Genomic DNA, 461373 nt, shown 5'->3' with positions numbered 1-461373 from the left:
AGCCATCGCCGCTTCGCGGGCTTGCAACAACGTCAGGGTCAAAGAAGGTCTGGGGTTGGCCATGTTCGAACTGTGTGGATGGGCGAGTCGGCAGCTTAGTGTCGCGGTCACAGCGCTGCAAGCGCTCAACGCAACCCCGATTGCCGTTGGCGATACTCCCCGGGGGTCAGCTGGGCATAGCGCTGGAAAAACCGACTGAAATAGGCCGGGTCCTTGAACCCGAGCTGGTAGCAGATTTCATTGGCCGAGCTGCCGGTGAACAGCAACAGGCGCTTGGCCTCCTGCATCAGTCGCTCCATGATCAGGCGCTTGGAAGGCAAGTCGGCGATGCGTCTGCATACGTCGTTCAGGCGCGCCTCAGTCACGCCGATGCCCTCGGCGTAACGCGACAACGGCCAGTGCTGCAGATAATGAGCCTCGATCAGCTCATTGAAACGATGAAAGATCTTCAAGTCTTCATGCCGGGCCGGCCGGGCTTCCAGGGAGTTGGAGCACAACCGCAGCAGGCTGATCATGATCAGCCGCGTCAAGCCGTCCAGTGCCGCGCTGCGCCCCGCCTGCGTGGCCGTCACCTCCTCGCTCAGTTCCTCGAACAAGTATTCCAGCCGCCGCACCTCCCCCGCCTGCTCCGGTCCCAACTGCGCCAGCGCCACGCAGGCTGCCGGCATTTGCACACCGGCCGGCGCCAGGCTCGGATCGGCGTCGATCAATTGCCACACCAATTGCTGGCGCACCGTCAGTACATGCCCGTCACTGTCGGCCTCGGTCACGAACGAATGAGGGATGGTCGGCGGCGTGAGGAAGAACATCGGACCGGACTCGACGTATTGCTGATCGTCGAGATACACCCGCACGGTGCCGCTCTTGACGTAGTGCACCTGAAAGAAACGGTCGTGGCGATGAACCGGCATATTGCGGCCGAAAAAACCCGCCAGGTTGGCGAGCCGGTCGTAGTGGACCTCGGCATCGCTGTAGCGCTGGTCGTACACCTGACCAATGTTGATATTCGGAATCGGCTGACGGTCGGTCATCACGCAGTACTCGTTTTTATTCTGATTCAGGCACCGGCTCACGCCCATCCTGCACCGAATCTGGCAGGCCAACCAGCACCCGATGATTCTGCCACGCTTGACGATAGTTAACATCTTAATTATAACTGTTAACACATTAACAATATCGCAGAGCCCTCATCACTCTGCATCCCCAGGAGACAAGCATGAGCCGTGCCCTGCATGACGTTGCGACAGGCACCCTGTTCGGGGTTGCGCTGAACTATCAGGGGCTGCTGAAACAGCGCCTCGCCGAGTTCGAGCAACCGCCCTACCAGAAACCGCCGGTCAAGCCGGTGCTGTTCATCAAGACGCCCAATACCCGCAACCAGCACGACGCCGACGTGGTTCATCCGGGTCACGGCGAAAGGCTGCAACCAGGACCGGCCCTTGGCGTGGTGATGGGCAAGTCGGCCAGCCGTGTCAGCGCTGCCGAGGCGCTGGACTACGTCGCCGGCTACACCGTCGTCAATGAATTCAGCCTGCCGGAAGACAGCTACTACCGCCCCGCCGTCAAGGCCAAGTGCCGGGACGGGTTCTGCACCATCGGCCCTGAGCTGGTGCCCATCGCCAACGTCGCCGACCCACACAGCCTGGCGATCACGCTGTATGTGAACGGCGAGGTACGCCAGCAAAACAACACGGCCAATTTCGTTCGCGATATTCCTCAACTGATTGCCGAGATCAGCGAATTCATGACCCTTCACGAAGGCGACGTGCTGATCACCGGTACACCCGAGGGCCGGGTCGATGTGTTGCCCGGCGATCGCGTCGAAGTGCAGATCAGCGGCCTGGGCCGCCTGGCCAATACCGTCGTGGCCGAGCAGACAGGAGTACGTTCATGAAACACGCGCGCATTCGTTTTGAAGGCCAGGTCCACGCCGTCACCGTTGAAGCTCATAACGCCGTGCGTCTGGCCGACGGTCGCCTGCTGGCCGAAGACCGGGTCCAGTGGTTGCCACCGGCCACCGGCAGCATGTTCGCCCTGGGCCTGAACTATGCCGATCACGCCGCCGAGCTGGCGTTCAAGCCGCCGACCGAGCCCCTGGCATTCATCAAGTCGCCCGGCACCTACACCGGCCACAACCAGGAAACCTGGCGCCCCGATAACGTCGCCTATATGCACTATGAGTGCGAGCTGGTGGCGGTCATCGGCAAAGAGGCGCGCAACGTCAAGCGCGAGGATGCCCTGGCGTACCTCGCCGGCTACACGGTGTGCAACGACTACGCGATCCGCGACTACCTGGAAAACTACTACCGCCCCAACCTGCGAGTGAAGAACCGTGACGCCACGACCCCAGTCGGCCCGTGGATCGTCGATGTGGCCGATGTGCCGGACCCGAGCAACCTGAAGTTGCGCACCTGGATCAACGGCGAACTGCGTCAGGAAGGCAGCACGAAGGACATGATTTTCGACATTCCCTACCTGATCGAATACCTGTCCAGCTTCATGACCCTGCAACCCGGCGACATGATCGCCACCGGCACGCCGGAGGGCCTGGCAGACGTAGTGCCCGGTGATGAAGTGATCGTGGAAGTGGAAGGCGTCGGCCGCCTGGTCAACCACATTGTCAGCGAAGCCGAGTTCTTCGCATCCCGTAAAGAGGCGTGAGCAGCATGATCAAACACTGGATCGACGGCCGTGAGGTCGAAAGCAAAGACGTGTTCGTCAACTACAACCCAGCCACGGGCGAAGCCATCGGCGAAGTCGCCAGCGGCGGCGCCGTAGAAGTCGCCCAGGCCGTAGCCGCCGCCAAGGATGCTTTTCCGAAATGGGCCAACACCCCGGCCAAGGAACGCGCCCGGCTGATGCGCAAGCTCGGTGAACTGATCGAGCAGAACGTGCCAAAACTGGCCGAACTGGAAACCCTCGACACCGGTTTGCCGATCCACCAGACCAAGAACGTGCTGATCCCGCGGGCCTCCCACAACTTCGATTTCTTTGCTGAAGTCTGCACGCGCATGGACGGCCATACTTACCCGGTCGACGACCAGATGCTCAACTACACCCTGTACCAACCGGTGGGTGTCTGCGCGCTGGTCTCGCCCTGGAACGTGCCGTTCATGACCGCGACCTGGAAGACCGCACCGTGCCTGGCCCTGGGCAACACCGCCGTGCTGAAGATGTCCGAGCTGTCGCCCCTGACCGCCAACGAACTGGGGCGCCTGGCCGTCGAGGCCGGCATTCCCAACGGCGTGTTGAATGTGATCCAGGGCTACGGCGCCACGGCCGGCGATGCGTTGGTGCGTCATCCGGATGTGCGGGCGATTTCCTTCACCGGCGGCACCGCCACCGGCAAGAAAATCATGCAGACCGCCGGGTTGAAAAAGTACTCGATGGAACTGGGCGGCAAGTCACCGGTACTGATTTTCGAAGACGCCGACCTGGAGCGCGCCCTCGACGCGGCGCTGTTCACCATCTTCTCCCTTAACGGCGAACGCTGCACCGCCGGCAGCCGGATCTTCATCCAGGAAAGCGTCTACCCGCAATTCGTCGCCGAGTTTGCCGCCCGCGCCAAACGCCTGATCGTCGGTGACCCGCAAGACCCGAAAACCCAGGTCGGCTCGATGATCACCCAGGCCCACTACGACAAGGTCACTGGCTACATCAAGATCGGCCTCGAAGAAGGTGCCACCCTCCTGGCCGGCGGCCTGGAGCGCCCGGCGAACCTGCCGGCGCACCTGAGCCGCGGCCAGTTCATCCAGCCGACGGTGTTCGCCGATGTGAACAACAAGATGCGCATCGCCCAGGAAGAAATCTTCGGCCCGGTGGTGTGCCTGATCCCGTTCAAGGACGAAGCCGAGGCCTTGCAATTGGCCAACGACACCGAATATGGCCTGGCCTCGTACATCTGGACCCAGGACATCGGCAAGGCCCATCGCCTGGCCCACGGCATCGAGGCCGGCATGGTGTTCATCAACAGCCAGAACGTGCGCGACCTGCGCCAGCCTTTCGGCGGCGTGAAGGGTTCCGGAACCGGTCGCGAAGGTGGACAGTACAGCTTTGAAGTGTTCGCCGAGATCAAGAACGTTTGCATCTCCATGGGCAGTCATCACATACCGCGATGGGGGATATGACCCAAGGTAATTGATGACCCCTGTGGCGAGGGGATTTATCCCCGCTGGGGCGCGAAGCGCCCCCTCGGTAGACCTGGCACACCGACTTCTCAAATATTGGGGCTGCTACGCAGCCCAGCGGGGATAAATCCCCTCGCCACAAAAGCGCCAACACAAGCAAGACCCGATTCACCGATTATCCAAGATCCAACAAGAACAATCTTTTCAGGAGAATCATCATGGGCGAAGTCGTCCTGGCGGCGAAAATCTGCCACGTTCCCTCGATGTACCTGTCGGAGCTGCCCGGCAAGCACCACGGTTGCCGCGCCGCAGCGATTGCCGGCCACAAGGAAATCGGTCGCCGGGCCCGTGAGCTGGGAGCCGACACCGCCGTGGTGTTCGACGTGCATTGGCTGGTCAACAGCGCCTATCACGTCAACGGCGGTGAGCGTTTCAAAGGCATCTACACCAGCAACGAGCTGCCGCACTTCATCAAGAACATGGAATACGAATACCCAGGCTGCCCTGAACTGGGCGAACTGATCGCCGCCGAGGCCAATGCCGCTGACGTGCGCACCCTGGCCCACAACATCCCGAGCCTCGAGCTGGAATACGGCACGCTGGTGCCCATGCGCTACATGCACATGGACGTACCGCCGGAACAAAAACTCAACGTCGTGTCGATTGCCGCCTGGTGCGCCTGGCATCGCCTGCAAGACAGCTTCACCTTCGGCGCCGCCGTACGCCGGGCCATCGAGAAAAGCGACCGCAAGGTCCTGGTGCTAGCCTCCGGTTCGCTGTCGCACCGTTTCTCCGATGACCGCAATGCCGAAGCCAACATCCATAACTGGACGCGGGAGTTCGACAAACAGGTCGACCTGCACGTCGTGGAGATGTGGCGCCAGGGCCGTTGGAAAGAGTTCTGCGCGATGCTCCCGGACTACGCCGAACACTGCTTCGGCGAAGGCAAGATGCATGACACCGCGATGTTGCTGGGCCTGCTCGGCGGCCCGGATTACGACAAGCCCGCCGAAATCATCACCGAGCCTTTCGGCAGCTCGGGCACCGGCCAGATCAACGCCATTTTTCCAGTCTGAACAGCAGCTGCAAGCGACAAGCTGATCGTTTTCAACTTGCCGCTTGCAGCTCACCACTCAAAGCTGCCGACGCAGGAGGCCCCCATGCCCCATTTCATCGCTGAATACACCGATAACATCGAACAACAAGCCGATCTGCTCGGACTGTTTGAAAAAGTCCACGCCGTGCTGGGCGACAGCGGCGTGTTTCCCCTGGGTGGCATCCGCAGCCGTGGCGTGCGCCTGGACACCTGGCGCATGGCTGACGGCAAGCACGACTACGCCTTCGTGCACATGACCTTGAAAGTCGGTCATGGTCGTGATCTGGCCACCCGCCAGAAAGTCGCGGAAAAACTTTTCGAGGTGATCACCGCGCACTTCGCTGAACTCCAGGCCCAGCGCCTGCTGGCGCTGTCGTTCGAAATGATCGAACTGCACGAGCAACTCAACTTCAAGGCTAACAACGTCCATGCCTTCCTCAAGGCCCAGACAAGCTAAGCCTGCCTGCCCGTTCGTCCCATCGGCCTCTCTGACAAAAAGTACAAGATCATGAGCACAGCCAACACCGCCGACTCTGCCGGTACCATCGCCCACGACCGCACCCATGCCACCATCACCTGGCGGCTGATGCCGCTGCTGTTGGTCTGCTACCTGTTCGCCCACCTGGATCGCATCAACATCGGCTTCGCCAAGATGCAGATGAGCGCCGACCTGCAGTTCAGCGACACGGTCTACGGCTTCGGCGCCGGTCTGTTTTTCATCGCCTATGCGCTGTTTGGCGTGCCGAGCAACATGGCCCTGGACCGGGTCGGTCCACGGCGCTGGATCGCCACCCTGATGGTGGTCTGGGGGGCCCTGTCCACCGGCATGTTCCTCATCGACAGCGCCATCGGTTTCTACCTATTGCGCTTTCTGCTGGGGGTGGCCGAGGCCGGTTTCTTCCCGGGGATCCTGGTCTTCCTCAACCGCTGGTACCCGGCCCGGCGTCGGGCCCAGGTGACCGCACTGTTCGCCATTGCCGTGCCGATGGCCGGCGTGATCGGTGGGCCACTGTCCGGCGGCATTCTCGAGCACTTCCATGATGTTGGCGGCCTGCGCGGCTGGCAGTGGATGTTCGTCATCGAAGGGCTGCCAGTGATCCTGCTCGGCTTGGTGGTGCTCAAGTGCCTGCCGGACAGTTTCGAGACGGTCAACTGGCTTGCGCCCAGTGCCAAGCAGCAACTGCGCGAGCAACTGAGCGTTGAAGAGCAACGCAAATCCATCACCTCGTTCTCGGCGATCCTCAACAACCCGCAGGTCTGGTTGCTGGTGGCGGTGTATTTCGCCGTCATGCTGGCGGTCAACACCCTGGCCTTCTGGATGCCCACCTTGATCCACGGCGCCGGCATCGGCAGCGACGGCCAGGTCGGGCTGCTCAGCGCCGTGCCCTACCTGGCCGGCTGCTTCTTCATGATCGGCTGCGGGCGTTCCTCCGACCGCAACCGCGAACGCCGCTGGCACCTGTGCGTGCCGCTGTTGATGGCGGCGGCAGGCATTGCCGTCGCCGGGCTCTCGCCCACCGACCCGACCCTGGTGCTGGCTGGCCTGATTGTCGCCGGCATGGGCGCCAGCGCCGCCTTGCCGATGTTCTGGCAGTTGCCGCCGGCCTTCCTGTCCAACAGCACCCAGGCCGCCGGCATCGCGCTGATCAGTTCCTTCGGCAGTATCGCCTCGTTCTTCGCGCCCTACCTGATCGGCTGGATGCGTGACACCACCCAGAGCGCGAGCCTGGCGCTTTATGTGCTGGCGCTGTTCATCGCCCTTGGTGGCCTGCTGGTGCTGCGTACCCAAGCCACCATCGTCAATCCTCAATAAGAGACCCTCGTCATGCTCGATCAACATCTTATTCAGCAAGCTGCCGCTCGCCTCGACCACGCCGAGCGTTCACGGGAGCAGGTCCGCCAGTTTTCCCTGGATCACCCCGAGATCTCCATAGAAGACGCCTACGCCATCCAGCGCGCCTGGGTGGCGCAAAAAATCCAGGACGGCCGCAAGCTGGTTGGCCACAAGATCGGCCTGACCTCGCGCGCCATGCAGGTTTCGTCGAACATCACCGAACCGGACTACGGCGCGCTGCTGGACGACATGTTCTTCGACGAAGGCTCCGACATTCCGTTTGAGCGCTTCATCGTGCCACGGGTGGAAGTGGAGCTGGCGTTCATCCTTGGCAAGCCGTTGAAAGGTCCGAACGTGACCCTGTTCGACGTGCTGGATGCCACTGAGTGGGTGATCCCGGCATTGGAAATCATCGATGCACGCATCCAGCAGATCGATCCGCAGACCAAGGCGACCCGCAAGGTGTTCGACACCATTTCCGACAACGCCGCCAATGCCGGCGTGGTCATGGGCGGTCGTGCGGTGCGTCCCACCGAGATCGACCTGCGCAAGGTGCCGGCAGTGCTGTACCGCAACGGCGTGATCGAAGAGTCCGGCGTTTCGGCGGCGGTGCTCAATCACCCGGCCAAAGGCGTGGCCTGGCTGGCGAACAAACTGGCGGCCTACGACGTGACGTTGCAGCCAGGGCAAATCATCCTCGGTGGCTCCTTCACCCGCCCTGTGGCAGCCAATCCGGGCGACACCTTCCATGTCGACTACGACATGCTCGGTTCCATCGCTTGCCGTTTCGTCTGATCGGAGATTGATTCATGGACATGCCTATCAACACCTTCAAACAACGCCTGCGCAGCGGTGAAGCACAGATTGGCCTGTGGCTGGGCCTGGCCGACGCCTACTGCGCCGAGCTAGCGGCCAACGCCGGCTTCGACTGGCTGTTGATCGATGGCGAACACGCGCCCAACGACCTGCGCACGCTACTCGGCCAGCTCCAGGCCGTGGCGCCCTACCCCAGCCAGCCCGTGATCCGCCCGGTCGTTGGCGACACCGCGTTGATCAAGCAAGTGCTCGACATCGGCGTGCAAACCCTGTTGGTGCCGATGGTGGAAAGCGCCGACCAGGCCCGCGGACTGGTGCGCGCCATCCACTACCCGCCCCAGGGTGTACGTGGCGTCGGCAGCGCGCTGGCCCGGGCGTCGCGCTGGAATAGCATCCCCGGCTACCTCGACAAGGCCGATGAACAGATGTGTTTGCTGGTGCAAATCGAAAGCCGCGAAGGCCTGGCCAACCTGGATGCCATTGCGGCGGTGGACGGTGTCGATGGGGTCTTCATTGGCCCGGCGGACCTGAGCGCGTCCATGGGCTTTCGCGGCAATCCCGGCCATCCGGATGTGCAAGCGGCCATCGAGGACGCCATCGCCCGCATCCGTCACGCCGGCAAAGCCGCGGGGATTCTCAGCGCCGATGAAAAACTGGCCCGGCGTTATATCGAACTCGGCGCGGCGTTTGTGGCGGTGGGTGTGGATACGACGGTGTTGATGCGGGGCTTGCAGACCCTGGCGGCGACGTTCAAGGATGTGGCAAAGCCTGTGGTTGGGGGCGTGTACTGATATCAACCACACCCCTTGTGGCGAGCGAGCAAGCTCCCTCGCCACAAGGATCTCAGCGCCTGATCATCTTCAGCTCATTGAGCAACCCCAGCAAGGTCTGCAGCTTTTCCTCCCCCAACTTCCCCTGCAAGCGCTGGTAATTCTCTTCCATGCTCTGGCTCATCGAGTCGAAGCACGCCTGCCCTTGCGGTGCCAGGCGCACCAGTACCCGCCGCTGATCCTGTTCGGCCTTGCGCCGCACGACCATGCCCGCCGCTTCCATCCGCACCAGCACACCGGTCATGCTGGGCTTGAGGATGCAGGCCAGCTCGGCCAGGCGATTGATTTCCAGCTCGTCGTGCTGGCTGAGGATACGGATGACCCGCCATTGCTGTTCAGTCAAGCCGTGCTGATTGAGAGACGGCCGGAAAAAACCCATGGCCGCTTCACGGGCCTGTAGCAGGGTCAGGGTCAAGGATTGGCGCGGTTTGGGCATGGAGTGGGTTCGCGAGCAGATTTAGTTAATGAGTTAACTAAATCTTAACATCTCCGACGTCGAGTTACCTGTGGCGAGGGGATTTATCCCCGCTGGGCTGCGAAGCAGCCCCGATATCGGCCATCGCGGTGTGTCAGTCAATTCGCTGTTGTAGCTTTAGGGCCGCTTCGCGGCCCAGCGGGGATAAATCCCCTCGCCACAGAGGTTGGTGCCAAGCCTTGATGCATGTTTCAGCTCAAGCGCCCTTGATCACACCCTTGAGCATTTGTTTGAAATGCTCGACCTGCTCCTCGCTGAACTGGCCGAACACCTTGTCCTGCTGCTCCTTGGCTATCGCCCAGAGCCCTTCGGTTTCGTCGATGCCCTTGGCGGTCAGGCGCACCCGCTCGCTTTCATCGCTCACCAGGCCCTTGCGCTTGAGGTTGGCCACGGCTTCCTCGATCTCGCGCACTGGCATCGCCACCTCCCGCTGCAGGTCGCAAAGGTTCAGTCCGGCGTCGTTCTCCAGCACCATCAACATTCGTGCCTCACTGGTGCGCAAGCCGGTGGACAACTGACGCGGCTGGTAGCTGGCCTGATAGGCCCGCAACGCCTGGGTCATCAGGTAATACAGGTTGTGGCTCAGGCGGCCCTGGAAATGACTGCTGGGGGACTGGCCCTCTTCTCGCTTGGTCATGCGAGTGTGGGGCAGCACCATCGAGTAGGCGCCCTGGTGATAGAGCAAGGGCGAGCGTCCGAAATCATCAAAGGCCACGACCTTGCCGATCATGATCCAGTGATCGCCACCGTCGACCTGCTGGTATTTCTCACAATGAAAACGCGCCGAGCAGTCCACGAACACGGGGGCGCCACCTTCGCCGGCCTCGAATTCGATCTCGGCGAAGCGATCTTCCTTGGGCCGTGCGAAGTTGTTCGACAGGTCGATCTGGTCGGCGGCGAGCACGTTCACCGCAAAATGACTGGCGGCTTCGAACACGCCATGGCTGCTGGAGCGTTTGTCGATGCTCCAGAGAATCAACGGCGGGTCCAGGGACACCGAGTTGAAACTGTTGGCGGTCACACCGACCTTGCGGCCATCTTCAGCGGCTGCGGTGACCACGGTCACCCCAGTGGCAAAGTTACCTAGGGCCCGGCGGAACGCGCGGGTGTCGAAAGCGGTATCACAAACACTGGACATGCAAGACTCCCGGCCGCCTCAGGCGACGGCCTCGATTATTGTTTTATGGACGGGGCCCGACGAGCAGGCGGTCACACCATGGTGGGATCGGGCTCCAGGCCCATCAATTCGCGCCCGAGAATCTGTGCACAGACGTCGTAGTCGGTGTAGGCATGGGCGCCGGTCAGGTGGGCATCGCGGAACAGCCGTTGCAATTCGTTGGTTTCGAACCAGGCGCCGCCGCCGGCGGCTTCCATCAGGCGATCCACCGCCTGGATGCACATCTTGGTGGCATAACCCTGGTTGGTTCGCCAGAACGCCAGGGTTTCACGGCTGGGGTATTCGTGGCGCTCACCGTGGTCGGCATGTTCCTGCCAGGTTTTTTCGAGGAACGCCCGAGCCGCCGCCACCTGATGGGTCGATTCAGCCAAACGCATCAACGCTGGCGTTGCTGCGCCCACCGCCGCCCCGGTGTAGGCGCGCACGCGGGTGCGGGTTTTCTCGCGAAAGACCTCCAGCATGCGTTCGGCCACGCCCAGGCTGACGGTGGAAAAGCCACTGGCGAAGTACGGACGATACGGCGAATAGAAAATCCTGCTGTCGGGGTACAGGCCAAACCCACCGGACTTGCCCTCCATCATGTCCTTGGCTTTCTGGATCCGGTGCTCCGGCACGAAAGCGTTGTCGACGATCAACGTCTTGCTGCCACTGCCGCGCATGCCCACCGCGAACCAGTCATCGCGGATTTCATAATCGCTGCGGGGCAACACCGCGAAGCAATAGTCCTGGGTACCCTCGGCATTTTTGCGGCGAAACCCCATGATCGCCCATTCGGCGTGATCGCAACCGCTGCTCCAGCCCATTTCTCCGCTGAACATCACGCCACCCTCGACTTCCTCGGTGCGACCAAATGGGGCGATGCTGCTGCTGGCGGTGGCATCGGGATCATCGCCCCAGATTTCCTGCTGGGTCTTGGCCGGGAACATTGCCAGTTGATGGCTGTGGGTGCACAACAGACTCATGGCCCAGGCGGTGCTGGCACAGGCGCCGGCCAGCAAGGCGATGCAATCGGCGAACTGCGGCAGGGAAATCTCCAGGCCCCCGTACTGTTTCGGCTGGAAGGCCTTGTGCAGGCCGATGCCTTTGAGCAGGGCTATATTTTCGGCAGGGACGGTCCGATCCTTTTCCGCCTGGAAGGCATTGGCGGCAATGACCGGCAGGATGGGCTTGAGGTCTTCGAGCAGCGGATTTGGCTTTTTCATGGACGGGCTCTTTTATTATTGGCATCTACCGATCCGGCCTTTGTCCGGCAACCCGAAGGCTGCGCATACGGCGGGATCAATGATTAAGGCCGGTCCAGTATGGGCAATCGAAGACGGGCAAAAAATGCACCTTCCAGATCCAAGGTTGTACTTTTCATGGCGCGGCCCTCATCGCCATGGCGCGCTCGGTCAAATACCCCGGCACGGATGATCAAGACAGGCGCGCCCGCCGGGCCCTTAATAAGGCCGTCGCGTGCAGCGCTTTTGGCAGGGTTTTAGATCATGAACGTCATCCCCACCCAGGACATCGCCGGCCACTGCCTGCACGCATTCACCCAACTCATCCCCTCCAGCCGGGCGGCCTTCTACTGCGTCGACCGGCAGCTGCAAGCCCATGACTTCAGCCTGCACGGCATGAGTGGCGAGATGCACCGCGACTATCTGGACAACTATCGCCAGTTCGACCCACTGCAACCACGTCACTGCGTATCCGATGACCTGGTCGTGGTGCCACTGGGCCTGGCGATGGCCCGTCAACCGGTGCGTGACAGTCAGCGCTATCGCAACTTCCTGCAGCGCTACGGCGTGGTGGATGTCGTGGAAGTGTTCGCCCATCGGGACGGCCAGCCTCAAGCCGCCATTTCGTTACTGCGCACCGCCGAGCAAGGCGTCTTCACCAGCCAGCAATTGACCCAACTCACCGCCCTGCAAACCCTGCTGCAATTGGCTGTTGCCCACCTGCCCGCCCAGGAGGACCCGTTGCGCGACCTGACGCCCAAGGAGCGCCAGATCGCCTGGCTGCTGCGCCAAGGGGTGAGCAACAAACAACTGGCCCGGGAGCTGGATGTAGGCTTGCCGACCATCAAGACCCACCTGATCAATCTGTTTCGCAAGGTGGGTGTGAGCAGTCGTACCGAGTTGGTCAGCGCACTGTTTCTCTAATCGGTTCAACCCTTCGGTTGATAGGCCGCAGCGCCTCAGAGCTGCATGATCGCAGTGGCTATCTCATCCAAACCGGAGCCTTGCAATGAGCACACCTACAGACTGGATCACCGTCGGCGCCCTGGCCGATGGCTTTGCCCCAGAAGCCTTCATCCTGCCAAACCTGGCCGACCTGAAAGGCAAGACCTTCACCCTGCATTTCGCCAATGGCTGGCAGATCGAACACCGCTTCGAGCAGGACAGCCTGTCCTGGAGCGCCACTGACGGTCATTCCAGCGGCACGGCGAGCTATCGGGCCACGTCGGTGCGCCCGGGCCTGTACCTGGTGGACTTCATCAAGCGCGAAGGTGTGCAAACCTGGTCGGTGAGCCTGGTACTCGATACCGCTAATGCGGCGTTCACCGCGGTCATCGGCCGCATGCCCGAGCAGGAACAAACGCGCGAAGGTCTTTACACTCGCGCCTTGGCGGGCAAGCCCCTGACATCAGTCCAGGTGGAATTCCTCCACGGCAGCCTCGACCGACCTTGGCAGCAAGGGCTCTGCCCCCACGCACCGACCACCGAACTGGTGGGGCTGCGCAACCTGTATCGCTACAGCCCGAGCGAAGTCTACGAACATATTTACCTCAACGAGCGGTTCTATACCTGGCAGTGCCTCAAAGGCGTGGAGCAAGGCCTGTGCGACACCGATCGCTGCGACACCTACAAGATCGCCGACCAGCTGTACCTGTTCGTGTGGCGGGAAAAGATCATCCCGACCCTGGGCCTGGTGTTGATCGACCTGCAACAGCACCGCAGCGACGGCAAGATCTTCGGTTACGCCGAAGCGTCCTTCGATGAGTTTTCCAATTTCCCGGTCAGTTCCTACTGCCAGGTACTCAACAGCACGGACTATCCCGATGCGTGATTTGCCTACCATCGTGATCACCGGAGCGGGCACCGGCATCGGTGCCGCCTGTGCCCGGTTGTATGCTGGCGAAGGTGCCAATCTGGTGTTGATTGGTCGACGCCGCGAACCCTTGGAGCAACTGGCGCAGGAGATCGGCGGCCTGGTGCTGGCGGGTGATGCGGCTTGCCCGGCCACCTGGGACGGTTTTGTCGCGCAGATCCGCCAGCGCTTCGGCCGGATCGATGTGCTGCTGGCCTGCGCTGGCGGCATGGGCTTGGGCAGCGCCACCGAGACCAGCCCGCAGGCCTGGGAAACGGCCGTGCGCAGCAATCTCGACAGCGCGTTCTACAGCGCCCGGGCTTGCCTGCCGCTGCTGCAGGAAAGCGCTGGCAACATCGTGCTGATCGCATCCATCGCTTCATTGGCGGCTGGGCCTGGGGTCTGTGGCTACACCACCACCAAGCATGCGCTGCTGGGCCTGAACCGTTCCTTGGCACGGGACTATGGGCCCAAAGGCGTGCGGGTCAACGCGGTCTGCCCAGGCTGGGTGCGTACGCCAATGGCCGATGAGGAAATGCAGGTACTGATGAAGTTTCATGGCGAGACGCTGCAACAGGCGTACGACCGGGTCTGCGCCGACGTACCGCTGCGCAGGCCCGCCAGCGCCGAAGAAATTGCCCATGTCTGCCGTTTCCTGGCGTCGCCCCACGCCTCAATCATCACCGGCGCGACGTTGGTGGCCGACGGAGGCTCCAGCATCGTGGACGTGCCGACACTGGCCTTCAGCCGAATGGAGGCTACCCATGCCTGAAGATCTGGATTTCAGCGGTAAAACCGTGTTGGTCACCGGAGGGGCCCAGGGCATTGGCCGGGCCATCGTCGAAGCCTTTGCCCTGCGCGGGGCCCATGTGGTGATCGCCGACCTGGGCCTGACGCGGGCCGAAGCAGTGGCGAGCGAATTGACTGCTGGGGGTTGTCAGGTGCAAGCCGTGGGGGTCGACCTGGCCGATGCCACGGCGATCTCCGGGATGATGGCCGGGTTGGAGCAACGCTTGGGAAGGCTGGATGTCCTGGTGCACAACGCCGGGTATTTTCCGCTGACACCGTTCGCCGAGATCACCCCGCCGATACTTGAGCGAACGCTGGCGGTGAACCTCTCGGCGCTGTTCTGGCTGACCCAGGCGGCGCTGCCGATGTTCCGGCGCCAGGGCCAGGGTTGCGTGCTGGTGACCTCCTCGGTCACCGGCCCACGGGTGGCCTATCCGGGCCTCAGCCACTACGCGGCGTCCAAGGCCGGGGTCAATGGCTTCATTCGCAACGCGGCGCTGGAACTGGCGGCGCAGAACGTGCGGGTCAACGGCGTCGAACCCGGCATGATCGCCACCCCGGCCATGGCGAACCTCGGGGACGATGAAGTCAACCAGGACATCGCCCGCCGGGTCCCGCTGGGTCGCCTGGGCAAGCCGAGCGACATCGCCGGGGCCATGCTGTTCCTGGCGTCGGACTTGGCTTCGTATGTCACCGGACAGACCCTGGTGGTCGACGGCGGCTCAACCTTGCCGGAGGTTTGAGCCCAAAGCGGCCTTAAGGTTTGACTCAGGCTCGCGCCTGGCCGAAGCTTGCGACATTTCACGCTTCTGGTTATGGATTGCCTGCATGCCCCCGTCTCGCCGCTATGTGCTTATCAGCCTGTCCATCCTGTTGGTGATCGGTCTCGTCGCGGTGTGGCTACGCAGCACCACCCCGCAGATCCCCGAGGCGATCAAGCGTGGCTACAGCGAAGCCCTGGAAAAGGCCCGCAACGGGCAGCCGGGGGCGGCGCGGGAGCTTTATCAACAATTGGGGCGCCCCGACCTCTCCCCCAAGCGCCGCGTGTGGCTGCATGCCGAACTGCCCAACTATCCAAGCCCGCAAGCCTTGAAACTGGCGGGTGCGGACCTGCACAGCGAATCGGCGGATGTACGTCGTGCAGCCATTGGCAGCCTCGTCGGGCTGTTGCCAACGGGCCAGCGCAGCCTGCTGCTGGGACCGCTACTCGATGATGACGACCAGAACGTCCGGTTCGCCGCCGTGAACGCGCTCCTGGGTTCGTCCCCTGATGACCTGGGCTTGTATTTCGGAGCGATGCAGCTTGCCATCGATACTTGGGAGCAGGTGCTCGAGGACGGGCCGCAGACCGCCGAATCCTACTATCAGCTCGCCCGCCTGCACTTGCACAACGCTGAGTTGAAAAAAGCCCAACAGGCCCTCGAACAAACATTGCGCCTGCAACCCGACAACCTTCCCGCACTGGTCATGCAAATCGAAGTACTCGACAAACAAGGCCAGGGCGAAGCCGCCAGACAATTACTCGCCAGGCAGTTGCAAACCCAGCCGGACTCGGCTTATCTGCAACATGCACTGGGCCTGTGGCTGCTGCAGCATGGCCAGAGCGAATACGCGGTGCTCGGCTTGGCCAAAGCCGTGGAACTGGAGCCCAATAACCGCACGTATCGCTACGACCTGGCAACCACCCTGCACGCCGAGCAGGAACTGGAAGCCGCACAGAAACAACTGCAGGAAATCGTCCAGCGCTACCCCGCCGACCGCAAGGCCCGGGTGCTGTTGATCAACTACTGGAAGGAGTCCGGGCAGTTGCAGAATGTGCAGATCCTGCTGGCCCAACTTGAACAGCTCAACCCCGACGATCCGGCGTTGCAGCAGGGTCTGTAGGCATCGCATCGACAGTCAAAAGTTGTGCAGTACACCGCGTTTTGTCAACGAAAGCGGAACCGCCATCATCGCCAAGGGTCAAGTGTTCAGGCAGTTCATTTCCAGGCGTACTCCAGCCTGCTGCCCCACTTCCCTAGTCATGAGAGGGCTTTTTTTGTCTACATCTAACGAGTTGATCAGCGCAAAAGCCGCCACCGGTATCGAAGGGCTGGACGACATCCTTTCCGGTGGTCTGTCCCGCGGCCATGTGTTCCTGCTGGAAGGGGAACCGGGGACTGGTAAAACCACGGTCGCGTTGCAATTCCTGCTGGCCGGTGCCAAGGCCGGCGAGCGCTCGTTGTACATCACATTGTCGGAAACCGAGCGTGAACTGCGTCAGGGCGCGGCATCCCACGGCTGGACGATCGATGAAAACGTTCATATCTTCGAGCTGACCCCACCCGAAAGCCTGCTCAACGCCGAGCACCAGCAAAGCCTGTTGTATTCCTCCGACCTGGAGCTGGGCGAAGCGACCCGACAGATCTTCGAAGTGGTCGAGCGCGTCAAGCCGACCCGGGTGGTGCTCGACAGCCTGTCGGAGATTCGCCTGCTGGCGCAAAGCTCCCTGCGCTATCGCCGGCAGATCCTGGCCATCAAGCATTACTTCGTGCGTTACGACGCGACTGTACTGCTCCTGGATGACCTGACCACCGAGTCCCTGGACAAGACCGTGCACAGCGTTGCCCACGGGGTGATTCGCCTGGAAGAACTGACCCCCAACTATGGCGCTGAGCGGCGGCGTGTTCGGGTGGTGAAGTATCGCGGGCAGAAGTACCGCGGCGGCTTTCATGACTTCACCATCATGGGCGACGGCGTCCATGTGTTCCCGCGCCTGGTGGCCGCCGAACACCGTGGGCAATACCTGCGGCGACAGCTCTCCAGCGGCCTCGATGGTGTGGATGCCCTCCTGGGCGGCGGCATCGAGACCGGCTCCAGCACGTTGATCCTGGGCCCCGCCGGTACCGGCAAGTCGCTGATCTCGATGATCTTCGCCGCAGCGGCGGTGCAGCGTGGCGAGAAAGCCGCGCTGTTCATCTTCGACGAAGAACTGGGCTTGCTGTTCGAACGCATGAGGAACGTCGGCATCGACCTGGAGGCCCTGCGCAGCACCGGCAACCTGGTGATCGAACAAGTGGACGCCGCCGAGCTGTCTCCTGGCGAGTTCTCGCATCGGGTGCGCCGTTGCGTCGACGAAGGCAACATCAAGACCGTTGTCATCGACAGCATCAACGGCTACCAGGCTGCCATGCCAGAGGAAAACGCCCTGGTGCTGCATGTGCATGAACTGTTGCTCTATCTAAACCGCAGGGGCGCGGCGACCTTCATGACCGTGGCACAGCACGGCCTGGTGGGCGACATGCAGGCGCCCGTGGACATTACCTACCTGGCCGACACGGTGATTCTGTTGCGTTACTTCGAAGCGCTGGGCAAAGTGCGCCGGGCGATCTCCATCATCAAGAAACGCACCGGCAGCCACGAATCCACCATTCGCGAATACCGCATCAGCAACCACGGCATGACCATTGGCGAACCGTTGGAATCGTTCCAGGGCGTATTGCGGGGTGTGCCCAATTATATGGGAGCGGATAACCCGCTGCTCAAGGATGATCCACAGTGACGTTGGCCGAGCCCCTGTCCGAGCGGGCGTTGATCCTTGCCCCGCTGGGACGGGACAGCCAGATCGCCCTGATGATCCTCAACGAAGCCGGCTTTGGCGGGCTCATCTGTCGCCACCTGGGGCACCTGTGCGAGGAGCTTGAACTCGGCGCCGGCCTGCTGGTGGTGTCCTCCGAAGCCCTGGTCGGACCTGACCTGGAAACGCTGCTGCTGCATATCGAGCAGCAACCGGCGTGGTCCGACCTGCCCATCGTCCTGCTGACCCACCACGGTGGCCCCGAACAGAACCCGGCGGCCCGCATCGGCGCGCAACTGGGCAACGTCACCTTCCTGGAACGGCCTTTCCACCCGGTAACCCTGGTCAGCCTGGTGACCACCGCCGTGCGCGGACGCCGAAGGCAGTACGAGGCCCGGGACCGCCTGATCGACCTCAGCAACAGCGAGCTGCGCCTGCAAACGACCCTCGAGACTCTCGAGCAACAGGTGGAAGAACGTACCGCCCAATTGCGTCATAACGAAGAGGCCCTGCGCCAGTCGCAGAAAATGGAAGCCGTCGGCCAGCTCACCGGCGGCATCGCCCATGACTTCAACAACATGCTCACCGGGATCATCGGCAGCCTTGAATTGCTGCGCCGGCGCCTGGCCCGGGGCCGTACCGAAGACCTGGACAGCCTGATCGACCTGGGCGTGACCTCCGCCAACCGCGCCGCCGGCCTGACCCATCGCCTGCTCGCCTTCTCACGGCGCCAATCACTGGACTCCAAAGCCGTGCAGATGAACACGCTGGTGCTGTCCATGGGTGAGCTTTTGCAGCGCAGCCTCAACGAAAGCATACGGTTGGACATGCAGCTTGACGATCAGCTCTGGATCGCCGAAGCCGATCCCAATCAACTGGAAAGCGCCCTGCTCAACCTGGTGCTCAACGCCCGGGATGCCATGCCCGATGGCGGCACGTTGGTGGTGCAGACCTTCAACCGCCACTTGGATGTCGGCTTCACCGACGCCTACAGCAACCTGGAACCCGGCGATTATGTGGTGCTGAGCGTGCAGGACTCCGGTTGCGGCATGCCCGAGGCGGTCATCAATCGCGCATTCGATCCGTTCTTCACCACGAAACCCATCGGCCAAGGCACCGGGCTGGGCCTGTCGATGATCTATGGGTTCAGCAAGCAATCCCACGGCCATGTGACGATCGACAGCGAAGTCGGCAAAGGCACCACGGTCAATCTTTACCTGCCCCGCTTCGTGGGCGAAGCGATTCAAGAGCCCCTGCCCGTTACACAGCACGCACCGAACGCGCAGGATGGCGAGACAGTGCTGATCGTCGAAGACGATCCGGCGGTGCGGGTGCTGGTCAGCGCCGTATTGAGCGAACTGGGTTATGCCTTTGTCGAGGCCGCCGACGCCAACCAAGCGGTGCCGATCCTCCAGTCAGGCCAGCGCATCGATCTGTTGGTCAGTGACGTGGGCCTGCCAGGCATGAATGGCCGGCAATTGGCGGAAATCGGCCGGCAGATCCGTCCGGACCTGCGGGTATTGTTCATCACCGGTTACGCTGAGCATGCAGCGGTACGCGGCGGTTTCCTTGACCCGGGCATGCAGATGATCACCAAGCCGTTCACGTTTGATTTGTTGACGGCCAAGGTGCGGGAGATGATCAAGACTTGAGCCTGTGTGGGGGCCGCTTCGCGGCCCCCCGGGGCGGTGCGAGGTTGCGCGAATCCCTTCGCCACACTACGACAGCATGGACTGCATGATGTCCTGTAATTCATCCAGGTCGAAGGGTTTGTCCAGGATCGGGGCCTTGCGGGTGATCGGGCTGTCGGTGTCGCGCACCTCTTGCGCGTAGCCGCTGATAAAGATGACTTTCAGGTCGGGGCGCAACCGGACCGCCGGCTCTGCGATCTGCACACCGGTGATGCCGCCCGGCAGGCGGAAGTCGGTGATCATCATGTCCAGGTGTGGCTTGCTCGCCAGGATCTCGAACGCCTGCTCACCGTTTTCGGCCTGCAGTATCCGATACCCCTCACCTGACAGGTAGGTAGACAGCACCATCAGGATCGACGGATCGTCCTCGACAATCAGTACTACGTCTTGCGCATCTTCACTCATGAGAAGCCTTTGTTCGATCAATAGCTGCTGATACGACCTTGGGGTCACTCAGAGGTTGCGTCTGTTCGACGGTTTTGTTCGAGACGCTTTTCTGCAAAGGCAGGCAAACGCGAAACAGCGCGCCTTCGTTGAGGCGACTATTGACCGTGATCGTCCCGCCATGAGCGGTCACAATCTGCTCGGAGATGAACAGTCCCAGCCCCAGGCCGGAAGCGACGGCCTTGGAGGACACCCGTTCGAATTGCTGGAAGATGCGCTGCTGGTTTTCTTCGCTGATGCCGATGCCATGGTCCTGGACTTCGACACAGGCATGGTCCGACATCTTGTAGACACGCACCTCGATCGGGCTTTTGCCGCCGTAGCGCAAGGCGTTGGTCAGCAGGTTGGACACCACCTGTTCAATACGAAACTCATCCCAGAGTCCCTCCACCAAGGGTTCTGCGGTACAGATCAATGAGCATTCGGCCGCCGCGATCTGCGGCTGGAAATTGTGCAGCAGACCCTGCACCAGCGTCGTCAGATTGAACCGGGTCGGACGGATGGACAACTTGCCGGTGCGAATCCGCGATACGTCCAGCATGTCCTCGATCAGCCGAATCAGGCTCTTGATCTGGCGTTCGTCGCGCTCGACCATCGCGCGCACCTTGTCCAGGCTGAACGCCGCGGCGTTATCCCGGGCCAGGTGCATCTTGCGCAATTGCGTCTCGAGAATCAGGCCATTGAGGGGCGTGCGCACTTCGTGGGCGACGATTGACATAAAGTCATCACGCATCCGCACCGCCTGCTCCAGCTCGCTGCGAGTGGCCTCCAGCTGCTGCAACAAAATCTCCTGCTCCCGGCGGCTCTGCTCCAGGGCAACGACCTGTTCCTTCATCGCCTTTCTCTGGCGATAGAGTTCGACGAACACATTGACCTTGCTTTTGACCGCATGGGTGTCCAGCGGCTTGTGCAGGAAATCCACCGCACCGCTTTCATAGCCGGTGAAGGCATAGTTGCGTTCACGCCCCGCGGCGCTGACAAAAATGATCGGGATGCTGCGAGTCTTCTCCGTGCCACGCATCAGCTCGGCCAGTTCGAAACCGTTCATTCCCGGCATCTGCACATCAATGATGGCCAGGGCAAACTCATGCTGCAGCAATAGGGAAAGCGCTTCGTCAGCCGACAGGGCCTTGAAGACCTGACGATCTTCGCGCTTGATCAGCGCGTCCAGGGCCAACAGATTCTCCGGCAGATCGTCGACGATCAGCAGTTTGGCTTGAATATCTCTTGGCATGTGGTTCATTCCAGCCCGGCCAGCAACTGGCCGATGCCTTGCAAAGTAAGGATATGGTCGGGCTCATGCAGAGCCAACGCCGCTTCGGGCATGGTCGAGACTTGTGCTTCGTCGGGGTCCTGGACCACCGTGATACCTCCCAGCTCCCGAACCCTGGCCAGTCCCTTGGCACCGTCACTGTTGGCACCAGTCAGTACGATCGCCAGCAGGTTCGCACCGTAGACATCGGCGGCTGACTCGAACAGCACATCAATGGACGGCCGCGAGTGGTGCACCGGCTCCTCCAGGCTCAACGACAAACTGCGGTCGGCCTCGACCGACAAGTGATAGCCAGGCGTTGCCACGTACAAGGTGCCGGGCACGACGTCCTGCTTGTCCTGGGCTTCCTCCACCGGTACGGCGAGACGATAGCCAAACACATGGGCCAACTGGCTGTGGCGCTCATCCGGCAAATGCAGCACCACCAGGATCGGCACACCGAAGCCCTTGCGCAGTTGCCCGAACACCTTGAGCAGCGCTTCAACGCCGCCAGCGGATGCGCCGACGACAATGGCCTCGATTCGGGACCGGGTCATGTGATTCATAACTTGCGATAGATCCGTTCCTGTTTTACGAGTGCTTCGAATTGCTGACCGTAAGCCGAGAAATCCAGTGTTTCCTTGCTGCCCAACACTAGGAACCCGCGGTGACAGAGGGACTCATGAAACAACCCGAACGCACGATCTTGCAGCTTCTTATTGAAATATATCAATACGTTACGACATGAAATTAATTGAGTTTCTGAAAATACACTGTCGGTCGCCAAACTGTGGTCGGCAAAGGTCACGTTCTCACGCAGGGTTTTGTCGAACATTGCGTAATCGTAGGCCGCCGTGTAGTAATCGGCAAATGATCGCCGTCCCCCGGCGCACTGATAGTTTTGGGTATAGGCCCGTACGTTCTCCAGGGAGAAAATGCCCTGCTTGGCTTTTTCCAGCGAACGTGGATTGATATCGGTGGCATAGATGAGCGTGCGATCCAGCAGGCCTTCCTCGCGCAATAGAATCGCCATGGAGTAGACCTCCTCCCCCGTGCTGCATCCGGCGATCCAGATCTTGATCGACGGATACGTCTTGAGCAACGGCACCACTTCCTCGCGGATCGCCAGGAAATGCGAAGGGTCGCGAAACATCTCACTGACAGGAATCGTCAACAGCTGCAGCAACTGCATGAACATGCCCGGGTCGTGCAACACGCGCTCCTGCAGCGCCGAGATAGTCTTGCACTCGAACTGGCTCAACGCATGGTGGACCCGGCGCTTGATGGATGCACCGGAGTAATCCCGGAAATCGTAGCTGTACTTGAGGTAGATCGCTTCGATCAACAAACGCAGTTCAATATCAGTGTCACGTTCCACTAAATTCTTTCCATATTCGGCAACCACACGCGAATCAGTGAGAACAGACGATCCAGGTCGATCGGTTTAGCCAGGTAATCGTTGGAACCCGCCGCCAGGCAGCGCTCCTGATCATCCTTCATGGCCTTGGCCGTCACGGCAATGATCGGCAACTTGCGCCAGCGCGGGTCTTTGCGGATCAATGCGGTGGCTTCAAAACCGTCCATCTCCGGCATCATCACATCCATCAACACCAGGTCGATGTCGTCGACTTCATTCAGGCGTTCGATCGCTTCATAGCCGTTACGGCCAATGACCACGACTGCCCCTTTCGCCTCCAGGGCGCTGGTCAGGGCAAAGATGTTGCGCACATCGTCGTCCACCAACAGTACCTTGCGGCCCTCGAAAACCTTGTCGCGGCTGCGGGCGGTCTTGAGCATCCGCTGACGTTCATGGGACAACCGGGATTCGACTTTGTGCAGAAAGAGTGTCACTTCATCCAGCAGCCGCTCTGGCGAGCGGGCGCCCTTGATGATGATCGAGCGCGAATACTTACGCAGTTCGGCCTCTTCATCGCGGGTCAGGTTGCGCCCGGTGTAGACAATCACCGGTGGGAATGAACAGATTTCTTCGGTGGACATGCGCTTGAGCAGGTCATTGCCCAGCATGTCCGGCAGCTTGAGGTCGATGATCATGCAGTCGTAGACATTCGTGCGCAGCAGGTCCAGGGCTTGTTGGGCCAGGCCGACGGCAGTGATCTCGATATCGTCATCGCCGATCAGCCGGGTGATGCTGTCGCGCTGCAAGTCATCGTCTTCCACCAGCAGCACCCGCTTGACCTTCTGGGTCAGCTTGGCCTCCAGGCGAGCGAACACGTCCTTGAGCTCTTCGCGGGTGGTCGGCTTGACGGCATAACCCACGGCGCCCATGTGCATCGCCGCTTCGACACGGTCCTCGACGGAAATCACGTGCACCGGGATATGTCGGGTATCGGCCCGCTCCTTGAGCCGCTGCAATACCGTCAGCCCGGAGTGATCCGGCAGACGCATGTCCAGCAGAATCGCGTCGGGGCTCAGTTGCATGGCCAGGTCGAAGCCTTCATCGGCGCCGTGGGCCACCAGGCATTGGTAACCGAGTTCGTGGGCCAGGTCGAAGAGGATCCGCGCAAACTTGGGTTCATCTTCGATCACCAGGATGCACCGGGTGGTGAACGGGGCCTTGTCCCGATCATCGGCGAATCGGGCGACGGGCGTGTCCACCTGGGCGATCAATGGCGCAGGCGCAGGTGTTGGGAGGGCTGGCGTGGGCGCGGTGGCCGTCGGGGTGAATACCCTCGGCGCTGCCGGGACTTGCCCCGGCTCGACATAACGCTCAGGCAAGACCAGCGTAAACACGCTGCCCTGCCCCGGTTCGCTGGAGACGGTGATCGAACCTCCCAGCAACGTGGCCAGGTCGCGGGAAATCGACAAGCCCAGACCGGTGCCGCCATACCGGCGATTGGTGGTGCCATCGGCCTGGCGGAACGCCTCGAAGATGCTCTGTTGCTGATCGGCGGCGATGCCGATGCCGGAGTCACGCACAATGAACGCAATGCCCGAACCCGGTTGGCCGGCCACGGACAGAGAGACGCTGCCTTGCTCAGTGAACTTCACCGCGTTGGACAACAGGTTCTTGATCACCTGCTCCAGGCGCTGGCGATCGGTGTACAGCATGGACGGTGCGTCAGGCAGCAGCTGCGCCTCGAAGCTCAGGCCTTTGTCGGCCGCCAGTGGCTTGAACATATCGCGCAAGCCTTCCACCAGCCGCGCCACACTGGTGTTTTCCGGGCGTACTTCCAGTTTCCCGGCCTCGACCTTGGAAATGTCGAGAATGTCATTGATTAGATTCAGCAAGTCGTTACCGGCCGAGTAGATCGACTCGGCAAACTTGACCTGTTCCTCGCTGAGGTTCTGCTGCGGGTTTTCGGCCAGTAACTTGGACAGGATCAATGAACTGTTGAGCGGTGTACGCAGTTCATGGGACATGTTGGCCAGGAACTCGGACTTGTACTTGCTCGAACGCTGCAATTCTTCGGCGCGCTCCTGCAACTGGATCTGGGCCAGGTTCAGCTCGCTGTTCTTCTGGTCCATGGCGTCGCGCTGTTCGGCCAGTTGCTCGTTGGTCTGTTCCAGCTCCTGTTGCTGGGCTTCCAGGTGAGCCTGGGATTCCTTGAGGATGCGCGATTGCTCTTCCAACTCTTCGTTGGCGGTCTTGAGCTCTTCCTGCTGGACTTGCAGTTCTTCGTTCAACTGCTGGGTTTCGGCCAGCACTTCCTGCAAACGCTGGCGATAACGGGCCGCTTCAATGGAGGTGCCGATGTTGCCGGCCACCAGCTCCAGCAATTCGAGGTCGCGGTCGGTCAAGGGCCGCAGGAAACCCAGCTCGATGACACCGTTGATCCGGTCGTCGTCGCTGGTTGGCACTACCACCACGCTATTGGGCAAGCCCCGGCCCAAACCGGAACTGATTTTCAGGTAATCATTGGGCACATCATCCAGGCGGATCGGACGCCCCTGCTGTACCGCCTGGCCCACGATGCCTTCACCGGCGACGATCACCTGGTGCTGTTCGTCCTCTTCCCGGGACATGCCATAAGTGGCCACCCGCTTGAGGACGCCGTTTTCTTCCCGCGCATACAGCGCGGCCACGACAGTGCCCATGTATTGGGCACAAAACTGCAGGATGTTGCGGCCCAGCAGGTTCAGGCTCAGTTGCCCCAGGACCTGCTCGGCCAACAGCGTCTGGCCATTGCGCAGCCAGGCCTGTTTCTCCAGGTGCAAGGCGCTCTGCTGCTGGACCTTCAAGCTTGCGCTGTAGTTGCTGGACAAGGTCAGCAGGTCGCGGCGACCGACATAAGCCAGCAATCCGCTGACGGCAGCAACGAACAGCAGATACAGGGCGATGCTCCAGACCGTGGTGGTGCGGACCTCTTCGTTGCGCGCCGCACGCAACTGCTGTTCGGTCTCGACGATGTCTTCGAAGGTCTTGCGAATTTCGTCGGTCAGGCGCTTGCCGCGGCCGGCCTTCACCGCGCCCCGGTAATCGCCGCTGCTGCGTTGCAGGTCGATCATGCTCTGGGCGTAATTGGACCATTCCACCTGGAGCGCCTGCACCTTATGCAGGCGGTCGGTCTGGACCGGGTTGTCGGCTGTCAATTCCAGCAATGTGTCCAGCGCGACCGCGATCCGTGGCTTGGCGACTTCATAGGGGTCAAGGAAGTGTTCGTCACCACTCAACAGGTAGCCGCGCATGCCGGTCTCCAGGTCCACGCTCAGCTTGAGCGCTTCGTTGGCATTGTTGATCACCCGATCGGTGTGCCCGACCCATTGGATCACTGACAGCAGATAGGTGATCAGCACGATGAAAAACACCGCGCTGAGGGCACCCATGCCCAGCGGCAGGCTGATGTTGCGACTTAAGAGTTTACGAAAGCTTTGCTCGTCAACCGAAGACGAAGGAGTCATGGAGAAGGCCTTGGTGGACAGTTGAAAACCGTGGAGTTTGCCCGAAAAGCGCCGGTTGGATCCACATTTCTGACGAGACGAGGACGCAAATCCTACGGCAATCTGCCTTCATAGCAAGGAAGCGACTATCCTTGTCAGCTCTTGTACTATAGATCCTTTCTTGTACAACCTGGGGAACTTGTACCGCCTCGCCACTTACTCATGCATAAGACTTTTTTTCACGCCCTTCCCGCCCCATCTTTCGAGAATACCGACTATGTCCACCCCCGCTCCCGCCACTCAACCCACCATTCTGGTCGTCGAAGACGACGACATTGTGCGTATGTTGATCGTCGACGTACTGGAGGAGCTGGAATACCAGGTGCTGGAGGCGGACGGTTGTGAACAGGCGCTCGCCTATTTACGCAATGACGAGCAAATCATCGCCCTGATGATGACGGATGTCGGCCTGCCGGTGATGGACGGTCGTGAATTGGCGAAACAGGCCCGATCCTTGCGGCCAGGCCTGGCGATCCTGTTTGCCAGTGGTTATGCCGAAAGCATCGATGTGCCTGAGGGCATGGCGGTGATTGGCAAGCCGTTCTCCATCGATCAGTTGCGTGACAAGGTCAAAGGCATTCTTGCTTGAGCCGAAGCGGATTGTTGGTCACTATCGGCGCCCCACGCGCCGACTGCGCCTGATTCGCCTCAAGGAAAAACCTGCTCATGCGTCACCCCACCGCCACCAAGGTCCTGGTTATCGGCTATGTCTGGCCCGAGCCGCGCTCATCGGCTGCCGGCGGGCACGTCATGCAGCTCCTGGAAACATTCCTCGGGCAAGGCTGGGACATCACGTTCAGCAGCCCGGCACGCCCAGGTGAAAACCGCGCCGACCTGATCGCACTGGGCATCCACGAAGTGCCGATCGAACTCAATAGCGACAGTTTCGATGGGTTCATCCGTGAGCTGGCCCCGGATATCGTGTTGTTCGACCAGTTCATGATGGAAGAGCAATTTGGCTGGCGAGTCGAGAAACACTGCCCCGACGCCCTGCGCGTGCTGGAGACGTCCGATCTGCAAAGCCTGCGCCACGCCCGCCACCAGCGCCTGAGAGAGCGCTTGAAGGCCGATGGCGCTTCCCAGGATTTCAGCGACCTTTTCGCCCCGGCCCTGCGGGAAGAGTTCGAGTTGATGGCCAGCACCGACCTGGCCCAGCGGGAAATCGCCGCCTTGTACCGCTGCGACCTCAACCTGATGGTGTCCGAGGTTGAAATCGAACTGCTGGTGGAACACTTCAAACTGCCCCGCAGCCTGCTGCACTGGTGCCCGTTGATGCTGGACCTGCCGAACGAACCTTTCGTGCCGTTCGAAGACCGGGCGCACTTCTTGAGCATCGGCAATTTCCGACATGCGCCGAACTGGGACGCGGTGCTCTGGATGAAAAATGCCGTCTGGCCGCTGATCCGCCAGCAACTGCCCGGTGCGCAACTGCATCTGTATGGTGCCTACACCCCGCCCAAGGCGGCCGCGCTGCACAATCCGGCCCAGGGGTTCCACATCATGAACTGGGCCGAAGACGCCTTGCAGGTCATGTCGGCGGCCCGTATCTGCCTGGCGCCGCTACGTTTCGGCGCCGGTATCAAGGGCAAACTGATCGAGGCCATGCTCTGTGGCACGCCCAACGTCACCACGCCCATCGGCGCCGAAGCCATGCACGGCGAGTTGCCCTGGCCTGGATCGATCGCCCAAAGCGCCGAAAGCATCGCCCATGCGGCGGTGCAGCTGTATAGCGACCCGGCGCGTTGGACCCAGGCCCAGGACGCCGGCCTGGCCCTGCTGGCGAGCCGATACCAGCGACAGGTACATGGCCCGGCACTGATTGAAAGCATCACGGCCTGTCGTGCCGAACTTGCACAACGACGCAGGGACAACTTCACTGGCAGCATGCTGCGTCATCACCAGCACAAGAGCACCCAATACATGTCCCAGTGGATTGCAGCAAAAAACCGCACCCTCTAGCCGACGCCAGTCCCCACATCCTCTCCGGGGTGGCACCTGTGCGGCGAAGGGGGCATTATCAGTGGCGATAACAACAAAAGCGCCAGGCACATGACCCGAACAGCCAGAGTCACCGATCCTTCCTATGAGTTGATGGACGACCACAACGGGCTGTCCATCATCTATCGCCAGCACGGCTTCCCCTGCCCGCTGGTGCGCTGGCATTTTCACAAGGAATACGAGCTGCACCTGATCGTCGCCAGCTCCGGCAAGGTGTTCATTGGCGATTACATCGGCAACTTCTATCCGCAGTCATTGTTCCTCACTGGCCCCAACCTGCCCCACAACTGGATCAGCCAGGTGGCCGAGGATGAAGTGGTACCCAAGCGCGACATGCTGGTGAATTTCACCGACGAGTTGTTCGAAAGCGGCCACCAGGTGTTCGCCGAGCTCAAGACAGTCGCACCGCTGCTCGAACGCGCCCAATACGGCATCGAGTTCCGTTGCAAGCGCACCATCCGCCAGGCCATGATCCTGATGCAGCGCATCGCCGACTCCCAGGGCATGAGCCGCCTGGGGCATTTTTTCATCCTGATGGAGCTGCTGGCCGCCACGGATGACTACCAATTGCTTTCCGACGCCACCGCCCCGCAAGCGGCAGACGAGCACAGCATCGACCGCACGAACCGGGCGGTGGACTACATTTTCGCCCACTACGCCCGGGAGCTGTCCCTGGAAGAGGTCGCCGAGCACTTGGGCATGAAGCCCACGTACTTCAGCCGCGTGTTCAAACAGGCCACCGGCCGGTGCTTCATCGAATTCGTCAATCGGTTGCGCATCAGCAAATCCTGCGAGTTGCTGGCCGACGGCGATAAACCGGTGACGGACGTGTGCTTCGAGTCGGGGTTTAACAACATTTCCAATTTCAACCGGCGTTTCCAGCAACTCAAGGGCATGACCCCTTCCCACTACCGGCGCCTGGCGGTGCAGCGGTTGACCGAGCAGAACCAGGGCTGAGACTTTTTTTGCCCCGCCCCGCAGCCTGAACCGACAGGCATGGATCCCATCCAGTGCAAAAAAGTATCAGCACAAGTGCGACGGATGATTTGTCACGCCGTCCATAGAGGGCTGTAATCAGCGCACATTCTTCCCTTCATCCGGAAGACACAAAAACAATAACTGTCCTTCTGCAGCCTTCTGGGCGCGGAAAAGGAGTGCGCGATGAAACCTTCGGTAAAAGCTCTGCTTGTCTCCACCTGCATGACCCTCAGCAGCGTCAGTTTCGGCGCACAGACCCTCACCATTGCCACCGTCAACAACAGCGACATGATCCGCATGCAAAAGCTCTCGAAAACCTTCGAGGCCGAGCACCCGGATATCAAGCTGAACTGGGTGGTGCTCGAAGAAAACGTCCTGCGTCAACGCCTGACCACCGACATTGCCACCCAGGGTGGGCAGTTCGACGTGCTGACCATTGGCATGTACGAAGCTGCACTCTGGGGCGCCAAGGGTTGGCTGGAGCCGATGAAGGATCTGCCGGCCAGCTACGCCCTCGACGATGTATTCCCCTCCGTACGCGAAGGCCTGTCGGTCAAGGGCTCGCTCTACGCCCTGCCGTTCTATGCCGAAAGCTCGATCACCTACTACCGCACCGACCTGTTCAAGAACGCCGGGCTGACCATGCCCGAACACCCGACCTGGACCCAGATCGGTGAGTTCGCGGAAAAACTCACCGACAAGACCAAGGAACAATATGGTCTGTGCCTGCGGGGCAAGGCCGGTTGGGGCGAGAACATGGCACTGATCACCACCCTGGCCAACGGGTATGGCGCACGCTGGTTCGATGAGAAGTGGCAGCCACAATTCAATGGGCCCGAGTGGAAGGAAGCACTGAATTTCTACGTCGACAACATGAAGAAATCCGGCCCACCAGGCGCGTCCAGCAACGGTTTCAACGAAAACCTGGCGCTGTTCAACAGCGGCAAATGCGCGATCTGGGTCGATGCCAGCGTCGCCGGCTCGTTCGTCACCGACAAGACCCAGAGCAAGGTGGCCGATCACGTTGGATTCACCTTCGCTCCCCACGAAAAAACCGACAAGGGCACCTCGTGGATGTACTCCTGGTCGCTGGCCATCCCGACCAGCTCCAAAGCCAAGGACGCGGCCACGGTCTTTACCACGTGGGCGACGTCCAAGGAGTACGGCCAATTGGTCGCCAAGACCGACGGCATCGCCAACGTACCGCCAGGCACACGCACCTCGACCTACAGCGACGACTACATGAAGGCCGCGCCGTTTGCCAAGGTGACCCTGGAGTCGTTGAAAGTCGCCGACCCGAAAGCGCCAACCCTCAAACCTGTGCCCTACGTCGGCATCCAGTTGGTGACCATTCCCGAATTCCAGGCCATCGGTACCCAGGTGGGCAAATTCTTTTCGGGCGCGCTGACCGGCCAGCAGACCGTGGACCAGGCGTTGACCGCCGCGCAGTCCACCACCGAACGCGAGATGAAACGCGCTGGGTATCCCAAGTAACCCGCGCCGCCGCTCCGCCTTTTGTGGGAGCGGGCTTGCTCGCGAAAGCGATCTGTCAGTCACATTGATGTTGGATGTACTGCCCTATTCGCGAGCAAGCCCGCTCCCACAGGGGATTTTTGTAGGCCTGCACAAAATCGGTTCAATGCCATGAATAGTTCAACGACAACCGCCAAAGCCCCCATCGAGATTGCCCCACCGACCCGCAAGGTCCGTTTGGCGAACCCCGGCTGGTTCCTGGTCAGCCCTTCGGTCGCCTTGTTGCTGTTGTGGATGATCGTGCCGCTGGGCATGACCGTCTATTTCTCGATGATCCGCTACAACCTGCTCTACCCCGGCGAAAACGAATTCGTGGGGTTGGAGAACTTCACGTACTTCCTGACCGATTCGGGCTTCATGCCCGGCGCCACCAACACCCTGCTGCTGGTGGGCAGCGTGTTGCTGATCAGTATCGTGCTCGGCGTGCTGATCAGCGCCCTGCTGGAGGCCAGTGAGTTCTTTGGTCGCGGCATCGTACGGGTGCTGCTGATTTCACCCTTCTTCATCATGCCCACCGTGGGTGCGCTGATCTGGAAGAACCTGATTTTCCATCCGGTCTCGGGGATCCTCGCCTCGGTGTGGAAACTGTTCGGCGCGCAACCGGTGGACTGGCTGGCCCACTACCCGCTGCTGTCGATCATCATCATCGTGAGCTGGCAATGGCTGCCCTTTGCGATTCTGATCCTGATGACCGCCATGCAGTCCCTCGATCAGGAACAGAAAGAGGCTGCGCGCCTGGACGGTGCCGGCCCCATCGCGATTTTCTGGCACCTGACCCTGCCGCACCTGGCTCGCCCGATTGCCGTGGTACTGATGATCGAGACGATTTTCCTGCTGTCGGTGTTCGCCGAGATTTTCACCACCACCAACGGTGGCCCTGGCTACGCCTCCACCAACCTGGCCTACCTGATCTACAACCAGGCACTGGTGCAGTTCGACGTCGGCATGGCTTCGGCCGGTGGCTTGATTGCCGTGGTCATCGCCAACATCGCCGCCATCATCCTGGTCCGGATGATTGGCAAAAACCTCACCGACAAGCAATGAGGCCGTCGCCATGACTCTTCAACAATCCCGTCGCCTGCAAAGCCTGCTGCTGGGCACGCTGGCCTGGGCCATCGCGATCCTGATCTTTTTCCCGATTTTCTGGATGGTGCTGACCAGCTTCAAGACCGAAATCGACGCGTTCGCCACGCCGCCGCAGTTCATCTTCACGCCGACGCTGGAGAACTACCTGCACATCAACGAGCGCAGCAACTACTTCAGCTTCGCCTGGAACTCGGTGGTGATTTCCTTCAGCGCCACCGCCCTGTGCCTACTGATTGCGGTGCCGGCGGCCTACTCCATGGCGTTCTATGAAACCCAGCGCACCAAAGGCACGTTGCTGTGGATGCTCTCCACCAAGATGTTGCCGCCGGTGGGCGTGCTGATGCCGATCTACCTGCTGGCCAAGAGTTTTGGCCTGCTGGATACACGGATTGCGCTGATCATCATCTACACGCTGATCAACCTGCCGATCGTGGTCTGGATGATTTACACCTACTTCAAGGACATTCCTCGCGACATCCTCGAAGCCGCGCGCCTGGATGGCGCCACGCTGTGGCAGGAGATGGTTCGCGTCCTGCTGCCAATCGCCAAGGGGGGCCTGGCCTCCACCGTACTGTTGTCGCTGATCCTGTGCTGGAACGAGGCCTTCTGGTCACTGAACCTCACCTCATCCAAAGCCGCGCCATTGACGGCACTGATCGCGTCCTACTCCAGCCCCGAAGGTTTGTTCTGGGCCAAGTTGTCCGCCGTCTCGACCCTGGCCTGCGCGCCGATCCTGATTTTTGGCTGGATCAGCCAGAAACAGCTGGTACGCGGTTTGTCCTTCGGCGCCGTGAAATAACGCGCCCTACACCATCATCAGAAGTGGAGGCCCATCCTCATGGCCAATCTGAAAATCAAGAATTTGCAAAAGGGTTTCGAAGGCTTCTCCATCATCAAGGGCATCGACCTTGAGGTGAACGACCGCGAGTTCGTGGTGTTTGTCGGCCCGTCGGGCTGCGGCAAGTCCACGCTGCTGCGGCTGATCGCCGGCCTTGAGGAGGTCAGCGACGGCACCATCGAACTGGACGGCCGAGACATCACCGAAGTCAGCCCAGCCAAGCGCGACCTGGCGATGGTGTTCCAGACCTACGCCCTGTACCCGCACATGAGCGTGCGCAAGAACATGTCCTTCGCCCTGGACCTGGCCGGCGTGCCCAAGGCCGAGGTCGAGAAGAAGGTCAACGAAGCGGCGCGCATCCTTGAGCTGGGGCCGATGCTCGAGCGCAAGCCCAAGCAGCTGTCCGGCGGCCAGCGCCAGCGCGTGGCGATTGGCCGGGCCATCGTGCGCAATCCGAAAATCTTCCTGTTCGACGAACCGTTGTCCAACCTCGACGCCGCACTTCGGGTGCAGATGCGCCTGGAACTGGCCCGGCTGCACAAGGAACTGCAGGCGACCATGATCTACGTGACCCACGATCAGGTCGAAGCCATGACCCTGGCCGACAAGGTCGTGGTGCTCAATGGCGGGCGCATCGAACAGGTCGGCTCGCCGCTGGAGCTGTATCACCAACCGGCCAACCTGTTTGTCGCCGGGTTCCTCGGCACACCGAAAATGGGCTTTCTCAAAGGCAAGGTCACGCGGCTTGAAGGCCAGGGCTGTGAAGTCCTGCTGGATGCCGGCACCCGTATCAGCCTGCCATTGAGCGGCGCCAGCCTGAGCGTTGGCGGCGCGGTGACCCTGGGAATTCGTCCGGAGCACTTGAACCTGGCACAACCGGGCGATTGCACGTTGCAAGTCACCGCTGATGTGAGCGAACGATTGGGCAGCGACACCTTCTGTCACGTCGTCACCGCGTCCGGCGAAGCCTTGACCATGCGCGTTCGCGGCGACCTGGCGAGCCGTTTTGGCGAGCAATTGAGCCTGCACCTGGACGCTGAACACTGCCACCTATTCGATGCCGAGGGCGTGGCGGTCACCCGTGCGCTGCGCGTCGCCGCCTGATTGCCGAGACTTGTGATGAAACTCAACCGACAGAACCTGCACAACCTCAGCCCCGAGGTCGCCCTGCCCGCCTATTCCTTGAGCGAGATTCGCCAGGGCATCGCCCACATCGGTGTCGGCGGCTTCCACCGCGCCCACCAGGCGTATTACACCGATGCGCTGATGAACACCGGTGCAGACCTGGACTGGGCCATCTGCGGCGTTGGCTTGCGGGCCGAAGACCGTCGCGCCCGGGATGACCTGGCCGGCCAGGACTATCTCTTCACGCTGTATGAACTGGGCGACACGGACGACACCGAAGTCCGGGTGATCGGCGCCATCGCCGACATGCTGCTGGCCGAAGATGGCGCCCAGGCGCTGATCGACAAACTGGCCGACCCACAGATCCGCATCGTCTCGCTGACCATCACCGAGGGTGGCTATTGCATTGACGACAGCAACGGCGAGTTCATGGCCCACCTGCCGCAGATCCAACATGACCTGGCCCACCCGAACGAACCGAAGACCGTCTTCGGTTTCCTCTGCGCAGCCCTGGCCAAGCGCCGCGCCGCCGGCACCTCGGCGTTCACCCTGATGTCCTGCGATAACCTGCCCCACAACGGCGCCGTGACCCGCAAGGCGCTGCTGGCCTTCGCCGCCTTGCGCGACGCCGAGCTGGGCCAGTGGATCGAACATAACGTCAGCTTCCCCAACGCCATGGTCGACCGCATCACCCCCATGACCAGCAGCGCCCATCGCCTGCAACTGCATGACGAACATGGCATCGACGATGCCTGGCCGGTGGTCTGCGAACCCTTCGTGCAATGGGTGCTGGAAGACAAATTCGTCAACGGCCGCCCTGCCTGGGAAAAGGTCGGGGTGCAGTTCACCGATGACGTTTCGCCCTATGAAGAGATGAAAATCAAGCTCCTCAACGGCAGTCACCTGGCGCTGACCTACCTGGGCTTTCTCAAGGGCTATCGCTTCGTCCACGAGACCATGAATGATCCGCTATTCGTGCGTTACATACGGGCCTACATGGACCTGGACGTGACGCCGCAACTGGCGCCAGTGCCGGGTATCGACCTGACCGACTACAAGAACACCCTGGTGGAGCGCTTTTCCAACCAGGCGATTGCCGACCAGTTGGAACGGGTCTGTTCGGACGGCTCGTCGAAATTTCCAAAATTTACCGTGCCCACTATCAACCGGCTGATTGCCGACGGCGCTGAAACCCGGCGCGCGGCGCTGGTGGTGGCCGCCTGGGCCGTTTACCTGAAGGGCGTGGACGAGAATGGCTTGACCTATTCGATCCCCGATCCACGGGCGGCGTTCTGCCAGGCGCTGGTGGCTGACGATGCGTTGGTGACCCAGCGGATGCTGGAAGTGGAAGAAATCTTTGGTACGGCGATCCCCCGTTCACCGGAGTTCGTGGCAGCATTCGAATGGTGCTGTAATAGCTTGCGCGAGCATGGCGTCACGCGAACGCTTGAGCGCGTGTTGGCTGACGCAGACTAAACCTGCGGACGCGGTCGCTTTTTGTGGCGAGGGGATTTATCCCCGCTGGGACGCGAAGCGTCCCCAAGACATGTGAATCTGACACACTGAGTAGTCAGTGTCAGGGCTGCTTCGCAGCCCAGCGGGGATAAATCCCCTCGCCACAGGTTCCATGTCCCGGTCCAAACAGTTCTGTGCTGACGGTTCATTGATATCAAGGATTTCTATGGCAAACCAACAACTGTTCCTGGGCATCGACTGCGGCACCCAAGGCACCAAGGCCCTGATCCTCGACGCCGCCAGCGGCCAGGTCCTGGGCCTGGGTGCCGCCGGACACGACATGATCAGCGGCCCTAACGGATGCCGCGAACAAGACACCCGGCAATGGCTTGACGCCTTCACCCAGGCGACCCATCAGGCGCTGGCCGCCGCCGGAGTCGATGGCCAGGCGATCCTCGGCGTCGGCGTCTCCGGCCAGCAGCACGGCTTGGTGCTGCTTGACGACCAGGGCCAGGTTTTGCGCCCGGCCAAGCTATGGTGTGACACCGAGACAACGCCGGAAAACGATCGGCTCCTGGCGCACCTGGGCGGTGAAGACGGCAGCCTCGAACGCCTCGGCGTGGTGATCGCGCCGGGCTACACGGTTTCCAAACTACTCTGGACGCGAGAGCAGCATCCCCAGCTATTTGAACGCATCGCCAGCATCCTGCTGCCCCACGACTTCCTCAACTACTGGCTCACCGGCCGCCACTGCAGCGAATACGGCGATGCCTCGGGCACCGGCTATTTCAACGTGCGCGCCCGTCAATGGGACGTCGCGTTGCTGCAACACATCGACCCCAGCGGCCGCTTGCAAACGGCGCTGCCGGAACTGATCGACGCTCACCAACCGGTCGGTCGGATCCTGCCGGCCATTGCCGCGCACCTGGGCATCAACCGCAATGCCGTGGTGGCAAGCGGTGGCGGTGACAATATGATGGGCGCCATCGGCACCGGCAATATCCAGCCCGGCGTGATCACCATGAGCCTCGGTTCCTCCGGCACGGTGTACGCCTACGCCGCGGAGCCTGCGGTCAGCCCGCAAGCCTCGGTGGCAACGTTCTGTTCTTCCAGTGGTGGCTGGCTGCCGTTGATCTGCACCATGAACCTGACCAACGCCACTGGCGCGATACGCGAGCTGCTGGAGCTGGACATCAACGCCTTCAACGCCCTGGTGGCGCAGGCTCCGATTGGTGCCGAGGGCGTATGCATGTTGCCGTTTCTCAACGGTGAGCGCGTGCCTGCCCTACCCCATGCCACCGGCAGCCTGCTGGGCCTGACCACCACCAACCTGACCCGGGCCAACCTGTGCCGCGCCGTGGTCGAAGGCACGACCTTCGGTTTGCGCTACGGCCTGGACCTGTTGCGGGCCAACGGGCTCGAGGCCCAGAGCATCCGCCTGATCGGCGGTGGCTCGAAGAGCCCGGTGTGGCGGCAGATCGTCGCCGACATCATGGACACCACAGTCATTTGCACCGAACAAAGCGAAGCGGCTGCATTGGGTGCGGCGATCCAGGCGGCGTGGTGTCATTCAGGCGCGCAAGACAGCCTTGCCGAATTGTGCGAGCGCTGCGTCAAGCTCGACCCGGCCAGCGAAACCCGGCCCATCGCCGAGCATGTCGCGGCCGCCCAACACGCTTATGAACTTTATCGACAACACGTCGCAACCCTTTGAGAGCGTTCAACTATGTATCTGGTGTGTGGTGAAGCGCTGTTTGATTTTTTCAGTGAAACCGAGGCGGATGGTCCTGCCTCGCAGGTGAACTACAAGGCCATTGCCGGCGGCTCGCCGTTCAACGTGGCGGTCGGCTTGCGGCGCCTGGGTGTCGAGTCGGCGCTGTTTGCCGGGCTGTCCACCGACTACCTTGGCCGCCGCTTGCAGCAAGTACTGCTCAACGAAGGCGTCAGCGCCCAATACCTGCTGGACTTCGATGCGCCGACGACCCTGGCGATGGTCGCCGTCGGCGCCAACGGCTCGCCCCACTACAGTTTCCGTGGCGAAGGTTGCGCGGACCGACAGTTGAGCCCGGCCCATCTACCGGCGCTGGGCCCAGAGGTGCGCGGCTTGCATTTTGGCTCGTTCTCCCTGGTGGTCCAGCCGATCGCCGACACCCTATTGGCCCTGGTGCAGCGCGAAAGCGGCAAGCGCCTGATCAGCCTGGATCCGAACGTGCGCCTCAATCCACAGCCGGATATCGACCTGTGGCGCTCGCGAATCGCCACGCTGGTGCAATACGCCGACCTGATCAAGGTCAGCGACGAAGACCTAGGCCTGCTCTACCCCGAACTTGAACCACAAGCGGTCATTGATGGCTGGCTGAAGCACCGTTGCCAGCTGGTATTCCTGACCCGCGGCGGCCAGGGCGCAGCGGTGTTCAGTCGCCGACACGGCTCGTGGTCGATGCCCGCCTGCCCGGTGAAAATTGCCGACACCGTGGGTGCCGGCGACACCTTCCAGGCCGCATTGATCACCTGGCTCACTGAACAGCAACTGGATTCGGTCGAAGGCCTGAACACCCTGAGCCGGGAGCAGATCAGCAGCATGCTCGACTTCGCCATACGCGCCGCAGCCATGACCTGCGCAAAGACTGGGCCAGACTTGCCTTACCGACAGCAATTGAGCTGACGCATCCAAGCCGCTGCCGAACGCCGCCGTGCCTTCGGCAGCGACTGCTCTGACAAAAGCCAATCGCTTGGCTTTAACCCTCGTTTAATCCCACGATCCGAGACTGTCCCGGACCGCGTATCCCTCCTGAGGCCCCACGCGGCAGGCCCGATGTTGAAACATCCGGTCGATTTCTCTCTGCTGCGGAGACGCTCATGGATATTCGTAGATTAATCGCTGCATCATCCCTGCTTATCCTGACGGGCATAAGCGTGCTGGCCCAGGCCGACAACGCTGGACAACCCACGCCCTACCGTTATGGCATGCCGTTGGAAATCAAAAAGGTGGTATCACTGAAAGAGCCGTCGACGCCTTATTGCAAGGTCGTGACTGCGCAGATGGTGTATATCGACAAGGCGGGGCAAACCCGTGATGTCTCATACCGCAAGCTATCGGATTCCTGCAGCAACCAAAATTGACGGGGACTACCCGGATAACAGAACGCCCGGCTCGGATAAAGACCGGGCCAGGCGTCGATGGGATTGAACAGGGTGTTTATTTAGCGCCCGGTCATCCGATGTAGCTGATGAAAATGGTTACCGACAGGACTGTGGTGCTGGTTCTGACCGAGTTCGGTGCGCAGTTCGGCAATCAGATCGTTGATTGCGCGGCAACCGGTGAGTTTTTGCGCATCGATGCCAGTTTTTACCAGCGCTACGCGGTCGGTTTCATGATCGTCGTAGATCTTGATCGTCATGGACAAATCGGGTGACAACGTGCATTGCGAGCGCTTGGGCAGCAAGCTGCTTTCAATGATGTTTCGCATTTCGAGGGCAGATAAAAACATGGCAACTCTCTCCTGTTGAGGCGGCCAATTTATATACAACGGCTGTATTTTCGTCCGATCTTCCATGCGGACTGGGACTACGAATACCGCGCCGTTCGTTCGTTTTTTGGCATTTCTAATAATTGAGCCCCAGTAAGGCGAACTCCCAGACCATCTCGCAAATAACATGCCCGAATTCGCGATACCCAGGCTTGATTCAAATCAAGTACTTACCGTTGCCTGGCGCCGAAGCGCCCGTGCAGAATGCAAGGTAACGGTAAAAGAACCTTGCAAACTGCAATCGCTTTCTTCCTGTCGAAAACCAGAGTAGCGCCTATTGCGACAGGGTGAGAGGGCATCCGTCGCCTGCTTCAAAAAAAGTGTGACTCGGGCGACAAGCTGTATTGATCGCCGCGCGCTCGGCCACATGGCGCAAGCTGTCAAAGTTGATATTGGCTCCGGAATCGATGGCCACCAGGGTTTGCCCTTGCGCGCCAGTCCGGGCCACGTACTGTTTGATGCCCGCCACTGCCAAGGCACCCGACGGCTCGGTGATTGAGCGGGTATCGTCATAGATATCCTTGATTGCGGCACACAGTTGATCGTCGGTGACGGTCATGACTTCATCGACACAGAAGCGGCAGATTTCGAAACCATGAGCGCCGATCTGCGCCACTGCCACGCCATCGGCGAAGGTCCCCACGCTCGGTAGCGTCACCCGTTCCCCAGCCAGCAACGCCGCCTGCAGGCAGGCCGAGTGTTCTGACTCGATCCCGATGATACGAACTTCCGGACGCAGGTACTTGACGTAGGCCGCGATGCCGGCAATCAGCCCACCGCCACCGACCGGGACAAAAATGGCGTCCAGCCTGCCGGGGTGCTCGCGCAGGATTTCCATGGCCACGGTGCCCTGCCCCGCGATCACGTCCGGATCATCGAAAGGCGATACGAACTCCCGCCCAGTCTGCCGGGCCAGGTCCAGTGCATACTCCAAGGCAAACGGAAAACTCTCCCCGTACAGCAACGCTTCAGCGCCCCGGTTGCGCACGCCCAGCACCTTGAGTTGCGGGGTGGTCACGGGCATGACGATGCTCGCCGAGATACCCAGCTCCCGCGCCGCCAGCGCCACGCCTTGGGCATGATTGCCAGCCGATGCGGTGATGACGCCACGGGCCCGCTGCGCCGGGGTCAACTGGACCAGCTTGTTGTAGGCGCCGCGGATCTTGAAGGAAAAGGTCGGCTGCAGGTCTTCACGCTTGAGCAGGATCCGGTTCCCCAGGGCTTCGGATAACGCAGGGGCCGCTTGCAGTGGTGTGCGCACGGCCAGTTCGTACACCGGCGCGGCCAGGATTTTTTTGACGTAGTGTTCCAGCAGGGCTTGTTCGGTGTGGGTAGCGGTCATGGCGGTCTCCTGGTTTGGATGCAACCCTGGAGACAGAAAGAAAAAACCCGCCTCTAGGGCGGGTTGGGTGCAGTCGTCAGCTAGCCCGCCAAATAAGGAATGGCGGTAATAATGCTGGCCTGGCTGCGCAGTACGGTAAAAGTCATGGCTGGAAATTAGCGGTGCGTTGGCAGCAAGTCAATGGACAATATCAAGTGTTGCCATCGGTCCTCGTGACCAGAGCTCGCGTCGTATCATTTGAGGCCGACTTTATACAACGCCCCGTCCCCTTCATCCGTCAGCACGTACAGGTAACCATCCGGCCCCTGGCGAACGTCACGGATACGCTCGTCGAGTTCACCGAGCAAACGCTCCTCGTGCACGACCTTATCGCCCTGAAGCTGTAAACGGATCAGGTTCTTGGACACCAGCGCACCAATGAATACGTTGTGTTTCCAGGCCTTGAAGCGATCACTGTCATAGAACGCCATGCCGCTGAGCCCCGGCGACACCGACCAGACATGGTGAGGACCTAGGGTGCCTTGCACCGTCTTGCCCTGGGCTTCGGGAATCGGGGCACCGGAGTAGTTGTCGCCATGGGTCGCCAGCGGCCAGCCGTAATTCTTGCCCCGCTCGATGATGTTCAGTTCATCGCCGCCCTTGGGCCCGTGCTCGTTCTCCCACAGCGTACCGTTGCGGGGGTTGAGGGCAGCCCCCTGTGGGTTGCGGATGCCATAGGCCCAGATCTCGGGCCGTACGTTTTCCTGCCCGACAAAGGGGTTATCGTCCGGCACCTTGCCATCGGGGTAGATGCGCGCAATCTTGCCTTGCAACTTATCCAGGTCCTGGGCCGTCGGACGGTCGTTGTTTTCTCCCAAGGTGATGAACAGGTAACCGTCTCGGTCGAAAACCAGGCGCGATCCAAAGTGGTTGCCCGTGGACAGCTTGGGTTGTTGGCGGAAGATCACGTCGAAACCGTTCAGCCGCTTCAAGTCTTGTGACAACTGCCCGCGCCCCACTGCGGTGCCGGCCTTGCCGTCTTCACCTGCCTCGGCATAGGACAGGTAGACGGTACGATCCTGTTTGAAGTCCGGCGACAGTACGACATCCAGCAAACCGCCCTGGCTCTTGGCCCAGACCTTGGGGACGCCACTCAACGGCGCCGATAACCGACCATCGGGGCTCACCAGTCGCAGGTTGCCGGGGCGCTCCGTGACCAGCATGCCTTGCTGATCCGGCAGGAACGCCACCGCCCAAGGGTGTTCCAGGCCCTTGACCACGGTGGTCACCTCCAGGGTGCCCTCCTCGCTTTTCATCGATTGGGTTTGCGCGGCAGAAACCGGCGTGGCAAGGGTTAGAACAGCGCTGGCGCAAAGGGCAGCCAGGAGTGTTTTACGCAACATGCACACTTCCTTCTGTGGTGTGAAAAGAAACAGCCAGGATTCAGCGCCTAGCGATCGCCGTTGTTCGTACTCCTGGGCGGCGGCGTGTACTCGAGGGTAGGTCGTGGCGAAGCCGGCGGCTTGCCGGAACGCGGGTAGCCATTGCCAATGCCGCCGTTTTCCAGGGTTGGTGGACGAGGCGTCGGAATCGTCGGGTTATTGCGGATCGTCGGCACGTTGGGCTGCATGCCCTGCATGCTGTTGGGATTGGCCCGGCGAGTCGGGCTGTTATAGGGGTTGTTGTTGCCGGGCAGATTCTGCGCCACGAGCACGGCACCCTCGCCAGGCACTGCGGCCTGGGCAGCGGTGGCCAGTAATAGCGTCATGATGGCAACCATTAGCCTGTTCATTGGAGTTCCTCATGGATTCAGGCATATCGAAAACACGCTACGCCGCAGGTTCGCCGTTGTTAAGTAAAAAATCCCCGGGAACATGTAACCAAGCGTCTCCAAGCCGCCTTCCACAGTGCGTCAGGGCAGCACGCGGCGGAAACTTTTCCCAGGCCCCCAGGGTCACCAGAAAGACCAATTCACCGGCAAGGAAATTCCACCATGGCACGGGCAATCTGGAAAGGCGCAATCAGTTTCGGACTGGTCCACATTCCTGTGGCGCTGGTGTCGGCCACCTCGTCCCAGGGTGTGGATTTCGACTGGCTGGACAAGCGCAGCATGGATCCGGTGGGCTATAAGCGGGTCAACAAGGTCACGGGTAAAGAAGTGACCAAGGAAGACATCGTCAAAGGCGTGCAATACCAAAAAGGCCAGTATGTGCTGCTCAGCGAAGAGGAAATCCGTTCCGCCCATCCCAAGTCCACCCAGACCATCGATATCTTTTCCTTCGTCGACAGCGAAAAGATTCCGCTGCAAAACATCGACACCCCTTACTTCCTGGCGCCAGACAAGCGCGGCGGCAAAGTCTACGCGCTGTTGCGTGAAACCCTGATCAAGACCAACAAAGTGGCCCTGGCCCACGTCGTGCTCCACACCCGCCAGCACCTGGCGGCCCTCATGCCCCTGGAGTCGGCCCTGGTACTGGTGATGCTGCGCTGGCCAGCGGAAGTGCGTGAACTCGACATCCTGGAGCTGGGCGACGAGGTCACTCATCCGACCCTGGCCAAGGGTGAGTTGGATATGGCCAAGCGCCTGGTAGAGGACATGAGCGCCGACTGGGAGCCGGAGCAATACCGCGACAGTTTCGAAGACAAGATCATGGAACTGGTGGAGAAGAAGGCCAACGAAGGCCGACTCGAAGCGGTGGAGACCGACCCGGGGGAAGAACAACGCAAGACCGCCGATGTCATCGACCTCACCGAACTACTCAAGCGCAGCCTGGGTGGCAAAGGCAAGGCGGCGGACAAAGCCGCTGCAAAAACCGCGGCAAAACCGACGAAGACCAGCAAGTCCACTCCTGCTAAAAAAGCCACCAAGGCTTCTCGGGGCTAGACCCGGGCGCCCGTTATACAAAGGAATCTGTCATGGCCAATGCCGAGAGTGAATACGCCCGCCTGTCCGATGCCGAGCAGGACAAGCCATCGTCGCCCCATCGCACCCGACGGGCCAGGACCGCCGACGAAAACCGCCTTCCCGAACGCCTTTCGCCGCAACTGGCTACCCCCGTGGAGCAACCTCCGTCCGGTGAGTGGCTCTATGAAGTGCAATTCCATGGCTATCGACTGCTGACCCGCATCGAACACGGCGAAGTGCGGCTGATCAATCGTACACAGCAGGACTGGACCGACCGGCTGAAGCTGCATGCCGACGCCCTGGCCGAGTTGAACCTGGAGGACAGTTGGCTCGACGGTGAGTTGGTCCTGCTGGACGATACCGGGCACTCTGACTTCGCCGCCCTGCGCCAGGCTTTCGAAATCGGCCGCAGCGTCGACATGGTCTATTTCCTGTTCGATGCGCCGTTTCTCAATGGCGTCGACCTGCGCCAGAAGCCGGTGGAAGAACGCCGCGCGGCACTTAAGACGGTCCTGAAGAACAACGCCAGCAAGCGCCTGCGGTTTTCCGAGGCATTTGCCGCCAGCCAGCACGACATGTTCGAAAGCGCCATTGCCCTGGCATTGGACAGCGTGGTCGGCAAACGCCTGGGCAGCCCTTATATGTCCCGGCGAAGCGCCGACTGGGTCAAGCTCAAGTGTCGCCTGCGCCAAGCCTTCGTGATCGTCGGGTTCACCCGTGCGCAAGGCAAGCGCAACGGTTTCGGCGCACTGTTACTGGCGGTCAACGGACCGTCTGGGTTGGTCTATGCCGGCCGGGTCGGCAGCGGATTCACTCAATCCCTGCTCAAGCAATTGCATGAGCAACTCTGTGCCCAGGAGCGTGACACGGCGCCGCTGGCCGAACCGCTCAACGCCACGCAGAGCCGCAGCGTGCATTGGGTGGAGCCGACTCAGGCCTGCGAAGTCGAATTCGCCGAATGGACCCGTGACGGCCTTGTCCGCCAGGCGGTTTTTCTGGGGCTGTCGGCCAATCCCCCTACCCATAAGATTGTTCGTGAACAACCCATGCCAATAAAACCCCTGGCACCCAAGCCCCAGCGCCGAAGCAAAACCCGCGCCGTGGAAGTCGGCGGTGTGGCGATTACCCATCCCGAGCGCGTCATCGACAGTGTCAGCGGCGTCCAGAAAGCCGAACTGGCGCAGTATTACGCCGACATTGCCCCGTGGATCCTGCCCCATCTGAAGCAGCGCCCCGTTGCCCTGTTGCGGGCTCCAGACGGGATCGGTGAGGAGCAGTTTTTCCAGAAACACGCAGATCGCCTGGACATTCCCCATATCAAACAACTGGATCCGGCGCTGGACCCTGGCCATGCCGCCCTGATGGAAATCGACAGCGTGCAGTCGCTCATCAGCGCGGCACAAATGGGTACGCTGGAATTGCACACCTGGACGGCCACCCACGACCGGATCGAAACGCCGGACCAGTTCGTCCTGGACCTGGATCCCGACCCATCCCTGCCTTGGCGCGCCATGCTCGAGGCGACTCGCCTGACCCTGTCGCTGCTCGACGAGCTGGGTTTGCAGGCCTTTCTCAAGACCAGTGGCGGCAAAGGCATGCACGTCATCGTGCCACTGGCGCGAAGTGAAGGCTGGGACAGCACCAAGGCGTTTGCCAAGGCGATCTCTCAGTTCCTGACCCGGCAGATGCCGCAACGGATCACCGCGACCATGGGGCCAAAAAACCGCGTCGGGAAAATATTCGTCGATTACCTGCGCAACGCCCGGGGCGCCAGTACCGTGACGGCCTACTCAGTACGAGCCCGGCCAGGCCTGCCGGTATCCGTCCCGATTGCCCGTGCCGAACTGGACGGTTTGCGCAACGCCCAGCAATGGGACATCCATACAGCCCTTGAACGGGCCAAGGGCCTGGGCGCCGATCCTTGGGAAGGCTACAACCATCGACAACGGATCACCGCGCGGATGTGGGAACAACTGGAGGCGCAAAAACCCAGCGACTGATTCGAGCATTGCCAAGCGCGAACGTGGAAACGCTGAATCAAAGCCGCGGGAAGGTCATTCAGATCCAGACGAAAAGCGCCAACAGCCCGCCGAAGAACGCCCATTTCTGCAGGTAGTACAGCTTGCGATTGCGCTTCTTCAGCGCTTTACCCTGGAGTCGTATTTTATAGAGCCTGGAAAACGCCCGGTTCAAGCCACCTGTCTTGTCGCCGGCGTCGTTGGGCGCACCGGCGGCGGCCATCACGGTGCGGCTGAACCAGCGGTTGAACGCAGTGGCCCAGCGAAACGTCATGGGCCGCTCCACATCGCAGAACAGAATGATGCGGTTATGGGCGGTGGTGTTCTCGGCGTAATGAATGAACGTCTCGTCGAACATCACCGCTTCGCCATCGCGCCAATGGTAATGCTCACCATCGACATTGATGTAGCAGCCAGCGTCGTTGGGCGTTTCCAGGCCCAGGTGATAGCGGTAGGACCCCGCATATGGGTCACGGTGACGCACCAGCTTCGAACCCGGTGGCAGCTGCGCGAACATCGCCGCCTTGATCGAACCGATGCTCTGCACCAGCTCCGTGGTCCGCGGGCACAGTTTCATGGCCGAAGGATGACTGTCGCCGTACCACTTCAGGTAAAACCGCTTCCAGCCGGTCTTGAAGAACGAGTTGAAGCCGACGTCATCGTACTGACTGGAACGCTTGATCTCCCCCGCCTGCAGCAAGCTTTGGCCTTCGGCCCGGATCTCTTCCCAATGGGCTTGCAACGGGCTCAAGTCTGGGAAGTCCGCTGGATTGAGGAACGGTTTGCTGGGAAACCTGGAACACAGGTACAGCAGGGAATTGATCGGCGCGAGAAAGGACGAGTGGTCGCTCAACTGGCGTGCCAATCCATGTCGCACGCGCCCGCGCAGGTGCACATAGCTGATGGACAAGATATAGATCGCGACAATGATGAGCTTCACGGATTCCGTCACACATCAGGAGTGAAATGGGGCTACTTTCCCCGGCCAGCCAAGCGGCAAAGGGGGAAGGCATCGAGTGAGATGGCATTTTAGCCAGAGTTTGTAACCGAAAGTTACCCTTCAAATGTGAAAAACTGTCTTGCCCGGGCAATACCCTATCGTTAATGCGGCCAGATCAGTACAATCGCCGCCAAACATCACGCGCCCCCTTTGGCCGATACCGCGAACCACGGCTTCGGCGCACGTCTATTCGGGCCAGGCGCTCCGTATGCTGCTGTCCTCTTATGCCGGATGGACCCTTGCGCTTGCGACCGCGACGCCTTTGCGCGGTCGGGACCCGCGCAAACAGGTACTGAACAGGTACTGCCGCACCCTTAGCTACTCTGAATGTTCCGCAGGATAAACCTTTGATCTCTACAGCTAACATCACGATGCAGTTTGGCGCCAAGCCACTGTTCGAAAACGTCTCTGTCAAGTTCGGTGCGGGTAACCGCTACGGTCTGATCGGCGCCAACGGTTGCGGCAAGTCGACCTTCATGAAAATCCTCGGCGGCGACCTCGAGCCGTCCGGCGGCCAGGTGATGCTCGAGCCGAACGTGCGCCTGGGTAAACTTCGCCAGGACCAGTTCGCCTACGAAGAATTCACCGTGATCGACACCGTGATCATGGGTCACGAGGAACTGTGGAAGGTCAAGGCCGAGCGCGATCGCATCTATTCGCTGCCGGAAATGACCGAAGAAGACGGCATGGCCGTGGCCGAGCTGGAAACCGAGTTTGCCGAAATGGACGGCTACACCGCCGAATCCCGCGCCGGCGAACTGCTGCTGGGCCTGGGGATTGGCATCGAGCAGCATTTCGGCCCGATGAGCGAAGTGTCGCCAGGCTGGAAACTGCGTGTACTGCTGGCCCAGGCGCTGTTCTCCGACCCGGAAGTGCTGCTGCTCGACGAACCGACCAACCACCTGGATATCAACACCATCCGCTGGCTGGAAAACGTGCTGACCCAGCGTTCGAGCCTGATGATCATCATCTCTCACGACCGTCACTTCCTGAACAGTGTCTGCACCCACATGGCGGACCTGGACTACGGCGAGCTGCGCCTGTTCCCGGGCAACTACGACGAGTACATGACCGTGGCGACCCAGTCCCGCGAGCAACTGCTGTCGGACAACGCCAAGAAGAAAGCGCAGATTTCCGAATTGCAATCGTTCGTCAGCCGTTTCTCGGCCAACGCCTCGAAAGCCAAGCAAGCCACCTCCCGCGCCAAGCAGATCGACAAGATCCAACTGGCCGAGGTCAAGCCATCGAGCCGTGTCAGCCCGTTCATTCGCTTCGAGCAGACCAAGAAACTGCACCGCCAGGCGGTCATCGTCGAGCGCATGGCCAAAGGCTTTGACGGCAAGCCGCTGTTCAAGGATTTCAGCTTCACCGTCGAAGCCGGCGAGCGCGTGGCGATCATCGGCCCGAACGGCATCGGCAAGACTACGTTGCTGCGCACCCTGGTCAATGAACTGGAACCGGATGCCGGTACCGTGAAATGGACCGACGCCGCCGAACTGGGCTACTACGCCCAGGACCACGCCCACGACTTCGAAGACGACGTCAACCTGTTCGACTGGATGGGCCAATGGACCCAGGGCGGCGAACAACTGGTGCGTGGCACCTTGGGCCGCATGCTGTTCTCCAACGACGAGATCCTCAAGTCGGTCAAGGTCATTTCCGGTGGTGAACAGGGTCGCATGCTGTTCGGCAAGCTGATCCTGCAAAAGCCCAACGTGCTGGTGATGGACGAACCGACCAACCACTTGGACATGGAATCCATCGAAGCGCTGAACCTGGCGCTGGAAAACTACCCAGGCACGCTGATTTTCGTCAGCCACGACCGTGAGTTCGTATCGTCCCTGGCCACCCGCATCATCGAACTGAGCGCCGATGGCGTGGTCGACTTCAGCGGCACCTATGACGATTACCTGCGCAGTCAGGGTGTGGTGTTCTAAGCGCAGCCCTGAGCGATAAGCTTCAAGCTGCAAGTGAAAAGCCCTGTCCGTTGTGACGGGGCTTTTTTGTATTTCAAGGGTAGAAAACCTGTGGGAGCGAGCTTGCTCGCGATGAGGCCGGCACATTCAACATCAATTCAAACTGAACCTCCGTCTTCGCCAGTACATTTAGTTAGCCTGCTTTCTTTTATCCCCACCTCGCGCCATGATGAAGCTCTCTTACCGCCGCCCGCGAACGAGCCCCATGCCCACGCCCTCCTCTGCCTCCAGTTCCCTGTCGATCACCTTGCAGATCGTCTCCATCGTTTTCTACACCTTCATCGCCTTCCTCTGCATCGGCCTGCCGATTGCCGTGCTACCAGGGTATGTCCATGAACAGCTGGGCTTCAGCGCGGTGGTAGCCGGGCTGACCATCGGCTCGCAGTATCTGGCGACCCTGCTCAGCCGGCCCATGGCCGGGCGGCTGTCGGACAGCGTCGGCACCAAGCGGGCGATCGTCTACGGGTTGTCGGGGATTGTGCTCAGCGGCGTGCTGACGTTGATCTCGACCTTGCTGCAGAGTTTCCCGCTACCCAGCCTGCTGATTCTGGTTGCCGGCCGTTTGTTGCTCGGCGTGGCCCAAGGCCTGATTGGCGTGGGTACGATCAGCTGGTGCATGGGCCAGGTCGGCGTGGAACACACGGCCCGCTCGATTTCCTGGAACGGCATCGCCTCCTACGGGGCCATCGCCATCGGCGCGCCGCTGGGGGTGGTGATGGTCGGTGAGCTGGGCTTCGTCAGCCTGGGCGTCGCCTTGTCGTTGCTGGCCGGTGCTGCGCTGTTGATGATTCGCAACAAGCCGTCGGTGCCGGTGATTCGCGGCGAGCGCCTGCCTTTTTGGGCGGTGTTCGGGCGCATCGCGCCGTACGGGGCGAGCTTGAGCCTGGCCTCGATCGGCTACGGCACGCTCACCACGTTCATCACGTTGTTTTACGTCAGTCGCGGCTGGACCGGCGCGGCCTGGTGCCTGACGGTCTTCGGGGTCTGTTTCATTCTGGCGCGGTTATTGTTCATTTCCAGCATTGCCCGCTTCGGTGGTTTCAGTTCGGCCATTGTCTGCATGAGCATTGAAACCCTGGGGCTGGTGTTGCTTTGGCTGGCGCCTTCCACCGCATTCGCGCTGATCGGCGCGGGGCTGGCAGGTTTCGGGCTGTCGCTGGTGTATCCGGCGTTGGGGGTGGAGGCCATCAAGCAGGTGCCGAACACCAGTCGGGGTGCCGGGTTGAGTGCCTATGCGGTGTTCTTTGACCTGGCGTTGGCGATTGCCGGTCCGTTGATGGGGGCGGTGGCTTTGAACCTGGGGTATTCGTCGATCTTTTTCTGTGCTGCGTTGTTGTCGATCATTGGGTTGGGATTGACTTTGCTGCTGAGGCGTCGAGCCGTAAGAGCCGATTATTGATTGCTGTTTTTCGGGGGGGTCGATAGTTGCGCGGCTTTATTTGTGGGCGTAGTTTTGGGTGTATATCCGTTGCTGCGGTAACGGCTACCGGCGGTTCCGCCCTGACGGCGGCTCACTTTTGAGAAGCGCAAAAGTAAGCAAAACGCTCTTGCCCCACCACTCGGCACCTCGCCTAGGCTCGGTGTGCCCTCTCTCCGGCATTGCTCCGTGGGCCCGCCGCGAAGGGCCATCCATGGCCCAGCGCGGCTAACCCGGCATCCATGCCGGGTTGCCCACTGCGCAATGCCTGCGTTCGGCCAGCGTGGTTTAACGGGGCGCCTAAGATCAAAAGCGCACGCGAGGCGGCCTTATAGCCGACCTGGCTTAGCGTGAATGCGTTCCTCCTGTGGGAGCGGGCTTGCTCGCGAAAGCGGACGAACAGTTTATGGTGATGTTGGCTGTGCCGACGCCATCGCGAGCAAGCTCGCTCCCACAGTTTTTGTGTCGTGTGCAGATGCTGTGAACACCCGCAACTCCATGTGGGAGCGAGCTTGCTCGCGATAGCGGAGGGTCAGTTTGTGGTGATGTTGGCTGTGCTGACGCCATCGCGAGCAAGCCCGCTCCCACAGGTTTTTTGTGTCGTGTGCAGATGCTGTGAACACCCACAACCCCATGTGGGAGCGGGCTCTCGCGAAAGCGGAGGGGCAGTTTGTGGTGATGTTGGCTGTGCCGACGCCATCGCGAGCAAGCTCGCTCCCACAGGTTTTTTGTGTCGTGTGCAGATGCTGTGAACACCCGCCACTCCATGTGGGAGCGAGCTTGCTCGCGATAGCGGTGGTCCAGCCACACAGATGCTGGATATACCCCCCGCTCTTGCTTTGCTTTAGATCTTGATCTTGATCTCGACGCCCCATTAACCACGCTGGCCGAACGCAGGTATTGCGCAGTGGGCACCTCGGCATGGATGCCGAGGTAGCCGCGCTGGGCCATGGATGGCCCTTCGCGGCGGCCCACGGAGCAATGCCTGCGTTCGGGCATGCCGAGCCCTAGCGAGGCACCGAGTGGTGGGGCATGAGCGCTTTGGTTACTTTCGCGCTTTTCGAAAGTGACCCGCCGTAAGGGCGGAACCGCCAGCCGCCGTTACCGAAAAAACGGATATACACACCACTCTAAGAAAAGACCATAGCCACCGATCATTGATCAGCCGTCCTCAACCCCGCCCGGCTCGACGTACCCAAGGCATCACTGAAAAACCGGCTAGCCTCCGAAATCATAGTGCGATGAATGTCTTTACGATCAACACCATCAGCATCAGTACACAACGCCGGCATCGCCGCAATCTGCTCATCGGTACATGGCGCCAGAAACACAAAATGCCCCGCCCCCGCCAGGGTCTTGAAATCCGGTGCCGTGGGCAGTTTGCGAGCCAACGCCGCGGCATTCTTATCAAAAGCCACCAGCTTGTCCCCATCCCCGCTGTACAACAACACCGGCACATGGACGTCAGCCAGGGTATGACGGCCGAACTTCAGGCTCAAGGGTGCCATGAGCAACAGTGCCCGAACCCTGGGGTCGGACACCGGCTGCAGGTCGTCACGGTCAGCGATCAACTCGCCCTGGGTGTTGCAGGCGTCACGGTCATCCGGCCGCTCCTGGCAGTAATGGCGCAGGCGATTGAGGTCCGGCGTCGCACCCGAGAGAATCAGCGCGGTTTCGCCACCGGCAGAATAACCGATCACCCCGACTTGCCCGGCATTGACGAACGGCGAAAGCATCGGGTCATTCAGCGTCGCGGTGATGGCTTCGGAAATCTGGATCGGCCGGCCGTACAGGTTGCTGAGGGTACCGAGCCGGCTGTGGTCCTGGGCATTGTCGCCGGGATGAATCACCGCCACCACCACAAACCCCTTGCGCGCCAGGGAGGTGGCCAGGTCATGCAGGGCCAGTGGTGTACCGGTGTTGCCGTGGGACAACATCAGCAACGGAAAACGGCCAATGGCGATCTGGGCTTCTGGCGCGGCGTCGATCTGGTAGCCACCCAGCAGGCTGGACTGCTCCCTGGCGGTAGAGGGGTAGAACGCAATGGCGTGCATCGGCTGCTGATCCAGCGGATCGAGAAAGCTCAGTTCATGAAAACCGGCGCTCCAATGCGGATGCGGCGCCGGCGCGGCCTGCACCGAACCCAGGCTGGCGAGCAAGCACAGCAGTAACCCTGCACCAAAACGTGTCATCGAATCTTATCCTCACCAGCAAACAGGAGGCCCCTGTCGCTTGCCGCTTTGGCCGTGCATAACCTGCGCCACAAAAGCCTGATGCCAGACGCAGAAAAACTCCGCACCCTGGCCGTCCATGACGACCAGAATACAGAGTTTTACGCAGCTTGCCCGAAGGGCTGGTGTTTTTACACAAGCCTTACGCAGCGGCGAATTGCTCGCCAATCTGCGCCTTGGCTTCGCTCATGGCCTTGGTGCGCATGTCGTCACCGTAAGCCAGGCCCTCGGCGCGGACGAACTCGATGTCAGTGATGCCGAGAAAACCGAACATTACCTTCAGATATTCTTCATGGGCCACTCCGCTTGGCTGGCCGGCATGCAGCCCGCCCGAAGTAGAAACAATCACCAGCTTCTTGTCGCCACACAGACCTTCCGGACCTGCTTCGGTGTAGCGGAATGTCTGCCCGGCCACGGCGATACGGTCGATCCAGGCCTTGAGCTGGGTCGGAATGGTGAAGTTGTACATCGGCGCGGCGATAACCACGGCGTCTGCCGCCAGGAATTCGGCCATGGTGGTAGCGCTGAGTTCAGCTTCGTGTCGTTGGGCAGCGTCGCGCAGCTCGGCGCTGGTCCCGGCGGCGACCAGGGTCTGGGCGGAAAAGTGGCTGATGGCGTCGGCGGCCAGGTCACGGTAGGTCACAACCACATCCGCTTCGGCGGCTTGCCAGGCCTGCACCACTTCACGGCTCAATTGGCGGGAAGCGGAATTGTCGCCGAGGATGCTCGAGTCGATGTGTAGAAGTTTCATATGAGTGCTCTCCAAGTGAGGATCGCGACCAGGCGATCAATTGGGGACAATCCTATGGATGAAACCAATAACCGATAAGCCCGTAAAAATGCGATAGTTCGTTCCACTGACAGGACAATCGAGCCGACATGCAAGACCTCAACGATTTGTACTACTTCGCCAAAGTCGTCGAAGCCGGTGGCTTCGCCGCCGCCGGCCGCCTGCTGGGCATTCCCAAGTCGCGGCTCTCACGGCGTATCGCCGAGTTGGAAGAACGCCTCAATGCCCGCCTGCTGCAACGCACCACTCGCCAGTTGAAGCTGACGGCGGTCGGTGAACGCTACCTGCGCCATTGCCAGGCCATGCTGCTGGAAGCCGAGATGGCCGATGAAACGGTGGCCAGCATGTCCAGCGAACCCCGGGGACGTCTGCGCGTCTCCAGCCCTGTAGGCTTGGCGCACCAGATCCTGCCCGGCGTGATCGCGACATTCCTGGCGAAGTTTCCCCAGGTGCAGTTGGAAATGAACCTGATGAACCGTCGTGTGGACCTGGTCAGCGAAGGCATCGATGTAGCATTGCGCGTGCGCGACCTCGGCGACGAAGACCCGCAGCTGATGACCCGGCGCCTGCGCCAGGCGCGGCTGATCATGGTTGCCAGCCCGGCGCTCGTCCATGGGCGCCGGGTCGAAACCCCTGAGGATCTCAAGCTATTGCCCGTGCTGGGTGCGTTGGAGGCCGATCGCCTGGTGCACCTGCGCCTGCTCAAGACCGACGGACAAAGTGCCGAACTGGCCCTTGAAGCACGCCTGGGCATCGACGATTTCATCGTACGTCAAGCCTGCGTCCTCGCCGGCCTGGGCTTTACCTTATTGCCCAGTATGTATTGCGAGCAGCAATTGCAGGACGGCACACTGGTGGAATTATTGCCCGGATGGTCGCTGCCCGATGGCTGGCTGCAGGCAGTCTACCCCCACCGTCGCGGCGTGCTACCAGCGGTACGCGCATGGATCGATCATTTGGTGGAAGCTTTTGAGAGCTGTGGAGAAAGAACGATATGAGCTTGAGCGAAGAGGATGTCGCGCGGTTTTGCCTGGGCTTGCCTGGCGCCCGGGAAGACTACAAATGGGGCGGTGTACGAGTGTTCTCCATCGCTGGGAACAAGATGTTCGCCTTACAGGGCCTGCGGGGCGACTCATTGGCGTTCAAGGTCGACAAGGATCTGTTCCTCGGTCATTGCGACCGCCCGGGCATTCATCCGGCGCCTTATCTGGCGAGGGCCCAGTGGGTCATCATGGAAGTGCCCTACCCGTTGGGTGCCGATGAACTGCGTGGCTTGCTGCAGCGCTCTCACCAACTGGTGGTCAGCAAATTGCCCAAGCGCACGCAGGTCGGCTTGCTACTGTAGCGACCTTCAGAACAACGTCAGCAGGTGGCCGCCCAGGAACAATTGGTCGATCCAAAACACCTGGTGCAGCAGCACGATGAACCAGAACGCCATTTGAAACGACACCTTGCGGGTCTTGTGGCGAAACACCTGCTGCGCCAGCAGTGCCCCAGGCCAGCCGCCTGCCAGCTCCACGGCATGCAATACGTTCTCCGGGGTCCGCCAGGCGTCGGTGCGGGCCTTGCGCTTGTCGCTCCAGTACAGCAGGAACGCCACCGCACTGACGACCCCGTAGGCGATCATTGGCACCCATGATACCGCCCGCAGCCCGAGCACGAGCGCCCCGAACAGTGGCAAGGCACACAGCAGGGCAAACACCATCAGCTTGAGCCGCAGATGCTGCACGGCTCCACCGGTATCGCGCGCAGCGTGTTTGCGAGCCCCCGAATTCATGGCTTGGCAGCCGTCCAATCCACCCAACCGAACTGCCAGGTGGCGAGGATCAACAGGCCAAAAGCGATCCGGTACCAGGCAAACACCGCGTAGCTGTGGCTGGCAATGAAGCGCAGCAGGCCCTTGACCGCAATCATGGCAAAAATAAAGGCCGTGACAAAACCGATGGCGAACACCGGGAAGTCCGCCGGAACGAACAATTCGCGGTATTTATAGCCCGAGTAGACGGCCGCGCCGACCATGGTCGGCATCGCCAGGAAGAACGAGAACTCGGTCGCGGTCTTGCGCGACAACCCGAACAACAGCCCACCGATAATGGTCGCGCCGGAACGGGAGGTGCCGGGGATCATCGCAATGCACTGGGCCAGGCCGACTTTCAGCGAGTCCTTCCAGGTGATCTCGTCCACTGTTTCGGCGTGCACCTGGTGCTGGCGCTTCTCCGCCCAGAGCATCACCAAGCCGCCCACCACCAGCGCCGCAGCCACGGTGATCGGGTTGAACAGGTATTCGTGGATCAGGTCGGCAAACAGCACGCCCAATGCCACGGCGGGCAGGAAAGCGATCAGCAGATTGGCGGTAAACCGGCGGGCGCTGGGTTGAGTGGGCAAACCCAGCACCACATCGAAGATTTTACGGCGAAATTCCCAGACCACGGCCAGGATCGCGCCCAGCTGGATGATGATGTTGAACGCCATCGCGCGCTCGCCGCCGAACTCGAGCAAGTCAGCGACAATGATCTGGTGCCCCGTGCTGGAAATCGGCAGAAATTCCGTCAAGCCTTCTACCACGCCAAGAATCAGTGCCGAAAAGGCGGTCCACAAATCCATTCATCCCCCAAAAAAGACCTTGTTTGTGCAGGTCTCATTGCTAATCAAGTGTTATGCAGGTGCACGCAGCGGGTGCAAGATAACGGCGATCGTTCAAGAAAAACCAATGAAAAAATCACGTTGGGCTCAGGTTTTGCGCTGCGGGGCCGAAATCCTATCAGACAAGCCCTGATAACGCTGCCGCGTTGTGACTCAGGTCAATCACGCGTACCTGGCAGGCGCTAGAGTGCCGACCATCGTTATGACAAGAACAAGAAACCGGAGTGACAGCGTATGAATAGCTTGCGCAGTGTGTCGATCAGCCGACGCTTGTGGCTCATCCTGGTCGTGGCCATCGTGATGTTATTCACGTTGGGCGCTTTCATGCTTAAACAGATCCACAGCGACCTTTATCAAGCCAAGGTGCAGAAAACCCAGCATGTGGTACAGACCGCCAGTGGCGTGTTGAGCTATTACCACGGACTGGAAACAGCTGGCACCCTGACTCGCGACGCCGCGCAAAAGCAGGCCCTCAGCGCCGTGCGTGGCCTGCGCTATAACGAGACTGATTATTTCTGGATCAACGACCTGACGCCGGTCATGGTCATGCACCCGGCCAACCCGAAACTCGAAGGCCAGAACCTCTCGGCGATCCGCGACCCGAACGGTTATGCGCTGTTCAATGAGATGGTTGCCATCGCCAAGTCCAAGGGCGCCGGCATGATCAACTACCTCTGGCCTAAACCGGGTGCCGAGGCGCCGGTGGGCAAGACTTCCTACGTCAAACTGTTCGAGCCGTGGGGCTGGATCATCGGTTCGGGCGTGTACGTGGATGACGTGCAGGCCGAATTCCAATCCCAGCTGATCAAGGCTTCGGTCATCGGCCTGGTGATCACCCTGCTCATGGGGCTGCTGCTGACCCTGATTGTGCGCAGCATCGTTCGCCCCCTGCAGGAAACGGTCAACGCCATGGCCAATATCGCCAGCGGCGAGAGCGACCTGACCCGCACTCTCGACACCCACGGCCAGGACGAAGTCACGCAACTGGCGCGGCACTTCAACGCCTTTACCGCCAAGCTGCGGCAAGTGGTGACCCAGTTGCAAGCCTCGGCCAGCGCGCTGGGACAATCCTCCAACGAGTTGGGCAACGACGCCGCCCAGGCCCAGGAACGCAGCCAACAGCAGTCACAACAAATGGAACTGGTGGCCACGGCGATCAATGAAGTGACCTATGGCGTGCAGGACGTAGCGAAAAACGCCGAACACGCCGCCAGTGAAATGCGTGACGCCGAATCCCAGGCCCAGCAAGGCCAGGTCAATATCGACGGCAGCTTGCAACAAATCGACCGCCTCTCCCAGACCATTGACCAGGCCGTGGAAGTGATCCGCACCCTGGCCAGCGAAAGCACCCAGATCGGCAGTGTGCTGGAGGTGATCCGCTCCATTGCCGAGCAGACCAACTTGCTGGCCCTCAACGCCGCCATCGAAGCCGCTCGTGCCGGTGAGCAAGGCCGGGGCTTTGCGGTGGTAGCCGATGAGGTGCGACTGCTGGCCCAGCGCACGCAAAAGTCCACCGCTGAAATCCAGGCGATGATCGAACGCCTGCAGAACCATTCCGAAGCCGCGGTGAAGGTCATCAGCGACAGCAGCCGCGCCTCGCAGCTGACCATCGAACAGGCCGGCCTGGCGGGGGCCAGCCTCAATGCTATTGGCCAGGCCCTGCGCAACCTCAACAGCCTGAACGCGTCCATCGCCAGCGCCACCCTGCAACAGGCCCATGTAGTGGAAGACATCAACCAGAACGTCACCCAAGCGGCAGGCCTGTCCCACAGCACCGCCGTGGCGGCCGAACAGTCCAGCCTGGCGAGCACACGGCTCAAGGCGCTGAGCGAAGAGCTGAACGGGCTGCTCAAGCAGTTCCGGGTCTAAGACCTGTAGGAGAGGAGCGGGCCTGCTCGCGATGGCGGCAACACATTCAGCATCGATGCAAGCTGATCCATCGCTATCGCGAGCAAGCTCGCTCCCACATGGGTTTATGTATTGGGCTCAAATTCAGCGTCCACTGCAAATCCCTGTGGGAGCGAGCTTGCTCGCGATGACAGCAGCGCATTCAAGATTGAAGTTGGAGCTGCCCACGCCATAACGTTTACAATCCCCGCCCTCTTCTACTTCCCCAAGGAACCGCCATGTCCGGGCTTGAACTGTTTGCCGCAGCCCTCGGCGTGATCGCTGTCTGGTTGACCGTCAAGCAGAACCCCTGGTGCTGGCCGATCGGCCTGGTCATGGTGTTGCTGTACAGCTGGATTTTCTTCGAGGTGAAGTTGTACTCGGACATGTTGCTGCAGGTGATCTACGCCGTGCTGCAACTCTATGGCTGGTGGCAATGGACCCGCGCCGGGCAGCATCACGAGGGGCGCCAGGTGACGCGCCTGGGTGGGCCATCGGTGCTGCTCGGCCTGGCCATCGGTGCCGCAGGCAGCTTGCTGTTGGGCGCCGCCATGGCACACTGGACCGACGCCGCCCAGCCCTGGCTCGACGCCGCGCTCACCGGTTTCAGCCTCGTGGCCCAATGGTGGATGGCACAGAAGCGGGTGCAGTGCTGGCCGCTGTGGATCACCCTGGACGTTATCTTCGTTGGCCTGTTCATCTACAAAGACCTGCACCTGACGGCCGCGCTCTACGCCCTGTTCACCCTGTTGGCGGTACAAGGCTGGCGGGAATGGCGCGCCGACCCGGCCCTGCGCGCATGAAGGTGGTGGTGCTGACCGGCCCGGAATCCAGCGGCAAGAGCTGGCTCGCGGCGCAATTGCAGGCGCATTTCGGCGGTTTGCGGGTGGACGAATACGTTCGCCACTTCATGGAACAGACCCAGCGCGACACCTGCCTGGCCGACATCACCGACATCGCCACCGGCCAATTGGCCTGGGAGGACGCCGCCCGTGCCCGTCAACCGGCATTGCTGGTCCTCGATACTCATCTACTGAGCAATATCCTCTGGAGCCAGACCCTGTTCGATGATTGCCCAGCCTGGCTCGAGCCGGCCTTGCTGGCGCGTCATTACGACGTGCACCTGCTGCTGAGCCCTGAACAGGTCGAATGGACCGGTGACGGCCTGCGATGCCAGCCTGCGCTGGAAGAGCGGATGCAGTTTTTCGAAGCGCTCAAGGATTGGCTGGTCCGACATCAGCAACCCCTCCAGGTGATTGAAGGTGACTGGGCGCAACGTCGGGATCAGGTATTTGCAGCTGTAACTCATCTGCTGCAGTCCTGATCGTCACCCAGACTGTGTTGTTTCATGCGTGATACAGCCCAACCGCGGCAAACCCGGCTCCAGAGCGGATCAACGGGATTGTCATCGCGGCTGTTAAGTTATTGAAACACCCCTCCGGCAGGCCTTGTTCCAGAGCCAAGCGATAGCGCACGGCCATTAGCGGCAATGAGCCCCGTCTCACGGATGAAACAGATCCGCACCGCCGACGCCATCATAAAATCACAACCCTCTGATTTTTATAGTTTTTTAAAACACGGCACAACACCTGCTCTACCTCTCTTCGCAACGCTGGACCAGGGCCAGCCCACCGAAGAAGGAATCGATGCCGTGGGAACTTTCGAGAGAAGTTTGACCTGTCTGCTGTTGATCGGCTGCGCTGCCAGCGCGACGCTCAGCCTCCCCGTGCAGGCCGAGGGCAACGGCGTCATTGTGCTCAACCGTGACGTGCAACCCATTCACATCGGTCGTAACGGAGGCAAAGACCCCTACCCGACCACCGTCAACGCCAACCCCTCCGATCGAATCAATCAAGCGACCACCAGCACCGAACTGAGTGACGGCGAATTCGCCAACGTCGCCAGCGGCTCGCCGATCCGCAACACCCTCAATCCGAACACCGGCGTGCAGGGCCTGAATGTCGTCACCAACCCCAACGGCATGCCGGGTATGAATGCTGGTCACGGTGGCGGCAGTGGTGGCGCGATCTCCGGCACCATCAACCGCTCACTGAGTTCCGGCCTGGCCCCACTGGGTCGGCTGGCGGGAGGCCAGTGACATGAAACCGGCCCTGTTTCTGCTTGCCCTGCTCGGCAGTTCCATCGCGCTCGCCGACCCAGGTGTGGCAGTGATCAGTAACGCCAACCTGCAGGACTCCGGCAGCCATTACACCGGTAACTTCAACATCAACCAGGCAGCGGGCGACCAGACCCAGCAGACCAACACCCGCGCCATCGCCATCGGTACCCAGGCGCACGCCACCACCAACGTGCAGCAACGCCTCGACACCCAGGCCAACCCTTCCATGAACGCAACCGCCCGTATTGGCGGCAACGCTTTCACCAACGGCAACGGAGTACTGGGCGTCAACCAGTCCGCCGGGGCCAACAACCAGATGGCCAATGTCATGCGAGTGGGCATCAGTGCCCAACCGCAGAGCATTGACGACAGCGCCCTTTCGCAACAGAACGTGGCGTTGCTACCGAACTCAGGAGCAACTGGCACCCCAACCGGCAGCCGCCAGGTCGTTACCAGCGACCAGGCCTTCACCGGCAGCCGAGGGGTGATTCAGGTGAACCAGAGTGCCGGGGTGGGGAACCGAATGGCCAACACCCTGAGTATCCGGGTCGCTGACTGACTCGGTACAGCAAGCATAAGAAAGTACTGACACTTAACCAACGACACGCAAGGAGAAACACCATGAAACCTACAATGGCGCTCAAACCATTGGTTTTCGCTCTCGCCGCTGTCATGGCAATGGCTGCACAGGCCGGAGGAAACGGTAACGGGCACGGCAACGGCCACGGGCATGGCAATGGCCATCAGCAAGGGCCAACGCTGGATCAACTGCTCTCCATCAATGCCGGCGCTGGGGCTACGGTGCTGGATGAGCAGAACAGCGATGGCAACGTGGTGACCAACCAGGCCACCCGCAACACCGCTGAATCCACTGACTCGCTCAATGGCAGCAACGGCAACATGGGCGCCAACATCGCCGCCGGCGACGGCAACCAGCAAGACAACGCCGCCGCCCTGGCCACCGCAGACGAAAGCTTCATCTTCGGCTCGGCGGTTGCCGCCTCCAGCGCCACCCAAGTCAATAACAACAACTACGTTAAAAACAACTCGACTCAAAACAACGCCTCGCTCACCAACGCGGGCAACGACGGCTCCGGCAACATCGGTATCAACGTGACCGCCGGTAACTTCAACCAACAGAAAAACAACCTGGCCATCGCCGTATCCGGGGGGCGCGTCGCACAAGCCTCCGCCTCGGCCGACCAGTCTTCCACTGGCCTGGTGGTCGACAACAAAGGTGTGCGGACCTACAAAACCGACACCCTCACCAGCACTTACGCCGCTTCTGGCACCTTCAAGGCCAAGGGCACCGGCACCGTCGAAGACGATGACCACGGTGGTTGGGGCAACAAAGGTGGCTACGGCGGCGGTCATGATGACGACAAGTTCAAGTTCTCCGCCGTGGGCACTTTCGAACTGGCCGGCAGCAACACCCAGCAAGTGCTGACCCGCGACGGTTGGAAAAACCCTGTGATCAACAACGCCACCATGAGCAACTCCATGAACGGCTTCTCCGGCAACGGCGGCGCCAACGTGTCGGCAGGCGTGGGCAACCAGCAGAGCAACTCGCTGTCCATCGCAGCCGGCTGCAAGGCTTGCATGTAAGCGCGCATGAAACGAAGCCCCGGAAACGGGGCTTTTTTTCCAGGGCTCCCTCAAGGCGTATCGATCATGCGTACGATTGCCCTTTCCCTGCTGCTCTGCATGGCCTGCGCAGCTGAAGCCGCGCAGATGCCAGTCGCCGCCCTGCCTGGTGGCATGCTGGTCTACAAACCGGTGCAAAGCGTGCGTGAGCGTAAGTTCAGCGACATCGTCGAGCAGAAAACCGATTTCAGTTGCGGCGCCGCCGCGCTGGCCACGGTGCTGCGCCAGGCCTATTGGCTGGATGTCGATGAAGAACACGTCATCAAGGGCATGCTGATCAATGCCGACCAGAACCTGGTTCGCACCCAAGGGTTTTCCATGTTGGACATGAAACGCTACGTGGAAACCATCGGCATGCGCGCCCGGGGCTACCGGATACCGCCTGAGAAACTCGAGGCGGTGACGATTCCGGTGGTGGTCCTGATGGAAATACGCGGCTACAAGCACTTCGTGGTGTTGCAGCGAGCCGACAAGCAATGGGTCTACATCGGCGACCCGGTGCTGGGTCACAAACGTTACTCCCACGAGGACTTCGTCAAAGGCTGGAACGGCATCGTCTTTGCCATCGTCGGTCCGGGTTATGACAAGACCAACGCATTGCGCAGCCCTCCGCAACCGCTGACGGCACGTAACAAGCTGGACGGTTTCAACCCGGTCAGGGATGCAGAACTGATGGATTTCGGCTTCATACAGAGCGACTTTTTTTAATCGCCGACCACTGCCAACAACAATAAGCACTACAAGGGGCAGGATGCTCCGGGAGCAACACATGAGAACTTCACATTGGCTGTCGCTCGCCTGCCTGGCTGCGACCGCCTCGGGCTATGCCCATGCCGGATTCAAACCCATCGAAGTCAAGGACCAGGAGCTCGCCGAGCTGCGCGGTCGTTATGTCATGCCCGGTCGAGTCATCAGCTTCGGCATTGTCATGAGCAGCACCTGGCGCAACGCCAGCGGCGACCTGATCGGCGCCAGCAGTTCCATGCAGATCCAGGCCTCCACCGTCAAACCCGAGTTCTATGTCTCGACCATCAAGCAGACCGGCAACGGCAGCGCCCCGGAACAGGGCAGCGGCAACATCACCGGTGGCGCGGGTCTTGGCAGCGGCCAGGGCGTGACCCAAAGCGTGCGTGCCGCCGGCGACGGCAACACCGCCTACAACAACGTCAGCATCAACGTGAAGGAGAGCAGCCAAGCGCCCGCATTGGTGCCGTCCCAAGGCCAGTTATTGACCAACGGCCAGACCATCAGCGGCAGCAATGCCGCCGGCAGCGTTGCAGTCACCGCCACCGGCAGCGGCGTACAAATGGCGATCCAGGCCAACCACAACCAGGGCAGTACGCTGCAACAAGTCGCCCAGGGTGGCTTGCTGCAAAACACCCGCCTGCTGGGCAACAGCAACCTGGTCAACAACATGACGCAGCTAAACGTAGTGCTGAACAACAACGGGCCCACTGCCGGTGCACTGGATTGCAACCTGACCCAACTACGCGGCCTTCGTAACCTCGGTTATTGAACTACGCTGGTTTCCGATCATTGGGCAAATAGGGACGGCATATTTCATGTATCGATCCGTATCGTTGCGCGCTGTAATGTGTTTAAGCACGTTGTTCCCGGCGACCGTGTTGCAAGCGGCACCGGACGCTGACATCGAGGCCCTGAAACAGGAACTACTCGAGCTCAAGCAACGATACGAGGTCCAACAAAAAGCCCTGGCGGTGCTCGAACAGCGAGTCCGCCAAGTGGAGGATCAACCCGCCACCCCACCGCCCAAGCGCCTGGCCAAATCCCCGGCCGACATGAAAGGCAACCAGACCGTGGCCGGCAGCGGTGCGGCAGCGGCCGGCGGCAGCGGCTATGGGCAATCCCTGGCCGATGACTCGCAACCGGCCCAGAGCGTCTCCAACCTCTATGACGAGGCCAGCGGCTTCTTTGGCGGCGGTAAATTCAGCTTTGAAACCGGCGTGACCTATTCGCGCTACGACACGCGGCAACTGATCCTCAACGGTTTCCTGGCCCTGGATTCGATTTTCCTGGGCAACATCAACCTGGACCGGATCAAGGCCGACACCTGGACGCTGGACCTGACCGGCCGCTACAACTTCGACAACCGCTGGCAGTTCGACCTTAACGTGCCGGTGGTCTACCGCGAATCCACCTATCAGTCGGGAGGCGCCAATAATGGAGCTGCCGGCGTCACCAGCGAAGAAACCGTTACCCGCGACCCCACCATCGGCGACGTCAACTTCGGCGTCGCCTACAAGTTCATGGATGAATCGATCAACACCCCGGACGCGGTGGTCACCCTGCGCGTCAAGGCGCCTACCGGCAAGGAGCCGTTCGGCATCAAGTTGCGCCAATCCCAGGCCAACACCAACCTGTTCGTGCCTGACGACCTGCCCACCGGCAACGGCGTCTGGTCGATCACCCCCGGCCTCTCGCTGGTCAAGACCTTCGACCCGGCCGTGCTGTTCGGCACCCTGTCCTATACCCATAACCTTGAAGAGTCGTTCGACGATATCAGCTCAACGGTCAACCAGAAGATACCGGGCAAGGTGCGCATCGGCGACAGCTTCCAGATCGGCGCGGGCGTCGCCTTTGCCTTGAACGAGAAGATGAGCATGTCGTTCTCGGTTTCTGACCTGATACAGAAGAAAAGCAAGCTCAAGCAGGACGGCGGGGATTGGGAATCAGTGGTCTCCAGCGACGCCAATGCCGGCTACTTCAACATCGGCATGACCGTGGCAGCCAGCGACAACCTGACCATCGTGCCCAACCTGTCCATCGGGCTGACCGACGATGCGCCGGATTTCACCTTCAGCCTGAAGTTTCCGTATTACTTCTAGCGCAAGATCAGGGCCTGACAAGGCCCTTGTGGGAGCGAGCTTGCTCGCGATAGCGGTCGTTCAGTTACATGATTGTGACTGATACACCGCTATCGCGAGCAAGCTCGCTCCCACATTTATGGCATGTGCAAGGCAGGCTTGGCTTAGCGAATTTGATGCTTGTGCAGCAGACGATAAAAAGTCGGCCGGGACACACCCAGCACCCTGGCCGCCACGCTCAGGTTGTCGCTATGTCGATTGAGCACATCGCTCAGCGCCTGGCGCTCGGCGCGGGTCTTGTAGTCCTCGAGGGTGCCCATCGGAGCAACGACGCCGTGCTGGCTGGCCAGGCCAAGGTCGCGGGCTTCGATCTGTCGCCCTTCAGCCAGCACCAGGCCGCGACGGACGCGGTTGGCCAGCTCCCGTACGTTGCCCGGCCAATCATGCTTGCCCATGGCCACCAACGCATCTTCGCTGAAACTTCGAGGCCGGCGGCCGGTTTCCTGGCTGTAGAAATGGGAAAAATGACTGGCCAGCATCGACAGGTCGCCATGGCGTTCACGCAATGGCGCCATCGCTACCTGCAACACGTTCAGGCGATAGTAGAGATCCTCGCGGAAACGCTTGTGCTCGATGGCCGCCTCCAAATCCACATGAGTGGCCGCCAATACCCGCACATCGACCGCAATCGGTTGGCTGCCACCGACCCGCTCGATATGTTTCTCCTGCAAAAAACGCAGCAGATTGGCCTGTAGCTCCAACGGCAAATCGCCGATTTCATCCAGAAACAGCGTGCCTCCGTTGGCGGCTTCAATTCGCCCGATCTTGCGCTGGTGAGCGCCGGTGAAGGCGCCTTTTTCGTGACCGAACAACTCGGACTGGATGAGGTGCTCCGGGATGGCCCCGCAGTTGATGGCAATGAACGGCTTATTGCGACGATGGGACTGGAAGTGCAGTGTGCGCGCCACCAGCTCCTTACCAGTGCCGCTCTCGCCCCGAATCAACACCGGCGACTCGGCAGGCGCCAATTTGCTCAACAACTTACGCAACTCGCGAATCGGTTTGCTATCGCCCAGCAATTCATGTTCAGGCTGATCGATGTGAATCGAGCCCTGCCCCCGCAGGCGGGCCATGCCAAACGCCCGCCCCAGCGTCACCTGGACCCGGGAAACGTCGAACGGCAAGGTATGGAAGTCGAAAAACCATTCGCAGACAAAATCACCCACGTTTTGCAGGCGCAACACTTCCTGGCTGAGCACAGCGATCCACTCGGTACCGCTGCGGCTGATCAATTCCTTGACCGCTTCCGGGCGCTCCAGGTGAAAAGGCTGCAACCGCAAGAGCCCCACGTCGCAGGTCCGATCACCGGCATGTTCGAGCGAGCAGCTGTCGACGTCCCAGCCGATGGCACGTAAACCCGGCAACAGGCGATGACAATCATCGCAAGGATCAACCACGAGCAGACGGCGGGACGTACTGGCTTCGATCATGACTGATCCTTGGCGCCAAAATTAAGAAATATGAGTAGAAACAGTCGTTTGGCGAACCTGCATGTAACAGTAGCAAGAACTTGACACACCCTTGTATCAATTGATTATCGAGATAGCCCTAAAACGGTTATAAGTAAGCGTTCGTTAGTTACTGCCCGTTAAATCTTTCATGCAGCTTTCAAACAAAAGCCCGCGAGCCTTGTCTGAAAGAAAGTCGAAATTTATTTAAGGATTGTGTGACCTGCCCCCCTGTTGCGGACATCAGTACAAGTAACCAGCCGCACGGTACGCCCAACCGACGGCAGATCATTTGATTGGGCACACTTAAGAGAAAATGCCATGAACGCCCCGCTCCGTATCAACGAAGCTCTTTTGATTGCCGACCGCGCATTCCGTCCTTTCCAATGCGTGGCCTGGGCTCCACAAGACGGTAACGGCGAACTGAGCCTGACCGTCATCGACCGCACCAATACGCATATTGGCCGCACTCAGATCCCCAGCAGCGCCTATACCGACCCCACCCAATTGGCCAACCTGTTGAAACAGGCCCGTGCTGAATTAAGCCAGGAAGGTTACAAACTGCAATCCTGGTCCATGCCTGAATAACGCGGCGATAAAGCCCGCTATTGATTGAAGACTTGGTATTGGGTCGAAAAGCCATCGTTATGGCACGAATCGCCCCTGTTTCTGTAGAACCTGACAGTTGTGCACTGTCTCGTTCAAGGATTGAATGTTGCCCTCATGCAGTCGTCGCGCCCTTCCAGGCCGGTCGACGCGCAAGGAGAGGCATGCATGCTCGATCAATCCGCGTTTGCGGTCCCTTTGGCTGCGGCTCACGCCGGGCAACTTGATCCAGGCTTTGCCGGTAGCGGTAAAGCCTGGGTTCATTTCGCCGACAGCACTTCGAGCCTGACCACAGGGCTGACCATCGACCACGCCGGGCGGATCCTGGTGGCGGCCAGGGTCGATACGGCCCACGGCAGCCGGTTCGGGCTGGCACGGCTCAATCACGACGGCTCGACCGATCCGGGCTTTGGAACCTGCGGCTGTGTCATCGGCTCTTTTGAACACGACTTCGAAGCAACCGCAGGCAAAGTGATTGAATTGCCCGACGGGCATATCCTGTTGTCAGGCCTGCATTACGAAAGCACCGACCACACCCTTCCGGCCCTGGCGCTGTTCGACCCCCAGGGCCGTGCCGTCCAAAGCTTCGGCAACGCCGGGCGACAGGTCATCCGACTCTGCGGCAATCTCTCCCAAGGCCTGCGCGACCCATGGTTGCCACCCGGCGTTCCGGGCCTTGAAGCCTGTGACATGTGCGTGCAGGCCGATGGCCGGATACTCCTGCTGGCTAACCATCATTACCAACTGTCTGACCATGTCGGCGTCCTGATCCGGTTGCTGCCCGATGGCGCACTGGATACCTCGTTCAACAGTCGCGGCTTTGTGATGGTCCGGCGCTTACTGAAAAACACCTGGCTGGGCTGCCTGACACTCCAGGCCGATGGCAACATCGTGGTGGGTGGCGCCATCGACTTGCCTCAACATGGCTTGATGGCTCGCTACGATCCCAGCGGCAAACTCGATGACAGCTTTGGTGAGGACGGCATCCTGTCGATCATGACGCAAGGGCACAGCGTCATGATCAGCCAAATCGTCCAGCATAAAAACGGCGATTTGCAGGCGTTCGGCAGCAGTCGCGATCCGATGCATTGCCTGTCCTTCAAAGTGCACCAGGACGGCAAACCCGACCGTCACTGCAACCACGGCCAGTGCCGGCTCCTGGAGATCGGACACAGCGCCAGCCAATGGACCGCCGCCGAGGTTCAGCCGGACGGAAAACTGGTGACCGTCGGCGCCACCATCGGCGGCATCGAGACCGATTTCATTCTTGCCCGACACCTGCCAGACGCCAGGCTCGACCCCGACTTTGGCCTGGGCGAAGGCTGGGTTCGCACGCGACTCGGCTACAGCCTGGACACCGCCACCTCCGTCGCCGTGCAGGCTGACGGAAAAATCCTGGCCGGGGGCTACTCGCTCCACGGCAACTATCGGGCGGTGGTGACACGGTATTGGGCCTGAGCCGAATTACCGCGGGTGGCGGTATTTATTCCTACGCTTGATATTCCCCATCTCTTACGGCAAGTTGCGCGCTTCTAATTAAAAGGAGCAGCCGATGTCCGGTCCAATGGCTCAAGCTTTCGCGCACAACTTTCTTGGGCACTCCCCGCGCTGGTACAAGGCGTGCATCATCACTTTCCTGATTCTCAATGCCGTGGTGCTGTGGACCCTGGGCCCGGTGGTTGCCGGCTGGATGCTGGTCGTGGAGTTCATCTTCACCCTCGCCATGGCCCTTAAATGTTACCCGCTGATGCCCGGCGGACTGTTGCTGGTCGAAGCCCTGCTGCTGGGCATGACCACTCCGAAGGCGCTGTACGACGAACTGCTGCATAACTTTCCGGTGATCCTGCTGCTGATGTTCATGGTGGCCGGCATTTACTTCATGAAGGATCTGCTGCTGTTCCTGTTCTCGCGCCTGCTCCTGGGCGTGCGCTCCAAGGCATTGCTGGCTCTGATGTTCTGCTTTCTCTCAGCGTTCCTGTCGGCCTTCCTCGACGCACTGACCGTCACGGCGGTGATCATCAGTGCCGCGGTGGGATTCTATTCGGTGTACCACCGTGTGGCTTCGGGCAACGATCCGCGCCAGGACAGCAGCATCGATGAGGACCACGACCTGCCGTCGTTGCATCATGCGGACCTGGACCAGTTCCGGGCCTTCCTGCGCAGCCTGCTGATGCATGGCGCCGTGGGCACTGCCCTGGGTGGCGTATGCACCTTGGTGGGTGAACCACAGAACCTGCTGATCGGCCATGAAATGGGCTGGCATTTCGCGGACTTTTTCATGAAAGTCGCGCCGGTGTCGCTGCCCGTGCTGGTGGCTGGGCTGATGACGTGCGTGGCGCTGGAAAAGCTGCGCTGGTTCGGTTACGGCACGTTGCTGCCGGAAAACGTGCGCGCCGTGCTGGCCGACTACGCCGAGCAGGACAATCGCGAACGCACCTCACGTCAACGTGCTGCGCTGATCGTCCAAGGTATCGCCGCGCTGATCCTGATCGTGGGCCTGGCGCTGCACATCGCCGAAGTCGGCCTGATCGGCCTGATGGTCATCGTGCTGATTACCGCGTTCACCGGCATCACCGACGAGCATCGGCTCGGCAATGCGTTCAAGGACGCCATGCCGTTCACCGCGTTGCTGGTGGTGTTCTTTGCGGTGGTGGCGGTCATTCATGACCAGCAGCTGTTCACGCCGTTGATTCAATGGGTCCTGGCCCTGCCCGCCGATCAGCAACCGGGCATGCTGTTCATTGCCAACGGCCTGCTGTCGGCCATCAGCGACAACGTGTTCGTCGCGACCATCTACATTACCGAAGTCAAGCAAGCCTTCGTCTCCGGGCACATGAGCCGCGAACAGTTCGAAACCCTGGCGGTGGCTATCAACACCGGTACCAACCTGCCCAGCGTCGCCACGCCCAACGGCCAGGCCGCGTTTCTGTTCCTGCTGACCTCGGCGATAGCACCGCTGATTCGCCTGTCCTATGGCCGGATGGTCTGGATGGCCTTGCCCTACACCGTGGTGATGGGTGGCTTGGGCTGGTATGCGGTGACTTACTGGCTATAACCCTTGTGGGAGCGAGCTTGCTCGCGATGAGGTCCTTCAGCCAGCATTCATGTTGAATGACAGACCGCTATCGCGAGCAAGCTCGCTTCCACAGGAGATTGGGCGGGCTATCGCGGCAGGACGTACCGCTCGATCGCCAGGGCCGCGCCATCTTCGGTAACGGCTGCAGTAATGACATCGGCCTGACGCCTGATGGCCTCCTCCGCCTGCCCCATGGCAATCGACAAGCCCGCGCGATGAAACATCGCCGGGTCATTGCCACCGTCGCCCATGGCCGCCGTCTGCTCCAGCGGCACCCCCAGGTACTTCGCCAGGGTCGACAGCGCTTCGCCCTTGTTGGCCTGCATCGCAGTCACGTCCAGGTAGATCGGCTGCGAGCGCGACACCTGGGCCTGGCCTTTGAGCAGCGGGTGCAAGCGGGCCTCCAGCTCAACCAGCAAATCCGTATTGGCACTGGTGGCGACGATCTTGTCGATCCGCTCCAGGTAGGGCTCAAAGCTGTCGACCTGCACCGGCGGATAACCCAGGCCACGAGTTTCCACCGGCACCATCGGACCGTTGGCGTCGCGCACCAGCCAGTCACCGTCGGCAAATACCCAGACCTCGATGCCGGGTTGATCGGCGTACAACGCCAGGGTGGTCAGGGCCGCCTCAGGTGGCAGGTAGTGCACGGCGAGGAAACTGCCGTCCGGATGCACCAGCGTACCGCCATTGAACGCCGCCGTGGGCAGGTCGACGCCCAGGGCTTCGATCTGCTGCAACATGGCCCGGGGCGGGCGCCCAGTGGCCAGGCTGAACAGCACTCCGGCCTCACGCAATGAGCGAACGGCTTCGATGGTGCGCTGGTTGAGACTGTGGTCGGGCAGCAGTAATGTGCCGTCCATGTCGCTGAGCAAAAAACGGATGGGGTGCTTCAGTTGATCACTCATCCGAGGCCATGCCAGACGCGGCCGTCGCGGGTCAGTAAATCATTGGCGGTCGATGGACCGTCTTCCCCGGCCTTGTAGGGCTGGACCGTGGCGTCCTGCTGCCAGGCATCGAGGAAGGGTTGTACGGCGCGCCAGCCGTTTTCAATGTTGTCGGCACGCTGGAACAGCGTTTGATCACCGGTCAGGCAATCGTAGATGAGGGTTTCGTAACCCGTGGACGGCTGCATTTCGAAGAAGTCCTTATAGGCAAAGCCCAATTCAATATTCGCCATGTCGAGTGCCGGCCCCGGCCGTTTGGCCAACAGGTCGAACCACATGCCTTCATTGGGTTGAATCTGGATTCTCAAGTACGTAGGTTGCAGTTCATCGACTTCGGTATCACGGAACTGCGCGTAGGGTGCCGGCTTGAAACAGATGACGATTTCCGTGTCCCGCACGCTCATGCGTTTGCCGGTGCGCAGGTAAAACGGCACGCCTACCCAGCGCCAGTTATCGATCATGACCTTGAGGGCAACGTAGGTCTCGGTGCTGCTGTCGGCGGCCACGTTGGCTTCCTGGCGGTAACCGTTGACCGGTTTGCCAGCCACTTCACCGGCGGTGTACTGACCGCGTATCGAGTTGGCGCGTGCCTGCTCCACCGACCAGGGCCGAATCGCCCCCACTACCTTGGCTTTTTCCCCACGCACCGCGTCTGCGCCAAAGGCGGCCGGTGGCTCCATGGCCACCATCGCGAGCAGTTGGAACAGGTGGTTGGGCACCATGTCCCGCAGGGCGCCGGTGTGCTCATAAAAACTGCCACGGGTTTCCACGCCAACGGTTTCGGCAGCGGTGATTTGTACGTGATCGATGTAGTGGTTGTTCCAGAACGCCTCGAACAGGCTGTTGGAGAAACGACTGACCAGAATGTTCTGCACCGTTTCCTTGCCCAGGTAATGGTCGATCCGATAAATCTGTTTCTCGCTCATGACCTTGAGCAGGCAAGCGTTCAGTGCTTCGGCGGTTTGCAGGTCAGAGCCGAACGGCTTTTCGATCACCACCCGCCGGAAGGCACCTTCCTGCTCCTGAAGCAGCCCGGCCGCACCAAGGCGGCTGACCACTTCACTGAAAAAGCGCGGTGCGGTCGCCAGGTAGAACACCGCATTGCCGGTGCCGCTGGCGGCGATCTTCGCCGCCAGCGCCTGGTACGTGCTGTCATCGAGGAAATCACCCTGGACGTAGCTGATGCCCTTGGCCAACTTGGCCCACAGCGCCGGGTCGAGCGCTCGCTCGGCATCGCCGCCCTTGTTCACCGCTTCTTGACGGATGAAGTCCTCGAGTTTTTTGGCGAAGTCCACATCGCTGATGGCGTTGTGGTCGACTCCGATGATCCGCAGCCCATCGCCCAGCAGACCGTCACGACTGAGATGATAAAGCGCCGGCATCAGCAGACGCTTGACCAGGTCACCATGGGCGCCGAACAGGAACAGCGTGGTCGGCGGCGCGGGTTCTGCCTTGGATTTGCTGGCGATCGAGGTCATTTTTTCGGCGTCTCCACGTGGCCGCCAAAGCCGAAGCGCATGGCCGAGAGCATTTTGTCGCCATAGGTGCTTTGCTGGCGCGAGCGGAAACGGGCAAAGAGCGAACTGGACAGCACCGGGACCGGCACCGCTTGCTCGATGGCCGCCTCGATGGTCCAGCGCCCTTCTCCACTGTCGGCGACCTCACCGGAAAAACCGTCCAGTTTCGGATCGCTGGCCAACGCGTCGGCGGTCAGGTCCAGCAACCATGACGAAACCACGCTGCCGCGCCGCCAAACTTCGGCGATATCGGCGACATTCAGGTCGAAACGCTGTTCCGCTGGCAGGCTTTCGCTGGACTTGGTCTTGAGGATGTCAAACCCCTCGGCGAAGGCCTGCATCATGCCGTACTCGATGCCGTTGTGAATCATTTTCACAAAATGCCCGGCGCCCGCAGGGCCCGCATGGATATAGCCGCGTTCGGCACGGTCGTCGTCGGACTTGCGGTCGCGGGTGCGCGGGATATCGCCCATGCCAGGGGCCAGGCTGTCGAACAACGGGTCCAAGCGCTTCACCACTTCGGCGTCACCGCCGATCATCATGCAGTAACCGCGCTCCAAGCCCCAAACACCGCCGGAGGTACCGACGTCGATATAGCTCAGGCCCTTTTCCAACAGGGCCTTGGCACGACGAATGTCGTCCTTGTAGTACGTGTTGCCGCCGTCGATGACCACATCACCCGGCTCAAGCAATTCGCTGAGGGCGTTGATGGTGTCTTCGGTGGGTGCGCCGGCCGGCAGCATGACCCAGACCGCGCGCGGTTTCTCTAGGCCGGCCACCAATGCCGGCAGATCGGTAACACCTGTGGCGCCCTCCTGGCTCAGGTTTTCGACAAAAGCGGCATTGCGGTCGTAGACCACGGTGGTGTGCCCATTGAGCATCAGGCGCCGTGCAATATTGCCGCCCATGCGGCCCAGTCCAATAATCCCGAGTTGCATGTGCTGATGCTCCCTACTACAAATAAAGGTGTGTCAAAGATTTAACACTATCGACTAATGGAGGTTAGTCCAGAGCATTGCTGCATAGTTTCCGGGTAATTCGAGCGATCACAAGGGGTAACGCTCAAGATCCGGCCGAAGACACAGCGACCATGAAAAATAAAAAAGTTCCAATCACAGGCAAAAGAAATCAGAATCGGCGCCGATAGTAGAGGTGTCGACCAAAAAGCTGGCGACATCTCTATAGTTGATGTAGCCATTTGCGAGGTGAGCAATGGGCCCTGTCGTTACCGCACGTCCTCCCCAAACCCTTTATGTGACCATTCGTCGCGACGAATTACGCTTACTCAAGGAAGAGCGTGATCTACTGCTTGATGAAGTGATGCAGTTGCGCATGCAGTTGCAACACGCACAGCTCCCCCACCAAAGCCAGGCGCTGGCCCGGTAACCGCGCCCCAGAGGCACGGCATCAGGAAGTGACCCCGGCTACATCGGTGTCACTTCCCTGTAAACCCGACCGGTACGCTCGTGACAGAGGGCTTATCCCTCTACTTTGACCGCTTGACGGTCTCGAGCCTGTGCGTTCGGCCTGCCAGACAGATCGGCGATCTTAGGTTGCCGCGCAACCCGACGGGGATAAATCCCCTCACCCCAGACAAATTCCCCTGGTGATTCGCCTCCGAGTCATCTTTTGTTGCAAAAAACTCACAAAGTTTTCACACCCCTACCGCGATACTCCCGGCCTTTTAAAATAGTTCGGCGTATGCCTATGGACGCCAATCGGGCGCCAAAGGCTTCGCCAATGAAGGCTGGAGCGCTTGATGAGTTTGTTCAAACGCAGCAAAACGACTGCGAAAAGTTTCGACTGGGCCGGATTCGGCTGGCTGTTTCTGTTTTTCTGGTATTTCTCGGGCATTACCCAGTTACTCATTCTGCTGACCGACACCTCCGGCTTCACGGGGTTTCGCCAGGCGTTCGTGATGAGTGCCGTGTGGCTCGCGCCTATGCTGCTATTCCCCGCCCGTACGCGCGTACTCGCCGCCTTGATCGGCGTGGTGCTGTGGGCCTGCTCCATGGCCAGCCTGGGTTATTTCTTCATTTATCAGCAGGAGTTTTCCCAAAGCGTCATCTTCATCATGTTCGAATCGAACGTGTCTGAAGCTGGCGAGTACATGACTCAATATTTTGCCTGGTGGATGGTCGCCGCCTTCCTGGCCCACACCGCTGTCGGGTACTGGCTCTGGACTCGTCTGCGTCCGGTGTACTTGCCCCGCGGCCAGGCACTGGTGGCAGCGGTCGTGATCATGGTGGCGGTGGTCGGCTATCCTCTGATCAAGCAAACCCTGCGTACCGGCACCTTCGCCGGCGGCCTGGAAAAATTCGAAGATCGCATCGAACCCGCTGTGCCATGGCAAATGCTGGTGGCTTATCGTCGCTATGGCGAGCAGTTGGAGAACATGCAAGGCATGCTGCACAGCGCCAGCAAGATCAAGCCCCTGAGCAACCTCAAGGACACCATGGCCAACCAGCCGGCAACCCTGGTGCTGGTGATCGGCGAATCCACCAACCGCCAGCGCATGAGCCTCTACGGCTACCCGAGGGAAACCACACCGGAGCTGGACAAGCTCAAGGACCAGCTCTCGGTTTTCGACAACGTCATCACCCCGCGCCCCTACACCATCGAAGCCCTGCAACAGGTGCTGACATTCGCTGACGAAGAGAACCCGGACCTGTACCTGAGCACGCCATCGGTGGTGAGCATGATGAAACAGGCTGGCTACAAGACCTTCTGGATCACCAACCAGCAGACCATGACCAAGCGCAACACGATGCTCACGACCTTCTCCCAACAGGCCGATGAGCAGGTCTACCTGAATAACAACCGCAACCAGAACGCCGCGCAGTACGATGGCGACGTGATCGAGCCGTTCAACAAAGCCCTGGCCGACAGCGCCCCGCGCAAACTGATCGTGGTGCATCTGCTCGGTACCCATATGAGCTATCAGTACCGGTATCCGCCGACGTTCAACAAATTCACTGACCGCCAGGGCGTTCCGGCAGGCGTACGTGACGATCAAGTCGCGACCTATAACAGTTACGATAACGCGGTGCTGTACAACGATTTCGTGGTGTCCAGCCTGATCAAGGACTTTGCCAAGACTGACCCGGATGGTTTCTTGCTGTATCTGTCGGACCACGGTGAAGACGTGTTCGATTCGGTGGGCCATAACACCCTGGGCCGCAACGAAGCCAAGCCGACCGCGCCGATGTACACCATTCCATTCATGGCCTGGGCCTCGCCAAAATGGCGCGAAACCCACGACTGGAACTTTGCCGGCGACCTGTCACGGCCCTATAGCAGCTCTCACCTGATCCACACTTGGGCAGATATGGCGGGCTTGAGCTTTGATGAGCTGGACCGTAGCAAGAGCCTGGTCAGCGATGACTTCAAGGCTCGGCCACTGTTGATTGGCAATCCTTATGAAACCCAGCACAAAGGGTTGATTGATTTCAGCTTGATGAAGCCTAAGGCGCCGGTGGCTGAGGTTGTGCAGAAATAGCCGGGAGCACCTCGCCTGGGCCTCCTGTGGGGGCCAGCTTGCTCGCGAAAGCGGAGGGTCAGTTTGTGGTGATGTTGGCTGTGCTGACGCCATCGCGAGCAAGCTCGCTCCCACAGTTTTTTTGTGTCGTGTGCAGATGCTGTGAACACCCGCAACTCCATGTGGGAGCGAGCTTGCTCGCGATAGCAGTGGTACAGCCACATAGATGCTGGACATACCCCCGCTCTGCTTTGCTTTAGATCTTGATCTTGATCTCAACGCCCCATTAACCACGCTGGCCGAACGCAGGCATTGCGCAGTGGGCATCCCGGCATGGATGCCGGGATAGCCGCGCTGGGCCATGGATGGCCCTTCGCGGCGGCCCACGGAGCAATGCCTGCATTCGGGCATGCCGAGCCTAGGCGAGGCACCGAGTGGTGGGGCAAAAGCGCTTTGGTTACTTTCGCGCTTTTCGAAAGTGACCCGCCGTAAGGGCGGAACCGCCAGCCGCCGTTACCGAAAAAACGGATATATACACAAACCTAACAGCCCAAAAGCATCAAACTCTCAAAGCGGCTTCGTCCAAAACAGCATACGCCCATGGGCCGGGTCAAACATGCCCGCGGCAAAACCGAACTTGGCATAACTCCCCTGGGCCACGGCATTACCTTCAAGCACCTCCAGGGTAATCTTGCAGCAACCGCGCTGACGGGCAATGTCCTCGACCTTTTGCAACATCTTCTGGCTCAGCCCGAGCCCGCGAAAAGCCTTCATCACCGCCACATCGTGGATATTGACCAGCGGCCGGCAGGCAAAAGTTGAAAAACCCTCGAAACAATTGACCAGCCCCGCTGGCTCGCCATTGACGAACGCCAACACACTAAACGCATGGGGGCGCTTGGCCAGCTCCTCGGGCAGATGCAGCAGCACCTCCGCCGGCAGCGAATGACCACCCCCCATCGGATCCTCCGCATAGCCATTGAGCACATGACAGATCGCTTCAGCGTGGACCGGGTTGGTGTAGCTGGCTTGCAGTACAAGGATGTCCTTGGCTTCTTCCATGACCTTCCATCTCACTTCGATAATACCGACGCCCGAGGCTGTCGGCGGGATACGGGATACAGGTCAGTTGGGCTGACCAAAACGTTGCAATTGCATTTCCTGGAGGCGACTGAGAGTACGGCGAAACGGGAATTGCAGATAGCCCTCGGTGTACAACTCATCCATCGGCACCTCGGCCGACAGGTACAGCGGCACCTTGCGGTCATAGCATTCGTCGACCAGGGCGATGAAACGCCGTACGCCGTCGTCGTGAACCGACAGCTGCGGCAGCTCGCGATCCCCGGCCACAACCCGCTCGACACCGTCTTCCGTGCCACGGGCAATGCGCCCTTCGCGCTGCTCGGCACTCAGGTTGGGCACGTCACTGAGCAGGATGGCCTTGAAACGGTCGCACAGGGCCATGAAATCCAGGGCCGAGAACGGTTGCTCGCACAGATCCAGGTAACGGCTCCAAAGCACCGCGTCACTGGCCTGGATCGGCCCAATCAGGCGATGACCGACTTCAATCGGCTCGCTGCTCAGCTTCTGTCCTGCTGTCAACTGGCTGAAGACATCGGCCAACGGGTCGGCCTGCCCGGAATCGCGCAGCCAGTAACGCTGCTGCAACGTGCCCGGGTGCTGGCGGTGGTCTTGCCATCCATTGACCGGCACGACCTGCATGTGCTGCTTGATCGCGGTGATGGTCGGCACAAAGCGTTCACGGTTGTGGCCGTTGGCATAAAGCTGCTCCGGCGGCAGGTTGGACGTGCTCACCACCACCATGCCTTGCTCGAACATCACCTGGAACAGACGGCCGAGAATGATGGCATCGCCAATGTCGCTGACAAATAATTCGTCGAAACACAGCACCCGTACCTCTCGGCTCAATTCCCGGGCCAGGGCTTGCAAGGGGTCCGGCGTGCCGGTGAGCTGGAACGAGCGCTGGTGCACCCAGGCCATGAAATGATGAAAGTGCTGGCGGCGAGCCGGCACCTTGAGGCTTTCATAGAAACGGTCCATCAGCCAGGTCTTGCCGCGCCCGACCGGGCCCCAGAGGTAAACGCCCTTGATCGACTTGCGGCCCTCGTGCAATGCCTGGTGGCATTGCTCCAGGGCCATGATGGCCAACTCCTGGGCTTCGTCCTGAACGAAACCGTGGTGTTCGATGGCGTGCTGCCAGGCACTCAAGGGAGAGTCGAAAGTCATACGGCCCAGGTCCGGAAAACGAAGGTGGGGAGTATGCCATGTGAAACGCTCAGAAGAACCGTGCAGACTGTGGCGAGGGGATTTATCCCCGCTGGACTGCGAAACAGGCCCATACGGTTTAGGGCCTGACGTCTGCTTCGCAGCCGAACGGGGATAAATCCCCTCGCCACAATGGTGTTCACATAACAGGGTGCAGAACGCTAAACCGAGATATCCAACCGACTGATCTTCCCCTGCTCATCGAGCCGGAAGGTATAGCGCAACTCCAGCGGGCTGCCGGGGAAGGTCCCGGAAATCAGGTTCTGCACCAACACCTTGCCAGTGCGCTGTTGCACATTGAGCACTTCCACCCGTGGCTGAAAACGCCGGGCTGTGTCTTCCATCCATTGGACGATGGCCTGGGTACCGGCCCGATGCTGACCTTCATCGAACACATGGGCATCCTCGGCGAAGAAACGCGTCACCGCCGAACTGTCACGGGCATTGGCGGCCGCAATGTAACCGGCAATGGCCGGGGCCAGGGAAGAGACGGGATTGGACATGGTAAGGCTCCTTGTTTTATCGATCTGGCACCATGCTAGAACAGCCTTGTGTCAGTTTTTGTCAGGAGTGAAGCGCCCGGATTCATCCAATTTCATCAGCTTGAACCAGGCTCGCAGCCAGTCACTGCGTCTGCCGGGATAGCGCTCGCCCTGCTCGGTGGCAGAGGCTATCCGGTCGGTGCGAAAGGTCCGATAGGCGCCGCGCAATTCGCACCAGGCCACCACCACCCGCGCCTCATTGAAAAAGCCCAGGGCCAGCGGCCAGATCAATCGCTGGCTCGGGACTTTGTTCACGTCGGCATAATCGATGTGCAACTTGGCTTGGCTGCGAATGGCCTTGCGGTAAACATTCAGTTCCACCGTATTCTGCGGATAGCCATACCCTGGCGGGCCCGGCAGCACCGTGGGATTGCGCAGGGCGTCCCGGACGTCGGGAGCCAGCACCGCCGCGACCTTCGCCAACGCATCGGCGGCGGCCTTGCCCAACACCTCATCGCCACGCTGATCGACGTAGCGCAAGCCCAGCACAATGGCCTCGATTTCATCGGCAGTGAACATCAGCGGCGGCAGGAAAAGCCCGCTGCGCAACACATACCCAATGCCCGCCTCCCCCTGGATCGGCGCACCCAAGGCCGTGAGTTCGGCGATGTCGCGATACAGCGTGCGCTCGGACACTTTCAGCTCACCGGCCAAGGTCGCCGCGGTGACCGGGCAGCGCTTGCCCCGCAAGACTTGCAGCAACGTAAGCAGCCGAGTAGTACGCGACACGATGGGCGATCCGGAAGGAAAAAGTTGACGCAGATTAGCAGAGGCTGGTGTCAGAAAGTGTCAGGAGCCATTTGCCTTGTTCGGGTCAGAAACAGTGTGGACTTTGTGGTGAGGGGATTTATCCCCGCTCGGTTGCGAAGCGACCGCAAAAGATAGGGCCGCTACGCGACCCAGCGGGGATAAATCCCCTCGCCACAGGGGTATTACGATAGCCTTGAGTAACAGTTCCCCGAGTTTTTCTCCACTTCTTGAGAGTTTATCCATGCGCAGAATCCTCGGCTTGTCCCTATTCCTGATGCTGCTCAGCTTGAGCGCCTGCGCCCTCTTCCCGCACCGTGATCCGCTGAATATCAACGTCGTCGGCATCGAGCCGTTGCCCAGCCAGGAGCTGGAGATGCGCTTCGCCGTGAAGCTGCGTTTGCAGAACCCCAACGAAACCGCCATCGAATACAACGGCGTGGCCCTGGACCTGGAGGTCAATGGCCGTACGCTGGCCTCGGGGGTCAGTGACCAGGCAGGTTCCATTCCACGGTTTTCCGAAGCGGTGCTGAGCGTGCCGGTGAGCATTTCGGCCTTTTCCGTGCTACGTCAGACCCTGGGCCTGAGCCAGACCCAAAGCCTGAATAACCTGCCTTATGTACTCAAGGGCAAACTGGCGGGAGGACTGTTCGGCACCATGCGCTTCGTCGACCGCGGCACCCTCGACTTGCCAGGCTCCGCGGCGACTTGGTGATCAGGCGGTAAACCGCACTCCGGGCCGCGCCCGCTCGTCCACCACCAATTCGAACACGTCCGGCCGAGCGTAATGCCCGACCACGTCATAGTCGTAACGCGCCCGCACCAGTTCATCGGTATCGATTTCGGCGGTCAATAACCCGGCCGAGCCTTTCAGCGGCCCGGCCAGCACGTCCCCCATGGGGCCGACAATCACACTGCCGCCGGCGATCAACGGACGCTCGGCCGGCCAATGGGCGACGTCGATGCCCAATGCCTGTGGCGAGGCCTGGACCTGACAGGCGCTGACGACAAAGCAGCGACCTTCGTGGGCGATGTGCCGCATGGTCACCTGCCACATCTCTCGCTCATCCACTGTCGGTGCACACCAAACCTCCACGCCTTTGGCGTACATCGCGGTGCGCAGCAGCGGCATCATGTTTTCCCAACACACCGCCGCACCCACACGCCCGACCTGGCTGTCGATCACCGGCAAGGTCGAGCCGTCACCCTTGCCCCAGATCAACCGCTCAGTGCCGGTGGGCATCAGCTTGCGGTGTTTGGCCACCAGGCCGGCCTCGGGCTCGAAGTACAGCGCCGTGCAGTATAGGGTGCTGCCGGCTCGTTCAATGACGCCCAACACCAGACTCGCCCCGGTACGGGCCGAAAGCCCGGCCAGCGCCTCGGTCTCGACGCCGGGTACGTCAATGGCATTGGCAAAGTAACGGGCAAACGCCTCGCGCCCCTCCGGAAGGCGATAACCCAACTGAGTGCCGAACCCCTCTCCCTTGGGATACCCGCCCAGCAGGGCTTCGGGCATCACCACCAGACGCGCACCCGCTTGGCGAATGGCGTCTTCGTAGGAAAGGATCTGCGCCAGGGTCTCGCCTTTGCCGCCGGGCAGCGAGCCGATTTGCAGGGCGGCCACAATGGATTTGGGCATGGTCTTTCAACTCCTTGATCATCAGGTGTTGCTGATTCTCAAGTGTCGACCGATCATGAATAAAGCCCCAAACGCTGCTAAATGATATGAACCTTATGAATATCGCTGACGTCGACCTCAATTTGCTCAAGACCTTCGAAGCCCTGCACGACGAATCCAGCGCCAGCCGCGCCGCGTTGCGCCTGGGTGTAACCCAGTCGGCCATCAGCGCAGCCCTGCGCAGGCTTCGAAACCTCTATGACGATCAATTATTCGTGCGCACCGGGCGCGGCCTGGCGCCGACATTGCGGGCCAACCAGCTAAAACCGGTGATCAGCGATGCCTTGGACAAATGTCGCCAGAGCCTGGCGATGGTCGATCCGCACGTCAGCCATTACGAGGGCCGTTCGGTCATCGTTGGGCTGTCCGACGATTTCGAGATCGCCCATGGACGACGCTTGATCGAGGAAGTGGCGCGACGTGCGCCGGGCCTGCGCTTGATTTTTCGCCAGACCCACAGCCAGATCGTCGGCCGGGCCCTGATGGAGCGCAGTCTCGACCTGGCGATCACCGCGGGTGGTTTCGCAGAACGATTGCTCAGCCGCCAGGTATTGGGCGAAGGGGACTATGCCTGCCTCGTGGATGCGGCCAGCCTGACGGAGGGCCAGCAGAGCCTGTCCCTGGAAGCGTTCGTGGCGCGTGAACATTTGCTGGTGTCGTCGGGTGGTTTCATTGGTATCACCGACGAGGGACTGGCCGGGCTTGGCCTGAGCCGGCGGGTGTGCGCCTCGACGACCCATTTTGCCGCACTGCCGTTCCTGCTCAAGGGCAGCCAGGCGGTGGCGACCATTCCAGCCCATGCCGCCCGGGCCATCGCCTCGCTCAGCGGCCTGGCATTGCTGCCCTGCCCCCTCGCCTTGCCGCGTTATCCCATCGAATTGGGGTGGAGAACCCACACACAAATGGACCCGGCCGTGGGCAAGGTTCGCGAGGCCATTGTTGCCACCTTCACGTAGGGTTTACTTGTTGGCGGCCATCAGGCGATTGACTTCGCTGCGCACCATGTTGGCGTACTCCGGCGGCGACATGCCGTCCAGCTCGGCGCGCACCCACTCAGACCACTTGCCCTTGCGCTTGGAGCGCTCGCCAAACAGCCGGGCAGCATCGCCCTTGGCCTTGCCCAGGTTGTTTTGCCACAGTTCAAAAAGTCGGGATTTTTCGTCTTCCAGCGCGGCGCGCTCGGCCAGGGGTCTGTCAGCCAGATTGAAACTCATGGGAATTACCTGTTGCGTAAATAGGCGCCATCTTACACCTTGCGGAGAAACGGCTTAACCATGATTTATGAAGGGGTGTGCTGTCAGCGCCACATGCTGCAACTTTTGCACGCGCGCGACACTCCACTGTTCACTGCCATCATCACCAAGGAGTACCTCAATGGCTCGCAAAAGCACCGTGCAAGCAAACGGAGAGCAAATCAAGGATCAAGCATTCAGCGAACTGAAGGCATTGATTGAAGAATCGGAAAAGCTGCTCAAGAGCAGCGCTTCGCTGGTTGGCGAAGACGCTGAAAACCTGCGAGAGCAGATCTCCCAGAAACTGCAACAGGCCCTGGATTCGGTCCATGACGTTCGGGAGCGCACCCGGCCGATGGTCGACGCCACTGAAGTCTATATCGGCGGTCATCCTTGGCAAACCGTGGCGATTTCCGCCGGTTTCGGGCTGGTGGTGGGTTTGTTGCTCGGACGGCGTTAAGCGACATCCAGAAGGACGGTTATCCGTGGCGAGGGAGTTTGCTCTCTCGCCACGCATACAATTGCTCACTGCCCAGCCAGCTCCCGCAACTGCACCAACGTCTGTTCATCCAACGCAATCCCCTGCTCATTGGATTTGCTGCGTTCGCGATGCCGACGATCCCCCGGCAACCGCCGCAATCCGACACCATGCATCTGCCTGACCAGCTCCTGGCTACGCTCGGCAAAGCGCTGGCCGGCGACCTTGCTCGGGTCGATCACAATCAGTAACTGGCCGGTCCACGGCGTCTTGGCCCCGGGATGGTTGTTCCAGTCGAATTCGAAGGAAAAATTGCCGCCGGTCAGGGCCGCGGCCAGCAGTTCGACCATCATCGACAACGCCGAGCCCTTGTGCCCGCCAAACGGCAGCAGCGCCCCGCCTTCGAGAATCGCCTTTGGATCGCAGGTCGGCTGGCCGAGGCTGTCCACGCCCATGCCCGGTGGTAACAATTCGCCCTTGCGTGCAGCGATCTGGACGTCGCCATGGGCAATCGCGCTGGTGGCCAGGTCGAAGACAATCGGCTCGCCGTCGGCCCGTGGCGCGGCGAAGGCAATGGGGTTGGTGCCAAATAACGGACGGTCCGCGCCATGGGGCACCACACAGGTCATGCTGTTGACCACGCTTAACGCCACCAGGCCTTCGTAGGCAAACGGCTCGACATCCGGCCAAAGGGCGGCGAAGTGATGGGAGTTGCGAATGGCCAACACCGCAATCCCGGCGCTGCGGGCCTTTTCCACCAGCAAAGGACGCGCGGCGGCCAGGGCTGGCTGGGCAAATCCATTACCGGCGTCCACCGCCACAAAACCTGACGCGACGTCTTCCACCACGGGGACGGCCTGACCGTTGACCCAGCCGCTCTTCAGTGTCGAGACATAACCCGGGATACGAAACACCCCGTGGCTGTGGGCACCGTCGCGCTCGGCTCCAGCGCAGTTCGCGGCCAGGGTCCGGGCGACTTCGAGCGACGTGCCATGGCGCAGGAAAATCTTCTCCAGCAGGCTCACCAAAGCATCAAAGGACAGGGTTGACGAACCAGCATGATCGGATAGCGCAGACATCTGAAGCTCCAGAGTGATTGTTGGAGGTAGCAACAGCGTAGAAACCAGCCCAGTGATTAAACACTGCTTCATCGTGGGAGCAAAGCCTGCCCGGTGCTCAGCCTGACAGGCTTGCAGTCCTGTGTGCGGTAACTATGTACCACCTTGGCTCATTCGTCGTTTCTTAGTCTGGTCGCTTCATCCACGGGTGTCCCGCCTTGCGGCGCCCCGATCGAGAAGCAACGATGACCACTGAGACTACGCCACTCTTATTTCCCGCAGTACTGGCCGCCAAGCGCCTGGACGAGTTGACCGAACCCCATGAGCTGACCCAGGCCGACCTCGATTGGCTGCATCACACGTCCCTGTCCAGCCATGCCCTGCGCGCCGCACAGACACCCGCGATGTGCGTCGAAACGATTCTCCTGCAAACCGAGGGTAAAGCCCCGATCCCGCTGGCCGGCTGCTTTACCCTCAGCGCCTTGCCGAAGACCGCCGGATCAGACACCACACCTGCGTTCCTCTATACACCTCTGGGTGGCCTCACAAAATTCGACAGCCCGGCCTCTCTCGATAAGCAGGTTGAGGCCATGCTGGCCAACCCGACAGAGCGTGACGACCTGTTTCGACTCCTGGCGATCTCCCAGCGTGCCGAACTGAACAGCACAAACACACTCACAAAGACCCGGCAGACCATCACCGGTGATGTCTTCAAAAGCCAGGTCGAGTCCATTGAGCACGCGCAAAATCTCAATGCCGTGGCCATGGTGGATGAACTGATCAAATTGCCCTCGCTGACCTCGATGCTCGACGAGGTGTTGAGTGAAGTGCTGTCAAACTTTGATCACAAGCAGGCGCGTGTGACATTCAGCACCGGTGTCAGCATGGGCGATCCGAAGGCACACCAGGTGACCAAGAACCTGTCGCTGGCCGATGCGGTGCTGGTGTACTTCCACAATCAGGGGCGGCCCTCCGGGCATGACGTCGATTTCATTCACCCCGGGATAAACGTATCCCCCCAGAATACCCAGCAGTGGGAAAGCATCTTGAGGAGCACCGCTAGAAACCTGATTCCCAAGCTCAGCCACTGCCTCGGGAGCTATTGGGATGCCATGGGGCCTTTCCATATTTCTCGCCGAAAGTTTCTTTCCCAGGTCATCCAGGATTCGCTGCGGGCAACCATTCTGATCCAGCGGGAAAAAAGGCAACTGACCGAAACGCAAAGCCGGGAACTGCTGCGGCTGTTCAGGCCCTCCCGGGTGGACGAACCGCTCCTGTTCATTGAAACGGTTCGTCTCTGGGAATATGAACCGCTTTACGTAGAGCTCGCCGGCACCTTGATGATCAGCGGCAAGGGCCACTACCTCTACACCCCCAGCCATGGCCTGCAGAAAGTGGACAACTATCTGGGTTTCAAGGATGCGCTGCTCGATAACCCACACGACGCCGCTCGTAAAGAAGCGCTCTATAGCCTTCTGAGCCTGGAGGAGCGCAACCGTTTCCTGCGCCTGGACGAGCCTAGAATGTCGGGTAAATCGGTGGGTTGGCCGGTCTCCGATTCCTTGGCTGGCGCCATCATTGGCAAACAGTTGGAAAACCTGCATTACGCTCTGGAAATGTCCCGCCAAGGCGAGGTGAACATCCACGCCCTCGTCGACAAAGCGCTGGACATACGTGCCTTGATCAACCGGAGCCTGTTGAATCAGAAAACCAATGGACACTGGGGCACGCAACCGGCTTTTTACGGGAATCTGCGACCGTCCAACTTCCTGGCCGATACGCTGGAGAGAAAGGTCAAGAGCTATGCCAGTGTCGCAGACGCCTTCAATAGCGAGTTCTTGCAGCTGCCGCTGTCCAATGAAGTTTCGTTGCGTCACGAACTGAGGGGCCTGCTGCCCAAACTGACCAATGTTTTTTCCCTGGGGATGCGGGCGGAGGCCGAGCTCAGGGAGCTCAATGAAACCTTGCCGCCAGCCGCCCGCGATCTCATCAGCAGCGTTTTCGCCTACGACCCCGCCTACCCGGACCGCAAGCAACGCATGGGGGTCAAAGGCTTTCGCCCCGATGTCTATGCGTTGAAGCTGGCCGGTACCGCAGACGGTGAAACAGTCTCGCTACCCCTGGCCAATTGTTTCCTGTTGACCGAGCGCGGCGGGTTGGATACGCCTTATTCGGGCCTGGGAATCCTATGGACGCCCGCCGATGGCCTACAGGTTTTCGGCTCCGTCGAGCTGGCCACGCAGCACTTGAACCGGCACCTGCTCGACTCTCGCAAGCGCTTTGGGCTGCTCGCCAACCTCACGCCCACGCAACGCAAGCCCCACAGGCGTTATCAACTCGAGGCGTTCGAGCTGATCGAAGACAACGTGCTGCTCGACCGGGCGCACTCGTTCCTCAAACACTTCGAGGCCGAGCAAGGGTATTTGCGCACTTTGAAAGCCGGAGACTGGCAGCTGACCGGGGCGGCCCTGACCAAAAGCCTTGAAGCGTTACGCCAGAAAGGCGCTCCTACCAACCTGACACGCGCCGCACGGATCGCCCAGGCCATCCGGTGGCAACAGAAACTGCCCGCCTGGCTCGGCACGGCCGCCCTTGAAGATCAACGTCTGCATATTGATCTGCTTGAGCAATACAAAAAAAGCGTGGGCGATGGCGAGGATTACCTGGACGGTATCGAACCCCTGCGTGCCTACGTGAGTAAAAAACTGAAAGCACTGTTGACCACGCGCTTCGCCGCGAAAAACCTCGACCCCGAGACGATCCAGATCACACCGAACCTTGCCCTGGCCGGCCCCGCCAGCACGTTGACCGATTTCGCCCTGAATCATGTCAAGGTCATGCAAATAACTGGTTTCAACGTGTCCTCGACCACCCGGCAAAAGCTGCCGGACGGCTTGAACGAGGCGGCTGTCCGACAAATGTTGCTGTCCCTGGATATTGCGACGATTTATCAAAAAAAAATGCAGGAGCAACTGTCCGGCACCACCGCCGAGGGCCAGCAAAGACAGCAGCGTTTCCGCCGCCAACTGCCCTGGCAACTGTTGCAGTACGCCCATGCACGGCATCTGCAGCAGCATCTTTCGCCGACGGCGTTTGACTTGATTCGCCAGGTGCTGGACATGCCGGATGCCATCGCTCGCCAAGCGGTCGAAGGCGCCAACGCGTTGATTCGGCCACTGGAGCTGATCAAGACCGGGGGCTCGGCGGCAATCAAGGCACTGGGGCTTTACCTGATCGGGTCGAGCGCCGACGCCAAGGCCCCCCATGTCTTGTACTCGCCCTACCATGCAGGCCATTGCTTTGCCGAGTTTAAGGATGAAGCGAGCGTTGTGGCGGCATTCAATACGCCGGGAGCCCTTCAGGACTTGCTGATTCGCCGACTTCCCGAGAATCAGCGGGCCACCTTCAAAAGCCTGTTCGCCTCGACGGCCGGGTCTCTATCGGAGATCACGCTGGCCTCGAATCCGATCAGGACGAACCTGCTCGATACGTTGTTCAACGACAACACAACGCTGTTGTCAGACATGTTTGCCACGCAGACCGACAAAAACAACCCGTTCGACTGGGAAACGGTCCTGCATCTGTTCAGTACCGGCGTCAGGCTGGTGGGCAGGCAGCTGCCGGGCAAGCTGGCGTTTATCGAGACGCTCTGGGAAAGCTATCAGGACTTCAAGGCCTCTGCCGAATCCCTGCAACAGCATGATTGGAAAGCAGGCCTGCACGATTTCATCGCCGGCGCCGCTGAAATGGTCTCACTGGGGCTATTGAACCCCGACGATACATTCGGCCTGCTGGCGCCGGTCGGTCCTGGCTCGCAAAACACCCCTGCGGCCACTGCGGGCCATTGGAAAGACATTGCCTCCACCGCCCCGACGCGCACTAACCTGCAAGTCTTCGAAGCCACCGGCGTCAGCCTCCACGACCTGCAGAAAAACCCAATCGACGGAACCTATAAGTCAATCGAGTCCGGCAAGCTCTACGCCCATGTTGCCGGTAAAGTCTTTCAGGTGGCGAAAACCAGTCAGGCCTGGCGCGTTGTCCATGAAGACGCAGAGGGGCCGATACTGCAGCGAACACCGGGCAGCCAGGACTGGACGATTGCCCCGCAGCGACAGACCATTCGCTATGGCAAGGTCATGTCGACGCTGGCCAACTCATACAGCGACTACAAGGCTTCGCGATCCCTTAATATCGAAGCCCGGGGCATGGCGGAAATACGCCGCAAATACCCTCACTGCGCCAATGCCATCGTGCAGGCCCTGGAGACGGCGCGCTATTACTCTTGCAATGCCCTCCACAACCTCGCCCAAGTCAAACGACAAGTACCGTCGGGCTCTCGGCTGGATACTTTCCTGAAGGCATTCTTTGGTGTCGACAAGGTCGATGCCAGTCTGATCAGAAAAATAGATACCGCAGTTTCCCCCATCTGCCAGGCATTGGCTGATCCATCCTGGGAGTTGCTGAACGCGAACCGCATCGTGATCGGCGACCTTAAAGAGGCCGACGATACGGCGACAGCATTTGTACTTGAACCTGACACAGCCGGAAGAATTTATCTCACGCAGTTTTTCTTCGACGTGGGCCTGGATCAGTACAAGGACCTCGTCCCGGACACCTTTAACGTCGATGCCCATGCCCAGGCAGCGACCCTGATCCACGAAATCACCCATCAGCTTTTCGATACGTACGATATCGTCTACCTGGAATCGACCCTGCCTTTCCTGGACCTGATTTCGACCGCCACTCATGTGGGACAAGCGAAATATGACCATCAAAAAAAACAGCAAGCCAATGGGCTTTCGTTAACCACGTCACGCTCCAGGCTATTTATGGGATGGGATAGCGAAGCCCAGGTACTCAAGGGCCTGGAGCATCTTCCCGGGCTCAAGGCCACCGCCAGGGAAATCCTGAAATTGACCGGCGCCAAGACCATGGACGAAGCACGTGATACGTTTCTGGATCCCAACCTGCCGGACAAACGCATCGACGTCATGCTTCGAAACGCTGATTCCCTGACGCTGCTTATTTGTGAGGTGGGGCGCCAGCTCGACCCGCCATCCTCTTCAAATACCTCGTATTAACGACGCTCGCTCAAGGCGTTGATCTTTTTTCACGACATTTATGGGAGGCTACAGCGACGACATATCGGTGTTCGAGCCTTTGACCGAAAAAAACAGGCTCATTTGATGTGCAAACGCCATGATGGTTGTTCTCGGCAGGTCATGCCGAAGGTTAGAATGCGGCAAACCAGGAAGAGTCAATGACCGAACCTACACTCTCGGAAGCCGAATACGACGCCATTACCGATGCGGCCGCCCATTGGTGCATGCGTTTGCATGCGGTGGACTGCACGGAAGCCGAACGGCTGGCGTTCAAGCAATGGCACGACGCCAATCCGTTGCACGCCTTCGAATACGAAGCCATGCTGGAAATCTGGGCCGTTGCCGATCATCTGCCCCGGGTCGAAACGGCGGTCCCGGCCACTCCAGCGTCCCGGCCTCGGTCGCGCTGGAGCCGGTTGGCTGTCGCGGCGACGGTATTGGCATTGGGCTTGCCCCTGGCGGCGTTCACGGGCTGGAACCTGGGTTGGGTCGCCAATTCGTACCAACACTTCGAAGCCGGCGCGAGCGTACGCCACGTCACCCTGAGCGACGGCAGCCAGGTAGAACTCAACCTGGGCAGTGAGCTGGTCTATGCCAACTACAAAAATGAGCGCCGGGTTACGCTGAAAAAGGGCGAGGCGTTTTTCGACGTCAGCCATGACACCCAGCACCCGTTCGTCGTTCGCGCGGGCCAGGGCCAAGTGCGCGTAACCGGCACGCGGTTCAACGTATGGATGTACCAGGACCAGGTGCGGGTCACGCTGGTGGAGGGCTCGGTCTGGGTGACCAGCAACCAGGCCCTTGCCAGTAACGGCTCACAACTTTCGCCGGGCATGCAGGCGAGTTACAAGACCGGCGACTACCAACCGCAGATTCGCGAGATCGATCCCAATGACAGCTCGCTGGCATGGCGCAACGGCAAGCTGGTGCTGGATAACCTTGCCTTGAGCGAGGCGCTGCCGCTGATCAACCGCTACCTAGATCATCCCGTCATGTTGGCCGATAACAGTACCGGCGCCCTGCGTATCGGCGGTATCTACAACATCAACGAAGTGCAGAACCTTGTGCCTTCGCTGTCCAAGGTCCTGCCGGTTTATCTGACGCGCAACAAGGACGGCAACCCGGTCCTCAACGCTATCGGCCAACAGCCAGCCAATAACTGAAAAAGCCGCCACCCGTTCGGGTCGCGGCTTTTGTCGATGACAACAGCGGTTATTGCGTCACCACCCTGCCCGCCTCATCACGCTCCCGGATAATCAAGGCCTGATAGTTCGGATCGGCCTTGATCTGCTGTTCGGTGAATGGCAGCACACTCCACTGCTTCTTCGAAAAGGCCTGGGTCTGGTCGGCCGAGTAAGGCGATGCCGGGTCGCTGGAGATAGAAAATGCCAACAAGCCCTGGGCCTGGGGGCCTTTGTCGTCAAACGTCACCGTTTGCAAATAGCTGGTACCGCTGACCACCTCCCGCTTACCGTTCGCGCCCGGCACGCTCTGGATCGCGTTATAGATACCAAGCTCCCCCGGTCCACCGTGGATGGGCGTTTGGCGACCACCGCTGCTGGCCACCTGAACATCTTGCCAGCGGCTGTCTTTCGTCAAGCCGGCCGCCTTCACCGCGTCCACCGAGGCCAGCATGGCTTCGCGCAGCGCCTTCAGCACGGGCGCCCGCTCAATCGCCAGGCCTCGGGGGGTATGTTGCGGATCCTTTGGATCGAACGCGACACGCCATGAATCCGGCACAGCCTGCAACCGCTGCATGACGTACTGGAAATGAATGAACCCCAGCCCGCTGTCCAGGCCCGCGGTGCGATCCCAAGCCTTGAGGCGGCTACAGACCTCGAGCAATGACGAGGCATCGAGCCCCAGGTCACCGGCACAAAAACCGAGCAGGTCTGGCATCACTTGGTCAGCCAGGTAAACCTGGTCGTCCATGACCATGCGTTGCAAATCCTCCACCTTCACCGGCCCGCCTTTGGCCAGCTTGCCCAGTCGGTCCAGGGCAAAACGTGAGCGCAGGCCCAGCGGCTGGTCTTGCTGGCTGATCAACGGCGAATAGCCGGACAGAGGTTGCGAAGGGTTGACCATCCAGGCGGAATCGTTGGAATTCTGCACGTAATCGCGGCGCAACAGCTGCGGAAGCTTGTCGGCCGCGTAGATGCCTTTTTGCGCGGCGTTGACATCGATGTCCCAGGCGCATTCACTGCGCGAGCCATCCAGCACGATCATTTTCAGCCCGGCCCTGGGGTCGCTGCACCGGGCCAGCTTGGCGTTATCGACGTTCGGCACTACCGACAGATTCATGTAGAGACTTTGCCCCTGGTCGTCCACCGCCAGGGTATTGACCCAGGGAATGCCTTGGATCTCGTGGACCGCATTCTGCAAGTCCTTGAGCGTGACGGCCTTGTTCATGGCGTACCACTGGGCCAACACCCGATCGTTTTCCAGGTTGGCGTCCCGCAGGCTGTAGGCGAACCGATTATCCCAGTCCAGCCGACCCGGCCATTGCACGACTGGACCAAACTGCGAGCCGTAGACCACGCGAGAAATGGTTTTCACCTGACCGTCGGGTTGCTTGACCTCCACCGAGACTGCTTGCTGGCTCATCGGCACAGACTGGCCATCGAGCAGGTAGCGGGTCGGATCCTTCGGATCGAGCTGCAGCCGGTACAGAGTGAAATGCTTGGAGCTGTCGACGGTGTGGGTCCAGGCCAGGTGCCGGCTGAAACCGATGTTGATCAGCGGCAGGCCGGGCAAGGCCGCGCCCATGACGTCCAGTTTGCCGGGAATGGTCAAGTGCATCTGATAAAAGCGCATGCCACCCAGCCACGGAAAATGAGGATTCGCCAGTAACATCCCGCGACCGTTGAACGAACGCTCGCTGCCAATGGCCAGCGCATTGCTACCGCGCTCCAGCGCGAAACGTTGCTGTCGGGTCGCCGCCACTGCAAAGCTCGACGGTGCCACGCCAGTGAGTGCCGTCGCCTTGGGCGGCTGAGCTCCGGCCAGGGCTTCGGCGAACTGACCGACACCGCCTTCCACCAACAGGCGCCGGGTCAACTTGACCAGGTCCAGCGCCGTGATCGGCCGCACCCACTCGCTCGCGCATTGCTCGGGCAGGCCTTTGGCTTTGCGCTCAGCCAACGCGCGGTTGTAGCCCGCCACGTAGCCTTCGACCAATTGCTGCACTTCAGGCGTCTGGGCCTGCCAGAAGCCGGACACCGCTTGCGGCGTGTTCAGCCAACTGAAAAACAGATCGCTGACGCGGTTCTCCCGCTGTTCGACCGTGACCTGTTCAGGCCCGAAATAACGGGAGCGCTGGCCGTTGACCGTGACGATTTCATTGGCCAACAGGCAAAGATTATCCTGGGCGTACGCATAGCCGATGCCGTAACCCAACCCGCGCTCATCCTGAGCCTGGATATGGGGCACGCCAAAACGGGTGCGACCGATCTCGGCACTGGCCTGCCCTGCATCGCCTTGAGCGCTGGCAACGGGGCTGAGCCCCAGGCTTATCCCAAAAAACACGCCTGCGAGGCCAATCCTCGATAACTGACCGGACATTCTTACGTTCACTCCTGATCGAAACCTTCAGAACCAGAACGGCTGCCGGTACGACATAAAACCCACACATGTGGCCCGCCTGGAAAATCACATGCCGCGTACTGAAGCGGGATGTGCCTTCCCTAAAAACGAACCGGATGAAAAAAAATTAATGGCTTGCCAGCGGCTTTCCGGCGGGGGAATGAGGCGCCTAGACATTTTTTTTACCTTCGGGCCCTCATGATTGATCGTCCTCGTTCGTCCTATTACAGGAGAGCATTTTTTTGACCTTTTCTGATCAGGCTGGTAAGGAGTTTTTGCATGCATGACACGCAATTGCCAATGGACGGTAAGTCAAGATCGACCGGCGTCTCGATGAGCGCCACGAACAGCGTGTTCGGCAGCTCAGCGGAACGAGGCGGCAATGAACAGATCAGGCGTTTGCTCAAAAGCTACGGGCTCAGGACCAGTTTGATTCGCCTCAAAGTCATCGACGCACTGCTCAGGGCCGCCGATGAGGACCGCTGCCTGGGTGTCCGGGGCGTGCACAGTCAATTGCTGGGGCTGGACATTCCATTGTCCTTTCTCAGCGTGCGCGAGGTGTTGAAGCGCTTGTGCAGCGAGGGCGTCGTCACCCTCAATCCCGACAAGAGCTACTGCCTGCACCCCAGCGCCATGAGCGTACTCGCGGCGGGCGAATGAGATCGACGCTCAGGATTTGACCTTGCGCCGCATCACGCCGTTGACCACCACCACGATAACCGCCACGGCAATGGCGATGTATTGAAACAGCTGTTCGCTGATCATGCCGTTGCTCTGCATCCAGGACAGTCCCAGCATGATTGCCAGGACAACGAGGACGATCAGAATCGAGTATTTCAAGCGTTGCGAATGAGTCATTGCCAATTTCCTGAATGTATCCGTTCTGTGTCCGAATGCTTGCCGGGGTCATACCGTGTTTTGGGGTGGCGGGCAAGGATCGGGGTCCCATGGTACAACCGAAGGAGCGCATCCGCGCAACCGCGGCGGTTAATCATGAGAAATTGTGTATGTTTCATCGCATGACCCTGTTGCTTCCCCTGCTGGCCATCCTGATCTTGAGTGGCTACCTCTTTTTCCCTCACGACAGGGAGCATGGTGGTCCGCATGATCGCCATGGTGGTCCGGGTTTTGACGTGCACCGCCAGGGGTTTCGCTGACGACGCCAGCTGACACGCATTAACGTCCAAGACGCCTGATACCGCTACCAGGCGGCATACCCATCCGAATAATCCTGACATCCAAATAGAAAGATCCGCCTCTTGGCTGGCATTTTTCTTACAGCAATCAGTCATGTTTCATTCGCAAACACCGGGCAACACTTCTTGCAACCAAAAAACCAACTTTTTCGGCAACAAAAACTCAACTCTTGAAACATCAGGTCAAGAGTACCCACCACACGTTCTGAATCACACCCACGTATTCTCGAATAAGAAGTACTGACCTTCTTAACGAAAACTAACGCTGGGTACTATGCAAAACTTGCCGACCGCTCTCTCGTCAATACGATTCACAGGCTTTTGCCTGGCGATCGCCTTATTCGAACTATTAACTTATATGGCCAGTGATCTGGTCATGCCTGCCATGCTCGCGGTGACCCAGGAACTCGATGCGCCTGCGGACCAGATTCCCCATGCCTTCAATCTGTATCTGTTGGGAGGCGTGATGTTGCCTTGGCTGATCGGTCCCTTGTCGGATCGCCATGGCCGTCGCCCGTTCATGCTCGTCGGTTGTGCCGGGTTTGTATTGGCGTGTGCAGCGATCACTCAGGTCACCGACATGCAGGGGTTCAATGGGCTCCGCTTGATCCAGGGCATGGGCCTGGGCTTCGTGATCGCGGTCAGCTATCCCGCCATACAGGAGATGTTCTGCGAAGCGGATGCCGTGAAGGTCATGGCGTTGTTGGGCAACCTCGCGCTTCTCTCCCCCTTGCTAGGGCCGTTGCTGGGAGGCGTGTTGTTGCAATGGCTGTCCTGGCGCGAGCTGTTTGTACTGCTGGCCGGTCTTGGGTCGGTGAGTTGGCTGGCCTTATGGAAGTTCATGCCGCAAAACCCCGGCCCGGCGCACTTCCCCGGCCAATCGCCGGTACTGGAGCCGGTCCAGTTGCGCAGGCTGATCAGGCGCTATGGCGCGCTGCTGGGCCAGGCCGGATTCATGGCGGCCAGCGTGGCGCTGGGCCTGATGAGCCTACCGCTGATCGCCTGGATCGGCCTGTCACCCCTGCTGCTGATCCAGGGCCTGGGCCTGTCACCGCTGGTGTATGGGCTGTGGCAGATCCCGGTTTTCGCCGCCGTGATCCTCGGCAATCTCTTGCTCAACGCGTTGGTCGGCCGACTTGGCGTACGCGGTGTGCTCCGCTACAGCCTGTGGCCCTTGTGCACCGGCCTTATCGCACTGGTGGCGGCCAGCCAGTTTCACCTTTCCCTCCCCTCCCTGGTCAGCGGCCTGTCGCTGTACGCCCTAGGGCTCGGCATGGGCAACGCGGCGCTGTATCGCTTGGCCCTGTTCGCCAGCGACGACAGCAAAGGACTGGTCTCGGCCATGGTCGGGATGATTTCCATCGCCGTGATGAGCGCAGCAGGCTCGCTCCTGGCGCTGTTAGGTGCCGGGGCAAATCTGGAAGCGTTTGCCTTGATGGCCGGCATCGCCGGGCTCAGCTGTCTTGTTGCGTTGCGCCTGTTCATGTCGCAACCGGTCCCTCACGTTTGAATTCGCCGCCCCCTGAGGAAAGCTACCCGATGAGTCACTTCCCCTACGCCGATGCGCTGTGTGCGTTGCCCCAGCCCTACAGCCCCGAATCGATTCCCCCTGGATTGTTCGATCGGGCAATGGCTGAGATCAGCCTGTTCCATAGCCACCACACCCCGGGCTACGAAGACTGGCTCAACGCCAACGGCGTCGCTGCCCAAGACCTGGAGCATTTGACTGACTGGTCGCTCCTGCCACCCATCTATGCCAGTTACTTCAAACAGCGGATGCTACTCAGCCCGACCGCCGAGAACGCGCTGGAGCTCACGTCCTCCGGCACCAGTGGCCAGAAAAGCCGCATGCGCTATGACGAGCGCAGCATGGCGGCGGCCCAGGGAATGGTGGCGCGCATCTTTGACCACTACGGCTGGACCACCAATGACTCGCCCTGTAACTACCTGCTGTTGAGCCATGAGCCGGAGCCGGCCAATCGTCTCGGCACGGCGTATACCGATCAGTTCCTGTGCCGTTTCGCCCCGGCCAATCGCGTCGTTTATGCCTTGCGACACACTGGAAAAGCGCATGAATTCGACATTTTCGGCGTGATCCGCGCCTTGCAGGAATTCGCCGAAGAAGGCCTGCCGGTCAGGATCTTTGGCTTTCCAGCGCTGCTATGGCATGTCCTTGAGCGCATGGCGGCCACAGGTATAACGGACTTGAAACTGGCACCCGCCTCGCTGGTGTTTCTGGGGGGCGGCTGGAAAAAACAGGCGTCCCAGGAAATGCCCCGCCTTCAGGTCTATGAACGCATCACCCGACAACTGGGCATCGAGGCCCATCGGTGCCGCGACGGTTACGGCGCCGTCGAGCACGCAGTGCCCTACATCGAATGTGCGCACCATCGGTTTCACGTGCCGATCTATTCGAAAGTCTTCGTGCGCCATCCCTCGGACTTCAGCGTCCAGCCCTTCGGCGAGGCCGGGTTGTTGTCCTTCGTTTCGCCTTACATCTCTTCCAGCCCCGCCCATGCCGTGGTGATGAGCGATCTGGCGACCCTGCACCCCGCCGACTGCGAGTGCGGCTCGGCCACTCAATGGTTCGAGCTGCATGGCCGGGCTGGCACCAGCGCCAGCCGAAGCTGCGCCATGGCTGCCGCCGAACTGATCAAGGAGGATTGATATGTATCTCATCAATGGCCTACTGCACACGAACCTGACGTTCGATCAGGCGCTTGATCGCCTGCAAGCACAATTGCCAGCCCTCCTGGCCTCGGCGCCCCCTAGCGACAGGGTGCTCGATTGCGCCGAGGCGTTCGCTCAGAAACTGCGATGCCAAGGGCAAGTTCCGATCCTCGATGAGGATCAGCGCCAGGCGCTGATTGCCTTTTGCGAACGCAAGCACCTGAGCCTGAAACTCGAGCGGGAGCTGGGGCCCGACCCGCGCTCGCTGCGGCGAATCGACTATCACGACGGCCCGTTCGAAAGCTGGCAGCCCTTGGGGCTGGTGGTGCATGTCACGCCGGGCAACGCACCGCTGCTGGCATTCTGTGCGGCATTGGAAAGCCTGCTGGCGGGTAATATCAACTGGCTGCGACCGAGCACCCGCGATGGCGACCTGACGGCGCGGTTGCTGGCGGCTTTCCTCGATTGCGACCCCACTGGCCGACTGCGCGATTACCTGGCGGTGTTGCCGGTGCCTTATCACGAGAACGGCCGTCTCTTCGCCCTGGCCCAGGGTGTCAGCGCCTGGGGTGGCGAGACGGCGCTCAAGGCCATGCGCGAGCAGATTCCAGGCGGCTGCCGCTGGATCGACTGGGGCCATCGCATCAGCTTCGCCTATGTCACGCCGCACGCCGCCAGCCCGCAAGCGCTGGATAGGCTGGTGGACGAAATCTGCGTGCTCGATCAACAAGCCTGCTCCAGCCCGCAATGGCTGCTGGTGGACAGCGACGAGCCTGCTCAAATACAGGCATTGGGCAACGCCCTGGCCGCTGCATTCGAGCGACGGGCCGGACAGTGGCCCGCCTTGGCGACCACCGCCGCCGAAGCCTGCGAGATCACTACCCGAACGGCATTGGCCCGGCTGGACCAGAGTTTCGCCGGACAGACCGGTCAGGTCTGGGCGGGTGATGGCTGGCGCATCCTCTGGGAACATCACCGCGACCTGTTGCCGTCGCCGCTGTTCCGCACGCTGCTGTTACGGCCAGTGCCCCAAGGGCTGCTCACCGAAACCCTGCTGCCGTGGCGAAACGTATTACAGAGCTGCGCACTGATCTGTGAACCGGAACAGGTCCCGGGGCTGGCCCGCCGCCTGATCACCGCCGGAGTGACCCGCATTGCGCCAATCGGAGCCATTCAGCAGGGCTATGACGGCGAACCTCACGACGGCGTCTATGCGCTGCAACGCTTGAGCCGCCGGGTGTCGGTCGGCCTTGAGCCGGGCGTCGCGAGTCATCGCGTGACGCTGGATGCTCCCCCTGCGGCGCTGTCGGTTTGTGCCTCGACACCGATCATGGACAAGGCCGCCTTCCTCGCGCTGCCCGCGGCCCCCCAGGCGCAACTGTTTTTCCGCTCCGGTGGCAGCAGCGGCATCCCCCTGCTGTCGCCGTTCAGCTATCGCGATTTCGACCGCCACATGCGCGCCGCCGCCGACGGGCTGCGCGCTGCGGGGCTGGATCCGGCCCGGGACCGGGTCATGAATCTGTTTTATGGCGGCAGCCTCTACGGCGGCTTTTCCAGCTTCTCGAAAATACTCGAACAAATGAATGTCGTGCACTTCCCCATGGGCGCACCGACCGATGATGACTACCACGAAATCGCTCAGATGATCGCCACCCATGGCGTCAACACACTGGTCGGTATGCCGAGTACCTTGCAGCGTCTGTTTTCCAGCCAACGAACCCTCCTGCAATCCTACGGCGGCGTTCGCAAAATTCTGCTGGGTGGCGAGCACCTGGGACAAGGCGCCCGCCAGTTGCTTGAGGATTGTGGGGTCACCCTTATTCGCTCAGCCATTTACGGCAGCGTAGATGCCGGTCCCTTGGGCCATGCCTGCGCCGCCAGTGGCGATGGCGTCTTCCATCTCATGGATGACATCCAGCACCTGGAAATCGTCGATCTGGAACAGGACATCGCGGTGGGTGCAGGGGAAACCGGGCGCCTGCTTTTCACTTCCCGCGTGCGTCAGGCGCAGCCCCTCCAGCGCTATGAGGTCGGCGATTGCGGCCGCTGGCTGGCGGCGCCCTGCGCCTGCGGCCTTGAATCACCCAGGTTCGAGCTACGTGAGCGTCACGGCCGCCTGGTGCGCATCGGTACGGAATTCATCAATACCCGGGAGCTTGCCGAACTTGCGCAAGTGGCGATTCAAATCGTGTTGGACTACGACAAGAGTGGCTGTGAACGCCTGCTGATTCGCGTCGATGGCGACGCGCAAACAGTGCGGCGCAAAGTGCTCGGTCTTCTGCCGTTGTCCACTTCAGTCGCTGCTGCACTGCTGATACTGGAAGTCCAATCCTGTCCGGCCGAACATTTCGAACATAACAAACACAGCGGCAAAGTCCCGCTGGTGATCGACTCCAGAATATCCGCCTGATTGTTTATTTGCCTGTCAATCAATAAGCGGACTTTAAAGCCCTGAGAGAATCCTGATGAGCACTTCTTTACCCTTCGAACAATGGCTGGCCCATATCCGAACGCATTCAACCTATTACCAGAAAGCCTTGCGGCATTTGCCATCGCAGGGATGCACGCTGGAAGACTTACCCATCGTCGATGCCAAGAATTACTGGGTGGGTGGTCATGACCTGGATAAGTGGGAAGTTCTGACTACCCCAGTAAAAGACGCACTGGTTTTTAAAACCGGTGGTACCACCAGCCAAGGGAAACTGTCGGTCTACACGCACGCTGAATGGCAACTGATGCTTGACTGCTTCGGTCGCAGCCTGTCGGCTCAATTAAAGGCCGGCGATCGAATTGCCAATCTGTTTTTCTCAGGGGACCTGTACGCCAGTTTTCTGTTTATCCATGGCGCCCTTTGCAGTGTCGATGTGGCTATAACCGAATTTCCGTTCACCGGGTCGGCGGATCTTGACGGACTGACCGATGCCGTTAATGGGCACCGCATCAATGTACTGGCTGGCGTACCTGCGCACCTCCTGGCGTTTGCCAGTCACTTGAATCAATTGGGGCGAACGTTGCCGAGCGTTACCACCGTCCTGTTTGGTGGTGAGCAACTGTTCGAAAGGCAGCTTCCAACGTTACGCCGTGCATTTCCACAGGCACATTTCGCATCCATCGGTTATGCGAGCGTGGATGCCGGACTGGTGGGCGCCAGTGAACCGGATTGCGAATTGGGTGAGCATCGCGTCTTCGACGAACAGACCCGGCTGGAAATTATCGATGAAACCAGTGGGGAAGTGATTGAGGAATGTGATCGCTGCGGCGACCTGGTGGTCACCAACTTCACCCGCACGCTGATGCCTATCGTGCGTTACCCGGTCGGGGACAGGGCCTGTTGGCGCGAACCTGCCGGCACCCCACGGCGCAAATTCGCCCTGCAGGGACGAAGCGCCCAAAGCGAGCGGGTGCGGGTCGGCGTTCTTTCACTGTTTCCACAGCACATCAGCGACATCACCCGGCGCATTGCCGGCGATGTGCAATGGCAATTGATCATCGAGCATGGCGTAAATAACGATCATGTCACGCTCCAATGGGTGCCCGGCGAATACGTGACGGCTTGCGATTCTCCCTCCGATGCCCTTAGAGCCGCGCTGACCGAACAGTATCCGGGCCTCGATCAGCTCGGACTGGCCGTTCAGGCCTGTAGCGCGCAAGCGCTGGCCCGGCACCCACGCTCGGGTAAACATCTGCCGATCGTCGACCGTCGAGTCTATGGCCTGACGGCCGCGAGGCGCGCCGGATGAGCACCTTGGTCATCAGGCCGTTCAGGTCCACGGACGGTGCCGGGATCAGCGAGTTATTCCGACGGGTATACGGCGACCACTATGTCTCGCCGGACGTCTATTTGCCGCGGATGATTTGCCAGTACAACGCACAGCAACATTGGCGTTCCATGGTCGCGGTGCTGGACGAACACGTGGTCGGCCATGCCGCGCTGTGCCGAGGCCTCGCCAGCCCTTCAGACGCCGAGCTGGCGTTGATGGCGGTAGACCCGGCGCTGCAAGGTGCCGGGATTGCCACCCGACTGGGCCAGCGATTACTGGACCGCTGCCAGGACCTTGGCCTGGCCAGGCTGTCGATCAAGCAAGTCACCAGCCATCCCTTCAGCCAACGGTTGGCACAACAGCTGGGATTCCATGACACCGGCCTGCTCCCCGACTACGTGCCCTCGCCGTTCGCCAACGCCCAGGCCGAAACCATTGTCGTCGGCTGTCAGGTGATCAACGACCAGCATCGGCCGCTGCCGCACCTGCGGTGGCCCGCGACATGCCAATGGCTGATGGAGCCCCTGGCATCGAGGTTCGGAACCACGGCCATCGAAACCCCGGCATCGGTACAGCCGTTGCAAGTCAGGCAACTGCCCGGGCGTATCGACATTGTGGCCGCCAGCATGGACCGCCGCCTGGCCGGGCAATTGCAACATCTACCGGCCCATTGGCCATTGTCAGTACGGCTCGGCCTTCGTCAGTCGTTCGCCGATGATTGCCGGCGGTTGATGGCCGCGGGCTTCATCTTCACCGGGATCATGCCCGCGGAAAGCGACCGGGGTTGGCAGGCTCTGTTTCACCGTGGCGCCTTGGCCCGCAGTCTCAGCCTGCACTCGGAAACGATGCAACGGCTGCACAATGAATTGCAGGCTCACGCTCAGACGTGGAGGGGCGCGCAGGCAAACTCGGCGGCTTGACGACATAAAGCAGGTTCTTTGGACGAACCATTTGCGCCGAAATAACGGGAGATCGTAGCTGCAGGCCGCGATTTCTCCCGATCGACGGTAGCACTCGCTACCGATGCAACATTCAAGCTCTATAGCCACAGGCCGATAAAAAGCAAAATCGGGCCATTGCGCCTGCTCCCGAAAGACGCCTTCGTGAAGGACACTCCATGCCCGCATTCCGCACCATTCAGGCACGCTATACGCTGTTCTTGGTTCTCTTCATGTTGGTGCTGTCCATCCTGACCGTCGTCGGCATCAGTTATCTGGTCGCGCCCAAGCTGCGCCAGACCGAAGAGCAAGTGGCGCTCAACCGTATCGCCGAGGTCGCCGAGCAAATCCAGGGCGAACTGAACAAGGTGCAGGCGCAACAACGCAGCATTACCCAGACCATCCCGCTGCTCGACAGCGATGCCATTGACAAAGTGCTGCCCGGGCTTGTCGATCAATATGGTGAACTGAAGGTTTTCGGTGGCGGGATCTGGCCATTGCCCAACCAGCGTGCTGAGGGACGCAGCAAGTTCAGCACGTTCTGGCACCGCGACGCCTCCGGCAAACTGGTGGTCAACACGTTCTGGAACAGCGACGCGGCACCCAATTACTACGAACAACCCTGGCACAAGGGCGGCATGGCCACCCCGCCCGGCAAGTGCGCCTGGGCCGCCGCGTATAAGGATGATGCCAGCGCCGAACCCCGTACCAACTGCGCCATGGCCATTCAGAAAAACGGCGTGCCGTATGGCGTTTCCACCATCGACGTGACCCTGGGCTTCTTCAACGAACTGGTCGCGCGCAAGGAAGCGGACCTGAGCGCCGAGATGCTGATCGTCGAAGGCGACGGCAAGATCATCAGCAACAGTTCGCGCATCAGCGGCCCGATCGTGCTCAAGAACATCAGCGAACTGGCGGCCACCTCGCCGTTTGCCGCTCAGGTCAAGGCAGGCCTGGCCAAACGCGACCAGCCACTGCAACGGGTCGAGTTCGATAACAAGGGCGAAGCAAGCACGTTTTTCATGCGGCCTATCGAAGGTTCGCCGTGGTTCCTGGCTACCGCCTTGCCCACCCGCCTGATCACCGCCCAGCGCGACGACGTCCTGAGCACCCTGAGCCTGCTGCAAATCCCGATGGTCATCCTGCTGGTACTGATGCAGCTGTATGCGATCCGTCAGTTGACCCACCGCATGAAAGTCCTCAAAGGCAACATCGATTCGTTGTCCACGGGGGATGCCGACCTGACCCGACGCATTACCATTCGTGCCGAGGACGAGCTGGGGGCCATCGGTCACTCGGTCAACCGGTTTATCGCTTACCTGCAAGACATGATCGGCGAAGTCACCCAGGCCACCGGGGCCATGGCATCGAGCCTGGATAACCTGCAACGGACTTCGGCCCACACCAGCGAAATCCTGATGCGGCACGCCTCGGAAACCGACCAGACCGTGACAGCCATTACCGAAATGAGCTCCACGGCGGAAAGTGTCGCGCACAATGCTGCCGAAACCGCGGCGTTCACCCAACGCGCCAACGAGCATGCCGATCGTTCTCGCGTGGTGGTTGGCGAGGCATCCAATAGCGTGGTGGCGTTGATCGATGAAGTGGCCAGCGCCACCCGCAAGGTCGAAAGCATGCAGCAGGACGCCCATCGCATTACTGAGATCCTCGGTGTCATCGGTGCCATCGCCGGGCAGACCAACTTGTTGGCCCTTAACGCCGCCATCGAAGCGGCCCGGGCCGGTGAGCAAGGTCGTGGCTTCGCGGTCGTGGCCGACGAAGTTCGCGCCCTCGCCGCCCGCACCCAGGCCAGCACCTCGGAAATCAACGAAATGCTGACCCGTCTGACCCAAGGTGTAAGTTCGTCGGTCTTGGCCATGGAAAACACCCAGGCCAGTTGCCAGTCGGCCGCCGACGCCACCTCCCGCGTGAACTCGGGCCTGGATGAAATGGCGGGCTCCGTCAGCCAGATCAACAGCCTGAGTACCCAGATTGCCACCGCCGCCGAGCAACAAAGCGCCGTGACCGAGGAGATCAACCGCAGCATGGTGCAGATCCGTCACATGGTGGAGGAACTGGTGGAAAGCGGCTTGGCCAGCGAAACCAACACCCGCCAGCTACTGGATGCCAACAGCCGGGTGAATGCGATCATGGGGCGGTTCAAGGTTCGCTAAAGCTTCACCTTCCCCCTGTGGGAGCGAGCTTGCTCGCGATAGCGTCGGATCAGCTGCAAGGGTGTGACTGACAAACCGCTATCGCGAGCACGGGACTGTATTCGTCCTACCAACCTGACAATTCTGTAATCCCCGCCTCAGCCCCCTGTCAGCTCGCCCTCGCTACTCTGTTATCCTCCCTCCAAATCGTTCGACAAGAGACCTCCCCATGGCCAAGCCCCTGCACTTGCTCGCCCTGAGCGCCCTGCTCATGACCACCCTGGCCCAGGCCGCCGAACCGGTTACCATCGACGTGCACCGTGATGCCAATTGCGGCTGCTGCAAAAAGTGGATTTCGCACCTGCAAGCAAACGGCTTCAAGGTCAACGACCATGTCGAGGCCGACATGAGTTCGGTCAAGCAACGCCTGGGCGTGGCGCCGAACCTGCGCTCCTGCCATACCGCTGAAATCAACGGCAAATTCGTCGAAGGCCACGTCCCGGCCGACCAGGTGCTGGCGTTGAGCAAACGCGATGACCTGCTTGGTGTGGCCGCGCCCGGCATGCCCATGGGCTCGCCCGGTATGGAAATGGATGGCATGAGCGATGCGTACCAAGTGATCGGCCTGAAAAAAGACGGGACTCAAACCGTCGTGGCGGATTACCCGGCCCACTGATGGGCGAGGCTTACATCGGGTTGTTCCTGGCCGCCTTCGGGGCGGCGACCTTGTTACCCCTGCAATCGGAAGCGCTGTTGGTGGGCCTGTTGCTCAGCGACCGCTATGGGCCCTGGCTGTTGCTGGCCGTCGCCACACTGGGCAATGTCCTGGGTTCGCTGGTGAACTGGTGGCTGGGCACACGCCTGGAGCAGTTCAAGGGCCGCCGCTGGTTCCCCATCAGCCCCGCCCACCTGGACAAGGCCCGTGTGCATTACCGACGCTATGGACGTTGGTCGCTGCTGCTCAGTTGGGTACCGATCATTGGCGACCCGCTGACCTTGGTGGCAGGGGTCATGGGCGAACCCTGGCGGCGCTTTCTGCTGATCGTGACCCTTGCCAAGGGCCTGCGCTACGGCGCGCTCGCGCTCGCGACCCTGGGCTGGATGGGTTGAACGTTCGGGCCGTTCGGTTGCCTGTGGTTAATGTCGCCATAATCGGGCCGTCCCAGGATCGTCCGGATGCCCAAGGAGAGTTGACCATGTCGCGTTCCACCGCTCGCTGGTTGCCCAGCCTGTTCCTGACCGCCGCCCTGCCCCTGCTCGTCCAGGCTGCCAATCCACCTGAAGGCCCGGCCTATGGCCCGGAACTCCAGGGATTCGAATATCCGTATACGCTCAAGCACTTCGCCCTCCAGTCCCAGGGCCAATCGTTGCAGATGGGCTACATGGACGTGCCGGCCCAAGGCAAGGTCAATGGCCGCAGCGTGGTGCTGATGCACGGCAAAAACTTCTGCGCCGCGACCTGGGGCGACTCGATCAAGACCCTCAGCGAGGCCGGTTACCGGGTGATTGCCCCGGACCAGATCGGCTTCTGCACATCGAGCAAGCCGGACCACTACCAGTACAGCTTCCAGCAACTGGCAAGCAACACCCAGGCCCTGCTCAAGGCTCTCGGCGTGCAGAAAGCCATCGTGGTGGGTCACTCCACCGGCGGCATGCTCGCCACCCGCTACGCCTTGCAGTTTCCCGATCAGGTCGAACGCCTGGCGATGGTCAACCCCATCGGCCTCGAGGACTGGAAAGCCCTCGGCGTGCCCTACCGAACCGTGGACCAATGGTACGAGCGTGAACTGAAACTCAGCGCCGACGGCATTCGCAATTACGAGCGCACTACGTATTACGGCGGCCGCTGGAAGCCGGAATTCGAACGCTGGGTGGACATGCTCGCCGGGCTGAACAAGGGGCCTGGCCATACGCAAGTGGCGTGGAACTCGGCGCAGATCTACGACATGATCTTCACCCAGCCGGTCTATTACGAGTTCAAAGACCTGACAGTGCCCACCTTGCTGCTGATCGGCACCTCAGACACCACCGCCATCGGCAGCGATATCGCGCCGCCGGCGGTGAAAGCCAAACTGGGCCGTTATGAGGTGCTGGGCAAGCAGGTTGCCCAACTGATACCGCGCTCGACCCTGGTGGAGTTCCCCAATCTGGGGCATGCCCCACAGATGGAAGAGCCGGATCGGTTCCACCGGGCCTTGCTGGGCTGGCTGGACAAACCCATTCCCTGACGAGGTGTTCCATGGCGGTGCAAATAGCAGTCATCGACGATTGGCAAGACGTAGCACGGGAGGTAGTGGACTGGTCGGTGCTGGACAGCATCGGCCAGGTGACCTTTGTGCACGACTTTCCCGCCGACCGCGACACCCTCGCCGAGCGCTTGCAGCGCTTCGAGGTGATCTGTGTGATGCGTGAGCGCACTGTGTTCGACGAAGGCCTGCTGCGGCGCCTGCCGAACCTCAAGCTGTTGCTCACCGGCGGCATGCGCAATGCCGCCCTGGACCTCAAAACCGCCGCCGAGCTGGGCATCCAGGTGTGCGGTACCGACAGCTATAAGCACGCCGCCCCCGAATTGACCTGGGCGCTGATCATGGCCCTGACCCGCAACCTCGTTCAGGAAGCCAATGCCCTGCGCGCTGGCCTGTGGCAGCAAGGTTTGGGTGGTGATCTGCACGGCAAGACCCTGGCGATCCTCGGCCTGGGGAGCATCGGCACACGGGTGGCGCAGTTCGGCCAGGTGTTCGGCATGCGAGTGATCGCCTGGAGCCAGAACCTCACCGCTGAAAAAGCCGCTGAAGCCGGCGTGACCTACGTCAGCAAGCAGGCACTGTTCGAGCAGGCCGACATCCTCTCGGTCCATCTGGTGCTCAGCGAACGCACCCGCGGCCTGGTGGACGCCCAGGCACTGGGCTGGATGAAACCCGGGGCGCTGCTGGTCAATACCGCGCGCGGGCCGATCGTCGATGAGTCCGCCCTGGTCGAGGCCCTCCAGCACCGACGCCTGGCCGGCGCGGCCCTGGACGTATTCACCCAGGAGCCCTTGCCGTCCGATCACCCGTTCCGGACCTTGGATAACGTGTTGGCCACGCCGCATGTGGGTTATGTCAGCCGACAGAATTATCAGCAGTTCTATTCGTTGATGATTGAGGATCTGTTGGCTTGGGCGGGGGGGAAGCCGATTCGGTTGTTGACGGCGGCTCCCGGGGTTTTATAGTTCGTGTGTATATCCGTTTTTTCGGTAACGGCGGCTGGCGGTTCCGCCCTTACGGCGGCTCACTTTCGAAGAGCGCGAAAGTAAGCAAAGCGCTCTTGCCCCACCACTCGGCACCTCGCCTAGGCTCGGTGTGCCCTCACTCCGGCATTGCTCCGTGGGCCCGCCGCGAAGGGCCATCCATGGCCCAGCGCGGCTAACCCGGCATCCATGCCGGGTTGCCCACTGCGCAATGCCTGTGTTCGGCCAGCGTGGTTTAACGGGGCGCCCACGATCAAAAGCGTACGCGAGGCGGCCTTATAGCCGACCTGGCTTAGCGTGAATGCGTTCCTCCTGTGGGAGCGGGCTTGCTCGCGAAAGCGGAGGGTTAGTTTGTGGTGATGTTGGCTGTGCCGACGCCATCGCGAGCAAGCTCGCTCCCACAGGTTTTTTGTGTCGTGTGCAGATGCTGTGAACACCCGCCACTCCATGTGGGAGCGAGCTTGCTCGCGAAAGCGGAGGGTCAGTTTGTGGTGATGTTGGCTGTGCTGACGCCATCGCGAGCAAGCCCGCTCCCACAGGTTTTTTGTGTCGTGTGCAGATGCTGTGAACACCCGCAACTCCATGTGGGAGCGGGCTTGCTCGCGAAAGCGGAAGGTCAGTTTGTGGTGATGTTGGCTGTGCCGACGCCATCGCGAGCAAGCTCGCTCCCACAGGTTTTTTGTGTCGTGTGCAGATGCTGTGAACACCCGCAACTCCATGTGGGAGCGAGCTTGCTCGCGAAAGCGGAGGGGCAGTTTGTGGTGATGTTGGCTGTGCCGACGCCATCGCGAGCAAGCCCGCTCCCACAGGTTTTTTGTGTCGTGTGCAGATGCTGTGAACACCCGCAACTCCATGTGGGAGCGAGCTTGCTCGCGAAAGCGGAGGGTTAGTTTGTGGTGATGTTGGCTGTGCCGACGCCATCGCGAGCAAGCTCGCTCCCACAGGTTTTTTGTGTCGTGTGCAGATGCTGTGAACACCCGCCACTCCATGTGTGAGCGAGCTTGCTCGCGATAGCGGTGGTCCAGCCACACAGATGCTGGATATACCCCCCGCTCTTGCTTTGCTTTAGATCTTGATCTTGATCTTGATCTTGATCTTGATCTTGATCTTGATCTTGATTTTGATCTCGACGCCCCATTAAACCACGCTGGCCGAACGCAGGTATTGCGCAGTGGGCACCTCGGCATGGATGCCGAGGTAGCCGCGCTGGGCCATGGATGGCCCTTCGCGGCGGGCCCACGGAGCAATGCCTGCGTTCGGGCATGCCGAGCCTAGGCGAGGCACCGAGTGGTGGGGCAAAGCGCTTTTGGTTACTTTTGGCGCTCTTCCAAAAGTGACCCGCCGTAATTGGATGGACTCGCCCTCGCCGAGGCGTCAATGCGCCGCGGTGGCAGTCTAAGAAGCCAACGACAGCGAGGGCGAGTCCATGAAAAAGAATACGACGCTTAAACAGTCCCTGTCTTCAATCGATCTGTCGGCCTGTACGACAGTGGCGATTGATCTTGCCAAGCAGGTATTTCAAGTCGCAGGCGAAGACGCCCTTGGCCGAGTGCTCTATGAAGAGCGCATCAAGTCGCGTGAGGCCTTCCACACCTTCTTGCGCCAATTGTCGCCAAGCATTGTTGTGCTGGTGGAAACCGGCCCAGGTGCTCAAGCATGGGCACGACAGTTACAGGCGCAAGGCAATCTGGCACGAGTTCTTCCGGCGCAACTGGTGGCTAACCACCGCAGCGGTGCAAAAAATGATCGCAACGATGCGCTGGCTATTTTACGTGCGGGACGGGACAGCAAGATTGCGGCGGTGCCCATCAAAAGTACTGCAGCACTGGCCATGCAGGCATTGCACCGTGCCCGGCAGGGTTATGTGCGTCGGCGTACAGCTACGAGTAACCAGATGCGTGGGCTATTGATGGAGCACGGTTTTGCCTTGGCACAAGGTGATGTTGCTATCAGTCAAACCCTACCTCGGGTGCTGGAGGATGCTACCCAACCACTGCCAGACATGTTGCGCGAACTCATCGACGAGTTGCTGGGCGAATGGCGCCAGTTAGGCGAGCGGATCAACATATTGACCGGTCGCTTGGAGATCGCTGCGAACCAGGATCAAACAGCCAGACGGTTAATGACGGTACGCGGTGTCGGTCCGATCATCGCCACAGCGATGCTAGCCAAGCAGACCGAACCCGAACGTTTTGCCGATGCACGCCAGTTTGCCGCCTACTTTGGCATGGTGCCTGATCAGAACAGCAGCGGGCAAAAGGTTCACTTGGGCCGAATGAGTAAAAGAGGCGATGGTTACATACGCAGCCTGATGGTTCAGGGGGCTCATGCCGTATTGAGGCACCTACGTCCTGATTCTGAGCAGCCCGACGATCGGCGCTTGCATCGCTGGTTGAGTCGCCTAGGACGTAAGGAGGCGGCGGTACGACTGGCGAATCGCAACCTACGAATCATCTGGGTGCTGCTACAGAATGACCAGACTTATCGCAGCCAACCGGCCTAAGGCCGGCCGGCTGCGACAAGTTACTGATCAACAGAGTTCTGCCACCGGGGCGTAAAAGCGCTCCAGCCCCTGCTAGAAAACATTGACCCCAGGTCAGACCGTCGCGGATTGATGCCTGCGCCCTTACCGGCCTTCGAGGCCTGAACGTAATCGGCATACCGCGAGCTCAACCAATGTTGGCCAGAAGTCGAAGACGGCTTCCTCGATAGGCCTTATACATAGATGCAGCCGGGTCGCAGTGTTGAAAAGCGGGTGACAGTGGAGGCGAGTCCATACATAAGGGCGGAACCGCCAGCCGCCGTTACAAAAAAACCGGATATACACACAAACCACAAGTCCAGAACAAGCCCCTGAAAACGGCACGTTCCCCCTCCAAAAGAAACACCGCTTTTCTGAAGTGAACAGCAATCCCACTCCCACCGCAATAGCCTTTCCCAACACCGAAAATAGCCATCAAATCGCCTCCATTTCAAGCGCCCCCCAACGGTGCATCACGCCATCCCATCGCGCACGCCGATGAAACACCACCCTCCCCTTACGCTTTTTAGATTTCAAGAAACTGCACTTCGTCGGTGCGTATCCCCCTTTGTCGTGTAAGACATTGCCGACAATATCCGTGATTGTCTGACAATGCGACGAAGCGAGCCGCACCGCTCTACGTTCTGACCTAGACTGCTGAACCGGGGGAAAAACCTACCGGTCATCCACTCGAAAAAAAGTCGAAACTTTTCGCAACGGCGACAGGTCAGGTTAGAGGTAGGGCATCAGCGGCTGGTGCATTCCTTGCACAAGCCCTTTTAGCGGCCCCTCCACCTGATTCGCTTCGCCGCATTGGGCAGCGCTTTGCTTTCCTTGCGTAGCGCTTGTGCGCCTGGCCGCAGGATTTGGCCAATGAAACAACAGCTCTGGCGCATGCCGGAAACAGATCAAGAAAATGGGAGATAGTTATGATCAGTGCTGCCTTGGAACCACAGCAAGTCCGTTCTCAATTACCGCCGGCGGCTGAATCTCCGACGGCTCCGGTGCTGGCCACCGGCGGCAAGGCACTGCTCCCCGTCGTTCGACAGAATCCCAATCGCAAGAAGGTATTGTTCGTAACGTCGGAAATCGCCGACCTGGTAAAGACCGGCGGCCTGGGCGACGTTTCGGCCGCACTGCCCCGGGCCATGGCCGGCCTGCATGATGTCCGGGTACTGATCCCCGGTTATCCGCAGGTGATGAACAGCGGCAACCCGATCCATATCATCGGCGAGCTGGGTGGCCACGCCGCGCTGCCACCCTGCAAGATCGGGCGCATGGACATGGCCGATGGCCTGGTGATTTATGTGCTGATCTGCCCGGAGCTCTTTGCCCGCGAAGGTTCACCCTACGGTGCCAACAACGGTCGCGACTGGCCCGACAACCACATTCGCTTCGCTCGCCTGGGCCTGGCTGCGGCCGACATCGCCGCCAACCTGGCACAGATCCATTGGTGCCCCGATCTCGTGCATGCCCACGACTGGCCCGCCGGGCTGGCGCCAGCCTATATGCACTGGCGCGGACAACGCACTCCGACCCTGTTCACCATCCACAACCTGGCGTACCAGGGCGTGGTGAGCCTGGCGTCCTGCCCAGAGCTGGGTATCCCGGAACACGCGCTGCAACAAGAAGGCATGGAGTTCTACGGCAAGTTGTCGTTCCTCAAGGCCGGCATGGCCTACTCCAGCCATATCACCACGGTCAGCGCCACCTACGCCCAGGAAATCACCACTCCGGCCTTCGGCTGCGGGCTCGACGGTTTCCTCGCGGCCAAGACGCAACAGGGCCTGCTCAGTGGCATTCCCAACGGCATCGATGAAAGCTGGGATGCCGCCACCGACACGCATCTGTTCCGCCAGTTCGCCATGGGTGACTGGGAGGGCAAGGCCGTCAACGCCGCCCATGTACGCGACCTGTTCGGCCTCGACGACTCCACCGGTCCGCTGTTCGCCGTGGTGTCGCGCCTGGTCTATCAGAAAGGCCTGGACCTGACCGAAGCCGTCGCTGAGTTCATCGTCGAATCGGGCGGCCAGATCGCCATCATCGGACGTGGCGAACCGGAGGAAGAACAAGCCATGCGTGAACTGGCGCTGCGCTTCCCGGGACGGATCGGTGTGCGCATCGGTTTCAACGAAACCGACGCCCGGCGGATGTTCGCAGGCAGCGACTTCCTGCTGATGCCCTCGCGCTACGAGCCTTGCGGCTTGAGCCAGATGTATGCCCAGCGCTTCGGTTCGCTGCCGGTGGCGCGCAACACCGGTGGGCTGGCGGACACGATTGAGGACGGCATCACCGGCTTTCTGTTCAATGAGTCCACCGTGGAGAGCTACAAACAGGCATTGAGCCGGGCCTTCAAGGTCTTCGCTTTTCCTGACTTGCTCAACGCCATGCGCTGCCGAGCCATGTCTGCACCGTTCAACTGGTCTCAGGCCGTGGAACCCTACGCCGATCTCTACGAACAACTGGTGGCCAAGTCACTGGGTAAATCGGTCAGAAAATGAGGTAACAATGCCGTCAAGGACGCCTGAAACCTGGACCCATGGCGCGGTCATGCTCGATGCCGAGCACACCCGCTTCGCCCTCTGGGCCCCGGACGCTTTTTTTGTCAGTGTCGAGCTCGACACTGGAGATTCAATACCACTACTGCCCCAAGCCGACGGCTGGTTCATGATCCAGACCCGTTGCCCCGCCGGTACCCGCTATCGCTACAACATCGACGGCGAACTGGAGGTCCCGGATCCGGCCTCCCGCGCCCAGGCCGGCGACATCGATCGCCACAGCGTGGTGGTCGATCCACATGCCTATCAGTGGCGACACACCCACTGGTCCGGTCGGCCCTGGCACGAAGCGGTGATCTATGAATTGCACGTCGGTGCTCTCGGTGGGTTCGACGGTGTCGAACAGCATTTGGCACGCCTGGCCGGACTGGGCGTGACGGCCATCGAACTGATGCCGCTGGCGCAGTTTCCTGGCGACCGCAATTGGGGTTACGACGGCGTCTTGCCCTACGCACCCCAGGCGTCCTACGGCACGCCCGAGCAACTCAAGCACCTGATCGACAGTGCCCATGGTCATGGTCTGGCGGTCATTGTGGATGTGGTCTACAACCACTTCGGCCCTGACGGCAACTACCTGCACCGTTATGCCAAGGGCTTCTTCCGTGAAGACAAGCACACCCCCTGGGGCGCGGCCATTGATTTCCGCCGTCGCGAAGTGCGGGACTTCTTCATCGACAATGCGCTCATGTGGCTGCTGGAATACCGTTTCGACGGGCTGCGCCTGGATGCCGTGCACGCGATTGAAGACCCGGATTTTCTCCATGAACTGGCGACCAAAGTGCGCGAGCAAGTGGATCCGGCGCGGCATGTCTGGCTGACCGTGGAAAACGAACATAACCAGGCCAGCCTGCTGGAACAGCATTACGACGCCCAGTGGAACGACGACGGCCACAATGCCCTGCATGTGTTGCTCACTGGCGAGACCGATGCGTATTACGCCGACTATGCCGAGCAACCGACCGAGCAACTGGCCCGCTGCCTCAGCCAGGGGTTCGTCTTCCAGGGCCATACCAACCGCCATGGCGAAGTCCGGGGCGAGCCCAGCGGACACTTGCCACCCAGCGCGTTCGTGCTGTTCCTGCAGAACCATGATCAGATCGGCAACCGAGCCCTGGGTGAACGCCTGCATCAGTTGGCGCCACCCCAGGCGCTGCACGCGGCGATCGCCTTGCTGCTGTTATCGCCGATGATTCCGCTGCTGTTCATGGGCGATGAAGTGGCCGCCGAACACCCGTTCCTGTTCTTCACCAGCCATCACGGCGAACTGGCGGAACTGGTGCGCGAAGGCCGGCGCAACGAGTTCGCGGCCTTCAGCGCCTTCGCCGATCCCGAAAAGCGTGAACGGATCCCCGATCCCAACGACGCCGCCACCTTCGAGGCCTCGCGCCCGCTGTTCGAAGCGCAACATCCCCATCAGCATGCCACCGAGGCGCTGTACCGCCGGCTGCTGAAGATCCGTCGCGAAGAAATCGTCCCACGCTTGCCCGGCGCCCAGGCGCTGGGCGCCGATGTGCTGGGCCACGGAGCCGTCAGTGCACGCTGGCGGCTGGGGGACGGCAGCGTATTGCGCATCGACCTGAACCTCAGCGAACAGCCGATCGAGCACACCGCTCCGGAAGAGGTGCACATTCTTTTCGAACATCCGCACCAGGCCATGGGTCTGTTGCAACAGGGCGTCCTTGCGCCCTACAGCGCGCTGGTCAGTCTGACGCAGGCGGCAAACTTGCCCAACATCACTGGAGAGCGCCTATGAGCGATGCGCAACTTGAAATTCTCGCCAGCCGAGCGGGCCTTGCAGTGGACTGGATAGACGCTAACGGCCGGGCGCAAAAAGTCTCGCCTGCCGTACTGCGCTCCGTCCTGACGGGCCTGGGTCATCCGGCGGGCAGCGCCCAGGAAATCGACGCCAGCCTGCAGCAATTGCAACAGGACCAGCAGAACCATCAGTTGCCACCGCTGATTACCGCCGACGTCGGCGCCAGCGTGGACCTGAGCCGCTATTTCGAAGCCGCAACGCCCTGCGAGATCAAACTCGAGGATGGCGCGACGCTGAACCTGAAACTCGACGCCGACGCCAAGCTGCCAGGGATGATCCCGGTGGGTTATCAGCATGTCCGTATCCAGGACCAGCACTTCACCCTGGCGGTCGCACCGGCCCGCTGCTACAGCATGGCCGATGCGGTGGGCGAGACGACACCCCGGGCCTGGGGCCTGAGCGCGCAGTTATATTCCCTGCGCCGCCCCGGCGACGGCGGCTTCGGCGACACCCAGGCCCTGGAAGAACTGGCGCGGGTGTCCGGCGAGCGCGGTGCCGATGCCCTGGCCATCAGCCCGATGCATGCGATGTTCAGCAGCGACACCGGACGCTACAGCCCTTATTCGCCGTCCAGCCGGCTGTTCCTCAACAGTCTGTATGCCGCGCCGGGTACCATTCTGGGTGAACGCGCCCTGCGCACGGCCATCGATGCCACTGGCTTGACCAATCAACTGCGCACCCTGGAAGAACAGCCGCTGGTCGACTGGCCGGTGGCGGCCCAGGCCAAACAGAAAGTCCTGCGGGCTCTGTACGATGGTTTCAGCCAGGGTGAGCATCCGCTGCATGAAGACTTCAGCAGCTTCCGCCACACCAGCGGTGAAGCCCTGGAAAATCATTGCCGCTTCGAAGCCTTGCAGGCCGAGCGCGCGGCCCGGGGGGAAAGCCTCGACTGGCGCCAATGGCCCGAAGAATGGCGCGACCCACGCAGCGCCGCGCTGGCCCATTTTGCCGAAGAAAACGCCGACGAAATTGGCTACTACGCGTTTTGCCAATGGCTGATCGCCCGCTGCCTGGAGCGCGCCCAAAGCGCGGCCAGGGCCAGTGGCATGGGCATCGGCCTGATCGCCGACCTCGCGGTGGGGGCCGATGGCGGCGGCAGCCAGGCCTGGAGTCGACAGGACGAACTGCTCGCCTCGCTGACCGTGGGCGCGCCACCGGACATCCTCAACCGCTCCGGCCAAGGCTGGGGTATCTCGGCGTTTTCTCCGGAAGGCCTGGTTCGTAATGGTTTTCGTGCCTTCATTGAGATGCTGCGGGCCAACTTCGCCCATGCAGGCGGCTTGCGTATCGATCACGTCATGGGCCTGCAGCGGCTGTGGGTAATCCCGAACGACGCCCCGCCATGCGATGGCGCGTACCTTTATTATCCGCTGGATGACCTGCTGCGCCTGTTGGCGCTGGAATCCCACCGGCATCAAGCCATCGTGCTGGGCGAAGACCTCGGCACCGTGCCCGACGGCCTGCGGGAGAAGCTCAGCGCCCGGTCGATCCTGGGCATGCGCGTGCTGTTGTTCGAACAGGACAACACTCACTTCAAACCCATCCTTGACTGGCCGGACAACGCCCTGGCAACCACCAGCACCCATGACCTGCCGACCCTCAATGGTTGGTGGCATGGCCATGATATCGACTGGAACGCGCGGCTGGAGCTGATCGACTCTCATACCGAAATGGACTGGCGCAAACACCGCGAACGTGAACGCGAAGGCCTGCGTACGGTGTTGAACCAGGACCCACAGAACTTTCGTGAAGAACGCCACGAAACCGACGAGGTGCTGGATGCCAGCGTGCGTTTCCTAGGCCACACCCGCGCGCCGTTGGTGTTGCTGCCGCTTGAGGATGCATTAGGCATCGACGAGCAGGCCAATCTGCCCGGCACTACTGACACCCACCCGAATTGGCGTCGCCGCCTGGCCCACGAAAGCCAGGCGTTGCTGGACGCCCCGGATGCCGCCCGGCGTCTGGAAATACTCGCCTGCGCGCGACTTCAGGCGAACGAGCGTGACCGATGAAACCGACCTTGATCCAACCGCTTCGGGCGACCCTTCGCCTGCAATTTCATAAAGGCTTCACCCTGGACGACGCCGTCCCTCAGGTACCGTATTTTGCCGCGCTGGGCATAAGCCACATTTATGCCTCGCCACTGCTCAAGGCCCGCGCCGGATCGATGCACGGCTACGACGTCGTCGATCCGACCCAGGTCAACCCGGAGCTGGGCGGTGAAGCCGCGCTCAAACGCCTGGTCGCGACCCTGCGTGAACACGGGTTGGGACTGATCCTCGACATCGTGTCCAACCATATGGCCGTCGGCGGCAACGACAACCCCTGGTGGCTGGACCTGCTTGAATGGGGACGCCTGAGCCCCTACGGTGAGTTCTTCGACATCCAGTGGCACTCCCCTGACCCGCTGATGGAGGGCCAGCTGTTGCTGCCGTTCCTGGGCAGTGACTACGGCGTGGCCTTGCAGGAAGGCACGCTGAAGCCGCGCTTCGATGCCATGCAAGGCAGCTTCTACGTCGAGCACTACGAACATCACTTCCCCATCTGCCCGATGCAGTACGGCGAGTTACTCAAACCCGCTGAAACCCTGCCATCGGAGCAGGCCGAAGCGCTCAAGGCCTTGGCCGAGCGCTTCACCACGTTGAACTATCAGACCGACGCCCACACCCTCGCCCGCCCGCTGCAAGCAGAGCTGCGGGAGCTGGCCACCCAACCGGGCATCCTGGCCGCCATCGAGGACAACCTGAACGGCTACGATTCCCTCGAGCCCGAGGGTTTCGAGCGTCTGCATCAGTTGCTCGAGCGCCAGAGCTATCGCCTCGCCAGCTGGCGCACCGCAGCGGACGACATCAACTGGCGGCGCTTCTTCGATGTCAACGAATTGGGCGGTTTGCGGGTCGAGCGCCCGACCGTGTTCGAAGCCACCCATGCAAAAATCTTCGAACTGATCGGCGCTGGATTGGTGGACGGGCTGCGAATCGACCATATCGACGGGCTTGCCGATCCTCGCGGTTACTGCCGCAAATTGCGCAGGCGCGTCGATTCACTGTCGCCGTCGCGGCACTTGCCGATTTTCATCGAGAAGATCCTCGGCGATGGCGAAACCTTGCGTCGGGACTGGAACATCGACGGCAGCACCGGTTACGAGTTCATGAACCAGATTTCGCTGCTGCAGCATGACCCCGCTGGCGCCGAACCCCTGGCCGAATTCTGGAGCCGTCTCAGCGAACGCCCGGCGCACTTCATCGAAGAAGCCCGCCTGGCTCGCCAGCAGATTCTCAACGGATCCCTGGCCGGCGACTTCGAGAGCGTCGCTCAAGCCCTGCTGCAAGTGGCCCGGGACGATGTGATGACTCGCGACCTGACCCTGGGCGCGATCCGTCGGGCGTTGCAGGAACTGATTGTGCATTTCCCAGTGTACCGCACGTACATCAACCCATTGGGTCGCTCTGCCGAGGACGAGGTGTTTTTCAACCAGGCCCTGGAAGGCGCCCGGCAAACCCTCAATGAGGCCGACTGGCCGGTGCTCGATTGCCTGGCCGACTGGCTCGGCGGCATGCCCTGGCGGCAACGTCCCCGGGGGGCGCAACGCAAGCGGCTGCGCCATGCCTGTGTGCGTTTCCAGCAACTGACCTCACCGGCGGCGGCCAAGGCCGTGGAAGACACCGCGCTCTATCGCTCGGCGGTGCTGTTGTCGCGCAATGACGTGGGCTACAACACCGAGCGTTTCAGCGCCCCGCCGCAAGAGTTCCACAACGCCTGTCTTGAGCGGCTTGAACATTGCCCGGACAACCTGCTGACCACCGCCACCCACGACCACAAGCGCGGCGAAGACACCCGCGCCCGGTTGGCGGTGCTCAGCGAACGTCCCGACTGGTACACCGCGAGCGTGGAGCAATGGCGCATCCTCTCGCCCTCGCTGCACAGCGACCCCGCGGCCCCCTCGACCGGTGATGAGCTGATTCTGTATCAGGCGCTGCTCGGAAGCTGGCCGCTGGACCTCGATCTGCGCGACGCCAAGGCGCTGGCCGACTACAACGAGCGTCTGTGGCAATGGCAGCGCAAAGCCTTGCGTGAAGCCAAGTTGCAAAGCAGCTGGGCGGCGGTCAACGACGCCTATGAGCAAGCCACCCAGATGTTCCTCGAACGGCTGCTGCTGTGCGATGAAGGCCTACCCTTGCGCAATGCCATCGCCGAGGCGGTCCAGGCCATCGCGGCGGCAGGCGCCCTCAACAGTTTGGCGCAGACTTTGCTGCGCATGACCGTACCCGGCGTACCGGACCTGTACCAGGGCAACGAGTTCTGGGATTTCAGCCTGGTGGATCCGGACAACCGACGCCCGGTGGATTTCGAGACGCGCCGCGAGGCGATGCACGCCGACAATGCCCCCGAAGCGCTGGTACGCGACTGGCGTGATGGCCGGGTCAAACAGGCACTGATCGCCAGGACACTGGCCGTGCGGGCCGAATACACGCAGCTGTTCCGCCAAGGCAGCTATCAGCCGCTACAGGTGGTCGGCGAACATGCCCAGCGGGTGTTGGCCTTTATGCGTGAACACGAGCAACAACGGGCAATCGTCGTGGTACCGATCCATGCAGCCCGGCTGCTGGAAAACAGTGCCGTGCCACAGGTGGCTGCATCGGACTGGGGCGACACCCGCGTGGCATTACCGTTTGCCGAGGATGAAAAACTGAAGGGACTTTTTTCAAGCGCAGCAGTCACACCCCAAAGGGAGCTGATGCTTAGCGCCGCGCTGGGAGATTTCCCAGTCAATGTCTTTATCCAACCTTGAGTTCAGTCAGGAGCACCGCGATGAGTACCGACGATAAACGCATTCGTGAATTCGCCTATCAAATCTGGGAATCCGAGGGTAAGCCGACGGGGCAGGAAAAGCGCCACTGGGAGATGGCCCGCAAACTGGCCGAAGCCGAAGCGCTTGCGCCAAGCAAACCCGCCAAGGCCACGAGCAAACCAACGGCCAGCAAGGCCGATGGCGCCAAGCCTGTCGCGACCAAAAGCACCGTCGCCAAGCCTGCCACCAAGAGCCCGGCCAAGGCCAAGCCCGCGGCCAAACCCTCGGCAGCTGCCGCAGCGGTCCCGCCGGCCAAGCCAGCCGAGAAAAAACCACGGGCGGCGCGCAAGCCACCGGCCAGTTGATCCACCCCCTCACTGATCTCAAGCATGAGTTTCTTGGTGATGAAGAGACTGGCTTGTGGCGAGGGGCTGTCATTCCCATAGGGCTGCGCAGCAGCCCTTACAACCCGCCTCAACTGGCTGACAGGGCTCGATCCTTTGAGCGCCCTACTGACGCCAGCGGGGATGAATTTCCCCTTGCCACAGGTGCAGTGCACCAGCCACCCGTCCCATACGAACCGTATCGCCGTATCAGTTTGTCTTTTGCAGGAGCAACTATGACCCGTCCAAAAAAAACCACGCCGCCGCCCGTTATCGAGGCTTCGCGGATTCGTGAAGGGCTGCCTTTTCCGCTCGGTGCAACCTGGGATGGTCTCGGGGTCAATTTCGCGCTGTTCTCAGCCAATGCCACCAAGGTTGAACTGTGTATTTTCGATGATGCCGGCGAGGTCGAGCTCGAACGCATCGAGCTGCCGGAATACACCGACGAGATTTACCACGGCTATCTGCCTGACGCCCATCCCGGGCTGATCTACGGCTACCGGGTCTACGGCGCCTACGATCCGGAAAATGGCCACCGTTTCAACCCCAACAAGTTGCTGATCGATCCTTACGCCAAACAATTGGTCGGCGAACTGAAGTGGTCCGAAGCACTGTTCGGCTACACCATCGGCCACCCCGACGGCGACCTCAGTTTCGATGAGCGCGACAGTGCCCCGTTCGTACCCAAATGCAAAGTCATCGACCCGGCCCACACCTGGGGCAATGACCAGCGCGTCAGCGTGCCCTGGGACAAGACCATCCTGTATGAAACCCATGTGCGCGGCATCAGCATGCGGCATCCGTCGGTGCCGGAGAATCTGCGCGGGACCTTCGCCGGGTTGATGGTCGACGACGTGCTGGAGCACATCCGCAAGCTGGGTGTTTCATCGGTGGAACTGTTGCCCGTCCATGCCTTCGTCAATGACCAGCATCTGTTGCACAAAGGCATGACCAACTATTGGGGCTACAACAGCATTGCCTTCTTCGCCCCCGACCCGCGTTACCTGGCCAGCGGCAAGATCGCCGAGTTCAAGGAGATGGTCGCCCACCTGCACGAGGCCAAGCTTGAGGTCATCCTCGACGTGGTCTACAACCACACGGCCGAAGGCAACGAACAAGGCCCGACCCTGTCCATGCGCGGCATCGACAATGCGTCGTACTACCGGCTGATGCCCGACGACAAGCGCTACTACATCAACGACTCAGGCACTGGCAACACCCTGGACCTGAGCCACCCGTGCGTCTTGCAGATGGTCACCGACTCCCTGCGCTATTGGGCCACGGAGATGCACGTCGACGGTTTCCGCTTTGACCTGGCAACCATCCTGGGCCGCTACCATGACGGCTTCGACGAGCGTCACAGCTTCCTCGTCGCCTGCCGCCAGGACCCGGTGCTGCGCCAGGTGAAAATGATCGCCGAGCCTTGGGACTGCGGCCCCGGTGGCTATCAAGTGGGCGGTTTTCCACCGGGCTGGGTGGAGTGGAACGACAAGTTCCGCGACACGGTGCGCGCGTTCTGGAAAGGCGACGACGGCCAGCTGGCCGATTTCGCCAGCCGCATGACCGCCTCGGGCGAGATGTTCAACCAGCGGGGTCGCCGCCCTTACGCCTCGGTGAACTTCGTGACCGCCCATGACGGGTTTACCCTCAATGACCTGGTCTCGTACAACGACAAGCACAACGAAGCCAACGACGAAAACAATCAGGACGGCAGCAATAACAACCTGTCCTGGAACCACGGTGTCGAGGGCCCGACGGACGATCCGCAGATCAACGAATTGCGTCATCGGCAGATGCGTAACTTCTTTGCGACCTTGCTACTGGCCCAAGGCACACCGATGATCGTCGCCGGGGACGAGTTCGCCCGCACCCAGCACGGCAACAACAACGCCTATTGCCAGGACAGCGAGATCGGTTGGGTCAACTGGGACCTGAGCGAAGACGGCGCGGCGCTGCTCAAGTTCGTCAAGCGCTTGATCAAGTTGCGCCTGACCTACCCGATCCTGCGCCGCGGACGGTTCCTGGTGGGCAATTACAACGAGGACATCGGCGTCAAGGATGTGACCTGGCTGGCACCGGACGGCAGCGAGATGACCACCGAACAATGGCAGGACGGCCACGGTCGGTGCCTGGGCATGTTGATGGACGGGCGGGCCCAGGAAACCGGCATCCGTCGCAAGGGCGCCGACGCGACGTTGCTGCTGGTGGTCAACGCTCACCACGACATCGTCAACTTCCTCTTGCCGGAAGTCCCCGAGGGCAGTTTCTGGACCTGCATGGTCGACACTAACCAGCCGTCGGTACGTGGCCAGGAGCGGTTCGATTTCAATTCCGAATACTCTGTTACCGGACGTTCGCTATTGCTATTCGAACTGCAACGGGAAGAAGAGGATTAAAAACCTGCGATAAACGGCTGCCGAGGACGAAGACCCGCAAGGACGCGGCTCTTCGATCCTGTGCAACCCAGTTCGAGTAAATAAATGCAGCTCAGATAGACAGGTGACGCGACGAATCAGTCGACATAGTCAATACTTCGCGTACGGTGTTCCAGGATCAGGGGCACCGTGAATCGCAGTCAGGCCCTCCTGGGCATCATCGGGCAGTCGGCCCGATGCACGGCTGAAAGATTGAATTCAACAAGGACGTCTCTCATGAAACCCGCCTCTCGCTTGCAAAGTCGGCAGCACCCGCAAATATGGGACAGCGCCCCACAGTTGGCCGACATTCCTATCATCAGCACCCAGACGCTCATCCCGGCTGGCGCTCGCGCCGTCATCCTCTCGCCGCATCCGGGCGATGAAGTCGGGGCCTGCGGCGGATTGCTCCAGTTGCTGAGCAGCCTGGACCAGCCCATGTTATTGATTTCGATCACTGACGGCGCCCTCGGCCATCCCGGTTCGCCGTTGTGGAGCGATGAGCGCCTGCGCACGTACCGTCCTCACCCCCAGGAAAGCGTGGACGCCCTGCATCGCCTGGGCATCCCGGCCCAAGGCCTGCAATGGGTGCGCGGCGGCTTTGCGGAAAAGACCCTGGTGGAACACGAGGCACAGCTGGTCGCCTTCATAGGGCGTTATCTGCGGCCCGGGGATGTGGTGTTCAGCACTTGGCGCAAGGATGGCGACAGCGACCACGAAACGGTCGGCCGCGCCGGGGCCCAGGCGGCTGAAAACATTGGCGCGGTATTTAACGAACTGCCGGTATGGGCGTGGCACTGGCCAGTCCGCGAGCAGAACAAAATACCCTGGCACCGGGCCCGCAAACTGCGCCTCGACGTCTGGACCACAGCCCGCAAGCGTCACGCGATGCACGCCTATGTCAGCCAACTCAACGGCGAACCCGCCAGCGGCATCTCCCCCCTGGTACCGCGGGTCATTCTAGATCGCATGGGCATGCCGTATGAGATCGTTTTCATCTGAAAACCGAACACCCTGACCCACCCCAATCCCCTGTGGGAGCGAGCTTGCTCGCGAAAGCGGTGGGTCAGCTTGCCTCAACGCTGAATGTGCCGCCCTCATCGCGAGCAAGCCCGCTCCCACACTGGTTTCGGGCATTCACAGAACCTACATTCCCCCCAATCCCCTGTGGGAGCGGGCTTGCTCGCGAAAGCGGTGGGTCAGCTTGCATCAATGCTGAATGTGCCGTCGCCTTCGCGGGCAAGCCCGCTCCCACACTGGTTTCGGGCATTCACAGAACCTACATTCACCCCAATCCCTTGTGGGAGCGGGCTTGCTCGCGAAAGCGGTGGGTCAGCTTGCATCAATGCTGAATGTGCCGTCGCCTTCGCGAGCAAGCCCGCTCCCACATTGGTTCCGGGCATTCACAGAACCTACATTCACCCCAATCCCCTGTGGGAGCGAGCTTGCTCGCGAAAGCGGTGGGTCAGTTTGCATCAATGCTGAATGTGCCGCCGTCATCGCGGGCAAGCCCGCTCCCACATTGGTTCCGGGGTGCCATAGGGTGCAGTGGTGTTCAGCGACGACAGGCATTGACCGGCGGGACTCGGCCGCGCCACGGTTGGGCACGCTCCAGTTGCGCGGCCAAGGCCAGCAAGGTGCTTTCCTCGCCAAAGCGACCGGCAAAGTGTGCGCCCATCGGCAGGCCGTTGCTGCTCCAGGACAATGGCACCGACATCGCGGGCTGGCCGCTGGCATTGAACAGTGCGGTAAATGGCGAATAGCTGTGGTATCGCTCAAGCAGTTGATCAAGGCTCATGCACACATCCTGGATGTCCAGTTCGCCAATCGGTACTGGTTCACGGGTTAGCACCGGCGTCAGGACCAGGTCGTAATCCTGCATGAACAACGCCAGTTGCCGACCCAGGGCATGAATCCATTCCACGGCGGCCGCGTATTGGGCGCCGCTGACGGTGCCCTTGTCCCGCAAGATGATCCGGGTGCGTACTTCCAATTCTTCGGCCTGCACCGCAACACCACGCATCTGGCCCAGCAGGTCAACGTAATGACGGGTGCTTGCACCGATGATGGTAAAGACCTGATCCAGAAACGCCGGCAATACCACCGGCAAGTTTGCCGGTTCGACACGGTGCCCCAGGGACTCGCACAAACGCGCAGCCTGGCGCACCGCCTCCAGGCTCTGCGGCGAGGTGGGCCAAGGGCCGAGCTGTTCGACCAGGGCAATGCGCAACGGCTTTGGGTCCTGCAGCACTGCCGTCACATAGGGCTGCGACTGGACCGGTGCCGCATACGGCGCCCCCAGGTCCATCCCGGCGGTGGCGTCCAGCAGCGCAGCGCTGTCGCGCACCGACAAGGTGATCGCATGGGGCGTGCCCATCCCGGCCCAGCCCTCGCCCATCATCGGCCCTGACGGCAACAGGCCTCGGCTGGGTTTGAGCCCGAACACGCCACAACAGGACGCTGGCACTCGCAAGGAACCGCCGCCATCATTGCCATGGGCGAACGGCACGACCCGGGCCGCTACCAGCGCCGCTGCGCCACCGCTGGAACCGCCGGCGCTGTGGTCGGTGCTCCACGGGTTGCGCGTGGCGCCAAAACGCGAGGACTCGGTGGAATACGACGTACCGAATTCCGGCGATGTACTGGTGCCCATGACCTGGCAACCCGCGCGCCGCAGACGCGTCACGACCTCCGATTCGAAGTCCGCACGAACATCGCCCAGGGAACGCGAACCGTTGGTCATCGCCGCGCCGTTGACCGGTGAAAACAGGTCTTTGATCAAGGTCGGTACACCGGCCAGCAGGCCCTGCCCGACCTGGGCGGTGCGCGCCGTCTCCCGGGCCGATTCATACAGCCGCTCGGCCACGGCATTGATCTGTGGCTCAACCCGCTCAAGGCGCTCGATGGCCGCTTCAAGCAATTCGCCGGGCTGGACCTCGCCACGCCTGACCCACTCGGCCAGTCCGGTGGCGTCTTCGTTGTCCATCAAGTGGTGGATGTCTTGCATAGCCATGCTCCAGGTTCCTTATTTCATGACGATTGACGTGATTCGAGGGTGTTCGCCTGGCCGTGGCCCCGCGCTCGCAGGCCGACGGTCACCCAGAGCAGCGCCCCGGCAAGACTGGCGAATGCCAGCCACTGGATGGCCTGGCGAAGGTCACCGGCGAAGGCGGCCACAAAGGCCACCACCAGCGGGCTGACGAACTGGCCGAAGTACAAGAACGAGGTGAAGCCGCCCAAGCCGCGACCACGGGTGCGAGCGGTCAAGGCATTCATCACCGGCGCCATGACGTTAGGCACCAGCAACCCGGAACCCAGGCCCTGGATGAGCGCGGCCACCAGCACCGCGTTGTAGCTTTGCGCACGCATCAGCAGCCACAGCCCGACCCCCATCAGCCCCAGCAACAAGGCGTTGCAACCGGCGATGCCAAAGCGACGGCGCAACAGCGGCCACGCCAACGACCCTCCCAAGGTCGCCAGCAGGCTCAGCCCCGCCGCCATGCCGATCATCGTGCTCGAGGTAATGCCCAGGCCAACCAACAAGGTTGGCGCCTGGATGGCCATGACGAAGGCCAACACCATGCCGCCCAGAATCATCAAATAGCCGACCACCAGTTGCAGCACCGCGACCTTGGCCGGCCCCGATTCATCGACCTGCTGCTCGACCGCCCGCCGCTTCGCCACGGGTGGTTCCCACAGCACCTTCATCATCACCGGCACCAACAACAGAGGCAGCAAGTACAGCAGGAACGGCGAACGCCACGAATGCTCGCCGAGCGATCCGCCCACCACGAAGAACAACGCGCCCACCAGGCCGATGGTCACCACCTGGCGGTTGACGTAGCGCAAGCGCTCCTCGCCGTGCCAGTAGTCGGCGATCAGGGTTGCGCAACAGGTCATCACCGCCGCCTCGGTACAACCGAACAACAGCCGCACCCCCACAATCGCGGGCAAGCTATCGAGCATGGCCGGCAGCGCGCCGAGCACGGCGTAGAGCAAGGTAGCAATCACCAGCAAAGCCTTGCGCCCGACCCGGTCGGCCAACCAGCCGGCCAAGGGCGCGCAGAGGGCAATCGCCAGGGCCGGGCCGGTGATCGCCAACGGCACCAGCAGATCGGCTCGAGGCTCCAGGGGACCGAATTCAGCGCCCAACCGGGGCAGGATGGGCGCGACCATCACAGAGCCCATGATGGTCAGGCTGCTGCCGAGCATCAGCACCAGCCCTTCGCCTCGACCGGCCTGGCGCGATGGAGCGCCAGCCGTTGAAACCGAACTTGATTGGTTCATGACGAGCCCCTTAGAAGCTTTGAGAGATACGCAACGCTGCGGTGTAGCCTTCGGCGCGGTTGCGCGCATCGAGCTCCTTGTAGACATGCAGCCACACCGGTGGAATGCCGGGCTTGAAGTAGCTCACCGCCGGCCCGATGGCCAACACCCGAGCGCGATTACCCGCTTCCAGGCCCGGCGCATCGTCGTCGGTGAATTGCCGGTAGTAATAACCGCCCACGCCCAAGGTCCATGGCCCGACGTGCTGGCCCACAGCGAATTCATGACGGTACTCGACGCCGTTCTTGTAGTCGGTGGCGTGGTTGCGGGTGTTGATGTCGGCCTCAAAGCTTGAAGACACCTCAAAGCCGCTGTCGGAGATGTACGTGGCGTTGAGGATCGGCGAGAAAGTCCAGTGGTTGAGACCCGGTGAGATCAAGCGATTCTTGTCGTAATCGCCCGTAGGGGCCTGGACCTGGAACTGGGCATTGACGAACAGGTTCGGCGAAAGCGTCCACTGCAGGATCACCGGCAGCACCTGCATGTCAGCCATGCGAAACGGATCGGCTTCAAGGTCCAGCGGGCCGACGGGCGTCTGCACCTGCAGCGAAGCGTCCATCTGGAAGAACGGTACGACGGCGCCGAAGCCATACTTGGCGCCCAGCACGGTGTAATCGGTCATGCGCATGTAGGCGACGCCGATGGATAAAACATCCAGGGAAAAATTGTTATCCACGGACTTGCCGTGGCGGTCCTTCTGCACGTTGGCCGAATAGAACGCGGTGCGCAGGCCGACGGTGCCAAAGGGCGTGGCCGGCGGCATCATGCCTGCGCCGAAATCATAAACCCCGACCGCCGTGGTCGGCGCGCCGTTTTCGGTGCCATGGGCAGCGGTACAGGCGCCGATCAGCCCCAGGGTCAACCACGTACAGCGCCAGGCGTTTGCTTTTTTATTTTGATTCATCGAATGCCCCTCCGACCATGTGGTGTTGGGGTCATCCTAGGGAGCCGGCCGGTCAGCCGTTATCCGTTTTCAGCACAGATGCGTGCGACGCAAGGTTTGTGACGGGCTTTCGCCGAACAGGATCCGGTAATCACTGGAAAACCGGCTTAAATGCCAGAATCCCCAACGCGCGGCCACCTCTTGTACACCCAGCGTCTGATCGCCATTGCGCAGCTCACGGCGCACCGCATTGAGGCGCAACGCCCGCAGATAAGCCACCGGGTTGATGCCCAGCGTCTCCTGGAAGCAGTACTGCAATTTCCGCCGGCTGGCGCCGATGTGGTTGCACAGGTCGAGGATCGACAGCGGTTCATCGACATGGGCCAGGGCGTATTCCCGGGCCCGGTCGACCATGCGTTTGCGCGCCGTGGGGTTGAGCGGTGGCGCCTCGTCCGGCGCCACCAATTCCAGCACATGCAGCATCACCGTGTCGCGCAGGCCCCGGCGAATCGACTCGTACCCCAGCAACGACTCGCGCCCCTGCTCGCCCCCGTCAAGCTCATCGAGCAGCGCGGCGAGCTCGGCGGGCAACGTCGAGGCGCCGAGGCGGTAACACTTGGGAAGATCGGTAATTCGAAAACGACTGCCCTGTCGCTCCAACACATGCGCCAATGCCTGCTCTTCAATCGCGACACCGAGCAAGTCCAGATGCTGGGGCGTGCGCAACTCGGGCAGGTTATGACCACGGGCGACCAACAGGCTGGGTTCGATAATCGGATGCCCGGAGCAAAAGACCGGCCCGTCGGCACTCAACGGCACGCTGAAAGTAATGGCGCCCTCCCAGGCGACGCCCCGCTTGGTCAGGGCCTGATTAGAGCGATCGCGCACCAATTGCATCCAGTCGCAGCGCAATTCGATCAGTTCGCCTTCGAAGCGTCCCGGCGTCAACTGGTCGTAGCTCACCTGCCAACCACCCATGTTCCGGGCGTGCTCGTCGATGTCCGCGGTGAGGAACCGATTGATCGGCAGTGTTGGCAACACGTCTGCCGAGACCGGTGGCTGCGTCATGGTGTGGTTGTTCATTGACCCGACCTTCGATGATTCCAGGGCTTATGAATCAAAGGTCAGGCAAGTTCCATTCCGCCTCACGGACAGGCCATGCAATTGTGCCGAAAACGGATAATCGACCAAGGCTCAACTGCCTGCGTCGGCGTGCGCCTCCTCGAAAAAGTAATCCTTCCAGCTGTCGGCCTTGTTCTTCAGTATGCCCAACTCATGCAGCTTCTCGGCGTAGACAGAGGTGCGTTGCGGCACGACGGTGAAATCGATTTCGGGGTCGGTCACGATTTTCTCCAGCAGCGACAGCGGCAACTTGGACTGCTCTACCCGGATGTAGGTCTGGGCAGCGGCTGGCTTGTCGGCCTTGATGATGCCTTGGGCCTCCACCAGGGCGTCGTAGAACGCCTTGTAGGTCTTGGGGTTTTCGTCGTGGAATTTTTCCGTGGTGTAGAGCACGTTGAACGTCGCCGGCCCGCCCAGCACGTCATAGGAGCTGAGCACCTTATGCACATTGGGACTCTGCAGCGCCTGGTACTGGAACGGCGGGCTGGAGAAGTGCGAATTGATCTCCGACTGACCCGCGATCAACGCCGCCGTCGCATCCGGGTGCGGGAGGCTGACGGAGATGTCGTCGAATTTCTTGAAGTGATCGTTCCCGAACACCTTGGCCGTTTCGATCTGCAAGGTGCGCGACTGGAACCCGACGCCCGCCGCCGGTACGGCAATCCGGTCCTTGTCGGAGAAGTCCTTGAGGCCCTTCACATTTGGATTATTGGTCAGCAGATAATTGGGCATCGATCCCAGTGATGCGATGGCCTTGACGTTCTGCTTGCCCCGGGTCCGATCCCAAATCGTCAGCATCGGCGGAACGCCTGCCGACACCACATCCAGGGCGCCGGTCAACAAAGCCTCGTTCATCGCGGTTGCGCCGGAAATACTGTTCCAGTCCACCTGGATATCCAGGCCCTGGGCCTTGCCATGCTTTTCGATCAGTCGCTGGTCACGGACAACATCGAGGATCAAGTAACCGATCCCGAATTGCTGGGCAATGCTGATCTTGCCCTCCGCCTGGGCCGTAGGGCCGAGCAATGCCGTTGCCGCCAGGGAAACAAACCACACAGTGAGCGCAGAACGCTTGAAAGCCATAGCCATGGAACCTCACAGTAAAGGAAGAAACTGAGAGACATGACTTTAAAGCTATAAAAAAATTAATTTAAATACCGGTAAAGCATATCAATAGCACTTAAATTTCAGTGCCTGGGCCGCTCACCCTCTCATATCGCAGACCCATGACATGACCATGAACGAATTCACCCGTGACATCGGCATTACCGCCGAATCGATTACCCAACCGCGCACGCTGGTGTTCCTGGCCTACCCGCAAATGGGCCTGCTGGACCTGACCGGTGCCCAGACAGTCTTCTGGGCGGCCACCAAAGCCATGGCCGAACGCAGCCTGCCCGGCTACCGGGTGCACACCGCAAGCCTGGACGGCGGGCTGATGCAGACCGCCGAGGGCCTGGTCGTGGATACCGTAGCCCTGCGCCAACTAGACGGGACCGTCATCGACACGCTGATCGTTCCCGGTGCGCCCGACATACGCCAGGCGATGATCGATTGTGTCGACCTGGTGGAGTGGCTGCGAAAGGCCTCGGCCAAGGCCAGGCGCACGGCATCGGTGTGCAGCGGTACCTTCCTCATGGCCCAGGCCGGCTTGCTGGATGGCCGCCGGGCTGCCACTCACTGGGCCATGTGCGACCTGCTCCGGAGCGGTTTCCCGTTGGTTGAAGTCGACCTCGACGCGATCTTCATCCAGCAGGGCAGCGTGTGGACCTCGGCCGGGGTCAGCGCCGGCATCGACATGGCCCTGGCGCTGGTCGAGGCCGATTGCGGTCGCGACGTCGCCCTGCAGGTGGCCCGTGAATTGGTGGTGTTTCTCAAGCGCCCCGGCGGGCAGGCGCAATTCAGCCAACTGTTGCAATTGCAGACGCAGGACAGCGCCGGGTTTGACGATTTGCATGTCTGGATCAGTGAACACCTGGACGATGACAACCTGAGCATCGAACGACTGGCCCGCCAGGCCCGGATGAGCCCACGCAACTTTACCCGGGTCTACAAACGCCAGACCGGACGGACCCCGGCCAAAGCGGTCGAACTGTTCCGCCTCGAAGCCGCGCGACGGTTGCTGGAAGACTCCCAGCGCAACATTGACCAGATTGCCCGCTCCTGCGGTTTCGGCGACGAGGAACGCATGCGTCACACCTTCCAGCGCCATCTTTCGATTTCACCCCGGGAGTATCGCAATCGGTTTTCCCGCTGAACGTGGGTCACGCCACCTTCCTGGGTTCCATCTGCAACTCGGTCTGCTCGGCGACGAAGGCACCGCAACGGGCGCGCAACCAGCGCTCCCCCGGGTCATTGTGCGAAGCCCCGCGCCAGACCATGGACAGTTCGTGCTCGGGCAAGCGGATCGGCGCCGGTTCGGCACGCAGACCTGTCGCCACCGCCATCGCCCGAGCGACATAATCCGGCACGATGGCAATCATGTCGCTCTGGGCCAGCAACACCGGCAAGGCGCTGAACTGCGGCACCGTCAATACCACCCGGCGCTGGCGGCCCATCAGGCCTAACGCGCGGTCCGAATCATCGATGACGTTGCCCATTGACGACACCACCGCATGGGGCCGCCGGCAGAATTCGTCCAGGGTCAACTCGCCGGGCTGCGAATCGGCCCGCAACAGCATCGGCCGGATCGGACGCAGCGTCTTGCGCCGGGCATTGGCCGGCAGCTCCAGGGTCGGGCTGATCCCCAGGGAGATCTCGCCGCTGGCCAATAGCTGGGGCATCTGCCATTGATCGGCCCGGCGCACCACCAAGGTAGTGCCCGGCGCCTCGACCCGCAGGCGTCGCAACAGGTCCGGCAGCAACGCGTATTCAACGTCGTCGCAAAGCCCGACATGAAAGGTCGCCTCGCTGGTGCTCGGGTCGAACGCCTGGCAGCGACTCAAGGCTGCGGCAATGCCGTCCAGCGCCGGAGAGAGATTGGAGAAAATTTCCTGCGCCCGGGAGGTCGGCTCCATCAGCCGGCCGGCACGAATAAACAGCGGATCATCGAACATCAGCCGCAGGCGCGCCAGGGCGCTGCTGATCGTAGGCTGGCCGAGAAACAGCTTCTCGCTGACGCGAGTGACATTGCGCTCGTGCATCATGGTTTCGAAGACAACCAGCAGATTGATGTCAGCACGACGCAGGTCATTTCTGTTCATCATAGTGTCGCCCCAGGCACCAGGCCATTGAGTCAGGAATGGACAAGATCATCGCCTGAGCCTTTCACCAAGGCATCGCAGCGACGAGATGTTGAAAGATTATTCCCGGGCCGGGTTTGTGTCTGTCGTACGTGGGGACACTGGGCTCACCCTTTGGGCAGACTCACTGATACTTCGGTATGCAGGCCTACCTGCGTACTGGCGACATTTCGAGGCTTGGCGTGATTTCAGGGTTTTATGTCCTACCTGATGCAAAGGGGCGCTTTTAAGATACGAAACCGATGCTCTGTGTCCCCGGCGGTCCAGAACAAGACCGAGCAAAAATAGAAGGTCTACCCCCGTGCCCCTACCCTCGACGATGTTCAAAAGCGTCTATGACAGCCTTCGGTACGACCCCTACCAGAGAGCGTCCCGACCATCGATGGGCATCAGCACTCACCCGCTGGTGAACGCCCTGGGTTGGGCGGTCGGGCTGGTGGTGGCCTGCGGGATTTTCATCATCAACTCCGAAACCCATTCCGACCTCGCTCCTACCCTGCTGTACATCACCTTGCTGTTGATGGCGGCCAATCTGTTCTCGATCAACCTGGTGATCACCGTCGCGCTGATGTGTATGTTTTTGCTCACGGGGATGTTCCTGTACAACGGCGGCTATCACCGCTGGGAATCGACCACTGGCTTCTTCCGCTGCCTGACAGCGCTGTCGGCCATCGCCTTCCTGGCGTTGCGCAGCAAGCAGGCTGCCGACAGCCTGCGGCATAACGAGGCCTACCTGATCGGTGCCCAGCGCCTGAGCCAGACTGGCAGCGTAGGCTTTCGCGGTGATCGGCAAGACCTGTCCTGGTCGGAGGAATCGGCACGGATCTTCGAGTACCCGCCAAGCAAGGCACCGACGGTTTCAATGATGCTGGAACGCACGCACCCCGAAGACCTTGAGTTGGCGCGGGGGGTTTTCGAGCAGGCTGCCCGCCGCGAACCGCAGATCGAGGTCAAGCTGCGCCTGCTGATGCCTGACGGACGCATCAAGCATATCCACATGATCGCCAGCCCCCTGCTCAGCCAACACGGCCGTTATCAGTACCTCGGCGCGCTCATGGACATCACCGCCAGCAAGCAGGCCGAGGAGGCGTTGTTCCGCGCCCAGACCCAACTGGCCCATGTCACGCGCCTGACGTCGCTGGGGGAAATGGCCGCCTCCATTGCCCACGAAGTCAACCAGCCGCTGACGGCTATCACCAGCAGCGGCGAAGCCTGTCGCCGATGGCTCCAGCGCCCGGAGCCCGACCTCAAGGAGGCCCTTGATTCCCTCGACCGGATCGTCGCCAACGGATGCCGCGCCAGCGAGGTCATCAGCCGCATCCGGGCGCTGTCACGCAAGTGTGATCCGTTGCGCCAACCCGAGCGGCTGGACGATATCGTCAGCGAGACCCTGAGCCTGGTCCACCAGCAACTGGCCCATCACAAAGTCAGGGCGCAGGTGGATCTGGCGGCGACCGATGTCCAGGTCAGCGCAGACCGGGTGCAACTGCAGCAGGTGATCATCAACCTGATCATCAATGCCTGCCACGCCATGGACGGGGTCAAGGTGCGCGAGCGAACCCTGCACATACGCACCTGGCTGGAAAACAACGAGGCGGTGCTGGAGGTGACTGACCACGGAACCGGCATTGCTCCCGAGATCCTGCCCTCGTTGTTCAATGCGTTTTTCACCACCAAGGAAAACGGCCTGGGCATGGGCCTTTCCATCTGTCGGTCCATCATCGACTTTCACGACGGCAGGATCTGGGCAACCAGCGAGGCTGGCCAAGGTACCTCGTTCAGGTTCGCGCTGCCGCTGCTCACTTGCGCATAACTTGTTTGGGAAGCCCCGATGAATCCAAGCCACTTCACAAACCCAAGCCACTCCACAAACCCGGCCATCAGCGAGCCTGTCGTCTACATCGTTGACGATGATGCGCCGCTGCGCGAAGCCCTTGGCAGCCTGTTGCGCTCCATTGGCCTGCAGGTCGAATTGTTCGGCTCGGTTGCGCAATTCATGCAACACCCGCGCCCCGACGTCCTCAGCTGCCTGGTGCTGGACGTACGGCTAAAAGGGACCAGCGGCCTGGATTTCCAACAGGAACTGGCGCTGGCGAATGTTCATCTGCCGATCGTGTTCATGACCGGGTATGGCGACATTGCCATGACCGTGCGGGCGATGAAGGCGGGAGCGGTGGATTTCCTGACCAAGCCGTTTCGCGAGCAGGACCTGATCGACGCGGTGTCCGCCGCCCATCAGCGGGACCGTCTGCGTCGCGAGTCCGAACGCGGTCTGCATGAACTCCATGGCCGGTACGCCACCCTGACGCCGCGAGAACAACAGGTGATGGCCCTGGCCGTGTCGGGCCTGATGAACAAACAGATTGCCGGTGAAATCGGCCTGAGCGAAATCACGGTCAAGATTCATCGCGGCCAGGCCATGCGCAAAATGCGCGCGCGCTCGTTTGCCGATCTGGTCCGCATGGCCCAGGCGTTGGATAGCAGCGGCGCCAAGTAAACGGGTATACCCACGTATACTAGGCGCGCGGGTTGGGCAGCGTATCTTGCAGGGATGATAGGTGCTTTTATGGCTACCTGATATCAACCCCCCGAGAGTGAAATGTCCAACACGGCAATTATTTCAATTATTGAGGATGACGAGTCCGTTCGCGTCGCCCTGGACGGCCTGTTACGCGCCAACGGCTACCACGTCCGAACTTACGCCAGTGCCTTGGATTTCTTGTCTTCTACCGGGCCCGGACAAACGACCTGTTTGATATCGGATATCAAGATGCCCGGCATGAGCGGCATCCAGATGCACCACGAGTTATCCGCTCTGGGCATTGATATCCCGATCATTTTTATCAGCGGTTACCCAGGCGTTCCGCCCCGGTCCAGGACCGGTGCAACGGAACCGGTGGCGTTTTTCCCAAAACCCTTCAACTGCGCCGAATTGATTGCCTGTGTCGAATCGGTCCTCAAGCGCCTGGCTTGATTTAATACCTTCGTATAGCCCCTTCATACCCAGACATACCACCACTGACCTTATGTAGAAGTGTTGGATGGGGCACCGCCGAATACGCTTTCCTACAGCGAACCGAAGCTGAATGCGCTTGATGTTCAATCATTCAAGCCACGCACTTTTGGGTCATTCGCGACACGGTCACGCTGAAGCAGTTAAACCATTCAACGTATCGATTTTGTCTTCGGGAGCAAATCATGAAACAGCAAATTCTGGTTATTGGCGCAGGTTTCGGTGGAGTCTGGAGCGCCTTGAGCGCGGCCCGCCTGCTGGACCAGCATGATCGTAATGACGTGCAGATCACTGTCCTGGCCCCCCAGGCGCAGTTGCGGATCCGGCCGCGTTTCTATGAGCCGGACGTCCACACCATGATGGCTCCGCTGGATGACCTGTTCGATGCCGTGGGCGTGAAATTCGTCCAAGGCTCGGCGAGCAGTATCGACGTCGATAGCAAACGGGTCGGCTACGTGGACGTATACGGCACCCAGGGCACGCTGGGCTACGACCGGTTGGTACTGGCGGCGGGCAGCAAATTGTTTCGCCCCGACCTCAAAGGCATGATGGAGCATGCCTTCGACGTCGATGAGATCGAGCAGGCAGCGCGCCTCGAAGCCCACATCAAGTCTCTGAAAAACCTGCCGGACAGCCCGGCTCGTAACACCGTGGTGGTGGCCGGCGGTGGTTTCACCGGGATCGAAACCGCCACCGAAATGCCCGCCCGCCTGCGCGCCGTCCTCGGCGAAGACGCGGACATCCGGGTCATCGTGGTGGATCGCGGGGCGCAAATCGGCGCGGCGCTGGGCGACGGCATTCGTCCGTCCATTGTCGAAGCGTCCGAGCACCTGGGTGTGGAGTGGATTTGCAATGCCTCGGTCGAATCGGTGGACGCTGGCGGCGTCAGCCTATCCAACGGCCAGCGCATCGAGTCCAACACCGTGATCTGGACCGTGGGTTTCCGCGCCAGCCCGTTGACCCAACATGTACCCGGCACCCGTGATCCCCAGGGTCGCCTGCATGTCGACGGCCACTTGAAAGTGTTGGGCCAAAACGACATTTTCGCCGCCGGTGACGTGGCCTATGCCGCCACCGACACACTGGGCAACTACGCGGCGATGTCCTGCCAGCACGCCATCGCCCTGGGCCGCTACGCCGGCAACAACGTCGCGGCCGACCTGCTGGGCGTGGCGCCGACGCCCTACAGCCAGCCCAAGTACGTGACCTGCCTGGACCTCGGCGCCTGGGGTGCGGTGTATACCGAAGGTTGGGATCGCCAGCTCAAACTGGTCGGGCAGGAAGCCAAGGAACTCAAGACCCAGATCAACACCGTCTGGATCTACCCGCCCGCGGCTGATCGCGCCACCGCCCTGGCAGCAGCCGACCCGTTGATTCCGGTGGCCTGACCCTCGCTCCCTGTCCCGGCCAGTCCCTCCTTTCTGCGCCGGTTTTTCCCGGACGCCCGCCAACGATTTTTGGGCGGGCGTTTTTTGCGTGTGTCCAGCCCAAGCCAGTCTGAATATCGTCACTGCCCAGTAAAATCCGTATCAATGCCCATGCCCTGCCCCGTGTGCACGCGGTAAGGTAGGCAGAATCATCCGGATCGAGGTGCGCCGTGGCGTCCTATTCCCTGCGTCAGCTGAAGTACTTCGTCACCACCGTCGAATGTGGCAGCGTCGCTGAAGCGTCTCGCAAGCTGTACATCGCCCAGCCATCGATCGCCACGGCCATCAAGGGGCTGGAGGACAGTTTCGGTGTGCAGTTGCTCATTCGTCATCACGCCCAGGGCGTGTCGCTGACCCCAGGTGGCGCCCGTTTCTATCGCAAGGCCCAGGAGCTGTTGCGCATGGCCCGGGAGTTCGAGCAGAACGCGCTGGCCGATAACGACGTGGTCAGCGGACAGATCGACATCGGCTGTTTCGAAACCGTCGCCCCGCTCTACCTGCCCCGCCTGATCGCCGGTTTCCGCCAACGCTTCCCGGGCGTGGAAATCCGCGTGCAGGACGGCGAGCAACAGGAGCTGGTGCAAGGCTTGACCGGTGGACGGTTCGACCTGGCGATTTTCTACGAGCACGATCTGGACAGCACCATCGAGACCGAAGCGCTGACCGCACCGCAACGCCCCTACGCATTGTTGCCGGCGGGGCATCGCTTTGCCGGTCAGGCCCAAGTGTCGCTGCGTGACCTGGCGCTGGAGCCGATGATCCTGTTGGACGTGCAACCCAGCCGGACCTATTTCGTGAGTATCTTCGAAGAACTGGGCCTGACGCCGAACATCGTGTTCAGCTCGCCGTCCATCGAGATGGTGCGTGGCATGGTCGGCCAGGCGTTCGGCTTTGCCGTGCTGGTGACCCGGCCGCAGTCCACCTGCACCTACGATGGGCAGCAGGTGGTCTGCGTGAACATTGCCGAGGACGTGACGGGGTCGGCGTTGGTGGCCGGTTGGCTCAAGCGTGCGCACCTCACCAAACCGGCGCAGTTGTTTGTCGATTACTGCAAGGCGCAGTTCAGGCAGTGGCTGCCCTGAGCCAAGGGATATAAAGCGCAACACTGCCTTTGTGGCGAGGGGATTTATCCCCGCTGGGGTGCGCAGCGCCCCCCAAAAACTCACATCCAAAATGTCAGGTGAATGGGGTTGGCTGCGTTGGGGCTGCTACGCAGCCCAGCGGGGATAAATCCCCTCGCCACAGGTTCGGTGCCTAGCGAGCCGCCCAGGCGTTGAAACGTTGCTCCAGCTCCTCGCCATGGTCGACCCAGAACTCGGCATCCACCGCCTGGGCTTCAGCCAGATTGGCCTCGGCGGTGGGTAACTGCGCCTGCACCGCCGCAGGCAGCAAGGCCAGGGTCTGGCGATGTACCGGTCCGTAGGGGATGTTTTCCGAGAACACCTTCTGGGTCTGTGGCTGGCTGGCGAACGCAATGAACTGCTCGGCCAGGGCCTTGTTCGGCGTGCCCTTGACCACCGCCCAATACTCCGGATCGTAAAGGCTCTGCGGCCAGACAATGCTCAGCTTCATGCCTTCCTTTTGCGCCGAAGCGATGCGGCCGTTGTAGGCGGCGCTCATCGCCACATCCCCCGCCACCAGCCACTGCGCCGGTTGCGCGCCGGCCTCCCACCACTGGATATTCGCCTTGATCTGGTCGAGTTTGGCGAAGGCCCGGGACACACCTTCCGGCGTGTTCAACACCTTGTACAACTCTTGCGCCTTGACCCCATCGGCCAGCAACGCAATTTCCAAGGTGTACTTGGCCCCCTTGCGCAGGCCGCGCTTGCCCGGGTACTCGGTAACGTTCCAGAAATCCGCCCAGGACCTGGGCGCCTTGGCGAGCTTGCTCTGGTCGTAGGCCAGGACCATCGACCAGACATAGGTGGCGACACCGCATTCATTGAGGGCCCCGGGCACATAATTCGCCGGATCGCCCATCCGTCCCAGGTCGAGCTTCTCGAACAGGCCTTCTTCACAGCCACGCAACAGCTCGGGGCTTTCTACTTCGACCACGTCCCAGCTGGTATGCCCGGCTGCAACCATGGCCTTGATTTTCGACAACTCACCGTTGTATTCGCCAGCCACGATGCTTCCTGCACCACTGGCGTTGAAAGGTTGGAAGTAGGCCTTGTCCTGGGCCTGCTTGGTAGCGCCGCCGAAAGAAATCACGGTCAGGCTTTGTGGCGCGGCTACAACACTGGTACTCAACAACGCCAGGGCACACGCAATATTGCAACGCAAGGATCTGGACATGGAGCGGTTCCTCGAAAATACCAGCTCGCCCGCACGAGCCGGTGACGGGACTCAAAAGTGACCGTAAACACGGGCGGTAAGGTCTACAGCAAAGGCTCTTGTCGGCCTGTTCATGGGTGTCGCCTGGCTGACCGCGAGGAATCTCCTTCCCTTGAAATCGTCCTCCTCAGGCACCTTGCGGTCAGTAATCATTGGGTTCACAGAGATAACTCGCCAGCCGATCCATCAAGCGGTCGCAGGCGGCCATCTGTTCAACACTTACGTATTCGTCGGGTTTGTGCCCCTGCTCCATGCTGCCGGGGCCACACACCACCGTCGGCACGCCGGCCTGATGAAACAGGCCGCCTTCCGTGCCGAATGCGACGGTCCTGAACGCGGCGCTGCCGCACAGCCGGGCAATCAATTGCGCGGCGGCGCTGTCAGGCGAAGTCGCCAGGCCCGGGTAGGCGGACAGCTGTTCAAAACGGATCGCGGTGTCGCCTTGCACCGCGCGCATCGGCGGCAACAGCACCTGTTCGGCGTAGTCCTGCAACTGCTCGACAACCGCCTCTGGGCTGAAATCCGGTAAGGCGCGCACTTCAAAATCGAAACGGCAATCGGCCGGGACGATGTTCAATGCCGTCCCGCCCTGGATCACCCCGACCTGCACCGTCGAATACGCCGGGTCGAAACGCGCGTCCTGCAACGAAGGATCGGCCAGGTCTGCGCCAATCTCGCCCAGGCACCCAATCAAGCGCGCCGCCTGCTCGATGGCGTTCACGCCATAAGGTGCGTAGGCCGAATGGCAAGCCGCCCCTTTGACGTGGCAACGCATCGCCAACTTGCCCTTGTGGCCCAGCACCGGTTGGAGTTGGGTGGGCTCGCCGATCAGGCACAACGCCGGCTGGGGAACGCGTTGAGGCAGCACTTCCAGCAGACTGCGCACGCCCAGGCAACCGACCTCTTCGTCATAGGAAAACGCCAAGTGCACAGGGCGGCGAAGCGGGCTGGCGAGGAATGTCGGCACCGCTGCCAGCACTGACGCCAGATAGCCCTTCATGTCCGCCGTGCCACGCCCGAACAGCTTGCCGTCCAACTCGCTCAGGCAAAACGGATCAACCGTCCAGGCTTGGCCATCCACCGGCACCACGTCGGTATGCCCGGACAAGACCACGCCACCGGGCAGCGCCGGGCCGATACTCGCCAACAGGTTGGCCTTGGTCCGCTCAGGGTTGTAAATCAGCTCGCAGGCCACGCCCAAGCCTTGCAGGTAATCGCGAACGAACTCGATCAGCGCCAGGTTCGAATCGCGACTGACCGTGGCGAAGCCCACCAGACTGGCGAGCATTGCCCGACTGCGCAGCTCACTCATCGCCCGGCACGCCATAGCTGGGCGCCGCTGTCGGGTCCAGGGCACGGGTCAGGTAATCCTGCAGCTGTGGCTGATAGGCCAGCCAGAGTTTCTCCAGTTCGCCGATGGGATTCTCCTCGGCCCAATCCACCCGCAGATCGACGATGGGCCAAGTCAGGTCATCCACCACCGACAACGCCGCCGAGTGCACCGCCCCGGCTTCGCCACCGGCCGCCTGCCCGGCCTGCAACGCGCTCAGCAGGCGTGACGCGAGACAGCCTTCGCTGCGTTCGAAAGCCCCGACCATGGCCTCGATCACCCCCGGGTTGGCCAACAGATTGCCGGCCACCACGCACTGATCACCGGCCAATGCGTGGTGAATGCCCAGGGCGTGACTGCCAGTGAAAATCGCCGTGTGTCCGTGGGCATCGACCACGGCCACCTGGCGGTACTGGCTGTAGCCATTGCGGGCCAGGGCGCGGTCCACCGCTTCTTGCGCCGTCAGGCCGCCCGCCAGCTCATCCAGGATCAGCGGGCCGAGGGCCGGCAGCGTAATGTTCTGGCTCGACACCGCGCCGACGCCGGCCCGCAACCAGGGGCAACGGGCACCGACGGCAATGCTCGAGGAACTGATGGCGATGCCCAACTGGCCGGTTTCGGCGCAGCGCCCAACGATGGAAAAAGTCATGCTGTACTCCTTACTCGGGGATGACCGCGATCACGTCGATTTCCATCAGCCACTGCGGCTGCCCGAGGGCGCTGACCACCAGCCCCGTGGAAATCGGGAAGACGCCCTTGAGCCACTTGCCGACCTCCTGGTACACCGGCTCGCGGTAGCGCGGGTCGATGAGGTAAGTGGTGGTCTTGACGATATGGCTCAGGTCGCTGCCGGCCTCCTCCAGCAATTGCTTGACGTTGCGCATGGCCTGCTCGGCCTGGGCGCGAGGATCGCCGAGGCCCACCAGCTGGCCATTGAAGTCGGTACCGACCTGACCACGCACGTAGACGGTGTTGCCGGCTCGTACGGCCTGGCACAGGTCGTTGTCCAGTGTCTGGTTGGGGTACGTGTCCTTGGTGTTGAACATGCGAATGCGCGTGTGAGTGGGCATCAGCGAACTCCCGTGAGGCTGGTTTTCGAGCGGTGTGAATCGCTGTCCAGTGCCGAGGCCTGGCGCTGGGCAGCATCTTGATAGGTGAGGTAAATGCGTTGCTTCACGATGTGGTCGGCGATATGCCGGGCGTCATGCCACACGCCCCAGATGAACGCCGAGCCACGCCGTGACAACCAGGGCAGGCCGACGAAATACAGGCCCGGCTCGCTGGAAACCCCACGTTGGTGACGAGGCTTGCCGTTGGCGTTGAGCGCGTCGACCTTCAGCCAGCTGTAATCCACCGAGTAGCCGGTGGCCCAGATGATCGTGGTCACACCAGCGTCGACCAAGTCCAGCGCCAGGATCGGCTGGGTCAGGCAGCGCGGATCAGGCGGCAGCTGACGGGCTTCGGGTTCGAGCGGCAGGTCCAGGCCATTGCGGGCAATGTAGGCATCGGCGGCATCCAGCAGCGCCAGGTAGTTTTCGTCGCCACGGGCGATGTTCTCGGCCAGGTTGTCCTCAAAGCTCACCACGCTGGCGTTGAACGATTTCGTCAGGCCCACCAACGTAATGCCCTCATGGGCCAGTCGGCGGAAATCCACGGTATGGCCACCACGGGCACCGCTCACGGCGATGGTCACGTGCTCCTTGCCGGGCTTGACGACCTCCGCGTCCCACTCGCCGAGCACCCCGAGCCACCAGCAGAAATCCCGGTTGCGGTAGGCCCGCGGCGGACGATCATGGGCGCCTACCGAGAGGTAGACCTGCTTGCCGGCGCGCTGCAATTCATCAGCGATCTGCACCCCTGACGAACCGGCTCCCACCACCAACACCGCGCCCTCGGGCAGTTGCCCGGGATTGCGGTATTGGGCGGAGTGAATCTGGGTGACCGACGCCAGTTCCGGCGCGATCGGCGGAATCACCGGCTGCTGGAAGGGGCCGGTGGCGACCACCACATGGATGGCCTCGATCAGGCCCTCGGAGGTTTCAATGGTGAACCCCGGACGGCCGACATTACGCTCGACTTTCCTGACCTCCACGCCAGTACGGATCGGCGCGTTGAACTTGCGGGCATAGGCTTCGAAGTAATCGGCCACCTGATCCTTCGCCGCGAAGGCATCGGGGTCGAGCCCTTCGAATTCCAGCCCCGGAAAACGGTCGTGCCAGGCCGGGCCGTTGGCGACCAGCGAATCCCAACGCGCCGTGCGCCAGGCCTCGGCAATCCGGCTGCGCTCGACCACAAGGTGGGGCACGCCTTGCCGGCTCAGGTGCTCACTCATGGCCACGCCGGCTTGGCCGGCGCCGATGACAAGCGTATCGATGTGAGTTGTTTCAAAAGGCATGTCTGTGCACTTCCGGCAGTAGGTTCGGTTCAGGTCGGCATGGCGCCGCCTCGGGTTCTGATTGTTGTTCTGCGGTTGCGACTATCGATGGGCGGTGTCGAGGCGATTGTGTTGGCAGGCGGGGATTTGCGAAACGAGGGTTTTTATCGTTGCTGGGAAGGAAAAAACTGGATGAACGCCCAATGCGGGATCAGGCGATTCAAGAGGGGTCAAGATCTGACGAGACTGAATACTGGCTGACCGGCCTACTCCAACCGCGCCGGAAACGCCTTGAGCTCCAGCTTTTCCATCACCAGCCCAATGAACGCCGAGACCGCCAGCGGCAATTGGCGCCGGCTCGGATAAAGCACATTCAGGCCGAAGCCGATACGCTGGTATTGCGGCAGCACACGGACCAGTCTTCCGGCTTCCAGGTCCACGCGGCTCAGCGCCGAGGGCAGCACGGCGATGCCCAGGCCCGCCACGGCAGCCTTGCGCTGCGCTTGTGCGGTGTTGGCGTTGAAGCGGCAGGGAACCTGCACCTCCTGCTCGGCACCGTCTGGGCCAATGAGCCGCCAGTGACTCAAGCCGCTGGGATGGGCGAAGCTCACGCTGTCATGGTGAGCCAGGTCCTGCAGCGAAGTCGGCGCTCCGCGCTTGGCAATGTAAGCGGGACTGGCAACCATGCCGTCACCGTCGTTCTTGATGAGTTGGCGCCCGACATAACCGGAGTCCTGTAGCGGACCGCCGCGAAAGGCCACGTCGATGCGGTCGGCAATCAGGTCGACACGGGCATCGCTGAGCACGAAATCAAGCTGCACCCGAGGATGCGCGGCGAGGAAGTCCGCCACCCATTGCATCGGAAAAAAATCGAAGAAATCCGCCATCGCCGCGATACGCACCCGGCCGCTGGGTTCATCGCTGCCCTTCATCAGTTCCTGCCCCGCCTCGGTCAGCCCGTCCACAGCGCCGACGCAGCGCTCATAGAACCCCTGCCCCACCTGAGTCAGCGTGAGTTTGCGGGTAGAGCGTTGCAGCAGTCGCGTCCCCAATTGCGTCTCCAACTGCTGGACGCGCCGGCTCACGGTATTGGACGGCATGCCCAAGCGCCTCGCCGCTTCGGCAAAGCTGCCGCTGCGTACCACCTGGACAAACAGTGCGACGTCGTTCAGATCGAGCATCGGGGCGCCATTCCTTCGTTATTTGGATGAGTTCAATCCGATTGTATCGACTAATCAATCTATTGCCAGGCACTTATCCTTCTCCCATCGAGGCCCACCCAGGCTCAGGCATCCGAGGTCAACCATGAACAGCATCGTCACAGCACCACCGCGCACCATCGTCCACCGCACCCGGGGCAACCGCCACGGGCCGATCACCCGCCTCATGAGCCCGGGCGACCTCGGCCAACGCTGCAAGCCCTTTGTGTTTCTCGATCTCTTCGCCTTCAAGGCCGACGGCATGAACAAAGGTTTCGGCATGCACCCGCACTCCGGGATCGCGACGCTGACCTACATGATCGAAGGTCAGGTGGCCTACGAAGACACCACTGGGCAATCGGGTGTACTGCCCAGCGGTGGCATGGAATGGATGCAAGCCGGTAACGGCGTATGGCACGACGCCCGGCCGGTCGGCAGCTCGTCGATCCATGGCTTCCAGCTTTGGGTCGCGCTGCCGGCCGCTGAAGAAAACGCGCCGGCCCACAGCGTCTACCTGGCACCCGCCGATATCCCTCGGGAAGGTCCGGCGCGGGTGTTGCTCGGCCAATATGGCGCGGCTCGCAGCAGCGTTGCAGCCCCGGCGGGGACAAACTATTTGGCCGTGCAGTTGAAAGACCAGGAACGCTGGCGCTACACGCCACCGGCTGGGCACACCGTCGCCTGGCTGGCCGTCAACGACGGCAGCCTCGACGCCGGCGGCAGCGTCAATGCCGGGGAAATGGTGGTCTTCGAAGAGTCCGGCGCAGCCATCGACATCGTTGCCAAGGGCGCGACCTCCTTCGTGCTCGGCTCAGCGGTCAAGCATCCCCACGACCTGGTGCTGGGTTACTACTCGGTGCACACCAGCCAAGCGGCGCTGGAAAAAGGCGAAAACGAAATCCAGCGCATCGGCGCCCTATTGCAACAAGAGGGCCGGTTGGCCTAGCCGACCCTCGACTCAATCCTATCTGTTCTCTTTTGAGGTGAATCATGAGCAACGTCGGTCTCGATGTTTTGCTGTCCCGCGCCCAAGTCGGCAAGCTGTCCCTGAAAAACCGCATGGTCATGGCCCCCATGACCCGCAGCCGCGCAGGCGCCGGTGACGCGGCCACGCCCCTCATGGCCGAGTACTACAGCCAGCGGGCCAGCGCCGGCCTGATCGTCAGCGAAGGCTCCCAGGTGTCCGCCCAGGGCAAGGGTTACCTGAGAACGCCGGGGATTTTTACCCCCGAACAAATCGCCGGCTGGAAACACGTGACCGACGCGGTTCACGCCGAAGGCGGACAGATGTTCCTGCAGCTGTGGCACGTGGGCCGGCTCTCCCATCCGTTGGTGCAAATCAACGGCGCCCAGCCCGTAGCCCCTTCGGCAATCAAGGCCGACGGCGAGATCTACACCCCTGAAGGCCCCAAGCCTTACGAACTGCCAAGGGCCTTGGACCTCGATGAGATCCCCGGCGTGGTTGCTGATTTTCGCCAGGCCGCCGTCAACGCGAAACTGGCCGGGTTCGACGGCGTGGAGATCCATGGAGCCAACGGCTACCTGATCGATCAGTTCCTGCGCGACGGCACCAACCAACGTACCGATGCCTACGGCGGCTCGATCGAAAACCGCGCGCGCTTTCTCAAGGAGGTGGTCGAGTCAGTGATTGAAGTCTTTGGTGCCATCCGTGTGGGTGTTCGCCTGTCGCCGATCTTCAGCTATTTCTCGATGAGCGACAGCAACCCCCAGGCGACTTTCGACTACGCCGCCAGGATGCTCAGCCGTTATGGCCTGGCTTACCTGCACATCGTGGAGCTGGGTGAAGGCACGTTCGACTTCCTGGAACTCAAACGCCGTTTCGGTGGGCCTTACATCGCCAACGGCGGCTACAGCGCCGAACGCGCGGCCACGGCCATCAGCCGCGGCGACGCGGACCTGGTCGCGTTCGGGACGCCGTTCCTGGCCAACCCGGATCTGGTGGAGCGTTTCAAGCAAGGCCTGGCATTGAACGCGCCTGACGCGGCTACGTTCTATCAGGGCGAAGAACGCGGCTATACGGATTATCCAACCCTGGTCGAGGCTCAAGTGGCGCGGTAAGCGCCGAGGGATGTACCGCCCTCATCGCGAGCAAGCTCGCTCCCACACTCGATCCTCAGCGGGCCCGAAATGTGTGCTCGACGCCGATTCCCCTGTGGGAGCGAACTTGCTCGCGATAGCGGTCATTCCACTAATTGAACGATCCGCGGCTCGATCGCGCCGGCCTCCACCTCAACCAGCGCCAACGTCACCGGCAACTTGAACCGTCGCCGGCCGGCGCTGCCGGGGTTGAGGTAGAGCCGCTCGCCACGCCACTCGATCAGCGGTTTATGGGAATGGCCGGTGATCACCAGTCTCACGCCCGGGTCGAGTGGCGCCGGCACATCCGCGATGTCATGGACCAGCAGCACCGGCCATCCCCCCAGGTCGAATTGCAGGCAATCGGCAAGGTGCCCTGCCCACTCGGCCTGCAGATCGTTGTTGCCGCGCACCACGTGCAGTTCGCCGATGGATGCCAGGACGTCGAGGATTTCCGGGCTGCCGATATCACCGGCATGAATGATCCGCTCACAGCCTTGCAGCGCGGCAAGCGCTTCGGGGCGCAGTAGGCCGTGGGTATCGGAAATGACGCCGACTTTCATGAAACCTTTCTCCAATCGTGTGCCGCCGCTTGTGCCTGCCTCGTCGCAGTCAGTTAACATGCTGAATTCGAATAGGATAGGCTGCGCCGTGAAAGGTGCAGACCCGTCGTGGAAAGGATACGTCAATGCTCGGACGCAAGCAGCCAGAGCCCAATCTCGAAAGCCCCGATGAGGCCTTCTCCCCCCAGACCACCCAGGCCGGAGCGGCGTTGCGGCTCACCGTGAGCTTCATGCTGGTGGTGGTTGTGGCCTTCCTGGCCGTCGAAGGCTGGCGGACGTGGCGCGACTATCGTGCCGCTTTTGCATCTGCCCGGGATTCAGTGACGAACCTGGCGCGGGCGACGGCCCAGCACGCTGAAGACACCATTCGACAAGTGGATGTGGTCACCGCCGCCCTTGCCGAACGGGTGGAGGGCGATGGCCTGCAGAACATGGATATCCCCCGCATCCATAAGCTATTGGTGCAGCAGGCCGCCATCATGCCGCAACTGCACGGGTTGTTTATCTATGGCCCGGACGGCCAATGGCTGGTGACGGACAAGGAGACGATCCCGGAAATGGCGAACAACGCCGACCGCGACTACTTCCAATACCACCGCACCCACGAGGATCGAGGCGTGCGCATCGGCGACGTCGTCAAGAGCCGTTCCACCAACGACCTGATCATTCCCATTTCCCGCCGCCTGAACAACCCCGATGGCTCGTTTGCCGGCGTATTGCTGGGGACCGTGAAGGTGAGCTATTTCGTCGACTACTACGGCGACTTCAAAATCGATGGCAAAGGCGCGCTGGTCCTGGCCAAGCGCAGCGGAACGATCCTGGTCCGACGTCCCTTCGTCGCTTCGGTGATTGGCAAGAGCCTGGTCAACAGCGTGATTTTCAGGGAACATTTACCCACCTCCAACCAAGGGGTTGCCGAAGCCAAGGCCGTCGTCGACGACACCGAGCGCCTGTACGGCTACCGGGCCCTGACCACTTACCCGCTGGTGGTGGAAGCCGGCTTGTCCCGCGAATCGATCATCGCGCCCTGGCGCCGCGACCTGTTGAAGACCGGTCTGGTGCTGATTTTCCTGATCGCGATACTGGTGGGCTTCGGGCTCATCGTGTTGAGCCAACTGCGCTACCGCATGGCCATGGAGAAGCAGATTCGCAGCGCCCACCAGGCCATGCGCGACATGGCGCTGACCGACAGCCTGACCGGGCTGGGCAACCGCAGGCGGCTGGACATTGCCCTGGCCGATGAGATCCGCCTGGCCAGGCGCCAGGGTTCGTCCCTGGCCCTGATCATGCTCGACGTCGATTACTTCAAGCGTTTCAACGACAGATACGGCCATGCCGCCGGGGACGATTGCCTGCGGGCGATTGCAGCCGCGCTCAGGCAGACCATCAAACGGCCGGGCGACCTGGCGGTCCGCTACGGCGGTGAAGAGTTCACCGTGCTGCTGCCAAACACCGACAGCGCCGGCGCCACCAAGGTCGTGCAGCAAATACTCGAAGCGGTCAGGGCCTTGAACATTGAACATGGCGACCATCCCTTGGGCATCGTGACCATCAGCGCGGGCGTCACCACCTGCCAGCCGAGCGGCGAGGACGTCACCCCGGCCATGCTGATCAGGGCCGCCGATGCCTTCTTGTACCTGGCCAAGAACACCGGGCGAAACCGCTGGTGCAGCGCCGACTCGACGCCGGGGTGAACCCCGCGGGAGCGCCGCGCATCGGTCAGGATCGTGCAAACCCAAGTCCACAGGTGCCGGCCACGCGCCTGGCGGCTACAATGCGCACTTCGACCGTGACCAGCCTGACTAAAAATAAATGTCCTTGCCCAAACATCATCTGGAATTGCTCAGCCCCGCCCGCGACGTGACCATCGCCCGCGAGGCCATCCTGCATGGCGCCGACGCCGTATACATCGGTGGCCCGAGTTTCGGCGCGCGCCACAATGCCTGCAACGAAGTGGCCGATATCGCCCGGCTGGTGGAGTTCGCCCATCGTTACCACGCCCGGGTGTTCACCACGATCAACACCATCCTGCACGACAACGAACTGGAACCGGCCCGCCAGCTGATCCACCAGCTGTACGATGCCGGTGTCGATGCGCTGATCGTCCAGGACCTCGGGGTGATGGAGCTGGACATCCCGCCCATCGAGCTGCACGCCAGCACCCAGACCGACATTCGTACCCTGGCCCGGGCCAAGTTCCTCGACCAGGCCGGTTTCTCGCAACTGGTGTTGGCCCGCGAGTTGAACCTGCAGGAAATCCGCGCCATCGCCGACGAGACCGAAGCGGCCATCGAGTTCTTCATTCACGGTGCGCTGTGCGTGGCGTTTTCCGGCCAATGCAACATCTCCCATGCCCAGAATGGCCGCAGCGCCAACCGTGGCGACTGCTCCCAGGCCTGTCGCCTGCCCTACACCCTCAAGGACGACCAGGGTCGGGTGGTCGCCTATGAAAAACACCTGCTGTCGATGAAGGACAACAACCAGAGCGCCAACATCCGTGCCCTGGTGGAAGCCGGCGTGCGCTCGTTCAAGATCGAAGGCCGCTACAAGGACATGGGCTATGTGAAGAACATCACCGCCTATTACCGCCAGCGCCTGGACGATGTCCTCGAAGACCGCCCGGACCTGGCCCGCGCGTCCAGCGGCCGCACCGCGCACTTCTTCGTGCCCGATCCGGACAAGACCTTCCACCGTGGCAGCACCGACTATTTCGTCAGCGAGCGCAAGATCGATATCGGCGCCTTCGATTCGCCGACCTTCACCGGTGTGCCGGTGGGCGTGGTGGAAAAAGTCGGCAAGCGCGACATGCAAGTGGTGACCTTTGACCCGCTGTCCAACGGCGACGGCCTCAACGTGCTGGTCAAGCGTGAAGTGGTCGGTTTTCGGGCCAACATCGCCGAGCCCAAGGGCGAATTCGAAGAGGACGGCCAGAAGCGTTACCGCTACCGTGTCGAGCCCAATGAGATGCCGGCCGGCATGTACCAGTTGCGCCCTAATCATCCACTGAGCCGCAACCTGGACCACAACTGGCAGCAAGCGCTGCTCAAGACCTCCTCGGAGCGCCGCGTGGGCCTGGCCTGGAGCGCTCGCCTGCGCGAAGAGCGCCTGGAACTGACCGCCACCAGTGAGGAAGGCGTCAGCGCCAGCGTCGCCCTGGACGGGCCGTTCGGGCTTGCGAACAAGCCGGAACAAGCCTTGGAGCAGTTACAGGACCTGCTCGGGCAACTGGGCACGACCGAGTACCACGCCACATCGACCCAGCTCGACGCGCCCCAGGCGTACTTCATTCCCAATTCGCAGCTCAAGGCGTTGCGTCGTGAAGTCATCGAAGCCCTGACCGCCGCCCGCATTGCCGCTCACCCTCGCGGTGGCCGCAAGGCCGAGACCAACCCGCCGCCGGTGTACCCGGAGTCGCACCTGTCGTTCCTCGCCAACGTGTACAACCAGAAGGCCCGGGACTTCTACCACCGCCACGGCGTCAAGCTGATCGACGCAGCCTTCGAGGCCCACGAGGAAACCGGCGAAGTGCCGGTGATGATCACCAAGCACTGCCTGCGCTTCTCGTTCAACCTCTGCCCCAAGCAGGCCAAGGGCGTCACCGGCGTACGCACCAAAGTCGCCCCGATGCAGCTGATCCACGGTGATGAAGTGCTGACGTTGAAATTCGACTGCAAACCCTGCGAGATGCATGTGGTAGGCAAGATCAAGGGCCACATCCTTGACCTGCCGCTGCCGGGCAGCAAGGCCGAGCCGGTTGTCGGGTACATCAGCCCTGAAGACCTGCTCAAGACGATTCCTCGCGCACCGCACTGAGTCCGCAAGGCCTGGGAGCAACGCAGATCCCTGTGGGAGCGAGCTTGCTCGCGATGGCGTCAACAGGATCAGCATGGATGCCAGCTGACCCACCGCTATCGCGAGCAAGCTCGCTCCCACAATGAATATCAGGTGGTTGGAATGGATTTTTCATTTCTGCGCCGTTTTCGCTTTTCCGGGCGACAAATTCTGTTCAAGGGCTCCCCCGCCGCGCATCCATGGTGTTAGGTTGTAAGTGATTGTTTCATCAAACAACACTTCTTCCCTGCAAAGGAATGCCTGCCACCATGAACTTCCCGTTCAAGCGTCTTGCCGTTGCCACCCTCGTACTGTCCAGCCTGTCGTCATTCGCGATGTCGGCCAACGCCAATATCACCGCACAACAAAGCGCGACCATCGTCAAAACCTTCTCCGACACCTCCGTCACCGACTTCCGGCAGTTCCTGGGAGAAGTATCCAAAAGTGATCTCGCCAAAACCGCCAACCTCGGCCCGGCCATCAACGCCTTCCTCGACAACAAGACCCTGTCGGCTGAACAGCAGAACGAAATCCATCGCCTGCTGGGCCTCTACGCCCGAGTGAAATACGGCAAAGCGGCCACCGAGACGTTGAAGGAGCTTGTGGCCATTCCGACCTTTCGCAAGGACGGCGTTGCCCAGCACGAGAACCCGGAATTCCTCAAGATCGCCGACAAGATCAAAAGCCTGGCCGAGTCTTTCCACCTGAACTTCCGCAACATCGACAACCGCGTCTATGAGATTTCCCTCGAAGGCAGCGGTGACGAAGTCGTGGGCATTCACGCCCATGCCGATGTGGTGCCGGTGACGCCGGAAAACTGGGTATTGAAAGACGGCACCCGGCTCGATCCGTTCAAGGTCACCCTGGTGGGCGATCGCATGTATGGCCGGGGCACCGAAGACGATAAGAACGGCATCGTGGTGGCGCTCTATGCCATGAAGATCATCAAGGAAGAGAAGCTGCCGCTGGCGAGGAATTTCAAGTTGCTGGTGGACACCACTGAGGAAACCACTGGCGACGCGATCCCCTATTATTTCGAACGCAACCCGACGCCCAACTACAACCTGGCGCTGGATGGCGGCTACCCCGTGGTGATTGCCGAGAAAGGCTACGGCACCGTCATGGCGAACTTCGCCCGACGTGACGCCCAGGGTCAGGGCGCCGAAATCACCGCACTGACCGGCGGCCTGGCCACCAACCAGATTCCGTCGACGTCGGTTGCCACCTTTGCCAGCGACAAGCCGGCCGAACTGGCCGCCAGCCTGCTCAAGGCCGGTACGGACTACGCCAAGCGCAATGGCGGAAATTTCGAAGTGGCCTCCAAGGTCGTCGGCAAGGATGTGCAACTGACCTTCACCGGCGTTTCTGCGCACTCCTCCGAGCCCGAGTCAGGCGTCAACCCAGTCGCCAGGATGCTGGATTTCATCAACGGCCTCGACGGCAAGGTCGCGCTCAAGCACAACCACATCACCGACGCCGCCCGTTACGCCGCCGAGAACTGGGGCCTGGACTATTTGGGCAAACAATTGGGGATTGGCTTTTCCGATGCCTTCATGGGCCCGCTGACCGCCTCCCTGACCTATGTCGGCATGGATGAAAAGACCTTCAAGCTTGCGGTCAATCTACGAGTCCCGGTCGGCAAGTCCACAGAAGCGCTCAAGACTGACATTGCCGATAAATTGGCCGCCTGGAGCAAGAAATCCCACGTCGCCGTGGCCTTCGATTACTCCATCGATGAGCCGATGTACCGCAACCCCGAGGGTGAATGGGTCAAGGCGCTTTTGGCCGTGTCCACCGAAAACCTGGGCATGGAACACAAGTACGGCACCTCCGCCGGCGCCACCTCGGTCCATGACTTGCCCAATGGCGTGCAGTTCGGCCTGGCCATGCCCGACGTCAAGTACACCGGTCATAACGACAACGAGTTCAAGACGGTCGAGCAGTTCCTGCTGGACCTGCAGATCGTGACCGAGATGATGGGGCGGATTGGGCAGATGCCGAAGTTGTAAGTATTCCTGCTCGGGAAAGCCATCGAGGTTTGTGGGTTCTAATGTGGCGAGGGGATTTAGCGAAACGTCGCACCGCCCCGCTGGACTGCGCAGCAGTCCCAGGATTTTGCGGTTGCTGCGTAACCGAGCGGGGATAAATCCCCTCGCCACAGGGCCACTTTATTCCTTCAGGTAAGTTGCACTTGGATCGATGACCTTGGCGGTAATATCGACCAGCTCCAGCCCCCAATCACCATGCAGGTACCAATCCTCTCCGATCATCTCGGCCGGGTGCATCGTTCGATCGGCACCGTTACCACAGGCCAAGGCCGTGGTCGGACAGTAACGATCACAGCCCCAGCAAATGCGCTCGGGATGTTTGGGACTGATGGGAAAAGGCTTTGCCATGACGACCCCGCATAACAGATGGGTGTGCCCGTACCCTACCGCATCATCGCGACATCCCCCTTGATTCCGATCAAGAACAACCGTGCCTGGATGAGCCGATGTTCACTGTTCGGGAATTCACGCTGAAAATTGACAAGAATCATTATTATTCGCAGCGATGCCTCCTAGACTCGGCCATCTCTTAGTTGTCCAGGAAGTCATCATGCGCACGCTTGCCCCTCTGTCTCTCGCCCTGCTGTTTCTCGCACCCCTGGCCCAGGCCAAGGAATACCCCATCGGTGAACCACAAATGTGTCCAGGGCTGGAGGTCGGCGCGGTGTATCTGCAACCGATCGAAATGGCCCCGGCCGGCATGATGCGGGCCACGGCCGATTCCGACGTGCACCTGGAGGCCGACATCCGCGCCACGGCGGACAACAAGCAAGGCTTCCAGGAAGGCAGCTTCGTGCCCTACCTCAACGTGTCCTTCCAACTGAAGAAACAAGGTAACGACACCGAACTCAAGGGGGACTTCCATGCCATGGTCGCCAATGACGGGCCGCACTATGGCGACAACGTGAAGCTGCTCGGCCCCGGCAAATACCAACTGACCTTCACCGTCCTCCCACCCGGCGGTCACGGCTCCCTCGGTCGTCACACCGACAAGGAAACCGGCGTGGCCCCTTGGTTCGAGCGCTGCGAACTGCATTACGAATTCGTCTACGCCGGGATCGGTAAAAAAGGCGGGTATTGAGGATGAATCGTCCAACCCGCGCACGGCCTGTCACGCGCCATCGACGCCTGGCCTGGTGGATGTTGGCCGGTTTGATCTTGCCTTCCATCGCCCATGCCCAGCTGCCGACTTATGAGCTGAGCATGCGCGACGGGCATTTCATCCCGCCGCTGTTGGAGGTCCCGGCCGGCCAGCGTTTCAAGATCGTGCTGAAGAATATCGGTGAAGGCCCTGCGGAATTCGAAAGCACGCCCCTGCGGGTCGAAAAAGTGCTGTCGCCCGGCGTCACCACCTTTGTCGTGATCCACCCGCTGCAGCCTGGGCACTATCCGTTTTTCGATGAATTCAATCCGCAACTGCCCGAGGGCGGCATCCTCGCCCAGTAATCGTCCAGCAGGAGGCGTTTGCATGACTCAATCGATGTTTATTGTCTGGCGCGAAAGCGTCGAGGCGTTGTTGGTGATCGGGATTCTCCAGGCCTGGGTCAGCCGACAGCCACAGGCCAGCCAGCTGCTGCGCTACATCTGGAGCGGCGCACTGCTCGGCTTGCTGTTGTCGGGCGTATTGGCCGGTTTGATCCTGCTGGCCGGCGAAGCCATGAGCGGCAGCGCCAATGAATGGTTCCAGGCTTCGTTGGCGTTGATCGCGAGTCTGTTGATCATGCAAATGGTCGGCTGGATGCACCGCAACGCGGGGACACTGAAGCAGGACCTGTCGCGCCAAGCCGACCAGCGCCTGGACCGCCAGGGTGGCCTGGGCCTGATGGTGCTGGCATTGCTGGCGGTCAGCCGCGAAGGCAGTGAAACCGTGGTCTTCCTGTACGGCGCCGGCGCCCGCTTGCAAGGGCCGTCACTGGGCCTGTTCGCCGTGGGTGCAATCGCTGGCCTGGTGCTGGCGCTGTTGACCGTTTCCTTGTTGCACGGCAGTCGGCGGTTCATCTCCTGGCCGCGTTTCTTCGCCATCAGCGAAGCGATCCTGCTGCTGTTGGGTGCGGCGTTGCTGGTCAGCGGCATCGAGCGGGTCGGCGGGCAATTGCTCGCGATGGATTGGCCCGAGCCGGTATACCGCGGCATCGGCGATGCACTGTGGAACAGCAGCGCGATGCTGGACGACGGCCACGGCCTGGGCGGTTTCCTCGCCGATTTCGCCGGGTATCGCGCCAGCCCCAGCGCGCTGACGCTGCTGGTGTGGATAGGCTATTGGCTGACCGTCGCTGGATGGCTGCGGCCACGCAAGGCGGAAAACCTGCCATGCCCCACCTGAACCCCTGGCTCCAGCGCCTGGGCGACGGCATGCGGCGCCACGGCGCAACCATTCGTGCCGTGCAATGGGCGGTGGTGCTGTTCTACGCGGTGCTGCTGGTGATACCCGCCCTCTTGCCATTGCCCAGCAGTCAGGCGCACCTGTTCGACAACCTCACGCTGCTGGCGCAGTTCCTGTTCTGGGGCCTATGGTGGCCGTTCGTGTTGCTCTCGATCGTGCTGTTCGGTCGGCTCTGGTGTGGCGTGCTGTGCCCCGAAGGCGCCTTGAGTGAATGGGCCAGTCGCTACGGCAAAGGCCTGGGTGTGCCAAGAAGCGTGCGCTGGGCCGGCTGGCCGACCCTGGCGTTCTGCCTGACGACGATTTATGGCCAGCTCATCAGCGTCTACGACTATGCCCAGGCGGCGCTACTGATCCTGGGTGGCTCGACCGTCGCGGCAGTGATCGTTGGCCTGCTGTTCGCCCGTGGCAAGCGAGTGTGGTGCCGTTATCTGTGCCCGGTCAGTGGCGTCTTCTCCCTCCTCGCCCGCCTGGCACCGATGCACTTTCAAGTAGACGAACAACGCTGGCTGGAAAACCCTGCGCCGCGTCGCCCCGCACCCAACTGCGCGCCCTTGCTGGACATCCGCCGAATGCGCGGCGCCGCCGATTGCCACGCCTGTGGTCGCTGCAGCGGCCAGCGCGATGCGGTGCGCCTGATCGCCCGCTCCAGCAACCAGGAAATCCTTCAGTCAACGCCCACCACGCTCTCGCCCTGGGATGTGCGCCTGCTGCTGTTCGGCGTCATCGGCCTGGCCATGGGGGCCTTTCAATGGACCGTCAGCCCCTGGTTCATCGCCCTGAAGCAGGCACTGGCCCAATGGCTGGTGGCACACGACCTGCTCTGGCCGCTGCAAGATAATGCGCCCTGGTGGTTACTGACACACTACCCGCAACTCAATGACAGCTTCAGCTGGCTCGATGGCTTTTGCATCGTCGCCTATTTGGGCATGAGTGCCCTACTGCTGGGGACTTCGCTGATGCTGCTGATGCGTCTGGCAGCACGACTCGCGGGCAGTCCCACAGAATATTTGCCCCTAGCCATCACCCTGACGCCCCTTGGCGGTGCGGGACTGTTCCTCGGCCTGTCGGCCACCACCGTCAAGTTGCTGCGCTATGAAGGGCTGTTGCTGGAATGGGTGCAGCCGGCTCGGGCCGGGCTGTTGGTGGCGGCGATGGCCTGGAGCCTGTGGCTGGGTTGGAGGCGCCTGGAGCAGATGGCGCCATCGCCCGTTCAGCGACTGGCTGTCATGGCCTGCCTGATAGTGGCCAGCGGTTTGGTGGGGTATGGGTGGTGGTTGCAGTTTTGGGGGTGGTGACACGCCAAACCTGTGGGAGCGAGCTTGCTCGCGATGACGCCGGCACAGCCAACATCACTGCAGCTGACCCACCGCTATCGCGAGCAAGCTCGCTCCCACAGGGGTTTGGCGGGCAGCCACTCAAACCTGCGACGCCTCAACTGCGCAACACGAACGAAGGGAACAACTCGCGCATCGCTGCCCAAAGCTCCGGTTGCAAGGCGTGTGCCGAGACACTGGAAAGATGCGGGTCGAGCATCCGCGCCGTGCGCACCAGTTGCACGGCAAACCGGGTGACGCCCCGCTCGCTCAAGCGTCGGGCCAGGGTCAGCAGGCGTTCGGGGTTGAACAGATGCCAGTGCACGGTAGTGCGGCATTCATAGTCCACGCCGCTGGCCAACAGATGGTCGAGGCTGCGCCAGTTGGCAGCGCCGCTGCCTTCGACCCGGGTCACGTCCAGGGCATCTTCGGGCAAGGCCTTGATGTCGAAGCCGACCCAGTCGGCCAGGCCGACCACTTTGGCGAAGGCCGCCGGCTTGATACCGGCGCTGTGCAGGCCGATGCGAAACCCCATCTGCCGCACCTCCTCCATCGCTGGCGCCAGGCCGTCCTGCAAGGTCGGTTCGCCACCGCTGAAAACCACGGCGTCGAGCAGGTCCTGACGACGTTGCAAGAACGCCAAGACCCGACACCACTCCACCTCCTCGCTGCCGCGTGGCGGGATCAGTTGCGGGTTATGGCAATAACGACAACGCCAGGCGCATCCCTGGCAAAACAATACGCACGCCAGTTGGCCCGGATAATCGAGGGTGGTCAGGGGCACCATGCCCCCGACCCGTAGCACTCGACTCATGGACGCCCGGCCGCGCGTTCGGTGAAGTGCACGCGTTCGCGGTGCTCGGACTGCTTGCCCGGGTTGAAGGCTGCCACCGGGCGGTGATAACCCATCACGCGGGTCCAGACTTCGCAACGTTGACGCTGTGCTTGTGGAAGGCTTTGTGATGCATTCATGGGTGAAGCTCCTTGCGGTCGATGGATCGGATCAGTGGACGCTGCCGGCCAACTGCTGTTGCAGCAGCAAGGCCTCGTCGCATTTCGGGCAAAACTCGTGTTCGCCGGCCAGGTAGCCGTGCACCGGGCAGATGGAAAAGGTCGGCGTGATGGTCAGGTACGGCAGGCGGAAACGGCCCAGGGCCTTGCGCACCAGTTGCTTGCAAGCCTGGGTCGAGGAAATCTGCTCGGCCATGTACAGGTGCAACACGGTGCCGCCGGTGTATTTGCATTGCAGTTCATCCTGCAACTCCAGGGCTTCGAATGGATCGTCGGTGAAACCCACCGGCAGCTGCGAAGAGTTGGTGTAGTACGGAGCGACCGGACTGCCGGCCTGCAAGATATCGGGATAGCGCTTGAGGTCTTCCTTGGCGAAACGGTAAGTGGTGCCTTCGGCAGGCGTGGCTTCCAGGTTGTAGAGGTGGCCGGTTTCTTCCTGGAAACGCAGCAGCGTGGCCCGCACGTGATCCAGCAGCTTCAGGGCGAACGCCCGGCCCTGCTCGGTGTGCATGCCCTGCTGGTCGTCGGTGAAATTGCGCAGCATTTCGTGCAGGCCATTCAAGCCGATGGTGGAGAAGTGATTGCGCAGGGTGCCCAGGTAGCGCTTGGTGTAGGGGTACAAACCGGCATCCATGTGATGCTGGATGACCTTGCGCTTGACCTCCAGGCTCTCCATCGCCAGTTCCATCAAGGCATCGAGGCGTTGCAGCAACGCACTGGTGTCGCCTTTGTACAAGTAGCCCAGGCGCGCGCAGTTGATCGTCACCACGCCCAGGGACCCGGTCTGCTCCGCCGAACCGAACAAACCGCCGCCGCGCTTGAGCAGCTCGCGCACGTCCAGTTGCAGGCGACAGCACATCGAGCGCACCTGGTTGGGCTGCATGTCCGAATTGAGGAAGTTCTGGAAATACGGCAGGCCATAACGGGCGGTCATTTCGAACAGCCGGTCGGCGTTCTCGCTGTCCCACGGGAAATCATGGGTGATGTTGTAGGTCGGGATCGGGAAGGTGAACACCCGCCCTTTCGCATCACCGGCCTGCATCACCTCGATGTAGGCGCGGTTGATCAGCTCCATTTCCACTTGCAAATCACCGTAGGCGAACGGCATCTCTTCGCCGCCGATCACCGGGATCTGTTCGCGCAAATCCTCTGGGCAGACCCAATCGAAGGTGAGGTTGGTGAAGGGGGTTTGCGTGCCCCAGCGCGACGGCACGTTGAGGTTATAGATGAACTCCTGCAACGACTGGCGAACCTCGCCATAGCTGAGCTTGTCCTTGCGCACATAGGGCGCCAGGTACGTGTCGAACGAGCTGAACGCCTGGGCCCCGGCCCATTCGTTCTGCAGGGTGCCGAGGAAATTCACCATCTGCCCCAGGGCGCTGCTCAAGTGCTTGGGCGGCCCGGCCTCGACCCGCCCTGGCACGCCGTTGAGGCCTTCGTGCAACAGGGTGCGCAAGGACCAACCGGCACAGTAACCGGCGAGCATGTCCAGGTCGTGGATATGCAGATCGGCCTCGCGGTGCGCCTCGCCGATGGCCTGGCTGTAGACTTCGTCGAGCCAGTAATTGGCGGTGACCTTGCCCGATACGTTGAGGATCAGCCCGCCGAGGGAATAGCCCTGGTTGGCGTTGGCCTGCACACGCCAGTCTTCGCGGTCCAGGTATTCGTTCATCGAAGTGGCGACTTCCACCAGCGTACGACGATCCCGACGCAGGCGTCCGTGTTGCTCGCGATAGACGATGTAGGCGCGCATGGACAGGAAATACCCGGCGTCCATCAGAACGCGCTCGACGCGGTCCTGGATCTGCTCGACGTTCAACCGCGTCTGCCCTTCCAGCCGCGCCAATACCGCCTCAAGCAACCCTTCGGCCTCGGCTTCGGCGTACTCACCAGTGGCCTTGCCGGCGGCGATCAGCGCCTGGCGGATCTTGTCCGCATCAAAGGCGACCACACTGCCATCGCGCTTGTGCAAGCGGTTACACCCTACTGAGATCAACGTGCTCTGCATTTTGGCTCCAGACACTACATATAGGCTTTTTAATTTGTAAAAACACAATATGCAGTGGAGAGTACGGCCAAATGATCGAGTTGCAATTGATCGATATCAAGAATCGGGGGCGACGGCCAACCTGCTTGGAAGGGATCTTCAATGCGCCTTGCACAATGGGGATCTGGGTACGGCCGGGGGAAATAGGTCGGCTGGCAGGCCGTCTTCGCGAGCAAGCTCGCTCCCACAGTTGGATCGGAGTACGACCGCAAGAAATAGGTCGGCTGGCTGGCCGCCTTCGCGAGCAAGCTCGCTCCCACAGTTGGATCGGAGTACGACCGCAAGAAATAGGTCGGCTGGCAGGCCGCCTTCGCGAGCAAGCTCGCTCCCACAGTTGGATCGGAGTACGACCGCAAGAAATAGGTCGGCTGGCAGGCCGCCTTCGCGAGCAAGCTCGCTCCCACAGTTGGATCGGGGTATGACCGTGAGAATCAGGTCGGCTATAAGGCCGCCTCGCGGTGGTCGTTGATTTCGGCGCCCCGTTAACCACGATGGCCGAACGCAGGCATTGTGGAGTGGGCATCCCGGCATGGATGCCGGGATAGCCGCGCTGGGCCATGGATGGCCCTTCGCGGCGGCCCACGGAGCAATGCCTTCGTTCGGGCACACCGAGCCTAGGCGAGGTGCCGAGTGGTGGGGCAAAAGCGCTTTGGTTACTTTCGCGCTTTTTCGAAAGTGACCCGCCGTCAGGGCGGAACCCTAAGTGGCCGTTACCGCAGCAACGGATATGCCCCCGATCTACACGCCCAGAACAGGGCCGCTTCGCGCCCCAGCGGGGATAAATCCCCTCGCCACAAGGCCTCTACGCTTACCCGCCACTCATGTTCATGAACCGCACGATCTGCACTTCCCCACCGGGGCTGAAATCATGCTGCAAGGGCTTGCCTTTGAGTGCCTGCGTTATCGACTGAATAATCGGTCGGTCTTCCAGCGGATAACGCCGCAGCAAACCACGCAAATCGAGAGAGTCCTCCTGCCCCAGGCACAACAGCAAGCGCCCTTCGACAGTCATGCGCACGCGGTTGCAACTGGCGCAGAAGTTGTGGGTGTTGGGGGAAATGAAACCGATCCGGGTATCCGGATGCTGTTCCAAACGCACATAACGCGCCGGCCCGCCGCTGTTTTCGGTGCTGTCCAGCAGCCGGTGATGGCTAGCGATCACAGCCCGGACCTCATCGCTGGAACAGAACGACTCACCCCGGGAACGCCCCACCTCCCCCAACGGCATTTCCTCGATGAAACTGATATCGATGTGTTGGTCGATGGCGTACTGCACAAGCGCCGGGACCTCATCGAAGTTGCGCCCTTTCATCACCACACAGTTGAGTTTGATCCGCTCGAACCCGGCGATCTTCGCCGCTTCAATCCCGGCCAGCACCTGATCGAGGTTGCCGTTACGGGTGATTGCCCGAAAACGCTCCCCGTCCAGGCTGTCGAGGCTGATGTTCATGCGCTTGACCCCGGCCTCGACCAGCGGCTGGGCCAGTCGCCCCAACTGCGAGCCATTGCTGGTCATCACCAGCTCCCGCAGGCCGGGCAGCGCCGCGATCTCGCGACACAACCCAACGATGCCCGGACGGATCAACGGCTCGCCACCGGTCAGGCGAATTTTCTTCACCCCAAGGCCGACAAACAGCCGCGCCAGGCGCTGCAACTCTTCCAGGGTCAAGACTTGCTGACGCGGTAGGAAGGTCATGTTTTTCGCCATGCAATACACACAACGAAAATCACAACGATCGGTCACCGACATCCGCAAATAATCGATCTGGCGCCCAAATCCGTCCTGCAACACCGCGTTCATGAAGATCTCCCGGTTGAGCCAGCGCTCACTGCACCAGCGGCGAGTCGGCGCCCTGAAGGTGAATGCCGCGAATATCCGCCGCACCGATCAGGGTTTGCAGGTACTGCACCAGCGCCTTTTGCCAGACGCCCTGCTGCAACTGCGTACGAATCGCTGTCGCCACGGCCTCATACGGCAACGGCTGGCCATCGATGCGCTGGTCGACGCTGATCACATGCCAGCCGTAGCGACTTTCCAGCGGCTTGCCCGCAAGGCCCGCCGGCAGGGTGAACAACTGGCGCTCCAATTCAGGCACGGTCTGGCCCTTGCTGATCTGCCCCAACGACCCGCCCTGCTCCTTGGACGGACACGCCGAATACTTCAGCGCCAACTCGGCGAAGCTGCCGGGAAACTGATCGAGCCGCTCCAGCAGCAACTCGGCCTGGACATGGGCCAGGCTGCGGGCCTCGGCATCGTCCGGCGCGCATTCGAGCAGGATGTGCCGCACCGCCAGCAACGGTGCGCTATGGAAGCGCGCCCGATTGTTCTCGTAGTAACGCAGGCAGGTGGCCTCGTCACATTGCGGCACCTGTACCTCACGCTCGAGCAGCAACCGCGTGGCCGCCTCTTCTTCGTTTTCCCCGGCGCCAACGTGCAACGCCAGGCCCAGCTCGGCGATGCGTTGTTGAAGCAATTCCCTAATCACCAGGGCCCGTGCCGCCTGGTAGACCGCATCCTCGCGGCTTTGCGCCGGGTGGTATTGCAGCTCCTGGGCCATCGCCTGCGGGGTGATCGACACCCCGTTGACGCTGATGATCGGCCACTCCTGCTCACTGCTGGCAATCAACTCTGGCGCTTGATCTTCCACCATAGGCCCGGCCTGGGCCGGCTCGAATTGCACCGCCCCGGCCGGTTCGAGCTTATCGATGGACGCCATTACCGGTGCCGCTTTTGCCGAAGAACCACAACCGCCGCTACCGCCACCACTACCGCCACATCCGCATCCACTCGCCATGATCTTCTCCTCAGAACTTCTGCCGAACGATTTGATAACGACGTCCCAGGTACCAGACCGGCGCACTGACGATGTGCACCAGACGAGTGAACGGGAACAACACGAACAAGGTCAGGCCCAGCACCACATGGAGCTTGTAGACCAAGCCCACCGGCGCCATCGACGTGGCCGCTTCCACCGGCCGCAACAGCACAGTGTTCTGGGCCCAGTCGGCCAGCATCACCATCACCGAGCCGTCCATATGGGCGGTGGATGCGACGATGGTCATCAGCCCCAGCACCAGTTGCACCAGCAACACCACCAACACGAGGATGTCCGAGACATTGGAGGTGGCGCGCACCCGTGGGTCGGTCAGGCGGCGGTTGAGCAGCATCACCAGGCCGATCAGGCCCAGCACGCCGAAAAACCCACCGGAGACCATCGCCAGCAACTGCTTGTTCTCAGTGCTCAGCACATGGTGGTAGATCGCCGACGGCGTCAGCAGGCCGACGAAGTGCCCGGCCAACACGAACAGCACACCGACGTGGAAAAGGTTGCTCGCCACGCGCATGCCGCGATTGCTCAGCATCTGGCTGGAACCGGCCTTCCAGGTGTACTGGGACAGGTCGAACCGCGCCCAACTGCCGATCAGGCAAATCGCCAAGGCGACATAGGGGTAGACCCCGAACAACAACAGATCCCATTTAGACATTACCCACCTCCCCGGCCGGCGCTGCGGCCAACCCTTCATGCTGAAAATCCACCCAGTGCAACGGCACCGCACTTTCGTCCCGCGCCTTGCCTGGCGCGCTGGGCAGTGAACTGCAACGGTCCTGTTGTTCGGCCTTCATGAAATCCACCTGCTCTTCTTCCCAGATCTTGTCCAGGGCTTCGAGGGAGTCATCCCGTGGCTCGGCCTTCACTTGCTCGCGCAACTCGGCCACCGCCACCTGGGGTTCGGCCCCGGCGATTTGCAACAAGGCCCGGAAGCAACTGGCGTAGACGCTTTCACGCTCGTCCAGGCGCGCCGCGAGCAGGGCCAGCAGGTGCGCCACATCCGCCAGGCCCTCGCGGGCCTCGATGTCTTCGCGGGTGGAGAGAAACTCCAGGTACAACGGGATGTAGTCTGGCAACTCTTTGACGCCGATGGCGAAACCGGCCTCTTCGTACTGCGCCATCATGTCCACCATGGCCTGGCCCCGGTCGCGGGACTCGCCGTGGACATGTTCGAACAGCAGCAGCGACAGCGAACGGCCCCGGCCGAACAGCGCACCGTAGTGCTCTTGGCCGTCCATCAGGTCCTTGCCGCAGATCACCTCCAGCAACTCGAACAGCCCGGCGCGCTGCTGGGGACTGATTTCCCGTGCTTGCGCAATGGCCTGCTCCAGCTCGTCGCGACCGGCCACCAGGGTCTCGGTCGGATAATCGAGCAGCAACGAAATCACCTTGAGAATGCGCATGTTCATTCCTCCCACAACTGCACGGTTTTGATCACGTCGCGGCGGTTGGCCTTCTTGCCACCGAACATGTTGGTGTCGGAACTGCCGCTGCAACCGCTGCCGAAACTGAAACCACAACCGGAGCGTTCGGCGAACGCGTCGCTCATGGCGTCTTCGCGGTGGGCACTCGGTACCACGAAACGGTCTTCGTAGTTGGCGATGGCCAGGTAGCGGTACATCTCTTCCACCTGGTTCACGCTCAAGCCGACGTCGGCCAGCACTTGCAGGTCCTGGACGCCGTCGACCTGCTCGGAACGTTTATAGGCACGCATCGCCAGCAAGCGTTTGAGCGCAAGCTTGACCGGTTTTTCATCACCGGCGGTGAGCATGTTCGCCAGGTAGCGCAGCGGGATACGCAGGCTGTCGACGTCCGGAATCACCCCGTTCATGCCCACGGTGCCAGCCGTGGCAGCGTTCTGGATCGGCGACAGTGGCGGCACGTACCAGACCATTGGCAAGGTGCGGTATTCCGGGTGCAGCGGCAGTGCGAGTTTCCAGTCCACGGCCATTTTGTAGACCGGCGAACGTTGCGCCGAATCGATCACCGACTGCGGCACGCCATCGGCCAGGGCTTGGCGAATCACTGCCGGGTCGTTGGGGTCGAGGAAAATCTCCAGTTGCTTCTCGTACAGGTCCTTCTCATCGGCGGTGCTTGCCACTTCGCTGATGCGGTCGGCGTCATACAGCAGCACACCGAGGTAACGGATCCGGCCAACGCAGGTTTCAGCGCAGACGGTCGGCATCCCGGCTTCGATACGCGGATAGCAGAAGATGCATTTTTCCGACTTACCGCTTTTCCAGTTGAAATAGATCTTCTTGTACGGGCAGCCGCTGATGCACATGCGCCAGCCGCGGCACTTCTCCTGGTCGATCAGGACGATGCCGTCCTCTTCGCGCTTGTAGATCGCCCCGCTCGGGCACGATGCCGCGCACGCCGGGTTCAGGCAGTGCTCGCACAGGCGCGGCAGGTACATCATGAAAGTGTTTTCGTACTCGCCGTAGATGTCCGCCTGGATCTTGTCGAAGTTCTTGTCCTTGCGCCGCTTGGCGAATTCGGTACCGAGGATTTCCTCCCAGTTCGGGCCCCATTCGATTTTCTGCATGCGCTTGCCAGATACCAGCGAACGCGGCCGCGCGGTGGGTTGATGCTCGCCCAGTGGCGCGGTGTGCAGGTGCTGGTAGTCGAAGTCGAACGGTTCGTAGTAATCGTCCAGGCTGGGCAGGTCCGGGTTGGCGAAGATGTTCGCCAACACGCGGAACTTGCCACCGATGCGCGGATTGATCGAACCGTCAGCGTTGCGGATCCAGCCGCCCTTCCACTTGTCCTGGTTTTCCCACTCCTTGGGGTAGCCGATGCCTGGCTTGGACTCAACGTTGTTGAACCAGGCGTACTCCATGCCTTCGCGGCTGGTCCAGACGTTCTTGCAGGTGATCGAGCAGGTGTGGCAGCCGATGCATTTGTCCAGGTTCAGGACCATGCCGATTTGTGAGCGAATTTTCATCTCAGTTCTCCTCGATATCAGTCGGCAGTGGACGCGGCAAATCATCGCCACTGGAACCGTCGAGCCAATCGACCTTGGACATCTTGCGCACCACGACGAACTCGTCGCGGTTGCATCCGACCGTGCCGTAATAGTTGAAACCGTAGGCCTGCTGGGCGTAGCCACCGATCATGTGGGTGGGCTTGAGCACCACGCGGGTCACCGAGTTGTGGTGGCCGCCACGGGTCTTGGTGGTTTCCGAACCTGGCACGTTCACGATCCGTTCCTGGGCGTGATACATCATCACCATGCCTTCCTTGACCCGTTGGCTGACCACCGCACGGGCGGTCAGCGCGCCGTTGACGTTGAAGCATTCGATCCAGTCGTTGTCCTCGATACCGGCGCGCTTGGCGTCGATTTCCGAGAGCCAGACAATCGGTCCGCCACGGCTCAAGGTGAGCATCAGCAGGTTGTCGCTGTAGGTGCTGTGGATGCCCCACTTCTGGTGCGGGGTGATCCAGTTCAGGACGATCTCGGTCTCGCCATTGCTGCGCTTACCCTTCACGCCGGCGATGGTGCGGGTGTTAACCGGTGGCCGGTAGCTCATCAGCTGTTCGCCGAACGCCTGCATCCACGGGTGATCCTGATAGAACTGCTGGCGACCGGTGATGGTGCGCCATGGAATCGCCTCGTGAACGTTGGTGTAGCCGGCGTTGTAGCTGACGTGATCGTCTTCCAGGCCAGACCAGGTCGGGCTGGAAATGATCTTGCGCGGCTGGGCCTGGATGTCGCGGAAACGAATGGCCTCGTGCTCCTTGGAGACGGCCAGGTGGCTGTGGTCGATGCCGGTGAATTCCGACAGCGCCGCCCAGGCTTTCACCGCGACATGGCCGTTGGTTTCCGGCGCCAGGGACAGGATCACTTCGGCGGCGTCGATGGCGCTGTCGATCTTCGGCCGGCCTTGGCTGATGCCGGCCTCGACTTCCTTGTGGTTCAGTTCGCCGAGGAATTTCACTTCAGTCTCGGTGTTCCAGTTGATGCCCTTGCCGCCATTGCCGAGCTTCTCGAGCATTGGGCCCAGGGAGGTGAACTGCTTGTAGATGTTCGGGTAGTCGCGCTCCACCACCTGCAGGTTCGGTGCGTTCTTGCCCGGGACCGGCGCCACACCGGCGCTTTTCCAGTCGGTGCCGCCAAAGGGTTGGGCCAGCTCGCCGACGCTGTCATGCATCAACGGCACGGTGACCAGGTCTTTCTCGACACCCAGGTGCCCGACCGACATGGCGGAAAACGCCTTGGCGATGCCTTTGTAGATTTCCCAGTCCGAACGCGACTCCCAGGCCGGATCGATGGCGGCCGACAGTGGGTGGATGAACGGGTGCATGTCCGAGGTGTTCATGTCGTCTTTTTCGTACCAGGTCGCGGTCGGCAAGACGATGTCGGAATACACGCAAGTCGAGGACATGCGGAAATCCAGGGTGGTCACCAGGTCGAGCTTGCCAATGGCGCCTTCGTCGACCCATTCGGCTTCGGTAGGCTTGCACTCGGTGCTATGGCCGATGTCTTCGTTCATCACGCCGTTCTTGGTGCCCAGCAGGTACTTGAGCATGTACTCGTGGCCCTTGCCCGAGGAGCCCAGCAGGTTGGAGCGCCAGATGAACATGTTGCGTGGGAAGTTCACCGGGCTGTCCGGCTGTTCGCAGGCAAAGCGCAGGGAACCGTCCTGCAGCGACTTGACCACGTAGTCCTTGGGCTCCAGGCCCGCGGCGGCGGCATCGCGGCAGATGTGCAGCGGGTTGGTGTTGAGTTGCGGCGCGCTCGGCAACCAGCCGGCGCGTTCGGCACGGATGTTGTAGTCCAGGGCGTGCTCGGGGAACTGCGATTTGTCGGCCAGGGGCGAGAGCACATCGTGCATGCTCATCTTCTCGTGGCGCCATTGCGAACTGTGCCCATAGAAGAAGCTGGTGCCGTTCATCTGCCGTGGCGGACGGTTCCAGTCCAGGCCAAAGGCCAGGGGCAGCCAGCCGCACTGCGGACGGAGTTTTTCCTGGCCCACATAGTGAGCCCAGCCGCCACCGGTCTGGCCGACGCAACCGCAGAGCATGAGCATGTTGATCAGCCCGCGGTAGTTCATGTCCATGTGGTACCAGTGGTTCATCGCCGCACCGACGATGATCATCGAGCGTCCACGGGTCTTGTCGGCGTTATCGGCGAACTCGCGGGCGATCTGGATCGCCTTCTCGCGGCTCACACCGGTGATCTGCTCCTGCCAGGCCGGGGTGCCGGGCACCGAGGCGTCGTCGTAGTCCTTGGCGACGTTGGCGCCACCCAGGCCACGGTCGATGGCCAGGTTGGCCGCCGACAGGTCGAACACGGTGGCGACTTTCGCCACACTGCCGTCGGCCAGCACCACGCTGTGCACCGGCACCCGCCGGAACTGCACCGCGTCACCGGCCACATGCTGGAAGTACTCCTGGGCTTCGCCGGCGAAGTACGGGAAGGCCACTTCGGCGACGTCGCCGCCGATCAGGCTCAACTTGAGGTCGATCTCACGTCCCTCGCCACCTTCGCGCGGCAGGATGTTCCACTTGCCCTTCTCACCCCAGCGATAGCCGATGGAGCCCTGGGGCGAGACCAGTTCGCCACTGGCATCCAGGGCGATGGTTTTCCATTCCGGGTTGTTCTCTTGGCCGAGGTTGTCGGTCAAGTCACTGGCCCGCAGGAAACGGTCCGGCTGGTAACCCGCACCCGGCGCCGCGCCAAGCATCGGCTTGAGCATCACCAGCACCGGCAGGTCGGTGTAGCGCTTGGCGTACTCGGTGAAATAGGCGCTGGGCTTATCCAGGTGGAATTCTTTGAAGATCACATGGTTGAAAGCCTGGGCCAGCGCGGCGTCGGTGCCCTGCTTGGGGTTGAGCCACAGGTCGGTGAGCTTGGCGACTTCCGAATAGTCCGGGGTGATCGCCACGGTCTTGGTGCCCTTGTAGCGCACCTCGGTGAAGAAGTGGGCGTCAGGGGTACGGGTCTGCGGGACGTTGGAGCCCCAGGCAATGATGTAGTTGGAGTTGTACCAGTCGGCCGATTCCGGCACGTCGGTCTGCTCGCCCCACACCATTGGCGAGGCCGGTGGCAAGTCGCAGTACCAGTCATAGAAGCTCAGGCACACGCCACCGATCAGCGACAGGTAACGCGAGCCGGCGGCATAGCTGACCATCGACATGGCCGGGATCGGCGAGAAGCCGACCACCCGGTCCGGGCCGTGCGTCTTGACGGTGTAGACGTTGGCAGCGGCAATGATCTCGTTGACTTCTTCCCAGTTGGAACGAATGAAGCCGCCCATGCCGCGCTTGCTCTTGTACGAGTCGGCCTTGGCCTTGTTCTCGACGATGCTGGCCCAGGCTTCGACAGGCGGCAGGGTCTGCCGGGCTTCGCGCCACAGCTTGAGCAACGGCTTGCGGATCTTCGGGTACTTGAGTCGGTTGGCGCTGTAGATGTACCAGCTGTAGCTGGCACCACGCGGGCAGCCCCGTGGTTCGTGGTTGGGCAGGTCATTGCGGGTGCGCGGGTAGTCGGTCTGCTGGGTTTCCCAGGTGATCAGACCATTCTTGACGTAGATTTTCCACGAGCACGAACCGGTGCAGTTCACCCCATGGGTGGAACGCACGATCTTGTCGTACTGCCAGCGGGAACGGTAGACGTTTTCCCAGTCGCGGGACTCCTTGCGGGTCTCGCCATGGCCGTCTGAAAACTCGCCTTGCTTGCGGTTGAAGAACCGCAGTTGATCCAGTAAATGACTCACAGTGTCTTCCTCTCAGGCTTGCTCCGCGGGGTCTGCGCCCCGCCCACGCAATAGTTGAATTCGTCTTAGCAGGGTGTCGCCGCGCCTTTGCGGGCGTACCACCACCAGGTCACCACGATGCAGCTCAGGTAGAAGCCGACGAACATGTAGAAGGCCATCTCCGGGCCGCCCGTCAGGGCCATCGAAGTGCCGAATGATTTAGGAATGAAGAACGCACCGAAGGCGCCCATGGCCGAGCTGAAACCCAGCACCGCCGCCGACTCCTTGCCCGCGTCCTTGATCGCTTGCTCGCGCACCTCGGGCTTTTTCCCCAGGGCGGCTTTTTCATGCAGGGTGCGGAAGATCACCGGGATCATGCGGAAGGTCGAACCGTTGCCCACGCCGGTGGTGATGAACAGCAGCATGAACATGCCCAGGAAGCCGTAGAAACTGCCGCCCTGGCCGCCTTGTGGCAGGAAGTGCAAGACGCCGAACACCATCACGATCATCAGCACGAAGTTCCACAACGTGACCTTCGCGCCACCAAGCTTGTCCGCCAGCCAACCACCCAACGGCCGCACAAGCGCACCGACCAGCGGGCCGAGGAAGGCGAATTTCAGCGCAATGACTTCCGGGAACGAGGTTTTGATCAGCAGTGGAAACGCCGCGGAGAAACCGATGAACGAACCGAAGGTCGCCAGGTACAACCAGCACATCAGCCAGTTGTGCTTGCGCTTGAAAATCACCGCCTGCTCGCTGAACGAAGCCCGGGCGCTGGACAGATCGTTCATGCCGAACCAGGCAATCAGGGTCACCGCCAGGATGAACGGCACCCAGATGAAACCGGCGTTCTGCAGCCACAGCGAGCTGCCATCAGCCAATACCTGTGGCTGGCCGCCCATGAAGCCGAACACGCCGAAAGAGATCACCAGCGGCACGCTGAACTGCATCACCGACACGCCCAGGTTACCCAGCCCGGCGTTCAGGCCCAGGGCCGTGCCTTGCTGGGACTTGGGGTAGAAGAAGCTGATATTGGACATGCTCGAGGCGAAGTTGCCGCCGCCAAAGCCGCAGAGCAACGCGATCAGCACGAACACGTTGTAGGGCGTGGTCGAGTCCTGTACGGCGAAGCCCATCCACAGCGCCGGCACCAGCAGCGACGCTGTGCTCAGGGCCGTCCAACGCCGACCGCCGAAGATCGGCACCATGAACGAATAGAAGATGCGCAAGGTGGCACCCGACAACCCCGGCAAGGCCGCCAGCCAGAACAGCTGGTCAGTGGTGAAGCTGAAGCCGATGGCGTTGAGGCGCACGATCACCGTGCTCCAGACCATCCATACCGCGAAGGCCAACAGCAGCGCAGGAATCGAGATCCACAGGTTGCGCCGGGCGGTCAGCTTGCCGCTGCTGCCCCAGAATGCGGGGTCTTCCGGACGCCAGTCATGAATGACCGGGCCTTTTTCAGGCGTTTGCAGAACGGACATGTTCTTCTCCTTGGGCAATGCTGGAAAACGGGGATTGGCTGGCCGGCGACTGTTTACCCAGCAGCGGGCGTTTGCGCATTTCGCTGAAGTACATCCAGGCCAGGGAGACCCAGACCACGCCGTACATCAACATGAAGCAGGACGAGCGCACGCCAGTGAGGTCCACCAGGGCGCCGAACATGATCGGCAGCACGAACCCGCCCAGGCCGCCGGCCAGGCCGACGATGCCGGACACCGCGCCCATGTTTTTCGGGTAGTCGTTGGCGATGTACTTGAAGACCGAGGCCTTGCCGAACGCGAAGGCGATGCCCATTACGAACAGCAGCACGGTGAACAGCGTGGCGTTGAGGCCGATGTGAAAATCGACGATGCCGTTGACGGTCTGCACTTGCAGTTGAGTCTGGGGATAGGACAGCAGGAACAGGCAGATCCAGCTTACCCACAACACCCACCAGGTCACGCTCTGGGCGCCCCAGCGGTCGGACATCCAGCCACCGACGGCCCGCAGCACGCCGCCTGGCAGGGAGAAACACGCCGCGAGCAACGCCGCGCTTTGCAGGCTGAAGCCATATTCCTGCACGTAGTACTTGGTCATCCACAAGGCCAGGGCCACGTAGCCGCCGAACACGATCGAGTAGTACTGGCAGTAGCGCCACACGGCCGGTTCTTTCAGGGCTTGGAGTTGCTCGCGCAACGTGGCGCCGCCAGTACCGCTGTGCTCCTTTTTCTCGCTGGTGAGGAACCAGAACAGCAGCGCGGTGATGAACAGGATGGCGCTGAACACCTTGGGCACCAGGTGCCAGGAGCCGAACGCGATCAGCGCCGGGGCCAGGAACTTGGTCACCGCCGCACCCGCGTTGCCTGCGCCGAATACGCCCATGGCAAAACCCTGGTTCTGCTTATCGAACCATTTGGCGACGTAGGCGATGCCCACCGAGAACGAGCCGCCGGCCAGGCCGACGAACAAGCCCAGCACCAGGAACTGCCAGAAGGCCGTGGCCAGGGTGATCAGGTACAGCGGCAACACACAGGTCAGCATCAGCAGGAAGAACACGATCCGTCCGCCAAAGCGGTCGGTCAAAAGCCCCAGGGGCAAACGCACCAGTGAACCGGTCAGCACCGGCGTGGCCGCCAGCAGGCCGAACTGGGTCTCGTTGAGGGCCAGCAGTTCCTTGATCGGAACGCCGAGCACGGCAAACATCATCCAGACCATGAAGCACACGGTGAAGGCCAGGGTACTCATCCCTAGTACCAGCCCTTGTTGCACTTGCGCTCGCATTACGATGCACTCCGTCAGTTCGATGAGCGCAGCCTAGTGATGCGAACCCCGCAAAAACTTGACCTGGGTCAACGTGCGCCGGGGTGGTAGTGGCCTATGCTTGGCCCATCTACCTCTAAGGAGGTAGATCCAGACACTGATGAAACCCTTTGTTTATCAGTGTCTTGAACAAGTCTGCCGAAGCTTTTATCGAAATGGAGCGGCCGACAACTCTTTAGAGGTAGTGCGCACAGGATCGGCCGCTACACCCCAGATCCAGGCGTCGCCCATGTTCGGGTTCCAGATTTTCTTGCCAGGCCAGCCGCGATGATGGGCTGGCTGCGCAGTTCCCTGCCCGCTCGCGCCGGGCTGGCGGTGATCCTCATCGCCATCCTGGCCCTCGCCAGTTCCTTGAGCGCCGGGTTGATCGCCTGGTTCAGCCAGGGCGACGCCGCGGCCATCAACACCGCCGGCTCCGTGCGCATGGAGACCTACCACCTGAGCTGGAAACTGGCGGCCGGTGCCACCGACGAACTCCCCGCAATCATCGACAGTCTGCAAAAGCGCCTCGACAGCCCTGCCTTGCGCGCCGTGCTGGAAGACGGGCCTACGACGTCCCTGCACCAGAGCTATCAGAACCTGGTGCAACGCTGGAACCAGACCTTGCGCCCGGCCGTCGAGCGCGGCGACGGGCCATTTTTCCAGGCCAGCGCCAACTCCTTCGTCGACCAACTGGACCAGTTCGTCACCCTGCTGCAACGCCAGAGCGAACACAAACAGGGCTGGCAACAGACGATCCAGGGCATGGCGCTGTTCAGCACCATGATCATCCTGCTGATCGGCCTATATGAACTGCAGTACGGCGTGGTCACGCCCTTGCAGGAATTGGTGATCGCTACCCAGCGTTTTCGTCGTGGCGAATTCCAGGTGCGGGTCAATCATCAGTCCGAGGATGAGCTGGGCCAACTGGCGACGAGCTTCAACGCCATGGCCGAGACCATCGAGCAGTCCCATCGCACACTCGAAAGCCAGGTCCAGCAAAAGACCCTGAACCTGCAGCAGGCCAATGCTGCCTTGGAATTGCTGTATCAGAGCAGTCGCAATCTGGCCACGCGACAGGCCAACGCCCAGGGCCTGGATGAGTTGATCCGACGCTTCCAGCAACGACTGCCGGGCCTGCGTCTGTCGCTGTGCCTGCAAGGGCAACTGCAGGCACCGGCCCGCCAACTGCTGGCCATGCACGGGGCCGATAGCCGTGAGGTCTGTGCCAGCAGCGACTGCGCCACGTGCCAGAAACATCATACGGCCCGGCCGCAGACCTTCAGCATCAGTAACCAGGGCAATGACCTGGGTGAGCTCAAGGCGCACTTTGTCGACGGTCATGCGGCACAACCCTGGGAAACCGCACTGATCCAGGCCCTGGCGAACCTGATCGGCACCTCGCTGTCCCTCAAGCGCCAGCGCGAACAGGACCATCGCCTGCTGCTGCTCGACGAGCGCACCATCATCGCCCGCGAGCTGCATGACTCCCTGGCCCAGGCCTTGTCGTACATGAAGCTGCAAGTCAGCCGCATGCAGACCCTGATGCGTCGGGGCGAACCGGTGCAGACCCTCGAAACAGTGACCGGTGAACTGCGTGAAGGGCTGAACAATGCTTATCGCCAGTTGCGCGAACTGCTCACCACCTTCCGTTTGCAGATCCACGACGACGGCCTGGTCGAGGAACTCAAGGACACCGCCGAAGAGTTCTCCAACCGCGGGGATTTCAAGGTGCATCTGTTCGTCGACACCCTGGCCTTCGAATTGTCGGCCAGCGAGCAGATCCACATCCTGCAGATCACCCGTGAGGCCCTGTCCAACTGCCTGCGCCATGCCCACGCCGAGAACGCCTGGCTCGAACTGCGCCAGGAAGGCGAGACCGTAAGACTGTCGATCGAAGACGACGGCCGGGGTTTCAGCGGCGAGGTGGACACGCGCGAACATCATGGCCTGAACATCATGAACGAACGGGCCCGCAGCCTGCGTGGCCAGTTCCAGATTCTCTCCCGAACACCCCAGGGCACCCGTATCCAGGTGCATTTCCAACCGGAATTCCTGGGTCAACACACTGAAGGCCTCGCCACATGAACGCCACTCTGCGCCATACCCTGCTACTGGTCGACGATCACCCGATGATGCGTCGCGGGATCCGTCAGATGCTGGAACTCGAAGACGACCTGCAGATCGTCGGCGAAGCGAGCCACGGCGAAGAAGCCCTGACGCTGATCGAGCCGCTCAAGCCCGACCTGGTGCTGCTGGACAACAACATGCCGCAGATGAACGGCATCGAGACCCTGCGCCGGCTGCGCGCCATGCATTACACCGGCAAAGTGCTGCTGTTCACCGTGTCCGATGCCGAGGACGACATCCGCGATGCCCTGCGCCTGGACGCCAATGGATACCTGCTCAAGGACATGGAGCCGGAATTGCTGATCCAGTACATCCGCGACGCCCTCAACGGCGCCCTGGTGATCAGCCCCGGCCTGACCCGCGTCATGGCCCAGGCCCTGCGCTCCCCGCCCCGCCAGACCGATGTGGAACTGACCGAGCGCGAGCGCCAGGTACTCAAGACCATCGCCGGGGGCTACAGCAACAAGGTCATCGGGCACAAACTGGGCATCACCGAGGGCACGGTCAAGGTGCATGTGAAGAATTTGCTGCACAAGCTCGGCTTGCGTTCACGGGTGGAGGCGGCGGTGTGGGCGATGGAGCACTTGCGGGGGGCCGGCTAGATCAACCCAACACACTCCCCCTGTGGGAGCGAGCTTGCTCGCGATAGCGGTGGATCAGCTTGCAGCGGTGTCGACTGTGCCGCCGTCATCGCGAGCAAGCTCGCTCCCACAGGTTTTGCGTTCACCTGAAGATATCGGCGCACAAGCTATCCCTCTTCAGAGGTAGGCCTGCCGAGGCATAGGCCGGCGGTGTTTTGGGCTCTACCATGACAGCACGCGGAGGTACGCCATGCTGACCCACCCTTCCATCGTTTTACTGTTGCGCCGTCACCACCTGTTCAGCCAATTGCCGGAGAGGATTTTCGAAGAGGTGTGCAACCTCGCCGTCCTCAAGCGCCTGCCCGTTAATAGCACGCTCATGCACCAGGGTGACCCGGCCAAGCGGTTTTTCCTGCTGATCAGTGGGCAGATCAAATTGTATCGGGTCACCGGTGAAGGCCAGGAAAACCTGGTGGAAATCATCCAGCCCGGCCAGACCTTCGCCGAGGCCCTGTTGTTCAGCCAGGCCCGTTGCTACCCGGTCAGTGCATCGGCAATCAAGGACAGCGTGCTGGTGAGTGTCGAAGGCAACCATTACCGCAACGCCCTGGAAGACCAGCCGAAGGTCTGCCTGGCAATCCTGGGAAGCATGAGCATCCACCTGCACCAGCGCCTCAAGGACATCGACAACCTGACCCTGGCCAGCGCCAGCCGACGGGTCATCAATTTCTTGCTGCAGGAGCGCGATCCTCGCGACGGCCAGTTGGTGTTGCAGGTTTCCAAACGCCTGGTGGCCTCCAAGCTGGGGATTCAGCCCGAAACCTTCTCGCGCATCCTCCATCGCCTGGTGGACGGTGGCCTGATCGCCATGGAACGACGCAACATTCGTATCCTGGCCGAGGAGGAGTTGGAGGCGTACCAGCAATAGCTGCGAATCCTATACAGCGGGCACCCCGTTCCCCTGTGGCGAGGGGATTTATCCCCGCTGGGGCGCGTAGCGCCCCCTCAACTGCCTGATACACCGCAGGCTCAGCTTTGGGGCTGCTTCGCAGCCCAGCGGGGATAAATCCCCTCACCACAGGGGTGGTATGAGCCCTTTACTCGCCGCTCGGCCCATCGATCTCATCAACCCCTATCATCGGTATCAACCGCTCGAACAACGCATCACCCTCCTCTTGCGAGCAATCGACCCCGAAACGCTTGCGCCAGCCCAACTGACTCAGAATCACATGCACATCCGCCTCCAGCCCGTGCTGCTGCAAACACGCCTGGACGCATTGCAACGGGCAACCATCCAGGGCAATGATCCGCCGCCCCGAGCGCGCCTTGTTCACCAACGCCGCCACATGCCCGCCCACGCCAACAATGCAGGACATCTCGGCCAACCCAGCGCGGTCCAGGCGCAGGGCGACGGTGTTGGCCAGTTGCGCCACGTTGGAACAACCGGAACAGGAATACACCAGGGGCAATAGGCTTGGGGCTTTCATCACACTGCTGCCAACCCCTTGCCCGCCCGCTCCAGATTGCGCCACAGCCACGGCGGCAATACATCCGGATCGAGGCTGTCGATCAAGTTCTTCAGCGCCAATCCCAACTCGGTATCCCCCTCGATGACCAACCGCCGCCGGAAGAACAACGTATCGGGATCCTCCTGACGACTGGCCAGCAACAGGAATTCGCGCCAGTTGCCGCTGATGGTGACCTGGGCTTCGGCCCGTTCGGCGATGCGCAATCCATCCCGTGCCAGGGTCAGGTACCAGCACAACTTCAAATCAGGCACCCGCAGGCACAGCCAGCGCCCCTGCAATACATCGAAACCGCCATCGCGCAGCGGCTCGGCCAGGCAACGATTGAGCGCCTGTTGCAACGCCAGGCGCTGTACCACAAACGGCACCTTGGCCACGAGCGGCAGCACCCGGTCAGCGCCTTTGAGCAACCATTTTTTTGGACTCAGCACAGGCCCGCCTCCTCTACCTTCAACATGCCGGCATGACCGTGCCAGTAACCGTTGCAGCCCTCCACAAATAACGGCGGCGCCTCGCCCTGGCGCACTTTGTCGAAGGCCGTGACCACTTCGGCCATGCCCTGGGCACGCGGGCTCAGGCGCAGCAGGTCGGCGCCACTGGCCGTCAGCGCGGTGTAATCGGCCAGAAGATTCGTCACCTCCCCGGACATCGTCTGGATGCCGTTGAGGGTGAACAGTTGTTGGCCTTCCTGGCTGCTCAACGCCAAGCCATCGGGGTAGTTGATGCAACAGAACTGGCAGTCGTCCTTGGGCCGGTTTTCAGCCCGGGCGGTGAAGCAGCGCGCCGAGTACGCCAAGGGCAGATGGCCGTAGGCGAAGATCTCCACCTCGGGCACCTCACGGTCCAGCTCCCGTACTTGCTCGAGCACATCGCCGATCAGCGCCGCCGAACACTCCACCGGTGGCACCCAACGGATCATGCCGCTGTCGAGCAATTGCCCCAGGGCGTGGCCGTTGTACAAATTCAACGCCGGCCCGCCGACAAAGGGCAACTTGCGCTCGGCCAGGAACTGCACCGCGCCCATGTCATTGGCTTCCACCAACAACTGGCCGTTGTCACACAGCCGTCGCAGCGAGGACAGCTCCGAGGCCGCTTCGATCAGCGTCAGGCTCGACAGTACGATCTGCGCCTGGCTGCACGTTTGCAGCTCGCGGGCCAGGCCCAGCCATTGATCCAGAGAGAATGCCCGGCGCTTCGAACACACGGTTTCCCCCAGGTAAATCACATCCAGCGGCAAGGCCGACATCTCGGCGTAGAAATTCCCCAGTTGCGCTTTGTCCCAGTAAAACAGGACCGGTCCCAGGCTGAGTTTCATCTGGCCTCCTTCATTGCCATGATCGATGGTAGGCACCCAAGGTGGTCTGGCTGCCCTCGGACAAACCGGCCAACACCTGGCGCCATTCTTCCCGCACACGGAACCGTTGCGGCGCGGCCTGGTGTGCATCCAGCGCGGCGCGCCAGACCCGGGTGACTTGTTCAACGTAGGCCGGGCTGCGCTGGCGGCCTTCGATTTTCACGGCTTCGACACCGATGGCGGTCAGCTCCGGCAACAAGTCCAGGGTGTCGAGGCTGGTGGGTTCTTCCAACGCATGGAAACGCTTGCCGCCTACCAGGAAGCGGCCCTTGCACAGGGTCGGGTAACCGGCCGGTTCCTCTGGGGTGTAACGGTCGATCAGTACCTCGCTCAGACGTGCGCTCAGGCCTTGGGCGTCCTCGCTCCAGCGCACCGCCTTGGCGGGCGAACAGACCCCACAGAGGTTCGGCGATTCGCCGGTGATGTAGGAAGACAAATGGCAACGCCCCTCGGCCATGATGCACAGGCTGCCGAAGCCGAAGACCTCGATCGGCACCGGACTGGCTGCCGCCACCTGCCGCACCTGGGCCAGGGACAGCACCCGTGGCAGCACGGCGCGGCGGATGCCGTAGCGCTCGGCGTAAAAAGCCAGGGCCGCCGCGTGGGTCGCCGAACCCTGGACCGACAGGTGCAGGGCCAGTTGCGGATGGCGCTGACTGGCGTAGCTGAGCACACCGGGATCGGCGGCAATCAGCGCATCCACGCCGAAATCGGCGGCACGGTCCACTGCCCGTTGCCAGCGCTCCCAGCCCTTGGGTTGCGGGTAGGTATTGACCGCCACGTACAGCTTGCGTTGGTGTTGACGGATGTGCGCGACAGCGGCGTCGAACTGCTTGTCGTCCATGTTCAACCCGGCGAAGTGCCGGGCATTGGTGTCATCGCGAAAGCCGACATAGACGGCATCGGCGCCTTGGCGCACCGCCGCTTTGAGGGCAGGCAGATTCCCTGCCGGGCAAACCAGTTGCATGGGGCATCCTCGTGAGAAAACTAAGGGCGCCGCCAGTCTAGCCAGCCCTCGGCCGGCGACCTTGACGGCAATCAATTGCCGTCAATGCATCAGGTCGGCGAATGGCAGGTACAGCACTCGATCGTGCCTGTGCACCAGCGTTTCACGCTCCACCACCGCCAAGCCGTCGGCCCAGCACGCGGCCGTCAACATCGCCGAGCTTTGCTGGGGATGCAGTTCCACACACAGGTGGCCGTCGGCGTCGGGGATCAGTTTGGCGCGCAGGTATTGCCGGCGCCGGTTGCGCTTGAGCCAGTCGAACCCGGCCGGCAGCTGCAACGGCACAGGCAACACGTCGTCCATGCCTTGTGCCCGGAACAGGAACGGACGCACGACGATCAGTGCGGTAATCAATGCCGCCGACGGGTTGCCCGGCAGCCCGATCCATGGCTTGCCTTCCACATCCCCAAAGGCCAGGGGCTTGCCCGGCTGGATGGCGAGGCGCCAGAGGTCGATGCTGCCCAAGGCTTCGATGGCTTGCTTGAGGTGGTCCTCTTCACCCACCGAGACACCGCCCGATGTGATCAGCACATCGCATTCGGCGGCGGCCAGGCGCAACGCTTGTCGACTGGCCAATAGCTGGTCGGGCATGACCCCGAAGTCATGCACCTCGACACCCCAGCCGCGCAACAGTGCGGCGAGGCTATGGCGATTGCTGTTGTAGATCTGTCCTGGCGCCAGTGGCTCGCCCGGCTCGCGCAGCTCATCGCCGCTGCTGAGCAAGCCCACTTGCAAGGGGCGATAGACGTCCACCTGGCCGACGCCGGCACCGGCGAGCAAACCCAACTCCTGGGCGCGCAAGCGCGTGCCGGCTTCAAGCAGCCGGTCTCCTCGACGCAGTTCCTCACCTTCCTTGCGCACATGATCACCGCCGTTGACCGACGGCAACCAGACCCGCTCGCCATCGACCTGGCAGCTCTCCTGTGGCACCACCGTGTCGGCGCCCGGTGGCAGCGGCGCGCCAGTAAAAATCCGCACGGCCTGCCCGGCCTGCAACGGTTCGCCCGGCCCGTCACCCGCGGCGATCCGCCCGACCAACGCCAGGGCTCCGCCGCCGCCCGGCAGATCGGCGGCCCGCAGGGCATAGCCGTCCATCGCGCTGTTGTCCCAGGCCGGCAGGTTCATCGGACACACAATGTCAGTGGCCAGCACACGCGCCAGAGCCTGGTCCAGACCAACCCGTTGCACGGGCGGTGGCGGCGGTGCCTGGTCCAACAGATGACGAATCGCCTCATCCACCGGCATCAGCACGCCGCTGTCGCACACTCGACCGCTCACGAGCGTGTCTCGCAGGCGATCGGGGCAACGCCAGCCTGTGGCTTGAGATGGGGGGTGAAATTGCACGGGCCAGTGCGGCTGTCCAGTTGCCCGACCAGGATCTGTTCCCAGCCGGTCCGGCAAGCTCCCGGCGAACCTGGCAAGCAGCAGACCAGCACGCCGTTGCTCATGCCCGCCAACGCGCGCGATTGCAGCGTGGACATGCCGATTTCCGCCAGAGACACCTGGCGGAATAATTCACCAAAACCGTCGACGTGCTTGTCCAGCAACGGCGCCACGGCCTGGGGCGTGTTATCGCGCGGGGTGAACCCGGTGCCGCCGGTCATCAGCACCACTTGCACTTTCGGGTCGGCGATCCATTGAGAGACCTGGGCGCGGATCTGGTAGATATCGTCCTTCACCAGCCCACGGTCGATCAGTACATGCCCGGCGGTTTGCAGCAGGTCCGCGAGTGTCTGGCCCGAGGTATCAGTCTCGAAACTGCGGGTATCGCTGATGGTGAGTACCGCGATGTTCAGCGGTTGAAAAAGGCGTTGCGTCAGATGGGCCATGATCAGCCGTCCTGTCAGAAAAAGATGGCCCAGCCTGAACCGCAATCGTTGCCGGGCCTATTCCTCCATGGAGGTACCTCCCTCGGCGTCAAGGTGCCAGACGGCTGCGCTGCCAGGCGCCCTCTTGCAGGCGGTAGTCGAGGCGATCGTGCAAACGGTCGGCACGGCCCTGCCAGAACTCCAGGCGTTCGGGTCGCAGGCAATAGCCGCCCCAATGTGCGGGACGTGGCACCGGTTGATCGGCGAAGCGTTGTTCGGTTTGCGCCAGCAAGGTCTCGAGCGCGGCGCGATCAACCAAGGAATGGCTTTGTGGCGACGCCCAGGCGCCCAGGCGACTGGCCACGGAACGGGACTCGAAATAGGCGTCCGACAACGCAGGATCAAGCTTGTAGACCTGTCCTTCAATCCGCACTTGCCGTTCCAGCCCCGGCCAGAAAAACGTCATGGCCGCCCAGGGATTCGCCGCCAGGTCCTGTCCCTTGGCGCTTTCGTAGTTGCCGAAAAACGAAAAGCCGTCCTTGCTGAAACCCTTGAGCAACAGCACCCGGCAATGGGGTCGGCCCTGCTCGTCCACCGTCGCCAGGGCCATGCTGTTGGCTTCCACCGGGGGGCTTTCGGTGTCGCGGGCTTGTTGCATCCAGAGCCCGAACAAGACCATGGGGTCGTCCGGTGCCTGGGTTTCATTTAGGCCGTCGAGGGTGTACTGGCGGCGCATGTTGGCCAGGGAAAGGGGCATGGTGGTGATCTTCCAATAGGTTTGGGCCAGTTTGCGCCTGGTCATCCGGGGGAACCTTGATCGCTGTCAATGCTGGTATCTCCGTTGGATGTGCTGGCCTCTTCGCGAGCAAGCCTGTTTTTTGGGGTTGGTTTTGGACTTGTGGTTTGTGTGTATATCCGTTTTTTTTGTAACGGCGGCTGGCGGTTCCGCTCTTACAGCGGCTCACTTTTGCTTACTTTCGCGCTTTTTTTCGAAAGTGACCCGCCGTCAGGGCGGAACCCTAAGTAGCCGTTACCGCAGCAACGGATATACACACAAACCAAAAGCCCCAAAAACCGAACAACGTGAACCGCTACTTGAGCCCCAACCGCCGCGCCAGCTTATGCAGATTGCTCGGATCAACCTCCAACAACCGCGCCGCCCCCGCCCAGTTTTGTCCGCAGCGTTCCAGGGCCTTGAGGATCGCCTGCCGCTGGCAAGCATCAACCGCCTCACCCAAGGGCTGGAACGGCGCATCGAGCGCTTCCACAGGCCTCTCAAGCAACGCCTGGGCCGTGACTGCGCTGGCATTGACATCCAGATCCAGCACCTGCGGCTCCAGGGTCATGATCAGGCTGCGACTGGCGCCCCGGCTCAGTTGCTTCAACGCCGCACGACTGATGACATGCTCCAGCTCCCGCACGTTGCCCGGCCAGCTATACGCCAGCAGCGCCTGCTCCGCCGCCGGTGACAGGCGCAAGCCGCGCAGGCCCAGTCGCGTGCGGTTCAGTTCGAGAAAGTGCCCGGCCAACATCAACACATCGTGGCCACGCTCGCGCAACGGAGGGATCGGCACCGGGTAGACCGAAAGCCGGTGGTACAAATCGGCGCGAAACAGCCCGTCGCGAATGCTGTCGGGCAGGTGTCGGTTGGTGGCGGCGATGATCCGTACATCGACGTGCAATGGCTTGTCCGCACCCAGGCGCTGGATCTCACCGTTCTGCAAGGTGCGCAGCAGCTTGGCCTGCACACTCAGCGGCAACTCTCCGACTTCGTCGAGAAAAAGCGTTCCGCCATTGGCCGCGTCGAAACGTCCGGCGCGGTCGGTCGTTGCCCCGGAAAACGCGCCTTTGACGTGACCGAACAATTCGCTTTCGGCCAGGGACTCCGGCAACGCCGCGCAATTGACCTGGACCAATGGCTTGTGGCCGCGCCGGGACAAGCGATGCAGACGCCGGGCGAACAACTCTTTGCCGACACCGGTTTCCCCCAATAGCAGCACTGGCAGCTCGGAATCGGCCAATACATCCAACTCATTGAGCAACTGTTGCAGCCCCTCGCTGCGCCCGAGGATTTCGCCCTCTTCAGCCGGCAGGCGCAGGTCCGCCGGGTCGCTGCGCGAGGCTCGCAGGCTGCGGTTTTCCTGCTCGAGCCGGGTGACCCGCACCGCCGCTTCGATCTGCAAGGTGCAGCGCTTGAGTTCCTCACGGGCGCGGCTGTCGAAGGTGCCGGCGTGCAACGCATCCAAGGTGATCGCGCCCCACAGGCGGCCTTCCACGTACAAGCTCACACCCATGCAGTCGTGCACCGGCAGCGGCTCGCCGACATGGTTGTCGAGCAAGCCGTCATAAGGATCCGGCAAGCGACTGTCGGGCTCGAACCAGGTGGGTTCGCGCGAGGCCATGATCGCCGCCAGGCGTGGGTGTTGGGCAATCACGAACCGACGGCCCAGCGCCTCGTGGACCAGGCCCACGGTCGCCACGGGCCTGAGGCTGTCATCGTCCAGGCGCAACAACCCCACGGCGCCACTGTTGAAGTATTCGCGCAGGGTCTGCACCAGGCGCTGCAATCGCACCGCATTGGGCAGCTCGACGATCAGGTCGGCGGCCAGGCTTTCACGCAGCATGGTAGTGATGACCCTCCAGGGTTCGTTTGACCCTTGGCAGCCAGGGTGACAATCACCCTGGCAAAAAATTATTCGTTTATTTTCAGGTAGTTAAATCTGGCACGCCAGCTGCAAAGTGAGCGTTTATCTGTCCCTATCGGCATTCAACCCAAAGGAACCACGATGAGCCTCGAACTGCTGGACCAAAGCCTCGGCCAACTGGCCTGCGACATTCCCGGTGCCACCCGTACCTTCCATCATTACAACCTCGACTTCTGTTGCGGCGGGCAAAAATCCCTGCGCGAAGCCGCCCTGGTTAAAGGCCTGAACCCGCTGCTGATCGCCGATGCCCTGCGCACCCTGCAAGCCGCTGGCGAACTGGGCCATGACTGGCGCGACGAGCCCCAGGCACTCTTGATCGCTCACATCCTGGAACGCTACCACGCCCGCCATCGCGAACAACTGCCGGAGCTGATTCGCCTGGCCCGTCGCGTCGAGCAGGTCCATGGTGCGCGGGCCAGTTGCCCGAACGGCCTGGCCGATCACTTGCAGGACATGTACCAGGAGCTCGAAGGCCACATGCTCAAGGAAGAACAGGTGCTGTTCCCGATGCTGCAACAGGGCCTGGGCGAACGGGCCTCGGCGCCGATCCAGGTGCTGCGCTACGAACACGACCAGCACGGTGAAGCCCTGGAAACCATGCTCGCCCTGACCGACCAGATCACCCCGCCCGCCGACGCCTGCAACACCTGGCGCGCCCTGTATCGCGGGCTGGTGGAGTTTCGTGATGACCTGATGCAACACATTCATCTGGAAAACAATGTGTTGTTCGTCAATGCGATGAAGCCCGTTCGCTAACCATCAAACACTGCCCGCTCTCAAAGGGGTGGGTAGTGTTCTCATTTTTTTTCATCACCTCGGTTCAGTGTGGGAGCGGGCTTGCTCGCGAAAGCGGTGGTTCAGCCGGCATTGATGTTGCCTGACACGACGCCTTCGCGAGCAAGCCCGCTCCCACAGGATTGTCGGGGTCTGCTCATACTCAAAATTGCCAATAGAACATCGCCTTGGCCAACACCACGATCAACACCATGTGCCCAAGGATACTGCGGCGCAACCAGCAGGCTCGAGCCGGGGTCAGCCGACCGCTCTTGAGCCAGTACGCCAGCCATAGGTAGTGGCCGATGATGCTCAGGGCCAGCAGGATCTTCAGGCTCAGCAGCAGGCCGAAGCTGCTGCTCAACGGCTGACTCAATGCGCCGCGATGCTGCCAGGCCAGGGCCATGCCGGCACCGTACAGCACCAACACCACGCCGTGCAGCACGTGCCGCGAGCGCTTGGCGATTGCCTGGTCGGCGGCATCCTGGGTGCTTTGGGCCAACGGTCGGCGGGCGGCATGCCAGATGAAAACCTCAAAAAACAACGTGCCAATAAAAGCGATGGCCGCCAACAGGTGCGTGACCAGCAAGACCCCATACATCATCGTTCCCCTTCGCCCAGTCGGCTCATCCCGGATGTCCATCCACCCGCGCCTGCAACAGCATCGGGCCATAGCGCCAGGCATAGAGGCCGAACGCCAACGTCCAGCACAGCCCCGCCAGCCACAAGGCGGCCAACGGGAACACCAGCACCAACAACACACGGCTCACGCACGCCAGATTCAACAGGATGAAGGCCAGGGTCATGCCCGCCGGCGGCTCGAGAGGGCGCCCGGTATGGCCCAGGCTGACACGGGCAATCATCGCCAGGATCAACCCGGCCATGGCACCGATGGTCAGGCCATGCACCGCCAGGCTCGGATTCACCGGCACGCCGAAGTGCCACAGCGCCATGCCCAGGCACGCAACCGCCAGCCAGGCGTAAGCCAGGTGCAACGACCACAGCAGCGGCACCCGCCACAAATCCCGATCATGCCAACGCACCAGTCGAATCCCGTGCCCCACCGCCAATGCGGCGAACAACAGGCCGACCCAAACACTGGCCGACAGCGCCGGACCGAAGGCATAGAGCAGCGCCACCAGCGCCGACCCCGCCAGCAACAGGCGATCGAGCCACGGCCAGGGCGCAACGCCTTCGACCCGGCCCAAGCCGCGCTGGGTGAAGAAGGGAATCACTCGCCCGCCGATCAGCCCCATCATCGCCGCTACCAGCCACAAGCCAGTGAGCACGCTTTGGCGTTGCAAGCCCTCGTTGTGCTGCACCAGACCGTACATCGACAGCGCATCGGCGGCGGCCAACAGCAGCAAAACCAGCACAATCGGGTAATTGCGCTTCTGCCGCACGCGCCACAACGTCACGCCCATCAATGCCGCGACCGCCAGGACGAAACCCAGCTCCAGCACGGCCAGCAATGGCCAGGGCGCGTCGACCAACCAGGCCAACCGCGCCCCCGACCACAATGACGCCAGCGCCGCCAAGCGCTTGCCGCTGATACCTGGGGTGCCCGTCCAGGTCTGCACGGCCGTCAGCAGGAACCCGGCGATGATCGCCAGGCCGAAGCCGAACAACAGCTCATGACGGTGCCAGGCCAACCAGCCGCCGGCTGGCTGCCAGGCCGACAACCGCCCGGTGAACGCCAGCAGCCAAAGGGGAACGGCCACCAGCGCCAACACGCAGCCCGCCAGGAAGAACGGCCGAAACGCCAGGCGCCACAGCGGCAAAATAGCCATGGCCTTGCGACGGTCAAGCACTTGCATACACCACTCCTTTGCCTCACCGGGGATCTGGCCCGCCAGCGAGGTACGACAAATCAGGGTTCGAATGATCGGTTATCGACACGGGCGAGCCTTGTCTCAGATCAAGCCCGCGCATCGGCAACCTCCCGCCTCGAACAAGCACTTGCAAGGGCCTTGCCGAACCGGGTCGGGCCGCCTGTTAAACACCTCTGCCCCCTTTGGGAGCGAGCTTGCTCGCGATGGCGGTGGGTCAGTTGGCACTGATGCTGGGTGTACTACCGTCATCGCGAGCAAGCTCGCTTCCACAGGGAGTGTAGTCGAACGGGGTATTTATGACCCTTTCGTGGTTTTTTTAACCCTATCGTGCCAGGGTCATTTCTACCCTCCCCAGCCCAAACCTCCCACGAATTAAAGCCTCCAGGCCTGGCCCGGCTCTTGCTCAGCCACGACATCACCTTTCTTGCCGGGGCCATCCATGAAATCCGTCGTTCTGCCACTCACTTGGTTCATAGTGCTCTCCTGCGTCGTGGCGCTGGCCAGCAGCCTGTCCCTTAGCCTCGTCTGAAGCCGATTACTTTTTGCTACCACAAGGATTCATACCATGGTGCTCAACCGTGTCCATCACCAGATTCTGCGCAGCCATCACCTGTTCGAGCCACTGAACGACGAACAACTCGACGAGTTGATGAGCACCAGCCAACTGCTGAACATCGACAAGGGCAACCCGCTGTTCCGCCAGGGAGAACCGGCACAGGCGTTTTATTTCGTGATCAGCGGGGCGGTGAAAATCTACCGGCTGACCCCGGACGGCCAGGAAAAAGTCTTCGAGGTGATTGGCGAGCGCCAGACCTTCGCCGAAGCCATGATGTTGATGGACACCCCCAACTATGTGGCCTCCGCCGAAGCCGTCGGCCCGAGCCAGGTGTACCGGCTGTCCAACGCCACCTACATGCGCCTGCTCCACAGCAACAGCCAACTGACCTTTGCCCTGCTCGGCAAGCTCTGCGTGCGCCTGCACCAGCGGGTCAACGAGATTGAAACCCTGTCGCTGAAAAACGCTACCCACCGCGTGGTGCGCTACCTGCTGACGCAACTGGTGCGCCTGCAAACCGTGGACAGCCAGTTCGAGCTACCAATGGCCAAGCAATTGATCGCCGGGCACCTGTCTATCCAGCCGGAAACCTTCTCGCGGATCATCCGGCGCTTGATCGATGAAAAAATCATCACCCAGGACGGTCGCCAGATCGCCATTCTCGATCGCCTGCGCCTGGAACAGTTCGAATGACCGCACAACCCACCTGCCTGTATTGCCAACACGCCAACCCTGCAAACGAAACCGAATGTCGCCAGTGCGGCATGCCCCTGCCAGCCGAAGCCGCAAAGGCCGACGAGCGCCGGTTGCGACGCTTCGGCTGGTTTTGCGTCGGGCTGACGATCTTCTGCATCGTCATGTTTTTCTGGCTGCCTCGCAGCATCGTCTGAACCCTCAGTCCTGAGTCAGTTGCCGATACAACTGCGGTAGACGCAGCGGCAGTTGCTCGGGCTGTCGAATCAGGGTGTAGCCGTTGGCGCCGAACATATACGGCAGGTAATCCCCCGCTTCGCGATCGATGGTGATGCAGAACGGTGTCAACCCTTGGCGCCGGGCCTCCAGCACCGCCTGGCGGGTGTCTTCCACGCCGTAGCGCCCTTCGTAAAGGTCCAGGTCATTGGGCTTGCCATCGCTCAGCAGCAGCAGCAACTTGCGCCGCCGCTTGCAGCCCGCCAACCGTTGCGTGGCCTGGCGGATCGCCGCGCCCATGCGAGTGTAGTAACCGGGCTTGAGCCCCTGGATTCGCCCCCGGGTATGGTCGTCGTAGCGTTGGTCGAAGGCCTTGAGCTCATGCATCCGTACCTGCTGGCGCCGCAAGGATGAGAACCCGTACAAGGCAAAATCGTCCCCCAGCACCGCCAAGGTTTCACCGAACAGCAACAGGCTGTCGCGGATCACATCAATCACCCGGTGCTCGTCATTGAGGTGGGCATCGGTGGACATCGACAGGTCGGCCAGCAGCAGGCAGGCCAGGTCGCGGCGGGTCTGGCGTTGCTCCATGAACAGTCCGCGTTCGCTGCACTGGCCATGCTGACGCTCGACGTGGAAATCCAGCCAGGCTTGCAGGTCCAGTTCCGAACCCTGGGTTTGCTGGCGCAACCATTGCCGATCGTTACGCAGGTGTTCGAACTGGCGACGCAGACGCTGGGCCGGGCTGCGCAGGCGTGCCGGCAGCGGCTGGGGTTCGCAATCGCGAGGGATAAAGGTCTGCAGGCTGACGAAATCCTCCTGGAGCCGTTGCTTGCGATAGTCCCATTCCGGCAACCGGATCCCCTCGCCCAGGGGAATGTCATCGACATCGGCCGGCGGCAGGTCCAGGTGCAGCTTCAAGCCACCGCCTTTGCGCAAGCGGGTGCGTGACAGGGTCAACTGATCCAGGTCTTCGGCGACGCGAGCGGCGTCCGGATCTTCGCTGTCGTCCGCCCAGCGATCCAGATCCACGTGTTCGGTCCAGCTGAACAGATTCTCCAGGCGTACGATCAACAACCCACCGTCACGGCTGGTTTCATCGATGCGCTCGGCGCGCTTGCGACCGCCCTTCTGCTCACCCGGCGGCGTCGCCAGGTATTGCTCGGACTCCTCAAGGTTGGCCGCCTGGGGATTGGCGAGATGCTGGGGTGGGTATAGCCACAACGGCAACGGCCAGGCCGCCCGTTCACTGCGTGGGAAATGCTCGACACTGCCTGGCTCACGCAGCGCCTGGCACAGCGCGCGCTCCAGGGCGGCTTCGGCCGGGTTGAGCGAGGCCGGATCGGGGCGCAGGGACAGGTGCGCGTCCACCAGTCGCCGGTAGCGAGGCCGCAGCGCCGGGTAGCGCTTCAACACCGCGTGGGTCCAGCGTTGATTGTCCCGTCCCCAATGCTTCATCGGCCCCGACTGCGCGGCCAGCAACGCGAGCCAGCGATACAGCTCTTCGTTCAGGCCGACATCGGGGAACGCCGCCAGGCTCGCCGGCAAACGCAGGTTATTGCCATCGCAGCAGGCCAGGGGCACTTGCTTGCAGGTACCGGCGATCTGCTGCAACAGGTTGCGACGCAACAACAGGTCGCGATCGCTGACCGCTTCCACCCCCAGGTGAGGCGCACCGCCAGTGGCGCGAAACAGCACCTGCAACGAGCGTTGCCGGGGAACCAGCTCGACCCGGGCCTCAGGAAAATCAGCACTGGCCCGGCGGGTGATGAAACGGTGCCAGACACTGCCGACCCATTCTTCCAGCTCCAGGGTGAATGCCATGGTTATTCTCCTCTTAAGCCGAACCCATTGTGGCGAGGGGATTCATCCCCGCTGGGCTGCGAAGCAGCCCCAAAATGTCTGCTACTGCGGTGCATCAGACAGGATGTAGGGGGCCGCTTCGCGCCCCAACGGGGATAAATCCCCTCACCACAAATGGGTCCGGCTCAGTCGCTGTGGTGACTCACGAAGGCACCACCGCCGCCGGTGCGCGCAGGGCTGCGCGGCCACGTTGACGGAAGCTGAACAGGTAGCAGAGCAACCCGGCCAGGAACCCGACGCCGCTGACCAGTCGCGCCCAGAACAGCGGCTTCAAATGATCCATCGTCGCCATGAACGGCAAGGCACTGCCGTCCGTCATCCAGCGTTGCAACCAGACTTGGACGACACCGGCCGCGGTGAGGAACAAGGTGATCATCACCATCGACAGGGTCATCAACCAGAAGCCCCAGATCTCCAACCGCTGGGAACGTTCGTCCGCCGCTTCACCCAACCCACGCAAGCGTGGCATGGCGTAGCTGATCAGCGTCATCACGATCATCGCGTAGGCACCGTAGAAGGCCAGGTGACCGTGGGCCGCGGTCAATTGCGAACCGTGGGTGTAGTAGTTGACCGGGGCCAGGGTGTGCAGGAAACCCCAGACACCCGCACCGAAGAACGCGGTGACCGTGGTGCCCTTGGCCCACAATGTGGCGGCGCGGTTGGGGTGTTGCCGACGACGGTTCTTGACCATGCTGAAGGCGAAAATCACCATCGCCAGGAACGGTAGCGGTTCCAGCGCCGAGAAGATCGAACCGACCCACAACCACACCTCGGGCGCGCCGATCCAGAAGAAGTGGTGGCCGGTGCCGATGATCCCGGTAATCAACGCCATGGCGATGATCACGTAGAGCCACTTCTCGACGACTTCCCGGTCCACGCCGGTGACCTTGATCAGGACAAAGGCCAGCATCGAGCCCATGATCAATTCCCAGACGCCTTCCACCCAAAGATGCACCACCCACCACCAGTAATACTTGTCGCGAGCGAGGTTTTCCGGGTTGTAGAAGGAGAACAGGAAGAACACCGCCAAGCCGATCAGCCCGGTCATCATCACCATGCTGACCGTGGTCTTGCGTCCCTTGAGCATCGTCATGCCGATGTTGTAGAGGAACCCCAGGCACACCACCACAATGCCCATCTTGGTGATGGTCGGTTGCTCCAGGAACTCCCGGCCCATGGTGGGCAGCAAGTCGTTGCCGGTAAATTTCGCCAGCGTCGCATAAGGCACCGAGAGGTAGCCCAGGATCGTCGCCACACCCGCGGCGGCGAACACCCAGAACAGCACCAGCGCCAGTTTCGGGCTGTGCAGCTCTCGATCAGCCTCCTCCGGGATCAGGTAATACGCTGCGCCCATGAAGCCGAACAACAGCCACACGATCAGCAGGTTGGTGTGGACCATGCGGGCCACGTTGAAGGGGATCAGCGGGAACAGGAAGTCGCCGACCACGTATTGCAAGCCCATGATCAAACCGAACAGCACCTGCCCCAGGAACAGCATCAGGGCAAACACGAAGTAGGGTTTGGCGACGGCCTGCGAGGCGAATTTCAGATGCGGATTAGCCATGCTCATCTCTCAGCCCTCCTTGTTTGGCGGCCAGCCATTGGTATTGATCTTCGAACTCCATTTGAGGAACTCGGCGATGTCGTCGACTTCCTGCTCGCTCAGGTTGAACTGCGGCATGGCCCGGCGACCCGGAACGTTCAGCGGCTGCATTTTCATCCACGCTTGCAGGAACGGCTTGAAGGCCTCCTCGCCGCCGCGCCGGTTGATCACATTGCCCAGCTCCGGCGCAAAGTACGCGCCCTCTCCCAGCAGGGTGTGGCAGCCGATGCAGTTGTTGCGCTCCCAGACGCCCTTGCCGCGAATCACCGATTCGGTCAATTGCGCCTGGTTGCTGCGTTCTGGAAAGGTCTGTTCCGTGTGGTAGGTCAGGGCCAGGAATATCAGGAAGAAGAAGATGCTTCCCCCGAAATAAATATTCCTGGCCATGCCTTTGGTGAAGGTATCTGACATGGTCACTTCCTCATTGCTTGGCGTGTTCATTCTAGGAAGCGAGGGCTCGAAAACCGCTTGATGGCGATCAAGAATCTCCGATGGTTTTGGTGGGTTGTTCCAACATTGCTCGAAAGTCAGATGAGTTTCTGTGGCAAGGGGTTTGCTCTGTGGCAAGGGATCTATTTTGTGGCGAGGGGATTTATCCCCGCAGGACTGCGCAGCAGTCCCTATGGCAGACGCCTCGGTGTGTCAGATACATAGCGTGAGCTGCCTTGGAGCCGCTTCGCGGCCCAACGGGGATAAATCCCCTCGCCACAGGTGGGTGTTTGCAAGTTCAAGGTGCAGACAGCAGTATCGTTGCGATGACCGTCGCCAACAGCACCGCCCAGCTCAATATCAACCCGCGCCACAGGCGCGGTGCATGGCGCAGCTCCATGAAGCCGTCGGCGATCACCCACGCCTTGGTGACCGCCACCATCAATATCGCAACGGAGACCAGCCCGGTGCCAGCGGCCTGGCCCAGCGCCACGGTGCCGGTACTGAGCAGGGCCAACACCGTCCAGCAGACGATCAGGACACGGGAAACCGACATGCGCACCTCATCTCATTCGAGGATGTAGACCAACGGAAACAACAGCACCCAGACCAGGTCCACCATGTGCCAATACAGCACACCGGATTCCAACCCGCTGCCCCGCTGCGAATCATAGCGACGACGCCGGCAGCCCTCGGCCAGCCAGCCAAGGATCACCATGCCCAGCAGCACATGGAGGAAATGAAACCCCGTGAGGATCCAGTACAAGGTGAAGAAGGTGTCGTGCTCCAGCCCCAGGCCGTTCGCCAACAGATGGGCGTACTCCGTGAGCTTGATCGCCACATAGCCCGAAGCAAGCAACAACGCCACGCACAGGAACAACGCGCCTCGGCGCGGTCGGTCTTGCCTGACCTGCTCCTGGGCCAGGGCGGCGAACAATCCGGCGGTCAGCAGGCTGAGGGTCATCGCCAGGCCCGTGGAACGGTCCAACAAGTGCCGGCCTTCGCTGAACACGTGCGGATGCAACGCTTGGGCGACAGCGAAGGCCAGGAGCAGCAGCGCAAACACCGTCAGCTCGGCAAGGATGAAAAACCACATCGCCAAGTCTCCCGGCAAGCGCCGGGCCGTGGTCACGGTTTCAGCCGAAGTGGACATCGACCACATCCATCAAGGCCGCCACCGTCTGCGGATCATCACTCAACGGCTCGGCCAGGCACGCCAGGCAGGCCTGGCGTGGATCCATGCCGGAACCGATCATGCGCGCCGCGAAAATCAACAGGCGCGTGGAGGCCACCTCCTCCAGATCATGCTGATCGAGGCGACGCAGCGCCTGCCCCAGCCGTACCACCTGGGCCGCCAGGGTCATATCCACGCCAGCCTCGCGGGCCACGATGCGTTCTTCATCGGCCACCGCCGGATAACCAAAACGCATCGCCACGAAACGCTGGCGGGTACTGGGCTTCATGCCTTTGAGCAGGTTCTGGTAGCCCGGGTTGTAAGACACCACCAGCATGAACGACGGCGGCGCCTGGAGCACCTCGCCCGTGCGCTCCAGGTACAACTGCCGACGATCATCGGCCAGGGGGTGCAACACCACCGCCGTGTCCTGGCGCGCCTCGACCACCTCGTCCAGGTAACAGATACCGCCCTCGCGCACTGCCCGGGTCAATGGCCCGTCCTGCCACCAGGTGCCCTGGGCACCGATCAGGTGACGCCCGACCAGGTCGGCCGCGCTCAAATCATCGTGGCACGCCACGGTGTACAGCGGCAGCTTCAAGCGGTGAGCCATGTGCTGGACAAAACGGGTCTTGCCGCAGCCCGTGGGACCTTTGATCAGCACCGGCATGCCGTGATGCCAGGCCTGTTCGAACAGCGCCTGCTCGTTGTCCTGGGGTTGATAAAAGGGTTCGTCCGGGTGCTGCAGGGTATGGAGAGTGTTCATGACAGGGCCTGATCAGAGAACGCGATTGCAGACCACGCTACGGGGCCCTGCGACAACCTGGCAAGGGCTGCGGCGGGCAAACTTGATCGCCGTCAAGCGGGTAACCACCGGCCTGGGCATAGCCTTGCAGCGCACCAAGAACCTGCGCGCCAAACGTCAATTACAGCGCAGCGCGGGTCATGCCTGAGGAGAAATGGAATGCTGATCAGCCACAAAAAATCGTGGGCCCTGAGGGTCACGGCGCTGTGTACAGCGTTGGTCGCCCCCCACGCCTTCGCCGACTCAACCGCCGCGCCGGACCAGCCTCGCCTGGTCAAGACCGAAGGCGCTCCGGACCTGAGCCAGGCCGACTTCGACTCGGCCAAGGAAATCTACTTCCAGCGTTGCGCCGGCTGCCATGGGGTGCTGCGCAAGGGCGCTACCGGTAAACCGCTGACACCCGACATCACCCAAGCTCGCGGCCAGCCTTACCTGGAGGCGCTGATCACCTACGGCTCCGCCGCCGGCATGCCGAACTGGGGCACCTCCAATGCGCTGACCAAAGACCAGATCACGGTGATGGCCAAGTTCATCCAACACACCCCGCCGACGCCGCCGGAATGGGGCATGGCCGAAACCCTCAAGACCTGGAAAGTACTGGTCAAGCCAGAAGATCGGCCGACCAGACAGATCAGTACGCTCAACCTGCAGAACCTGTTTTCCGTCACCCTGCGCGACGACGGCAAGATCGCCTTGATCGACGGCGACAGCAAAAAAATCGTCAAGCTGATCGACACCGGTTACGCCGTGCACATCTCGCGCATCTCGGCCTCGGGACGCTACCTGCTGGTGATCGGCCGCGATGCCAAGATCGACATGATCGACCTGTGGCCGAAGGAGCCGACCAAGGTCGCGGAAATCAAGGTAGGCATCGAAGCCCGCTCCGTGGAAACCTCCAAGTTCAAGGGCTACGAAGACAAGTACACCATCGCCGGCTCCTACTGGCCGCCACAGTTCACCATCATGGACGGCGAGACCCTGGAGCCCAAGCAGATCGTCTCGACCCGGGGCATGACCGTCGACACCCAGCAATACCACCCGGAACCTCGGGTCGCGGCCATCATCGCCTCCCACGAATGGCCGGAGTTCATCGTCAACGTCAAGGAAACCGGCAAGGTGATGCTGGTCAACTACCAGGACATCAAGAACCTCACCATCACCAGCATCGACGCCGCGCCGTTCCTGCACGACGGCGGTTGGGACAGCAGCCATCGCTATTTCATGACGGCGGCCAACAACTCCAACAAAGTCGCGGTGATCGACTCCAAGGAACGCAAGCTCACCGCCCTCGTGGACGTGGGCAAGACACCCCATCCGGGGCGTGGCGCCAACTTCAACCATCCGCTCTACGGACCGGTCTGGGCCACCAGCCACCTGGGCGACGCCGGGGTTTCGCTGATCGGCACCGACCCGGTCAAACACCCGCAATACGCCTGGAAACAGGTCGGTTCACTCCAGGGCCAAGGCGGCGGTTCGCTGTTCATCAAGACTCATCCCGCGTCCAACCACTTGTATGTCGACACCACCCTCAGCCCCGACACCAAGCTCAGCCAGTCAGTGGCGGTGTTCGACATCAACAAGCTCGACGCTGGCTACACCGTGCTGCCGATTGCCGAGTACGCCGGCCTCAAGAAAGGCGCGATGCGCGTGGTGCAACCGGAGTACAACAAGGCCGGCGATGAAGTCTGGTTCTCGGTCTGGAGTGGCCAGGAAGACGAGTCGGCCCTGGTGGTGATCGACGACAAGACCCTCAAGCTCAAGAACGTGATCAAGGACAAACGCCTGATTACCCCTACCGGAAAATTCAACGTCTACAACACCCAACACGACATCTATTGAGCCCCATCAATAAGAGGAAAAACCATGAAGCCTATTCTCATAGCCCTGACCCTGGCGGCTGCGGCGAGCCTGCAACCGGCGCTGGCACAAGACGGTCCGACGCTGTTCAAGAGCAAGCCCTGCGCCGCCTGCCACTCCATCGATACCAAGGTGGTCGGCCCGGCGCTCAAGGAAGTGGCGGCGAAAAACGCTGGCGTCGCCGGGGCACAGGACGTGCTCGCCAAGCACATCAAGGAAGGGACGCAAGGCAACTGGGGACCGATGCCGATGCCGGCCAACCCGGTGACCGAAGAAGAAGCCAAGATCCTCGCGGCGTGGGTCTTGACCCTTAAATAACGCTCAAGGAGCACACCTCTGTGGCGAGGGGATTTATCCCCGTTGGGCTGCGAAGCAGCCCCCCCAGGAGAGCAGCCCCCCATCTGCCTGACACACCGCGATGTCAGGCTTTAGGGCTGCTTCGCAGCCCAGCGGGGATAAATCCCCTCGCCACAGGGACGGTGCTCGACTCTATTTCTTATTCAGGAGGCGTCATGGAACGACACAACGCTGCAATCTCGATGACGGCCCTCCTCCTCGTCTTTTCTTCCTGTGCGCTGGCCGCTCCCGACCACCAGCGCCAGGCCCAACTGCAACACCTGCTGGAGCAGGACTGTGGCGCCTGCCACGGCCTGTACATGACCGGCGGCCTCGGCCCTCCCCTGACCCACGAAGCCCTGGCCGGAAAATCCCGCGACAGCCTCATCGCCACCGTCACCCTGGGGCGCCCCGGCAGTGCCATGCCCGGTTGGGCACCACTGCTCGATCCCGACGACATCCGCTGGCTGGTGGACCGGCTCCTTCAAGGAAAACCCGCCTCATGATCCGTTCTCTGCTGTCCCTCACGGCCGTCGCCGTGCTGCTGTCGGCTTGCGCCCAGGCACCGTTGCGCGGTACTGGCGACTTGGGTGTGGTGGTGGAGCGCGCCACCGGTAGCCTGCAAATCATCGAAAGCGACACCCGCACCGCCCTCGCCCGCGTCGAAGGCCTGGGGGATCTTTCCCATGCCTCGGTGGTGTTCTCCCGCGACCAGCGCTACGCCTATGTGTTTGGCCGCGACGGCGGCTTGAGCAAGGTTGATTTGCTCACTGCGCGCATCGACCGGCGCATCATTCAGGGCGGCAACAGCATCGGCGGTGCGATCAGCCAGGACGGCAAGCTGATCGCCGTCTCCAACTACGAGCCCGGCGGCGTCAAGGTGTTCGATGCCCTGACCCTGGAACATGTCGCCGATATCCCTGCCACGCCATTGCCTGACGGCCAGAAACGTTCACGGGTCGTGGGCCTGGTGGACGCGCCGGGGCAACGCTTCGTGTTCAGCCTGTTCGACACGGGCGAGATCTGGACTGCAGATTTCAGCCAGGGCCACACACCACGCATCGAGCGTTTCACCGCCATCGGCCAGCAACCCTATGACGCACTGATCACCCCCGATGGGCGCTACTACATGGCCGGGTTGTTCGGTGAAGACGGCATGGCGCAACTCGACCTCTGGCATCCGGAGCATGGGGTGAAACGGGTACTGGGACATTACGGGCGCGGCCAGGACAGGCTGCCGGTGTACAAGATGCCCCATCTGGAAGGCTGGGCCCTGGCCGACCAGCAAGCCTTCGTGCCCGCCGTCGGTCACCATCAGGTATTGGTGATGAACGCCCGCACCTGGCAGTTGACCGATGCCATCGCCGTGGCCGGCCAGCCGGTGTTCGTCACGGCGCGCCCGGACGGCCGACAACTGTGGGTCAATTTCGCCTACCCGGACAACGACCGCGTCCAGGTCATCGACACCCAGACCCACGCCATCGTCGCGGACCTGCGCCCAGGTCCCGCGGTGCTGCACATGGAATTCACCGCGCGGGGCGATCAACTCTGGCTGTCCGCCCGGGACGGTGGCGAAGTCCAGGTCTGGAACCCCTACACCCTCGAACGCCTGAGCACGCTGCCGGCCCTGAGTCCCAGCGGCATTTTCTTCAGCAGCCGCGCGCACAAACCGGGGTACTGAGCATGACCAGCCACTCACTGTCCCGTCGCCTGATCGACCAATTCCAGCATGGCATGCCGTTGTGCGCCGAACCCTATCGGGCCATGGCCGACGCGCTGGGCTGCAGCGAAGCCCAGGTACTCGAATGCCTGCAACACCTGCAAGTGGCCGGCACCTTGTCCAGGGTCGGCCCGGTGTTCGAACACAGCCGGGCCGGCGCCAGTACCCTCGCCGCCCTGGCCGTGCCCGAGGACCGTTTGCAGCAGGTGGCGGCGCGCGTCAGCCAATACCCGGAGGTCAATCACAACTATGCCCGGGAACACCGCTACAACCTGTGGTTCGTGCTCACCGGCCCCAACCGCGCCCACCTGGAAAACATTCTCCAGGAACTGGAAAACGACACCGGCCTCACGCCGCTGGACCTGCCCATGCTGACCGCCTACCGCATCGACCTGGGCTTTGCCCTGGAGGCCACCCCATGAACAACGCCCTGAGTGAGCAACAGTCACTGGCCCTGCGCCGTCTGCTGGAAACCGGCCTGCCCCTGACATCACGACCCTTCCAGGCCCTGGCCGAGCAGATCGACGCCAGCGAACAACAGATCCTTGAGCAGATGCAACATTGGCACGAACAGGGCCTGTTCCGCCGCGTCGGCCTGGTGGTCAACCATCGTGCATTGGGTTTTGCCGCCAACGCCATGCTGGTGCTGGATGTGCCGGATGCATTGGTCGATGAAGTCGGGCGCCGTCTGGGGCAAGCGCCGGGCATCAGCCTGTGCTACCAGCGCCCTCGACGCCTGCCCCAGTGGCAATACAACCTGTTCTGCATGATCCATGGGCGCCAGCGTGACCGTGTGGAGGCTCAGGTCCAGGCGTTGCTGGACCAGCATTTGCTCAGCGACCTGCCCCACCAGTTGCTGTTCAGCACCCATCTGTTCAAGCAATGCGGCGGACGCTTCGCACCACCGGCCGGAGCCCGTATCGATGGATGACCTCGACCGCCGCCTGATCAATCGCCTGCAACTGGGCCTGCCAATGGTGCGTCACCCTTGGCAGGCACTGGCCCATGAACTGGGCAGCAGCAGCACCGAATTGCTTGATCGGCTGCACGAGCTGCTCAACGACGGCGTGCTCACCCGCTTCGGTCCGATGTTCGACATCGATCGCCTCGGCGGCGCGTTCACCCTGGCGGCGCTGGCGGTGCCGGAACCGCGTTTCGAGACCATTGCCGAGCTGCTCGCGGCCATGCCCGAGGTCGCCCACAACTACCGCCGCGAGCACGCCTGGAACATGTGGTTCGTGCTCGCCTGCCCCAGCGCACAAGCGATCAACGACACCCTGCTGCGCATCGAGCACCTGACCGGCCTGGTGCCGCTGAACCTGCCCAAAGAGGAGACTTACCATGTCGGCCTGTATTTCCCCGTCTGAACCGCGGTTGCAAGCGCCCACCGCGCTGGATGACACGCCCCTGGCGCTGCGGCTGGTGGAATTGACCCAGGCCGGCCTGCCCTTGCTCGAAGATCCCTGGGCCTGGCTCGGCGAGCAACTGGGGCTGAGCGTGGAGTCGACCCTCGACCTGCTCAAGCACTTGCAGGCCGAAGGCGCGATCCGCCGCATCGCGGCCGTGCCCAATCACTATCGCTTGGGTTATCGCCACAACGGCATGACCGTCTGGGACGTGGCCGACGCCGACATCTCGCGCCTCGGCGCCCTGCTGGGTGCACAGCCTTTTGTCAGCCATTGCTACCGGCGCCCGCGCCGGCCGGGCTGGCGCTACAACCTGTTTGCCATGGTCCATGGCCGCAGCCGCGAAGAAATCGACCGCTACCGCGAGCACCTGCGCTACCTGCTGGGGGACGCCTGTGCCGCCGACGACATGCTGGTGAGCAGCCGCATCCTGAAAAAAACCGGCCTGCGCCTATCGCCATCCTTGCGCTGAACCCGCGGTCGACCGAAGGAGCGTTTTATGTTGAGGATCAGCCATTACCTTCGCGCCCTGGCCGGGCAATGCCCCGCTCCGCGGACCGCGCCACCGGGCAGCACACGGCCACCCGTGGTGATCTGGAACCTGCTCAGGCGTTGCAACCTGACCTGCAAGCATTGCTACGCCACATCGGCCGATAGTGTGTTTCGCGATGAGCTGGACACCGCCGCGGCGCTCCAGGTCATCGACGACCTGCATGACGCCGGGGTGCGCGTCTTGATCCTCTCCGGTGGCGAACCCTTGCTGCGCGAAGACCTGTTCCAGCTCAGCGCCTATGCTCGCGACAAAGGTTTTTTCCTCGCCCTGTCCACCAACGGCACGCTGATCGATGCGAGCAATATCCAGCAGATTGACGCCGCACACTTCGATTACGTGGGCATCAGCATCGATGGCCTGGAAGCGACCCACGATGAGTTCCGTCAGCTCAAGGGCAGTTTCGCCAGCTCCATGGCGGCCATCCGGCTCTGTCGTGAGCGAGGGATCCGCGTCGGTTTGCGCACCACCCTGACCCAGCAGAACCACGCCCAGTTGCCACGACTGCTGGACATGATGACGGAATACGACGTACAGAAATTCTACCTGTCGCACCTCAACTACAGCGGCCGGGGCAAGCGCAGCCGCAAGCTCGACGCCCAGCAGCAGATGAGCCGCGACGCCATGACGCTGATCTTCGAGCGCGCCTGGCGCGACATCGAGCAAGGCCGCGACAGTGACTTCGTCAGCGGCAACAACGACGCCGATGCCATCCTGCTGCTGCAATGGGTCGCCCGGCGCTTGCCCCAGCACTCCAGCGCACTGGAACAGATGCTCCGAGCCTGGGGCGGCAACGCTTCGGGCAGCGGCATTGCCAACATCGACAACACCGGCGAGGTCCACCCCGACACCTATTGGTGGCAGCACTCGGTGGGCAATGTCCGCCAGACACCGTTCAAAACCCTTTGGCTGGAGCGCCCCGACGCCCTGCTGCTGAAACTGCGCGAGCATCCACGGGCCGTGGGCGGTCGCTGTGGCCAATGCCGCTGGCTGGCGATCTGCAACGGCAATACCCGCACTCGCGCCTGGGCCGACGGCGACCTGTGGGGCCAGGACCCGGGCTGCCACCTCAACGATGAAGAAATTGGTGTGCACGCGATCCCCAGCGTTGTGATCCCCAGCGTTGTATTGCCTTGCGCCCAGTAACCCAATGGCGAACCTGATGCCGAACCTGATTCCGAACCAAGGAAATCCCATGCAAGCCCCTCTCGTTTTGCCTGCTGCCCTGCAATCGACCCTCAGACCGGGAGAGGTCGCCCTGGTCGGCGCCGGTCCCGGTGACCCCGGCCTGCTGACGTTGCGCGCCTGGAGTTTGTTGACGCAGGCCGACGCGGTGGTCTACGACCGTTTGATCAGCTCGCAGCTGTTGAGCCTGATCCCGCTGACGTGCGCCCGGCATTACGTGGGCAAGGCCGCCGGCTGCCACAGCCTGCCCCAGGCGCAGATCAACGAATTGCTGGCCGATCTCGCCGACCAGGGGCAACGGGTGGTCCGGCTCAAGGGCGGCGATCCGTTCATTTTCGGGCGTGGCGCCGAAGAGCTGGAATACTTGCTGGCCCGCGGTATCGATTGCCAGGTGGTGCCCGGGATCACGGCGGCGGCCGGTTGCAGTACCTACGCCGGCATTCCGTTGACCCATCGCGACCTGGTCAACTCCTGTCGTTTCATTACCGGTCATTTGCAGCGCGAAGGCGATTTGAACTTGCCCTGGCAAAGCCTGGCGGACGACAGCCAGACCCTGGTGTTCTACATGGGGCTGTCCAACCTCGGCACCATCGCCGCGCGGCTGATGGCGGCCGGCCTGGCCGCCGACACCCCGGCGGCGTTGATCAGCAACGGTACGCGTCCCGACCAGCAGGTGCTGCGCGGCACCCTCCGGCAATTACCGGACATGGCGACGACATGCTTCGAAGGCCTGCCGACGCTGACGGTGATCGGCAAGGTGGTCGGTTTGTTCGCCCACCAGCCGCTGGAGCATCCGGCGCGCCTGCACCCCGTACGTGCCCACCCTTTCGCCTCGAAGGTGGCGTCGTGAGTCGCTGGTGGCTCGCCCCCTTGCTGTGGCTAGGTGCCGCCCAAGGGGCTGTCGCGACAGAGCCGGACATGGCCCTGGCCGAACGCGACTACCAGCAGCATTGCCAACACTGTCACGGCGTGAATCGCATCGGCGGCGCCGGGCCTGCGCTGTTGCCCCAGAGCCTGAGCCGGATCAAGCCCGCCGAGGTCCGCCAGGTGATCGAAAACGGCCGGCCAGCCAGTCAGATGGCGGCATTCGGCGCGATCCTGGAGCCGGCACAGATCGACGGCCTGGCGCTGTACCTCCAGCGCCCACCCACCGTCGAACCGACCTGGAATGAAGACGACATTCGCCATAGCCATCGCGTGTTGGCGGACGTTGCCAAACTGCCCACCAGACCCCAGCACACGGCCGACCCGCTGAACCTGTTCGTGGTGGTGGAGGCTGGCGATCATCACATCGATATCGTCGACGGCGATCGCTTCGAGGTGATCGCCCGTTTCGCCTCGCACTTCGCGGTGCATGGCGGACCGAAGTTCTCGCCGGACGGGCGCTTCGTCTACCTGGCCTCCCGGGACGGCTGGATCAGCCTGTATGACCTGCACAACCTCAAGTTGATCGCCGAGGTGCGGGCCGGGCTCAATACCCGCAACCTGGCGGTGAGCAAGGATGGTCGCTGGGTGCTGGTGGGTAATTACCTGCCCGGCAACCTGGCGGTGCTCGATGCCCGGGACCTGTCACTGGTCAAGACCCTCGCCACAATGGGTACTGACGGTCAGGCTTCGCGGGTCAGCGCGGTCTACACCGCCCCACCGCGCAACAGCTTCATCGTCGCGCTGAAGGACACGAAAGAAGTGTGGGAACTGTCCACCGCTCCGAACCCGGACTTCGTCCCCAGGCGCATCGAAGTCCAGGATTACCTGGACGACTTTTCCTTCTCACCCGATTACCGGCAATTGCTCGCCACCTCGCGCAAGGCCCAGGGAGGCCAAGTCATCGACCTCGACAATGGCCGGGTGGTCACGGACATTGCTCTGCCGGGCATGCCGCACCTGGGCTCGGGGACGTATTGGAAACGCGATGGGCACTGGGTGTTCGCCACCCCCAATATCAGCAAAGGCCTGATTTCGGTCATCGACTTCAGCACCTGGAAAGTCATCAAGCAGATCCCCACCCTGGGACCGGGTTTCTTCCTGCGCAGCCACGTCAATTCCCGCTATGCCTGGACCGATGTGTTCTTCGGCCCGGACAACGACGCCATTCACCTGATCGACAAACAAACCCTGGAAATCGCCCACACCCTGCGCCCCATGCCCGGTAAAACCGCCGCCCACGTGGAATTCACCCGCGACGGCCGCTATTTGCTGCTGAGCATCTGGGACACCGACGGTGCGCTGATCGTCTACGACAGCAACACCCTCCAGGAGATCAAGCGCCTGCCCATGAACAAACCGTCGGGCAAGTACAACGTCGGCAACAAGATCGAATTTGCCGAGGGCACCTCTCATTAGGTTGGGCGTGGTTCAGCCAGGCAGACAAAACACCTGAGAGAGCGAGCCTGCTCGCGATAGCAGTGGGTCAGTCAACCTCCATGTTGCTGATTCGACGCCATCGCGAGCAAGCTCGCTCCCACAGGGGATTGTGGTGGATACAAAGCCTTGCGCCCCACGAAACACTGTGTGCGAGCTTGCTCGCGATGGCGGCCTGCCAAGCGCTGCATGACCTGCTGATCAACCGCTGGGACTCTGGCGAAAACTCACCGCCAGTCGGTTCCAGCTGTTGATGGTGCTGATCGCCAGGGTCAGGTCCACCAGTTCTTCCTCGCTGAACACCGCACGAGCCTGGGCATAAACCTCATCCGGCACCTGGCTTTGCGCCAACAGTGTCACCGCCTCGGTCCAGGCCAGGGCGGCGCGTTCACGGGGGGTGAAAAAGCCGCTGTCGCGCCACACCGCCACCGCGTACAGACGCCGCTCGGTCTCGCCCAGGCGCCGTGCGTCCACCGAATGCATGTCGGTACAAAACGCACAGCCGTTGAGTTGCGAAGCGCGGATCTTGATCAGGTGCAGCAGCGCCGGTTCGATGCTCAGGCGGCTGGTCAGCGCTTCCAGGCCGATCATCGCTTTCATCGCCCCGGGGGACGCACTGTAGTAATCCAGACGCTGGCTCATGGCACGCTCCGTGACGATTGATACCTCCAAGGTAGGCCTGGGGGGCAGTGAGCGACAGCTCCAATTCGTCGAAAATACCCGGGGCCAACTCGCGCAAGGCCAATGGACGGGATTTTCTCCACGCAACTTCTATGCAGCGGCACAATGCGGGTAATCTTGCGCCTTTGACGCTGGTCGCCAAACAATCGCCCAGGAGCCTGCGGGTATGGAACTTCATGTTGTCATCAACGGCCGCAAGGACCTGGCGGGCCAGTTGTATCAACAATTGCGCAGCGCCATCGAAAGTGGGCGCCTGGTCGCCGGCACGCAACTGCCGCCCAGCCGCTTGCTCGCCGAACAACTGGGGGTTTCGCGCAAGACCGTTTCCGACACCTACGCCCAACTGACCTACGAAAACTTCCTCACCGGCATCATCGGCAAAGGCACCTATGTGAACGCGCGGCCAGCCAGGATCGTGCGCAAACAAAGCCACCGCGAATTGGCCGGTGCCGACGTCGTCGAGGCCTGGCGCACCATGCCGGACCTGATGCGCCATCCCACTCTCGAAGGCGCGTTGCGTTATGACTTCATCGGCGGCGCCACCGGCAAGGGCCAGTTTCCCCTGGACGACTGGCGGCGCTGCACCGCCCATGCCCTGCGCCAAATCGCCAGCGCCAAGGGCTTCTACAGCCAGCCCGAGGGCTTGCCGGCGCTGCGCAATGCCATTGCCCGGCATATTGCATTTTCCCGTGGGGTCAATTGTCAGGACGATGACGTGGTGGTGTGCAATGGCGCGCAACAGGCCCTGGACCTGATCTCGCGGGTCTTGACCCGGCCCGGCAGCCTCGTGGCAATGGAAGATCCGGGGTATCCGCCGGCGCGGCTGCTGTTCGGCTCCCAGGGCGCCACGGTGGCCGGCGTGCCGGTGGACGAGCAAGGCATGCGCGTGGATCTGATCCCCGATGGCACGCGCCTGATTTATGTAACGCCTTCCCACCAGTTCCCCCTGGGCATGCCCATGAGCCAGGCCCGGCGCGAGGCCTTGCTGGCACGGGCCTATGAGCTGGGGGCGATCATCATCGAAGACGACTACGACAGCGAGTTCCGCTACGAGGGCCGGCCCGCCGATTCGCTGCAGAGCATGGACGAACGCGGGATTGTGGCCTACGTCGGGACCTTCTCCAAGACCCTGTTGCCAGAGCTGCGGCTCGGCTACGCGATCCTGCCACCGGCGATCCTCGAAGCGGTGATCCTGGCCAAGCGTCTCACCGACCAGCACACCTCCACCCTGCCCCAGTGGGCGCTGGCCAAGTTCATCGCCGAGGGCTGCCTGCTCAAGCACATCCGCCGCTGCCACACGCTGTATGCCGGTCGGCGCGAGCGAATCCTGGCACGCATGGCCGGGGACCTGTCACCCTGGTTCGAGGCCGTGCCCACCACCGCCGGCTTCCACATGGCGGTACTGTGCAAGGTACCCATCGACTTGGCGCTGGTGATCGAGCTAGCGAAAAAGGCCGAAGTCGGGCTGTACAGCCTTGAAGGTTTTTTCAACGAGACTCCGGTGCGAGCGGGCCTGTTCTTCGGTTTCGGCGCCATCGAGACCCTGGACATCGACATCGCCCTCGACCGCCTGCGGGACATTTTGCTGCAGGTCGCCTGACCGATTGGACTGGGCATTTATCCGCCCATTGGCTGTTTGAGCCGCGCCCCGACGGGCCTATCCTGCATGGGTGTCGTTGAGCGTCGAGCAACCCCATTCGACTTGATTCCAGGAGCCAGAACAATGTCTCGCCAAGTGATCAATACCGTACAGGTGCAGGCCGCCGCCGGTCGCTCGGAAGAACTGGGCCGACACCTGCAGCAAATCGTCGAGACCCTGCGCACCATGCCGGGCTGCGACGCCTATATGGTCGACCGTTGTCCGGAAGATGGCGACCGCTGGAACGTCAGCGCCCGTTGGCAATCGGAAGCGGCGATGCAAGCCCACTTCAACTGCCCTGAAGTGCAGAGCTTCATCGGCCTGATCGACAGCCGCCTGGCCAGAAGCGTGGACTTCAATAGTTTTCCGGTTGTCTGAGCGCCGCAACCTTGATTGATCGTTCCCACGCACCCGCGTGGGAACGCCGCCAGGGACGCTCCGCGTTCCACTTCTGGAAGGTGACGCAGAGCGCCACGGGATGCATTCCCACGCAGAGCGTGGGGAACGATCAACGACCCAGCTCGGTGTAATTTCGATCGTTCCCACGCTCCCGCGTGGGAATGCCGCCAGGGACGCTCCGCGTTCCGCTTCTGCAAGGTGACGCAGAGCGTCACGGGATGCATTACCACGCAGAGCGTGGGGAACGATCAACGACCCAGCTCGGTGTAATTTCGATCGTTCCCACGCTCCCGCGTGGGAATGCCGCCAGGGACGCTCCGCGTTCCACTTCTGGAAGGTGACGCAGAGCGCCACGGGATGCATTCCCACGCAGAGCGTGGGGAACGATCAAGCGGGCCAGTCTGATGGAAGTTCGCCGCCTACCCATTGGTCTACCCACCTTCCGAAAGATTGGACGTTTGCTTACCCCACCTGGGGGCTTAGGGTGAATCCATCGCCGCGACAGCGCGAATCCACTCAACACCACACAGGTCATAACACCATGAAAACCCTCTGCCTGATCGCCGCCCTCGGCCTGCTGCCCATCGCCCAAACCTACGCCCACGAAGCCGCGCCTTCGGAGAAGGTCACGGTGTTGCAGGAAAAAATGCTGAAGAACCTGCCCGGGGAAAAAGCCATGATGCTCACCGTCAACTATGCCCCCGGCCAATCCTCCATCGCCCACAAACATGAAGGCACGGCCATGGCCTACGTACTCGAAGGCGCCATCACCTCCCAGGTCAAGGGCGAGCCGGCGACCACCTACAAGGCTGGGGAATTCTGGTACGAAGCGGCGGGCTCCGAGCACCTGGTTTCGAAAAATGCCAGCGCGACAGAGCCGGCGAAATTGCTGGTATTCATGGTGATGGGAGAGAACGAAGCGGTGTTGATCCCGCTGAAGAACTAACGGAGCTGCCCACAAAAAAAGCCCCGCATCTCTCAATGCGGGGCTCTTTCATTCAACGCCAGATCAGTTGGCCGTCACGACCGCCTGACCACTCAACGCCAGGTCCAGCAGTTCGCGGTTGGCCACCGCGTACATGGCGTAGTCGGTACCGCTGGCGGCACGGATGTCCACCAGCATCGCACGCCAACGGTCGACCATACTGGCATGCTGCTCCAGCCACAGCGCCAGGCGGGCTTCCACCTCCTGACTGCCATCGCCTTCCTGCAGGACCGAGATGGTGATCGCCCGTTGCTGCCAGTCGATGTCATCGCGGAACGCTTCGCGGGCCAGTGCCTGCCAGTTGTTTTCCACCGGCAAGGCGCTGATCTGTTGCAGGTACCAGGTGATGTCCAGGGCGCTGCCCACGGCGAAGTAGGCCTTGGCCACATCGGCGGCGTTCTGACCGGTGACGTCGGACGCCTCGATGATCGGCAGCAAGGTGTACAGGTGCGTGGTGCCGGCAACCATGCGTGCCAGCAACTCCGGCACACCAGCGGCCACGTAGGCCTGGTAGCGGGTCTGCCAGCCTTCGCGTGTCGGGCCTTCCAGCAGTTCGTCGAGCTTGAGGCCCAACGCGGCCAGGTGCGGACCGAAGTGCGCCACGTCACGGGCAGCGTTCTGCTCGTTGCGGCGGCTGCGCAGGAACCAGCGCGTCGCGCGACGACCCAGGCGCATCAGCTCGTCCATCAGCTCCAGTTGCACGTCGGCGGAAACCTGGTGGTCCAGGGCTTCGATCTGCCGGAACCAGTGCGGGAGATGGAAGATATCCCGAACAATTACATACGCACCCGCCACATTCGCCGGGCTCATGCCCGTCGACTCCTTGAGCCGTTGAACGAAGGTGATGCCCATGTGGTTGACCAGGTCGTTGGCGATCTGGGTGCTGACGATCTCGCGTTTCAGGCGATGGCGACGCATGGCCTCGGAGAACTTGCTCACCAGCGTCGGCGGGAACGCAGTCTCCATGTCACGGGTCAGGTAGTCGTCATCCGGTACCAGGGAGTTGAGCAGCGCTTCCTTGAGGTCGATCTTGCTGTAGGAGATCAGCACCGACAGTTCGGCACGGGTCAGGCCATGGCCCGCCGCGACACGTTCGGCCAGTTGTTCTTCGGTCGGCAGGAACTCGATGGCACGATCCAGCTTGCCACGGGCTTCCAGGTCGTTCATCAGGCGCTTGTACTCGGCGATCCGCACGAAAGCGCGACGGGCCGCCAGGGACAGGGCCTGGGTCTGCTTGTAGTTGTTGCCCAACACCAGGCCACCGACTTCGTCGGTCATGCTGCCAAGCAACTGGTTGCGTTGCTTCTCAGTCATGTCGCCGGCCTGCACCACTTCGTTGAGCAGGATCTTGATGTTCACTTCGTGGTCGGAGCAGTCCACGCCGCCGGCGTTGTCGATGAAGTCGGTGTTGGAACCGCCACCATTGAGGCCGAACTCGACGCGACCCAGTTGGGTCATGCCCAGGTTGCCGCCCTCGCCCACCACCTTGCAGCGCAGTTCGTTACCGTTCACGCGCAGTGCATCGTTGGCCTTGTCGCCGACATCGGCGTGGCTTTCGCTGCTGGCCTTGACGTAGGTGCCGATACCGCCGTTCCACAACAGGTCCACCGGTGCCTTGAGCAAGGCGTTGAGCAGTTCGGTCGGGGTCAGCTTGTCGGCCTTGATGTCGAAGCGTTCTTTCATCTGTGGCGAGATGGCAATGCTCTTCGCGCTGCGCGAGAAGATACCGCCGCCTTCGGACATGATGCTGGTGTCGTAGTCGGTCCAGGCCGAACGCGGCAGGTCGAACAAGCGCTGGCGCTCGACGAAGCTGCTGGCAGGCTCCGGGTTCGGGTCGATGAAGATGTGCAAGTGGTTGAAGGCCGCGACCAGTTGCAGTTTGTCCGACATCAGCAAGCCGTTACCGAACACGTCGCCGGCCATGTCGCCGACGCCCACCACGGTGATGCTGTCTTCCTGGACATTGATGCCGCGTTCGCGGAAGTGGCGCTGCACGCCGACCCACGCGCCCTTGGCGGTGATGCCCATTTTCTTGTGGTCGTAGCCCGCCGAACCGCCGGAGGCGAACGCATCGCCCAGCCAGAAGCCGTAGTCGATGGCGATGCCGTTGGCGATGTCGGAGAAGGTCGCGGTGCCTTTGTCCGCCGCCACCACCAGGTACGGGTCATCGTCGTCATGGCGCACGACGTTGGCCGGTGGCACCAGGGCGCCGTCCTTGAGGTTGTCGGTGATGTCCAACAGGCCCGAAATGAAGATGCGGTAGCAGGCGATGCCCTCGGCCGCGATCTCGTCACGGCTGCCGCCCAACGGCAGGCGACGCGGCAGGAAGCCGCCCTTGGCGCCCACCGGCACGATCACCGAGTTCTTCACTTGCTGGGCTTTCACCAGGCCCAGCACTTCGGTGCGGTAGTCTTCTTCACGGTCGGACCAGCGCAGGCCGCCGCGAGCGACGTTGCCGAAGCGCAGGTGCACGCCTTCGACCCGTGGCGAGTACACGAAGATTTCGAACTTCGGTACGGGCCTTGGCAGTTCCGGGATCAGGTGCGGGTTGAACTTGAAGCTGAAGTAGGACTTGTTCTGGCCGTGGGCATCGGTCTGGTAGAAGTTGGTCCGCAGGGTCGCCTTGATCAGGTCCAGGTAGCGACGCAGGATGCGGTCTTCGTTGAGCACCTGGACGTCGTCCAGGGCCGAGAGGATCGCCTGCTCCAGGCGCAGCTGCTTGTCTTCCAGGTCATCGCCGCTGAGCTTGCGCGCCAGGTAGAAGCGGGTCTTGAACAACCGGGTCAACTCGCGAGCGATGTCGGTGTGGTTGTTCAGGGTGCTGGCGATGTAACCCAGGTCGAAGCCCAGGCGGATCTGCTTCAGGTAACGGGCGTAGGCGCGCAGCAGCGCCACGTCGCGCCATGGCAGGCCGGCGGTCAGCACCAGGCGGTTGAACGCATCGTTCTCGGCATCGCCACGCACGATGTGGACGAAGGCGTCCTGCAAGGTGTCGTTGAGCTGCTGGATATCCAGGTCCAGGCCTTCGGCGGCGGTGAACGCGAAATCATGAATCCAGAACTCGCGGCCATTGGTGTGGCGCAGGCGGTACGGGAACTCGCCCAGCACGCGCAAGCCAAGGTTTTCCAGGATCGGCAGCACGTCGGACAGCGCCAGCGGCGTGTCGGCGTGATACAGCTTGCAGTGCAGCTCGCGCTGGCCGGAGACCTGGCCCAGTGGCTGGTAGAAGCTCATGACCAGCGGATTTTTTTCACTCAGGCTCAGCAAGTGCTGCATGTCGACCACGGCCGAGTGCGCGGCAAAACGCTCACGGTAGCCGGCCGGGAAGCCTTTCGGGAAATCCGACAGCACGTTGGTGCCCTGGGCTTCGCCGAAGCTTTCGATCACCAGGTTGGCGTAGTCGTCCTTCCAGCTGCGGCAGGCCTGCACCACTTCTTTTTCCAGCAGCACCGGATCGATGTCGAGACGGTTCTTCGGGTCCACCCGCAGGATCAGCTGTACGCGGGCCAGCACGGATTCGGAGAAGAACGTCCAGAATTCGCAGTCCGAGGCCTTCAGGCGATCCATCAGCACTTGCTGGATCTTCTGGCGCACTTCGGTGGAATAGATGTCGCGAGGCACATAGGCCAGGCAGTAGCAGAAACGCCCGTACGGATCTTTGCGCAAGAACACGCGGATCTTGTTGCGTTCCTGGATTTGCACGATGGACATCACGGTGCTGAACAGCTCATCCACCGGGGTCTGGAACAGGTCGTCACGGGGCAGCACTTCTACCACCTGGGCCAGTTCCTTGCCCAGGTGCGCCTTGGCCTGGAAGCCCGAGCGACGTTCGATTTCCGCGACCTTGCGGCGGATGTACGGGATGACCCGCACGCTCTCGCCATACACCGACGAGGTGTACAGGCCCATGAAGCGGCATTCCTTGATGACCTTGCCGTTGGCGTCGATTTCGCGGATCGACACGTAGTCCGGGTAGGCCGGACGGTGTACGCGACTCGGGTGCGCGGCCTTGGCGAACGACAGTGGCGTCGGTTCGCGCAGGTAATTGACGGCGTAGTCTTCGATGCGCAGGTCTTCGGCGGTCAGGCCGGCGCGCAGCAATTTGGTCAGGCCGAGGAACGAATCGGGGTTGTATTCGATGTGGCCGCCGTCGGCTTCATCGCGCACCACGAACTCTTCGTAGCCCAGGAAAGTGAAGTGGTTGCCCACCAGCCATTCCAGGAAGCTCTTGATCTCGCTCTTTTCATCAGCGTCGATGGCGTAGGCGCTGCTGTCCAGGCTGTCGAGGATTTCCTGGACCTTGGCTTTCATCGGTTCGAAATCAGCCACGGCCACGCGCACTTCGCCCAGCACTTGCTCAAGTTCCTTGCTCAGGACGTTGAGTTCGGCGGCGTTGGCGCAGCGGTCGATTTCCAGGTACATCAACGACTCTTGCAGGATGTCGTCGCCCTGGGTGCCTTTGGGCAGGACTTCCAGCAACTCGCCCTTGCTGCCGCGACGCACGCTCAGCACGGTGGTTTGCAGGGTATGGATGCTGTAGCCGCGACGGTTCAGTTCGGTGCGGACCGAATCCACCAGGAACGGCAGGTCGTGGTGCAACACCTCCACGGCCGTGTGGGTCGACTGCCAGCCGTGGCGTTCGTAATCGGGGTTGTAGACACGCACCTGCGGTTGCGCGTGATCGAAGCGCTCAAGCAGGCGCCAGGCAGACAGGGTGCAGCCGGCGAGGTCGGACAACCGGCGCTGGGTAAGTTCATCGAGGGAAATGATGCCGAAGAATTGTTCAGCGAACAGCGCCACTTGTGGCAGTGCCTGTTCACTGATGTGCTGCGCCAGTGCCGCTTGCAGTTGATGCTGGAAGTCGGCCTTGCTGGCTGCGGTGAAGAACGCCATCTGTGGTACTCCGCTTGGGCTTGTTATTGATGAAAGCGTCGCGTGCAACCCCTTGCGGGGCTATTGGCCATCCCGTTCCTGATTCTCGGGCAGAGGAAACAGGATGACAGGTGGATGAAGCTGGACGAGCCCCGCAGGTCACATCCTTTTCCATGTAATTGCATGTCATGGACACCTGCAAAAAACACCCCCGGGGTGGCCTTTGCAGGTACACATCCGTTGCGCAGCTTACCGAGTGCGACAATGTGCCTGCTTGCAACGCTGCGACATATTCGGTCATCGGCTAGCTAAACAGCCGGTACGCACCGGACAACCCTAGCAGGCTGGGGACCAAACGGCACCCCGAGGCGGTAAACCAGCAGAAAATCCTTCGCACTGGCAGAATCCACTTTTTGCACCCCGCAGGTGCACTCGATCCTGGAGCCATCACCATGAAAATGACCACCGCCCTTCTGATCGCCAACCCGTGTGATGAAGAAGAAGACAACATGGCCATGCTCTGCTGCCACAGCGCCCAGGGCGACATGTTCCTGATGACTCGCTACCCCGACGAAGACGCACTGGAAATCACCCTGGATGGCGAGCCTTCAACGCTCGATGGCGTGAAGGTGACACTAAGCCCGACCCTACTGAAGATCGAAATCGCCGCAGCGGACGCCGATGCACTGAATGGCGATGATGTGCTGGAAATCAGCCACAACAGCGATGCGGCGGACCTGGCGGAAGTGGAATTGACCTTGCAGAACATTCTCCGGGGTACGGGGACCTATGTAAGGCAGGGCTGACGCCAGCGTTTTCATGGACGCCATCGCGAGCAAGCTCGCTCCCACAGAGGAATGGCGTCACTCCCCAATCTGCTCCATGTGTGGGAGCTTGCTCGCGATGGCGGTGGCCCAGCTTGCATAGAGAATGACCGTCATCTCCAAAACCGCTCGCGATGTCGCAACCGTCGGTCGCCCTCATATCGAGGCACCCTTGACGACCGACCGGATTCTGATGTTTCCTGAAACCGGTTTCAGAACCGCTGAATAATTCCAATAAGCAGGTTTCTATCCGTGAATTCTTTCTCCGCTGCCCAGCGCAGCCGCGTGACCATGCTTGATGTCGCCGAACGCGCCGGGGTCTCCAAGGCCAGCGTCTCGCGGTTCATTGGCGAGGACCGCGCCCTGCTCTCCGAGGCCATCGCCCGGCGCATCGAGCAGGCGATCAATGAGCTGGGCTATCGCCCCAACCAGATGGCCCGTGGCCTCAAGCGCGGACGCACACGCCTGATCGGCATGCTGGTGGCCGATATCCGCAACCCTTACTCAATTGCCGTGATGCATGGCGTGGAAACCGCCTGCCGTCGCCATGGCTACAGCCTGGTGGTGTGCAACACCGACCGCGATGACGAGCAGGAACGCCAGCACCTGGCGCTGTTGCGCGCCTACAACATCGAAGGGCTGATCGTGAACACCCTCGGTCATCACCGTGAGGAACTGCTCGAACTGCGCGGTGAGATGCCGCTGGTGCTGGTGGATCGCAAGGTCGATCGGCTCGAAAGCGACCTGGTGGGACTGGACAATCCCGCGGCCGTCGAGATGGCGCTCGACCACCTGGAACAACGGGGGTACCGCGATCTGCTGCTGGTGACCGAGCCCTTCGACGGCACCAGCTCGCGGATCGAGCGGGTCGACAGTTTCAAGGCCGGCATCGAGCGGCGCCCTGCCCTGACCGGCGCCGTGGTGGACACCTGCGATCAGTTGACCGCGCGCATCAAGACCTTCCTGGCCCAACCGGGTCATGGCCCCAAGGCGTTGTTCTGCGCCAATGGCATCGCCGCCCTGGCCGCCACGACGGTGTTGCGCGAGCTGGATTGTCACTTGTTCGACGACGTGGGCCTGATCGCCCTCGATGACCTGGATTGGTACCCGTTGGTGGGTAGCGGCATCACTGCCCTGGCCCAACCGACGGCCGAGATCGGCGCCAGTGCGTTCGAGTGTCTGCTCAAGCGCTTGCGCGGCGACAACGGGCCGGTGCGGACCCTGGATTTTGCGGCGCGGTTGATTGAGCGTGGGTCGACGCTTGGGAATGGTCGGTGATGGTGAGGGCCCTATCGCGAGCAAGCTCGCTCCCACACTGGATCTGCGTCGCACTGAAGATCCCTGTGGGAGCGAGCTTGCTCGCGATGAGGCCCTGAAGCACACCCCCTTTTTTTGAACCCTTTTTTTGAACAGAACTGAAACCGGTTTCAGAGGTACAACAACAATGAACAAACCACCCGTTTCCATCAGCCTTTCCAGCTACGGCGCCGACCTGGTGCGGCAACATGGCCAAGGCAGTTTCATCGATCTATTGGCCGCCGCCGGCGCCTCGCGGATCGAATGGCGCGAGGAACTGCTCACCACCGAACAGCCCGCCGAGCTGGCCACGGGCGCCCAGGCCAAAGGTTTGCAGAGCATTTTTTCGTCCCCCCTCGAGCTGTGGCTCGCGGGCCGGTCCAAACCCAATCCCGCCCTGGCGCCTACCTTGCAACGTGCCGAGGCGTTCGGCTCGACATGGCTGAAAGTCTCCCTCGGTCACTTCACCGATTCCCATGACCTGTCAGCCTTGGCGGATGTGCTCGCCGCAAGCCCGGTGCAGTTGCTGGTGGAAAACGACCAGACCTTGCAGGGCGGGCGGATCGAGCCGTTGCAACGGTTCTTCGCCGCAGCCGAGCAGCAAGCGCTGCCCATCGGCATGACCTTCGACATTGGCAACTGGCAATGGCAGGACCAATCGGCCGTCGTGGCGGCCCGGCAGCTCGGACGGCATGTGGTGTATGTGCATTGCAAAGCCGTGGCCCGGCGCGCCGACGGCAAACTGATTGCCGTCCCCCCGGCGATAGTGGACCTGCATCTGTGGGAACAGTTGCTCAAGCAGATGCCCAGCGGCGTGATGCGTGCCGCGGAGTACCCGCTGCAAGGCGATGACCTGCTGCAATTGACCGCTGAACATGTCGCCACCCTCGCCCGCCTGGGACAATCACGCCGGGAGCCTGCCCATGTCTGAGTTCGATGTGTTGTCGTTCGGCGAAACCATGGCGATGCTGGTGGCGGATCAGCGCGGTGACCTGGCCAGCGTCGACCAGTTTCACAAGCGCATTGCGGGGGCCGACAGCAACGTGGCCATCGGCCTGTCACGGCTGGGCTTCAAGGTCGCGTGGCTGAGCCGGGTCGGCGCCGATTCCCTGGGACGTTTCGTCGTGCAGACGCTGGAGAACGAAGGTTTGGATTGTCGTCACGTGGCGGTCGATCCGGAACGCCCCACCGGCTTCCAATTCAAATCCCGCACCGACGACGGCAGCGATCCGCAAGTCGAGTACTTCCGCCGCAGCTCGGCGGCCAGCCAGCTGTCGTTCGCATCCATCGCACCGCCGCTGCTGGGTGCCCGTCACTTGCACGCCACCGGTATTGTGCCAGCGCTGTCGCTCACCGCCCGGGAGATGTCCTTTGAGCTGATGACCCGCATGCGCGAGGCCGGTCGCAGCCTGTCGTTCGACCCCAACCTGCGGCCAAGCCTGTGGCCCAGCGAGTCGATGATGATTGGCGAAATCAATCGCCTCGCCGCCCTCGCCCACTGGGTCTTGCCGGGCCTCAGCGAAGGCCGCTTGCTGACGGGGTACGACGAGCCCGCCGACATCGCCGCGTTCTACCTGGACCAGGGCGCCGAAGCCGTGGTGATCAAGCTCGGTGCGGACGGCGCCTATTACCGCACGCCGCAGGACCAGGGTGTTGTGGCCGGCGTGCCGGTGGCCCGCGTAGTGGACACCGTGGGCGCCGGCGATGGATTTGCCGTTGGCCTGATCAGTGCGTTGCTCGAAGGACGCGCCATCACCGAGGCCGTGCAGCGCGCCAATTGGATCGGCAGCCGCGCGGTTCAGAGCCGTGGAGACATGGAGGGATTGCCGACTCGCATTGAGTTATTGGCGCAATTCAATGACGCCAATCGCGAGCAAGCTCGCTCCCACAGGGGATGACCTTAACCCTGTAGGAGCGAGCTTGCTCGCGATAGAGACCACCGCAAAACACACCTGCTGCAAACAAAAACAACAAGCTCAGGAGTCAACGACATGCAAACGCTCAACCTCGCCACCCGTCGCTGGTGGTACATCATGCCCATCGTGTTCATCACCTACAGCCTGGCCTACCTGGACCGGGCCAACTACGGGTTCGCCGCCGCCTCGGGCATGGCCGAGGACCTGATGATCACGCCGGGGCTGTCGTCCTTGCTGGGCGCCCTGTTTTTCCTCGGTTACTTTTTCTTCCAGGTGCCAGGGGCGATCTACGCGCAGAAACACAGCGTGAAGAAGCTGATCTTCGTCAGCCTGATCCTCTGGGGCTCCCTGGCGACGCTGACCGGGGTCGTTTCCAACGCGTACTGGCTGATCGTGATCCGCTTCATGCTTGGCGTGGTCGAGGCCGCCGTGATGCCGGCCATGCTGGTGTACCTGTGTCATTGGTTCACCCGGGCCGAACGCTCACGCGCCAATACCTTCCTGATCCTCGGCAACCCGGTGACCATGCTGTGGATGTCGGTGGTGTCGGGTTACCTGGTGCAGCAATTCGACTGGCGCTGGATGTTCATCATCGAAGGCCTGCCGGCGGTACTCTGGGCCTTTATCTGGTGGCGCCTGGCCGATGATCGTCCATCCCAGGCCAAATGGCTCAGCAACCAGGAAAAACATGATCTGGAAAGCGCACTGGCGGCTGAACAGGTCGGCATCAAGGCGGTGAAGAACTATGCCGAGGCCTTCCGCTCGCCCAAGGTCATCATCCTGGCGCTGCAGTTTTTCTGCTGGAGCATTGGGGTCTACGGGTTCGTGCTGTGGTTGCCGTCCATCCTCAAGGCGGGCTTGCAGATGAGCATGGTCGAGGCCGGTTGGCTGTCATCGTTGCCGTACCTGGCGGCGGTGGTCGGCATGCTGGTGGTGTCCTGGGCCTCGGACAAGGCCCAGAAGCGCAAGCGCTTCGTCTGGCCGCCGCTGCTGGTCGCGTCCATCGCGTTCTATGCCTCGTACCTGCTGGGGCCTGAACATTTCTGGTGGTCCTACAGCCTGCTGGTGGTCGCCGGGGCTTGCATGTATGCGCCGTACGGACCGTTTTTTGCCATCGTTCCGGAAATCCTCCCCGCCAACGTCGCCGGCGGCGCCATGGCGCTGATCAACAGCATGGGCGCGCTGGGTTCGTTCGGCGGCTCGTACCTGGTGGGTTACCTCAACGGCTCCACCGGCTCCCCTGGCATGTCCTTCCTGTTGATGAGCGGCGCGTTGCTGGTGGCCGTGGTGCTGACCCTCGCCCTCAAGCCCGGCGCCAGCGACCGGGCCGTGCCGAAAACCGCGACGCCACACTCGGCGCCCGCCCATTCCTGAATCGAGACCCGCCCATGAAAAAGCACGTGGTGTTGTACAAGGCGCTGTCAGCGCAATTAATGGCCCGTTTGCAAGCCCAGGCCCAAGTCACGCTCATCGAGCGCCTCGACGCGCAGGGCCTGGTGCAACTGCGCGAGGCCTTGCCAAGCGCCCATGGCTTGCTCGGTGCCAGCCTCAAGCTGGATGCGCCGTTGCTGGACCTGGCGCCGAACCTGCAAGCCATCGCCAGCGTCTCGGTGGGGGTCGACAACTACGACATCGACTACCTGACCGAACGCCGGATCCTGCTCACCAATACCCCGGACGTGCTCACCGAAACCACCGCGGACACTGGTTTCGCCCTGATCCTGGCAACCGCCCGCCGCGTGGTGGAACTGGCCAACCTGGTGCGCAGCGGCGGCTGGCAACAGAGCATCGGCCCCAAGCATTTCGGCAGCGATGTCCATGGCAAGACCCTGGGCATCATCGGCATGGGCCGTATCGGCGAAGCCTTGGCCCAGCGCGGGCACTTCGGCTTCGGCATGCCGGTGCTCTACCACAGCCACTCGCCCAAGCCTGCAGTCGAGCAGCGTTTCAATGCACGCTATTGCAGCCTCGAAACATTGTTGCAGCAGGCGGACTTCGTTTGCCTGACCTTGCCCTTGACGGCTGAAACCCAAGGGCTGATCGATGCACAGGCGTTTGCCCGGATGCGTCCCGAGACCATTTTCATCAATATCTCCCGGGGCAAAGTGGTGGACGAAGCGGCACTGATCGACGCCCTGCGCAACGGGCAGATCCGTGGCGCAGGGCTGGACGTGTTCGAGCGCGAGCCCTTGAGTGCGGATTCGCCGCTGTTGCAGTTGGATAACGTGGTGGCGACACCGCACATGGGCTCGGCCACCCATGAGACACGGGAGGCGATGGCGCGGTGTGCGGTGGATAATCTGCTGGCGGCATTGGCGGGTGAGCGGCCGGTGAATCTGGTGAATGCGGGGGTGTGGGTAGGCTGAGCACTCATCCGAGCACAGCAGCGCTTCTGTGGCGAGGGAGCTTGCTCCCGTTCGGCTGCGCGTAGGAGCTGCCGAAGGCTGCGATCTTTTAATTTGATCGTTCCCACGCTCCCGCGTGGGAACGCCGCCAGGGACGCTCCGCGTTCCACTTCTGCAAGGTGACGCAGAGCGTCACAGGATGCATTCCCACGCAGAGCGTGGGAACGATCAATCCGCACTTGCGGCAGATTTTCCTTCAGATACGTCTTACCGATTGTAAGGAAGCCCCCTACATCAACGTCGGATGTTGCGCTCTAGCTCATCCAGAAACCTACTGCTATTCATATAACTTAATACGCGCGCGCCCTTCAGCACCGCTAACACGCCAGTTAACACCTAAAGCACAATTCCTCTCGGACGGTCGCATGCTATCTATACGAACACTTATTAGGACCGCATGCGAAAAACATACAACGCTTCTAATATTAACCGTCGCGACAATCATCGCACTCAAACTCATCGTACTCGCCCCGCCGCTGTTACTTGGAACCATCATCGACACCCTGCAAGGCAACAGAAATCCAGCAGCCAGCACACTACTCGCCCTGACGACAGGTTTGATTGTCGCGGGATGTATTCATGCCGTCATCACTCCGCTGCAAATCCATGCGCTGTCCAAGCTGGTGCAGAGCATTATCATGAACGCGTCCATTGAGTGGATCACCGAACTCATAGGCAAGGAGTTTTCGTTATTCAACGCCTGGAGGATCGGCCATTTCATCAAATCGGTCGAGCGCGGCATTACGGCTCACGAACAACTGCTGACTTTCATTGTGACCATTGCGCTTCCCGTACTCTTGGAATTCATAGTTGTTGGAGCTGCTTTTATTTACATAGGGGGCAGTGAAATTTTTTTGAGCATGACGGCGTTAGGAATTATCTATCTGGCTGCCACCCACAAAATCATCAGATGGCGGAGAAAGCACATCGATGCAGTCAATGAACAGGAAGATGAATTAAGTGCCCACCTCTACAACACCCTCAACGCGGGAAAAACAATAAAACTGGAAAGTGCCATGGCTACGGCCCTGCGCCCGTTGAACGCGGCGTTCGGAAGCTATGCCAACGCTGCGGTGACTACGGCATCATCTGGCGGCCTGCTGAGCACCGCCAAGATACTGTTCGTCAGCCTTTCCACTGGGGGATTGCTTTACTGGGGCGTCGTGGACCAACTGTCGGGGCAGCCCAGTATCAGCATCGGGCAGCTGGTTGCCATTTTTTCAATCGCGGGGAGTTATCTGCTGAGTATTTCAACCTTGACTGAAGGGTATCGTGTTCTTGATCAGTTCCTTGCAGACCAGCGCCAATTTCAGGGTCTGCTATCACTTCCGGATTTCGATTGCAGCAATCGGCTGGCGCGGGTTGATTTCCAGCGATCCTCAGTCCTGGAGCTCGGCCCCTGCGAAGTGGCAGGAACGGGACCGGTTCGCCTGTCGATCAAGCGCTCCCTGGCATTTACTCAAGGGCAGTCAGTGGCCGTTACGGGCCCTAGCGGCGCAGGCAAAACCACTTTTCTGGAAGTCCTCGCCGGGCTTGATGCATCAACGCGAGACCAACTGAGTATCGACTCGGCACCGGTCTCACTCTTGACCGGTCAAGCGCACTTGGAGGCCTTGAGGTACTGCCCCCAACAACCACGGTTCCTGGAAGGCTCTTTTGAACAATCGGTTCTGTTCGGAGGCAATGCATCGCCGGTGTTGTCTAGAGCCATACGGCAATTGGAACTGGATGAAATCGTGGCAACACGGCAGGTCAGCGAAAATGCATCGAATATCTCCGGAGGCGAAGCCAAACGCCTATCGCTGCTGCGCCTGATCAACAAGCCCGGAAAATTCAATATGTTTGACGAGCCAAGCGCATCCATCGAACCCAGGCTGACCACGCCCCTTTGGGACCTGTTATTCGACGTTTTTGCCGGGCAGGGGTTGATCTGTGTCACCCATGACGTTGACCACCTGCATCGGTTTGACCGGGTCATTGTGATGCATGACGGGACAATCGTAGACGATGGTCCGTGGCGGGAGCTGATCGACAGGCCAGCGGTCAGGCTGCTGGTGGATGAGATTCGGATGCAGAACTAGCGAAATAGGGTGATGGATCTGCTGCCGCCATCGCGAGCAAGCTCGGCTCCCACAGGTTTTGTGGTTTGCCTAGGATTTAAGGAATGTCACAAGTCCCTTGTGGCGAGGGAGCTTGCTCCCGTTCGGCTGCGCAGCAGTCGCAGGCCCGGCGGGCGCGGTGTGTCTGGGAACCGCGCCGGCTCGGTTTGGGGCTGCTGCGCAGCCCAGCGGGAGCAAGCTCCCTCGCCACGGTGGTTATGTCGGTTGACGGGTTTCGATGTTGTCCAGTGCACGGTTCGCCAGCAGGCTGCCCAGTTCGATCAGTTGCTGAATGCCCAGGAGGAAATGCCGGCGTGAACCGTCCAGGTCGAAAGCCAGGTCATTGACCATGGCATTGGCCGAAGCCAGGGTTTCGCTGAGGTTGGCTAGCAGGCTTTCGGTGTCGATGTCTTTGTTGACGGTGAAGAGTTGGCCGGGGGCGGGTTCTGCTTCGGGTTTGTCCGGTTTGGGGTTCAGGTAATGGTCGAGGACTCGGTCGGTGACTTCGTCGTGTTTTTGAGACTTGGTTTTTGAACGCGGTGACGTTGGATCGGTGTTCGGTGGGTTCGGGGTTACTTTGAACATGAATGAATCTCCAAATCAGAAAAAGGAGACCATCAACCTCGCTACCAAACGAAGGTGGCGGTCATACGCGGGTTGGTAGACCGGTGACTTGGAGAACCGGCGCGTCCGAAGACGCCCTGCGCATGACCGCCATAAAACAGATACCAAAAAGGCCTCTGTTACAGGGGCTGTGCGACAAGTCAAAAGCCGGGCTACCAAACCCGATCGCTGATTCATCAGCGACCCGAAAACGATAGAACCTGCCTCCCAAGCGCACAAGCCGGCGAATTCTGGCGCAGTTGTAGGCAACGGCGCAAGACAACGTAGCCTGTTCCAGAGCACTCCTACATCCCGATAAACACCCCTTCACTTTGTGGGTGCTTCGCACTGGAGCGCCAGCCCGGTCAAGCGGGAGCAAGCTCCCTCGCCACGGGGTAAGTGCGCCTGTCGGGTGGGATTCATGGCAAGCAAACCCACCCCCACAATCTTTCCAAGCCGATCACAATTCACACGGCCAATCAAAATCCCGTTAGTCGCCACCCCCTGCCATGCATTAAAGTAACGCCCCCAGCCCCGGCGTTATCCGAACGTCCGGGGCCACCCTTTCCAGGAACAGTCACCGATGGAACATCGTGAAGCGCTGCTTGCGCTGCGAACCTTTCTTTCAACGCAGATTCTCGGCCAGGAAAAACTCATCGAGCGCCTGCTCATCGCCCTGCTCGCCGACGGCCACATGCTGGTGGAAGGCGCGCCGGGGCTGGCCAAGACCAAGGCCATCAAGGAGTTGGCCGAAGGGATCGAAGCGCAATTCCATCGCATCCAGTTCACCCCCGACCTGCTGCCCGCCGACATCACCGGCACGGAAATCTATCGCCCGGAAACCGGCAGCTTCGTGTTCCAGCAAGGACCGATCTTCCACAACCTGGTGCTGGCGGACGAAATCAACCGGGCCCCGGCCAAGGTCCAGTCGGCCTTGCTGGAGGCGATGGCCGAGCGGCAGGTCAGCGTCGGGCGCAGCACTTATGAACTGTCGCCGCTGTTCCTGGTGATGGCCACGCAGAACCCGATCGAGCAGGAAGGTACCTACCCGCTGCCTGAAGCCCAGCTCGACCGCTTCCTGATGCACGTCAAGATCGGATTTCCCGATGCGGCGGTAGAACGCCGTATCCTGCAACAAGCCCGGGGTGAAGCGCTGAACGGCGAAACCAAGCCCGAACGCCGCGTGAGTCAGCAAGCGATTTTCTCCGCCCGCAAGGAAATCCTCGGGTTGTACATGGCCGATGCCGTGGAGGAATACCTGGTGCAACTGGTCATGGCCACCCGCACACCGGCCAAGTTCGACCCGGAGATGGCCGAGTGGATCGCCTACGGTGCCAGTCCGCGGGGTTCCATCGCCCTGGACCGTTGCGCCCGTGCCCACGCCTGGCTGGCCGGACGTGATTTCGTCAGCCCGGAAGACATCCAGGCCGTGCTGTTCGACGTGCTGCGCCATCGCATCATCCTGTCGTTCGAAGCCGAAGCCGCCGGCATCGACCAGGACCGGGTCGTGCAGCGGATTCTCGACGTCGTCGCTGTCGCTTGAGCATGCGTCATGAATAACCCACTGGCGCCCGCACCGGGCATCCGCGTCAGCCTTTCGGAGCTGATCGAGATGCGCCATCGCGTGCGTGAAGTGCAGTTGTTCTCGACCCCGGGCCAACGCAGCCCGTTGATCGGTTTGCACCATTCCAAGCTACGCGGACGTGGAGTGGATTTCGATCAGGTGCGGGTCTACCAGGCCGGCGACGATGTGCGCACCATCGACTGGCGCGTCACCGCCCGGACCCAGGAGCCCCACACCAAACTGTTCCACGAAGAACGGGAGCGGCCGATCTTCATCATGATCGAGCAAAGCCACCGGTTGTTCTTCGGCTCGGGACTGGTGTTCAAGTCGGTGCTCGCGGCCCAGGCCGCCAGCCTGATCGGCTGGGCCGCGCTGGGCCACAATGACCGGGTCGGCGGGCTGGTATTCGGCGATAACAGCCATTACGAGGTCAAGCCCCGGCGCAGCAAACAGAGCCTTCTGCAACTGCTCAACCGCCTGGTGCGGGTCAATCAGTCGCTGCACGCCGAAGGCGAACCGGATCGCGACTCGTTCGGCATCGCCCTGCGCCGAGCCCGGGAAGTGCTGCGGCCCGGCAGCCTGGTGATCGTGATTTGCGACGAACGTGCGCTGTCCGACAGCGCCGAGCAACAGCTGAGCCTGCTGTCGCGCCATTGCGACCTGTTGCTGCTGCCGCTGTCGGACCCGCTGGATCACGCCCTGCCCGCCGCCGGGTTGCTGCGTTTCACCCAGCGCGGCTCACAGTTGGAGCTCGACACCCTGAATTTCGAACTGCGCCAGGCCTATCGCGCCCAGGCCGAGGCGCGCCAGGAACGCTGGGAGATACTGGCCCAGAAGCTGCGGATCCTGATGATGCCCCTGAGCACCCAGGGCGACATGGTCGAGCAGTTGCGTGAATACCTGAACCCCAAGCGGGCCGGGAAAAGCCGATGAGCAGCCTCGATCAATTGCAGCCACTGATGGCGCCGCCGCCTATCGGCTTCTGGCCGCCCGCGCCGGGCTGGTGGCTGCTGCTGGCGTTGATCCCATTGCTGGGCTTGGGCCTGTGGCAGCTGCGCCGGTTCATTCCGGTCAAGCGCACCGCCGCCCGCGCCGAACAACCCCTGGACCCGGTACGCCTGGCCGCCCTGGCCGAACTCGCCCTGCTGCCCAAGCCCTACGACGGCGCGCCGGCCGGGGCCTGGTTGCAACAGCTCAACGGGCTGCTCAAACGCCTGTGCCGCAACCACTACCCCTACAGCCAGAGCCACACCCTCAACGGGCGTAAATGGCTGGCTTTCCTGGATAACCGCTGCCCGGCCGCCGGCCTGACGCGCTGGATGATACTGGTGGAGGGTGCCTACAAACCCGAATGCAAACTCGATGACAAAGCCATCGCCGGCCTGACCCAAGCGGTCGAAATCTGGATCCGCAAACATGTTTGAATTCGCCTGGCCGTGGATCTTCGCCCTGCTGCCGCTGCCCTGGCTGATGCGCCTGGTGCTGCCGGCGGCCGACAGTGGCGAGCCGGCGCTCAAGGTCAGTTTCCTGGGGGATCTTGAAGGTTTGGTGGGCCGTCGGGCCCGGGCCCATCTGCCGACCTGGCGGCAACAGGCGCCCTTCATCCTGCTCTGGCTGCTGTTGCTGATCGCCGCCGCCCGCCCCCAATGGTTGGGCGAACCGCTGCCGATTGCCGCCAGCGGCCGTGACCTGCTGGTGGCGGTGGACGTTTCGGGCTCCATGGACTTTCCCGACATGCAGTGGAAGGACGAAGAGGTCAGCCGCCTCGCGCTGGTCCAACACATGCTGGGGGATTTTCTCGAGGGCCGCGAAGGTGACCGGGTCGGTCTGATCCTGTTCGGCAGCCAGGCCTATCTGCAAGCACCGCTAACCTTTGACCGCCGCACCGTGCGAAGTTGGCTGGACGAAGCACGCATCGGCATCGCCGGCAAGAACACCGCCATTGGCGACGCCATCGGCCTGGCCCTCAAGCGCCTGCGCCAGCGCCCGGCCCACAGTCGCGTGCTGATCCTGGTCACCGACGGTGCCAACAACGGTGGCGAAATCGACCCGCTGACCGCTGCGCGGCTGGCCGCCGACGAAGGCGTGAAGATCTACCCGATCGGCATCGGCGCCGACCCGGAGCAAAGCGGTACGGCGGGCTTTTTGGGCGTCAACCCGAGCCTGGACCTCGACGAACCGACCCTCAAGGACATCGCCCAGGTCACGGGCGGGCGCTATTTCCGCGCCCAGGACGGCGAACAGCTGCTGGCGATCAAGACCACCCTCGATCAGCTCGAACCGGTGACCCAGCAACCGACCCAGGCCCGCCCGGCCCTGGCGCTTTATCACGGGCCCCTGGTCCTTGCGCTGCTGTTGAGCGTGTTGCTGGTGGCGCGGGAACGTTGGCCGGATAACCCGCTGCAACGCCTGTTCAACCGAGCGCTGTTCCAGCCGAGCCAATCTACCGAATGGCGGCAGCGACTCAAGCGCCTGCGCTTGCGGAGGCGTCGATGATCGCCCTCTGGCCACACTGGCTGCGCCCCTGGTTCGTCTTGCTGCTGCCGTTGCTGGGCTGGTTGCTCTGGCAGCTGTGGCATCGACAGAAACGCGTAGGCCGCTGGCAGATGATCTTGCCGCCGGCCTTTCATGCCGTGCTGCTCAGTGGTGGCAGTGGCCGTGAAAGCAGATTGCCGTGGATCGCCCTGGGCCTGGGTTGGTTGTTGGTGGTCCTTGCGTTGCTGGGACCGAGCTGGGCACGGGTCGAACAGACCAGCCAGAAACCTGCCGACCCGCTGGTAGTGGTGCTGGAGCTGACCCCGGAAATGCTCGCCACGGACGTTCCGCCCACGCGCCTGGAACAGGCCCGGCGCAAGGTGCTGGACCTGCTGCAAAACCGCAGCGACGCCCAGACCGCGATCATCGTCTATGCCGGCAGCGCCCACACGCTGGTGCCGCTGTCCGATGACCTGTCCACCAGCGCCAACCTGCTCGAAGCCCTCGCGCCGTCGATCATGCCGCAAAGCGGCCACCGCGCCGATCTGGCGGTCCACAAGGCCCTGACCCTGCTGAACCAGGGCGAACTTGGCCACGGTCGGATCCTGCTGATCGGTTCGTCGTTGAACGAGCAGGAACGCCAAGGCATTCGCCAGGCCCTGGACGGTTCTGCCACGCAATGGCTGATGCTGGGCATCGGCACCCGCGAAGGCACACCGGTGGCCCAGGAGGATGGCAGTTATCTCAAGGACGCCCAAGGCGCGATTCTGCTGCCGCGCCTGGACAGTCCGGGCCTCAAGGCCTTCGCCAATGAGCTGGACGGTCGTTACCGTCCGGCGCGCCTGGACGACAGCGACCTGCGCGGCCTGGGCCTGCTGGACGGCCCTCGCCACCTGCGCAGCGACGGCCAGACATTGCGCCTGGACACCTGGGCCGACCAAGGCTACTGGCTGCTCCTGCCGCTGTTGCTGCTGGCCGCTTGTGCCGGGCGTCGAGGCTGGCTGTTCTGCCTGCCGCTGCTGCTGGTGTTGCCGCAGACCGGCCATGCCTTCGAACTCCAGGACCTGTGGTTGCGTCCCGACCAACAGGGCCAGCACCTGCTCAAGCAGAAACGCCCGGCCGAGGCCGCCGCGCATTTCGAAGACCGCCAATGGCAAGGCGTCGCCCTGTACGAAGCCGGCGACTACAGCGAAGCCGCCCGGCGCTTTGCCGAAGGCATCGACGCCCGCGCCCATTACAATCGTGGCAACGCCCTGGCCAGGAGCGGCGAACTGGAAGCCGCGCTGGATGCCTATGAACAGGCCCTGGAGTTGCAACCGGACCTGCGCCCCGCCCAGACCAACAAGGCGCTGGTGGAAAGCCTGCTGAAAGAACAGGCGCCGCCACCGCAGGAGCCCAAGCCTGCCGAAAGCGAGCCAGCAAGCCCCGCCGAGCAATCGCCGGATGCCGAGACCGCCACCCAGTCTTCGGAGCCGGGACAACCCTCTTCCGAGAGCAGCGCGACACCGGACGAGTCCCAGCCGCCCCGGACAGCGCAACCGCCCACGGCCCAGGATGTGCCGGGCAGTGAATTGCCCGATGAACAGACCACCACCCCACCGCTGCGGCCCGCCGCTGGCCAACGCAACGAAGAAGAACAGCGCCAGGCCCTGGAACAATGGCTGCGCCAGATCCCGGATAACCCAGGGGAGCTGCTACGGCGTAAATTCTGGTATGAACAGCAAAGCCATCAGGCCCAGGGAAAAACCCAATGACCCGCTTCACCGCCTACCTCCTCATGTTGCTGCTCTGGACCTCTGGGACCCAGGCTGCACAGCTGACTGCCAATGTGGACCGCAGCCGCCTGAACTCCGGGGAAACGGTGGAACTGACCCTGGAATCCAATGACGCCACCCTGTTCGGCAAACCCGATTTGAACCCGCTCCAGGCACTGTTCGAGGTACGGGGCACCCGCCAGGTCAACCAACTGACCACCCTCGACGGCGAGAACCGTGCCACCACCCGCTGGATCGTGACCCTGTTGCCGCGCCAAAGCGGCACCGTGGTCATCCCGCCCTTGCAACTGGGCGAAACGAGCAGCCAGCCGATCACCCTGCAAGTGATCGAAAGCGAAACCCGCAACGCCTCCGGCAACCTGGCGCCGGTGTTCATCGAGGCCAGCCTCGACCAGGCCCAGGTGTACGTGCAGGCCCAGGCGATCCTGACCCTGCGCATCTACCATTCGGTGTCGCTGTACGACGACAGCAGCCTGACGCCGCTGCACATCCCCGACGCCCGCACCGAACAACTGGGCGAATCGCGCACCTATGAAAAAGTCATCAACGACGTGCGCCACGGCGTGATTGAACTGCGTTATGGCATCTACCCGCAGCGCAGCGGCGAACTGACGATTCCGGCCCAGACCTTCAGCGCCACCTTGGTCGAACCGGTGGCCCAGGACGCAGTGCCTTCCGGGCCCAAGCCGGGCCAGTTGATGCGCGTCAGTTCCGAGCAATTGCGCCTGACCGTCAATCCCAAGCCCGCCAGCTACCCGGCCGACGTGCCCTGGTTGCCGGCCCGCAGCCTGTCCTTGAGCGAGAGCTGGAGCCCGGAACCGACCCACAGTCAGGTGGGCGATTCCCTGACCCGCAGCCTGACCCTGGAAGCCGAAGGCCTGGCCAGCGCCCAGCTACCGCCGCTGCCAGCCACTGAGATCAACGGCCTGCGGCGCTACCCGGACCAACCAGTCCTCAGCAGCCGCAGCAGCGAACGCGGACTGGTGGGCAGCCGTGAAGACCGCGAGGCCCTGGTGCCCAATCGCAGTGGCACCATCGAGCTGCCGCCGGTGGAAGTGGTCTGGTGGAACACCCTGGAGAACCACCTGGATCGCACCAGTCTTCCAGCACGAACCCTGCAGGTGGCGAACAACCCGAGCCTGATGGTGGACACGCCGGCGGGCACGGCGCAGATCGTGACGACGGTCGACAGCGACATGCTCTGGTACTGGCAACTGAGTACCCTGGTCCTGGCCTGCACGACCGTGCTGGGCTTCGCCCTGTGGTGGCGCGGCCGCTGGCAGCCGGCCATCCTGCGCTCGACCCAGGCCGGACCGAGCCCGCGCACCCTGCTGGACGACCTCAAGCGCACCTGCCTGGCCAACGACCCCCATGCTACGCGCCAGGCCCTGGACGCCTGGGCCCGCCAGCAACCGGAAACCCTGGCCGACATGGCGGCGCGCTTCGTGCCACTGTCCGACGCCCTCGACGGCCTCAATGGCGCGCTCTACAGCGAGACCGGCCAGCACTGGCAGGGCGAAGACCTATGGCGCGCCATCCGCACCATCCCGCCCACCGAGGGAGCGTTGGCCTCGGCCGGTGATTCCGGGTTGCCGCCGTTGTACCCCAAATAACTCACGCATTCATGCAGAGTAATAAAGCCGGCCACAGCACCTGTGGCGAGGGGATTTATCCCCGCTGGGCTGCGAAGCGGCCCCAACACTGTCGACTCCATCAAACAGACAAATGGAGATGTAAGGTCCCAAGGCTGCTTCGCAGCCTATCGGGGATAAATCCCCTCGCCACAGAGTTGGCTCCAGATTCGATCGGGACATCCAACGAAGTTGAGCAGGTCCTCCCCGCCGTTTCCCAGTAAACTCTCCTTCTTTTAGCCGCCCCTCTTCACGCGGCCATCACCTGTTTTCTGGAGTTCACCTTGCGTCTGTTTCACACCTCCGACTGGCACCTGGGGCAAAACCTCCACGGTCAGGAACGCGACTTCGAACACGCCTGCTTCCTCGACTGGCTGCTGCGCCAGCTGGCCAGCGAAAAGCCCGATGTGCTGCTGATCGCCGGCGATATCTTCGACACCGTGAACCCGCCGGTCAAAGCCCAGGAGCGCCTGTACGACTTCATCGTCAGCGCCCATGAACAAAACGCCAGCCTGACCATCGTGATGATCGCCGGCAACCACGATTCCGGCTCGCGGATCGAACTGCCGGCGCCCTTGATGCGACGCTTGCGCACCCATGCCCTGGGCCGAGTGTTGTGGCTGGACGACGGCCAATTGGACGTCGAGCGCCTGCTGCTGCCGTTACCCGACGCCAAGGGCAAGGTCAAGGCGTGGTGCCTGGCCCTGCCGTTCCTGCGACCCGCCGAAGTCACCGGCGCGCAGTTGGGCGACGACTACCTGCGGGGCATTGGCCAGGTCCATGAATGGCTGATCGCCGCCGCCAACGGCAAGCGCAAGAAAGGCCAGGCGCTGATCGCCATCAGCCATGCCCACATGGCCGGTGGCTCGGTGTCCGAGGATTCCGAACGCAGCCTGATCATCGGTAACGCCGAGGCGCTGCCCGCCAGCCTGTTCGGCCCGAGCATCAGCTACGTCGCCCTCGGCCACTTGCACAAGCCGCAGAAGGTCAACGGTGAAGAACGCATCCGCTACAGCGGCTCGCCGATCCCATTGTCGTTCTCGGAGATTGGCTATCAGCACCAGATTCTCGACGTCACCCTGGACGGCGAAACCCTGGTCAAGGTCGAGCCCCGGCTGATTCCCCGCGCCGTCAACCTGCAACGCCTGGGCCCCGCGCCGCTGGCCGAGATCCTGGGGCAACTCAAGGATCTGCCCGACATCGACCTGTTGGCCGATGTCCAGCGCCAGCCCTGGTTGGAAGTACGAGTGCGTCTCGACGAGCCGCAGCCAGACCTGCGGCATCAGGTTGAAACCGCCCTGCAAGGCAAAGCCGTGCGCCTGGTGCGGATAGCCGCCGAGTACGCCGGCAACGGTGCCAGCGGGAGCGCCGATGACGGCGCCGCGCTGATCGAGCTGGATCAACTCAGCCCACAGGAACTGTTCAGCCGCGCCTGGCAGGACACCTACGGCAACGACGTGGACGAACAGACCCTCAAGGACTTTGCCGTGCTGTTGCAAGACGTGCAGATGGAGAGCGAGCAGCCATGAAGATTCTCGCCATCCGCCTCAAGAACCTCGCCTCCCTGGCCGGGCCTTTCGAGATCGATTTCACCGCCGAACCCTTGGCCAGCGCCGGTCTGTTCGCCATCACCGGCCCTACGGGCGCCGGCAAGAGCACACTGCTCGATGCCTTGTGCCTGGCGCTGTTCGGTGCGGTGCCGCGCCTCAACAACACCGCGCGCGATGCCAAGGTGCCGGATGCCGACGGCGACATTGCCACGGGCGATCCGCGCACGCTGCTGCGCCGTGGTACCGGCGACGGTTATGCCGAAGTGGATTTTCGCGGCATCGACGGGCGCCGCTATCGGGCCCGCTGGGAAGCCAATCGCGCCCGGGAAAAGGCCGGCGGCAAGTTGCAAGCCAGTCGCCAGAGCCTGCGGGACCTGGACAACGATCAACTGCTGGCGAGCCAAAAAGGCGAATACAAGATCCAACTCGAAGCGGCCCTTGGCCTGAATTTCGAACAGTTCACCCGCGCCGTGCTGCTGGCCCAGAGCGAGTTCAGTGCGTTCCTCAAGGCCGATGACAACGAGCGCAGCGAACTGCTGGAAAAACTCACCGACACCGCCCTCTACACCCGCCTCGGGCGCCGCGCCTTCGACAAGGCCAAGCACGCCAAGGAAACCCACAAACAGTTGCAGGACCAGGCCACTGGCGTCACGCCGCTCGCTCCCGAGGCCCGGGCCGAGCTGGACCAGCGCTTCAACGAAGCCCAGCAGCAACTCAAGGCCCAACAAGCCCAGCTCAAGCAGCTGGAGCAGCAACACACCTGGCTCAAGGACCTGCGCCAGTTGCAGGACGAACAGAGCAGCGCCGCCGAGCAACTGCAACAGGCCCAAGCCGATTGGACTACGCTGGCAGACGAACGCCTGAAACTGACCCGCCTGGAACAACTGGCGCCCCAGCGGCATCAGTTCATTCGCCAGACGGAACTGAACCGGCAGCTCGAACCCCTGGCGGCGCAGATCCAGCAGCTCACCCAGCAGCAGATCGACCTGCATGCCCAACAAGCCGAACTGGAAAAGGCCCTGGAGGACGCGCATCAGGCGCTGACCAGCGCCCGCCAGCAAAGCACCGACAGCGCGCCGTTGCTGCGTCAGGCCTTCGACGAGCAGAGCACCCTCGCCCGCCTGGCCCAGGACGCGAGCCTCAGCGCCGAACGCCAGGAACAGGCGCAACAAGCCTGTAGCGAAGGCCAGCGTACGATCGACACCTTGCTCGACCAGCAAAAACAAGTGGCCGAACGTTTGCAGCGCATCGCTGGCGAGCTTGAACAAAGCAGCCACCTGGCGCCGCTGAGCGATGCCTGGAACGCCTATCGCGATCGACTCCAGCAGTTGATGCTGATCGGCAATCGCCTGAACAAGGGCCAGGCCGAACTCGCCACACTGGAGCACAGCGCCGCGCGAGCCGCCGAAGACCTGGCGACCCGTCGGCAAGACCTCGAAGTCCTCTACAAAGAAGCCGGCGCCGAACCGCAAGCGGTGGCCGAACAGATCCAGTTGCTCGGCAACCTGCTGCAAGACAATCGCAAGCAACTGCGAGCGTTCGAAGAGCTGGCCCGGCTCTGGGCCAGCCAGCAAGAACTGGACAAACGCGGCGCCGAGCTTGAGCAACGCCAACAAGTGGCATTGCAGGAACGCGACCGGTTGGTGCGTGAAGGCGGTGAAGCGAAGGCCGAACTGACGATTGCCGAACAGACCCTGAGCGTCACCCGTGAACTGCTGGAGCGCCAGCGCCTGGCCCGCAGCGAAAGCGTCGAGCAACTGCGCGCGCAGTTGCAGGACGAGCAACCTTGCCCGGTGTGTGGCAGCGTCGAGCATCCTTATCATCAGCCCGAAGCGCTGCTGCAAAGCCTCGGTCGTCACGATGAAAACGAAGAGGCCAACGCCCGCAAAGCGGTCGAGCGGCTCAATGAAAAAGTCATCGACCTGCGCACGCAATACAGCGGCGTCATCGCCCAGCTCAAGGAGCTCAAACAGCAGCAGGAACAGCTCGCCAGCCAGCAACAGAGCCTGGCCCCCAGCCTGGAAGCCCACCCATTGTCGGCGCAACTGCTGGCCCAGGATTCAAACCAGCGTGATACCTGGCTGGCCCAGCAGAACAGCCAGCTGCATCAGCACATCAGCCAGGACGAACAACGGCAAACCGCCCTGCTGACCCTGCAACAGGATGCCGCGCGCCTCGCCCAACAACTGCGCGATGCCGAAACGGCAAGCCAGCAGGCAGCACAGCAGCTGAGCAACCAGCAACAGGAACTGGCCCGTGATCGCCAACGCCTGGACGATGAGTTGAGCCACTTCAGCGCCCTGTTGCCGGCCGACACCTTGCAGGCCCTGCGTACTGAACCGGCCGCCACGTTCATGCAGCTCGACCAGCAGATCGCCCAGCGCCTGGAACAACTGGAACAGCAGCGCGACGAACTCAGCGAACAGCTCCAGCGCCAGCAGACGTTGGAGAAAGAGCAGGACCGCCAGCAGACCCGCGTGCAGCAATTGGAAGCGGCGCGCCAGCAATTCAGCGCCCTGACCGAGCAACAGCAGGCCTGCCAACAAACACTCACGCAACGACTGGGCGCACACACCAGCGCCGAACAGTGGCAGCAACAACTTGACCAGGCCCTCGAACAGGCTCGCCATGCCGAGGCGACAGCCAATCAACAACTGCAGGAATTGCGTAACAACCTGGTGCAACGGGCCGCCGAACTCAAGGCCCGCCAGGAACAAGCCCAATCATTGGGCGCAGAGCACCAGGCGCTGGCCACTGGCATCGCACAATGGCGCGCTTGCCACCCGGAACTGGACGATGCTGCGCTTGAAGCCTTGCTCAGCCTGGATGAGCAGCACGTCAGCCAATTGCGTCAGCGCCTGCTCAACAGCGAAAAAGCCATCGAGCAGGCCCGTGTGCTACTGACCGAACGCGAGCAGCGTCTGCAAAACCACCAGGCCCAGCACAACGGCAACCTGGCGCCCGAGCAACTCGCCGAAGCCCTCGCCGAACTGCAAACTCAATTCGCCGCCAGCGAACAGCGTTGCGCCGAACTGCGCGCCGAACAGGCCGAGGATCAGCGCCGGCAGAACGCCAACCAGGCCCTGGCCCAGCAGATCGAACAGGCCTATGTCGAATATCAGCGTTGGGCGCGGCTGGATGCGTTGATCGGTTCAGCCACTGGCGACCGTTTCCGCAAACTGGCCCAGGCCTACAACCTCGACCTGCTGGTGCACCACGCCAACACCCAGCTACGGCAATTGGTTCGTCGCTACCGACTCAAGCGCGGCGGCAGCATGCTTGGGCTTTTGGTGATGGACACGGAGATGGGCGATGAACTGCGCTCGGTGCATTCGTTGTCCGGCGGCGAAACCTTCCTGGTCTCCCTCGCCTTGGCGCTGGGCCTGGCCTCGATGGCGTCCAGCACGCTGAAAATCGAGTCGCTGTTCATCGATGAAGGGTTTGGCAGCCTCGATCCCGAGTCCCTGCAACTGGCGATGGATGCCCTTGATGGGTTGCAGGCCCAGGGCCGCAAGGTCGCGGTGATTTCCCACGTGCAGGAAATGCACGAGCGGATCCCGGTGCAGATCCAGGTCCGCCGCCAGGGCAACGGGTTGAGCACCGTGGAGGTGAAATGAGCCGCGCCACGCTCTATTCCTTCCGCCGCTGCCCCTACGCAATGCGAGCGCGCATGGCCTTGCGCTACAGCGCGGTCAAGTTGGAAATTGTCGAAGTCAGCCTGAAGGCCAAGCCTGCCGAGATGCTCGCATTGTCCAGCAAAGGCACGGTGCCGGTGCTGCAGGTTGAGGGCCGGGTAATCGATGAAAGCCTGGAGATCATGGCCTGGGCCTTGGCCCGGCATGATCCGCAAGACTGGCGGCTGCTGGACGATCCTGTGGGCCAGGCGTTGACGGCGGCGTTGATCGAGGAAAACGATCATCGATTCAAGCTTCACCTGAATCGCTACAAGTACCCCGAGCGTCACCCTGAACAACCGATGGAGCATTATCGGGCCGAGGGCGAGGTGTTCCTGGGTCGGCTGGAAACGCTGCTTGAAGCGCGGCCATTCCTGGCGGCGGCTCACCTGAGCCTGGCCGATGTGGCGCTGATGCCATTCGTGCGCCAGTTCGCCCATGTCGACCGCGAATGGTTTGCCCAGGCGCCCTACCCGCATTTGCAGCGGTGGTTGCAGCGGTTCCTGGAGTCCGAGCTGTTCGTGGCGATCATGGCCAAGTAACGGCCTGCACATCACCCTGTGGCGAGGGGATTTATCCCCGCTCGGTTGCGCAGCAACCGTAAAAAACAGGGGTCGCTTCGCGACCCAGCGGGGATAAATCCCCTCGCCACAAAGGCCCCCGCTCCCCTGCGAACAAACTTATTCAGTCGCTAAGCAAGCTCAGCAATCGCTCCCGAGCCACTTCCAATTCACCGGAATCCGGTTGGGCCGCCGAGACAATCGGGGTGGAATAGAGAAACAGCAACATCACTGCCAGACGCATTGCCATGGTGTCGATCCTTGTCCGCAAAGGAGTCAATTTGTCAGCGTCAAATTTAAACACATGGCCAAGTGATATTACAGCTGGATTTTTCCAGAAACGGCGAAGCCTGCGATCTTTTCTCTTTCACCCGGTGTTCGGTGAAGATGAAAAGATCGCAGGCTTCAGTCGTTGCGCGAGATTTCAGTGTTGGGTCTTGTGGTCCAGCGCCGCATAGAAGTTGGCACTTTGTTGCAGGTATTTCTCGGTGTAGCTCTGGGTACGGTTTTTCTTGTCGCTGATCTCGACACTGGCATTGGCGGGCAGCGCCACGGTGGCAGAGATGGCGGAAGCGGCGATCACGGAGAAGAGATTCAGATTCATGGCGGTAGACCTCGGATTCAGTTGGCTGGCTTGCCCGGTTGGGCCGTGAAGCAAACTTACGCGCCGAGGCGTGCTGGCTTGAAATGCTTTGTAATACTAGCCAATATCAGTCTCGTTGATACAACGGCGCAGGCCTTGAAAAACAAGGCCTGCGGTCTATTGCCGCACGATGAATTTCAAGTCGCTCGGCGCATCGATCGGCATTTTCTGCACGGTTTTACCCAACAGGCCGGTCTTGGGATCGCGCTCGACCACCACGATCTGGTTGCTCTTCTGGTTGGCAATCAGCAGGAATCTACCGCTCGGATCGAGGCTGAACTCCCGAGGATGGTCGCCTTCTACGGAACGTCGCTGCAGCTCTTTCAGCGTGCCGGCGGCCGGATCGATGGCAAACACCAGCACTTCGTTGGTGGTGCCGCGATTGCTGACGTAGAGGAACTTGCCGTCCTTGGACGCATGCAGCGCAGCCGCCGCCCTACCCGCCTGCGGCTTGCCGGCCGCGAGGTCGACCAACTGGCGCTGGGTCAGGCGCCCGTCCTGGTAATCGAACACGGCCACTTGCGCGGTCATTTCCATGGTCAGCCAGGCGTGCTTGCCATCGGCGCTGAACAGCAAGTGCCGTGGGCCACTGCCGGGGGGCAATTGCACGAAGGCCGGATTGGCGGCAGTCAGCGGCAATTCGGGATTGGCCTTGGGATCGTAGCGGTAGATGAACACCTTGTCCGCCCCCAGGTCGTTGGCGAACACATACTTGCCATCCGGCGAAGACACTGCCGAGTGCACGTGGGCCGACATCTGCCGCTCGGGATTGACCCGGCTCGGCTGGTGGCTGCTCAGTTGCACCACCGGCGACAGCTTGCCGTCGGCGCCCACTGGCAATACCGCCAGGGTGCCGCCCGGGTCTTCCACGACCGAATAGTTGCTGACCAGCAGATGCCGGCCATCACCGCTGAGGCTGGAATGGGTCGGCTCGTTGCCCAGGGACTGCACCTGATTGATCAGGCTCAGTTGCTGGGTTTTCGGGTCGATGGCGTAGCTGCTGACCTTGCCCACCGGGTCTTTCTGTCCCGGCCCGTTTTCGTTGACCACGAACAGCCGGGTCATATCGCTGGACAGCGTCAGCCAGGAAGGATTGTCAGTCTTGATCACTTGCAACGGGTTGGCATCGAGCTGGCCGGTGCGGCTGTCGAATTGCAACCGGTAGATGCCCTGGCTCTGGCCGGCGGTGTAGGAACCCACCAGCAGTTGATGGCGCTCGTTGGTGTCTGCCTGGACGCCCATGGCGCCCATGGCGCCCAGGCTGCCGGCCATCAACAACGGCCAGAGGCTACGCATTTTCATCTTCGTCGTCCTCATCATCAGCGTGGCCACTGGTGGCTTCCACGCATTCCAGATGGTGGTCGCCGGAGTCACTGGTGATGATCCAGTGATTCGAGGCCTTGTCGAACGTCGCGGCCTGCATTTGCGCCGGCGTGAAGCGCCAGTGCTCGAGGGTGCGGCCGTTCATGCACTCGACGTGCAGTTGGTCCTGCTCGTCGAGCTCAAAATTGAATGCGTGCAGCCCGTCGATAATCAGCATGTCGCAGGAGTTGAGGGCTTGCAGCAGGGGGGCGGTTACGGCAGTCATGGTGATCAGTCGGTCGTTGGGAAAGTTGTCATGATAACCCAATGGGCGAGTGGACCTTGGGCCATCACTTCAAAAGGGATGTTGACCGGACAATCGCCATCGCGAGCAAGCTCGCTCCCACAATCAGGATTCAGTGAATACAGATCTTGTATTCACAAAAGATCCAGTGTGGGAGCGAGCTTGCTCGCGATGGCGGCAGTCCATCAACCCTCAATGCAACTGCCCCACCGCGATCCTCAGAGCGCCTCGCGCCCCGGCACGCCATCCACCAAACGCAGGATGCCCAGCGGGTTGGCGTTTTTCAGCGGCTCCGGCAGCAGGCTGTCGGGATAGTTCTGGAAGCACACCGGGCGCAGGAAACGATCGATCGCCAGGGTCCCCACCGAGGTCCCCCGGGCATCGGATGTCGCCGGGTAAGGCCCGCCGTGGACCATCGAATCACATACCTCGACACCGGTCGGATAACCGTTGAGCAGGATGCGGCCGACCTTCTGCTCCAGCAGCGGCGTCAATTCGCTGAACCGTTCGAAATCCGCCGGCTCGCCAATCATCGTCGCGGTCAGTTGACCGTGCAGGCCGTTCAGCGCAGCGCTGAGCTGCGCCTGGTCCGCCACTTCGACAAACACCGTGGTCGGGCCGAACACTTCTTCCTGCAACGCCTCGTCACCGTTGATCAACAGGCTGGCATCGGCCTTGAACAGCTGCGGCTGGGCCTGGTTGCCCTGCTGCTCGCGCCCGGCCAAGTGCTCGATGCCTGGGTGAGCCAGCAGCTTCTGCAGGCCCTTGCCGTAGCTTTGCAGCGTGCCGGCGTTGAGCATGGTCTGGGGCGCCTGGTCGCCGATCAGCGCGGCCACTTGCTGGGTGAACGCGGTGAACTGCGGCGAACGGATGCCGATCACCAGGCCAGGATTGGTGCAGAACTGACCGCAGCCTTGCACCACCGAGGCGGTCAAGTCACGCGCAATGCTCTCGGCGCGGGCCTCCAGCGCTTGCGGCAACACGATTACCGGGTTGATGCTCGACATCTCGGCAAACACCGGGATCGGTTGCGGCCGTGCGGCGGCCATGTCGCACAGGGCACGCCCGCCCCTGAGGGAACCGGTGAAGCCCACGGCCTGGATCGCCGGGTGCTTGACCAGCCACTCGCCGACACCACCGCCGTAGATCATGTTGAACACACCGGCCGGCATCGCGGTTTTTTCCGCCGCGCGGATGATCGCATCGGCCACGTGCTCGGCGGTCGCCATGTGACCGCTGTGGGCCTTGAACACTACCGGGCAACCGGCGGCCAGGGCCGACGCGGTGTCACCACCGGCCGTGGAAAACGCCAGGGGAAAGTTACTGGCGCCGAACACCGCCACCAGCCCCAGGCCGATGCGGTACTGACGCAGGTCCGGACGTGGCAACGGCGTGCGTTCCGGCAAGGCGCGGTCGATACGCGCACCGTAGAAATCGCCACGACGCAGCACCTTGGCGAACAGGCGCATCTGGCCGCTGGTGCGACCGCGCTCGCCCTGGATCCGTGCCGCCGGCAACGCGGTTTCACGGCAGACCACGGCCACGAACTCATCGCCCAAGGCGTCCAGTTCATCGGCAATGGCTTCGAGGAACTCGGCCCGGCGCACCGCGCTCAGGCTCCGGTAGGCCGGATAAGCCGCAGCCGCGGCCTTGGCGGCAGCATCGACTTCTTCGGCCGTGGCCTGGATGAAATCATGGGGCAAGGCCTCGCCGGTGCTGGCGTCGACGCTTTGCAGGCGGGTCTGGCCGGCCGCGCTGCGCGCCCCGCCGATGTAGTTGTGACCAAGGATCTGGTTCATCGCAAGTCTCCTTTTAAAGTGTGCCGATAGTACCCGGGTTGAACACCGCGTCTACCGGGGCAATGCCATTGACCAGCGGCGCGCCGAATTCAGCCTGGCTGATTTCGAACACATCCCCCGGCTGGGTGCGGATACCGTCGGCGAACGACAGGGTCGCGGTGCCGAAGAAATGAACGTGCACGTCCCCCGGGCGCAGGAACTGACTGTACTTGAAGTGATGGAACTCCAGGTTTTCGAGGCTGTGGCACATGTTCGCCTCGCCGCTGAGGAATTCGTTCTGCCACAGCACTTCGCCATTGCGCAGGATACGACTGGTTCCGGAAAGATGTTGAGGCAGTTCACCGACGCGAAGTTCCGGACCAAAACTGCAGCTGCGCAATTTCGAGTGGGCCAGGTACAGGTAATTCTTGCGCTCCATGACGTGGTCGGAGAACTCGTTGCCCACCGCGAAGCCCAGGCGATAGGGCTTGCCGTCGTGGCCGATGACATACAGGCCGCTGATTTCCGGCTCTTCACCGGCGTCTTCGGCAAAAGGTGGCAGCGGGAACGGATGGCCCGGACGGACCACAATGCTGCCGTCCCCCTTGTAGAACCATTCCGGTTGCACGCCAGCCTGTCCGGCCTGGGGTTTACCGCCCTCCACGCCCCATTTGAAAATGCGCATGGTGTCGGTCATGGCGCTTTCGTCGCCAGCCTGCTGGTGCATCTTGTCCCGGGCCGAGGCGCTGCCCAGGTGGGTCAGGCCGGTGCCGCTGACCAGCAGGTGCGCCGGATCCGGGTGATCCAGCGGAGGCAGGATGCGCAGCTCAGCGAGCAACCGGGCGTAGTCATGGCCGGCGCCCAGGCCCAGGCTGTTGACCTGCTGCTCCAGCTTCACGCCCGCCTCGATGGCCGCCAGCGCCAGGTCGCGCACGCTAGCGGCGCCCTGCACTTCCCGCACCTGCTCGCCGTCGACCACACCGACGCGGCGTTCGCCATTAGGCAATTCGAACTGAACTAAACGCATATCTTTTCTCCTTGTAAGCAAAACTTGAATAGGCGTAGCAGGCTTTTGTGGCGAGGGGATTTATCCCCGCTGGGCTGCGAAGCAGCCCCCAAACAGCAACTCGGTGTGCCAGGAAGATTGAGTTCGCTACTTTAGGGCTGCTGCGCAGCCCAGCGGGGATAAATCCCCTCGCCACAAAAGCTCGCTCCCACAGTGACCTCAGGTACGCGTCGCCCCCCGGGCACTGGCCGCGAACTGATCCGCCGGCAGCACATGCTTGCGCTCCAGCAACCGATACACCACCCCGGTCAACACCAGGCCGAACAGCATCACGCAGGACAGGAAATACAGCCCCGAAGCCAGGTTACCGGTGTACTCCTTCAGCGCACCGATCACGAACGGCCCGATGTAGCCACCCAGGTTGCCCACCGAGTTGATCAGCGCAATACCCGCCGCCGCACTGGCGCCGGCAAAGAAACGCCCCGGCAAGGTCCAGAACACCGCGGTGCAGGAAAACAGCGCGAACGCCACCAGGCACAGCGCCGCCAGTTGCAGCACCGGCACCGACAGCCAGGCGCTGAGGAATAGGCCAATGGCGCCCAATACATAGAGCACGGCCAGATGACCGTAGCGATCATTCAAGCGGTCGGAGCTGCGGGGAATGATCAGCAAGCCGATGATGCCAAAGATGTACGGCACCGATGACACGAAACCGGTCACCAGGTCGCTGCCACCGAACTGCTTGATCAGCGTCGGCAGCCACAGGCCCAGGCCGTAGATGCTCAGGGTCACCGGCAGGTAGAACAGCGCCAGCAACAGGACCCGCTTGTCCTTCAGGGCGTGCAGCGGGTTGCCGTGGCGGGTCTGGCCGTATTCCTGCAAATCTTTTTTCAGCTCACCGGCCAGCCAATCCTTCTCGGCCTGGTCCATCCACTTGACCTGTTGCGGGCCATCGGGCAGGTAACGCAGCACCGGCCAGGTCAACAGCACCGCCGGCAGGCCGATGACGATGAACAACCACTGCCAGCCGTGCAGGCCCAGGATGCCGTCCATGCCCAGCAAGCCGCCGGACACGGGGCCGGTGATCATCATTGCAATAGGTTGGGACAGAATGAACAGGCCCAGGATCTTGCCGCGATGGCGCACCGGGAACCACTGGGTGATGTAGTACAGCACACCCGGGAAGAACCCGGCTTCGGCCGCGCCGAGCAAAAAGCGCATCACATAGAAGCTATGAGGCCCCTGCACGAACGCCATGCCAATGGTAATGGCGCCCCAGGTGATCATGATCCGGGCGAACCAGCGCCGGGCACCGTAGCGTTCCAGCATCAGGTTGCTGGGGATCTCCAGCAGGAAGTAACCAATGAAAAACAGCCCTGCCCCCAGGCCGTAGGCGGCGTCGCCGATGCCGAGGTCGGCGCCCATGTGCAGCTTGGCAAAGCCCACGGCAGAGCGGTCCACGTAGGCGATCAGGTATAGCAGGATCAGGAAGGGAATCAGTTTCAGCGTGATGCGACGAATAAGCCGCAATTCCTGGCTCATGGGACCGGTCTCCGATTGTTGTTGTTATGGAACCTCGGGGGATTTCTCTCGCGAATGACCGCCAGGACAATCCCTCCGTTGAATCGGACTATATAGTAATACTATTTACCCAACAACACTTCCAAACCGCGTAAATTGCGCTTATGTTACGCTCACGCTAGAACAATATAGTCATACAATAAGAGAATCGATCATGTCTGATAAGAAACCCTCCCTGCGCTCGGCCCAATGGTTTGGCACCGCCGACAAAAACGGCTTCATGTACCGCAGCTGGATGAAAAATCAGGGCATCGCCGACCATCAGTTCCACGGCAAGCCGATCATCGGCATCTGCAACACCTGGTCGGAGCTGACGCCGTGCAACGCGCATTTCCGCCAGATCGCCGAGCACGTCAAGCGCGGTGTGATCGAGGCCGGGGGCTTCCCGGTGGAATTCCCGGTGTTCTCCAACGGCGAGTCGAACCTGCGCCCTACCGCCATGCTGACCCGCAACCTGGCGAGCATGGACGTGGAGGAAGCGATTCGCGGCAACCCGATTGACGGCGTAGTGCTGCTCACCGGTTGTGACAAGACCACCCCCGCCCTGCTGATGGGCGCCGCCAGTTGCGACGTGCCGGCCATCGTCGTCACCGGCGGGCCGATGCTCAACGGCAAGCACAAAGGCCAGGACATCGGTTCGGGCACCGTGGTCTGGCAATTGAGCGAGCAGGTCAAGGCCGGCACCATCACCATTGACGATTTCCTCGCGGCCGAGGGTGGCATGTCCCGTTCGGCCGGCACCTGCAACACCATGGGCACCGCCTCGACCATGGCCTGCATGGCCGAAGCCCTCGGCACGTCGCTGCCACACAACGCGGCCATTCCGGCGGTGGATGCGCGCCGCTATGTGCTGGCCCATATGTCCGGCATGCGCGCCGTGGAAATGGTCCGTGAAGACCTCAAGCTGTCGAAGATCCTGACCAAGGAAGCCTTCGAAAACGCCATCCGGGTCAACGCGGCCATCGGCGGTTCCACCAACGCGGTGATCCACCTCAAGGCCATCGCCGGACGCATCGGCGTGCAACTGGACCTGGACGACTGGACCCGCATCGGTCGCGGCATGCCGACCATCGTCGACCTGCAACCGTCCGGACGCTTCCTGATGGAAGAGTTCTACTATGCCGGCGGCCTGCCAGCGGTACTGCGGCGTCTTGGCGAAGCCAATCTGATCCCTAACCCGAATGCCCTGACCGTCAATGGCAAGAGCATCGGCGAGAACACCAAGGACGCACCGATCTACGGCCAGGATGAAGTCATCCGTACCCTGGACAACCCGATCCGCGCCGACGGCGGCATCTGCGTGCTGCGCGGCAACCTGGCGCCATTGGGAGCGGTGCTCAAGCCGTCCGCCGCCACCGCCGAGCTGATGCAGCATCGCGGTCGCGCCGTGGTGTTCGAGAACTTCGACGAGTACAAGGCCCGGATCAACGATCCGGAACTGGATGTGGACGCCAGCTCGATCCTGGTGATGAAGAACTGCGGGCCCAAGGGTTATCCGGGCATGGCCGAAGTCGGCAACATGGGCTTGCCGGCCAAGCTGCTGGCCCAGGGCGTGACCGACATGGTGCGGATTTCCGATGCGCGCATGAGCGGCACCGCCTACGGCACCGTGGTCTTGCACGTGGCACCGGAAGCCGCAGCCGGCGGGCCTCTGGCCGCGGTGAAGGAAGGTGACTGGATCGAGCTCGATTGCGCCAGCGGTCGCCTGCACCTGGACATCCCGGACGCCGAACTCGCCGCCCGCCTGGCCGACATCGTTCCTCCGCAGCAACTGCTGGTGGGCGGCTACCGCCAGCTGTACATCGACCATGTGCTGCAGGCCGACCAAGGCTGTGACTTCGACTTCCTGGTGGGCTGCCGCGGCGCCGAGGTGCCACGCCACTCCCACTGACACTTGATTCATGCTCAACAGAAGGTCCTGTGGGAGCGGGCTTGCTCGCGAATGCGGTGTGACAGTCAACCCAAATGTTGAATGTTCAACCGCATTCGCGAGCAAGCCCGCTCCCACATTTGGATCTTCTCTGAGCTCCAGACCGTGCTCGCACTAGCGACCCGCCATCGCCGCGCCTGCTATCATGCGCGGCACCCCCTCGCACAGGATCGCGCCGCTCCCCATGGATTACCGTAAACCCTCCGACCGCAAGAGCATGCACGCGCGCATCGTCCAGGAATTGGGCATGCAGATCGTTTCCGGGCGTTTCAAGCCGGACGATAAACTGCCCGCCGAAGCCTTGTTGTGCGAGGAATACGCCGTCAGCCGCCCGGTGTTGCGCGAGGCCACCCGCGTGCTGGTCGCCAAGGGCCTGGTGTATTCGCGCCCGCGGGTGGGCACGGTGGTCAAGCCTCGGCGGGAATGGCACATGCTCGACCCGGATGTCCTGCATTGGCTGATGCAGAGCAGCCCGCAGAATGAATTCTTCAACCTGCTGACCAGCGTACGCAGCATCATCGAGCCAGCCGCCGCGGCCCTCGCCGCCCAGTTCGCCGACGAGGCCGACATCGCCGCCATCCGCGAAGCCTACCAGCGCATGGAAGCGGCACCGACCCCCGAAGCCGTGCTGCAACCGGACCTGGACTTCCACAGCCGCATCGCCGACGCCACCCATAACGACCTGCTCGCCAACCTGTGCAACATGTTGTCGGTCGCCATCGCCGAAGCGCTCAAGCATTCCAACCAGCGGCCCAACCTACATGAACTGGCGATGCCACGGCACAAGGCGATCCTCACCGCCATCGAGAACCGCGACGCCCTCGGTGCACGCCATGCCACCCTGGTGCAACTGGACGATGCCCGCAGTGCGCTGAACGTGGTGTTGGGCGCCGATCCTTCCTGATAGCTGGCCTGGCCCATCCGTGGCCTGGCACGCACTCCAGCCGCCGTGGCGGTATCTATGTACCGCCCGCACAAGCCCAGAGATCGATACTTTTCCGGCGTCATTTCCAACGACCCCATGAAAAGGATTTCTCATGACCTCGCCCTCTCCGACTGACAGCTTTTCTGCATTGGCACAGAGCGTCAGCCTGCAATTTGCCAGTCGCCCGACCTTCGAGCAGTTCGCACAACGCATGCTCAAGCAAGCCATCCAGGAAAAATACCCCACGCTGGCCTTCGATCTTTCCAAGACCCGGCTGGCAACGCCCGACACGGCCTCTCGCGGCTACCTGCTTGAACCCTTCATGCCTCGCGTCCTCGACTACTTGGCGCTTGGCACCCCCGTTGAATTCAAGGATCGCAACGGGCGTCGCAGTTTCCTGTCCGACTCACCACCGCGACTTCTTGCGCCAGATGACGGAAAACTGGAGATGAAGGTCATCCAGAAGTTGCTGCTCGAACTGCCCTGGACCGTACCGATCGGGCTGGAGGACGCACTGACCCGCTATTGGAACGCCAACATCGACACCGCTGCGCAGGACGACAGGCAGGACGGCACCAGCCGTTGGCAGTGGCTCAGCGATGTACTGCGCAACCTCGCGCAGATCCGCAGCCTGCAACAACAGGACCTCACTGGACAGGCCCGGGAAGCCCTGGGCCAGATTGTCCAATGGCCCGATCGGGAACAACGCTTTCGGCGCCACGGCCAATCGTCCGTCTATGCCTACAGCCTGGAGACTCGACTCACTCGGGACGGCTCCAGCAGCGTATTGACCAGCAGCGACATCCTGTTGGTCCAGTGCAAGGCCAACGCAACGCTCTTGCTGCTTTGCAGCCCTGCCGGTGCGGTCCAGGTCTTTGACTCCCTGGAAGCGTTCACTCAGCACTGGGGCACGCTGATCGCCAGCCAGTACGTCGTCGACAGCGTCACCTGCCAGCGTAACGAGATCAGTGGCAATGCCTTCGAGACCCAGGCGGCCCTGATCCTGGAGCAGCAACTGGCCGACCTGCAGGCTGTGCAGTTGCCCTCGCGCATTGGCCTGCCCGACCTCAAGGCGCTCTATAACGAGTTGAGCGACCCTGGCCGCTATCTGCTCGACGCCCCGCGCCCGATGCCGGTGACGTCGGCGCGGATCGCGCCCCTGATCCCCGACTGGTTGAAGCAGGCGTCGGTCCTCGACAGGACGAAAATCCAGCAATACAGCCTCGCCTTGGCCAGCGCCAAGAAACGCAACCAGGGACGCACCTTTCTCAGCGATATCCAGGACATCAAGGCCTTTGCCGCCGACGCCTTGCTCAAGTGCATGGGACAAGTCAACGACAGCAGTCCGGCGAAGGCGCAAGCCAACCAATACCAGCCCGACGATGTGGAGCTGACCTTCAGCGCGGCGGCGGGCTATCCCGGAACCATCGGCATCGTCGAAAAAAGAACGATGAGCCTGACCGAACTGGCGATCAACAACCTCGTCGCCCGACCTGGCGTGGATCCGGTGCTCAGTCATCGCCGGGGCCTGGCGCTACCGGTGTGGCTGACGGCGGACTTCATCACCCGCAAGGGCGGCTTGATCGAACAGGTGGATATCGGCACGACCTACCCACGCTACCTGCAACAAAACCTGCTGGACGGTGGGCCTCGAACCCAGGAGCGCCAGCGCATGTTTGCCGAAGAGATGCCCGCCCAGTTGCCGCTGGACGCCCTCAAGCAGGTGCTCAACCAGGAAAACGGCATGACCCGCCAAGGCCTGGCCCTGATCGAAGCCCTCCTCAAGCCCGACACCGATGCGCAGCGGGTTGCAGGCCGCCCCGTCGTCATTCGCCACCTGGCGTTCCTGCGCAAGCCCGAAGCCCACCCCGATACCGTGACGAACATGTTCATCATCGAGCCGGAGGATGTCGCGACTGGCCCGCATGTGCTGTATCGCCCGCTCTATACACCTTCGCTGCAGCAGTACCCGACGCGCCAAGCCTTGCTGCAAGCCATCGTCGTCCCCGGAGACCTGCAGCAGAGTGTCCTGGCCTGGATGTCCGACGCCGCCCGCCCGATCTATGCCAATGGCGGCTTCCAGGAGCCCCACATCGTGCGCTTCTACCAAGGCGATGAGTTCAGCCTGCCCGAGAAACCCGCCCCGGCAACCCTGGCGATCGACAGCGTCAACGACGAGCTGCGGCAGTTCCTGCGCAACGGCGAGCTGATGCAGTACCTCTACGGCAGCAACGCGCGGGCCCTGGTCACCCAGGCCGACCGCGATTCGGTTTCCAACAGCGAAAGCCGTTGGGCCGTTCTGCTTCATGGCGGCAGCCTGCTGTTCAACACGCTGCTGTTGCCCCTGCTGCGTGGCCCGGCCATGGCCACGGCCTGGCTATGGAACCTGATGGCCAGCGCCAGTCAGGACATTCCATCGCTGAGCAGCCAAGACGCGGTGACGCGAGAACTCGCCGCCGTCGATCTGCTGCTCAACCTCGGCATGCTGCTGCTTCAATTCCCCTCCATCAGTGCGCCACCTCATGCCCCCTTGCCCGAAACGCTCAAGGAACAGGCGATGCGCCCTCCCGCGCCGCGCATCATCCCAGAGCAGTGGCCCGCCCCCCCGCCACCGAGCATTCATGAGGGGCCCGTGGCCTTGCCAGGCGCACGTTTGGAGAGCACCAGCAGGAACCTGGACCTCAGCTTCGCCAGCGCCCGCCGCCGACTGACACCGGAGCAACTCGCTCGCCTGCAGCGCTTCCAGGTAAGCAGGCCGGCGTCCATGCCCGAGCCGACAAAATATGGCCCCTACACAGGCCTGTACGTTATCCGGAACACCTGGCACGCCCTGGTGGATGGAAAAATGTATCAGGTGACCCCGGAATCGGACGGCAGCGCGATCATCGTCAACCCCCTCGCCCCGCGGGATCCGGCCCAGAACGGTCCCGTGTTGCAACCGGATGCCCGCGGCAACTGGTCCATCGACCTGCGTCTGCGCCTGCGTGGGGGCATGCCGCCCAAGCGCCTGGCCAAACTGCGGGACATCAAGACCCAACGCGCGGCCGAACTGAGCGAGCTGCTGAAGAGTTACTACAAGGACGAGGTCAATCGGCAACGCGCCCTCGACACCGCCCAGGAAGTCATGACCAGGACCCAGGCAGGCAACTTTACCGAGGCGCAACGCGCGGACAAGCGGGCGCGGTTCTACAAGCTCCTTGAGGAGCAGACTGACACCTATCTGAAGCTGCTGGACAACGTCACCGAATATGCCAGCCACGATATGCAATTACCCCCCGGCATCATTCGCGCCTTGATGGAGAACGTGGTCAACAACGCCCGCAAGGGCTTCCTGATCAACGAGTTCGACCTGACGGCGCTGGATGCCGCCTATGGCCAATTCACGCAAGATTATTCGACCCTGCAAGCGAATGTCGCTGGCAACGTTCTCGACTATTTCAACTACCTTGACGCCTTGAGTGACATCAACGATCGCTCGATCTATTGGCTGGAACTCAGGGATCGCTACCTGGAAGCGCTGTTGAACCTGGATGCCGCCGGCGCGCAAGTGTTCGAACGCCTGACCCGGGACCGTCCATTGGGTGAACGAACGGCCTTGGCCACCAAGGCCCTGCAACTGCCTACGTTGGCGGCACTGATATTCAAGGATCCCGATTCCAATCTTCCCGAGAACCTGCATAGCGTCACCAAGCTGTTGATGGAACAGGCGCGCTCCCAGTCCGACCTGAGCACCTACGAGCTGACCCCATCGGAACAGATCGAGGTCCTGGAAAGCCTGGTCGAACACTATGGCGCGGCACTCGATGCCATGCAGGGCATGAAAGCCCTCAATGCCGCTGACATGGACACGTCCTATTTCGGCAGGCTGTTCAGGCTGGTCGAGGGTCTTTATGAAGAGTCGTCCACGAAGCTGGCCGCCGAGATCAAACCCGAGCCGCAGCCGCGCAAACGCCCGCCGAAACGCAGCAGGACAGCTGCCGGACGCCCGCAGAAAAAGGTGATCAAGACGCGCAAGAGCGGCGTGTTGATCGGTGACTTGAAGCCGGCCGGCACGTCGCTGCCGATCGAGGTCGTCGAGCTGCGCTCTGAAGTCGACGACAGGTTGCTCGCCACCTACTCACAACACGACGACGTCTGGGACATCGTCGAAGTCCAACGCCCGGCCCCGGCACCCCGCACACGCTCGGTCAAAGCGATCAAGGCCGATGCACGAAAGCTGCTCGGGCAACTGGACAACAGTCTGGCGAACGCCGAGCGCTATAAAACCCAGTGCCGCTTCCCTCAGGAAATCGAAGAAATCCTGAGCAATGAGGCGAGTCGCTACCGCAAGCTGTCCGAAGAACTCGAAAGAACCTTCACCGCCTCGAAAAACCCGCGCACCGCAGCCGATCAGACACTGAGCGGGCAACTGTCAGACGCCGTTTCGCGCCTGACCACCCGGGGCAGCGAGCTGCGCACCGAATTGAGCCTGAAACTGCCTCCCACCGACAGCAACCTTCGCTACCTGTTCGAGAAAAACCTGGTGCAAGTCGCGATGCTCGGCGAACGCAAAGCCTTGAAAGGCGAGCGCAAGGATTTTCTCCAGGAGTACGCCATCAATGACCGGGACGGTTGGCCCCTCTGGTATGCGCACTTTCATTACGAAGCGGCGGACACGCCAAAAGCTGACTTTAGCGTCGCGCATTTGAAAACCAAGGAACAGCGCAAGGAGCATTACCATTCAATGCTGGCCAAGGCGAAAAGCCCTTACGCGGTGGTGAATGTGCATCGAGGACAGATCGGCAGGCCGTTGGCCCAAAGCAAGTTCTTGCCGTTGGCGCCTTGATCACCGTGAAAGAGCAAGAGGCTGGTCACTTAAGACGGCGGTAACTCATTGTGGCGAGGGGATTTATCCCCGCTGGGCTGCGCAGCAGCCCCAAAAAGGCTGGGTGCGATCAGCCGGTTGTACCGAGGTGCCTGTTTGAGGGCTGCTTCGCAGCCCAACGGGGATAAATCCCCTCACCACAGGTTCGTGCTTGATAAAAGTGACTTGAACTGCCATTCAGCCAGCGGTCAGTGCGCAAACAACGAATTGCCCTTCTGCCCCGCCAGTTTCTCAGGCTTGATCAGGAAGCGTGCCAGCGCCGGCAGCAGCCACAGCGCGCCGAACATGTTCCACAGCAGCATGAACGTCAGCATTAACCCCATGTCCGCCTGGAACTTGATGGCCGAGAAGATCCAGGTGCAGACACCGATGGCCAGGCACAGGCCGGTGAACAGCACGGCCTTGCCGGTGGATTTCAGCGTTTGGTAGTACGCCTCTTGCAACGGCAATCCGGCCCTCAGGAAGCTTTCCAGGCGGCTGTAGATGTAGATGCCGTAGTCCACGCCAATCCCGACGCCCAGCGCCACTACCGGCAATGTCGCGACCTTCACGCCGATGCCCATGAACGCCATCAGGGCGTTGCCCAGCACGGAGGTGAGCACCAGCGGCAGCACGATGCACAGCGTCGCCGCCCAGGAACGGAAGGTGATCATGCACATGGTCGCCACGCAGATGTACACCAGGATCAGGATGGTCAGTTCCGATTCCTTGATCACTTCGTTGGTGGCCGCCTCGATGCCGGCGTTCCCGGCGGCGAGGATGAATTCCAGGCCATCGCGGTTGTTTTCCTTGGCAAAGTCCTGCACCGCCTTCACCGCACGGTCCAGGGTCTCGGCCTTGTGGTCGTTGAGGAACACCAGCACCGGCGCCAGGGAACAACTGTTGTTGTACAGGCCATCGGCCCGGGCAATGGAATTGTTCAGCACGTCAGGGTTGCGCGACAGGGTTTCCCATTTCAGGTTGCCCTCGTTCATGCCCTTGATCATCTGCTTGGACACGGTCACCAGGGAAATCGCCGATTGCACGCCCTCGGTGTTCTGCATCTTCCACATCAGTTCGTCGATAGGCGCCATGGCCTCGTAGCGCGAGCAGCCTTCGGTCTTGGTCTTGACCATCACCACCAGCACATCAGAGCTGGTGGAATAGTTGCTGATGATGAAGTTGTTATCCTGGTTGTAGCGTGAGTCCGGACGCAGTTCCGGCGCCCCCTGGTCCAAATCGCCGATCTTCAGGTTCTGGCTGTACCAGAGGCCACCGCCAAAAGCGATCACCGCCAGGGCAATGGACACCGGCGCGACCTTGGCGCTGGCGAAGTTCGACAGCAGGCGCCAGAACGGGTGTTCGCGGGTCGCATCTTTTTTACTGCGCTCGACCGCACGCTTGCTGATGCCGGCGTAGGAGATCGCCACCGGCAGCAGGATCAGGTTGGTGAACACGATCACCGCCACGCCGATGGAGGCGCCGATGGCCAGTTCGCGGATCACGCCGATGTCGATGATCAGCAAGGTGATGAAGCCGACGGCGTCCGCCAGGATCGCGATCATGCCCGGCAGGAACAACTGCCGGAAGGTGCGCCGCGCCGCCGTCAGGGCGTTGTCCGCCTCGCTGGACTGCAAGGCGATACCGTTGATTTTCTGTACGCCATGGGAGATGCCGATGGCGAAGATCAGGAACGGCACCAGCATCGAGTACGGATCGAGGCCGAAACCGGCCGCATGCATCAGCCCCAGTTGCCAGACCACTGCCACCAGGGTGGTGGTCAACACCGCTACGGTGCTGCGCATGCAGTTCGTGAACCAGTACAGCAGGATCAGCGTGATGACGAAGGCTACGCCGAAGAACAGCACCACCATGACCAGGCCATCGATCAGGTCGCCGACTTTCTTGGCGAAGCCGACGATGTGGATCTGCACGTTGGGGTTCTGGGCTTCGAATTTGTTGCGGATCTTGTCTTCAAGCTCGTGGGAGAACTTCTGGTAGTCCAGGGCGAGCAATTTGCCCTGGTCCTGGGGATCCGGGTAGGACTCCAACAGCGGGATGTCGACGATGCTCGACTTGAAATCGTTCGCCACCAAACGCCCGACCTGACCGGACTTGAGCACGTTGTTACGCAGCAGGTCGAGGCTGTCGGCCGAGCCGTTGTAGCTCTGGGGGATCACCTCGCCGCCGGCGAAGCCCTCCTCCGTCACTTCGGTCCAACGCACGCTCGGGCTCCACAGCGACTTGAGCCCGGAACGGTCGACGCCGGAGATGTAGAAGACTTCGTCGTGGATCTGGCGCAGGGTCTCCATGTACTCCTTGGAGAAAATATCGCCGTTGGTGGCCTCCACGGAAATCCGCACCGTGTTGCCCAGGTTCGCCAGGTCATTGCGGTGTTCGAGCATCTTCTGAATGAAGGGGTGCTCGAGGGGGATCATTTTTTCGAAACTGGTGGACGGCCGGATCAGCGTGGCCTGCCAGAACAGGAAAACGCTGACCAGCAGGCAAATGACGATCACTGCCGGGCGGTTGTTGAAAATCAGGCGCTCGAGGAACGTCGCCTTGTCTTGGTGATGACTGCTCATGGGGTCCGCCTTCTTGTTTTTATGCCCGTCTTATAGGCCTGACTCATTTGCTCAGTTCGGCGCCGGTGGACGTGGTGGCGCGCACGCCCCCTTGTCCCGCCAGGATCAGGTTGCCGTTGCCCGCAGTCGTGACGGCCGCCACGGAAATCCGATCCGGACGGTTGAACACACTGAAGGTCACGCCGTCGTCAGTACTGCGCACCACGCTGCCGCCGTTGCCGACGATCACGATGGAACCGTCCGGCAACAACGTGGCCCCCGACAGGCCGAATTCCAGGGCACCTCGGGCTGCCTTGAGCTCGACCTGTTCCCAGGTATCGCCGAAGTCGGTGGAGCGATAGAGGTTGCCGCGCAAGCCGTAGGCCAGCAGCGTCGAAGGCTGGGCCGTGCCGATGACCCCGAACAGCGAACCCTCGTACGGGCCTTCAAGCTTTTCCCAGGTCTGGCCGTCGTCGCTGGAGCGGAACATGCTGCCGGCCTCGCCAACGATGAACAGCCCGGCGTCTTTCACGGCGGTGATCGCGTTGAGGTGAAACTGGTCTTCGTTGTCGAGGCGGTCGCTGGCGTCTTCCCAGTGCTTGCCGGCGTCGGTGGTTGCCAACAGCGCACCGTAGGCGCCCACGGCAAAACCGTTGCTGGCATCCTTGAACCAGACGTCCAGCAGCGGCGCTTCACGGGTGAGGTCTTCGTATTGCTTGGTCCAGGTGCTGCCACCGTCGTCGCTGGCGAGGATCTGCGCATCGTGCCCCACGGCCCAGCCGTGTTTGTCGTCGACGAAAAAGACCGCGGTGAGCAGTTGGCGGCTCGGCACCTTGGCCTGGGCCCAGGAGCTGCCCTGGTCGTCGGAATAGACAATGTGCCCACGATCACCGACCGCCACCAGGCGCTGGCCGGCATGGACCACATCGAGCATCAGGGTTTTGCTGGCCTTGGCCGATTCGACGGAGTAAATGACGTCGGACGTCGACGCCGCAACAGCCATCACCGGTGCCGACAACACGGCAGAGCCCAGCAGCGAGAGCACCGTAGCCAGCAACGCGACTTTGCGCAGCATTGGCGGGCGGCAGCGACCCACAGCCATGACAGGCTCATTCATAGACCTTTCCCCCATTATTATTGTTAGGTCATCAACCTTTTCAGGGCGCCATCAGCGGGTTCTTCCACATTGCCAGGCATTGAGCATAGCCCTGAAACCTGCAATCTAGAGCCACTTCGCAAGCAGGTCTATCCTATCGGGCTTTCGAAAGGTCTGACAATCGACGCCACGTTATCTTTTGTTAACCAGGGGCATATAGGCCAAGGGCGAATAAGAAGACATTCGCGAGGGTGATGAATGTGGCGAGGGGATTTATCCCCGTTGGGCTGCGCAGCAGCCCCTGAGCAGTGAACTCAATTCTTCCTGGCACACCGAGTTGCCTGGTTTGGGGGCTGCTGCGCAGCCCAGCGGGGATAAATCCCCTCGCCACAAAAGTTAGGCAGTGCCTGTTTATGCCAAGCTCTTGCTCACCACTTCGAACACGTCGGCCGACAACCCGCCTGACGCCAGGATGCGTTCCAGTTCGCCCTTCATCAACGCCTGGCGGGCGCTGTCGTATTTGCGCCAGCGGGTCAGCGGGGCCAGTTGCCGTGAGGCGATCTGTGGGTTGAAGCCATTGAGCTGGATCACCAGGTCCGCCAGGAAGCGGTAACCCGAACCGTCGGCGGCGTGGAAGTTGATCAGGTTCTGCCCGGCGAACGCGCCGACCAGTGCCCGCACCTTGTTCGGGTTCTTGATATTGAACGCCGGGTGCTCCATCAGCGCCTTGACCCGCGCCAGGCCACCGGGCAACGGGCTGCCGGCCTGGACGCTGAACCATTGGTCCATGACCAGCGGATTGCCCTTGAAGTTTTCCGCGAACACTTCCAGGGCTTTGGCCTTCTCGGCTTCGAACGGCGAATTGACCAACACCGCCAACGCCGTGAGGCGTTCGGTCATGTTATCGGCGCTGTCGAACTGCTCCAGGGTCGCGCTCAGCACCTCGGGCTTGTCGGTGAGCATCAGGTACGACAGCGCGATGTTCTGCAACGCACGCCGGGCGAAATGCTCGGCCTCGGCCACATACGGCGTGCGTTTCGACAGGTCGCGGTTGGCTTCATAGCGCAGCCACAGGCCTTCGAACAGTCTTTCGGCCAACTGTCGGCGAGCGAACTCGCGGGCAGCGTGGATCGCCTCGACGTCGGCCACTTCGCTGATTTCCGCCAGATAGGCCTCGCTTGGCAACGAAAGCATTTCCGCGACCATGGCCTGGTCCAGGGATTCGTCCGACAACACGGTGCGCAGCGCACTGACCAGGCGCGGGTCCAGCGACAGGCTGGCGCCCTGCTGATGCTGGGCGATCAGTTCCTGCAACACCTGCACCGACAACTGCTGGCCGGCATCCCAGCGGTTGAAGCCGTCGCTGTCGTGTTGCATCAGGAACATCAACTGGTCGCGGTTGTACGGGAAGCTCAGCTTCACCGGTGCCGAGAAGCCACGCAGCAGCGATGGCAGGGGTTGTTCGGCGATGTCGACGAAGGTGAAGGTCTGCTCGGCTTCAGTCACCGAGATCACCCGGGAGGTGCCGCTTGCCGCCGCCTCACCGGCCAGGCGCAACGGTATTTCGGCGCCCTGGCTGTCCAGCAAGCCAAGTTCGACGGGAATCACGAACGGCAGCTTTTCCTGCTTGTCCGGGGTTGGCGGGCAGCTCTGGCTGAAGGTCAGGCTGTAGGTCTTGGCCGTGGCGTCGTAGGCCTCGCTCACCGCCAGCCGTGGCGTGCCGGCCTGGCTGTACCAACGCTTGAACTGGGCCAGGTCGACGCCATTGGCATCTTCCATGGCCTTGATGAAGTCATCGCAGGTCACGGCCTGGCCATCGTGCCGCTCGAAGTACAGGTCGCTGCCCTTGCGGAAACCCTCCGGCCCCAGCAGGGTGTGGATCATGCCGACCACTTCCGAACCCTTTTCGTACACGGTCAGGGTGTAGAAATTGGAGATCTCGATGAAGCTGTCCGGACGCACCGGGTGGGCCATGGGGCCGGCGTCTTCGGCGAACTGGTGGGTGCGCAGGTAAGCCACGTCCTGGATGCGCTTGACGGTGGCCGAGTTCATGTCGGCCGAGAAGCCGGCATCGCGGAACACCGTGAAGCCTTCCTTGAGCGACAGCTGGAACCAGTCGCGGCAGGTCACGCGGTTGCCCGACCAGTTGTGGAAATATTCGTGGGCAACGATCGCCTCGACCCGCTGGTGCGCGGCGTCGGTGGCGGTTTCGGCGCGGGCCAGCACGGCGCTGGAGTTGAAGATATTGAGGCCCTTGTTCTCCATGGCGCCCATGTTGAAGTCGTTGACCGCGACAATCATGAAGATGTCCAGGTCGTACTCACGCCCGTACACCTCTTCGTCCCAGCGCATCGACTTCTTCAGGCTGGTCATGGCGTGCTGGCATTTGTCGATGTTTTCCGGCTCGACATAAATGCGCAGCGCCACGGTACGTTCGCTCAGGGTGGTGAAGGTGTCTTCGACGCACCACAGGTCACCGGCCACCAGGGCAAACAGGTACGCGGGCTTCTTGAACGGGTCTTCCCAGGTCGCCCAGTGCCGACCGTCTTCGCCGGGGCCGCTGGCAATCGGGTTGCCGTTGGACAGCAGTACCGGATAGCTGTGCTGCTCGGCCACCACGGTGGTGGTGAACTTGCTCATCACATCCGGACGGTCGAGGTAATAGGTGATCTTGCGGAAACCTTCGGCCTCGCACTGGGTGCAGAACATGCTGCCGGACTTGTACAAGCCTTCCAGGGCGGTGTTGGTTTCCGGGTGGATCCGGACGGTGGTGTCGACCGTGAAGGCCTGGGCCTTGGGCTGCAGGGTCAGGTGGCTATCGTCCAGTTGGTACTCACCCTGCCCCAGGTCCGCGTCATCGAGCTTGAGCGAGACCAGCTCCAGGTGCTGGCCATCGAGCACCAGGGGCGGCAACCCGGCACCGCGCTCGGGGTTGCGGCGCATCACCAGTTGCGCATGGACCAGGCTGTGGTCCTCGAACAACTCGAAGGTCAGGTGTGTCTCGTCGATCAGGTAGTCGGGCGCCTGATAGTCCTTCAGGTAAATCATCTTCGGTTGTTCGGTGCGCATGGGTCGAATCCTTCTACTGATGCACGGCGAGCTGGTAAGCCGTGTATTTACGAATGTTGATCACGCCGGTGTCGAAAATCAGGTATTGGCCCTTGATCCCCAGCAGCGTGCCTTCGGCGATCGGGTTCTTGTCCAGGTTGAAGCTGACGATCTTGGCCGGGTATTGCTCCACCGGATAACGGATCTCGATGGGTTCGACGTCCGCTATGGTCTGGATCGCTTGCAGGCCAAATCGTTCCTGCAAGCCCTGCAATCCCTCGGCGCAGCTTTCGAACAGCGAGTCACGGATCCGGGGCAGGTCCACCGCCACCGCATCGCCCTTGAGCAACGCTCGCCAGTTGGTCTTGTCCGCCACCTGGCTGCGGAACAGGTCTTCGACAAACCCCGATTGCTGGCGGGTGGCGACCCGCAGGATCGGCAGCGCCTGGCTGGCGCCCTGGTCCAGCCAGCGGGTCGGCAATTGCGTGGCGCGGGTGATGCCGACCTTCACGCCCGAGGAATTGGCCAGGTACACCACATGATCGGTCATGCAGAACTGCTCGCCCCAGGCCGGATCGCGGCAGGTGCCCGCCTCGAAATGGCAGCGCTCGGGGCTCATGATGCACAGGTCGCATTGGGCCAGCTTGGTCATGCAAGGGTAGCAATAACCCTGGCTGAAGCTGGTCTTGGTCCGGCGTCCGCAATGGGTGCAGTGGATCGCACCGAGAAACTCCAGGCGCACCGTGCTGCCAATCAACGGATTGACCGGCACCTCGACGTCACCCAGGCGAAAGGCGTATTGAACGGTCGGCCCGTCAAGGCGCGCCGACATCTTGCTGATTGCACCGCGGCCAATCTCGATCAATGGATGGCGTCCGACTTGAACAGGATGTTTGGCACCTCGGTCGACTTCGACTGGCACTCCTGCGGGCCCATGTAGCCGGTGCGCTCTTCTTCAGGCAAGTTCTGGACTTCCCAGGCAATCATCGCCTGCAGCGACAGTTCGCGCTGCTCGGCGGTGAGCTTGTTGCCATCGGACCATTTACCGATTTCCACCGCCAGTTTCAGGCTTTGGTAGATGTCCGGGGTGATGTTTTTGATCATTTCGTTGAACGAGGACATGGGTTCTCCGCGCAATCGCGCATATTCAAGAGGCACAAACGCCAGTCAGAGGGCCATTTTACGGCGAGCGAAAAGCCCACCCAACAAACCGGTGAAGCAACCGATGAGCAACCCGCCGACGTGGGCCGCATTGGCGATTTCGCCGAAACCGATCAGCGAGACCAGCCCCGACAGACACAGCACCAGCCACACCAGCATCATCACCAGCACCCCACGGGGCAAGTGATAGGCCGGGTTCGGCGCCAGCAGTTGATAAATCCAGCAGTGCCCCAGCAACCCGTACAACACGCCGGACAAACCGCCGAACAGCGTCGCACCGCTGAACACATACTGGGCGAAGTTGGACACGAGGCTGAACAGCAACGTCAGCCCCAGCAGGTTGATGCCGCCCTGTCGGGCCTCGATACGCCGCCCCAGTTCCCAATACCACATGCCATTCATGGCGATGTGCAGGAAACCGAAATGGATCAGCATCGGTGTCACCAGACGCCACCACTGCCCCGCCGCCAGACTGTCGCCAAGGGGCGTGAATTGGATGTAGTCACCGACGACCCGAAACTCCAGGAAGGTCAGCCAGCGCAGGGTTTGCAGATTTTCCCCCAACAGGGTCACGGCACCGACGATCAGGCTCAGCAGCAACACCAGGGCGGTGACCGGGCTACGGCTCAATTGCTGAAAGAATCCGGCCCGGCGCGATGCGCTGTCACTGGCTGGCAACTCCAGCTGTTGCTCGGGATCGCCGGCCGGGAAGCGCGCATACAAGGAACGCACGTCCTCGCTGATTTCATCTGGCACCCAAAGCACCTGCTCACCGGCCTCTTCGCTGACCCGATGGGGCACCTGCATGCGTTGCAACAGCTTGACGAACCCGCTCAAATCCACGGCCAGGGGCAAGCGCAATACAGCGACGACACTCATTGCATCATCTCCGGCCGCTCGACATCGACCCAGACAAATTTGTGCGGATCCAGGCGAGTTTCCTGGTCCAGGCGGTACGCCACCAACTTGCCGTAGAGCACCGCGCTGTAATCCAGGCAGGCCAGGTTCTGACGGATCGGCGCGGGTTTGCCACTGCGCCAGTAGTGGCCGACGAACAACAGCGGTTCATGGGCGCCATAGCGCAACAGGTTGTTCTTTTCATCCGGCGACAGTGGCGTGCGGGCCACCGGTTCAGGCAAGGCGTCAGGCTGGAACACGATGTCGCCGTAGGTTTGCGGGTTGTCTTCCCAGAATTTGGTCCGGAAGAACGAACGGGTCAGGCCATCGCCGCCGGTGAGGGTCAGGCCATGGGGCAGGCGCATGTCGGTGCCGCGCAGCAAACGATCGAACACCGTGCAGGCAAAGCTGCCCGGCTCCGCCGAAGCCTGGAGGAAATGCTCGTCGATGCAGCCGTCCGGGAACAGGCCGCGCAGCGGTTCGATCAGGCCCGCATCCCAGCAGGCATGCACCACCCGGAAACGGCCGGCGTCGACAAACAACGGCAGCTCATAGAACCATTTGAGAAAGTCATGCCAATCCGCAGGATGCTGCTCGAACTGGGTCAGGGTTTCGTTGAGCAGGCGGGCATGGCGCGGGGTGTGTTCGCGCACGTAACGCTGGCCACTGCCCGGCAGTGCCGGCGTGCTCCAGCCCAGGGCATTGAACTCGTGGTTGCCCATGATGCACAGCGCCTGGCCGGCCATCACCATGTCGTGGACGATGTGCAGCGCCTCGCGGATGCGTGGGCCCCGGTCAATGATGTCCCCCAGGAACACGGCCATGCGCGATGGATGCCGCCAGACCCCGCCCTGCTTGTGGTAACCGAGTTGGTCCAGCAGGCGTTCAAGGGTCAAGGCGCATCCGTGCACGTCGCCGATCAGGTCGTAACTGCGCGCAGGATCGAGCATCAGTCGCCTCCACCCCCCAACCGGCTACCCCAGCCGAGCTTGGTCCGGCAGACTTCGTAGTAGTTGTGATCCAGCGGATGGATCAAGCGCAGCTTCTGCGCCTTCTTGCTGACGGTGATGGTGTCACCCGGCGCGCAGGTGAAATGGTTCTGACCGTCACAGGACACTTGCGGGTAGATCTGCATATCCTTGGACACGACGATTTTCAGCTCACTGTTGCCATCGACCACAATGGGTCGCCCAGACAAGGTATGGGGGTACATGGGCACAATCACAATAGCGTCGAGCTTGGGGTGCATGATCGGGCCACCCGCGGAAAGCGCATAGGCCGTGGAGCCGGTGGGCGTGGCGACGATCAGGCCGTCGGCCTTCTGGCTGCAGACGAACTGGCCGTCGATGTACAGCTCGAATTCGATCATGCGCGTGGACTTGCCGGGGTGCAGCACCACGTCATTGAGGGCGTCGCCCTGGCCGATGGCCTCGGCGTGACGACGGACCTCGGCCTGCAGCAGGAAGCGGTTTTCCACCAGGTAGTGGCCGTCCAGCACTTCGGCGACCTTGGTTTCCAACTCGTCGGGGCGGATATCGGTCAGGAACCCCAGGCTGCCCCGGTTGATGCCCAGCACGGGAACGTTGTGCCGCGCCAGGGCCCGGGCGGCCCCCAACAGGCTGCCATCGCCGCCGACCACGATCACCATGTCACAGACTTCGCCGAGCATCTTGCGCGACGACGTCTGCAGGCCATGGCCCGGCAGCACTTCGGCGATGGTATCTTCGAGGATCACATGCAGGTGCCGCTCCAGGAGGAAACGTTTGAGACGGCGAACGGTGTCCAACACCTGTGAACTGCCCAGGCGACCGATGATGCCGATATTGCGAAATTGCTCCATGAGGCTCCTGCGAAGGTCTGCGACGGGCGAAAACCACGATTATGGGCGAAAGCGCTCCATAGACAAAATTCTTTAAGCCTTCATCACAGCGGCTATGCTCGCAACATGATCCTGTTTCCCGAATTGCTGGACTTGCCCCGCCGCCTGCGCCATCCCGAAGTGCGCGATCTGGCGTGGGCGATACTCGCCCCGCCGATGCTCATCGACCCACCCTGGCCCCAGCGCCACCCCCTGACCGGCAGCGGCTGGGTGCAGGATCCTCATCGGCTGGAACACTGGTTGCGACAACTGGACCGTGACAGCTATCCGCTGCTGCATTGCCTGTCCCAAGGGCGAACACGGCGCCTGGGCCTGTATTACGAAAGGCTGTGGCAGTTTGCCGTGCAACACGCGCCGGGCATCGAGCTGATTGCCGCGAATCTGCCGATCCGGCACGCCGGCCATACGCTGGGTGAATTGGACCTGCTGCTGCGCGATGGCGACGGCATCCATCATCTGGAATTGGCGATCAAGTTGTACCTCGGCCCCCAGCAGGGCAACGGCCAGGACACCGCGCAGTGGCTCGGCCCGGGTTGCCATGACCGACTCGACCGTAAGCTGGCGCATCTGCGCGAGCACCAGCTACCGATCTCGACGCGCCCGGAAAGCCGCGAGGCCTTGGCGGCATTGGGTATCGAACCGTCCGGCCTCGAGGGGTTTCGTTCCGAGCTCTGGCTCGGCGGTTATTTGTTGTACCCCTGGCCTGGCCAGGCCGAACCACCGGCCGGTGCGCACCCCAGGCATCTGCGGGGCAGTTGGCTGCATCAGCGCGATTGGCCCGCCTTCGTCGCCCAACGTCCGCCAGGCCGCTGGCAACCCCTGCCCCGCGCCGCCTGGCTGGCTCCAGCCCATTATCCGGCGGACCAGACCTGGAGCACCGAGCAACTGGACGCCTGGCGAATGGCCCTCGACCCCATGGCGCCGGCGCAACTGATGGTGCGCCTGACGGAAAACGCCGAGGGTGAGTGGGAAGAAGCCGAGCGGCTGTTCCTGGTGGCGGATCTTTGGCCGGATGTGCCGGGCAATGGCTGAGCCTTGTGCTGCCTGTCAGGACCTCATCGCGAGCAAGCTCGCTCCCACATTGGATCTCTGTTCACCTTGTAATTGCAGGCGCTGCGGTCACTGTGGGAGCGAGCTTGCTCGCGATGAAGCCAACTCGGTTCTAGAAGGACAACCGCACAGCCAGCGCCGCCAACGTCACCAACAACACCGGCGCCGTCAGCACGATCCCGACCTTGAAGTAATACCCCCAGCCAATCTGGATGTTCTTGCGCGCCAGCACATGCAACCAAAGCAAAGTCGCGAGGCTGCCGATCGGCGTGATTTTCGGGCCCAGGTCGCTGCCGATGACGTTGGCGTAGATCATCGCCTCCTTCACCACCCCGGTGGCCTGGCTGGCATCGATGGACAAGGCGCCGATCAGCACCGTCGGCAGGTTGTTCATGACCGACGAGAGCAACGCCGTCAACAGCCCGGTGCCCATGGCTGCGCCCCACACGCCATAGTCGGCGAAACCGTCGAGCCAGTGGGCCAGGTACCCGGTCAGCCCGGCGTTGCGCAAGCCATAGACCACCAGGTACATGCCGAGGGAGAAGATCACGATCTGCCAGGGCGCTTCCTTCATCGCCTTGCGGGTGGAGATCTTGTGACCGTGGGCGGCGACGGCCAGCAGCAACGCCGCACAAACCGCCGAAATCGCACTGATGGGAATCCCCAGCGGCTCCAGGGCAAAGCAGCCCAGCAACAGAATCACCAGCACGACCCAACCGGCATAAAAGGTCGCCTTGTCGTGGATCGCGCTCGCTGGATCGTCCAGTTGATGCGGGTCGTAGTCGCTCGGAATGTCCCGACGAAAGAACCACAGCAGGATCGCCAGGCTGGCGGCCACGCTAACCAGGTTCACCGGCACCATGACCGCTGCGTAGCGGTTGAAACCGATGCCGAAGAAGTCCGCCGAGACAATGTTGACCAGGTTCGACACCACCAGCGGCAAGCTCGCGGTGTCGGCAATGAAACCGGCGCCCATCACGAACGCCAGGGTCGCCGCCGGGGAAAACCGCAACGCCAGCAGCATCGAGATCACGATAGGGGTCAGGATCAGCGCCGCCCCGTCATTGGCGAACAGCGCCGACACCAGCGCGCCCAGCAGCACCATGAAGGCAAACAGCTTGCGCCCACTGCCCCGCCCCCACCGGGCCACGTGCAGGGCCGCCCAGGCGAAGAACCCCGCCTCGTCCAGCAGCAGGCTGATGATGATCAGCGCGACAAACGTGCCGGTGGCGTTCCAGATGATCTGCCACACCAGCGCAACGTCACCGACCTGCACCACCCCGCTCAACAAGGCCAGCACCGCACCGAGCGTCGCGCTCCAGCCAACGCCGAGCCCCTTGGGTTGCCAGATCACCAGCGTAATGGTCAGCAGGAAAATCAACGACGCGATGAGCATGCGCAACAGCCTTGAAAGAGGGATTGAAGAGAAAACATCAGCAGCAACGCGCCACCGGCCGGCCGGTCATCGCGCCCAAACGCTGCACATCCACCGCCAGCCAGGCGCTGTTGGCCGCCAACGCTTGTTCCAACAGGGTACGCACCCAAGATGGCAATTGTGGATGCAGGCGGTAGTAGACCCACTGCCCCTGGCGCCGGTCGTTGAGCAGGCCGGCATTGCGCAACTGCGCCAGGTGCCGGGAGATCTTCGGCTGGCTCAGGTCCAGCGCCGCGGTGAGTTCACAGACACACAACTCGCCCTCGCGGGCCACCAGCAATGCAATGCGGGTCCGGGTGTCGTCGGCCAGCGCCTTGAAGACGTCGACGGGATTGTGAGATTCGGTCATGGCGGGAAACAGTCTGGATGAGCGAACGGCGAATATATGGAAATTCGAATATCCCGTAAAGCAGGGATTTGAAGTTGCAGATGCACTTGCAGATGTACATGCACTTGTGGCGAGGGGATTTATCCCCGCAGGGCTGCGAAGCAGCCCCAGACCCAACACCCTGGTGTGCCAGGCAATTTGAATGGGGGCGCTTCGCGCCCCAACGGGGATAAATCCCCTCGCCACGGATTGAGTGGACCAGCTAGCGCGGATCGCCGTTATCCAGCGCCCGGTTAGCCAGCAATCCGCCCAATTCGATCAACTGTTGAATGCCCAACGCCACATGCCGGCGCGAACCGTCCAGTTCGAAGGCCAGGTCGCTGATCATTGCATCGGCCGAAGCCAGGGTTTCGCTGAGGTTGGCGAGCAGGCATTCGGTGTCGACACCGTTTACCACGGTGAAGAGCTGGCTTGGCGGCGGCCCGGTGTCGGGCTCGGGCTTGAGATAGTAATCGAGGGCGCGTTTGGCGGCTTTGTCGAAGGCGGTTGGGTCTGGATCGGTGTCTGGCGGATTTGGGGTTGGTTTGAACATGGTGAATCTCCGTGAAGGGTTGAGCCACCACGACCTATCGCTAAACAAGTAAGGTGGCGGCTGTACGCAGGTTAGCGATCCGGGTCACAGAAACCCCGGGTAGACCCGAAGGTCTCCCGCGCACAGCCACCATTACACAAATTACAGGCACGGAATGACTGCACTTGGGTCTGGGCATTGTTGCGTCTGTGTGTTGAGCCGGATCGCTAAACCCGATCACTGATTCGTCAGCGACCCGCAAACGATAGAGCCCGCCCCCCAGACGCACAAGCCGGCGGATTCTGGCGCAGTTGTAGGCAACGGCGCAAGACGGTGTAGCCGGAGGATGAAGGATGACGTGGGGCGCAGTTTCGGTAAGCTCGGGCCTGTGAAAGCGAGTTTCCTCGCTTTCACAGGATGTGTTGCTAGTAAATAAATGCGTCCCCTTTTTTGCTGAGGGAAGCGCTTTTCCATGGGGGAACACCTCGACGTTTTTGAGGGGCCGCCAATAAAACAGTAGAGGCGCAATGAACGTAGAGGAATTAAGACGCGCCGGGGTGAGCGCGTCTACTGTCAGAGTTGACAGGTTGAAGGGATATCAACAGCGCCGTGCGAGGGGAAACACGAACGGCCGGGAGTGTAACCCCGTTTTCTGATGAGCGCGGGATCCTGAAGCGCAGGAGGCCATCAGGCCTTTTTATGCTGCTCCACCCACTTGCCATAGGCATCGATGAATTTCTGCAAGAACGGCCTCACGGACTCCGACAGGTTGCCCGCCTCGTCGAACGCCGTCCCGGCGCCGCTCAGGTAGGCTTCCGGCTGCTGCATGCAAGGCACATCGAGGAACACCAGGGACTGGCGCAAATGATGATTGGCGCCAAAACCACCGATGGCGCCCGGCGATGCACTGATCACCGCGCCCGGCTTGCCACTGAAGCAACTCTGGCCATAAGGGCGCGAGCCGACGTCGATGGCATTTTTCAGCGGTGCCGGTACCGAACGGTTGTATTCAGGCGTGACGAACAGTATTGCGTCGGCTGCGCCCACCTGCTGACGGAATGTGGTGTAGGCTGCCGGCGGCGTTACGTCAATGTCTTCGTTATAGAGTGGCAAGTCGCCAATCTCGACGATGCTCAGTTTCAGATTGGCTGGCGCCAGGTCAGCCAGTGCCAGGGCCACCTTGCGATTGATCGATGCCTTGCGCAGGCTGCCCACCAAAACGGCCACTGTGTAGACATTACTCATAAGAGTCTCTCGACTGTCGGCTCAAAGGAGCCTGTAGTTATAGATGATCGGAGCGACAATTGGACCAGCGGGACGACGAAAACCGGCCGACTGGACTATTTTTTTCATGTAGGAAAACTTACCGCGCTTGACCAGGGTCTACAGAACCGCAAATCGAGTGATCTATTTCCAGAGGTTCTAAGCAATGGCAGCAGTACTTGTCGGACAATTTCATGCGCGGGACGCCGAAGGTCGCGTCTATTCGGTGCATGAGTTCCAGGAATCGACCCCGTCGCCCGACGGAAACGGCAAGGAGCCTGTCACTACCTATAAATTGGCGATCGGTGATCGAGTCACCAAACTCGACGACGGCAAATTTATTCTCGTGCAATCTCAAATCGAACTGACGCGCGAACCGGAAACGCCGCTGCCCACTCAAACGCCCACTGAAACGCAAATAGCTTCATAACCATTGGTTATGAGCAGAAGTCATGCCCGGACTTGGGTTAGGATTCAGCCAATCAATGGCTCTCCCGCCGAACATGGACTTCTTGCATGCGTTTACGCCACATCGAAGTGATCCAGGCGCTGCTGCAGACCGGCCACCTCGGCACGGCGGCCGAATGGCTGCAATTGCCGGTGGCGGAGGTCGAGGCGATCCTGCGCGATGCCGAGGCGCAGCTGGGCTTCATGCTGTTTGCCAGTGTGCGCGGTCGCTTGCAGGCCACCCGGGAAACCCTTGAATTGCGCGACGGTATCACGCGGGTGTACGACACCCTCGAACCGGTGCAACGCCTGGCCAGCAGCCTGAAACACTATCAGGCACCTCCCCTGCGAGTCATCTGCACCCCGCCGCTGGCCCAACAGTTGTTGCCCCAGAGCATCGCCGCGCTGCGCCGACGGCATCCGGATGTACCTTGCACCCTGCTCAGCCAACCGACCCGCGACATCGTCCAGAGCCTGCTATTGCGTGAAAGTGACCTGGGCCTGAGCTTGCACGACCCGGAACACCCCGACATCCATTGCCAGATGATCGCCCAGGGCAAACTGCAATTGCTGGCGCCCCACGGCTGGCTGCAACCGCGGCAAAAATACATTTCCCTTCAGGACCTGGCGGGCCAGTCGCTGGTGGGGCTCGATGGCCACGACCCGCTAAGCCCCGCGTTCGAACATAAACTGGCGGCGCTGCGGCCGGCGCCGGTGATCCAGATCCGCGTGCAGACCCATCAGATGATGCGCGCCATGGTCGAGGCCGGCGAAGGCCTGGCCATCGTCGACCCGTTCACCGCCGCAGGCGCAAAGAATGGCGAGCTGGATGTCTGCCCGGTGTCACCGGCGATTGCGATTGGCCTCTATGCCCTGAGCCTGAACGGCACGCAACCCTCGCCCGCCGTCCAATCGTTGCTGGAACGGCTTACGGAACAAGCCGAGGCGTTGCTGAGCCACTGATCGACATGCCCAGCGGATCGTCGAACAACCGGTACCAGAACAACGCTACTTCGGCGGTATGCCGGTCGATGCCGCGATAGCGCAAGTGGTCGATGCCACCGAGCACATACCCGCAACGCTCATAGAGTCGGCAGGCCCCCAGGTTGTTGTTCTGGGTTTCCAGCATGATCCCCGGCAGTTTTTTCTTGCGGCTCCAGAAGTGAGCGACGTCGAGCAGCGCCTTGGCCACCCCGTGGCGACGGGCCGGCGCATGCACTGCCAGTTCGTCGATATGGGCGAAGCCGTTCCAGTTGGTACTGATCACCAGGTGCCCTACCGGCTGGTCGTCGAGGTAAGCCATGAAGATCTCGCTGTCCGGGGCATTGCGAAAGCTGCTGAACTCTTCAGGATCGATGCCATAGCACTTGCGATAGGGCACGATGGGCGTCACCGTCCATTGGCTCACGGGCCGGCCAACCTGCGCGGTACCGTAGTCGCTGACCTCGAAACTGAAATCACTGCCCCAGATGTAGGCGGCAAAGCCATCATCGACGACGCGCACCGACAGACCGGGGTATTTGGGATTCATGACCGGTTGCATACTGGGGAAAGTCCTCATTCCTTGAGACAACCAACGGCGAGTTGCCATCCATTGCCCTTGCCTTGCAAATCTTCACACATCAAGCGGGATCCGTAGCCTGCCCGTTACCTCAGGTTAGAAGGTACTGGCGATTGTGGCGAAAAATGAACGATGGATAACTTTGTGGGAGCAAGTTCGCTCCCACAAAAAGGGTGTCATCCGTTCGCCGGGGCCTGCGCCTCGACCAACTGCGTCCACAGTGCCGGAGCACCGGCGGACTTGGCGATGGCTTCCAGACGCGCGGCATGTTCGGCCAGGTCGTTTTCGCTGGCGCGGATGATCCGGGATGGCTGGCGGTCAGCGGGCAAGCGCCGGATTTCCGTGGCCTGGTTGCCCGAGCCTTCGCCGGTACCGTTGCCGTCCGAGGCGTTGCCGGCCAGGGACAGGCTGGTCTGGCCGCCGGTCATGGTCAGGTAGACATCGGCCAGGATCTCGGAGTCGAGCAAGGCGCCGTGCAGTTCCCGGCCAGAGTTGTCGACATCGTAGCGCTTGCACAAGGCATCGAGGCTGTTGCGCTGCCCCGGGTGACGTTCCCGAGCCATCATCAGGGTATCGAGGATGGTGCAATGCCGGGTGATGTCGGCGCGGTCGTGCTGGCCCAACAAGGCGAATTCGTTGTTGATGAAACCAACGTCGAACGCCGCGTTATGGATGATCAACTGCGCGCCCTTGATGAATTCGAAGAACTCATCGGCCACTTCGGCGAAACGCGGTTTGCCCACCAGGAACTCGTTGGTAATGCCGTGGACGCCGATGGCGCCTTCGTCACTTTCACGGTCCGGTTGCAGGTAAACGTGGAAATGGCGACCGGTCAGGCGTCGGCCGATCAACTCGACACAGCCGATTTCGATAATCCGGTGACCATCGGTCACCGGCATGCCGGTGGTTTCGGTATCCAGTACAACAGATCTGTTGGCCATCAGTGTTCAGCTCTCAACGGGCATGCTTGCAAAAGCGCGGATGTTAACACGCTCTTGCCGTGAGGGATTTATCTGGGACCCAGGTATTAACCAACGAACGGTCCATTTTCTCTAGAACCCGGCCTCCACCGACTCAGCCCCATTCAAGCGTCAGCCCCAGCACAAATGGGCCCATACCCGGCAAATAATGGCATAGCGCCAGCCAGGTGCTAGCCTCAGACAACTGGCGGCCAGTCACCGCCAGAACTCATAAGGAGCGTGACATGCCTCACACCTGTCAATGCAATTACAAACTAGTCGGTCGTGCTGGCGCAAAATTAGCAACTTCCGCTTTCATACTGTTATCTGGCTGCGCATCACTTGACGACCGACCTGATCTCGGTCGTACCGACAGTGAAATACCAGACCCTGCGCGCTATGAAAAAAGAAGCACTACTTTAAGAGCGGCCGAAAACTGCCACCTAAAATCCTATCGCCAACAACTTTATGCGAAGCCCGATACAAGCGCCGACACCTGCACGGGAAAGGAAATCACAGACTATCGTCCAGAGCTTGGCCTTTCATTATCTGGTGGAGGAATGCGCTCAGCCACCTTCTCCATTGGCGTTCTCGCAGGGCTGCAAAAACAGGGGATTCTTGATCAAATCGATATTGTGTCTTCTGTATCAGGAGGCAGTTATGCCAACTTATGGCTCGTCAACCAACTCTTTGGGGCAACAAACTACCAAGCGTACAGCGCCTCCCCCGAAGAGCTATTCAAAAGCTACTATGTCTACCCCGCCGCGAGAGACGGTTCGAACATTGAGCCAATGGCCAGGCCTGAAAATGCCAGCCCGACAAGCAGACGATTCCAAACCTACATAGAGAACAACAGCTATTTGATCACTCAGACACAGGACTCATATTACGGTGCGTTCATCGATCGAAGTGCCTATCTAGGCGAGATGACCGCGCGCACAGCGCTTTGGATTCCCTCCGTCCCACTTAACATGATCGCCAATGGACTTTTTCGATGGCAGCTCAATCTTAATCCCTGGGAATCAGCCTATAAAAAAGGAATAGCGAGAACTTTTGGTGCTTTCCCGACAGGCTGGCACTCCACTTTAGGTAAGCCGCTACCCAATTATGACGAACTGGCGAATGCCGCAAAGCTAGGGGAAATACCCTTTTTCATCATTAATACAACAGCCGCCTATGGAGGGAATATTGAATGGTTGCGCACATCCGATTTAGCTGGCTTTAATTCGGACCTGGCAAGCGTCGTCTATGAGTTCTCACCTTTAGCCTACGGTAATACCGCGTTTGGTTATTGTGACTATCAAGACAAAAAAAATAGAGACACCTATGACGTGCTCTGTCACCCCGCTGAAGCCCCTAAACTATCCGAAGCCGTTATGATGTCGGGGGCTGCCGTCGACGCATTGAAGTTATCCGACCTGCCTTTGGTTTACGTTGGCTTGGACGCGACCGCTGACGCATTGAATCTATCGCTAGGTCAATATGTGACCAATCCTCGTGTCGCGCCAGCAACGAGAGCCTGGCATAAAGCGCTTCCCTTTCCGTTCTACTTTGCCGCGAATCAAAAATATGATGAAACTCGAGACTCCGTTTACTTAAGCGATGGTGGCCACTCGGAAAATCTGGGCATGTACGCATTGATTAAAAGACGCGTTAAAAACATTATCACGATCGATGCAGAACACGAAGCGACTAGCGCAGGCGATAAACGCCTGGCTGTTTTTGATGCTTTACAGCGTTTACGATGCCACCTCGGCAAAGAGGAAGGACTAAAATTTTACAAGGTAGAAGGTACTGCAACAATTCCCGACAAGTTTTTAGATGCAGATGCCTGCACAACGTTCACACGACAGGATCTCGACTTCAACTTTATCAGCGCCAATCCTTTTTTTCGCTTTGACATTTGTCCGAATCAAGGGTGCACACCAGAGAACCGCATGCGAGTGTTGTACGTAAAACTATCAATCAATGAAACAGCTATGCCTCCAAATACTCACTGGCGAGAGAGGCTGTCGAATTGCGATGACGGCAATGACTTCTCCTGCGAAGCAATCTGGCTCTACATGGAGGAGCTTTCCGAATGCAAACGTGACTGGTTTGGCGGGTGTGATCGCTTCCCCCAAGTCGCCACCAAAGACATCAACTACCCCAGAACACAAGTTAATGGTCATCGAGCGTTGGGTTATGATATTGGACGCAGGATCAGCCTCTCGGAACAAGGCCCGGCAGGACAACCTTTCAAATCCTGGACTCCAATAGAAAGTGCTTCCACTGGCTCATCTGATTTTTAGCCCAAGGGTGCCAAGCTTCACCTTTATCGCCTTGGCTCCGTAGCCATGAACCACGCCAGCCCTCCAGAGCTGGCGTGGTGTCCCGTCAAGCCTGCTTGTAGCCCCGCACCTCATCCACCCCGCGGTTGGCCAGTTGGTCGGCCCGTTCATTGCCGTGGTGGCCGATGTGGCCGCGCACCCACTTCCAGGTGACGTTGTGACGGTTGACCTGCTCGTCCAGCAGCATCCAGAGGTCGGCGTTTTTCACCGGCTCCTTCGCGGCCGTCTTCCAGCCGCGCTTCTTCCAATTGGCCATCCACTCATTGATGCCCTTCATGACGTACTGCGAGTCGGTGACCAACAGAACGTCACAGGAACGCTTGAGTTCTTCCAGGCCACGGATGGCGCCCATCAGCTCCATGCGATTGTTGGTGGTATTGGCTTCACCGCCCCAGAGTTCCTTCTCCACCCCTTTGCACACCAGCAGCGCGCCCCAGCCGCCGGGGCCGGGATTGCCCTTGCAGGCGCCATCAGTGAAGAGTTCTACGCTATCGCTCATGCCAATCTATCCAGAAAAAATGCAAAGGCCCGCCGATCGGGGCGACACCGCCCGAAGCCGAAATGCCGGCAGGCCATCAGAAAAGGGTTACGGCTCGATGTGGCGACGATTGACCTTGGCCATCGGCAAAGGAATCAGCTTGCCCATCGGCTCGCGTCGCGCCTGACGAACCGGGCGCAGCCCGACCGCGATCTTGCGCGCCACCAACAAATAGAAACCACCACCGGACAACTGCCAGTCACCGGCCTTGCGCTCCCAACCGGCCAGACGGGCCTGCCACTTGGGCGACGCAAGCGGCGGACGATAGCACCCGAAGCGGCGTTTCTCCAGCGCGAAGCCCAGCAGGTTCAGCCAGTCGCCGACCCGCGAGGCCGAGATGCAGCGCGCCTGGCGCAAGGCATCGTGGGCGAACACGTGCCGCAACCCCCAACTGCTCCAGGGGTTGATGCCGATGATCAACAGATGCCCGCCGGGACGCACGCTGCTGGCGGCTTCACGCAGCAAGCCGTGGGGCGACAGGCAGAAATCCAGGCCGTGCTGCAGCACCACCACGTCGGCGGCGTGCTCGCTCAAGGGCCAGGCCTGCTCTTCGCAGACAATCTCTACCCCGGGCAATGGCGCTCCCAGGCGGACATTGCGCTGGACCTGCGGTGCCGACGGCGGCGTCTGCGCCGAAGGCCCGTAATGCACCAGGTAGCCGCCGAAGAACCGGCCCAGCTCGTCTTCGAGCATGCGCCGTTCTTCTTCCAGCAAAAATTGCCCGACAGGGCCGGACAGCCATTCACGGGCCGCGCTGATCAACGCCAGCCAGTCAGGATCAGCCTGAGCGAACGCTTCATCGGTCATTGCATTCTCCAACGCGTCAGGAAGTTCTAAGATGCGCCTTTGTTTTCCGCTTGGCGAATTCCGCGATGATACAGATCAGTGCCCTGCCCGCGTTCACCGATAACTACATCTGGTTGCTACAGGATCACGCGACCCAACGCTGCGCCGTGGTCGACCCGGGTGATGCCGCGCCCGTGCAAGCCTGGCTCGACGCCCACCCAGGCTGGGCCTTGAGCGACATATTGATCACCCACCATCACCATGATCATGTCGGCGGCGTCGAGGTGCTGAAAAACGCAACGCGCGCCACCGTCCATGGCCCGGCCAGTGAAAACATCCCGGCGCGGGATGTGGCGCTCAATGACCACGACACGCTCAGCGTGCTCGGCCTGGATTTCGAGGTCTACGCCGTACCGGGACACACCTTGGGGCATATCGCCTACTACCACCACGGCCTGCTGTTTTGTGGCGACACGCTGTTTGCCGCCGGTTGCGGCCGGCTCTTCGAAGGGACGCCTGGGCAAATGTACCACTCCCTCAGCCGCCTCGCCGCCCTGCCCGAAGATACGCTGGTCTACTGCACCCATGAATATACCCTCAGCAACCTGAAGTTTGCCGCCGCGGTGGAACCGGGCAATCCAGATATCACCGCCCGTCTGGAAAAAGTCAGCCGGCAACGCCACGAAGGCGTCATTACCCTGCCCTCGACCCTGGCCCTGGAAAAGCTCACTAATCCCTTCCTGCGCACCGCCGAAACATCTGTTAAACAAAAAGCAGACGAACGGAACGGCCAGCGTAACGAGACGCCGACCGAGGTTTTTGCGGCCTTGAGGGCTTGGAAAGATAAGTTCTAAGGGCGCTATCGATTGATACAAAAATTCTGAATGGTTGACCTGTTGGGGTGCGCTTCCTAGAATCGGCCGACATTTTTGCCCGGAACTTACTTCCAGCCAATGTCGTCATCTATACGCAGGTCCGTCCAGTCAGACACATTGACCCGCTTGGCTCAAGCCATTGCGGTGGCTGTGTCCGCCACCCTGGCGGGCTGCCAGAGCACGGGCCAGGCGCCGCAAACCGACGCGGCCCACACGCCGAACATCGCCGCTCGCGCCAAGCAAAAACCGATCTGGCTCACTGAAAAACCTACCCCTCAAGTGCCCCAGGACGTCTGGGAACGCATGCGCCAGGGCTTCCAGCTGCAAGAAACCGCCGGCGTCAATCCACGTATCGAGCAACAGCGCCTGTGGTTCGCCAGCAATCCGTCCTTCCTGGAAAACGCCGGCGAGCGTGGCAGCCTGTACATCCATTACATCGTCGAACGCCTCGAAGAACGCAACATGCCGCTGGAGCTGGCGCTGCTGCCGGTGATCGAGAGCGCCTACAACCCGATGGCCTATTCCCGGGCCAATGCGGTGGGGCTGTGGCAATTCATCCCGTCCACGGGGCGTTACTTCAACCTGCGCCAGACCCGCTTCTATGACGGCCGTCGCGATATCACCGCGTCCACCACGGCCGCCATGGACTACCTGACGCGCCTGCACGACATGTTCAACGGCGACTGGCTGCTGGCGCTGGCGGCGTACAACGCAGGCGAAGGCACGGTCAGCCGCGCCATCGAGCGCAACGAAAAGCTTGGCCTGCCCACCGATTACTGGAACCTGCCGCTGCCCAGCGAAACCCAGGCCTACGTGCCGAAGCTGCTGGCGTTATCCCAGTTGGTGCTCTCCCCCGATGCCTATGGCGTGAACCTCAACCCGATCGCCAACGAACCGTATTTCCAGGTCGTCGAAATCAACCAGCGCATGGACCTTTCCAAGGTCGCGGCGGTGGCCAACATCGACGAAGACGAACTGTTCCAGCTCAACCCGGCCTTCAAGCAGCGCACCACCATCGACGGTCCGCAACACCTGCTGGTGCCCACGTCCAAGGCCCAGTTGCTGACCGCCAGCCTGTCGACCATGCGTCCGGAAGAGTTGATCAGCCAGCGCTCGCTCAAGCCGGTGTTCGAGAGCGCCGATGACAGCGACGTGGAAGGCGCCAGGCGCAGCTACCGCGTCAAGCGCGGCGATAACCTGGCCCAGATTGCCAAGGCCAACAATGTCCAGACCAAAGACCTGCAACGCTGGAACAAGCTCAGTGGCAATAAACTCAAGGTCGGCCAGACCCTGGTGATGCAGGACACCAAGGCCACCAAGGCCACCGGCAAGCGCATCAGCACCGTGGTCGCCGCCAACAGCAAGGATCAAAAGAAGCAGACCCAATACAAGGTCAAGCAGGGCGACTCGTTGTACGTAGTGGCCAAGCGCTTCAACGTCGAAATGCAGCACCTCAAGCGCTGGAATCCACGGATGGGCAAGGCCCTCAAGCCTGGGCAGATGCTGACGGTTTACTCCCCCCACTAAGCCTCGCGGTGGCCGAGGGGATTTTTGTGGTGAGGGGATTTATCCCCGTTGGGCTGCGAAGCAGCCCCAATTGACGATGTCCCAGACAGAGCGAGGGGGCCGCTTAGCGCCCCAGCGGGGATAAATCCCCTCGCCACAAGTGCTGTGCTCGGCAGGAACCACTGAACCAACGGCTCTCTCCCTATCCCCGCCTTTTTCCTGCCGATACAAGCTGTTACTGTACAGGCCATAAAAGCCCAAGCCGCCTGGATCGAATCTCAGACTTGATACGTCCCCTCCTCCTGCTCCTGATCAGCCTGGCCTTGAGTTCTCCCGCCAGCGCAACCATCAGCGAAAGCCATGGCTATGCGCAGTTCGGCACGCTCAAGTACCCGGCCAGATTCACCCACTTCGACTGGGTCAATCCGCAAGCGCCCAAGGGCGGTACCTTGCGGGTCATGGCATTTGGCACCTTCGATACGCTCAACCCCTACACCTTCAAGGGCAGCAGCCCGGTCTCCACGCCGAATTTCCTGCAATACGGCATCAACGAACTGAACGAGCCACTGATGGTCGGCACCGGCCAGTACGCACCGTCCGGTGATGAACCGACGTCGAGCTACGGCCTGATCGCCCAATCGGTGGAGTACAGCGAAGACCGCAGTTGGGTGGTGTTCAACTTGCGGCCCGAAGCGCGATTTCACGATGGTGTGCCGATCACCGCCTATGACGTGGCGTTCTCCTATAGAACCCTGCTCAAGGACGGTCACCCGCAATACCGCACAAACCTGCAGGAAGTGCTGCGAGTCGATATTCTCAACCCGCTGAAAATCCGCTTTGTCTTCAAGCGCGCGGGCAATCCGCTGCTGATCCTGCGCCTGGGTGAGCTGCCGGTGCTGCCCCAGCATTACTGGAAAGACCGCGACTTCAAGGCCACCACATTCGAGCCGCCCCTGGGCAGCGGGCCTTATCGCATCACCAAAGTGCAGCCGGGTCGCCAACTGGTGTTCGAGCGGGTCAAGGATTACTGGGGCAAGGACCTGCCGGTCAATCGCGGCAAATACAACTACAACCGAATGGAGGTGGAGTTCTACCGCGACAGCGAAGTCGCCTTCGAAGCCTTCAAGGCCGGCGAGTTCGACATCTACATCGAACACCAGGCCAAGAACTGGGCCAACGGCTACGACTTTCCGGCGATCAAGCGCGGCGATGTGATCAAGGCACAGATACCCCACCAGATCCCGACCCAGACCCAGGGCCTGTTCATGAACACCCGGCGCGGCACGTTTGCCGAGGCCAAGGTTCGCGAGGCCTTGGGGCTGATGTTCGATTTCGAGTGGACCAACCGCACGCTGTTCAGCGGCGCCTACAAACGCACTCTCAGCTATTACCCCAACAGCGAATTCTCCGCCAGCGGCCTTCCGGTGGGCCACGAATGGCTGTTGCTCAAGCCCTACCGTGAACAATTGCCGCCCAAACTGCTCACCGAACCCTTCAGCCTGCCCAAGACCGATGGTCGCGGCATCCCCCGGGAAACCCTGCGCAAAGCCTTGAGCTTATTGAAGGAAGCCGGTTGGACCCTCAACGGCCAGCGACTGGTGAACGCCGCCAGCCAGCCCCTGACCTTCGAGATCCTCTTGGTAAATCCGAACCTGGAGCGCATCCTGCAGCCCTACGTTGAAAACCTCGCCAGCATCGGCATCCAGGCCCGGCTGCGCACGGTGGACCGCGCCCAGTACAAACAGAGGCTGGACCAGTTCGACTTCGACATGATCCTGCTGACCTTGAACCAGACCCTCAGTCCGGGCCTGGAACAATGGCAGTACTTCCATTCCAGCCAGGTCGGGGTCAAGGGCAGTAAGAACTACGCGGGGATCGCCAACCCCGTGGTCGATCACTTGTTGGAAAAACTCTTGGCCGCCCGAACCCGTGACGAACAGGTCGCCGCCGGCAAGGCCCTGGATCGCGTACTGCTGTGGCAGCATTACTGCATTCCCAACTGGTATCTCAATTATCATCGCCTGGCGTACCGCAACCGGTTCGCCTTCGTCACCACGCCGCCCTATACCCTGGGTCTGAGCGCATGGTGGCTGAAATCTTCGGAGAAAGATCAATGAAGCCTTTTCGCGCCCTGCTCCTGCAGGCCAGCAGCCTGTTATTCGCCGGGCTGGCCTGCGCTGCGCCGCAGCACGCCTTGACCTTGTACAACGAACCGCCGAAATACCCGGCCGACTTCAAGCATTTCGACTACGTGAACCCCGACGCGCCCAAGGGCGGCGTGTTCCGCCAGGGCGGGTTTGGCGGCTTCGACAGCCTCAACCCGTTCATCAGCAAAGGTGTACCGGCCGATGACATCGGCCTGATCTACGACACCCTGGCCAAGCAGGGCCTGGACGAACCCTTCACCGAATACGGTCTGATCGCCGAAAAAATCGAGAAAGCCCCCGACAATGGCTGGGTGCGCTTCTACCTGCGCCCCGAAGCGCGCTTCAACGACGGTCATCCGGTGCGCGCCGAAGACGTGGTCTTCAGCTTCCAGACCCTGACCAAGGACGGCGCGCCGATGTTCCGCGGCTATTACAACGACGTCGCCGAAGTGATCGCCGAAACCCCGCTCAAAGTGCTGTTCAAGTTCAAGCACACCAACAACCGCGAATTGCCGTTGATCCTCGGCCAATTGCCGGTATTGCCAAAACACTGGTGGGCCGAGCGCGACTTCAACAAAGGCAACCTGGAGATTCCCCTTGGCAGCGGGCCCTACAAGGTCACCGAAGTGAAGGCCGGGCGTTCGATTCGCTATGAACGTGTGAAGGACTATTGGGGCAAGGACCTGCCGGTCAATCGTGGCTTCTACAATTTCGACGTACTGACCACCGACTACTACCGCGACAACACCGTCGCGGTCGAGGCCCTGAAAGCCGGGCAGTTCGATTTCTGGCTGGAAATGACCGCCAAGAACTGGGCCAACGCCTACAACATCCCCGCCGTGACCGAGGGTCGGCTGATCAAGGAGCAGATCCCCAACGGCAACCCCACCGGCATGCAGGGCTTTATCTACAACCTGCGCCGACCGGTCTTCCAGGATGTGCGGGTGCGCAAGGCCTTGAGCCTGCTGCTGGATTTCGAGTGGACCAACAAGCAACTGTTCAACGGCGCCTACGCCCGCACCCGCAGCTATTTCGAAAATTCGGAAATGGCCGCCACCGGCCTGCCCGGCGAAGACGAACTGAAGATTCTAGAACCCCTGCGCGGCAAGGTTCCCGAGCAGGTCTTCACCGAAGCTTTCCAGCCTTCGATGTGCGACGGCAGCGGCATGATCCGCGACCACCAGCGCAAGGCCTACCAATTGCTGCAAGAGGCCGGCTGGCGCATCGTCGACGACAAAATGGTCGATGCCCAAGGCAAACCGGTGGTGCTGGAGTTCCTGCTGGCCCAGACCGAGTTCGAGCGAGTGCTGCTGCCGTTCAAGCGCAACCTGAGCGACCTGGGCATTGAACTGGTGATCCGCCGTGTGGACGTGTCCCAGTACATCAACCGTGTGCGCTCCCGGGACTTCGACCTGGTGGTGGGCAGCTTCCCGCAATCCAGCTCGCCGGGTAACGAGCAGCGTGAGTTCTGGATGACGGCCGCCGCCGACAAGCCCGGCAGCCGCAATACCATGGGACTGAAGGATCCGGCCGTCGACCAGTTGGTGGAGCAACTGATCAACGCCGATTCGCGCAAGAGCCTGGTGGCCCACGCCCGGGCGCTGGACCGGGTCCTGCAATGGGGCTACTACGTGATTCCCAACTGGCACATCAAGACCTGGCGCGTCGCCTACTGGAACCACATCGGCCATCCGAAAATCACGCCGACCTATGACATCGGCACCACCACCTGGTGGGTCAAGCCGGACACCAAGCCGGCCATCGAGGTAGAAAAGCAAGTCATGGAACAACAGATCAACACCGCTCCTGCGAGCGTGGAGTAACCCGATGCTGGCTTATATCTTTAGGCGGCTGCTGCTGATCATCCCGACTCTGTTCGGCATCCTGTTGATCAACTTCGTCATCATCCAGGCCGCGCCCGGCGGGCCGGTAGAGCAAATGATCGCCAAGCTCGAAGGCTTCGAAGGCGCCACCAGCCGCATTGCCGGCGGCGGTGCCGAAGTCTCGGTGGCCGGCTCCTCCTATCGCGGCGCCCAGGGCCTGGATCCTGCGCTGGTCAAGGAAATCGAGCGCATGTACGGCTTCGACAAGTCGGCCCCCGAACGCCTGTGGATCATGATCAAGAACTACGCCCACCTGGACTTCGGCGACAGTTTCTTTCGCGATGCCAAGGTCATCGACCTGATCAAGGAAAAGATGCCGGTGTCCATTTCCCTCGGGTTGTGGAGCACATTGATCATGTACCTGGTGTCGATCCCGCTGGGGATCGCCAAGGCCACGCGGCACGGCAGCCACTTCGACGTGTGGACCAGTTCGGCGATCATCGTCGGCTATGCGATCCCGTCGTTCCTGTTCGCCATCCTGCTGATCGTGGTGTTTGCCGGCGGCAGTTATTTCGACTGGTTCCCGTTGCGCGGACTGACCTCCAATAACTTCGACGAACTGAGCACGGGCGGCAAGATCCTCGATTACTTCTGGCACCTGGCCTTGCCCGTGACCGCCCTGGTGATCGGCAACTTCGCCACCATGACCCTGCTGACCAAGAACAGCTTCCTCGACGAAATCAACAAGCAATACGTGGTCACCGCCAAGGCCAAGGGCCTGACCCGTCATCGGGTGCTCTACGGCCACGTGTTTCGCAATGCCATGCTGCTGGTGATCGCCGGTTTCCCTTCGGCGTTCATCGGGATCTTCTTCACCGGTTCCTTGCTGGTGGAAGTGATTTTCTCCCTCGACGGCCTCGGGCTGATGAGTTTCGAAGCAGCCATCAACCGTGACTACCCGGTGGTGTTCGGCACCCTGTTCATCTTCACCCTGCTGGGGCTGGTGGTGAAACTGATCGGCGACCTGACCTACACCTTTGTCGATCCGCGTATCGACTTCGAAAGCCGGGAGCATTGAGATGAACCTGTCCCCTCTCAATCGCCGGCGCTTCGAACTGTTCAAGGCCAACAAGCGTGGCTGGTGGTCGCTGTGGCTGTTTTTGATCCTGTTCGCCCTGAGTCTGGGCGCCGAGTTGATCGCCAACGACAAGCCGCTGGTGGTGCACTACGACGGCGGCTGGTATTTCCCGGCCGTCAAGCGCTACCCGGAAACCACCTTCGGCGGCGAATTCCCGCTGGAAGCCAACTACAAGAGCCCGTACATCCGTGAATTGCTGGCGGCCAAGGACGCCTGGGTGCTGTGGGCGCCGATTCCGTTCAGCTACCAGAGCATCAACTACGACCTGAAGGTCCCGGCCCCGGCGCCACCCTCCTCCGTGAATTGGTTGGGCACCGATGACCAGGGCCGCGATGTCCTGGCGCGGGTGATCTACGGCTTTCGCATCTCGGTGCTGTTCGCCCTGACGCTGACGGTGCTCAGCTCGATCATCGGCGTGATCGCCGGCGCCTTGCAGGGCTTCTATGGCGGCTGGGTCGACCTGGCCGGCCAGCGCTTCCTGGAGATCTGGTCCGGGCTGCCAGTGCTGTACCTGCTGATCATCCTCGCCAGTTTCGTGCAACCGAACTTCTGGTGGCTGCTGGGGATCATGCTGCTGTTTTCCTGGATGAGCCTGGTGGACGTGGTTCGCGCCGAGTTCCTGCGCGGACGCAACCTGGAATACGTGCGTGCAGCGCGGGCGCTGGGCATGCAGAACGGGGCGATCATGTTCCGCCACATCTTGCCCAACGCCATGGTCTCGACCATGACCTTCATGCCGTTCATCCTCACCGGCGCCATCGGCACCCTCACCGCCCTGGATTTCCTCGGTTTCGGCTTGCCTCCCGGCGCGCCGTCCCTGGGCGAGCTGGTGGCCCAGGGCAAATCCAACCTCCAGGCGCCATGGCTGGGCATGAGTGCGTTCGCCGTGCTGGCCCTGATGCTGAGCCTGTTGGTGTTCATCGGCGAGTCCGCTCGCGATGCCTTCGATCCGAGGAAGTGATATGAACCAGGACAATCTGATCGAAGTGCGCGACCTGGCGGTGGAGTTCATTGTCGGCGAACGCCGTCAGCGGGTGGTCGAGGGCGTCAGCTTCGATATCAAGCGCGGCGAAACCCTGGCCCTGGTGGGTGAAAGCGGCTCCGGCAAGTCGGTCACCGCCCACTCGATCCTGCGGCTGCTGCCCTACCCGCTGGCCCATCATCCAAGCGGGACCATCCAGTATGCCGGGCAGGACTTGCTGGGGCTGAAAGAAAAAACCATCCGTCATATCCGGGGCAACCGGATCGCGATGATCTTCCAGGAGCCGATGACATCCCTGAATCCGCTGCACTGCATTGAAAAACAGATCAATGAAGTGCTCGGTATCCACAAGGGCCTGAGCGGCAAGGTCGCGACCCGCCGGACTCTTGAGCTGCTGGAGTTGGTCGGCATTCCCGAGCCCCACAAGCGCCTCAAGGCCCTGCCCCATGAATTATCCGGTGGCCAGCGCCAGCGGGTGATGATCGCCATGGCCCTGGCCAACGAGCCGGAACTGCTGATCGCCGACGAGCCGACCACGGCCCTGGACGTCACCGTCCAGCTGAAAATCCTCGAATTGCTCAAGCAATTGCAGGCGCGATTGGGCATGTCGCTGCTGCTGATCAGCCACGATTTGAACCTGGTGCGAAGAATTGCTCACCGCGTATGTGTCATGCAGCGCGGTTGCATCGTCGAACAGGCATCGTGCGAAGAGTTGTTCCGCGCGCCGCAGCATCCGTACACTCGGGAACTGCTGGCCGCCGAGCCCAGCGGCACCCCGGCGACCAACGTCGTCGGCCCGCCGCTGTTGCAGGTCGAGGACCTGAAAGTCTGGTTCCCGATCAAGAAAGGTTTGTTCAAGCGCACGGTCGACTACATTAAGGCCGTGGACGGTATCCGCTTCAGCCTGCCCCAGGGCCAGACCCTGGGCATCGTCGGCGAAAGCGGTTCCGGCAAGTCCACCCTGGGCCTGGCGATCTTGCGGTTGATCGGCAGCCAAGGCGGGATCCGCTTCGAAGGCAAGCAGCTGGACAGCCTGACGCAGCAGCAGGTCCGGCCGCTGCGCCGGGAGATGCAAGTGGTGTTTCAGGACCCGTTCGGCAGCCTGAGCCCAAGGATGTGTGTGAGCCAGATCGTCGGTGAAGGCCTGCGGATCCATAAGATCGGCAGCGAAGCCGAACAGGAACAAGCGATAATCGCGGCATTGAAGGAGGTAGGCCTGGATCCGGAAACCCGGAACCGCTACCCCCATGAATTTTCCGGAGGGCAACGGCAGCGTATCGCCATTGCCCGGGCCCTGGTGCTCAAGCCGGCGTTGATTCTGCTGGATGAACCGACGTCGGCCCTGGACCGTACCGTGCAACGCCAGGTGGTGGAGCTGTTGCGGTCGCTGCAAACCAAGTACAACCTGACGTACCTGTTTATCAGCCATGACCTGGCTGTCGTCAAAGCGCTGAGCCACCAGTTGATGGTGGTCAAGCATGGCCAAGTGGTCGAACAAGGTGATGCCCGCAGCATATTCGCCGCGCCGCAACACCCCTATACACAGCAGTTGCTGGAGGCCGCCTTCCTGGCCCCAACAGCTGCCGAATAACCTGAAAGAGGAGCAACACATGGGTTTTCTCGCCGGTAAGCGCGTACTGATCGTCGGTGTCGCCAGCAAGCTGTCCATCGCATCCGGCATCGCCGCCGCCATGCATCGCGAGGGCGCTGAGCTTGCCTTCACTTATCAGAACGACAAACTCAAGGGTCGTGTCGAAGAGTTCGCACAAGGCTGGGGCTCGAGCCCTGAACTGTGCTTCCCATGCGACGTGGCCAGCGATGAAGAAATCGCCAAGGTCTTCGAAGCACTGGGCAAGAAGTGGGACGGCCTGGACTGCATCGTGCATTCCGTGGGCTTCGCCCCGGGCGACCAGCTGGACGGCGACTTCACCGAAGCCACCACCCGCGAAGGTTTCCGCATTGCCCACGACATCAGCGCCTACAGCTTCGTGGCCCTGGCCAAGGCCGGTCGCGAAATGATGAAAGGCCGCAATGGCAGCCTGCTGACCCTGTCGTACCTGGGCGCCGAGCGCACCATGCCGAACTACAACGTCATGGGCATGGCCAAGGCTTCCCTGGAAGCTGGCGTGCGTTACCTGGCCGGCTCCCTGGGCCCGGACGGTACCCGCGTCAACTGCGTATCGGCCGGCCCGATCCGCACCCTCGCCGCCTCCGGCATCAAGAACTTCCGCAAGATGCTGGCCGCCAACGAAGCGCAGACCCCACTGCGTCGCAACGTCACCATCGAAGAAGTCGGCAACGCCGGCGCCTTCCTGTGCTCGGACCTGGCGTCGGGCATCAGCGGTGAAATCATGTACGTGGACGGCGGCTTCAACACCACCGCCATGGGCAACCTCGAAGAGTAATCTTCGCGTCAGCCCTGCATAAAAACGCCGCTTGCCCTGAAAAGGACAAACGGCGTTTTTTGTCCCCCTATTTCCCAGTCACCGCAATCCCCCTGTGGGAGCGAGATTGCTCGCGATGGCGGTGGGTCAGCTTGCATTGATGTTGGCTGTGCTGACGCCTTCGCGGGCAAGCCCGCTCCCACATTGGTCCCGGGTGTTCATAGAAGTCGCGCCCACCCCACATCCCCTGTGGGAGCGAGCTTGCTCGCGATGGCGGTGGGTCAGCTTGCATCAACGCTGAATGTACGCCGTCAACCCGACTTCACAGTCAGCGCCGCAGCGCCTGTTTCTGGGCATACATGGCCGCATCCGCTTCGGCTAACAGGTTGTAGATCGACGAATGCTGCCGGGGGTCGTATTCGATCTGGCCCACGCTGAAGTGGATGTCATAGCCACGATGCAGCATCGCATTGCGCTCATCGAGGATTTCCTTGAGCCGCGCCACAACCGCCGAGGTCTCGACATGGGAAGAGCCGGTGAGCAACGCCACGAACTCATCGCCACCCAAACGGCCGATCACATCGCTTTCGCGAAAGGCGATGCGCAGCACATCGGCGAACGCCTTCAGCGCAGCATCGCCCTCGGCATGCCCGAAGCGGTCATTGATGGATTTGAAATCATTGAGATCGAAGAACAGCAACGTCGCCGGGCGCGACAGACGGTCGCAAACACTCAATGCGTGCTGGGCCAGCATCTTGAAGCCGCGCCGATTGGACAGCAGGGTCAGTTCGTCCATGCTCGCCATCTGTACGGCAATCATTTCCTGCTCGGCCATGCGCGCCAGGTCACGCAGCAGCTCGCGCTCTTCGTCATTAAGCGTGCGCGGTCGGGTATCGAGCAGGCACAACGTACCGAGCTTGCTGCCATCGGCCAGCCCCAACGGATACCCCGCGTAGAAGCGAATGCCAGGCTTGTCCGTGACCAACGGATTGTCGTGGAAGCGCTCGTCCTGTTCCGCGTCGCAGATCTCCAGGATCTGATCCTGCAAAATCGCATGCCCACAAAAGGAAACTTCACGCGGGGTTTCGCTGGCATCCAGGCCGGCACTGGACTTGAACCACTGCCGGTTGGCGTCCACCAGGGACACCAGGGCGATGGGCACGTCAAACAGACGCCGGGCGAGGCGGGTCAGGCGGTCAAACCGCTCTTCGGGTGCGGTATCGAGCAGCTTGAGCGAATGCAGATTCTTGAGGCGAACGGCCTCGTTGTCCGGTTTACCTGGCGCAAGCATCGGGAACTCCATGGGCGGGACTTCATGGAGTCTAGTTCAGGGCCACTGCCGATCAAACCGAACGGCCAAATCAATCGGGCATTTGCCGGCGTGGCCTAATACACTGCTTCACAGGTTCAAGACGAGGACGCTGACCGATGAAGCACGCCACCCATGACGCCGCCCCACGCTTCTGGCACGACGCGGCCCTGCCCTTCATCGAAGCCCGGGCCATCGCCGATGGGCGCAAGGTCTGCTATTCACGCCACTCCCACGACCATTTTTCCATCGGAGCGATCACCGCCGGGCGCAGCACCTACATTCATGAGCGGTCGAATTTCCAGGTGCAGTGCGGCACGGTGGTGCTGATGAACCCCGGCGATGTCCATGCGTGCAACCCGGTCGACGATGAGCCGTGGTCGTATGTGATGCTGTACGTCGATACCCAATGGCTGAGGGGTTTGCAACGCCGCATCGGCTTCGATGAAACCCTGGAGTTCCAGAGCTTTGCCACAACCCACAGCCGTGATGTCGAGCTGTTTGCCGCGCTGCAAGGGTTGTATGGGCAACTGGTGGATGAGCAGATCGACACCGACCGCAAGCGCATCGCCGCCGAGGCGTTTTTCACTGACCTGCAACAACGGCTCAACCCTGCCGGCCGTCCGGACCGGGGCAGCCATCCGGGTTTGATGCGCGCGGCGCAGTTCATCCACGACCATTGCAGCGAAGCGTTGAAGCTCGAGGACATCTGCACCGCGGCGCAACTCTCGCCGTCCTACCTGAGTCGCGCCTTCAAGCGTCATTACGGGATGACGCCCCATGCTTTCCTGGTCAATCGCCGGATCCAGTTCGCCCGCCGCCAATTACGCGAAGGCAAGCTGATCGCCGACGTGGCGCTGGAGAGCGGGTTTGCCGACCAGGCGCATTTCCAGCGGGCCTTCAAGCAACACCTGGCGGCCACGCCGGGCCAGTATCGCGGTTGAGCTTCTCCTGCTGTTCCGACCACAACAGCGGACCCCGCCTCAAGGCAACACCAAATACACCGCGCTTGCCACCAGCAACACCGCCATCGCTCGGTTGAACAGGCGCAGGCTCGCCGGATTGCCCAGCCAGGAGCGCAGAAAACTGCCGGCATAAGCCCAGCAGCCCACCGAGATGTAACAGATCACCAGGTAGACTGCCGCAAACTGCCACACCAGCCGTGCCTCGCCATCGGCCACGAACGCGCCCATCCCCGCCACGCAGGCCAGCCAGGCCTTGGGATTGAGCCATTGCATCAGCGCGCCGTAGAACATCGACGGCGCCCGACCCTCGTCCTTGGCGCCCAGGTGCCCGTTGTCCAACGCCAACTTCCATGCCATGAACAACAGAAACGCCACGCCCCCCAGTTGCACCACCCGCGTGAGCCCGGGCCAGCGTTGCAGCACTTCATGCAACCCAAGCCCCATCAGCACCAGCAGCAAGACAAACCCCAGGGTCGCTCCCGCCACATGGCGCAAGGTCGCTCGAAACCCATACCGGGCCCCGGAACTGAGGGCCACAATGTTGACCGGCCCAGGCGTAATGGAGGCGACCAAGGCAAACGCCGCCATGGAAAGAATCAGACTCATCGCAAACCTTCTTCATATCTGTGAAGTGGCGATCAAGGTAAATCGCCCGTTGCTGCCGGTATTGAAGAAAACTGCCTCATAAGGGATCCACGGTGAGTTCACCCATCGAAGCAAAGCCTGCGCCCACAAAAAAGCCGCGACGCCTGAATCAGGCATCGCGGCTTTTTTTGGGATCAGCGGTCGTTCTTGATCGAAGAACTGGTCGCGTTGGTCAGGCCCTTGGTGTTGTGGGTACCCGGAGTAGCCGTGGAAATCGCGGAAGCCTTGGTCAAGCCACGGGTATCGCGGTCTTTGGCGATGCCCGACGTGAGCGAAGCCTTGCTGGTTCGGTCGGTGCGGGTGGTACCGGTATGCTTGCCGCTCACGCCATGGTCGCGCGTAGCGGTGCCGACGTGGTCGCTATCCAGGCCCTTGCCAAGGCCGCTGGATTCGCCGGATTTGCCACCGCCCTTGCCGCCACCGTTACCGCCACCATTGCCACCACCACCGCCACCGCCATGACCACCACCATTGCCACCGCCGGCGGCGTAGCTCGCACCAATGAGCGACAGGTCGGCGGGCAGCAAGGCCGAGGCACCCAGCATCAAGGCACAGACAGCAACAGCGATCAGGGATTTCTTATGTTTGGACATGATGTCTCCGAAAGACAAAAACAGCGGTTGAACCTTTAAGACTCAATGGTTCAACTTTTGTTCGTGAGCATCCGACCAACTGCGCGGAAAATTCACTGTCGATTTTCCGGTGGAGTCGTTCCAGGCACGGTTCTATGCTTTGGCCCCATGAACCTACAAGACCCGCTGCTCCCGCCCCACGCCGAGATGGTCCGCGCCATGCTCGAACGAGACACCGCCTACGAGGGGTGTTTTTCACTGCGGTCAAGACCACCGGCATCTTCTGTCGTCCCAGTTGCACCGCGCGCAAGCCGAAGCCGGAGAATGTGGAGTTCTTCGCCCATGCCGACGAAGCCATGTCGGCCGGCTACCGGGCCTGCCTGCGCTGCAAGCCCCTGGACGCCGCTGCCATCGCGCCGGACTGGATCCAGGCCCTGCTCAAGGCGGTGGACACCGAACCCGACCTGCGCTGGACCGACGCCCTGCTGCTGGAACAAGGCATCGAACCGCTGAAACTGCGGCGCTGGTTCAAGCAACATTTCGGCATGACCTTTCACGCTTACCTGCGGACCCGACGTCTGGGCATTGCCCTGGGCGGTATCAAGGACGGCACTTCCATCGACAATGCTGCGTTTGATTCCGGTTATGAGTCGTTGAGCGGTTTTCGGGACGCCTTCGTCAAATCCTTCCACATCACACCGGGCCGCGCCGCCCTCAGCGAACCCTTGTTGTTTACCCGCCTGACCACGCCATTGGGGCCGATGCTGGCCATGGCCGAACGGCGTGGCCTGGTGCTGCTGGAATTCCTCGACCGCCCGGCCCTGACCCGGGAAATCGAAGAGTTGCAGCAGCGCTACGGCTACACGGTCGCGCCGGGGCACAACGCTCATTTGCAACAGATCGAAACCGAACTGGCCGACTATTTCGCCGGGAAACTCACTGCGTTCAGCGTCCCGTTGCACATGCCCGGCAGCGCCTTCGCCGCGCGGGTCTGGGCCGAGTTGCAAAAAATCCCCTACGGCGAAACCCGCAGCTACGGCGGCATCGCCACGGCCCTGGGCAGTCCTGGTGCCAGCCGCGCCGTGGGCCTGGCCAATGGACAGAATCGCCTGGCCATCGTCATCCCCTGCCACCGGGTGATCGGTGCAGACGGCTCGTTGACCGGTTATGGTGGCGGACAGCCGCGCAAGGCGTTTCTGTTGCGACTGGAAAAAGCCGCCGTGCAGGTCTCGCTACCGCTGGCGTTTTGATCGACCTGGAGAACGAGCACCTGATGCCTGTGCCCTACCATGACGCCAGTGTTTTTCTGGCGGGCCTGGACGAAGATTGGCGCCATCATGTCGAGGCGACTGGCCCCTGCCTGTTGCAACCCAAACCGGCCCGTGATCCCTATGAAGCCCTGGTGCGGGCGATTGCCTATCAGCAACTGCACGCCAAGGCCGGCGATGCGATTCTCGGTCGGCTGCTGGCGCTGTTCCCGGCGCTGACATTTCCCAGGCCTGCGCAGATCCTGGCGACTGCCTTTGCGCAAATGCGCAGCTGTGGGTTTTCCGCCAGCAAGATCGCGACCATCCAGGGCATCGCCCAGGCGGCCCTGGACGGGGGGGTGCCGGATTACGCCACGGCACTGGCCATGGAAGATGAAGCCCTGATCGAGCGCCTGACCGCGTTGCGCGGCGTCGGGCGCTGGACTGTGGAAATGCTGCTGATCTACAGCCTGGAGCGGCCCGACATCCTGCCGGCCGACGACTTTGGCGTGCGCGAGGGCTATCGACGGATGAAGGGGCTGGAGCACCAACCCAGCCGCAAGCAGATGGTCGAGATCGGCCTGGCCTGGAGCCCTTATCGGACGGTGGCGGCGTGGTATTTGTGGCGGGTGCCTAAGTGATATTGCCTGCACTGACGCCTTCGCGGGCAAGCCCGCTCCCACACTGACCGCAAGCGGGCAGGAAATTGGCGAACGACACAAATCCCCTGTGGGAGCGGGCTTGCTCGCGAAGGCGATTGCAGGGCCACTCTCAATTCAACGGTAAAACATTGACCGTCTAGACTGCCCAGAATCATTCCAACCCTGATTGGAGGTTCCCATGCAGCTCGAAGGATCCTGCCACTGCGGCGCGGTGTCATTCAGCCTGGCCTGTGCCCACCCCTACCCTTATCAACGCTGCTACTGCTCGATCTGTCGCAAGACCCAGGGCGGTGGTGGTTTTGCAATCAACCTGGGGGGCGATGCCCAGAGCCTGAAGGTGCGCGGTCGCAAACACATCTCGATCTACCATGCGCGGCTCAAGGATGAAGGTGAAAAACGTGCTCATCGCAGCAGTGCCGAACGGCATTTCTGTTCCCTTTGTGGCTCGGGACTATGGCTGTTCAGCCCCGAATGGCCGGAACTGGTGCACCCGTTTGCCTCAGCCATCGACACACCACTGCCGGTACCGCCGGAGCACACCCACCTGATGCTCGGTTCCAAGGCACCGTGGGTGGAGGTCGAGGCGCATAAGGGCGACCAGCAGTTCGATGTCTATCCCGAGGAATCCATTGCCCAGTGGCATGAACGCCTGGGGCTGGTCACTTAGAGATGCAGTGCTGCATAAGGCCCCATCGCGAGCAAGCTCGCTCCCACATTTAACTCTTCAGTGTTCACAAATAATGTGTACACAGAAAATTCCCTGTGGGAGCGAGCTTGCTCGCGATGGCGTCAGTACCGGTACCTCAACCCTATCGAGCCGGCACACCACTGTGAAACCGAAACTCCACATCCGGCGATTCGATCAGTTCCCGCTCGGCCTCACAGACCTTGTCGATCACCTGGGCAATGTCCTTGGCGTCGCCGTATTGGTAGGCCAGTTTCAGGTAACCCTGGAAATGCCGGGCTTCGCTCTTGAGCAAGCCGAAATAAAACTTGCCCAGTTCTTCGTCCAGATGCGGCACCAAGGCCTCGAAACGCTCGCAACTGCGGGCTTCGATAAAGGCGCCAACCACCAGGGTGTCCACCAGCTTGACCGGCTCATGGCTGCGTACCACCTTGCGCAACCCTGAGGCGTAACGCCCGGCGGAGAGCTGGCGCAAGCCGATCTTGCGCTTTTTCATCAAGCGCATGACCTGCTCGTGATGCACCAGCTCTTCCCGGGCCAGGCGCGACATCAGGTTGATCAGGTCAACGTGGGAATGGTACTTGGCGATCAGGCTCAGGGCGGTGCTGGCGGCCTTGAACTCGCAGTTCTTGTGGTCGATCAGCAAGGTTTCCTGGTCAGCCAGCGCGGCCTGGACCCAGGCATCGGGGGTGCGGCAACCAAGGAATTCGTGGATTTCGGGAAGGATCATGGGGCTCACGGAAAAAAGGTAGTCGAGCGAAGGGCGCCGATTATACCGGCCTGCCCCCAGACCACCAGTCACCGCCGTTGATATGCATCAAGTCGAGGACTCACCCATAGCAACTAGACTGCCCCACAACAACTATAGTTGAACAACGCCAGCCTTTTCATTGCAGGAGAACGCCGATCATGCAAGCCATTCGCAGCATTCTGGTGGTCATCGAACCCGAACATTCGGAAAGCCTGGCGCTCAAGCGCGCCAAGTTGATCGCCGGGGTGACCCAGGCCCACCTGCACCTGCTGGTGTGCGACAAAAAGCACGACCATGCCGGCATGCTCGGCGTGTTGAAGGCCGCGCTGTTGGCCGACGGCTACAGCGTCACCACCGAGCAGGCCTGGAACGAAAGCCTCTACGAAACCATCATCGACGTGCAGCAGGCTGAAGGTTGCGGGCTGGTGATCAAGCAGCACTTCCCCGACAGCCCATTGAAAAAAGCCCTGTTGACCCCGGCGGACTGGAAACTGTTGCGCCATTGCCCAACCCCGGTGCTGCTGGTGAAAACCGCGGGGTCCTGGAAGGACAAGGTGATTCTCGCGGCCGTGGACGTTGGCAATGCCGACGGCGAGCACCGTCACCTGCACAACACCATCATCGATCACGGCTACGACATTGCCATTCTGGCCAAGGCGCACCTGCATGTGATCAGCGCCCATCCCACGCCAATGCTTTCGTCCGCCGACCCGACGTTCCAGCTCAAGGAAACCATCGAGGCCCGTTATCGTGAGCAATGCCGGGCGTTCCAGGCCGAATTCGACATCGACGACCAGCACCTGCACATCGAAGAAGGCCCGGCGGATGTCTTGATTCCGTACATGGCGCGCAAGCTGCAGGCGGCGGTGACGGTGATCGGCACCGTGGCGCGTTCAGGACTGTCCGGGGTGTTGATTGGCAATACCGCCGAGGCGGTGCTCGATACGCTGGAAAGCGACGTGCTGGTGCTCAAGCCCCAGGAGGTCGAGGACCATCTGGTAGAGCTGGCGGTCAAGGAATAAACAAGCCGTGGCGAGGGGATTTATCCCCGTTGGACTGCGGAGCAGGCCCCATCAGCCCAAACGCCAGACGCCTGCTTCGCAGCCGAACGGGGATAAATCCCCTCGCCACAAAAGCTCCCGGGCACAAAAGCGCCTTTGCGCAAATGGCCAAGGGGTCAGCCGCCGATCGCATCCTTCAGGAACCCCGGCGCGATGTAGCGCTGGTAATGGGCTTCGGACAGGAGGAAAAATTCCCGATCAATGGCGTCGCGCAGGTCTGGCAGGTCCCAGTCGCGAAACTCCGGCATCAGCACCATGCCGTAGGCTTCCAGGTTGTTGATCACCCGCGCGCCCCGGGCGATCAACTGGTAGGCCCAGCAATATTCCGACTGATGCGGCACAAAGCGGATCTTGCGCGACTCCAGCTGCTGGCGCAGCAATTGCGGGTCGAAAACCTCCAACTTGGCCACCATCACCTGCACCAGCAGTTGCTCCAGGCGCATCCACACCGCGCGCTTTTCGTCCTCGTTGTAGCCGTTCCAGTGAATCACTTCATGGTGGAACCGCTTGCAGCCACGGCACACCAGGTCACCGTAGACAGTGGAGCAGAGGCCGACACAGGGGGTCTTGATGAGCTGGTTGGGCATAAGGAAAAGCACACGCAAAAGCAGGACAGGCCGGCATGTTAGCCCTTTGTCTAAGATTGATCACCCCTTCAAACTTCATGGCCCAACTTACCTTTAAGTTTTTTTTCCCGTAGAATCAGCCAGCCTTTTAAGGCGCCAATGTCCGTTAGAAGCTGTTTTCAAAGCGTCACGAGCACAGTCGTTCCTTCAGAGCGGTGTTGGCGAAGGGTCTTTCCAGCGGGGAAAGCCCAACGCCAACCCTCATCAGCTCCCCGTTCTGCAGGCGTAAAACTTTGAAAGCAGCTTCTGTGAGGAACCCCGGAAACCCTGGCGTGGAGGCCCAAAAAGCCCCCGACGCGCACGAGTACCGTGGGTTTCTGGATGAGCGTCCCGGACACCCATTTGGGACCACTGATGAGGGTAATAACTGTGCTTGAAGCCTACCGCAAACATATCGAAGAGCGCGCAGCCCTGGGTATCGTTCCCCAGCCGCTTAACGCCGAACAAACCGCAGGCCTGATCGAGCTGCTGAAAAATCCTCCGGCTGGCGAAGAAGCTTTCCTCGTTGACCTGATCACCAATCGCGTTCCGCCTGGAGTCGACGAAGCCGCCTACGTCAAGGCCGGTTTCCTGTCCGCCCTGGCCAAGGGCCAGGCCCAATCCCCCCTGCTGGACAAGAAGCGTGCCGTGGAACTGCTCGGCACCATGCAGGGCGGCTACAACATCGTGACCCTGGTGGAACTGCTGGACGACGCCGAACTGGCGCCGGTGGCCGCCAAGGAACTCAAGCACACCCTGCTGATGTTCGATGCGTTCCACGATGTGGCTGAAAAAGCCAAGAACGGTAACGTTCACGCCAAGGCCGTGCTGCAATCCTGGGCCGACGGCGAGTGGTTCAAGAACCGCCCTGTGCTGGCCGACAAGATCAGCCTGCGGGTGTTCAAGGTCACCGGCGAAACCAACACCGACGACCTGTCCCCTGCCCCTGACGCCTGGTCCCGCCCGGACATCCCGCTGCACGCCCTGGCCATGCTGAAAATGGCTCGTGAAGGCATCGTGCCGGATGAACAAGGCAAGACCGGCCCGATGAAGCAGATCGAAGAGATGCGTGGCCAAGGCTTCCCGATCGCCTACGTCGGTGACGTGGTCGGTACCGGTTCGTCGCGTAAATCGGCGACCAACTCGGTGCTGTGGTTCTTCGGCGACGACGTTCCTTTCGTCCCGAACAAGCGCGCCGGCGGTTTCTGCTTCGGCAGCAAGATCGCACCGATTTTCTACAACACCATGGAAGACGCCGGCGCCCTGCCGATCGAATTCGATGTGTCCAACATGCACATGGGCGACGTGATCGACCTGTACCCGCATGCTGGCAAAGTCTGCAAGCACGGTACCGATGAAGTCCTGACCACCTTCGAAATGAAGACCCCGGTCCTGTTGGACGAAGTTCGTGCCGGCGGCCGTATCCCGCTGATCATCGGCCGTGGCCTGACCGAAAAGGCGCGCGCCGAGCTGGGTCTGCCACCCTTCGACCTGTTCAAGAAGCCGGAAGCCCCCGCCGAAAGCACCAAGGGTTTCACCCTGGCGCAGAAGATGGTCGGCAAGGCTTGCGGTCTGGCAGAAGGCCAAGGCGTCCGTCCTGGTACCTACTGCGAACCGAAAATGACCACCGTGGGCTCCCAGGACACCACCGGTCCGATGACCCGTGACGAACTGAAAGACCTGGCGTGCCTGGGCTTCTCGGCTGACCTGGTGATGCAGTCCTTCTGCCACACCGCGGCCTATCCGAAGCCGATCGACGTGACCACCCACCACACCCTGCCTGACTTCATCATGACCCGCGGCGGCGTTTCCCTGCGTCCCGGCGACGGCATCATCCACTCGTGGCTGAACCGCATGCTGCTGCCAGACACCGTGGGTACCGGTGGCGACTCCCACACCCGTTTCCCGATGGGCATCTCGTTCCCGGCCGGTTCTGGCCTGGTCGCGTTCGCCGCTGCCACCGGCGTCATGCCGCTGGACATGCCGGAATCGATCCTGGTGCGCTTCAAAGGCAAAATGAAACCTGGCATCACCCTGCGTGACCTGGTTCATGCCATTCCATACTTCGCCATCCAGAACGGTCTGCTGACCGTCGAGAAGAAAGGCAAGAAAAACGCCTTCTCCGGTCGCATCCTGGAAATCGAAGGCCTGGAAGGCTTGACCCTGGAACAGGCTTTCGAATTGTCCGACGCCTCGGCCGAACGTTCGGCTGCCGGTTGCACCATCAAGCTGTCGAAAGAGTCGATCACCGAGTACCTGCAGTCGAACATCACCCTGCTGCGCTGGATGATCGGCGAAGGCTACGGCGATGCACGCACCCTGGAACGTCGCGCCCAAGCGATGGAAGCCTGGATCGCCGACCCGCAACTGATGGAAGCCGATGCCGACGCCGAATACGCCGAAGTCATCGAAATCGATCTGGCCGACATCAGCGAGCCTGTGCTCTGCGCGCCGAACGATCCGGACGATGCCCGTCTGCTGTCCAGCGTTGCTGGCGAGAAGATCGACGAAGTGTTCATCGGTTCGTGCATGACCAACATCGGTCACTTCCGCGCCGCCGGTAAACTGCTGGAGCAGGTCAAGGGTCAGCTGCCAACTCGTCTGTGGCTGTCGCCGCCGACCAAGATGGACGCTCACCAGCTCACCGAAGAAGGCTACTACGGCATCTATGGCAAGGCCGGTGCACGGATGGAAATGCCAGGCTGCTCGCTGTGCATGGGTAACCAGGCACGCGTCGAGCCGAACTCTACCGTGGTGTCGACCTCGACCCGTAACTTCCCGAACCGTCTGGGTGACGGCGCGAACGTCTACCTGGCTTCGGCCGAGCTGGCGTCCGTTGCATCCATCCTGGGTCGCCTGCCGACCGTCGAGGAGTACATGGAATACGCCGGCAAGATCGACAGCATGGCGGCGGACGTGTACCGCTACCTGAGCTTCGACCAGATCGCCGAGTTCCGTGAAGCAGCTGCAAACGCCAACATCCCGGTCGTTCAAGCGTAAAGCTTAAAACGCCCGACTAAAAACGCCGCCCTTCTTGCGAGGGGCGGCGTTTTTTTATGCCTGTCATTTCGATGCCAGCCGAACCACCGCCATCGCGAGCAAGCCCGCTCCCACAGGGGAGTTGTGGTGGATGCAAGTTCTGTAAACACCCGAAACCAATGTGGGAGCGAGCTTGCTCGCGAAGACGGCGGCACATCCAACATCCCTGCCAGCTGACCCACCGCTTTCGCGAGCAAGCCCGCTCTCACAGGGGATTTGGGGTGATTGCAATTTCCATGAACACCCCAAAACCAATGTGGGAGCGAGCTTGCTCGCGATGACGGCGGCAAATCCAATATCCCTGCCAACTGAACCACCGCTATCGCGAGCAAGCTCGCTCCCACAGGGGATTTGGGGTGATTGCAATTTCCATGAACATCCCAAAACCAGTGTGGGAGCGGGCTTGCCCGCGAAGACGGCGGCACATCCAACATCCCTGCCAACTGAACCACCGCTATCGCGAGCAAGCCCGCTCCCACAGGGGATTTGGGGTGATTGCAATTTCCATGAACATCCCAAAACCAGTGTGGGAGCGGGCTTGCCCGCGAAGACGGCGGCACATCCAACATCCCTGCCAGCTGACCCACCGCTTTCGCGAGCAAGCCCGCTCCCACAAGGTGGATGGTCAGGCCATCAGGGAATAGACCAATGCTGTAATCGCCACCAAACCCACCAACGCTACAAAAACATTGGAGGCCTGGCCGCGATAACGGGCCATGGCTGGGACTTTGTGGATGGCGTACATCGGCATCAGGAACAGGATCGCCGCGATGATCGGGCCGCCCAGGGTTTCGATCATGCCCAGGATGCTCGGGTTGAGCGTGGCGACGATCCAGCACACCACCAGCATGAACGCCGCCGTCAGGCGGTCCAGGGTCTTGGGTGCCGGGCGACGGCCGCTCTTGACGATCAGGCCCTTGAGGCCTTCGCTGGCGCCGATGTAATGCCCGAGGAAGGACTTGGAGATCGCCACGAACGCAATCAATGGCGCGGCAAAGGCGATGGTCGGGTTACTGAAATGATTGGCCAGGTACGACAGGATCGACAGGTTCTGCGCCTTGGCCTCGGCCAGTTGTGCCGGGGACAGGGTCAGCACGCAACTGAACACGAAGAACAGCACCATCACCACCATCAGCACATGGGCCCGCGACAGGATCTGCGAACTGCGCTCCTCGGCGTTGGCGCCGTAGCGACGCTTCTGGTCCACCGCGAACGCCGAGATGATCGGCGAGTGGTTGAACGAGAACACCATCACCGGAATCGCCAGCCACAGGGTATGCAGCAGGGCCGATGTCTCAGGCGGCGTCGACGCCGTGGTCAGGATGCCGCCGTTCCAGTGCGGGATCAGAAACACCGCCAGGAACAGCAGCGCAACGATAAACGGATAGACCATCAGGCTCATGGCCTTGACGATCGCCTGCTCGCCGCAACGCACCACGGCCAGCAGCCCCAGGATCAGCACCAGGGACAGCACGGCCCGAGGGGGTGGCTGGATATGCAGCTGATGCTCAAGAAAGCTGCCCACGGTATTGGTCAGCGCCACGCTGTAGATCAGCAGGATCGGGAAAATCGCAAAGAAGTACAGCAACGTGATCAGCGCACCAGCCTTGAGGCCGAAATGCTCCTCCACCACCTCGGTGATGTCCGCGCCGTCGCGACCGGACAACACAAAACGGGTCAGCCCCCGGTGTGCGTAAAACGTCATGGGAAATGCCAGCACTGCCAGGATCACCAGCGGCCAGAAACCACCCAGGCCTGCATTGATCGGTAAAAACAGCGTACCTGCACCGATGGCGGTGCCAAACAGCCCCAGCATCCAGGTGGTGTCATGACGACTCCATTGGCTGAGGGTGGCTGGGACTGTCGTTTCAAAGCGCTCTTCGACGCTGTTGGCCTGATCATTCATCCGGTCGGATCTCCGCTTTCCGGTCACATGCACCCGGCCGGGACGAGTCGGAAAACCCCGACAGGCAGCGCCCTGGCCGAAACAGGGGCGCGATTGTCCGGGATTCACGATCAGAAGCAAAGACTTAGCTGAGGAGCGGTTGTCACCGTCACAGGTGATACCAGCGCATTCGGGAAATGGTCGCAGCCCGTCAATGAGTGCCCATGCCCACTATCGAACCCGCACAAACTCAATGTTCACGCGGCCTCCGTCCGGGCGCGTGAATGTCTCATACATCCGTTCACCCTCAACTTTGAGCTGTAGTTGCTGCTCCGTTCGAACGCTTCCCACCCAGTTAGGAAACGTGGAGCCTTCGACGCGGTTGCCCGAGAAATGGCCGTGTTTGTCTACGGCGTATGTACCGAAAAATCCAATGCTCGATGCCATGGCGCGCCTGTTTTCAGCGTCGGTGCCGCCCCCGCGTGCGTCAGATTGGAAACGTGGGGTGTCGCCATTGGTCAACACCTCGACAAAGTGCATGTCGGGCGTGAAGACGAGCATGCCTTGGGGATTCTCGCCATAGGGTCGATCGATCTGGCCATCGCGTTCAAGCGTCGCGCTCACCATGCGCCAGGTGCCGGCAATCTGATTGGGCCCGGCGATAGGCAGCCGGGGCTCGCTGGCCCCGCCGACGCTGGAAATGGCGAGAAGAAGTACGAGCAGCCACTTCATACCTCGTCCGCCGTCAGGGTCTGTTTTCATCGTGAGCTTCCCCTTGAGATTTCCCCTGAGTATATGAGCCAGGAAAACCTACAATAAACCGCCCCCCTACGAACGAGTTGGTTAAAAATATTCATCAATGGCCGACATCGACCTTTGCGATCTAACACAGCTTGAGTCGTCGAGATGAGCATCACGCCGCAGCGGGGGCTGCCGGCCCACCGCAAGGGCGACGCCGAATTCGAAATGCACATAAAAAGCCTCAACCCCCCTGCCTTCGACTCCTACAATCAGGTTGAATACTGAAATCGATCCAGCGCCCACAGGAGCACAGCATGACCGCAACCGTTCTGGTACTGGTTGAAACCGTCAATGAATACCTGCCGATTCTTGAGCGTCAGGGCTATCACCTGGAATTGGCGCCAACGCCTGCCGAACGCAAGACGGCGATTTTTGAACACGGTGAGCGGTTCAGCGCGGTGCTGACACGCGGTCCCCTCGGGTTGACGGCGGAAGAAATCGCCGCCCTGCCCAACCTGCGGATTATCTGCGTGATCGGCGCCGGGTACGAACAGGTGGACCTGCAGGCCGCCAGTAATCGCGGCATCGCAGTGACCAACGGCGCCGGGGTCAACGCCTCGTCGGTGGCCGACCATGCCATGGCGCTGCTGTTGGCGCTGGTGCGCGATATTCCCCGCTCCGATGCCGCCCTGCGCCGGGGCGAATGGCCAAGAGGCACACGCCCTTCCTTGGCCGGCAAACGCCTGGGCATATTGGGTCTCGGCGCGGTAGGCATGGCGGTCGCCAAACGAGCCGCCCTCGGCTTCGACATGAGCGTCAGCTACCACAACCGCCGGGTGCGCAACGACGTGCCCTACACGTTCTGCGCCACCCCCACCGAGTTGGCCCGGGTCTCGGATTTCCTGATCATCGCGACGCCCGGGGGCCTGGACACCCGGCAGTTGATCAACAAACAGGCCCTTGATGCGCTGGGGCCCAACGGCTTTTTGGTGAACATTGCCCGGGCCAGCGTGGTCGCCACCGCTGACTTGGTCAACGCCTTGGAGCACCGACGCATCGCCGGTGCGGCCCTGGATGTATTCGATCACGAGCCCGAAGTGCCCGAGGCGCTGAAGAACCTGCCCAACGTCGTCCTCACGCCCCATGTGGCCGGCCTGTCGCCAGAAGCGACCCGTGGCACGGTGGAGCTGGTGGGCCAGAACCTCTCGGCCTTCTTTTCCGGCAAACCGCTGCTCACGCCTGTGCCGTTACCTGATGCCCAGGATTAAAGAACCCCTAGCAACGTCCACAACCGCCGGGATTCGGCATCGGCACTGATCAGTTCGCCCAACAGCTCGCTCAGCGGTTTGTTGCCCCACTCCACGCCGCGCCGGATCAGGTAAGGCACCGGGCTGTGGGGTTCGGTGCGGGCCAGGTAACCGGCGATGACCAGCAGCTGTCGATAAGCTTCTTCGCGGCTGGCCGGCTCTTGGAAAACCTGGGCAGGTGCGAGCTGCGGCTGAGAGGTCGATGTCGTAGCCTCGGGAGACGTTGGCACTGGAGTGAAGGTGGGTTGCTGTGGGTGCATCGCGATGAACTCCTCTACCAGTGTCAGCAAGGCCTGTATCACGTCCTGCAAGGATCGGTAGCCCGGGGCCTGGTTGCCCAGGTAAGCGTCGCTCCAGGCGTCGAGCCGTTGCAGGTGCTGCAAACTCAGCATCAGGCTGCCCTGGCGATGCAACCAGAACGACAGCGGCGTGGTGCGAATCAGTTCGCTGAGTTTCTTTTGCTCGTTGCGCGCCGCTTCGGCCGAGGCCTTGGCGTTCTTGCTGTCGTTGCCCAGCACTTGCTGGCGCTGCAGACGTTGCCAGTCATCCAGGCAAAAACCGGCGAACGCCTGGTCCCGGCCATCGAACAACGGCACTCGCGTCAGCAACACTTCGCTGTAGCGGCGGGCCAGCCACTCCAGCGGGATCACCCGCCACGACTGATCACCCTCGTCGGCCTGGGGGTGCAACTGCTCGGGATAGCGTTCACACAGGCCCGTCACCAAGGCCAGGCTGCCCGGCAATCCTTCCAGCCCCGCCAGGTGCAACCAGGCCTCCCCCAGCCAGGCACTGATCATCAAGTCCTTGCTGCGCTCAAGCAACAGCGTGGTGGCGAGTCTTTCCAGCTCCGGCCATTGGCCGCGCTTGATCGAAGACTGCCACACGCCGGTGGGCAGGCTGGTGTCGTCCTCGCGGCGCAACTCGCGCAGCAGGTCGTATTCCGGTTCGTAGCGCAGGTCCTGGCCGCAAGGCGATTCGACGCTGAGGGGCTCGAGCAGCTGGCTGACTCGGTCGGGCAAGGGGGATATCGACAAACTCACGGGCCTTCCTCACGAGTGGCGATGGCGGGACTCGTTGAGGTCGCCATAAACGGTGAACGGGGTGCCCGCGTCGGCAGCGGCGGGATCGACAGGGGCAGCTTTGAGCCCTGACTCATCAACGACAAGCGCACGAACATCAACGTTTGCTGCGCCGTGCGGGCCTGGGCCTGGGCCGTCACCGGCAGTTGCAGGGCCAGCGGAAAATCGGTGTAGTCGATATTGGGCTGGCGTTGCGCCGACACCAACGAACGCATCAGCCGCAACAACGACCAGGGTCCCTGGTACTCCCAGCCGGCTTCCAGGTCACGCACCACCAGGTTTGGTTGCAAGGGGTCGTTGGCCGGGCGCTGGTAGCCGTTGCGGGCCCAGCGCAAGGTCAGGCGCACGGGCTGTCCGACCATCCAGCGCAGGTTCTGCTGGGCTACACCGGGGTAGCTGATCTGCTGGTTACCGGCGTTCAAGCCCCAGGCAATCACTTGGTCGGCGCCACGCTCTTCATCGCGGTCGGTGCGCCAGCGCACGTCCATTTCCACGCCAAGAATGCCGCTCTTGTCCCGCACGAACAACGGCCCGAGCCAGGTGCCGGCCTGTTTCAAACGGTTGAGGAAATCTTCCGCCGCCAACCGCTCCGGCGTCTGGCTCAGCGTCAGCCCGGCCTGGGCCAGGGGCAAGCGCGTGTCGATCAACTCCAGCAGGCGCTGCACCCGCGCCGGGTCGGCATCGCTGGCCCGCACATCCTGGGAAAACGGAAAGCGCCCGGCCAGGTACTGATTGAAATAGTTGGCCAGGTCATTCCAGGCGGTCGCCGCCTGGTTCTGTTGCAGGTACAGGCAACGTTGCAGGGCGCTCTGCTGTAGCGCGACCGTGCGCTGGGCCAGGTCGCCGCGGCCACCGGACAGGCTGGAGGTTTGCAAGATCTGCGCGCAGGACGTGGTGTCCATCTCGATGAAGTCCCGACTCACTAACTGCTCCAGTTGAGCGGCGGAACTGGCCGGGTTCTGGTTCTTGTACTTGAGCAATTCATCGTTGAGGGCCATGAACCGCGCCACCTGATCGTGCTCGAGGGCCGACAGGTTGTCCTGCTGGACAATCAGCCATTCCAGGGCCGGCATGCGCTGCTCGGCGATCTGCAGCATGGCGTCAAATTGCTGGTTCAGGTTCAGCTTCAGATCTTGTGGGTCGCTGGCGCCGTACAGCTGCAAGCCGAAGTTTTTCGAACCGTCCCAACGCTGGATATCGGCCCGCTGGCTGAACAGTGGCTGGGCATCGATTTCGTCCAGGCCGCTCTTGATCTGCGCCAATGCACGGCGATTGAGCAGGCGCTGGAAACGCACCGCCAGATCGCTGCGGTGCACATCCATGAAGGCTTTTTGCAGCGCCACGGCCTGGGACGTCTGCACATTGAAGCCCATGCCGGGTAACGACGCGTCGCTTTCGTCCAGGCTCAACCACATGGCTCGCGCCGCAGCGCCTTCGGCGGCCTGTATCAAGGCGTCACGGTAATCCGGCGGGATGCGCGGCAGCTCGTCGTTGGCATAGCTCTTGTAGCTGGCGAAGTAGTTCAGGGCGCCACTGAAATCATCGCTGCCGTCGCCCTGCCCCATCGAATCGGAATTGCCGTCCAAGGGGTCTTTCTGCATGGCCAATGCTACGAAATCACGTTTGAACAGGGCTTGCACCGCACCGTCCAGCGCAGTGACATGGTCTTGCAACACCAGCAAGCCACTGCCCTGCTGCACCAGCAGATTGTCCCGGGAACCGCTCTGGACGATCCACTGGTCGCGAAAACTCTGCTGCAGCTTTGCCGCCTGGCTCTCCAGATCCTGTTCGATATCCGGCCCCAGCAAGGTGCTGTGACTGACCTTGTCCATCATCTGGGTGTAACCGGGCACCAGGTCCTGGCCCTTGCCCCGTCCCCAGGCCGAATTGGTCAGGCTGACCAGCGTCTGCAAATCGTCGATCAGCGCCATCAGGTCTTCGAGTTCGCTCAGGGAGTTTCCACTGCCCGCCTCCAGGCGTTGCAGATGCAACTTGAGATAGCCGGCCTGGCGCACGAAGTTGTCCGCCAGGAAATAATGATCGAGCCAGCGCTGCATCAGGCCGGTGAAGTTATCGGAGACCACCGGGCGCGCGGCGTTCAGGTCCAGCCCTTGCAGATCGGTGTTTTGCGAATCGAACAGCACCCGGTTGTAGAACCGTGCCCGACTCAAGGTGCCGGTGTTGAGGCTCAGCGACAAGGCGTTGTTACTCAGTTGCACCAGCTCGTCCAGCGGCGCCTTGGGGTTGTTCACCGCCTGGCTGAATATCTGATTGTGCTGCTCGAGGCGAACCGCGCGGTCCACCAGTTCCTTGGCCTTCACATAGCTCTGCCATTGCGCCGGGTCTTCGCTTTGCACATTGCCGCGGCGCTCGGTGTTGCGGATGGACTTGAGCTGTTCCAGGTCCGACTCCAGCAGGTCACGCAGGGGCAGTACCCAATGGTGCCGGGCGGTCAGGCGCAAGCCGTCTTGCAGTTGCGTGTCCACCGAGGAAAACCAGGAAGTGGGGAACACCACTGAGACGAAGCGCCAGCTCGGGGCTTTTTCCAGCACGTTCCAGTAGTTCTGTACGTTGTGTCGGGTCGGCTCCAGTTGCGGCTCGTCGGGGTCGACCGCGAGGTGGTTCTTATGGGCGCTGAGGATCAATCGCGACAGCTCCTGCGCCTGTTCCACCGAGTCGTGCCAGACCCAGACCATCCCCCCCAGCCAGACCAGCCCGACCACCAGCGCCATCGCACCGGCCAACCGATGCCAGCGCTGGCGCAAGCGCAGCAGACGCGGCACAGGCTGGGCCAGGCCACGTTCGGCCACCAGCCGTCGCGCCCACAGCTGGCGGGCGAACACCGTTTGCCGCAGGACGCTGTCGGTGGCGGCGAACCCGTCCGCACTGACCGCCGGCGCCTGGCTGGCGGTGAAATACACACCGCGAAAACGCGGCGCTTCGCCTTGGGCATTGCCCTGGAACACCGGCTCCAGGAGGATCTGCAAGGCCCGCCGCAAGCCTTCGAAGCGCTCGGGCAAACCGTAGAGATCGGTGCTCAGTTGGCCCGCCAGCGCACCGATTTCAATGATCGATTGCGACAGCGCGGCGTTGACCTGATCCAGCGCCTGATCGCTCCAATGCGATTGCCACGCCGCATCAGGCGGGTAAGGCGACGACCAGCCCAATGTCGACTCCCGGGCCTCGGCGGGCAGTGCGCTGACCAGTTCCTGGAAGCCGGGCAACTGCTCCATCCCGGTGATCACCACGTACACCGGCAGGCTGAGACCGAACCGTTGCAGAAGGTCGATAAAACACCGCCGGACCTTGAGGCTCAACTCGGTGGTGTGCTCGATGTCGTCGAGCTTGCCGAAGGGAACGGTCCAGATCACCGCGTCCAGCGGCCGTTTGCTGCGCAACCGCAGGATCAGTCCCAACAAGCGCCACCAGTTGCCCCGTTGCCGGTTCATGCCTTCATCGGGCAGGAACAACGCCTGGGGCACCACCAACACCGCGCCTTCGGCATCCGACCACCAGCGCCCGAACCAGGCGGCCTTGTCCGTCGGTTGCAAACGCCACTGGGCGCACAACTGCGCGCCGTCCGTTTCATTGCCGAGCATCAACAACCAGGGCATCTGATAACGGTCCCGGGTGCCCTGCTCCTGCTCCATGTGGCGCACCGCCCCATAGAAACTGCGGATCGCCGCACCACCCTGGGTCCGCAGCCACCAGATCACGGCCACGATCAACAGCACCAGGACGATGGCGAGCAGCACCAGGGCGATGATGCTCAAGGGGCTCATGAGTCCTGCTCCTGGACCACCGACTCGTTCAGTTGCAGCACCGGCTCGAGCTCCGAACGAATGTCACGCCAGAACACCTGCCCCAACCCGGTCAGCAACACCACCATCGCCAGGATCGCCAACCCCAGGCGCACCCCGTCCGGCAGTGACTGCTGCACCGGCATGCGCACCGGCACCGCCGCCGAAGACATCGCCAGGCGCTCACTGACATCGACATAATCGGGATCGTGCTGCCAGGCAAACGTGAACAGCGCCAAGCGCCATTTTTCATGCTGGATCTGACCGGGCTCGCCGCGCAGCCGGCCTTGGAAGCCGAGGACCAGGCATTGCAGGTAGACATTGGCCAGGTCCCGGGTGCCGGGCATCTGCTCATCCAGCAGTTTCTTGATGGCGGCGGGCAGCCGCTCGCCGGCCTGGCGACTGGCATACATGCGCGATTCGAGCGGGTGCTGCTGCCAGGCCAGTTGCCCCGGCCACGGGGTGAACAGCAAGGTTTCGTCCACCAACGCCACGAAGGCGTAGACCAGTGCCTTGACCTGTTCGGTGGCGGCATCGCCGACGGTGGCAAAGGCCACCCGCCACAAGCGCTGGGCGCTGCGCCCGGAAAACTCCACCACCCGGTTGACCAATACCGCAGGGTCGCTGTCCCTGGGCAAGTCCTGCCACTCCTGGGACCACTTCAGCCAGGCCTGACGAAAAGCGCTGCTCAGCGGCGCCTCATGCAGACCCCGAACCGCACCGCCACTTCCGTCAGGCATACGACTCCCCTTTTGCAATCAGGCACTTTCACCGGCTTGCGCCACGAACAACACCACTTGCCACGGGCTGCTGGCCTGGGCCGACGCCGGCGCCACGATATGCAACGGCAACTGCCCGTCGAACCACTGTCCGCTGGCGGCCACCACAAACAACCGGGTGTCATCGCCCACGCTGTAGGCCACCTGTTCGTTACGGCTCATGGCCTGATGGGGCAGACCACTCATGCGTTGTCGACTCAACAGCGGGACGTGCGGCGCGGACGCGATAATCGCCCCGCGTAACCACTCCGCCGCTGCCTGCTCGCTGGCGCCGTTGGGCATGCGCAGGCCGATCACCAGGCGCTGACTCGGCTGGTCGTCGGGCAACTGGATCGAGAAGACCGGGTCATTGCGCTCGAAGGCCAGGCTGCGATAGCCGGCGCGGACCCGTTCCAGGGTGGTTTCCAACCAATCGAGCAGCGGCTCGTAGCCGCGCTGCAACTCCAGAAAATCCAGGGGCGCGAAAGCCGGCACGCCGGCCAGCGGATCGAGGGCCGACCAGGCGCCGGCCAGTCCCAGCAGCAAGCCGTACAGCGCTTGGGGCGTCGCCACCCGGGTATTCAGCGCGCCTTCGACCTCCGGCAACCGCGCCCACAACGCCGTCAATTGCCGGCGAATTTCCAGGGCATCGTCCTGGTTACCGGCGGCCTGGGCCTGACGCAACCGGCCGGCGAGGAACAGGCATTTTTCCCGAGCCCGGGCACACAGCCCGGCGACTCGCCGACCGAGCATCGACTCCGGCAGCAACACGGGGGTCGGTGGTGTGTAGGGCACCCGCAAAAAGCCGCCGCCTTCCTTGCGAATGCGCAGCAGCGGCAGGCAGATCGAGTCGGCCTTGCTCAGTTGCGTGCACAGCCTTGGGTTGGGTCGCCAGACGGTGATGGATTCGGGAAATTCGCCGCTGGTGAGGTCCGGCAACGCATCGCCGACCACCGATTGCAGGCGGCCCTTGAGTGGCAGCAATTGTCCGGCGCGCCAGAGCGGACTGATGGCCAGGTACACGGTCACGGTGGCGTCGTCGGTCTTGTTCACCGCCTCGCTGATGTCCAGCTCCAGGACAGGCCCGACACCGGCCTGCAGGTTGACCGGCAACCCATCCGGCAAGGTGCCTTGCAGTTGCAGCAGTCGAACCTGGCCGGCGCTGAGGGCCGAGGGGTCGACTTCCAGTTGACTGACTCCCCAGAACCAGGGATTGCAGGCCCCGGCAAAATGCGCGGCCAGGGCCTCCGCGCGCAGGCCTTGCAATTGAAAATGCTGGGGCAGTAACTGCATGCCCTCATGCCAGCACACCGCGTCAGGTAACAGACTCATACGACTCCCTTCGACATCCCAATGTCGCCGCGCTTGGCGGCCCGCGGTCACTCAAGGCTGGTTGTCACTGAGCTGGCCCGTCATTCACGAGGGTCATCTCACGACTGTCGAACTTCAGCCAGGCCTTGCGCTGATCGTCCAGCCGAAGCCGGTGGGCTCCGGGAGTGTTATAGCTGGCGAAGACCAAAAGTCCAGCGGCGCGCCGGCCCTCCAACGGGAAGGGTTGGCGGTCGATAAATTGCCCCGGGACCAGCTCCAGCCCCCACACCGACATACGTTGACGATAGTCGCGCTGGAACTGTTCGCGCTCGGCGAACCACTGGCTGGCGGTGATACCCGACAGTTGCTTGAGCAGGTCCGGGTCATTCACGGCGATGAAATCCACGGCAATCGGTGTGTCGTCGTTGGCCCGCGGCGCGACGTCCAGGGTCAGGCTGTCCAGGTCGACACTGGGGGCGAAGAACGAGCAACCGGTGAGTGCCACGCTCAAAAAAAATCCGAAAAAAAAGACACGCAAAATGAATTTTCCTTTTCTCAGCGGTCAGAAATTGTTTTTGCTTGCATTTTTATAGACCTGTTCTAGCGTCTTGGATAGTTCGACCAGCACGGTCGAATGCGCCAGGTTCGTCAAGGGAATGACAGGTTTTCTGCCCTCCATTTGCAACCTGTGGATCAGCAAGGGAATGCGATGAGCGGGACTCCCGATGCATTGCTTCCACACCTGCATCGGAGTCGGCCGCCATGGCAGAAAGTACCCAGCACAAGCTCGACAGAGTCCGTCCTCCCCGCGTCCAGATCACCTATGACGTGGAAATCGGCAACGCCATCGAGAAAAAAGAATTGCCACTGGTGGTCGGCATTCTGGCCGACCTTTCGGGCAAGCCCCTGGACCCGCTGCCCAAGCTCAATGAGCGGCGCTTCACGGAAATCGATCGGGATAATTTCAATGAGGTCCTCGCCTCCATCTCCCCCCGCGCCACCCTCCAGGTGAACAACACCCTCAGCGGCGATGACAGCAAGCTCAACATCGAACTCAACTTCCGCCACATCGATGACTTCGACCCGGTCAAGGTCGTGGAGCAGGTCACGCCGCTGCGCCGGTTGTTCGAGGCACGCCAGCGCCTGCGGGACCTGTTGACCAAACTCGATGGCAACGACGACCTGGACAAGCTGCTGCGGGACGTGATCGCCAACACCGAGGGCCTGCAAGAGATCAAGTCGGCCCGGCCCCAGGACGCACCGCCAGAGCTGCCGACCGTGGCCGCCAACGATGACCCGGCCCCGACCGAACCACAGGCCTGATCGCGCTCATCACTCAAGGGAGATACAGCCATGCCTGCTTCATCCAGCGCTCAAACCAGCGAGAGCACGACCCAGACCCTGTCCCTGCTGGACAAGATCATCGCCGAAGGCCGCATGGCCCACGACGACAGCCAGCAGGACTACGCCCGCGACATGCTGGCCGAATTTGCCACCCAGGTCCTCGACGAAGGCATGGCCATCGACAAGGACACCGTGGCGATGATCAACGACCGCATCAGCCAGATCGACCAGTTGATCAGCGCCCAGCTCAACGAAGTGTTGCACCACCCCGACCTGCAGAAACTCGAAGCCTCCTGGCGCGGCCTGCACCTGCTGGTGCAGAACACCGAGACCAGCACACGGCTCAAATTGCGCCTGCTCAACGTGACCCAGAAAGAGCTGCAGAACGATCTGGAAAAAGCCGTCGAATTCGACCAGAGCGCACTCTTCAAGAAAATCTACGAAGAAGAATACGGCACCTTTGGCGGGCATCCGTTCAGCCTGCTGGTGGGCGACTACACCTTCGGCCGGCACCCGCAGGACATCGGTCTGCTGGAAAAACTCTCGAACGTGGCCGCCGCGGCGCACGCGCCGTTCATTGCCGCCGCCAGCCCACGGTTGTTCGACATGACCAGCTTCACCGAACTGGCGGTACCGAGGGACCTGTCGAAGATTTTCGAGAGCCAGGAACTGATCAAGTGGCGCTCGTTCCGTGAAAGCGAAGACTCGCGTTATGTGTCCCTGGTGCTGCCGCACTTCCTGCTGCGCCTGCCCTACGGCCCGGACACGCTGCCGGTGGAAGGCATCAACTACGTCGAAGACGTCAACGGCACCGACCACAGCAAATACCTGTGGGGCAACGCCGCCTGGGCGCTGTCGCAACGCATCACCGAAGCCTTCGCCAAATATGGCTGGTGCGCGGCGATTCGCGGGGCCGAGGGCGGTGGCGCGGTCGAAGGCCTGCCGGCCCATACCTTCCGCACCAGTTCCGGGGATCTGTCGCTCAAATGCCCGACCGAAGTGGCGATCACCGACCGCCGCGAAAAAGAACTCAATGACCTGGGCTTCATCGCCCTGTGCCACAAGAAAAACAGCGACGTGGCGGTGTTCTTCGGCGGCCAGACCACCAACCGGGCCAAGGTCTACAACACCAACGAGGCCAACGCCAATGCACGGATCTCGGCGATGCTGCCGTATGTCCTCGCGGCCTCGCGTTTCGCCCATTACCTGAAGGTGATCATGCGCGACAAAGTCGGCAGCTTCATGACCCGCGACAACGTGCAGACCTACCTCAACAACTGGATCGCCGACTACGTGCTGATCAACGACAACGCGCCGCAAGAGATCAAGGCGCAATACCCGTTGCGCGAAGCCCGGGTGGACGTGACGGAGGTGGCCGGCAAGCCTGGGGCCTACAAAGCCACGGTATTCCTGCGGCCGCACTTCCAGCTTGAAGAACTGACCGCCTCGATCCGCCTGGTGGCGACGCTGCCGCCACCGGTAGCTGCCTGACGGTTGAACCTGTGGCGAGGACGCTGTTGTGGCGAGGGGATTTATCCCCGCTGGGCTGCGCAGCAGCCCCTTGAGCGGTCAGCTCAATCTGACGGGTACACCAGTTGTCGGTATTAGGGCCGCTTCGCGCCCCAGCGGGGATAAATCCCCTCGCCACAGGGGTTCGGCATTCGTTTCTAGGGGTATTGGGTACCACCTACTTGTCTTCTTCAGGAGTTTCACACAATGGATGCGATCATTCTCGACCTCGGCGGCGACATCAAGGGCGACAGCCTGCTGGAGGGTTTCACGGACAAGATCGAGGTCATGTCCTACAGCCACAACGTGGCGATGCAAGTCACCAACGACGTCAGCAACTCGGAGCGCACCTCCGGCCGGCCCCACATCGGTGAATTCACCCTGACTAAATTCATCGACAGCTCCACCCCCTCGCTCAACGAGTATTGCTGCGCCGGCAAACCCATCCCGCAGGCCGTCATCACCATTGGCCGCAACGCCGCCGAAGGCAGCGGAAAACTCATGCCGTTCATCATCTACACCCTGACCAACGTCGTGCTATCCAACGTCAGCGTCAGCGGTGGCACGGGCGGCAAACCGGTGGAAACCCTGTCGCTGAACTTCACCAAGATCAAATGGGAACTCACGGCCCAGAAAGACGACGGCACCAAGGAAGGCACGGCGGGCACGACCTGGGACCTGGCGGCCAACAAAATGACCAAGTGACGGAGCGCGCCCATGGCCGGCTTCGGGCTTCGCCCGCCTCTGTTCGATCGCCTGGCCAACCCGGCAGACGATTCGGGCCGGACGTTCGATCGCCAGGCGTTGCAGGACTCGGTCCATGCCGAACTGCAACGCCTGTTCAATACCCGACGCGGCCCACGGGCACTGACCGAACCACCGAGCATCCTGGACTATGGCATCGCCGACTGGACCGCGTTGCAACAGCAGCGCAGCGATGACCGGCGCCAATTGACCCGGGAAATTCGCCAGGCCATTACCCACTTCGAACCTCGCCTGCGCTTGGGCGAGGTGCAGGTCAGCGCGGTACCGGGCCATCCGCAGCAACTGAGCATACGGCTGTTGGGCGAGTTGCGCGGCGACCTGCACGCATGGCCCGTGGCCTTTGTCATCGAGCACGCCGGCGACGGCCTTGAGGTACGACATGAGCGACTCGATTGACCCGCAACTGCTGGACTATTACCAGCGCGAATTGACCTGGCTGCGGCATGCCGGAAGCCTGTTCGCCGAACGTTACCCCAAGGTCGCCAGGCGCCTGGAGTTGTCCCCCGGAGAATGCCCCGACCCGCACGTCGAGCGCCTTTTGGAAGGTTTCGCGCTGTTGGCCGCGCGCTTGCAACGCAGGCTCGATGACGATTACGCCGAGTTCAGCGACGCCCTGCTCGAACAGCTTTACCCACTGGCCATGCGCCCGTTGCCATCGTGCGCAATCGTGCAGTTCGAACCCGACCCGAGCAAAGGCAACCTCAACGAGGGCTACCCGCTACCCCGGGACACACCGCTGTTCGTCACCACCGACAAGGGCCAGAGCATTCATTTCCGCACCACCGCCGCCGTGCACCTGTGGCCGATTGAAGTCAGCGAAGCGTTGCTGTTGGGCAGTGACGAGGCCCAGGCGCTGACCGGCGTGGTCCAGGCCCGCTCGGCCTTGCGCCTGAACCTGCGTTGCCTGGGGGAAAGCCAATGGTCGAGCCTGGGCATCGACCATCTGCGGGTGCACCTGGCGGCCTCACCGATGATCAACGCCTGGCTGTACGACTTGCTTGGCGCCCATGCCGTCAAGGTCCTGGCCGGCCCGCCGGGCAGCGTGCCGGAACCACTGGTGGGCTTGCCGCGCATCGTCGGTTTCGCCAGTGACGAAGCCTTGCTGCCAGACGAAGACGGCGTACATCCGGGCATGCGCCTGCTGGCCGAGTACTTTGCCTTTCCCGACAAGTTCGGCTTTTTCGACCTGCCACTGGCCGGGACCACCAGCGACAGCCCATCCTTGTACCTGTACATCGTGTTCGACCGAGCCCCCGCCAGCCGCCTGCCGCTCCAGGCCAGCGACATCGCCCTGGGCTGCGCGCCAGTGATCAACCTGTTCCCCAGGACCTCCGAGCCGCTGCGTCCAGACGGCACCCGCAGCGAGTACCGGCTGGTGGCCGACAGTCATCGGGAAAACAGCGTCGAGATCCACAGCATCCGAGGCATGCGCGCCACGTCCAGCCAGGGCGTGCGCAAAGTGCCGGCCTACTACGGCAGCCAGCACGGCAGCGACCAGCCGTGCTATTGGCATGCACGGCGGGTCAGCGGCATGAGCCCGAACCGGCTGGGCACCGATTTGATGGTCAGCCTGGTGGATACCCAGCTCGACCCGTTGGCCGAAACCGGGGAATACAGCCTCACGGCGGAACTGTTGTGCACCAACCGCCACCTGGCCCAGAGCCTGCCGGCCGGTACCCCGCTGGGGTTCGAGCGTCCCGGGCCGGTGGCCTGGGCCCGCCTGCGCAACCCTCCCAGCCCCCAAAGCCTGCCGCGCCTGGACGGTGAGTCGCGCTGGCGGTTGGTGTCGCAATTGACGCTGAACCATTTATCACTGGTCGAAGGTCCCCAGGCGCTGGACGCGCTGCGCGAGATTCTCGAATTGCACAATTTGCGCGACGAGGCCAGCGCCCGGCGCCAGATCGAAGGGGTATCGGGGCTGGGCTGCGAGCGCGTCATCGCCCATGTCGGCGAAGACGCCTGGCGTGGCTGGCGTAACGGGTTGGAAGTGCGCCTGCAACTGGATCCGCAGCATTTCGTCGGCAGCAGCGCCGTGCTGTTCTCCGGGGTACTGGCGCAGTTCTTTTCCCTTTATGCCACCGCCAATCGCTTCGTGCGCACAGCGCTGGTTCAGTCCGACAAGGAGGTGAAAACATGGCAACCCCAAGCCGGCAAACCCCTGACGCTCTGAACCTGAGTCAACGGCTGCGGCGTGACCCACAACGCTTCGAATGGCTCCAGGCCTTATTGCTGCTGGAACGCGAACATCCCCAGGCCGAACCCTTGGGCAGCGGCACCGCACCACACGCCGAAGCCTTGCGCCTGCGCGGGCCGTTGACGCCGCTGTTCGCCGCCAGTGAAGTCGAAAGCCTGAGGCAGGAACCCGGTTCGCAACCGGTCCTGACCACGCCGATCTTTGGCCTCGGCGGCCCCGACGGCCCCCTGCCCTACGCTTATCAGGAATGGCTGCAACAACGGGCGCGAGCGCGGGATCATGCGCCAGCGGAATTTCTCGATCTGTTCCAGCATCGCTTGCTCAGCCTGCTCTATAAGGTGATGCGCAAGCATCGCATCGCCCTGGGTTTCACCGCGCCGGGGGCCTCCGCGGTACAAGCGCAATTGCGAGCCCTGACCGGTCTGTTGCCCAAGGCTTTGCAGGAGCGCCAGGCCGCACCCGACTCCGCCGTGCTGGCCTGCACCGCACTGTACGCCGATGGCCGGCGCTCCCTGGCCGGGTTCGCGGCGATTGTCCGCGAGCAGTTCGGGCTGCCGGTGGAGCTGACGGCCTACGAAGGCGGCTGGCGGGAAATTCCATCCGCCAGCCGCAGCCGCTTGCAACCGGGCGGCCGCAACCTGCGCCTGGGTCGCAGCGCCGTGGCTGGCACCCGGGTCTGGGACGAACATGCCGGTGTGCGCCTGACCCTTGGCCCGCTGAGCGCCGCCCAGGCCAATGGCTTACTGCCCAACGGCGAGACCCATCCGTTACTCGCCAGCCTGTATGCCTTGTATTTCGGCCCCGACCTGGACTGCACCCTGGTGCTGCTGATCCGTGGTGCCGGCCCTCTGCAACTGGGCCACCAAGCGCCGCCACGGTTGAACTGGAACGGCGGCCTGCAACGCCAGCCGAACCTGGCCGTGCAACGGATCGTCACCCGCCTTCGTCAGCCGGAGATCGCCTGAATGGAACTGGCCAGCCTGATCGAACGCCTCAACCCGGACAACCGTCGCGCCCTGGAACGGGCCGCGCAACGTTGCATGCAGCGCAGTCATCATTACGTGGAAATCGAACACCTGCTGCTGGAATTGCTGGACATCGAAGGCGGCGACTTCGCGTGCCTGCTGCCGCGCTTCGGCCTGGAACGTGACGCGGTGGCGGCGGAAACCAACAAGGCCCTGGACCTGTTCAAATCCGGCAGCACCCGCACGCCCGCCCTGTCCGCGCAAACCATCGGCCTGCTGGAAGACGCCGTGGTCCAGGCCAGTGTGTTGGGCCTGGACAGCATTCGTTCCGGACTGTTGCTGTTGGCGCTGCTGGACCGTGACGAGCGCCGCAGCCTGCTGCTCAACAGCGCCTCGTCATTGCTGCGCATTCCCCGGGACGCCCTGCGCGCCCATCTATTGGAATGGACCGAAAGCTCCCGCGAACATGTCGGCGGCGTGCGTACGGCCAAACCCGGTGAGGCGTCGCCGAAACAGGACCCGGTCCTCGACCAATACACCCAGGACCTGACCGCCGACGCCCGGGCCGGACACATCGACCCCATCGTCGGGCGCGACGGCGAGATTCGCCAGTGCATCGATATCCTGCTCCGGCGCCGGCAGAACAACCCGATCCTGGTGGGCGCGCCAGGCGTCGGCAAGACCGCCGTGGTGGAAGGCTTGGCGCTGCGCATCGCGGCGGGGGATGTGCCGCCATCCTTGCAGGAGGTTACGCTGCGGGTGCTTGACCTCGGTTTGTTGCAGGCCGGCGCCGGCGTCAAAGGTGAATTCGAACAGCGCCTCAAAGGCGTGATCGACGCGGTACGCAGCGCGGAAAAACCGATCATCCTGTTCATCGACGAAGCCCACACGCTGATCGGTGCCGGCGGCGCCGAGGGCGGCAGCGACGCAGCCAACCTGCTCAAACCGGCCCTGGCCCGGGGCGAGCTGCGCACCTTGGCCGCCACCACGTGGCTGGAATACAAAAAATATTTCGAGAAAGACCCGGCCCTGGCCCGGCGTTTCCAGTTGGTACAAGTCGAAGAACCGGACGAACTCACCGCCGTGGAAATGCTCCGTGGCGTAGCGACCAAACTGGAACAGCACCACGGTGTGCAAGTGCTGGACGCGGCCATCCACGAAGCGGTGAAACTGTCCCACCGCTACATCTCCGGACGACAGTTGCCGGACAAAGCCATCAGCGTACTCGACACCGCCTGCGCCCGGGTCGCCCTCGGCCAACATGATGTACCGCCGCCCCTGGAAAGCCTGCGCCACCGCCAGAACAGCCTCAAGGACGAAGTCGAACGCCTGCGCCGGGAACAGGCCACCGGCCTGGATCATCGCGAACGCATCACCCTGCTGGAAGATGAGTCGACCAGCAACGTGCAGGCCATTCGCGAGCTGGAAACCCGCTGGGGCGAAGAGCGCGAAGCGGTGCGCGAATTGCTCGACACCCGGCGCGAACTGCTCGCCCTGAGCGAACGCGCCGACAGTGAAAAACCCGACACCGAGATCGATAACCGCATCGACCACCTGGCCGCCGAACTGTTGCGCCTGGAGGCCGGGCTCGATGCCATTCGCCAGGACGATCCGCTGGTACCGGAACAGGTGGACAGCAAGACCGTCGCCGCGGTGATCGCTGGCTGGACCGGCATCCCGGTGGGCAAGATGCTCGCCGACGAAGCCCACGCCGTACGCACCCTTGGTCAGCGCATGGGCCAGCGGGTCATGGGTCAAGATACGGCGCTGAACACCATCGCCCAACGCCTGCAAGCCTACCGCGCCGGCCTCACCGACCCGCAGAAACCGGTCGGGGTGTTCCTGCTGGTGGGGCCCACCGGCGTGGGCAAGACCGAAACCGCCTACGCCCTGGCCGATGCCTTGTACGGCGGCGAACGCAACCTGATCAGCATCAACCTCTCGGAGTACCAGGAAGCCCACACCGTCAGCCAACTCAAAGGCGCCCCGCCCGGCTACGTCGGCTACGGCAGTGGTGGCGTGCTCACCGAGGCGGTGCGGCGCAAACCCTATTCAGTGGTGCTGTTGGATGAAATCGAAAAGGCCCACCCGGATGTGCTCGAGGCGTTCTACAACGTCTTCGACAAAGGCCTGATGGAAGACGGCACCGGCCTGGTGGTGGATTTCAAGAACACCGTGATGCTCGCCACCAGCAACGTCGGCGCCGAACTGCTGCTGGACACACCGCCCGCGCAACTGGGCACCGACGCCTTCAATGAGGCCTTGCACAAGGTCCTGCTGCAAGCGTTTCGCCCGGCGTTCCTCGCGCGCATGACGGTGGTGGCGTATCGACCGCTGGATGAAGCGACGCTGGAAGGGATTGTCCTGGCGAAGCTGGAGAAGCTGCGCGGGCGCTACAAGGCCGCGACCGGCAAGCAATTCGAGTTCGATGCGGGGATCGTCAAGGCCGTGTTGGCCAAGTGCAGCGCGGCAGGGGCACGGGATGTCGAGAATGTGTTGATGACACAGGTGACGGGGAAGTTGGCGGAGTGGGTGTTGGAATGATCTGCGCGCTGTTTGCGCGCCCACTGTGTTGTTCCGAATGCACGCAGCGCAGGCTTGCGCTCCGCCGAGGATGTTAGATGCCCCGCGCCACCGACAGCAACACCACCCTCTCCCTCACCGCCGCCACGCTGTCGGCGCTGTATCCTGAATCACTGTCGGGCGAAGAAAGCCTCAATGCATTGGGCTCGCACATCCTCAACGGTATCAACGACGGTGCGTCCCTGACACTCTCCAGCGCCGTCGCCAGCCACGTCACCACCACCCTGCACAAGGATGCGCTGCTGCGCCCGCTGGATTGGCTGGTCGCCGAAATCCGCCAACTTCCCGCCGACGCCACCGCCGAGCGCTATCAGTTGTTGCTCAGGCCCTGGCTCTGGTGGCTGAGTCTGGCCAGCAACAACCGCGTGTTCCAGAACCTCGCCACGGCGGACATCGTCACCACGATTTTCAAGGCCCATGGTTTCACCGACTTCCAGCTCAAACTCAGCGGCAGCTACACCCCGCGTGAATATTGCGTGCAATACGGCGAAACCGATCTGGCCTTCGTCTCGCGCCTGATGGAAGAGGACGGGATCTTCTGGTTCTTCACCCATGAAGACGGTAAGCACACCCTGGTACTGGCCGACAGCAACGACGCTTTTGCCCCCATTCCCAACGGGCCGACAGTGAACTATCTCGGGCAGAGAATGGGCGAGCGGGAACTGCACGGCATCCGCTCGGGGCAAGTGTGCCTGCAAGCGGTGGCTGGGGTTTACCAGGCGACCGATTACGAATTCACCACGCCGACGACCTCGCTGTACAGCCAGGCCGAAGCCGTGGCCGGACCGAGTTCGATGTACGAGCATCCGGGCGGTTATACCGTCAAGGGTCAAGGCGACGCGTTGACCAAGCAGCGGGTGGATGGCCTGCGCAGCCAGGAGAAGCGGTTTGTCGGCGAGAGCGACTGCCGCTGGTTGGTGCCGGGGTATTGGTTCACCCTCGCCGGCCATGAAGACACGACGCTGAACATCGATTGGGTGGTGACCTCGGTCAGCCACGAAGCCAGTCATGAGCACTATCGCAACCGCTTCGAAGCGATCCCCAAGGCCACGCCGTACCGACCGGCCCGCCTCACGCCGAAACCGCGCATGCACACCCAGACCGCACTGGTAGTGGGCAAGGCCGGTGAAGAAATCTGGACCGACGAGTACGGGCGGATCAAGTTGCAGTTCCCCTGGGACCGCACCGGCAAGAACGACGAAACCTCGTCCTGCTGGGTCCGCGTGGTCTTGCCCTGGAGCGGCAAGGGCTTTGGCATGCAGTTCGTGCCGCGCGTTGGCCAGGAGGTCATCGTGACCTTTATCGACGGCGACCCGGACCGACCGCTGGTGACCGGCTGCGTCTACAACGGCGACAATGCCCTGCCCTATGCGTTGCCGGCGAACCAGACCCAGTCCGGGATCAAGACCAACTCGTCCAAGGGCGGCGGCGGTTTCAATGAGCTGCGTTTCGAAGACAAGAAGGATGCCGAAGAGGTTTTCCTCCAGGCCCAGAAGGACTTCAACATCAACGTGCTCAACGACACCACCGCCGCCGTCGGCCATGACGAAACCCTCACGGTACAGAACGCTCGCACCCGCACGGTCAAGGAAGGCGACGAGACCATCACCCTGGAGAAAGGCAAGCGCAGCGTGACCATCCAGACCGGCAGCGACAGCCTCGATGTGAAAGACACCCGCACCGTCACCGTGGGCTCGGACCAGAACCACAGCACGGGCGGCAACTTCGCGCACAAGGTCACCGGCAACTACGACTTGACGGTGGACGGCAACCTGACCATCAAGGTCAGCGGCACCCTGACCCTGCAAAGCGGCGGCAGTTTCGCGATCAAGAGCGGCGCAGACCTGGCGGCCCAGGCCAGCACATCGATCAGCCAGAAAGCCGGCACGGCCCTGAGCAACCAGGCCGGTACCTCGTTGGAAAACAAGGCCGGCACCACCCTGACCAACGATGCCGGTATCAGCCTGGTGAACAAGGCCGCCGCCGAACAGACCGTGGACGGCGGCGGCATGCTGACTATCAAGGGCGGCCTGGTGAAGGTCAACTGACAGGAGCGCAGCGATGGCCTCGAAAAGACTGGACCTGGAGCGTGACGACAACCGACTGAGCGGGCAATTGGTCGATGGCCGGCTCGACGGCGCACTGCAGATCGAAGAAGCGCAACGACCGCAGGCAAAACTCAACTACAGCCAGGGTGAACTGCAAGGCACCAGCACCCTGTATCACCCGAATGGAAAGGTCTCGGCAGTGTTGCCGTTCGTGAAAGGCAAGTTACAGGGCGTGGCGAGCTTCTACGCGGCCGAAGGTGGATTGCAGCGCCAGGCCTCTTACCGTCGCGGGTTACTGCACGGTGAGGCGAACAACTACTTCCCCGACGGGCAACTGGCCGAAGCCGAGTTCTATCGCGACGGCGTGCGCGACGGCCGCTATCGCCGCCTGCACCCCAATGGCAACCCTGCAGTCGAGGCCCGCTACCTCAACGGCCAACTGCTGGAACCGGCCCACGCCTACGCTGAAGACGGCCGGCCACTGGATGCCGACGGCAAGCCGATCTCCCGGGTGCGCTGGTGGTTCAGGCGCTGGAATGATCCGGCGCAAGCATAACTATCGTCTTACCCCCTGTGGGAGCGAGCTTGCTCGCGATGACGGCCTCACAATCAACATCACCACCAACTGACCCTCCGCTATCGCGAGCAAGCTCGCTCCCACAAGGGATCATCCATACCCTTAGGTTCGAGCCAATCAGGGAATCAACATCTGCACCTGCCCCGGCACCACGATCTTGATCACCCCGGCCCAGGTGCACATCAAGGTGCTGTTGGCGTCGATGGCCGGCATGTTGCCCAGCAACAAGGTCGGCGCGCCACCGGGGATCCACGGGGTGGCGGTGGCGGGAATGCACGGCATGGGGGTCAGTACGCCCAAGGCTGCCGCAGTCGCCGCGGCCACGGTCGGGTTCGCCAGGCTCATGCACATGCCGAAGGTGGTGATGTTCACCAGCGGGATGTGGTCCATGATATTCGCCGCCGGCATCCCGCCGGTCAGCAGGCGATTGACCGGCAACACATTGAGCACCGCCGGGGCCGCGCCAAAGCTGCATTGCAAGGTTGCGGTGCCACAGACTTGCGGGCATCCCATCGCGGTTGCTCCCTGAAAGCGACAGACCTTCACACCTTAGCCCGCGCACGGCCGCCGCGCACGCCAGCGTGCATCAGGCCCGCTGATTATCCGGCAACACGCTAACCTATAAGACCCGGGCGTGCTTGTGACGCCTCCCACGCGCCATTAGATTAGCCAATGATCGATGGCCTCCAAAATAAGCAGAAGGGATAAGCATGGCGTTTACTGATCAGTCCACCCGAGTGCGCGACGGTGAAGAACTCGATGCCAACCTGATCGACCCGTACCTCAAGGCCCACATTCCAGGCCTCACCGGCCTGCCCCGGATCAGCCAGTTTCCCGGTGGCGCGTCGAACCTGACCTACCTGCTGGAATACCCCGAACAGGAATTCGTCCTGCGCCGTCCGCCGTTCGGTCACAAGGCCAAGTCCGCCCACGACATGGGCCGCGAATTCCGCATTCTCAATCAACTGCGCGAGGCGTTCCCCTACTGCCCGAAGGCCTACGTGCATTGCACCGACGAGTCGGTGATGGGCGCCGAATTCTACGTAATGGAACGGGTCAAGGGCATCATCCTGCGCTCCGAGCTACCGCCGGAGCTGGGTTTCGACGCCGCCCGCACCGAAACACTGTGCAAGAGTTTCATCGACCGGCTCGTTGAATTGCACCGGGTCGACTATAACGCCTGCGGCCTGGCCGACCTGGGCAAGCCCGAAGGCTACGTGGCCCGGCAGATCCGTGGCTGGAGCGACCGCTACGAAAAAGCCCTGACCCCCGACGCGCCGAAATGGGAGGCGGTCAAGGCCTGGCTCAACGACAAGATGCCCGCCGACCATCCGACGTCGAGCATCGTCCATAACGACTACCGCTTCGACAACGTCATCCTCGACCCCGAGAACCCGATGCAGATCATCGGCGTGCTGGACTGGGAACTGACCACCCTGGGCGATCCGTTGATGGACCTGGGCAACAGCCTTGCCTACTGGATCGAGGCCGACGACCCGGCACCGGTGCAACTGATGCGCCGCCAGCCCAGCCACGCCCCTGGCATGCTGACCCGCCGCGAGTTCGTCGATTACTACGCCGAGCGCGCCGGGATCCGCATCGACAACTTCGATTTCTATTACACCTACGGCCTGTTCCGCCTGGCCGGCATCGTCCAGCAGATCTACTACCGCTTCTTCCACGGCCAGACCCAGGACAAACGCTTCGCGCAGTTCGTTCAGATGAACAAACTGCTGGAGCAGATGAGCCTGCAGGTCATCGGCAAATCCACGCTCTGAGCGCACCTATAACAAGGAAACAGCATGTCCAAGACCCAGTTGTTCGACCTCGACGGTAAAATCGCTTTCGTTTCCGGCGCCAGCCGCGGCATCGGCGAGGCCATCGCTAAGTTGCTGGCCCAGCAAGGTGCCCATGTGATTGTGTCCAGCCGCAAGCTCGACGGTTGCCAGCATGTGGCCGACGCCATCATCGCCGCCGGTGGCAAGGCCACCGCCATCGCTTGCCACATTGGGGAAATGGAGCAGATCAGCCAGGTGTTCGCTGGTATCCGCGAACAGTTCGGGCGCCTGGACATCCTGGTGAACAACGCCGCCACCAATCCGCAATTCTGCAACGTCCTGGACACTGACCTCGGTGCATTCCAGAAAACCGTCGACGTGAACATTCGCGGCTACTTCTTCATGTCGGTGGAAGCCGGCAAGCTGATGCGCGAGAACGGTGGCGGCAGCATCATCAACGTGGCGTCGATCAACGGCATCTCGCCGGGGATCTTCCAAGGCATCTATTCGGTGACCAAGGCTGCGGTGATCAACATGACCAAGGTCTTCGCCAAGGAATGCGCGCAGTTCGGCATTCGCTGCAACGCCCTGCTGCCGGGCCTGACCGACACCAAGTTCGCCTCGGCGCTGGTCAAGAACGACGCCATCCTGAAAACCGCCCTGGCGCAGATCCCGCTCAAGCGCGTGGCCGACCCGAGCGAAATGGCCGGCGCGGTGCTGTACCTGGCCAGTGATGCGTCGAGCTACACCACGGGGGTGGCGCTGAATGTGGATGGTGGGTTCCTGTCCTGAGGATGAACGCCATGGCAGACCTGTGAGAACCCTGTGGGAGCGAGCTTGCTCGCGATAGCGGTGGGTCAGCAGTACCAGTGTGACTGATGCAACGCTATCGCGAGCAAGCTCGCTCCCACAAAGGGTTCCTCTGCGATCGAGGAAATGAATATTTATTCCAACATTTGCAATTAGCGAATATTTATTCCATAAATAGCCCTTCTGAAAATAAAAACTCAAAGGGCTCTTTCTCATGCGTGAACTCGGCATCGGTCTGATTGGCACCGGCTTCATGGGCCGTGCCCATGCCTTGGCGTTCTACAATGCCAAGGCGGTGTTCGACCTCCCCCTGAACTTGACACTGGCGGCCCTGGCCGACGCCGATCCCCAGCGCGCCCGGCAGTGCGCCCAGAGCTGGGGGTTCGAGACCGCCCACAGTGACTGGCAACAGCTGATCGACGACCCCAAGGTCAACCTGATCGCCATCACCACCCCCAACCACCTGCACTTCCCCATGGCCATGGCGGCGCTGGCGGCAGGCAAACCGGTCTATTGTGAAAAGCCCCTGGCGGTGTCCCTGGAGCAAGCCGAGCAGATGCGCCAGGCGGCCAGGGCCGCCGGGGTGGTGACGCGGGTCGGCTACAACTATCAGCACAATCCGATCATCCAACTGGCGCGGGACATGATCCAACGCGGCGAACTGGGGCAGATCATCAGCTTCCAGGGCGAATTCAGCGAAGATTTCATGGCCGACCCGACGTCGCCGTGGTCATGGCGTTGCGAAGCGGCCCACGCCGGCGGCGCCTTGGCCGATCTCGGCAGCCACTTGCTGGCCATGGCCCGTCATTTGTTAGGCGATGTCGAGGCCGTATGCGCCGACAGTCAGACCGTGCATCACCAACGCCCTGCCAGCGCCGGCAATGCCGAACAACGCACCATCGCCGTGGACGACCACGTCCACGCCCTGCTGCGCTTCGCCAACGGCGCCCGAGGCACGGTAAGCAGCAGTTGGCTCAAGCATGGCTACAAGAACCATCTGAGCTTCGAGATCAGCGGCACCTTGGGCACGCTGGCATTCGATCAGGAGCGACTCAATGAGCTGCGCCTGTGTCGCGCCGGCCAGCCAGGTTTCCAGCGCCTGCTGGCCGGCCCGGACTTGCCCGGCTATGCCGCATTCAGCCCGGCCGCCGGGCACCAGTTGGGCTACAACGAATTGAAGACGCTGGAGGTGCAGGAACTGATCATGACGCTTGCCGGCGAAGGCGGCAGCGGGACGGACTTCGACGAGGCCTGGGAGGTGGAGCGGCTGGCGGCGGCGATTCGCATCGCCGCGCGGGAGGAGCGTTGGGTGAAGGTGAGTGAGCTATAACCGCTCACTTCAGCGAACACCTTGTAGGGGGCAAGCATCTTGCGCTGGAAATAGTTGGCGAACACGAGTTGGCTATTTCATACCGTTTATCGACACTGTCATTCCTGACAGTAGCTAGCGCTATGGATTGGGGAATTACTGGAGGGGTACCCCGCGAAGACCTGAATCATGGCGAGACTGACGGGCAGCATTCACACCCACACACCCACCCTGACAGTGGTGGACCCGCGCGGGCTCGATGTTCGTTCAGTCGCCTACTACCGCGCCGTCGAGACGGCAGACCCCGAAGAACGAATCAACCGCAGCGCCTATGACGCAATGGGGCGTCTGATTGAACAATGGGACCCCAGGCTATGGGCTCTCGGTGTGGAGAGTGCCGGAACTCCGGCCAACCTGAGCAATCGTCACTCGCTGTCAGGCAAGGTCCTGGGCTCGATGAGTGTCGATGCCGGTGAGCGGATCAGCTTGTTCGGTGATGGGGATCAACTGGTCCAAACCTGGGACAGCCGTGAGACTGAACGACGGGTTGAATACGACGATCTGCTGCGCCCGATGGCCGTTTTCGAACAAGGCAAAGGCGAAGCCGCTCGCTGCGCCGAGCGTTATGAATACGCTGATGGCGACACCGACTTCGCCGCTCATAACCAGTGCGGACAATTGATCCGACACGACGATCCGGCGGGTACCCAGACGCTGGACGAGTATGCTTTAACCGACGGAGTACTTGAACAGACCCAGCGCTTTTTGCAGGCGCTGGAATCACCGGATTGGCCGCAGGCACTACCTGAGCGTGATGCATTGCTGGAGCCGTTGGCCCAGGCGGCAACCAGTGCGACACGCTTCAACCCGCTGGGCGATGTGCTGGAGCAGATTGACGCCAAGGGCAATCGGCAGTTGTTCGACTACACCGTCGACGGCCAGTTGTTCGCGAGTCATCTGCAACTGAGCGATCAAGCCACGCCTCAGACGCTGGTCAGCGCCCTCGCCTACAGCGCCTACGGCCAGGTCGAGCAGGAAACCGCCGGCAATGGCGTGGTCAGTACGCTGGCGTACCGCCCTGAGGATGGACGCTTGACCCGGCTTGAAGCCCGGCGTGGATCGCAAACACTGCAGGATCAGCGCTACCACTACGATCCGGTAGGCAATGTGCTGAGTATCGAAGATGCTGCCTTGCCAATTCGTTACTTCGCCAACCAGCGGGTGGAGCCGATCAACCGCTATGACTATGACAGCCTCTATCAGTTGACCAAGGCAACCGGCTGGGAGGCCGGAAGTGCCAGTCGAGGTCCGGGCTTCAACCGCTTCGACGATCCGGGCGCAGTCGCCAACTATCAACAAACGTACCAATACGACGCCGGTGGCAACCTGCTGGAACTGGTCCATGTCGGCCCACAAAACCACAGCCGCAAACTGACGGCGGCGCGCCACAGCAACCGCTGTCTAGCGGAACACAATGACCGGCCACCAACTGAAGAGGAAATCGCGGCCGCGTTTGATGGCAACGGCAATCTGCTGGCTTTGCAACCGGGACGAACGATGACCTGGGATTTACGCAATCAACTGCGCGAGGTACGACCGGTTGAGCGTGAAAGTGCCGTGGATGATCGCGAACAGTACCTCTACGGGGGTGATGGAATGCGACGGCGCAAGGTCCGCTCGACCCAAACCAATGCCCGCTCGCTGATTTCGGAAGTTCGTTATTTGCCGGGCCTGGAAATTCGTACCCACGCAGGCACGGGCGAAGTGTTGCAAGTGATCTGCGTGCAGGCCGGACGTAGCGCGATGCAGGTGCTGCACTGGGAAACGGCGCCGCCTGCCGGCATCGCCAACAACCAATACCGTTACAGCCTGACTGACCATCTGAGTTCCAGCAGCCTGGAATTGGATAACGAGGCCGAGGTGATTAGCCAGGAAACTTATCATCCGTATGGCGGCACCGCCTGGTTTGCCGGGCGCAGTGAGGTGGAGGCGAGTTACAAGACGGTGCGTTATTCAGGGAAAGAGCGAGATGCGACGGGGCTTTATTATTATGGGTTCAGGTATTACGCGACGTGGTTGCAGCGGTGGGTTAATCCGGATCCGTCTAGACCAGTAGAGGGATTGAATTTTTTTAAAATGCTTAGAAATTCCCCCATTAACCATAAAGATACGGAGGGAGGAAATAGTTATGACGTCATGAATGAACAAGAAGCATTGAGTGAAGAGAATCTTGGGGCACGTATCATATCCCGCGGACTTGAAAACTTTCCAACTCATCTTCAAGAAAAGGTCAAAGGTGCCATGGGGCTCGGGCACGGCTGGCTAGATGAAACAATTGCCGAACTAAATTCGCAAGAAACCACTACCTTCACAACCAAGGTGATGAAGTTTATTTTTGGCTCAGACTACTCATTACCAGAAAACGACCCTGCGGGCTTAAAGGATCAGTTACTGGACACCATGAGAGAATTAAGAACCTATATGAGCCGATTAAGCACTAATGAGAATTGGAGGCTGTCGCTTGTTGAAGTTGCTAATCAACGCTTTTCAGGAGTTACAGTTGATACAGTTGCTCAAGGCAACTTAATTTGGCTGAGCCGATCGCATACTGAAAATACCCACCCTGTTGGGTTAGCATCAACCATCTTACATGAAGCAACTCATGCTATGAGATCATTTAATAGCGGTGATTTTATCGATGATTTCTGGTATGTAGGTGAAGAGGCGCCGAACGCCAGCGCGACACCCGACGAAGTCGATAGTTATATCTTTAGCGCTTTGAACTCATCTTTCAATCGTGTACTCAATGGGTCGAGCAATATTAAGCCCCCTTCCGAATTGAGCATGGAAGTGAGAGCACGAGAGAATTATATACGCCTGATAGACTCTGCTTTGCACGAAGTCGGCGAGCAGCCCACATCAACCAGCCGCGAAAGGGAAAATATTTATCGAGAGGAAAGTGGATTGCGCCAGTCCGTTATCTTGCGAAACGCCGACTCTCTGACCACAATATTAAAAATTCGCCATCGAATATAGATAAAACAATATGTGGCGAACTTGACGCTTTTTACTCTGCCGATATCCAGAGCGAAGTGGTCACCGGTTTCGGGGGCGTTATTATGAACCCAGCCTGTTGATTCGCATATAAAATAATACCTTCTAATTTACAACGACAAACCTTAAGCCAGGTTCGGTTTTTATTAAGGGAGTTGCCTAATTCAGCGAGATAGCACAGCGCCGAGAAGCTGCGTCGCGCCATCGTCATAAGAGGGGAAAAGTACTCAGTCTGGATACTGGGTTTGCAATTGAACCAACCGCCCCGCCAACGCCTTGGCCTGACTCGCCACATCAGTCACGGCAGTACTTTCCCACCACATCCCCCGCAGCGGCGGGCCCATGGCGAACAACCGCTCGGCGGGTTCGCCTCGAGCATCCAGCACCGCACCGTCGGCACGCGCGGCAATACCCAGGGCCAGCGGCCCCGGCTGGATCAGCCCTCGGGCCAACAGTTGTTGCGGCAACGGCCGTGCAACCCGACGCCAGTCATATTCAATGCCACTGGAGTTGATCAGCGCGGCGCCCTGCACCACTTCCAGTCCTGCCTCGCCCCGGCGACGGATGCGAATACCCACTGTGCCCTCGGGAGACGACGCCAACCCTTTGAACGACGCCGCCTGGATCCGCAACCGCCCTTCCCCATGCAAACGCTCCACCAGCTCCGCGCTCAACGGTGGCGAGCGATGGTGATGACTCTCCCACCACGGCCGCACATGCCGCACGAACTGTCGGCGCTGCACATCGCTGGCCTGGTTCCACAAGCGCCCGATGTGGGCGCGCACGGTGTCCAGCGGCGCTTGCCAATCGATCCCTAGGGCGTGGGCCTGGCGGCATTGCTCACGCAGGGCACGCATCAATTGGCGGGGCGAACGCAGGCTGTGATCTTCGGCGAGGAAATCCACCCAGGCCGGTGGCTGGCGGCGCACGTGGGGCAGCAGGCCATGGCGGGAAAACACTTCGATCGGCCCGCGGTGCCCGGCCTGCTCCAGGGACACCACGGCGTCGACCATGGTCAGTCCCGAGCCGATGATCAACACCGTGGATTGCGGATCGAGCTGGCGCATCGCAGCCACATCCCAAGGATCCAGGGCCGCGGCATTCAAGCCGCTGGATTCGGTCTGCGGGGTGCGCGCCGCCGGGAACATGCCGGTGGCGAGCACCGCGAAACGGCCACGCAAGAGTTGGCCGTCGTCCAGCGTCACCATCACGGCATCGTCGGCAAGCCGCAGGTCCACGGCCTCCCCGCGCACGTGCTCGGCGGTCGAACCGTTTTGTGCGCCCAACTCGCGAGCCTCGGCCAGGCGTTGCTGCACATAGAGGCCGAATATCCCCCGGGGTGGGAACAACTCGCTGATCGGCACGTGCTGTTGATCCGACTCGGGCCAGCCGCCGGCTTCGATGAACGCGGTGAGCCATTGGGTCAGGTCATCGGCGTTGTCCGGGTCGACACTCATGCGCGCCGCGTTGCCGTTCAAGGTGTGGCCCAGTTCCACGGCACTGTAGGCCTCGCCCCGGCCCAGTTCACTGCGCGGCTCGACGATCAGCACCTCGCGCCGGCCCGGCAGGCGCAGCAGTTGCGCCGCCAGCATGGCACCGCTCAGGCCGCCGCCAATGATCAGGATATCGGCTTGGCGAGTGAAGTCGCTCACCGGTCGATCCAACGCTGTGTCCATACCGCTCTCCCGGATCAAATCACCACATTGCGTACGAATCTCGCCGCCACCAAACCATCGTTGCGATAGGCATGGGGCTGGTTGCTGGCGAACATGAAAAACTCACCGGCACCGATCTGGCGCGCTTCATCGCCCAACAGCAAGGTCAGGCAACCCTCGAAGACGTAAAGCTGCTCGCTCCAGCCATCGGCGTCGGGTTCGGAATGGTAATGCTCTCCGGGCTCCAGGCGCCATTCCCAGAGTTCGACTTCACGGCTGGCGGTAGCCTTGGCGAGCAATACGGCTTTGCTGCCGGCAATGGTCCCAGCCCAGGCCAGTTCGTTGATGCGGCTCGGGTCGCGGGCGTCGGGGGCCTGGATCAAGTCGCTGAAGGCCACGTCCAAGGCTTCGGCGACCCGGTCAAGCGTGGTCAGGCTGACGTTCTTTTCGCCAGCCTCGATGGCCACCAGCATGCGCCGACTGACCCCGGACAATTCTGCCAGTGCGGTCTGGCTGAGCTGGGCGGCATGGCGCAGACGACGGACGTTCTGGCTGACGTGTTGCAGGACGGAGGCCCGCTGGCCGGATTCTTTGTGCACTATATTGCTCACATGGCAGGGCTGCGCATTATACTGCCCACCTTCGGGCGCATTGTGCGTCCGCCTCCAGTGGCGCGCAAGGTCATGGCATCGGTGAATCCCCCCCAAGCTTCCTCCCGTTTCTCCCGGTTCAGCAAGGCCGAATGCGTGCTGGTGCTGATCACCATGATCTGGGGTGGGACCTTCCTGCTGGTGCAGCACGCCATGACAGTCAGCGGGCCAATGTTTTTCGTTGGCCTACGCTTTGCCGCCGCGGCTGCGTTTGTCGCGCTGTTCTCCTGGCGCCACCTGCGGGACCTGACCCTGTTCGAACTCAAGGCCGGCTGTTTCATCGGCGTGGCGATCATGCTCGGCTATGGTCTGCAAACCGTCGGCCTGCAAACCATCCCCAGCAGCCAGTCGGCGTTCATCACCGCGCTCTACGTGCCGTTCGTGCCCTTGCTGCAATGGCTGGTGCTGGGCCGTCGCCCTGGGCTGATGCCCAGCCTCGGCATCATGCTGGCGTTCACCGGGCTGATGCTGGTATCGGGGCCGGCGGGCGCCTCTTTGAATTTCAGTGCCGGCGAGATCGCCACGCTGATCAGCGCCATCGCGATTGCCGCCGAGATCATCCTGATCAGCGCCTATGCCGGCCAGGTCGATGTGCGCCGGGTGACCGTGGTGCAACTGGCAAGCACGGCGGTGCTGGCGTTTCTGATGGTGGTGCCGACCCAGGAAGCGATCCCGGATTTTTCCATATTGCTGCTGGTCAGCGCCGTGGGCCTGGGGGCTGCCAGCGCCGCGATCCAGGTGGCGATGAACTGGGCGCAGAAAAGTGTCTCGCCCACCCGCGCCACGCTGATCTACGCTGGCGAGCCGGTGTGGGCCGGCATTGCCGGGCGTCTGGCGGGCGAACGGTTGCCGGCGATTGCCTTGTTTGGCGCGGCGTTGATCGTGGCGGCGGTGATTGTCAGTGAGCTGAAGACTCGGGGCAAAGGTGTGGTCGTGGAAGATGAGGTCCTTGAGCGTGAGCGTTAATTCCTTCGAAAAATCGTTGTTCTCCTATCCTCCTGAAACACTTCAAGACAGGAAAATTCCACCTACCTTGTAGGATTCTGCGACACCCTCGCGGTTGGTGATCCGGGACACGCCACGTATGATCCCTCACAACCTCCCGCCGAATAGAAGCCTATGTCACTGATAGTTCTATTGCTTTTGCCCTTCATCGGCAGCTGTGTCGCGGCGCTGCTGCCGCATAACGCCCGTAACGCCGAATCCTTGCTGGCGGGCCTCGTGGCCCTGGCCGGCACTGTTCAGGTGGCCTTGCTGTACCCGCAGATCGCCGACGGTGGCGTGATTCGTGAAACGTATTCCTGGCTGCCCAGCCTGGGCCTGGATTTCGTGCTGCGCCTGGACGGTTTCGCCTGGCTGTTTTCGTTGCTGGTGCTGGGCATCGGCACGCTGGTGTCGCTGTACGCCCGCTATTACATGTCGCCGGACGATCCGGTGCCGCGTTTCTTCGCCTTCTTCCTGGCGTTCATGGGTGCCATGCTCGGGCTGGTGATCTCCGGCAATCTGGTACAGATGGTGTTTTTCTGGGAACTGACCAGCCTGTTCTCGTTCCTGCTGATCGGCTACTGGCACCACCGCGCCGACGCGCGGCGCGGTGCCTATATGGCCTTGATGGTGACGGGTGCCGGCGGGCTTTGCCTGTTGGCGGGGGTGATGCTGCTCGGCCATGTGGTAGGCAGCTATGACCTGGATAAGGTCCTGGCCGCCGGCGACCTGATCCGGGCCCATGCCCTCTACCCTATCCTGCTGCCGCTGATCCTGATCGGCGCCCTGAGCAAAAGCGCGCAATTTCCTTTCCACTTCTGGCTCCCCCATGCCATGGCCGCGCCCACGCCGGTGTCGGCGTACCTGCACTCGGCGACCATGGTCAAGGCCGGAGTGTTCCTGCTGGCGCGACTGTGGCCCTCGCTGTCGGGCAGCGAAGAATGGTTCTACATCGTCAGTGGCGCGGGGGCCTGCACCTTGCTGCTGGGCGCCTATTGCGCGATGTTCCAGAACGATCTCAAGGGGCTGCTGGCTTACTCCACCATCAGCCACCTCGGGCTGATCACCCTGCTGTTGGGTCTGAACAGTCCGCTGGCGGCCGTGGCGGCGGTGTTTCATATCCTCAACCACGCCACCTTCAAAGCCTCGCTGTTCATGGCCGCCGGGATCATCGACCACGAAAGCGGCACCCGGGATATCCGCAAGCTCAGCGGCCTGGTGCGGCTGATTCCGTTCACCGCCACCCTGGCGATGGTGGCCAGCGCAGCCATGGCAGGGGTGCCGCTGCTCAATGGATTCCTCTCCAAGGAAATGTTCTTCGCCGAGACCGTGTTCATTTCCGCCACGGCCTGGGTCGAGCTGGCGCTGCCGATCATCGCCACCATTGCCGGGACCTTCAGCGTCGCCTACTCCCTGCGCTTTACCGTGGACGTGTTCTTCGGCCCCACCGCCACCGACCTGCCCCATACCCCCCACGAGCCACCACGCTGGATGCGTGCCCCGGTGGAATTGCTGGTGTTCACCTGCCTGCTGGTGGGGATCTTCCCGGCCCAGGTGGTCGGTTCGTTGCTCGCGGCGGCGGCGTTGCCGGTGGTCGGCGGTACGCTGCCGGAGTACAGCCTGGCGATCTGGCACGGCCTGAACGCGCCAATGATCATGAGCCTGGTGGCGATGTCCGGCGGCATCGTGCTTTACCTGCTGCTGCGTAATCAGTTCCGGCAGGGGCACATCAAACACCCGCCGTTCATTGGTCGACTCAGTGGCAAGCGGCTGTTCGAGCGTTGCCTGGTGCTGATGATGCGCCTGGGTCGACGACTGGAACGCCGGATCAGCACCCGCCGCCTGCAGGCCCAGTTGTTCCTGCTGGTGCTGGCGGCGGTACTCGCCGGATTGATCCCGATGCTGCACAGCACGCTGGTCTGGGGCGACCGGCCGAAGATCCCCGGCTCCATCGTCTTCGTCACCTTATGGCTGCTGGCAATCATCTGTGCCCTGGGCGCGGCCTGGCAGGCCAAGTATCACCGGCTCGCGGCCCTGACCATGGTCAGCGTCTGCGGCCTGATGACCTGCGTGACCTTCGTCTGGTTCTCCGCGCCCGACCTCGCCTTGACGCAACTGGTGGTGGAAGTGGTGACCACGGTGCTGATCCTGCTGGGCCTGCGCTGGCTGCCACGGCGGATCGAGGACGCCTCGCCGTTGCCCAACAGCGAACGACGTGCGCGCATCCGGCGCCTGCGGGACCTGCTCTTGTCCATCGCCGTGGGCGGCGGCATGGCGCTGTTGTCCTACGCCATGCTGACCCGCCAGACGCCCAACGACATTTCTTCGTTCTACCTCAGCCGTGCCCTGCCCGAAGGCGGCGGCAGCAACGTGGTGAACGTGATGCTGGTGGATTTCCGTGGCTTCGACACCTTGGGGGAAATCACCGTGCTGGTGGCGGTGGCCCTGACGGTGTTTGCCCTGCTGCGACGCTTCCGGCCGCCGAAGGAAAGCATGCAACTGCCGGCGCAACAGCGTCAGTTGGCGCCGGACGTGGTCACCGACCTGGTCAACCCGCGGCATGCCAGCGACACCGCGCTGGGCTTCATGATGGTGCCGTCGGTGCTGGTGCGCCTGCTGCTGCCGATCGCGTTGGTGGTGTCGTTCTACCTGTTCATGCGCGGCCACAACCAACCGGGCGGTGGCTTCGTCGCCGGGCTGGTGATGTCGGTGGCGTTCATCCTGCAGTACATGGTGGCCGGCACCCAGTGGGTCGAGGCACAAATGAGCCTGCGGCCGTTGCGCTGGATGGGCACCGGGTTGTTGTTCGCCACCGCCACCGGCCTGGGGGCGATGGCCGTGGGTTATCCGTTCCTGACCACCCACACCTGGCACTTCGAATTGCCGTTGTTGGGAGACATTCACCTGGCCAGCGCGCTGTTCTTCGACATTGGCGTGTACGCCGTGGTGGTCGGCTCGACGCTGTTGATCCTCACCGCCCTGGCGCACCAGTCGGTGCGGGCCCATAAACCGGGCCTGCAAGCCAAACCCATCGCCCCCGTCAAAGGAGCCACCGTCTGATGGAAGAAGTCATTGCAATCGCAATCGGCGTGCTGGCCGCCTCGGGCGTCTGGCTGGTGCTGCGGCCACGGACCTTCCAGGTGGTCATGGGCCTGTGCCTGCTGTCCTACGGCGTCAACCTGTTCATCTTCAGCATGGGCAGCCTGTTCATCGGCAAGGAACCGATCATCAAGGACGGCGTGCCCCAGGATCTGTTGCACTACACCGACCCACTGCCCCAGGCCCTGGTGCTGACCGCCATCGTGATCAGCTTCGCCATGACCGCGCTGTTCCTGGTGGTGCTGTTGGCCTCCCGGGGCCTGACCGGCACCGACCATGTGGACGGTCGGGAGCCCAAGGAATGATGTTGACGCCCCACTTGATCGCCGCGCCTATCCTGCTGCCGCTGCTGACCGCCGCGTTGATGCTGATGCTGGGCGAGAAACACCGCCCGCTCAAGGCGCGGATCAACCTGTTCTCCAGCCTGCTGGGCCTGGGCATCGCTGTGTTGCTGCTGCATTGGACCCAGGACCAGGCCTTGCCCGCGTCCATTGGCGTGTATCTGCCTGGCAACTGGCAGGCGCCGTTCGGCATCGTACTGGTGGTCGATCGGCTGTCGGCGCTGATGCTGGTGCTGACCGGCATCATCGGCGTCAGCGCCCTGCTGTTCGCCACCGCCCGTTGGGACCGCGCCGGGGCGAGTTTCCATGCGCTGTTCCAGATCCAGCTGATGGGCCTCTACGGGGCCTTCCTGACCGCGGACCTGTTCAACCTGTTCGTGTTTTTCGAAGTGCTGCTGGCGGCCTCCTACGGCTTGATGCTGCACGGATCGGGCCGGGCGCGGGTGTCGTCGGGGCTGCATTACATTTCCATCAATCTGTTGGCCTCGTCGCTGTTCCTGATCGGCGCGGCGCTGATCTATGGCGTCACCGGCACGTTGAACATGGCCGACCTGGCCTTGAAGGTGCCCCTGGTGCCGGAAGCCGACCGAGGCCTGCTGCACGCCGGGGCCGGGATCCTTGCGGTGGCGTTCCTGGCCAAGGCCGGCATGTGGCCGCTGAACTTCTGGCTGGTGCCGGCCTATAGCGCGGCCAGCGCGCCGGTAGCGGCGTTGTTCGCGATCATGACCAAGGTCGGCGTCTACACGATTTTGCGCCTGTGGACGCTGCTCTTTTCCAGCCAGGCCGGCGCCTCGGCGTTTTTCGGCGCCGACTGGCTGATCTACGGCGGCATGGCGACCATCGTCTGCGCGGCCATCGCGATTCTGGCGGCCCAACGGCTGGAGCGCATGGCCAGCCTGAGCATCCTGGTCTCGGCCGGAATCCTGCTGTCAGCGATTGGTTTCGCCCAACCCAACCTGGTGGGGGCGGCACTGTTTTACCTGGTGAGTTCGACCCTGGCGCTCTGTGCGCTGTTCTTGCTGGCCGAATTGATCGAACGCTCGCGCTCGGCCAACGACATGTCCATGGACGATGACCTGGACACCTTGCCACGGCCAATGGCATCCCTGGAACCACCCAAGGGCATCAACCTCGACGACGAACAGAAAGCCGTGGTCGGGCAAGTGATCCCCTGGACCATGGCCTTCCTCGGGTTGAGTTTCATCTTCTGTGCACTGTTGATTATCGGCATGCCGCCGCTGTCGGGGTTCATCGGCAAGTTGAGCCTGCTGAGCGCCTTGCTCAATCCCCAAGGGCTTGGGGCCAGCGCCGGGGCACCGGTGTCGAATCAGGCCTGGGGGCTGCTGGCGTTGCTGATCCTGTCCGGGCTGGCCTCGTTGATTGCGTTCTCGCGCCTGGGCGTCCAACGTTTCTGGACGCCGCAAGACCGACCGTCGCCGTTGCTCCGGCCTTTCGAATGCCTGCCGATCATCCTGTTGCTGGGCCTGGGCATCGCCTTGACGTTCAAGGCCGAGCCGTTGCTGCGCTACACCCAATCCGCTGCCGATGCGTTGAACAATCCGGAACATTATGTGATGTCAGTGCTCGCCACCCGCGCCGTCCCGAACCCCGAGGCCAGCGCCGCATTGCAGGAGGTGCAGCCATGAAGCGCCTGTTTCCCGCACCGTGGCTGTCCCTGGCGCTCGGGTTGCTGTGGCTGGTATTGAACCTGTCCCTCAGCGCCGGCCATCTGCTGCTGGGGGCTGCGCTGGGTTTCCTGGCTCCATTGATGATGCGCCCGTTGCGCCCGCGACCGATCCGCATCCGGCGACCGTGGGTGGTGCTGCGGTTGTTCCTGTTGGTGGGCCGCGACGTGCTGGTGTCCAACCTGACGGTGGCCTGGGGTGTGCTGAACGCCGGGCGCCGCCCGCCCCGCTCACGGTTCATCAAGGTGCCGCTGGACCTGCACGATGCCAACGGCCTGGCGGCCCTGTCGATGATCACCACGGTGATTCCGGGGACGGTCTGGTCGGAACTGGCCCTGGATCGCAGCATCCTGTTGATGCATGTCTTCGATCTGGAGGACGAGGCGTCCTTCATTGCGCACTTCAAGGCCACCTACGAGCGCCCCTTGATGGAGATTTTCCAATGAGCCCGTTGTTGTCCAATGCAATCCTGCTGAGCCTGTTCCTGTTCTCCCTGGCGATGGTGTTGACCCTTTGGCGGCTGTTCAAGGGGCCTTCGGCACAGGATCGGGTCTTGGCCCTGGACTATTTGTACATCGTAGCGATGCTGATGATGCTGGTGCTGGGCATCCGCTACGCCAGTGACACTTACTTCGAGGCGGCGCTGCTGATCGCCCTGTTCGGCTTTGTCGGCTCGTTTGCCCTGGCCAAGTTCCTGTTGCGTGGCGAGGTGATCGAATGACTGGCGAACTGTCGATGTGGGTGCAAATCCCGGTGGCGATCCTACTGGTGCTCAGCGGCCTCTTCGCCCTGGTCGGGGCCATTGGCCTGGTGCGGCTCAAGGATTATTTCCAGCGCATGCACCCGCCGGCCCTGGCTTCCACACTGGGAGCCTGGTGCGTGGCGCTGGCTTCGATCATCTATTTTTCGGCGCTCAAGTCCGGGCCGGTGCTGCATGCCTGGCTGATACCGATCCTGCTGTCCATCACCGTGCCGGTGACCACCCTGCTGCTGGCCCGGGCGGCGTTGTTTCGCAAGCGCATGGCGGGGGATGATGTGCCGGCGGAAGTGAGCAGCCGGAGGATAGAGGACGGTCGCTAACCCGTGAGGTAAACCGAGCCCCGAGCCGGACACAGTTGTGGCGAGGGGATTTATCCCCGCTCGAGTGCGCAGCGCTCGCCAGATTTTCGATTCAAATACAAAAATTTGGGGCCGCTTCGCAGCCCAGCGGGGATAAATCCCCTCGCCACAACAACGGCTCACTCGACTCACTGCACCGCCATTCAGGCCCACGCCACCGCCAGTAACCCAGCCCCGAGCACGACACATAGCGGCGAATAGACCCAGGTATCGAGCTTGGCGAATGTCGAGTCCTTGACCTCCTTGAAGAAGCCCACCAGGTTCGACTCGCCAATGGCCCGGGCGAACATCAGCAAGGCAATCGCGCTGATCAGCCATTGCAACGCCCGATGGGTGACAGGCGGTGCCAACAGGCCGACTCGCAGGCACACCAGAACCGCAATCATCAGCAGCGCCATCGCCACCAGCAGGGTCAACCAGCCGGATGGCTCGAACGCCGGACGCAAGGAACCGCCCTGCCTCACCGGCACCTGAGGCACCACCGCCTGGGCCGCCCATCGCCCGCCGAGGGCCCAATACAAATGAATCAAGCTGATGGTCGCAAACACTGCGACCAGCGACCGAGCCAATAAAAGCGTCATTCGCCAGCCTCCTGAAAAGAGTTGAACAATCATCCTAGCTGGAATTTGGCATTTCGCTGGACGGACGCAGGTTGCCAGCTTCCAGTGAATGATTCATTGCCCAGGATCAAGCGTTCAACCCGCTGGCAGGTGCGCCACCCTAGTGTCCTGTTTCGCAAATACGTTTCTTTTTTGGCGAGTGGCTGTTGTCGTCAGGCAAGGCGCCGCGACGAGTCATAGCCCGCTATGGCGAGGAACGGCAACGCAGCATGACGACAACAGACGCCGTCAAAAAGGAACAGTATTTGTGATACAGGACACTAGAGGCCGGCGGACACTTTGTCTGCCACCTCCTTGGGCACCCAGGCCTGCCAGACCTGCGGATGAGCCTTGAGGAACGCCTCGGCGGCTTCACGGGGTGGCGTGCGCTTCTCGCTCATGTCGGCCAGGCCCTTGTTCAACGGTTCGATGGGCAGGTCGACCTTGCTGAAGAACTCGGCAATGTCCGGGTGTTGCTTCTGGAACGGTACCGATACACCGATTGACAGTTTCGAGGCCAATGAGCGGGTCGGTTTCGGATTGGGATTGTCGGCGTCGGTCAGGGTTTTCCAGGCCTCGGCATCGAACGGCGGCTCTTGCAACTGCACCAGTTTGAAACGCCCGAGCAACGGCGTGGGCGACCAGTAATAAAACAGGATCGGCTTGCCTCGGCGAATCGACGAGGTGATTTCCGCATCCAGCGCCGCCCCCGAGCCGCTGCGAAAGTTCACGTAGCTGTCCGACAGGCCGTACGCCTTGAGCTTCTGTTTGTTGACCACTTCGGACGTCCAGCCAATGGGGCTGTTGAGGAAACGCCCCTTGTCAGGACTTTCCGGGTCCTTGAACACGTGCTTGTAGCGCGCCAGGTCTTCGACGCTGCGCAGGTCCGGCGCCAGGGGCTTGATGCCCTTGGCGGGGTCGCCCTTGATCACGTATTCCGGCACCCACCAACCTTCGGTCGCGCCCTTGACCGTATCGCCGAGGGCGACCACCTTGCCTTCAGCCTCGGCCTTGACCCACACAGGGCTGCGACCGGCCCACTCTTCGCCGATCACCTGTATGTCGTTATTGGCCAAGGCGGTTTCCAGGGTAATGGTGGTACCCGGCAATGTGTCGGTCGGCAACCCGTAGCCCTTTTCGACGATGATCCGCAGGATCTCGGTGATCAGGCTGCCGCTTTCCCAGTTCAAGTCGGCGAAGTGAATCGGCGCAGAAGCGGCCGATGTCGGGAATGGCGAAACCAACACCGCGAAGGTGGCCCAGGCAGCCAGCCACTGTCGAACTCGTTTCATGCTTTTTTACCTCGTACCAGACACAGCGATGACTGAACGGCCCTGCGTCACCGAACGCAAGCCTCTGAATAGTTCAGTCAATTGACTGTAGCCGAGGTTCCAGCGATATCTCGTTAAAACTGTAACCGGTCCAGGGCGACCGAAGCCCCCGCGCTCACCGACACTGCCCGCCTCATTCGCTGGCCTTGAACGTCACCAACTCGCCCTTGCGCCACTTGGCGGCTTTAGCGGTGACCGCCTTCAGGGTCTTGGTCAAGCCTTCCTGCAACTGTTCGTTGGCCGCGAACACGGTCACCACGCTGTGGCCTTCCTTGAACAGGATCGCCTGACCACCGGGGGTCGTGACGAACGCGTAGTCGCCCAGGCCATAGACCGTCAGCTTGATTTCGCGAAACTTGATTTCAAACTTGCCACCTTCGCGACTGGGCAATACCGCTGCACGAAAATGATCCCCCACCTTGAGTTCAAGCCTGGGCTTGTCATCGACCACCAGGGCCGACTCGGTGTCGATTTCGGCAACATAGATACCTTCGGCGGTCTGCTCGGTGATGTAGACGAAACGTGACTGGAATTGTTTGACCAGTTTTGCCCGCAGGTCACCAAGTACAAATAACGCATGCATGTCGAGATTACTTACTGCCAAGGAAACATCCCCATCTTTGAAAACGGTCCGCCCCCTGAGAAAGGACGGACCACGAGAACCCGTGCCGACTGTAGTGTCGCAATGGACCTGTAACTGAAATTCGAAGTGAACGGCGCGCCCTGCCCCGGGGCGAGAGAAGACTAAAGGATTGTCTCTCTCACCGTCTTTCCCGGAGGTCGTCAGAGGTTGAAGGAAAACACCACTCTGAGCATCGGAAAAGGTGGGACTACTAACTTTAGGGAAATTTCCCACTTAAAAAAGCATTTTTCTGACATCGAGCTCAAAAAAAATTGCTTTAGATAGGCAAGCCGTCCACACGGTGCTGCCGATTCTAGAGCAGCCAGAGGCGTGGAGACTACCCGAACTACTCGGCAATTCGTCGGTAAACCATAGAAAAGGAATTCACATGGCCACTTTCACAACCCTGATTCAACCTGAAGCCCCGTGTGTCGGAGAAACATCCGATACGTTCGACGGGGTCGATTGCCTGCCTGTGTCGTTGATTCAACCGCGTTACCGGGTCGTCCTGGCCGGCAAGTGTTTTTTCCATATTGAGGAAACATCCACTGGTCGTGTAAGAGGATTCCGCACCGATCATAACGAGGCCTGCTACCTGGCCAGGCATCTCGAACGAAGCGCCTGAGCTCATATACGCCCTCCCATTACTTAACTCAGCCGCCGACAGGCAACTACTGCCATACTGCCGGCCTGCGAAGACCGTCGCCCATCGGCGGATCGCGCACCAACACCATGACTTTTGAAGAGAAGGCGCGACGTGACGGAATTTGATATCGGCGAATTTTTTATCCGGGGCGAAGCCAGAGAGGTCGAAGGCGAGTTCCAGGCCGTCATCGTGATGCGCGCCAAACCGCCCCTGACCACGGTCAGTTGGCACCAAGTGGAAAAGGATCGCTGGTTCAAGACTTCGGAGATCGCGGCCGAGGCCGCCAGGGAAGCAGCCAAGGCGTTAAAGGCGGCGGTGGACGAAGGGGCTTTGAAAGCTTGAGCCCGATCGAACTCCTGACGAGCGCTTGCCTCAGATAAAGGGAAGCAACCCAGGCGCCATGACGGCGCCCACCCCAAGGAGAACCCCATGGAACAGCCTTCGCACGAGCTCAGTACCCTGTTCGACCAACTAGGCCTGCCTTCGGACGGCAACGCCATTGACGATTTCATCATGGCCCACCCACTGGCCCCGGAGATCAAACTGGTGGAGGCCGACTTCTGGTCGGATCAGCAGAAGGACCTACTGAGCGAATGGTTGCTCGCCGACGGCGAAGAGGCGGTGCTGGTGGATCAACTCAACGTGCGCCTGCACGACGGTAAATAACCAACCAAACTGCGTGAACCCTGTGGCGAGGGGATTTATCCCCGCTGGGCTGCTGCGCAGCCCAGCGGGGATAAATCCCCTCGCCACAAAGGTGTCCTGCCACATCGATTCCGTTGAGGCTTAACGCGGTTTCTCGGGTTTATAGCCCAGCCGCAAACCACCCCAATGACGCCCCTTGAGCATGATCGGCACGGAGAGATCGTGCATCAACTCTCCCGTGTCGCGGGTGTAGGTCTGGAGCAGCACGGGTTGTTGGTGGCTGCCGCAGCGAATCCCGGTGCGATCGGAAAATTTGCGCTTGGTCCGGTTATTCAGCGTGTCCACCTGCGGATCGCCGGTCAGTGGCTGGCTGAACACTTTGTTGTGGGTCGGCACGTAGCCTTGCTGGGTGCAGGCAATCGCGAAGACCAGCCCCTCGTGCCGGGCGAGTAACGGTTCCTGGATCGCCGGCAGCACCTGATCGGTGTAACGGTCGAAACGGGTCTGGTACTTGGCGGGCTGGGTGTTGGGGATCGTCTGGTAATTACGGTCGAACAGATCCTCCAGGCTGACACGGCCCTGGTCGATGTCCGCTTCGAACTGCGCCGCGATCTGACTCGCCCCTTCCCGGGCCAGGTCGTAGATCCGTTGGTGATAATCGTCGAGGCCCACTTCAGCCAGGCGTTCGCTGATGGTTTCGGCCTGGCCTTCCATCTGCACCGCCGCTTCGGCCAGGCGCTGGGTCTGCTGATCGCTGATGGAGAGGTCGCTGCGCATCTGCTCGATGGCATGGAACAGGCTGTCGAGTTGTTCGCGGTTGGTGTCGGTGCCCTGGGCGATGGCGCTGACCTGACTCTCGACCCCTTCTGCGAGCCGGGCGATGTTCTCCAGATGCTGGCCGGTGTGCTCGACCTGTTGCACACCGCTGTCCAGATCGGTGGCCAACTGCCGGATCTGCTCCACCACCTGCGCGGTGCGTTGTTGGATGTCCGCCACCATCACCCCCACCTCGCCGGTGGCCGCCGCCGTGCGCCCGGCCAGGCCACGTACCTCATCGGCCACCACTGCGAACCCGCGGCCATGCTCACCGGCCCGTGCCGCCTCGATGGCCGCGTTCAGTGCCAGCAGGTTGGTCTGGCTGGCGATCGACTGGATCACCAGGCTGACCCGCTGGATTTCATCGCTGCGCACGCTCAAGGCCTCGATCAACTCGCGACTGTCGTTGGCGCGCTGGCTGAGCTGGTGCATGCGGCTGATGGACTCCACCAGTTCACTGCGCCCGGCCACGCTGCTGCGATGGGCCTCGCTGGCGGCGCCCAGGGCTTGCTGGCTGAGTTGCGAAGTGGCCTGTTCGGTGGCGATCATCGATTCGGCATTGCTGACGATTTGCGCCGCCGCATCGAGTTGCGACTGGACCTTGCCGGCCAGTTGCTTGACCGAATAGGCAACGCCGGCCGCCGACAACGCGTTATGGCTGGTGGTGTAGGACAAGTCACGGGTCAGCTCAGCCAGTTTGTCGACCGCCGCCGGCGCAGACGTCGCGCCCATGCGCGAGCGCAGGCGCGGTAACCAGACGATGAGCATCACCAAGGGCAGGCCCAGGTAGAGCGACCAGCCACCCAAGGCCATGCCACACAGCAGCAAGGACAGGGCGAGACTCTGCAAGGTCGGCGTCAACCAACGCGCCATGCTTTCTGTCACAGGCACCGAGGCCGGCACCGCACCCGTCAGAGATCCGTCTGTCGCCATGTTCGTCACCCACATTTCTCGTTGTTATGCCCGCATTAAACGCCACTACCGAGCCATTATCCATGGTCCATTAGTCGTGGTCTTGCAGCAGGTCAACGGAAGAAGAAAAACAGGCGCAGGCGAAAGCAAAAAATCGCGGCCTTCGTCAAGAAGGCTGCGATTTTTTTCTTACAGCGCGAATCAAGCTTGACGCTGGTGCTTGTCGATCTGCTCGTGACGTTCCTGGGCTTCGATGCAGTACTTGGTGGTCGGGCTGATCAGCAGGCGCTTGAGGCCAATGGCCTCGCCGCTGTCGTCGCACCAGCCAAAGCTTTCATCGTTGATACGGTCCAGGGCCTGCTCCAGTTGAGGCAGCATGCGCTGGTCGCGATCAATGGCGTTGACCAGCCAGGTCCGCTCTTCTTCTACGGAAGCAGCGTCCGCTGGGTCAGCCGGGGTGTCCAGGCTCTCAATGGCGATTCGGTTCTGTTCGATGCGCTCGTGGGTTTCGACTTTCATGTTCTGCAACAGCTTGGTGAAGAAAGCCAGTTGCTCGGCATTCATGTAGTCATCCGCCGGCATGGCCAGCAACTTTTCCTTTGTCATTGATATCTCTATAGAAAACGTGCATTAAGGCGAATTATGGAGCGTCCCGCAGCGCAGCTGCCACGCTCATCGGGAAGGCGCCGTCTCTTCCAAGCGCCACCCGGCACTCAATTTACGAGGGGCGGCAGTCTAAGGCCGAGTCGAGGCCTCAGCAACTGAAAACATAGGGAAAATGTCCGACAACCCCTTCAAATGTTCTCTGACAGGCTTTTGGTGGTCATCGGAGTGCGTTTATAACAAGAAATTCGGTGTAATAGCTGTATTAAGAAGACAAATGGCAACGCCACGCGGGTCAGGCGTGGCGCATTGTCGCAGTACCGAGGCTTTCAGCGCTTGAGTTTGCGTTTATTACGGTACTGGTCGATGACCACCGCCACCACGATGATCAGCCCTTTGATGATGTCCTGGATGTAGGCGTCGACGCCAACAAAGGTAAAGCCGCTGGCCATTACCCCAAGAATCAGGGCCCCGATCACCGTGCCGGTGATGCGCCCCACGCCGCCTGCCAGGCTGGTACCGCCAATCACCGCCGCGGCAATGGCGTCCAGCTCATAGGACATGCCCATGCCGGCCTGCCCGGTCGCCGCCCGCGCCGAGGCCACCACCCCGGCCAGCCCCGCCAGCAAGCCGGCGATGCTGTAGACGATCACCAGGTGGCGCTTGACGTTGATGCCCGAGGTGCGCGCCGCCTGCATGTTGCCGCCGATGGCGTAGGTGTATTTGCCGTACTTGGTGTAGCGCAGGGCGATGTGGAAGATCACCGCCACCACCAGGAAGATGATCACCGGCATGGCGCCATGGCCGATGGCGGTATAGGAATCGGACAACATGCTCACCGGCTGGCCTTCGGTGTAGTAACGCGCCAGGCCACGGGCCGAGACCATCATGCCGAGGGTGGCAATAAAAGGCGGGATACCGGTCACGGCGATGATGCTGCCATTGATTGCCCCGGCCAGGAGTCCCACGCCAAGCCCCGCCACCACCGGTATCCACACCGGCAAGTCCGTCAGGGAAGGAAACACCGCCCGGGCGAAGTCCGAGGTCTGGGCCAGGCTGGCGGCGATCATCGCCGACAGCGCCAGCACCGAGCCGGACGACAGGTCGATACCGGTGGTGATGATCACCTGGGTCACGCCGATGGCCAGCAGGCCGATGATCGACACCTGCAGGATCATCAGCACCAGGCGCTGGGAGTTCATCAGGAAACTCTGGTCACGCATGATCCAGCCAAACATTTCGAACACCAGGCCGATGCCAATCAGCACCAGGAAGATACTCAGTTCCGTCGGCAGGCGCCGCCGGGACCTGGCCGGTGCTGCTGCGGGTTTGTTTTCCAGTATCGCGTTCATAGCCACTTACCTTTTTTATCTGGACTGACGAGCATCAGGACAAGCCCGAAGCCAATTGCATCACCCGTTCCTGGGTCGCCTCGCTGCGGTCGAGGGTGCCCATCAGGTCGCCTTCATGCATCACCAGCACCCGGTCGCTCATGCCCAGCACTTCCGGCAGCTCCGAGGAAATCATGATCACCGCCATGCCTTCGCTGGCGAGGTAGGAAATCAGCCGGTAGATCTCGGCCTTGGCGCCGACGTCGATGCCACGGGTCGGCTCATCGAGGATCAGGATGCGCGGATTGGTCATCAGCCAGCGCGCCAGCAGCGCTTTCTGCTGGTTGCCGCCGGACAAGGTGTCGATGCACTGCTCCAGGGACGGCGTCTTGACCCGCAGTTTCTTGCACATGTCCTCGCACAAGGCACGCAGGGCTTTCTGCTGGATGAAGCCGTTGCCGACGTAATGGGGCAGCACGGCCATTTCCATGTTTTCCAGCACCGACAAGCAGGGGAACAGGCCACTGAGCTTGCGATCCTCGGTCAACAGGGCAAACCCCTTCTCGATGGCCATGTGCGGGTCGCTGATGCGCACCGGTTGGCCGTCCAGGAGGATTTCACCGCCCGTGCTCGGGGTCACGCCAAAAATCGCCTCGGCCACGTTGGTCCGCCCCGAGCCCATCAACCCGGCGATGCCGAGGATTTCCCCGGCATGCAGGTCGAACGACACCCCTTTGAAGATGCCGTCCAGGCTCAAGTCGCGCACCGACAGCACCAAGTCACCGATGGGTTGTTCCCGAACCGGGAACAACTGGCTCAATTCGCGCCCGACCATCATTGAAATCAGGCTGTCGCCGTCCAGGCTGTCGGCCCGTTGCAGGCCGATGTAGGCACCGTCGCGAAACACCGCCACTTCGTCGGCGATGGCAAACACTTCGTTCATTTTATGGGTGATATAGATGATGCCCTTACCCTGGGACTTGAGGTCGGCAATGATCGAAAACAGATGAGCGACTTCCGTCTCGGTAATGGCCGAGGTCGGCTCGTCCATGATCAGGATGTCGGAGTCGTAGGACACGGCCTTGGCGATCTCGACCATCTGCCGCTCGGCAATGCTCAGGTTGCCCACCTGCTCCTCGGGATCGAGCTTGATGCGCAGGCGTTCCAGCAGCTGGGCGGTGCAACGGTGCATCTCGCCATGGTCGACCATGTGCAGGCCGTTGAGTTGTTCACGGCCGATCCAGATGTTCTCGGCGATGCTCATGTGGGGCATCAGGTTCAGTTCCTGATGGATCATCGCAATGCCGGCCTGCAACGCCGCCAGCGGCGTGTCGAACGTCACCGGCTTGCCCCGCAGGCGGAGTTCGCCGGCGTCCGGTTGGTAGATACCGGCGATGATTTTCATCAGGGTGGATTTGCCGGCTCCGTTTTCACCCATCAGGGCCAGGACGGAGCCTGGCCGGACCCGCAGTTGCACATCGGACAGGGCCACCACGCCGGGAAAGCCTTTGCTGACATTGACGACTTCCAGCAGGTACGGTTCTTCAGATAATACGTCCGGCGGGACAACCCTCGCCGGGGCGCTCGAAGCAGTCGCTGAAGCGAACATGATCAGGTACTCCCTCGGCAAGGTCGGCGTGCGACCTCGCCTGCTTATTGTTGTGGTGGGGCCGGGTTGAACGTCACTTGAACTGATCGACGTTTTCCGGCGTGATCAAGCGGTACGGCACCCAGACGGCCTGCTCGACCGGCTGCTTCTTGACCATTTTCACCGCCGTGTCGATCGAGCCATCGGCCTGGCCCTTGGCGTCCTGGAACACCGAGACCGCCATTTCGCCTTTCTTGATCGCGTTCAAACCGTCCGGCGTGCCATCGACCCCGGCAATCAATACGCTGCCCTTCTCGGTGCCCGCTTGCTTGAGGGCCATGGCGGCGCCAATGGCCATCTCGTCGTTGTTGGCCACCACCGCCTGGAACTCGCGCCCTTGGGTCAGCCAGTCGTTGACCAGGGTCATGCCCTTGTCGCGCAACCAGGTGCCGGTCTGTTCCTGTTCGATCTTGATGCCCGGGTACTTGGCCAGCACATCCTTGACGCCCTTGGTGCGGTTGGTGGTGGAGTTGTTGGCCAAGTCCCCCAGCAGGATCACGATGTCGCCCTTGCCGCCCATTTTTTCAGCCAGGTATTGCATCTGCATGCGACCGGCTTCCAGGTCGTCGGAGGCCACGGTGACCACGCCTGCCGGCAGTTTCAGGTCGTCGGGGCGGCGATTGACGTAGACCAGCGGGATACCGGCGGCAACGGCGGCCTTGGTGATGCGTTGGGTCGCGGCGGTGTCCACCGGATTGACGATGATCGCGTCGACCTTCTGGCTGATGAAGCTTTCCACCTGGCTCAGCTGCTTGACCACGTCACTGCGGGCATCTTCGAACTGCAGGGTGACGCCGTCCGGCAGGGACTTGGCTTTCTTGTCCATGGATTCGCGCAGGTAAGTCAGCCAGGTGTCATCGAACTGGGACATGCTGACACCGATCTTCAAGTCCGCCAGGGCAGCGCCGCTGGTGAGCATCAACGACAGGGCCAGCGAGGCGATACGGGTCTTGGTCTTCATGAACGGTCTTTCTCCACTTTGTTGTTGGTTTTATGGATAAGGCGTAGCGGATCAGGAACGCGGCAAACGCACGATGGGCGCGCCGGGCATGCAACACACGATGGCGTCCTTGCGCTGGATGCACAGGGATTCGAACAGGGGAAGGATTGCGGACAGGCGCAGCAGATGTGGCAGGTGAAACGCAGAACGGCTGAAGGTTTTCATCGACGGTACCTAGCTGTGTTTCTTGTTTTTGTTTCGTCCGTCATCCATTCAAGGCTGGCTTGGCAGGAGGCGGACGGGATTGTCGGTAACCTGGAATCGACTTTATTGGAAAATATTTTCCATATCAACTGATTTTAGAATTTTATTCGTTTTTTATTCCATGACCGACAGGCGTGGTCAACAGCAGCACTTCGCCCTGCTCGGCGCTCTGCCTGGCCGCGTCCAGAATGCGCGTGGTCGCCAGTGCATCACGGGCCTCCACCGGCAGAGGACCGGCGCTCTGCAACGCGGTTTGCAGACGTTGGTAGAACTCGATCCAGCAGCCCCGCTCCGAGGTCACCCGCTCGCGCTCGGTGCCGTGCTCGAACCAACCCCAGCGCCGATGTTCTTCGGCGCCCCAGCGCTCGCCCTCGGTCGCCGGGCTCAACCCCGCGAGCGCCTGGGCTTCCTGGCCATCCAAACCTTCGACGGTATAGCAACCCTGGGTGCCGTTGACCCGGAAACGTGGGCGCGGAGCGTTTTGCACGCAATTGCCGCTCAGGTGAGAGATCACGCCGCTGGCATGGGTCAAGGACATAAAGAAGCCGTTGTCGAACACTTGGTCTGGCAGGCGGTAGTCCAGCTCGGCGTAGACCCTGGTCACTGGCCCGAACAATTGCAGCGCCTGGTCCACCAGATGGCTGCCGAGATCGCGCAGGAATCCACCACCGCTGCCTTTCCCCACCGACGTTGGCGAATAGCGCTCGACACTGGACTCAAAACGAATGACCTGGCCCAAGGCGCCGGATGCCAGCAGCTTGCGCAGGGTCAGGAAATCCGAATCCCAGCGACGATTCTGGTACACACAGAGCTGCACATTGCACCGCTCGGCCGCCACCACCATCGCTTCAGCCTCGGCGGCATCGCGGGCAAACGGTTTGTCGCTGACCACGGCCACGCCACGTTCGATGGCTTCCATCACCACGGCCGGGCGGCCGTCCAAAGGCGTGGACACCACCACCGCATCGATGCCCGCCGCCACCAGTTCGGCGAGGGTGTCAAAAGCCTGGACGTGTGGGTAATCACTCGCCAACTGCTGGCGTCGCTCGACGGACCGGGTCACCACGCCGACGAACGTAGCCCCCGGCAGGCTGCTGATCAGCGGCGCGTGAAAAAACCGCCCACCCTTGCCGTAGCCGACTAGTCCGATTCGCATGAAAACTCCTTGTCTGGGTATAACGTCGGCCCCTGTGGGAGCGAGCTTGCTCGCGATAGCGTCGGATCAGCCAGTATCAGTGTGCCTGACCCACCGCTATCGCGAGCAAGCTCGCTCCCACAAGGGATGTATTTAGCCGTAGAAGGGCGGGCGCTCGGGCAAGCTGACCTTGACGATCTGCCCACTCTGCTGCGCCTCAATACAGGCATCCGCCGCCACCGCTGCGGCAAAGCCGTCCCAGGCCGACGGTCCTCCCACCTGCCCGGCGCGCACGCCGTCGATGAAGGCCTGCAATTCGACATCGTAGGCCGCGATGAAACGGTCCTTCCAATCCATCAGGATCGCATTGGACAGCTTGGCGCCGCTGCGCAGTTGCACCTGGGACGGTTCCGGCAGCTTGGCGATACCGGTCTCCCCCACCACTTCGCACTGGATGTCATAACCGTACTGGCAATTGACGAACACCTCGACGTCGATGCGCGTGCCCCGGGCAGTTTCCAGGAGGACGATCTGCGGGTCTTTCAAATGGGCATGGGCCTTGCTGGTCTTGCGCGGGAAGACCACCTGCACCGAGACGTAGTCATCGGCCAGCAACCAGCGCAACACATCCAGCTCATGGATCAGGGTGTCGGTGATCGCCATGTCGGTCTTGTAGTTCTCGCCCACACTCGGGTTGCGGTGGGCGCAGTGCAGCATCAACGGCTCGCCGATCTGGCCGCTGTCGATCACCGCCTTGAGCGCCCGATAGCCTTCATCGTAGGGGCGCATGAACCCCACCTGCACCAGGCGCTTGCCATGGGCCACCTCGGCCTCGACGATCTTGCGGCAGCCTTCGGCCGTGACCGCCAGGGGCTTTTCGCAGAACACCGGTTTGCCCGCCGCAATCGCCGCCAGCACGAATTCTTCATGGCTCGGGCCCCAGGAGGTGACGAGGATCGCCTCCACGTCCGGCGCCTTGATCAACGCATGACCGTCGGGGTAGACCTCGGCGGTCAGCTTGAGATCGGCAACGACCTTGGCCGCTTGTTGCAGGTTGATGTCGGTCACCGCCACCACCTGGCTGTTGAGCAAGGTCTGGCTGCAACGACGGATATGGTCCTGGCCGATGGCCCCGGTGCCGATGACGCCCAGCTTCAAAGACATGTAGAACTCCTTTCGTAGGGTTGGGGCAATTAATACTGACGGGCCTGGGCCAGTCGTTCATTGAGGGCCTTGGCGACGGCATCGGTGCGGGCACTGGTAGAGACCTGCGCCACGCCCACCCGCCACCACGACAGGTAGCTGTGAATCATGGTCTTGGGCAGGACCTTGATGTCGATCAAGGTGGAGACCGTCTGGCGCTGCGCATCCGCCAGGGCCGCGCGCAGTTCCTCCAGGGTCGTCACCTTGTAGGTCTTGCAGCCATAGGCCGCGGCACTCATGGCGAAGTCCACCGGCACGAAGGCGCCGTCGAGCTTGCCGGTGTCCGGGTTGCGGAAACGGAACTCGGTGCCGAAGCTGTCCATGCCATTTCCCATCTGCAAATTGTTGATGCAGCCGAAGGCCATGTTGTCCAACAGCACCACGTTGATCTTGCGCCGCTCCTGGATCGAGGTCGCCAGTTCCGAGTGCAGCATCATGTAGGAGCCATCGCCGACCAGGGCGTACACCTCTTTATCGGGCTGGGCGAGTTTCACGCCCAAGGCCGCGTTCACCTCATAACCCATGCACGAATAGCCGTACTCGACGTGATAGGTGTTCACGCCCTTGCTGCGCCAGGCGCGTTGCAAGTCGCCGGGCAAGCTGCCGGCGGCGGCGACGATAATCGCATCGTCGGCCAGGGTTTCGTTGAGGGTGCCCAGCACGCGGCTCTGGGTCAGGCAGGAGCCGGTGAGTTCGATGAATTCGCGAAACACCGCCGGGTCCATGTGGTCGTCGATTTCCGGGAGGAAATCCTCGGTTTGATAATCGGCCTGGTAAATCCGATCGACCTCGGCGTCCAACTGGGCCTTGGCGTCGGCGATCTGCCCACCCCATTCAGCGCGATAGTCGCCCAGCGCGGCGGACAGCGACTCCAGGCCCGAGCGGGCGTCGGCCAGCAGTTGCACGCCGTCGAGCTTCAAGGCGTCGCAGGGGCTGATATTGAGATTGAGGAACTGCACATCCGGGTGCTGGAACAACCATTTGGAGCCGGTGGTGAAATCGCTGTAGCGCGTGCCGATGCCGATGATCAGGTCGGCCTTTTTGGCCAGCAGGTTCGCCGCCAGGCAGCCGGTCTCGCCGACGCCGCCGACGTTCAGCGGATGGCTGGACACCACCGCACTCTTGCCGGCCTGGGTCTCGGCGAAGGGAATCGCGAAGCGCTCGGCAAAGGCCTGCAACGCCGCGTTGGCCCCGGAGTACCGCACGCCGCCGCCACAGATGATCAACGGTCGGCGCTTGCCTTTGAGCAGCGCCAGGGCATCACCGAGCATCGCTTCGGTAGCCGGACGGCGGTCGATGCGGTGCACGCGTTTTTGCAGGAAGTAATCCGGGTAATCATAAGCTTCGGCCTGCACGTCCTGGGGCAACGCCAGGGTCACCGCGCCGGTTTCAGCTGGGTCGGTGAGTACGCGTATGGCCTGGATCGCCGCGGTCATCAGCTGTTCGGGGCGGTTGATCCGATCCCAGTATTTGCTCACGGCCTTGAACGCATCGTTGGTGCTGATGCTCAGGTCGTGGAATTGCTCGATCTGCTGCAACACCGGGTCCGGCTGGCGACTGGCGTAGACATCGCCGGGCAACAACAGCAACGGGATCCGGTTGGCCGTCGCGGTGGCCGCGGCCGTCAGCATGTTCGCCGCGCCAGGGCCGACCGACGAGCTGCAAGCGTAGATCTTGCGCCGCAGGTGCTGCTTGGCAAAACCGATAGCCGCGAGGGCCATGCCCTGTTCGTTACGGCCCTGATGGACCACCAGGTCGCCACTGTCCTGTTCCAGCGCCTGGCCCAGGCCCAACACATTGCCGTGGCCGAAAATGGTAAAGACCCCGGCGACGAACTTGCTCTGGACGCCATCGACCTCGATGTACTGGTTATCGAGGAATTTCACCAGGGCCTGGGCCATGGTCAGTCGTGTTGTGGTCATGCTTGCACCTTTTCAAACGCAACTCGGTCAAGTGTGGGAGCGAGCTTGCTCGCGATAGCGGTATTTCAGGCGACTTATCAGTTGAATGTGCTGCCGCCATCGCGAGCAAGCTCGCTCCCACAAGGGTTCTTCATCAGGACAATAGTTGTGTCAGGCCTGGGGATTGCGCAGGTGATTCATGCTCGCCCCCAACGCCTGGCGGATATCAGCCAGTTCATGGACGCTCTCGGCAAACGGTTCGAAGGACAGGTAGCCCTCATACCCGCCGGCCCGCAACGCCTCGATCTGCCTGGCATTGCCCAGGATGTCGGCCTCGCCGACCAGCACACGGTGGCCGTCGCGAATGGTCGCCAAGGGCGCCTGGGCATCTTCGACACCGGAGATGTGCACCAGCCCGGTCAGTTCGGGAAAGTACTCTTGCTCCCCCGCCAGATGATGGTGGAAGGTGTCATGCACCAGGCGGAACACATCCAGCCCGTCAATAGCCTGGATCGCGTCCACGGCGGTGCGCTTGCGGCGCAGCGAGCATTCTTCGAAACCCAGGGGTTCGATGAAGCCGTAGATGCCGAAGGCCCGCAGGATCGGCGCCAGCTCGCTGAGGGCGGTACGCAGCCCCGCCGCCCGTTCAGCCTCGCTGCGCGGGTCGGCGCGGTCGTTGAGCGGGCACATCACCAACCCTTCGGCACCGCATTCGCGGGCATAGTCGGCCAGCCTCACCGCCTGGGCACGACGCTCCTCGTTCCACACGTCGAAAGGGTAAAGGGCATTGATCGACAGCACCTTGATGCCCCTTTCCTCACACAACTCGCGCACACGACCGGGCGCCATGCCGTCTTCGATCTCGACCCCCTTCAGATCGTTGCGGATCTCAATGGCATCGGTTTTCAACGCCAGCGCCAGGTCAATGAATTCGGGCAGTGACAGGCGCGGGGCAACCATTCGATTCAAGGCAAAACGCAGGGGCTTATTCATTGTTGTTCTCCCTCCGGCACTGTAGAAAACGAGTTATTGGGCAGTCGGCATGCTGAACTCAGGACCCTTGGCGATGCTGTCGGGCCAGCGCTGCATCACGCTTTTATAACGGCTGTAGAAGCGCAGGCCTTCTTCGCCGTAGGCATGGTGATCGCCGAACAGCGAGCGTTTCCAGCCACCGAAGGAGTGCCAGGCCATGGGCACCGGAATCGGCACGTTGATCCCCACCATGCCGACCTTGATGCTGCGGGCAAACGCTCGGGCGATGCCACCGTCACGGGTGAAGCACGACACCCCGTTGCCGAACTCATGGGCGTTGATCAAGGCCACGGCGCTGGCGAAATCCGGCACGCGAACGATCCCCAGCACCGGGCCGAAGATCTCTTGCTGGTAGATGCTCATCTCGGCGGTGACCTGGTCGAACAACGTCGCCCCGACAAAGAACCCCTGCTCAGCCCCTGGCACCGTGAAGCCACGACCGTCGACGATCAGGCGGGCACCCTCGGCGACACCGGCGTCGATGAAGCCTTCCACCTTGGCCTTGTGCACGGCGGTGACCAGCGGCCCCATGTCGGTACCAGGCTGCTGGCCATTGCCGATCTTCAGTTGATCAATGCGGGGCAACAGTCTGGCAATCAACTCATCCCCCACATCACCCACCGCAACGGCGATGGAAATTGCCATGCAGCGTTCGCCGGCCGAGCCGTAGGCCGCACCGATCAACGCATCCGCCGCCTGGTCGAGGTCGGCGTCGGGCATGACGATCATGTGGTTCTTCGCCCCGCCCAGGGCCTGGACACGCTTGCCGCGCGCCGTGCCTTGCTGGTGGATGTATTCAGCGATGGGCGTGGAGCCGACAAAGGAAATCGCCTCGATGTCCGGGTGCTGCAACAGCGCATCCACCGCCACTTTGTCACCCTGGACCACGTTGAACACACCGTCTGGCAATCCGGCTTCAGTCAACAGACGAGCCATCAACAAACTGGCGGACGGATCACGCTCCGAAGGCTTGAGGATGAAGCAGTTACCGGCGACCAGCGCCAGGGGGATCATCCACAAAGGCACCATCACCGGGAAGTTGAACGGCGTGACCCCGGCGCAAACACCCAGGGGCTGGCGTAGGTTCCAGTTGTCGATGCCGCCACCAATGTTGTCGCTGAAATCGGTCTTGAGCAGGTTCGGCGCGCCGCAGGCGTATTCGACGATCTCGATGCCGCGGGTGACTTCGCCGTGGGCGTCGGACAGTACCTTGCCGTGCTCCCGGCTGATGATCAGCGCCAATTCATCGTGGTGCCGATCGAGCAATTCCTTGAACTTGAACATCACCCGCGAGCGGCGCAATGACGACTGCTCGGACCAGGCCGGGAACGCCGCCAGCGCCGAAGCCACCGCCGCGTCGACGATACTCGGTTCGGCCAGGGCCACCCGGGCCTGCACCGCACCGGTGGCCGGGTTGAAGACATTGCTCAGGCGCGCGTTGTCGCTGGCCTGAATTCGACCGTCGATGTAATGGCCTACTACCGGGGCGTCGCTCATTGTTCTTGTTCTCCATGGAAGGTGTGGCATTCATTCAGAGGTCGAGCAGCCAACTGTGCTGCGGATCGTTATGGAACTGCCAGACCCGCTTCGGGCCGGCCATGACGTTCAGGTAGTACGACTCGTACCCGTAGGGCACGCTGACCGGGTGGTACCCCTTGGGCACCACCACCAGGTCGCTGTTCTCCACCGCCATGGCCTGGTCGATGCTGCGGTCGTCGGTGTAGACCCGCTGGAACACGAACCCCTGGGACGGGTTGACCTGGTGGTAATAGGTTTCCTCCAGGAAGCTCTGGTGCGGCAGGTCATCGGTGTCGTGTTTGTGCGGCGGGTAGCTCGACGAGTGACCCGACGGCGTGCGCACCTCCACCACCAGCAGCGAATGGGCCGGCTCGCTATCGGGCAGGATGTCGCAGACATAGCGGGTGTTGGCGCCCTTACCCCGCACACTGCGCTTCATGCTGTCGGGACGGATCAAGCGCGGGCCGTATTCGTTTTGGGCCGAACCCGGCGCGGCACACACAGCGATCTGTACATCGCTGAGGGCGATCACCTGGGCCTGGCTGCCGGGCGGCAGGTAGGCGGCATAGGGTGATTTGTCCTCGAACACCGACTGGCGATCCCCCAGGTTGTCCCAATCGAACGCGCCCTGCCCCGGCGCTTCGCCCTTGAGGCTGATGCGCCCGCTGAGCAGCACCAGGCACAATTCCTTGTCGCCAGCGGCCACCGGCAGGGTTTCACCGAGGCTCAAGCGATAGGCGGAAAACCCGACGTATTTCAGTTCGCCATGGGGCAACTGGACCATGGTCTGGCCGTCTGGATGGCTTTTGATCAACAGGCTCATGACGCACTCCTTTCCAGCAAGGTACGCAGGGTGTCGTAGCCCTTCTTAGCGTAGGCATAACTTGGCGCCACGGCGGGGTCCTGCTCGGCCTCCACCACCAGCCAGCCTTGGTAATCGGCGGCCAACAGCACGTCCAGCAACGCGGCGAAATCAATGTCGCCGTCCCCCGGCACGGTGAAGGTGCCGTTGATGATGCAGTCGGGAAAGCTCCAGAGGTTGTTGCGCGCCAGTTGCACCACCGGTTTGCGCACGTCCTTGAAATGCACATGGCAGACCCGTTCGATGTGCTTGCGCAAGACCTGCAGCGGTTCGCCGCCGCCCATGTAGCAGTGACCCGAATCGAACAACAGGCCCACTTCACTGCCGGTCAGGGCCATCAATTTATCGATGTCAGCGGGCGACTCGACGTAGGCGCCCATGTGGTGGTGATAGGCCAGGCGCACGCCTTGGGACAAGGTGAAACGCGCCAGCTCAGTGAGCCTTTCGGCGTAGGCCTGCCAGGCCGCGTCGGTGTGGAAACGCGGCCGTTCGATCAATGGGATGCGCTGGCCCTGAATGGAATCGGCGACCTCGCCGTACACCAGCACGTTGGCGCCATTCTGTGCCAGCAGCTCGACGTGGCTGGCGATCGCATCGATCTCCTCGGCCGCCGAACGCCGGGCCAGGCGGCTGGAATACCAGCCGGAGACCAGCGCCAAGTCGTACGGCCGCAACACATCGCCGACGCCCTTGGCGTCCTTGGGGAACTTGCCATTGAGTTCGAAACCTTCGTAGCCGATGGCCTTGCCTTCACTCAGCGCCGTGCTCAACGGCGTTTCGCCGCCCAGGGAAGGCAGGTCGTCGTTGCTCCAGGAAATCGGGTTGATGCCAATTCGAATAGCGGGCATGGCTGCACCTTTTATTGTTTTTCATAACCATTGAAAGCGACGATAAACCCTGTGGGAGCGAGCTTGCTCGCGATAGCGGTGGATCAGGCAACTGGTTGTCAACTGTCAGTCCGCTATCGCGAGCAAGCTCGCTCCCACAGGTTCAGTATTCACAGTGTCTAACTTCGGGCAGCACGCCACGCCTCGATCAACTCCACAAACCTGCCCTGCACCTGCCGGATCAGCGTTTCATCATCGATTTCCCCGGCCAGCCAGGCCCGGCTCGGTTCCTGGAAGATCGTTCGGCCTACGGCAAATCCGCGGCAGGTACTGCTCTGGCTGGCCTGGCGGAACCCTTCGGCCAGGGCCGCGGCCGGGGCGTTGAGGCCCAGCAGCACCACGCCGCGGCAATACGGGTCGCGCTGTTGAATCAACTCATCGAGCTGTTTCCATTCGTCCGCACTCTGGGCTTCGATCTTCCACCACGCCGGGAAGATACCCAGGTTGTAGAGGCGCTTGAGGGCGCGGTACAGCACGTCCGGGTGCGGCGAGGGATGATCCTTGGGCGGAATGACTTCCAGCAGCAATTCATGGCCGCTGACCTGGGACGCCTTGTACAGCCCCATCAGTTGCGCCTCTTGCTCCAGGCGCAACAGCGGTTCGTCGTCGGGATGAAATTGCACCAGGCATTTGATGATCTGTTCCTGGGGCCAGGCGATCAGGTTGCTGCCAATGGAGCGTCCGTGTTCGAACGCCAGCGGCCGCGAATTCTGGACCTCCACCGGCCGCGCCACCCACCAGCCGCGTCCGGTGGCGGCGTTCAGCGAGTCCTGGCCGAAACGTTGATCGGCCAACAGGCCCACATCGGCCTCGACGCCCTGGCGCTGCAAGTCGGCTTCGACCCGCTCCACCGCCTGGATGAACAACTGCTTGAGTTCGCCGATGCAACTCAGGTCGCGCCCGCCCTTCTGGGCCAACTCCACCAGTTGCCAGCGATGGTCGAAGGCGAAGATGAACAGCTGCTTCCAGACCTTGCGTGGCACGCTGACCTGATGCAGCCGCTGCAACACGGCGTCCTGGTCCGGCCGGGTAATCGGCACCGGACTCTTGAACAGATAATCGAGCTCGGCCCGGGTCGGCATCGCCGGGGCACAGGCATGGCGCGACACCACCAGGCCACCGCAGGCGTTGGCCAGTTGGCAGCAGCGTTCATCGCTGGCGTCCTCCAGCCAGCCGGCGAGAAAGCCCGACATGAACGCATCGCCAGCCCCCAGTACATTCAGGACTTCGACCCGAACGCCAGGATAAAGGGCGCCGTCTTCCAGCCGGGCCGGGATGGCGCCGTGGATCACCGTGCAACCCTGCGGACCGAGCTTGACCACCAGGGTCGCCGCCGTCAGCGAGCGTACGGTACGCAGCGCGGTCAGCAGGTCTTCGCTGCCGCCGGCGATGAGGAATTCTTCTTCGGTGCCGACGATCAGGTCGAAGCGCGGCAGGATGCTCTGCACATGCTGGCTGACTTTCTGGTCGGCGACGAAACGGGTTTCCCCGTCGGCCTTGCCCGCCAAGCCCCAGAGCACCGGGCGATAGTCGATGTCCAACACGCGCTTGACGTTGTGTTTCTCGGCGTAATCCAGCGCCTGCGTGCTGGCCTTGTAGACGCTTTCGGTCGAGAAATGCGTGCCGGTGATCAGCAGCGCCTTGCTGGAAGCAATGAAGGTTTCGTCGATGTCTTCGGCACGTAACGCCATGTCGGCGCAATTTTCCCGGTAGAACACCAGGGGAAAGGTTTCCCGGTCCTTGATCCCCAGCAGAACCATGGCCGTCAGCCGTTCAGGATCGACCTTGATGCCGCGCACATCGCAGCCCTCGCGCGCCAGGGACTCCACCAGGAAGCGGCCCATGTGGTCGTCCCCGACCCGGCTCAACATCGCCGATTTGAGGCCCAGTCGTGCGGTACCGAAGGCGATGTTGGCCGACGAACCGCCCAGGTACTTGGCGAAGCTCGACACATCTTCCAGGCGCGCACCGACTTGCTGCGCGTAGAGGTCGACGCCCAGGCGTCCCAGGCAGATCACATCCAATTGACGCCCACTGGCAAAACGAGTCTGGCCCATGCTGGCTCCTGTTATTTTTATCAGCCTGCGCTTGCCGCCAGAACCGGCGCCAACGCTCTTGGTGGATGCAGACTAAAACGAGCCGCTGGCAATAATCAATAATTATTCTATAAATTTTTTACGTGGAATATTTTTTCCAATACGCTACAACCGAAGCGAGCCAGACGCGGTGCATCGTTTCAGCCAGTGTCGTAACGTGGTCTGCCCATGATTTTCCCTGCGCCTAAGCTGTAGACTGCGACCAGCCAACCTATTGTCGAGGGCCGGCCTTTTTTCCGGGCCGCCCTAAAAGAACAAGCCAGAAGGATTTTCTATGACCCGCCCCGATGATCTGCCGGCGCCGTCCGAGAGCGCGTCCGAACCCGCCCTCCCGAGCCCACCGATCAATGCCGAGCGCCTGCTGCAACTGATCACCGACGAATACGAAAGCCTGCCGCGCCAGCTCAAGCGCATCGCCAGCTACATGAGCCAGCAGAGCGACCGGATCATGGTCGATCGCATCAGCGACATCGCCCGGGAATGCGAAGTGCACCCGTCGGCCATCGTCAGGTTCTCACAACGCTTCGGCTTCAGCGGGTTCAGCGAAATGCAGGCGTTGTTCCGCGAGGCCTACACCCACAAGACCACGCCGGTGCAGAACTACCAGCAGCGCATCCGCAGCATGATCGCCAACAAGTCGCAGAAAGCCAGCGGCGGCGACCTGGCCCGAGAATGCGTCAACGCGACCCTGTCGGGCATCGAGCGCCTGGGGTTGGAGCTGGATGACCAGGCGTTCGAAAAAGCCGTAGACTTGGTGGTCAATGCCGACAACATCTACGTGGTGGGCGTGCGCCGCTCCTTCGCGGTCGCCGATTACCTGGTCTACAACCTGCAGCACACCAACAAGCGCATTCATCTGGTGTCCGGCCTGGGCGGCAGTTATCGCGAGCAGATGCGCAGCGTGCGGGCCAACGACCTGGTCATCGCCATCAGCTTCACGCCCTATGGCAAGGAAACCCAGCACTGCCTGCGCATCGCCCAGCACCACCAGGCCAAGACGCTGATCATCACCGACAGCAACCTGTCGCCCCTGGCCAAGCGGGCCAACGCGGTGCTGCTGGTGAACGAAGGCAGCTCGTTCGCCTTCCGTTCGTTGAGCGCCACCCTGTGCCTGTGCCAGGCGCTGTTCATCGCCGTGGCTTACCGGCTGGAGCTCAAGGTCGATGAAATCCATGAACAGGTCGGGTTCGAGGATTAATGCCTCGCCCCTTATGAATTGCTGAAGGAGAAGCCATGAAACTGATCGGCATGCTGGACTCACCCTATGTGCGACGCGTCGCGATTTCCGCCAAATGCCTGGGCGTTGCCCTGGAGCATGAATCGGTTTCGGTCTTCAGGCATTTCGAGCAATTCCAGCGCATCAACCCCGTGGTCAAGGCGCCGACCCTGGTGCTCGACGATGGCACCGTGCTGATGGACTCCACATTGATCATCGATTACCTCGAGGCCTTGACCGCGCCGGGTAGAAGCCTGATATCCACCGATCCCGGGTCACAGCTGCGCTCTTTGCGCCTGACCGGGTTGGCCTTGGCGGCGTGCGAGAAGTCGGTGCAGATCTACTACGAACGCAACCTGCGGCCGACAGAAATCCAACATGCCCCTTGGGTCGCACGCGTGGAAGGCCAACTGGCGGCGGCCTATGACATGCTCGAACAGGAACTGGTAAAACAGCCACTGGCCACCGATGGCACTCTCGATCAGGCGGGCATCACCGTGGCAGTGGCCTGGAGTTTCACCAACCTGGTGGTGCCGGACCAGGTGCAGGGCAAGTCATTCCCATCGATCAGCGCGTTCACCGCCTATGCCGAAGGGTTGGAGGCGTTTGTCAGCACGCCGATGGAATAAGCGCAGGATTCCGATTCACCCTGGATCCCTGTGGGAGCGAGCTTGCTCGCGATAGCGGTGTACCAGTCAACATGGATACTGACTGACCTGACGCCATCGCGAGCAAGCTCGCTCCCACAGTTTGTTCCCGGATGTCTGCGGGATATGCACTCACCACAACTCCCACAGTTTGTTTTCGGGTGACTGTGGAATATGCATTCACCGCAGATCCCATACAGGATTTGCTCAGGCCAGCTCCATTTCCTTTGGCTCTACCACCGGCGTCACCTCGAAGCGATCCGCCAGGAACGGCGTGATGTCCAGCGGCAACGGTTCGTTGTTTACCAGTTTGTCCAGCAGCACCCCAGTGATGGCCGAGGTCAGTATGCCGGTGCGGAAATGGCCGCAAGCGTTGAGGTACCCCTCCACCCCTCGCATCGGCCCCAGGATCGGCAGTTCATCGGGGGAGCCTGGGCGCAGGCCGGCCCAGGTGCGTTTCAGGTTGATATCGACCAATTGTGGAATACAACGCACCGCGCCTTGCACCAACCCTTCAATCTCGGGGTAGGTGGTGGTCACGTCGAAGCCTTTGTCTTCGGTGGTGCTGCCGATGAGGATTTCGCCGTTGTCTTTCTGCGCCACGTAGCAGTCACTGGTGGTCAGGCAGCCGTTGAGGATTTTCGGCATGCGTTCGGTCAGCAGGATTTGTCCCTTGACCGGCTTGACCGGAATTCGCACGCCAGTGGCCTGTTCGCTCAGGTCCGCTGCCCAGGCACCGGCGGCGTTGATCAATGTCCGGCAACGGAAGGTCCCTGCCTCGGCGGTTTCCACGCCCGTGACCCGGCAGCCCTCGCGCAGGACTTCAGTCACGTTGGTGTTGAAGAACATATCGACACCGTTCTGCCGGGCACCTTCGGTGTAGGCATCCGCCAGGCGAAACGGGCTGACCTGGTGATCGCAAAGAAACTCCAAGGCGCCGCTGGCCTCATGGCTGACATTCGGCTCGGCCTCGCGCAGGGCGGCCTGGTCGAGCCAGCGCACCTGATCGGCCAGGTGAGGAATGCAGGCGACGATGTGCTCGGCGTACAAACGGTCTTCGTCGTCGTAGATCACGAACTTGAGCCCGGTCTGCTCGAACTTGCAGTCCATGCCATGGCGGTCGATCAGCTCGCGGTGCAACTGCGGGTACATCGCGTTGGACTGCAAGGCAAAATCGAAGAACGACTGGGGCAGGATGTGCGGCGTGCTGGCGTCCACCGCCACGGCGGCGCCCTGGGCCTGGCGCTTGCGGTTGGCCGACATCATGCGAAAGAAAATCACCCCGCAGCCCAGGCCCACCGATTCGCCAATGGCCCACAGGCCGCCGGCCGAAGCGCGGGTAGCGTTGCCGGGGCGCTTGGCGTCGATCAGGGCGATCTTCAGGTGCTCGCGCTTGGACAGTTGATAGGCGCATGAAGCCCCGATCACACCACCACCGGCGATGACCACGTCATAGTGCTTAATCATGGGAAACGGCCTCCGTGCCGAGGTTCTGGAACGCTGAAAAGGGAATCGGATCGATGGGGAAGCGCGGCCGTAGCCAGCCCACATCAGTGCGCCCGGTGGCTTCGCGCAATCGGTCACTGCAGTAGCCGACGCACATCCGTCCCTGGCAGTCGCCCATGCTCACGCGAGTGCGCATTTTCAGGCTGGCCATGTCTTGCACGCCTTGCTCCAGGGCTCGATCGATGTCGGCGCGGGTGGCATGCTCGCAGCGGCAAATCACCGTATCGGCAGCCGGCAACGCGGTTTGCCCGGCGCCGCGCTGGGTGTAGCGATCCACGGCGGCGCGGAAGCGAATGATTCGGTCAAGCTGCGCCTGGTAGCGCTCGCGGTGTTCGAGCGCGGTGGACGAATCCAGTACGTTGCGTTGCAGCAGGATCGACAGCGCGGCGATGCGCCCGCTCAGCATGGCGGCTTCACCGCCGCGAATCCCGCCCATGTCGCCGGCCAGGTGAATGTGCGCCTCACTGCTTTGCTGCCAGGCATCGGGCACGGCCCGCAAGTAGCCGTCCTCGCTGAAGCCGTGCTCCAGGCCCATCTGCTGGCTCAATTGGGTGCGCGGGATAAACCCGTAGCCGACCGCCAGTGTCTGGGCCGGCACCGGTTCGGCGCGTTTCAGGTCCGGCTCCCAGGTCGTGGAGTACGGCGCGACGGTGACGGTGCTCAACTCACCCTCGCCATCAGCCTGCACCACGCCCCAGCCGTAGCGCACGGGGATGCGATTGAGCTTGAGGTAGGCCAGCATGCTCAGGCCGTCGAGGAACAATTGCGGTTTGTTCAACAAGGCCAGGCTTTCCTTGGCGATCCTGCCGAACCCGCAGGCCTCGTAGACACCCGCCACCGCCACGCCTGACGCGTGCAGTTGACAGGCCACCAGCGGCAGCAACGGCCCTGTACCGGCGATGACCACCGGCGCCGGCGGCTTGACCACCCCGCTCTTGATCTGCAATTGCAGGCCGCCGACCATCATCACGCCTGGCAGGGTCCAGCCCGGAAACGGCACGCTGCGTTCGTGACAACCGGCTGCCAACACCAAATGGGAATAGGCAACCTCACGCAGGCGCTCGTCGGCGTCCAGCAACATCAGCGCCCGGAACCCTTCGGCGCCGATGACGCGGCTGCTCAGTCGCACGTCGATCAGCCCGGCGTGGCGCCGGAATTCACCGTGGAGTTGCTCCAGGGCTTCGCTGTAGCGCGGCCCCAGGTAATCCAGGCGTACGCCATCGCGCAACGGCCCGCGGTACACCACGCCACCGAGGCGCGGCGCTTCTTCGAGCAAGGTGCAGCGCACCCCATGGGTGGCCAGCTCAATAGCCGCCGCCATCCCCGCCGGCCCACCGCCGACAATCACCGGATCGAGGCTCATGATGCCTCCGTTTCGCTGATACGGTTAGTCCGGGTCTCGATCTGCATGCCGGGCCGTACCAGGGTCTGGCAGGCGCGGCGCTTGTGGCGTCCATCGATCTTGACCAGGCAGCATTGGCAGACGCCCATGCCGCAATAGGCACCGCTGATCTGGTCATGATCGTTGCGGGCCACCTGACGCTGGCCCAGGGATTGGATGACGGTGAGGACGGTTTCACCCTGGGCGGCGTTGACGGTCTGCCCGTCCAGGCGCACCGTCATGTCGGCCTGCTCCAGCGGCTGGATATCGAATTTTCGGCGTAGAAGGTCTTGAGGTTGCATCATATTGCTCTTCCTTGAAGGTTCTGTGAGGTCTAGGCTCCTTGCGGCACACCCTCACCGTTTGCATCAGCACTTGGTGTATCAGCGCGCCATGGCGGCGCCTTCAGAGGCAACAGGATAGTGCGCTGGAATTTTATGTTAGGGATTATTTGTGACCAGGTGTTGACCCAGGCCAGTAATCCACTTGCCGGCTCATGAACTTTTTTTCAGAAAGCCGACAGCTATTCTTTGGCAGAATGTCGCGCAATAGCACCAACTTCCCACACGGTACCGCCCATGAACCGCATCCTGACCATCGAAGACGACGCCGTCACCGCCCGTGAAATCGTCGCCGAACTGACCCGCAACGGCCTGGACGTCGACTGGGTCGACAACGGTCGCGAAGGTCTGGAACGGGCGGTAAGCGGCGATTACGACCTGATCACCCTGGACCGCATGCTGCCTGAACTGGATGGCCTGGTGATCGTCACCACCCTGCGAACCATGGGCGTGGCCACGCCGATCCTGATGATCAGCGCCCTTTCCGATGTGGATGAGCGCGTGCGCGGCCTGCGGGCCGGCGGCGACGATTACCTGACCAAACCGTTCGCCACCGACGAAATGGCCGCCCGGGTCGAAGTACTGCTGCGACGCAACAACGGCGCCCGGGAGCCGGAGACCGTGCTGCGGGTGGCCGACCTGGAACTGAACCTGATCAGCCGCGAAGCCAGCCGCAACGGGTTATTGCTCAGCCTGTTGCCCACCGAGTACAAGCTGCTGGAGTTCCTGATGCGCAACAGCGGGCAGATCCTCTCGCGCATGATGATTTTCGAGGAAGTCTGGGGCTACCACTTCGACCCCGGCACCAACCTGATCGACGTCCACATCGGTCGCTTGCGCAAAAAAATCGACCCACCGGGCCTGGAACCGCTGATTCGTACGGTACGGGGTTCCGGCTATGTCATTGCTGAACCCTGCTAAAGGCTGGCGCTCCTCCAGCAGCCGCCTGCTGGCGCTGTACAGTTCGCTGTTCGTGATCTGGAGCGCGATCCTGATGGGGGTGATGTACTACGAAGTGTTCGGCTACCTCGATAGCCTGGCCAAGCATTCGCTGATGCAGCGCCAGCATCTGTTCGCGCGGATCCACGGCGATCAGTTGGAAGACGCCCTCATGGCCAGCCTGAGCCTGGACGAGCGCGGCGTCGATGCCTACGGCCTGTTCGATCCCCAACTGCGTCATTTGAGCGGACCGATCCAGCAAATTCCTGCAGATCTTCCCCTCGACGGCAAGATCCACATGCTCGGCGGCTGCGTCGACTCCGACGACCCCAGCGTGCCTTCCGACGGCTGTGACGCGGTGGCCAGCCGAACCCAGGACGGGCGCTGGCTGGTGCTGGCGCGGGACAACGGCTCGCTGTTCGCGGTGACGCGGATCATCTTGCACGCGTTGTTCTGGGGGGTGTCGCTGACAATCTTGCCGGGCATTGCCGGTTGGCACCTGCTGCGCCGGCGCCCCTTGCAGCGTATTCGCAAGCTGCAAGCCAGCGCCGAGGCCATCGTCGCCGGCGACCTGACCCATCGCCTGCCGCTGTCGAGCCGGCGCGATGAACTGGACATGCTGGCGGCCATCGTCAATGCCATGCTCGAGCGCATCGAACGCTTGATGAACGAGGTCAAGGGCGTGTGCGACAACATTGCCCATGACCTGCGCACGCCGCTCACCCGCTTGCGCGCCCAACTGTATCGCATCCAGCAGGAAGCCCCGGACGGTTCCCCCGAGGCGTTGCAGATGGACCAGGTGATTGCCGAGACCGATACCCTGATGGCGCGGTTTCGCGGTTTGCTGCGGATTTCCGAATTGGAAGACCAGCAGCGCCGCTCGGGATTCGTGCGCCTCGATCCGTTGCAGTTATTGCAGGAGCTGCACGACTTCTACCTGCCGCTGGCCGAGGAAGGCGAACTGACTTTCACCCTGGAAATGCCCGACGCCCTGCCCCTGCTCAATGGTGACCGGGCATTGCTGTTCGAGGCGGTGTCGAACCTGCTGAGCAACTCCATCAAATTCACTCCGCCCGGGGGCGAAGTGATCCTGCGCGGGGTCGATCAGGGTGACAGCACCCGTATCGAAGTGCTCGACTCCGGCCCCGGCATTCCCGAGGCCGAGCGCAAGGCCGTATTTCGCCGCTTCTATCGCGCCGAGGGCAGCAGCCAGCATGGTGGGTTCGGGCTAGGCCTGTCGATTGTCGCGGCGATTGTCAGTTTGCACGGATTCACGCTGGAGGTAGGCAGCAGCGAACGCGGTGGCGCGCGGTTGGTACTCGATTGCCGGCCGACGTTGCTGTAGCTGATCATTTACACCGGGTCACGGCGATGCAGCGGAGTGTTTTCAAGCTCATAACGCAGTTCGTCGATCAGCTTCGCCAGGCTTTCTTCCGAGCGAACACTGTCCAGACTCATGCCGCTCACAACCAGGTCCACCTCTCCGCTTTGGCGATGATAGAGGCGTACTGTAAGGGTGCCGTCGCCATTGAGGCTGCATTCGCAAGCCAGCGGCTTGAAGCTTTCTTCGAGGCGGGCACGCACGGGGGCCAGTTGGGTCATGCGTTTTCCCTCAGCGCCGAGATCGCAAATGACGGATGGACGCCGCCGGGGTCATGGCCTCAACGGACTTCCTGTTTATACATTCGATGGGGGCGGTGTGCATTGTGGCCTGTTCCTTGACTGTTTCGTGAGGGGACGCGACATCGCAAACATGTCGCACCCTCACAGCCTAAGGAGCGAGAGGCTTACGCAAAACCCGAATTTGCACCAGTACGAGCGGTGCATTTGCACTGGCCATCATGGTGCCTTCTTTCGCCACTCGCTGGCGAACAAGCCACGTTCCCGAGCCCAGACAATGGCCTCGCTGCGGCTATGGACATCCAGCTTGGAGTACAACGTCGCCACGTGATTTCGCACCGTATTGGGCGCCAGTTTCAGTCGTGCGGCGATTTCCTTGTCCGCCAGGCCCTCGCAGATCAGCCCCAACACGTCACGCTCCCGGGCCGTCAACTCGGTAAATGACACGTTGGGCACCTGAGCATTGATGCTTTTCACATTGGCCAGTTTTTCAATCAGGGTCCGACTGAACCAGGAAGCATCCTTCATCACTTCCTCAATAGCAGCCACCAGTTCCAGCTCCGAGCGCTTGCGTTCGGTGATGTTCATCAACACCAGCAGGTAGCAGGGTTGGTCCTGAATGACCACGGTATCGGCCGCCACCTCGCAATCGATCTGTTCGCCGCCTTTCTTGTGAACCTTGATGTCGACACTGGAGACATTCGCGGTCTTCTCCAGCGTGGCGAACAGCGCCGCGCCAGCGTCCTTGTCGAGAAAACCAATCTCCTCCACGGTCTTACCCACCAGCTCTTCGCTGGAGTAACCGCTGGTCTGGAGAAACGCTTCGTTGATTTCCAGCAATAGTTGTTCGGCGCTGCACACCAGGGTTGGCACGGGCGACAGGCGAAACGACTTGGCGAAGCGCTCCTCGCTCTGGCGCAGCGCCGTTTCGGCCTTGCGACGCGGCTCCATGTCCATGAAGGAAAACAGCATGCAGTCTTCATCGTGCAGGTCATCCAGCGGCTGGCCCGCGACAATCACTTGCTTGCTGCCACCACCCGGCAATTTCAGCTCGGCCTGCATCTGCGGAATAGTCGCGCCCTGCCCCAGGCGTTCGATGGCCAGTTCTCGCCTCTCCGCAGCCTCGAGCACGTCCAATTCATACACGGAACGCCCGATCACTTGCTCGCGACTGTAGCCGGTCATTTCCAGGAAACCCTGGTTGACCTTGATGTAGCGCAGGTCACTGAGGCGACAGATCACCGCTGGCGCCGGGTTGGCGCCGAAGGTTTTCTCGAAGCGCTGTTCGGCGCTGGCCCACTCGGTGGCGTCGCTGAGAATCAGCACCAGGGACTCCGGCTCACCGTTGCGGTCGGTCAGCACCATGCTGCGGATCCGATGGACCCAGGTACGGTCCGGATCGGCCACGGGGGTGACTTCCACCAGGACATCACTGAATTCATCCCCACGGGCGACCCGGGCGATGGGGTAGTTGTCCTGGGTCAGCGGGTGGTTGTTGCGGTAACGCAAATTGAAACGCTGGGCGTACTCGAGGGCATTAGCGCCCAGCTCACTCAGCTCCTTGACCCCATGCATGGTCAACGCCGCTTCGTTGGCCCAGGCGATGGTCTGGTCGACTTCCATCAGCATCACCCCGTCAGACAATCCGGCGATGATTTGCAGCAATTGACGGCGATTGGTATCGGTGGTCGGGACTTCCTGGCTCATTGGGTCTCCATGTGGTCAGTGCGCTTGAGGCATGGATGCGTTGAAGGTTACGACCACATGGAGTTGCGATAGTGCACCACACCGTTCAGGCCGCCAGGCGTCCCTCGGCAATGGCCTGGGAGGCGGCCAGCATCGCTCGCAACAGCACCGCGCAGCCGGCGGCGAGATCATCGGGGGCGGCGTTTTCGATTTCGTTGTGGCTGATGCCGCCTTCGCAGGGCACGAAGATCATCCCGGCCGGGCCCAGTTCGGCGAGGAAGATCGCGTCATGGCCGGCACCGCTGACGATGTCCATGTGGGACAGGCCCAAGCCCCCGGCAGCGTCGCGCACCGCTTCGACGCACCCCTTGTCGAAGTACAGCGGCGGGAAGTCGGCTGTGGGTTTCAAATCGAAGGTCAAGCCGTGTTGCCGGCAGGTGTCTTCGATCACTTGCTTGACCTCGGCGATCATCGAGTCCAGCCGCGCCGGTTCCAGATGGCGGAAATCCAGGGTCATGCGCACTTCGCCGGGGATGACGTTGCGTGAACCTGGATAGGCTTGCAGACAACCGACCGTGCCGCAGGCATGGGGCTGATGACCGAGGGCGGCGCGGTTGACGGCACCGACAATGATCGAGGCGCCCACCAGGGCGTCCTTGCGCAGGTGCATCGGGGTCGGGCCGGCGTGGGCCTCGACGCCGCGCAAGGTCAGGTCGAACCACTTCTGCCCCAGGGCGCCCATCACCACACCGATGGTCTTGCCCTCGTCTTCCAGGATTGGCCCCTGTTCGATGTGCGCCTCGAAATACGCCCCCACCGGATGCCCACTGACCGGGCGTGGACCGGCGTAGCCGATGGCGTTCAGCGCCTGGCCCACGGTGATGCCTTCGGCGTCGGTCTTGGCCAGGGTTTCTTCGAGGGTGAATTTTTCCGCGAATACGCCGGAGCCCATCATGCACGGGGCGAAGCGCGAGCCTTCTTCGTTGGTCCACACCACCACTTCCAGCGGCGCTTCGGTTTCAACCTTCAGGTCATTGAGGGTGCGCAACACTTCCAGCCCGGACAGCACGCCAAAGCAACCGTCGAACTTGCCGCCGGTGGGTTGGGTGTCGATGTGGCTGCCAGTCATGACCGGTGGCAGGTTCGGATTGCGCCCCGGGCGACGGGCGAAAATGTTGCCCACCCCATCGATGCTGACGGTGCAGCCAGCGGCTTCGGTCCATTGCACGAACAGGTCCCGGGCCTGGCGGTCCAGGTCGGTCAGGGCCAGCCGACACACACCGCCCTTGACCGTGGCACCGAGCTGGGCCAGGTCCATGAGCGATTGCCACAGGCGGTCGCGGTTGATGTGCGGGAGGGTGGATTGCAGGACGTCGATGGCTGCGTTCATGGGGATCTCCATTTTTTCAGGCATGTTTTCGGTGTACTTGAGGCCGCTATCGCGAGCAAGCTCGCTCCCACAGGGGATCTGCTGTGCACATGGACTTTGCATCCACCCCAATCCAGTGTGGGAGCGAGCTTGCTCGCGATGAGGCCCTCCTTCACACCGCGGTTTTAGCGACGGATGGGCTCGCTCGCATACTGCACAACCCGTAATAAATCACCCCACCCAGCGCCGAGCCGGTGAACCAGCCGTAGCTGTAGAACCAGCTGAACGCGTCGCTGCCCAGGGACAATAGGGTCAGCACCACCGGCAAGCCAAAGGCGATGAAGCCGTACCAGTTCCAGGCGGGGTACACGTCGTCGCGGTACAGCCCGGCCAGGTCCAGTTGCTGTTTCTTGATCAGGAAATAATCCACCACCATGATCCCGGCAATCGGCCCCAGCAGGCTCGAATAGCCCAGCAGCCAGTTGGAGTACACCGATTCGAGGCTGACCTCGGACACGATCAGGCCGAGCTTTTTCAGCAACTCATGGGCCATCAGCGCCAGCCCCACCAACCCGGTGAGCATCACGGCCTTGGTCCGGCCGATCAGTTTCGGCGCCAGGTTCTGGAAGTCGTTGGTGGGGGAAACGATGTTGGCCGCAGTGTTGGTCGACAGCGTGGCGACGATGATCAGCACCATGGCCAGCGCCACCCACACCGGACTCTGGATGTGCCCGATCAAGGTCACCGGGTCGGAGACGGTGACGCCCACCAATTTCTCCGAGGCGGCGGTCATGACCACGCCGAGGGAGGCGAACAGGAACATGGTCAACGGCAGGCCGATGATCTGCCCCACGACCTGGTCCTTCTGGCTCTTGGCGTAACGACTGAAGTCAGGAATGTTCAACGACAGGGTCGCCCAGAAACCGACCATGGCCGTCAACCCGGCGAGGAAGTAGCTGGTCACCCCGGCGCCTTCGGGCCGCTTGGCCGGGACCGCCATCAGCTCAGTCAATGAAACGTTGGGCAGCGCCCACACCAACAGGCCGACACCCACCAGCACCAGCAGCGGCGCGGATAAGGTTTCCAGCCACTTGATCGACTCGGCACCGCGCAACACCACCCACAAGTTGATGACCCAGAACACCATGAAGCCAATGACTTCGCCAGTCCCGCCCAGGCTCTTCCAGCCTTCGAACACCGAGCCGAGAAACAGGTGGATCGCCAGCCCGCCGAACATCGTCTGGATCCCGAACCAGCCGCACGCCACCAGGGCGCGGATCAGACACGGGACGTTGGAACCGATGACACCAAAGGACGAGCGCAACAGCACCGGAAACGGAATGCCGTACTTGGTCCCGGCAAAGGCGTTCAAGGTCAGGGGAATCAACACGATGATGTTGGCAAACAGGATCGCCAGCAGCGCCTCGCCCACCGTCAGGCCGAAATAAGCGGTGAGCACGCCGCCAAGGGTGTAGGTCGGCACGCAGATCGCCATGCCCACCCACAGTGCGGTGATGTGCCATTTGTTCCAGGTTCGCTCGTGCACCTTGGTCGGCGCGATGTCGTGGTTATAACGGGGGCTGTCGAGGACGTCGTTGCCGGCTTCAAGCTCGAACAACCCGTCGCGCTCAGTCACTGTTGATCTGGTCATGTCCGCTCCACTGTTTTCATTATTTTTGCTCATCGACGGGCGATGGCCGGAGTACTTGCACGCGTGCTACCGACCACCCCGCCAGACCCACGACGGCACTCAATAACCGTGCCGGATGATGCCCCGAGCTGACCGGATGATCGATATAACCCTTTCAACCTTTTGATGTTTAACGTTTTAAAGCCACGTTATTGCCTTGTTTCACTCCCTGCTTACCGCCCTTGAGGCTAGATGACCTTCGCGCTCTGTCGAGGGGGAGATTCAAAGTGGTGCACCCCGGATCAACGCGAGGTGTCTAGACCGCACTTGCAACGCTTTCAAGCCGCTGATTTACCATGACAAATCTCGCTCAAATAACGATCCTGTCAAGTGCGTCAAAATGGTGAGCAGGCTCACCATTTTGGTGAATTTATAATTTAATCTTTAAATTTCAATAAGTTATTTAACTTATAAGCTTATAAAAAATAATCTTGCTCATTTCATAAACTCCAGCTAGCGTCTAATCCTGACAGTCGTGACAAGAATATAAACCGGCACGACTTTACCTACCGTGATCGATAAAACATAAAGAACCGGCAACAGTCGGTCATGCCTGCGAGGAACTCGGAATGTCTCTGTTGATCCGTGGCGCCACCGTTATTACCCATGATGAAAGTTATCGCGCCGATGTGTTTTGCGCCGACGGCGTGATCAAGGCCATCGGTGACAACCTGGATGTTCCGGCCGCTGTCGAAGTGCTCGATGGCAGCGGTCAATACCTGATGCCCGGTGGCATCGATCCCCATACGCATATGCAGTTGCCGTTCATGGGCACGGTCGCCAGCGAGGACTTCTTCAGCGGCACGGCGGCGGGTCTCGCCGGCGGCACCACGTCGATCATCGACTTCGTGATTCCCAACCCCCAACAGTCGCTGATGGAAGCCTTTCATCAATGGCGTGGCTGGGCCGAGAAAAGCGCCAGTGACTACGGTTTCCACGTGGCGATCACCTGGTGGAGCGAACAGGTCCGCGAAGAAATGGCCGAGCTGGTCAGCCATCACGGGGTGAACAGCTTCAAGCATTTCATGGCCTACAAGAACGCCATCATGGCCGCCGACGACACCTTGGTGGCGAGCTTCGAGCGCTGCCTGGAGTTGGGCGCGGTGCCCACCGTGCACGCCGAGAACGGCGAACTGGTCTACCACCTGCAACGCAAGCTGCTGGCCCAGGGCATCACTGGCCCCGAAGCCCATCCGTTGTCACGCCCTTCGCAAGTGGAAGGCGAAGCCGCGAGCCGCGCCATCCGCATCGCCGAAACCCTGGGCACGCCGCTGTACCTGGTGCATGTGTCGACCAAGGAAGCCCTGGACGAAATCACCTACGCCCGCAGCAAGGGCCAACCGGTCTACGGTGAAGTACTGGCCGGGCATCTGTTGCTGGACGACAGTGTCTATCGCGATCCCGATTGGCAGACCGCCGCCGGCTACGTGATGAGCCCGCCCTTCCGCCCACGCGGGCATCAAGAGGCACTCTGGCACGGCTTGCAGTCCGGCAACCTGCACACCACCGCCACCGACCACTGCTGTTTCTGCGCCGAACAGAAGGCCGCCGGGCGTGACGACTTCAGCAAGATTCCCAACGGCACCGCCGGTATCGAAGACCGCATGGCCGTGCTCTGGGACGAGGGGGTCAACAGCGGCAAATTGTCGATGCACGACTTCGTCGCCCTCACCTCCACCAACACCGCGAAGATCTTCAACCTCTACCCGCGCAAAGGGGCAATCCGCGTCGGCGCCGATGCGGACCTGGTGCTCTGGGACCCAGAGGGCAGTCGCACGATTTCCGCCAAGACCCACCATCAGCAGGTGGACTTCAACATCTTCGAAGGCAAGACCGTGCGCGGCGTGCCCAGCCACACCATCAGCCAGGGTCGACTGGTGTGGGCCGACGGCGACCTGCGGGCCGAGCGCGGCGCGGGGCGCTACATCGAACGGCCGGCGTACCCGGCGGTGTTTGATTTGCTGAGCAAGCGGGCCGAGCTGAATAAGCCAACCGCCGTGAAACGCTGACATCCAGGCCTTCGGCCTTCGCGAGCAAGCCCGCTCCCACATTGGATCTGGGATAGACGCAGATATGTGGTGTGCCGCAAATCCCTTGTGGGAGCGGGCTTGCCCGCGAAGGCGTCAGTCCAGACACCGAAAAAACCACTGCCCACCAGAGGCAGCACCTCAAACACCGTGAGGCCCACTCCATGATCCAGCCCTTGAGTCACCTCCCCCATTCCCAGGAAGACCCGGCCGCCCTCGCCGCCCGCTTCAGCGACCTGGCGCCGCCGCTCAACGCGCGCCAGGCCCACCTGGAAGCGTCCCGTTGCCTGTATTGCTACGACGCACCGTGCGTGAACGCCTGTCCGAGCGAGATCGACATTCCTTCGTTCATTCGCAACATCCACCAGGACAACGTCCAAGGCGCGGCCCAGAAAATTCTGTCGGCCAACATCCTCGGCGGCAGTTGCGCCCGGGTCTGTCCCACGGAGGTCCTGTGCCAGCAAGCCTGCGTGCGCAACAACGTCCATGAATGCGCGCCGGTATTGATCGGCCAGCTGCAACGCTACGCCGTAGACAACGCCCATTTCAGCGAACACCCGTTCAAGCGTGCCGCCGCCACTGGCAAGCGCATCGCGGTGGTCGGGGCCGGGCCGGCGGGGCTGGCGTGCGCGCACCGCAGTGCGATGCACGGTCATGACGTGGTGATTTTCGAAGCCCGTGAGAAAGCCGGTGGCCTCAACGAATACGGGATCGCCAAGTACAAACTGGTGGACGATTACGCCCAACGCGAGCTGGATTTCCTGCTGGACATCGGCGGCATCGAAATCCGTCACGGCCAGAAACTCGGCGAGAACCTGAGCCTGAGCGACCTGCACCAGCAGTTCGACGCGGTGTTCCTCGGCCTCGGCCTGGCCGCCAGCAAACAACTGGGCCTGAGCGACGAACAGGCACCGGGGCTGCTGGCCGCCACCGAATACATCCGTGAACTGCGCCAGGCCGACGACCTCAGTCAGTTGCCCCTGGCCGACCGCTGCATCGTCCTCGGCGCCGGTAACACCGCCATCGACATGGCCGTGCAGATGGCTCGCCTCGGCGCCCGGGACGTCAGCCTGGTGTACCGCCGAGGCTTGGAAGACATGGGCGCCACCGGCCATGAACAGGACATCGCCAAGGCCAATCAGGTGCGCCTGTTGACCTGGGCGCAGCCGCAACAGGTCTTGCTCGATGACGCGGGGAAGGTACGCGGCATGCGTTTCTCCCGCACCCATCTGGAAAACGGCAGGCTACTCACCAGCGCCGAAACCTTCGACCTGCCCGCAGACGGTATTTTCAAAGCCATCGGCCAAGCCTTCGACGACAACGCGCTGGTGGACCCGCTGGCCCGGGAGCTCAAGCGCCAGGACGGGCGAATCCTAGTGGACGAACACCTGCGCACCAGCGTTCCCGGTGTCTATGCCGGCGGCGATTGCACCAGCCTGGACCAGGACCTCACCGTGCAGGCCGTGCAGCACGGCAAACTCGCCGCCGAGGCGATCAACGCCCAACTCATGCTCAACGTGGAGGCTGCGTAAATGGCCGATCTGTCGATTGTCTTCGCCGGCATCAAAGCCCCCAATCCGTTCTGGCTGGCCTCCGCGCCGCCCACCGACAAGGCCTACAACGTGGTCCGCGCCTTTGAGGCCGGCTGGGGGGGCGTGGTCTGGAAAACCCTCGGTGAGGATCCGGCGGCGGTGAATGTGTCCTCGCGTTATTCGGCCCACTACGGTGTCAATCGCGAGGTGTTGGGCATCAACAACATCGAGCTGATCACCGACCGCTCCCTGGAGATCAACCTGCGGGAAATCACCCAGGTGAAAAAGGACTGGCCGGACCGGGCGTTGATCGTGTCGCTGATGGTGCCCTGCGTCGAAGAATCCTGGAAACGCATCCTGCCCCTGGTGGAAGCCACCGGCGCCGACGGCATCGAGCTGAACTTCGGCTGCCCCCACGGCATGCCGGAACGGGGCATGGGCGCGGCGGTCGGCCAGGTGCCGGAATACGTCGAGCAAGTGACCCGCTGGTGCAAGACCTATTGCTCGCTGCCGGTGATCGTCAAGCTCACGCCGAACATCACCGACATCCGCGTCGCCGCCCGGGCGGCCCATCGCGGCGGTGCGGACGCGGTGTCGTTGATCAACACCATCAACTCCATCACCAGCGTCGACCTGGACCGCATGGTCGCCCTGCCCAGCGTCGGCAGCCAGAGCACCCATGGCGGTTACTGCGGTTCGGCGGTCAAGCCGATCGCCCTGAACATGGTCGCCGAAATCGCCCGCGACCCGCAGACCCACGGCTTGCCGATCTGCGGCATCGGCGGCATCGGCAGTTGGCGCGACGCGGCGGAATTCATCGCCCTGGGCAGTGGCGCGGTGCAGGTGTGCACGGCGGCGATGCTGCATGGTTTTCGCATCGTCGACGAGATGAAGGACGGCTTGTCGCGGTGGATGGACGAGCACGGCCATGCCAACCTCCAAGCCTTCTCCGGTCGCGCGGTGAGCAACACCACCGACTGGAAGTACCTGGACATCAATTACCAGGTCATCGCCAAGATCGACCAGGAGGCGTGCATCGGTTGCGGGCGCTGCCACATCGCCTGCGAAGACACCTCACACCAGGCCATCGCCAGCCTCAAGCAGGCGGACGGCACGCGTAAATATGAAGTGATCGATGAAGAGTGCGTAGGCTGCAACCTGTGCCAGATCACCTGCCCGGTGCAGGACTGCATCGAAATGGTGACGGTGGACACCGGCAAGCCGTTTCTGGATTGGAACCATGATCCGCGCAATCCCTATCATGTAACCGCTTGAAGGTTGGGTGTCTGGACTGGCGCCATCGCGAGCAAGCTCGCTCCCACAGTGGATCGTGTCGTTCACAGATGTTGTGTACACCCGAAATCCAGTGTGGGAGCGGGCTTGCCCGCGAAGGGGCCATCAGCCTCACCAAAAATTCTCAAGGCTCCAACCCTATCCCCCGCAAAATCACACCGGTCACGGTCTGCACCGCCCGTTCGAATTGCATGTCCGACAACGGCTGGTGGTCGTTGAGAATACTGATCTGGTGGTCGAAGTCGGCGTAGTGCTGGGTCGAGGCCCAGATCATGTAGAGCAGGCTTGAGGGCTCCACCGGGAGGATGCGTTTGTCTTCCACCCACTGGCGGATTTTCGCTTCCTTCATCTTGGCCCAGTCATAGAGGCTGGCGTCCAGCGCCTCGCCCAGGGTCGGGGCGCCGTGGATGATTTCGTTGGCCCAGACTTTCGAGCCGTAGGGGCGGCTGCGGGAGTGGTTCATCTTGGCGCGGATGTAGCTGCTGAGCACCACCCGTGGGTCATCGAACATCTCGAAGCACAAGGCATCCTGTTTCCACACCTCCAGCAGATCGAACAGCACGGCGCTGTACAGTTCGCTCTTGGTGCTGAAGTAGTAATGCAGGTTGGAACGAGGCAATTGCACTTCAGCGGCGATGTCGGCCATGGCGGTGCTGCCGAAACCTTTTTCGGCAAAGACCTTCTCGGCGGCCAACAGGATTTTCTCGACGTTACTGCGACGAATCTCGATCTTGTGATTGCCCATGAGGGCTCCCTGGCACCAGCGTTGCTCAAGACTAGCATTCACTCACCTTCGAAAACACGGGTAGTCCAATGGGAGTGAGCAAGCGCCCACATCTGGCCCAGTTGCCGTTCAGGCGGATGCACGCAGGTACCCTTGTGGCGAGGGGATTTATCCCCGTTGGGGTGCGAAGCAGCCCCAATTACTGTCGCAGCGGTGTGTCAGGCTGATTGCATTCAGCCGTCTTTAGGGCTGCTGCGCAGCCCAGCGGGGATAAATCCCCTCGCCACAAGAGAACGCACCGTCAATAAGATCGCGGGCATTCGACTAATGTCTTAGACCAGTCATCGCACAACCAAGCACCCTCCCCACTGTCCTCAAACCACAGATCTGCCCGGCACCACGGCCTGCGATCTTGACCTCGTCCAGCAACAGCCGTTGAAACGTCTCATTTTGAAGCAGAGCCGAGTTGGATAATTCCGGTAATGGCCAGTTGACAATGAGCAGCCGCTTCCAAATAATCCCTTCAATGTTGTACGACGACGTATGACAAAAATAAAAACAACAAAAAAGTAGGGAGCGTCATAGTGAGCACACGTGTCCGTTTTTCACCCGACAACCGTCCCAACCGCCGTACCCTCCTCAACACCAGCCCGGCACTGATCCTGCTCGGTTGCAGCAGCCTGTCCCTGTTCCTGCCGATGACCGCCAGCGCCGAAGGCTTCGTCGATGACGCCAAGGCCACGCTGACCCTGCGCAACGCCTATTTCAACCGCAACTTCACCAACTCGAACAATGCCCAGGGCAAGGCCGAGGAATGGACCCAGAACTTCATTCTCGACGCCAAGTCCGGTTTCACCCAGGGCACGGTCGGTTTCGGCGTGGACGTGTTGGGCCTGTACTCGGTGAAACTCGACGGCGGCCGTGGCACGGCGGGTACGCAATTGCTGCCGGTGCATGACGACGGTCGCCCGGCCGACGACTTCGGCCGTTTGGGCGTGGCCCTCAAGGCCAAGGTGTCAAAGACCGAATTGAAGGTCGGTGAATGGATGCCGGTGCTGCCGATCCTGCGTTCCGACGACGGCCGCTCCCTGCCGCAAACCTTCCGTGGCGGCCAGGTGACCTCCACCGAGATCAACGGCCTGAGCCTCTACGGCGGCCAGTTCCGCGGCAACAGCCCGCGCAATGACGCGAGCATGGAAGACATGTCGATGAACGGCCGCGGCGCGTTCACCTCCGACCGCTTCAACTTCGGCGGCGGCGAATATGCCTTCAACGAAAAACGCACCCAGGTCGGCGTCTGGTACTCGGAGCTGTCCGACATCTACCAGCAAAAGTATTTCAACCTGACCCACAGTCAGCCCATCGGCGATTGGACCCTGGGCGCCAACCTCGGCTACTTCATCGGCAAGGAAGACGGCAGCGCCCTGGCCGGCGACCTGGACAACAAAACCGCGTTCGCCATGCTCTCGGCCAAGTATGGCGGCAACACCTTCTATGTCGGCCTGCAAAAACTCAGCGGCGATGACGCCTGGATGCGCGTCAACGGCACCAGCGGCGGGACCCTGGCCAACGACAGCTACAACTCCAGCTACGACAACGCCCAGGAAAAATCCTGGCAAGTGCGCCACGACTTCAACTTCGCCGCTGTCGGCGTGCCGGGCCTGACCCTGATGAACCGCTATATCAGCGGCGACAACGTACACACCGCCACCGTCGACGACGGCAAGGAATGGGGCCGCGAAACCGAACTGGCCTACACCGTGCAGAGCGGCGCGCTGAAAAGCCTCAACGTGAAATGGCGCAACGCGTCGATTCGTCGGGATTACAGCACCAACGAATTCGATGAGAACCGTATTTTCATCAGCTATCCGATCAGTTTGTTGTAAGGCGGTTGGGTGGGTCTGCTGGTGAGGGGGCGGCTGGACTGGCGCCTTCGCGAGCAGGCTCGCGCCCACAAGGAAAGGTCACCCTTTGCCCGCGGTCATATGGCCTATACAACGGATATCACTCACTGTTTGCTCAGGTAATGCCATGACTACGACACCGATTCGCCAACCCCTCAATCGCCTGCTGCTGACCGGCGCCGCCGGCGGCCTGGGCAAAGTCCTGCGGGAACGCCTCAAGCCCTTCGCCCGCCACATTCGCCTGTCGGACATCGCCAACATGGCCCCGGCCATCGATGAAAGCGAAGAAGTGGTGCCGTGCGACCTGTCGGATAAACAGGCGGTGCATCAATTGGTGGAAGGCGTCGATGCCATTCTGCATTTCGGCGGGGTTTCGGTTGAGCGCCCATTCGAAGAAATCCTCGGCGCCAATATCAGCGGCGTGTTCCATATCTATGAAGCCGCCCGCAAGCACGGCGTCAAGCGGGTGATTTTCGCCAGTTCCAACCATGTCATCGGTTTCTACAAGCAGGATCAGACCCTCGACGCCCTCTCCCCGCGTCGCCCGGATGGCTACTACGGCCTGTCCAAGTCCTACGGCGAAGACGTCGCCAGTTTCTACTTCGATCGCTACGGCATCGAGACCGTGAGCATCCGCATCGGCTCCTCGTTCCCCGAACCGCAGAACCGCCGGATGATGAGCACCTGGCTGAGTTTCGACGACCTCACCCAATTGATCGAATGCTCGCTCTACACCCCGAACGTCGGCCACACCGTGGTGTATGGCGTGTCCGCCAACCGTGACGTCTGGTGGGACAACAGCCAGGCCGCGCACCTGGGCTACAAGCCCAAGGACAGCTCCGAAATTTTCCGCGCCAAGATCGAAGCCCAGCCGATGCCGGCCGCCGATGATCCGGCGAGGATTTACCAGGGCGGTGCCTTTGTCGCCGCCGGTCCCTTTGATGACTGATTCGCCTGTTTTCCATGGGATACGAACGCATTAAGGAAGCACCATGCAAGCCGAATTGATTGTCGATGCACGCAACGCCGTCGGGGAAAGCCCGGTCTGGGTCCCCGAGGAAAACGCCCTGTACTGGGTGGACATTCCCAGTGGCGGCCTGCAGTGCTGGAACGCCGGGACCGGTCAGCTCAAGGGCTGGGAAACGCCGGAAATGCTTGCCTGTATCGCCCGTCATCAGGACGGCGGTTGGATAGCGGGCATGGAGAGCGGTTTCTTTCGCCTGCACCCCAATGACGACGGCAGCCTGGACAGCGAACTGTGCGCGAGCATCGAGCACAGCCGCACCGACATGCGCCTCAACGATGGCCGCTGCGACCGCCAGGGCCGCTTCTGGGCCGGCAGCATGGTGCTGAACATGGGTGCCAATGCCGACGAAGGCCGGATGTACCGCTATGAAGCCGGGCAACGGAGCCCGGTCGAGGCGCAACTGAGCGGTTTCATCGTGCCCAACGGCCTGGGCTTCAGCCCGGACGGGCGGACGATGTACCTCTCCGATTCACACCCGTTGGTCCAGCAAATCTGGGCTTTCGATTACGACCTCGACAGCGGCACCCCATCCAACCGGCGGTTGTTCGTCGACATGATGCCGTTGGCCGGGCGTCCGGACGGCGCGGCGGTAGACGCCGAGGGTTGCTACTGGATCTGCGCCAACGACGCCGGCCTCATTCATCGTTTCACCCCGGATGGCCGGCTGGACCGTTCGCTGGCGGTGCCGGTGAAGAAACCGACGATGTGCGCCTTTGGTGGCAGCCGCCTGGACACGTTGTTCGTCACCTCGATCCGCCCCGGTGACGACAACGATCCGCATTCCCTGGCCGGGGGCGTGTTCGCCCTCAACCCAGGCGTCAAGGGACTGGCTGAACCGGTTTTCGGAGGGCTGAAACACGCCGCGAAATGATCTGCTTCACCGCTTTGCTGAATGAGCCATAAAAAAACAACAAACTGGAGATGGACCATGAATTTCAAACGCACGCTTCTGATCGCAGCCCTGCCCCTGGCCTTCCTGGCCCAGGCGGCCCATGCCCTTGAGCTCAAGATCGCCGACATCCACCCCAAGGGCTACCCCACCGTGGTGGCCGAAGAAAGCATGGGCAAGACCCTGACCAAGGAGACCAACGGCGAGCTGACCTTCAAATACTTCCCAGGCGGCGTACTGGGTTCCGAGAAGGAAGTCATCGAGCAGATGCAAGTCGGTGCGATACAGATGTCCCGGGTCAGCCTGGGTATCGTCGGTCCTGTGGTACCGGATGTGAACGTGTTCAACATGCCGTTCATCTTCCGCGACCAGGCCCACATGCGCGCCGTCATCGACGGTGATGTGGGCGATGCGATCCTCGACCGGATCACCAATTCCGAGTTCGGCCTGGTGGCCCTGGCCTGGATGGATGGCGGCACGCGCAACATCTACACCAAGAAGCCGGTGCGCAAGCTCGAAGACCTCAAGGGCATGAAGATCCGTGTGCAAGGCAACCCGATGTTCATCGAGATGATGAACGCCATGGGCGCCAACGGTATCGCGATGGACACGGGTGAAATCTTCAGCGCCCTGCAGACCGGCGTGATCGACGGCGCGGAAAACAACCCGCCGACCCTGCTCGAACACAACCACTACCAAAACGCCAAGTACTACAGCCTCACCGGTCACCTGATCCTGCCAGAGCCGATCGTGATGTCGAAAATCACTTGGGAAAAACTGACCCCGGATCAACAGGCGCTGGTCAGGAAGGCCGCCAAGGCTGCCCAGGCCGAAGAGCGCGCGCTGTGGGACCAGAAGTCCGCCGCCAGCGAAGAAAAACTCAAGGCTGCGGGCGTCGAGTTCATCACCGTCGACAAAAAACCCTTCTACGACGCCACCGCACCGGTACGGGCCAAGTACGGCGCGCCTTATGCCGACCTGATCAAGCGTATCGAAGCCGTTCAGTAACGCCTCCCGTTCTGTACTCATGAAAAGGCCCGGCACGCCTGATGCCCAAGGCGTGCCCGGTTACGGTGAAACCCGATGAAGAATTTGCTGCTGCGTATCAACGATAAGATCTACATGACGTGCATCTGGGTTGCCGGCCTTTCCGTCCTGGCGATTTCCCTGATGATTCCCTGGGGCGTGTTCGCCCGCTATGTGCTGGGTTCCGGCTCGAGCTGGCCCGAGCCCACGGCGATCCTGCTGATGATGGTGTTCACCTTCATTGGTGCCGCCGCCAGTTACCGCGCTGGTGCCCACATGGCCGTGGCCATGCTCACCGACCGCATGCCACCGCACCTGAAATCCGCGGCGTCGATTTTTTCCCAATTGCTCATGGCCTTGATCTGCATCTTCATGACGGTCTGGGGCTTCAAGCTGTGCATGTCCACCTGGAACCAGTTCATGGCTTCCCTGCCCGGCCTGCGAGTTGGCGTGACTTATTTGCCGATTCCCCTGGGCGGCTTGCTGACGCTGGTGTTTGTCCTGGAAAAACTCTTGCTCGGTGACCAGAGCAAACGGCGGGTCGTGCAGTTCGACCTGGTTGAAGAAAGTGAAGGTGCCGCTTAATGGACGCTCTGATTCTGCTAGGCAGTTTTATCGCTTTGATCCTGATCGGCATGCCGGTCGCCTACGCCCTGGGCGCCGCCGCCCTGATCGGTGCGTGGTGGATCGACATCCCGTTCCAGGCCGTGATGATCCAGGTGGCAGGCGGGGTGAACAAGTTCTCGCTGCTGGCCATTCCGTTCTTTGTGCTGGCCGGTGCGATCATGGCCGAGGGCGGCATGTCCCGCCGCTTGGTGGCGTGTGCCGGGGTGCTGGTGGGCTTCGTGCGCGGCGGCCTGTCACTGGTCAACATCGTCGCTTCGACCTTCTTCGGCGCGATCTCCGGTTCGTCGGTGGCCGACACCGCGTCGGTGGGTTCGGTGCTGATCCCGGAAATGGAACGCAAGGGCTATCCACGGGATTTCTCTACCGCCGTGACTGTCAGTGGTTCGGTGCAAGCCCTGCTCACCCCGCCAAGCCATAACTCGGTGCTCTACTCCCTGGCTGCCGGCGGTACGGTCTCGATTGCCTCGCTGTTCATGGCGGGCATCGTGCCAGGCTTGCTGATGAGCGCGTGCCTGATGGTGTTGTGCCTGATCTTCGCGAAAAAGCGCAACTACCCCAAGGGCGAAGTGATCCCGATGCGCCAGGCGTTGAAAATCGTCGGCGAAGCCCTGTGGGGCCTGATGGCGATGGTGATCATCCTCGGCGGCATCCTGTCGGGCATCTTCACCGCCACCGAATCGGCGGCCATCGCGGTGCTGTGGTCGTTCTTCGTGACCATGTTCATCTACCGCGACTACAAATGGCGTGAACTGCCGAAGCTGATGCACCGCACCGTGCGCACCATCTCCATCGTGATGATCCTGATCGGCTTCGCCGCCAGTTTCGGCTACATCATGACGCTGATGCAGATCCCAGCGAAGATCACCACGATGTTCCTGACCCTGTCGGACAACCGCTACGTGATCCTGATGTGCATCAACGTGATGTTGCTGCTGTTGGGCACCGTGATGGACATGGCGCCGCTGATCCTGATCCTCACGCCGATCCTGATGCCGGTTATCGTCGGCATCGGCGTGGACCCGGTGCAGTTCGGCATGATCATGCTGGTGAACCTGGGCATCGGGCTGATAACGCCACCCGTGGGGGCGGTGCTGTTCGTCGGCTCCGCCATCGGCAAGGTCAGCATCGAAGCCACCGTCAAGGCGCTGCTGCCGTTCTACGCCGTGCTGTTCCTGGTGCTGATGCTCGTGACCTACGTGCCAGCCCTGTCGCTGTGGTTGCCGCATCTGGTGTTGTAAGAATGACAAATCCCCTGTGATCAGGGGATTTATCTGTGGCAGAGATTATCTGTGGCGAGGGGATTTATCCCCGCTGGGCTGCGAAGCAGCCCCCAGAGGCGCGGATCTCGGTGCATCAGACAGATACCGGTTGCCAGTTTTGGGGCTGCTACGCAGCCCCGCGGGGATAAATCCCCTCGCCACAACAGCGTTCGCACAAAAACCTCTGTAACACCATTTCAATTCAGCAGACCCACACCACCATGACCCCACCCCTTCTCCACCTCGAAGACGAACTGACCCGCCTCACCCTCGCCCCGCATCTGGGCGCCAGCCTGGTCGACTGGACATTGCGCAGCAACGGCGCCCCGCTGCTACGTCCGCCGGCCCCCCAAGCCCTGGAAAACGGCCTGCCCGGCAAGCTCGGTGGTTTCCCGTTGATCCCCTGGTCGAACCGGATCGCCCACGGCGGTTTCGACTGCCCCGATGGCTGGCTGGCCCTGGACGCCAACAGCCCCAACGATCCGTTTCCGATCCATGGCAGCGCGTGGCAACAAGCGTGGCAGGTGGTCGAGCACAGCACCCAAGAAACGCTACTGCAACTCGACAGCCACCATCCGTTCGCCTATCGCGCCAGCCTGCGGATCCGCCTGGGCGGCGGCCAGTTGCACTTCGCAATGCATGTCACGCACATGGCCGAACACGCTGCGTGGCACGGACTGGGTCTTCATCCATACTTTCCACGCACCGCCGCCACGCGCCTGCAAACCCGGGCGAGCGAAGCCTGGCTGTGCGACGCCACGAAACTGCCGACGGAACGGATCGACCTTCCCGAACACTGGAATTTCCAGGAGGCCCGCTTACTGCCGGACACCCTCGTCGATAACGGCTTCGGTGGCTGGGACGGACAATGCCTGATCCAGCAGCCGGACCTGGGCTATGAGCTGGAGTGCCGGGCCAGCGGCTGCGATTATTTCCTGCTCTACTGCCCCGTAGGCTTGGAGTTCTTTTGCATCGAACCGGTCAGCCACCCGGTCAACGCCCACCACCTGCCGGGACGACCGGGATTGCGTTTGCTGGAGCAAGGGCAGTCGATGGCGATGGAGTTTTCAATGCAATGCAGGTTGCTGTAACCCCTGTGGCCATGGGCAATCCCGGTTCATGGCCGCTACGCCCGCACCCACATGAACACCGCCACCCCCAGGCACACCCCGGCAAACCCCACCTGCAGCGCCCGGGCCGGAACCTTGGCCGACACTCGCCGCCCGAGCACCATCCCGACGATGCTCGCCGCAATGAACGCCATCCCTACCCGGTCGATGCTCACCCCGGCATGAAACGCGCCCACCACGCCAATCAACGAAATCAGGCTGATGACCATCAGGGAGGTGGCGACGATCCCGCGCATTTGCACGTCGGTCAGTTGCTTGAACGCCGGCACGATCAGAAAGCCACCGCCCACCCCCAGCAAGCCCGAGACCAGGCCGGTCACCGCGCCCAACGCCGATAGCGTGGCGGTGCAACGAGGCGTCCAGGCCAGGCGGCCGGTCTGGCGGTCGAGCATGCAATTCTTCTGGCCCCAGCTGGCCGTGCCGTGATCGCTGGGGCCCGGCTGCTGGACTTCCCGGCGCAACATGCGCGCCGCCACCAGTACCATCAACAGGCTGAACAGCATCATCAGGATTTTTTCCGAGAGCTGGTGGGCGAGGTAGATGCCCAGCGGCGAAAACACCGCGCCCAGCAGCGCGATCAGCAGGGCCGCACGGTAGCGCACCAGGCCATGGCGCAGCCCGTCGATGGCGCCCACCGCTGCGGCGCTGCCCACCGCGAACAGCGCCACCGGCGCGGCCTGGGTCATGCTCCAGCCCAGTCCGAGTACCAACGCCGGCACCGCCAGAATGCCGCCCCCCGCCCCTGTCAAACCCAGGACCAGGCCCATGACTACACCAAACAAACTTGCCAGTAACATTCAGGTTCTCTCAAGCCGCGCACACCTGTTGGCAGGTGCGATCGCATTTGCAGGACGCCTTGGCCCTCACTAAGCTGCGGACCATATGTTGTAAACCTCAAGCGTAGCAACCGCTTCTTCCCGCACAGGTTCGCTGTCATGCCCGCGCAGATCCAAAGCTTTCTCGACCCCGCCTCAAAGACCTACACCCACGTCATTTTCGAGCACGACGGTGGGCAATGCGCGATAGTCGATCCAGTGCTCGACTACGACCCGACTTCGGGACGCACCGCCACCGAACAGGCCGACCGGGTGATTGCCTTCGTGGGCGAACACCGATTGACCGTGCAATGGCTACTGGAAACCCACGCCCACGCCGACCACCTGTCGGCCGCGCCCTACCTGCGCCAGAAACTGGGCGGCAAGATTGCCATCGGCCAGTCCATCCACCAGGTCCAGAGCGTCTTCAAGGCGCTGTTCCACCTCGAACCACAATTCGCGGTGGATGGTTCGCAGTTCGATCACCTGTTCGCCGCCGACGAGTCCTTCTTCATTGGCAACCTCAAGGCCACCGCGCTGCATGTGCCCGGCCATACCCCGGCGGACATGGCCTACCTGATCGACGGCGATGTGATCCTGGTGGGCGACACACTGTTCATGCCGGACGTGGGCACCGCCCGCTGCGACTTCCCCGGCGGCAACGCCCATCAACTCTACGCCTCGATTCACAAGTTGTTGGCCTTCCCCGCCGGGGTGCGGCTCTATGTGTGCCACGACTACCCGCCGGATGAGCGCGAGCCCCACTGCGTGAGCACCGTGGGTGAACAGCGCCAGCACAACATCCATGTGCGCAACGGCATCGACGAAGCCTCGTTCGTGGCCATGCGTACCCAGCGCGACAAGACGCTGGGCATGCCGACGTTGCTGTTGCCGGCGATCCAGGTCAACGTGCGGGCCGGCCACCTGCCGCCGGCCGAGGACAATGGCGTGACCTACCTGAAAATTCCAATCAATCAACTTTAGAAGCTTGTACTGAATGTAATGGCCTCATCGCGAGCAAGCTCGCTCCCACAGGGGATTGATTAACACCACCAATCCAGTGTGGGAGCGAGCTTGCTCGCGATGGCAGTGGGTCAGGCAACAATGAGCCTCAGGTCCCCAAGGTCAACCCATTGGCCGGCAACGGCAGCGCGGTCTTGTAGCGCACCTGCTTGAGGGCAAAGCTCGAACGGATGTTCGCCACCCCCGGGACCTTGGTCAGGAAGTCCATCATGAACCGCTCCAACGACTGGATGGTCGGCACCAGCACGCGGATCAGGTAATCCGGATCGCCGGCCATCAGGTAGCACTCCATCACCTCCGGCCGGTCGGAGATTGCCTCTTCGAAGTGCTGCAACGCCTCTTCCACCTGTTTCTCCAGGCTGACGTGGATGAACACGTTCACGTGCAAACCCAGCATATCGGCGTCGAGCAAGGTGACCTGCTCGCGGATCACGCCCAACTCCTCCATCGCCCGTACCCGATTGAAGCACGGCGTCGGCGACAGATTCACCGAACGGGCGAGATCGGCGTTGGTGATGCGGGCGTTTTCCTGAAGGCTGTTCAGAATGCCGATGTCGGTGCGATCCAATTTACGCATGAGACAAATAATCCTGTTTTTTATCGTTGTGCAGATTTTTTATCTGCAAATGATCTGAACAGCAAGCTAACAGAGAAAAATATTCTTCTTCGTCGAGCCTATGATTGTTGTAGGACAATTTCCCCTATCCGGGGAAGTTCGTCAGCTAGCGCGCCCACTACAAGAAATTCACAAGATCGAGCGTAGAAAGCCATGAACCCAGCGTATGAACCGCTACGCCTGCACGTCCCCGAACCCACGGGCCGTCCCGGCTGCAAGACCGACTTCTCCTACCTGCACCTGAGCGATGCCGGCACGGTGCGCAAACCGTCCATCGACGTAGAACCCTCCGATACCGCCGACCTGGCCCGCGGCCTGATCCGCGTACTCGATGACCAGGGCAATGCCCACGGTCCCTGGGCCGAAGACATACCGCTCGACATCCTGCGCAAGGGCATGCGCGCCATGCTCAAGACGCGGATCTACGACAACCGCATGGTGGTCGCCCAGCGCCAGAAAAAGATGTCGTTCTACATGCAGAGCCTTGGCGAGGAAGCCATCGGCAGCGGCCAGGCCTTGGCGCTGAACATCGATGACATGTGCTTCCCCACCTACCGCCAGCAAAGCATCCTGATGGCCCGCGAGGTGCCGCTGGTGGACCTGATCTGCCAACTGCTGTCCAACGAGCGCGATCCGCTCAAGGGCCGGCAATTGCCGATCATGTACTCGGTCAAGGACGCCGGTTTCTTCACCATTTCCGGCAACCTCGCCACGCAGTTCATCCAGGGCGTGGGCTGGGGCATGGCCTCGGCGATCAAGGGCGACACCAAGATCGCCTCGGCCTGGATCGGTGACGGCGCCACCGCCGAATCGGATTTCCACACCGCCCTGACCTTCGCCCACGTCTACCGGGCGCCGGTGATCCTCAACGTGGTCAACAACCAGTGGGCGATCTCCACCTTCCAGGCCATTGCCGGCGGTGAAGCCACCACCTTCGCCGGACGCGGCGTCGGTTGCGGCATCGCTTCGCTGCGGGTGGATGGCAACGACTTCATGGCAGTCTACGCCGCCTCGCGCTGGGCCGCCGAACGCGCCCGCCGCAACCTCGGCCCGGCACTGATCGAATGGGTTACCTACCGCGCCGGTCCACACTCCACCTCCGACGACCCGTCGAAGTATCGCCCTGCCGACGACTGGAGCCACTTCCCGCTGGGCGATCCGATTGCCCGTCTCAAGCAGCACATGGTCAAGATCGGCCACTGGTCCGAAGAGGAACATGCGGCGGTCAGCGCCGAACTCGAAGCCGAGGTGATCGCCGCGCAGAAGGAAGCCGAGCAGTACGGCACCCTCGCCGGCGGGCAGATTCCAAGCGCCGCGACCATGTTCGAAGACGTCTACAAAGAGATGCCGGAGCACTTGAAGCGCCAGCGTCAGCAGTTGGGGATCTGACATGAACGATCACAACACCAATATTGCGCTGGATACCGTCATGACCACTACCACCATGACCATGATCCAGGCCCTGCGCTCGGCCATGGACGTGATGCTCGAACGCGATGACAACGTCGTGGTGTTCGGCCAGGACGTGGGTTACTTCGGCGGTGTGTTCCGCTGCACCGAAGGCCTGCAGAACAAGTACGGCACTTCGCGGGTGTTTGACGCCCCGATTTCCGAAAGCGGCATCGTTGGCGTGGCCGTCGGCATGGGCGCCTACGGATTGCGGCCGGTGGCCGAGATCCAGTTCGCCGACTACGTCTACCCGGCCTCGGACCAGATCATTTCCGAGGCGGCGCGCCTGCGTTATCGCTCGGCCGGCGAGTTCACCGCGCCGATGACCCTGCGCATGCCCTGCGGCGGCGGCATCTACGGCGGCCAGACCCACAGCCAGAGCATCGAGGCAATGTTCACCCAGGTCTGCGGCCTGCGTACCGTCATGCCTTCGAACCCCTACGACGCCAAGGGCCTGTTGATCGCCTCCATCGAAAACGATGACCCGGTGATCTTCCTCGAACCCAAGCGCCTGTATAACGGCCCGTTCGACGGCCACCACGACCGCCCGGTAACGCCGTGGTCGAAACACCCCTCGGCGCAGGTGCCAGACGGTTACTACACCGTGCCGCTGGACGTCGCCGCCATTACCCGTCCGGGCAAGGACGTGACGGTTCTCACCTACGGCACCACGGTCTATGTCTCCCAAGTGGCTGCCGAAGAGACCGGCATCGACGCCGAAGTCATCGACCTGCGTAGCCTGTGGCCGCTGGACCTGGACACCATCGTCAAGTCCGTGAAGAAGACTGGCCGCTGCGTGATCGTCCATGAAGCCACCCGCACCTGCGGTTTTGGCGCCGAGTTGGTATCGCTGGTCCAGGAACACTGCTTCCACCACCTGGAAGCGCCCATCGAGCGTGTCACCGGTTGGGACACCCCCTACCCGCATGCGCAGGAGTGGGCGTATTTCCCAGGGCCGTCCCGTGTGGGCGCGGCGTTGAAACGGGTCATGGAGGTCTGAATGGGCACGCACGTTATCAAGATGCCGGACATTGGCGAAGGCATCGCCGAAGTGGAACTGTCGGTGTGGCACGTCAAGGTCGGCGACATGGTGGTCGAAGACCAGGTGCTGGCCGATGTCATGACCGACAAGGCCATGGTCGACATTCCCTCGCCGGTGCATGGCCGGGTCATCGCCCTGGGCGGCGAACCCGGTGAAGTCATGGCGGTGGGCAGCGAACTGATCCGCATTGAAGTGGAAGGCGCGGGCAACCTGAAGGAAGGCCCGAAGGAATCGACGCAACCGGCTGCGGCTCTACCAGCACCGAAGTCCGAACCAATGGCTGCCCCTGAACCGGTCGTGGAAAAAACGGCTGCGCCGAGACCGGTTGCCCAAGCCCCGGTCGCCCGCGATCCTGAGGAACGCCCATTGGCCTCCCCGGCCGTGCGCAAACACGCGTTGGACCTGGGCATTCAATTGCGCCTGGTCCAGGGCAGCGGCCCGGCCGGGCGGATCCTGCACGAAGACCTCGAGGCCTATCTGGCCCAAGGTCCGTCGATCCAGGCCAAGGGTGGTTCGGGTTATGCCGAGCGCCACGACGAGCAGCAGATCCCGGTGATCGGCATGCGCCGCAAGATCGCCCAGCGCATGCAGGAAGCGACCCAGCGCGCCGCGCATTTCAGCTACGTCGAGGAAATCGACGTCACCGCCCTGGAAGAGCTGCGGGCTCACCTGAATGAAAAACACGGTGCCAGTCGCGGCAAGCTGACCCTGCTGCCGTTCCTGGTCCGCGCCCTGGTCGTGGCCCTGCGGGAGTTCCCACAGATGAACGCGCGCTACGACGACGAAGCCCAGGTCATCCACCGCTCTGGCGCGGTGCATGTGGGTGTCGCCACCCAGAGCGACGTCGGCCTGATGGTACCGGTGGTACGTCACGCCGAAGCCCGCAGCCTGTGGGACAGCGCGGCGGAAATTTCGCGCCTGGCCACAGCCGCGCGCACGGGCAAGGCCAGTCGCGACGAGTTGTCCGGCTCGACCATCACCCTGACCAGCCTCGGCGCCCTCGGCGGCATCGTCAGCACCCCGGTGCTGAACCTGCCGGAAGTGGCCATCGTCGGCGTGAACAAAATCGTCGAGCGGCCCGTGGTGATCAAGGGCCAGATCGTGATTCGCAAGATGATGAACCTCTCCAGCTCCTTCGATCACCGGGTGGTCGACGGCATGGACGCGGCGCAATTCATCCAGGCCCTGCGCGGCCTGCTCGAACAACCCGCCACCCTGTTTGTGGAGTAAGGCATGCAACAGACTTTGAACACCACGCTGCTGATCATCGGCGGCGGCCCCGGCGGCTATGTGGCGGCGATCCGCGCCGGCCAGCTGGGCATCCCGACCATCCTGGTGGAAGGCCAGGCGTTGGGCGGGACCTGCCTGAACATCGGCTGTATTCCGTCCAAGGCGTTGATCCACGTAGCCGAGCAGTTTCATCAGACGCGGCACCACAGCCAAGGCTCAGCCCTGGGCATCACGGTGTCGGCGCCGACCCTGGACATCGGCAAGAGCGTGGAATGGAAGGACGGCATCGTCGATCGCCTGACCACCGGGGTCGCCGCCCTGTTGAAGAAGCATAAGGTCCAGGTCATTCACGGCTGGGCCAAAGTGGTCGATGGCAAGACCGTTGACGTCGGCGACACCCGCATCCAGTGCGAGCACCTGCTGTTGGCCACCGGTTCGAAAAGCGTCAACCTGCCGATGCTGCCACTGGGCGGGCCGATCATTTCCTCCACCGAAGCCCTCGCCCCCACCTCGGTGCCCAAGCACCTGGTGGTGGTCGGCGGCGGCTACATTGGCCTGGAGTTGGGCATCGCCTACCGCAAGCTCGGCGCCGACGTCAGCGTGGTCGAGGCCCAGGAGCGGATCCTGCCGGCCTACGACGGCGAACTGACCCAACCGGTGCACGAGGCGCTCAAGCAGTTGGGGGTGAAGCTCTACCTCAAGCACAGCGTCGAAGGGTTCGATGCCCAGGCCAGCACCTTGCAAGTGCGTGACCCCGCTGGCGACACGCTGAACCTGACCACCGACCGAGTGTTGGTGGCGGTCGGGCGCAAACCCAATAGCCAAGGCTGGAATCTCGAAGCGTTGGACTTGGCGATGAACGGTGCTGCAGTGAAAATCGACCACCGCTGCCAGACCAGCATGCACAACGTCTGGGCCATCGGCGACCTGAGCGGCGAACCGATGCTCGCCCACCGGGCCATGGCCCAGGGCGAAATGGTCGCCGAGCTGATCGCCGGCCAGCACCGGGAATTCAACCCAACGGCCATTGCCGCTGTGTGCTTCACCGACCCGGAGCTGGTGGTGGTCGGCAAGACGCCGGACGAAGCCCAGGCGGCCGGGCTGGACTGCCTGGTTTCGAGCTTCCCGTTCGCCGCCAACGGCCGGGCCATGACCCTGGAATCGAAAAGCGGTTTCGTCCGGGTCGTGGCGCGCCGGGACAATCACCTGATCGTCGGCTGGCAAGCAGTCGGCGTCGGCGTGTCGGAGCTGTCCACCGCGTTTGGTCAGTCCCTGGAAATGGGCGCACGCCTGGAAGACATCGCCGGCACCATCCACGCCCATCCGACGCTGGGCGAGGCCGTGCAGGAAGCGGCGTTGCGGGCGTTGGGGCATGCGTTGCATCTGTAACCGATCAGTTGTAGGTGAATGACCTTGTGGCGAGGGGATTTAGCGAAACGTCGCACCGCCCCGCTGGGCTGCGAAGCAGCCCCAAAACCTGGCATCGCGGGGCGTCAGATACATCGAGGACTCAGAGCCAAGGGGGCTGCTTCGCAGCCCAACGGGGATAAATCCCCTCGCCACAGGTTTTGCGGAGCACCAACCAGCGGGTTTTCATCCACAGGATCGGTGTTACAGGCTGCGAAACAGCCCCGGAATGAAGTATTGTTGTCCCCATCCAAAAAACGTCAGAAGCCTTGAACCGTTTCGACGGTTGTTAAGCAATAGAGGGTGTCATGGGTAACGAGAGCATCAATTGGGACAAACTGGGCTTTGACTACATCAAGACCGACAAGCGCTACCTGTCGCACTGGCGCGATGGCGCCTGGGACGCCGGCACCCTGACCGACGACAACGTGCTGCACATCAGCGAGGGCTCCACCGCCCTGCACTACGGTCAGCAGTGCTTCGAAGGCCTGAAGGCCTATCGCTGCAAGGACGGTTCGATCAACCTGTTCCGCCCGGACCAGAACGCCGCCCGCATGCAACGCAGCTGCGCCCGCCTGCTGATGCCGCACGTCGAGACCGAGCAGTTCATCGAAGCCTGCAAGCAAGTGGTCCGCGCCAACGAGCGCTTCATCCCGCCCTACGGTACTGGTGGCGCGCTGTATTTGCGCCCGTTCGTGATTGGCGTGGGTGACAACATCGGCGTGCGCACCGCACCCGAGTTCATCTTCTCGATTTTCTGCATCCCGGTCGGCGCCTACTTCAAGGGCGGCCTGACCCCGCACAACTTCCTGATCTCCAGCTTTGACCGCGCCGCCCCGCAAGGCACCGGTGCGGCCAAGGTCGGTGGCAACTATGCCGCCAGTCTGATGCCCGGCTCCCAGGCCAAGAAGGCCAGTTTCGCCGACTGCATCTACCTGGACCCGATGACCCATTCGAAAATCGAGGAAGTCGGCTCGGCCAACTTCTTCGGCATCACCCACGACGACAAATTCGTCACCCCAAAATCCCCTTCGGTCCTGCCGGGCATTACCCGCCTGTCGCTGATCGAACTGGCCAAATCGCGCCTGGGCCTGGAAGTGATCGAAGGCGACGTGTTCATCAACAAGCTGTCGGACTTCAAGGAAGCCGGCGCCTGCGGTACTGCGGCGGTGATCACCCCGATTGGCGGCATCAGCTACAAGGACAAGCTGCACGTGTTCCACAGCGAAACCGAAGTCGGCCCGATCACCCAGAAGCTCTACAAAGAGCTGACCGGCGTGCAGACCGGCGACGTCGAAGCGCCAGCGGGTTGGATCGTCAAGGTTTGACCTGAGCAACTGCCTGTTCAGCCGGCATGAAAAAGCCCACCCTGCCTCGGCAAGGGTGGGCTTTTTACTGGCGGCTTCGGCTACCCCCGACGCAATACCAGCCATCGTCCCCAGCGCTGGTGAAACCAACCGTAGCCACTGACCAGCAGAATCCCGCCCAGCACCAGGACCGCGCCGAGGATGAAGTTCGGCTCCAACGGTTCGTCCAGCAGCCAGACACCAAAGCCAATGCCGAACAACGGCGTCATGAACGACAGCACGCCCAACTGCGAAGCCAGGTAATGGCGCAGCAGCGAGAACCAGATCAGGAAACTGGCGAAGGACACCAGCAACACCTGGAACGCCAGGCTGGCAATGAGTTGCGGCGTGGGGTTGATCGTCGTTTGCGCCAACGCCACCGACATCCCGATCAGCAGCACTCCGGCGCCGACCAATTGATACAGCAGCGTCTGGCTGGCGGGCAGGTCCGTCAATCGCGAACAACGGACCGTCACCGTGGTCGCGCCCCACAGCGCACCGGCCAACAACCCCATGCCGTCACCGAGCAATGAACTGCCGTTCGGCGCCCCCGAGCCACCACTGAAGGCCACCACGATCCCGGCGAATGCGACGGCGATACCCAGCCATTGCGCCGGCTTGAGGCGTTCGCTCGGCAGTTTCCAGTGCAACCCGAGGGCGGCGAACATCGGTGCGGTGTACAGGAAAATCACCATGTGCGAAGCCGTCGTATGCCGCAGGCCTTCGCCCACCATCACGAACTCCAGGGCAAACAGCAGGCCCACCAGCAGGCCCGGCCGCCAACTGCCGTCGGCCAGGGACAGGCGTTCACCCCGCGCCAGCACCAACAGCCAGACCATTACCGCGGCGATGGCCGAGCGCACGCCCAGTTGCAGCATCGGCGCCATGTCAGCGGCGCTGGCCTTGATCGCGACTTGCTGGAAACCCCAGATGGCACAGAGTCCAGTCATCAGGGCACAGACCTGGCCATCCAGGGCGCGGCGGGTGGTCATGGGAAAGGTCCTTGGGCAGAAATGGATGAAAGGATTGTCTGCCTGACACCTTTGCTGGATATAGTGATTACCCGACAAGCCATCCCGGTAATCCGCCATCGCGGTCGATATGCAGCCTCCAGTCCAACATCTGAAAATGCCTCCGTTCGACGCGGCCCTGCCCTCGCCGATTTTCTTTCGCAGCGCCTGCATGCCGGCCCACGCCACTTACCCCCGGCATCGGCATGCCTGGGGTGAGTTCGTCTATTCCTACAGCGGGGTCATGGAAATCGAGATCGCCCAGCACCATTACCTGGCGCCACCGCAGTACGGCATCTGGCTGCCGCCGGACATGGAACACGTTGGGTTCAATCGGCATGAGGCCTGTCATTGCTCGTTGTACCTGGCGGCCGAACTGTGCGCTGCGCTGCCGGTCGTACCCTGCGCGCTGACCTTGAGCCCACTGATCCGCGCATTGCTGGAAGAGCTGCGCAGTGATCCACCAAGCCAACCCCAGACACCCGAGCAGCAGCGCTTGTTGCAGGTACTGGTGGACAAGCTGACTCAGGCGCCCCATGCCGGTAGCTACCTGCCCTCCTCGGATGATCCACTGCTGGGCCCCGTATTGCGGGCCCTGGAGGCGAATCCCAGCGACCCGCGCTCCTTGCCGCAACTGGCCCACGCCGCCAACACCACCGAACGCACGCTGATGCGCCGGGCCCAACGGGACCTGGGCATGTCTCTGGTGGAATGGCGCCAGCGCCTGAAAGTCATCGAGGCCCTGGCCCTGCTCGAACGCGGCCAGACCGTGGAAACCATCGGCCTGGACCTGGGCTACAGCAGCGCCTCGGCGTTCATCAGCATGTTTCGCAAAATGATGGGCACCACGCCGGATGAGTATCGACGCAGGCATATGGCTTGACGATGGGGGTGGCGCTGGAATGGCTATCGCGAGCAAGCTCGCTCCCACAGGGTTATCCGTTGTCTACAGATCCTGCGCTCGCCGCAGATCCATGGTGGGAGCGAGCTTGCTCGCGATGGCGATAGCAGGATCGACATCCCTCTCTGCACTCACCCCAAACCGCCCCGCCATCTCCCGGCGACCGTTGGCCGTCAACCCCAGCGCCCGGCTATCCAGGTCCTGGATCACCCACTTGCGCTTGATCGCCACTTGCAGCAACGCCGCCCCCAGGGCCCCGCCCAGGTGCGGACGGCGCATGCTCCAGTCCAGGCAGGGGCAGGCGAATCGACGTCGTTGTGCGGCGAGTAACTGAACGTCGATGCCCAACCCCGCGAACAACACCTCGCCGGATTCACTCAGCCGATAGCCCTGTCCTGACACCTCCACCAGCCACCCGGCCTCGATCATCCGATCATGCAGCCGCACCGCCAGGGTGCCGGCCATGTGGTCGTAGCAGGTACGGGCGAATTGCAGGCGATCCGGGGTACGCGGCGTGAAGGTCGGCGCGGCGTTCTGGCCGATCACCATCAGTGCTTCGAGGGCCTGGGCGACGCGTGGGTCCGCCAGGCTGTAGTAACGATGCCGGCCCTGGATGTGCAGGCGCACCAAGGCCAGATCCTTGAGCTTGGCCAGGTGGGCACTGGCGGTGGAGGCGCTGACCTCGGCGATGCTCGCCAATTCGGTGCTGGTGCGGGCATGGCCGTCCATCAAGGCACACAGCATACGGGTACGAGCCGGCTCGGCAATGGCGGCGGCCACCTGGGACACGCCTGCATCATGATGTTCTGCGTTCATATTTCGCTCCCGGACGAACAAAGCCATGTCTCGACTGGAGAGAGTAGCAACACTTTCTCCCTCGCGAACAAGACAGCGCTTCATGGACCTGATCCCTACCCTACTACACGAGCCTGCGGGCCCGCTCCTGCGCCCTTCAATCGTCCCGGGTCAGTACTTCCAGCAACTCGATTTCAAAGATGAGGTTAGTGTTGGGCTTGATGTGCGCGCCCATGGACCGTTCACCATAGGCGAGGTGGGCCGGCACCAGAAGCTTACGCTTGCCGCCGACCTTCATGCCCATCAGCCCCAGGTCCCACCCCTTGATGACGCGACCGGTGCCGATCACACACTGGAAGGGTTTGCCGCGGCTATAGGAGGAGTCGAACTCGCTGCCATCTTCAAGTGTGCCGCGATACTGGGTGGTGATCAGCGCACCTTTGACTACGCTTTTGCCGTCACCCTGTTCCAGGTCGATGATTTGCAGTTCTTCGTTCATGGGGCTCTATCCGTGTCATTCAGGCGCCGGGTTTTCGCAGAATTCCGGGCGTCTGGCAATCTTTTGTGACGAGGTTTTATGCCTTCGCCACAGGCTTGTATTCCATGCATCAGGGAACCGCGGCAGCCACTTCGGTTCACATGGGTATCGGCCCTGCATTTCAGATAAGGATTTTCTGATGACTGATTTTCGCCCGCTCCACAGTTTCATTCCTCCGTACATCCTCAACCGCATCATCGCCCACGGCTCCGAACAGCAACGCTCCAGGGCCCTGGGCACCCTGACCCACGTACGCAGCCTGCGGCACAACCCCGGTCCGCCGCACAACCCGCCCGCCGCCGCGAAGCTGCCCAAGCCAGGCAAGGCCGGTCAGCCACAGCGCAGTGTGCATGACGCCCAAAACACCATGGAACTGCCCGGCCAGCCGATACGCCTGGAAGGCCAACCGGCCAGCGGCGACCCGGCGGTGGACGAGGCCTACGATGCCCTCGGCGCCACCTATGATTTTTTCTGGAAGATCCTGGGCCGCGACTCCATCGACAATAAAGGCTTCGCCCTGGTGGGCAGCGTGCACTATGGCCAGGGCTACGAAAACGCGTTCTGGAACGGCGCGCAAATGGTGTTCGGCGACGGTGACGGTGAAATTTTCCAGCGCTTCACCCGCTCCCTGGATGTCGTGGCCCACGAGCTGGCCCACGGCGTCACCGAAAGCGAAGCCGGGCTGATCTATGCCAATCAGTCCGGGGCGTTGAACGAGTCCATCTCAGATGTGTTCGGCGTGCTGGTCAAACAGTTCGTGCTCGAACAGACCGCCGACCAGGCCGACTGGCTGATCGGCGCCGACCTGCTCACCGACAAGATCAACGGCGACGGCCTGCGCAGCATGTCCAACCCCGGCACGGCCTACGATGACCCGATGCTGGGTAAAGACCCGCAACCGGCCCACATGCGCGAATTCGTCATTACACGCGAAGACAACGGCGGCGTGCACATCAATTCCGGCATTCCCAACCGCGCCTTTTATCTGGTGGCCACCACGCTGGGCGGATTTGCCTGGGAAAAGGCCGGCCGGATCTGGTATGACACCTTGTGCGACCGCAAACTGGCCAACGACGCGTCCTTCAGCGCTTTCGCCCGCCTGACCGTCGAGCACGCCCGCCAGCGTTTCGGCGCACGGGAGGTGCAAGCGGTGCAGGATGGCTGGGCCCAGGTCGGCGTCGACCTGACAGAGGAAAGCTGATGAAAACCCTTCCAGACCTCGACGATAACGCCGTGGTACGGCTGTCACGCCAGGGCGGCGTGGCGGCCATTCATGCCTTGACCCGCCCCCGGGAAATCGAGTTCGCCCAATGCGACCTCGACCAGCGCACACGCATCTGCTCGGTATTGGAAGGCTGCCTGCCGTTGACGTCGTCCAGCCCAGGCCGGGGCGATCAGCGGTTTTTCCAGATCGAAGTGCGCTATCGCGCCAACGACCAGGATGACGAAATGGTGTTGCAGGTGCCTGAGGACCAGGCACCCGGTGAACTGGTGCATCTGTGGGATAAAGGCGAAGTGCTCTGAGGGCCTAACGTGTGGCCGGAACGATCTTGACGATTGCGCCGGACACGGTTTCGATCAGCAAGTATTTGTCGTCGATATGCACCCATTGCTGCTCGCTTGTCGGCTGCTCGAGCTGCTTCTGTTTCCAGTCTTTCATGGCTCTGTCCGCGCGCTGGTAATCCGCCGGTACCCGGTCGTTCTCCACCAGCCTGCGGCCATTGCTTGGCGAATGCTCCAGGGCATCCCCGGTTTTCTCAACGGCTTGCGCGACAGGCCCAAGGGCTGTGAGGCCGGAGATCAGGACCAGGCTGGCGATCAGGGTGGGTTTGCGCATAGAAAAAAACTCCAGTTATTCGAGGGACTGAAACTGGGACTTCAGCGGCGGCGAATCATTCCGTTGACTGTAGCCGTGGCGAGGGAGCTTGCTCCTTCGCCACAGGATATAGTGGCCAAACCTTGGACAACGGACCCCACCATGACGACCCCGACCACTGCCTCCCCTGCCCTGAAGGAAATTTTCAACGCCGCGCGCCTGGAGCATATCGCCAGCGAAATGAGCGCGGTTTATCCGGCATTCGACACCCGGGCATTCCTGGACATGGCCAACGACGGGCTGGCCGAGTTGTCGGTGATGCAGCGCGTGGCACGGGTCAGCGAGTGCCTGCATGCCGTGCTGCCCTTGAGTTATGAAGCCTCATTGGAAGTGCTGCGCGACCTGGCCCCGCGCCTGAACAGCATGTTCGTCAGCATGTTCCTGCCGCACTACGTGGCGGCTTACGGCCAGCACCGCTTCGACCTGTCCATGGACGCGCTCAAGTACTTCACCCAATTCGGCTCTTCGGAGTTCGCGGTACGGTACTTCCTGCGTGACGACCTCGAACGCACCCTCAAGGTCATGCACACCTGGGCACGGGATACCAACGAGCACGTCCGCCGCCTGGCCAGCGAAGGCAGCCGGCCACGCTTGCCCTGGTCGTTTCACCTGGAACCGATCCAGGCCAACCCGGACCTCGCCGCCGCAATTCTCGACGCCCTCAAGGCCGACAACAGCCTCTACGTGCGCAAGTCCGTGGCCAATCACCTCAACGACATTACCAAGCAACATCCCGACTGGGTGTTGGAGCGGATCGAAAGCTGGCCCTTGCAAGAGCGCCACACTGCATGGATCGCCCGGCATGCGTTGCGCAGCCTGATCAAACAAGGCAACCCTCGGGCGCTGGCCGTGATCGGGGTGGGTGGCAAGGCCCAGGTCGAAGTCCTGGAGCTGAAGGTGACGCCGGCGGTCATTCGCCTGGGGGACCCGATCACGCTGTCCTTCAAGGTGCAATCAACCCTCGAGCAGAACCAGCGCCTGGTGATCGATTACGCCATTGACTACGTGAAAGCCTCCGGCGGCACGTCGGCGAAAGTCTTCAAGCTCAAGACCTTCGACCTGCCCGCCCAGGGTTGCGTCGCCCTCAGCCGCACCCAACACATCCGCGAGCTGACCACCCGCCGGCACTACGCGGGCCTGCATGCGGTGCATCTGTTGGTCAATGGCGAGCGCCTGGGCAGCACGGCATTCGAGATCCTGCCTTGAAGCCGCTCAGGCCGTCGCCACGCGTTGCGCCTGACGGATGTCATGGATGAAACGTTCGGCCGGCAGCGGATGGCCCAGAAGGTAGCCCTGCAACGAATCGCAGCCCAACTTCGTCAGGAAGCGCTGCTGCACATTGGTTTCCACCCCCTCGGCAACGATCCGCAGGCCCAGGGCCTGGCCGAGGGCAACGATGGCGGAGACGATCGCCGCATCATCGCTGTCATGTTCCAGGTCGCGCACGAAGCCACGATCGATCTTCAGCTCGTTGGCCGGCAGGCGCTTGAGGTACATCAGGCTCGAATAGCCAGTGCCAAAGTCATCGATGGACAGGTCCACGCCCATGTCCGAGAGCTGTTGCAGCACGGTCATGCTCGCGTCCGCGTCACTCATGGCGGTGGTTTCAGTGATTTCCAGGGTCAGGCTATTGGCCGGCAGTTTATGCGTCTCCAGCGCCTTGGCCACACTCTGCACCAAACCCGTGTGGCAAAACTGCAAGGCCGACAGGTTCACCGCGATGCGCCAGTCGGTGTAACCGAGCACGTACCATTCGCGCATCTGGCGACAGGCTTCGTTCAGCACCCATTCGCCGATGGGGATGATCAAACCAGTCTTTTCCGCCAGGTCGATGAAGGTGTCGGGCATCAGCAGGCCCTGGGTCGGGTGGGTCCAGCGTAACAACGCCTCGGCGCCGACCGGTCGACCGTTGGCGGCGTCGAACTTGGGTTGGTAGTACAGACTGAACTGCCGCTGTTCGACGGCGATGCGCAGGTCTTGCAGCAACTGCAATTGCTTGCGGGCGTTGCTGTTCATCGACGCATCGAAAAAGCTGTAGCCGTTCTTGCCGGCGCCTTTGGCGTGGTACATCGCCGCGTCGGCATTCATCAGCAGTTCTTCGGCGCTTTCGCCGTTGCCTGGATAAAGCGCAATGCCGACGCTGGCGGAGATCTGCAAGTCGTGCTCGGCCACCCGAAAGGTCCGCGCGATCAATCCGACCTGGCGCGCCGCCAGGCGCAAGGCATCGTCGGGCTCGGCCAGTTGCACCAGCAGCACGAACTCATCACCACCGATCCGCGCCAGGGTGTCCTGGCTACGCAAGTCTTCGCGCAAGCGCAGGGCCACGTCCCGCAACAGCAAATCACCCATGTGGTGACCAAAGGCATCGTTGACCGGCTTGAAGCCATCCAGGTCGATGAACATCAAGGCGAAACAACCGCCCTGCTCCTGCACCCGATGCATGGCCTGGTCGATACGATCAGCCAGCAGCACCCGGTTGGGCAGTGCGGTGAGGGGGTCGTGCAGGGCCAATTGGGTCAGTTCCCGGTTGGCCAGGGTCAGCGATTGAGCCAACTCGGCGGTACGGGCTTCCAGGCGCGCGTCGAGAATCGACGTCAGCAAGGCAATGGCCAACACCGCCAGGGTGGTGATCAACACCAGATTGTCCAGGCCCTTGCCGCTCAAGCCGTCCAAGGACCCGCAAAAACTGCCCTCGCTGAACTGCGCGCTGGCCATGCCGGTGTAGTGCATCCCGACAATGGCGACGCCCATCACCACCGCGGCGCCAGCCCGGGCCAGGCGCACGTGGGGGGTGTTCTGGCGTAGGCGAAAGGCAATCCACAACGCCGCCGCCGAAGCGCCGACGGCAATCACCAGCGAAGCCCCGAACAACATCGGGGCATAATCGATGCCCGGTTGTATTTGCAGGGCGGCCATGCCGGTGTAATGCATGGCGCTGATGCCGGCGCCCATGATCAGCGCGCCGAAGGCCAGCTGCCACACCGGCAACTTCGGCTGGCTGACCAGCCACAGGGCAAAGCCGCAGGAAAGAATGGCGATCAGCAGCGACAGCGCGGTGATCGACACATCGTAGCCAAGCTCAATCGGCAAGGTGAACGCCAGCATGCCGATGAAATGCATGGACCAGACGCCCACCCCCATCGCCAAAGCGCCCCCCGCCATCCACAGATGGGCCGCGCGCCCCTGGGTGGTGGCGATACGTCCCGCCAGGTCCAGCGCAGTGTAGGAAGCCAATACGGCAACAAACAGGGAAATCGAAACTAAGGCAGGGGAGTAACTACCGATGAGCATGGTTTTTTTCTCGTGACAGCAAAGCCGAACTGCTTCCATGCCCGGTTGAAAGCCGGCGATTGTACGCAATCGTATCGCCGACGCACGGACCAAATGTCAAAAAGCCATCAATCCAGAAATATTTTCGACGAAAGACATTTTGCTTACCCTTTCGAGACAATCTTGGATCCACAGCCCCGCCACAATCTGTGGAAGCGGGCTCGCTCGCGAAAGCGGTGGTTCAGCTTGCAAAGATATTGAATGTACCGCCGTCATCGCGAGCAAGCTCGCTCCCACAGTTTTACGGGGAGTTCTCAGCAATCCTGCCCACCACCAATCCCCTGTGGAAGCGGGCTCGCTCGCGAAGGCGGTGGTTCAGCTTGCAAAGATATTGAATGTGCCGTCGTCATCGCGAGCAAGCTCGCTCCCACAGTTTGACGGGGAGTTCTCAGCAATCCTGCCCACCACCAGCCCCCTGTGGGAGCGGGCTTGCTCGCGAAGGCGGTGTATCAGCCAGCGAGGAAGTTGGCTACAAAAACCCGAGCCCCAAGCGGCTCGGCTAATATCGAAGGACCACTTCCAGGAGGATTTATTCATGACAGTTCCCGTCACCCGAGCCACGACTGCTGCCTTACTGGTGATAGACGTACAAAACGACTTCATTCCCGGCGGTCAATTGGCCGTGCCGGAAGGCGACGAGATTGTGCCGTTGATCAATCAGTTGGGGCGCTCGTTCAGGCACGTCATCCTCGCACAGGACTGGCATCCGGCCGGGCATGCGTCGTTTGCCTCCAGCCATCCAGGCAAGCAACCTTTCGACATCATTCAGCTGCCGTACGGCGAGCAGAAACTCTGGCCCGACCACTGCATACAGGGCAGTCAAGGCGCCGCACTGCACCCGGCGCTGGAACTGCCCCACGCGCAACTGATCATTCGCAAGGGTTGCAACCCGGACATCGACAGTTATTCGGCCTTCATGGAAGCTGATCGTCAGACCCCGACCGGATTGGCGGGTTACCTGAAGGAGCGCGGCATCGACACGGTGTACGTGGTGGGACTGGCCCTGGACTTCTGCGTGATGTTCACGGCGCTGGACGCGCGGACGGCGGGATTCAACGCGTTTGTGCTGCTCGACGCCTGCCGCGGCATTGATATCGACGGTTCGATGGACAGCGCGATCCGAAGGATGCAGACCGCGGGGGTGGAATTGATTCAATCGACGGCGATAGCCGGCCGACTCCTCCAATGATCGCCTGATGGCTCATACTCAGCGCACCTTTCTCGAACAGTGAGCCTCCATGCCCTTCCTCGCCCGCACTCACCCGCGCCTTTCCAGCGCCACGGTCCTTGGCCTGGCGGTGGGCCTTCTGGCGCCGATGGATTCCATCATCAGCAAAGTCCTCATCGGCTGGAACGCCGGGGTCTGGACCTATCTGATACTGATGTCCTGGCTGACCGTGCGGGCCAAGGCGCCCGACGTCAAACGCATCGCCGAAATCGAAGATGAAAATGCCGGGCTGGTCCTGCTGGTGGTCTGTATCGCCGCGTTGGCCAGCCTGGCGACCATCACGTTCGAACTGGCCGGTAGCCGCGACCTGCAAACCGCCGGCAAGCTGCTGCACTACGGCTTCACGGCGATGACCGTGATCGGTTCGTGGTTGCTGATCGGGGTGATTTTCAGTGTTCACTATGCGCGCTTGTATTACACCTGGGAGGGCAAGGAGCCGGCCCTGCGGTTTGCCGAAGGGCTGACCACGCCCAACTACTGGGACTTCCTGTATTTCTCTTTCACCATCGGGGTCGCGGTGCAGACGTCCGACGTGGGGGTCGCCACCCGGCAGCTGCGCAAGATCGTGCTGGCGCAGTCGTTGATCGGGTTTGTGTTCAACACGGCGATTCTTGGGTTTTCGATCAATATTGCGGCGGGGTTGTTTGGGTAAGGGACGCCTTCCGAAAGCGGAACGCGGAGCGTCCCTGGCAGCGTACCCACGCGGGAGCGTGGGCACGATCGATTGCGTCAAGATTCAGGGCTTGGCAGCCATAGCCTGAAGCGCGCTCCGCCCAGGGGCGAGGCTTCGGCCGTCAGGGTGCCTCCCTGGGCCTCCAGGGCGCGGCGGCTGATGGCCAGGCCGAGTCCGAAGCCGCCCGTGGCGCGGTCGCGGCTGCGGTCCAGGCGATAGAACGGCTCGAACACACGCTCGCGTTCGCTGTCGGGAATTCCGATACCGTCGTCGTCGATCCAGATCTCGCAACCTCGATCGCTGACCCGCACACCCACCTGGATCCGCCTCTCGCAATAACGCATGGCATTGCGTAGCAGGTTCTGCAAGGCCCGGGCGGTCAGGCGCGGGTCCAGCACGAAGCGCTCCAACGTCCCGTTCAACAGCACATCGATCACCACGTCCGGCGCCGCCAGATCCTCGTCGACACTGCCCAGGATGCTGTCGATGAACTCATCCAGCGGCACTTCGACCCGCTCGGGCAAACGCTCGGGGTTCTGCAAACGGCTATAGGACAGCAACTCCAACACCAGCTCATCCAACTCACGAATGTGTGCCACCAACCCTTGCAAGCGTTCGCGACTGGCCGGTGGCAGGTCATCGGACAGCGCCAGGGCCAGGCCGAAATCGAGCCGGGTCAGCGGCGTGCGCAGTTCGTGGGACACGGCGTTGAGCAGATCCCGCTGCTGATTGAGCAGGTTCTCGATGTCGCCAGCCATGGTGTCGAACACATGGGCGAGGCTGCCGATGTTCGACCGGGAGGTGATGTGCGTACGCTCGCCCAAGTGCCCTTTACCGAAGCGCTCGGCAGTGCGTTTGAGACGCTCCAGATCACGCCAGTGCGGCCGCAGCCAGAGCAGCAGACAGGCGAGCATCGTCGCGCCGATCAGCACGTTGATGCTCCAATACAACCAACTCACGTCCGCCGGGTCCGGCGGCACGATCATCTTGACCGCCGTACGTTCGTCCAAGGGCGAGACCGCCAGGGTTCGCCAGCCCCAGTCGCCGAGACGCACCACGTTCTCGCCGCGCTTGAGCCGCGCTTGCTCATCGGCGCTGAAACCCTGATCGTCGATAGCCGCCAGTTCGATGCGCAACGGCTCGAACTCCTTGTCCATCTGCGCCGCCAGCGCCGGCCATTGCTCGCTGGGCACGGCGCGGAACTGCTTGGCCATCAAGGTTTGCAGCCCTCGGGAATGATCGAGGTTGTAGGTCAGGAAACGCTCATGGAACAAGCGGATCACCAACTCAGGCATCAGGTAGATCGCCGCGCTGTAGGAGACGATGGTGACCAGGTACAGGCGAATCAGCAGCTTCCACATCGGTCAGCATTCCCACTCGGAACGACTGAACAGATAACCCTTGCCCCACACCGTCTTGATCTTGCGCGCCTCACCGGCGTTATCGTCGAACTTGCGCCGCAGCTTGGAAATCGCCACGTCCACCGAGCGGTCGGTGCCATTGAACTCGATGCCCCGCAGGCGTTGCAGGATCTGGTCGCGGCTGAGCACTTCCCCGGAATGACGGGCCAGCACCACCAATAGGTTGTATTCGCCGCTGGACAACTCCACCGCTTGCCCGCGCCAGGTCACGGTGCGCTCGGACAGGTCGATGCACAGGTTGCCCATGAGGATGCGGTCGTTGACGGTCTGCGGTTCGGTGAGGCTGCTGCGTCGCAGCAAGGTGCGCACCCGCGCCAGCAACACCCGGGGCTCGCAAGGCTTTGTGACGTAGTCATCGGCGCCCATCTCCAGGCCCAGCACCTGGTCATGGCTGTCGTCCCGGGCGGTGAGCATCAGGATCGGCAAGGTCGCCGAATCGGCCCGCAGCAAGCGGCAGACCTGCAAGCCGTCCAGCCCCGGCAGCATCAGGTCGAGGATCACCAGGTCCGGCGGATCGACCCGCGCCCGCTCACGCACATGATCGCCACGGCTGAGCACGCTGACCTGATAGCCGTTGCGCTCCAGGTAACTGGCGATCAGCTCGGAGAGGGCGGTGTCGTCTTCGACCAGGAGGATGTTGGGCATGGTGTTTCCAGAAAGTGCTGGGGCGTCTGGCAAGCCTCGCTCCCACAGTGGTTGTGTGTCGTATCGAACACCCTTGTGGGAGCGAGCTCGCTCGCGATGAAGCCCTGCCAGGCGCAGAAATTCTCAAGCTGCCAAGGATATACGCCCTCACCCACCCACGAGCAAATCCCTTACACAATTTCACACACCGCCTACACAGCTTTACCACTGTCCCGCTGTCTTGGGTTCGACAAGGGCGGACACAGGCCTAAAGCACAAAAAACGGGCTTTGTATAGTTGTAATGTCTGACAGTATACAGCGCAAGAATATAAGTCTTATATGAACTGTCCACGCATACGACATCGTAGGATGCCCGCTGGATCTTCCGTCGAACAGTATGGAGATTTTCACTTATGAGCAGCGTAGCCACAAACTTAGATTATGCTTCCCTTAAGTCCGAGGTGGACTTCACCGCGAACCTTGAAGACAACTCGAATTTCAGCGCCGCCCTCACCACACTAACTACCTCAACCACCCCTTTGCGGGGTGAGGTGTGGGTCGTGATCGCTGTTGAATGGAACAATGGCAAACCCAGGACGTTCACGATCACCTATTCGAAAGATATCAAGGAAGCTGTAGGTGCGGAAATTACCGACATTGATCGATACGTCAATTTGATCTACAACAACTACGAAGATCCGGAAAATCCAACACTGCAGAAAGCGAGATCCGGAAGCATCACCTACAAAATGGGACCGTCACAAAGCTTCACAGGATCATTCGAAGCACACATCGACAAGGCTGATGGAAACGGTAGTTATTTGTGCAGAGGTCGCTTTGATACCGTACTCAGTTTGTAAATAGCTATAAAAAAGCCCTGACTTAGAATCAGGGCTTTTTTGTTTTCTGATTAACCATCACAGACAATTTGCTGCTGGCAATCCTACCATTTGAATTGCACGCCGACGGTCCCCCCTATCGGCATTTCAATCCCTTTACCGTTCATATATTCAACTTCGGCGTGAGCTTGCCAGCGCTGCGATAGGTTGATGGCAATACCCGCTCCCAATTCAGCGCGTGACCCGGAAAGGTCGTTGTTGAACACATTGTTATTGACTTTGACTTCATTGTTCTTGGAGAACTCATGGGCCAATGCGGCACGAACATAAGGCTGTACCGTCGCGCCGTTGTCCAATTGCATGTCACGACCCACCGTCACACCGGCCTTACCCAACAATGAATAGGTGCGATCCCCCTCCGCCTGCAAGCCATTGTTCAAGTGGTAATCTTTCCCCTGTATCGCCACAGCGGACCACTGGGTAAACGGCTCGATGAAATAACCATCGTCAAGCTTGATATGGCGACCGACCTCTACCGAACCGCCAAGGCCATTGTTGTCATAATCGCCCTTGGAGCGTTGCCCATCACTCATGCCGACCTTGGCTTCATTCCGAAAGCGGTTGAGCTTGAGCACGCTGTCGACATAGTAACCACTGGCCTCATCCATCCATGTCAGGTACGTACCGAGGTAGTAACTTTTAATCGTGCCCGAAGTACCGTAATGCAGATCCAGGTCCGAAGTGCTATGCCCGGCCATGACCCCCAGCAACCACTGGCCATCCCCCAAGGGTAACGGCGCATCGGCCCCCAATGAGAACCCTTGTTGTGCCTGGCGGTATCCTGCGCCGTAGCTGTCCGACACGTTGTACTTGTTGCCATAGGCGCGGATCCAGGCGCCGGATTTTTCCGGGTTGAAGCGCAACTCCCCCATGCGGCTGCGCAATGAGGCCTGCTCGCCGTACCATACCGTCACTGCGGTATTGAACAACGCCATGACAGCGCGTGTGGAAGGGCTGACGCCGCGAGCCGTGGGATCGAGGAACCAGTCGCCCGTATCGCCTTGCTTCAAGCCATAGGTAAATGCGCCAAACTCCACCTCTCCACCGGTATTGGCCAGAGAGAACACAGCATCCCCTCCGGCGGTCTGGACCAACTGAACGGGTTGACCGCTACCACCAGTCAGCTCGTTACCGCTGGCGGCAACCAGAAGTTGATGGTTACCCGTAGCAGTGCCCGTGATATTGATAAAGTCCGTCTGGTTGGTCGTAAAATCAGTGCCGATTGCAAACAGACCATTCCCGGATAGGTTTTCCACATTCAATCGATAGAACGCATTATCGGCGCCCATTCTCACGGTACCGCCATTGATCGCCAGATCGCCGACCTGACTATCGCCCGTCATGGTCCAACTCGATTGAGCGTCGATACCGGCCGTCGCGACATTGGTCATCACGCCGGTCAAGTGCGAGCCCTGCTGCAACGCCACTGTCGCGGTGCTGCCCGCCTCGGCTGTTATGTCACCGGCTAAGGAACCTTGGGTAAACGTCAACGCGGCGGCGCCGTTGTCGGAAACCAGGACATTGCCCGTCAGGTCGCTGAGCCCGACATTCATGGCGGCGTCACCCGCCCCGCGCACTTCCAGAATCGTTCCGTTGCTGCCGGTGAGCGTCGAACCGTTGAGCACGTCGATCTGCGTAACCGGAGCAGACCCGCCCGCGTAATCCACAACAATGGCTGAGCCGTTTTTACCTTCGACACTCGACTGATTCAGCTCCAGCTTGTTGCCAATCGATACACCAGTTTCAAGCCCCATGATGACGCCGTTCTGGCCGCCGATAATGCGCGAGCCATTGCTGGCCGATACTGAGCTGCTTAGCATTGAAATACCAAAACTCGTTGCGCCCGTGCCCTCGACGGTTGTACTTGAGAAATCCAGGGTACTGAAGGCCGTCGCGCGGGCACCGCCCGTGACACCTCTAATGGTGCTATCGGTGGCCGTTACTGTTGAGCCGGTCGTCGTGCCAACTGCATGCAGGGCCGTTAAGCCCAACTGGTTTCCAGTGATGGTGCTGCCGTTGATGTTAGCGACGCTGTTGGCAAGCTCCAGCCCGGCGAACGCATTTCCACCGACGACCGTCGTGTTAGAAAGATCTATTGTAGAGCCCTGTCTGGCGAGAATTCGTTCAGTAGTGGCTCCGCTGGCATTCAACGTGGACTGCGAGGCGATGATATCGAGCGTTTGCGCGCCATTGACGTTCAATGTGGCGTTCTGCGAAAGCGACCAGGTTTCCACGGCATGACCGTTCGTGATGGTCTGGCTTTGGCCGACCAAGGGTGCGGCAAGCGTTGGCTGAACCAGCAACAACGATAAGGACAGCGATGAGCTGCTTAGCCATAATACCGTCCCCGGCCCCATTCCAACGTACTTTACTGATCGCATAGTAAAACCTACCCACAATTGTCATCCCACATGGAAACGACGAAGTTGATTAGCGAGAGACCGTCTCTTCACCCAGAGGGCGGGTAAACTACAGATCTATGTCACAGGTTTATGTAGGATTAGTCCGATCATGCAGCGGGATTTTTCCTCACTCTAGCAAGCCCCGATGTCGGAAAAAAATGCTTTCCCGACACCGGAGCACGGGTGACTATTGAGTAGGTGTTCCCTCACAATAATTAAAACTGGTATTAAGCAGAGAAACCTCATTTAAGAATTCTTGCGAAGGCGTAACGACTCCGCCAATGGTGACCTCATACCATATTTTTATGAAACCATTTGGCAGGCCCGAACCGTGAGGAGGTTGAATAGGTTTGAGCTTGGTCAAGTAAGGTTCGACGAGTTTAATAAACACTCCCCCGACCTCTGTCCCATCGATCGTGTAAGTCCCGATGAACTCTGTGCCATCGATAAGATCAATACCCGCAGCGTCACGTGTCCCAACAGACTTGAGGGTAATGACCGTACCCAAAGGCATATGAATCGGATCGACATCTACAGTCACAGGCAATTCAAAAGTGTGCCTTATTAAGGATGAGCAGGAAACATAATTACCTGAACCATACAAAGCAACTCTTGGAGGCGGCAGATCCACCCGAACGGCATCCACTTGAACCTCGGTAGGCTTCGACCTCATTCTGTTACGACCACCGTCCTCTTCAATTGTCCAATAGGCTATTCTGGTACCGACCCCGGCCCCATCAATGACAGAGGCAAGCATATCAAACGTCAATACCGGTACCGTCCCGGCAGTTAACCGCTCACGGTGAACGTCATCGCCGTTAAACCATAACGTGGCAATCTCATCGCCAATCGGTACCCAAGTGTTGGATGCGTCAATCATCGGCGTGCTTATAGTCGCGGGTTTTCCCCGGTCATCTGCAGTGATATGGTTTACTTTGCCAGATCCTCCCACCGCCACAACCGTGACCTCTTTCATATTCGGGTTTTCCAACCCAGGAAAGATCGGGTTTACAGGACCTCGGTAGGTAAAATCAAGGGCTGACTCCGTAGGATTGGACGGAACCAATGCCTCAACGCCTCGTGAAAAATTGTATTCAGCATAAACTGGCAACTCAGCGGTAGAACTTCCCCAAAGTGCAACCAATCTATTGGTACTTACAAGAAATTGGAGCCTTTTATTAGGCCTCGACTCTCCTAATGGCTGCCCCGTCAAGGGAAAAGAGGTATTGCCATTTGCATTACGAATCAGCGGGAGAATCAAATCCGTTTCCTGACCATTTGTAGTATATGGCACTTCCATATAAACCGGCGTCTCCAGATCCTCCAGGTCTACAACATCAGGCAATATGCCTTTTGGGATAACTGGATCAATCAGTTGAGGCCGTGGACGACGACGAACATTGAACTGACTGGCAAATGCAGGTTCACTCTCATTTCCGACCACATCATACAACACATACCAAACATAATATTGGCCATCCAATTGAGGAAGATTAGCCTTGGGAATGGACACTTCCCCCGGCGCCGTTAATGGTTGCGTATATATCGGTGTTCCAGCGCCATAGTTCGGCCCTGCATAAACGTCAACACGGTCATCGTCACGATGAAAGTCATAGTTCGTATTGATCGTCAAATCAAGTGCGGTATTGTTATCCAGCCAATCATCATCAATGACTTCGCCAGCTGCCAAATTCACAAATAGAGCCGCCTCCGGTTTAAGCCTCAAACCTGACATTTTGTCATGTTCAGGTGCGAACCGGTCAATTTCAGCTGGAACCCAATCCAAAGAGTCCGGATTACCGTTCGGCCCCCAGATAATTTCCAGTTGATATTCGTAGGTGGTTGAACCTTTAGTTGTATCGTCGTCCAGCAGTCCAGTGGTAGGCACCGGAATATCAATTGTCGCGGGGCGATTACCCACAAGACCGAAGCTGTCCTCATCGACCAGTGTCTCTGCTGCACCCTTTTTTCGTTGGAACAGTTTCCAACGATCCGCATCGTCTGGCGTAGGGATTTCAGTGGTCTTGAATCGCACGTACATCGTCCCTGAATCCAACACTGTTTTAGGGATCAAGTCATCGATAATCTGATCGACAATTACAGGCGCTTCCACGAAGACACCGGAGCCAAGAGTCGAGGTGCGTAACGCCAACCGAGAACGGTCTGCAATTTGCCGCAGCGTCAAAATCTCACCATTAACGTTTATACTTTTACTGGTCATTTTTATTTCTCCACGACATTAAATGGGTCAGTTCATCCAGGTCATCCAGGACTACATTTCTCTTAAGCGAATCCCCCGCAAGGTTCTTCCTCTCCAGGAATAATGCGATCTATCTTGACCAGGCCTTTCTTGGATATGCCTTTAGGAATACCATTTCGATAAATCGTATATTGAGCAATACCGGAATCCTTATCCACCATGGGCTTTACATAGGGCACGAAAGGAATCTCCATGACAAATCCATTGACCGCCTCGCTATCACTTAGCGTTTTTCGAAACTGGTAAATCGGTGTCAGAGCCGGAGGGCTGCCATTTAATGTTCCAAAACCCTGCCATTCAAGGACACACTCATCCTGTCCACTGAAAATCGATTCAGGCGCGATTTCTACTCTTACCTTTTCCCAAATCGGAACCGGTGAAGCGCAATTGAGATACCCCCAAAGATTGCTGTCCGGAAATGTCGGCTCCGCCAACGTTGGCACAGGTACTTGCGTATGATCGATGGTCAATTTACGACGCGGCGAAGGGTCTGGATTATTGTTAGGACCATGCACCAATAGATAATGAATATAAGCGGTACCGTCCACGCTCATGTCCTGAGGCGTTATCGGAAACAGAAATTCAGGCATGTCATCGACGGATGTATACGTGTTTCGATAAATTTCTTTATCATCGGGCTGCGCCCAATATACAAAAAGCTTTGTGTCTTCCCCAGGCTTACTAGGGAAATTCGACCAGCGAGGTATTCTTCCAGTCGTTCCGTTAATGAGCTGTGCCAGCGGTATTCTTCCCTCAGGATCCTGATCACTCACTCCGTCTATACGTAACGCTTGGGCGGTGATTTGCTCGTTGGGCGGTGACATCGGTATTCCCTCTGCAGAAAGTGCTGTTAAGCACACGTTTATCTAGAGAAGTCCTCGATTCAATTAGGAACCCGGACACACCGACTGCCTACTGTCATATTTGACAGGTCTGGATACCGTTTATCGGATTTAACGGAGCTAACCCCCTTACACAATTTCACACACCACCTACAAAGCTTTACCGCCGCCGCCCGTAGTCCCCCGTAGCATGGCCCCATTCATTATTGGGGAAGCACCATGTCAAAGAACTCCTTCGCCACGCTGGGGCTGATGCTCGGGGTATCGCTATTGAGTGCCTGCGACACGTCATCGCCCCCCACGGATGAAGCCCCTTTGGCGACGGTGACCATCGAAACCATCGAGGCCCGGCCCCTGTCCATCAGCAGTGAACTGAGTGGGCGCATCGCCGCGCCGCGAACCGCCGAGGTCCGCGCACGCGTACCCGGCGTGGTGTTGCAACGGGTGTATCGCGAAGGCAGCGACGTGAAGAAAGGCGATGTGCTGTTCCGCATCGACCCGGCACCGTTCAAGGCCGACCTGGACAGCGCCGAAGCCGCGTTGCGCAAGGCCGAGGCCAACGCGTTCCAGGCCCGCCTGCAAGAGCAGCGTTACTCGCAGTTGATCGCCGACAATGCCATCAGCGGCCAGGACTACGACAACGCCCGCGCCGCCGTCCGCCAGACCGTCGCCGACGTGGCCGCCAACAAGGCCGCCGTGGAGCGGGCCAGGCTGAACCTGGGCTATGCCACGGTCACCGCGCCGATTGCCGGGCGCATCGGCCGGGCGTTGGTCACCGAAGGCGCACTGGTGGGGCAGAACGAAACCACGCCCCTGGCCCTGATCCAGCAGTTGAATCCGATCCACGCCGACCTTACGCAATCGACCCGCGAGCTCAACGAGCTGCGCCGGGCCTTGCGCTCCGGACAGTTGCAGCAGGTAGGCCAGGACCAGGCCAAGGCCACCCTGATCCAGGACGACGGCAGCCTCTACCCGTTGCCTGGCAAGCTGCTGTTCACCGACATCAGCGTCGACCCGGGCACCGGCCAGATCACCCTGCGCAGCGAATTTCCCAACCCAGACCTCGACCTGTTGCCGGGCAGCTTCGTGCGCGTACGCCTGGAGCAAGCCTTCGATCGGCAAGGCATCAGCGTGCCGCAACAGGCCATCCAGCGAGACAGCGCCGGCGTGGCCCAAGTGTTGCTGCTCGACGCGCAGCAACAGGTCAGCCTGCAACCGGTGGAACTGGGCGCCGTACAAAACGACCGCTGGATCGTCACCCACGGCCTGAAGCCTGGCGACCGCATCGTGGTGCAAGGCCTGCAACACGCCCGCCCCGGTGAAAAAGTCCGGATCGACGACTCCCCTCTTCCCCTTGCCCAGGTCCCTGGGCAGTAAGCAGGACGTTTCTTATGCCGCAGTTCTTTATCGACCGCCCGGTGTTCGCCTGGGTGGTTGCGTTGTTCATCCTGTTGGCCGGTGCGCTGGCCATCCCGAAGCTGCCGGTGGCGCAGTACCCGGACGTCGCGCCACCGCAGATCGAGATCTATGCGGTATACCCGGGCGCCTCGGCGCAGACCGTGGACGAAAGCGTGGTCAGCCTGATCGAAGAAGAGCTCAACGGCGCCGACAACCTGTTGTACTTCGGTTCCCAGAGCAGCCTCGGCAGCGCCACCATCACCGCGACGTTCCAGCCCGGCACCAACCCCGAACTGGCTCAGGTCGACGTACAGAATCGCCTCAAGGCCGTGGAGTCGCGCCTGCCCCAGGCGGTCACCCAGCAAGGCCTGCAGGTGGACAAGGTCTCGGCCGGCTTCCTGCTGCTCATCACCCTGACCTCCAGTGACGGCAAGCTCGACGATGTGGCCCTCAGCGATTACCTGGCGCGCAACGTGATGAACGAGATCAAGCGCCTGGACGGTGTCGGCAAGGCCCAGCTGTATGGCGCCGAACGGGCGATGCGGATCTGGATCGACCCGCAGAAGCTGCTGAGCTTCAACCTGACCCCGGCCGACGTCAATGCCGCCATCGTGGCGCAGAACGCTCAGGTGTCGGCGGGCAGCATCGGTGACTTGCCCACCCGCACGACCCAGGAAATCACCGCGACCGTCCTGGTCAAGGGCCAACTGTCGACGCCTGAAGAATTCGCCGACATCGTGCTCAAGGCCAACCCAGACGGCTCCACCGTGCGCATCGCCGATGTGGCCCGGGTCGAGGTCGGCAGCCAGGAATATCAATTTTCCACGCGCTTGAACGGCAAGCCGTCCACCGCCGTCAGCGTGCAATTGTCACCGGGGGCCAACGCCGTGAGCACGGCAGACCGGGTTCGCCAGAAGATGGACGAACTGGCGCGCTATTTCCCGGCCGGTGTGGAATACAAGATCCCGTACGACACGTCGCCCTTCGTCAAAGTCTCCATCACCAAGGTGGTCTATACCCTCGCCGAGGCGATGTTGCTGGTGTTCGCCGTGATGTTCCTGTTCCTGCAGAACGTGCGCTACACCTTGATTCCGACACTGGTGGTCCCGGTGGCCCTGATGGGCACCTTCGCCACGATGTTTGCCCTGGGCTTTTCCATCAACGTGCTGACCATGTTCGGCATGGTGCTGGCCATCGGCATCCTGGTGGACGATGCCATCGTGGTGGTGGAAAACGTCGAGCGGATCATGGCCAGCGAAGGGTTGTCGCCCAAGGAAGCGACGCGCAAAGCAATGCAGCAGATCACCGGGGCGATCATCGGCATCACCCTGGTACTGGTGGCGGTGTTTATTCCGATGGCGTTCATGCAAGGCTCGGTGGGGGTCATCTATCGGCAGTTCTCGCTGTCCATGGCCACGTCGATTCTGTTTTCGGCCTTTCTCGCACTAACGTTGACCCCTGCGCTTTGCGCGACCTTGTTAAAACCCATTGCCCAGGACGATCACCACGCCAAAGGCGGATTCTTCGGCTGGTTCAATCGGCGTTTCGATCAGTTGAGTGATCGTTATCAAGGTTGGGTGGCCTATGCACTGAAGCGCACCGGGCGCTATCTGCTGATCTACGGCGTGCTGCTGGTGGGCCTGGGGCTGCTGTTCAGCCGCTTGCCCTCCTCCTTCCTGCCGGTGGAAGACCAGGGCTACACCATCACCGACATCCAATTACCGCCCGGCGCGAGCAAGAACCGCACGGTGCAGGTGGTCGAGCAGATCGAAGCCCACAACGCCAGCGAGCCCGGGGTGGGCGACAGCACGGTGATCCTGGGTTTCAGCTTTTCCGGCAGCGGGCAGAACGCCGCGTTGGCGTTTACCACCCTCAAGGACTGGTCGGAGCGTGGCAGCGATGACTCGGCAAGTTCCATTGCCGAGCGAGCTAACCAGGCGTTCGGCCAGATCAAGGATGCCGTGGCCTTCGCTGTACTCCCGCCGCCAGTGGATGGCCTGGGGACGTCCAGCGGTTTCGAGTTCCGCTTGCAAGATCGCGGTGGCCTCGGCCATGCCACGCTGATGCAGGCTCGCACGGCTTTGCTCGCCGCCGCTGAAAAAAGCCCGGTGCTGATGAACGTGCGCGAAAGCGCCCTGGCCGAAGCGCCGCAAGTGCAATTGGAAGTGGACCGCAAGCAAGCCAACGCCTTGGGCGTGTCCTTTGCCGATGTCGGCAGTGTGCTGGCGACTGCCGTGGGCTCGAGCTACATCAACGACTTCCCCAACCAGGGGCGCATGCAGCGGGTGGTGGTCCAGGCTGAAGGTGATCAACGCAGCCAGGTCGCCGATCTGTTGAAGATCCATGTGCGCAACGACAGCGGGAAAATGGTGCCGCTGTCGGCCTTTGTCCAGGCCAAATGGACCCAGGGCCCGACTCAACTGACCCGTTACAACGGCTACCCGGCCATCAGCATTTCCGGCGAACCGGCGCCCGGTCACAGCACCGGCGAGGCCATGGCGGAAATCGAACGATTGGTGGCCCAGGGTCCGGTGGGACTGGGCCAGGAATGGACCGGGCTGTCGTTGCAGGAACGCCTGTCCGGCAGCCAGGCGCCGATCCTGCTGGGCCTGTCGCTGCTGGTGGTGTTCCTGTGCCTGGCGGCGCTCTATGAGAGCTGGTCGATCCCCACCTCGGTGCTGCTGGTGGTGCCGCTGGGCGTGCTCGGCGCGGTGCTGGCGGTGTCGTTGCGCGGCATGCCCAACGACGTGTTCTTCAAGGTCGGACTGGTGACCATCATCGGTCTGTCGGCTAAGAATGCCATCCTGATCATCGAGTTTGCCAAGAGCCTGTACGACGAAGGCCACGACCTGGTCGACGCGACGCTCCAGGCGGCACGCCTGCGTTTGCGGCCGATCATCATGACCTCCCTGGCCTTCATCCTCGGCGTGGTACCGCTGGCCATCGCCACCGGGGCCAGCTCGGCGAGCCAGCAGGCCATCGGCACCGGGGTGATTGGCGGGATGATCACCGCGACATTGGCGGTGGTGTTCGTGCCGGTGTTTTTCGTGGCAGTGATGAGGCTTGTGCGTAGATCCGGCAAACAGCGCTGAATCCGTGGGCTTGCTCGCGAAGGCGTCGGGTCAGTCGAGATTGATGCTGACTGTTACACCGCTATCGCGAGCAAGCTCGCTCCCACAGGGAGGCTGGGTGAAACACCGATTTTGTGAACACCCAAAAACACTGTGGGAGCGGAGCTTGCTCGCGATGGGGCCTTTAAGTTCAGCACAATCCCCTCAGGCCCGCCGTTCCAGCAGCAGCCCTGCCGTGCACAAGGCAATCCGCTGACACGCATCCGCCAGTTTCGCCTGATCGACCACCAATCCAATCCGGATATGCCCCGCCGCACTGGGCCCGAATGCCTCGCCGGCCAGCACCGACACGCCGTAGCCGTCCAGCAGTCGCTCGGCAAACCCCTGGGCGTCGAGGCCGGTCTGGCGCACATCGACCATCACGAACATGCCACCGTCGGGCCGCACCGGCTTGAGGCCTGGGCAGTCATCGAGCATGGCGCACACCAGGTCCCGGCGTTGGCGATATTCCTCGTGCATCTGCGCCACCTCAGGCAAATCCTGCTCCAGCGCCACCTGGGCGGCGCGCTGCACGAAGTCCGGCAGGCCGAACAGCATGCACAACGACAGGTTCGCCAGATGTTCGGCCAAGGGTTCAGGCCCGATGGCCCAACCAATGCGCCAACCGGTCATGGCGTGGGATTTGGACAGGCTGTTGATCGTCGCTGTGCGCTCGGCCATGCCCGGCAGGCTGGCCGGGCTGATGTGTTCGCCTTCGTAGACCAGGTCGCTGTAGACCTCGTCACTGATCAGCCACACGTCATGCTCGATGCACAACTGCGCCAGGGCTTGCCAGGTAGCCAGTGGCAGGCTCGCGCCAGACGGGTTGTTTGGGCTGTTGAGCAGCATCGCGCGGGTCCGCGGGGTCACCAGGCGAGCCACATCGGCCGGTTCGACCCGAAAAGCGTTTTCCGGGCGCACCGCCACCGGCACCACTGTCGCCCCGCAGGCGCCGAACACCGCTTCGTAGGTGACATACATCGGCTCGGCGACAATGACTTCATCCCCGGGATTGAGCAGGCATTGCGCGACCGCATACACCGCGCACTGCGCCCCCGGCAGCACGGTGACATGCTCGGCGCCCACGGACTGGCCGCAGCGCTGGCGATGACGCCGGGCAATGCTGGCACGCAAGGCGTGCAGGCCACGGACGTCTGAATAATGAGTCTCCCCGGCCCGCAGGCTTGCGACAGCCGCGTCAACGATGGGGCGCGGCGTGTCGAAGTCCGGATCGCCCACCGACAACAGCAGCACATCCATGCCCTGCTCGCGCAGAGCCAGCGCCCGGTCGTGAATCTGCCAGGCAGCGGCACCCTCGCCGGTGATGCGTTGGGTCAAGGCTGAAAAGCGCATGTACGTCTCCTGATTTGCGCGGTATCCAGCGTCAACCCTATCTCAAATCACAAACCGCGCCACCATCGCATTCAAACCCACCGCCAGGCGCGACAGTTCGTGGGTCGCTTTGCTCCAGCGCCACACGGACGGTCCTGGCCATCGCTTGATCGTTCCCACGCGCAGCAAAGGAATGCATCCCGTGACGCTCTGCGTCACCTTCCAGAAACGGAACGCGGAGCGTCCCTGGCGGCGTTCCCACGCAGGAGCGTGGGAACGATCACTGCGTCCTAGCCGCGCCTGTCACTTCCCCATGGCGAGGGCGCGCCACCCGCCAAAGCCGCGCAATGTCCTGGGCTCGCTCGCTCAGCAGGCGCGAAGCGTCGGCACAGGCCTCTTGCAAGGTCATCGGCCCGCTGGCCAGGGCGAAGGCGGCGTCGATGCCGTGCTCATACAGCGCCTGGTAGCCCTCCCCCAACGTGCCGGCGATCACCACCACCGGCACGCCTTGCTCGCGGGCGATGCGCGCCACGCCAAAGGGGGTTTTGCCGCGCAGGGTCTGGGCATCGAAACGGCCTTCGCCGGTGATCACCAGGTCGGCGCCGCGAACCGCATCGGCCAGCCCGGTCAATTGGGCGACGACGTCCACGCCGGTACGAAACTGTGCGCCCAGAAATGCCTTGGCCGCGAACCCCAGGCCACCGGCGGCGCCGCTGCCTGGCTCGTCGCGGACATCCTTGTTCAACGCCTGGGCGCAGTGCTGCGCGAAGTGTTCCAGGGCTCGGTCCAGTGCCTGCACCTGCTGGGCTGAGGCGCCTTTCTGCGGACCGAACACCGCCGACGCGCCATGGGGCCCGCACAGTGGGTTATCGACATCGGCGGCGATCTCGAAACTGACCTGGGCCAGGCGCGGGTCCAGGTCGGCCAGGTCGATGCGCGACAGATTTGCCAGAGCCAGACCGCCGGGCGGGAGGGACTGGCCATGCTCATCCAGCAAGACCACGCCCAGGGCCTGCATCGCACCGGCACCGGCATCGTTGGTGGCACTGCCGCCGATCGCCAGGATCACCCGCACGGCACCTTCATCCAAGGCCGCGCGAATCAACTCGCCGGTGCCGTAGGTGCTGCTGGAACAGGCATCGCGTTGCCCGGGTGGCACCAATTGCAGACCACTGGCCTCGGCCATCTCGATAATCGCGGTGCGGCTGTTGGCCAACCAACCCCAGCGCGCCTCGACGGGTGCTCCCAGAGGGCCGCGGACCCGAATGCGTCGCCACTCACCGTTGCAGGCGGCCAGCACCGACTCCACCGTCCCCTCCCCGCCATCGGCCATCGGGCACTTGATCAACTGGGCATCCGGCCAAACCTGGGACAGCCCCTGGGCAATGGCATCGGCCACACCCTGGGCGCTGAGACTGTCCTTGAACGAGTCGGGGGCGATGACTATTTTCATATTATTCTCCGGTTCCGATGCACAGCATGCTGCCAGCTGACCACCGCCGTGACGCCGGTCCGCCGCACAAAAGACACCGGGCATTATTGTTCAATTTCACAAACATCGGTTTGGCGGGGTGATGGTTGTTGAATGATATGGCCTCATCGCGAGCAGGCTCGCTCCTACATGGGCCTGCTATGAACTCAAGAGCTGCGTACAACAGAGATCAACTGTGGGAGCGGGCTTGCTCGCGAAGACAGTGCATCAATCGACATCAATGGTGACTGACACGACGCCTTCGCGAGCAAGCTCGCTCCCACAGTTTTACATCGGTGTGCTCTCGGTCTGCGGCAGCAGTTGCACCCCCAGGTACAACGCCAGCATCCCGTCCAGGCGCAACGGATCCACGCCGCTGAGTTCGGCGATGCGCTCCATGCGGTAGCGCAGGCTGTTGCGGTGGATGCCAAGGGCTTGCGCGCAAGCCTGGTTCTGGCCGTCGTGTTCACACCAACTGCGCAGGGTCGCGAGCAACTGGCCGTTGCTGTCCTTGGCGATGACCTTGCGCAACGGTGTCAGCAACTCGTCCAGGCCATCGTCACTGCGGTGGCGCCAGAGCAGCACCGGCAGGCGATAGCGGCTGAGATCGAGTAACCGCGATTGCGGCAACACCTCGCGCCCGTAGGCCAGCAGGTCCGCCACCCGCCGGTAGCAGCGACGCAGGCCTGTCAGCCCTTCAGCCTGACCGCCCACCGCCACGCGCAAAATGTTCCAGCCCAGCCCGTCGAGCTTGCCCAATAGCCGCTCGTTCTCCACCGAGGCCGTGGCCGCTCGGCACCACAGCAAGGAAGACTTGGACGAGGTCAGGCACCAGCTGTCCGGGTAACGGGACATCAGCCAGGCGCTCAGCGCCTCGACGGTCTGCCCGGGGCCGTGTTCCAGGCCCAGTTCGAACAGATAGGGCACCCGCGACAATTGCGGCTTGAGGCCCATCTGTCGCGCTTCGTCCAACAAGCGCGGCGAATCCCCGGCGTCCCCCAGCAGCAACGCCAACAAGTCATCGCAACGCTGACGACGCCATTGTTGCTCGGCCTGCTGGTTACGCTGGCCCACCAGCATTTCGGCGGTCATGCGCACCAGTTCGGCGTAGGTGCGCAACTGTTCTGGCTCACCGGTGATGCCCAGTACGCCAATCAATCGTTGATCGAGCATCAGCGGCAAGTTGATCCCCGGCTGCACGCCTTTGAGATGCAGTGCCGTGCGCTCGTCGATTTCCACCACCCGGCCATTGGCCAAGACCAACTGCGCGCCCTCGTGACGTGTATTGACCCGCTCGCGTTCGCCGCTGCCGAGGATCAGGCCCTGGTTGTCCATGACGTTGACGTTATACGGCAGGATCGCCATCGCCCGGTCGACGATGTCCTGGGCCAAGTCGTGATCGAGTTCGAACATGGGCGGTGTTCCTTGCAAGCGGCGTGGGTGAATTGTCTTGAGTGTAAACGTCAGCGCGATTGGTCAGGCGCACAGCACCTGCGATCAAACCCTGTGCTCGGGCACAAAGACACGGCCCCTTAGGCTGGCCGAGACTCAAGGGGCGGTCAACGTTACCCCTTGGCCCGCAAAAAATCATAATAAAGAGAGACCCGCCATGTCCCAGAGCGCAGCTGCAATCCTGGCTACCCCCGACGAAAAAAGTACCGTCTACAAACGCATTACCCTGCGTTTGATTCCGTTCATCTTCATCTGCTATCTGTTCAACTACCTCGACCGGGTCAACGTTGGCTTCGCCAAGTTGCAGATGCTCGACGCGTTGAAGTTCAGCGAAACCGTGTACGGCCTCGGCGCCGGGATCTTTTTCATCGGCTACGTGCTGTGTGGCGTGCCCAGCAACCTGGCCCTGAGCAAATTCGGCCCGCGACGCTGGATCGCGTTGATGATGATCACCTGGGGCACGCTGTCGACCTGCCTGCTGTTCGTCACCACCCCCACCGAGTTCTACACCTTGCGGCTGTTTACCGGCGCAGCCGAAGCCGGGTTCTTCCCTGGCGTGGTGCTGTACCTTTCGCAATGGTTCCCGACGTTCCGCCGTGGCCGGATCATGGCGTTGTTCATGTCCGCCATTCCGGTGTCCGGTCTTTTGGGCAGCCCGTTCTCCGGCTGGATCCTCAACCACTTCGCCGCGGGCCAGGGCGGCCTGGCGGGTTGGCAGTGGATGTTTTTGCTGCAAGGCATCCCGACCGTGATCCTCGGGGCCCTGGCGTTTTTCCTGCTCAGCGACACCTTCGCCAACGCCACGTGGCTGACCGACCAGGAACGCGCCGTGCTCAGCGCCGACCACGCCGAAGACCTGGCGAACAAACCGCAGACCACCACCGACTCCCTGCTGGCGGTGTTCAAGAACCCGGCGATCTGGGCCTTTGGCCTGGTGTACTTCTGTATCCAGAGCGGCGTGTACGCGATCAACTTCTGGCTGCCGTCGATCATCAAGAGCCTGGGTTTCAGCGATAACCTGGTCATCGGCTGGTTGAGTGCGATCCCCTATCTGCTGGCGGCGGTGTTCATGCTGCTGGTGGGCCGCTCGGCGGACTTGCACAAGGAGCGTCGCTGGCACTTGGTGGTGCCGATGCTGATGGGCGCGGTCGGGCTGCTGATCGCCGTCAACTTCGCGACCACCCCGGCCATTGCCATCATTGGCTTGTCCATCGCCACCATGGGCGCCCTCACCGGCCTGCCGATGTTCTGGCCGGTGCCCACCGCCCTGCTCAGCGCCGGCGCGGCCGCCGGTGGGCTGGCATTGATCAACTCCATGGGGCAGATGGCCGGCTTCCTGAGTCCGTACCTGGTGGGTTGGGTCAAGGACGCCACCGGCTCGACCGACGCGGCGTTGTACCTGCTGGCCGGCGTGATTGTCTGCGGCAGCTTGTTGGCGTTGCGCATGACCCGCACCCTGCGCGCCTGACGCCCTTTTTACCTGTGGGAGCGAGCTTGCTCGCGATAGCGTCAAATCAGCCAACATTGATATTGACTGACCCACCGCTATCGCGAGCAAGCTCGCTCCCACAGAGGATTTGGGGATGTTTGAGAATTCTGTTTGATCCGTGCGGTGGTTCTGGGGTTTGATTGGGCCTTTCCCATGGATGAAAGGATCTTGTCATGAGCTACCGCACGCTAGGCCAATCCGGGTTGCAAGTCTCGACCTTGACCCTGGGCACCATGATGTTCGGCGAACAGACCAGCACCGAAGACTCGCTGCGGATCATCGACAAGGCCTGGGACCAGGGCATCAACTTCATCGACACGGCGGACGTCTACACCAACGGTCGTTCCGAAGAGATCGTCGGCGAAGCGATTGCCAGTCGCCGCCAGGAATGGGTGCTGGCCACCAAGGTCGGTTTCGGCCCGGCGGACGGCGTGCCCAACCGCAGCGGCCTGAGCCGCAAGCACCTGTTCAACGGCATCGAGGCCAGCCTGACGCGCCTGGGCACCGATTACCTGGACATTTATTACCTGCACCGCGAAGACCACAACACGCCGCTGCATGTCACGGTGTCGGCCATCGGCGATTTGATTCGCCAAGGCAAGATCCGTTACTGGGGCCTGTCGAACTACCGTGGCTGGCGCATCGCCGAGGTGATTCGGATCGCCGACAGCCTGGGTATCGACCGGCCGGTGATCAGCCAGCCGCTGTACAACATCGTCAACCGCCAGGCCGAAACCGAGCAGATCACCGCGGCGCAGAACTATGGCCTCGGCGTGGTGCCCTTCAGCCCCCTCGCCCGAGGAGTCCTCAGCGGCAAGTACGCGCCAGACGCGGCACCGGACGCCAACAGCCGTGCCGGCCGCCAGGACAAACGCATCCTGGAAACCGAATGGCGGGTCGAGTCCCTGCGCATTGCCCAGCAGATCCTGCAATACACCCAAGGTCGGGGCGTAGGCATCGTCGAATTCGCCATCGCCTGGGTGCTGAACAACCGCGCGGTGACCTCGGCCATCGTCGGGCCGCGCACCGAGGAACAGTGGGATTCCTACACCAAGGCGCAGGCGGTGAAAATCACGGCGGAGGATGAAGCCTTCATCGATTCGCTGGTGACACCGGGGCATGCCTCGACACCAGGGTTCAATGACGTGGGGCATTTCGTGCCGGGGCGAGTGCCGCGTACGTCATAATCATTCATCGAATAAGAACGGGGCGAGGGAGCTTGCTCCCGCTGGGCTGCGAAGCGACCGCCATCCAGGGTTCGCTGCGCGGCCCTGCGGGAGCAAGCTCCCTCGCCACAACTACCCTCCTCACCACAACGGTGTTCCTGCCCATCAAAATAAGAGGCCTCAGTGTCCAAAGGCATCGCTCTATCGGTCTCAGCCTCTGCGCTGTTCGCCGTCATGTACTACTACACTTCGCTGCTCTCACCGTTGACCGGCCTGGAGATTTTCGGCTGGCGCATGCTGCTGACGATGCCATGCATGACCGTGTTCATGCTGGTGGTACGGGAATGGCATCTGGTCACGGCGCTGATCCGCCGCCTGGTTGCCGCGCCACGCCTGTTGATCGCGGCAATAGCCTCGTCGGCACTGATGGGCGCCCAATTGTGGCTGTTCATGTGGGCGCCGCTCAACGGCTACAGCCTGGACGTATCGCTGGGATATTTCCTGTTGCCGTTGTCGATGGTCCTGACCGGTCGCATCGTCTATGGCGAACGCCTTTCCTACCTGCAAAAAGTCGCCGTGTTCTTCGCCACCCTTGGCGTGTTCAACGAGTTGTACCAAGTGGGTGGTTTTTCCTGGGCAACCTTGCTGGTGGTGTTGGGCTATCCGCTCTACTTCATCCTGCGCAAACGCACCAAGACCGACAACCTGGGCGGGCTCTGGCTGGACATGACCTTGATGCTGCCGCTGGCCCTCTGGTTCGTACAGAGCGGCGAACAGGGTTTCGAGGTGTTCAATCAATACCCGTGGCTGTCGCTGCTGATTCCGCTGCTCGGCGTGATCAGTGTTTCTGCGCTGGTGTGCTACATCGTCGCCAGTCGGCTGCTGCCGTTCAGCCTGTTCGGGTTGTTGAGCTATGTCGAACCGGTGCTATTGCTGGGCGTGGCGCTGCTGCTGGGCGAAAGCATCAAGGCCACTGAATGGCTGACCTACATCCCCATCTGGATGGCCGTGGCGGTGCTGGTGTTCGAGGGATTCAAACACCTGATGCGGCAGCGGCGTCGGGGCTGACGTACACACCGCCCCTGTGGGAGCGAGCTTGCTCGCGATGGCGGCGGCACAGCCCGCATCTGCGCCAACTGATCCACCGCTATCGCGAGCAAGCTCGCTCCCACAGGGGTTTGCGTCGCTCAATAAAAAGCCCGCCTGGCATCACTGCCAGGCGGGCTTTTTTCGCGCTCAGGTATTACTCGGTCGCCAGCACACCCCGACGCACCTGGTCGCGCTCGATGGACTCGAACAGCGCCTTGAAGTTGCCTTCGCCGAAGCCATCGTCGCCCTTGCGCTGGATGAATTCGAAGAACACCGGCCCCATCAGGGTTTCCGAGAAGATCTGCAGCAACAGGCGCTTGTCGCCCTGATCTGAAGCGCCGTCCAGCAGGATGCCCCGCGCTTGCAGCTCATCCACCGGTTCGCCGTGGTTCGGCAGGCGGCCTTCGAGCATTTCGTAGTAGGTCTCCGGCGGCGCCGTCATGAAGCGCATGCCGATGCTTTTCAGCTTGTCCCAGGTCTTGATCAGGTCATCGGTCAAAAACGCCACGTGCTGGATGCCTTCGCCGTTGAACTGCATCAAGAACTCTTCGATCTGCCCCGCGCCCTTGGACGACTCTTCGTTCAACGGGATGCGGATCATGCCATCCGGGGCGGTCATGGCCTTGGAGGTCAGGCCGGTGTACTCGCCCTTGATGTCGAAGTAACGGATCTCACGGAAGTTGAACAGTTTCTCGTAGAAACCAGCCCAGTAGGCCATGCGCCCGCGGTACACGTTGTGGGTCAGGTGATCGATGATTTTCAGGCCCGCGCCCACCGGATTGCGGTCAACGCCCTCGATAAACACGAAGTCGATGTCATAGATCGAACTGCCTTCGCCAAAGCGGTCGATCAGGTACAACGGCGCGCCGCCGATGCCTTTGATCGCCGGCAGGTTCAGCTCCATCGGGCCGGTTTCGATATGGATCGGCTGGGCACCGAGTTCCAATGCACGCTTGTAGGCCTGTTGCGAATCCTTGACCCGGAAAGCCATGCCGCACACCGACGGGCCGTGTTCGGCCGCGAAGTACGACGCCACACTGTGGGGTTCGTTGTTGAGGATCAGGTTGATCGCGCCCTGGCGATACAGGTGCACGTCCTTGGAGCGGTGGGTGGCCACTTTAGTGAAGCCCATGATCTCGAAGATCGGCTCCAGGGTGTTGGGCGTCGGGGATGCGAATTCGATGAATTCAAAGCCCATCAGGCCCATGGGATTTTCGTATAGATCTGCCATGTTGGCGCCTCATCATTGTTATCAATTAACCAAAAACGTTAGTTGCTAGCCATGCTGAGGGCACGCGGTGGCGCGCAGGAAATGCCGCGAACGCTGCGGGCGAGGAAATCGCCGTAGATCAGTTGAAACCCAAATATCTTCATTATCGACCCAAGGCTTATGCGGGCGAGGCTTCTGCTGCCAGAAGACGTTTATTCTTGTATGCGTAAATCGATTCTACACAGCGTAACCTGGTTTGTCCGCCTTCTGTATCAAATCGCCTTTTCCGCCGGCCGCGCAAGGGGTTTGTTGCACAGGAAAATGCCCACCAGGATCAGCCCGCCGCCGACGCACATCAAGGCCGTGAACCGTTCGTCCAGCAGCAGCGCCCCCAGCAGCACTGCCGTCAATGGATTGAGCGCAATGAATACGCCGGAACGGGTCGCGCCAATCCGACGAATGCCGTCGTACCAGGCGATGTAGGCCAGGGCCGAACCCAACACGCCGAGGTAGAGCAGGCTCGACCATTGCCGCGCGTCCAACCCGCGCAGTGCGCCGAGGTGAATCTCGCCTGCAACCCCGCAGGCCAACCACAACATCAGCGTACCCAGCAGGATCGACCAGGTCACGGTCTGCAGGGGACCAAGGCTTTCATTCAGGCGGCGGGAAAACAGGGAATAGATACCCCAGCCCAGCACGCAGCCGAAGATGAGCAGGTCGCCGATCCAGCCCTGTGCGGCATTCTGCAGCAGGGACGGATCACGACTGACGATCACCAGTCCCGCCCCACCGATGCACAGCACGATGCCCGCCACTTTCAACCGCCCCAATTGTTCCTTGAACAGCCACCAGGAGGCCAATCCGATCACCGCCGGGTTCAAGGCCACGATCAACGAGGCTCGCGATGCGTTGATGTACTGCAAGCCGTAAAAGAAGCACAGGTTATAGAAGAAGATGCCGAAGAACCCCAGCGCAGCCAATTGCAGCCCTTGCTTGAAACTAGGCCGGACCAGCGGGATCCGGGCCAGGGCGAGGAACAACAACAGCGCAAGACTGGCCAGCAGGAAACGCAGGCTGGCGGCGAACAGAGGCGCCAGGGCATCGGAAAGAATCCGACCGGCCACGAAGGTCCCGCCCCAGATCATGGTGACCATGGCGAGCTTCAGGTAGACCGGCAGGTCTGAAGGCGTTGGGAGGGCTTGGTCGAGCGTTTTCATGGTGCACCGAAACCTGTAAGTGAAGTCACTCACAAAACCTGTGGCGAGGGGATTTATCCCCGCTGGGGCGCGAAGCGGCCCCCTCGAACTCCAGACACACCGAGTCGTCAGGTTTGGGGCCGCTACGCAGCCCAGCGGGGATAAATCCCCTCGCCACAAAGTTCTGTATTGCTTTCTGATTCGAATCAGATGCCTCATCATCAGACTCATGCATGATCATCGTAAAATGAGCAATCCCTCATGACCCTCACCCAACTCGAAATCTTCTCCCTGGTCGCCGAGCTGCGGGGTTTCACCGCGGCGGCAACGCGATTGGGTATCGGCCAGTCAGCGGTGTCCCACGCCATCAAATCCCTGGAACAGGAACTGGGGGTGGAACTGCTCAGGCGGCATCAGTCCCAGGTCGAGCTCAGCGACATTGGCCAGCAATTGCTGCTGCGGGCCAGGGCCATGCTCGGACTGGCCAACACCTTGCGCCAGGAAGCCGCCGACGCCCGGGGCATGCGCCGAGGCACCTTGCGCATCGGCTCGTTCGGCCCGACTTCGTCGATGAAATTGTTGCCGGCCATCCTGCAACGCTACCGCGCCCTGCACCCGGGGATCGAAGTGCACATCGATGAAGGGCCGGACCGCCAAGTCATCCAGTGGCTGGATGAACGACGGATCGACGTCGGTTTCGTGGTGCTGCCCGAAGACCGTTTCGATACGTTCGCGCTGATGGAAGATCAGATGGTCGCCCTGCTGCCCACTGCCCATCCCCTCGCCGACCGGGCCAGCCTGAGCCTCAAGGACCTGTGCAACGATCCCTTCGTGCTCACCGAGGCCGGATCCTCGGAGCTGGTTTCGCGACTGTTCAATGCCGCCCGGCTCACACCGAACGTGCGTTTTCGTTGCTCGCAATTGCTCAGCACCCTGGATGTCGTCAGGCGCGGCGAGGCGGTGAGCGTGGTGTCCGAAGGCTCGCTACCGGGCGGCGACAACCCGGGTTTCGTCACGCGGCCATTGGCACCACGGGTTCCGCGCCAGATTGGCCTCGCCGTACTGGACAGCCGCCAGGCCTCACCGGCGACCCTGGCCTTCATAGAACTGGCCCGGCAGTGATCCAGGTACGACACCGAACCTGTGGGAGCGAGCTTGCTCGCGATGAGGCCCTCGCGGCGAGCAAGAGACCGGCAAGCCATCTATCATAGTCGGCATCCAACATTTCCCCCCGCCTTGATCCCTTCCCTCTTGCCCCACAGGTTGTGCCGATGCCATTGACCGCCACACGTTCGCGCACGCGGCCCCGTCGCTACCTGACCACCCTGCTCTGCGCCCTGCTACCAATGCTGTCAGGGTTGGCCATCCTCTACCTGCAAGCCGAACGGACGCTGGAGCAACAGACCCGGCAGACTGCCGCAGAGCTGGTCCGGCAGGTCGAGTTGATGCTCGACAACACCGCTTCGTCGGCTCGCGAATTGCTGCCCCTGGCCGGCCAACCCTGCGAAGCGGTGAAACTGGCGTTGCGCGAACAAGTGACGCGCCGCCCCTATGTCCGCTCGACCAACCTGATACAAGGCAACACCCTGTATTGCAGTTCGTTGTTCGGCGCCTTCGAGGAAAAGGTCAATCCCAGCGACTACCACCAAGGTACGTTGTGGCTTATGAACGGCAACCCTGTCACACCCGATACCGCACTGCTGATTTACCGGCTCAACGAGGGCCAGCAAGGGGCATTGGCGACGCTCGATGGCTATCACCTGGCCAACGTCCTGCATCTGATTGGCGGGCAGACCCGAATGCTGTTGCAAGTCGGGCCGAACTGGCTGGCGGCCGACGGCAAGGTTCGACAAGCCCCACTGCCCGCGCTGGCAGTCGCTCAGAGCGACCTCGCCTCATCGCGCTACCCTTTCAATGTTGAAGCCGGTTTTGATGGGGGTGAAGTCTGGCGCTACATGGCCCGGGAGTATCCGCCGCTGTTCAGCCTGCTGATCGTCTTCGGCGTTATTGCCGGGACACTCGGTCACTGGCTGCAAAAACGCGCCTCGTCTCCCAGCCGTGAATTGCAACGAGCGCTGGAGGCGGGAGAATTCGTTCCCTACCTGCAACCGGTCGTACACGGCGACAGCAAGCGTTGGGCCGGGGTCGAAGTGCTGATGCGCTGGAATCATCCCACGGAAGGCCTGGTACGCCCGGACCTGTTTATTCCATTCGCCGAACACAGCGGCTTGATCGTGCCGATGACCCGGGCGCTGATGCAGCAAACCATGCACTTGCTGGCGCCTCTTACGCCGCTGCTCGAAGCGCCGTTTCATGTCGGCATCAACATCACCGCTCGCCACTGCCAGGATCTGGCCCTGGTGAACGATTGCCGCGCGTTCCTGGATGCCTTCCCAGCCGGCACGATTGCGCTGGTGTTGGAGCTGACCGAGCGCGAGCTGATCGAACCGACGCCCATTACTCACCAATTGTTCGAACAGCTGCGTGAGCTGGGGGTCATGATCGCCATCGACGATTTCGGCACCGGTCATTCCAGCCTGGGGTACTTGCGTCAGTTCAACGTGGATTTCCTGAAGATTGACCAGAGTTTTGTCGCGATGATCGGTGCCGATGCCCTGTCGCGCCACATCCTCGACAGCATCATCGAACTGTCGGGCAAGCTCGACTTGGGTATTGTCGCCGAGGGTGTCGAAACGCTCGAACAAAGCGATTACCTGGCCGCCCATGGGGTGAACTTTCTACAAGGTTATCTATTTGGCCGCCCGGTTAGCGGGCAGGACTTCATTGAGACCTTGACCGCCATTAATGGCAATTAACCGTCGCCGACCTATTGACGACGGCGCTAAAATGGATAAAAACGTTTGCTGTTGTTACATAACGAAAAAGTTACGATTTACACATTTCGGATTAACTACTACAATTTTTTCTACCTGTGCTAGATAGCAGGAGAATCATTATCACCGAGTCGCTTCAAGGCACTTGGCTTATAGCTTTGTTTGCGGTTGGTATCAGCCAAACATTCTGATTGGAGTAACGATTTTGTCCAGACTCGCTGAATTTCGTGCAGCTGAAAGGGCCCTTCAAGAACAGCTCAAGCAGCTGGAATCGCTGAAGAACGATGCCGGGCTCAAGAAAGAAATCGAATTCGAAGAAAAGCTCCAGGGACTGATGAAAACCTACGGCAAGAGCTTGCGCGATATCATCGCGATCCTTGATCCGAAGCCGTCCAAGGCTGGCTCGCCAGCGGCCAAGCCCGTTAAAACCCGCCGTGCACGTGTGGTCAAGGTTTACCAGAACCCGCACACGGGTGAGTTGATCGAAACCAAGGGCGGCAACCATCGCGGCCTGAAGGCCTGGAAAGAACAATACGGTGCGGGCACCGTTGATTCCTGGTTGCGTGGTTGACATCCGCCGGATGAAAAAAACCCTGAGTACACTCAGGGTTTTTTTATGGGCTCAACTTTTGGATCGTGCTCCCGGCGTATTGTGCTGATGGCCTTATAGTTTCAGGCTATTTCGTACCGACTGTATTTCATCCTGGCTTTCAACAAACACCTGCGCCTGTCCCGCATAGGACAGCACATAAGCCTTGCCCTCATTTAGTGCCGCGACGAGTGTCTGAGACAACACATGTCGACCGTTCTGCGTGATCGTGCAAGTGGTCTCCAATGCCGTGACTTCGCCCAACATGGAAGCATGGATCTTATTGCACACACTTTGATAACCACCCTGGAAAAAATCCTTTTGGATTGACTTGCGCATTTCCAGTAACACGCCTTGCAAGTTGACTTGATGATCGGGCTCGACGGGTGTCGCGGTCAGCTCCATGACCATCAGCGCATTGCCCGCCGAGTCGCTCTTGGTCGCCCGTTGCCGGGTCATTCCCGGTGCCGTCGTCGGGGCAGGCGCATCGGCGGGCAGCGGCTCGATGACCCACCCCTGTGGCCATGTGACCTGCGGTTCAAGCGCCTGGGCAGCGCCACTCGCAACGATGGCAAACAACAGGACAAACAGCGAAGGAAACGGTCGAATCATTGCGTTGTACTCAAAAGCCAATCGTAAAGTCTGAAGCCCACCGCAGAAGCAGGCAATAGCCATGCGCGGTTTGGCGATGCCGTGCTCCTTTGCGTATCATGGGTGCACCTGCAAGGAAGCCGTGTAACGCAAGCCCAGGAACCGTCGCAACTGAGTTGCTACGCCGTTTGCCCCACTTATTTTCCGGAGGGCCCATGAGCCTGCACGAACTCAATACTTTCCCTGGCGTCACTGCCCAACCCGATGCGGCCACGGCCAGATTCGTCTTCAACCACACCATGCTACGGGTCAAGGACATTACCAAGTCCCTGGATTTCTACACCCGAGTGCTGGGTTTCTCCCTGGTGGAAAAACGCGACTTCCCGGAAGCCGAATTCAGCCTGTATTTCCTGGCCCTGGTGGACAAGAACCAGATTCCAGCGGATGCAGCGGCACGTACCGAATGGATGAAATCGATTCCTGGCATCCTGGAGCTGACCCACAACCATGGTACCGAAAGCGATCCGGCATTCGCCTACCACAACGGCAACACCGACCCGCGTGGGTTTGGCCACATCTGCATCTCGGTCCCGGACATCGTTGCCGCCTGCGAGCGTTTCGAAGCACTGGACTGCGACTTCCAGAAACGCCTGAATGACGGCCGCATGAAGAGCCTGGCGTTCATCAAGGACCCGGATGGCTACTGGGTCGAAATCATCCAGCCGGCACCGCTGTAGGCTGTACTGATACCCATTGTGGGAGCGAGCTTGCTCGCGATAAAGGCAGCATATTCAGCATGGATGCAAGCTGACCCACCGCCATCGCGAGCAAGCTCGCTCCCACAGAATAATGGGCGATAAAAAACCCCATGAGCCAAGACTCATGGGGTTTTGTTTTTCCGCTATCGGCCGCTTAGGCCGGCGCAGAAGTGCGGATCAGATGATCGAAGGCACTCAGCGAAGCCTTGGCCCCCTCACCCACGGCGATCACGATCTGCTTGTACGGCACGGTGGTCACGTCACCGGCGGCGAATACGCCAGGGATCGAGGTTTCGCCCCGGGCATCGACAATGATCTCGCCCCGCGGCGACAACTCGACGGTGCCTTTGAGCCAATCGGTGTTGGGCAACAGGCCGATCTGCACGAAGATACCTTCCAGCTCCACGTCCCGCACTTCACCGCTTGGACGGTCCTTGTAGCGCAAGCCGTTGACCTTCTGGCCATCGCCCGTCACTTCGGTGGTCTGGGCGTTGGTGATCACCGTCACGTTCGCCAGGCTGTGCAGCTTGCGCTGCAACACCGCATCGGCACGCAATTGCACATCGAACTCCAGCAAGGTCACATGGGCCACGATACCGGCCAGGTCGATGGCTGCCTCAACGCCGGAGTTACCGCCGCCAATCACTGCCACACGCTTGCCTTTGAACAGCGGACCATCACAGTGCGGGCAGTACGCCACGCCCTTGTTGCGATATTGCTGCTCGCCCGGCACGTTCATTTCGCGCCAGCGTGCACCGGTCGCCAGGATCACGGTCTTGGCCTTGAGGCTCGCACCGCTGGCGAACTTTACCTCGTGCAGTGCGCCATCCTTGCCTGGCACCAATGCATCGGCGCGTTGCAGGTTCATGATGTCCACGTCGTACTGCTTGACGTGTTCTTCCAGGGCAACGGCCAGTTTCGGGCCTTCGGTTTCCTGGACCGAGATGAAGTTCTCGATGGCCATGGTGTCGAGCACCTGACCGCCGAAACGCTCCGCCGCCACACCGGTGCGGATACCTTTACGGGCCGCATAGATAGCCGCTGAAGCGCCCGCCGGGCCGCCGCCCACCACCAGCACATCGAAGGCATCCTTGGCGCTGATCTTTTCAGCCTGGCGCTCGATACCACTGGTGTCGATCTTGGCAAGAATCTCTTCCAGGCCCATACGGCCCTGGCCGAAGTTCACGCCATTCAAGTAGATGCTCGGCACGGCCATGATCTGGCGTTCATCGACCTCGGCCTGGAACAGCGCGCCGTCGATCGCCACGTGGCGAATGTTCGGGTTCAACACCGCCATCAGGTTCAGCGCCTGGACCACGTCCGGGCAGTTCTGGCACGACAGCGAGAAGTACGTCTCGAAGTTGAACTCGCCCTTGAGGGAGCGGATCTGTTCGATAACCTCGACACTGGCCTTCGATGGGTGACCGCCGACCTGCAGCAAGGCCAGCACCAGCGAAGTGAATTCGTGGCCCATGGGGATGCCGGCAAAGCGCAGGCTGATATCGGCGCCCGGGCGATTCAACGAAAACGAAGGCTTGCGCGCATCGGTGCCGTTGTCGAGCAAAGTAATCTGGTCGCAAAGACTGGCAACGTCTTTGAGTAACGCAAGCATTTCCTGGGATTTCGCACCGTCGTCGAGGGAAGCGACGATCTCGATCGGCTGGGTGACCCGTTCCAGGTATGACTTCAACTGAGCTTTAAGATTGGCGTCCAACATACGGGCGATTTCCATTTTTTTGAATTTCTGAAAAAACAACGCCCGAGCGAATCTCGCCCGGGCGTTTTTTGTGGGCGGTGCAGCTTGCTTAGGTGCGGATGACCGCCCTCAAAGGACTCACGGTCTTAGATCTTGCCGACCAGGTCCAGGGACGGAGCCAGGGTGGCCTCGCCTTCTTTCCACTTGGCTGGGCAGACTTCGCCAGGGTGAGCGGCAACGTATTGAGCGGCCTTGATCTTGCGCAGCAGCTCGGAAGCGTCACGGCCTACACCGCCGTCGTTGAGTTCAACGATCTTGATCTGGCCTTCTGGGTTGATCACGAAAGTGCCGCGGTCAGCCAGGCCAACTTCTTCGATCAGCACGTCGAAGTTGCGGGAGATAACGTGGGTTGGGTCGCCGATCATGGTGTACTGGATCTTGCCAATGGCTGGCGAAGTGTTGTGCCAGGCCGCATGGGCAAAGTGGGTGTCGGTCGACACGCTGTAGATCTCGACGCCCAGTTTCTTGAACTCGGCGTAATTGTCGGCCAGGTCTTCCAGCTCGGTTGGGCAAACGAAGGTGAAGTCGGCTGGGTAGAAGAACACGACAGACCACTTGCCTTTCAGGTCGGCGTCCGATACCGGAACGAATTCGCCGTTTTTGAAAGCGGTAGCGTTGAACGGTTTAACTTGGCTGTTGATGATAGGCATCGATGTTTCTCCATCAGGGTTGAAAGTTGATGGAGGGAATCTTAACCACTCATCCCCAGGCTGGCTCATTGGCAAACCTCATGCGAATGATTGGTTTTGGCTATGAGCAGCTAAATAGATAGAAGAAAACTTAATATGGCGAGCAAGCTCGCCATATATTCGCCTGGCAATCAGGAGGCTACGGGCGTACGCATCGTCACGAATTCCTCGGCGGCGGTTGGATGCACGCCGATGGTTTCGTCGAAATCGCGCTTGGTGGCGCCGGCCTTGAGCGCAATGGCCAAACCCTGGACGATTTCCCCGGCGTCCGGCCCGACCATGTGGCAACCCAGCACCTTGTCCGTCCGGGCATCCACCACCAGTTTCATCAGCGTGCGCTCCTGGCAGTCGGTCAAGCTCAGCTTCATCGGCCGGAAGCGGCTTTCGAAAACCTGCACCTCATGGCCCTCTTCCACGGCCTGCTCTTGCGTCAAGCCAACCGTGCCGATGTTCGGCAAGCTGAACACGGCGGTGGGAATCATCCGGTAATCCACCAGGCGATACTGCTCGGGCTTGAACAGACGCCGCGCAACCGCCATGCCCTCGGCCAAGGCAACGGGTGTAAGCTGGACACGACCGATCACATCGCCAATGGCCAGGATCGACGGCTCGGTGGTTTCGTACTGTTCGTTGACCTGGACAAACCCCTTCTCGTCCACCGTGACAGCGGTGTTCTCCAAGCCAAGATTGTCCAGCATCGGTCGCCGGCCGGTGGCGTAGAACACGCAATCGGTGAGCAGCGTGCGACCATCCTTGAGCTCCACGCTCAGGCTGCCATCGTCCAATTTTTCGATGCATTTGATGTCGGCATCGAACTTCAGATCCAGGCCGCGACGGGTCAGCTCTTCAGCCAGATGCTTGCGCACCGCACCGTCGAAGCCGCGCAGGAACAGTTCGCCGCGATACAGCAACGACGTCTGCGCGCCCATGCCGTGGAAAATCCCCGCGAATTCCACCGCAATGTAGCCACCGCCCACGACGATCACGCGCTTGGGCAGTTCCTTGAGAAAGAACGCCTCGTTGGAACTGATGGCATGCTCGCGCCCCGGAATGTCCGGGATCACCGGCCACCCGCCCGTGGCGATCAGGATGTGCTTGGCGGTGTGGCGCTGGCCGTTGATCTCGACCTCATGGGGCCCGGTGATCCTGGCGTGCCCTTCGTGCAGCACGACGCCGCTGTTGACCAGCAGGTTGCGATAAATCCCGTTGAGGCGATTGATTTCCCGGTCCTTGTTGGCGATCAGCGTGGCCCAGTCGAAACTCGCCTCGCCCGCTGTCCAGCCATAGGCCGATGCCTGCTCGAAGTCCTCGGCGTAATGCGCGCCGTAGACCAGCAGCTTTTTCGGCACACAGCCCACGTTCACGCAGGTACCGCCCAGGTAGCGGCTCTCCGCCACGGCCACTTTCGCCCCAAAGCCGGCGGCAAACCGCGCAGCCCGCACACCACCGGAACCGGCGCCAATCACATACAAGTCAAAATCGTAGGCCATCTTCTATCTCCTTCGGCAGATCATCAGCATACCTGCTGTTTTCACCTGAGGCAGCGTTGCGGTTGGTTATGGGGGCGGAAAACGAAAAAGCCAGCCGGACTGGATCGACGCGCAATTCCTGTGGGAGCGAGCTTGCTCGCGATAGCGGCGGGCCAGTCAACATCAATGCTGCTGATCCGACGCCATCGCGAGCAAGCTCGCTCCCACAGGGGTTTTGCTTGTGTGATAGGTGATTGGCGAGAGACTTTTCCCCGCGCAAAAAAACGCCCCGAACCAGTCGGGGCGTTTTTTCAAGGCGCGGCAGGCGTATCAGTAAGCCTTGCCGGTCTTGTAGAAGTTCTCGAAGCAGAAGTTGGTCGCGTCGATGTAGCCTTCGGCACCACCGCAGTCGAAACGCTTGCCCTTGAACTTGTAGGCCATGACGCAGCCGTTCTGGGCCTGTTTCATCAGGGCGTCGGTGATCTGGATTTCGCCGCCCTTGCCTGGTTCGGTCTGTTCGATCAGGTCGAAGATGTCCGGGGTCAGGATGTAGCGACCGATGATTGCCAGGTTCGACGGTGCATCTTCAGGCTTTGGTTTTTCAACCATGCTGTGGACGCGGTAGATGTCGTCGCGGATCATTTCGCCGGCAATGACGCCGTACTTGTTGGTTTCCTGCGGATCGACTTCCTGGATTGCCACGATGGAGCAACGGAACTGCTTGTACAGCTTGACCATCTGGGTCAGCACGCCGTCGCCTTCGAGGTTGACGCACAAGTCGTCCGCCAGGACCACGGCGAACGGTTCGTCACCGATCAGCGGGCGACCGGTCAGGATCGCATGGCCCAGGCCTTTCATTTCGGTCTGGCGGGTGTAGGAGAACGAGCATTCATCCAACAGTTTGCGGATGCCGACCAGGTATTTTTCCTTGTCGGTGCCCTTGATCTGGTTTTCCAGCTCGTAGCTGATGTCGAAATGGTCTTCCAGGGCGCGTTTGCCGCGACCCGTGACGATGGAGATTTCCGTCAGGCCCGCATCGAGGGCTTCTTCGACGCCGTACTGGATCAGTGGCTTGTTCACCACCGGCAGCATTTCTTTGGGCATGGCTTTAGTCGCTGGCAGGAAGCGAGTACCGTAACCGGCTGCTGGGAACAAGCATTTCTTGATCATATAAGTCCTTGAAAAGGCGGTGTCTACGAGTTTCGGCGCAGTCTAATCAGGCGGCGGGCACCTTACAATGCCCGCACTGGCCAACCGATGCCATCATAGAGAAATAAAAAACGGCGGATAGTTCAATCGCCTTTCGTCTCGATGGGTTTAGCGGTCCTACTGTACGCCCATGGGCGCTGTTTGCGAGCATTTGACGTATCATGGCGCCCTTGATCCCGCCAACGAGGCAGCTAGATGTCGGTCACACAAAATACAAACGGTTATTCGGTCAGCCAGGACAAGGACGGCCAGTGGTGGATTATCAACTACCACGGCGAGCAGGTCGCCGGCCCCCTGCCCAGCAAGGCGATGGCGGTAGAAGTCGCCGCGGTATTCCAGGACGACCGCTCTGCCCCGGCGGCCAGGGAACGTGAATCGGCCCCGGCCCGCAGCCCTCGTCGCAAGAAATAAACAGACAAGCCTCAAGTAAATGACGCCCGGCATTGAACGGGGCTTTGTTTATCTGTACTGGAATGGCCATTCGCTATAATCTCGCGCCTGCCCCCTCCCTTCTCGATGACGATTCCATGAAAACACTTCTGGCGCTGTTTACAGTCCTGGCCTTGGCGGGCTGTGCCTCGGCCGAAAAAACCTACCTGAACAATGGCGAACAGGGGCTGACCATCGATTGCTCCGGCGAAGCCAACTCCTGGGCCACTTGTTATGAAAAGGCGGATGCCTCCTGTGCCGGCACCGGCTACCGCATCGTCGGCACCGATGGCACGCCGCAAGCCAAGGAAAGCGACAAGACCCTGGGGGTCAATGTCGGCAACTTCACCAGCCGTAGCGTCCTTGTGGTGTGCAAGTAAAGACGGAGGGCCTGTTTCGTGGGTGAAACAGGCTTAGATATGAATCTCGGCGAACTTGATTCCCAGCCCACGGATGGTCTCGATCAGGTCATCGAGACGGCTGAATGACTCGACTTCGTCCTGGTCATCCACCAGGAAAAAACTGCGCCCGGCGGCTTTCTTGAAGAAGACGATCCATTCACCTGGGCTCGCCGGGTTCTGAATCACATGAGTGGCACAGATCAGACCCTCTGCATGGCGCTCACGCACCTGCTCGCGTTTCATCGACTGACTCCATAAATGACAATGCCGCCAACGTTGACCGCGGCGGCATTTTTTGTCGAGGGCATCAGTTTATCCGATGCCCGGCCCGCTCGTCAGGCCGTGACCGTGTTTAACCGGAAATGCAGGCGTTGGCCGCGTCCTGCACATCGCCTGGGCGCACGGGCACGTTGGACAGGCTTTCGTGCAGCTTGATGCTGCTGCCACTGGAGCGCTCGTCAATGTCGAACACCGCCGCCGGCATGCTTGAGAGTTTGCCCGGCACAATCAACCGCACACCGTTCTTGTGGGGTTCCATTTGCAGCGCGCCACGGCTGCTGGCGAGTTTGTCGGCAACGCACTTGGCATATTCATGGGGTTTCTTGCCGGAGATAACGCTCATGGTGGGTGGCGTCTGGTTGATGTCCGATACCGATGCACATCCACTCATGGCCAATGCCAATACCCACACGCTGCGCTTCATATGATTCCTCCAATAAAGACCCTCCGACAGTGCCGACGCCATTTTTCTCCGGTGCCGCACCGCTTTTTTTACCCCGCAACCTGCGATAAATGAACAAAGCCTGGAGCGCGGGCCGGATATTAACACTCGGGGCTGATAAACTGCGCATCATTGCCCCTTGCTATCGTTTTGATTTTGTAGAAAAAGCCCTTCTGGAGGCGCCCATGAAATTCATCCACCAGCGCGAGCACCTGAACGAAGACGACATCGTCGTCATCGAATGCTCCCAAATGTGCAATATCCGTTTGATGAACGACGCCAATTTTCGCAGCTTCAAGAATGGCGGCCGGCACACTTATCATGGCGGCGCGTTCGACACCTTCCCGGCCAGGATCACCGCACCGAGCACCGGCTTCTGGAACATCACCATCGACACCGTCAACCGCCGGGCCATCAGCGTCACGCGCAAGCCGACCCTGACTCACAAGATCAAGATCATCCGGCGCTCCAGCTCGAGACTGAGCTGAGCATCGCCCACACTTTCACTGCAGGTAAAACCGTGGACCAGACGACCAAATACGTCATCAAGTACAAGCTCAATGGAGAACGCCGCTTCGAGTTCGCGCAACTGAACACCGGTACTGAGGAAGAAGCCAGGGCGGCCTTGCAGGTGTTGCACGGCCAGACCGATGATGTGATCAGCGACGTCAGTGTCAGCAAAGCGCTGTAACCGCCTCGTTGGCTTTTTTTGTGGTGAGGGGATTTATCCCCGCTGGGCTGCGAAGCAGCCCCAAAACCTGGCACTGCGGTGCAGCAGATGAACCGTGCCAGCCGGTTTACGACTGCTGCGCAGCCGGACGGGGATAAATCCCCTCGCCACAAGGTTAGACCGTCAGGCTCTTGCTTCTTTACCCCTGCCGCAGAAAACATTGACCGCAAGTCCCGGAGTGCCCGGCAACGAAGCACTCGCCAGACTGAACAATCCTTCCACCAAGGTTTGTGCTCATGTCGACTTCCCTGCAAGCGCCTTCGCTGACCCCCTCCATGGATGACCTTGACTGGCCTGCCTTGGGGCGCAGCCTCGATCAGGACGGCAGCGCAGTTATCCGCCACCTGCTCACGGCCACGCAATGCCAGAGTCTCAGCAACTTGTACGCCGATACCGGACTTTTTCGTTCGCGGGTGGTCATGGCCCGTCATGGGTTCGGACGCGGCGAATATCAGTATTTTCGTTACCCGCTGCCCGACCTCGTCCAGCAACTGCGCCAGTCGTTGTATCCGCAGCTGGTGCCGCTGGCGAACCGCTGGAATGCATGCATGGGCATCGAAGCGCGATACCCCGACCGGCACGCCGATTTCATCCAGCGCTGCCATGCCGCCGGGCAGCAACGCCCTACGCCGTTGTTGCTGCAATACGGCCCACAGGACTACAACTGCCTGCATCAGGATCTGTACGGCGAACAGGTGTTCCCGCTGCAGGTGGCGATCCTGCTGTCGGAACCGGGGCGGGACTTCAGCGGGGGTGAGTTCGTGCTGACCGAGCAACGCCCGCGCATGCAGTCGCGGCCGCAGGTCATCGATCTGAAACAGGGCGATGCGGTGGTGTTCGCCGTGCACCAGCGGCCCGTCAAGGGTGTTCGCGGTTATTATCGAGTGAACATGCGCCATGGCATCAGCCGCGTGCACGACGGCAGGCGACACACCTTGGGAATCATTTTTCATGATGCGCAATGACGACAACCCGATCACCCTGGACCTGTTCGCCGACGAGACGCCGACGACGCCCGGCCAGGTCGAACGGATCGGCGAGCAATCGTTCGTGCTGCGTGGCTTTGCCCTGCCCTGGCTCGACCGTTTGCTGCCGGCCCTGGAGGCGGTCTTGCAGGCCGCGCCGTTCCGGCAGATGGTCACGCCCGGCGGCTTTACCATGTCGGTGGCCTTGAGCAGTTGCGGCGCGCTGGGCTGGACCACCGACCGCAGTGGCTATCGCTATACCGCCCATGATCCCCAAACCGGCCGCCCCTGGCCCGACATGCCGGCGGTGTTTCGCGAACTGGCCCAGGCCGCTGCCCGGCAGGCGCAGTTCGAGCACTTCGAGCCGGATTCCTGCCTGATCAACCGCTACGTGCCCGGCGCACGGATGTCGCTGCATCAAGACAAGAACGAGCGCCAACTCACCGCCCCTATCGTCTCGATGTCCCTGGGCCTGCCGGCAATGTTTCAGTTCGGCGGCTTCGAGCGCAGTGACAAAAGCCAACGCATCCCGCTGTTCCATGGCGACATCGTGGTCTGGGGCGGTGTGGACCGGTTGCGTTACCACGGCGTCCTGCCGCTCAAGGCGGGTGAGCATCCGCGCCTGGGCACCCAGCGCATCAACCTGACGTTTCGCACCGCCGGATGAAGGTGCAGAATTCAACCGCAAGACTTGGAGTGTCGCCGCTCCCCAGGCTCGCTACTGTAGCCAAAACGGGCCAATGGACATAACGACCATGAACAGCACTTCGAATCATCTCGCCCCTGAACTGGATCCGCGCTGGGCCGCCGTGCTCGCCCGGGATCCGCGCGCCGATGGGCAATTTGTCTACGGCGTGAAAACCACCGGCATCTATTGCCACCCCAGCAGCCTGTCGCGCCTGCCCAACCCGCGCAACGTTGAATTCTTCGACACGCCGGAACAGGCCCAGGCCGCCGGCTACCGTCCCAGCAAACGCGTGGCCAGGGACCAGACCCAGATTGCCGCCCAGCAAGCGGCCCGGGTCGCGGCGGCCTGTCGGCAGATCGAGGCGGCCGAAGAACTGCCTGGGCTCAATGAATTGGCAGAAAGCGCAGGCTTGAGCCCCTTCCACTTTCATCGGGTCTTCAAAGCGGTCACCGGCCTGACCCCCAAGGGTTATGCCAGTGCCCACCGCTCACGCAAAGTCCGCGAACGCCTGGCCGATGGCGGCAGCATCACCGAGGCGCTGTACGACGCCGGTTTCAATTCCAACAGCCGCTTTTATGAAGCCGCCGACAAGGTCCTGGGCATGAAGCCTACGGACTACCGCGCCGCCGGGCAGAACAACGACATCCGTTTCGCCGTCGGCCAATGCTCCCTCGGGGCGATCCTGGTGGCGCAAAGCGAACGCGGCGTGTGCGCGATCCTGCTGGGGGACGACCCGGATGCACTGGTGCGAGACCTGCAGGATAAATTCCGCCGCGCCAACCTCATTGGCGCCGACCGGGAATTCGAGCAGTTGATTGCCCAAGTGGTGGGCTTCATCGAAGCACCGGCCCTGGGCCTGGATTTGCCCTTGGACTTGCGCGGTACGGCGTTCCAGGAACGGGTCTGGCAAGTCTTGCGGGAGATTCCGCCGGGCAGCACCGCCAGCTACGCCGAGATCGCCCAGCGCATCGGCCAGCCCAAGGCCGTGCGCGCCGTGGCCCAGGCCTGCGGCGCCAACAGCCTGGCGGTGGCGATCCCTTGCCACCGGGTGGTGCGCAGCGACGGCAACCTCTCGGGCTATCGCTGGGGCGTGGAGCGCAAGCGTCAGTTGCTGGCGCTGGAACGCTCGTCCGGGGACTGAACGCCAATGTAGATCGCCACCGAATCGGGGCCGCTGTAGACCTCGAAATCGGTGGTGAAACGGCGCAGGGTTTGCGGGTTATCGGCGAAGTACGCCCAGATCAGGCCCCAGGTCTGGATCACACAATCGGGCATCGGCCCCTTGGCCGAAAACACCAGGTAGTCGCCGCCCTCGATGTCCACGGCGGGGTAACCGGCGCTCGTCGCATCCACCTGCACGCCGGCCGTCACATCGAAGTAGCCGGTGGCATCAGACTCGTAGTTGGAATAAACCCCATAGACAAACGACTCCGACTGCCGGGCCGGGATCCTGTCGAACAGCCCTTCGTTGAAGAACTGCTGCCACATCGGGCCGATCTTCGCTGTGTCGGGCTGCTGCTCGTCGGCGTTACGGGTGTGCACCTGCAAACCGGCCACGGTGAAGGGTTCGACGGTCTTGAGTTTTACGTCCATGCGTCAGGCTCCTTGATAAGTGAAGCCCGCATGGTAACCCTCCCGCCGTCGGGATCAAGCAGCGGCGTTCAATTGAAAAACTCGACTGGCCTTGGCCCTGCCACACCTGCTAAAAACGCTGTTTCCTTCTGCCGTCGGAGACTCCGCACATGAGCCAGTGGCCAGACACTCGCCTTCTTGACCTGCTCGGCATCGAGCTGCCCATCATCCAGGGGCCGCTGGCCGGGGTGACCGGGCCGGCCATGGTGGTCGCCACCTGCAATGCCGGTGGGCTGGGTTCGATGCCGGCGGCGATGCTGGATGTCGAGCAACTGCGCCAGGCCCTGACGACCATCGGCGAGCAGACCGACAAACCGTTCAATGTTAATTTCTTCTGTCACCAGCCGCCGGTGTTCGATGAGCAACGGGCCGAAGCCTGGAAGCAGCGGCTCAGACCCTACTACCAGGAACTGGGCGCCGATTTCGACGCGCCGACACCGGTATCCAACCGAACTCCTTTCGATGACGCTGCCTGCCGTGTGCTGGAAGAGTTTCGCCCCAAAGTGGTCAGCTTCCACTTCGGCCTGCCGGAAAAATCCCTGCTGGATCGGGTAAAGGCCACCGGCGCGAAAATCCTCTCTTCGGCCACCACCGTCGAGGAAGCCGTCTGGCTGGAACAGCACGGCTGCGACGCGATCATCGCCATGGGCTACGAGGCCGGTGGCCATCGCGGGATGTTCCTCAGCGACGATCTCAACACCCAAGTGGGCCTGTTTGCCTTACTGCCGCAGGTGGTGGATGCGGTGAAAGTACCGGTGATCGCCACCGGCGGCATCGGCGATGCGCGGGGGATCGTCGCGGCGTTCGCCCTGGGCGCCTCGGCGGTGCAACTGGGCAGCGCCTATCTGTTCACCCCCGAAGCCAAGATCAGCGCGTCCCATCACCGGGCGTTGCGCACGGCCAAGGAAAGCCAGACCGCCGTCACCAACCTGTTCACCGGCCGCCCGGCCCGGGGCATCGTCAACCGGGTGATGCGCGAAGTCGGTCCGATGAGTCCGCTCGCGCCGGCCTTTCCCCTGGCGGGCGGCGCGTTGATGCCGCTGCGCGCCAAGGATGAAGCGGACTTCAGCAACCTTTGGGCCGGCCAGGCGTTTCCCCTGGGCCGCGAGCTGTCGAGCGCCGAGCTGACCCGGCGGTTGGCTGAAGAGGCATTGGCCCGACTCAACAATCGTGGGCGGGCCTGACAGTCGTCATCGCCTGTTAGGCCGCCATCGCGAGCAAGCTCGCTCCCACAGGGGACAGGGGACAGCTGGCAAGTCCGGACACACCACCGGACCTGTGGGAGCGAGCTTGCTCGCGATGGGGCCAGCACTTGCCCCTCGCTCCCCAGGCAAAATGCCGCGTTCCGTTTGTCAGTCATTCGCTATATATTCTGCTATATAGCGAACCTGACCTTACGGAACCTGACCTATGCGCCCCGCCCGCTTCGCGCCGTTGTTGCTGACCACGCTCTTTACCGTTGGCACCGTCCAGGCCGACGAGGTGCAGGTGGCGGTCGCCGCCAACTTCACCGCACCGATCCAGGCCATTGCCGCCGATTTCGAAAAAGACACCGGGCATAAATTGGTGGCGGCGTACGGCGCCACCGGGCAGTTCTACACGCAGATCAAGAACGGCGCGCCATTCGAAGTGTTCCTCGCCGCCGACGACACCACCCCAGCCAGGCTCGAAAGCGAAGGCGACACCATCAAGGGCTCGCGCTTCACCTACGCCGTCGGCACCCTGGCGCTGTGGTCGGCCAAGGCCGGTTATGTCGACAACCAGGGCCAAGTCCTCAAGCACAACGATTTTCAACACCTGTCCATCGCCAACCCGAAAGCCGCGCCCTATGGCCTGGCCGCGACCCAGGTGCTGGACAAGCTGGGCTTGACCGCCCAAGTCAACAGCAAGCTCGTCGAAGGCCAGAACATCACCCAGGCCTATCAGTTCGTCTCCACCGGCAACGCCGAACTCGGCTTCGTCGCCTTGTCGCAAATCTACAAGGACGGCAAGGTCACCAGCGGTTCGGCGTGGATCGTCCCGGCCGAACTGCATGACCCGATCAAACAGGACGCGGTGATCCTCAGCAAAGGCCAGGACAACCCTGCCGCCGTGGCGCTGATGGACTACCTCAAGGGCCCGAAAGCCGCCGCCATCATCCAAGCCTACGGTTATCAACGCTAAATGCCCCTGACCAGTGCCGACTTCGCAGCGATCTGGCTGACCCTGCAACTGGCGTCGTTGACCACGGTGATCCTGCTGCTGATCGGCACGCCCATCGCCCTGTGGCTGTCGCGCACCCAATCCTGGCTGCGCGGGCCGGTGGGCGCGGTGGTGGCGCTGCCGTTGGTGTTGCCGCCCACGGTGATCGGTTTTTACCTGTTGCTGGCCCTGGGGCCGAATGGTTGGATCGGCCAACTCACCCAGGCCCTCGGGCTGGGCACCCTCACGTTCAGTTTTACCGGGCTGGTGATCGGCTCGGTGCTCTATTCCATGCCGTTCGTGGTGCAGCCGTTGCAGAACGCCTTCTCCGCCATCGGCAGCCGCCCCTTGGAAGTCGCTGCCACTCTGCGGGCCGGGCCTTGGGACACTTTCTTCAGCGTCATCCTGCCCCTGGCCCGGCCCGGTTTCATCACCGCCGCGATTCTCGGTTTCGCCCACACCGTCGGCGAATTCGGCGTGGTGTTGATGATCGGCGGCAACATCCCGGAGAAAACCCGGGTGGTGTCCGTACAAATCTACGACCACGTCGAAGCCCTTGAATATGCCCAGGCCCACTGGCTGGCGGCGGCGATGCTGGTCTTCTCATTCCTCGTGCTGCTGGCGCTGTATTCCAGCCGCCGGACCCGGGCCGGTTGGAGCTGATCGATGATTCAGGCGCGTTTGCAGCTCGACCATGGGGACTTTTCCCTGGACCTGGATGTGCAACTGCCGGGCCGTGGCGTGACAGCGTTGTATGGCCCATCCGGTTCCGGCAAGACCACCTGCCTGCGCTGCATCGCCGGGCTGGAGCGACCGCCCTGGGGCTTTATCGAGGTCAATGGTCAAGTGTGGCAGGACAGTGAACGCGGTGTGTTTGTCCCGCCCCACAAACGGCCGGTGGGGTATGTGTTCCAGGAGGCGAGCCTGTTCGCGCACCTGTCGGTGCAGGCCAACCTGGCGTTCGGCCTCAAGCGCATCGCGCCAGCACAACGGCGCGTAGACATGACTCAGGCGACCGAACTGCTGGGCATCGGACACTTGCTCGATCGACAGCCGCAGCACTTGTCCGGCGGCGAACGCCAACGAGTGGGCATCGCCCGCGCCTTGCTCACCAGCCCGCAACTGTTACTGATGGATGAGCCGCTGGCGGCTCTCGACAGCCGGCGCAAAAACGAAATCCTGCCGTACCTGCAACGCCTGCACGATGAATTGGATATCCCGGTGCTGTACGTCAGTCATTCCCAGGACGAGGTGGCGCGCCTGGCCGACCACATCGTGCTGCTCGATGGCGGGCGCGCGTTGGCCAGCGGGCCGATCGGCGAAACCCTGGCCCGGCTTGACCTGCCGCTGGCCATGGGCGATGACGCAGGGGTGGTGATCCAGGGCCAGGTCAGCGGGTACGACGCTGACTATCAGTTGCTGACCTTGAACCTGCCCGGCAGTCCGTTGAACGTACGCGTGGCCCACACGCCACTGGCCCTCGGGCAAGCGCTGCGCTTCAAGGTCCAGGCCCGGGACGTCAGCCTCAGCCTGGCGAACGACACCCAGACCAGCATCCTCAACCGCCTGCCGGTCACCGTGGTCAGCGAACTAGCCGCCGACAACGCCGCCCATGTGTTGATCCGCCTGGAAGCCGCCGGCACGCCATTGCTGGCGCGCATCACCCGTTACTCCCGCGATCAGTTGAAGTTGCATCCGGGGCAGGTGCTCTGGGCGCAGATCAAGGCGGTGGCGGTATTGGCGTAAAATTTTGAATGTTCAAATTACAACCCTGTGGGAGCGGGCTTGCTCGCGAAAGCGTCGGCAAATTCAACATTGATGGAGGCTGATCCACCGCATTCGCGAGCAAGCCCGCTCCCACAGGTCCGCCGGTCGACTTTGGATAGTAGGAAGGCTGCAATGCCGCAACCGCAGAATCTTGGCACGACCGCAACGGGCTGCGGTCAATCGATCACAGGCCACCGGATTCGCTGCCAAGGACTTTCTTCATGCCCGACACCCTGCCGCCGGATGCACTGCCGGCCGACCTGCATTACGTCGACGACACCGCCCCGGGCATCACCCGCAAGAAATTGCGTGGCAAGTTCTGTTACTTCGACCCGCAGGGCCAGCGCATTACCGACGCCGCCGAGATCCAGCGCATCAATGCCCTGGCGGTGCCGCCGGCCTACACCGATGTGTGGATCTGCAGCGACCCGCGCGGCCATCTCCAGGCCACCGGCCGCGATGCCCGGGGCCGCAAGCAGTACCGCTACCATGCGCGCTGGCGTGAAGTGCGCGATGCGGACAAATATTCGCGGATGCTGGAGTTCGGACGGGCCTTGCCGCGCTTGCGCAAACGCCTGGAGGACATCCTGGCCAAACCCGGGTTCAGCCGCGACAAGGTCATGGCCACCGTTATCACCCTGCTGGACCTGACCCTGATCCGCGTCGGCAACACCCAATACGCTCGCGACAACCGCTCCTACGGCTTGACGACCCTGCGCAACAAGCACGTGGAAGTCAACGGCAGTGCCATCGCCTTCCAGTTCCGTGGCAAGAGTGGTGTCGAACACCAGATCACCGTGAAAGACCGACGCCTGGCACGGATCATCAAGCGCTGCCAGGAGATCCCCGGACAAAACCTCTTCCAGTACCTGGACGAGAACGGCGAGCGCCACTCCGTCAGTTCTTCGGACGTCAACGCCTACCTCAAATCCCTCACCGGTGCCGATTTCACCGCCAAGGATTACCGTACCTGGGCCGGCAGCGCGGCGGCGCTGGCCGGGCTGCGGATGCTGTCCTGGGAATCCGAGAGCGAGGCGAAAAAACACGTCGTCGAGATGGTCAGGCAAGTCGCCCAGCAACTGGGCAACACGCCGACCGTCTGTCGCAAGTGCTACATTCATCCTGCAGTGGTGGAGGCTTTTCTGCTCGGTGCCCTGAGGCAATTGCCCAAGCCCCGGCTGCGCAAAGGGCTCAGCGAAGAGGACGCAGCACTGGCGATGTTTTTGCAGCGCATGGCCGAAGCCGCCCAAGCGTGCTGAACAGGAGACAGGCGCGTGAGGGGCCGCCCGCGCCCAACCAGAGATGAGGAACATCCGAAGGACTGCGAACTCCCAACTGTACGGCACAGCCGATCCGCAGGTACTTCAAAGGGTGAAATCGACAGGAGTTGCAGATGTCCGAACACATTGTCCATTTCCATTGCCAGATCGATCAGGGCACCACGGAACGCTTCCGGGACAATTGCCTGGAAGCCATTGAAAAAGGCGCCGACTCGCTGATGCTCAACCTCTCCACCGTCGGCGGCAGCACCAACTTCGGTTTTACGCTCTACACCTTCATCAAGTCCCTTCCCGTGCCGGTACGTGCGGTGAACGCGGGCAACATCGAGTCGATGGGCATCGTCATGTTCCTCGCCGCCAGCGACCGCACCACCACGCCCCACTCGCGCTTTCTGATCCACCCGATGAACTGGTACTTCGGCCAGAAATCGGTGGACCATTCCCGCTTGCGCGAATACCTCTCCAGCCTCGACAACGACGTGGCGCGGTATGTGGAGATCTACGTCAAGGAAACCGCCGGCGCCGCCACCCAACTGGATATCTTCAAGTGCCTGTGTGCCGAGGAACGGGTGATCCCAGCGGAAAACTCCCTGGCCTTCGGCATTGCGCACCGGGTCGAGCAGGTGGTTTTTCCAGCGGATGCCAAGCACTGGAAAGTCAGCGGTGGCGAGGACTGAGCTACGTGCCCGGCGCAACAACAGGCACAAAACAAACAGGCCCCATCCTCGTGTTTTTAAACAACTTAGCCCTGTACAACTTCAAGCGAAACGGCTGTATAAGTTTTTATTCAATCGGTGACCGTTCGTCGCCAGCGAAACGCTTTTATTAAACTTCCCTCGCCTCTCTCCTTTCACAACTAATGCGAGGCATGTTGCTCGCTTAACCACAATGAGGATTCTCGAAATGGCTAATAGCGGAAACAAAAATCCAGGCAACTTCGCCAATGATCGTGAGAAAGCATCGGAGGCCGGCAAAAAAGGCGGGCACGCTTCGGGCGGCAACGCCGGTGATCGCCAAAAAGGCTCTGACACCAGCCGCAAAGGCAGCCAGGGCGGCGGCAGGAAGTCGTAATCCGTAACACCGTTGGGGCGCACGCCTGCTGCGCCCTGGCGCTTAATCCAATGAGGTCAAGCATGGGCAGTCATGATCGCTTCATCGTCAGTTTCATCGCCAATGGTCAACCGGACAATCGTGTACTGCAGGCCGATACGCAGACACTCAATGCCCGTGAAGCCGAAGCCCTGTTGAAGATCACCTTCGACGAACTCAAGGACGTTGAGTTGAGTGATATACAAGTTCAAAAAAGAACCCGCCCCACTGAAGAAGAACATGGTGTTCCAGGACACTTCAAACAGCCCTAGTCAATTTTCTATTTATTGTTACCTGCCCTCCCCACCACGACTTCCAACTTATTCTTGCGGCGAGGATTTTTATATCCTCGCCTCACTATCCCGCACCTGCTCAATGAGCATGTCCTGCGCTGGGATCCTTGATCTGCCACACCTGTCCTTTTTGCCAGGCATCTGCGCCGGGGTCTATCGGCGGCGCATCAATACCCGCCCGGGCGCGCTTTTTCGCTTCACTGTCCACGCCCATTCGGCGGTCGCGCTCGCGCACCAGCTGCGGGTCGATCTGCCCATCGGCGGTGAACCCCATCATCAACTGCGGCACGCCATAAGGCAGCTCGTTGCCCTGTCCGGTGTGCCAGGTGTGCCAGGTCTTGCCATAGGTACTCACCAGGTTCTCCATCAGCCGGGTTTCTGCGGCTTGGGGAATGCCGGGGGCGATCAGCTGGCCGGATTTCACTTCGTGCACATGGCTGTGCCACAGTTGTTTTTCGCTGGCTGGCAAGCCTTCGAACAGGCGCTGGCTGATGATGTATTCCACCCCCATCAACTTGGCGCCGGAGGTGTTCCCATCGAAGATGGCGCACTGGAAAACTTCTTCGTTCAGGGCCGTGCAGTAATGGTGGGCTTCCATTTGCCCGGACATCCGCCCGTTAAAGAAATGAAAGCCGTCGAGGTAGGTATTCAGCGCCTGCAGCGGGGGCTTGTCCTGCATGAGCCCCGCCCCTGCCTCCAGGGTCGCGGTGGTCGGCGTCTTCGCCGCACCCGGTGCATTCACGGGCGAGTCGGTCGTACCACCAGCGCAACCGATCAACCCGAAAGCCGCCGCCCATAGCACGGTCCATGTTCCATAAACACTTTTATCTGGCATGTCGCCTCTCCTTTCCATGACTGTTCATGAGAAAGGCATCGCCCATCGTGGGTTTGATTTTCCTCTCAGGCCGACCGACGAGCGGCGCCCTCAAGCGGGTGCACCATTAAATATGAAATTCCATATATTCGACTATCCACATATACTCCTGCGCAGCCACCTAGCGCCCAATGGAGCCGATCGATGAAAGTCCTTTTCATGTGCACCGCCAATAGCTGTCGCAGCATTCTCAGCGAAGCGATGTTCAACCATCTGGCCCCGACCGGGTTCGAAGCCGTCAGCGCCGGCAGTTTCCCCAAGGGCCAGGTACTGCCTCGCAGCCTGAGTACGCTGCAGGAGGCCGGTATCGGCATCCAGGGATTGCGCAGCAAGGGCAACGACGCATTCGAAAGCAGTCCGCCGGACATCGTCATCACGGTGTGCGACAACGCCGCCAATGAGGCCTGCCCGGTGTACTTCGGTCCGGCGCTCAAAGCCCATTGGGGCCTGGCAGACCCATCGGACGTCAAAGGCAGCGATGATCAGATCGGCCTGGCTTTCCACAGTACCCTGGATCGTATCGAAACCCGCTGCCGGGCATTCTTCGCCCTGCCCTTCGACCAGCTCGACGCCCAGGCCTTGAAAGCCGAGCTCGATCGCATCGGCACCCTCTGACCCGGAGCCCCCATGAGCGACGACTTACCCAACCTCGATGCAGCCCTGTCCCAGACCATCAGCGGAGTCGCCGACGGTCCGCACAAACCACGCATCCTCTTGCTCTACGGCTCGACCCGTCCTCGTTCGTTCAGCCGTTTGCTGGTGGAGGAAGCGGCGCGACTGCTGGAGCATCTTGGCGCCGAGACGCGCATTTTCAATCCGTCGGGGCTGCCGTTGCCCGATGACGCCCCCAACAGCCACCCCAAGGTTCAGGAGCTGTTGGAAATGATGACGTGGTCCGAAGGCCAGGTGTGGTGTTCCCCCGAGCGGCATGGCTCGATGTCGGCGGTGTTCAAGGCACAGATCGATTGGGTGCCGTTGGCCATGGGCGCGGTGCGCCCGACCCAGGGCAAGACCCTGGCGGTGATGCAGGTGTCCGGGGGTTCGCAGTCGTTCAACACCGTCAATCAGCTGCGCGTGCTGGGCCGCTGGATGCGCATGTTCACCATCCCCAACCAGTCGTCGGTGCCCAAGGCGTTCCTGGAGTTCGACGAGCAGGATCGCATGAAGCCCTCGGCCCTGTACGACCGGGTGGTGGATGTGATGGAAGAACTGGTGAGGTTCACCGTGCTGCTGCGTGACCGGCCGGACCTGGTGGACCGTTACTCCGAACGCAAGGAGTCGGCCGAACAGTTATCCAAGCGGGTCAATCAACGTTCGCTATAAGCCTGTTTCACCGCCTCTATCCAGGCCGGCTCCAGGCGCGACTGGTCGGTGTCCAGGTTCAGCGCTTGCATCTTCGCCAGGTGCTCCTCGGCCTCTCGCGCCAGTGAGCCCTGGGCGCTGGAGTTGGCATCCAGTTGATGCATCTGGGCCAACCCCAGATGATAGAAGCGCAACAGCTTCATGGCGGTGAAGTCCTGGGCCTGCACTCCGGCCTTCACCTGGTGCATCACGTTGGTGATTTTCATCAGGCTGCGCTTGAGCTGCCAGCCGTACACCGCAGCGGCCATCCAGGGTTGCGACCAGAAAGACAGGCGCATCAGCGCAACCATCGCCAGCACCGCGACAATCACCCCACCGAGGTTGAAGCGAAAGTTATCGCCGCCAGGCGTACCGAACAGCATCACCGCCAGGCTGGACAACAGCATCGCCAGGGCCAGGAACGTCACGGCGACGATGAGGGTGCTGCGACGGGTCTGCTGGCGGTAGGTACCGGCATCCCACGGTTTGATCTCGAACATCGCGATGTCATTTCCTTGTGCGGCATAAAAAAGTGTCGCGCATTATCGCCTGCCCGGTGGATTTAGCTATGCTGGGGCTCATTTTGCGCTGTAACCGAGCCGACGGATCCGGATCAAAGTCCATGGCGATACCGCAAGGATCGTGCGATCTTCCTACGTGGACGTATTTTTAAAGATGCCGTGGTTGTGTGCACGGCATCGTTTTCAAGGAAAGCTGAATGACTCAAAGACATGTAATCAACGCTTCTGTAAGCCCCAAGGGCAGCCTGGAGACCTTGTCCCAGCGCGAAGTCCAGCAACTGAGCGAAGCCGGTTCCGGCAGTATCTACACCCTTTTCCGCCAGTGCGCCCTGGCCATCCTCAACACCGGCGCCCATGTTGATAACGCCAAGACCATCCTGGAAGCCTACAAGGACTTCGAGATCCGCATTCACCAGCAGGACCGTGGCGTACGCCTGGAGCTGCTGAACGCGCCGGCCGACGCCTTCGTCGACGGCGAAATGATCGCCAGCACCCGGGAAATGCTGTTCAGCGCCCTGCGCGACATCGTCTACACCGAGAATGAACTGGACAGCCAGCGCATCGACCTCAGCTCATCCCAAGGCATCAGCGACTACGTTTTCCACCTGCTGCGCAACGCCCGCACCTTGCGTCCTGGCGTCGAGCCGAAAATCGTCGTGTGCTGGGGCGGTCACTCGATCAACACCGAAGAATACAAATACACCAAGAAAGTCGGCCACGAACTGGGCTTGCGCAGCCTGGACATCTGCACCGGCTGCGGCCCGGGCGTGATGAAAGGCCCGATGAAAGGCGCCACCATTGCCCACGCCAAGCAGCGTATCCATGGTGGTCGGTACCTGGGCCTGACAGAGCCGGGCATCATCGCCGCCGAAGCGCCGAACCCGATCGTCAATGAGCTGGTGATCCTGCCGGACATCGAGAAGCGCCTGGAAGCCTTCGTGCGTGTCGGCCATGGCATCATCATCTTCCCGGGCGGTGCCGGTACGGCAGAAGAGTTCCTGTACTTGCTGGGCATCCTGATGCACCCGGCCAACCAGGACCTGCCCTTCCCTGTGGTCCTCACCGGACCGAAAAGCGCCGCACCGTACCTCGACCAGTTGCACGCGTTTGTCGGTGCGACCCTGGGCGAGGCGGCGCAGAAGCACTACCAGATCATCATCGACGACCCGGCCGAAGTGGCCCGGCAGATGACCCAGGGGCTCAAGGAGGTCAAGCAATTCCGCCGCGAGCGCAACGACGCCTTCCACTTCAACTGGTTGCTGAAAATCGACGAAGGCTTCCAGCGCCCGTTCGACCCGACCCACGCCAACATGGCCAGCCTGGGCCTGAGTCGCGACCTGCCCGCCCATGAACTGGCCGCCAACCTGCGCCGGGCGTTTTCGGGAATTGTGGCGGGTAACGTCAAGGACAAAGGTATTCGCCTGATCGAGGAACATGGCCCGTACGAGATCCACGGCGACGCCGCCATCATGGAACCTCTCGACCGCCTGCTTCAGGCTTTCGTCGCCCAGCACCGGATGAAACTGCCGGGCGGCGCGGCGTATGTGCCGTGTTATCGCGTGGTGACCTGACTTTATGGGTGGGGTTTATAGGTCGTGTGTATATCCATTTTTTGTGTAACGGCTACCTATGGTTCCGCCGTTACCAAAAAAACGGATATACACACTAACCATAAACCCTAAGCCCCCCAAAACCACGCTCACAAAACCGGGATCAACCGCATCAACCCACCCTCACCCACCTCGACACTCAGCCCAAGATAATCCTTGATCATCGGATGGACGCTGACCAGCGGATGCGTATGGGTCGCCGTCACCACCCTCACATCCGCCCCCGCCGCCTCACCGGCCTGGATGCCTGCCTTGGCGTCTTCAAAGACCAGGCACTCTTGCGCTGCCACATGCAACCGCTCGGCCGCCAGTCGATAGCAAGTGGGATTAGGTTTGCCATCGCTAACATCCTCGGCAGTGACCATTACTCCGGGGCGCGGAATGCCCGCAGCTTCCATACGGCGCAAGGCCAATGCCATGGGCGCCGAGGTGACGATTGCCCATCGCTCTGGCGGCAGGCTTTGCAGAAATGCAGCCGCACCGGGCACTTGCACGACACCTTCGACGTCTTCGATTTCCTCCCGGGTAATCTGCTCGGCTTCGGCCTGGGCATCCACCCCCGGCAGGTGCTGGCGGGCGATGGTGTCGATGGCGCGCACGCCATGGATCGTCGGCAGGAACGTCGCCACGTCCACACCGTGGCGCAGGGCCCAGCGTGTCCAGATCCGCTCGGCGGCGGCGATGGAATTGAGCAACGTGCCGTCCATGTCGAAAAGGAAGGCGCGGTAGGCAATGTTGAGTGAAGGGCTGGCTGGCATCGGATCCTCGGTGACGGGGGACAGGTGACGGCCACTGTAACATCGCCAGGCACCGAACCCTTGTGGGAGCGAGCTTGCTCGCGATAGCGGTGAATCAGCCTGCATCGATGCCGAGTGTGCCGACGCCATCGCGAGCAAGCTCGCTCCCACAGGGACCAGCGGTGGGTCGACTACACCAACCGCTCAATCGGCTGATGCTGCCAGACCAATTTGTAATACAGCGTCTGCAACACCAGCATGCTCAGGTAAGCCACCGGGAACGCCATCCATACCCCTTGCAACCCGAAGTGCGCGTCCAGCAGATACGCCGCCGGCACTTGCACACCGACGATGCAGAAAATCGAAATCGCCACCGGCACCAGCACCGTGCCACTGGCGCGCATGATGCCGCCGACGATGGCCTGGAAGCCGAACACCAGCAGGCTCCAAAGCATGATGTGCAGCAGATGTTCGGCCTGCACTCGCGCTGCCGGATCGGTGATGAACAGTCCCAACAGCCAGTGGGACAACAGGTACCCCAGGAGCACCAGCCCACCGGTGAGCCAGAGGTTGAATGCAAGCCCCGTGCGCAGGATCGGCCCCAGACGCTCCAGCCGGCCGGCACCGATGGCCTGGGCGCCGAGGATCGAGGCGGTGATGGCAATCGACAGCGCCGGAAACTGCACGTAGTTAACGATCTGCGTCACCGCGCCGTAGGCCGCCGTGGCCTGGGAGCCGTGGCGATTGACCAGCGCCAGGATCACCAACTCCGACAACGAGATCACCACCATCTGCAACCCCGTCGGCAGGCCGATGCGCAGCACCTTGCCGAGGATGTCCCTGTCCAGGCGCATCGCCGCGAACAACGCACGGTCTGGCGCCAGGGCATGCTCGCGGCGATTCAGGCGCCACGCCAGCATCAGCATCGCCGACGTCGTCCCCGCCAGCCCCGCCCATGCCGCGCTCTGGATGCCCATCTGCGGCAACCCCAGCCAGCCGCGAATCAACGCCGGCGTGAGCAGCAACCCGATGCTGGTGGACACCAGCAGCGCCAACATCGGTGACACCGTATCGCTCACCCCGCGCAGCAATTGGGTGAACAGCACGAATACCAGCAACATCGGCAGGATCCACAGCATGACCCTGGCATAGGAAACGGCGTCCTCCAGCACGTCGGCCGGCGTGCCGAGCCCTTGCAACGCCTGACGCGCAAAGACACTGCCAAGCACCGCCGCCACCAGGCCAATGATCGCCCCCAGCAACAAGGTCGAACCGGCGATCGCCTTCACCGTGCCGGTTTCGCCGGCACCGTAGGCTTGCCCGATCAACACTCCCGCCCCCGCGCCCAGGCCGATCACCAACGCGATAAAGAAAAACACGATGGGAAACATGCCCGACACCGACGCCAATGCCTGGGTGCCGAGCATCTGGCCGATGTAAATGCTGTTGAACGTGCCGGACATGGACTGCAGGAAGTTGGACAGGACCATGGGAGTCAGGAACAGGAGGTAGGTTTTCCAGAGAGGCTGGGTGGACATGGGCACTCGTGATGGCAGGTTCGAAATCCGATGCAGGGTAATTTAGCTCAATCCTTACATCTGGTTTCAGAAGAATTTGATCGTTCCCACGCTCTGCGTGGGAACGATCAATCATGGGTGGGGCTTATACCTTCGTCGGTCCACCTCGACATTTTCCAGACTGTGTCTAATCTGAAGTAGCACAGTGCCACGCACCGTGTAGGCCAATGCCTACAGCAATTCTGGAATCGGACAGCCGGTCTTAAAGTCCGAACGAGGGGCGCAGATAACCAGTTATTCGCAAATAACCTGTTTGTAACACTGTTCAAGGACCGAACCATGACGTCGTATTCACGCGGTCATTCCTTCCCCAAATCCCAACCACGCCTGCTCTGGAATCCGGTGCTAGTGACCATTGCCGCGGGCGTCGGCGTGCTGGCACTCAACGGTCCGAGTGCGCAAAACATCGGTTTGAGTATCACACTCCTGGCCTTGGGCATCGGTGCCGGCGTATGGAGCGCCCGTTCGCAACGTCACCAGCTTGATGCATCCATCGCCGAGGCCATCGCCCGCAATGAGCTGCACGCCGCCGAACATCCAGGCCACAAGAACAGCGCACAACTCAACGAAGTCATCCTCGGCGCCATGCCGATCTGGGCCAAGCAGGTGGAAAGCTCCCGGCAGCAGACCGAAACCGCGATTGTCTCGCTGACCAGCCGCTTCACCGGCATTTCTTCACGCCTGGAAGACACCGTGCAAGCCTCGCAGCTGGCCGCCGGCGAACTGACCGGCAAAAGCAGTGGTGGCGCGGTGCAGGTGCTGGCCCAGAGCGAAAGTGAACTGGTGCAGGTGATCGATTCCTTGAAGGCCACCCAGGCCAGCCGCGACGAGACGTTGGCCCAGGTCCGCAACCTCACCGCCTACACCGGCGAGCTACGGACCATGGCCGCCGATGTCGCGGCGATTGCCGCGCAGACCAACCTGCTGGCCCTCAACGCCGCCATCGAAGCCGCCCGTGCCGGCGAAGCCGGACGTGGCTTTGCGGTGGTGGCGGACGCGGTGCGCAGCCTGTCGAGCAAGTCCAGCGAGACCGGCCAGCAGATGTCGGCCAAGGTCGACATCATCAACAACGCCATCACCCAATTGGTCCAGGCCGCCTCCAGTGGCGCGGACCAGGACAGCCATTCCGTGGCCGGCTCCGAAGACAGCATCCAGCGCGTGCTGGAGCGTTTCAAGAGCGTCACCGGGCGGCTGGCCGAATCGGCTGACCTGCTGCAACAGGAAAGCTTCGGCATTCGCGACGAACTCACCGAAGTGCTGGTCAGCCTGCAATTCCAGGATCGGGTCAGCCAGATTCTCAGCCACGTGCGCGACAACATCGAGGACCTGCATGTGCACATGCAGCAGGCCAGCCAGTCGCCCGACCAGGCCGTCTCCATCGACGCCCGCCAATGGCTGGCACGCATGGAAACCACTTATGCCACCGACGAGCAACGCCGCAACCACCGCGGCGACTCGGGCGCGCAACAGGTTTCACAGGAAATAACCTTCTTTTAGGAGAGCCACTCATGGCTAAAAGTGTATTGGTTGTCGACGACTCCGCGAGCGTCCGGCAGGTCGTCGGTATCGCGTTGAAAAGTGCCGGCTACGATGTGATCGAGGCCAGCGACGGCAAGGATGCCCTGGGCAAGCTCAATGGACAGAAAGTGCACCTGATCATCAGTGACGTGAACATGCCCAACATGGACGGCATCACCTTCGTCAAGGAGGTCAAGAAGCTCGCCAGCTACAAGTTCACGCCGATCATCATGCTCACCACCGAATCCCAGGAATCGAAGAAACAAGAGGGCCAGGCGGCGGGTGCCAAGGCCTGGGTGGTCAAGCCATTCCAGCCGGCGCAGATGCTGGCGGCGGTGTCCAAACTGATTCTTCCCTGATTGCCGGAGGCTGTGATGCCGTTGCTGTACGAAACATTGGATGACACCGCGCAGGTTCACATCGACGGCGAGCTGACGATCTACACCGCGGCGGACCTGGCAGCGCAGCTGCTGCCGCGCCTGGGGGCGACGCCACATATGGAACTGGATCTTTCGCAGGTCACGGAGATGGACGGCGCCGGCCTGCAACTGCTGATGATGGTCCAGCGCGAGGCCCCCAAGGCAGGTACCCAACTGACGCTGACCGGTTACAGCAACGCCGTCACCGAAACACTTGCCCTGTGCAACCTGGTTGCCTAGAGGCCCCGTAACACGTCGGACACGACAAAGGATATGCGCGTGAGCATCAATCTCGATCAGGCACAACAAACGTTCATTGTCGAGGCACGGGAACAGTTGCAGGCGATGGAAGAATCCCTGCTGCAACTGGAAAGCGACCCCGAAGACGATGATGCCATCGGCGCGATCTTCCGGGCCGCCCACACGATCAAGGGTTCGGCCGGACTGTTCGGCCTGGAACCGATCGTCAGCTTCACCCACATTGTCGAAGACGTGCTCGATCGCCTGCGTGACGGCAGCGTCGCCGTCGACCCGGGCTTGATCGCCGTGTTGCTCAAGTCCGGCGATCACATGCTCGAGCTGATCGACGTGGTCGCCAACCAGGGCTCGACCTTGCAGCCCCCTGCCCTGGCCCGGGAAATGGAGCTGTGTCAGATCCTGCAGGAATATCAGGCACCGCCGACGGCGCCGGACATCCGGCCCACGCAGGCCGCCACAACCCCAGCGACCGAGCCTGGCGAAGCGCGCCTCTGGCACATTTCCCTGCGTTTCGGCCGAGATGTCTTCCGCAACGGCATGGACCCCCTGTCGTTCCTGCGCTACCTGCAAACCCTCGGTGAAATCGTCGAGATCACCACGCTGACCGACACCCTGCCTTCGCTCGAAGAGTGGGATGCCGAGTCCTGCTACCTGGGTTTCGAACTGGACGTCCGTTCGAGCGCCCCTTACGCGGCACTCAACGAAGTGTTCGATTTCGTCCGCGAAGACTGCGCGATCGAAATCTCCGCCGTTGACGAGCCCGCCACGCCAGCCGGCACCCACCTGGTTGCACAAGCGCAAGAAGCCAGTACCGAAAGCACCGCCATGATGACCACCGGCGAGTTGATGGCCGATCAACGCTCGACCCCACGACTGCCCGCCCAAGTAGCGGACAAGGGCGAAAACAAGGCCAAGGACGGCGCCTATGTGCGGGTCAACGCCGACAAGCTGGACGAATTGATCAACCTGGTGGGGGAACTGGTCATCGCCAGTGCCGGGGCCAGCCTGCTGGCACGCACCTGCAATAACGACCCATTGCAGGAGTCCACCTCGACGGTGTCCGCACTGGTGGAGGAAATCCTCGATGGCGCCCTGCGCCTGCGCATGATCCCCATCGGCGAAACCTTCAACCGGTTCCGGCGGGTCGTGCGCGATGTCAGCCAGGAATTGGGCAAGGACATCGACCTGATCATCAGTGGCGCGGAAACCGAGCTGGACAAGACCGTGGTGGAAAAAATCGGCGATCCACTCATGCATTTGCTGCGCAACGCCATGGACCATGGCATCGAAACCGCCGAAGCACGGCTGGCGGCCGGCAAACCGGTCAAGGGCCATCTGCACCTCAACGCCTATCACGACTCCGGCAGCATCGTGCTGGAAATCGCCGACGATGGCGCCGGCCTGAACCGTGACCGGATCCTGGAAAAAGCCCAGGAACGCGGCCTGGTCGCCCCCGGCGCGAGCCCGACCGACCAAGAGATCTACAACCTGATCTTCGAACCCGGGTTCTCCACCGCCCAGGCCGTCACCAATCTTTCGGGACGTGGCGTGGGCATGGACGTGGTCAAGCGCAACATCACCCTGCTGCGCGGCACCGTCGACCTGGACAGCCAACCGGGCAAAGGCACCGTGGTGCGCATCCGGCTGCCGCTGACCCTGGCGATCATCAATGGTTTTCTGGTGGGTATCGACCAGTCCACCTATGTCATTCCGCTGGACATGGTCCAGGAATGCATCGAACTGAGCGAAGACGACGGGGTTGCCAGCCGTGAACAAGGCTACCTCGATCTGCGCGGCGAGGTGCTGCCCCTGGTGTACCTGCGCGATCACTTCAACCACGAAGGCCCGGCCTCGCGCCGGCAGAACGTGGTGGTGGTGCGTTACGCCGAACTCAAGGCAGGGCTGGTGGTGGATGACTTGCTGGGGGAATTCCAGACCGTCATCAAACCCCTTGGCAAGCTGTTCGGCGCACTGCGCGGGATCAGCGGCTCGACCATCCTGGGCAGTGGCGCCGTGGCGTTGATTCTCGACGTACCGGCGCTGCTCAGCCAAATCGTACACATAGAAAACCGCTACACCTCAACTCAATCACAACAAGCCACGGCTCGCTGACGCTTTCGCAATTCCATGGAGAGGTACTTCCCAATGAAATGGTTCTACGATCTTAGAATCGCCACCAAACTGATCACTTCATTTCTTGTGGTGCTGGCGCTGACCGCCGTCATGGGGGTGTTCTCGATCATCCAGCTGGGCCAGGTGAACGGCACCACCGTCGAGATCCGGGAAAACTGGATGCCGTCCATGCGTGCCGCCTCCGGCATGCGCTTCTACGGGGCGAACTATCGTCTCAAGGAAAACCGCCACATTACCGCCGATTCCGAACAGGAACGCGCCATGGTCGAGCAAGAAGCCGAAGACGCCAAAAAGGCCTTTGAAACACGCTTGGCGACCTATGAAAAACTGCTCTCCAGCGCAGAAGACCGCCAGCTGTTCGAAACCACTCGCAATGATTGGGCCGCTTACCTGGCGGTCAGCAAGGACCTGCTGGCACTGTCCCGGCAAAATCTAACGGAGCAAGCCCATGCCCTGCTCAAGGGCGAGTCCAAACATCAATTCGATCTGGTAACCGCCGACCTGCAGAAGTTGGTAGAGCTCAACGATGTCGGAGCCGGCGCGGCCAGCGAACGTGGCGCCACACTGTTTGAACAATCGCGCCTGTCGATCATTGCCGTGCTGGTTGCCGCCCTGCTGGTGGGCCTGGGCCTGGCGCTGTTCATCTCGCGGATCATCTCTCGCCCCTTGAAACAGGCCGCCGCCGTCGCCGAACAATTGGCCGAAGGCAACCTGAACGCGAAAATCGAGGGCGGCTCCAAGGACGAAACCGGCATGGTGCTCAACGCCATGCAAAACATGGTAGGCAAGCTGTCCCATATCATCGGTGAAGTACGCAACGCCGCGGACAACCTGGCCAGCGCCTCGGAAGAAGTCAGCGCCACCGCGCAATCCATGAGCCAGGCCACCAGTGAACAAGCGGCCAGCGTCGAAGAAACCAGCGCTTCCATCGAGCAGATGAGCGCCAGCATCAACCAGAACACCGAGAACGCCAAGGTCACCGACGGCATGGCCAGCAAGGCCGCCAAGGAAGCCACCGACGGCGGCGAATCGGTGCAGCAGACCGTGGTGGCGATGAAGAAAATCGCCCAGCGCATCAGCATCATCGACGACATCGCCTACCAGACCAACCTGTTGGCGCTCAACGCCGCCATTGAAGCCGCCCGCGCCGGGGAACATGGCAAAGGCTTTGCCGTGGTCGCCGCTGAAGTGCGCAAGCTGGCCGAACGCAGCCAAGTCGCGGCCCAGGAAATCGGCGAGCTGTCGTCCAGCAGTGTCGACATGGCCGAGAAGGCCGGGCACTTGCTCAACGAAATGGTCCCGTCCATCAACAAGACCTCGGACCTGGTGCAGGAAATCAGCGCCGCCTCCGAAGAACAGGCCGCTGGTGTCGCGCAGATCAACACCGCCATGACCCAGCTCAACCAGGTGACCCAGCAGAACGCCTCCAGCAGCGAGGAACTGGCCGCCACTGCCGAGGAAATGAGCAGCCAGGCCGAACAACTGCAACAGGCGATGAGTTTCTTCACCCTGGACACGCCGCCCAAATCGGCCAGCCAGCCGCTGCGGGTGGACCATACGCCGGGGCCGTCCAGTCGCAAGCCGGCCCGAGCCGCCGCGCCCGCCGCCCCCAAGGCATTTGCGTACACCATGGCCAGTGCGCCGGACGAATCCGAATTCACCCGGTTCTGACGGTTCGTTCCCACAGGCTCGCTTAAAGGAGATACAGGCATGGGCGCCATCGCGACCACACGTCAAGCCGCCATCGCGGTAGAGGAAGAAGCGCAATTCCTGACGTTTATGCTCGGCACGGAGATGTTTGCCATTGGCATCCTGTGCATCAAGGAAATCATCGAGTACGGCAACCTCACGGTGGTACCGATGATGCCGACCTTCGTGCGCGGGGTGATCAACCTGCGTGGCGCGGTCGTACCGGTGGTGGACCTGTCGGCCCGTTTTGGCCGACAGAACTCGTCAATCACCCGGCGTTCGTGCGTGGTGATCATCGAGGCCAACACCGACGACGGACACGCCCAGGACATTGGCCTGCTGGTAGACACAGTCTCGGCCGTACTGGAAATCCCGGCCTCGCAAATCGAACCGCCGCCGAGTTTCGGGGCGAAGATCCGCGCCGACTTCATCAGCGGCATGGCCAAGGTCGACGGTAAATTCGTGATCGTGCTAGAGGTAGACCGGGTGCTGTCCATCGACGAAATGTCCCAACTTGCCCAGACCAGCCCTGCCGCGCTGGAAGTTGACGCCCTGTGAACGCTGACGCCTGCAAGGAACGCACGGTGAACTCACTGGCACTCACGGATAGAGAGTTCAGCCAATTTCAATCCTGGCTGTACCAGGCCGCGGGCATCAACCTGTCACCGGCCAAGAAAGCCCTGGTGGCCGGGCGTTTGTTCAAGCGCCTCAAGCACTATGAGCTGGGCAGCTACGGTGAGTATTTCAAGCTGATCATGAACGGCCAGCGCACCGATGAGTTGCAGGTGGCGTTGGACCTGCTCACCACCAACGAGACTTACTTTTTCCGCGAGCCCAAGCACTTCGATTTCCTCCGCCAGCATGTGCTGCCCCACGCGACCCCGGGCAAGGTCTTTCGCCTGTGGAGCGCGGCCAGTTCGTCGGGCGAGGAACCCTACAGCCTGGCCATGACCCTGGCCGAAGGGCTGGGCACCACGCCTTGGGAAGTCATCGGTTCGGACATCAGCAGCCAGGTACTGGCCAAGGCCCGCGCCGGACATTACCCGATGGAACGCGCGCGCACCCTACCCCATCCGCTGCTGGTGAAATACTGCCTCAAGGGCACCGGCAGCCAGCAAGGCACGTTCCTCATCGACCGGACGTTGCGCAGCCGGGTCAATTTCGTCCAGGTCAACCTCAACGACACCTTGCCGGAACTGGGGGAGTTCGATGTGATTTTCCTGCGCAACGTGATGATCTATTTCGACCAGCCCACCAAAATCAAAGTGGTCGCCCGATTGCTCCCCCGGCTCAAGTCCGGCGGGTATTTCATCGTCAGCCACTCGGAAAGCCTCAATGGCATATCCGATGCGTTGAAACTGGTGGCCCCTTCGATTTATCGCAAGCCATGAACGCCGCGATAAGGGAAGTGGCCGAGGTGTACCTGGCGCCGGGGGAGTTTCGCTTTGCCACTTGCCCGACCCGCCTGCGCACCATCCTCGGCTCGTGTGTGGCGATCACCCTGTGGCACCCGGTACGCAAGATCGGTGGCATGTGCCATTTCATGTTGCCCAGTCGGGTACGTTGCTCCAAAGCCCTGAACGGCCTGTACGCCGATGAAGCCATTGAACTGTTCATCCGCCAGGCCAAGGCCCATCACACCGAGCCCGAGGACTACCAACTCAAGCTGTTCGGCGGCGGCGAAATGTTCCCCGAACTGCAACGCCATGTGCCCTACGGCGATGTGGCGCGGTTGAACGTCAATGCGGCGCTGGAAATCGCCGCCCTCTACCGCCTGGACCTGATCGCCCAGGACATGGGCAGCACCGGCCACCGAAGCATCATCTTCGACCTTTGCAGCGGCGATGTATGGGTCAGGCACCAACCAATAAGGACCCGGCATTAACCATGTCAAAAAAGATAAATGTACTGCTGGTGGATGACTCCGCGGTGGTTCGCCAGGTGTTGTTGGCGATCCTCAGCGACACGCCGGACATCCATGTCATGGGCGCTGCCTCCGATCCGATCTTTGCCATGGATAAACTCGCCCGCGAATGGCCCGATGTGATCGTGCTGGACGTGGAAATGCCGCGCATGGATGGCATCACCTTCCTGAAAAAAATCATGAGCGAGCGTCCCACCCCGGTGGTGATCTGCTCGTCCCTGACCCCCAAGGGCGCGGAAACCACGTTGCAGGCGATGGCTGCCGGCGCGGTGGAGATCATCACCAAGCCCACCACCGGGCTGAAGAACTTCCTGTTGGAGTCGGCGCCGGAACTGGTCTCGGCGATCCGCGCCGCGGCCCAGGTCAATGTCCGTAACCTGGGCAAGCGCCCTGCCCCCACTCCGCTGACGCCAGCCACCAAACTGACTGCCGACGCCATGCTGCCGGCCGCCAACGGCCACGCCATGGCACAGACCACCGAACGCATCGTCGCCCTCGGTACCTCCACCGGCGGCACCCAGGCCCTGGAAGCAGTGCTCACCGCGCTGCCACGGGTGTGCCCGGGCATCGTCATCGTCCAGCACATGCCGGAAAAATTTACCGCCTCGTTCGCCGCCCGGCTCAACAGCCTGTGCCAGATCGAAGTACGCGAAGCCCGCAACAACGACCGCATCCACCCAGGCCTGGCGCTCATCGCCCCCGGCGGCAAACACATGATGGTGACCCGCAGCGGCGCGTTCTATCACGTGCAAGTGGTGGACGGCCCGCTGGTCAACCGCCATCGCCCTTCGGTGGACGTGCTGTTCCGCTCAGTGGCCAAATTCGCCGGCCGCAACGCCACCGGCATCATCATGACCGGCATGGGCGACGACGGCGCCCGCGGCCTGAAGGAAATGCTCGACGCCGGCAGCAGCACCGTGGCCCAGGACGAAGCCAGCTGCGTGGTCTTCGGCATGCCCAAGGAAGCAATCAAACTCAACGCCGCGCAGCGGGTCATGGGCTTGCAGGAGATTGCCCAGGTGATTTTGCATCGGTAGCGTGGACTGGCACACGGCGCGGTGAACTGGCTCTCGAATCAGTGTCAGCCTTGAACAACTCTCCAAGCTGACCGAAGGCTTTTGTGGCGAGTGGATTTATCCCCGTTGGACCGCGTAGCGGTCCCATTCGGTGTATCAGATAAAATCAGTTCGCTTTCTTGGGGTTGCTGCGCAACCCAGCGGGGATAAATCCCCTCGCCACAGGGGTATCCTGGCCCCTCAGTGCTCCTTGACCAACTGCTTGAGCCGGCTCGCTTCAGGCTTTTTTGCGAAGACCTTCTGCGGCAGTAACAGCCACGCCAGTGCCGGCAGCAGGATCAAGGCACCCAGCATGTTCACCAGAAACATAAAGGCCAGCAGGATGCCCATGTCGGCCTGGAACTTGATTGGCGAGAAGGCCCAGGTCGAGACCGCCACCGCCAGCGTCATGCCGGTCAGCAACACCACCTTGCCGGTGAACAGCAGCGATTGATAATAGGCCTGGGCCAAGGTATCGCCAGCGCGCATCCGCGCCAGGATCACGCTCAATACATAGAGTGCATAGTCGATGCCGATGCCCACGCCGAGGGCAATCACCGGCAGTGTCGCGACTTTTACCCCCATGCCCAAGGCGACCATCAGCGCCTCGCAAAGAATCGAAGTGAGCATTAGCGGTAGCACCGCGCAGAGGGTGGCGCGCCAACTGCGGAAGGTCACCAGGCACAACAGGCTGACCGCGCCATACACCCAGAACAGCATTTCGCGCATGGATTTCTTCACCACGATGTTCGTCGCGGCCTCGATCCCGGCGCTGCCGGCGGCCAGCATGAACTTGACCTCCGGAACCTGGTGTTCGGCGATGAACTGTTCGCTGGCCTCCACCACCCGGTTCAGGGTATCGGCCTTGTGGTCAGCCAGGTAAACGTACAGCGACAACATCGAGCAGCCCTGATTGAACAGCTCTCGCGGCGCGCGGGTTTGGACCGCGCCCAACGCGCCGTCATTGGGGATCAGTTCGAACCATTTGAAGCTGCCCTCGTTGTAACCGACCGTGGCCATCTTGCTCAGCGCCGCCATGGAAGTGGTCGACTCCACCCCCGGCAGTTGCTCCAGGCGCCAGGCCAGCGCGTCCACCGCCGACAGGCTGGCGTAGCGGGTGCATTGGTCTTCCGGGGTCTTGATCATCACCACGAAGATGTCCGAGCTGGCCGCATAGTTACGCGTCATGAACAATGCATCGCGGTTGTAGCGCGAATCAGACCGCAACTCCGGGGCACCGGGATCCAGATCGCCGATCTTCAGATGCAGGCTCACGGCAAAACCGAACGCGGCCAGCAACAGCCCTCCGAGCATGGCACCGATAGCCCAGCGTCGTTGGGTGAACAGATCGAGAAAACGCCACAAGGGATGCTTGGTCCGGGCCTGCAACTCGGCGGTTTCCGAACGCAGGCTGCGTTGTGCCGCCGCCGGGCTGACACCGATGTAGCTGAGCAGGATCGGCAGCAGAATCAGGTTGGTGAAGATCAACACCGCCACGCCGAGGCTGGCGGTGACCGCCAAGTCCTGGATGACGCGGATATTGATCAACAGCAACACCGCGAACCCCACCGCATCGCAGAGCAACGCGGTCATGCCCGCGGCGAACAGCCGGCGGAAGGTGTACCGCGCAGCCACCACCCGGTGGGTACCGCGACCGACATCCTGCATGATGCCGTTCATCTTCTGCGCGCCATGGCTCATGCCGATGGCGAACACCAGAAACGGCACCAGTGCCGAATAGGGGTCCAGTTCGTAACCGAGGATGGCGAGCAAACCCAGCTGCCACAGCACCGCCACCAACGAACAGGTGACCACCACCAGGGTACTGCGTGCGCAGCGGGTGTAGCCATAAAGCACCACCACGGTCACCAACACCGCCACCACGAAGAACAACAGCACCTGGGTCAGCCCTTCGATGAGGTCGCCGACGATCTTGGTGAAACCGGTGATATGAATCCGCAGGTCATCGGTCTGGTACTTGTCGCGCAAGGCTTCGAGTTGCCGGGAAAAATCACCGTAGTCCAAGGCCTTGCCAGTTTGCGGATTGATCTCCAGCAAAGGCACGAAGATCACACTGGACATGAAGTTGCCCGCCACCAACTGACCGACTTCGCCAGAACGGGCGACGTTGGTGCGCACCTGCTCGAGACTGGCCGCAGAACCGTCGTAGTCGTCCGGGATCACCGTCCCGCCATCGAGGCCCTCTTCCGTCACTGCGGTCCAACGGGTCGTTGGGGTCCACAATGACTTCATGTAGGGTCGATCGACACCCGGCAGCAAATAGAGCTCATCGTTGAGCTTGGCCAGGGTGTCGAGATAATCCTTGGTAAAGATGCTGCCCTGCCGGACCTCCACGGCGATACGCAATGAGTTGCCCAGGCCACTCAGCTCACTGCGATTGTCCAGGAAGTTGGCCACATAAGGGTGGCCGGTCGGGATGGTTTTCTCATAACTGGCGTTGATGCCGATGCGCGTGGCCTGCCAGCCGAGCAACAAGGTCACCAGCAGACACAGCAGGATCACCAGCGGTCGATGGTTGAAGATCGCCCGCTCGGCGAAGTTGCCCGAAGCCTGGTCGAAATCCGCCAGGCGGCCGATCACGGTTTGAGTTTTATCGTCTTTCAAGTCTGACTCCTGCTGCACGGGCCATGGCCCGATAGTGCTACACCGTGAAATTTCAAGGTTTTCCGGATATCCGTGGGTCCTGGTCAGCGGCCACGCCGGACAAGCCGACGCTGGCCAGGCTGCCCTCAACGGTCTGTTGCACGGCGGCAATCGTCCCGCCAGCGCGACTCTGACGTTTGTCGAAGCTGCGGCCCTGGTCGTGGCTGAACAGAAGCTCACCGTTCTGGCTGGCCATCAGCAAGCTGCCGTCGCGCAGTTCGACGGCGCTCGCCAGGGTCGATTCGATGCCGGTATCAAGGCGACGCCAACTGTCGCCACGGTCATCGGACCACCAGGCGTTGCCACGCAAACCATAGGTAATCAAGGCGCCGCTGCGGGTGCCAAGCAAGCCGAAGAAGCTGCCTTCATAAGGTGATTTCAAGGCCTGGAAGGACTGCCCCGCATCGCGGGAGCGCAACAACAGGCCCCGCTCCCCCACGATCAGCAAGTCATGTCCCAGGGCACGGATGCCATACAGATTCAGGCCCTGTGGGTTGTCCACATGCTGCATCCACGGTTGCCAATTCTTGCCTCCGTCCTCGGTGCGGTAGATCTGGTTGTAGGCGCCGACAATGTAGCCGTGCAGCCGATCACTGAAGTACAGGTCGAGAAACGGCTTGTCCGGCCCATCGCTCAGTAAAAGCTGCGCCTTGCGCAGGTGGTCGGCGCCGTCCGGTTGCCCCGCATCCCGCTGCGCGGCGCGGACCGCCAGCGCCGCGGCCATCTGCCCGTCGAGTTGTTTGTGCCAGGTTTCCCCGCCGTCCTCGCTGTGCAACACCACCCCCAGATGCCCCACCGCCCAGCCCTGCTCGGCATCGACGAATTGCACCGCCGTCAGGCTGACGCTGACCGGCACGCGGGCCTGGCGCCAGGTCGTGCCCGAATCGTCCGAGAGCAACACGATGCCGCGCTCGCCAACTGCCACCAGACGCTCCCCGGCCCGGGTCAAGCCAAGCAACACCGCACGCGGTGCCTTGGCCGTCGGCAATGCCGATTGCTGGAGCGCGGCGAACGTCGTGGTCGGTGCCGCGATGGCGCTATTGGCCAACAGGCACGACACCAGGACACAGGCTCCCCAGCGCCGGGCAAAACTCGCAAAGCATTGTTCAACGTTCATGTCTTATCCCACTTCGAGAATCGCCAGCATCCGCGACGAGCCTCTCACTCGCCGCGGTGCTCCAGGGTTCAACGCATGTTTTCGTTCGCCATGGCATCCGGGGTGTAGAAGGACGCCGAAGGTGTGGCGATCTTCTGGTACTGGACCGCCAGATCGTTGCTTGAAGCGTTGAGGAAGTAAGCGCCGGTATCGAGGTTGTAGCTGCCCCACATGACCTGGGACGTGAGGGCCGGCATGTCCGGTGCCAACAGCGTCAGCGAATACATCTGCCGTCCCAGTTTGCCTTGGGCGTCATAGCCGTCGACCAACAGGATCTGCCAGGAGTCTTCGTCCACGTAGTAGGTCCGATGCGGGACCACATGGCGCTTGCCGGATTTGAGCGTGGCCTCGACCACCCAGACCCGATGCTTCTCCCAACGCACCAGGTCAGGGTTGAGGAAGTTCGGCTTGACCAGCTCGTCGCTCTTGACCAGGCCGGCGCGATTATTGTTGTAGGGAACGATCAGTTCTTTCTTGCCCGCCAGCTTCAGGTCGTAGCGGTCGGTGGGGCCGAACAGCATGAACGCCTCGTCGAACAGACCGACGCCAGAGGTGACGAAGTCCGGCGTGTCGTAAGCGATGTTCGGCGCCCGACGCACTCGGCGCTGGCCGACCAGGTACTGCCAGGCCGCACGATTGGCCGGGTCCATGTCCCAGTGGGTCATCAGGCCTTCACCGGCCTTGGAGGACGGCAGTTCGGTCAGCAGTTTGCCGACCTGATACTTGCCAGCGAAATTTTCCAGGCTGCCGCTTTCGGCGTAGTAGGGAAACCGATAGCTGAACAGGGCGCGGGTCGCCTGGACCTTCTTGCCACCGGCGGTCATCAGCCAGGTATCGAACGGCGCACTGATGGTCTCGGCCCCCTGCCAGGACAAGCGATAGTTCCACAACACTTGCGCGCCGTTCTCCGGGATCGGAAACGGAATGCCGCCGAAGGCACCGCTGACCTTCTCGGTCTCGACGTCCAGCGTGGCGCGGCCGGCATTCTTGGCGGTGTTGTCATACACCCATTGCGGTGCGGCCGCCGAGCGGTGCGTGGGGTACACGTCCAGTCGGTAGTCCGGGTATTTCTTCAGCAGAAGCTTGGTGCCTTCCGCCAGTTGGCCGGCGTACTGCTCCATGTTCGAAGCCTTGATCGAGTACAGCGGCTTGTCGCCGGCAAACGGATCGGGACGCTTATCGCCCGGTTTGTAGCCCGCCACGACCTTGGTGTAGCCACCGTCCCAGGCCGGGATACTGCCATCGGCGTTACCGGCGCGCTCGGCGCCGAAGGGCGTGAGTTCAGACTTCAAGCGTGCCACCTGTTCCGGCGGCACCGCCGCCTGGGCCAGGCTCACGCCGGCCAGGGCCAGTGTCAGGAGGCAGGTGTTGAGTAATGTGTTGTTCTGCATGGCGAATCCACCTTATTAGAATGAGGTTTTCACGTAGAGCGAGACAAAGTCGCGATCGGCCAGCGACTGTCCGTAACTGAAGTTGCCGTCCTCGCGCAGCCCGGCTTTCGGCGCGCCGAAGAAGTTCACGTAGTTCAGGCCGACGTCCCAACGCTGCAAATAGGTCGCCTTGACCCCGACGCTCCAGTCACCGGAGTGGGTGTTGCCGAAGCCTGCCTTGCTGACGGCCGAAGAACGCCCATCGAGTACCACGCCCATGCCGATCGGCACGGTCAGGTCGATGCCGTCGATCACCTGGAAGTACGCCGGTTCCAGCAGTACCCGCAACGCCGTGGCATCGCGGGTGGTGTTGGAATCCAGGGCCGCCGCGTTCTTGGTCACGCTCAAGGTGCGGTTCCAGGCCAGTTCGGCCAGCGCGGAACCGCCGTCCCAGAACGAGGTGGGCGACAACAGGTAAATCGCCGAGAGGTTGGCGTGGGCGGTCTTGCCTCGGGCAAACAGCTCATTGTCACCGCCATCGACATCCTGGCCGGGCGCAACCACTTGCAGATTGCTGACCAGCGGCGCGTTCCAGCGCACGGAGGTTTCACCGGCGAAGTTGAACGGCCCATGGGCGGTGGAGAAGCTGACGCCGGCGGTCTTGATGTCTTCGGCGTAGACCTGGCGATAGGAACCCAGGATCGGCAGCCCGGTGGCCGCAGAGGCCGCGCCGTCGAGGTAGGCGTACAGGCCACTCGGGGCTTTGTCGTGGTACTGCGCGGCGTAGAAACCCAGCTCCAGTTCGGTCCCGTCAGGCTTGTAGCGGATCTGCATACCGCCCTGCCCCGAATTGCGCGGCTTCAAGTCACCGGCATTGACGGTGTCGTTGCCAAACACTTCGCGCAACGGCCCGCTGCCGTAGCCAATGGCATCGACATCACTCAGGTAGCTGCCGGCACCGGGGACGTTGGAGCGCTCCCACTCGAACTGATAGTAAGCCCCCACCGACAACTGCGGATTGATCTGCAACTGCCCGGAAATCTGATTGACCGGACGCAGGATCTCCTTGAACTGGGTCCCCGGCACGCTGAGCAACTTGACCAC

The 461373-nt window shown here is 61.5% G+C and carries 402 protein-coding genes and 2 pseudogenes (2 of these 404 running past the window's edge); 232 read left to right on the top strand and 172 right to left on the bottom strand.

What is annotated here, in order from left to right:
- Together hpaR (LOY70_RS13920) and hpaA are read right to left on the bottom strand one after the other, a co-directional pair.
- A protein-coding gene (hpaR, locus tag LOY70_RS13920) for a homoprotocatechuate degradation operon regulator HpaR (RefSeq protein WP_265037595.1) crosses the window boundary here: on the bottom strand, window positions 1-63 show its 5' end (the start). 360 nt of this gene lie to the left of the window's left edge; only the first 63 of its 423 coding nucleotides appear in the window; the start codon lies at window positions 61-63; its stop codon lies beyond the left edge, outside the window.
- A 62-nt stretch (window positions 64-125) separates the two neighbouring features.
- The gene (gene hpaA / locus LOY70_RS13915; protein WP_265037593.1) at window positions 126-1031 is read right to left on the bottom strand and encodes a 4-hydroxyphenylacetate catabolism regulatory protein HpaA; all 906 of its coding nucleotides are present in this window, start codon (window positions 1029-1031) and stop codon (window positions 126-128) included.
- A gap of 185 nt (window positions 1032-1216) precedes the next feature.
- Here hpaA and LOY70_RS13910 point away from each other — a divergent pair, with 185 nt between their 5' ends.
- The 8 genes from LOY70_RS13910 to hpaI all read left to right on the top strand — a co-directional run bounded on the left by LOY70_RS13910 (window position 1217) and on the right by hpaI (window position 8664).
- A complete protein-coding gene (locus tag LOY70_RS13910; RefSeq protein WP_265037591.1) occupies window positions 1217-1894 on the top strand; it encodes a fumarylacetoacetate hydrolase family protein in 678 nt (225 codons plus the stop codon).
- Complete coding sequence (locus LOY70_RS13905) at window positions 1891-2661, top strand: fumarylacetoacetate hydrolase family protein (protein WP_265037589.1); 771 nt, start codon at window positions 1891-1893, stop codon at window positions 2659-2661. Before LOY70_RS13910 ends, LOY70_RS13905 begins: the two co-directional genes overlap by 4 nt.
- A gap of 5 nt (window positions 2662-2666) precedes the next feature.
- Window positions 2667-4127, top strand: coding sequence for a 5-carboxymethyl-2-hydroxymuconate semialdehyde dehydrogenase (gene hpaE, locus LOY70_RS13900; RefSeq protein ID WP_265037587.1), 1461 nt, complete (start codon window positions 2667-2669; stop codon window positions 4125-4127).
- 218 nt (window positions 4128-4345) lie between these two features.
- Entirely contained in the window at window positions 4346-5203 is an 858-nt protein-coding gene (hpaD, locus tag LOY70_RS13895) for a 3,4-dihydroxyphenylacetate 2,3-dioxygenase (protein WP_123416759.1), read from the top strand.
- An 84-nt stretch (window positions 5204-5287) separates the two neighbouring features.
- Entirely contained in the window at window positions 5288-5680 is a 393-nt protein-coding gene (locus LOY70_RS13890; RefSeq protein WP_265037585.1) for a 5-carboxymethyl-2-hydroxymuconate Delta-isomerase, read from the top strand.
- A 51-nt stretch (window positions 5681-5731) separates the two neighbouring features.
- On the top strand, window positions 5732-7036 hold the full coding sequence (locus LOY70_RS13885; RefSeq protein WP_265037583.1) for an MFS transporter: 1305 nt from the start codon (window positions 5732-5734) through the stop codon (window positions 7034-7036).
- A gap of 12 nt (window positions 7037-7048) precedes the next feature.
- Entirely contained in the window at window positions 7049-7852 is an 804-nt protein-coding gene (gene hpaH, locus LOY70_RS13880) for a 2-oxo-hept-4-ene-1,7-dioate hydratase (RefSeq protein ID WP_265037581.1), read from the top strand.
- Window positions 7853-7866: 14 nt separating this feature from the next.
- Window positions 7867-8664 carry a 4-hydroxy-2-oxoheptanedioate aldolase gene (gene hpaI, locus LOY70_RS13875; RefSeq protein WP_265037579.1) on the top strand — a complete coding sequence of 266 codons (798 nt, stop codon included), beginning with the start codon at window positions 7867-7869 and terminating at the stop codon, window positions 8662-8664.
- A gap of 52 nt (window positions 8665-8716) precedes the next feature.
- On the opposite strand, the gene hpaR (LOY70_RS13870) is transcribed toward hpaI, so the two are convergent.
- The 3 genes from hpaR (LOY70_RS13870) to LOY70_RS13860 form a co-directional block, all read right to left on the bottom strand.
- Window positions 8717-9139, bottom strand: coding sequence for a homoprotocatechuate degradation operon regulator HpaR (hpaR, locus tag LOY70_RS13870; RefSeq protein WP_265037577.1), 423 nt, complete (start codon window positions 9137-9139; stop codon window positions 8717-8719).
- Window positions 9140-9374: 235 nt separating this feature from the next.
- Window positions 9375-10316 (bottom strand): p-hydroxyphenylacetate 3-hydroxylase reductase component, encoded by a 942-nt coding sequence (locus LOY70_RS13865; protein ID WP_265037576.1) that lies wholly within the window; start codon window positions 10314-10316, stop codon window positions 9375-9377.
- A gap of 71 nt (window positions 10317-10387) precedes the next feature.
- A complete protein-coding gene (locus LOY70_RS13860) occupies window positions 10388-11557 on the bottom strand; it encodes a p-hydroxyphenylacetate 3-hydroxylase oxygenase component (protein ID WP_265037574.1) in 1170 nt (389 codons plus the stop codon).
- Between the two features lie 282 nt (window positions 11558-11839).
- Between LOY70_RS13860 and LOY70_RS13855 the strand changes: the two genes are divergently transcribed.
- The 7 genes from LOY70_RS13855 to LOY70_RS13825 all read left to right on the top strand — a co-directional run bounded on the left by LOY70_RS13855 (window position 11840) and on the right by LOY70_RS13825 (window position 19424).
- Window positions 11840-12499 carry a helix-turn-helix transcriptional regulator gene (locus LOY70_RS13855; protein WP_265037572.1) on the top strand — a complete coding sequence of 220 codons (660 nt, stop codon included), beginning with the start codon at window positions 11840-11842 and terminating at the stop codon, window positions 12497-12499.
- 85 nt (window positions 12500-12584) lie between these two features.
- Window positions 12585-13406 (top strand): molybdenum cofactor biosynthesis F family protein, encoded by an 822-nt coding sequence (locus tag LOY70_RS13850; RefSeq protein WP_265037570.1) that lies wholly within the window; start codon window positions 12585-12587, stop codon window positions 13404-13406.
- Window positions 13399-14199, top strand: a complete 801-nt coding sequence (locus tag LOY70_RS13845; RefSeq protein WP_265037568.1) for an SDR family NAD(P)-dependent oxidoreductase — start codon at window positions 13399-13401, stop codon at window positions 14197-14199. The genes LOY70_RS13850 and LOY70_RS13845 overlap by 8 nt, the downstream gene beginning before the upstream one ends.
- Window positions 14192-14959: an SDR family oxidoreductase gene (locus tag LOY70_RS13840; RefSeq protein ID WP_265037566.1), complete on the top strand. Its 768-nt coding sequence runs from the start codon at window positions 14192-14194 to the stop codon at window positions 14957-14959. The genes LOY70_RS13845 and LOY70_RS13840 overlap by 8 nt, the downstream gene beginning before the upstream one ends.
- An 85-nt stretch (window positions 14960-15044) precedes the next feature.
- Window positions 15045-16100 (top strand): tetratricopeptide repeat protein, encoded by a 1056-nt coding sequence (locus tag LOY70_RS13835; RefSeq protein WP_265037564.1) that lies wholly within the window; start codon window positions 15045-15047, stop codon window positions 16098-16100.
- Window positions 16101-16254: 154 nt separating this feature from the next.
- Window positions 16255-17757 carry an ATPase domain-containing protein gene (locus LOY70_RS13830; RefSeq protein ID WP_123416772.1) on the top strand — a complete coding sequence of 501 codons (1503 nt, stop codon included), beginning with the start codon at window positions 16255-16257 and terminating at the stop codon, window positions 17755-17757.
- Window positions 17754-19424: a response regulator gene (locus LOY70_RS13825; protein ID WP_265037562.1), complete on the top strand. Its 1671-nt coding sequence runs from the start codon at window positions 17754-17756 to the stop codon at window positions 19422-19424. Before LOY70_RS13830 ends, LOY70_RS13825 begins: the two co-directional genes overlap by 4 nt.
- Before the next feature lie 66 nt (window positions 19425-19490).
- Here the strand turns inward: LOY70_RS13825 and LOY70_RS13820 are convergent, their stop codons facing one another.
- From LOY70_RS13820 to LOY70_RS13800, 5 genes are read right to left on the bottom strand one after another with little or no spacing between them, the layout of a single operon-like run.
- Window positions 19491-19868, bottom strand: a complete 378-nt coding sequence (locus LOY70_RS13820; protein ID WP_123341290.1) for a response regulator — start codon at window positions 19866-19868, stop codon at window positions 19491-19493.
- The gene (locus LOY70_RS13815; protein ID WP_265037558.1) at window positions 19861-21141 is read right to left on the bottom strand and encodes a hybrid sensor histidine kinase/response regulator; all 1281 of its coding nucleotides are present in this window, start codon (window positions 21139-21141) and stop codon (window positions 19861-19863) included. Before LOY70_RS13815 ends, LOY70_RS13820 begins: the two co-directional genes overlap by 8 nt.
- Before the next feature lie 5 nt (window positions 21142-21146).
- Window positions 21147-21725: a chemotaxis protein CheB gene (locus LOY70_RS13810; RefSeq protein ID WP_265037556.1), complete on the bottom strand. Its 579-nt coding sequence runs from the start codon at window positions 21723-21725 to the stop codon at window positions 21147-21149.
- Complete coding sequence (locus tag LOY70_RS13805) at window positions 21722-22537, bottom strand: CheR family methyltransferase (protein ID WP_265037554.1); 816 nt, start codon at window positions 22535-22537, stop codon at window positions 21722-21724. Before LOY70_RS13805 ends, LOY70_RS13810 begins: the two co-directional genes overlap by 4 nt.
- Window positions 22537-26019 carry a response regulator gene (locus LOY70_RS13800; protein ID WP_265037551.1) on the bottom strand — a complete coding sequence of 1161 codons (3483 nt, stop codon included), beginning with the start codon at window positions 26017-26019 and terminating at the stop codon, window positions 22537-22539. The genes LOY70_RS13805 and LOY70_RS13800 overlap by 1 nt, the downstream gene beginning before the upstream one ends.
- Window positions 26020-26275: 256 nt before the next feature.
- On the opposite strand from LOY70_RS13800, the gene LOY70_RS13795 reads away from it, so the two are divergent.
- The 11 genes from LOY70_RS13795 to LOY70_RS13745 all read left to right on the top strand — a co-directional run bounded on the left by LOY70_RS13795 (window position 26276) and on the right by LOY70_RS13745 (window position 38194).
- The gene (locus LOY70_RS13795; RefSeq protein ID WP_265037549.1) at window positions 26276-26647 is read left to right on the top strand and encodes a response regulator; all 372 of its coding nucleotides are present in this window, start codon (window positions 26276-26278) and stop codon (window positions 26645-26647) included.
- 77 nt (window positions 26648-26724) lie between these two features.
- Window positions 26725-28017, top strand: a complete 1293-nt coding sequence (locus tag LOY70_RS13790) for a glycosyltransferase (RefSeq protein WP_265037547.1) — start codon at window positions 26725-26727, stop codon at window positions 28015-28017.
- 90 nt (window positions 28018-28107) lie between these two features.
- Entirely contained in the window at window positions 28108-29013 is a 906-nt protein-coding gene (locus LOY70_RS13785) for an AraC family transcriptional regulator (RefSeq protein ID WP_265037545.1), read from the top strand.
- A 204-nt stretch (window positions 29014-29217) separates the two neighbouring features.
- Window positions 29218-30528 (top strand): ABC transporter substrate-binding protein, encoded by a 1311-nt coding sequence (locus tag LOY70_RS13780; RefSeq protein WP_265037544.1) that lies wholly within the window; start codon window positions 29218-29220, stop codon window positions 30526-30528.
- A 150-nt stretch (window positions 30529-30678) separates the two neighbouring features.
- Complete coding sequence (locus tag LOY70_RS13775; RefSeq protein ID WP_123341299.1) at window positions 30679-31611, top strand: carbohydrate ABC transporter permease; 933 nt, start codon at window positions 30679-30681, stop codon at window positions 31609-31611.
- 10 nt (window positions 31612-31621) lie between these two features.
- On the top strand, window positions 31622-32452 hold the full coding sequence (locus LOY70_RS13770; RefSeq protein ID WP_025213455.1) for a carbohydrate ABC transporter permease: 831 nt from the start codon (window positions 31622-31624) through the stop codon (window positions 32450-32452).
- Between the two features lie 39 nt (window positions 32453-32491).
- A complete protein-coding gene (locus LOY70_RS13765) occupies window positions 32492-33595 on the top strand; it encodes an ABC transporter ATP-binding protein (protein WP_265037543.1) in 1104 nt (367 codons plus the stop codon).
- Window positions 33596-33610: 15 nt separating this feature from the next.
- Window positions 33611-35092, top strand: coding sequence for a mannitol dehydrogenase family protein (locus tag LOY70_RS13760; RefSeq protein ID WP_265037542.1), 1482 nt, complete (start codon window positions 33611-33613; stop codon window positions 35090-35092).
- A gap of 205 nt (window positions 35093-35297) precedes the next feature.
- Complete coding sequence (gene xylB / locus LOY70_RS13755) at window positions 35298-36785, top strand: xylulokinase (RefSeq protein ID WP_265037541.1); 1488 nt, start codon at window positions 35298-35300, stop codon at window positions 36783-36785.
- A 12-nt stretch (window positions 36786-36797) separates the two neighbouring features.
- Window positions 36798-37736, top strand: a complete 939-nt coding sequence (locus tag LOY70_RS13750; RefSeq protein WP_265037540.1) for a carbohydrate kinase family protein — start codon at window positions 36798-36800, stop codon at window positions 37734-37736.
- A gap of 194 nt (window positions 37737-37930) precedes the next feature.
- Window positions 37931-38194: a DUF2790 domain-containing protein gene (locus tag LOY70_RS13745; protein WP_265037539.1), complete on the top strand. Its 264-nt coding sequence runs from the start codon at window positions 37931-37933 to the stop codon at window positions 38192-38194.
- Between the two features lie 80 nt (window positions 38195-38274).
- Here LOY70_RS13745 and LOY70_RS13740 read toward each other — a convergent pair whose 3' ends face one another.
- From LOY70_RS13740 to LOY70_RS13725, 4 genes are all read right to left on the bottom strand, one after another.
- On the bottom strand, window positions 38275-38562 hold the full coding sequence (locus LOY70_RS13740; RefSeq protein ID WP_265037538.1) for a DUF1652 domain-containing protein: 288 nt from the start codon (window positions 38560-38562) through the stop codon (window positions 38275-38277).
- 313 nt (window positions 38563-38875) lie between these two features.
- Entirely contained in the window at window positions 38876-39943 is a 1068-nt protein-coding gene (gene ilvA, locus LOY70_RS13735; protein WP_265037537.1) for a threonine ammonia-lyase, biosynthetic, read from the bottom strand.
- A gap of 233 nt (window positions 39944-40176) precedes the next feature.
- On the bottom strand, window positions 40177-41325 hold the full coding sequence (locus LOY70_RS13730) for a PQQ-dependent sugar dehydrogenase (protein ID WP_265037536.1): 1149 nt from the start codon (window positions 41323-41325) through the stop codon (window positions 40177-40179).
- Between the two features lie 47 nt (window positions 41326-41372).
- Window positions 41373-41714, bottom strand: coding sequence for a hypothetical protein (locus tag LOY70_RS13725; protein ID WP_265037535.1), 342 nt, complete (start codon window positions 41712-41714; stop codon window positions 41373-41375).
- A 201-nt stretch (window positions 41715-41915) separates the two neighbouring features.
- Between LOY70_RS13725 and LOY70_RS13720 the strand changes: the two genes are divergently transcribed.
- The gene (locus LOY70_RS13720; RefSeq protein ID WP_265037534.1) at window positions 41916-42806 is read left to right on the top strand and encodes a Ku protein; all 891 of its coding nucleotides are present in this window, start codon (window positions 41916-41918) and stop codon (window positions 42804-42806) included.
- Window positions 42807-42838: 32 nt separating this feature from the next.
- Window positions 42839-44827 carry a DNA ligase D gene (ligD, locus tag LOY70_RS13715; protein ID WP_265037533.1) on the top strand — a complete coding sequence of 663 codons (1989 nt, stop codon included), beginning with the start codon at window positions 42839-42841 and terminating at the stop codon, window positions 44825-44827.
- 58 nt (window positions 44828-44885) lie between these two features.
- Here the strand turns inward: ligD and lpxO are convergent, their stop codons facing one another.
- Window positions 44886-45785 carry a lipid A hydroxylase LpxO gene (lpxO, locus tag LOY70_RS13710; RefSeq protein WP_265037532.1) on the bottom strand — a complete coding sequence of 300 codons (900 nt, stop codon included), beginning with the start codon at window positions 45783-45785 and terminating at the stop codon, window positions 44886-44888.
- 407 nt (window positions 45786-46192) lie between these two features.
- Between lpxO and LOY70_RS13705 the strand changes: the two genes are divergently transcribed.
- Both LOY70_RS13705 and LOY70_RS13700 read left to right on the top strand, forming a co-directional pair.
- The gene (locus LOY70_RS13705) at window positions 46193-47782 is read left to right on the top strand and encodes an ABC-F family ATPase (RefSeq protein ID WP_003181279.1); all 1590 of its coding nucleotides are present in this window, start codon (window positions 46193-46195) and stop codon (window positions 47780-47782) included.
- Between the two features lie 244 nt (window positions 47783-48026).
- Window positions 48027-49220 (top strand): MFS transporter, encoded by a 1194-nt coding sequence (locus tag LOY70_RS13700; protein WP_265037528.1) that lies wholly within the window; start codon window positions 48027-48029, stop codon window positions 49218-49220.
- Between the two features lie 1172 nt (window positions 49221-50392).
- Here LOY70_RS13700 and LOY70_RS13695 read toward each other — a convergent pair.
- Together LOY70_RS13695 and LOY70_RS13690 are read right to left on the bottom strand one after the other, a co-directional pair.
- Window positions 50393-51430, bottom strand: a complete 1038-nt coding sequence (locus tag LOY70_RS13695) for an alpha/beta hydrolase family protein (RefSeq protein WP_265037526.1) — start codon at window positions 51428-51430, stop codon at window positions 50393-50395.
- A gap of 181 nt (window positions 51431-51611) precedes the next feature.
- Window positions 51612-52220, bottom strand: a complete 609-nt coding sequence (locus LOY70_RS13690; protein WP_265037524.1) for an FMN-dependent NADH-azoreductase — start codon at window positions 52218-52220, stop codon at window positions 51612-51614.
- Between the two features lie 128 nt (window positions 52221-52348).
- Here LOY70_RS13690 and LOY70_RS13685 point away from each other — a divergent pair, with 128 nt between their 5' ends.
- On the top strand, window positions 52349-53257 hold the full coding sequence (locus LOY70_RS13685; protein WP_265037522.1) for a LysR substrate-binding domain-containing protein: 909 nt from the start codon (window positions 52349-52351) through the stop codon (window positions 53255-53257).
- Window positions 53254-53604 (top strand): MmcQ/YjbR family DNA-binding protein, encoded by a 351-nt coding sequence (locus LOY70_RS13680; RefSeq protein ID WP_123341316.1) that lies wholly within the window; start codon window positions 53254-53256, stop codon window positions 53602-53604. The genes LOY70_RS13685 and LOY70_RS13680 overlap by 4 nt, the downstream gene beginning before the upstream one ends.
- 6 nt (window positions 53605-53610) lie before the next feature.
- Here LOY70_RS13680 and LOY70_RS13675 read toward each other — a convergent pair whose 3' ends face one another.
- Window positions 53611-54036 (bottom strand): DUF1294 domain-containing protein, encoded by a 426-nt coding sequence (locus LOY70_RS13675; protein WP_265037519.1) that lies wholly within the window; start codon window positions 54034-54036, stop codon window positions 53611-53613.
- On the bottom strand, window positions 54033-54863 hold the full coding sequence (locus tag LOY70_RS13670; RefSeq protein WP_265037517.1) for an undecaprenyl-diphosphate phosphatase: 831 nt from the start codon (window positions 54861-54863) through the stop codon (window positions 54033-54035). The genes LOY70_RS13675 and LOY70_RS13670 overlap by 4 nt, the downstream gene beginning before the upstream one ends.
- A 273-nt stretch (window positions 54864-55136) precedes the next feature.
- Here LOY70_RS13670 and LOY70_RS13665 point away from each other — a divergent pair, with 273 nt between their 5' ends.
- The 9 genes from LOY70_RS13665 to LOY70_RS13625 all read left to right on the top strand — a co-directional run bounded on the left by LOY70_RS13665 (window position 55137) and on the right by LOY70_RS13625 (window position 63398).
- Window positions 55137-56771, top strand: a complete 1635-nt coding sequence (locus tag LOY70_RS13665; RefSeq protein WP_265037515.1) for a methyl-accepting chemotaxis protein — start codon at window positions 55137-55139, stop codon at window positions 56769-56771.
- A 257-nt stretch (window positions 56772-57028) separates the two neighbouring features.
- The gene (pnuC, locus tag LOY70_RS13660) at window positions 57029-57592 is read left to right on the top strand and encodes a nicotinamide riboside transporter PnuC (protein WP_265037513.1); all 564 of its coding nucleotides are present in this window, start codon (window positions 57029-57031) and stop codon (window positions 57590-57592) included.
- Window positions 57589-58113 carry an AAA family ATPase gene (locus LOY70_RS13655; RefSeq protein WP_265038048.1) on the top strand — a complete coding sequence of 175 codons (525 nt, stop codon included), beginning with the start codon at window positions 57589-57591 and terminating at the stop codon, window positions 58111-58113. Before pnuC ends, LOY70_RS13655 begins: the two co-directional genes overlap by 4 nt.
- 327 nt (window positions 58114-58440) lie before the next feature.
- Window positions 58441-58887, top strand: a complete 447-nt coding sequence (locus LOY70_RS13650; protein ID WP_265037510.1) for a hypothetical protein — start codon at window positions 58441-58443, stop codon at window positions 58885-58887.
- 1 nt (window position 58888) lies between these two features.
- On the top strand, window positions 58889-59467 hold the full coding sequence (locus tag LOY70_RS13645; protein WP_265037508.1) for an adhesin: 579 nt from the start codon (window positions 58889-58891) through the stop codon (window positions 59465-59467).
- 62 nt (window positions 59468-59529) lie between these two features.
- Window positions 59530-60513 carry a heme utilization protein gene (locus LOY70_RS13640; protein WP_265037506.1) on the top strand — a complete coding sequence of 328 codons (984 nt, stop codon included), beginning with the start codon at window positions 59530-59532 and terminating at the stop codon, window positions 60511-60513.
- Window positions 60514-60579: 66 nt separating this feature from the next.
- Window positions 60580-61260, top strand: coding sequence for a C39 family peptidase (locus LOY70_RS13635; RefSeq protein WP_265037504.1), 681 nt, complete (start codon window positions 60580-60582; stop codon window positions 61258-61260).
- A gap of 61 nt (window positions 61261-61321) precedes the next feature.
- A complete protein-coding gene (locus tag LOY70_RS13630) occupies window positions 61322-62068 on the top strand; it encodes a hypothetical protein (protein ID WP_265037502.1) in 747 nt (248 codons plus the stop codon).
- 46 nt (window positions 62069-62114) lie between these two features.
- On the top strand, window positions 62115-63398 hold the full coding sequence (locus LOY70_RS13625) for a hypothetical protein (protein ID WP_265037500.1): 1284 nt from the start codon (window positions 62115-62117) through the stop codon (window positions 63396-63398).
- A 143-nt stretch (window positions 63399-63541) separates the two neighbouring features.
- Here the strand turns inward: LOY70_RS13625 and LOY70_RS13620 are convergent, their stop codons facing one another.
- Window positions 63542-64867: a sigma-54 dependent transcriptional regulator gene (locus LOY70_RS13620; RefSeq protein WP_265037499.1), complete on the bottom strand. Its 1326-nt coding sequence runs from the start codon at window positions 64865-64867 to the stop codon at window positions 63542-63544.
- Between the two features lie 339 nt (window positions 64868-65206).
- On the opposite strand from LOY70_RS13620, the gene LOY70_RS13615 reads away from it, so the two are divergent.
- The 3 genes from LOY70_RS13615 (at window position 65207) to nhaB (ending at window position 68546) form a co-directional block, all read left to right on the top strand.
- Window positions 65207-65473, top strand: a complete 267-nt coding sequence (locus tag LOY70_RS13615; RefSeq protein WP_265037497.1) for a hypothetical protein — start codon at window positions 65207-65209, stop codon at window positions 65471-65473.
- Between the two features lie 186 nt (window positions 65474-65659).
- Window positions 65660-66949: a delta-60 repeat domain-containing protein gene (locus LOY70_RS13610; protein ID WP_265037495.1), complete on the top strand. Its 1290-nt coding sequence runs from the start codon at window positions 65660-65662 to the stop codon at window positions 66947-66949.
- 94 nt (window positions 66950-67043) lie between these two features.
- Window positions 67044-68546: a sodium/proton antiporter NhaB gene (gene nhaB / locus LOY70_RS13605; RefSeq protein WP_265037493.1), complete on the top strand. Its 1503-nt coding sequence runs from the start codon at window positions 67044-67046 to the stop codon at window positions 68544-68546.
- Window positions 68547-68653: 107 nt separating this feature from the next.
- On the opposite strand, the gene LOY70_RS13600 is transcribed toward nhaB, so the two are convergent.
- Genes LOY70_RS13600 through gnd form a run of 3 tightly spaced genes read right to left on the bottom strand, consistent with a single transcriptional unit; the run spans window position 68654 to window position 71993 of the window.
- A complete protein-coding gene (locus tag LOY70_RS13600; RefSeq protein ID WP_265037490.1) occupies window positions 68654-69475 on the bottom strand; it encodes an HAD family hydrolase in 822 nt (273 codons plus the stop codon).
- On the bottom strand, window positions 69472-70992 hold the full coding sequence (gene zwf, locus LOY70_RS13595) for a glucose-6-phosphate dehydrogenase (RefSeq protein ID WP_265037488.1): 1521 nt from the start codon (window positions 70990-70992) through the stop codon (window positions 69472-69474). Before zwf ends, LOY70_RS13600 begins: the two co-directional genes overlap by 4 nt.
- Window positions 70989-71993 (bottom strand): phosphogluconate dehydrogenase (NAD(+)-dependent, decarboxylating), encoded by a 1005-nt coding sequence (gene gnd, locus LOY70_RS13590; protein ID WP_265038046.1) that lies wholly within the window; start codon window positions 71991-71993, stop codon window positions 70989-70991. The genes zwf and gnd overlap by 4 nt, the downstream gene beginning before the upstream one ends.
- 250 nt (window positions 71994-72243) lie before the next feature.
- On the opposite strand from gnd, the gene LOY70_RS13585 reads away from it, so the two are divergent.
- Window positions 72244-72417, top strand: coding sequence for a DUF6026 family protein (locus tag LOY70_RS13585; RefSeq protein WP_185045780.1), 174 nt, complete (start codon window positions 72244-72246; stop codon window positions 72415-72417).
- A 373-nt stretch (window positions 72418-72790) separates the two neighbouring features.
- Window positions 72791-74530 carry a phosphoethanolamine transferase CptA gene (locus LOY70_RS13580; protein ID WP_265037485.1) on the top strand — a complete coding sequence of 580 codons (1740 nt, stop codon included), beginning with the start codon at window positions 72791-72793 and terminating at the stop codon, window positions 74528-74530.
- A gap of 546 nt (window positions 74531-75076) precedes the next feature.
- Here the strand turns inward: LOY70_RS13580 and LOY70_RS13575 are convergent.
- From LOY70_RS13575 to LOY70_RS13560, 4 genes are all read right to left on the bottom strand, one after another.
- Window positions 75077-75571 carry a GNAT family N-acetyltransferase gene (locus tag LOY70_RS13575; RefSeq protein ID WP_025213419.1) on the bottom strand — a complete coding sequence of 165 codons (495 nt, stop codon included), beginning with the start codon at window positions 75569-75571 and terminating at the stop codon, window positions 75077-75079.
- Between the two features lie 63 nt (window positions 75572-75634).
- On the bottom strand, window positions 75635-76756 hold the full coding sequence (gene zapE / locus LOY70_RS13570) for a cell division protein ZapE (RefSeq protein WP_265037481.1): 1122 nt from the start codon (window positions 76754-76756) through the stop codon (window positions 75635-75637).
- Window positions 76757-76956: 200 nt separating this feature from the next.
- Window positions 76957-77298 (bottom strand): nuclear transport factor 2 family protein, encoded by a 342-nt coding sequence (locus LOY70_RS13565; protein WP_025213417.1) that lies wholly within the window; start codon window positions 77296-77298, stop codon window positions 76957-76959.
- A 51-nt stretch (window positions 77299-77349) separates the two neighbouring features.
- Window positions 77350-78066, bottom strand: a complete 717-nt coding sequence (locus LOY70_RS13560; protein WP_265037479.1) for a helix-turn-helix transcriptional regulator — start codon at window positions 78064-78066, stop codon at window positions 77350-77352.
- A gap of 262 nt (window positions 78067-78328) precedes the next feature.
- On the opposite strand from LOY70_RS13560, the gene LOY70_RS13555 reads away from it, so the two are divergent.
- Window positions 78329-78799: an LEA type 2 family protein gene (locus LOY70_RS13555; protein ID WP_265037477.1), complete on the top strand. Its 471-nt coding sequence runs from the start codon at window positions 78329-78331 to the stop codon at window positions 78797-78799.
- Here the strand turns inward: LOY70_RS13555 and LOY70_RS13550 are convergent, their stop codons facing one another.
- Entirely contained in the window at window positions 78800-79723 is a 924-nt protein-coding gene (locus LOY70_RS13550; RefSeq protein ID WP_123416816.1) for a carbon-nitrogen hydrolase family protein, read from the bottom strand.
- 86 nt (window positions 79724-79809) lie between these two features.
- Here LOY70_RS13550 and LOY70_RS13545 point away from each other — a divergent pair, with 86 nt between their 5' ends.
- Window positions 79810-80718, top strand: a complete 909-nt coding sequence (locus LOY70_RS13545; RefSeq protein WP_265037475.1) for a LysR family transcriptional regulator — start codon at window positions 79810-79812, stop codon at window positions 80716-80718.
- Window positions 80719-80721: 3 nt separating this feature from the next.
- On the opposite strand, the gene LOY70_RS13540 is transcribed toward LOY70_RS13545, so the two are convergent.
- Window positions 80722-80976, bottom strand: a complete 255-nt coding sequence (locus LOY70_RS13540; protein ID WP_025213412.1) for a hypothetical protein — start codon at window positions 80974-80976, stop codon at window positions 80722-80724.
- A 160-nt stretch (window positions 80977-81136) separates the two neighbouring features.
- Here LOY70_RS13540 and LOY70_RS13535 point away from each other — a divergent pair, with 160 nt between their 5' ends.
- A complete protein-coding gene (locus LOY70_RS13535) occupies window positions 81137-81454 on the top strand; it encodes a DUF883 family protein (protein WP_123341339.1) in 318 nt (105 codons plus the stop codon).
- Between the two features lie 65 nt (window positions 81455-81519).
- Here the strand turns inward: LOY70_RS13535 and LOY70_RS13530 are convergent, their stop codons facing one another.
- On the bottom strand, window positions 81520-82551 hold the full coding sequence (locus LOY70_RS13530; protein WP_265037471.1) for an Ldh family oxidoreductase: 1032 nt from the start codon (window positions 82549-82551) through the stop codon (window positions 81520-81522).
- Window positions 82552-82775: 224 nt separating this feature from the next.
- Between LOY70_RS13530 and LOY70_RS13525 the strand changes: the two genes are divergently transcribed.
- On the top strand, window positions 82776-87611 hold the full coding sequence (locus tag LOY70_RS13525; RefSeq protein ID WP_265037469.1) for a dermonecrotic toxin domain-containing protein: 4836 nt from the start codon (window positions 82776-82778) through the stop codon (window positions 87609-87611).
- 179 nt (window positions 87612-87790) lie between these two features.
- Window positions 87791-88795 carry a FecR family protein gene (locus tag LOY70_RS13520; RefSeq protein WP_265037467.1) on the top strand — a complete coding sequence of 335 codons (1005 nt, stop codon included), beginning with the start codon at window positions 87791-87793 and terminating at the stop codon, window positions 88793-88795.
- Between the two features lie 49 nt (window positions 88796-88844).
- Here the strand turns inward: LOY70_RS13520 and LOY70_RS13515 are convergent, their stop codons facing one another.
- A complete protein-coding gene (locus LOY70_RS13515) occupies window positions 88845-91193 on the bottom strand; it encodes an acylase (protein ID WP_265037465.1) in 2349 nt (782 codons plus the stop codon).
- A 300-nt stretch (window positions 91194-91493) separates the two neighbouring features.
- Between LOY70_RS13515 and LOY70_RS13510 the strand changes: the two genes are divergently transcribed.
- Entirely contained in the window at window positions 91494-91874 is a 381-nt protein-coding gene (locus tag LOY70_RS13510; protein WP_265037464.1) for a fe2+ zn2+ uptake regulation protein, read from the top strand.
- Between the two features lie 9 nt (window positions 91875-91883).
- Here the strand turns inward: LOY70_RS13510 and LOY70_RS13505 are convergent, their stop codons facing one another.
- Window positions 91884-92072: a hypothetical protein gene (locus LOY70_RS13505; RefSeq protein ID WP_265037462.1), complete on the bottom strand. Its 189-nt coding sequence runs from the start codon at window positions 92070-92072 to the stop codon at window positions 91884-91886.
- Window positions 92073-92161: 89 nt separating this feature from the next.
- Between LOY70_RS13505 and LOY70_RS13500 the strand changes: the two genes are divergently transcribed.
- The 20 genes and pseudogenes from LOY70_RS13500 to LOY70_RS13410 all read left to right on the top strand — a co-directional run bounded on the left by LOY70_RS13500 (window position 92162) and on the right by LOY70_RS13410 (window position 120647).
- Complete coding sequence (locus tag LOY70_RS13500) at window positions 92162-92371, top strand: hypothetical protein (protein ID WP_265038262.1); 210 nt, start codon at window positions 92162-92164, stop codon at window positions 92369-92371.
- Between the two features lie 313 nt (window positions 92372-92684).
- Window positions 92685-93920 (top strand): MFS transporter, encoded by a 1236-nt coding sequence (locus tag LOY70_RS13495; protein WP_265037460.1) that lies wholly within the window; start codon window positions 92685-92687, stop codon window positions 93918-93920.
- 29 nt (window positions 93921-93949) lie between these two features.
- Window positions 93950-95077: an acyl-protein synthase gene (locus LOY70_RS13490; protein ID WP_265037458.1), complete on the top strand. Its 1128-nt coding sequence runs from the start codon at window positions 93950-93952 to the stop codon at window positions 95075-95077.
- 1 nt (window position 95078) lies between these two features.
- The gene (locus LOY70_RS13485; protein ID WP_265037456.1) at window positions 95079-97490 is read left to right on the top strand and encodes an acyl-CoA reductase; all 2412 of its coding nucleotides are present in this window, start codon (window positions 95079-95081) and stop codon (window positions 97488-97490) included.
- 55 nt (window positions 97491-97545) lie between these two features.
- The gene (locus tag LOY70_RS13480) at window positions 97546-98820 is read left to right on the top strand and encodes a phenylacetate--CoA ligase family protein (protein ID WP_265037454.1); all 1275 of its coding nucleotides are present in this window, start codon (window positions 97546-97548) and stop codon (window positions 98818-98820) included.
- Window positions 98817-99761 carry a GNAT family N-acetyltransferase gene (locus LOY70_RS13475; RefSeq protein WP_265037452.1) on the top strand — a complete coding sequence of 315 codons (945 nt, stop codon included), beginning with the start codon at window positions 98817-98819 and terminating at the stop codon, window positions 99759-99761. The genes LOY70_RS13480 and LOY70_RS13475 overlap by 4 nt, the downstream gene beginning before the upstream one ends.
- 197 nt (window positions 99762-99958) lie before the next feature.
- A pseudogene (locus tag LOY70_RS30160) lies at window positions 99959-101095 on the top strand (cache domain-containing protein); the annotation flags it as partial.
- A gap of 12 nt (window positions 101096-101107) precedes the next feature.
- Window positions 101108-101953: a methyl-accepting chemotaxis protein gene (locus LOY70_RS30155; RefSeq protein ID WP_413776648.1), complete on the top strand. Its 846-nt coding sequence runs from the start codon at window positions 101108-101110 to the stop codon at window positions 101951-101953.
- 208 nt (window positions 101954-102161) lie between these two features.
- Window positions 102162-102608 (top strand): DUF411 domain-containing protein, encoded by a 447-nt coding sequence (locus LOY70_RS13465; RefSeq protein WP_123341352.1) that lies wholly within the window; start codon window positions 102162-102164, stop codon window positions 102606-102608.
- Window positions 102608-103042, top strand: coding sequence for a YqaA family protein (locus LOY70_RS13460; RefSeq protein WP_265037448.1), 435 nt, complete (start codon window positions 102608-102610; stop codon window positions 103040-103042). Before LOY70_RS13465 ends, LOY70_RS13460 begins: the two co-directional genes overlap by 1 nt.
- A gap of 86 nt (window positions 103043-103128) precedes the next feature.
- Window positions 103129-104160 (top strand): alpha/beta fold hydrolase, encoded by a 1032-nt coding sequence (locus tag LOY70_RS13455; protein WP_265037447.1) that lies wholly within the window; start codon window positions 103129-103131, stop codon window positions 104158-104160.
- Between the two features lie 11 nt (window positions 104161-104171).
- A complete protein-coding gene (locus LOY70_RS13450; RefSeq protein ID WP_265037445.1) occupies window positions 104172-105143 on the top strand; it encodes a D-2-hydroxyacid dehydrogenase family protein in 972 nt (323 codons plus the stop codon).
- Window positions 105144-106632: 1489 nt separating this feature from the next.
- Window positions 106633-107664, top strand: coding sequence for an IS110 family transposase (locus LOY70_RS13445; protein ID WP_265038044.1), 1032 nt, complete (start codon window positions 106633-106635; stop codon window positions 107662-107664).
- A gap of 947 nt (window positions 107665-108611) precedes the next feature.
- The gene (glgA, locus tag LOY70_RS13440) at window positions 108612-110183 is read left to right on the top strand and encodes a glycogen synthase GlgA (RefSeq protein WP_123341358.1); all 1572 of its coding nucleotides are present in this window, start codon (window positions 108612-108614) and stop codon (window positions 110181-110183) included.
- 7 nt (window positions 110184-110190) lie between these two features.
- On the top strand, window positions 110191-111993 hold the full coding sequence (gene treZ, locus LOY70_RS13435; protein ID WP_265037435.1) for a malto-oligosyltrehalose trehalohydrolase: 1803 nt from the start codon (window positions 110191-110193) through the stop codon (window positions 111991-111993).
- Entirely contained in the window at window positions 111990-114068 is a 2079-nt protein-coding gene (gene malQ / locus LOY70_RS13430) for a 4-alpha-glucanotransferase (RefSeq protein WP_265037433.1), read from the top strand. The genes treZ and malQ overlap by 4 nt, the downstream gene beginning before the upstream one ends.
- Window positions 114065-116848 (top strand): malto-oligosyltrehalose synthase, encoded by a 2784-nt coding sequence (locus LOY70_RS13425; RefSeq protein WP_265037432.1) that lies wholly within the window; start codon window positions 114065-114067, stop codon window positions 116846-116848. The genes malQ and LOY70_RS13425 overlap by 4 nt, the downstream gene beginning before the upstream one ends.
- Before the next feature lie 20 nt (window positions 116849-116868).
- Complete coding sequence (locus LOY70_RS13420; RefSeq protein WP_265037430.1) at window positions 116869-117213, top strand: DUF2934 domain-containing protein; 345 nt, start codon at window positions 116869-116871, stop codon at window positions 117211-117213.
- A 254-nt stretch (window positions 117214-117467) separates the two neighbouring features.
- Window positions 117468-119627 (top strand): glycogen debranching protein GlgX, encoded by a 2160-nt coding sequence (glgX, locus tag LOY70_RS13415; RefSeq protein ID WP_265037428.1) that lies wholly within the window; start codon window positions 117468-117470, stop codon window positions 119625-119627.
- Between the two features lie 255 nt (window positions 119628-119882).
- The gene (locus LOY70_RS13410; protein ID WP_265037426.1) at window positions 119883-120647 is read left to right on the top strand and encodes a PIG-L deacetylase family protein; all 765 of its coding nucleotides are present in this window, start codon (window positions 119883-119885) and stop codon (window positions 120645-120647) included.
- A gap of 553 nt (window positions 120648-121200) precedes the next feature.
- Here the strand turns inward: LOY70_RS13410 and LOY70_RS13405 are convergent.
- The 5 genes from LOY70_RS13405 to LOY70_RS13385 form a co-directional block, all read right to left on the bottom strand.
- Entirely contained in the window at window positions 121201-122658 is a 1458-nt protein-coding gene (locus LOY70_RS13405) for an amidase (protein WP_265037424.1), read from the bottom strand.
- Window positions 122659-122675: 17 nt separating this feature from the next.
- Window positions 122676-123932, bottom strand: coding sequence for an MFS transporter (locus LOY70_RS13400; protein ID WP_265037422.1), 1257 nt, complete (start codon window positions 123930-123932; stop codon window positions 122676-122678).
- A 10-nt stretch (window positions 123933-123942) separates the two neighbouring features.
- Window positions 123943-124875 (bottom strand): transporter, encoded by a 933-nt coding sequence (locus tag LOY70_RS13395; RefSeq protein ID WP_265037420.1) that lies wholly within the window; start codon window positions 124873-124875, stop codon window positions 123943-123945.
- Window positions 124876-124944: 69 nt separating this feature from the next.
- Window positions 124945-125922: a helix-turn-helix domain-containing protein gene (locus LOY70_RS13390; RefSeq protein ID WP_413776647.1), complete on the bottom strand. Its 978-nt coding sequence runs from the start codon at window positions 125920-125922 to the stop codon at window positions 124945-124947.
- 126 nt (window positions 125923-126048) lie between these two features.
- A complete protein-coding gene (locus tag LOY70_RS13385; RefSeq protein WP_265037416.1) occupies window positions 126049-127065 on the bottom strand; it encodes an ABC transporter substrate-binding protein in 1017 nt (338 codons plus the stop codon).
- Window positions 127066-127213: 148 nt separating this feature from the next.
- Here LOY70_RS13385 and LOY70_RS13380 point away from each other — a divergent pair, with 148 nt between their 5' ends.
- Window positions 127214-128233, top strand: coding sequence for a GlxA family transcriptional regulator (locus tag LOY70_RS13380; RefSeq protein WP_265037414.1), 1020 nt, complete (start codon window positions 127214-127216; stop codon window positions 128231-128233).
- 7 nt (window positions 128234-128240) lie between these two features.
- Here the strand turns inward: LOY70_RS13380 and LOY70_RS13375 are convergent, their stop codons facing one another.
- Window positions 128241-129182, bottom strand: a complete 942-nt coding sequence (locus tag LOY70_RS13375) for a LysR family transcriptional regulator (RefSeq protein ID WP_320110203.1) — start codon at window positions 129180-129182, stop codon at window positions 128241-128243.
- A gap of 418 nt (window positions 129183-129600) precedes the next feature.
- Between LOY70_RS13375 and LOY70_RS13370 the strand changes: the two genes are divergently transcribed.
- From LOY70_RS13370 to LOY70_RS13350, 5 genes are all read left to right on the top strand, one after another.
- Window positions 129601-131031, top strand: coding sequence for a sensor histidine kinase (locus LOY70_RS13370; RefSeq protein WP_265038040.1), 1431 nt, complete (start codon window positions 129601-129603; stop codon window positions 131029-131031).
- 18 nt (window positions 131032-131049) lie between these two features.
- Window positions 131050-131715: a response regulator transcription factor gene (locus LOY70_RS13365; RefSeq protein ID WP_265037412.1), complete on the top strand. Its 666-nt coding sequence runs from the start codon at window positions 131050-131052 to the stop codon at window positions 131713-131715.
- Between the two features lie 102 nt (window positions 131716-131817).
- Window positions 131818-132192: a response regulator transcription factor gene (locus LOY70_RS13360; RefSeq protein ID WP_265037410.1), complete on the top strand. Its 375-nt coding sequence runs from the start codon at window positions 131818-131820 to the stop codon at window positions 132190-132192.
- A 224-nt stretch (window positions 132193-132416) separates the two neighbouring features.
- The gene (locus LOY70_RS13355; RefSeq protein WP_265037408.1) at window positions 132417-133619 is read left to right on the top strand and encodes an NAD(P)/FAD-dependent oxidoreductase; all 1203 of its coding nucleotides are present in this window, start codon (window positions 132417-132419) and stop codon (window positions 133617-133619) included.
- Window positions 133620-133828: 209 nt separating this feature from the next.
- Window positions 133829-134740, top strand: a complete 912-nt coding sequence (locus tag LOY70_RS13350; protein ID WP_265037406.1) for a LysR substrate-binding domain-containing protein — start codon at window positions 133829-133831, stop codon at window positions 134738-134740.
- A gap of 172 nt (window positions 134741-134912) precedes the next feature.
- Here LOY70_RS13350 and LOY70_RS13345 read toward each other — a convergent pair whose 3' ends face one another.
- From LOY70_RS13345 to LOY70_RS13320, 6 genes are all read right to left on the bottom strand, one after another.
- Window positions 134913-135953: an ABC transporter substrate-binding protein gene (locus LOY70_RS13345; RefSeq protein WP_265037404.1), complete on the bottom strand. Its 1041-nt coding sequence runs from the start codon at window positions 135951-135953 to the stop codon at window positions 134913-134915.
- Window positions 135954-136134: 181 nt separating this feature from the next.
- Window positions 136135-137304, bottom strand: coding sequence for an acetylornithine deacetylase (gene argE / locus LOY70_RS13340; RefSeq protein WP_265037402.1), 1170 nt, complete (start codon window positions 137302-137304; stop codon window positions 136135-136137).
- A complete protein-coding gene (locus LOY70_RS13335) occupies window positions 137297-137971 on the bottom strand; it encodes a DUF1028 domain-containing protein (protein WP_265037400.1) in 675 nt (224 codons plus the stop codon). Before LOY70_RS13335 ends, argE begins: the two co-directional genes overlap by 8 nt.
- 10 nt (window positions 137972-137981) lie before the next feature.
- Window positions 137982-138392, bottom strand: coding sequence for a RidA family protein (locus tag LOY70_RS13330; RefSeq protein ID WP_003201555.1), 411 nt, complete (start codon window positions 138390-138392; stop codon window positions 137982-137984).
- Window positions 138392-139717 carry a flavin-containing monooxygenase gene (locus LOY70_RS13325; RefSeq protein ID WP_265037367.1) on the bottom strand — a complete coding sequence of 442 codons (1326 nt, stop codon included), beginning with the start codon at window positions 139715-139717 and terminating at the stop codon, window positions 138392-138394. Before LOY70_RS13325 ends, LOY70_RS13330 begins: the two co-directional genes overlap by 1 nt.
- Window positions 139718-139962: 245 nt before the next feature.
- Window positions 139963-140877, bottom strand: a complete 915-nt coding sequence (locus LOY70_RS13320; RefSeq protein WP_265037365.1) for a LysR family transcriptional regulator — start codon at window positions 140875-140877, stop codon at window positions 139963-139965.
- Window positions 140878-141001: 124 nt separating this feature from the next.
- Between LOY70_RS13320 and LOY70_RS13315 the strand changes: the two genes are divergently transcribed.
- A complete protein-coding gene (locus tag LOY70_RS13315) occupies window positions 141002-141841 on the top strand; it encodes a pirin family protein (protein ID WP_265037363.1) in 840 nt (279 codons plus the stop codon).
- A gap of 44 nt (window positions 141842-141885) precedes the next feature.
- A complete protein-coding gene (locus LOY70_RS13310) occupies window positions 141886-142974 on the top strand; it encodes an alkene reductase (protein ID WP_265037361.1) in 1089 nt (362 codons plus the stop codon).
- Window positions 142975-143096: 122 nt separating this feature from the next.
- Here LOY70_RS13310 and LOY70_RS13305 read toward each other — a convergent pair whose 3' ends face one another.
- Complete coding sequence (locus tag LOY70_RS13305; RefSeq protein WP_072404281.1) at window positions 143097-143555, bottom strand: metallophosphoesterase family protein; 459 nt, start codon at window positions 143553-143555, stop codon at window positions 143097-143099.
- A 125-nt stretch (window positions 143556-143680) separates the two neighbouring features.
- Between LOY70_RS13305 and LOY70_RS13300 the strand changes: the two genes are divergently transcribed.
- From LOY70_RS13300 to LOY70_RS13290, 3 genes are all read left to right on the top strand, one after another.
- Window positions 143681-145249, top strand: a complete 1569-nt coding sequence (locus tag LOY70_RS13300; RefSeq protein ID WP_265037358.1) for a sensor domain-containing diguanylate cyclase — start codon at window positions 143681-143683, stop codon at window positions 145247-145249.
- 118 nt (window positions 145250-145367) lie between these two features.
- On the top strand, window positions 145368-147368 hold the full coding sequence (locus LOY70_RS13295) for a peptidase U32 family protein (RefSeq protein WP_265037356.1): 2001 nt from the start codon (window positions 145368-145370) through the stop codon (window positions 147366-147368).
- Window positions 147369-147655: 287 nt separating this feature from the next.
- Window positions 147656-149395 carry a dipeptidase gene (locus tag LOY70_RS13290; protein WP_265037354.1) on the top strand — a complete coding sequence of 580 codons (1740 nt, stop codon included), beginning with the start codon at window positions 147656-147658 and terminating at the stop codon, window positions 149393-149395.
- A 159-nt stretch (window positions 149396-149554) separates the two neighbouring features.
- Here LOY70_RS13290 and LOY70_RS13285 read toward each other — a convergent pair whose 3' ends face one another.
- Entirely contained in the window at window positions 149555-149782 is a 228-nt protein-coding gene (locus LOY70_RS13285) for a DUF3079 domain-containing protein (protein ID WP_265037352.1), read from the bottom strand.
- Window positions 149783-149984: 202 nt separating this feature from the next.
- On the opposite strand from LOY70_RS13285, the gene LOY70_RS13280 reads away from it, so the two are divergent.
- The 4 genes from LOY70_RS13280 to LOY70_RS13265 are packed head-to-tail and all read left to right on the top strand — an operon-like array spanning window position 149985 to window position 153112.
- Entirely contained in the window at window positions 149985-150515 is a 531-nt protein-coding gene (locus LOY70_RS13280) for an iron transporter (RefSeq protein ID WP_265037350.1), read from the top strand.
- Window positions 150516-150517: 2 nt separating this feature from the next.
- Window positions 150518-150880 carry a cupredoxin domain-containing protein gene (locus LOY70_RS13275; protein WP_265037348.1) on the top strand — a complete coding sequence of 121 codons (363 nt, stop codon included), beginning with the start codon at window positions 150518-150520 and terminating at the stop codon, window positions 150878-150880.
- 22 nt (window positions 150881-150902) lie between these two features.
- Window positions 150903-151757: an FTR1 family iron permease gene (locus LOY70_RS13270; protein ID WP_265037346.1), complete on the top strand. Its 855-nt coding sequence runs from the start codon at window positions 150903-150905 to the stop codon at window positions 151755-151757.
- Window positions 151745-153112, top strand: coding sequence for a 4Fe-4S binding protein (locus LOY70_RS13265; protein ID WP_265037344.1), 1368 nt, complete (start codon window positions 151745-151747; stop codon window positions 153110-153112). The genes LOY70_RS13270 and LOY70_RS13265 overlap by 13 nt, the downstream gene beginning before the upstream one ends.
- A gap of 136 nt (window positions 153113-153248) precedes the next feature.
- Here the strand turns inward: LOY70_RS13265 and LOY70_RS13260 are convergent, their stop codons facing one another.
- The 11 genes from LOY70_RS13260 to LOY70_RS13210 all read right to left on the bottom strand — a co-directional run bounded on the left by LOY70_RS13260 (window position 153249) and on the right by LOY70_RS13210 (window position 168480).
- Window positions 153249-153944 carry an anaerobic ribonucleoside-triphosphate reductase activating protein gene (locus LOY70_RS13260; RefSeq protein WP_265037342.1) on the bottom strand — a complete coding sequence of 232 codons (696 nt, stop codon included), beginning with the start codon at window positions 153942-153944 and terminating at the stop codon, window positions 153249-153251.
- Window positions 153941-154102, bottom strand: a complete 162-nt coding sequence (gene nrdD / locus LOY70_RS13255; RefSeq protein ID WP_003202433.1) for an anaerobic ribonucleoside-triphosphate reductase — start codon at window positions 154100-154102, stop codon at window positions 153941-153943. Before nrdD ends, LOY70_RS13260 begins: the two co-directional genes overlap by 4 nt.
- A 31-nt stretch (window positions 154103-154133) precedes the next feature.
- Entirely contained in the window at window positions 154134-156149 is a 2016-nt protein-coding gene (locus LOY70_RS13250) for a ribonucleoside triphosphate reductase (protein ID WP_265037334.1), read from the bottom strand.
- Window positions 156150-156996: 847 nt separating this feature from the next.
- Window positions 156997-157989 carry a GTP 3',8-cyclase MoaA gene (moaA, locus tag LOY70_RS13245; protein WP_265037332.1) on the bottom strand — a complete coding sequence of 331 codons (993 nt, stop codon included), beginning with the start codon at window positions 157987-157989 and terminating at the stop codon, window positions 156997-156999.
- Window positions 157990-158014: 25 nt separating this feature from the next.
- Window positions 158015-158983: a peptidylprolyl isomerase gene (locus tag LOY70_RS13240; protein WP_265037330.1), complete on the bottom strand. Its 969-nt coding sequence runs from the start codon at window positions 158981-158983 to the stop codon at window positions 158015-158017.
- 10 nt (window positions 158984-158993) lie between these two features.
- Window positions 158994-159674: a respiratory nitrate reductase subunit gamma gene (narI, locus tag LOY70_RS13235; protein ID WP_265037328.1), complete on the bottom strand. Its 681-nt coding sequence runs from the start codon at window positions 159672-159674 to the stop codon at window positions 158994-158996.
- A complete protein-coding gene (narJ, locus tag LOY70_RS13230) occupies window positions 159667-160422 on the bottom strand; it encodes a nitrate reductase molybdenum cofactor assembly chaperone (RefSeq protein WP_025213362.1) in 756 nt (251 codons plus the stop codon). Before narJ ends, narI begins: the two co-directional genes overlap by 8 nt.
- A gap of 2 nt (window positions 160423-160424) precedes the next feature.
- The gene (gene narH / locus LOY70_RS13225; protein ID WP_265037323.1) at window positions 160425-161963 is read right to left on the bottom strand and encodes a nitrate reductase subunit beta; all 1539 of its coding nucleotides are present in this window, start codon (window positions 161961-161963) and stop codon (window positions 160425-160427) included.
- A 1-nt stretch (window position 161964) separates the two neighbouring features.
- Window positions 161965-165738, bottom strand: coding sequence for a nitrate reductase subunit alpha (locus LOY70_RS13220; RefSeq protein WP_265037322.1), 3774 nt, complete (start codon window positions 165736-165738; stop codon window positions 161965-161967).
- Window positions 165739-165803: 65 nt separating this feature from the next.
- Complete coding sequence (locus LOY70_RS13215; RefSeq protein WP_265037320.1) at window positions 165804-167201, bottom strand: NarK family nitrate/nitrite MFS transporter; 1398 nt, start codon at window positions 167199-167201, stop codon at window positions 165804-165806.
- Window positions 167179-168480: an MFS transporter gene (locus LOY70_RS13210; RefSeq protein WP_265037318.1), complete on the bottom strand. Its 1302-nt coding sequence runs from the start codon at window positions 168478-168480 to the stop codon at window positions 167179-167181. The genes LOY70_RS13215 and LOY70_RS13210 overlap by 23 nt, the downstream gene beginning before the upstream one ends.
- Before the next feature lie 306 nt (window positions 168481-168786).
- On the opposite strand from LOY70_RS13210, the gene LOY70_RS13205 reads away from it, so the two are divergent.
- The 3 genes from LOY70_RS13205 to LOY70_RS13195 all read left to right on the top strand — a co-directional run bounded on the left by LOY70_RS13205 (window position 168787) and on the right by LOY70_RS13195 (window position 172137).
- Window positions 168787-170586: a HAMP domain-containing protein gene (locus LOY70_RS13205; RefSeq protein WP_265037316.1), complete on the top strand. Its 1800-nt coding sequence runs from the start codon at window positions 168787-168789 to the stop codon at window positions 170584-170586.
- Window positions 170583-171230 carry a two-component system response regulator NarL gene (gene narL, locus LOY70_RS13200; RefSeq protein ID WP_265037314.1) on the top strand — a complete coding sequence of 216 codons (648 nt, stop codon included), beginning with the start codon at window positions 170583-170585 and terminating at the stop codon, window positions 171228-171230. Before LOY70_RS13205 ends, narL begins: the two co-directional genes overlap by 4 nt.
- Before the next feature lie 229 nt (window positions 171231-171459).
- Window positions 171460-172137 carry a Crp/Fnr family transcriptional regulator gene (locus LOY70_RS13195; protein WP_265037312.1) on the top strand — a complete coding sequence of 226 codons (678 nt, stop codon included), beginning with the start codon at window positions 171460-171462 and terminating at the stop codon, window positions 172135-172137.
- Between the two features lie 169 nt (window positions 172138-172306).
- Here the strand turns inward: LOY70_RS13195 and LOY70_RS13190 are convergent, their stop codons facing one another.
- The 8 genes from LOY70_RS13190 to norR form a co-directional block, all read right to left on the bottom strand.
- Window positions 172307-172696 carry a putative zinc-binding protein gene (locus LOY70_RS13190; protein WP_265037310.1) on the bottom strand — a complete coding sequence of 130 codons (390 nt, stop codon included), beginning with the start codon at window positions 172694-172696 and terminating at the stop codon, window positions 172307-172309.
- Window positions 172696-173166: a ubiquinone anaerobic biosynthesis accessory factor UbiT gene (ubiT, locus tag LOY70_RS13185; protein ID WP_072404323.1), complete on the bottom strand. Its 471-nt coding sequence runs from the start codon at window positions 173164-173166 to the stop codon at window positions 172696-172698. Before ubiT ends, LOY70_RS13190 begins: the two co-directional genes overlap by 1 nt.
- On the bottom strand, window positions 173160-174050 hold the full coding sequence (locus tag LOY70_RS13180) for a U32 family peptidase (protein WP_265037306.1): 891 nt from the start codon (window positions 174048-174050) through the stop codon (window positions 173160-173162). Before LOY70_RS13180 ends, ubiT begins: the two co-directional genes overlap by 7 nt.
- A 10-nt stretch (window positions 174051-174060) precedes the next feature.
- Window positions 174061-175056 carry a ubiquinone anaerobic biosynthesis protein UbiU gene (gene ubiU, locus LOY70_RS13175; RefSeq protein ID WP_123413747.1) on the bottom strand — a complete coding sequence of 332 codons (996 nt, stop codon included), beginning with the start codon at window positions 175054-175056 and terminating at the stop codon, window positions 174061-174063.
- 81 nt (window positions 175057-175137) lie between these two features.
- The gene (gene glp / locus LOY70_RS13170) at window positions 175138-176373 is read right to left on the bottom strand and encodes a gephyrin-like molybdotransferase Glp (RefSeq protein WP_265037303.1); all 1236 of its coding nucleotides are present in this window, start codon (window positions 176371-176373) and stop codon (window positions 175138-175140) included.
- Window positions 176370-176924 (bottom strand): molybdenum cofactor biosynthesis protein B, encoded by a 555-nt coding sequence (gene moaB / locus LOY70_RS13165; RefSeq protein WP_265037301.1) that lies wholly within the window; start codon window positions 176922-176924, stop codon window positions 176370-176372. The genes glp and moaB overlap by 4 nt, the downstream gene beginning before the upstream one ends.
- Window positions 176925-177012: 88 nt before the next feature.
- On the bottom strand, window positions 177013-177660 hold the full coding sequence (pdxH, locus tag LOY70_RS13160; protein ID WP_265038038.1) for a pyridoxamine 5'-phosphate oxidase: 648 nt from the start codon (window positions 177658-177660) through the stop codon (window positions 177013-177015).
- Between the two features lie 334 nt (window positions 177661-177994).
- Window positions 177995-179527, bottom strand: a complete 1533-nt coding sequence (gene norR / locus LOY70_RS13155; protein WP_265037299.1) for a nitric oxide reductase transcriptional regulator NorR — start codon at window positions 179525-179527, stop codon at window positions 177995-177997.
- Between the two features lie 162 nt (window positions 179528-179689).
- Here norR and ytfE point away from each other — a divergent pair, with 162 nt between their 5' ends.
- Window positions 179690-180364 carry an iron-sulfur cluster repair protein YtfE gene (gene ytfE / locus LOY70_RS13150; RefSeq protein WP_265037297.1) on the top strand — a complete coding sequence of 225 codons (675 nt, stop codon included), beginning with the start codon at window positions 179690-179692 and terminating at the stop codon, window positions 180362-180364.
- A gap of 181 nt (window positions 180365-180545) precedes the next feature.
- On the opposite strand, the gene LOY70_RS13145 is transcribed toward ytfE, so the two are convergent.
- Both LOY70_RS13145 and LOY70_RS13140 read right to left on the bottom strand, forming a co-directional pair.
- Window positions 180546-180983: a hypothetical protein gene (locus LOY70_RS13145; protein ID WP_265037295.1), complete on the bottom strand. Its 438-nt coding sequence runs from the start codon at window positions 180981-180983 to the stop codon at window positions 180546-180548.
- Window positions 180984-181008: 25 nt separating this feature from the next.
- On the bottom strand, window positions 181009-182199 hold the full coding sequence (locus LOY70_RS13140; RefSeq protein ID WP_265037293.1) for an NnrS family protein: 1191 nt from the start codon (window positions 182197-182199) through the stop codon (window positions 181009-181011).
- A 580-nt stretch (window positions 182200-182779) separates the two neighbouring features.
- Between LOY70_RS13140 and LOY70_RS13135 the strand changes: the two genes are divergently transcribed.
- Together LOY70_RS13135 and LOY70_RS13130 are read left to right on the top strand one after the other, a co-directional pair.
- Window positions 182780-183463 (top strand): Crp/Fnr family transcriptional regulator, encoded by a 684-nt coding sequence (locus LOY70_RS13135; RefSeq protein WP_265037291.1) that lies wholly within the window; start codon window positions 182780-182782, stop codon window positions 183461-183463.
- Window positions 183460-183660: a protein DnrP gene (locus LOY70_RS13130; RefSeq protein WP_265037290.1), complete on the top strand. Its 201-nt coding sequence runs from the start codon at window positions 183460-183462 to the stop codon at window positions 183658-183660. The genes LOY70_RS13135 and LOY70_RS13130 overlap by 4 nt, the downstream gene beginning before the upstream one ends.
- Before the next feature lie 4 nt (window positions 183661-183664).
- On the opposite strand, the gene LOY70_RS13125 is transcribed toward LOY70_RS13130, so the two are convergent.
- The 6 genes from LOY70_RS13125 to LOY70_RS13100 all read right to left on the bottom strand — a co-directional run bounded on the left by LOY70_RS13125 (window position 183665) and on the right by LOY70_RS13100 (window position 189514).
- The gene (locus LOY70_RS13125) at window positions 183665-185503 is read right to left on the bottom strand and encodes a nitric oxide reductase activation protein NorD (protein WP_265037288.1); all 1839 of its coding nucleotides are present in this window, start codon (window positions 185501-185503) and stop codon (window positions 183665-183667) included.
- Window positions 185504-185684: 181 nt separating this feature from the next.
- The gene (locus LOY70_RS13120) at window positions 185685-187112 is read right to left on the bottom strand and encodes a cbb3-type cytochrome c oxidase subunit I (RefSeq protein WP_265037286.1); all 1428 of its coding nucleotides are present in this window, start codon (window positions 187110-187112) and stop codon (window positions 185685-185687) included.
- Window positions 187113-187115: 3 nt separating this feature from the next.
- Window positions 187116-187556 (bottom strand): c-type cytochrome, encoded by a 441-nt coding sequence (locus tag LOY70_RS13115; RefSeq protein WP_265037284.1) that lies wholly within the window; start codon window positions 187554-187556, stop codon window positions 187116-187118.
- A gap of 316 nt (window positions 187557-187872) precedes the next feature.
- A complete protein-coding gene (locus LOY70_RS13110) occupies window positions 187873-188130 on the bottom strand; it encodes a cytochrome C oxidase subunit IV family protein (RefSeq protein WP_265037282.1) in 258 nt (85 codons plus the stop codon).
- A 12-nt stretch (window positions 188131-188142) separates the two neighbouring features.
- Window positions 188143-188727: a cytochrome c oxidase subunit 3 family protein gene (locus LOY70_RS13105; RefSeq protein ID WP_265037280.1), complete on the bottom strand. Its 585-nt coding sequence runs from the start codon at window positions 188725-188727 to the stop codon at window positions 188143-188145.
- Window positions 188711-189514: a CbbQ/NirQ/NorQ/GpvN family protein gene (locus tag LOY70_RS13100; protein ID WP_265037278.1), complete on the bottom strand. Its 804-nt coding sequence runs from the start codon at window positions 189512-189514 to the stop codon at window positions 188711-188713. The genes LOY70_RS13105 and LOY70_RS13100 overlap by 17 nt, the downstream gene beginning before the upstream one ends.
- On the opposite strand from LOY70_RS13100, the gene LOY70_RS13095 reads away from it, so the two are divergent.
- The 12 genes from LOY70_RS13095 (at window position 189513) to LOY70_RS13040 (ending at window position 198950) form a co-directional block, all read left to right on the top strand.
- Window positions 189513-189701, top strand: coding sequence for a hypothetical protein (locus tag LOY70_RS13095; protein ID WP_265037276.1), 189 nt, complete (start codon window positions 189513-189515; stop codon window positions 189699-189701). The two genes, LOY70_RS13100 and LOY70_RS13095, sit on opposite strands and share 2 nt — an antisense overlap.
- An 11-nt stretch (window positions 189702-189712) precedes the next feature.
- Window positions 189713-191392 (top strand): nitrite reductase, encoded by a 1680-nt coding sequence (locus tag LOY70_RS13090; protein ID WP_265037274.1) that lies wholly within the window; start codon window positions 189713-189715, stop codon window positions 191390-191392.
- 24 nt (window positions 191393-191416) lie between these two features.
- Complete coding sequence (locus LOY70_RS13085; RefSeq protein WP_265037273.1) at window positions 191417-191728, top strand: c-type cytochrome; 312 nt, start codon at window positions 191417-191419, stop codon at window positions 191726-191728.
- Between the two features lie 194 nt (window positions 191729-191922).
- Window positions 191923-192252 carry a cytochrome c gene (locus tag LOY70_RS13080; RefSeq protein WP_310363888.1) on the top strand — a complete coding sequence of 110 codons (330 nt, stop codon included), beginning with the start codon at window positions 191923-191925 and terminating at the stop codon, window positions 192250-192252.
- A complete protein-coding gene (locus LOY70_RS13075; protein WP_265037271.1) occupies window positions 192249-193427 on the top strand; it encodes a cytochrome D1 domain-containing protein in 1179 nt (392 codons plus the stop codon). The genes LOY70_RS13080 and LOY70_RS13075 overlap by 4 nt, the downstream gene beginning before the upstream one ends.
- 2 nt (window positions 193428-193429) lie before the next feature.
- A complete protein-coding gene (locus LOY70_RS13070) occupies window positions 193430-193888 on the top strand; it encodes an Lrp/AsnC family transcriptional regulator (RefSeq protein ID WP_265037269.1) in 459 nt (152 codons plus the stop codon).
- Window positions 193885-194397, top strand: coding sequence for an AsnC family protein (locus LOY70_RS13065; RefSeq protein WP_265037267.1), 513 nt, complete (start codon window positions 193885-193887; stop codon window positions 194395-194397). The genes LOY70_RS13070 and LOY70_RS13065 overlap by 4 nt, the downstream gene beginning before the upstream one ends.
- Entirely contained in the window at window positions 194390-194833 is a 444-nt protein-coding gene (locus tag LOY70_RS13060; RefSeq protein WP_265037265.1) for an Lrp/AsnC family transcriptional regulator, read from the top strand. Before LOY70_RS13065 ends, LOY70_RS13060 begins: the two co-directional genes overlap by 8 nt.
- Window positions 194808-195344 carry a nitrite reductase gene (locus LOY70_RS13055; protein WP_265037263.1) on the top strand — a complete coding sequence of 179 codons (537 nt, stop codon included), beginning with the start codon at window positions 194808-194810 and terminating at the stop codon, window positions 195342-195344. Before LOY70_RS13060 ends, LOY70_RS13055 begins: the two co-directional genes overlap by 26 nt.
- 27 nt (window positions 195345-195371) lie before the next feature.
- Window positions 195372-196568: a heme d1 biosynthesis radical SAM protein NirJ gene (nirJ, locus tag LOY70_RS13050; protein ID WP_265037261.1), complete on the top strand. Its 1197-nt coding sequence runs from the start codon at window positions 195372-195374 to the stop codon at window positions 196566-196568.
- 49 nt (window positions 196569-196617) lie between these two features.
- Window positions 196618-197457, top strand: coding sequence for a uroporphyrinogen-III C-methyltransferase (cobA, locus tag LOY70_RS13045; protein ID WP_265037259.1), 840 nt, complete (start codon window positions 196618-196620; stop codon window positions 197455-197457).
- Window positions 197454-198950, top strand: a complete 1497-nt coding sequence (locus LOY70_RS13040; RefSeq protein WP_320110202.1) for a cytochrome D1 domain-containing protein — start codon at window positions 197454-197456, stop codon at window positions 198948-198950. The genes cobA and LOY70_RS13040 overlap by 4 nt, the downstream gene beginning before the upstream one ends.
- A gap of 219 nt (window positions 198951-199169) precedes the next feature.
- On the opposite strand, the gene LOY70_RS13035 is transcribed toward LOY70_RS13040, so the two are convergent.
- On the bottom strand, window positions 199170-199610 hold the full coding sequence (locus LOY70_RS13035) for a carboxymuconolactone decarboxylase family protein (RefSeq protein ID WP_265037257.1): 441 nt from the start codon (window positions 199608-199610) through the stop codon (window positions 199170-199172).
- Between the two features lie 205 nt (window positions 199611-199815).
- On the opposite strand from LOY70_RS13035, the gene LOY70_RS13030 reads away from it, so the two are divergent.
- The 3 genes from LOY70_RS13030 (at window position 199816) to LOY70_RS13020 (ending at window position 202633) form a co-directional block, all read left to right on the top strand.
- Window positions 199816-201249 carry a PLP-dependent aminotransferase family protein gene (locus tag LOY70_RS13030; RefSeq protein WP_265037255.1) on the top strand — a complete coding sequence of 478 codons (1434 nt, stop codon included), beginning with the start codon at window positions 199816-199818 and terminating at the stop codon, window positions 201247-201249.
- A gap of 123 nt (window positions 201250-201372) precedes the next feature.
- Window positions 201373-201666, top strand: a complete 294-nt coding sequence (locus tag LOY70_RS13025) for an antibiotic biosynthesis monooxygenase family protein (protein WP_265037253.1) — start codon at window positions 201373-201375, stop codon at window positions 201664-201666.
- A gap of 562 nt (window positions 201667-202228) precedes the next feature.
- Complete coding sequence (locus LOY70_RS13020; RefSeq protein WP_265037251.1) at window positions 202229-202633, top strand: cupin domain-containing protein; 405 nt, start codon at window positions 202229-202231, stop codon at window positions 202631-202633.
- A 63-nt stretch (window positions 202634-202696) separates the two neighbouring features.
- Here the strand turns inward: LOY70_RS13020 and LOY70_RS13015 are convergent, their stop codons facing one another.
- Window positions 202697-207565 (bottom strand): NAD-glutamate dehydrogenase, encoded by a 4869-nt coding sequence (locus LOY70_RS13015; RefSeq protein ID WP_265037249.1) that lies wholly within the window; start codon window positions 207563-207565, stop codon window positions 202697-202699.
- A gap of 431 nt (window positions 207566-207996) precedes the next feature.
- On the opposite strand from LOY70_RS13015, the gene LOY70_RS13010 reads away from it, so the two are divergent.
- From LOY70_RS13010 to LOY70_RS12980, 7 genes are all read left to right on the top strand, one after another.
- The gene (locus LOY70_RS13010; RefSeq protein WP_265037247.1) at window positions 207997-208350 is read left to right on the top strand and encodes a hypothetical protein; all 354 of its coding nucleotides are present in this window, start codon (window positions 207997-207999) and stop codon (window positions 208348-208350) included.
- Window positions 208351-208620: 270 nt separating this feature from the next.
- Window positions 208621-209646, top strand: coding sequence for a LacI family DNA-binding transcriptional regulator (locus tag LOY70_RS13005; RefSeq protein ID WP_320110201.1), 1026 nt, complete (start codon window positions 208621-208623; stop codon window positions 209644-209646).
- A gap of 166 nt (window positions 209647-209812) precedes the next feature.
- Entirely contained in the window at window positions 209813-210595 is a 783-nt protein-coding gene (locus LOY70_RS13000; protein WP_265037245.1) for a sugar phosphate isomerase/epimerase family protein, read from the top strand.
- A complete protein-coding gene (locus LOY70_RS12995; RefSeq protein WP_265037243.1) occupies window positions 210588-211562 on the top strand; it encodes a sugar kinase in 975 nt (324 codons plus the stop codon). Before LOY70_RS13000 ends, LOY70_RS12995 begins: the two co-directional genes overlap by 8 nt.
- Before the next feature lie 93 nt (window positions 211563-211655).
- Entirely contained in the window at window positions 211656-212954 is a 1299-nt protein-coding gene (locus tag LOY70_RS12990; RefSeq protein ID WP_123413780.1) for an MFS transporter, read from the top strand.
- Window positions 212955-212968: 14 nt separating this feature from the next.
- Window positions 212969-213946, top strand: coding sequence for a 2-hydroxyacid dehydrogenase (locus tag LOY70_RS12985; RefSeq protein WP_265037240.1), 978 nt, complete (start codon window positions 212969-212971; stop codon window positions 213944-213946).
- 404 nt (window positions 213947-214350) lie between these two features.
- On the top strand, window positions 214351-216066 hold the full coding sequence (locus LOY70_RS12980) for an ATP-binding cassette domain-containing protein (protein ID WP_265037238.1): 1716 nt from the start codon (window positions 214351-214353) through the stop codon (window positions 216064-216066).
- 234 nt (window positions 216067-216300) lie between these two features.
- Here LOY70_RS12980 and LOY70_RS12975 read toward each other — a convergent pair whose 3' ends face one another.
- Window positions 216301-216669, bottom strand: a complete 369-nt coding sequence (locus tag LOY70_RS12975; RefSeq protein ID WP_063320767.1) for a DUF6124 family protein — start codon at window positions 216667-216669, stop codon at window positions 216301-216303.
- 601 nt (window positions 216670-217270) lie between these two features.
- Here LOY70_RS12975 and LOY70_RS12970 point away from each other — a divergent pair.
- From LOY70_RS12970 to LOY70_RS12930, 9 genes are all read left to right on the top strand, one after another.
- Window positions 217271-218230 carry an AAA family ATPase gene (locus LOY70_RS12970; RefSeq protein ID WP_025213310.1) on the top strand — a complete coding sequence of 320 codons (960 nt, stop codon included), beginning with the start codon at window positions 217271-217273 and terminating at the stop codon, window positions 218228-218230.
- Between the two features lie 9 nt (window positions 218231-218239).
- On the top strand, window positions 218240-219184 hold the full coding sequence (locus LOY70_RS12965) for a DUF58 domain-containing protein (RefSeq protein WP_025213309.1): 945 nt from the start codon (window positions 218240-218242) through the stop codon (window positions 219182-219184).
- Window positions 219181-219675 carry a DUF4381 domain-containing protein gene (locus LOY70_RS12960; RefSeq protein ID WP_265037235.1) on the top strand — a complete coding sequence of 165 codons (495 nt, stop codon included), beginning with the start codon at window positions 219181-219183 and terminating at the stop codon, window positions 219673-219675. Before LOY70_RS12965 ends, LOY70_RS12960 begins: the two co-directional genes overlap by 4 nt.
- Window positions 219668-220747, top strand: coding sequence for a vWA domain-containing protein (locus tag LOY70_RS12955; protein WP_265037233.1), 1080 nt, complete (start codon window positions 219668-219670; stop codon window positions 220745-220747). Before LOY70_RS12960 ends, LOY70_RS12955 begins: the two co-directional genes overlap by 8 nt.
- On the top strand, window positions 220744-222480 hold the full coding sequence (locus LOY70_RS12950; protein WP_265037231.1) for a tetratricopeptide repeat protein: 1737 nt from the start codon (window positions 220744-220746) through the stop codon (window positions 222478-222480). The genes LOY70_RS12955 and LOY70_RS12950 overlap by 4 nt, the downstream gene beginning before the upstream one ends.
- Window positions 222477-224114 (top strand): BatD family protein, encoded by a 1638-nt coding sequence (locus LOY70_RS12945; RefSeq protein ID WP_265037229.1) that lies wholly within the window; start codon window positions 222477-222479, stop codon window positions 224112-224114. The genes LOY70_RS12950 and LOY70_RS12945 overlap by 4 nt, the downstream gene beginning before the upstream one ends.
- A 302-nt stretch (window positions 224115-224416) precedes the next feature.
- Window positions 224417-225661: an exonuclease SbcCD subunit D C-terminal domain-containing protein gene (locus LOY70_RS12940; protein ID WP_265037227.1), complete on the top strand. Its 1245-nt coding sequence runs from the start codon at window positions 224417-224419 to the stop codon at window positions 225659-225661.
- Window positions 225658-229299, top strand: coding sequence for an AAA family ATPase (locus LOY70_RS12935; protein WP_265037226.1), 3642 nt, complete (start codon window positions 225658-225660; stop codon window positions 229297-229299). Before LOY70_RS12940 ends, LOY70_RS12935 begins: the two co-directional genes overlap by 4 nt.
- The gene (locus tag LOY70_RS12930; protein WP_265037224.1) at window positions 229296-229898 is read left to right on the top strand and encodes a glutathione S-transferase; all 603 of its coding nucleotides are present in this window, start codon (window positions 229296-229298) and stop codon (window positions 229896-229898) included. Before LOY70_RS12935 ends, LOY70_RS12930 begins: the two co-directional genes overlap by 4 nt.
- Window positions 229899-230040: 142 nt before the next feature.
- Here the strand turns inward: LOY70_RS12930 and LOY70_RS12925 are convergent, their stop codons facing one another.
- The 7 genes from LOY70_RS12925 to LOY70_RS12895 form a co-directional block, all read right to left on the bottom strand.
- Window positions 230041-230166 (bottom strand): hypothetical protein, encoded by a 126-nt coding sequence (locus tag LOY70_RS12925; protein WP_003180680.1) that lies wholly within the window; start codon window positions 230164-230166, stop codon window positions 230041-230043.
- 174 nt (window positions 230167-230340) lie between these two features.
- Window positions 230341-230520 (bottom strand): hypothetical protein, encoded by a 180-nt coding sequence (locus LOY70_RS12920; protein WP_265037221.1) that lies wholly within the window; start codon window positions 230518-230520, stop codon window positions 230341-230343.
- Window positions 230521-230676: 156 nt separating this feature from the next.
- Window positions 230677-231861, bottom strand: a complete 1185-nt coding sequence (locus LOY70_RS12915; protein WP_265037219.1) for a lactonase family protein — start codon at window positions 231859-231861, stop codon at window positions 230677-230679.
- Window positions 231848-232147 carry a DUF5629 family protein gene (locus LOY70_RS12910; RefSeq protein WP_265037217.1) on the bottom strand — a complete coding sequence of 100 codons (300 nt, stop codon included), beginning with the start codon at window positions 232145-232147 and terminating at the stop codon, window positions 231848-231850. The genes LOY70_RS12915 and LOY70_RS12910 overlap by 14 nt, the downstream gene beginning before the upstream one ends.
- Window positions 232148-232383: 236 nt before the next feature.
- Window positions 232384-233964, bottom strand: a complete 1581-nt coding sequence (locus LOY70_RS12905; protein WP_265037215.1) for an aldehyde dehydrogenase (NADP(+)) — start codon at window positions 233962-233964, stop codon at window positions 232384-232386.
- A gap of 13 nt (window positions 233965-233977) precedes the next feature.
- Window positions 233978-234970: an AraD1 family protein gene (gene araD1 / locus LOY70_RS12900; protein ID WP_265037213.1), complete on the bottom strand. Its 993-nt coding sequence runs from the start codon at window positions 234968-234970 to the stop codon at window positions 233978-233980.
- A gap of 198 nt (window positions 234971-235168) precedes the next feature.
- The gene (locus LOY70_RS12895; RefSeq protein WP_265037211.1) at window positions 235169-236491 is read right to left on the bottom strand and encodes an MFS transporter; all 1323 of its coding nucleotides are present in this window, start codon (window positions 236489-236491) and stop codon (window positions 235169-235171) included.
- 193 nt (window positions 236492-236684) lie between these two features.
- On the opposite strand from LOY70_RS12895, the gene LOY70_RS12890 reads away from it, so the two are divergent.
- The 3 genes from LOY70_RS12890 (at window position 236685) to LOY70_RS12880 (ending at window position 244210) form a co-directional block, all read left to right on the top strand.
- The gene (locus tag LOY70_RS12890; protein WP_072404531.1) at window positions 236685-238421 is read left to right on the top strand and encodes an IlvD/Edd family dehydratase; all 1737 of its coding nucleotides are present in this window, start codon (window positions 236685-236687) and stop codon (window positions 238419-238421) included.
- A gap of 223 nt (window positions 238422-238644) precedes the next feature.
- The gene (locus tag LOY70_RS12885; RefSeq protein WP_025213296.1) at window positions 238645-239364 is read left to right on the top strand and encodes a FadR/GntR family transcriptional regulator; all 720 of its coding nucleotides are present in this window, start codon (window positions 238645-238647) and stop codon (window positions 239362-239364) included.
- A 133-nt stretch (window positions 239365-239497) separates the two neighbouring features.
- Window positions 239498-244210 (top strand): dermonecrotic toxin domain-containing protein, encoded by a 4713-nt coding sequence (locus LOY70_RS12880; RefSeq protein WP_265037208.1) that lies wholly within the window; start codon window positions 239498-239500, stop codon window positions 244208-244210.
- A 227-nt stretch (window positions 244211-244437) separates the two neighbouring features.
- Here LOY70_RS12880 and LOY70_RS12875 read toward each other — a convergent pair whose 3' ends face one another.
- The 8 genes from LOY70_RS12875 to LOY70_RS12840 form a co-directional block, all read right to left on the bottom strand.
- A complete protein-coding gene (locus LOY70_RS12875) occupies window positions 244438-246813 on the bottom strand; it encodes an efflux RND transporter permease subunit (protein ID WP_025213294.1) in 2376 nt (791 codons plus the stop codon).
- Between the two features lie 43 nt (window positions 246814-246856).
- Window positions 246857-247909: a WD40/YVTN/BNR-like repeat-containing protein gene (locus tag LOY70_RS12870; RefSeq protein ID WP_265037205.1), complete on the bottom strand. Its 1053-nt coding sequence runs from the start codon at window positions 247907-247909 to the stop codon at window positions 246857-246859.
- A gap of 390 nt (window positions 247910-248299) precedes the next feature.
- Window positions 248300-250957, bottom strand: coding sequence for an aminopeptidase N (gene pepN, locus LOY70_RS12865; protein ID WP_265037203.1), 2658 nt, complete (start codon window positions 250955-250957; stop codon window positions 248300-248302).
- A 13-nt stretch (window positions 250958-250970) separates the two neighbouring features.
- Window positions 250971-251801 (bottom strand): DUF2797 domain-containing protein, encoded by an 831-nt coding sequence (locus tag LOY70_RS12860; RefSeq protein ID WP_123341414.1) that lies wholly within the window; start codon window positions 251799-251801, stop codon window positions 250971-250973.
- Window positions 251798-252058, bottom strand: a complete 261-nt coding sequence (locus LOY70_RS12855) for a YeaC family protein (RefSeq protein WP_265037201.1) — start codon at window positions 252056-252058, stop codon at window positions 251798-251800. The genes LOY70_RS12860 and LOY70_RS12855 overlap by 4 nt, the downstream gene beginning before the upstream one ends.
- Window positions 252059-252103: 45 nt before the next feature.
- A complete protein-coding gene (locus tag LOY70_RS12850; RefSeq protein ID WP_265037199.1) occupies window positions 252104-252976 on the bottom strand; it encodes a rhomboid family intramembrane serine protease in 873 nt (290 codons plus the stop codon).
- The gene (locus LOY70_RS12845) at window positions 252973-253947 is read right to left on the bottom strand and encodes a metallophosphoesterase (RefSeq protein WP_265038030.1); all 975 of its coding nucleotides are present in this window, start codon (window positions 253945-253947) and stop codon (window positions 252973-252975) included. Before LOY70_RS12845 ends, LOY70_RS12850 begins: the two co-directional genes overlap by 4 nt.
- Window positions 253944-254834, bottom strand: coding sequence for an NAD(+) kinase (locus LOY70_RS12840; protein ID WP_025213287.1), 891 nt, complete (start codon window positions 254832-254834; stop codon window positions 253944-253946). Before LOY70_RS12840 ends, LOY70_RS12845 begins: the two co-directional genes overlap by 4 nt.
- Window positions 254835-254939: 105 nt before the next feature.
- Here LOY70_RS12840 and LOY70_RS12835 point away from each other — a divergent pair, with 105 nt between their 5' ends.
- Window positions 254940-255905 (top strand): DUF1853 family protein, encoded by a 966-nt coding sequence (locus LOY70_RS12835; RefSeq protein WP_265037197.1) that lies wholly within the window; start codon window positions 254940-254942, stop codon window positions 255903-255905.
- 130 nt (window positions 255906-256035) lie between these two features.
- Here the strand turns inward: LOY70_RS12835 and LOY70_RS12830 are convergent, their stop codons facing one another.
- The 4 genes from LOY70_RS12830 to LOY70_RS12815 all read right to left on the bottom strand — a co-directional run bounded on the left by LOY70_RS12830 (window position 256036) and on the right by LOY70_RS12815 (window position 259502).
- Window positions 256036-257319: an arsenic transporter gene (locus LOY70_RS12830; protein ID WP_265037195.1), complete on the bottom strand. Its 1284-nt coding sequence runs from the start codon at window positions 257317-257319 to the stop codon at window positions 256036-256038.
- 37 nt (window positions 257320-257356) lie between these two features.
- Window positions 257357-257707 carry a metalloregulator ArsR/SmtB family transcription factor gene (locus tag LOY70_RS12825; RefSeq protein ID WP_265037193.1) on the bottom strand — a complete coding sequence of 117 codons (351 nt, stop codon included), beginning with the start codon at window positions 257705-257707 and terminating at the stop codon, window positions 257357-257359.
- A gap of 241 nt (window positions 257708-257948) precedes the next feature.
- Window positions 257949-258278: a DUF6124 family protein gene (locus LOY70_RS12820; RefSeq protein ID WP_265037191.1), complete on the bottom strand. Its 330-nt coding sequence runs from the start codon at window positions 258276-258278 to the stop codon at window positions 257949-257951.
- A 666-nt stretch (window positions 258279-258944) separates the two neighbouring features.
- Window positions 258945-259502, bottom strand: a complete 558-nt coding sequence (locus tag LOY70_RS12815) for an NADPH-dependent FMN reductase (RefSeq protein WP_025213281.1) — start codon at window positions 259500-259502, stop codon at window positions 258945-258947.
- 184 nt (window positions 259503-259686) lie between these two features.
- On the opposite strand from LOY70_RS12815, the gene LOY70_RS12810 reads away from it, so the two are divergent.
- Together LOY70_RS12810 and LOY70_RS12805 are read left to right on the top strand one after the other, a co-directional pair.
- Window positions 259687-259950, top strand: a complete 264-nt coding sequence (locus LOY70_RS12810; RefSeq protein WP_025213280.1) for a hypothetical protein — start codon at window positions 259687-259689, stop codon at window positions 259948-259950.
- An 86-nt stretch (window positions 259951-260036) separates the two neighbouring features.
- A complete protein-coding gene (locus tag LOY70_RS12805; RefSeq protein ID WP_265037188.1) occupies window positions 260037-260930 on the top strand; it encodes a LysR family transcriptional regulator in 894 nt (297 codons plus the stop codon).
- Here the strand turns inward: LOY70_RS12805 and LOY70_RS12800 are convergent.
- The gene (locus tag LOY70_RS12800) at window positions 260896-261510 is read right to left on the bottom strand and encodes a GNAT family N-acetyltransferase (RefSeq protein WP_265037186.1); all 615 of its coding nucleotides are present in this window, start codon (window positions 261508-261510) and stop codon (window positions 260896-260898) included. The genes LOY70_RS12805 and LOY70_RS12800 overlap by 35 nt on opposite strands.
- Before the next feature lie 194 nt (window positions 261511-261704).
- Complete coding sequence (gene dnaQ / locus LOY70_RS12795; protein ID WP_265037184.1) at window positions 261705-262469, bottom strand: DNA polymerase III subunit epsilon; 765 nt, start codon at window positions 262467-262469, stop codon at window positions 261705-261707.
- Window positions 262470-262732: 263 nt separating this feature from the next.
- On the opposite strand from dnaQ, the gene LOY70_RS12790 reads away from it, so the two are divergent.
- Window positions 262733-264778: a patatin-like phospholipase family protein gene (locus LOY70_RS12790; RefSeq protein WP_265037182.1), complete on the top strand. Its 2046-nt coding sequence runs from the start codon at window positions 262733-262735 to the stop codon at window positions 264776-264778.
- 85 nt (window positions 264779-264863) lie between these two features.
- Here the strand turns inward: LOY70_RS12790 and rnhA are convergent, their stop codons facing one another.
- Both rnhA and LOY70_RS12780 read right to left on the bottom strand, forming a co-directional pair.
- Window positions 264864-265316, bottom strand: coding sequence for a ribonuclease HI (gene rnhA / locus LOY70_RS12785; RefSeq protein ID WP_122565618.1), 453 nt, complete (start codon window positions 265314-265316; stop codon window positions 264864-264866).
- Between the two features lie 87 nt (window positions 265317-265403).
- Complete coding sequence (locus LOY70_RS12780; protein WP_123413811.1) at window positions 265404-266162, bottom strand: methyltransferase domain-containing protein; 759 nt, start codon at window positions 266160-266162, stop codon at window positions 265404-265406.
- A 65-nt stretch (window positions 266163-266227) separates the two neighbouring features.
- Between LOY70_RS12780 and gloB the strand changes: the two genes are divergently transcribed.
- The 8 genes from gloB (at window position 266228) to fabI (ending at window position 277017) form a co-directional block, all read left to right on the top strand.
- On the top strand, window positions 266228-266995 hold the full coding sequence (gloB, locus tag LOY70_RS12775) for a hydroxyacylglutathione hydrolase (protein WP_265037178.1): 768 nt from the start codon (window positions 266228-266230) through the stop codon (window positions 266993-266995).
- A 99-nt stretch (window positions 266996-267094) separates the two neighbouring features.
- Entirely contained in the window at window positions 267095-268543 is a 1449-nt protein-coding gene (locus tag LOY70_RS12770) for a transglycosylase SLT domain-containing protein (protein ID WP_123413813.1), read from the top strand.
- Between the two features lie 263 nt (window positions 268544-268806).
- Entirely contained in the window at window positions 268807-270639 is a 1833-nt protein-coding gene (locus LOY70_RS12765; protein ID WP_413776633.1) for an extracellular solute-binding protein, read from the top strand.
- Complete coding sequence (locus LOY70_RS12760) at window positions 270636-272492, top strand: extracellular solute-binding protein (protein WP_265037176.1); 1857 nt, start codon at window positions 270636-270638, stop codon at window positions 272490-272492. Before LOY70_RS12765 ends, LOY70_RS12760 begins: the two co-directional genes overlap by 4 nt.
- A gap of 4 nt (window positions 272493-272496) precedes the next feature.
- Window positions 272497-273570: a microcin C ABC transporter permease YejB gene (locus LOY70_RS12755; protein WP_123341432.1), complete on the top strand. Its 1074-nt coding sequence runs from the start codon at window positions 272497-272499 to the stop codon at window positions 273568-273570.
- 1 nt (window position 273571) lies between these two features.
- On the top strand, window positions 273572-274591 hold the full coding sequence (locus LOY70_RS12750) for an ABC transporter permease (protein WP_265037173.1): 1020 nt from the start codon (window positions 273572-273574) through the stop codon (window positions 274589-274591).
- A gap of 1 nt (window position 274592) precedes the next feature.
- Window positions 274593-276203: an ABC transporter ATP-binding protein gene (locus LOY70_RS12745; protein WP_265037171.1), complete on the top strand. Its 1611-nt coding sequence runs from the start codon at window positions 274593-274595 to the stop codon at window positions 276201-276203.
- Window positions 276204-276222: 19 nt separating this feature from the next.
- Window positions 276223-277017 carry an enoyl-ACP reductase FabI gene (fabI, locus tag LOY70_RS12740; protein ID WP_207283146.1) on the top strand — a complete coding sequence of 265 codons (795 nt, stop codon included), beginning with the start codon at window positions 276223-276225 and terminating at the stop codon, window positions 277015-277017.
- A gap of 307 nt (window positions 277018-277324) precedes the next feature.
- Here fabI and LOY70_RS12735 read toward each other — a convergent pair whose 3' ends face one another.
- Entirely contained in the window at window positions 277325-278287 is a 963-nt protein-coding gene (locus LOY70_RS12735) for a sensor domain-containing diguanylate cyclase (protein WP_265037168.1), read from the bottom strand.
- Between the two features lie 137 nt (window positions 278288-278424).
- Here LOY70_RS12735 and LOY70_RS12730 point away from each other — a divergent pair, with 137 nt between their 5' ends.
- Entirely contained in the window at window positions 278425-279249 is an 825-nt protein-coding gene (locus LOY70_RS12730; protein WP_265037166.1) for a helix-turn-helix transcriptional regulator, read from the top strand.
- A 39-nt stretch (window positions 279250-279288) separates the two neighbouring features.
- On the opposite strand, the gene LOY70_RS12725 is transcribed toward LOY70_RS12730, so the two are convergent.
- Window positions 279289-279876, bottom strand: a complete 588-nt coding sequence (locus LOY70_RS12725) for a LysE family translocator (protein WP_265037165.1) — start codon at window positions 279874-279876, stop codon at window positions 279289-279291.
- A 173-nt stretch (window positions 279877-280049) separates the two neighbouring features.
- Window positions 280050-280508, bottom strand: a complete 459-nt coding sequence (locus LOY70_RS12720) for a hypothetical protein (RefSeq protein WP_265037163.1) — start codon at window positions 280506-280508, stop codon at window positions 280050-280052.
- Window positions 280509-280655: 147 nt separating this feature from the next.
- Between LOY70_RS12720 and LOY70_RS12715 the strand changes: the two are divergent.
- The 3 genes and pseudogenes from LOY70_RS12715 (at window position 280656) to LOY70_RS12705 (ending at window position 283063) form a co-directional block, all read left to right on the top strand.
- Window positions 280656-281737 (top strand): annotated as a pseudogene (locus tag LOY70_RS12715) (bifunctional transcriptional activator/DNA repair enzyme AdaA).
- Window positions 281738-281760: 23 nt separating this feature from the next.
- Complete coding sequence (locus LOY70_RS12710; protein WP_265037161.1) at window positions 281761-282375, top strand: DNA-3-methyladenine glycosylase family protein; 615 nt, start codon at window positions 281761-281763, stop codon at window positions 282373-282375.
- A 199-nt stretch (window positions 282376-282574) separates the two neighbouring features.
- Window positions 282575-283063, top strand: coding sequence for a GFA family protein (locus LOY70_RS12705; RefSeq protein WP_265037159.1), 489 nt, complete (start codon window positions 282575-282577; stop codon window positions 283061-283063).
- 142 nt (window positions 283064-283205) lie between these two features.
- Here LOY70_RS12705 and LOY70_RS12700 read toward each other — a convergent pair whose 3' ends face one another.
- Window positions 283206-283811, bottom strand: a complete 606-nt coding sequence (locus LOY70_RS12700) for a tRNA-(ms[2]io[6]A)-hydroxylase (RefSeq protein ID WP_265037157.1) — start codon at window positions 283809-283811, stop codon at window positions 283206-283208.
- A 179-nt stretch (window positions 283812-283990) separates the two neighbouring features.
- On the opposite strand from LOY70_RS12700, the gene LOY70_RS12695 reads away from it, so the two are divergent.
- On the top strand, window positions 283991-284854 hold the full coding sequence (locus LOY70_RS12695) for a universal stress protein (protein WP_265037155.1): 864 nt from the start codon (window positions 283991-283993) through the stop codon (window positions 284852-284854).
- A gap of 155 nt (window positions 284855-285009) precedes the next feature.
- On the opposite strand, the gene LOY70_RS12690 is transcribed toward LOY70_RS12695, so the two are convergent.
- A complete protein-coding gene (locus LOY70_RS12690; protein ID WP_025213254.1) occupies window positions 285010-285480 on the bottom strand; it encodes a DUF1289 domain-containing protein in 471 nt (156 codons plus the stop codon).
- A gap of 408 nt (window positions 285481-285888) precedes the next feature.
- On the opposite strand from LOY70_RS12690, the gene acnB reads away from it, so the two are divergent.
- Window positions 285889-288498 carry a bifunctional aconitate hydratase 2/2-methylisocitrate dehydratase gene (gene acnB, locus LOY70_RS12685; protein ID WP_265038026.1) on the top strand — a complete coding sequence of 870 codons (2610 nt, stop codon included), beginning with the start codon at window positions 285889-285891 and terminating at the stop codon, window positions 288496-288498.
- Between the two features lie 664 nt (window positions 288499-289162).
- On the opposite strand, the gene LOY70_RS12680 is transcribed toward acnB, so the two are convergent.
- Together LOY70_RS12680 and LOY70_RS12675 are read right to left on the bottom strand one after the other, a co-directional pair.
- Window positions 289163-290443, bottom strand: a complete 1281-nt coding sequence (locus LOY70_RS12680; protein ID WP_265037152.1) for a serine/threonine transporter — start codon at window positions 290441-290443, stop codon at window positions 289163-289165.
- Window positions 290444-290653: 210 nt separating this feature from the next.
- The gene (locus tag LOY70_RS12675; RefSeq protein ID WP_265037150.1) at window positions 290654-291184 is read right to left on the bottom strand and encodes a lipocalin-like domain-containing protein; all 531 of its coding nucleotides are present in this window, start codon (window positions 291182-291184) and stop codon (window positions 290654-290656) included.
- Between the two features lie 293 nt (window positions 291185-291477).
- On the opposite strand from LOY70_RS12675, the gene LOY70_RS12670 reads away from it, so the two are divergent.
- A complete protein-coding gene (locus LOY70_RS12670; RefSeq protein WP_265037148.1) occupies window positions 291478-292431 on the top strand; it encodes a 2-hydroxyacid dehydrogenase in 954 nt (317 codons plus the stop codon).
- Here the strand turns inward: LOY70_RS12670 and tssA are convergent.
- From tssA to LOY70_RS12645, 5 genes are all read right to left on the bottom strand, one after another.
- The gene (gene tssA, locus LOY70_RS12665; protein WP_265037146.1) at window positions 292428-293510 is read right to left on the bottom strand and encodes a type VI secretion system protein TssA; all 1083 of its coding nucleotides are present in this window, start codon (window positions 293508-293510) and stop codon (window positions 292428-292430) included. The genes LOY70_RS12670 and tssA overlap by 4 nt on opposite strands.
- Complete coding sequence (locus LOY70_RS12660) at window positions 293507-297331, bottom strand: type VI secretion system protein (RefSeq protein WP_265037144.1); 3825 nt, start codon at window positions 297329-297331, stop codon at window positions 293507-293509. The genes tssA and LOY70_RS12660 overlap by 4 nt, the downstream gene beginning before the upstream one ends.
- The gene (locus LOY70_RS12655; protein WP_265037143.1) at window positions 297328-298089 is read right to left on the bottom strand and encodes a DotU family type IV/VI secretion system protein; all 762 of its coding nucleotides are present in this window, start codon (window positions 298087-298089) and stop codon (window positions 297328-297330) included. The genes LOY70_RS12660 and LOY70_RS12655 overlap by 4 nt, the downstream gene beginning before the upstream one ends.
- 18 nt (window positions 298090-298107) lie before the next feature.
- A complete protein-coding gene (gene tssK, locus LOY70_RS12650; protein WP_265037141.1) occupies window positions 298108-299439 on the bottom strand; it encodes a type VI secretion system baseplate subunit TssK in 1332 nt (443 codons plus the stop codon).
- Between the two features lie 64 nt (window positions 299440-299503).
- The gene (locus tag LOY70_RS12645; protein ID WP_123415630.1) at window positions 299504-299956 is read right to left on the bottom strand and encodes a type VI secretion protein; all 453 of its coding nucleotides are present in this window, start codon (window positions 299954-299956) and stop codon (window positions 299504-299506) included.
- A gap of 224 nt (window positions 299957-300180) precedes the next feature.
- On the opposite strand from LOY70_RS12645, the gene tssB reads away from it, so the two are divergent.
- From tssB to LOY70_RS12600, 9 genes are all read left to right on the top strand, one after another.
- Entirely contained in the window at window positions 300181-300741 is a 561-nt protein-coding gene (gene tssB / locus LOY70_RS12640) for a type VI secretion system contractile sheath small subunit (protein WP_265037138.1), read from the top strand.
- Window positions 300742-300771: 30 nt separating this feature from the next.
- Entirely contained in the window at window positions 300772-302253 is a 1482-nt protein-coding gene (gene tssC / locus LOY70_RS12635; protein WP_025213242.1) for a type VI secretion system contractile sheath large subunit, read from the top strand.
- A gap of 225 nt (window positions 302254-302478) precedes the next feature.
- Window positions 302479-302976: an Hcp family type VI secretion system effector gene (locus LOY70_RS12630; protein ID WP_109756006.1), complete on the top strand. Its 498-nt coding sequence runs from the start codon at window positions 302479-302481 to the stop codon at window positions 302974-302976.
- Between the two features lie 12 nt (window positions 302977-302988).
- The gene (gene tssE / locus LOY70_RS12625) at window positions 302989-303432 is read left to right on the top strand and encodes a type VI secretion system baseplate subunit TssE (protein WP_265037132.1); all 444 of its coding nucleotides are present in this window, start codon (window positions 302989-302991) and stop codon (window positions 303430-303432) included.
- The gene (tssF, locus tag LOY70_RS12620) at window positions 303416-305206 is read left to right on the top strand and encodes a type VI secretion system baseplate subunit TssF (protein ID WP_265037130.1); all 1791 of its coding nucleotides are present in this window, start codon (window positions 303416-303418) and stop codon (window positions 305204-305206) included. Before tssE ends, tssF begins: the two co-directional genes overlap by 17 nt.
- Window positions 305170-306195 carry a type VI secretion system baseplate subunit TssG gene (gene tssG, locus LOY70_RS12615; RefSeq protein WP_265037128.1) on the top strand — a complete coding sequence of 342 codons (1026 nt, stop codon included), beginning with the start codon at window positions 305170-305172 and terminating at the stop codon, window positions 306193-306195. Before tssF ends, tssG begins: the two co-directional genes overlap by 37 nt.
- Window positions 306196-308739 (top strand): type VI secretion system ATPase TssH, encoded by a 2544-nt coding sequence (tssH, locus tag LOY70_RS12610; protein ID WP_265037126.1) that lies wholly within the window; start codon window positions 306196-306198, stop codon window positions 308737-308739. It begins immediately after the preceding gene.
- 77 nt (window positions 308740-308816) lie between these two features.
- Window positions 308817-310826 carry a type VI secretion system tip protein VgrG gene (tssI, locus tag LOY70_RS12605; RefSeq protein ID WP_265037124.1) on the top strand — a complete coding sequence of 670 codons (2010 nt, stop codon included), beginning with the start codon at window positions 308817-308819 and terminating at the stop codon, window positions 310824-310826.
- 13 nt (window positions 310827-310839) lie between these two features.
- Window positions 310840-311382 carry a toxin-antitoxin system YwqK family antitoxin gene (locus LOY70_RS12600; protein ID WP_265037122.1) on the top strand — a complete coding sequence of 181 codons (543 nt, stop codon included), beginning with the start codon at window positions 310840-310842 and terminating at the stop codon, window positions 311380-311382.
- A gap of 138 nt (window positions 311383-311520) precedes the next feature.
- Here LOY70_RS12600 and LOY70_RS12595 read toward each other — a convergent pair whose 3' ends face one another.
- Window positions 311521-311916, bottom strand: coding sequence for a DUF4280 domain-containing protein (locus LOY70_RS12595; protein ID WP_122565835.1), 396 nt, complete (start codon window positions 311914-311916; stop codon window positions 311521-311523).
- Window positions 311917-312113: 197 nt separating this feature from the next.
- On the opposite strand from LOY70_RS12595, the gene LOY70_RS12590 reads away from it, so the two are divergent.
- From LOY70_RS12590 to LOY70_RS12575, 4 genes are all read left to right on the top strand, one after another.
- A complete protein-coding gene (locus tag LOY70_RS12590; RefSeq protein WP_265037119.1) occupies window positions 312114-313181 on the top strand; it encodes a phosphotransferase family protein in 1068 nt (355 codons plus the stop codon).
- A 24-nt stretch (window positions 313182-313205) separates the two neighbouring features.
- On the top strand, window positions 313206-313973 hold the full coding sequence (locus LOY70_RS12585) for an SDR family oxidoreductase (RefSeq protein ID WP_003180553.1): 768 nt from the start codon (window positions 313206-313208) through the stop codon (window positions 313971-313973).
- Between the two features lie 232 nt (window positions 313974-314205).
- The gene (locus LOY70_RS12580; RefSeq protein WP_265037113.1) at window positions 314206-315321 is read left to right on the top strand and encodes a Gfo/Idh/MocA family protein; all 1116 of its coding nucleotides are present in this window, start codon (window positions 314206-314208) and stop codon (window positions 315319-315321) included.
- A 168-nt stretch (window positions 315322-315489) separates the two neighbouring features.
- Window positions 315490-318336 (top strand): RHS repeat domain-containing protein, encoded by a 2847-nt coding sequence (locus LOY70_RS12575; RefSeq protein WP_265037111.1) that lies wholly within the window; start codon window positions 315490-315492, stop codon window positions 318334-318336.
- Window positions 318337-318581: 245 nt separating this feature from the next.
- Here the strand turns inward: LOY70_RS12575 and LOY70_RS12570 are convergent, their stop codons facing one another.
- Together LOY70_RS12570 and LOY70_RS12565 are read right to left on the bottom strand one after the other, a co-directional pair.
- Window positions 318582-320030, bottom strand: coding sequence for an FAD/NAD(P)-binding protein (locus tag LOY70_RS12570; protein ID WP_265037109.1), 1449 nt, complete (start codon window positions 320028-320030; stop codon window positions 318582-318584).
- A gap of 14 nt (window positions 320031-320044) precedes the next feature.
- The gene (locus LOY70_RS12565; RefSeq protein ID WP_265037107.1) at window positions 320045-320608 is read right to left on the bottom strand and encodes a helix-turn-helix domain-containing protein; all 564 of its coding nucleotides are present in this window, start codon (window positions 320606-320608) and stop codon (window positions 320045-320047) included.
- Between the two features lie 12 nt (window positions 320609-320620).
- Between LOY70_RS12565 and LOY70_RS12560 the strand changes: the two genes are divergently transcribed.
- The 7 genes from LOY70_RS12560 (at window position 320621) to LOY70_RS12530 (ending at window position 327848) form a co-directional block, all read left to right on the top strand.
- Complete coding sequence (locus LOY70_RS12560) at window positions 320621-321625, top strand: DMT family transporter (protein ID WP_265038024.1); 1005 nt, start codon at window positions 320621-320623, stop codon at window positions 321623-321625.
- A gap of 153 nt (window positions 321626-321778) precedes the next feature.
- Window positions 321779-324703, top strand: coding sequence for a monovalent cation/H+ antiporter subunit A (locus tag LOY70_RS12555; protein WP_265037106.1), 2925 nt, complete (start codon window positions 321779-321781; stop codon window positions 324701-324703).
- Window positions 324703-325047 (top strand): Na+/H+ antiporter subunit C, encoded by a 345-nt coding sequence (locus tag LOY70_RS12550; protein WP_003202835.1) that lies wholly within the window; start codon window positions 324703-324705, stop codon window positions 325045-325047. Before LOY70_RS12555 ends, LOY70_RS12550 begins: the two co-directional genes overlap by 1 nt.
- Complete coding sequence (locus LOY70_RS12545; protein ID WP_265037067.1) at window positions 325044-326729, top strand: monovalent cation/H+ antiporter subunit D; 1686 nt, start codon at window positions 325044-325046, stop codon at window positions 326727-326729. Before LOY70_RS12550 ends, LOY70_RS12545 begins: the two co-directional genes overlap by 4 nt.
- On the top strand, window positions 326726-327214 hold the full coding sequence (locus tag LOY70_RS12540) for a Na+/H+ antiporter subunit E (protein WP_123415648.1): 489 nt from the start codon (window positions 326726-326728) through the stop codon (window positions 327212-327214). Before LOY70_RS12545 ends, LOY70_RS12540 begins: the two co-directional genes overlap by 4 nt.
- Window positions 327211-327489, top strand: a complete 279-nt coding sequence (locus LOY70_RS12535; RefSeq protein WP_003202841.1) for a K+/H+ antiporter subunit F — start codon at window positions 327211-327213, stop codon at window positions 327487-327489. The genes LOY70_RS12540 and LOY70_RS12535 overlap by 4 nt, the downstream gene beginning before the upstream one ends.
- On the top strand, window positions 327486-327848 hold the full coding sequence (locus LOY70_RS12530; protein ID WP_265037062.1) for a Na+/H+ antiporter subunit G: 363 nt from the start codon (window positions 327486-327488) through the stop codon (window positions 327846-327848). Before LOY70_RS12535 ends, LOY70_RS12530 begins: the two co-directional genes overlap by 4 nt.
- Before the next feature lie 182 nt (window positions 327849-328030).
- Here LOY70_RS12530 and LOY70_RS12525 read toward each other — a convergent pair whose 3' ends face one another.
- The 3 genes from LOY70_RS12525 to LOY70_RS12515 all read right to left on the bottom strand — a co-directional run bounded on the left by LOY70_RS12525 (window position 328031) and on the right by LOY70_RS12515 (window position 330400).
- Window positions 328031-328468, bottom strand: a complete 438-nt coding sequence (locus LOY70_RS12525) for a DUF3995 domain-containing protein (protein WP_123415650.1) — start codon at window positions 328466-328468, stop codon at window positions 328031-328033.
- Window positions 328469-328767: 299 nt separating this feature from the next.
- A complete protein-coding gene (locus tag LOY70_RS12520) occupies window positions 328768-329778 on the bottom strand; it encodes an ABC transporter substrate-binding protein (protein WP_265037058.1) in 1011 nt (336 codons plus the stop codon).
- Between the two features lie 172 nt (window positions 329779-329950).
- Window positions 329951-330400, bottom strand: coding sequence for a hypothetical protein (locus LOY70_RS12515; protein WP_038436629.1), 450 nt, complete (start codon window positions 330398-330400; stop codon window positions 329951-329953).
- A gap of 427 nt (window positions 330401-330827) precedes the next feature.
- On the opposite strand from LOY70_RS12515, the gene LOY70_RS12510 reads away from it, so the two are divergent.
- From LOY70_RS12510 to LOY70_RS12500, 3 genes are all read left to right on the top strand, one after another.
- A complete protein-coding gene (locus tag LOY70_RS12510) occupies window positions 330828-331064 on the top strand; it encodes a hypothetical protein (RefSeq protein ID WP_123341460.1) in 237 nt (78 codons plus the stop codon).
- Window positions 331065-331196: 132 nt separating this feature from the next.
- Window positions 331197-331427 (top strand): hypothetical protein, encoded by a 231-nt coding sequence (locus LOY70_RS12505; protein WP_025213220.1) that lies wholly within the window; start codon window positions 331197-331199, stop codon window positions 331425-331427.
- 87 nt (window positions 331428-331514) lie between these two features.
- Entirely contained in the window at window positions 331515-331751 is a 237-nt protein-coding gene (locus tag LOY70_RS12500; protein WP_025213219.1) for a DUF2789 family protein, read from the top strand.
- A gap of 120 nt (window positions 331752-331871) precedes the next feature.
- Here the strand turns inward: LOY70_RS12500 and LOY70_RS12495 are convergent, their stop codons facing one another.
- From LOY70_RS12495 to LOY70_RS12430, 14 genes are all read right to left on the bottom strand, one after another.
- Window positions 331872-333479: a methyl-accepting chemotaxis protein gene (locus LOY70_RS12495; protein WP_265037054.1), complete on the bottom strand. Its 1608-nt coding sequence runs from the start codon at window positions 333477-333479 to the stop codon at window positions 331872-331874.
- A 180-nt stretch (window positions 333480-333659) separates the two neighbouring features.
- Window positions 333660-334064, bottom strand: coding sequence for a TraR/DksA family transcriptional regulator (locus LOY70_RS12490; protein ID WP_123341462.1), 405 nt, complete (start codon window positions 334062-334064; stop codon window positions 333660-333662).
- A 326-nt stretch (window positions 334065-334390) separates the two neighbouring features.
- Window positions 334391-335413: an ABC transporter permease gene (locus LOY70_RS12485; RefSeq protein WP_265037052.1), complete on the bottom strand. Its 1023-nt coding sequence runs from the start codon at window positions 335411-335413 to the stop codon at window positions 334391-334393.
- Window positions 335414-335447: 34 nt separating this feature from the next.
- On the bottom strand, window positions 335448-337001 hold the full coding sequence (locus LOY70_RS12480) for a sugar ABC transporter ATP-binding protein (protein ID WP_265037050.1): 1554 nt from the start codon (window positions 336999-337001) through the stop codon (window positions 335448-335450).
- Between the two features lie 73 nt (window positions 337002-337074).
- Entirely contained in the window at window positions 337075-338001 is a 927-nt protein-coding gene (locus LOY70_RS12475; protein ID WP_265037048.1) for a sugar ABC transporter substrate-binding protein, read from the bottom strand.
- A 51-nt stretch (window positions 338002-338052) separates the two neighbouring features.
- Window positions 338053-338205, bottom strand: coding sequence for a hypothetical protein (locus LOY70_RS12470; RefSeq protein ID WP_265037046.1), 153 nt, complete (start codon window positions 338203-338205; stop codon window positions 338053-338055).
- A 142-nt stretch (window positions 338206-338347) separates the two neighbouring features.
- Window positions 338348-339400 carry a Gfo/Idh/MocA family protein gene (locus tag LOY70_RS12465; protein ID WP_265037044.1) on the bottom strand — a complete coding sequence of 351 codons (1053 nt, stop codon included), beginning with the start codon at window positions 339398-339400 and terminating at the stop codon, window positions 338348-338350.
- A gap of 132 nt (window positions 339401-339532) precedes the next feature.
- Window positions 339533-340543, bottom strand: a complete 1011-nt coding sequence (locus LOY70_RS12460) for a Gfo/Idh/MocA family protein (RefSeq protein ID WP_265037042.1) — start codon at window positions 340541-340543, stop codon at window positions 339533-339535.
- Between the two features lie 29 nt (window positions 340544-340572).
- On the bottom strand, window positions 340573-342504 hold the full coding sequence (gene iolD / locus LOY70_RS12455; protein WP_265037040.1) for a 3D-(3,5/4)-trihydroxycyclohexane-1,2-dione acylhydrolase (decyclizing): 1932 nt from the start codon (window positions 342502-342504) through the stop codon (window positions 340573-340575).
- A 150-nt stretch (window positions 342505-342654) separates the two neighbouring features.
- Complete coding sequence (locus LOY70_RS12450; protein WP_265037038.1) at window positions 342655-343476, bottom strand: TIM barrel protein; 822 nt, start codon at window positions 343474-343476, stop codon at window positions 342655-342657.
- Between the two features lie 33 nt (window positions 343477-343509).
- Complete coding sequence (locus tag LOY70_RS12445; protein ID WP_265037036.1) at window positions 343510-345012, bottom strand: CoA-acylating methylmalonate-semialdehyde dehydrogenase; 1503 nt, start codon at window positions 345010-345012, stop codon at window positions 343510-343512.
- 34 nt (window positions 345013-345046) lie between these two features.
- Window positions 345047-345856 carry a 5-deoxy-glucuronate isomerase gene (gene iolB, locus LOY70_RS12440; protein WP_265037034.1) on the bottom strand — a complete coding sequence of 270 codons (810 nt, stop codon included), beginning with the start codon at window positions 345854-345856 and terminating at the stop codon, window positions 345047-345049.
- Entirely contained in the window at window positions 345853-346743 is an 891-nt protein-coding gene (gene iolE / locus LOY70_RS12435; RefSeq protein ID WP_265037033.1) for a myo-inosose-2 dehydratase, read from the bottom strand. Before iolE ends, iolB begins: the two co-directional genes overlap by 4 nt.
- A 158-nt stretch (window positions 346744-346901) precedes the next feature.
- Window positions 346902-348839, bottom strand: a complete 1938-nt coding sequence (locus LOY70_RS12430) for a bifunctional 5-dehydro-2-deoxygluconokinase/5-dehydro-2-deoxyphosphogluconate aldolase (RefSeq protein WP_265037032.1) — start codon at window positions 348837-348839, stop codon at window positions 346902-346904.
- A gap of 313 nt (window positions 348840-349152) precedes the next feature.
- On the opposite strand from LOY70_RS12430, the gene LOY70_RS12425 reads away from it, so the two are divergent.
- Together LOY70_RS12425 and LOY70_RS12420 are read left to right on the top strand one after the other, a co-directional pair.
- Window positions 349153-350076 (top strand): MurR/RpiR family transcriptional regulator, encoded by a 924-nt coding sequence (locus LOY70_RS12425; RefSeq protein ID WP_003202885.1) that lies wholly within the window; start codon window positions 349153-349155, stop codon window positions 350074-350076.
- Between the two features lie 35 nt (window positions 350077-350111).
- Window positions 350112-350723: a glutathione S-transferase gene (locus LOY70_RS12420; RefSeq protein WP_265037027.1), complete on the top strand. Its 612-nt coding sequence runs from the start codon at window positions 350112-350114 to the stop codon at window positions 350721-350723.
- A 225-nt stretch (window positions 350724-350948) separates the two neighbouring features.
- Here the strand turns inward: LOY70_RS12420 and hcnC are convergent, their stop codons facing one another.
- Genes hcnC through hcnA form a run of 3 tightly spaced genes read right to left on the bottom strand, consistent with a single transcriptional unit; the run spans window position 350949 to window position 353930 of the window.
- Window positions 350949-352208 carry a cyanide-forming glycine dehydrogenase subunit HcnC gene (gene hcnC / locus LOY70_RS12415; protein WP_265037025.1) on the bottom strand — a complete coding sequence of 420 codons (1260 nt, stop codon included), beginning with the start codon at window positions 352206-352208 and terminating at the stop codon, window positions 350949-350951.
- Complete coding sequence (gene hcnB, locus LOY70_RS12410) at window positions 352201-353610, bottom strand: cyanide-forming glycine dehydrogenase subunit HcnB (RefSeq protein ID WP_265037023.1); 1410 nt, start codon at window positions 353608-353610, stop codon at window positions 352201-352203. Before hcnB ends, hcnC begins: the two co-directional genes overlap by 8 nt.
- Entirely contained in the window at window positions 353607-353930 is a 324-nt protein-coding gene (hcnA, locus tag LOY70_RS12405) for a cyanide-forming glycine dehydrogenase subunit HcnA (RefSeq protein ID WP_185067183.1), read from the bottom strand. Before hcnA ends, hcnB begins: the two co-directional genes overlap by 4 nt.
- 276 nt (window positions 353931-354206) lie before the next feature.
- On the opposite strand from hcnA, the gene LOY70_RS12400 reads away from it, so the two are divergent.
- Both LOY70_RS12400 and LOY70_RS12395 read left to right on the top strand, forming a co-directional pair.
- Window positions 354207-354890: a response regulator transcription factor gene (locus tag LOY70_RS12400; RefSeq protein WP_123341478.1), complete on the top strand. Its 684-nt coding sequence runs from the start codon at window positions 354207-354209 to the stop codon at window positions 354888-354890.
- Window positions 354868-356253, top strand: a complete 1386-nt coding sequence (locus LOY70_RS12395; protein WP_265037021.1) for a sensor histidine kinase — start codon at window positions 354868-354870, stop codon at window positions 356251-356253. The genes LOY70_RS12400 and LOY70_RS12395 overlap by 23 nt, the downstream gene beginning before the upstream one ends.
- An 8-nt stretch (window positions 356254-356261) precedes the next feature.
- On the opposite strand, the gene LOY70_RS12390 is transcribed toward LOY70_RS12395, so the two are convergent.
- The 4 genes from LOY70_RS12390 to LOY70_RS12375 form a co-directional block, all read right to left on the bottom strand.
- Window positions 356262-356510, bottom strand: a complete 249-nt coding sequence (locus tag LOY70_RS12390) for a DUF1652 domain-containing protein (protein ID WP_265037019.1) — start codon at window positions 356508-356510, stop codon at window positions 356262-356264.
- 237 nt (window positions 356511-356747) lie between these two features.
- Window positions 356748-358235, bottom strand: a complete 1488-nt coding sequence (locus LOY70_RS12385; RefSeq protein WP_265037017.1) for a helix-turn-helix transcriptional regulator — start codon at window positions 358233-358235, stop codon at window positions 356748-356750.
- 85 nt (window positions 358236-358320) lie between these two features.
- The gene (locus LOY70_RS12380; protein ID WP_265037015.1) at window positions 358321-359604 is read right to left on the bottom strand and encodes a Zn-dependent hydrolase; all 1284 of its coding nucleotides are present in this window, start codon (window positions 359602-359604) and stop codon (window positions 358321-358323) included.
- A gap of 151 nt (window positions 359605-359755) precedes the next feature.
- Window positions 359756-361234 carry an NCS1 family nucleobase:cation symporter-1 gene (locus LOY70_RS12375; protein ID WP_265037013.1) on the bottom strand — a complete coding sequence of 493 codons (1479 nt, stop codon included), beginning with the start codon at window positions 361232-361234 and terminating at the stop codon, window positions 359756-359758.
- Window positions 361235-361842: 608 nt separating this feature from the next.
- On the opposite strand from LOY70_RS12375, the gene hydA reads away from it, so the two are divergent.
- The 3 genes from hydA (at window position 361843) to preA (ending at window position 366107) form a co-directional block, all read left to right on the top strand.
- Window positions 361843-363282, top strand: coding sequence for a dihydropyrimidinase (gene hydA / locus LOY70_RS12370; protein WP_265037011.1), 1440 nt, complete (start codon window positions 361843-361845; stop codon window positions 363280-363282).
- A 182-nt stretch (window positions 363283-363464) separates the two neighbouring features.
- A complete protein-coding gene (locus tag LOY70_RS12365; RefSeq protein WP_265037010.1) occupies window positions 363465-364832 on the top strand; it encodes an NAD(P)-dependent oxidoreductase in 1368 nt (455 codons plus the stop codon).
- Entirely contained in the window at window positions 364833-366107 is a 1275-nt protein-coding gene (gene preA / locus LOY70_RS12360; RefSeq protein WP_265037008.1) for an NAD-dependent dihydropyrimidine dehydrogenase subunit PreA, read from the top strand. It begins immediately after the preceding gene.
- A gap of 142 nt (window positions 366108-366249) precedes the next feature.
- Here preA and LOY70_RS12355 read toward each other — a convergent pair whose 3' ends face one another.
- Window positions 366250-366870 (bottom strand): TetR/AcrR family transcriptional regulator, encoded by a 621-nt coding sequence (locus LOY70_RS12355; RefSeq protein ID WP_265037006.1) that lies wholly within the window; start codon window positions 366868-366870, stop codon window positions 366250-366252.
- A 677-nt stretch (window positions 366871-367547) separates the two neighbouring features.
- Between LOY70_RS12355 and LOY70_RS12350 the strand changes: the two genes are divergently transcribed.
- The 7 genes from LOY70_RS12350 to LOY70_RS12320 all read left to right on the top strand — a co-directional run bounded on the left by LOY70_RS12350 (window position 367548) and on the right by LOY70_RS12320 (window position 374672).
- Window positions 367548-368735, top strand: a complete 1188-nt coding sequence (locus LOY70_RS12350) for an OprD family porin (RefSeq protein WP_413776646.1) — start codon at window positions 367548-367550, stop codon at window positions 368733-368735.
- Window positions 368736-368880: 145 nt separating this feature from the next.
- On the top strand, window positions 368881-369702 hold the full coding sequence (locus LOY70_RS12345) for an NAD-dependent epimerase/dehydratase family protein (RefSeq protein ID WP_265037004.1): 822 nt from the start codon (window positions 368881-368883) through the stop codon (window positions 369700-369702).
- Window positions 369703-369745: 43 nt separating this feature from the next.
- A complete protein-coding gene (locus tag LOY70_RS12340) occupies window positions 369746-370651 on the top strand; it encodes an SMP-30/gluconolactonase/LRE family protein (RefSeq protein WP_265037002.1) in 906 nt (301 codons plus the stop codon).
- Window positions 370652-370708: 57 nt separating this feature from the next.
- The gene (locus LOY70_RS12335) at window positions 370709-371677 is read left to right on the top strand and encodes a TRAP transporter substrate-binding protein (protein ID WP_265037000.1); all 969 of its coding nucleotides are present in this window, start codon (window positions 370709-370711) and stop codon (window positions 371675-371677) included.
- Window positions 371678-371752: 75 nt separating this feature from the next.
- On the top strand, window positions 371753-372280 hold the full coding sequence (locus LOY70_RS12330; RefSeq protein WP_060741713.1) for a TRAP transporter small permease: 528 nt from the start codon (window positions 371753-371755) through the stop codon (window positions 372278-372280).
- Window positions 372280-373560 (top strand): TRAP transporter large permease, encoded by a 1281-nt coding sequence (locus LOY70_RS12325; RefSeq protein WP_265036997.1) that lies wholly within the window; start codon window positions 372280-372282, stop codon window positions 373558-373560. The genes LOY70_RS12330 and LOY70_RS12325 overlap by 1 nt, the downstream gene beginning before the upstream one ends.
- A 242-nt stretch (window positions 373561-373802) precedes the next feature.
- A complete protein-coding gene (locus LOY70_RS12320) occupies window positions 373803-374672 on the top strand; it encodes an aldose 1-epimerase (protein WP_265036995.1) in 870 nt (289 codons plus the stop codon).
- 35 nt (window positions 374673-374707) lie between these two features.
- On the opposite strand, the gene LOY70_RS12315 is transcribed toward LOY70_RS12320, so the two are convergent.
- The gene (locus LOY70_RS12315) at window positions 374708-375508 is read right to left on the bottom strand and encodes a sulfite exporter TauE/SafE family protein (protein WP_265036993.1); all 801 of its coding nucleotides are present in this window, start codon (window positions 375506-375508) and stop codon (window positions 374708-374710) included.
- Between the two features lie 138 nt (window positions 375509-375646).
- Here LOY70_RS12315 and LOY70_RS12310 point away from each other — a divergent pair, with 138 nt between their 5' ends.
- On the top strand, window positions 375647-376510 hold the full coding sequence (locus LOY70_RS12310) for an MBL fold metallo-hydrolase (RefSeq protein WP_265036991.1): 864 nt from the start codon (window positions 375647-375649) through the stop codon (window positions 376508-376510).
- Window positions 376511-376637: 127 nt separating this feature from the next.
- Here the strand turns inward: LOY70_RS12310 and bkdR are convergent, their stop codons facing one another.
- On the bottom strand, window positions 376638-377126 hold the full coding sequence (gene bkdR, locus LOY70_RS12305; protein ID WP_003180456.1) for a Bkd operon transcriptional regulator BkdR: 489 nt from the start codon (window positions 377124-377126) through the stop codon (window positions 376638-376640).
- A gap of 192 nt (window positions 377127-377318) precedes the next feature.
- Between bkdR and LOY70_RS12300 the strand changes: the two genes are divergently transcribed.
- From LOY70_RS12300 to LOY70_RS12280, 5 genes are all read left to right on the top strand, one after another.
- Window positions 377319-378554: a 3-methyl-2-oxobutanoate dehydrogenase (2-methylpropanoyl-transferring) subunit alpha gene (locus LOY70_RS12300; RefSeq protein WP_265036987.1), complete on the top strand. Its 1236-nt coding sequence runs from the start codon at window positions 377319-377321 to the stop codon at window positions 378552-378554.
- Between the two features lies 1 nt (window position 378555).
- Window positions 378556-379614: an alpha-ketoacid dehydrogenase subunit beta gene (locus tag LOY70_RS12295; protein WP_265036985.1), complete on the top strand. Its 1059-nt coding sequence runs from the start codon at window positions 378556-378558 to the stop codon at window positions 379612-379614.
- Window positions 379615-380886 carry a dihydrolipoamide acetyltransferase family protein gene (locus tag LOY70_RS12290; RefSeq protein WP_265036984.1) on the top strand — a complete coding sequence of 424 codons (1272 nt, stop codon included), beginning with the start codon at window positions 379615-379617 and terminating at the stop codon, window positions 380884-380886. It begins immediately after the preceding gene.
- A 3-nt stretch (window positions 380887-380889) separates the two neighbouring features.
- Complete coding sequence (gene lpdA / locus LOY70_RS12285; RefSeq protein WP_265036982.1) at window positions 380890-382275, top strand: dihydrolipoyl dehydrogenase; 1386 nt, start codon at window positions 380890-380892, stop codon at window positions 382273-382275.
- Window positions 382276-382601: 326 nt separating this feature from the next.
- Window positions 382602-383621 carry a branched-chain amino acid aminotransferase gene (locus LOY70_RS12280; RefSeq protein ID WP_265036980.1) on the top strand — a complete coding sequence of 340 codons (1020 nt, stop codon included), beginning with the start codon at window positions 382602-382604 and terminating at the stop codon, window positions 383619-383621.
- An 80-nt stretch (window positions 383622-383701) separates the two neighbouring features.
- On the opposite strand, the gene LOY70_RS12275 is transcribed toward LOY70_RS12280, so the two are convergent.
- Window positions 383702-384631, bottom strand: coding sequence for a DMT family transporter (locus LOY70_RS12275; protein ID WP_265036978.1), 930 nt, complete (start codon window positions 384629-384631; stop codon window positions 383702-383704).
- Between the two features lie 109 nt (window positions 384632-384740).
- Between LOY70_RS12275 and LOY70_RS12270 the strand changes: the two genes are divergently transcribed.
- Window positions 384741-385532 carry an AraC family transcriptional regulator gene (locus LOY70_RS12270; protein WP_265036977.1) on the top strand — a complete coding sequence of 264 codons (792 nt, stop codon included), beginning with the start codon at window positions 384741-384743 and terminating at the stop codon, window positions 385530-385532.
- 63 nt (window positions 385533-385595) lie between these two features.
- Here LOY70_RS12270 and LOY70_RS12265 read toward each other — a convergent pair whose 3' ends face one another.
- Complete coding sequence (locus tag LOY70_RS12265) at window positions 385596-386366, bottom strand: ArsR/SmtB family transcription factor (protein WP_265036975.1); 771 nt, start codon at window positions 386364-386366, stop codon at window positions 385596-385598.
- Between the two features lie 136 nt (window positions 386367-386502).
- Window positions 386503-386844, bottom strand: a complete 342-nt coding sequence (locus LOY70_RS12260; protein ID WP_265036973.1) for an FKBP-type peptidyl-prolyl cis-trans isomerase — start codon at window positions 386842-386844, stop codon at window positions 386503-386505.
- 178 nt (window positions 386845-387022) lie between these two features.
- Here LOY70_RS12260 and LOY70_RS12255 point away from each other — a divergent pair, with 178 nt between their 5' ends.
- Together LOY70_RS12255 and LOY70_RS12250 are read left to right on the top strand one after the other, a co-directional pair.
- Window positions 387023-388084, top strand: coding sequence for a M4 family metallopeptidase (locus tag LOY70_RS12255; protein WP_265036971.1), 1062 nt, complete (start codon window positions 387023-387025; stop codon window positions 388082-388084).
- Window positions 388084-388407, top strand: coding sequence for a protealysin inhibitor emfourin (locus LOY70_RS12250; protein WP_265036969.1), 324 nt, complete (start codon window positions 388084-388086; stop codon window positions 388405-388407). The genes LOY70_RS12255 and LOY70_RS12250 overlap by 1 nt, the downstream gene beginning before the upstream one ends.
- 4 nt (window positions 388408-388411) lie before the next feature.
- Here LOY70_RS12250 and LOY70_RS12245 read toward each other — a convergent pair whose 3' ends face one another.
- Entirely contained in the window at window positions 388412-388720 is a 309-nt protein-coding gene (locus LOY70_RS12245; RefSeq protein WP_265036967.1) for an RcnB family protein, read from the bottom strand.
- Window positions 388721-388861: 141 nt separating this feature from the next.
- On the opposite strand from LOY70_RS12245, the gene LOY70_RS12240 reads away from it, so the two are divergent.
- The gene (locus tag LOY70_RS12240; RefSeq protein ID WP_265036965.1) at window positions 388862-389965 is read left to right on the top strand and encodes a DNA alkylation repair protein; all 1104 of its coding nucleotides are present in this window, start codon (window positions 388862-388864) and stop codon (window positions 389963-389965) included.
- Between the two features lie 6 nt (window positions 389966-389971).
- On the opposite strand, the gene LOY70_RS12235 is transcribed toward LOY70_RS12240, so the two are convergent.
- Window positions 389972-392050 (bottom strand): putative bifunctional diguanylate cyclase/phosphodiesterase, encoded by a 2079-nt coding sequence (locus tag LOY70_RS12235; protein ID WP_265036963.1) that lies wholly within the window; start codon window positions 392048-392050, stop codon window positions 389972-389974.
- A gap of 574 nt (window positions 392051-392624) precedes the next feature.
- On the opposite strand from LOY70_RS12235, the gene pncA reads away from it, so the two are divergent.
- Together pncA and LOY70_RS12225 are read left to right on the top strand one after the other, a co-directional pair.
- Complete coding sequence (pncA, locus tag LOY70_RS12230) at window positions 392625-393278, top strand: bifunctional nicotinamidase/pyrazinamidase (protein WP_265036962.1); 654 nt, start codon at window positions 392625-392627, stop codon at window positions 393276-393278.
- 49 nt (window positions 393279-393327) lie between these two features.
- Complete coding sequence (locus tag LOY70_RS12225) at window positions 393328-393969, top strand: DUF1345 domain-containing protein (RefSeq protein WP_265036960.1); 642 nt, start codon at window positions 393328-393330, stop codon at window positions 393967-393969.
- A gap of 77 nt (window positions 393970-394046) precedes the next feature.
- On the opposite strand, the gene LOY70_RS12220 is transcribed toward LOY70_RS12225, so the two are convergent.
- Both LOY70_RS12220 and LOY70_RS12215 read right to left on the bottom strand, forming a co-directional pair.
- Complete coding sequence (locus LOY70_RS12220) at window positions 394047-395351, bottom strand: ATP-binding protein (protein WP_265036958.1); 1305 nt, start codon at window positions 395349-395351, stop codon at window positions 394047-394049.
- Between the two features lie 3 nt (window positions 395352-395354).
- Window positions 395355-396056, bottom strand: coding sequence for a response regulator transcription factor (locus tag LOY70_RS12215; protein WP_025213167.1), 702 nt, complete (start codon window positions 396054-396056; stop codon window positions 395355-395357).
- 393 nt (window positions 396057-396449) lie between these two features.
- Between LOY70_RS12215 and LOY70_RS12210 the strand changes: the two genes are divergently transcribed.
- A complete protein-coding gene (locus LOY70_RS12210; protein WP_265036956.1) occupies window positions 396450-396896 on the top strand; it encodes a hypothetical protein in 447 nt (148 codons plus the stop codon).
- An 83-nt stretch (window positions 396897-396979) separates the two neighbouring features.
- On the opposite strand, the gene LOY70_RS12205 is transcribed toward LOY70_RS12210, so the two are convergent.
- From LOY70_RS12205 to LOY70_RS12195, 3 genes are all read right to left on the bottom strand, one after another.
- Window positions 396980-399169, bottom strand: a complete 2190-nt coding sequence (locus tag LOY70_RS12205) for an autotransporter outer membrane beta-barrel domain-containing protein (protein ID WP_265036954.1) — start codon at window positions 399167-399169, stop codon at window positions 396980-396982.
- 355 nt (window positions 399170-399524) lie between these two features.
- Window positions 399525-401558, bottom strand: coding sequence for a hypothetical protein (locus LOY70_RS12200; protein WP_265036953.1), 2034 nt, complete (start codon window positions 401556-401558; stop codon window positions 399525-399527).
- A gap of 62 nt (window positions 401559-401620) precedes the next feature.
- Entirely contained in the window at window positions 401621-402421 is an 801-nt protein-coding gene (locus tag LOY70_RS12195; RefSeq protein WP_265036951.1) for a hypothetical protein, read from the bottom strand.
- Between the two features lie 237 nt (window positions 402422-402658).
- On the opposite strand from LOY70_RS12195, the gene LOY70_RS12190 reads away from it, so the two are divergent.
- A complete protein-coding gene (locus LOY70_RS12190) occupies window positions 402659-403816 on the top strand; it encodes an efflux RND transporter periplasmic adaptor subunit (RefSeq protein ID WP_265036949.1) in 1158 nt (385 codons plus the stop codon).
- Window positions 403817-403830: 14 nt separating this feature from the next.
- Window positions 403831-406929 carry an efflux RND transporter permease subunit gene (locus tag LOY70_RS12185; protein WP_265036947.1) on the top strand — a complete coding sequence of 1033 codons (3099 nt, stop codon included), beginning with the start codon at window positions 403831-403833 and terminating at the stop codon, window positions 406927-406929.
- Between the two features lie 183 nt (window positions 406930-407112).
- Here the strand turns inward: LOY70_RS12185 and LOY70_RS12180 are convergent, their stop codons facing one another.
- The 3 genes from LOY70_RS12180 to LOY70_RS12170 all read right to left on the bottom strand — a co-directional run bounded on the left by LOY70_RS12180 (window position 407113) and on the right by LOY70_RS12170 (window position 411163).
- Window positions 407113-408300, bottom strand: coding sequence for a pyridoxal phosphate-dependent aminotransferase (locus tag LOY70_RS12180; protein WP_265036945.1), 1188 nt, complete (start codon window positions 408298-408300; stop codon window positions 407113-407115).
- Window positions 408301-408559: 259 nt separating this feature from the next.
- On the bottom strand, window positions 408560-409732 hold the full coding sequence (locus LOY70_RS12175) for a glycerate kinase (protein WP_265036943.1): 1173 nt from the start codon (window positions 409730-409732) through the stop codon (window positions 408560-408562).
- Window positions 409733-410038: 306 nt separating this feature from the next.
- Window positions 410039-411163 (bottom strand): sugar diacid recognition domain-containing protein, encoded by a 1125-nt coding sequence (locus tag LOY70_RS12170; RefSeq protein WP_265036941.1) that lies wholly within the window; start codon window positions 411161-411163, stop codon window positions 410039-410041.
- A gap of 196 nt (window positions 411164-411359) precedes the next feature.
- Here LOY70_RS12170 and LOY70_RS12165 point away from each other — a divergent pair, with 196 nt between their 5' ends.
- The 3 genes from LOY70_RS12165 to rarD all read left to right on the top strand — a co-directional run bounded on the left by LOY70_RS12165 (window position 411360) and on the right by rarD (window position 414925).
- Entirely contained in the window at window positions 411360-412670 is a 1311-nt protein-coding gene (locus LOY70_RS12165) for an MFS transporter (RefSeq protein WP_265036939.1), read from the top strand.
- Between the two features lie 194 nt (window positions 412671-412864).
- Window positions 412865-413878 carry an aldo/keto reductase gene (locus LOY70_RS12160; RefSeq protein WP_025213154.1) on the top strand — a complete coding sequence of 338 codons (1014 nt, stop codon included), beginning with the start codon at window positions 412865-412867 and terminating at the stop codon, window positions 413876-413878.
- A gap of 162 nt (window positions 413879-414040) precedes the next feature.
- Window positions 414041-414925: an EamA family transporter RarD gene (gene rarD, locus LOY70_RS12155; RefSeq protein WP_265036936.1), complete on the top strand. Its 885-nt coding sequence runs from the start codon at window positions 414041-414043 to the stop codon at window positions 414923-414925.
- A gap of 175 nt (window positions 414926-415100) precedes the next feature.
- Here rarD and hppD read toward each other — a convergent pair whose 3' ends face one another.
- Entirely contained in the window at window positions 415101-416177 is a 1077-nt protein-coding gene (gene hppD, locus LOY70_RS12145; RefSeq protein WP_265036934.1) for a 4-hydroxyphenylpyruvate dioxygenase, read from the bottom strand.
- Window positions 416178-416428: 251 nt separating this feature from the next.
- Window positions 416429-417373, bottom strand: coding sequence for a DMT family transporter (locus LOY70_RS12140; protein WP_265036932.1), 945 nt, complete (start codon window positions 417371-417373; stop codon window positions 416429-416431).
- A gap of 240 nt (window positions 417374-417613) precedes the next feature.
- On the opposite strand from LOY70_RS12140, the gene LOY70_RS12135 reads away from it, so the two are divergent.
- The 3 genes from LOY70_RS12135 (at window position 417614) to LOY70_RS12125 (ending at window position 420757) form a co-directional block, all read left to right on the top strand.
- The gene (locus tag LOY70_RS12135; protein WP_265036930.1) at window positions 417614-418474 is read left to right on the top strand and encodes a LysR family transcriptional regulator; all 861 of its coding nucleotides are present in this window, start codon (window positions 417614-417616) and stop codon (window positions 418472-418474) included.
- Window positions 418475-418623: 149 nt separating this feature from the next.
- The gene (locus tag LOY70_RS12130) at window positions 418624-420168 is read left to right on the top strand and encodes an EAL domain-containing protein (protein WP_265036928.1); all 1545 of its coding nucleotides are present in this window, start codon (window positions 418624-418626) and stop codon (window positions 420166-420168) included.
- 223 nt (window positions 420169-420391) lie between these two features.
- Window positions 420392-420757: a histone-like nucleoid-structuring protein, MvaT/MvaU family gene (locus LOY70_RS12125; protein WP_123414158.1), complete on the top strand. Its 366-nt coding sequence runs from the start codon at window positions 420392-420394 to the stop codon at window positions 420755-420757.
- 93 nt (window positions 420758-420850) lie between these two features.
- On the opposite strand, the gene LOY70_RS12120 is transcribed toward LOY70_RS12125, so the two are convergent.
- A complete protein-coding gene (locus tag LOY70_RS12120) occupies window positions 420851-421387 on the bottom strand; it encodes a DUF4946 domain-containing protein (protein ID WP_265038018.1) in 537 nt (178 codons plus the stop codon).
- Window positions 421388-421581: 194 nt separating this feature from the next.
- Here LOY70_RS12120 and gloA point away from each other — a divergent pair, with 194 nt between their 5' ends.
- Window positions 421582-422103 carry a lactoylglutathione lyase gene (gene gloA / locus LOY70_RS12115; RefSeq protein ID WP_265036926.1) on the top strand — a complete coding sequence of 174 codons (522 nt, stop codon included), beginning with the start codon at window positions 421582-421584 and terminating at the stop codon, window positions 422101-422103.
- 175 nt (window positions 422104-422278) lie between these two features.
- Here the strand turns inward: gloA and ahpF are convergent, their stop codons facing one another.
- The 4 genes from ahpF to galU form a co-directional block, all read right to left on the bottom strand.
- Window positions 422279-423841: an alkyl hydroperoxide reductase subunit F gene (gene ahpF, locus LOY70_RS12110; protein ID WP_265036924.1), complete on the bottom strand. Its 1563-nt coding sequence runs from the start codon at window positions 423839-423841 to the stop codon at window positions 422279-422281.
- 125 nt (window positions 423842-423966) lie between these two features.
- Complete coding sequence (gene ahpC, locus LOY70_RS12105) at window positions 423967-424530, bottom strand: alkyl hydroperoxide reductase subunit C (protein ID WP_025213143.1); 564 nt, start codon at window positions 424528-424530, stop codon at window positions 423967-423969.
- Window positions 424531-424700: 170 nt separating this feature from the next.
- A complete protein-coding gene (gorA, locus tag LOY70_RS12100; protein ID WP_265036921.1) occupies window positions 424701-426059 on the bottom strand; it encodes a glutathione-disulfide reductase in 1359 nt (452 codons plus the stop codon).
- Between the two features lie 309 nt (window positions 426060-426368).
- Window positions 426369-427208: a UTP--glucose-1-phosphate uridylyltransferase GalU gene (gene galU / locus LOY70_RS12095; RefSeq protein WP_003182953.1), complete on the bottom strand. Its 840-nt coding sequence runs from the start codon at window positions 427206-427208 to the stop codon at window positions 426369-426371.
- A gap of 234 nt (window positions 427209-427442) precedes the next feature.
- On the opposite strand from galU, the gene LOY70_RS12090 reads away from it, so the two are divergent.
- Both LOY70_RS12090 and LOY70_RS12085 read left to right on the top strand, forming a co-directional pair.
- Window positions 427443-427658: a hypothetical protein gene (locus LOY70_RS12090; protein ID WP_025213141.1), complete on the top strand. Its 216-nt coding sequence runs from the start codon at window positions 427443-427445 to the stop codon at window positions 427656-427658.
- A 116-nt stretch (window positions 427659-427774) separates the two neighbouring features.
- A complete protein-coding gene (locus LOY70_RS12085; RefSeq protein WP_123414553.1) occupies window positions 427775-428056 on the top strand; it encodes a hypothetical protein in 282 nt (93 codons plus the stop codon).
- Between the two features lie 33 nt (window positions 428057-428089).
- Here LOY70_RS12085 and LOY70_RS12080 read toward each other — a convergent pair whose 3' ends face one another.
- The gene (locus tag LOY70_RS12080) at window positions 428090-428320 is read right to left on the bottom strand and encodes a hypothetical protein (protein WP_025213139.1); all 231 of its coding nucleotides are present in this window, start codon (window positions 428318-428320) and stop codon (window positions 428090-428092) included.
- A gap of 109 nt (window positions 428321-428429) precedes the next feature.
- On the bottom strand, window positions 428430-428780 hold the full coding sequence (locus LOY70_RS12075) for a hypothetical protein (protein WP_123341540.1): 351 nt from the start codon (window positions 428778-428780) through the stop codon (window positions 428430-428432).
- Between the two features lie 203 nt (window positions 428781-428983).
- Here LOY70_RS12075 and LOY70_RS12070 point away from each other — a divergent pair, with 203 nt between their 5' ends.
- The 5 genes from LOY70_RS12070 (at window position 428984) to ada (ending at window position 432322) form a co-directional block, all read left to right on the top strand.
- Window positions 428984-429286: a DUF1883 domain-containing protein gene (locus tag LOY70_RS12070; RefSeq protein ID WP_123341541.1), complete on the top strand. Its 303-nt coding sequence runs from the start codon at window positions 428984-428986 to the stop codon at window positions 429284-429286.
- Window positions 429287-429318: 32 nt separating this feature from the next.
- Window positions 429319-429489, top strand: coding sequence for a hypothetical protein (locus LOY70_RS12065; protein ID WP_185045792.1), 171 nt, complete (start codon window positions 429319-429321; stop codon window positions 429487-429489).
- 287 nt (window positions 429490-429776) lie between these two features.
- Complete coding sequence (locus LOY70_RS12060) at window positions 429777-430493, top strand: 2OG-Fe(II) oxygenase (RefSeq protein ID WP_413776645.1); 717 nt, start codon at window positions 429777-429779, stop codon at window positions 430491-430493.
- On the top strand, window positions 430480-431160 hold the full coding sequence (gene alkB, locus LOY70_RS12055; RefSeq protein ID WP_413776632.1) for a DNA oxidative demethylase AlkB: 681 nt from the start codon (window positions 430480-430482) through the stop codon (window positions 431158-431160). Before LOY70_RS12060 ends, alkB begins: the two co-directional genes overlap by 14 nt.
- 88 nt (window positions 431161-431248) lie before the next feature.
- Window positions 431249-432322, top strand: a complete 1074-nt coding sequence (ada, locus tag LOY70_RS12050; RefSeq protein ID WP_265036904.1) for a bifunctional DNA-binding transcriptional regulator/O6-methylguanine-DNA methyltransferase Ada — start codon at window positions 431249-431251, stop codon at window positions 432320-432322.
- Here the strand turns inward: ada and LOY70_RS12045 are convergent.
- Window positions 432286-432774, bottom strand: a complete 489-nt coding sequence (locus tag LOY70_RS12045) for a GyrI-like domain-containing protein (RefSeq protein WP_025213133.1) — start codon at window positions 432772-432774, stop codon at window positions 432286-432288. The genes ada and LOY70_RS12045 overlap by 37 nt on opposite strands.
- 149 nt (window positions 432775-432923) lie before the next feature.
- On the opposite strand from LOY70_RS12045, the gene LOY70_RS12040 reads away from it, so the two are divergent.
- From LOY70_RS12040 to LOY70_RS12005, 8 genes are all read left to right on the top strand, one after another.
- Window positions 432924-433997 carry an NAD(P)H-dependent flavin oxidoreductase gene (locus LOY70_RS12040; protein ID WP_265036902.1) on the top strand — a complete coding sequence of 358 codons (1074 nt, stop codon included), beginning with the start codon at window positions 432924-432926 and terminating at the stop codon, window positions 433995-433997.
- A 226-nt stretch (window positions 433998-434223) separates the two neighbouring features.
- Window positions 434224-434976 (top strand): molybdate ABC transporter substrate-binding protein, encoded by a 753-nt coding sequence (gene modA, locus LOY70_RS12035; protein ID WP_265036900.1) that lies wholly within the window; start codon window positions 434224-434226, stop codon window positions 434974-434976.
- Window positions 434977-435657, top strand: coding sequence for a molybdate ABC transporter permease subunit (gene modB / locus LOY70_RS12030; RefSeq protein WP_265036898.1), 681 nt, complete (start codon window positions 434977-434979; stop codon window positions 435655-435657).
- A gap of 3 nt (window positions 435658-435660) precedes the next feature.
- Window positions 435661-436740, top strand: coding sequence for a molybdenum ABC transporter ATP-binding protein (gene modC, locus LOY70_RS12025; RefSeq protein WP_265036896.1), 1080 nt, complete (start codon window positions 435661-435663; stop codon window positions 436738-436740).
- 242 nt (window positions 436741-436982) lie between these two features.
- Complete coding sequence (locus LOY70_RS12020) at window positions 436983-438020, top strand: DNA topoisomerase IB (RefSeq protein ID WP_265036895.1); 1038 nt, start codon at window positions 436983-436985, stop codon at window positions 438018-438020.
- Window positions 438021-438154: 134 nt separating this feature from the next.
- Window positions 438155-438718, top strand: coding sequence for an ATP-dependent Clp protease proteolytic subunit (locus tag LOY70_RS12015; RefSeq protein WP_025213127.1), 564 nt, complete (start codon window positions 438155-438157; stop codon window positions 438716-438718).
- Between the two features lie 226 nt (window positions 438719-438944).
- Window positions 438945-439112 (top strand): general stress protein, encoded by a 168-nt coding sequence (locus tag LOY70_RS12010; protein ID WP_072406624.1) that lies wholly within the window; start codon window positions 438945-438947, stop codon window positions 439110-439112.
- 62 nt (window positions 439113-439174) lie between these two features.
- Window positions 439175-439402 (top strand): hypothetical protein, encoded by a 228-nt coding sequence (locus LOY70_RS12005; protein WP_092196667.1) that lies wholly within the window; start codon window positions 439175-439177, stop codon window positions 439400-439402.
- Window positions 439403-439502: 100 nt separating this feature from the next.
- Here the strand turns inward: LOY70_RS12005 and LOY70_RS12000 are convergent, their stop codons facing one another.
- On the bottom strand, window positions 439503-440258 hold the full coding sequence (locus LOY70_RS12000; protein ID WP_265036892.1) for an OBAP family protein: 756 nt from the start codon (window positions 440256-440258) through the stop codon (window positions 439503-439505).
- Between the two features lie 183 nt (window positions 440259-440441).
- Here LOY70_RS12000 and LOY70_RS11995 point away from each other — a divergent pair, with 183 nt between their 5' ends.
- A complete protein-coding gene (locus LOY70_RS11995; RefSeq protein ID WP_265036890.1) occupies window positions 440442-440912 on the top strand; it encodes an arsenate reductase ArsC in 471 nt (156 codons plus the stop codon).
- 12 nt (window positions 440913-440924) lie between these two features.
- A complete protein-coding gene (arsH, locus tag LOY70_RS11990; RefSeq protein ID WP_265036888.1) occupies window positions 440925-441620 on the top strand; it encodes an arsenical resistance protein ArsH in 696 nt (231 codons plus the stop codon).
- On the opposite strand, the gene LOY70_RS11985 is transcribed toward arsH, so the two are convergent.
- On the bottom strand, window positions 441605-442138 hold the full coding sequence (locus tag LOY70_RS11985; protein ID WP_265036886.1) for a DUF3087 domain-containing protein: 534 nt from the start codon (window positions 442136-442138) through the stop codon (window positions 441605-441607). The two genes, arsH and LOY70_RS11985, sit on opposite strands and share 16 nt — an antisense overlap.
- A 218-nt stretch (window positions 442139-442356) precedes the next feature.
- Here LOY70_RS11985 and ppnN point away from each other — a divergent pair, with 218 nt between their 5' ends.
- A complete protein-coding gene (gene ppnN, locus LOY70_RS11980; RefSeq protein WP_025213122.1) occupies window positions 442357-443730 on the top strand; it encodes a nucleotide 5'-monophosphate nucleosidase PpnN in 1374 nt (457 codons plus the stop codon).
- A 128-nt stretch (window positions 443731-443858) separates the two neighbouring features.
- Here the strand turns inward: ppnN and LOY70_RS11975 are convergent, their stop codons facing one another.
- Both LOY70_RS11975 and LOY70_RS11970 read right to left on the bottom strand, forming a co-directional pair.
- Entirely contained in the window at window positions 443859-444527 is a 669-nt protein-coding gene (locus LOY70_RS11975) for an HAD family hydrolase (protein ID WP_265036882.1), read from the bottom strand.
- Window positions 444528-444697: 170 nt separating this feature from the next.
- Window positions 444698-446044: an MATE family efflux transporter gene (locus LOY70_RS11970; RefSeq protein ID WP_265036880.1), complete on the bottom strand. Its 1347-nt coding sequence runs from the start codon at window positions 446042-446044 to the stop codon at window positions 444698-444700.
- A 318-nt stretch (window positions 446045-446362) separates the two neighbouring features.
- Between LOY70_RS11970 and LOY70_RS11965 the strand changes: the two genes are divergently transcribed.
- Genes LOY70_RS11965 through LOY70_RS11925 form a run of 9 tightly spaced genes read left to right on the top strand, consistent with a single transcriptional unit; the run spans window position 446363 to window position 455061 of the window.
- Entirely contained in the window at window positions 446363-447580 is a 1218-nt protein-coding gene (locus LOY70_RS11965) for a methyl-accepting chemotaxis protein (RefSeq protein WP_265036878.1), read from the top strand.
- Between the two features lie 11 nt (window positions 447581-447591).
- Window positions 447592-447960: a response regulator gene (locus tag LOY70_RS11960; RefSeq protein ID WP_003203044.1), complete on the top strand. Its 369-nt coding sequence runs from the start codon at window positions 447592-447594 to the stop codon at window positions 447958-447960.
- A gap of 15 nt (window positions 447961-447975) precedes the next feature.
- The gene (locus LOY70_RS11955; protein WP_265036876.1) at window positions 447976-448260 is read left to right on the top strand and encodes a lipid asymmetry maintenance protein MlaB; all 285 of its coding nucleotides are present in this window, start codon (window positions 447976-447978) and stop codon (window positions 448258-448260) included.
- A gap of 39 nt (window positions 448261-448299) precedes the next feature.
- On the top strand, window positions 448300-450390 hold the full coding sequence (locus LOY70_RS11950) for a chemotaxis protein CheA (protein WP_265036874.1): 2091 nt from the start codon (window positions 448300-448302) through the stop codon (window positions 450388-450390).
- Between the two features lie 33 nt (window positions 450391-450423).
- Complete coding sequence (locus tag LOY70_RS11945; protein ID WP_265036872.1) at window positions 450424-452082, top strand: methyl-accepting chemotaxis protein; 1659 nt, start codon at window positions 450424-450426, stop codon at window positions 452080-452082.
- Window positions 452083-452121: 39 nt separating this feature from the next.
- Window positions 452122-452658 (top strand): chemotaxis protein CheW, encoded by a 537-nt coding sequence (locus tag LOY70_RS11940; protein ID WP_265036870.1) that lies wholly within the window; start codon window positions 452122-452124, stop codon window positions 452656-452658.
- Window positions 452655-453491 carry a CheR family methyltransferase gene (locus tag LOY70_RS11935; RefSeq protein WP_185045795.1) on the top strand — a complete coding sequence of 279 codons (837 nt, stop codon included), beginning with the start codon at window positions 452655-452657 and terminating at the stop codon, window positions 453489-453491. The genes LOY70_RS11940 and LOY70_RS11935 overlap by 4 nt, the downstream gene beginning before the upstream one ends.
- Window positions 453488-453985 carry a chemoreceptor glutamine deamidase CheD gene (gene cheD, locus LOY70_RS11930; protein WP_265036868.1) on the top strand — a complete coding sequence of 166 codons (498 nt, stop codon included), beginning with the start codon at window positions 453488-453490 and terminating at the stop codon, window positions 453983-453985. Before LOY70_RS11935 ends, cheD begins: the two co-directional genes overlap by 4 nt.
- Window positions 453986-453987: 2 nt before the next feature.
- A complete protein-coding gene (locus tag LOY70_RS11925; protein ID WP_123341562.1) occupies window positions 453988-455061 on the top strand; it encodes a protein-glutamate methylesterase/protein-glutamine glutaminase in 1074 nt (357 codons plus the stop codon).
- Window positions 455062-455280: 219 nt separating this feature from the next.
- Here LOY70_RS11925 and LOY70_RS11920 read toward each other — a convergent pair whose 3' ends face one another.
- The 4 genes from LOY70_RS11920 to LOY70_RS11905 form a co-directional block, all read right to left on the bottom strand.
- The gene (locus tag LOY70_RS11920; protein WP_265036864.1) at window positions 455281-457704 is read right to left on the bottom strand and encodes an efflux RND transporter permease subunit; all 2424 of its coding nucleotides are present in this window, start codon (window positions 457702-457704) and stop codon (window positions 455281-455283) included.
- 52 nt (window positions 457705-457756) lie between these two features.
- Window positions 457757-458860 (bottom strand): WD40/YVTN/BNR-like repeat-containing protein, encoded by a 1104-nt coding sequence (locus LOY70_RS11915; protein ID WP_265036862.1) that lies wholly within the window; start codon window positions 458858-458860, stop codon window positions 457757-457759.
- Between the two features lie 68 nt (window positions 458861-458928).
- Window positions 458929-460290, bottom strand: a complete 1362-nt coding sequence (locus LOY70_RS11910; protein ID WP_265036860.1) for a DUF1329 domain-containing protein — start codon at window positions 460288-460290, stop codon at window positions 458929-458931.
- A gap of 15 nt (window positions 460291-460305) precedes the next feature.
- A protein-coding gene (locus LOY70_RS11905) for a DUF1302 domain-containing protein (RefSeq protein WP_265036858.1) crosses the window boundary here: on the bottom strand, window positions 460306-461373 show its 3' portion. The gene runs 582 nt beyond the window's last position; 1068 of the gene's 1650 nt are visible here — the last part of the coding sequence; the start codon falls outside the window, past its right edge; its stop codon occupies window positions 460306-460308.

The organism is Pseudomonas sp. B21-054, assembly GCF_026016345.1.
GTDB lineage: Bacteria > Pseudomonadota > Gammaproteobacteria > Pseudomonadales > Pseudomonadaceae > Aquipseudomonas.
Note: the sequence above shows the minus strand (reverse complement) of the source record. Positions and strands in the feature narration are given on the sequence as shown.

Bases quoted from the DNA above. Each gene is read 5' to 3' on its own strand.
- LOY70_RS12280 (WP_265036980.1), top strand. From the start codon at position 382,602: ATGGGTAACGAGAGCATCAATTGGGACAAACTGGGCTTTGACTACATC.
- LOY70_RS13370 (WP_265038040.1), top strand. From the start codon at position 129,601: ATGGGCATCAGCACTCACCCGCTGGTGAACGCCCTGGGTTGGGCGGTC.
- LOY70_RS13855 (WP_265037572.1), top strand. From the start codon at position 11,840: ATGAACGTCATCCCCACCCAGGACATCGCCGGCCACTGCCTGCACGCA.
- LOY70_RS12810 (WP_025213280.1), top strand. From the start codon at position 259,687: ATGGCAGCAGTACTTGTCGGACAATTTCATGCGCGGGACGCCGAAGGT.
- LOY70_RS12915 (WP_265037219.1), bottom strand. From the start codon at position 231,861: ATGAAAATGCGTAGCCTCTGGCCGTTGTTGATGGCCGGCAGCCTGGGC.
- hpaH (WP_265037581.1), top strand. From the start codon at position 7,049: ATGCTCGATCAACATCTTATTCAGCAAGCTGCCGCTCGCCTCGACCAC.
- LOY70_RS13530 (WP_265037471.1), bottom strand. From the start codon at position 82,551: ATGTCTGCGCTATCCGATCATGCTGGTTCGTCAACCCTGTCCTTTGAT.
- LOY70_RS13835 (WP_265037564.1), top strand. From the start codon at position 15,045: ATGCCCCCGTCTCGCCGCTATGTGCTTATCAGCCTGTCCATCCTGTTG.
- LOY70_RS13275 (WP_265037348.1), top strand. From the start codon at position 150,518: ATGAATCGTCCAACCCGCGCACGGCCTGTCACGCGCCATCGACGCCTG.
- LOY70_RS13600 (WP_265037490.1), bottom strand. From the start codon at position 69,475: ATGAGTGATCAACTGAAGCACCCCATCCGTTTTTTGCTCAGCGACATG.
- LOY70_RS12130 (WP_265036928.1), top strand. From the start codon at position 418,624: ATGCCATTGACCGCCACACGTTCGCGCACGCGGCCCCGTCGCTACCTG.
- LOY70_RS12210 (WP_265036956.1), top strand. From the start codon at position 396,450: ATGAGCAGCGTAGCCACAAACTTAGATTATGCTTCCCTTAAGTCCGAG.
- nhaB (WP_265037493.1), top strand. From the start codon at position 67,044: ATGTCCGGTCCAATGGCTCAAGCTTTCGCGCACAACTTTCTTGGGCAC.
- LOY70_RS12850 (WP_265037199.1), bottom strand. From the start codon at position 252,976: ATGAGTGTCGTCGCTGTATTGCGCTTGCCCCTGGCCGTGGATTTGAGC.
- LOY70_RS12215 (WP_025213167.1), bottom strand. From the start codon at position 396,056: ATGCCCAACATCCTCCTGGTCGAAGACGACACCGCCCTCTCCGAGCTG.
- narI (WP_265037328.1), bottom strand. From the start codon at position 159,674: ATGTCTAAATGGGATCTGTTGTTGTTCGGGGTCTACCCCTATGTCGCC.
- LOY70_RS13010 (WP_265037247.1), top strand. From the start codon at position 207,997: ATGAAAATGACCACCGCCCTTCTGATCGCCAACCCGTGTGATGAAGAA.
- LOY70_RS12535 (WP_003202841.1), top strand. From the start codon at position 327,211: ATGAGCCCGTTGTTGTCCAATGCAATCCTGCTGAGCCTGTTCCTGTTC.
- LOY70_RS12580 (WP_265037113.1), top strand. From the start codon at position 314,206: ATGCGTGAACTCGGCATCGGTCTGATTGGCACCGGCTTCATGGGCCGT.
- LOY70_RS12820 (WP_265037191.1), bottom strand. From the start codon at position 258,278: ATGTTCAAACCAACCCCAAATCCGCCAGACACCGATCCAGACCCAACC.
- LOY70_RS13545 (WP_265037475.1), top strand. From the start codon at position 79,810: ATGAACCTTATGAATATCGCTGACGTCGACCTCAATTTGCTCAAGACC.
- LOY70_RS12905 (WP_265037215.1), bottom strand. From the start codon at position 233,964: ATGAACCAGATCCTTGGTCACAACTACATCGGCGGGGCGCGCAGCGCG.
- LOY70_RS12165 (WP_265036939.1), top strand. From the start codon at position 411,360: ATGTCCCAGAGCGCAGCTGCAATCCTGGCTACCCCCGACGAAAAAAGT.
- LOY70_RS12835 (WP_265037197.1), top strand. From the start codon at position 254,940: ATGATCCTGTTTCCCGAATTGCTGGACTTGCCCCGCCGCCTGCGCCAT.
- LOY70_RS12750 (WP_265037173.1), top strand. From the start codon at position 273,572: ATGAACCTGTCCCCTCTCAATCGCCGGCGCTTCGAACTGTTCAAGGCC.
- arsH (WP_265036888.1), top strand. From the start codon at position 440,925: ATGAGCGACGACTTACCCAACCTCGATGCAGCCCTGTCCCAGACCATC.
- LOY70_RS13450 (WP_265037445.1), top strand. From the start codon at position 104,172: ATGGCGGTGCAAATAGCAGTCATCGACGATTGGCAAGACGTAGCACGG.
- LOY70_RS12510 (WP_123341460.1), top strand. From the start codon at position 330,828: ATGGCCACTTTCACAACCCTGATTCAACCTGAAGCCCCGTGTGTCGGA.
- LOY70_RS12655 (WP_265037143.1), bottom strand. From the start codon at position 298,089: ATGCCTGACGGAAGTGGCGGTGCGGTTCGGGGTCTGCATGAGGCGCCG.
- LOY70_RS11995 (WP_265036890.1), top strand. From the start codon at position 440,442: ATGAAAGTCCTTTTCATGTGCACCGCCAATAGCTGTCGCAGCATTCTC.
- LOY70_RS11945 (WP_265036872.1), top strand. From the start codon at position 450,424: ATGAAATGGTTCTACGATCTTAGAATCGCCACCAAACTGATCACTTCA.
- LOY70_RS12690 (WP_025213254.1), bottom strand. From the start codon at position 285,480: ATGCCCAACCAGCTCATCAAGACCCCCTGTGTCGGCCTCTGCTCCACT.
- LOY70_RS13120 (WP_265037286.1), bottom strand. From the start codon at position 187,112: ATGAGCATGGCTAATCCGCATCTGAAATTCGCCTCGCAGGCCGTCGCC.
- tssF (WP_265037130.1), top strand. From the start codon at position 303,416: ATGAGCGACTCGATTGACCCGCAACTGCTGGACTATTACCAGCGCGAA.
- pdxH (WP_265038038.1), bottom strand. From the start codon at position 177,660: ATGCCCCTTTCCCTGGCCAACATGCGCCGCCAGTACACCCTCGACGGC.
- ilvA (WP_265037537.1), bottom strand. From the start codon at position 39,943: ATGACCGCTACCCACACCGAACAAGCCCTGCTGGAACACTACGTCAAA.
- LOY70_RS13300 (WP_265037358.1), top strand. From the start codon at position 143,681: ATGCTCGGACGCAAGCAGCCAGAGCCCAATCTCGAAAGCCCCGATGAG.
- LOY70_RS13320 (WP_265037365.1), bottom strand. From the start codon at position 140,877: ATGCTCGATCTGAACGACGTCGCACTGTTTGTCCAGGTGGTACGCAGC.
- LOY70_RS13070 (WP_265037269.1), top strand. From the start codon at position 193,430: ATGACCAGCCACTCACTGTCCCGTCGCCTGATCGACCAATTCCAGCAT.
- LOY70_RS12550 (WP_003202835.1), top strand. From the start codon at position 324,703: ATGGAAGAAGTCATTGCAATCGCAATCGGCGTGCTGGCCGCCTCGGGC.
- LOY70_RS12560 (WP_265038024.1), top strand. From the start codon at position 320,621: ATGGCAGGGCTGCGCATTATACTGCCCACCTTCGGGCGCATTGTGCGT.
- hydA (WP_265037011.1), top strand. From the start codon at position 361,843: ATGTCTCTGTTGATCCGTGGCGCCACCGTTATTACCCATGATGAAAGT.
- LOY70_RS13375 (WP_320110203.1), bottom strand. From the start codon at position 129,182: ATGATGAACAGAAATGACCTGCGTCGTGCTGACATCAATCTGCTGGTT.
- LOY70_RS13455 (WP_265037447.1), top strand. From the start codon at position 103,129: ATGTCGCGTTCCACCGCTCGCTGGTTGCCCAGCCTGTTCCTGACCGCC.
- LOY70_RS13145 (WP_265037295.1), bottom strand. From the start codon at position 180,983: ATGTATGGGGTCTTGCTGGTCACGCACCTGTTGGCGGCCATCGCTTTT.
- LOY70_RS12340 (WP_265037002.1), top strand. From the start codon at position 369,746: ATGCAAGCCGAATTGATTGTCGATGCACGCAACGCCGTCGGGGAAAGC.
- LOY70_RS13780 (WP_265037544.1), top strand. From the start codon at position 29,218: ATGAAACCTTCGGTAAAAGCTCTGCTTGTCTCCACCTGCATGACCCTC.
- LOY70_RS12245 (WP_265036967.1), bottom strand. From the start codon at position 388,720: ATGCGCAAACCCACCCTGATCGCCAGCCTGGTCCTGATCTCCGGCCTC.
- LOY70_RS13845 (WP_265037568.1), top strand. From the start codon at position 13,399: ATGCGTGATTTGCCTACCATCGTGATCACCGGAGCGGGCACCGGCATC.
- LOY70_RS13400 (WP_265037422.1), bottom strand. From the start codon at position 123,932: ATGAACCAATCAAGTTCGGTTTCAACGGCTGGCGCTCCATCGCGCCAG.
- LOY70_RS12595 (WP_122565835.1), bottom strand. From the start codon at position 311,916: ATGGGATGCCCGCAAGTCTGTGGCACCGCAACCTTGCAATGCAGCTTT.
- LOY70_RS13540 (WP_025213412.1), bottom strand. From the start codon at position 80,976: ATGAGTTTCAATCTGGCTGACAGACCCCTGGCCGAGCGCGCCGCGCTG.
- nrdD (WP_003202433.1), bottom strand. From the start codon at position 154,102: ATGAATGCATCACAAAGCCTTCCACAAGCACAGCGTCAACGTTGCGAA.
- hpaA (WP_265037593.1), bottom strand. From the start codon at position 1,031: ATGACCGACCGTCAGCCGATTCCGAATATCAACATTGGTCAGGTGTAC.
- LOY70_RS12300 (WP_265036987.1), top strand. From the start codon at position 377,319: ATGAACCCAGCGTATGAACCGCTACGCCTGCACGTCCCCGAACCCACG.
- LOY70_RS13515 (WP_265037465.1), bottom strand. From the start codon at position 91,193: ATGTCCGGTCAGTTATCGAGGATTGGCCTCGCAGGCGTGTTTTTTGGG.
- LOY70_RS13115 (WP_265037284.1), bottom strand. From the start codon at position 187,556: ATGTCAGATACCTTCACCAAAGGCATGGCCAGGAATATTTATTTCGGG.
- LOY70_RS12805 (WP_265037188.1), top strand. From the start codon at position 260,037: ATGCGTTTACGCCACATCGAAGTGATCCAGGCGCTGCTGCAGACCGGC.
- LOY70_RS13020 (WP_265037251.1), top strand. From the start codon at position 202,229: ATGAAAACCCTCTGCCTGATCGCCGCCCTCGGCCTGCTGCCCATCGCC.
- LOY70_RS13060 (WP_265037265.1), top strand. From the start codon at position 194,390: ATGGATGACCTCGACCGCCGCCTGATCAATCGCCTGCAACTGGGCCTG.
- LOY70_RS12495 (WP_265037054.1), bottom strand. From the start codon at position 333,479: ATGGCGACAGACGGATCTCTGACGGGTGCGGTGCCGGCCTCGGTGCCT.
- LOY70_RS13330 (WP_003201555.1), bottom strand. From the start codon at position 138,392: ATGCCCACTCACACGCGCATTCGCATGTTCAACACCAAGGACACGTAC.
- modC (WP_265036896.1), top strand. From the start codon at position 435,661: ATGATTCAGGCGCGTTTGCAGCTCGACCATGGGGACTTTTCCCTGGAC.
- LOY70_RS13315 (WP_265037363.1), top strand. From the start codon at position 141,002: ATGAACAGCATCGTCACAGCACCACCGCGCACCATCGTCCACCGCACC.
- LOY70_RS12720 (WP_265037163.1), bottom strand. From the start codon at position 280,508: ATGTCCAAACATAAGAAATCCCTGATCGCTGTTGCTGTCTGTGCCTTG.
- LOY70_RS11975 (WP_265036882.1), bottom strand. From the start codon at position 444,527: ATGCCAGCCAGCCCTTCACTCAACATTGCCTACCGCGCCTTCCTTTTC.
- LOY70_RS12760 (WP_265037176.1), top strand. From the start codon at position 270,636: ATGAAGCCTTTTCGCGCCCTGCTCCTGCAGGCCAGCAGCCTGTTATTC.
- LOY70_RS12955 (WP_265037233.1), top strand. From the start codon at position 219,668: ATGTTTGAATTCGCCTGGCCGTGGATCTTCGCCCTGCTGCCGCTGCCC.
- LOY70_RS30155 (WP_413776648.1), top strand. From the start codon at position 101,108: ATGATCGGCGAAGTCACCCAGGCCACCGGGGCCATGGCATCGAGCCTG.
- LOY70_RS13720 (WP_265037534.1), top strand. From the start codon at position 41,916: ATGGCACGGGCAATCTGGAAAGGCGCAATCAGTTTCGGACTGGTCCAC.
- LOY70_RS13885 (WP_265037583.1), top strand. From the start codon at position 5,732: ATGAGCACAGCCAACACCGCCGACTCTGCCGGTACCATCGCCCACGAC.
- LOY70_RS13775 (WP_123341299.1), top strand. From the start codon at position 30,679: ATGAATAGTTCAACGACAACCGCCAAAGCCCCCATCGAGATTGCCCCA.
- LOY70_RS12380 (WP_265037015.1), bottom strand. From the start codon at position 359,604: ATGAACGCAGCCATCGACGTCCTGCAATCCACCCTCCCGCACATCAAC.
- LOY70_RS12780 (WP_123413811.1), bottom strand. From the start codon at position 266,162: ATGACCGATGAAGCGTTCGCTCAGGCTGATCCTGACTGGCTGGCGTTG.
- LOY70_RS11960 (WP_003203044.1), top strand. From the start codon at position 447,592: ATGGCTAAAAGTGTATTGGTTGTCGACGACTCCGCGAGCGTCCGGCAG.
- hpaE (WP_265037587.1), top strand. From the start codon at position 2,667: ATGATCAAACACTGGATCGACGGCCGTGAGGTCGAAAGCAAAGACGTG.
- LOY70_RS12175 (WP_265036943.1), bottom strand. From the start codon at position 409,732: ATGAAAATAGTCATCGCCCCCGACTCGTTCAAGGACAGTCTCAGCGCC.
- LOY70_RS12295 (WP_265036985.1), top strand. From the start codon at position 378,556: ATGAACGATCACAACACCAATATTGCGCTGGATACCGTCATGACCACT.
- LOY70_RS12950 (WP_265037231.1), top strand. From the start codon at position 220,744: ATGATCGCCCTCTGGCCACACTGGCTGCGCCCCTGGTTCGTCTTGCTG.
- LOY70_RS11925 (WP_123341562.1), top strand. From the start codon at position 453,988: ATGTCAAAAAAGATAAATGTACTGCTGGTGGATGACTCCGCGGTGGTT.
- LOY70_RS12375 (WP_265037013.1), bottom strand. From the start codon at position 361,234: ATGACCAGATCAACAGTGACTGAGCGCGACGGGTTGTTCGAGCTTGAA.
- LOY70_RS12140 (WP_265036932.1), bottom strand. From the start codon at position 417,373: ATGAAAACGCTCGACCAAGCCCTCCCAACGCCTTCAGACCTGCCGGTC.
- LOY70_RS12355 (WP_265037006.1), bottom strand. From the start codon at position 366,870: ATGGGCAATCACAAGATCGAGATTCGTCGCAGTAACGTCGAGAAAATC.
- LOY70_RS12790 (WP_265037182.1), top strand. From the start codon at position 262,733: ATGCCTCACACCTGTCAATGCAATTACAAACTAGTCGGTCGTGCTGGC.
- LOY70_RS12920 (WP_265037221.1), bottom strand. From the start codon at position 230,520: ATGAATCTGAATCTCTTCTCCGTGATCGCCGCTTCCGCCATCTCTGCC.
- preA (WP_265037008.1), top strand. From the start codon at position 364,833: ATGGCCGATCTGTCGATTGTCTTCGCCGGCATCAAAGCCCCCAATCCG.
- araD1 (WP_265037213.1), bottom strand. From the start codon at position 234,970: ATGCGTTTAGTTCAGTTCGAATTGCCTAATGGCGAACGCCGCGTCGGT.
- LOY70_RS13475 (WP_265037452.1), top strand. From the start codon at position 98,817: ATGAGCACCTTGGTCATCAGGCCGTTCAGGTCCACGGACGGTGCCGGG.
- LOY70_RS12875 (WP_025213294.1), bottom strand. From the start codon at position 246,813: ATGAGCAGTCATCACCAAGACAAGGCGACGTTCCTCGAGCGCCTGATT.
- LOY70_RS13555 (WP_265037477.1), top strand. From the start codon at position 78,329: ATGCGCAGAATCCTCGGCTTGTCCCTATTCCTGATGCTGCTCAGCTTG.
- LOY70_RS12260 (WP_265036973.1), bottom strand. From the start codon at position 386,844: ATGAACGAAGAACTGCAAATCATCGACCTGGAACAGGGTGACGGCAAA.
- LOY70_RS12935 (WP_265037226.1), top strand. From the start codon at position 225,658: ATGAAGATTCTCGCCATCCGCCTCAAGAACCTCGCCTCCCTGGCCGGG.
- LOY70_RS11985 (WP_265036886.1), bottom strand. From the start codon at position 442,138: ATGTTCGAGATCAAACCGTGGGATGCCGGTACCTACCGCCAGCAGACC.
- LOY70_RS13565 (WP_025213417.1), bottom strand. From the start codon at position 77,298: ATGTCCAATCCCGTCTCTTCCCTGGCCCCGGCCATTGCCGGTTACATT.
- LOY70_RS12755 (WP_123341432.1), top strand. From the start codon at position 272,497: ATGCTGGCTTATATCTTTAGGCGGCTGCTGCTGATCATCCCGACTCTG.
- ppnN (WP_025213122.1), top strand. From the start codon at position 442,357: ATGACTCAAAGACATGTAATCAACGCTTCTGTAAGCCCCAAGGGCAGC.
- LOY70_RS12325 (WP_265036997.1), top strand. From the start codon at position 372,280: ATGGACGCTCTGATTCTGCTAGGCAGTTTTATCGCTTTGATCCTGATC.
- LOY70_RS13180 (WP_265037306.1), bottom strand. From the start codon at position 174,050: ATGAAACTCAGCCTGGGACCGGTCCTGTTTTACTGGGACAAAGCGCAA.
- LOY70_RS12880 (WP_265037208.1), top strand. From the start codon at position 239,498: ATGACCTCGCCCTCTCCGACTGACAGCTTTTCTGCATTGGCACAGAGC.
- LOY70_RS12480 (WP_265037050.1), bottom strand. From the start codon at position 337,001: ATGTTCGCTTCAGCGACTGCTTCGAGCGCCCCGGCGAGGGTTGTCCCG.
- moaB (WP_265037301.1), bottom strand. From the start codon at position 176,924: ATGGCCCATCTGACGCAACGCCTTTTTCAACCGCTGAACATCGCGGTA.
- LOY70_RS12520 (WP_265037058.1), bottom strand. From the start codon at position 329,778: ATGAAACGAGTTCGACAGTGGCTGGCTGCCTGGGCCACCTTCGCGGTG.
- LOY70_RS13030 (WP_265037255.1), top strand. From the start codon at position 199,816: ATGGAACTTCATGTTGTCATCAACGGCCGCAAGGACCTGGCGGGCCAG.
- LOY70_RS12390 (WP_265037019.1), bottom strand. From the start codon at position 356,510: ATGACCCAACTGGCCCCCGTGCGTGCCCGCCTCGAAGAAAGCTTCAAG.
- LOY70_RS12840 (WP_025213287.1), bottom strand. From the start codon at position 254,834: ATGGAGCAATTTCGCAATATCGGCATCATCGGTCGCCTGGGCAGTTCA.
- LOY70_RS13195 (WP_265037312.1), top strand. From the start codon at position 171,460: ATGCTGACCCACCCTTCCATCGTTTTACTGTTGCGCCGTCACCACCTG.
- LOY70_RS13000 (WP_265037245.1), top strand. From the start codon at position 209,813: ATGAACAAACCACCCGTTTCCATCAGCCTTTCCAGCTACGGCGCCGAC.
- LOY70_RS12005 (WP_092196667.1), top strand. From the start codon at position 439,175: ATGGGCAGTCATGATCGCTTCATCGTCAGTTTCATCGCCAATGGTCAA.
- LOY70_RS12660 (WP_265037144.1), bottom strand. From the start codon at position 297,331: ATGAGCCCCTTGAGCATCATCGCCCTGGTGCTGCTCGCCATCGTCCTG.
- LOY70_RS13730 (WP_265037536.1), bottom strand. From the start codon at position 41,325: ATGTTGCGTAAAACACTCCTGGCTGCCCTTTGCGCCAGCGCTGTTCTA.
- gorA (WP_265036921.1), bottom strand. From the start codon at position 426,059: ATGGCCTACGATTTTGACTTGTATGTGATTGGCGCCGGTTCCGGTGGT.
- hpaR (WP_265037577.1), bottom strand. From the start codon at position 9,139: ATGCCCAAACCGCGCCAATCCTTGACCCTGACCCTGCTACAGGCCCGT.
- cheD (WP_265036868.1), top strand. From the start codon at position 453,488: ATGAACGCCGCGATAAGGGAAGTGGCCGAGGTGTACCTGGCGCCGGGG.
- LOY70_RS12590 (WP_265037119.1), top strand. From the start codon at position 312,114: ATGGCGTTTACTGATCAGTCCACCCGAGTGCGCGACGGTGAAGAACTC.
- LOY70_RS13090 (WP_265037274.1), top strand. From the start codon at position 189,713: ATGCTGATCAGCCACAAAAAATCGTGGGCCCTGAGGGTCACGGCGCTG.
- LOY70_RS12080 (WP_025213139.1), bottom strand. From the start codon at position 428,320: ATGAAACGCGAGCAGGTGCGTGAGCGCCATGCAGAGGGTCTGATCTGT.
- LOY70_RS12085 (WP_123414553.1), top strand. From the start codon at position 427,775: ATGAAAACACTTCTGGCGCTGTTTACAGTCCTGGCCTTGGCGGGCTGT.
- LOY70_RS12365 (WP_265037010.1), top strand. From the start codon at position 363,465: ATGATCCAGCCCTTGAGTCACCTCCCCCATTCCCAGGAAGACCCGGCC.
- LOY70_RS13305 (WP_072404281.1), bottom strand. From the start codon at position 143,555: ATGAAAGTCGGCGTCATTTCCGATACCCACGGCCTACTGCGCCCCGAA.
- LOY70_RS13620 (WP_265037499.1), bottom strand. From the start codon at position 64,867: ATGATCGAAGCCAGTACGTCCCGCCGTCTGCTCGTGGTTGATCCTTGC.
- LOY70_RS13670 (WP_265037517.1), bottom strand. From the start codon at position 54,863: ATGGATTTGTGGACCGCCTTTTCGGCACTGATTCTTGGCGTGGTAGAA.
- LOY70_RS13035 (WP_265037257.1), bottom strand. From the start codon at position 199,610: ATGAGCCAGCGTCTGGATTACTACAGTGCGTCCCCCGGGGCGATGAAA.
- LOY70_RS12745 (WP_265037171.1), top strand. From the start codon at position 274,593: ATGAACCAGGACAATCTGATCGAAGTGCGCGACCTGGCGGTGGAGTTC.
- LOY70_RS12200 (WP_265036953.1), bottom strand. From the start codon at position 401,558: ATGACCAGTAAAAGTATAAACGTTAATGGTGAGATTTTGACGCTGCGG.
- ligD (WP_265037533.1), top strand. From the start codon at position 42,839: ATGGCCAATGCCGAGAGTGAATACGCCCGCCTGTCCGATGCCGAGCAG.
- zwf (WP_265037488.1), bottom strand. From the start codon at position 70,992: ATGACCTCGATCGCCAGCAAATCCAAGGCAGAACCCGCGCCGCCGACC.
- LOY70_RS12895 (WP_265037211.1), bottom strand. From the start codon at position 236,491: ATGAGCCAGGAATTGCGGCTTATTCGTCGCATCACGCTGAAACTGATT.
- LOY70_RS12135 (WP_265036930.1), top strand. From the start codon at position 417,614: ATGACCCTCACCCAACTCGAAATCTTCTCCCTGGTCGCCGAGCTGCGG.
- LOY70_RS12445 (WP_265037036.1), bottom strand. From the start codon at position 345,012: ATGAGCGACGCCCCGGTAGTAGGCCATTACATCGACGGTCGAATTCAG.
- LOY70_RS12235 (WP_265036963.1), bottom strand. From the start codon at position 392,050: ATGCTCATCGGTAGTTACTCCCCTGCCTTAGTTTCGATTTCCCTGTTT.
- LOY70_RS12675 (WP_265037150.1), bottom strand. From the start codon at position 291,184: ATGAAAACAGACCCTGACGGCGGACGAGGTATGAAGTGGCTGCTCGTA.
- LOY70_RS13480 (WP_265037454.1), top strand. From the start codon at position 97,546: ATGAGCACTTCTTTACCCTTCGAACAATGGCTGGCCCATATCCGAACG.
- hcnC (WP_265037025.1), bottom strand. From the start codon at position 352,208: ATGATTAAGCACTATGACGTGGTCATCGCCGGTGGTGGTGTGATCGGG.
- LOY70_RS13905 (WP_265037589.1), top strand. From the start codon at position 1,891: ATGAAACACGCGCGCATTCGTTTTGAAGGCCAGGTCCACGCCGTCACC.
- LOY70_RS13610 (WP_265037495.1), top strand. From the start codon at position 65,660: ATGCTCGATCAATCCGCGTTTGCGGTCCCTTTGGCTGCGGCTCACGCC.
- LOY70_RS12485 (WP_265037052.1), bottom strand. From the start codon at position 335,413: ATGAACGCGATACTGGAAAACAAACCCGCAGCAGCACCGGCCAGGTCC.
- LOY70_RS12350 (WP_413776646.1), top strand. From the start codon at position 367,548: ATGACCGCCAGCGCCGAAGGCTTCGTCGATGACGCCAAGGCCACGCTG.
- LOY70_RS13130 (WP_265037290.1), top strand. From the start codon at position 183,460: ATGACCGCACAACCCACCTGCCTGTATTGCCAACACGCCAACCCTGCA.
- LOY70_RS13190 (WP_265037310.1), bottom strand. From the start codon at position 172,696: ATGAAAGCCCCAAGCCTATTGCCCCTGGTGTATTCCTGTTCCGGTTGT.
- LOY70_RS12575 (WP_265037111.1), top strand. From the start codon at position 315,490: ATGGCGAGACTGACGGGCAGCATTCACACCCACACACCCACCCTGACA.
- LOY70_RS13535 (WP_123341339.1), top strand. From the start codon at position 81,137: ATGGCTCGCAAAAGCACCGTGCAAGCAAACGGAGAGCAAATCAAGGAT.
- LOY70_RS12450 (WP_265037038.1), bottom strand. From the start codon at position 343,476: ATGAATAAGCCCCTGCGTTTTGCCTTGAATCGAATGGTTGCCCCGCGC.
- ahpC (WP_025213143.1), bottom strand. From the start codon at position 424,530: ATGCCTATCATCAACAGCCAAGTTAAACCGTTCAACGCTACCGCTTTC.
- LOY70_RS12220 (WP_265036958.1), bottom strand. From the start codon at position 395,351: ATGTGGAAGCTGCTGATTCGCCTGTACCTGGTCACCATCGTCTCCTAC.
- LOY70_RS12040 (WP_265036902.1), top strand. From the start codon at position 432,924: ATGAGCCAGTGGCCAGACACTCGCCTTCTTGACCTGCTCGGCATCGAG.
- hcnA (WP_185067183.1), bottom strand. From the start codon at position 353,930: ATGCAACCTCAAGACCTTCTACGCCGAAAATTCGATATCCAGCCGCTG.
- LOY70_RS13380 (WP_265037414.1), top strand. From the start codon at position 127,214: ATGAACGAATTCACCCGTGACATCGGCATTACCGCCGAATCGATTACC.
- LOY70_RS13290 (WP_265037354.1), top strand. From the start codon at position 147,656: ATGAACTTCCCGTTCAAGCGTCTTGCCGTTGCCACCCTCGTACTGTCC.
- LOY70_RS13410 (WP_265037426.1), top strand. From the start codon at position 119,883: ATGAAACCCGCCTCTCGCTTGCAAAGTCGGCAGCACCCGCAAATATGG.
- LOY70_RS13810 (WP_265037556.1), bottom strand. From the start codon at position 21,725: ATGAATCACATGACCCGGTCCCGAATCGAGGCCATTGTCGTCGGCGCA.
- LOY70_RS11965 (WP_265036878.1), top strand. From the start codon at position 446,363: ATGACGTCGTATTCACGCGGTCATTCCTTCCCCAAATCCCAACCACGC.
- LOY70_RS12960 (WP_265037235.1), top strand. From the start codon at position 219,181: ATGAGCAGCCTCGATCAATTGCAGCCACTGATGGCGCCGCCGCCTATC.
- lpdA (WP_265036982.1), top strand. From the start codon at position 380,890: ATGCAACAGACTTTGAACACCACGCTGCTGATCATCGGCGGCGGCCCC.
- LOY70_RS13210 (WP_265037318.1), bottom strand. From the start codon at position 168,480: ATGCGAGCGCAAGTGCAACAAGGGCTGGTACTAGGGATGAGTACCCTG.
- LOY70_RS13865 (WP_265037576.1), bottom strand. From the start codon at position 10,316: ATGTCCAGTGTTTGTGATACCGCTTTCGACACCCGCGCGTTCCGCCGG.
- cobA (WP_265037259.1), top strand. From the start codon at position 196,618: ATGCAAGCCCCTCTCGTTTTGCCTGCTGCCCTGCAATCGACCCTCAGA.
- LOY70_RS11970 (WP_265036880.1), bottom strand. From the start codon at position 446,044: ATGTCCACCCAGCCTCTCTGGAAAACCTACCTCCTGTTCCTGACTCCC.
- LOY70_RS12195 (WP_265036951.1), bottom strand. From the start codon at position 402,421: ATGTCACCGCCCAACGAGCAAATCACCGCCCAAGCGTTACGTATAGAC.
- LOY70_RS12800 (WP_265037186.1), bottom strand. From the start codon at position 261,510: ATGCAACCGGTCATGAATCCCAAATACCCCGGTCTGTCGGTGCGCGTC.
- LOY70_RS13085 (WP_265037273.1), top strand. From the start codon at position 191,417: ATGAAGCCTATTCTCATAGCCCTGACCCTGGCGGCTGCGGCGAGCCTG.
- LOY70_RS13055 (WP_265037263.1), top strand. From the start codon at position 194,808: ATGTCGGCCTGTATTTCCCCGTCTGAACCGCGGTTGCAAGCGCCCACC.
- LOY70_RS13325 (WP_265037367.1), bottom strand. From the start codon at position 139,717: ATGCCTTTTGAAACAACTCACATCGATACGCTTGTCATCGGCGCCGGC.
- LOY70_RS13630 (WP_265037502.1), top strand. From the start codon at position 61,322: ATGAGAACTTCACATTGGCTGTCGCTCGCCTGCCTGGCTGCGACCGCC.
- LOY70_RS12730 (WP_265037166.1), top strand. From the start codon at position 278,425: ATGAAGCACGCCACCCATGACGCCGCCCCACGCTTCTGGCACGACGCG.
- LOY70_RS13065 (WP_265037267.1), top strand. From the start codon at position 193,885: ATGAACAACGCCCTGAGTGAGCAACAGTCACTGGCCCTGCGCCGTCTG.
- LOY70_RS12185 (WP_265036947.1), top strand. From the start codon at position 403,831: ATGCCGCAGTTCTTTATCGACCGCCCGGTGTTCGCCTGGGTGGTTGCG.
- LOY70_RS11910 (WP_265036860.1), bottom strand. From the start codon at position 460,290: ATGCAGAACAACACATTACTCAACACCTGCCTCCTGACACTGGCCCTG.
- fabI (WP_207283146.1), top strand. From the start codon at position 276,223: ATGGGTTTTCTCGCCGGTAAGCGCGTACTGATCGTCGGTGTCGCCAGC.
- LOY70_RS12705 (WP_265037159.1), top strand. From the start codon at position 282,575: ATGCAGCTCGAAGGATCCTGCCACTGCGGCGCGGTGTCATTCAGCCTG.
- LOY70_RS11955 (WP_265036876.1), top strand. From the start codon at position 447,976: ATGCCGTTGCTGTACGAAACATTGGATGACACCGCGCAGGTTCACATC.
- LOY70_RS13685 (WP_265037522.1), top strand. From the start codon at position 52,349: ATGCAAGACCTCAACGATTTGTACTACTTCGCCAAAGTCGTCGAAGCC.
- LOY70_RS12770 (WP_123413813.1), top strand. From the start codon at position 267,095: ATGTCGTCATCTATACGCAGGTCCGTCCAGTCAGACACATTGACCCGC.
- LOY70_RS13770 (WP_025213455.1), top strand. From the start codon at position 31,622: ATGACTCTTCAACAATCCCGTCGCCTGCAAAGCCTGCTGCTGGGCACG.
- glgA (WP_123341358.1), top strand. From the start codon at position 108,612: ATGATCAGTGCTGCCTTGGAACCACAGCAAGTCCGTTCTCAATTACCG.
- LOY70_RS12160 (WP_025213154.1), top strand. From the start codon at position 412,865: ATGAGCTACCGCACGCTAGGCCAATCCGGGTTGCAAGTCTCGACCTTG.
- dnaQ (WP_265037184.1), bottom strand. From the start codon at position 262,469: ATGGCCAACAGATCTGTTGTACTGGATACCGAAACCACCGGCATGCCG.
- tssI (WP_265037124.1), top strand. From the start codon at position 308,817: ATGCCCCGCGCCACCGACAGCAACACCACCCTCTCCCTCACCGCCGCC.
- LOY70_RS12430 (WP_265037032.1), bottom strand. From the start codon at position 348,839: ATGGGCCAGACTCGTTTTGCCAGTGGGCGTCAATTGGATGTGATCTGC.
- treZ (WP_265037435.1), top strand. From the start codon at position 110,191: ATGCCGTCAAGGACGCCTGAAACCTGGACCCATGGCGCGGTCATGCTC.
- LOY70_RS13385 (WP_265037416.1), bottom strand. From the start codon at position 127,065: ATGGCTATGGCTTTCAAGCGTTCTGCGCTCACTGTGTGGTTTGTTTCC.
- LOY70_RS12420 (WP_265037027.1), top strand. From the start codon at position 350,112: ATGAAACTGATCGGCATGCTGGACTCACCCTATGTGCGACGCGTCGCG.
- LOY70_RS13465 (WP_123341352.1), top strand. From the start codon at position 102,162: ATGGCCAAGCCCCTGCACTTGCTCGCCCTGAGCGCCCTGCTCATGACC.
- LOY70_RS13270 (WP_265037346.1), top strand. From the start codon at position 150,903: ATGACTCAATCGATGTTTATTGTCTGGCGCGAAAGCGTCGAGGCGTTG.
- LOY70_RS13585 (WP_185045780.1), top strand. From the start codon at position 72,244: ATGGGCCCTGTCGTTACCGCACGTCCTCCCCAAACCCTTTATGTGACC.
- LOY70_RS12010 (WP_072406624.1), top strand. From the start codon at position 438,945: ATGGCTAATAGCGGAAACAAAAATCCAGGCAACTTCGCCAATGATCGT.
- LOY70_RS13110 (WP_265037282.1), bottom strand. From the start codon at position 188,130: ATGTCGGTTTCCCGTGTCCTGATCGTCTGCTGGACGGTGTTGGCCCTG.
- ada (WP_265036904.1), top strand. From the start codon at position 431,249: ATGAACAGCACTTCGAATCATCTCGCCCCTGAACTGGATCCGCGCTGG.
- LOY70_RS13015 (WP_265037249.1), bottom strand. From the start codon at position 207,565: ATGGCGTTCTTCACCGCAGCCAGCAAGGCCGACTTCCAGCATCAACTG.
- LOY70_RS12600 (WP_265037122.1), top strand. From the start codon at position 310,840: ATGGCCTCGAAAAGACTGGACCTGGAGCGTGACGACAACCGACTGAGC.
- LOY70_RS13460 (WP_265037448.1), top strand. From the start codon at position 102,608: ATGGGCGAGGCTTACATCGGGTTGTTCCTGGCCGCCTTCGGGGCGGCG.
- moaA (WP_265037332.1), bottom strand. From the start codon at position 157,989: ATGAACGCGGTGTTGCAGGACGGATTTGGGCGCCAGATCGATTATTTG.
- LOY70_RS13765 (WP_265037543.1), top strand. From the start codon at position 32,492: ATGGCCAATCTGAAAATCAAGAATTTGCAAAAGGGTTTCGAAGGCTTC.
- gloB (WP_265037178.1), top strand. From the start codon at position 266,228: ATGATACAGATCAGTGCCCTGCCCGCGTTCACCGATAACTACATCTGG.
- LOY70_RS12070 (WP_123341541.1), top strand. From the start codon at position 428,984: ATGAAATTCATCCACCAGCGCGAGCACCTGAACGAAGACGACATCGTC.
- LOY70_RS12585 (WP_003180553.1), top strand. From the start codon at position 313,206: ATGTCCAAGACCCAGTTGTTCGACCTCGACGGTAAAATCGCTTTCGTT.
- ytfE (WP_265037297.1), top strand. From the start codon at position 179,690: ATGAGCCTCGAACTGCTGGACCAAAGCCTCGGCCAACTGGCCTGCGAC.
- LOY70_RS12385 (WP_265037017.1), bottom strand. From the start codon at position 358,235: ATGAGCCAGGAAGTCCCGACCACCGATACCAATCGCCGTCAATTGCTG.
- malQ (WP_265037433.1), top strand. From the start codon at position 111,990: ATGAGCGATGCGCAACTTGAAATTCTCGCCAGCCGAGCGGGCCTTGCA.
- LOY70_RS13840 (WP_265037566.1), top strand. From the start codon at position 14,192: ATGCCTGAAGATCTGGATTTCAGCGGTAAAACCGTGTTGGTCACCGGA.
- LOY70_RS13680 (WP_123341316.1), top strand. From the start codon at position 53,254: ATGAGCTTGAGCGAAGAGGATGTCGCGCGGTTTTGCCTGGGCTTGCCT.
- LOY70_RS12870 (WP_265037205.1), bottom strand. From the start codon at position 247,909: ATGAATGAGCCTGTCATGGCTGTGGGTCGCTGCCGCCCGCCAATGCTG.
- LOY70_RS12815 (WP_025213281.1), bottom strand. From the start codon at position 259,502: ATGAGTAATGTCTACACAGTGGCCGTTTTGGTGGGCAGCCTGCGCAAG.
- LOY70_RS12670 (WP_265037148.1), top strand. From the start codon at position 291,478: ATGACCGCAACCGTTCTGGTACTGGTTGAAACCGTCAATGAATACCTG.
- LOY70_RS13075 (WP_265037271.1), top strand. From the start codon at position 192,249: ATGATCCGTTCTCTGCTGTCCCTCACGGCCGTCGCCGTGCTGCTGTCG.
- LOY70_RS12985 (WP_265037240.1), top strand. From the start codon at position 212,969: ATGAAAAAGCACGTGGTGTTGTACAAGGCGCTGTCAGCGCAATTAATG.
- LOY70_RS12990 (WP_123413780.1), top strand. From the start codon at position 211,656: ATGCAAACGCTCAACCTCGCCACCCGTCGCTGGTGGTACATCATGCCC.
- modB (WP_265036898.1), top strand. From the start codon at position 434,977: ATGCCCCTGACCAGTGCCGACTTCGCAGCGATCTGGCTGACCCTGCAA.
- LOY70_RS12910 (WP_265037217.1), bottom strand. From the start codon at position 232,147: ATGACTGCCGTAACCGCCCCCCTGCTGCAAGCCCTCAACTCCTGCGAC.
- LOY70_RS13260 (WP_265037342.1), bottom strand. From the start codon at position 153,944: ATGAGTCGAGTGCTACGGGTCGGGGGCATGGTGCCCCTGACCACCCTC.
- LOY70_RS13820 (WP_123341290.1), bottom strand. From the start codon at position 19,868: ATGAGTGAAGATGCGCAAGACGTAGTACTGATTGTCGAGGACGATCCG.
- LOY70_RS13095 (WP_265037276.1), top strand. From the start codon at position 189,513: ATGACAGGGCCTGATCAGAGAACGCGATTGCAGACCACGCTACGGGGC.
- hcnB (WP_265037023.1), bottom strand. From the start codon at position 353,610: ATGAGCCTCGATCCGGTGATTGTCGGCGGTGGGCCGGCGGGGATGGCG.
- LOY70_RS12255 (WP_265036971.1), top strand. From the start codon at position 387,023: ATGACTGATTTTCGCCCGCTCCACAGTTTCATTCCTCCGTACATCCTC.
- LOY70_RS12120 (WP_265038018.1), bottom strand. From the start codon at position 421,387: ATGATTCGACCGTTTCCTTCGCTGTTTGTCCTGTTGTTTGCCATCGTT.
- LOY70_RS12475 (WP_265037048.1), bottom strand. From the start codon at position 338,001: ATGAAGACCAAGACCCGTATCGCCTCGCTGGCCCTGTCGTTGATGCTC.
- LOY70_RS13135 (WP_265037291.1), top strand. From the start codon at position 182,780: ATGGTGCTCAACCGTGTCCATCACCAGATTCTGCGCAGCCATCACCTG.
- LOY70_RS13490 (WP_265037458.1), top strand. From the start codon at position 93,950: ATGAGTCACTTCCCCTACGCCGATGCGCTGTGTGCGTTGCCCCAGCCC.
- LOY70_RS12965 (WP_025213309.1), top strand. From the start codon at position 218,240: ATGAATAACCCACTGGCGCCCGCACCGGGCATCCGCGTCAGCCTTTCG.
- LOY70_RS12695 (WP_265037155.1), top strand. From the start codon at position 283,991: ATGCAAGCCATTCGCAGCATTCTGGTGGTCATCGAACCCGAACATTCG.
- nirJ (WP_265037261.1), top strand. From the start codon at position 195,372: ATGTTGAGGATCAGCCATTACCTTCGCGCCCTGGCCGGGCAATGCCCC.
- LOY70_RS12090 (WP_025213141.1), top strand. From the start codon at position 427,443: ATGTCGGTCACACAAAATACAAACGGTTATTCGGTCAGCCAGGACAAG.
- LOY70_RS13360 (WP_265037410.1), top strand. From the start codon at position 131,818: ATGTCCAACACGGCAATTATTTCAATTATTGAGGATGACGAGTCCGTT.
- LOY70_RS13615 (WP_265037497.1), top strand. From the start codon at position 65,207: ATGAACGCCCCGCTCCGTATCAACGAAGCTCTTTTGATTGCCGACCGC.
- pnuC (WP_265037513.1), top strand. From the start codon at position 57,029: ATGTCCGGGCTTGAACTGTTTGCCGCAGCCCTCGGCGTGATCGCTGTC.
- LOY70_RS12995 (WP_265037243.1), top strand. From the start codon at position 210,588: ATGTCTGAGTTCGATGTGTTGTCGTTCGGCGAAACCATGGCGATGCTG.
- LOY70_RS12570 (WP_265037109.1), bottom strand. From the start codon at position 320,030: ATGGACACAGCGTTGGATCGACCGGTGAGCGACTTCACTCGCCAAGCC.
- LOY70_RS13140 (WP_265037293.1), bottom strand. From the start codon at position 182,199: ATGCAAGTGCTTGACCGTCGCAAGGCCATGGCTATTTTGCCGCTGTGG.
- bkdR (WP_003180456.1), bottom strand. From the start codon at position 377,126: ATGCGTAAATTGGATCGCACCGACATCGGCATTCTGAACAGCCTTCAG.
- LOY70_RS13500 (WP_265038262.1), top strand. From the start codon at position 92,162: ATGGTACAACCGAAGGAGCGCATCCGCGCAACCGCGGCGGTTAATCAT.
- LOY70_RS12270 (WP_265036977.1), top strand. From the start codon at position 384,741: ATGCAGCCTCCAGTCCAACATCTGAAAATGCCTCCGTTCGACGCGGCC.
- LOY70_RS13695 (WP_265037526.1), bottom strand. From the start codon at position 51,430: ATGACACGTTTTGGTGCAGGGTTACTGCTGTGCTTGCTCGCCAGCCTG.
- LOY70_RS13800 (WP_265037551.1), bottom strand. From the start codon at position 26,019: ATGACTCCTTCGTCTTCGGTTGACGAGCAAAGCTTTCGTAAACTCTTA.
- LOY70_RS12310 (WP_265036991.1), top strand. From the start codon at position 375,647: ATGCCCGCGCAGATCCAAAGCTTTCTCGACCCCGCCTCAAAGACCTAC.
- LOY70_RS12885 (WP_025213296.1), top strand. From the start codon at position 238,645: ATGGATTACCGTAAACCCTCCGACCGCAAGAGCATGCACGCGCGCATC.
- LOY70_RS13215 (WP_265037320.1), bottom strand. From the start codon at position 167,201: ATGTCCGTTCTGCAAACGCCTGAAAAAGGCCCGGTCATTCATGACTGG.
- LOY70_RS12190 (WP_265036949.1), top strand. From the start codon at position 402,659: ATGTCAAAGAACTCCTTCGCCACGCTGGGGCTGATGCTCGGGGTATCG.
- LOY70_RS13285 (WP_265037352.1), bottom strand. From the start codon at position 149,782: ATGGCAAAGCCTTTTCCCATCAGTCCCAAACATCCCGAGCGCATTTGC.
- LOY70_RS12225 (WP_265036960.1), top strand. From the start codon at position 393,328: ATGCCCTTCCTCGCCCGCACTCACCCGCGCCTTTCCAGCGCCACGGTC.
- LOY70_RS13675 (WP_265037519.1), bottom strand. From the start codon at position 54,036: ATGAATTCGGGGGCTCGCAAACACGCTGCGCGCGATACCGGTGGAGCC.
- LOY70_RS13665 (WP_265037515.1), top strand. From the start codon at position 55,137: ATGAATAGCTTGCGCAGTGTGTCGATCAGCCGACGCTTGTGGCTCATC.
- iolD (WP_265037040.1), bottom strand. From the start codon at position 342,504: ATGACCACAACACGACTGACCATGGCCCAGGCCCTGGTGAAATTCCTC.
- LOY70_RS13700 (WP_265037528.1), top strand. From the start codon at position 48,027: ATGCCCACGCCCTCCTCTGCCTCCAGTTCCCTGTCGATCACCTTGCAG.
- LOY70_RS13105 (WP_265037280.1), bottom strand. From the start codon at position 188,727: ATGTCCACTTCGGCTGAAACCGTGACCACGGCCCGGCGCTTGCCGGGA.
- LOY70_RS12015 (WP_025213127.1), top strand. From the start codon at position 438,155: ATGTCCGAACACATTGTCCATTTCCATTGCCAGATCGATCAGGGCACC.
- LOY70_RS12855 (WP_265037201.1), bottom strand. From the start codon at position 252,058: ATGTCCTCGTTCAACGAAATGATCAAAAACATCACCCCGGACATCTAC.
- norR (WP_265037299.1), bottom strand. From the start codon at position 179,527: ATGCTGCGTGAAAGCCTGGCCGCCGACCTGATCGTCGAGCTGCCCAAT.
- LOY70_RS13420 (WP_265037430.1), top strand. From the start codon at position 116,869: ATGAGTACCGACGATAAACGCATTCGTGAATTCGCCTATCAAATCTGG.
- LOY70_RS13295 (WP_265037356.1), top strand. From the start codon at position 145,368: ATGTCCTTGCCCAAACATCATCTGGAATTGCTCAGCCCCGCCCGCGAC.
- narH (WP_265037323.1), bottom strand. From the start codon at position 161,963: ATGAAAATTCGCTCACAAATCGGCATGGTCCTGAACCTGGACAAATGC.
- LOY70_RS12045 (WP_025213133.1), bottom strand. From the start codon at position 432,774: ATGGACGTAAAACTCAAGACCGTCGAACCCTTCACCGTGGCCGGTTTG.
- LOY70_RS13525 (WP_265037469.1), top strand. From the start codon at position 82,776: ATGACCACTGAGACTACGCCACTCTTATTTCCCGCAGTACTGGCCGCC.
- LOY70_RS12975 (WP_063320767.1), bottom strand. From the start codon at position 216,669: ATGTTCAAAGTAACCCCGAACCCACCGAACACCGATCCAACGTCACCG.
- hpaD (WP_123416759.1), top strand. From the start codon at position 4,346: ATGGGCGAAGTCGTCCTGGCGGCGAAAATCTGCCACGTTCCCTCGATG.
- LOY70_RS12830 (WP_265037195.1), bottom strand. From the start codon at position 257,319: ATGCTCATCGCGTCGTTGATTTTCCTGCTGACCATTACGCTGGTGATC.
- LOY70_RS12290 (WP_265036984.1), top strand. From the start codon at position 379,615: ATGGGCACGCACGTTATCAAGATGCCGGACATTGGCGAAGGCATCGCC.
- LOY70_RS13890 (WP_265037585.1), top strand. From the start codon at position 5,288: ATGCCCCATTTCATCGCTGAATACACCGATAACATCGAACAACAAGCC.
- LOY70_RS13405 (WP_265037424.1), bottom strand. From the start codon at position 122,658: ATGGCTATGCAAGACATCCACCACTTGATGGACAACGAAGACGCCACC.
- LOY70_RS12335 (WP_265037000.1), top strand. From the start codon at position 370,709: ATGAATTTCAAACGCACGCTTCTGATCGCAGCCCTGCCCCTGGCCTTC.
- LOY70_RS13240 (WP_265037330.1), bottom strand. From the start codon at position 158,983: ATGGCGAGTGGATGCGGATGTGGCGGTAGTGGTGGCGGTAGCGGCGGT.
- LOY70_RS12945 (WP_265037229.1), top strand. From the start codon at position 222,477: ATGACCCGCTTCACCGCCTACCTCCTCATGTTGCTGCTCTGGACCTCT.
- LOY70_RS13280 (WP_265037350.1), top strand. From the start codon at position 149,985: ATGCGCACGCTTGCCCCTCTGTCTCTCGCCCTGCTGTTTCTCGCACCC.
- LOY70_RS12825 (WP_265037193.1), bottom strand. From the start codon at position 257,707: ATGACCGAATCTCACAATCCCGTCGACGTCTTCAAGGCGCTGGCCGAC.
- hpaI (WP_265037579.1), top strand. From the start codon at position 7,867: ATGGACATGCCTATCAACACCTTCAAACAACGCCTGCGCAGCGGTGAA.
- LOY70_RS12075 (WP_123341540.1), bottom strand. From the start codon at position 428,780: ATGAAGCGCAGCGTGTGGGTATTGGCATTGGCCATGAGTGGATGTGCA.
- LOY70_RS12725 (WP_265037165.1), bottom strand. From the start codon at position 279,876: ATGAGTCTGATTCTTTCCATGGCGGCGTTTGCCTTGGTCGCCTCCATT.
- LOY70_RS12020 (WP_265036895.1), top strand. From the start codon at position 436,983: ATGCCCGACACCCTGCCGCCGGATGCACTGCCGGCCGACCTGCATTAC.
- LOY70_RS12735 (WP_265037168.1), bottom strand. From the start codon at position 278,287: ATGCTTGCGCCAGGTAAACCGGACAACGAGGCCGTTCGCCTCAAGAAT.
- LOY70_RS12545 (WP_265037067.1), top strand. From the start codon at position 325,044: ATGATGTTGACGCCCCACTTGATCGCCGCGCCTATCCTGCTGCCGCTG.
- LOY70_RS12240 (WP_265036965.1), top strand. From the start codon at position 388,862: ATGACGACCCCGACCACTGCCTCCCCTGCCCTGAAGGAAATTTTCAAC.
- tssG (WP_265037128.1), top strand. From the start codon at position 305,170: ATGGCAACCCCAAGCCGGCAAACCCCTGACGCTCTGAACCTGAGTCAA.
- LOY70_RS13815 (WP_265037558.1), bottom strand. From the start codon at position 21,141: ATGCCAAGAGATATTCAAGCCAAACTGCTGATCGTCGACGATCTGCCG.
- LOY70_RS12530 (WP_265037062.1), top strand. From the start codon at position 327,486: ATGACTGGCGAACTGTCGATGTGGGTGCAAATCCCGGTGGCGATCCTA.
- LOY70_RS13025 (WP_265037253.1), top strand. From the start codon at position 201,373: ATGTCTCGCCAAGTGATCAATACCGTACAGGTGCAGGCCGCCGCCGGT.
- LOY70_RS12500 (WP_025213219.1), top strand. From the start codon at position 331,515: ATGGAACAGCCTTCGCACGAGCTCAGTACCCTGTTCGACCAACTAGGC.
- pepN (WP_265037203.1), bottom strand. From the start codon at position 250,957: ATGCGCACCGAACAACCGAAGATGATTTACCTGAAGGACTATCAGGCG.
- LOY70_RS13740 (WP_265037538.1), bottom strand. From the start codon at position 38,562: ATGTTTTTATCTGCCCTCGAAATGCGAAACATCATTGAAAGCAGCTTG.
- rnhA (WP_122565618.1), bottom strand. From the start codon at position 265,316: ATGAGCGATAGCGTAGAACTCTTCACTGATGGCGCCTGCAAGGGCAAT.
- LOY70_RS12525 (WP_123415650.1), bottom strand. From the start codon at position 328,468: ATGACGCTTTTATTGGCTCGGTCGCTGGTCGCAGTGTTTGCGACCATC.
- glgX (WP_265037428.1), top strand. From the start codon at position 117,468: ATGACCCGTCCAAAAAAAACCACGCCGCCGCCCGTTATCGAGGCTTCG.
- LOY70_RS12970 (WP_025213310.1), top strand. From the start codon at position 217,271: ATGGAACATCGTGAAGCGCTGCTTGCGCTGCGAACCTTTCTTTCAACG.
- LOY70_RS13745 (WP_265037539.1), top strand. From the start codon at position 37,931: ATGGATATTCGTAGATTAATCGCTGCATCATCCCTGCTTATCCTGACG.
- gloA (WP_265036926.1), top strand. From the start codon at position 421,582: ATGAGCCTGCACGAACTCAATACTTTCCCTGGCGTCACTGCCCAACCC.
- LOY70_RS13790 (WP_265037547.1), top strand. From the start codon at position 26,725: ATGCGTCACCCCACCGCCACCAAGGTCCTGGTTATCGGCTATGTCTGG.
- LOY70_RS12250 (WP_265036969.1), top strand. From the start codon at position 388,084: ATGAAAACCCTTCCAGACCTCGACGATAACGCCGTGGTACGGCTGTCA.
- LOY70_RS13785 (WP_265037545.1), top strand. From the start codon at position 28,108: ATGACCCGAACAGCCAGAGTCACCGATCCTTCCTATGAGTTGATGGAC.
- LOY70_RS12980 (WP_265037238.1), top strand. From the start codon at position 214,351: ATGCTATCTATACGAACACTTATTAGGACCGCATGCGAAAAACATACA.
- LOY70_RS13335 (WP_265037400.1), bottom strand. From the start codon at position 137,971: ATGACTTTTTCCATCGTTGGGCGCTGCGCCGAAACCGGCCAGTTGGGC.
- xylB (WP_265037541.1), top strand. From the start codon at position 35,298: ATGGCAAACCAACAACTGTTCCTGGGCATCGACTGCGGCACCCAAGGC.
- LOY70_RS13365 (WP_265037412.1), top strand. From the start codon at position 131,050: ATGAATCCAAGCCACTTCACAAACCCAAGCCACTCCACAAACCCGGCC.
- LOY70_RS12710 (WP_265037161.1), top strand. From the start codon at position 281,761: ATGCCTGTGCCCTACCATGACGCCAGTGTTTTTCTGGCGGGCCTGGAC.
- LOY70_RS12700 (WP_265037157.1), bottom strand. From the start codon at position 283,811: ATGATCCTTCCCGAAATCCACGAATTCCTTGGTTGCCGCACCCCCGAT.
- tssE (WP_265037132.1), top strand. From the start codon at position 302,989: ATGGCCGGCTTCGGGCTTCGCCCGCCTCTGTTCGATCGCCTGGCCAAC.
- LOY70_RS13395 (WP_265037420.1), bottom strand. From the start codon at position 124,875: ATGAATCAAAATAAAAAAGCAAACGCCTGGCGCTGTACGTGGTTGACC.
- narL (WP_265037314.1), top strand. From the start codon at position 170,583: ATGAACGCCACTCTGCGCCATACCCTGCTACTGGTCGACGATCACCCG.
- LOY70_RS13640 (WP_265037506.1), top strand. From the start codon at position 59,530: ATGAAACCTACAATGGCGCTCAAACCATTGGTTTTCGCTCTCGCCGCT.
- LOY70_RS12395 (WP_265037021.1), top strand. From the start codon at position 354,868: ATGTCATTGCTGAACCCTGCTAAAGGCTGGCGCTCCTCCAGCAGCCGC.
- LOY70_RS12425 (WP_003202885.1), top strand. From the start codon at position 349,153: ATGACCCGCCCCGATGATCTGCCGGCGCCGTCCGAGAGCGCGTCCGAA.
- LOY70_RS12630 (WP_109756006.1), top strand. From the start codon at position 302,479: ATGGATGCGATCATTCTCGACCTCGGCGGCGACATCAAGGGCGACAGC.
- LOY70_RS13690 (WP_265037524.1), bottom strand. From the start codon at position 52,220: ATGAAACTTCTACACATCGACTCGAGCATCCTCGGCGACAATTCCGCT.
- LOY70_RS13760 (WP_265037542.1), top strand. From the start codon at position 33,611: ATGAAACTCAACCGACAGAACCTGCACAACCTCAGCCCCGAGGTCGCC.
- LOY70_RS13655 (WP_265038048.1), top strand. From the start codon at position 57,589: ATGAAGGTGGTGGTGCTGACCGGCCCGGAATCCAGCGGCAAGAGCTGG.
- LOY70_RS13575 (WP_025213419.1), bottom strand. From the start codon at position 75,571: ATGGAAGAAGCCAAGGACATCCTTGTACTGCAAGCCAGCTACACCAAC.
- LOY70_RS13080 (WP_310363888.1), top strand. From the start codon at position 191,923: ATGGAACGACACAACGCTGCAATCTCGATGACGGCCCTCCTCCTCGTC.
- LOY70_RS12490 (WP_123341462.1), bottom strand. From the start codon at position 334,064: ATGACAAAGGAAAAGTTGCTGGCCATGCCGGCGGATGACTACATGAAT.
- zapE (WP_265037481.1), bottom strand. From the start codon at position 76,756: ATGACTTTCGACTCTCCCTTGAGTGCCTGGCAGCACGCCATCGAACAC.
- LOY70_RS12330 (WP_060741713.1), top strand. From the start codon at position 371,753: ATGAAGAATTTGCTGCTGCGTATCAACGATAAGATCTACATGACGTGC.
- LOY70_RS12320 (WP_265036995.1), top strand. From the start codon at position 373,803: ATGACCCCACCCCTTCTCCACCTCGAAGACGAACTGACCCGCCTCACC.
- LOY70_RS13345 (WP_265037404.1), bottom strand. From the start codon at position 135,953: ATGTCCAGATCCTTGCGTTGCAATATTGCGTGTGCCCTGGCGTTGTTG.
- hppD (WP_265036934.1), bottom strand. From the start codon at position 416,177: ATGGCAGATCTATACGAAAATCCCATGGGCCTGATGGGCTTTGAATTC.
- LOY70_RS13265 (WP_265037344.1), top strand. From the start codon at position 151,745: ATGCCCCACCTGAACCCCTGGCTCCAGCGCCTGGGCGACGGCATGCGG.
- galU (WP_003182953.1), bottom strand. From the start codon at position 427,208: ATGATCAAGAAATGCTTGTTCCCAGCAGCCGGTTACGGTACTCGCTTC.
- LOY70_RS13850 (WP_265037570.1), top strand. From the start codon at position 12,585: ATGAGCACACCTACAGACTGGATCACCGTCGGCGCCCTGGCCGATGGC.
- LOY70_RS13725 (WP_265037535.1), bottom strand. From the start codon at position 41,714: ATGAACAGGCTAATGGTTGCCATCATGACGCTATTACTGGCCACCGCT.
- LOY70_RS12000 (WP_265036892.1), bottom strand. From the start codon at position 440,258: ATGCCAGATAAAAGTGTTTATGGAACATGGACCGTGCTATGGGCGGCG.
- LOY70_RS12465 (WP_265037044.1), bottom strand. From the start codon at position 339,400: ATGCGAATCGGACTAGTCGGCTACGGCAAGGGTGGGCGGTTTTTTCAC.
- LOY70_RS13425 (WP_265037432.1), top strand. From the start codon at position 114,065: ATGAAACCGACCTTGATCCAACCGCTTCGGGCGACCCTTCGCCTGCAA.
- iolB (WP_265037034.1), bottom strand. From the start codon at position 345,856: ATGAGCCTGTTGATCAAAAGCCATCCAGACGGCCAGACCATGGTCCAG.
- alkB (WP_413776632.1), top strand. From the start codon at position 430,480: ATGATGCGCAATGACGACAACCCGATCACCCTGGACCTGTTCGCCGAC.
- LOY70_RS13495 (WP_265037460.1), top strand. From the start codon at position 92,685: ATGCAAAACTTGCCGACCGCTCTCTCGTCAATACGATTCACAGGCTTT.
- LOY70_RS13510 (WP_265037464.1), top strand. From the start codon at position 91,494: ATGCATGACACGCAATTGCCAATGGACGGTAAGTCAAGATCGACCGGC.
- LOY70_RS13485 (WP_265037456.1), top strand. From the start codon at position 95,079: ATGTATCTCATCAATGGCCTACTGCACACGAACCTGACGTTCGATCAG.
- ubiU (WP_123413747.1), bottom strand. From the start codon at position 175,056: ATGCAACTGGTTTGCCCGGCAGGGAATCTGCCTGCCCTCAAAGCGGCG.
- narJ (WP_025213362.1), bottom strand. From the start codon at position 160,422: ATGCGCATTCTCAAGGTGATTTCGTTGCTGCTCGATTATCCGACCGAG.
- LOY70_RS13635 (WP_265037504.1), top strand. From the start codon at position 60,580: ATGCGTACGATTGCCCTTTCCCTGCTGCTCTGCATGGCCTGCGCAGCT.
- LOY70_RS12680 (WP_265037152.1), bottom strand. From the start codon at position 290,443: ATGAATGATCAGGCCAACAGCGTCGAAGAGCGCTTTGAAACGACAGTC.
- tssB (WP_265037138.1), top strand. From the start codon at position 300,181: ATGGCAGAAAGTACCCAGCACAAGCTCGACAGAGTCCGTCCTCCCCGC.
- LOY70_RS12275 (WP_265036978.1), bottom strand. From the start codon at position 384,631: ATGACCACCCGCCGCGCCCTGGATGGCCAGGTCTGTGCCCTGATGACT.
- LOY70_RS13860 (WP_265037574.1), bottom strand. From the start codon at position 11,557: ATGAAAAAGCCAAATCCGCTGCTCGAAGACCTCAAGCCCATCCTGCCG.
- LOY70_RS13250 (WP_265037334.1), bottom strand. From the start codon at position 156,149: ATGCAGAGCACGTTGATCTCAGTAGGGTGTAACCGCTTGCACAAGCGC.
- LOY70_RS13125 (WP_265037288.1), bottom strand. From the start codon at position 185,503: ATGGCATTCACCCTGGAGCTGGAAGAATGGGTCGGCAGTGTCTGGCAC.
- LOY70_RS13100 (WP_265037278.1), bottom strand. From the start codon at position 189,514: ATGAACACTCTCCATACCCTGCAGCACCCGGACGAACCCTTTTATCAA.
- LOY70_RS13795 (WP_265037549.1), top strand. From the start codon at position 26,276: ATGTCCACCCCCGCTCCCGCCACTCAACCCACCATTCTGGTCGTCGAA.
- LOY70_RS13580 (WP_265037485.1), top strand. From the start codon at position 72,791: ATGAGTTTGTTCAAACGCAGCAAAACGACTGCGAAAAGTTTCGACTGG.
- LOY70_RS12345 (WP_265037004.1), top strand. From the start codon at position 368,881: ATGACTACGACACCGATTCGCCAACCCCTCAATCGCCTGCTGCTGACC.
- LOY70_RS13355 (WP_265037408.1), top strand. From the start codon at position 132,417: ATGAAACAGCAAATTCTGGTTATTGGCGCAGGTTTCGGTGGAGTCTGG.
- LOY70_RS12925 (WP_003180680.1), bottom strand. From the start codon at position 230,166: ATGGCAATGCGTCTGGCAGTGATGTTGCTGTTTCTCTATTCCACCCCG.
- LOY70_RS12470 (WP_265037046.1), bottom strand. From the start codon at position 338,205: ATGAAAACCTTCAGCCGTTCTGCGTTTCACCTGCCACATCTGCTGCGC.
- LOY70_RS13205 (WP_265037316.1), top strand. From the start codon at position 168,787: ATGATGGGCTGGCTGCGCAGTTCCCTGCCCGCTCGCGCCGGGCTGGCG.
- tssH (WP_265037126.1), top strand. From the start codon at position 306,196: ATGGAACTGGCCAGCCTGATCGAACGCCTCAACCCGGACAACCGTCGC.
- LOY70_RS13625 (WP_265037500.1), top strand. From the start codon at position 62,115: ATGTATCGATCCGTATCGTTGCGCGCTGTAATGTGTTTAAGCACGTTG.
- LOY70_RS12930 (WP_265037224.1), top strand. From the start codon at position 229,296: ATGAGCCGCGCCACGCTCTATTCCTTCCGCCGCTGCCCCTACGCAATG.
- ahpF (WP_265036924.1), bottom strand. From the start codon at position 423,841: ATGTTGGACGCCAATCTTAAAGCTCAGTTGAAGTCATACCTGGAACGG.
- LOY70_RS13750 (WP_265037540.1), top strand. From the start codon at position 36,798: ATGTATCTGGTGTGTGGTGAAGCGCTGTTTGATTTTTTCAGTGAAACC.
- tssK (WP_265037141.1), bottom strand. From the start codon at position 299,439: ATGAGTCTGTTACCTGACGCGGTGTGCTGGCATGAGGGCATGCAGTTA.
- LOY70_RS13505 (WP_265037462.1), bottom strand. From the start codon at position 92,072: ATGACTCATTCGCAACGCTTGAAATACTCGATTCTGATCGTCCTCGTT.
- argE (WP_265037402.1), bottom strand. From the start codon at position 137,304: ATGAGTGAGCTGCGCAGTCGGGCAATGCTCGCCAGTCTGGTGGGCTTC.
- LOY70_RS13390 (WP_413776647.1), bottom strand. From the start codon at position 125,922: ATGACGCAGCCACCGGTCTCGGCAGACGTGTTGCCAACACTGCCGATC.
- LOY70_RS12170 (WP_265036941.1), bottom strand. From the start codon at position 411,163: ATGTTCGAACTCGATCACGACTTGGCCCAGGACATCGTCGACCGGGCG.
- LOY70_RS12555 (WP_265037106.1), top strand. From the start codon at position 321,779: ATGTCACTGATAGTTCTATTGCTTTTGCCCTTCATCGGCAGCTGTGTC.
- LOY70_RS13910 (WP_265037591.1), top strand. From the start codon at position 1,217: ATGAGCCGTGCCCTGCATGACGTTGCGACAGGCACCCTGTTCGGGGTT.
- LOY70_RS12180 (WP_265036945.1), bottom strand. From the start codon at position 408,300: ATGCGCTTTTCAGCCTTGACCCAACGCATCACCGGCGAGGGTGCCGCT.
- pncA (WP_265036962.1), top strand. From the start codon at position 392,625: ATGACAGTTCCCGTCACCCGAGCCACGACTGCTGCCTTACTGGTGATA.
- LOY70_RS13550 (WP_123416816.1), bottom strand. From the start codon at position 79,723: ATGCCCAAATCCATTGTGGCCGCCCTGCAAATCGGCTCGCTGCCCGGC.
- iolE (WP_265037033.1), bottom strand. From the start codon at position 346,743: ATGCCCGCTATTCGAATTGGCATCAACCCGATTTCCTGGAGCAACGAC.
- LOY70_RS12540 (WP_123415648.1), top strand. From the start codon at position 326,726: ATGAAGCGCCTGTTTCCCGCACCGTGGCTGTCCCTGGCGCTCGGGTTG.
- LOY70_RS12460 (WP_265037042.1), bottom strand. From the start codon at position 340,543: ATGTCTTTGAAGCTGGGCGTCATCGGCACCGGGGCCATCGGCCAGGAC.
- LOY70_RS11915 (WP_265036862.1), bottom strand. From the start codon at position 458,860: ATGAACGTTGAACAATGCTTTGCGAGTTTTGCCCGGCGCTGGGGAGCC.
- LOY70_RS12515 (WP_038436629.1), bottom strand. From the start codon at position 330,400: ATGCATGCGTTATTTGTACTTGGTGACCTGCGGGCAAAACTGGTCAAA.
- LOY70_RS13645 (WP_265037508.1), top strand. From the start codon at position 58,889: ATGAAACCGGCCCTGTTTCTGCTTGCCCTGCTCGGCAGTTCCATCGCG.
- LOY70_RS12315 (WP_265036993.1), bottom strand. From the start codon at position 375,508: ATGTTACTGGCAAGTTTGTTTGGTGTAGTCATGGGCCTGGTCCTGGGT.
- LOY70_RS12265 (WP_265036975.1), bottom strand. From the start codon at position 386,366: ATGAACGCAGAACATCATGATGCAGGCGTGTCCCAGGTGGCCGCCGCC.
- modA (WP_265036900.1), top strand. From the start codon at position 434,224: ATGCGCCCCGCCCGCTTCGCGCCGTTGTTGCTGACCACGCTCTTTACC.
- LOY70_RS12890 (WP_072404531.1), top strand. From the start codon at position 236,685: ATGTCTGATAAGAAACCCTCCCTGCGCTCGGCCCAATGGTTTGGCACC.
- LOY70_RS11940 (WP_265036870.1), top strand. From the start codon at position 452,122: ATGGGCGCCATCGCGACCACACGTCAAGCCGCCATCGCGGTAGAGGAA.
- tssC (WP_025213242.1), top strand. From the start codon at position 300,772: ATGCCTGCTTCATCCAGCGCTCAAACCAGCGAGAGCACGACCCAGACC.
- LOY70_RS13310 (WP_265037361.1), top strand. From the start codon at position 141,886: ATGAGCAACGTCGGTCTCGATGTTTTGCTGTCCCGCGCCCAAGTCGGC.
- LOY70_RS13520 (WP_265037467.1), top strand. From the start codon at position 87,791: ATGACCGAACCTACACTCTCGGAAGCCGAATACGACGCCATTACCGAT.
- LOY70_RS12400 (WP_123341478.1), top strand. From the start codon at position 354,207: ATGAACCGCATCCTGACCATCGAAGACGACGCCGTCACCGCCCGTGAA.